Consider the following 461,373-nt stretch of genomic DNA (forward strand, 5'->3'; position numbering starts at 1 on the left):
AAGCTGTCCGGTGAAGAGCTGATTCCGTTTTGCACGCTGCTGCTGGTGGCCGGAAATGAAACCACTACAAACCTGATTTCAAATGCGATGTACAGCATATTAGAAACGCCAGGCGTTTACGAGGAACTGCGCAGCCATCCTGAACTGATGCCTCAGGCAGTGGAGGAAGCCTTGCGTTTCAGAGCGCCGGCCCCGGTTTTGAGGCGCATTGCCAAGCGGGATACGAAGATCGGGGGGCACCTGATTAAAGAAGGTGATATGGTTTTGGCGTTTGTGGCATCGGCAAATCGTGATGAAGCGAAGTTTGACAGGTCGCACATGTTTGATATCCGCCGCCATCCCAACCCGCATATTGCGTTTGGCCATGGCATCCATTTTTGCCTTGGGGCTCCGCTTGCCCGTCTTGAAGCAAATATCGCGTTAACGTCTTTGATTTCTGCTTTTCCTCATATGGAGTGCGTCAGTATCACTCCGATTGAAAACAGTGTGATATACGGATTAAAGAGCTTCCGTGTGAAAATGTAATAGATAAGGAGACTGGAGATTCATGAAAAAGTACCATATTTCGATGATCAATATCCCGGCGTACGGACATGTCAATCCTACGCTTGCTTTAGTAGAGAAGCTTTGTGAGAAAGGGCACCGTGTCACGTACGCGACGACTGAGGAGTTTGCGCCCGCTGTTCAGCAAGCCGGTGGAGAAGCATTACTCTATCATACATCCTTGAATATTGATCCTAAGCAAATCAGGGAGATGATGGAAAAGAATGACGCGCCCCTCAGCCTTTTGAAAGAATCACTCAGCATTCTGCCGCAGCTTGAGGAGTTATATAAGGATGATCAGCCTGATCTGATCATCTATGACTTTGTTGCGCTGGCTGGTAAATTGTTTGCTGAAAAGCTTAATGTTCCGGTCATTAAGCTCTGTTCGTCATATGCCCAAAATGAATCCTTTCAGTTAGGAAATGAAGACATGCTGAAAAAAATAAGAGAAGCAGAGGCTGAATTTAAAGCCTACTTGGAGCAAGAGAAGTTGCCGGCTGTTTCATTTGAACAGTTAGCTGTGCCGGAAGCATTAAATATTGTCTTTATGCCGAAGTCTTTTCAGATTCAGCATGAGACGTTCGATGACCGTTTCTGTTTTGTCGGCCCCTCTCTCGGAGAACGGAAGGAGAAAGATAGCCTGTTGATTGACAAGGATGATCGCCCGCTTATGCTGATTTCTTTGGGTACGGCGTTTAACGCATGGCCGGAATTTTACAAGATGTGCATCAAGGCATTTCGGGATTCTTCATGGCAAGTGATCATGTCGGTTGGGAAAACGATTGATCCAGAAAGCTTGGAGGATATTCCTGCTAACTTTACCATTCGCCAAAGTGTGCCGCAGCTTGAGGTGTTAGAGAAAGCTGATTTGTTCATCTCTCATGGCGGGATGAACAGTACGATGGAAGCGATGAACGCAGGTGTGCCGCTTGTCGTCATTCCGCAAATGTATGAGCAAGAGCTCACTGCAAATCGGGTTGATGAATTAGGCCTTGGCGTTTATTTGCCGAAAGAGGAAGTGACTGTTTCCAGCCTGCAGGAAGCGGTTCAGGCTGTATCCAGTGATCAAGAGCTGCTCAGCCGCGTCAAGAATATGCAAAAGGATGTAAAAGAAGCTGGCGGAGCGGAGCGTGCGGCAGCTGAGATTGAAGCGTTTATGAAAAAATCTGCTGTCCCGCAGTAAAAACATAAAAACCGAAATCAATTTGATTTCGGTTTTTTGTTTAAATATTTTTTTTCATCCCGCATCTCCGGCATTCTCTAAGAAATTTTCCGCCTTTTACAGAGCTTTTGAACAGTGTGTAATCACAGTTGTCGCAGCGCCCGCTGCGGGCGTCCGGATATTCATTGAATTCGTAAACGATCGATGTATCGTAGCCTTTTGTTTCATATTCTTCTTTTTTTGTTTCCATGTCGATCCTCCGTTACAAGACGTGTCTGCTGTTTATCTTACAGCAAGCTTCCGGCGTATTCAATGGATTTTAGAGGTTTGGGTTTATCTTGATTTCTCCCTTGGTTTGCGCCAAAATAGCTTTATTAAGCTTATATACATAAAAAGCCTATGCAAAGAGGAGAGGAAACGGGTATGGGAAAAGGGTTACTTGGAAAACGCGTGGCAATCGGTGGCTCACGAAAAACGGAAGAAATTAGTACAATCATTGAAAAACAGGGCGGAATACCTGTCATCCGGCCTCTCCAAGGCACGGTTTACTTAGCAGAGAAGCAGGTGGAGCCGGATTTGCGGACGTTTGCGGAAGAGAAAGCTGACTGGGTCATTTTCACGACAGGCATCGGGTTGGAGACTCTTGTCGATATGGCAGAGAAAATTGGACTGAAAGATGAGTTTCTGCAGGCCATTCGCCAAGCGAAAGCGGCATGCCGGGGATACAAAACGCTGTCTGCGCTGAAAAAGCTTGGGATCACACCGGAAGCTTCGGATGAAGACGGGACAACAAGAGGCTTAATCCGTTCTTTGGAGCCTCACGACTTTTCAGGAAAAACAGTCATGGTACAGCTTCATGGCGAAAAAGCGCCGGCTCTCATGGCATTTCTTGAAGAAAAAGGCGCGTCTGTCCTGCCGATTCTGCCTTATCAGCACATCCCGCCGGAGGAGGAAACGGTGGAGCGGTTATGCCGAGAGCTGATGAACGGTGAGATTGATGCCGTTTGTTTTACAACGGCCATTCAGGTTCGTTCCCTGTTTGATTTTGCTAAGGGGCGAGGTTATATCAATGAAGTGAAGAAGGTATTCGAAGAACGCGCCATCGCAGCTGCTGTCGGAAAAGTGACTGCTGAAGCACTGCGGGAAGAGGGCATTACGAGACTGCTTGCGCCAGAGATTGAGCGGATGGGTGCGATGATTGTTGAGCTGGCCAAGTATTATGAAGAAAAGGAATAACAAGTACAAAAAGCCGCTTTTCCCTCGGAAAGCGGCTTTTGTCTGTCATTCATTCTGCTTCAGCTGCTGATGAACGGTGAATAATGATGGGTATGTCAGCACGCTTAAGATTACACAAGTCAGCGCGGCTGAGGCCATCGTTGTAAACACGATTAAGAGTTGAAAGCGTACTGCCTGAATCGGGTCCGCGCCGGCTAGAATCTGGCCAGTCATCATGCCGGGAAGCTGGACAAGACCCAGTGTTTTCTGGCTTTCGAGCGTCGGGATCATACTCATTTTCATCGCTGAGGTAAGAATGCGCTGTATGGATTGCTTCGGTGTGCCGCCAAGTGACAATATTAATTGAATTTCTTCTTTGCGAACGCCGACTTCTGAGTTAAGCCGGTTTAGAAACAAACTTGAGAGCACCATCGAATTTCCGATGACCATCCCGCTGATCGGAATGACATATCGTGCCGTAAGCGGAATGATATGAAGAGACAGCAGAATTCCCTGCGTCACAATTTCTACGATTGCTAACGCGGCAAACACCCTCCAAAACGAACCGATAGTATTTTTCTTTCGCTTGATGACATTTTGCGCCGCCACCGCGAGCATTAACAGCACCATCAGCAGGATAAAAACAGGGTGGTCTCCGCGAAAAATCAGCGACAAAACATAACCGATGATAAGCAGCTGCACCGCGGCCCGGATGGTGGCGATGATCATGTCTTTTTCTACACCGGCTTTAAAGGATTTTGATAAAAACAAGGCGATCAAAACAAAGATCATCGTTAAAGAGAGAGAAAGGTAATCCATTACCGAGTGCCTCCCTTCAAAAATTCTTTCGCTGCTTCATGCTGCGGAGCGGAGAAAAATGTGTCGGTTTCAGCGATTTCAAGCAGCCGGCCATCTGCCATAAACCAAATGGTATCGGCTATTCGTTTTGCCTGCTCCATATTATGAGTGACCCACATGACTGTCCATTTTTTCTCTTGATGCTGACGTTTGATCAGTTCTTCAATCTCAAGAGCAGAAACCGGGTCCAAGGCCGATGTGATTTCGTCCAACAATAGAATGGAGGAAGGATTTGAGAGCGTTCTGGCCAGTGACAGTCTTTGCCGCTGCCCGCCCGATAAGTCTCTGGCGCTTCTGTCTAACAACTCTGGCGGCAGCCCTGCAAGCGAAGCCAGCTTTTCAGGAGAGTACAGCTGGGATTGATGCAGCCTTTGTACAAGACTTAAATTGTCACGCACTGTCCCGTCGAGCACGGGAGCCGATTGAAACGCGAGGGCTGCCGTTCGCCTCAGCTCATTGACATTCCATTCTCTGACTTCCTTTCCGTATATGTTGACTTCGCCGCTGTCAGGCGTTCTCATTAAATTACACATAGAAAGGAGGGTGCTTTTGCCTGAGCCGGAAGGACCTAAAACGGCTACGATTGCGCCCTGTTGAATGTCTCCGGTGACATCCTGCAGCACATCATAGGTTTGTCCATCTTGTTTATAGCTTTTTCTGACTGATCTGAAGGAGATGGCTGGTATGTTTTGTGTTTGATCGTTTGCTTCCATTACAATAATCACCTTTCAATATAAGTAGGCTGACATTATATTTAACTATAACGTGAAACAGATTCCTTTTGGTAGCACAAATAAAGGAGAACAGGCTTTCACCCATTCTCCTGCAGATGCTACGCAGTCAGATTTGACTGTGCTTTCTTTTTCGGTTTTCTCGGCTGTGAAGCGAAGGTATGTAACATCATCCCCGCTATTATAATGAACAAACCGGCAAATGATAAAAGAGATGGGAAAACGCCTGACAGCAGAACAATTTCACCAAGCAGCGCGAAAATCACTTCACCGGCTTGAGTGGCTTCAACAGCTGCGAGTTTTTGCGGATTGTCTCTTACCATATCAGTGGCCCAGAAAAATAAAACCGTCGCAATGATGCCTGAGCTGACGGCAACGATAAAGGATTGAACGGTTTGACTTGCTGTTGGAAGGCCATCTGACCACCAGCCGTAAGCTGCTAATATAAGCCAGAATGGAAGGCTTGCCAATGTCATTCCAAGCACGCGCTGAAATGTATCAAGCCGGCCTCCGTATTCTTCGAGCATTCTTCTGTTTCCTAACGGATAGGCAAAAGCCGCAATGACAACCGGCAGCACACTGAAAAGCAGCATCCTCCCAGAAAGCGATTCTGCATGCTGAAGCTGAATCAGAGCCGCTCCAATCAGGATGATCATGGAAGTGCCAAGTGAAACCAGGGGAATCTTTTGGCGAACGAGCTGCGGACCGCCCGGCATATCTTGTTTGACATAAAACAAAGGAGATAAGAGCACCCCGGCTACAATTGTAATTTGCCAGGTTCCGGCTATGAGCCACCCCGGACCGTATGCAGCCGCAAATGTAATCGGCGCGTAAAAAAGCACGAAGCCGACGAAGCTCCATTTGATCCAATAAAACGGCTTTTTCCTCATCTCTAGTAAGAGAGGCGTGAATGTCCCTCTCATGATGACAATCAAACATAAAAACGGCACCATAAAAATAAAGCGCAGCGAAGAGCTCCAAAGCCAGCTGCCTCCTGATAACTCCATCGCTCTGTTTAAGATAAAGGTAACGGCGAAAAAGAGTGAAGCCAATATTCCGATAACGATAGCTTTCATGATATCCCTCATTCTGGCATTATTTTTTTATACTATACTATTCGGTATCATGCAGATCAATGGAATCATGAGAAAAACATCATGTTTTGCGAACCGCTATGTGTGGAAGACAAAAAAGGGAGGTGTAATTAATGGAAAAAGAGACACAGACATACTTCTTTCCGGATGACGGCAGGATTCCGAATCACCCTGATTTTCCGCTCGTGGTGTATCAAAACGCGCTTAAGGACACCGGACTGGCAGAGCGGATCGTCATCCGGCATGGCTGGTCAAACAGCTGGTCAGGGAGTGTTTTTCCATACCATCATTATCACAGCAATACGCATGAAGTCCTGATTGCCCTTAGGGGAGAGGCTGTGATTCAGTTTGGGGGAGAAAAAGGGGCTGCCATCCCTTTCAAATCAGGCGACGCAGTCGTGATTCCAGCCGGAGTCGGACATAAAAAGCTCAACTCAAGCCCCGATTTTACTGTCCTTGGCGCCTATCCCGGTGGCGTTCAGTATGATATAAAGACGGGGAAACCGAATGAGCGGGAGGAAGCGCTCAAACAGATTAAGCAGGCGGCGTTGCCGGCGAATGATCCGATCACAGGAAAAAGAGAGCCTCTATTGGAAATATGGGTAAAGTGAAGGGGAGAAATTGCTGGATTGTCAATAACTAGTGCCGCAGAAACGATATGACATGAGCTCCATATAAATTAATTTCATAATCGAAGCAATTCACGTTCAAATTTTGTTCAAAAAGTGTTATCATATAGAAGGTAATCGAATTGGAGTTTTTTGTGTTTGCTATTTTCAGAGAGAGTAAAGGATTTTGACTTATTCAATTGTTTATTTTTAGATAAAAATAATACTGAATATGGCAAGATGAAAAACTGGGTAGTAAACATTTATTTTTGTAAATGATTGTGCACGAATTCACAATCCTTATTCTTATGCCTTAAAAGCGTGAGACAGGGAGAGGCACTACCCTTTCCAAAAAAATCAGCAAACTGCTTATAGTAAAGGAGAATTGGATATGCCAGAAACAATCGATCAAACAAATGCGTCTGTCAGCCAAAGCCAGCAAGATCTTATTGATCAGCTATTAAAGCCAGAAGTTCAAGAATCATTGACTGTTTTAGTTGACCAGCTTCCGAAGCTGACTGAGTTAGTGAATATTTTAACGAAGTCTTATGATTTCGCTCAGTCTGTAGCGACTGACGAAGTGTTAAAAAGCGACACAGTCGGTGCGATCACTGAAATTCTTGAGCCTGTAAAAGAAACAGCGAAAGAAGTAGCTGCGACTGCGATCGAAGCAAAAGACCGCGCGGAAGCAAGCAACGAAACAATTGGACTTTTCGGCCTTCTTCGCATGCTGAAAGATCCTCAAGCTCAAAAGCTGTTCCGTTTTGCTAACAGCTACCTTGAAGTCATGAACGAACGCGAAAACCAAAAATAATCTCAGATTCAAATTGATATAAAGGACGGAGGATATACGATGTCAAAACATATTGTCATTCTAGGCGCTGGTTATGGCGGAGTTCTTTCTGCTCTAACAGTTCGCAAACATTACACAAAAGAACAAGCACGCGTGACAGTGGTAAACAAATACCCTACTCACCAAATCATTACGGAATTACACCGCCTTGCTGCAGGCAACGTGTCTGAAAAAGCGGTTGCAATGCCATTAGAAAAACTTTTCAAAGGCAAAGACATTGATCTTAAAATTGCGGAAGTAAGCTCTTTCTCTGTTGATAAAAAAGAAGTTGCGCTTGCTGACGGTTCTACATTAACTTACGATGCGCTTGTTGTAGGTCTTGGTTCTGTAACGGCTTACTTCGGCATCCCAGGTCTTGAAGAAAACAGCATGGTATTGAAATCTGCTGCTGATGCGAACAAAGTCTTCCAGCATGTTGAAGATCGTGTGCGCGAGTACTCTAAAACGAAAAACGAAGCAGATGCAACAATCCTTATCGGCGGCGGCGGCTTAACAGGTGTTGAGCTTGTTGGTGAGCTTGCTGACATTATGCCGAACCTTGCGAAAAAATACGGTGTAGACCATAAAGAAATCAAATTGAAACTTGTTGAAGCAGGTCCGAAAATCCTTCCTGTTCTTCCGGATGATCTTATCGAACGTGCGACTGCAAGCCTTGAAAAACGCGGCGTTGAGTTCTTAACAGGTCTTCCTGTTACAAATGTAGAAGGAAACGTAATTGATCTGAAAGACGGATCTAAAGTTGTTGCCAACACATTTGTTTGGACTGGCGGCGTACAAGGTAACCCATTAGTCGGTGAATCAGGTCTAGAAGTGAACCGCGGACGCGCGACTGTAAATGACTTCCTGCAATCTACATCTCATGAAGATGTATTCGTTGCTGGAGACAGCGCAGTTTACTTCGGTCCAGACGGCCGTCCATACCCGCCAACTGCACAAATCGCATGGCAAATGGGTGAGCTGATCGGTTACAACCTATTCGCTTACCTGGAAGGCAAAACGCTTGAAACATTCAAGCCAGTAAACTCTGGTACACTTGCAAGCCTTGGACGCAAAGACGCGGTTGCCATCATTGGTGCTAATTCTACACCGCTTAAAGGTCTTCCTGCTTCCTTGATGAAAGAAGCAAGTAATGTACGATATTTGACACATATTAAAGGACTTTTCAGCCTGGCTTACTAATCCTTTTAATGAATCTGGCATTGCCAAAAGCATTCCTTTCTGAGTGCTTTCTGGCAATGTCTTTTTTTATGTTTATGACAGCGTTAACATTTCATTTTCAAAAAAGAGATTGATCCCAGAGGAATATAAAGGTAAAATAAAACCAAATCAAAATGTTAACGTTAACATTTTGAAATAGAATGAAAGACGGTGAGAACATGGAACCCTTCATGGGCGAAAACTTTTTATTGAAAAATGAAACCGCTGTCAGCCTCTATCATAATTATGCGAAAGACATGCCAATTATTGATTACCACTGCCACTTAAGTCCGAAAGAAATCTATGAAAATAAGACATTTCAAAACATCACGGAAGCCTGGCTGTATGGTGACCATTATAAATGGCGCATCATGAGAGCCAATGGAATTGAGGAGACATACATCACTGGAGATGCGCCTGATGAGGAGAAATTTATGGCTTGGGCGAAAACCGTGCCGATGGCGATCGGCAATCCACTCTACAACTGGACTCACTTAGAATTACAGCGTTTTTTTGGCATTTATGAGATTTTAAACGAGAAGTCCGGGCCGGCTATATGGAAACGGACAAATGAACTGCTCAAAGGAGAAGGCTTCGGGGCAAGGGATTTAATTGTGAAATCAAATGTAAAGGTTGTGTGCACCACAGATGACCCTGTTGATTCTCTTGAATACCATCTATTATTAAGAGAAGACAAAGACTTTCCTGTCAGCGTGCTGCCTGGATTTCGGCCGGATAAAGGACTTGAGATCAATCGTGAAGGCTTTCCTGAGTGGGTGCAGGCGCTTGAAGATGCCGCCGCCATATCGATTACAACCTATGATGAGTTTTTAAAGGCGTTGGAAAAACGAGTGCGATTCTTCCACTCAGCCGGCGGCAGAGTTTCTGATCACGCGATAGATTCAATGGTATTTGCCGAAACAACAAAAGAAGAAGCTGGACGGATTTTTTCTGACAGATTACAAGGAACAGAGGTTTCTTATGAAGATGAGAAGAAATTTAAGACACATACGCTTCAGTTTCTTTGCGGTTTGTATGCGGAGCTCGATTGGGCGATGCAGTTTCATATCAACGCTTTAAGAAACACGAATACAAAAATGATGAAAAGGCTCGGACCTGATACAGGCTATGATTCAATGAACGATGAAGAAATTGCTAAGCCTTTATACAAGCTGCTGAACTCAGTTGAGATGAAGAACCAGCTGCCGAAAACGATTTTATATTCATTGAACCCAAATGATAACTATGTCATCGCCAGCATGATCAACAGTTTTCAGGACGGTATTACCCCGGGAAAAATACAATTCGGCACAGCCTGGTGGTTTAACGATACTAAAGACGGGATGCTCGACCAAATGAAAGCGTTATCAAACGTTGGCCTTTTCAGCCGTTTTATCGGCATGCTCACCGATTCCAGAAGCTTTCTTTCGTATACGCGTCACGAATATTTCAGGCGGATCGTCTGCAATTTGATTGGAGAATGGGTGGAAAACGGCGAAGTGCCACGCGATATGGAGCTTCTGGGAAGCATCGTTCAGGGGATTTGCTATGACAATGCGAAACACTACTTTCAATTTCAAGAAGAGAAAGCAAACGTGTAACAAAGTGTCCGCTCAGCATCGCTGAGCGGATCACTATCCGAAAATTCTTAAGACACAGAGGTGGAACATGCGAACTGAACTGGCAAATAAGGTTGTGTCGGTCGAAACGGAAAAAAGGCTTTCATTGAAAGAGAAAATGTCCTATGGCTTTGGTGATTTTGGCAACGGTTTTATGTTTGATCTCGGCCAGATTTATTTATTGAAGTATTTCACTGATGTAGCGGGAATCCCCGCTGCGATGGCCGGCGGCATTTTTTTAGTCAGTAAGCTGTTTGCAGCGATAACAGATCCAATTGTCGGCTCATCAATCGATTATCGCAAAAACATCGGCAAACGGGGGAAATTCAGGCCTTATCTATTAATCGGCAGCATCGTGCTTGCGGTGCTTACTGTTCTTATTTTTCTGTCTCCCAATGTATCAACGACCGGAAAACTGATATATGCATATGCATCCTATATGATTTGGGGCATCGGCTATTCGTTTGTGAATATTCCGTACGGCTCATTAGGGGCAGCGATGACTCAAAATTCTGAGGACCGGACCTCCATTTCAACGTTCCGCCAAATCGGATCACTTGGCGCCTTGTTTATCACAAGTGTGGCCGTGATGCCGCTGCTCGTCAAGTTTGATAATCCGAAGGTCGGCTACCCAGTGGTCATGGGCTTGTTCGCCGCGCTCGGTGTGTTTTGGTTTTATATTTGCTACCGCAACTGCAAAGAGCGCATTGTCATATCGGAAGCACCAAAAGAAAAATTAACACTCTCATCTGTCGTCAAAACATTTATTACAAATAAACCGCTGTTAACCCTTGTCCTGATGACGATTTTTTCAATTTCCGCATACAACATTAAATCCGCCATGCTCGTCTATTTCGCACAATATAACTTGGGCAATGTTGAATTAATGGCTTATATGAACTTCATCATTATTGGTTCTTCCTTTTTGGGCGTCGTATTCCTACCAAAGCTCGTCAAGATGTTTGGAAAGAAACGAACAGCAATGATCGGCTTCGGCATCAGTGTGGCCGCGGATCTGATCAACTTTATGCTTCCATCTAACGTTTATGTGTTTACAATTCTCGCCAGTATCGCCTTTATCGGAATCAGTATCCCAAATGGCATCACGTGGGCTCTTGTCTCCGATATTATCGACTATGGCGAATGGAAATCCGGTGAACGGAAGGAAGCAACGACATATTCACTTTTCAATTTCTCAAGAAAGCTTGCTCAATCTTTGTCTGGCTTTCTCTCGGGGATCGGTTTGGGGATAATCGGCTATGTGCCGAATGCAGTCCAGACAGCACAGGCGCTGATTGGCATCAAAGCGCTGCTTCTTCTGTATCCGGCAATTGCTTTGGCATTAGCGATGATCATTATCGGCTTTCTTTATAAACTCACAGACAAGCAGCATGCTCAGATCGTTCAGGATCTTCATCAAAAGAGCTGACAATATAATATAGAGAATATTTAAAATAATTTGTAAATAAAATGTGTTTGTAGGGGTTTCGCTAGGAGAGTGCCCAAAAAACTGAAAAGGAAGGAGGCACTTGCTTGAAAACGATAACAATTGCATCTGAAGAAGCAAAGGAACTCGTTCGACAAAAGCTGGCCGGTGCCGGTTTGAATGAACGAGATGCTGAAAAAGTAGCAGATGTTCTCGTGCACGCTGATTTGCGCAATGTACATTCGCATGGCGTGCTGCGCACAGAACACTATGTGAACAGGCTTTTAGCGGGAGGGATCAATCTTGGGGCACAGCCTGTTTTTAAAGAAACGGGGCCTGTGACCGGGGTGCTTGACGGAGACGATGGTTTCGGTCATGTGAATTGCGACATGGCGATGGACCATGCAATTGACATGGCGAAGAAAAACGGAGTCGGCATGGTCACGGCCGTAAACAGCAGCCATTGCGGAGCGCTAAGCTATTTTGTGCAAAAAGCGGCTGACAAAAAGCTGATCGGAATGGCAATGACGCATACAGACAGTATCGTTGTCCCGTTTGGGGGGAGGACTCCTTTTTTAGGGACAAATCCGATTGCTTACGGTGTTCCGGCTAAGCATAAAAAACCGTTTATCCTAGATATGGCGACATCCAAAGTGGCTTTTGGGAAGATTCTGCAGGCCCGTGAAGAGGGCAATGAAATTCCTGAAGGATGGGGAGTCGATGAAAACGGAGAAGCAGTAACTGATCCTGACAAGGTCGTCTCACTTTCAACATTCGGCGGCCCGAAAGGCTATGGACTATCGATTGTAGTGGATGTGTTTTCCGGATTGCTGGCGGGCGCGGCTTTTGGTCCTCATATTGCCAAAATGTACAGCGGCCTTGATCAAAAAAGAAAGCTGGGGCATTACGTTTGCGCGATCAATCCAGCCTTTTTTACTGACTGGGATACGTTTTTAGAGCAGATGGATGACATGATTGATGAACTGCAGCAATCACCGCCGGCTGTTGGATTCGAAAGAGTGTATGTGCCCGGCGAGATCGAGCAGCTGCTTGAAGAAAGAAATAAGGAAAAAGGAATTTCTATCGCCCGGAGCGTGTATGAATTCTTAAAAAGCAGGTGAGAAAAATGAAAGCGGTTCAAGTGCGAAAAGCGTATGATCTGGTGACAGCGGTGGTGAAGAAGCCAGTTCTTTCAAAGGATGATGAAGTGCTCGTGAAAGTCAAGCGAGTCGGCATTTGCGGTTCAGACATGCACATTTATCATGGAACGAATCCGCTTGCTACCCTCCCGAGAGTCATCGGACACGAGGTAACGGGACAAGTGGAGGAAGTTGGTGCGAAAGTACAGAGCCTAAAACCCGGTGATCATGTGGTAATTGAGCCGATTTCTTATTGCGGATCGTGCTATGCCTGCCGCAAAGGGCGGCCGAATGTTTGCGCCAAGCTTTCTGTATTTGGCGTACATGAGGACGGAGGCATGCGGGAATATATTGTGCTTCCGGAAAGGCAGCTTCACGCGGTCTCAAAGGACTTGCCTTGGGAGGAAGCAGTCATGGCCGAGCCTTATACGATAGGCGCCCAGGCAGTGTGGAGAGGCCAGGTGGAAAAAGGTGATACCGTCCTGATCCAGGGAGCGGGGCCCATCGGGATCTGTGTGTTGAAAATGGCAAAGCTGGCGGGCGCTGCTGTCATGATGACTGACTTGAACGACGAGCGGCTGGCATTTGCGAAAGAAAACGGCGCCGATGCTGTTGTAAATGTCCAAGCAGAACATGTTGCCAAGCGGGTCCTTGAATGGACTGGGAATGAAGGAGCAAACGTGGTCATTGATGCTGTTTGCCTGCCGGAGACATTTGCGCTTTCAATTGAGGCCGTGTCACCGGCGGGACATGTGGTTGTGCTTGGATTTGATGAAAGAGCGGCTCAGATTTCTCAGCTGCCGATTACAAAAAAAGAAGTCACGATAACCGGATCCCGATTGCAGACCAATCAGTTTCCAAAAGTGGTAGAGCTTTTGAATAGAGGCCAGTTAGTGCATAACGGGCTGGTGACCCATACATTTTCAGTTGATGACGTTCATCATGCATTTCAGTTTATTAAGGAGCATCCAGATCAGGTGCGGAAAGCCGTCATCACGTTTGATTAAATGACTGAATCCGGAGGTGCGAGCATGAATATGACATTCCGATGGTATGGGCGAGGCAACGATACAGTCACACTTGAACACGTGAAGCAAATTCCCGGAGTCAAAGGCATCGTTTGGGCTCTCCATCAAAAGCCTGTCGGCGACGTGTGGGAAAAAGAAGAAATCAGAGCCGAGACCGAATATATTCAATCCTATGGTTTTCATGCTGAAGTTGTAGAAAGCGTGAATGTTCACGAAGCGATTAAACTTGGGAATGAAGAACGCGGCCGGTATATTGAAAACTACAAGCAAACGATCCGCAACCTTGCCGGGTTTGGCGTGAAAGTGATCTGCTATAATTTTATGCCGGTTTTTGACTGGACACGCACGGACATGTTCCGGCCGCTAGAAGATGGATCGACCGCTCTGTTTTTTGAAAAGGCCAAGGTGGAAAGCCTTGATCCTCAAGAGCTGATTCGGACGGTGGAGGAAGCATCCGACATGACGCTGCCGGGGTGGGAGCCCGAAAAATTGGCTCGGATCAAAGAGCTTTTTGCTGCCTACAGAACGGTCGATGAAGAAAAGTTATGGGACAATTTATCATTCTTTTTGCAGGAAATTCTTCCTGTTGCTGAGGCCTATGGTGTTCAAATGGCCATTCATCCGGATGACCCGCCGTGGCCGATTTTCGGACTGCCGCGCATTATCACAGGAGAGGCAAGCTATAAGAAACTGCGGGCGATATCAGATTCACCGTCTAATTGTATCACCCTTTGTACAGGTTCAATGGGAGCCAATCCCGCTAACGACATGGTGGAGATCGCTAAAACGTATGCCGGCATCGCTCCATTTTCACATATTCGCAATGTGAAAATTTATGAGAATGGCGATTTTATTGAAACATCTCATTTAACAAAGGATGGTTCGATCAACATTCAAGGCGTGATGGAAGAACTGCATAAGCAGGATTACGAAGGATATGTCAGACCGGATCATGGGCGCCATCTTTGGGGCGAGCAATGCCGCCCGGGATATGGCTTATACGATCGGGCACTTGGCATCATGTATTTGAACGGGCTGTGGGACGCCTATGAAGCAATGGCAAAAAAAGAGGTGGGCGTATGATCCCGCTGCATGAGAACCTGGCAGGTAAAACGGCTGTCATCACTGGCGGCAGCGGCGTGCTTTGCTCTGCGATGGCCCGGGAGCTAGCCCGTCATGGCATGAAGGTGGCGATTTTGAATCGGACGGCTGAAAAAGGCCAAGCGGTCGTGAAGGAGATAACGGCGGCTGGCGGCACAGCGTGCGCTGTTGCTGCGGATGTGCTGGACAGGATGTCACTGGAGCGGGCAAAGGAAGACATCCTTGGCAAATTTGGCGCTGTTGATCTGTTAATTAACGGGGCTGGCGGCAATCATCCTGCCGCGATAACCGATGTGGAGACATATGAAGAAGCGGGAGAAGGCCAATCCTTTTTTGATATGGATGAGAGGGGCTTTCTAACTGTATTCTCCACCAACTTCACCGGTGCGTTTCTGGCCTCGCAAGTGTTTGGAAAAGAACTGCTGAAGGCAGATTCACCCGCGATTATCAATCTTTCTTCGATGAGTGCTTATTCACCTATGACGAAGGTTCCGGCATACAGTGCCGCGAAAGCATCCATTAATAATTTTACGATGTGGATGGCTGTTCATTTTGCCGAAACCGGGCTGCGGGTCAATGCGATTGCCCCAGGCTTCTTTCTGACAAAACAAAATCATGATCTGCTGATCAACCAAGACGGAACGTTCACCAGCCGATCTCACAAAATTATTGCGGGAACACCGATGAAGCGCTTCGGAAAACCGGAGGATTTGCTCGGTACGCTCCTTTGGCTGGCGGATGAATCCTATTCCGGTTTTGTCACTGGGATCACCGTTCCTGTCGATGGAGGATTTATGGCTTATTCAGGTGTGTAACGAAAGCGGTGCAACAGAAACTGAACCAACATAGGGGTGAGGTTGAGATGTTTTCAAAAGATAAGCTTCCCGTTATCCTTTTTTTGTTCCTGGCAGGGGTGATTAATTACCTGGATCGCTCGGCGCTTTCCATTGCAGCTCCTTTTATTCAGGATGATCTCACATTGTCTGCCACGCAAATGGGCTTGATTTTCAGCAGTTTTTCGATAGGTTATGCCATTTTTAATTTTCTTGGGGGCGTGGCATCCGACCGCTATGGGGCAAAGCTGACCTTGTTTGTCGCGATGGTTGTTTGGTCGCTGTTTAGCGGAGCAGTCGCCCTCGCTTTTGGCTTTGTCAGCCTGCTGATTATACGCATTCTCTTCGGAATGGGAGAAGGCCCGCTTTCGGCGACCATCAACAAGATGGTGAACAACTGGTTCCCGCCGACCCAGCGGGCGTCCGTTATCGGTGTAACCAACAGCGGCACGCCCCTCGGGGGAGCCATTTCCGGCCCGATAGTCGGCATGATCGCAGTGGCGTTCAGCTGGAAGGTATCCTTCGTTCTCATTATGATTATTGGATTGATATGGGCAGTGCTCTGGTTCAAGTTTGTCAAAGAAAAGCCGCAAGAGACGATCAAGGAAGCACCGGCAATAAAAGCAGAAACGTCTCCCGGAGAAAAAATTCCGCTCACCTTTTACCTGAAGCAAAAAACGGTCCTGTTCACGGCGTTCGCTTTTTTCGCTTACAACTACATCCTCTTCTTCTTTTTGACATGGTTTCCGAGCTATCTTGTCGACGAGCGGGGATTAAGTGTTGAATCGATGAGTGTCATCACGGTCATACCGTGGATTTTAGGATTTATCGGGCTGGCTGCGGGGGGATTTGTTTCTGACTATGTGTACAAAAAAACGGCCCGAAAAGGTGTGCTGTTCTCGCGCAAGGTTGTGCTTGTCACGTGTTTGTTTTCATCAGCTGTCCTGATTGGTTTTGCCGGGCTTGTGGCAACGACTGCGGGGGCTGTCACTCTTGTCGCTCTGTCAGTGTTCTTTCTTTATTTGACCGGTGCTATCTATTGGGCTGTCATTCAAGATGTGGTTGATCAAAACAATGTCGGTTCTGTTGGCGGCTTCATGCATTTCCTCGCCAACACGGCAGGAATTATCGGCCCGGCTTTAACCGGATTTATTGTTGACCAAACAGGCACGTTTTCTGGAGCATTTTTGCTTGCCGGTGGGCTGGCTGTCTTCGCTTCACTTGCTGTGATTCGTTTTGTCCGTCCAATCATTGGTAAGCCAGCGGGAACAGAAGCTGAGAATCCTGTGTCTTATTAATCTGGAAATATAGTGGGAGAGGCGGTATGTTTGATGATACAATATACAGTAAATAATCGCAGCCGGTATGATAAGGAAGGGAATTAGATGGTAACCATAAAAGATATCGCAAAACTCGCAAACGTATCCCACACTACTGTTTCCAGAGCACTCAACAACAGCCCTTACATCAAAGAACATACGAAGAAAAAAATATTAGAGCTAGCAGAGCAGCTCAACTATACACCAAATGTAAATGCGAAAAGTCTGGCGATGCAAAAGTCGCATACGATCGGGCTATTCTTTACAAGCATTACAAACGGAACCTCACACAGCTTCTTTGCAGACACTATCAAAGGCGTCAATCAAGCCATAAGTGAGGATTACAATCTGTATGTGCGCGGCATTGATGATCTGAAAAACTATGACTCCGTTACACCGATGAGATATGACGGCATCATTTTAATGAGCCAAAGTGACATTGATAATTCTTTTATTTACCATATTCGCGAAAAAAACATTCCGCTTGTCGTGCTGAATCGTGATATTGATGATCGTACCATCACGAATATTTTGTCCAATGACAAGGAAGGCTCTCAAGAAGCTGTAGAATACTTCATTCAGTCCGGACATCAAGACATCGCCATCATCGAGGGGATCGAAGGCTTTAAATCCTCCCAGCAGCGAAAGGAAGGGTACTTATCCGCACTGATTCAACATCATATTCCGATCAAGCATGAATACAGTGTCAAAGGACAGTACGATATGGAAAGCGGCTTTCAAGCGATGGAGCGGCTGCTGGCACTGCCGAATCCTCCAACCGCTGTTTTTTGTTCGAATGATGACATGGCAATCGGAGCGATGAATGCGATATTCGCAAAGGGCCTGCGCGTCCCTGATGATATTTCGGTGATCGGGTTTGATGATATTGGTTTTTCACAGTACATCACGCCAAGGCTTTCAACAGTAAAGCGCCCAGTGGAGAAAATCAGCGTGCTTGGCGCGCAAAAACTCTTGTCTCTGATCAGCAAGCCCGAATCAAAAGCAGAAAAAATCTTGGAAAACACAGAATTTATGGTGCGTGATTCAGTCAGGCGATTGACGACGTGATGTCCCGTTTTTCAGCGGGCATTCTTTATACAGAAAAATGTTAACGTGTGCATAAAAAGAGGGAGGCAATAAGGGTGCAGAAGCTGAATAAAAATGTGTACGATCACTATACTCAGTATCCAGAAAAAATTCTCCAATTCGGAGAAGGAAACTTTCTTCGGGGATTTATCGATTGGCAGATTGATCAATTGAATCAACACACTGATTTTAATGGGAGTGTGGCGGTTGTTCAGCCAAGGGGTTCAGAAAAAATCAAACGATTAAATCAGCAAGATGGGTTATATACGCTTTTTTTACAAGGAATGAAAGACGGAGAAGCGGTAAACGAGCATATGATTATCAACTCAATCAGCCGGGGAATTGACCTGTTTTCTGATTATGAAGCATACAAAGAATTGGCATCAAGCGAAAGGCTTCGGTTTATTATCTCCAACACCACTGAGGCTGGGATTGTATGTGATGAAAAAGATCGTTTAGAGGATAGGCCGCAAAAAACATTCCCTGGGAAATTAACTGCATTTCTCTACTTCCGCTATCAGGCTTTTAAAGGAGATCAGACAAAAGGGTGTGTCCTACTCCCATGTGAACTGATCGAGAAGAACGGTGAAAAGCTGAAGGAAACGGTTCTTCATTATGCACATCTGTGGAAGCTGGAGGAAGGTTTTACACAGTGGGTTCATGAGGCCAATACGTTTTGTAATAGTTTAGTAGATCGGATTGTCCCGGGTTTTCCTGTAGACAGCATCGAGGAGATCACGGCAGATCTTGGCTATCAGGATGATTTGATAGTTGTGGGAGAGCAATATTATTTATGGGTTATCGAGGGGCCTGATTGGATTGGAAAAGAACTTCCCTTTGCGGTTGCAGGGCTGCATACAAAGATCGTCAGCGACCTCACCCCATACCGGACTAAAAAAGTAAGAATTTTAAATGGCGCTCATACAGCAATGACGCCAGTGGCTTTATTATACGGCTTGAAGACTGTTAGGGATGCAGTCGAGCATCCGGAAGTGGGGCGATTTATAAGAGAGCTGATTGATGACGAAATTCTTCCTGTTTTAAAAATGGAAGGTCTTTCTCAGTATGCTGACGATGTGCTGAACCGTTTTAAAAACCCGTATATTAAGCATTACCTGGAAAGCATTGCATTGAACGCCATTTCCAAATTCAAAACGAGAAACCTGCCGACTCTTAAGGAATATTCTGAACAAAAGGGACAGCTTCCTGAACGCTTGGTGTTTTCTTTCAGCGCTCTTCTGTATTTTTATCATAATAATGAGACATTGCAGGATGATCCGGCAGTGCTTCAATTTTTCAAAGAGGTTTGGTGTCAGGAGGATGGCGACATGCTTCGGATTGCATCAAGAGTGTTAGGCGAACAGCGGCTGTGGGGGGCAGATCTCAATGAGATACCGAAGCTGACTGATAGAGTCGCTGTTTACTTGAATCATATTCATGAGCTGGGCATGCAGCGGGCTCTTGAACAATACTGCATACAAGGGGGAGAGGTACGTTGAAGTCGTTTATAAAGATTCATAAGCAAGATAATGTCCTTCTTGCACTGCGGGATATCCAAAAGGGAGAGAGGCTGCATGCGGACGGTGTGTCGGTTGAAGTAAAGGATGATATAAAAAGAGGCCACAAGATTGCATTGCAGCCTATTAAAGAAAATGACAGCATCATCAAGTACGGGTTTCCAATCGGTCATGCATCACAAGATATCTCGATCGGAGAGCATATTCATGTCCATAATACGAAAACAAACCTGTCTGATATCCAATCATACAGCTATACACCGAGATTTGATGAAAATCCGTATTCTAATGAGAACCGGACGTTTAAAGGTTTTAGAAGAGAAAACGGAGATGCGGGTGTACGGAATGAATTGTGGATTGTCCCAACTGTCGGCTGTGTCAATGGAATAGCAGAAAAAATGCTGCAGCGTTTTGTCAGAGAAACAGGGGATATCGCTCCATTTGATAACGTACTGGTGTTAAAGCATCAATACGGATGCTCGCAGCTTGGCGACGATCATGAAAATACGAAGCAAATCCTGCTGAATGCCATTCGCCATCCAAATGCCGGCGGCGTCTTGGTGTTAGGGCTTGGCTGTGAAAACAATGAGCTGGCAAGAATGAAGGAAGCACTGCAAGATGTGAACCTGGAGCGGGTGAAGTTTCTGGAATCCCAGTCGGTGACCGACGAAATGGAGGCAGGCGTTGCTTTGCTGAAGGAAATTCATGAAGCGGCCAAAGGAGATAAGAGAGAAGACATTCCGCTGTCTGAACTGAAGATCGGGCTGAAATGCGGAGGTTCGGACGGTTTTTCCGGCATAACCGCAAACCCGCTGCTTGGACGTTTCTCAGATTATCTCATTGCACAGGGAGGGAGCACGGTGCTGACGGAAGTTCCGGAAATGTTCGGCGCAGAAACCATCCTGATGCAGCGGGCTGCCAATGAAGAAGTGTTTCATAAGATAGTCCAATTAATCAATGATTTTAAACAATATTTTATCAAACATGATCAGCCGGTGTACGAAAATCCTTCACCGGGCAACAAAGCGGGCGGCATTTCTACACTTGAGGATAAATCGCTGGGCTGTACGCAAAAAGCGGGGATTTCTCCTGTCACGGATGTCTTGAAATACGGGGAAGTGCTCAAGACAAGAGGGCTGACGCTTTTGAGCGCGCCGGGCAATGATTTGATCGCCTCCTCCGCATTGGCGGCTGCCGGCTGCCAAATTGTCCTCTTTACAACGGGAAGAGGCACGCCGTTTGGCACCTTTGTCCCGACGGTGAAAGTAGCGACAAACACCGAGCTGTATGAGGCGAAGCCGCATTGGATTGATTTTAACGCAGGCCTTTTAGCAGAGGATGATGTTCATGAGGAATATGTGCTGCGTGAGTTTATCCACTATATGATAGAGGTGGCAAGCGGCCAGCTTGTGAACCATGAAAAAAATGATTTCAGAGAACTCGCCATTTTTAAATCGGGTGTGACGCTATAATAAGAAAAGGCTATCCTTCAAGCGCGGATAGCCTTCTTCATTAAATCAATTTTAAACCGCTGACTAAAATAATGGACGCCATAATAAATTGCAGTGGACGCGGGGAGAATCGAGGCGAAAGATGGCTTCCGATCAGCACGCCGGGAATTGAACCAATGAGCAGATTAGCTGCCAGCATGTAATCCACGCTTCCGAAGCTTGCGTTCAAAATGCCTGCTGCCGTAACAAGAAGAAATGCATGCGCGATATCGGTTCCGACAATCTGTGACGCTTTCATGTTAAATAAGTAAATCATAGCGATTGCAAATAATGAGCCGGAACCGATTGATGTTAATCCGACGATAAACCCAAACACCACACCAATAAGAATCGTCAGCGCCCTCTTATCTTCAAGCGGCATCAGCTGCCAGCGGTTGGGGCGAAGTTTTCTATCCAAAAACAAACGAACGATGATTGAAATGGCAACCAGCGTTAACACATATCCTAGAGCGTGCTTAATAATTTCTTCCTGATGCTGGTGAAAGGCGGGGAACAAATGCAATATGCCAATGGCTAGCGAAGCACTCGGAATACTGCCGATGGCTAAGTATTTTACCAATTTAAAGTTAATCGTTTTCTGCCGCCAATGGGAGGCAACGCCAAACAGCTTTGTGATCGAGTTATATACAAGATCTGTACCGACCGCGATGGAAGGATTAATTCCAAGCACAATTAAAAGGGGAGTTAATAAGGCCGCTCCACCCACTCCCGTCAATCCGACTAAGGCTCCGACAAACAAACCCATCAATATGATGCTTACACTCATGATAAAGGCCTCCTGAAAACCCGACTATTTTTATCAGATTATATATGATTAGGACGCGTTAATCAATTAAATTTTTTGAATTTTTGCACGTTAGCTGCTTGAAATTTTGGTATGCTCAATATCTCTATTCATTTGCCCTATAATGAGTGTCTGGACGAAATCGAGAAGTACTAAAGGCACAAAAAAAAGATACCTCTTAACAGGTATCTTTTTTCTTGTTTACGCTACATGCGCTGCTGATAGAAAGGAAGCTCAGTGTGGCCCATTTCCCGCACATACACGAACAGGTTGCCTTTATGGTGAATTTCATGCTCCATTGCAAGCTGAAGCAGCGCGCGGCCTGTGACTTTTCTGCCGAAAGCGGATGTCAGATCAATTTCTCTGTCCAGCTGCTCTTCAGTCAGCTGTTCAAGGATAGCGGCCGTTTTTTCTGTATATGTTTTTGCCAGAACATTGAGATCTGTTTCTGTTTCTTCCTGCTTGTTTTGAAATGGTGAGGCATTGCCTTCCTTAATGACATTTGCGAACAAGTGGAAAGACGTAAGAATGTGTTTGACCAGCTCTTCTGCTGACATTGATGTTTCTGCCGGTTTGTAGCTGTAATGGTCTTTGCTGATTTTTTCGGCAAGCTCATTGGTCACGTTTCGATGGGATAAAAAATGGCTGACAATTTGATTGGATTGGCTCATTATGATCTCCTCCATATGTAAAAATAAATGGTGCAATGAAATCCTATATCAACGGTTACGAATTCACAAGTAATATGCTGTGGGATGAAACAAAATGCTATGTCAATCGTATATATAACGTTCACAAAACATGAAATGGAGTATAAACATGACTAACATACCTTTCATTTATCAGTACGAAGAAAAAGAGAATGAAAGAGCTGCGGCGGGCTACGGCACTTTCGGTTACCTTATCACACGGATTGAAGAAACGCTTTATGATCAATACGGTGTATTCTATGAGCTCTATGCCAGTGATGATCCAAATACGGAATACTGGGAGCTTCTTGTAGAAGATGTCCGCAGCGGTTCATTGGAGCCTGAGCATGTGGCATATATATTTGAAAAGCTTGAAAAGAAAACCTTTGCTTACGATGAAGATGAGAAAGAACCGGATTATACCGTCCATAAGTCTATAAGAAACAGTGTATACGCGTATCCTGAAAAGGGAGTTGCTTTTGCCAGAATTCCATATTTTCAAGATGGGAGCATTATGAGTTTTGATTGTCTGTTTGCGGTTAACGATGAAAAGATGCGTGCATTTCTGGAGGGAGTCAGACCGCGTCTTTTGGAAAAAAGCAAGCGAAAAGTGACCGTGTTTACGGATGGAGATGGAGGGACTTCAAGAGAGCAGGAAGCCATTGTCAGAGAGGTTCAGCGGCGTCAAGTCATCATGAATCCGCTATTGAAAAAAGAGATATACAGATCAATTGATCAGTTTTTTCATAGTGATAAATCGTTTTATCAAACATATGACATCCCTTACAAGCGCGGCATTCTGTTATATGGACCTCCTGGAAACGGAAAGACGACGTTAGTGAAGTCGATCGCAGGCAGTATCGATGCACCTGTTGCTTATTGGCAAATTACTGAATTTACGTCGAGCGAGACAATAGAAGAAGTCTTTCAGGCAGCGAGACGCCTCGCTCCTGCAGTTCTGGTCATCGAGGATATAGATTCGATGCCGGAAGATGTGCGGTCCTTTTTTCTCAATACGCTGGACGGCGCGACATCAAAAGAGGGGCTATTTCTCATCGGTACGACAAACTATCCCGAAGAGATCGATCCAGGTTTGATGAATCGTGCAGGGCGATTTGACCGTGCCTATGAAATCGGGCTTCCGGATGAAGAGCTGCGGCTGGAATATATGAAAATGAGAGGCTTTGGCATCTTTTTGAGTGAAGGAGAAATAAAAAACGCCGCAAAACTTACAGAAGGCTTTTCCTTTGCACAGCTGGGAGAATTATATGTATCTTCAGCTCTTCAATGGCACCAAGAAGGGGATCACCATATTGAAACCATGGTGAAAGACATGACAGGAGAGCAAAGAAAAAGCCAGCGGGGAAGCTGGATGGAAAGAAACAAAGTCGGTTTTCACTAAAAGAAAGCACGGGTGTTTGAAAACCCCGTGCTTTTTTGTTGCGGTTAGCCGAAATTCGACAATTGCGGTTATTTTGCGTTCTTCTTTTTCTTGTAAATATGATAAAATATTACATATCTCGGGTAATTCAAAAAGGGGGGATTAATTGAGGATGAAGCAGACGATTCCGTCCTCTTATGTCGGGCTTAAAATTAATGAATGGTATACTCATATCCGGCAGTTCCACGTCGCTGAAGCCGAACGGGTCAAGCTCGAAGTAGAAAGAGAAATTGAGGATATGGAAGAAGACCAAGATTTGCTGCTGTATTATTCTTTAATGGAGTTCAGGCACCGTGTCATGCTGGATTACATTAAGCCTTTTGGAGAGGACACGTCGCAGCTAGAGTTTTCAGAATTGTTAGAAGACATCGAAGGGAATCAGTACAAGCTGACAGGGCTTCTCGAATATTACTTTAACTTTTTTCGAGGAATGTATGAATTTAAGCAGAAGATGTTTGTCAGTGCCATGATGTATTATAAACGGGCAGAAAAGAATCTTGCCCTCGTCTCGGATGATATTGAGAAAGCAGAGTTTGCTTTTAAAATGGCTGAGATTTTTTACAATTTAAAACAAACCTATGTTTCGATGAGCTACGCCGTTCAGGCATTAGAAACATACCAAATGTATGAAACGTACACCGTCCGCAGAATCCAATGTGAATTCGTTATTGCAGGTAATTATGATGATATGCAGTATCCAGAAAGAGCATTGCCCCACTTAGAACTGGCTTTAGATCTTGCAAAGAAAGAAGGCAATCCCCGCTTGATCAGTTCTGCCCTATATAATCTCGGAAACTGCTATGAGAAAATGGGTGAACTGCAAAAGGCAGCCGAATACTTTGAGAAATCTGTTTCTATTTGCAAGTCGGAAAAGTTCGATAATCTTCCGCATTCTATCTACTCTTTAACACAAGTTCTGTATAAACAAAAAAATGACGCCGAAGCGCAAAAAAAGTATCGTGAAGGATTGGAAATCGCCCGTCAATACAGTGATGAATTATTTGTGGAGCTTTTTCAATTTTTACATGCGTTATACGGAAAAAACATTGACACAGAATCGGTCTCACACACCTTTCAATTTCTTGAAGAACATATGCTGTATCCTTATATTGAAGAGCTGGCGCATGATGCTGCCCAATTCTATATAGAAAACGGACAGCCCGAAAAAGCACTTTCATTTTATGAGAAAATGGTGCACGCACAAAAACAAATCCAGAGAGGAGATTGTTTATATGAAATCTAAATGGATGTCAGGTTTGTTGCTCGTTGCGGTCGGGTTCAGCTTTACTCAGGTGATGGTTCATGCAGGTGAAACAGCAAACACAGAAGGGAAAACATTTCATATTGCGGCACGCAATCAAACATGATGCATAAAAAAAGACCCTTAGGGGTCTTTTTTATTTCTTCAGCTTCCATTCTTTTATCGTCAGCTCAGAAGATCCACTTGCCACCAGCGGATCCGCATGGCCGATTTCCGCTGCCTCTTCCAGTGAATCTGCTTCGATGACATACGCTCCGCCTGTGGCGTCGCTGAATGGCCCAAACATTTTTAAACGTTTTTCTGCCTGTAAACGATCCAGAAATTCATAGTGCCCAGCCACATGCTCCTGATTAAATTTCTCCGTTCTCATTGTCAGCATTAAATATGTATACATATTCAGACCCTCCGTGAACTTCAGTTTAACACATTTATCCATATTGCAGTGATAGATGATATGAGCTTTTCGTCCTACGAATGCCACCTATTTATGAAAAAAGAAAAGGAGAGATGATAGGTGAGCATTCCAGTAAAGAAAAATTTGGTTTCTGAGGCGAAATACGCGTTGAAGTGTCCTAATGCAATGTCCGCTGAATACATTACCATTCACAACACGGCAAACGATGCATCAGCGGCCAATGAAATCAGCTATATGATCGGGAACACAAGCTCGACAAGCTTTCATTTTGCGGTCGATGATCAAGAGGTGATTCAAGGTCTGCCGCTTAACCGAAACGCCTGGCACACAGGTGACGGCACAAACGGTCCGGGAAACCGCAAATCAATCGGTGTTGAGATTTGCTACAGCAAATCGGGAGGCCCGAAGTATGAGGCAGCTGAAGCCTTGGCGATTTCATTTGTAGCACAGCTTTTGAAGGAGCGCGGCTGGGGCATCGATCGGGTGAGAAAGCACCAGGACTGGAACGGAAAGTATTGCCCGCACCGCATTTTATCAGAGGGGCGCTGGGATCAAGTGAAGGCGGCAATTGAAAAGGAATTAAACGGGGGCGTATCAGCTAAAAAAGCTGCAGTCTCTTCTTCAGCGTCTGAATATCATGTGAAAAAAGGCGACATATTGTCAGGGATTGCCGCATCACACGGAGTCAGTGTGAAAACGCTGCAAAGCATCAATCATATCACTGACCCGAATTACATTAAAGTCGGACAAGTGATCAAACTGCCTCAGACGGCATCTGCTTCTAAAAGCCATGCCGCATCCTCATATCCGCTCCCATCCGGCGTGATCAAAGTGACAAGCCCGCTGACGAAAGGGACAAAAGTAAAGCAGGTGCAGACCGCTTTAGCCGCTCTTTATTTTTATCCTGATAAAGGAGCGAAAAATCACGGCGTTGACGGCGTTTATGGCCCGAAAACAGCAAATGCAGTGAAACGTTTTCAGTCTGTCAGCGGTTTAACGGCTGATGGGATTTACGGTCCGAAAACGAAAGCGAAGCTGGAGGAAAAGCTGTAAATGAAAAGACGGAAGCTGTGAAGCTTCCGTCTTTTTGCCTTACATACAAACTGCGGCAAGCACCTTTTGAATATCATAAATGCTCTCATCTTTTTTAAACTGCTTTGAGACGGCAGGGAGCTCTGCGCCGGAAATCCAAATTTTCAGCTCTGAATCGAGGTCAAAGCGGCCGGCCGTTTCCACGCTGAATCTGGAAATGCTTTTGTACGGAATCGATTGAAACTCCGTTTTCTTGCCTGTGATCCCCTGCTTGTCCACAAGAATAAGCCGCTTGTCAGTGAAGACAATCAAATCGCGAACCAGCTTAAACGCGGCTTCAACCTTCTCACCCTCAAGTAAAATATGAGCAAGCTCTTCTTTTACAGCAGCCGTTGACAGTGTTGACGCATTGCCGAGTAATCCATCAATAAACCCCATCATATACCTCCTCTGCGTATTCTATCAAATCATACTATAAAAAAGGTTTTCATTCATAGATGAGTAGAGTAAACTGGTGCTGACTGGTAAAGGGGGCGTTCAAAATGGAAGATATGTATGACAGCTTTGCAGCCCTTTCTGCTTCTGAGTCGGAGTACCGGATTATTTATGAGGAGAAAAACGGAAGTGAGCTTATCGTCCTCGGTCCTCACGGCGGCAGAATTGAGCCTGGCGTCAGTGAACTGGTACGGGCATTTTCGGATCGATGTTCCATCTATTTGTTTGAGGGTCTAAAGCAGCGAAACAACCGTTCCTTGCATCTCACTAGCATTCGTTTTGATGAGCCGCTGGCTTTAGAAAAAGTGAATGACCACCATTACGCATTAGCGTTTCACGGGTATTATGATCCGAAAATCCCGCATACATTGGTCGGGGGGGCGGATCGTAAAAAAGCCAAGCTCATTTGTGAGCGTCTGAATGAAGCGGGTTTTAGCGCCGAGCTCACCAATGAGAAAGACCGCCTGGCAGGTGTACACCCAAACAATATTGTCAATCGGACGAAAAGAGAAATGGGACTGCAATTGGAGGTAAGCACGGCACAGCGAAATGCGCTATTCCGCAATTTTGGGTGCCGTGATAAAAGCTACATACAAAACGATTTGTTTGATCGATATGTGGAAGCCGTCAAGCTTGGCTTTTATAAATAAAACTAGACGGGACCTGCACGGTCGGCCTATTCCTTCATACGCTGGGGTTGTGCGAAAGTGTGGGGAGGAATGATTCATGTTTTATCATATAAAAGAGCTTCAATATCAAGCAAAGCCAGCTCATCCTGATCCGGTTTATGCGAAAAAACTTCAAGAGGTGCTCGGCGGCCAATTCGGTGAAATTAGCGTCATGATGCAGTATTTGTTTCAAGGGTTTAACTGCAGGGCGGATACTAAGTATAGAGATTTGTTATATGATGTGGGGACCGAAGAGATTGGGCACGTAGAAATGCTGGCAACGATGATTTCCAGACTTCTGGACAATGCACCCGCGGATGTACAGGAGGATGCTTATAAAAGCAATCCCGCTATTGCAGCAGTCATGTCAGGGATGAATCCTCAGCACGCGATTGTGTCCGGATTGGGGGCGATGGCATCAGATAGTGAGGGCTATCCGTGGAATGCAAAATACATTATCTCAAGCGGAAACTTGCTGGCCGATTTTCGCGCTAACTTAAATGCGGAGGCCCAAGGACGCCTTCAGGTGACACGGCTTTATGCCATGACCGATGATCCAGGGGTAAGAGATATGCTGTCATTTTTGATTGCAAGGGATACCTATCATCAAAATATGTGGTATGCGGCCATTAAAGAGCTGGAGGAAAGAGAACGGGATATTGTCGTCCCGACGACGTTTCCGCGTGAGCTCGAAAAACAGGAAGTCTCCTATGACCTGTTTAACTTTTCCAGGGGGGATGAAAGCTCACAAGGAAGATGGGCACATGGGGAAGCCTTTGACGGCCGGGGTGAATTCAGGTATATCCCGGCTCCGATTGCGTTCGCATCTGCGCCTCATCTTAAACCGGCGCCCATGTGGCTGCATAATACAGTTCCCCCAATGTCGAAATGTTAGGTTCTCTTCTGGGCTGAGGAATATATCCTCAGCCCTTATTTGATCAGATGTTTTTGCCAATATGATATAACGCTTTTTCCTCAGCGACCTGCAAGTGCTGTTGATCGCCTTCCTCGTACGCATGTGGCCGCTTGTGAGATAATAAATAAGCGAGCCGCTTCTGAAATTGAATACCTGCTTTACGCCGTTCAAACATGTCAAGCCTTTTATCAGCAAATTCCTTTGTTACCCGGAATACCGCCGAAATTGTGGCGAGTGCCTGGCTTCTCCATTGCGGCAGTTCCATCTGCAACAGCATAAAGGTTGGCACACAGAAGTGGTACATAAATTGATTTGCCTGGAATTCTTGAAGCTCTCTGAAGAGCTTGTTCATCTGAAAATGATTGCCTGCATGCTTTAACACGTGGCACAGCTCATGGCCAAAATCCTCCCATTGCTCTTCCCGTGACTTTTTTTGGTTCAATACGATACTGTACATGCCGTCGTATTTCACCATCATGCTCCCCATATCCTCAAAATGCACCCAAATATCCAGATCCTTTGCGATTTTCAGCATGTCAATGTGATGAGGGGATGTGATGCCCAGCCGGCCGTATAAATTTTTAACGTATTCCTCCAGATGTGATAAGTAATCGCCCAATTGAATACTCCCTTTCGAACGTTTGTTCTGTTTTTAGCGAGAAAGAAAAGCCCGTATAGGACTGGAAAGTAGTGTAGAAATCTTTCCCTTTTCTTTTAAAAATAAACACTTTTTTCTTTATATCGGTCTACTTTTTATATGTTTTAGAGAACAGAGAACGATTTATTTATTTTTCGGTTTGCGGTTTTTCTCTTTTTCTTTTAAATAGTTGATAAATTCGATGGCCTGCTGTTTGCTTTCTGGGGAAAAATCCTGCATATCGCGGTATGCAAGCTGCAGGTCCGGATCTGAGAACATATCGTTATCGGATTTTTTGTCTTTCCCCGTTAATAAGTAATCAGTCGTTACTTGAAAGTAATCAGCCAGCTTTTGGAGTGTGTCGTAATCAGGTTCGCTTCGCCCATTTTCATAGTGGGAATATCGTGCCCGTGACACACCGATGTGTGATGCGATTTCTTCCTGTGTCCTTTTCCCTCTGAGACTCTTCAATCTGCCGCCTATCATACTATGACCTCTCTTTTTTAATCTCCCTACGTTACTTATGATTATAGATACAATATGTATCAAAATAAAGTTATGATAAAAAAAGTATCAAAAATAACTTGATGATACAGAATGTATCGTTTATACTTGGTAACAGCTGATACAAAATGTATCAAAAAAAGATCAGGAGAGTGATCACATGTATCCAATCCAAATTGTTTTTAGTGAAAATCCCATAGATCAGCGCCATCTCGGACAATCCGGCGGCACCATTTCGTTTACGGCATGCGGCCTTCCGGTGTTCCACTTTGAAACGCAAGAGCAGTTTCAAGCATACATGATGTTAAAGGGAGAAGCGTCGTCCAATGAAAAACGATAAAAGCTATCCTTTTCCGACGTATTCAGGGTTATTGAATTCAGAACATTATGACAAAATTGGCCCGGCGCTATGGCTGTTTCTCTGGTTTATCAGCTCAACAACAAAAGAAATCGAAAAAGACGGGGTAAGCTGGGGCATCGTACTCGGCCATAAGCCGTTAAAAGCGAGAGAAATGGCGGCAGTCTTCGGCGTAAGTGAAAAAACCGTCAGAAGATGGCTGGAGCTTCTCGAAAACCATGATTACATAAAGGCCGTCCGTGCGCCATACGGACTGATGATTTCGGTCAAGCATTCCAAAAAATTCAGCTTCAGATCGGACAATACTGTACACGGGAGTCTAAAAGAACGGCCATTTTCGCCGCAGACACCGGACACAAACGACCGTACAGATATAGATAAAACAAACAAATATACTGCTGCTGATGATGCAGTGGATCACATTGCGAAGCGGTTTACACAATTACGGTCGGCTCAAGAAGGACGCACCGTGTATCCTTCCTCAAGAGATTATCAAGCCATCGCCCGCATTGTTGCCATCGGCGTTCCTGTCACGCAAACAATCAAATGGCTTGAAGAATGCTTTCAGGCTTTTGAAAACCGGCGGACCGCCGCTTCTGAAACAATCAAGGCTTTTCGCTACTGCTCGAAATTCATTGAAGATCGATTTTTCGCGCAGCAAGCCAAAAAGAATGCCGCAATTCAGCATGAGAGGATGAAAAAACATGACAAAACGAACAATCGAACAGATTTTGGACGAGCTGAGAAGAGGGAGACGTCCATTACTGGCGGACAAACCGGCCGAATCAGACGCAAGCAGGTATGATTGCCTGCGCTGCAAGGATCAGGGAGGTTATCTCGTCAGGCAGAATGGCCTGGAAGTCTGGACGATGTGCAGCTGCATGGCAGAACGAAAAGTGAAGCGGCTGCTGGGTGCAAGTGAGATTACCCACGCTTTCAGACAGCTCGGCTTCAAGGAATTCCGCACGGAGGGAAAGCCGCAGGCCATAAAAGACGCATTTGAGTGTACAAAAGAGTATGTTGCCGATTATGAACAAATCAAGGATTGCCGAAAAAACAGCATTGCCCTTTTAGGACAGCCCGGATCAGGGAAAACACACCTTTTGACCGCCGCAGCCAACGAATTAATGAGAACATGCTATGTGCCTGTCATTTATTTTCCGTTCGTGGAAGGCTTTACTGATCTGAAAAATGATTTTGCCCTATTAGAAGCGAAGCTGAACCGGATGAAGCAGGCGGATGTGCTGTTCATTGATGATCTGTTTAAACCGGTTAACGGCAAACCCCGCGCTACAGATTGGCAATTAGAGCAAATGTATTCGGTACTCAACTATCGCTACTTAAATCATAAACCGATTTTGCTTTCGAGCGAGCTGACTATTGAAGCACTTGTACGGGTTGATGAAGCGCTCGGCACGAGAATCTATGAGATGTGCAGTGACTATTTAGTGATTATCAAAGGAGCAGCCTACGAGCTTAACCACAGATTGGAGGGCGTCAGATAATGTGTAAGCTTTGTCAAACAAAGAAAGTCATTGTGGAACATACCGGTATTGGAGTCGTTTTTCATCCATGTCCGAACTGCCGGTCCGGCACTGATTTAACGCCTGTCATTCAAAAGCTGGAGCAAATGCTGACAGCGGGAAAAGCGAGGCTGAATATCTATGATTAAACAGCTGACTGCTCTAATCACTTTGCTGTTTCGGGCAAAGCGAACAGAAAAAAATATTGAACAATGGTATAAGGACGACGGGAAGTGAAAGTGTTGGCAAAGACAAAACAGGCAGAAAAAAGCCCTGCGCCATGGCGTGCTGTCCCGTGCGGGGATACGAAACCGATCTATATTTATTCAGCTTACAGTGAAGAAGAAAAAGAAAGATTCCCATATTCAAACGGACGGCTGATTGCCGCTGTATTTGACCTCAGCTCTTATTCGCAAAAAAGCAATGCCTCTTTGATGGCCGCTGCGCCTGAATTGCTGGAAGCGTCTAAAGCAGCACTTGATTTTCTGAAAGGGAATTCTATTCATTCAAAGGAGCGTATCATTCAGCTATTAGAAAAAGCTGAAGCAAGCGCTGCACCGAAAAGGGGAGGAAATAAAACATGATTCATCCGAAAAAACTGCTGCATATCGATTCCGTCACGCTTAAGAGCCAGCTGGAGGACGGGAAAATCCGTGTCATTATTGTGGACGGCATCAAGCAAGAAGCATGGATCACAGAAGCGCCGGAGCATGGAAAAACGCTCGTCGAAACAAGAAAGGGCGATCTTGCCCGTGTGGAATTTGAAATCGGCTACAAATTAAATTAAAGCGAAAACAGAATACGTCCAAGACGGAAAGCCTGCGGACACTGATCAATTGCACAGCATTTGTGCGTTGATTGGTGTCCGTTTTTTATTTGCCAAAAATGAGGAGGATCATAGAATGCAAGACTTACTATTTGAATATAAACGCACGCTCAAACAAACAAGAATACAATATAAACCGCTCGCTGAGGCAGATGAATCCGTGCTCTCAGCTGAAGAGCTGAAGGATAAAAAAATCATCAGAAATATGATTACTGATCTTGAATATGTAACAGAATGGCTTGAAAAAGGAAGGCAGCCCGGCATCAGACGGGCGATTGACCGGCGTGATGCTTACCAGCGGCTGATGATCAAGGACCCGAGAATCATCGAATCATTTTCCAGCGCTATGATGTTTGAGCCGGACGGACAGGTATCAGAAGAAGACAGAGATAGAATTCGAGAAGCATTAGCCCTGTTAACGGACAGAGAAAAGGAAATGTTTTTGCTGCATAAGGTAGAATGTTTTTCTTATGAACGGATCGCCGATCTTCTCGGCGTGAAAAAATCGACAGTGCAAACGACGATTAAACGGGCGAGTTTAAAGATGCAAAGACAGCAGGAAGACATGAATCGATCACTTGCCTGAAAGCTTGTCATACGTTTGCCACCTATAAGTGAATAGAGCATGACACATAAGCGGCTGGCATGATCAGCCGCTTTTATGAATAAACAACCATGCTGGAGGTGGCGGTGATGCCGTAGCATGAAAACACAACTTCGCGAACAAGCATTAGCAATCTATCAACAACATCAAGGAAAGATCACAAATCGGGCGATCGCGGACACAATCGGTGTTTCCCCGAAAACAATCGGCATCTGGAAAAAACAAGACAAATGGAAAGAGGCCCTGTTTTCTGCGTCCAAAAACGAACAAAAACAGCGCCCTATAGACAACGATGAATTAAATGAACGCCAGCGGCTGTTTTGCCTGTATTACGTCAAAAGCTTCAATGCCACACAGTCAGCAATCAAAGCGGGCTATTCTCCGGACAGCGCTCATGTGACGGGCAGCCGGCTCTTAAAAAACGAAAAGGTCGCTGCTGAAATCAGACGCATTAAAAAAGAAATGGTCAATGAGATGTTTATTGAAGCGATGGATGTGCTGCAGGTTTATATCAAGATCGCGTTTGCGGATATTACGGACTATGTGACCTTCGGAAAAAAAGAGGTTCAGGCTGTCGGGAAATCAGGTCCGCTGTTTGATGAAGATGATAACCCGATTATGAAGGAAATCAGCTTTGTCGATGTCAAAGACTCCGGGCTCGTTGACGGCACCATTGTAACGGAAGCAAAGCTTGGCAAAGAAGGCATTGCCATCAAGCTTGCAGATAAAATGAAGGCGCTTGAGAAGCTATCCTTATATTTTGATTTGTTTCCAGATCAATTTAAGCAAAAAATAGAAAATGAGAAATTGAAGCTTGCCAAACAAAAAGCGGAGAAAACAGATGACAGCCAAGAGCCGATTGAAATTATGATCAAACGAAAAGAGCGCAAGTCATGATTGTAAAAGAAATCAACCCACATTTCGAAGATTACGTGTTCAATTGGGAGCAGACGTACCAGTTTCTTGTCGGCGGCTACGGCTCATCCAAAAGCTATCATACCGCATTGAAAATCGTGCTAAAGCTGCTGAAGGAAAAACGGACGGCCCTTGTGATCCGGGAGGTGTTCGATACCCATCGGGATTCGACCTTCGCCTTGTTTCAAGAGGTGATCGAAGAGCTCGGTCTCACAAAGGCCGTGGCATCTCTTTCTTCCCCGCTGCAGCTGCGATTTCACAATGGCAGCCGGATCATGTTCAAAGGAATGGACAATCCGGCAAAATTAAAATCGGTTCATAACATTTCATTAATATGGATTGAAGAGTGCTCAGAGGTGAAGTATGAGGGGTTCAAGGAGTTAATCGGACGTCTTCGCCATCCTGAGCTGAAGCTTCATATGATCTGTACCACCAATCCCGTCGGCACCTCCAATTGGACGTACAGGCATTTTTTTCGGGATGAACGCAAGAAACGGTTTGTGCTGGATGACAGCGAACTTTACGAAAAGCGGACAATTGTGAAGGGAGATACGTATTACCATCATTCCACCGCTAACGACAATCTTTTTCTCCCGGAAAGCTATGTGAAACAGCTTGACGGACTTAAGGAGTATGATCCTGACCTGTACCAGATTGCCCGAAAAGGCCGATTCGGCGTCAATGGGATCAGGGTGCTGCCGCAGTTCGAGGTACTCCCGCATGATCAAGTGAAAAAATGTATCGCAGCCATCAGCAAGCCAATCTTTCGTACAGGCATGGATTTTGGGTTCGAGGAATCCTATAATGCTGTCGTCCGGCTTGCTGTAGATACTGAAAAAAAATACCTCTACATTTATTGGGAGTATTATCAAAACAAAATGACAGATGACAGGACGGCTGAGGAGCTGCGTGAGTTTATTGAGACACAGGAATTGATCAAAGCCGACTCGGCTGAGCCGAAAAGCATTCAATATTTCCGCCAGCAGGGCTTTCGGATGGTTGGAGCCAGAAAGTTTCCCGGCTCCAGGCTTCAATATACCAAAAAGGTAAAACGGTTCAAAAAAATCTTCTGTTCGGACCGCTGTGAAAATGTCATCTATGAGCTCAAGACACTTACGTATGCCAAAGATAAAAACGGAGCTCTGATTGAGGATGAATTCACGATTGACCCGCATACGCTTTCTGCCATTTGGTATGCGCTTGATGATTATGAGGTTGCTGATATGAAAGAGACAGCACACAAACGAATCCGGCCGAACCGAGAAAGGAGGAGGTCATAAATCATGCACAATCAAACAGTCAGAGCAACTGTATTTAAAGCCAATGCCGCCGCTCCTCAGACAAAGCAAATCTATGAAGATGACTTTTCTGAGCTGTACGGAGAGGACATTATCGCTCCGCCCTACAATATCATCGAGCTCAAAACCATTGCCGAATACTCGACCATTCTTCAGCAATGCATTGATGCGTACAGAGTGAATATTACAGGCTTTGGATTCGATGTTGAGTACACATTTGATGTCAACGCAAGTGATGTCGATCAGGCAAAAAAGAAAAGAGCGGAAAAAGACTGGGCCAGACTCGAAGCCTTTTATAAATGTCTTCACTTTGATGAATCAGCTGAAATGATTTTAGGCTATGCCATCGAAGACAGAGAAAAAACAGGCAACGGATTTATGGAAGTGCTTCGCGACGGGGCGGGAAAACCTGCCGGCATCGAATATTTAGATGTGAAATATATGCGTGTATGCGGAGCTGGCGAGCCTGTTGAGGTCTCATTTATATATGAAGAAAACGGGAAAATGAAAAGGATCAAAAGGCAAAAACGCTTCCGAAAATATGTGCAGATGATTAATGGAAAGAAAGTATTTTTTAAAGAATACGGCGATCCGCGAAAAATGGATATGCGTACAGGTGAATATGTAAACACATTGGCAGAGAAGTATCAAGCAAATGAAGCCATTCACCTCAAAATCGGAAGCGGCGTATACGGTGTACCCCGCTGGATCGGCAATATTGTCAATTTATATGGAGCCCGAAAAGCAGAAGAGCTCAATTTTATGTATTTTAAGCAGGGGCGTCACGTCCCCGCTGCGATTACAGTGGAAAACGGGATGCTGTCTGAAGCTTCTTACCGGGAACTGCAGGAATACATGAATGATCTTGAAGGCGTGGAAAACGCCCATAAATTTCTCCTGATCGAAGCAGAAGGAATCGCAAAAGAAAAGGATCTCCACGGAGGCGAGGATATTACGCCGGTTTCCGTGGAAATCAAATCCTTGGCGGAAATTCTCCAAAACGACGCCCTGTTTCTTGAATACGATGAAAAAAGCAGAAATAAGCTGCGTTCCGCGTTCCGTCTCCCGCCGCTGTATACAGGCGAGGCCCAGGAATATAACCGGGCGACAGCTGATACTGCTAGAAAAATTACGGAGGAGCAGGTTTTTCAGCCGGAGCGAAAAACGCTCGTGAATAAACTGAACACGCTGCTTTTGCCGGAGCTGAATATCCATGACGTCAGGCTGACATTAAAAGGACCAGACTTTCGTGATCCGCTTGAGATTGCGAAGGTGCTCGGTCCTTTTATTACAGCCGGAGCAGTCTCGCCGAATGATTTACGCGACCTTGCCGGACGGGTGCTTGGAAAAACACTTGAGGAGTGGCCGGAGGACATTTATAAACGGCCTGCAGGACAGGATGCGGAAAAGACAAACCTGACTGCGCTCATGCAGGAGTTGAAAGAAAGCATCGAAGATATCAAAACGTCCTGAAGGGAGGTGAATCAAGCAGGTGGCGCGAGAATTAAGAAATGCCAAAATCAGCTTTGTCAGTTATGTAGACAAGGCGGCTAACCAGACAGAATTTTTCTTTACGAAGTCAGCCGAACCTCCGTCATTTGAAAAAAAGGTTCGGCTGTTTACAAAAAGTGAGCAGGATGAACAAAAGCTCGTGTACGGAATCGTGTATGAGCCTGATGTTCCTGATGCCCACGGCGATTTTATGACCGCCGAGGAAATTGAAAAAGCGGCGCACGGTTTTCTCGCGGAGGCACGGGAGATTGATATCAATCACAGCTTTGAGGGCGGAACCGGCGTCGTGGTCGAGTCCTATGTGGCGCCCGATGATTTTATGATCGGGTCAAAGCGGATTACAAAGGGCTCATGGGTGCTCGTGACAAGAGCGTCAGACGAGGTGTGGGAACAGATCAAGGCTGGAATCATCACTGGCTACAGCATGGCGGGCACTGCAGATGTATATGAGGAAGAACCGGTTGAAAAAGCGGGATTCTTCAGTGTATTCAAGCAAATGCTTGCTGACAAAACAGGGAAGGAGACTGAAGAAATGAGAAAAGAAGACATGAAAGAATCATTCGAGCATGCGCTTTACCCTCTGCTCAAACGGCTTGAGCGGATTGAAAAAAACACAGACACGGAGGAAAAGCCGGAGCAGACGGGTGATGACGAGCGTCTGAAAAAGCTCGTTGAAGACATGCTTGCCCCGCTGATCGAACGCATCGAGGCTTTGGAAAAAGCGCGAGGCGCGTCTAAGCAGACAGCGGACGATACGGGCGGCAATACAGAGCAAGTCAAAAAATCAATCTGGAGCGGACTGCTGTAAAACCAGTCAAGGAGGAGGAAATCAATTGAGAAATCAAGAGATCATTCGGAAAGCGGAAATGTCGCTTTCTGCTTTAAAAAGCGGCGGGCTTATGAACCCTGCGCAAGCATCGGCTTTTATCCGCATGGTGCAAAACACGCCGACCATTTTCAGTGAATCCCGCGTGATTCAAATGGAAAACGATTCGCAAAAATTTGAAAAAATCGGCTTCGGCCAGCGTATTCTGCGGGCTGCGCAAGAAGGAAAAGCACTGTCAAACGACGAGCTGACAGTTCCAACGACAAGCACGGTCCAGCTGAACACGAAGGAAGTCATTGCGGAAATTAACATTACGTATGACACACTTGAAAACAATATTGAAAAAGACGGCCTGCAGCAGACGATCATGCAAATTTTAGCAGAGCGCGCAGCAGTTGATATTGAAGAGCTGATCGTTAACGGTGATACAGCATCAGCTGATCCGTATCTGGCACAGCTGGACGGCATCCGCAAACAGGCGGTTTCCCATATCGTTGACATGAACGGTGAAGAATTGTCCAGAGCGACATTCAAGAAAGGCTTAAAGGCAGTTCCGCCGAAATATTTGCGCATCCCTCAGGAATTCAGATTCTATACGTCTCACGGCTTAGAAGTTGAATGGAAGGACCGCGTGGCAGACCGCCAGACAAACCTTGGGGACCAGGCTGTTCAGGGCGGCTTGTCAACAGCATTCGGCGTACCGGTCAAAGGGGTATCCAATATTCAGCCGTACACAGTCGGTGAGGGAGACGCGCAATATGACGCTTCTGATATCATTCTCACACATCCGAAAAATATCATTCTCGGCTTCTCCCGCAATATCCGAATTGAGGTCGACAAAGACATTCGCTCCCGTAAATTCATTATTGTCTTAACGGCCAAGCTGGACAGCAAGTTCGAGGAAGAGGATGCCTGCGCGAAATTAATTAACGTAAAAGAATAATAGAAACGAGGTGGTCAGCTCATGCTCATTAAACCGACTGACGTAGCCTCCTATTCGGTCTATGATCGGGTGAAAAACAGGCCGGAAGAGCTGCTGGCGCAGGATATCATCGAGGCGGAAGCAGAAGCGGCTCTCATCACGGGCCACCGCTTTGAAAACAGCTTGTATGATCCGCTGCCCGGTAAGGTGAAGTTGGCTTTAGTAAAGCTTGCCCAGTATTTTGCGCTTGTCAACAGCGATGAATCTGCCTCATCAAGCTATCAGTCTGAGAAAATGGGGGATTATTCCTACACGGTTTCCGGAGAAGGCGGGATTCAGCGGCCAGAGGTATATCATTTGCTCGAGGAGTTTATCACGCCGGGCTACGCCCCTGAATCCTCCAGACTGAAGGTGAGATCTTTATGAGCTACAAGCAGATGCTCATTCACCGCTGCGACATTTATCATGAAGCAGCGCAAGCGCCGTCTGCAGGCCGATTTGGGATTCCGGCAGACAGGCTGCAGCCGGTGATTTCATATCCGGATACACCCGATGAACAAGATGTCCCTTGTTATTTTACCGAAAAAACGCAGCAGCTGATTCAGGAGGAGCCGGATCAAACTGTATATCATAGCTTTCTCGTCCATTTTCCGTTGTCAGCGGACATCCGCGTGAACGATAAAATCATTTGGGAGAATCGTAAATATATATTAAAGCTGCCGAAAAGGATCAGGCATCATCATTGGGAGGTCGTCGCAGTCAGGGATGAAAGCCTATGAAAATAGCGGGATTGAAACAGCTGAACACGGCATTAAAAGAAGCGGCTTCAGGCGGTTTTTCCAGACAGGCGTCCCGGTGGCTTGAGGAGTGCGGGCAAGATTTTCTGGAGATCGTCCAATCTGAACTCATCAGCACACAAACGATTGATACAGAAAAACTGCTCAGTTCCTTTGAGAAAGGCGCAGAGGACAATCTCTGGATTGTGCAAAGCGGCGGGCTTTCGCTTGAGGTGGGGACACAGCTTGATTACGCCTCATTTCTTAATGACGGCCATTGGACGTCAAAACAAGATGTGAGATGGGTGCCGGGGCGTTTTCAAGGCTCACGGTTTATTTATGATCCAGCTGCTTCAACGGGAATGGCGCTCAAGAGAAAATGGATACCGGGCACGGGCTACTGGGATCATGCACTGCTTTTATATGAACAGCTGTTTGAAAAATCGCTGGAAAGCAAACTGCGCCAGTGGCTGAAGAAGCTGTAAAGGAGGAGCAGGATGAACAGTGAAACAGGATCGATCATGGCGTTTTTGTACAGCCGGTGGTCTGTTCCCATTTATGAACGCGAGCTTCCTGATCACTTTCAGGTGCCGTCGTTATATGTCCCGCCACCATCTGTTTTCGAGGAAACAGATACGCTCTCCACATTTAAAAAAAACTACAGTCTCAATGTAAAACTGTTTCATCTGGACTCCGTTCAGGCGCTGGATGAAGCGGACAGGCTCGCGGATGCCATAAGAGAAGCGAGAAATATGATTCCGCTGCTGAGTGAATCCGGCGAGAAGACGGGGGATATGGTTCGCATCTCCCAAATCGAGACAAGGGTAGGAGACAGGGGCGAGGCGGCCATGGTGATCAGGTGGAGCAGCCGATATTATTATCACAAAACAGAACAGCCTGTCTTACAGGATATCGACATGAACAGCGGGGTGAAATAAACGGTGTCAAAGGACAAACAACAGAAGAAGGCTGTACATACAAAGAGCCGGGAAGCTCTATTTGATACAGCGGATTTGATTAAGCACGCGAAGGAACTGTTCGGCGTTAAGCCGGATATTCTTCAGGGGGCTTTATTTGGCGTGGATCAACCACGTATGACGAAATCAGAAGCCAACCAATTGATTCAAACATTTCTAACCAAGGAGGTCATGTCATCATGAATGGCGGAACATTTACAACAGGCAAAGAAAAAGAACGTGCAGGCATTTATTTTAACTTTAAAACGACGGCACAGGAGCGGGTATCACTCAGTGAACGGGGAACAGTCGCGCTTCCGGTCGCATCAAGCTGGGGCGAAGCGAAAACGTTCGTCTCCATTTCCAGCGTTGAAGACCTAAACAAAAAAGTGGGCCTCAGCATTGATGACCCGTCTTTATTGCTGCTGCGTGAAGCGAAGAAAAATGCGAAAACGGTATTGATGTACCGTCTAACCGAAGGTGTCCGAGCGTCTGCTGATATTGCTGAAGGCGTCAAAGCAACTGCAGTATATGGCGGAACAAAAGGTAATGACATTATCATCCGCATCAATCAAAATGTGCTGGATGCTGATTCTTTCGATGTGACAACATATATGGACGAATCAGAGGTTGATAAACAGACTGTCAAAAAGGCTGAAGAATTAACAGCTAACGGCTATGTCACTTTTACCGGGACAGGCGATCTTTCTTCAACGATTCCTCTCACTGGATCAGAAGGAGACACTGCAGCTGAGACGCTGAATGCATCCGCGGGAATCCGTTTATCTGGCGGTACGGATAAAGCCCCTGTCAACTCTGACTATACAGATTTCTTAGCCGCGGCTGAAACGGAGAGCTTTGATGTGATTGCACTGCCTGTTGCAGAAGGTGACCAGTTGAAGGCGACATTTGCTGCTTTCATTAAACGCCTTCGCGACGGCCAAGGACAAAAAGTGCAAGGCGTCACAGCCAATTATGCTGGTGATTATGAAGGCATCATCAACGTAACAGAGGGTGTGCTGCTTGAAGATGGCACGGAAGTTACACCCGACAAAGCAACAGCTTGGGTAGCTGGAGCGAGTGCAGGAGCAACCTTTAACCAATCACTCACATTTGTAGAGTACGAAGGCGCAGTTGATGTGTTACACCGACTTGACCACGATACGATTGTTGAACGTCTGGGCAAAGGTGAATTTTTATTCACATTCGACGCCCGTGATAAATCCGTCAGCGTAGAAAAGGACATTAACTCACTCGTGACGTTCACAGCTGAGAAAAACAAGAAATTTGCGAAGAACAAAATCGTTCGTGTCCTGGATGCTGTGAATAATGATTTAACACGCGAGCTGAAAGCCTTAATTAAATCAAGAAAAGGCAGCGGAAGCGATATCCCGGCATCTGAAGACGGACTGCAGTATGTAAAAACGATGATCACGCAATACATGACAACACTTCAGGATGCAGGCGGCATCACTGGCTTTGATTCCGATGAAGATATCACAATTTCAATGAATGAAGATCGTGACGGCTTCTTGATTGACCTGGCTGTACAGCCTGTCGACGCAGCAGAAAAATTCTACTTTAATGTGGAGGTAAACTAATATGGCATTAAAAGCACAAAACACAATCTCAGGAAAAGAAGGCCGCTTATTTCTCGATGGTGAGGAAATGGCGCACATCAAAACATTTGAAGCAAACGTTGAGAAAAACAAATCCGAAGTCAACATTATGGGCCGCCGCATGACAGGCCATAAAACAACAGGGGCAAATGGAACAGGGACCGCAACGTTCTACAAAGTCACATCAAAATTCGTGCTATTGATGATGGACTATGTCAAAAAAGGCAGCGACCCTTATTTCACGCTCCAAGCTGTGCTGGATGATCAATCCTCCGGCCGGGGCACAGAGCGAGTCACGCTGTACGACGTCAACTTTGACTCTGCCAAAATCGCAAGCCTTGATGTCGATTCAGAAGCGTTAGAGGAAGAAGTTCCATTTACATTCGAAGACTTCGACGTCCCTGAAAAGCTATCTGACACGTTTTAATCAAAGCTGAATCAGCCCATACGCAGACCTTTCTCAGAAAGGTCTGTTTTTTAAAGATGAAACCAAACAATAGACAAGGGAGTTTTTTACATGAGCGAGAAGAACGAAAACGTATATGATCTTTCCTTTTTTATGCCGGGAAAAACAATTGAAGCTGAGGAAATCAAAGTGCCGATCTCAAAGCGTTTTGTTGATAAAAAAGGGAATGTCATTCCGTTTATTTTAAAACCAATTACTACTGAACGGATTGATGAATTAGAGAAAGAAAACACCACATTTAAAAATGTGAAAGGCCGCGGCCGTGTCAAAGATTTAGACTCCCAGCGCTTTTATGCGAGAATTGCCATCGAATCTACTATTTATCCTGATTTTCGTTCAAAAGATTTAAGGGAAGCATACAAAACTGCGGATCCGGTAGAAGTTGCCAAACGTGTATTATCTGTTGGGGGAGAGTATGCGAACTGGCTGAATAAAGCAATTGAAATCAATGGTTTTGAAGATGATCTTGAAGATCTAGAAGAAGAAGCAAAAAACTAGTAAAGGATGGCGATAAGGAAGCTGTGTATTTGTACTATGCAATGCATGAGCTTCATTACTCGCCATCCCAACTTCTTGAATTATATGAAGCACCAAAACATTTTAAAGCTCTTTTATTTGGGTTGATAGGTTATAAGCTAGATCTATTAGAAAAAGAATCAAGGAGAGGAGGGAACTAATATCGCAAAATTAACAGCCCGTTTTGATCTCGAAGACAAGGTATCTAAAAAACTAAAACGGATACATAAAGGATTCCAAGAGGTCGAAAAAAAAGTCAAAACCATTAATCGGCAAATCAAAATCAGTATCAGAGCGGAAGATCAGGCATTTTACCGGCTGAGAAAAATAAACGACTATATCATTTTGAAATTCGCGAAATCGCTTGAAATTAAAGTTGTACTTGATGACCAAGTCACTTCAAAGCTTGATGCAATTGAAAGAAAACTTAAACGGCTGCCGAAAGAAACGAAGCTGACTATCTCTTTGGTAGACCGGACAGCAGCTGCGTATAAAAAAATAAAGAAGATGCTTTCTAATCAAAAGCTATCATTCCTTTTGATTCCAGATGACAAGGTTACTTCTACAGTTAAAAGGATTATCGGTTATATTAAGAAAAATTTGAAAAGCGGATATACAGTAAAACTAAAAGTCATCGATGAAATCACCAAAACAGTTAATCGATTAACAGCCCTTTTAAGGAAATTTGAAAAAACCTATTATGTAAAAGTGGTTGTTAAGACAAAAATATCAGACAAAATCAATAAAAAAGAAAGCCCGATTAACAAAGAAACTTCTAAGAAAGAATCAGACAAATCCTCAGATAAAGGCTCTGATAAAAGCTCAGATCAAAAACCTGGATGGGTCGGAAAAATAAAAGGTTGGCTGAAGGATTGGTGGACAAAATCAGCTTGGCCTTGGATTAAAGATACACTCAATGAAATAGGCAAAGCTTTTTTGGATCGTTTCAAAGAGAGATTGATAGAAAAGCTGAAAAATGATGTGTTTGATAAGATCATTGATAAAATTCTAGGACCACAAAAAAAGGACGATTCTGGTGAAAATTCTGACACAGATAAAAAAGTCCTTAACCGTAATACAGGAGGAAATTGTTGCTGTGACTGCTGTGAAGGCGGCGGCCTCAATCCGAGCACTAAAAATAAAAAAACCTATAGAAAAAAGAAAAGTCCCACAAAGGCTCCAAACAGAACACTCAAGGTTCCTGGAGAGGTGATAAGAAGACGCCAAAGCGGCACACCTGCTGAAAGTGCACCTAGGACCTCGGGTTCCAAGTTAAAGAACTGGCTTGGAGGCTTAAAATCGCTAGGGAAGGATTCATCCAAACCAGGAAAAGCGTTCAGAGGAATGGGAAAGGCTGTTCCATACGTAGGATCTGCTTTAGCAGTGTTTGATTTAGCTGGAATCAATAAAGATAATGCTGGCGAAAAGGTTGGTTCAATTGGAGGACGTATTGCCGGAGCGGAAGCTGGTGCAACAGCCGGAGCGGAAGCTGGTGCAACGATTGGATCTTTCGTTGGTCCGGAAGGTACAGCAATCGGCGGGGCAATCGGCGGAATTGGCGGCGGGTTAGTAGGCGGAATCGGCGGCGAAGAAGCAGGTAAGAACATTGGTAAGATGTTTGATACTTCTAAGTTAAAGGAGAGCATAAGCAATTCACTATTTAACAAAGAGTGGTGGAGTGGAAAATGGAACTCCATTTCTGATACTGCCAATGGGGCTATTACTTGGATTGAAGATACATGGAGTAAAGTTTCAACTTGGTTTGACCAGTATGTGTTTACACCTATATATAATGTTGCTGTACCTGTAATTAATTTTATAGTAGGATTGTTTGCCTATGCATGGGATGGCATATTGGCAGTATGGAACATTGTCTACCCGTGGTTTAAGGATAACGTGTGGGATCCAATAAGCGGAGCAGTTACTAATGTTGCTACAACGATATGGACTGGATTGTGCAACGCCTGGACGGTTATTTCAGGCATATGGTCTACTGTTTCAACATGGTTTATGGACAATGTGTGGAATCCTGTAAGTGAAGCCGTAACCACTGCGGCAACATGGATTTGGAGTAAGATCAATGATGCATGGACAATAATTTCCAATATTTGGACAGGAGTATCGAATTGGTTTTATGATAATGTATGGAACCCGATCGTCAGAAAAGTAGAAGATATTAAAACTTCAATAAAAGAAAAATTCGATGATGCAAGGAAATTTTTTGAGGATGCATGGGATGGAATTGAAACTTGGTTTAATGAACATGTGAAAGATCCATTGGTTAAAGTATCAGAGAAAATTGCTGAGAAATTTCAATGGCTATTCGATTTAAAAGATTCAGTTGGTGGTTTCGTTGCAAAAGTAATACACAGGGGGGAAGAAGTTACTCACCTCAAGAAAAAACCAATCAAAAAGGATTCGAAAGAGAAAAAAACTAGTTCCAAACCAACTACTAATAACATTTTTGCTCAATCTCCATCAAATAATAATATGACTGTTTTTCAACAAGCACTAGATCAGAACGCCACAGGCGGCTACATCACCAAACCAACCATCTCGTGGATCGGTGAAGCCGGCAAGGAATTCGTTATCCCGGTTGATAACAACCGAGGCCGGGGGAAGATGCTTCTTTCACAAGCGGCGTCTAAGCTGGGTATGCAAGTTGTAGACGACATGGGCGCAGCTTCGTCTTCTGGCGGAAGTCCAGCATCTGTTTCAGGAGGAGCAGCTGTCAGTCCTCTATCAGGCACAGCCTCCCCAGTAATGAACACTGCAAATCTTACAGGCCAAGCGTCCACACTCGGACAGCAATTTTCAGAAGGCTTTGGTAAAGGCATCAGCGATCAGCCGGTCAAAATGGAAGACTGGAAAAAGAAAAACATCAATACACCATTTACACAAATGATTTCTGCTTCACCAAATTACGGTAAACAAATGGTAAGTGGGTATGCCAAGGGCCAAAGCGGCACTGCAACCGGAACAGACGGCTTTTTGCAATCAAAAGTTAAAACGCCGTTCCAAGCCACTGTGAGCAAATCGTCTTCATGGGGCACAGGAACGGTCAAAGGCTTTGCGCAAGGACAAAATTCAACCCAAACAGGGACTGCACAGTATGTGAGTACACATGTTGACAAACCGTTCCTGCGTTCAAAAGACACATCGAACAGCTGGGGCTCCGGTTTGATTGGAAACTTTGTGACAGGCATGAATTCTAAATCCAGTGAAGTAAAACAAGCAGCAAAGGATATGGCCAAGAGAGTGGAGCAGGCTTTCCGTGAAGAATTAGATATCCATTCACCTTCTCGTGTCATGATGAGCTTAGGGCGTTTTGCCTCCGTTGGTGTTGTAAAAGGTCTGGATTCTGTCGATGTGAAAAAATATGCTGAAAAGCAAGCTGGATCACTGGCAGCTGCTTATTCCGGAATGGGTGCAGTAGGTGGAAATGTGAAGCAGTGGCTTATGGCTGCAATGATGGCCACAAAAACACCATTGAGCTGGCTCTCGGGATTAATGACGATTGCACAGTATGAATCAGGGGGCAACCCGAACTCTATTAACCTGTGGGATAGCAACGCGAAGGCGGGAAATCCATCACAAGGACTCATGCAGACAGTTCCGACCACATTTAATGCTCATAAAGCACCGGGCATGGGTAACATTAGAAATCCGATTCACAACGCTGCTGCCGCGATCGGCTATATCAAAAGCAGATACGGCTCAATTGATAATGTCCCTGGCATTAAAAGCCTGAAACGTGGCGGTCCTTATGTCGGTTATGCAAACGGCGGGCTGATCACGAAAGAACAAATTGCCCGTGTCGGTGAAGGAAACAAGCGGGAATGGATCATCCCAGAGGAACGGGGCATCCGCGGTCGCTACCTTCTTCAGAGAGCGGCACAGGCTCTTGGTATGGAAGTGACAGATCCGTCTCAATCCCAGCAGTCTGAGCTTTCTTCAGGACAAGTTTCAGCTGTTACCTCGGCTAGCCGGCCGACTGCAGCGGTTTCTGGATCAAAAGAGATTTATATTCAATTTAACGGTGACCAGCACTTCCATAATGGACAAGACGCCGAAAGCCTAGCGGCGAAGATCAAGCAGGCGCTTATAGATGAACTGCAAAAGGATATCAATATTGGAACGAAGGGAGTCGTTGCATTTGACTAAATCCGTATATGAATTTTGGATTTCACAAGGGAAGGACAAGCTGCGGCTCCCCGTTCTTCCCGACCAGCTGAGTATTTCAAATACAGTTCAGAATGAGACGGTTAAAGTAGCCAAGTTCGGTGACCTTACATTTATTGACGAGCAGGGAGCGAAAGAAATTTCGTTCTCTTCTTTTTTTCCGAAGAAATACAGTCCGATAGCAGAATATCAAAACTTCCCGTCGCCGGAAAATGCGATAACAAAAATTGAAAAATGGATGAAGGCCAAAAAACCGGTTCAGTTTTTGATTACGGGAACTAAAGTGAATTTAACATGCAGTATTGAAGGTTTTTCCTATAGCGAAGGCCAGCAGGATATAGGTGATCGTTCCTTTGATATTCAATTAAAAGAATACAAAACCGCTTCCCCGCGGAAAATCAAGCAGAAGAAAAAAACAAAGGCAAAACGTCCGTCGAAGGCTGCGCCGAAGACGTACACGGTCAAAAAGGGAGACACGCTATGGGACATTGCAGGCAGATTTTACGGGAACAGCACCCAATGGCGCAAAATTTGGAACGCCAATAAAACAGCAATGATCAAACGAAGCAAACGGAACATCAGGCAGCCGGGCCACTGGATTTTTCCCGGCCAAAAATTAAAGATACCGCAATGAAACAGGTGATGTATGATGATAGAACTGTTCGTCATTAAAGACACAGAGTGGCTTGAGCTGGTTGCAGAAAGCGTATCGCTTGAAGGCCATCGTTATCAGGCGCCGCGTTCCATTGAAGCAACCATCGTCACCAAGCAGGGCGACCAGACGTATTACAGTGTCTCAGAAGGAGATACGGTCTTGTTTAAATGGAAGGGAAAAGAGCTGTTTCGGGGCATTGTTTTTGCAAGAACCCCGGACGAGCATACGCTTGCCTTCAGCGCTTATGACATGCTGCAGTACCTGGTCAAAAACCAGGATATGTACGTGTTTTCCAATCAGCGGGCCGACCAGATCATCAGAAGGATTGCGAGTGACTTCCAGATACCGACAACCTCGATCGCAAACACAGGCCATACGATCAAAAGTCTTGTCATTAAAAATGATACGACATTGTATGACATCATATTAAAAGCGCTGAAACAGACGAAAAGCCAGACAGGACGACATTACCAGCTGTATTCGGAAAAAGGAAAGCTCGGCCTGCGCGCTTGGCCAGATCCGTCAGAGGTATGGGTGCTTGAAACGGGCGTCAATATCACGGGCTACCAATACAGCACTTCTATAAACGACACTGCTACTCGGGTGGTACTTCGCCGGCAGAAGGACAATAAGACATATAAAGCCTCTGCCAAGGACAGTTCAGGCTTAAATAAATACGGTGTGCTTCAATATACGGAAACGGTCACAGATGACATCAACCAGGCACAGCTTCAGCAGCGGGCAGATGTACGCCTTGCTGAAAAAAAGGGCGTGAAAAAAGAACTGAAAAATATTCAGGCAGTGGGCATCCCAGAAGTGCAGAGCGGCTTGCCTGTCTATATTTCGATTCCGGAGGCCGGCATCAAGAAAACCTATTGGGTAGATACGGACCGGCATGAATTTAAAGGAACGAAACATACGATGACGATCGATGTTGTCGAAAAGAATACGATGCCGGAAGGAGTTTCCTGATGAGATTAAGTGAGGCTATAAAACATTTGGCAGTCGGCGCAGTTGACGCTGAGTCTCCGGTAGAACTGCTCCCGGCTGAAGTCGTTTCGGTTTCTCCTGTGGAAATCAAATTAAAAGAAAACAGCAAACTGATTATACCGGAAGACGCCATCATTATCCCAAAACGAATGCAGTCCGGAGGAGACGATGCACTCGAGCCGGGGGATCGCGTCATGACCGCGGCTCTGACTGGCGGGCAATCGTTTTTTATTTTAGATAAGGTATAGACAAAACCGCTTCAGTACGAAGGGGTTTTTATTTAGCATGTAAAAGGAGTGGGCATCATGGCCCTGACACCAGAAGTGGAGTTTGAAGATATTGAAGATGAGAGCGAAATCATTGAAACCTCGCAAACGTACAAAATAGATTTTGAAAACGGAAGAATTACGAATGAGCTGATTACCGGGATTGAAGCGATCAGGCAGTTCGTGTATATCGCCTTACAGACAGAACGCTATGCGTATTCCATATACAGCCATAATGTCGGAAACGAGCTTCAGGACGTGCTGACAGATCATGAGACGACTGATGCGTATAAAAAGATGGAGATTCCGAGACTGATAGAAGAGGCGCTGGTTTATGATGACCGGATATCGGCTGTAACAGATTTTGAGATTGAAAAACAAGGCGACGCGTTTCATGTGTCCTTCGTGGTGGAGACGGATGAAGGAACGCTTGAGATTGAGGAGGTGATTGGCGAAGATGTTTGAAGATCAGACCTTTGAAAATATTATGGAGCGTATGCTGAACAGCATTTCCGCAGATATTGACACAAGAGAAGGCAGCGTCATTTATAATGCGTTAGCCCCGGCGGCGGCCGAGCTTGCGAAGTCTTATATATGGCTGGATACTGTGCTTGAGCTCGTTTTTTCTGATACCGCACAAGGCGAATTTTTAGACAGGCGTGCAGCGGAAGCGGGAATTGAAAGAACTGCCGCGACAAAGGCGGTCAGAGCGGGAGAGTTTACATCTGGAGTTACTATTCCTGTCGGCTCCCGCTTTTACGTGGATAATCTTTATTTTCAATATACGGCAGATGGGACGCTCATCTGTGAAACACCTGGTGAAGCAGGAAACGCCAATCTGACCGGACGCAATTTATTGTCATTGGATACCATTCCCGGTTTAGAAACGGCCATTGTCAAAGAAATCCTGATTCCGGGACGCGAGGAAGAGGGAGATGACAGCTTGCGAGAACGGTATTTTACAAGGGTTCGGCGTGAGGCCGTCAGTGCCAATAAAATGCATTATAAAGAGTGGGCTGAAGAAGTGGACGGTGTGGGAAAGGCAAAGATCTTCCCGCTTTGGAACGGTGAAGGCACGGTCAAAATTGTCGTCACGAATGCGAATCTTGAGCCCGCTTCTCAAATTTTAATTCAAAAAGTGAAAGATTATATCGACCCTGAACCAGGACAGGGAGAGGGACAGGCGCCAATCGGAGCCGTTGTCACAGTGGAAAGCGCGGTCTGGAAAGAAGTTGAGATTTCTGCCGAAGTGCTGCCTGAGATCAATCACTCAATTGATGAAGTGAAGTCAGAAATTGAGGAAGGCGTTTTAAATCTCTTTAAGAAAATGGCGTTTGAAGATAACGTCATCCGCCTTTCTCAAATTAACAATATCGTCTATAATTCACCGTCAGTCAGTGACTACTCCAATATTCAAATCAACGGCACGTCTGAAAATCTGGTGCTGAGCAACGTGGAAATTCCTAAGCTTGGGCAGGTGAAGATCATTGAGCAAACAAGATGACATGACAGCTTATCTGCCGCCGTTTCTCACCAGCCTTAAAGAAATGGCTGAGCTGCTGAAAGCGGAAGCGCCTGAGTTTGATAAACAAAATGACAGCATATTTGATCTGACGGATCAGTTATTCGTACCGACGGCGACATGGGGGCTCAGCCGCTGGGAAAAGATTTTAAACGTCCCGCGGGAATCAGGCGACACTGATGAGATCAGACGATTGCGGCTCATTTCCAAAATGTCGAACATCCCGCCAATCACATACAGGGCCATTGAGCAGGCGGTAAACCGTTTCTTGAAAAACCCGTCTGCACAGGTCCGCCTGATTCCCGGCGAATACCGCTTTAACGTCGATATCAATGTTGATGACCTCCAGCACATGAATGAGCTGATCGAAGCGATAGAAAACATGAAGCCCGCTCATTTGGCGTATACGCTCAGAGGCGGATTGAACGAGACGCTGCAAATCAAAGACACAGTCATCCTGAATCACCGCAGATACCGAACAGCCAGTGAGCTCAAGGTCGGTTATTCTGTCACTCTTAACAATAATGAGGTGGTCTTAACTTGATTTCAACCATATACAGAGAACGCACAGCGGCTGATCTAAAAAGCAGAATCGATCACGTGCTGCTCAACGGCCAAAAAACAGAAATAGTAGAGCTCGCCATTGACGGTGCGACAGTCACCGTTCTGACAAAACGTGAGGAAGACATCAAGCATATCGAAACGGTACAAATTTTTGACGAGCTGGGCAATGTGATCACAGAGAGAAAGACTGACCTGGACGTCAGCGAAAACAGAACACTCGATTTCAGATTTACCTTTGAGGTGGTGTAAACATGGCATACGAAGAAAAAACAGACTGGCTTCCGGATGATCCCATCAACGAAGATGACGTCAACCGCTGGGAAAAAGGCATAAAAGACGCCCACACAGACCTGGCCGCCCACAAAAACGACATGAACAACCCCCACAACACAACAAAGGCGCAAATCGGGCTGGGGAATGTGGATAATGTGCAGCAGGCGGCGAAGAAGGATTTTGACAAGCATGTGAATGACGGTACGATTCACATTACTGCTGCTGAAAGGTCAAAGTGGAACAACGCTCAGTTAAGTAAGATATCAGGTGATGATGGAAGGGTCTTTTACAAGAGTGTGACCGAAATTACTGATTATAATGATTTAACCGATACTGGTATGTACTTAATATACAATGACGGCTTGAACGGTCCGGGCCTAAATCAGTGTTTTCTCCTTGTGATGAGCTATAAAAACACACTTGTTCAAATAGCTTATGACGGAATTAAGGGAGAGCAGTCATTTTTTAGAATAAGAAAAAACGATTCTACAACATGGACAGCATGGATTGAATCAGAAACTACAGAGGGGTCTCAAAAGAAAATAGATGCACATGCTAATAAAACAGATATCCACGTAACAAAATCAGATAAAGACAAGTGGAACGACTCACAGCTCTTTAAAATAACTCAGGATAACGGTCTCGCAAAGTACTGTGAAGATGCAGATTTCAATACTGTCATCGAAACTGGATTCTATTACATGAGTGGTGCGACAACAACATTAAATGCTCCTGTTAATAACAATGGTTATTTAATGGTTTATAATTTCAGCACGTATGCATATCAAGAATACACGTCTTATAGCAGTAGTGACACAATATCAACTGGCCGAAGGAAATTCATGAGGAATAAAGTGGCTAACTCAGACGTTTGGACATCTTGGCGTGAGATCGAATCGGTTGAAGGCTCACAGATCAAAGTAGATGCACATGCCAATAAAACAGATATCCACGTAACAACATCCGATAAGGACAAATGGAATAATGCACAACTATATAGATTAACAGATACTCAAGGCTGCCGAACTAAAATCCCAGATGGGACTGACTTGTTAACACTACCCTCTGGCTTTTACTATGCATTAGGGAACGTCATAACAAATAATCCTGTTTCAGGAGATGGATCATGGTATAACTATGATGTTATCGAAACAGAGGGAGGCGGACGAAAAACAATTTTGGCCTCTAGAAGTTATGACGGAACCTTTTGGACGGCAACGATCCATACAGACGGCGTGTTTAAAGGCTGGAATAAGATCGAGACTGAGGTAAGTGCTCAAACCAAAGCAGATAAAGCGCTAGCTGATGCTAAAAACTATGTTGACTCTAATTATACGAATAATAAATTAACAGTTCTTACAGGCTCTAATGCAATACAAGACGCAAGAACTGGGGGGAATGAATATCCTCCAGGGTTAACACTAATGGATATTGGTCAAGGAAATACTACAGGTTATCCACTTGGTTATGGAATTGTAAAAAATGAGAAATACAGTGATTTTAGATTTACTCAATATTTTTACGGTACAGGAAATGAATCAAATAGTTATATTGATAGTACTGGAACGTGGGTTCGTCACTGGTGGAGTGGTTCCGGCTGGACTGCGTGGCAAAAGATATCAGGGTTTGCTCACGCTAATATTGGGACTACTGGGCGTCAAGCTCTTATTAAAGGAGAAAATAACAAAATTAAATATAACCGTATTATAAAAGATAGCCATAAATTGTTTGATACAAAAAACAATAGGTTTGTAGCCAGTCATGCAGGAATGCATTTAGTCAGTGCTAGTTTATATATAGAAAATACTGAGCGATACTCCAATTTTGAATTATATGTTTATGTAAACGGCACAAAGTATAAATTAATGAATCAATTTAGAATGCCTACCCCTTCCAATAACAGTGATAATGAGTTTAATGCAACTGTTACTGGATCTGTTACAGTTCCGCTTGATGCAGGAGATTATGTTGAAATTTATGTTTATGTTGGTTATTCCGGGGATGTAACACGATATGTTACAGATTCGAATGGAGCTCTCAATTATTTTGATGTTCTGGAGCTTGGCGGAAGAAATTACCCGAGAGTTTAGGAGGTACCTTTATGATCTTATATGATGCCATTATGTACAAGTATCCAAACGCAGTATCGAGAAAGGATTTTGAATTGCGTAATGACGGGAACGGTTCATACATTGAGAAATGGAATCTCCGGGCGCCGTTGCCGACTCAGGCAGAACTCGAAACCTGGTGGGAAGAGCTGCAAAAAAATCCGCCGTACGAGCCGCCTGATCAGGTGGAGCTTCTCGCTCAAGAATTGTCACAGGAAAAGCTGGCACGCAAGCAGCTTGAAGAGCTGAACAAAACATTAGGGAACGAGTTGTCAGATATAAAGCTATCATTACTTTCCTTGAAAGGAGATTATGCTGAATGAATTATTGGGTGCTTGCCCTCTATTATGAGTGGGCGACAACGGATATGGTGAAACAGGCTTTAGAATATGAAGACTGTTCAATTGAGGATCTGGCAGAGGGTGTGAACAAAAAGCTGATCACAGCTGACCAGTATAAAGAAATTACCGGTAAAGCCATGTAAGGCTTTTTTATTTTGCCTGTTTTTAGATCAAAGGAGGATGAAGATGGTGAAGTATCAATATGAATTTCCTCTCGATAAGGCTGGAAAAGCCGGCGCTGTAAAGCCCTATCGAGGAGGAAAAAATGATTTTGTGACACCTGTTTCGAATTTGTCAGGCGTAGCGGAGATTTTAACAAATGCTGCTTTAAAGGCGACTGAGGCATACAGTCAGCTCGGGCAGGACAGGCTTGGCGCAGTTCTGATTTCGAAAGTGAAGGGCTGGGCGTATGCAGATCGTGAAGGTACGCTCTTTATAGAAGAAAGCGACAACAACAATGTTTGGACAACGACAGCAGCAGTTAATGTCGCAGCAGGCGTCCTGACAGCGACGGACTGGGTATATCTTTCTAAACGCTATTACCGTTTCCGCTATGTGAACGGGAATCTTCAGCAATCTGAGTTTGTATTATACCAATCAGTCGGTGCGGGTGAGATGGATGTGCGTGTCAATGAAAAAACGCCTTTACAGATTGACTTTGCGGAGAATCAAACACACGATGGACGGCTGAAAGTCGAGGCTCGCAAAACATTTGACTTTGTCTTTCATGAAAATGCAGAGTCCGCCAGCGAGGGGGCTGCTTTACCTGTTGACGGTGCCGCGCATTTACTCGTTGAAGTCTACGGCACAGCAGAAATGAGCGAAGTCAAATTTTGGGGCAAATCGGTGTCAGGACAGAAACTGCCGATCAGAGGCGTGAAAACTGATGATGCTACCACTGCCTCCAGTACATTAGGAAAAGCTGAGGCATGGGCCTTTGATATTAAAGGGTTTAAGGAGATCATCATGGAGATTATCAGTATCACCGGCGGTACTCTTTCGGTAAAAGGGACCGCGGTTTCATAATAGTCTCGGCCCTCGGAAGGGAGGTGATCTGCATGTGAAGGAGGAGTGAGAGATGCAGCAAGAGGCAGACGTGAATGTGTTTCAGCAGGATTTAGCAGACATGAAAGGCGAGCACAAAGCACTTGAGCAGAGGGTTTCCGCATTAGAACGCGTGTCTGACCGGCAAGACCAGCAAATCATGACGCTGAACGAAAAATTAAACAAAATTGAAGAAAACACCACGTGGATTAAACGCACCATCACAGGTGCCATCATTACAGCAGTGTCTACAGGCATCATTGGCGGAGCCATCGCCATTATGTACAGCCTGCTGCAGCATTAAAGGGGGATTTTTATGAACACGTTTGACAAGGGCACGGTCATCAGGACGGTGCTTCTTTTAATTGCTTTAATCAACCAGACCATGCTGATGCTCGGCAAATCACCATTGGACATTCAGGAGGAGCAGGTCAATCAGCTCGCTGACGCTCTTTATTCAGCCGGTTCCATCGCATTTACAATTGGAACGACACTTGCCGCTTGGTTTAAAAACAACTATGTAACAGAAAAAGGGAAAAAACAGCGCGACTTGTTAAGGGACAATAATCTGACGAAATAAGGAGAGATGAAAATGGTTAACATTATTCAAGACTTTATTCCGGTTGGCGCAAATAACCGTCCAGGCTACGCAATGACGCCGCTTTACATTACGGTGCACAACACAGCGAATACCGCAGTAGGAGCAGATGCTGCAGCGCATGCCCGCTATTTGAAAAATCCTGATACGACGACAAGCTGGCATTTTACAGTTGATGATACAGAAATTTATCAGCATCTGCCTTTAAATGAAAACGGCTGGCATGCGGGAGACGGAAATGGCAGCGGCAACCGGGCTTCTATTGGAATTGAAATTTGCGAAAATGCCGATGGCGATTTTGCAAAAGCAACAGCAAATGCCCAGTGGCTCATCAAAACATTAATGGCTGAACATAATATCAGTCTCGCCAATGTCGTCCCTCATAAGTATTGGTCAGGGAAGGAATGTCCGCGAAAATTGTTAGATACGTGGGATTCGTTCAAAGCAGGAATTGGGGGAGGCGGCAGCCAAACTTACGTCGTGAAACAGGGCGACACACTTACATCTATAGCGAGAGCATTTGGTGTTACGGTTGCTCAGCTGCAAGAGTGGAACAATATCGAAGACCCGAATCTTATTCGCGTTGGTCAAGTATTAATTGTAAGTGCTCCATCGGCTGCTGAAAAACCCGAGCTCTATCCGCTCCCTGATGGTATCATTCAATTGACAACACCTTATACATCAGGAGAACACGTCTTTCAGGTGCAACGAGCACTTGCGGCTCTGTATTTTTACCCTGATAAAGGCGCTGTTAACAACGGAATTGACGGCGTTTACGGACCGAAAACAGCTGACGCAGTTGCCCGTTTTCAGTCTGTTAACGGTCTAACTGCTGACGGTATCTACGGGCCTGCGACGAAAGAGAAGATCGCAGCGCAATTAAGCTGATCAAAGACCATAAAAATCCCGGAGCCGCTCCGGGATTTATTTTTTCTTCTTCAACTTTTTTATAATTCCAGCACTGCGCTCCCTCACCCGAAGCGAGTACCCGGAAAGCCCAAACCTTCCGTAATCAACAAACTTCACACGCCTCACCAATTTTTTCACTGTATCACCTGACATTATCCTCTGTTTGTATTTATTATATGTCACCCTTTAAGAAAAGGAATAAGGACAAGAGCTGTTTTCCCTTGTCCTTTTAGTGTGATCATGCTTTTTTTCGTTTATACTCGTCAATCAGCCGTTCGTTTTCTTTGAAGATTCTTGCTGTATGCGGACTGACTTGATAGCTTGCGACACTGGTGGTTGAACGTTTTTTCAGGATTTTAAACGGCTTCGCCGCTCTGGGCTCGCATCTGTTTTGAAACGCACGTTCCATTATCCTTCACCTTCCTCCTCAATTGGCAGCACCAAATCATATATGCTCGTTAATGACGTAAATAGCAAATAATCAAATTCCGTGACAATGCTGTCAGACGTCAGCTTGATGACATAGTTCTGTGTCTCGATGGTAAAAGGGATGAGAACCACTTTTCCGTATTGGTCGTAATAAACATCCTTTCGATCGAGCCGTGTTTGTACATCTGCCGGATCATCCATATGCTCGGTTAACCGGTCTTTATCAGCCTGTGTCGAATAGTGGCAAAGAGAAGCCGTTAAGTTCATTTTATCAGCATAGGTTTTCAGCAGCTTATCAATACCTTCAGCATAAGCATCTATACTTCCATAATAAACATGGATCGGTTCGTTTTTCAATAGGTATTGGTATGTTTTCAGCCGATTGAGATACATGTGGAGCATTTCGTTGTTTTCTTCAAGAATTTCTCTTGTGTCTGTTTCAAGCTCGCTGCCGGCCAGTTTTTTGACGTATGCACTTAAGAAGATAAAAGCATCAATCAAAGCAAAACTGACTGCGACAATGAGATACCGTTTCCAGTGGGTAAATAGGGAAGTGGGCTCATATGTCCAGTATACCATAGCGCCCAGAACAAACAGCAAATACCAAGTTTTCCGGATGGCGGACATTTTTTCTTTGACCTTCGCTTCGAAACGCCACGTGGCATATACGTATAACCCCAGTCCGGCCATGATGCACCAGACCATGATCTGAAAGAATAAAACCATATTCGAATCCCTCACATCTGAAATAGGTTCTGCTTATTGTATTCGAGAGATCCGGATGGTTTTCCTGTTCCATCAAAAAAACCGCTCCTTTGACAGAAGCGGTGTGACATTAAAATATCATATTTAAAATAAAGTAGGCGATGGCACCAAGTGTCGCTGAAATCGGAAGCGTGATGACCCATGTAATGAGCATTCGCTTGGCCGTACCCCAGTTTACGCCTTTTACCCGGTGGGACGCACCGACGCCAAGAATTGATGAAGAAATGACGTGGGTTGTACTGACCGGCAAATGAATAAACGTGGCGCCGAAAATAATGGCTGCTCCGGTTAAGTCAGCGGAAACACCGTTTACCGGACGGATTTTCATGATCTTTCCGCCAACGGTTTTGATGATTTTCCAGCCGCCGATTGATGTTCCGAGACCCATGGCTGTCGCGCAGGCGAATTGCACCCAGGTAGGAATATCATTAGCAGAAGTATGTAAATTCGCTGTGATGAGAGCCATTGTGATAATTCCCATTGCTTTTTGCGCATCGTTTGTTCCGTGTGTATACGATTGCAGGGCAGCTGTTACAATCTGCACTCTGCGGAATTGCTTATTCGTTTTCGCCAAGTTGCTGTCTTTGAAAATCAGCTTAACGATGCTATAAAGAATAAAACCAAGGACAAAGGCAATAATTGGTGATAGAATCAGTGCTTCAATGATTTTAATGAAGCCCTTATAGTTTAACGCTGCAAATCCGGCTGCCGCAATGGCTGCACCGGCAATAGCGCCGATGATGGCATGGGATGAGCTGCTTGGGATACCGTAGTACCATGTGATAAGGTTCCAGGCAATTGCAGCGAGTAGCGCAGCCAAAATGACAACAGAGCCATTTTCCAGCGTATAAGGATCTACGATGTCTTTCGTAATGGTTTTGGCAACACCTGTAAACGTCATTGCTCCGACAAAGTTCATCACAGCAGCCAATATAATGGCATGGCGCGGTTTTAACGCTTTTGTTGATACCGAAGTCGCAATTGCGTTTGCCGTATCATGAAACCCGTTGATGAAATCAAACGCCAGAGCACAAATGACTATTAGTATCGTTAATATTAATAGAATATCCATTTTTACCCCTCGTTACGCGTTTTTCATAATGATGGTTTCAAGATTATTGGCAACACTTTGACAAGAGTCGGCGATTTCTTCAAGCGTTTCGTATATTTCACGATATTGAATGACTTTGATTGGATCTGTTTCATTTCCGAAAAGATTCTTTAATGATTTTCTGTGCAAGTTGTCACAACTGTGCTCATACTCTTTAATTTTGATTGCGTGAGGCTGAATATCCTTTAAGCGATTTTCTGCCAGCAGCTCGATCGTAATCAAAATCTCTTTCGCACATTCTCTGATATATCCGCTGAATTTATCAATATGCTCGTCTGATGAAGTAATTGAGAAAATCTCCATCATGGCAGAGAAATGTTCGATTCCGTCAAGCACATCATCCAAGCTGTTTGTCAGCTGAAGGATATCTTCGCGCTCAATAGGAGTGATGAACGCTTTGTTAAGCTCTTTAATCATGACATGAACATGATTGTCACCTTTTGTTTCATATTCCTTTAACGTATCTGCAAATTCTTTAAGAGTCGTTTGGTTAGTGACCTTAAAATTCACAAAATATTCTGCAGTTTCGTCTATGTTCTTTGCAATTTCTGTTAAAAGGAGTGAGAACTTATCTTTTTTTCTTCTTATCATTAAAAACCCTCCATAGTTTGAATGAACAATGCACACATCAAATTATTATATAGCCTTTTGTCGAAAAAAAACAGGTAAAGTCGAAAAAAACGTATCTTGACTTTTTTGATAAATCGTGTCTCCTTATTTTGACCTACTTCGCTTTAAAAAAACGACCCAAGTTTGCAAAAACTTTCTGCTTAACGTAAAAAGTATATCAAAAGTTGTGTTTTTCCTGTCAACTTTTATCTTCTGTTTCACCAAAAAACGGTTCCCTAAACAAGGGAACCGTTTTATCAGCTTGCTTTTCGTTTTTTCATCCCGTAATAAACAGGCAGTCCGGCAAGGCCGATGAGGATGGATAATCCGCAGCTCATTGTATCTGTAATGAGTGTGCTGCCTAACACAAAGAAGGAGCCCGCGATTGCCAGAATTGGCATAAATGGATAAAGCGGAACACTGTAGGCGCGCTTTTTTCCCTCTGCTCGCTTGCGGAGAATAAACACTGCAAAAAAGGCCATCACATAAAAAATGTAGATCATGAAAATGGAGATTTCTGAGAGCTTATCAGGGTTGCTGATCAGCATCATAATCAAAGCCAAAGCAATTTGAAAAGAAATCGCAATCCATGGTGTGCGGAACGACGGGTGTACATGTGACAGTTTTTCAGCAAATGGAAGCTGTTTGCGTTCCGCCATTGCAAATGAAACACGCGGGAAAGAAAGCACCTTTCCATTTAAGCACCCAAAGATGCTGACGATAATCCCTACACTGATCAGCTTTCCGCCAATTGAACCGAACAGCATGGTTGCAGCGGTGCTTGTCGCATTTTCACCAAGCGTGACAATTTCGTTCGCTGACAGGATGTGAAGCAATGCAAAATTAATGAAAATATAGATCGCCGTTACAATTAATAATCCGCCCGTCATAGCGCGTGGAAGCAGCTTTTCGGGATTTTTCATTTCTCCGCCGAGAGCGGCAAGGAGAATCCATCCGTCATAAGCAAACAACGTAGCTAAAATAGCCGCCCCGAAGTTCATATCGGAAATGCTTTCGTTTACTGCTGTGAAGATGTGCTGATCGCCTTTCCAAAGGCCAAAGATGATGATGCAGGCAATCGGAATCAGTTTTCCGATCGTTGTCAGCGTTTGGACAAAACCGCCGTATTTTGTACCGATAATATTAATGACGCATAAAAAGAGAACTGCTATAATTCCAATGACTTTTGATAGTCCAGATCCCCAGCCGAAAAGATTCGCCATTAAAGATCCAAAATATAAACCCAGCGCGCCAATAATCGCCGGGCCGTAAATGATAATCTGCACCCAGCCGCACAAAAATCCCCAAAACTCGCCGTACACTTCTTCAAGGTACGTATAAAGCCCGCCGGTTTTTGGAATCTGCGTTCCGATTTCCGCGATTGTCAAACCGCCCGCCAGTGTTAAAATACCGCCTAATAGCCAGGCGAAAAGCGCCATTTTTGAATCACCTGAATAAGCAAGCACAGCGCCGGGCTTCATAAAAACACCAGAACCGATAATGGTTCCGATGACAAGAGTAAGGGCAAACAAGAGGCCTATCTCTTTTTTTAAACCGTTGTCTTCAGAATGCATGTCCTTAACCTCCTATGATGTTGAAGCTTCATGTTGAAGAATCTATTTTTTCATATTGTAAACCCTATTTTAGAAAAGTGAAATAAAATAAATTTTCTGATTTTCGAAATTTGCTTTGTGTACAGCAGATAAAACTGTGGAAACACCTGTTTTAACAATCTATAAACGAATAAACTTCATGATTTTTATTTGTAAAGTTCGTGTTTTCTGTATTAGGATTTTAGCCGGTACAGAGGGGAGATGAGAATTCAGAAAGTGAACGAACTTTCGGTGAAGCTGATATGTTGACTTTCTCATGCGAATAAAATACTTTGTTATTAGAACAATAAATATACAACTATGATATGATATCTCGAAATCGAGATAAAATAACCTGGAGGGACAGCGTATGAAAGTTAACGGCATTCACCACGTATCGGCATTAACGGCCGACGCACAAAAAAACTTGGATTTCTATAAGAAAGTATTAGGATTAAAGCTCGTCAAAAAATCCGTCAATCAGGATGAACCGACCATGTACCATCTGTTCTACGGAGATGAAGTGGCAAACCCGGGAACTGAGCTGACGTTTTTCGAGATTCCCCGCATTGCACCGTTTCATGCGGGAACAAACAGTATTTCTTCTATTGGATTGCGCGTTCCAAGCACAGAAGCCCTGCATTACTGGAAAGAACGTTTTGAAGAGCAGCAAGTAACGCACAGCGGCATCTCCAAAAGAGCCGGACGTGACATATTGGCATTTCAAGATCATGAAGGGCAGCGACTTGTGCTGACTGCTGATGAGGAAGGAAAAGGATATGGCCTGCCTGTTAAACAGAGCGGCATTCCGGAAGAATTTTCGTTTCGCGGGTTAGGGCCGGTTGAACTGACTGTGCCATATGCTGAACCAACTTTACACGTATTGACGAATATTCTTGGATTTACAGAAATCAGCCGTGAATCAGTCGAAGGGCAAGGAACCGCCGTTATTCTGGAATCAGGAGAAGGCGGTGCTGCAACGGAAATCCATTTAATAGAAAGAAACGATCTTCCGCGCGAGCGTCAAGGCAAAGGGAGTGTTCACCACGTCGCATTTCGGGTAAGAGATGAAGAAGAACTTGCCGGGTGGCACCGGATCATCAGCCGGGAAGGCTTTAGCAATTCAGGCATAGTTGAGCGTTACTATTTCAAGGCGCTGTATTTCAGAGAACCGAACGGCATTTTGTTCGAGTTATCAACAGACGGACCGGGCTTTATGGTAGATGAAAATCTTGATGAGCTTGGCCAAACGATTGCTCTTCCGCCATATCTAGAGCATCGAAGAGCAGAAATTGAAGCGAAATTGAAACCGATCCAATAAATTGTGATTCATTTGCCTTCCGGCGCGCCGGAGGGCTTTTTTATTTTGGGAAAACGCATCGCCGATTACGATTTGGAGAAAGGGCTTGAAACCAGCTGTATATAGGATGATTGGCATGAAATGGCCTCGGCAAAAATATTGTCTTTGTTTATTAATAGTTTATTCATATTTGCTTGTTACACTATTTCCAAGTTAGCCAAAAGGAGTGAAAAACACGTGGAAAAGAAAAAACGCGAGCTGGATATTTTCCTCATCCTTATTTTGCTCGCATCTGCATTCTTAAATATCTATAACATCTGGAATGATGATACGGTGAATCCTTATTACACCGCTGCAGTCACAAGTATGATGCAAAGCTTTCATAATTTTTTCTATGCCTCATTCGACGCGGCGGGGTTTATAACGGTTGATAAACCGCCTATTACGTTCCAGATACAAACCATCAGCGCACTTATATTCGGTATGCACGGCTGGAGCGTCATCCTGCCTCAGGCACTTGCTGGTGTAGGTTCTGTCCTTTTAATGTATCTGTTAATAAAACCGACATTCGGTAAGACAGCAGCAAGAATTGCCTCTTTCATCATGGCATGTACACCGATTGCTGTAGCTGTAGCACGTACAAACAATGTTGATGCATTACTGGTATTTTTCTTATTGCTTGCTACATGGCTTCTCTTTAAAGCGATCAGAAAAGGAAAGCTGATCTGGCTGTTAGCAGCATTTTTCGTTGTTGGAGTAGGATTTAATACAAAAATGCTGCAGGCTTACATGATTTTACCGGCTTTCTTATTGTTCTATCTGATTGCGGCAAACGCCACAATCAAGAAAAAAATCGTTTCATTGGTAAGTGCGTTAGCCGTATTAGCAGCCGTTTCGTTATCGTGGCCGCTCATTGTTGACAATATCCCTGCAAGCAAGCGGCCTTATATCGGAAGCAGCCAAACCAACTCTGTTTTGGAATTGGCTTTCGGCTATAACGGAATCCAGCGGCTGACAGGCCAAAATTCAGGCGGCGGCCAGGGTGCGCCAAACAAAGACGCTTCAAAAGAAATGTCTTCTTCTGATAACACTCAAGCACCGCCTAATCAGTCATCAAGCAACAGCTCATCAAGCGATGGTAAATCCTCAAATGGCAATATGGCGGCGCCTCCATCCAATGGCCAAATGCCAAGCGGCGGTCAAGGAGGCCCTCCAAGCGGCGGAGATGGCGGCCAAGGCGGACCCGGCGGAGACGGAGGGAAAGGCGGTACAGGAACCGGTTCGAAAATGCAATCAGGTTCAGGGATGTTTGGAACGGGAACACCTGGTCCACTGCGGCTTTTCCAACAAGAGTTATCTGATCAAATCAGCTGGCTTCTGCCATTTGCGATATTTGGAATCGCAGGCTTACTGATCGCTGGCGCAAGAGAAAGAAGAAGATTATCTGTAGAGCAGAAGGAAACGGTGTTCTGGATTGCGTGGCTTGTACCGATTGCCGGATTCTTCAGTGTCGCAGAATTTTTCCATCATTATTATCTCATCATGCTGGCACCGCCGATTGCGGCTCTTGTCGGTGCGGGATGGGTTGCCCTTGTTCATCTGTATCGCAATCAGACAGGCTGGAAAGCATGGCTTTTGCCGGGAGCAATTATTGCGACAACTGGATTTGAATTGTTTATTCTCAGAAACTACAACGATCAAATCGGTGTTGGATGGAGTATCGGGGTAGGTGTTATCGGCGTGTTGTCAGCGATTGCTTTGCTGCTGTTTAAACAGCGCCAAAAACCGTTCAGTTATTATGTTTCACTTGCAGCTCTCCTCGCATTGCTGGTGATGCCGATTTATTGGGCAAGTACGCCACTTCTGTACGGAGGCAACAGCTCACTGCCTGAAACAGGCCCTCAGCTCGCATCAATGAGCGGAAAAGGCATGGGAATGTCTGATGCGACTGTAAATGAAAAACTGATCAAATATCTAGAGGAGAATAACTCCGGAGCTGAATACCTATTCGCCACAACCGATTCGAACACAGCGGCACCATATATCATTAAAACGAAAAAAGCTGTCATGGCTATTGGCGGATACAGCGGTTCTGACCCGGCGATCACACTGACTCAATTCAAAAAACTTGTAAAAGAAGGAAAAGTGAAATACTTCTTGGCTTCTGGAATGGGAAGAGGCGGAAACAATGACATTGTTGAATGGGTTGAGAAAAATGGAAAAGAAGTAGCATCAGAAAAATGGCAATCAAGTTCTGATCAAAAAACAGAAAATACTGATTCGGCTGATACATCAAGCAGCAAGGCTTCAGGTGAAAACGGCAAAATGGGCGGACCTGGCGGAATGAATCAGTCAGCAACATTATACGAACTACATGCTGATGAATAGGAGGCAAAAACATGAGCAGACATATTCAATATTCAATTGTTGTACCTGTGTATAATGAAGAGCTTGTCATTCATGAAACCTATCAGCGCTTAAAAGAGGTCATGGATCAAACGAAGGAAAACTACGAGCTGCTTTTTGTCAACGATGGCAGCAAAGACCGCAGTATTGAGATTTTAAGAGAGCATAGCCTGATCGATCCGAGAGTGAAAATTATTGATTTTTCAAGGAATTTTGGACACCAGATCGCCATTACGGCGGGTATGGATTATGCACAGGGGAATGCAATCGTCGTCATTGACGCCGATTTGCAGGACCCTCCTGAACTGATTTTAGATATGATTGAAAAGTGGAAGGAAGGCTACGAGGTCGTGTACGCCGTGCGGACTAAACGAAAAGGGGAAACCTTTTTCAAAAAACAAACCGCGGCTATGTTTTACCGGCTTCTCAGCGGTATGACAGATATTGATATCCCGATTGATACGGGGGATTTTCGTCTCATGGACAGAAAAGTCTGTGATGAAATGAAAAGATTAAAAGAAAAAAATCCATTTGTCAGAGGGCTAGTCAGCTGGGTGGGTTTCAAACAGACAGCGGTCGAGTATGTACGTGATGAAAGGCTCGCCGGAGAAACGAAGTACCCGCTCAAGAAAATGCTGAAGCTGTCAATGGACGGCATCACGACATTTTCACATAAACCGCTGAAGCTGGCAAGCTATGCGGGGATTTTAATGTCAGGTGCTGGATTTCTGTATATGTTTATCGTGCTGTATCTGAAACTATTCACAGACAGCACGATTACCGGCTGGTCATCACTTATTGTGATCCAGCTCCTGTTCAGCGGCATTGTCCTTCTGATTTTGGGCGTGATCGGCGAATATATCGGCAGAATCTACGATGAAGCCAAAGACAGGCCGCTTTACATTGTCCAAAAATCGTATGGAATTGAAAATAAAAGACTCTATAGAGACCAGCATATGTCATAACCTCAAACCCCCTGTCCGTAATGGACAGGGAGTTTTTATGCTCTGAGCCCGATCTAAAGCAAAAGATGCTAATAGATATATGGAAATTGGGTAAAGAAGAGATTGTGAGCTTGTACTGCGGTTCAGTCATGCCGAAATAAAAACAGCAAAACTTAAAGATTTCGTCATCGGCTTTGCTGCATGTCAGCTGTTAGATTGGGGGGCTTTTAAGAAACGCATGATTAGAGCCGTACCAGTTATGTTTAATAGAATACTGGTACCCAATACAATTCCCCACGTCAACGTCGATTCAGAGAGAAGAAAGCTCAGCAAAAGAAAAGCCAATCCTGCGCAGATCATACTCAGTCCTACGGTTTTCATGTTCATGCCTCCTAGCAAACGATGTTTCTAGCATCTGATGAGAGTGATGTCAATCTGTATGATATACGGATATCTCGTCTGAAAGTTTCATAGAACAATTAGGTCTTTTATCTAATAAAAAGCCTCAGACCGCTTTTGCGGCCTGAGGCATTATGTCTTACGAAGTTTTCTCTTCTTTTTGATCCAGTTTAATTTTTTTCGTCATTTCTTTGCCGTTTCGGAGAATTTTCACTTCAACGGTATCACCGATCTTTGCGTCTTTATATAAGATATTGCGCAATTCACTGCCTGTATCAATTTCTTTACCTTTTAGGCCGATGATAATATCCTCTGCTTTTAATCCGGCCTTTTCAGCAGGAGAGCCTGAAGCGACCTCACGGATGTAAACACCTTTATTCAGCTGGCTGCCGAACAGGCCGAGTGTGCCTTCTTGGTAATTTTGCGGCACTTGTTCCAGATCAAGCATGCTGACACCGATATATGGACGTTCAATTTGTCCTTTAGACAGCAATTCTTCAGCAATCGGTTTTACGTCATTGCTTGGAATGGCGAATCCGATACCCTCAACATCATCCTCACTGATTTTCATACTGTTAATGCCGACAATTTTGCCGTCTGTATTTAACAAAGGACCGCCGCTGTTACCTGGATTAATTGCTGCGTCTGTCTGAATGACGTTAATGCTCGTTTCGCCGGCTGATGTAGACATTGAAACCGTTCTGTCCACGCCGCTTACAATTCCTTGTGTTACTGTGCGGGACAGATCTTTTCCAAGCGGATCCCCAATCGCAATAACGGTCTCGCCTGTTCTGAGATCAGATGAATCACCGAAGTTTGCCACTTTTGTGACGTGGTCATCACTGATTTGGAGGACGGCTAAATCAGTTAACGAGTCACTGCCTACCAGCTTTGCAGTAACCTCAGTGCCGTCATATAAAGATACCTTCAGTGATGATGCCCCTTCTACGACGTGGTTATTTGTAATGATATAAGCCTTGCCATTCTCTTTTTTGAAAATGACACCTGACCCTGAACCGCTTTCTGTATCTTCACTGGAATCAGAAGAACTAGAGCCGAACAAAGAGCTGTTTGATTGTGCCTGAAGATTTGTAATACCGACAATCGCTGGTGAAAGGTCTTCTACCATATCTGAGATTTTAGAAGAGTCCTCGCTCTTGAATGCAGATGAGCTGCTTGAGCTTGATGAGCTTTTTTTAGATTCAGAGGAGGTGCTTGTTGCTGTAACAGATTGCGTTTGCTGCTGGCTGGATGATTGTTTTGCAGTGTCCTGAGAATCATGGTCGCCAAGCGGTGTAAACGTGTAAATGCCAAGGGCAAGACTGCCGCCGATCACTCCGCCAAGCAACGGTCTGAACCATCCGAATCCTCGTTTTTTCTTCTCCTGATCATGAATGACATTGCGGGCCGAGTAGGAGGCGCTCTGATCGTTCTCTTTCGTTAAAAAGACCTCATTCTCATTACCTTTCGTTCTGTTTTCATCACGATAGTTATCCATCATGTTCACTCCGTTTCTCTATTTTCACATGTCTATTTATATTGATAGGTTTATGACTTGAGTTTATCATAAACAATAACTGTGGGATAAAAATGAAAAGATTATGGGAAATTGTGAAAAAGTGCGGAAAACGGTACACTTCATATTGTATATGAAAGGACTGAGTCGATGGAACAGATTGGATTGATTGGATATGGCAGCATGGCGGATATGATCGCCAGACAGCTGTTGAAACATGAACAAATAAAAGAGAATGAGCTATTTATTGAGACGAGAACGAAGGGGGAGCGGCTGCGGGCACTCATGTCAGATTATCCAAACGTATCGGCTGATCCGTTGGAGAATTGGGCAAATACGTGCCAATTGATTTTGATATGCGTCCCGCCGCTCCATGTCATCGAAATAATGCGTCGTCTGCACCCGTATGTGAACAGAAATACTCACATCGTATCCATAGCTGCCGGTGTGCCGCTGCGTCTTTTGGAGGCAGAAACAGAAGCCGGTATCTCACGTGTTATTCCTGCCATTACGTCCGAAGCAGAAGCTGGCATCTCACTTGTCGTTCACAGTGAAGCACTGGCTGCAGAGAAAAAAGAACGTCTGAATGAATTGTTATCGGTTTTCAGCCGTGTACGAGAAATCAAAGAATCGAATTTAGATGCGGCCAGCAATTTAACGAGCTCGGCACCGGGATTCATAGCTGCAATCTTTGAAGAGCTGGCACTGTCTGCCGTCAGAAACAGCAGCCTGTCCAAAGAAGAAGCCTTTGATTTTCTGATTCATTCGCTATACGGAACTGGCAAGGTGCTGATCGAAAAAAATATGTCTTTCGAGGAGACGCTGGAACGTGTCGCAACCAAAGGCGGAATAACGGGAGAGGGAGCTGAGGTGATACGCGCCTCTGTGCCGGACGTTTTTGATGAGGTGTTTGAAAGAACCCTGAAAAAATATGAACTGCTTACAGAACAGGTTGGTAAACAGACATGAATCCTTGAAAGAGGATTCTTTTTTTATCACTGAATGATTGAGATTTTTCCCAGTTATATTGCATTTTTCCTCTTTTTTTAATATAATCTGTTAGAATATTCATAATTTAGTAAAAAAGGAGGAGCGTTATGAAATTGTACATGTCAGTAGATATGGAAGGTATTTCGGGTCTTCCGGACGATACCTTTGTGGATTCCGGCAAGCGGAATTATGAACGCGGACGGCTTATCATGACTGAAGAAGCAAACTACTGTATTGCTGAAGCGTTTAACAGCGGGTGTACCGAGGTGCTGGTCAATGACAGTCATTCGAAGATGAATAATCTGATGGTTGAAAAGCTTCACCCTGAAGCAGACTTGATTTCTGGTGACGTCAAACCATTTTCAATGGTGGAGGGACTGGATGATACGTTTACAGGCGCTTTGTTTCTCGGTTATCATGCGAGAGCCTCGACCCCCGGTGTCATGTCACACAGCATGATTTTCGGCGTCCGTCATTTTTACATAAACGATCGGCCTGTCGGTGAGCTTGGATTAAATGCATACGTTGCCGGTTATTATGGTGTCCCGGTATTAATGGTAGCCGGGGATGACCGGGCGGCAAAGGAAGCGGAAGAGCTTATCCCGAACGTGACAACAGCCGCAGTCAAACAAACCATTTCAAGATCCGCAGTGAAGTGCTTGTCGCCTGCGAAAGCCGGACGGCTGTTGACAGAAAAAACTGCGTTTGCCCTGCAAAACAAGGACAAAGTCAAGCCGCTCACACCGCCTGACAGGCCGGTTCTGAGCATTGAATTCGCCAATTATGGCCAAGCAGAATGGGCGAATCTGATGCCGGGAACGGAAATCAAGACGGGAACTACAACCGTTCAATTTCAGGCGAAGGACATGCTTGAAGCCTATCAGGCGATGCTTGTCATGACTGAGCTTGCGATGCGGACATCATTCTGCTAAAGGGGTGTTTTAGGCTTTGGCGCGATACATGATAAAGCGTTTTTGGGCAATGGCAGCTACGATTTTGGTGATTACCACCCTGACTTTTGTTCTCATGAAGGTCATTCCCGGATCTCCTTTTAACGAGGAGAGAGGCACAAATGAAGCCGTTCAAAAAAATCTCGAAGCCTACTATCACTTAGACGATCCTCTCATTTTCCAATACATTTTCTACTTAAAATCCATCATTACATTCGATTTCGGACCTTCAATTAAAAAACCGTCGGACAGTGTAAATGATATGCTGGAACGCGGATTTCCCGTTTCCTTTGAGCTTGGGATGACAGCGATTGTCATTGCTGTGATTTCTGGGCTGGTGCTGGGCGTAATTGCTGCACTCCGCCGCAATGGCTTTTTGGACTATGCCGCGATGAGTCTTGCAGTACTCGGCATCTCCATCCCGAATTTTATTCTGGCAACATTGCTCATTCAGCAATTTGCTGTCAATCTCAAACTATTTCCCGCTGCGACATGGACAAGCCCGATTCATATGGTGCTTCCGACCGCAGCGCTTGCTGTAGGGCCAATGGCGATCATTGCCAGGCTGACACGGTCGAGCATGGTCGAAGTTCTGACACAGGATTATATCCGCACAGCAAAAGCAAAAGGGCTTTCTCCATTCAAAATTATCGTAAAACACGCACTCAGAAATGCACTCATGCCCGTCATTACCGTCCTGGGCACACTCGTCGCCAGCATCTTAACAGGAAGCTTTGTCATTGAAAAAATCTTTGCCATTCCGGGAATGGGAAAATATTTTGTTGAAAGCATTAATCAGCGGGACTATCCCGTGATTATGGGAACGACCGTTTTTTACAGCGTCATTCTGATTATCATGCTGTTTTTGGTCGATTTGGCCTACGGTCTCTTAGACCCGCGCATTAAACTGCATAAGAAAGGGTGAAGCGTGTGAATCTCCCTGTACAAACGGATGAACGCCAGCCAGAACAGCACAATCAGGTGCCTGATGAGTGGTTTGTCTCGAATCAGGAAAAAAATCGGGAAGCAGATTCGGTCAAGCGGCCGAGTTTGTCATACACGCAGGATGCCTGGAGGAGGCTGAAAAAAAATAAATTAGCGATGGCCGGACTCTTTATTCTTTTATTTCTTTTTGTCATGGCAGTTATCGGGCCCTTTTTATCGCCTCATAGTGTCGTACGCCAATCACTGACAGAACAAAATCTTCCGCCCTCAGCCGATCATTGGTTCGGCACCGATGAACTCGGCCGGGATGTGTTTACCCGAACATGGTATGGCGCGAGAATCTCGTTGTTTGTCGGCGTGATGGCAGCACTGATTGATTTTTTGATTGGTGTCATTTACGGAGGCGTTGCCGGCTATAAAGGCGGCAGGATTGACAGCATTATGATGAGGATTATCGAAGTGCTGTACGGACTGCCGTACCTGCTTGTTGTCATTTTGCTGATGGTGCTCATGGGACCGGGACTGGGCACGATTATTGTGGCGCTGACTGTGACCGGGTGGGTCGGCATGGCGAGAATTGTAAGAGGCCAGGTGCTTCAGATTAAAAATTATGAATATGTACTCGCCTCGAAAACCTTTGGCGCGAAAACCTTTCGCATCATCCGGAAGAATTTGCTGCCGAATACTATGGGAGCGATCATCGTACAAATGACATTAACCGTACCTGCCGCCATATTCGCAGAATCATTTTTAAGCTTTCTCGGCCTCGGCATACAGGCTCCGTTTGCAAGTTGGGGCGTGATGGCGAATGACGGCCTGCCCACGATTTTATCTGGGCATTGGTGGCGCCTGTTTTTTCCGGCCTTTTTCATATCTCTGACGATGTACGCGTTTAATGTGCTGGGGGACGGATTGCAGGATGCGCTTGACCCTAAGCTGAGGAGGTAGCTGTATGGAAAAAGTTCTGTCAGTCCAAAATCTGCACGTGTCTTTTACGACTTACGGCGGGACGGTTCAGGCGGTCAGAGGGGTGAGCTTTGATTTGTATAAAGGAGAAACCTTTGCGATCGTCGGCGAATCCGGCTGCGGCAAAAGCGTTACCTCCCAAAGCATCATGGGCCTGCTTCCGCCTTATTCGGCGAAGGTGACAGACGGCAGCATTCTATTTAAAAACAAAGACCTTTGCCGTCTCTCTGACAAAGAAATGAGAGGTATAAGGGGAGCCGACATTTCTATGATTTTTCAAGACCCGATGACGGCGTTAAACCCTACGCTGACTGTCGGCGACCAGCTGGGGGAAGCGCTATTGCGCCACAAAAAAATGAGCAAAAAAGCGGCACGGAAAGAGGTGCTTTCCATGCTGTCATTGGTTGGTATTCCAGATCCCGAAGAGCGCCTAAAGCAATATCCCCACCAATTCAGCGGCGGCATGAGACAGCGGATTGTCATTGCGATGGCGCTGATTTGCGAGCCTGACATCTTAATTGCGGATGAACCGACCACCGCCCTGGATGTAACCATTCAGGCACAGATTTTAGAGCTGTTTAAAGAGATTCAGAGAAAAACGAATGTGTCTGTCATCCTGATTACACATGATTTAGGGGTCGTTGCCCAGGTAGCTGACAGAGTCGCAGTCATGTATGCCGGGAAAATCGCGGAAATCGGCACGAGAAAAGATATTTTTTATCAGCCGCAGCACCCTTATACAAAAGGACTGCTGGCTTCTGTCCCGCGGCTGGATTTAGATGGCGCGGAGCTGATCCCGATCGACGGAACGCCGCCGGATTTATTTTCGCCTCCGCCGGGCTGCCCGTTTGCCGCCCGCTGTCCGAACAGGATGGTTGTGTGTGACAGGGTGTACCCGGGCCAGACGATCAGATCTGACTCGCACACCGTCAACTGCTGGCTGCAGGATCAACGAGCAGAGCATGCGGTGCTGTCAGGAGATGCGAAGGATTGAACATGAAAAGGGGGAAGAGGATGAAACGAGTGAAAAAGCTATGGGGCATGGGTCTTGCATTAGGACTTTCGTTTGCGCTGATTGGGTGCACAGCAAATGAACAGGCCGGAAAAGAAGGCAGTCATGATAAGGCAAAAACCAGCGGAGAAAAGGTGCTGTATGTAAATAATGAAAATGAACCGACTTCATTCGATCCGCCGATCGGCTTTAATAATGTGTCATGGCAGCCGTTAAATAACATCATGGAGGGGCTGACGCGTCTTGGCAAAGATCATGAGCCCGAGCCGGCAATGGCGGAGAAATGGTCTGTTTCGAAAGATAAAAAAACTTACACATTTACGATTCGGGAAAATGCGAAATGGACAAACGGAGATCCTGTAACAGCCGGAGACTTCGAATACGCGTGGAAGCGAATGCTTGATCCGAAAAAAGGCGCTTCATCGGCATTCCTAGGTTATTTTATTGAAGGCGGCGAAGCATATAACAGCGGGAAAGGGAAAAAAGACGATGTGAAGGTGACGGCAAAGGATGATCGAACCCTTGAAGTTACACTGGAAGCACCGCAAAAATATTTTCTGAGCGTTGTGTCCAATCCTGCGTATTTTCCGGTAAATGAAAAGGTCGATAAAGACAATCCAAAGTGGTTTGCTGAGGCGGATACATTTGTCGGAAACGGCCCGTTTAAGCTGACGGAATGGAAGCATGATGACAGCATCACTATGGAGAAAAGCGACACGTATTGGGATAAAGATACCGTGAAGCTTGATAAGGTGAAATGGGCGATGGTCAGTGACAGAAATACAGATTATCAGATGTTTCAATCAGGGGAACTTGATACCGCTTATGTCCCTGCAGAGTTAAGCGACCAGCTGATGGATCAGGATAACGTCAATATTGTTGACCAGGCGGGTCTCTATTTCTATCGATTTAATGTCAACATGGAGCCGTTTCAAAATGAAAACATCAGAAAAGCCTTTGCGATGGCTGTGGATCAAGAGGAAATTGTAAAGTACGTCACGAAAAATAATGAAAAACCGGCGCGCGCCTTTGTATCGCCTGGATTTACGCAGCCTGACGGCAAAGATTTCCGTGAAGCAGGCGGAGACCTGATCAAGCCTAACGAAAGCAAAGCGAAGCAGCTGCTCGAAAAGGGCATGAAGGAAGAAAACTATAATAAGCTTCCTGCGATCACGCTTACTTACAGCACAAAGCCGGAGCATAAAAAGATTGCCGAAGCTATTCAGCAAAAATTGAAAAATAGCCTTGGAGTCGATGTGAAGCTGGCCAATATGGAATGGAACGTATTTTTAGAGGATCAAAAAGCGCTGAAATTCCAATTCTCTCAAAGCTCATTTTTGCCTGATTACGCGGACCCTATCAGTTTTCTGGAAGCCTTTCAAACGGGAAATTCGATGAACCGCACAGGCTGGGCCAATAAAGAATACGATCAGCTGATCAAACAGGCGAAAAATGAAGCCGATGAAAAAGCACGGTTCTCTCTTATGCATCAAGCTGAAGAGCTGCTCATCAATGAAGCGCCGATCATCCCGGTTTATTTTTATAATCAGGTTCACCTGCAAAATGAACAAGTAAAGGGAATTGTCCGTCACCCTGTCGGCTATATCGACTTAAAATGGGCAGATAAAAACTGATGGCGGTGATTGAGGAAATACTGCTTCTTTATGCGAAGGAGCGGTATTTTTTCTCTTTCTTGCACGTATACGTAGGGTGCAGAGCAAATGAAAGGAGTGTTTTCGTTGAATTACAAGCCGAAAGCGCTGAAAAAGGGTGATACAGTCGGAGTGATCGCGCCCGCAAGTCCGCCGGATCAAAAAAAGCTTGACACCGCGCTATTATTTTTAGAAGAGCTCGGTCTTCAGGTGAAGTTGGGCAAGGCGCTGAAAAACCAGCACGGCTATTTAGCGGGACAGGATGATGAGCGGCTGGCGGATCTCCATGAGATGTTCAGAGACGAGGAGGTAAAAGCAGTGTTGTGCGCATGCGGGGGTTTTGGGACAGGACGTATCGCCGCGGGCATTGATTTCAGCTTGATCCGCAAACACCCTAAAATCTTTTGGGGATACAGCGATATTACGTTTTTACATACTGCCATTCATCAAAACACAGGTCTTGTCACTTTCCATGGCCCGATGCTCAGCACGGATATAGGCCTTGACGACGTTCACCCGCTGACAAAAGCGTCATATAAGCAGCTCTTCCAGGAGACGGAATTCACCTATACAGAAGAGCTTTCTCCGCTGACCGAGCTTGTTCCTGGAAAAGCGGAAGGCGAGCTTGTCGGGGGGAATCTGTCTTTGCTGACGTCTACACTGGGCACGCCATTTGAAATTGATACGAGAGGAAAGCTTCTGTTTATTGAAGATATTGACGAGGAGCCTTATCAAATCGACCGAATGCTGAATCAGCTGAAAATGGCGGGGAAGCTGACGGACGCGGCCGGAATTCTAGTTTGTGATTTTCACAATTGTGTCCCGGTGAAGCGAGAGAAGTCTCTCTCGCTTGAGCAGGTGCTGGAAGACTATATTATTTCTGCGGGCAGGCCTGCTCTGAGAGGATTTAAAATCGGCCACTGCTCGCCAAGTATTGCCGTTCCGATTGGTGCGAAAGCTGCTATGAATACAGCAGAAAAAACAGTCGTAATAGAGGCAGGCGTTTCAGAAGGAGCGCTGAAGACATGAAAATCATTCGAATCGAAACAAGCCGAATCGCTGTCCCACTGACAAAGCCGTTTAAAACCGCGCTTCGCACTGTGTATACGGCTGAATCAGTCATAGTAAGGATTACTTATGACAGCGGTGCAGTCGGATGGGGAGAAGCACCCCCGACGTTAGTGATTACAGGAGACAGCATGGATAGCATTGAAAGTGCCATCCACCATGTGTTGAAGCCGGCATTGCTTGGAAAAAGCCTGGTGGGCTATGAGGCCATTCTGCACGACATCCAGCATCTTCTTACAGGAAATATGAGCGCGAAGGCTGCTGTAGAAATGGCGCTGTACGACGGCTGGGCGCAGATGTGCGGGCTGCCGCTTTATCAAATGCTTGGCGGATATCGAGATACGCTGGAAACAGATTATACCGTCAGTGTCAACTCACCTGAAGAGATGGCAGCTGATGCCGAGAATTATCTCAAACAAGGCTTTCAAACGCTGAAAATAAAGGTCGGAAAAGATGATATTGCAACAGATATCGCCCGTATCCAGGAAATCAGAAAACGTGTCGGATCAGCTGTGAAACTGCGTTTAGACGCTAATCAGGGGTGGAGGCCGAAGGAAGCGGTAACTGCCATTCGGAAAATGGAGGATGCGGGTCTAGGCATTGAGCTTGTCGAGCAGCCTGTCCATAAAGACGATCTCGCTGGGCTTAAAAAGGTGACAGATGCGACAGATACGCCGATTATGGCTGATGAAAGTGTTTTCACACCGCGCCAGGCGTTCGAAGTTCTGCAAACACGGAGCGCAGACTTGATCAATATTAAATTGATGAAAGCGGGCGGCATCAGCGGAGCAGAGAAAATTAATGCCATGGCGGAGGCCTGCGGGGTGGAGTGTATGGTCGGCAGCATGATCGAAACGAAGCTGGGCATTACGGCCGCGGCGCATTTTGCGGCAAGTAAGAGAAACATCACACGCTTTGATTTTGACGCGCCGCTGATGCTGAAAACAGATGTATTCAAAGGCGGCATAACATATAGCGGCAGCACGATTTCGATGCCTGGCAAACCGGGCCTCGGAATCACCGGGGCTGCGCTTTTGAAAGGGGGAAAAGAGCAATGATGCACACTGTCATATCAGCAGTGGCCAACATCTGGACAGCGCCTGATTCACCGCGTCCGTCTGATCAATTCATGCTTCAACCGACTGTAAGGATCAGAGACTGGCTGGAGCGCATGACGTATGATGAACGGCTTGGATTATGTACAGACAATGTAATCCAAACTCAGGTTCTCTTTGGCGAAAAGGTACTTGTGACGGCGGAACAGGGGGAATGGGTTTCTGTGATCGTGCCTAGCCAGTCATCCCGAAAGGATCCGCGCGGATACCCAGGCTGGATGAAAAAGAACCAGCTGGAAAAAACAAAGCCCATCCATACACAACACGATGTGATGATCAGCAAACCTGCTGCCTTTTTGTACAGAAGCAATGGGGAAAAGGAGATCGAATTAAGCTTTTTGACGGTTCTCCCCTTCATTGCAAAAGAAAACGGATATTTTAAGGTTTCGACTGTTTTGGGAGAAAGGTTTGTGAAGCAAAGTGATGCAGTGCCTGTCAGCAAACAGAAAGGGACTGCTGAAGACATCATTCAAACGGGTGCGTTTTTCCTTGGCCTTCCCTACCTATGGGGAGGGATCAGCGGGTTTGGGTTTGATTGCTCCGGATTTATGTACAGTATATTTAAGGCGAATGGATACAGCATCCCCCGCGATGCGGGAGATCAGGCTAAGGCGGGGGAGTATGTCCTGCTTGATGATATGAAGGCTGGTGACCTGCTGTTTTTTGCTTATGAGGAAGGAAAAGGAGCGATTCATCACGTCGGTCTGTATGTAGGCGGCGGGAAAATGCTTCATTCTCCAAAGACAGGAAAATCAATCGAAATCCTTACATTAAAAGACACAATCTATGAAAAAGAACTTTGTGCGGTGCGCCGCTGTTTTTCAGAATAAGGAGGGAGACAAATGACGCCACTGCCTTTGTTAGAGGTCAGCCAGCTAAAAATGCATTTTGACGCAGGGAAAAAGCGGACAGTCAAAGCCGTCGACGGGGTCACCTTTCAGATTCGTGAAGGAGAAACGTTCGGGCTAGTCGGGGAATCAGGGTGCGGGAAATCAACCTTGGGGAGAGTGCTGATGCGCCTTTATCAGCCGACAGAAGGAAGCGTGACATACCGCGGCACAAATCTTCATGCACTGAGTGAAAAAGAGCAGTTTGCCTTCAACCGCAAACTGCAGATGATTTTTCAGGACCCTTATGCTTCACTTAACCCGCGCATGACCGTTCGAGAAATTATTTTGGAGCCGATGGAGATTCACAATCTCTACAATACTCATAAAGCGCGGCTTCTCGTCGTGGACGAGCTGCTTGAGGCAGTTGGGCTTCATCCTGATTTTAGCAGCCGTTATCCGCATGAATTCAGCGGCGGGCAAAGGCAGAGGATCGGGATTGCGAGAGCACTGTCGCTGAATCCTGAATTTATCGTGGCGGACGAACCGATTTCTGCACTTGATGTCTCTGTTCAAGCGCAGGTGGTCAACCTGCTGAAGCGGCTTCAAAAAGAGAAAGGGCTTACGTTTTTATTCATTGCCCATGATCTTTCGATGGTGAAGCATATCAGTGACAGGATCGGTGTTATGTACTTAGGGCACATGATGGAAATTACAGAGAGCGGCACCTTGTATCGTGAACCGCTCCATCCCTATACAAAGGCGCTTTTGTCCTCGATTCCGATTCCAGATCCTGAATTGGAGGACAAGCGTGAGCGTATTCTCTTAAAAGGAGAGTTGCCGAGCCCGGTCAATCCGCCAAGCGGCTGCGTGTTTCGGACCCGCTGTCCTGAGGCGATGTCTGAATGTGGAGAATCTCGTCCCCAGCTTCAAGAAATCGAACCCGGCCGTTTTGTCGCTTGCCATTTGTATCGAAATGCTGAAACGAAGGAAAAAGTGAGATAAAAATAAAAAGAGTGGCTCCTTTTTACTAGAGCCACTCCATTTGATTATACTTGATGTAAAAACTTTACACAAACCGGGTAAGGGACAGAAACCGTTGATGGGAGGAGTGTCAATCGGCCGGTTTCTTTGTCTCTTTCAAACAAGACAAGGTTGCCTGTTTCTTCATTTGAAGCAACGAGGAACTCTTCCGTTGGGTCAAATACAAAGTCACGAGGCCAGTTTCCTTCTGTCGACACTCTTTCTACGAAAGCCAGCTCTCCTGAATATTGATTCACTTCAAATACGGCGATACTGTCATGGCCGCGGTTTGCGACATAAACAAAACGTCCGTCCTGCGTGACATGTATTGCGCTTCCCTGGCTGTTATCTGTAAAATCATCAGGGATGGCAGAAACGACTTGGATTTCTCTAAATTCGCCGGCTGTCGGGTTGTATTCAAGCGCAATCACTTCATTGCTTAATTCTGTCATGACATAAGCGTATTTTTCTTTCGGATGAAAAGCGATATGGCGAGGTCCTGCACCGGGAGCGAAGGAATGGCTTCCGGATTCAGTCAACACACCGTCTTTAAGCTTATAGGTGTAGAGCTTATCTATACCTAAATCAACCGCTACCACATAATTGTGTTCAGGTGTGAACCCCGCGTAGTGTGTATGCGGTTTTTCTTGTCTTTCGTGCGGCCCTTTTCCTGTGTGAGCGGCCTCTGAAACAGGTGATTGCAAGCTGCCGTCTTCCTGAACCGGAAAAACGTGTACCTTCCCGCTGTGATAATTGGCAGTCAGTACGAATTGATTTTGATCATCAACGCTTACGTGGCATGGCGAAGGGCCATCAATTAACTGATGATTCAGAAATGTCAATTCGCCGCTGTTTTTATCGATTTGATAGGCAGCAACTCCGCCTTGGCCGTCTGCTTTTTCGATGGAATAAAGGATGGTGTTGTTTTTGTTCGGCGCCACATATGTCGGGTTGCCCAGCTTAGCGGCCAGCTTTGGCTCGCTGAGTGCTTTTTTCTCAGTATCAAGCTCAAATGAATAAATTCCTTCGCTTCCGCCTTTTGTATATGTTCCCACATATCCTATGTATTTTGTCATGCGATTTCCCCCTTAAAAATGATGTCACCTCTATATTAACGTATCTTGATAAAATAAGCTGTTCAAAACATGAAAAAGGGGAAGATTCTTCATTCGCCTCGAATCAGCGGCATTGTGCAGCACCTGAAGGAGCCGCCTGATTTAATAATTTCTGACAGGTCAATTTCGATAATGTGATAGCCTCTATTCGATAGCTGTTGATTGACATGGCGGTTGCCAGGGAGACTGATGATCGTTTTTTTTTCGATTGAAAGGACGTTGGTGCCAAGCGTAAATTGTTCGTCCTCGGGCACCTCAATAAGATCATAACGTTTTGCCAGCATATCGGCTGCATCTGGCTCAATGGCCTGTGGATAAATTAACGCTTCGCTTTCAGATATAATGTTAAATACGCAGTCCAAATGCAAAAATTTTTCATGAAGCTTCACTGGAACGATCGTATATTCAGGAAGTGCCTCTTCCAGCTGGCCGATAGCTGAAATGTCGGTGCGCTGGCTGATTCCGACATAGACAATGTCATCATCGATAATGACGTCTCCGCCTTCAATACTCGTATCAAGCATGCGGGTGTAAGAGATACCTTGGCTGTGAAAAAAATCTTTTATAACGGCTTCTTCTCCTTGGCGAATCGGTTCAGTCATGCTTGACAAAAAGGCTTTTTCTCCGATGACAAATCCTATGTCCCTAGTAAAAACCTGTTCTGGGAGTCCGTCGCGAACGGGCAAAAGGACGACCTCAACGTTGTGTGACCTAAGTGCCTCCACTAAGCGACTGTGCTGGTCGTTAGCGGTTTTTACATGAATATTGTCATCTTCAAAATGTTTTTGTGTTTCGTTTATAACATCTTTTATGCTCATGTGCTCAGGTTTGCATAAGATCACTTTCTGAAGTGTGCCGTATTCCGTTCGGCATACCGTTTTGTGCTGAGATTTCGGGATAGATACGTCCATTTGTTTTTCCTCCTAAAGTGTGAAGAATACATTTATTATTCCCTCATCATGAAAATCATTAAACCATTTTAAATTTTAGACAAATGGAAGAGAATATTGTTTAATAGGAGAATATAAGTGCATTTAGCTAAAAGATCAGACATCAAAGGGGAGAAAGGTATGGAAACACCGGAAACAAGATTTTGTAAAGAGTCAAAGGTTGTGAAAACCAGCAGGGTGTTCCCGCTTGACACGAACAACCATAATACGCTGTTTGGCGGAAAATTAATGAGCTACATAGACGACATTGCCTCTATTTCAGCGGCGCGCCATTGCAGACGTGAAACGGTAACAGCTTCAATGGATTCTGTAGATTTTTTAAAGCCGATCGGGCAAAAGGATTCTGTCTGCCTAGAGTCGTATGTGACATGGGTCGGCACATCTTCCATGGAAGTATTTGTGAAAGTTATTAAGGAGCATTTGATGACTGGCGAACGGGAACTCGCTGCCACATCCTTTTTGACATTTGTCGCATTAGATTCAAATGGCAAGCCGGTGCCTGTACCGAGGGTTGTACCGGAAACAGAAGAAGAAATCATGCTGCATAATACAGCTGTACAGCGTGCTAATGAACGTAAGAACCGCAAGAAACACAGCCAGGCGCTTGCAAATGCGCTCGGAACTGATAAGCCTTGGTGAACGTTAAACCCAAAACATAAGTTGTTTTGGGTTTTTTTGTACTTTTCAATGGTGATTATTACAATGGTTAGTCCGTTTTTGCTAGGGGATTCTATAAAAAAGCAACAAATGTCATGTTAAATTGATAATTTTGTGACAACTTTATTAAAGATTCATTTTAGATATATCTTTTATTCGTAAGATCATGTATTTTAAAGATATATTTTAAATACATCTTTTCGAAAGGATTGTTTATAAAATGTTAGATAACAAAACAATCGAAATTATTAAAAGCACTGTACCCGTATTGCAACAGCATGGAGAAACAATCACTGGCCGTTTTTACGATCGGATGTTTCAAGACCATCCAGAGCTTTTGAACATTTTTAATCAAACAAACCAAAAGAAAAAAACACAGCGAACTGCACTGGCAAATGCCGTTATTGCAGCTGCGGCAAACATTGACCAATTAGGAAACATCATTCCGGTTGTCAAACAAATCGGCCACAAGCACCGCAGTATCGGAATTAAGCCTGAGCACTACCCAATCGTCGGTAAATATTTGCTGATTGCGATTAAAGATGTATTGGGAGACGCTGCAACTCCTGACATTATGCAGGCATGGGAAAAAGCGTACGGAGTCATTGCTGACGCGTTCATCGGAATTGAAAAAGACATGTATGAACAGGCTGAAGAGCAAGCCGGCGGCTGGAAGGAGTATAAGCCATTCGTTATCGCAAAAAAAGAGCGGGAAAGCAAAGAAATTACATCCTTCTATTTGAAAACGGAAGACGGCAAGCCGTTACCTGAATTCCAAGCAGGGCAATATATCAGCATCAAAGTGCGGATTCCTGATTCTGAATATACGCATATCCGCCAGTACAGCCTGTCTGATATGCCGGGAAAAGACTATTATCGAATTTCCGTGAAGAAGGATGGTGTCGTGTCTTCCTACTTACACGATGGGCTGCAGGAGGGAGATTCAATAGAGATCAGCGCACCGGCAGGGGACTTTATTTTAGATCCTGCATCACAAAAAGATCTCGTTTTGATCAGTGCCGGAGTTGGCATTACACCAATGATCAGCATGCTGAAAACATCTGTTTCCAAACAGCCTGAACGGCAAATTCTGTTCATTCATGCGGCGAAAAACAGTGAATATCATGCATTACGCCATGAGGTAGAAGAAGCAGCAAAACATTCTGCTGTTAAAACAGCATTTGTGTATCGCGAGCCGACAGAGGAAGACCGTGCAGGTAATCTGCATTTTCATGAAGGACAGATTGATCAGCAATTCCTCAAAGAACTGATTGCCAACACAGATGCGGATTACTATATTTGCGGTTCACCGTCGTTTATTACGGCAATGCATAAGCTTGTATCAGAGCTCGGATCAGCGACGGAGTCTATCCATTACGAGCTATTCGGTCCGCAATTAAGTTTGGCGCAGTCCGTTTGAACACATACATGAAACTCTTCTCCTTTCAGAGAAGAGTTTTTTATTGAGATTAAAGAAGGTAGACAAACGCCGGTTTCTACATCCGGACAATCACAGACCCGCCGCCATTTGTGCATACACGGTTTTGCTGTTCTTGCATTGTTCTCAGCAATTCATTGTTTACCTCAATCGCTCTAATTAGTTGCTCCATCCTTAGCTCCAAACCGGCCAGCCTGTCGATTGTTTGCTGCTGGTAGCCCGCGGGTTGGGGAGCCAATGGCAGATCAAAGGGCCAAAGGGCATTCGACTTCTGATTTTTCATATTGCGTATTGCGCCTCCAATCGGTGTCACTTTCTATTATGTTATGTTCAGGCGATATGCACGTTCGCCTAGACACTGATGCATAGAGGGCCTGCCACGGGGCACAATAGGCTCAATATGACCAGCGGATGGAGGTAAAGATCGGTGTTATGGATGGTATGGGTATTTTTACTGAAGCCAGTTATCGTATTTTCGATTGCATATATTTTGTTTCGGCTTGCCGGTAAAAAAGCTGTGTCACAAATGAACAATTTTGACCTGCTTTTGACCTTCGCAATCGGAACCATTATCAGTGAGCCGATCCTTACATCCAAGCTGCCGATGTCAATTTATTATGCGGGTGCTTTTTTGGTGCTTTATCTTATCATGAGCAAGCTCTCTTTATCTAATAAATGGCGATGGCTCCTAGTCGTGAGCCCGACTGTCCTAATCCGAAACGGGGATATTGATGAACGCGGCCTTCGTAAAGAAAGGCTGACTGTTAATGAGCTGCTCGGAAAGCTGAGGGAAAAGGGCTATGCCGACCCGGCTGACATTGATCTTGCTATCATTGAAGAAACGGGAGAAGTAAGCGTCATCCCGAAAGAGGAAGCGAGAGCGGTGCAGGTGCGGGATTTGAATATGGAAGCTGAACGGAATTTTATCCCGATTCCGCTCATACTGGATGGCGAAATCCTTGATCATAATTTGAAATATCTCCAAAAAAACCGATCCTGGCTGTTTGAGAAGCTTGAGGAAAAAGGGTACAGCCCCAAACTGCTGTCTTCGATTACCCTTGGCACGATGAATGCACGCGGTGATATATCTCTTGATTTAAATACCGCTAATGAACAGCAGCATGATCCTTACTTATATAAACCGGGAAATAACAATTAAGATGGCTCTCTCTTGTAATGAGAGCTTTTTTCTTTTTTAAAGGGAATTTTTGTTTGGTGTCAAATGTACCTAGTTAGGAGGGGAACTGAACATGAATGACTTATCCATAAGAAACGACATGGCGCCAACGGTCAGTTTGCTGTATTCCGCAGTGGAAGAAAACAGTCTCCGTCTGGCTTCCATCGTAAGCCATATGACACACAGTGAACTTTACTATAAGGGGCGCTGCCAAACAAAAAACAGCACGGCTCAGCTTTTGCACCATATCACAAATGTTGATATCAGATGGGTCTGGCGCATTAGGGAAAATCGGATACCGAATCATATTGAACAGGCATACGGCCCGATGACAGATGAAAGCGGACGGCTGCCTGAACCGGTGAATCAGCCAGACTTAGATGAACTCCTGAAAAGACATCAGCATGTAGTAGACGAGCTGAAATCGGTATGCTTCACTTTAACTGAAAATGCTTTGAACCAGCCGCTTTCTTTCGAAGGTGACACCGCGACGATACGATGGGGAATTTGGCATATGGCAGATCATAACCGCTATCATCAGGCACATATTGAAGCTCTCAAAAAAGAATGGAAGCAGGATGTGGCGAAGTATGAACGCTAAAACGAAGCTTGTGACTGATCGAATTCGTTTGCGCTGTATGGAAGATCGGGATCAAGCCACTTTGTTTGGGCTGCTTTTTAATGATCCTGACGTCATGACATATTATTCCGGTTTAAAAGATAAGAGGCAAACCCGCGAGTGGGTCAATTGGAACCAACGAAATGAAAAAGGGTACGGCGTTAGTCTGTGGATCGCCGAAGATAAGCGGACAGGGGAGTTTTTGGGGCAATGCGGCATCGTTCCCCAGCAGATCGAAAATCAAACCGTAATGGAAATTGGCTATATGTTTGCCCGCCGCCACTGGGGGAACGGCTATGCGCAAGAAGCGGCTCGGGCCTGTCTGGACTATGGCTTTAACGAGCGGCAGTTCGGCAAAATGGCGGCTTTGATTGATCCGGGTAACAAAGCGTCCATACGGGTAGCGGAGAAAATCGGCATGCATTACAGCAAAACGATCAGAAAATGGAATAAACCGATCGCGGTATATGAAAGAAAATCTTACAATTGAAAGATAGAGCTGAGTTTAGTATCATGATATCATGTAAAGTTTTCTAGGGTTCCGCATGTCAATTGACATGGACTGGTCCGAGAGAAAACACATACGCGTAAATAGAAGCGTGTATGCACACGGAGGGAAAAAAGCCCGGGAGAGTCAATCTCATGTGAGACGACTGTCCGGGGTTTTTTTGTTTTCGGAGAATCTTAATAGATAGAAAGGAATGACTCAAAATGAAATGGGGATTGGTCGTGCTTGCCGCTGTTTTCGAGGTTGTTTGGGTGATAGGCTTAAAGCACGCTGACTCAGCCTTAACATGGAGCGGCACTGCCATCGGCATCATATTCAGCTTTTACCTTCTAATGAAGGCGACTCACAGTCTGCCTGTTGGTACCGTGTATGCCGTCTTTACCGGGCTCGGCACAGCGGGAACAGTACTTAGTGAAATCGTTCTCTTTCATGAACCGGTTGGATGGCCGAAGCTATTGTTAATTGGCGTGCTCTTAATCGGTGTAATCGGGTTGAAGCTTGTGACACAGGATGAGACAGAGGAAAAAGGAGGCGAGGCATAATGCTGCACTGGATCAGTTTACTGTGCGCGGGCTGTTTAGAAATGGCCGGCGTGGCCCTTATGAATCAATATGCGAAAGAAAAAAGCGTGAAATGGGTGCTGTTGATCATTGTTGGTTTTGCCGCTTCATTTTCCTTGCTGTCGTACGCAATGGAAACCATTCCGATGGGAACGGCTTACGCGGTCTGGACAGGAATTGGCACCGCCGGCGGGGCGCTTATCGGCATCCTCTTTTACAAGGAGCAGAAAGACGCCAAACGGATCTTCTTTATCGCGTTGATTTTATGCTCAGCAGTTGGTTTAAAAATTCTGTCATAAATTGATTTTTATCAAATCTTCAGTATAATGGATAAATAGTTTAGACTTACAAAGATAAGAGGGATTATTCATGAAATCATATATGACTCAGCGGTTGGACGAATACCGTGACGGAAATGAGGATAAAGGGCGGCTCTTGGTCAGCTGCCCCGATCAGCCGGGTATCGTCTCTGCAGTTTCCGCGTTTTTATTTGAACACGGTGCCAATATTATAGAATCAAATCAATATACGACAGACCCTGAAGGCGGCCGGTTCTTCCTGAGAATCGAATTCGACTGCGCAGGCATTCGTGAGAAAAAAACATCACTTCAGGCGGCGTTTGCCTCTGTAGCGGATAAATTCGACATGACATGGAGCTTAACTTTGGCGAGCGAACTGAAGCGTGTCGCCATTTTCGTTTCAAAGGAGCTCCATTGCCTGCATGAGCTGATTTGGGAATGGCAAACCGGCAACCTGATGGCGGAGATCGCTGTTGTCATCAGTAACCATGAGGAAGCGAGAGAGCTGGTTGAGCGCCTGAACATTCCATTCCACTATATGAAAGCGAACAAAGACATCAGAGCGGAAGTCGAAAAGAAGCAGCTTGAACTGCTGGAGCAGTACGATGTTGATGTCATCGTGCTCGCACGCTATATGCAGATTCTAACTCCTGATTTTGTTTCGGCTCATCCGAATCGCATCATCAATATCCACCATTCATTCCTGCCAGCTTTTATCGGTGCGAATCCGTACAAACGGGCCTACGAGCGCGGCGTGAAACTGATCGGTGCGACATCTCATTATGTGACAAACGATCTTGATGAAGGGCCGATCATTGAACAGGATATTGAGCGTGTGGACCACCGCGATAATGCGGAAGCGCTGAAAAACATCGGAAGAACAATTGAGCGCAGCGTGCTTGCCCGTGCTGTGAAATGGCATTTGGAAGACCGTGTCATCGTTCATGAAAATAAAACAATCGTCTTTAACTAGACTGCAAGAGGCCCGCGCAATGCGGGCTATTTTTGATGACAAAAAACCTTGACAAGTGTCTTTTTTCTTTGCATAATATAAAAAAATCATTGAGCGTTGAAGAGGATTAGTAAGCAGACCTTTCTGTGACAGAGAGCAAAATGAATCGCTGAAACATTTTGCCGCATGAAACCTGCCGAACCTGCCTTGGAGTCCTAGGGGGAAAACCTAGGCGCATAACCTGGCGTTACAGGAGAGCGGAGCGTGCACAAGCGCGTTCAATCAAGGTGGTACCACGGAAACCCATTTCGTCCTTATGAATCAGGATGAAATGGGTTTTTTTATTGTAGAAGAGCCGCGGAGGAGAATAAATGAAAAAACAAAGAATAGTAGTGAAAATAGGAAGTAGTTCGCTCACGAATAGCAAAGGAAGCATTGATGAGGCAAAAATCAGAGAGCATGTTCAGGCGATTTCCGTGTTAAAAAAAGCGGGGCATGAAATGATTCTGATTACCTCGGGTGCCGTAGCGGCGGGGTTTTCCAGCCTCGGTTATCCGTCCCGTCCCGTTACCATCAAAGGAAAACAGGCGGCGGCCGCGGTCGGACAAACACTGTTAATGCAGCAATATATGAATCAATTTAAACAATACTCATTAACTCCGGGACAAATCCTTTTAACGAGAAATGATTTTTCGAAAAGAGAACGGTACCGAAACGCGTATGCTACGATAATGGAATTATTGGAACGCGGCGTCATTCCGATTATCAACGAGAACGATTCTACATCTGTTGAAGAATTGACATTCGGAGATAATGATATGCTTTCTGCGTTAGTCAGCGGATTGATTCACGCGGACCAGCTCATGATTCTCACCGACATTAACGGACTGTATGATGCCAATCCAAATGAAAATCCTGAGGCGAAACGATTTGATTATTTGCCGGAGATCACGCCTGAATTGCTTGGATATGCAGGTTCAGCTGGATCAAAGGTCGGCACCGGCGGAATGAAATCAAAGCTGTTAGCCGCACAAACCGCGCTGTCTCTGGGAGTGAAAGTATTCATTGGAACAGGCAGCGGAGAGCAAAAACTTGCGGACATTTTGGACGGCAGGGGAGACGGCACTTATATCGGAGACAAAGAACTATCTTCGGTTAACAACACAAGGCAGTGGATTCAGTTCCACTCGCCGATATCGGGAGAAATTATCATTGATGCGGGTGCCGAGGAGGCGATGATCCATAATGGAAGCAGCCTTTTGCCCGCTGGCGTTGTGGGTGTGAACGGAAGCTTTCCGAAAGGGGCGGTTGTGGAAGTCAGGGGACCGGGCGGCGTGATCGGCAAAGGCCAAACTCATTACTCCTCCGAGGAGATTATGGAGGCTAAAGGCAAACGCAGTGACGAACTTGATTTTGAGAAAACGTTTGAGGTTATTCATAGGAATGACTGGGTCAATGTAAAAGACTAGGAGGCGGAAAAATGAGTGAAGTTTCTGTAAAAGCGAAGCTGGCGAAAGAAGCAGCAGCCGAAATGATCATGAAAACAACAGCCGAGAAGGATGAGGCGCTCAGCCTCATTGCAAACGGACTCCGCAAAGAACTGGATTTTCTCTTGGCGGAGAATGCAAAAGACATTGTGAACGGAAAAGAGAATGGTTTAACACCGGACATCATTGACCGTCTCACATTGGATGAGAAACGTATACGCGATATCGCGGACGCGGTGGAGCTCTTAATCGACTTAGCGGACCCAATCGGCGACTCTCTTGAAACGATTGAAAAAGAAAACGGCCTGTTTATTGAAAAAATCCGTGTGCCGCTCGGTGTCGTAGGAATGATTTATGAGGCGAGGCCAAACGTCACAGTTGATGCGGCTACCCTTTGCCTGAAGACAGGGAACGCGGTTGTGCTGCGGGGAAGCTCCTCAGCCATCCACAGCAACAAAGCGCTCGTCAGTGTCATTCACAGAGCACTTGAGCAATCAGCGCTTCCGATTCACGCTGTGCAGCTGATTGAGGATACAAGCAGAGAGACAGCAAAAGAGCTCTTTACGTTAAATGATGGCTTAGACGTATTGATTCCGCGCGGAGGCAAGAAACTGATTGATCTCGTTGTGAGAGAATCAACAGTTCCTGTATTAGAAACGGGAGCAGGAAACTGCCACATATTCATTGACGAAACAGCCAAACCGCAAATGGCAGAAAAGGTTGTCGTAAATGCCAAAACGCAACGCCCTTCCGTATGCAACGCGATTGAATCATTGCTGATTCACAAGGCTTGGGCAAGACAGCACGGGAAAGAATTGCTGGACCAGCTGGAAAACGCGGGAGTTGAAATTCGCGGTGATGAATTGGTGTGTGAACTTCACCCTTCAAGTAAACAAGCATCAAAAGAAGATTGGGAAACTGAATTTTTAGCGCCTGTCCTCAGTGTAAAGACTGTTGAGAACGTCCAAGAAGCTGTGAAGCATATCCAACAATACGGCACCAATCATTCTGAAGCGATATTAACTGAAAATGACAAAAACGCGGCTTATTTTCAAATGGCTGTCGATGCTGCCGCTGTTTATCATAACGCGTCAACCCGTTTTACTGATGGCTTTGAATTCGGCTACGGAGCCGAAATCGGCATCAGCACGCAAAAGCTTCATGCAAGAGGGCCAATGGGGCTTCCTGCACTGACTTCTACAAAATACATCATTAAAGGAACTGGGCAAATCCGTGAATAGCAGGGCAATGTTCAATAAAAAAGCTTATCTCGTAACGAGATAAGCTTTTTTATACGCGAAAAATTGACATTTCAAATTTAATTGTGTACAATTTGATTGTATAAAATATATTGGGGGAATGAAAAATGAGTCAGCCATTATTTACAGCAACTGTTTCAGCGGTAGGAGGAAGAGAAGGAAAGGTCATTTCATCAGACCGCGTTCTTGAGCTTGATGTCGCAATGCCGGGGACACCGAGAGCCAAGAAATTAGAAAAAGCGACAAATCCAGAGCAGCTGTTTGCAGCAGGTTATGCAGCTTGCTTTGACAGCGCCCTGCAGCTTGTCGCAAGAACAGAACGAGTAAAAGTAGAGACAGAGGTTACAGCGAATGTAAGCCTGTTAAAGGATGAAGCGGACCAGGGCTACAAGCTTGGTGTGACGCTGCAAGTAAAAGGAGAAGGAGTCAGTGCATCAGAATTGGAGGCGCTTGTGAAAAAAGCGCACGGCGTCTGCCCGTATTCAAAAGCAACCTCCGGAAATATTGATGTGACACTTGAAGTTGCTGAATAAATAAAAAGAGGATGCCTTGTACAAGGCATCCTCAATTTTTTTGATGGAGTGTTTCCAGCAATGTATATAGAGCGGATTTTAACTGTTTGAGATCCTCTCCAGACTGCTTTGAGAGCCCCAGAATTGTTTCTGGGATGTCAACCGCTTTATCCTTTAATAACGCTCCGTCCTCTGTCAGGCTGATCAACACGGACCGCTCATCCTCTTCAGATCTTTTTCTCGTAATCAAACCCTGATGTTCCATTCGTTTAAGCATCGGAGTGAGCGTCCCTGAATCTAAATACAGCTGTTCGCCCATTTTTTTGACAGTAAGCGTTTCATGTTCCCATAACAAAAGCAAAGCCAAATATTGAGGGTATGTTATATTCAGCTTATCAAGCAGCGGCTTGTATTGCTTTGTCATTTCCCGCGAACTCGCATATAGCAAAAAACAAAGCTGATTCTCCAATTTCATATGATCAAATTTATTTTCCATTTTGTTCACCAACTCTTTTTTGTCATTCGATTCTATTGTATCTGAAAAACCTCACTTTTCCTATTCTCGGCAAACATAGCATGTTTAAAAAGATCAGAAAGGGAAATATAACAACTAGATATAAATAAGGAGGTTGGGAAATATGGCACTATTTACAGCAAAAGTAACCGCGCGAGGCGGACGAGCAGGACATATTACATCAGATGACGGTGTTCTTGATTTTGATATTGTCATGCCAAATGCCAAAAAAGAAGGACAAACCGGCACAAATCCGGAACAGCTCTTTGCGGCAGGGTATGCTGCATGCTTCGGCGGCGCGCTCGAACACGTAGCCAAAGAGCAGAATATCGAAATTGATTCGGAGATTGAAGGGCAGGTCAGCCTCATGAAGGATGAGAGCGACGGCGGGTTTAAAATCGGTGTCACACTTGTTGTGAACACGAAAGATTTAGATCGGGAAAAGGCACAAGAGCTTGTCAACGCCGCTCATGAATTCTGTCCTTACTCAAAGGCAACCAGAGGAAATGTTGATGTAAAACTAGAATTAAAATAATGACCGGCATCCTGAGGATTCTCAGGATGTTTTTTGGTGTCGGACATGCGGGGCGGGCACAGATTTATGATAAAACGTCAGAGAAGCGTTTGAAGCATGCCTTTAAACCAAAAGTTACAGATGAAGCGGGTGGCTGGCACGGTGTCTGCCGTGCTGAATTGCGCGTATATGCTGTTTTGTATTTGCACAGGGCATAGCGGCTACTTGGAGAAATAACAAGGATCAGGCCGCACATGCCTGATCCTTTTAATATTCTTTCTTATTGGCGAAGTTCCGCCATGCTTGAAACGGTGATAAATGCTCTGTCAGAGTCACTTGATAAAAGGGGATCGTTCTTTCTTCAGCAGGTTTATCAATTTCTTTATAAATGAATGAATCATCAAACCCGGCTTCGGCAGCGTCTGTGTGCTCAGCTGCATAGAAAACGGCTTTAGGCCGGGCCCAGTAGATGGCGCCCAAGCACATTGGGCATGGTTCACAGCTCGTATACAAAATGCAGTCATCAAGCTGGTATGCTCCTAGCACCTTACAGGCTTTTCGAATAGCTGTGACTTCCGCGTGGGCAGTCGGATCATTGCTTGTTGTGACGTTGTTCTGTCCTTCTGCAATAATGGCTCCGTCTTTCACGATAACGGCTCCAAAAGGCCCGCCGATTCCTGCATTCACTCCTTCACATGCGAGAGTGACAGCCCGTTTTAAGAACGTTTCATGATTCATCCCAATCCCTCCTGTCAATAGAGTGTTATTAGTATAGCCGAAAAGAATGCAAAGAACATTCTTAAAAAAGTGCAAAATAAACAAAGTATTTGGGAGATTTGCTAAAATAAGAAACTGATTGTTGCTGTATTATAGAAAAAAACCATCTGCCAAATGCAGATGGTTTTTTCAAATTATACTAGCTGTGTCTGCTGTGCTCTTGCCTGTTTTGCAGCTTCAACCATGTTTTTCAATGCTGCAACCGTTTCTTCCTGCTGTCTTGTTTTCAATCCGCAGTCTGGATTTACCCAGAAGCGGTCAGTCGGACAGACGGCAAGCGCATCAACGATAATATTGTACATTTCTTCAGTTGACGGCACACGAGGGCTGTGAATGTCATATACACCAAGGCCAAGCCCTTTCAAATACGGGTGGTTTTTTAAGTAATCTAAAAATCCTCCGTGGCTTCTGCTATGTTCGATTGTAATCACATCGGCATCAAGATCATTGATTGTATCAACGATATCTTCGAAGTTGCTGTAACACATATGTGTATGAATTTGTGTCTCGTTTTTCACGGAAGAAGTGGTTAATCTGAATGCTTCTGCCGCCCAAGTCAAATACTCATCCCAATCGCGGGTTTTCAATGGAAGGCCTTCGCGCAGCGCCGGTTCATCGACTTGAATGATTTGAATGCCTGCGTCTTCAAGCGCTTTAACTTCTTTGCGAAGGGCAAGCCCGATTTGGAAGGCGATTTCTTTCCTCGAGATATCGTTTCGAGGGAAAGACCAGTTTAAGATTGTAACCGGGCCCGTCAGCATTCCTTTTACATGCTTGGAAGTCAATGACTGTGCGTAGACTGTGTCTTTCACTGTCATCGGTTCAATAAATTCAACATCTCCGTAAATGACTGGCGGGCGGACACAGCGTGAGCCGTATGATTGAACCCAGGCATATTTAGTGAAGGCGAAACCGGCCAGCTTTTCACCGAAGTATTCGACCATGTCTGTCCGTTCAAATTCGCCGTGAACAAGGACATCAAGCTCCAATTCTTCCTGAATATCAATCCATCTTTTTGTTTCCGCATTGATAAAGTTTTGATACTGTTCATCGGACCACTCAGCTTTCCGCCATTTTTGGCGTGCGCTCCGCACTTCAGCAGACTGCGGGAAGCTGCCGATCGTTGTCGTCGGCAAAAGCGGAAGGCCGAGAGATTCATTTTGCAGGGCTAAACGTTCTTCAAACGGAATCGGACGCTTGAAGTCTTTATCAGTTAATTGCTCAAGCTCTTTCTTTTGTTCAGAATTGGCGCCTGTTGCAAACTGTTTAAGCGCCTGGATATCAGCCTTAGCCTGCTGAATCTCTTCGCTGATCGCCGCTTTTCCTGATACTAAACCTTCTTTCAAAGCTGTCAGCTCGGCCAGCTTCTCTTTTGCGTAGGATAATCCGTTCAATAGGTCTTTTTCCAAATGCTCATCAGGGTGTTTCGCTACTGGAACATGCAGCAGGCTGCTGGAAGGCTGAATCCACAGTTCATCAACTTTTGCAATGCTGAGAATATCAAGAACGGCATCGAGACGCTCTTCAAGGTCCGCTTTCCAAATGTTGCGTCCGTCGATAACGCCGGCTGCCAGCACTTTGTCTGTCGGAAAGCCATGTGTTTTAAGCTGTTCCAGGTTTCTGCCTTTGTCGTGAACGAAATCAAGGCCAATTCCCTGAACCGGGTAAGAGATCAGCTCTTCATAAGCATCAACAGAATCAAAATACGTCTGCAAAAGCACATTCAAGGATGAAAGCTCACTTGTAATGCTTTCAAATAATTCTTTTGCGCCGCGGACATCTTCACTAGAGGCGGTAACGAGCGCCGGCTCATCGATTTGAACCCATTTTACGCCTTCTTCTTCAAGCTCTTTCAAAAGCTGTACATATAATGGCACAAGGCGTTTTTGGATCGCTTTTGCTTCAGACGGTTCATAGCCTTTAGCAAGCGTAACGAACGTATAAGGGCCGACAATCACAGGCTTTGTTTCCACACCGTACTCCTGTTTGATCCGGCGATAATCTTCGAGTTGTTTGTTTCTTGTCAGACGGAACTCAATGCTCTCGTCATATTCCGGAACGATGTAATGGTAATTTGTATTAAACCATTTTGTCATTTCACTAGATACAGCGTCTTTGATTCCGCGGGCGATAGCGAAGTATGTATCGGTAGCGTCAGTCAAATGTCTGAACCGTTTCGGGATCCAGTTGAAGCTGACTGCTGTGTCGAGTACATGGTCATACTGTGTGAAATCAGAAACAGGCACAACATCAATCTGCTGGTCAATTTGTGTTTTTACTGCGGATAAAAATAGTTCGTCGATTTGCTTCAAAAACGTATCTTTATCAGTACTGCCTTTCCAATACGCTTCAAGTGCTTTTTTCCATTCCCGGTTCAGTCCGATTCTCGGAAATCCTAAATTCGATGTTTTGATGGTTGTCATTGTTTCTCCTCCTTTATATGTAAAACACTCTCTTTCACCCGCGGATACAGGCTGCTAAGAGGTTTTCTCACAACAAAAAGCCTCTTTCCCATGAGAGAAAGAGGCTTTTCTACGTAAAACACTGCCTCTCTCATCTCTCAGACACAATCTGATGGAATTAGCACCGTGCCTTATGAGACATCAGTCTCGGCGCGAAAAGCAGTGCGCCCCATTTCACAATGGTATTACGGTCGGTTGCTGTTGGGGTCAAAAGGCCAATCCCTCGCCCAACTCTCGATAAGAGAAAATGTTATTAATTTTTTGAAAAGTTGAATCATTTGTTGGTAATCTTAACAGTAATTCAAATTCATTGTCAACATAGAATTTGAAATTTTTATTTACATGATGTGGTGTATATTATATAAGAAAAATAATCTTATAGGGTCAACAAATGTGATTGCTCTGCTTTTTCTGCGAGCTCATCAGGAGCTGTTAAATACAGGAATCCATTGCCTGCCAGCGTTTTTGCAATATCAAGAGGAAGTGTCCTGCGGATTAGCTGTGCGAAAACCTCAGATTCAGAAAGCTTTCTTTGAAATGATTCTTCTTCATAGCTTTTGATTAAAGCAAGCGCACCGCTGACATGAGGGGCAGCCATTGAAGTGCCGGTCAGCTTACCGTACTTCTTGTTGGGAAGGGTGGATAAGATGTTTTCTCCTGGTGCCACAAGGTCAATCTCTTTATTCGCGTTAGAAAATTCTGATAATTCTCGCGCTACTGAAACAGATCCAACTGCAATGACTTCGTTATAAGCTGCGGGGTAGGAAAGCTCTTCTGTGCGTTCGTCGCCGTCACCTTCATTTCCCGCTGCACAAACGACAAGCACTCCGTTTTTGACTGCGTTTTTCACTGCTTCTTCCAGCTCTGGCACATCGCTTGGCCCTCCAAGGGACATTGAGATGATGTCGACTTTCTGTTCCACCGCGTAGTTGATGCCGTTGATTATCCATTCGTATTGTCCGCTGCCGTTCTCGCCGCCAAGAACCTTCACAATCAATAGGCTTGCCTCAGGCGCGACTCCGGCAATGCCTCCGTTTGAATCATTAGCTGCAATCGTTCCGGCGACGTGTGTGCCGTGTCCGTTGTAGTCGGAAATCGCATCTTCCTTGCCGCCGTCGTCATCCGTGAAGTTCTTTCCGCCGATGATTTGATTTTTTAAATCAGGGTGGCTTGTGTCGCAGCCCGTGTCTAATACAGCAACTTTAATATTTTTGCCTTTTACCCCTTTTGCCCACATTTCTGGCGCCTTAATCACTTTAATGCCCTCAGGAAGCTCGTTTACATCCATGATCTGCTCATTCGTCACATACGGGATCAAGCGGATTTCACCATTCATAAAAAAGCCCTCCTTTTTTATGCTTGCAAGTGGATTCAAGGGTGTTGCCTCATATTATATGAAAAAAACAAGCGCTCGGACAGAGCCATTTGAAGCATTTTGAAAAAATAGGATACACACCAAAGAATTAGTAATTTTCAAAATATTGGATGGCTTCGGCGTGTATGACTGGGATTCAACTGTAAGTCAAGTTATAATAGTGTTGGGGAAAGGAGCAGTGTCATGAAACTGAATGAAAAATTATATGCATTTTTTTCAGAGCATGTGGAACAAATGGCCGAGGAATGGATTGAAACGATGGAGGAAAGTGATCCGAATTCGCTTTACGCCCTACATAATGCAACAGTAACGGAAGAATTGAAAGAGCAGGACAGAGAATTTTACCGGCATCTGAATTACATGTATGTTTTACCGGAAAAACAATTTCTCGAAGAGTTTCAAGAGTGGGTCATTGAGCTGACCAACGATCAAAAACATCTCGACACACCGGTTCAGTATGTCATTCGGGAGTTTATGAGAAACAGGAGATTATATACGAAGTATTTTGAGAAGTTCGCAGAAGAAAATGAATCAGCGTTTGAACCGGGAGAGAAGCAAAAATGGGCAGATTTGATTGTAAAAGTATTTGATTTCACCATTTATACATTCGTTGATCACGCTGAAATGAATGCCAAGCAGCAATTAAACGCCCAAAGAGAAATGATATTGGAATTAAGCTCACCTGTCATTACCCTGAGCAAATCAACAGCTCTGCTGCCGCTTGTCGGTGACATTGATACCGAACGGGCGAAGTTTATTCTGGAAAACACGCTTCAAGCTTGTGCGAAAAGACGTGTGGAGCATCTGTTAATCGATCTGTCAGGTGTTGTTGTGGTGGATACGATGGTGGCGCACCAGATCTTTAAATTGATTGAGGCGCTTAATCTGATCGGTGTCCGGTCAACCCTGTCAGGAATCAGGCCTGAAATTGCGCAAACTGCTGTACAGCTGGGGATTGACTTTTCGAATATTACCATTAAAACCAACCTTGCCCAAGCATTAAACTATCATCAATAAAAAAATCCGCTATCTGTGATAGCGGATTTTTTATGATGCGAAACATAAAGATACGAGAAAGGATCCCGCGAATAATATGAGGACGAGGCAAAAGAACACCCAGTCGCGCCGATTCACGCTCAATGTCCTGTAGTATGTCCGGTTTCTGCTTCCTGTAAAACCTTTCGATTCCATCGCAAGCGCTGTCCGTTCCGCTTTTCTGATAGCGCTTGCCAATAGCGGTATGGTATATCGTTTTAATGCACTGATTTTATTAATGAACCCGCTCTCCGCCGCTCCTCCTCTGATTTTATGAGCCTGCTGAATCAGCTGGATCTCATCCTTTAACAGCGGAAGAAAGCGAAAGCCTGCAATGACACCGTACGCGAGCTTTGGTGAGAGCCTGCACTGCTGGACAAGGCTCAGCATAAATAAAATCGGATCGGTTGTAAAAACAAACATCATCGATAAGGCGGAAAAGCATAAAATACGAAACCCAAGGGAGATGCCGACAGACACATTATCGCTGTTAATTGAGATAGGGCCTGCTTGAAACAAAAAATTATCCGGTGTTGTCGGCACCTTTCCAAAAACTGCGGCTGTCCACACGCACCCGAATGCTAAAATCAAAAACGGAATCGTAAACAACAACCATTTTTTCAATGGGATTCCGGCCGCCAGTAAAACGCCCGCAACAATGATGATATAAAAACATGCCGGAGTGTAAGGGTTGTAAATAAATGACAGCATGACGAAACAACAAAAAACCGCCGCCGCTTTCACAGTCGGATTAATGAGATGTAACGGCTGCTTCATCACGCACCTCCTCTTGATATGCCATCCATTCATATAGAAGGGGAAGGGTGAGCTTTGCTTTTTGGACAAGCCCTGTTTCTTGAGAAAACAACTGCGCTGGAGATCCGTCAAAGGCCAGGCCCGTATCGTGAAGCACAAGCACGCTGTCAGCATACGAAGAGACTAGCTCCATATCGTGTGTAATCATAAGGACAGCGGTTCCCTCTGCCTTGATACGCTGAATCATTTCCATGCATTCAGCCGCCGTGCGGGCATCCTGGCCAAAGGTTGGTTCGTCTAATAATAAAACCTTTACGTCATGCATGAGCATAGTAGCTACGCTCAGTCGCCGTTTTTGCCCTTGGCTGATCGCAAACGGATGATGATCAGCCAAATGCTCAAGACCAAAACGCTGCAGCAGGTGTTGCGCTTTTTTCTCAGTTTCAGCATTTGCTTTCTGGCCGAACAGAAGCTCGTCATACACCGTATCGGTGACGAATTGATGCTCAGGGTTTTGAAAAACAAATCCCATCCGTTTACGCAATTCTTTTTCTTTATATTTCTGCAGCGGCTGGTCATAAAGAAGGATTTTGCCGCTTTGCGGTTTCATGAGACGGGCCAGAACTGATAAGAGCGTCGATTTTCCAGTGCCGTTCGGACCGACAAGCGCCGTTAAAGAGCCTCCGCGCAACGAAAAGCTGATGTCTTTGAAAATCGTCTGCTGTCCTCTCGCGAACGAAAGGCTGCTGACTTCAAGCACACTCTCCCCAGAAGGAGCTTCCTTCTTTTTGGCATGCCCGGCGGGAATAGGCTCTTTGAACAGCATTTCTTTTGATAAAGTAAACGGCATACTCAGCTTTTCCTGCAGATGACAGACCTTTGGAATGGCGATGCCCAATTTCTTTAGTGTCTCCGCTTCGTGTTGAAATAGATTTTTCGTCAGGCCATCCAGCGCTTTTTTGCCTGATTTGTCAAGCGCGATCGTTCTCTCAATCCAAGCCGCCCATTCATCAAGCTGGTGCTCAATGACGAGGAGGCTGAAACCTTTTTCCCGCTGAAGATCCTTCATCAGATGAACGAACTCCCGCGCTGAGAAAGGGTCTAAAAGAGAGGTCGGCTCATCTAAAATAATAAGCTCAGGCTCCATCGCCAAAATACAGGCGAGAGCCACTTTCTGCTTTTGTCCTCCTGAAAGGGTTGAGATCGTTTTTTCTTTTAAATGGGTAATGCGTAATTTTTCTAATACGGCGTTGATTTTCTCTGTCATTTCTTCTTTTGGAATTTGCAGATTTTCCAGCCCGAACGCAATTTCGTCCTCCACCGTCAGCATGCAGAACTGCTGATCAGGATCCTGAAAAACGACCCCGGCATGCTGAGCAATCGTTTCGGAGGTCTCAGCATCTGTGACCGGCTTTTGAAATAGAAAGACATGTCCGGACTGAATGCCGTCGCAAGCCTCCGGATATAGACCGTTTAAACAAAGGGCGAGCGAGCTTTTACCGCATCCGCTCGGTCCTAATAATAAAACACATTCTCCTTTTTGAAGCTCAAACGAAATGTCTTGAAAAACCGGTTTCTCGTCTTCTTCATAAGAGAAGCTGAGCTGCTCAACCGTCAGAAGCTCATCAAAGGCTTGCATGTTCTGACGCCCGCTTCCGTTTCTTTTTCAGTTCCTTTCCGAGTGCCATTCCGTTTAACACACCTGTATAAGCGAGAGAGTCGCTGACAGCTTTTCCGAGAAGCCCTGCCAAAAGCGCGCCGGAAATGAGACGGATCACAAGCATAATGAGCAGATAACCTGGTGAATAGGCTGCATAGCCAGAAACAAAGAGATCATAGATAAAGCTGGCTACTGAAGACCCCATACCGGCCAGCATAAGGACAGGGAGAGAGTATGCTTTCCAGCGTGTTGCAAGAAATACAGCCTCAGCCCCGAGCCCTTGAACAATGCCAATGACGATGACCATCGGGCCAGACGGATTTCCCAGCAGGCACTCAACGAGAGCGGCAATGATTTCAGAAACGAGCGCCGCACCCGGTTTTCGAATCATGTACGCGGCGATCACAGAAACGATAAACCAAATGCCGTAAATCGGTTCATAGGCGATTGGTCCAAACATACCTGCAAGCACGTTTCCGAAATGTGTAAATAATAAATAAACAACGGCAAATACGATACTGATAACGGACATGATGACAATTTCTTTTACTTTCCAGCTTTTCATGTTATCCCTGCTTTCTGTTTTTTCTTGATGGACTGTTAGCCGAAAGATTCACAGTCATGGTGATGTGGTTTGTTTGCTGCTCAGCCATGCGGAAAACGGCCTCCAATGTGCTGAATACGTCATGCGCATCCCCGTCAAGCTCGCTCGCGTAATGGACACCCTGTACGAAAGTGCCTTGGGCTTTTGCAATGTCGACAGCCTCCATAATCAATCCCATATAATCCGGCTCGTTCATTGGATAAAGGGCAAATTGGCACGGCGCTTCCGCCTTCAAGCCTCGGACAGCATCTTCATTGACACGCTTATCACCTTTGGAAAGATATGTATCCCCCTGTGTGTCACCCGGGCATCCAATGGAAAACGTGCCGTTCATGACGATGTGTTGTTCGCTGTTCGCTGCATAAAGGTAAATGGCTTTTGCAGCATCGAATACATGATCAATTGATCCGCGTAAAACCGTGCTGATATGGTCGGTTTTCGTCCATACATTGGATGTATCTGTTTTTTTCAGCGCAGACTTGATCACACTGATAAAATCATCCGTCATCGGATATAAAGAGAAGCGAAAACCGGCGCTTCTGCTTGTACCGCAAATATGCTCCATTTCTCCGACCTCCTGTTTTTTTGGTAAAATAAAAAACTGCATATCCTAAGGGAATATGCAGTCATAGATCGATTAAGCGCACAAAAAAATACACCATTCGGTCAACCTGCACTTCCCCACGCTGGTATTATCCAGATCGGGTCATAAGGGATCAAAGCGCGTTTCTTCCGCGCTTTATCTCAGCCAAAACAGCACCCCTAGTGCTTTCCGTATACAATTTTTTATTTTGACATCATAATAGATGATAAGAATCATTTTGTAAACAACGAAATCATTTTTTTCATATAGGGACGGGAGAGGATGATCAAATTTGGAAAAAGGATACATATTAATTGTGGAAGATGAAGAAAAAATCGCCAGGGTTCTTCAGCTTGAATTGGAATATGAAGGATACAGCGTCACCATCAAACACAATGGCACAGAAGGTCTGGATGCGGCAGCGAAAGGCGGGTATTCCTTGGTGCTTCTTGATGTCATGCTTCCGGGGCTTAGCGGACTGGAAGTACTGCGCCGCTTGAGAAAAACGGATCCGCAGACACCGGTCATATTATTAACGGCGCGAGACAGTATTCCTGATAAGGTAACAGGTCTGGACATCGGTGCAAATGACTATGTCACCAAGCCGTTTGAAATCGAGGAATTGCTTGCGAGAATCAGGGCGGCGCTGCGGCAAAATGGAACAAAAACGGAAGATATCGGCACCTTTCTTACATATGACGATTTGCGGGTGAACGAAAAAACCCGTGAAGTGAGACGCGGAGACAAAGAGGTGGAATTAACGCCGCGGGAATTTGATCTACTCGTCTATATGCTAAAGCATCCGCAGCAAGTGCTGACACGGGAGCAAATTCTAAGCTCGGTATGGGGATTTGATTATATCGGTGATACAAATGTCGTGGACGTCTACATAAGATACATCAGAAAAAAACTGGACTATCCTTACGAAAAACAGCTGATCCATACGATACGCGGGGTCGGCTATGCCATTAAGGGGTAAACGATGAAGCTGAAGACCAAGATTCATCTATACACATCAATATCACTGTTGATTTTATTAATTTTGGTGCATACCGCAGTCTATCTCATTTTTTCGTCTGCGCTGACATCAAAGGATGCATCCCGGCTTGCTGATGAGACGGATAACATTGCCGAAGCGCTGCGTGCCGCTGAAACAGAAGGAGTGGCTTTGCAGGATATGCTGCAGGCCTATCTTCCGGCAAATGGCATGGTGCGTGTAGTGAATGGTGATCAAAAAGCCGTTATGACGATCACAAAAGAAAAAGCCTATAAAGATTTTCCTCTCTCTTTTCATAGCGGAGAAACGGCAGATGTGAGGAAACATGACGGCAAGCTGTTTGCCGAGGCTGCTGTTCCGGTGATTTGGACCGATGGACAAGTGGTTTCTCTTCAGCTGGTTGAAAGGCTTGAGAACACAGAAGAGAGTCTGTTTCTGTTGAAAATCATCTTAATCGCTGCAAGTGCTGCTGTCTGCATTGCTTCTTTTTTTGCAGGCAGCTTGCTAGCCCGCCGAATCATCAATCCGATCAGACGATTAATGATCACAATGAAAGACATACAGCGAGACAAAGAATTTAAAACGATTTCTTTAGAAGGACAGTCCAACGATGAATTGTATCAAATGGGGCTGACATTTAATGAAATGGCAATGATGCTGAAGGAGCACTATGATAAACAGCAGCAATTTGTTCAAGATGCTTCACACGAATTGAAAACGCCGCTCACCATTATAGAAAGCTACAGCAGCCTGATGAAGCGGTGGGGTGCAAAAAAGCCGGAGGTGCTTGAGGAGTCGATAGAAGCCATTCACTCAGAAGCGGTGCATATGAAAAAACTGACCAATCAGCTTTTGGCGCTGGCCAAAAGTCATCAAGAGCTTGAGCTTGATCTGAAAACAATCGATCTGATTGAAGCGGCGCGGGCGGTTATGCAAACGCTCCAGTCCGTTTATCAGCGTGACATATTGCTTGAAACAGATAAAGAGAGCCTGCTTGTAAAGGCTGATGAAGAACGCATCAAGCAGCTGTTGACCATTTTGCTTGATAATGCAATAAAGTATAGTGAAAAGCCTATTGAGATGTCAGCCGGAACGAGGAATGGACGGCCGTTTCTATCAGTGAGGGATGAAGGCATCGGAATACCTGAGGAGCATATCCCGCATTTGTTCGAACGGTTCTACCGGGCAGATGAGGCACGAAACAGAAAAACAGGCGGAACGGGTTTAGGCCTTTCCATTGCCAAGCAAATCGCCGATGAGCATGGCATTGAGCTGTCTGTCAAAAGCAAGCCGGGACGAGGAACAGCTGTCACCATGCAATTCAGCGAACAGAATGGGGGAGGCCGATGACTAAAACAATAAAAACAGTATCTTTTGCTGCAGTAGCCATTTTAGTTGTCATCATCTGTACGTTTCTCATCATTCGGCAAACCCATGAGAACGTATTGTCAAAGGAGACTGTCGTAAAAAAAGTCGAAGCCTCTTATGAAGGCAAGGTCACGAAAGCAACACAATCAAAGGATAAAAAAACATATGATATAACGCTTGAAAATCAAAAGGGAACTTACTTTGTAAAAGCAGACGCAATATCGGCTGACATTCTTTCAATGAATAGAGTAAAAGCAGTGAATCCATCTGCCATGACAGAAAAAGAAGCCGAGCATCTCGCGCTTGAGCGGGTGCCGGGAACGGTCAAAAAACAAACACGACAAAGTCGAGTTGCCACTTATACCATACAAAAAGAAGATGGAAAAACATACGAAGTGAAGGTAGACATGCAGGCAAAAACAGTCTTGTCTGCCGATCAAATCAGCAGCAAAGATCAACAAAAAACGCCGATTACGAAAAAAGAAGCCAAAACAATTGCAGAGCGAAAAACGGGCGGAACAGCGGATGACGCAGATCTCGAAGAAAGTGAGGGCACTCTCATCTTTGAAGTGGACGTTGATCTTCCTGATAATAAGGAAGCGACAGTGAAAATCAATGCCTACACAGGAAAGGTAGCTAACATTGTGTATGAAGACTGACGGTTTCTCATCAAATTCTCATCTTGCTCTCGTTTTCCTTTCATGTTGAGTGTGTAAACTGTACTCATACAAAACAAAGGAGGACTCACAAATGCTCAAGAAAAAATGGATGGTCGGTCTTTTAGCAGGGTGCCTAGCGGCCGGAGGATTCAGCTACAACGCGTTTGCCAAAGAAAACAATGAAAACAGACAGGCTTCTTCTAAGACGGATGCACTCACTGAACAAGAAGCAGAAGCAATTGCTAAAACAGTTGTTGACGGCACAGTAGAAGACATTGACAGAGACCTTTACAACGGTAAAGAAGTCTATGAAGTGGAGATTGAAAAAGAAGGTGAAGACTACGACGTTTATGTAGATATTCATACAAAACAAGCGCTTAATGACCCGTTAAAGGAGAAAGCAGAACAAGTCGCCATAACCAAAGAAGAAGCTGAAGAAATTGCTTTAAAGCAAACAGGTGGAACCGTAACAGAAAGTAAGCTTGACGAAGATGACGGTGCTTACATCTATGAAATGGAAATCCAAACGAAACAAGGAACTGAGACAGAATTTGAAATTTCCGCAAAAGATGGACGCATTATCAAACAGGAGATAGATGACTAATCAAAACCCCCGCTGCAGCGGGGGTTTTTCATGATAAGAAACCTTCTTTTGGACAATCTAAGTAGAAAAGGAGGCGAAACGCATGGAAAAGAAAGAGGAGCAATACATCAATCAGGCTGAATATGTCCCTCATCCGACGAAGGAAGGAGAGTACGCCTTATTTCTTCATGAAACGTATCATTTGCTTTCTGAAGATGACGAGACACAAACAACAGAATAAGGGCTTAGGCCCTTGTTTTGTTCCGTAATTGTGATGTAAGCGCATTTATTACTTTTTTGAGTTGACACAGCTTGTTTTTTTCTGTAATCTCAGTGTGTCAATTCAATTAGGAACTTCGTTAGGTGAGGCTCCTGTATGGAGATACGCTGCTGCCCAAAAATGTCCAAAGACGCCAATGGGTCAACAGAAATCATCGACATAAGGTGATTTTTAATGCAGCTGGATGCTTGTCCTATGCCATACAGTGCTAAAGCTCTACGATTGAAGGCGCCCGCACGCTTTTTTTGCCGTGCTTCTTTCACCTTCAATCCCGAAGGCTTTTTTTATGCCTTTAAAACGAAACCAATCAAAGGAGGTGCGGAGTATGGATTCTCCCCATTCGAGTCAATCTGAAGAAGTACCCATATACTATGACAGCAAGACAATTGATTACACGATGAGGAGACGAACTGCCGCACCTTCTGGCGAGGCCGGCACGTCTCCGTAGAGGAGGTACGAGTCCCGATGGTTCAAAACATGACCTATGACGAACTCATTTTACGCATCATTATTTTACTGCGAGACGGGAAAATCAGGGATTTTAGAAGTGTTATTGATGAGCTTCAGCCCTATGACATGGCATTTATTTTTAAAGAAATGCCGGAAAAACACCGCGCCCGCTATTTATCTTATTTAACTGTAGACGATATCACTGATATGATCGGGGAGCTGGAACGCGAATTTCAGCTTGTCGTCTTAAATAAAGTCGGAAAAACAAAAGCAACACTGGCGATGAACAAAATGGACAACGATGACCTCGCTCAATTGCTTGAAGAAATGGACGAAGAACTGAAGGAACAGCTTTTGTCCAGCATGGAAGCGTCAGAATCAAAAGCTGTACAGCTCTTGATGAATTACCCGGCTGATTCAGCGGGACGCATGATGACAAACCGGTATGTGTGGATTCCTCAGCATTACACGGTAAAAGACGCGGTCGTCAAACTGAAAAGCTTCGCTGAAATAGCTGAATCGATCAACTACTTATATGTTATTAATGAAAGCAAACAGCTGGTTGGGGTTCTTTCCTACCGCGATTTGATTCTGGGTGAACCTGAAGAAAAGGTGCAGGATTTAATGTTTACCCGCGTCATATCAGCAGATGCTCTTCAGGACCAGGAAGAAGTTGCCCGCCTGATTGAACGTTACGATTTTTTGGCAATACCGGTTGTAGAAGAAAACAACGTGCTTGTCGGCATTGTGACGGTCGATGATATTATCGACGTCGTTATTCGGGAAGCTGATGAGGATTACGAAAAATTTGCCGCTTCCGGTAAAGACATCACCTTTGACACAAAAGCTTACGTGGCGGCATACCGGCGCCTGCCATGGCTGATTTTACTCTTGTTTATCGGACTGATTTCAGGAAGCATTATCAGCTATTTTGAAGACGCGCTGAAGCAGGTTGTCGCGCTTGCGTTTTTCATGCCGATGGTGTCAGGGATGACAGGAAATACGGGAACACAATCTCTCGCGGTTGTTATCAGAGGTTTGTCTAAAGAAGAAATGAACAAAAAAACGATTGTGCGCCTGATCTTCCGGGAGTTCAGAACAAGTATTTTTATCGGAGCGGTTTGTTCTGTGCTGATTGCGATTGTTTCTATCATATGGCAGGGGAATGCGCTTTTGGGATTTGTTGTCGCCTCTTCACTGTTCTTAACCTTAATCATCGGCACGATGTCAGGAACGATTATCCCTATTATTTTGCACAAACTGAAAGTAGACCCGGCGATTGCTTCTGGACCGCTGATTACAACGTTAAACGATATTTTATCTTTATTAATCTACTTTGGCATTGCCACTGCATTCATTCACTCATTATAAACGTAAAAAGTCCGTCTCAACTGCGAGCCGGACTTTTATTATTTAACGGTTTTTGTACCGAAAGTGAGCATTAAGCTGCCCCTCCAGCATTTTTTTCCGCACTTGCGGATCGTTTTTTAACATCTGTTCTTTTTTGCGCATATCCTTTAAAATCTCTGCCGTCTGTACGCCGTCTTCACGCTTATTGGCGATATCCATCAGCCGCTCCACATCGGCAAAGGAGTATTTTCTTGTCCCCCTTGAAGAACGCTGCGGGTAAATGAGCTTTCGTTCCTCATAATACCTGATCTGTCTTACGGACAATCCTGTCAATTCACTCACAATTCCGATTGAAATCACTTTTTTGTCTTTATAAGAATGATCTTCTGTGGTCATTTTTCCACCCCTGGATGTCTTTTGATAATAGTATATAAAAAACAAAGAGAAAAAACCTGACGCTTGTCATATTTTCTAACATCAAATAGAAGATTTTTGAAAAAATACGGAAGAAAAATTAACAAGAATAATGCGTAACACCCAAGCGCGTTTTATCCTTTATGTAACGAATCAAACGAGGAGGAAGGATAATCATGGAGGAAGAAAAAGCGGTCTCACTGGCAAAAGAAATTATAGAGTTGGATATCAGGCGTGATGAAATGCTGGAGACGTTTATGCAGCTTGCCGGAGAACAGGCTTTTCAATTATTAAGATCGGTTCAAAACGGACAATACCGAAAATCTTCGTAAACATAAATTCTTTACATTAGATTCATACCACGTTCATTTAAAAAGAGTATCTTTTGTATAGGATACCTCAAAATGAAGGAGGACGCTATGAGTAATTTATTGAAATCCGCTTTAGAAAAAGAACGAAGCCATTATTCTGAAAAACTCTATCAGATTGGGGTTTATAATAAAGAGGTCATGAACAAAATGACGATTTCTGAGCTTCGGAAAGAATATGCTTATTTCTTTCGAAGCATTACAAATCATAAAAATTATCCTTATACAAGATAATGTATAAGGATTTTTTTGCTTTTAGAAGGAATTTCTCGAATTATAGCGAATACGTATAGTAAGGGACTGAACTCTTATTATATGTAAGGGTTTTCATTATTTTTTTATAAAAATCCTATATACGAGGTAGATATGATGAGATTATCGTTTAACGAAGAAGAAGTTGAGCGTGCGATGAATTTGTACAGAGTTTTTGCAAGGGCTTTCAAAAGTGTGTCCGAACATAGTATCCGTGATAGCAAAGAGCACGGTTTTAATCCCACTGAATTTGCTGTACTGGAGCTCCTGTACACAAGAGGCCCGCAAAAATTACAGCAAATTGGGTCGAGACTTCTGCTTGTAAGCGGAAACGTCACATATGTTATTGACAAACTAGAAAGAAACGGGTTTTTAGTTAGGGAGCAGGACCCGAAAGATAAACGCTCTGTTTACGCACATTTAACTGACAAAGGAAATGAGTATTTGGATAAAATTTATCCGATTCATGCACTGCGTATTGCGAGAGCGTTTTCAGGTCTTTCGCCTGATGAACAGGACCAGCTGATCGTCCTGCTCAAGAAAGCAGGCATACACAGCCAGCATTTGCTGTTTCGTTAACTATTCTACACTCTCTATTTCAGGAGAGTGTTTTTTTGATTCCATATGATTCTTTTTAAAACATCTTCAATCTTCCTATCAGACATTTCGCCAAGGTATCCATTGACGTGTTTTTTATACTCCTTCCTCTGTTCGTTCGATTGAAAAAATGCCGCGATATACTCTTCTGCTTTCTGCATGTCCCAGTTTCTCATATCTGTGACGAGCTTCCTTTCATGTAGGAGGTTTAAATTCATTTCCTCCTGTCCCGGCAGTGCATGATAAATAAATACCGGAAGCCGTTTCTGTAAGCATTCACTGATGGTCACGCCTCCGGGTTTAGTCATGATGCCTGTCGCCTGTTCGTACAAACGGTTCATCTCTGCTTTGCTGTGAAGGTAAGGAATCGCCTCAATCAAGGGGTGGTGTAAACTTTTGACATAGGAGTAGAGCTTTTCGTTTCTGCCGCATAATATTTTGTATAAGATCTTTCCGCCTGGCGACAGTTCCTGCACCCATTTTAAAATCCCACCGACCCCCATACTGCCCCCTGTGATGATGATGGTATATGGCGGGTGGTGCTGCAAGGTATCTGCTGATTCCATTTCAAAATTTCGGTGAACTGGAATACCGGTCAAGTATATGTTGTTCTGATCGATCCCCTCTGATATTAGCTGCTTCTTTACTTCCGTGCTCGGAACAAAATGGTAATCAATGTTCTTCCGTCCCCATAATTGATTTACGAAAAAATCAGTGTATACATTCACAACCGTCAGATTCGGATATTCAGGCTTTAATCGGTTCAGCAGATAAGAAGGCAGCGCATGTGTGCAGAAGGCGATATCAGGCTGTTTTTCTTGGAGAATGTGCCTCATTTGCTGTGTGAACAGCCATTCGTACATGAAATAGCGTTTGTCATGCTGAAATTCTCCGCAGGCGAGGAGCCTGTAAATGCCGCTGTACGTTTTCGGGAAATATTGAATCCATTTTAAATAAGCCACGGAGGACAATTTTTCTAACCGCCTATACGAATGTGAAAAGATATCAATCTTTTCAGCTGCCAGCCCTTGAGACTCTAATTCAGCCTGCAATGCATCAGCCACATGATGATGGCCGGTGGAAATGCTTAAAAAAGGAAAAATGAGAATGTTTTTCATGACAGTCCTCCTTAAAAAATATGGCAACTATATTTTGAGGAGAACGTTCACAAAATATAAGGGTGTCTTTGATCACAAGGAAGGTGAAAAGATGAAAACCTGTTTCCTTTCCATTTGGAGAATGGTTGATCCGATTTATTTCTTTTTTTCAAGGCTAAGCTTGATTGACAACGATCAAAAAAGCGTTTTTCGAGTCAGGCTGACGAAGTATAAAGGACATCATGTCATACTGAGCGATGGAACGCATATTAGAAAAAATGATGTGCTCGTTAAAATTCATCTGCACAATATTAAGCTGATAAGAGAACTGCAAAGCATTGAGAGCGCAGTCAGAAAGGGAATCATTATTTATCAGAAAGTATATCAATCGATGCCGCTTCTTCTTGACTATATTAACAATCATAAAAAAAGCGAGAAAATCAAAGGAATCATTGGGATTACAATGCTTGACAAAGGTGTGGAAAGGCTCGGCTTTGATGTGATCACCCCGGTGAATCCTTTTTACAGATGTTTTAAAAAAGTGTCCCATGTGCCGATTTTATATTTGACTTCAAAGCCTGTGAGCTTGCGGCATTTACCGAATTCATCCTATTTGTTTATCTCAAAAGAAAAGCTGCAGAAAACCTATCAAAAAAAAGACTGATGCCTCGGTCAGCACAGTCTTTTTTGATTAAATCTGATGAAATGTCACTTCAGGACGGCTTCCGACACGGATATTTACGCCGGTTTGTCCCAAGCCCTCGCTGATATAAAATGGTTTATCGTGATGATAATGAAGGCCTTTAATCATGTTCATTCGCACGAGCTTTCCCATTTTCACCAAATGATACGGTTTTGGCCAGTGAATTTGCCCGCCGTGAAAATGCCCTGACAGCAGGTAATCATAATGAACATCCTTCATATCCAGAATAATATTTGGGTCATGTGTTAAGACAAGATGATAGCCATTTTCCAGACTTTGATAAGAGCCGTTGATATTACTCCGATTCGTACTGTAATCATCAATGCCAATAATATTGACTGGCCCTGCAGCCGTCTCGATTCGAACATGTTCATTTTGCAGCGTGATACAGCCGTTTTCCTCTAAAACTCGCTTCAATCTCTGAAAGTCCTCTTCTTTCAATACATAATCGTGGTTACCGAACACCGCGTACATTCCATATGCAGGCTTTAGCTTTTGCAAGGCGTTCAAGTAACCTGCCAGCTTCGGAATATTACGTTTCCGATCAAGAAAATCCCCGGTAAGAGCAATGATGTCCACAGGCTGATCTTTTGTTAAATGATACAGCTCCTCAGGTGAGACTGAAATGTTTTCCAAGTGAAGATCTGATAAATGAAGGATATTTAATTTTTTTCTGGTTGGAAGGCCGTCTTTTTGGTCGATTGAAATGGTGTTGACTTTCACATCTTTTGTATTGCGGTTCGCTTTATATAGAAATGGCACAAATACGAGTATGGCCAATGAAAGTAAGATTGTAAACAAAGTATATCCCCTCCCTTCTATCAGTATAGTAAGTGATCAAGCCCTATGGATAGCGGGAATTAATGGGTAGAGACAGGTTGAAAAACGGATTGTCATATGATGAATGATTTGGAAGGGAAAAGGGATAATAAATTTTGACACATGAGGCAGAACATGCCGACGGAGTCAGAATAACAAATGGATGTGTAAGCAATGTTACGATTGATGAGACAACAAAAAAAAGAAACATATTATCTCTGGATCGCATTATTTCTTCTTTTATTGTATGTATCCCCGCTTTTTATTTTAAAGGAAGATGCCCATATCCGGGTCCACGATAATTTAGATTCCAACATCGCTTGGTACAAGGTTCTGGCCGATAGCGGAGAAATCGTCGGCAAGGTTGACGCTGCCATTCCGCAAATCATTAACGGGCTGCCCCGGGATGCCTTTGGCACCGAGTGGAGCGGAATTGTTTGGCTCCATGCTTTCTTTTCTTCCATGACCGCCTATGCAATAAGCCAGACGGTTACAAGAGTTGTCGCTTTTTTTGGAATGTATGTGCTGCTGAAGAAACATATAATCCCGGAACCAAAAGCGGCTTTCATCCGAATTGGCGTATCGCTTGCATTTGCCTTAACACCGTTCTGGCCTTCGGGAATGCTGAGTACGCTTGGGTACCCTTTGGCACTGTGGGCTTTTTTAAATATCCGAAAAGGGGATATCTCATGGAGAGAGTGGCTGACGCTGGGCTTGCTCCCTCTATACTCAAGCTTTGTTCTAGGCTTCTTCTTTTTCCTGGCAGGGATGGCGTGTTTTTGGCTGTATGATGCCATTAAAAAAAGAAGATGGAATTTGATGTTCTTAGGCAGTATTGCATTTATGACGAGTATCTATCTTTTCGTTGAATATCGGCTTGTCTATTCGATGCTGTTTGAACACGCACCGATGCATCGTATCGAATTTATCTCATCGAGGCATGACGTTTGGCATTCTCTTCGGCTATCCGTAAAAAACTTTGTCTATGGCCATAATCATGTGATGACCGTTCATACCGTTGTCATCCTTCCGATCCTGCTGGTCGTATTTGCTGCTCTGCTGTTCAAACGAAATCGGACAAAGCCAGAAAATGTTTATCTGTTTTTATGTGTGCTTAATTATGGATTGTCATTATGGTATGCGTTTTGGTTCAACAAAATTTGGGCTGTTCCAAAGCAGAAATTTGCCTTTTTAGCTGAATTTAATTTTGCCCGTTTTCATTTTCTTCGGCCGCTTGTTATATACGTGAGCTTTGCGCTTGCTTTATATCTCATTTGGCGGATGGGGAAAGGATGGAAATGGCTTGTGTACGCCGCAGTCGCTGCACAGCTGATGGTGTTGGCGCCTTTTAATGAAGAATATACGTATGGCGTTCATTACAACGCGCCGACATTCAAGGAGTTTTATGCATCGGAGCAATTCAAAGAGATTAAGGAATATATCGGACGTCCGCAGGATTCGTACAGGGTGGCGAGCATCGGACTGCATCCGTCTATCGCCCAATATAACGGGTTTTATACGTTAGATACGTATAACAATCTGTATCCGCTCTCATATAAATATGAATTTAGGAAAATCATCGAAAAAGAGCTGGAAAAAAATTCTCGGCTGAAACAATACTTTGATGAATGGGGCAGCCGCTGCTACCTTTTTGTCGATGAACTCGGTAAACGATATGATTTCAAAAAGAACTCGAAGAAAACGATCAACAACCTTCAATTAAATACAGATGTATTTAAAAAAATGGGCGGACGGTACATTTTTTCTTCAGTTCCGATCATGAATGCTGAACAAAACCATCTCGCGCTCGTAAAGACGTTTGACCATAAAGATTCCGCCTGGCGCATTTATTTATATGAAACAAGATAAGGAGGATATCGATTGAAACAGTCACAGCCAGTATTAACCATCGTCGTTCCGTGTTTCAATGAAGAGGAAGTGTTTCAAGAAACAAGCTGTCAGCTGACAGAGGTTGTAGATGATTTAATTGAAGAAAAATTAATTGCTGAAGACAGTAAAATTCTGTTTGTCGATGATGGCAGCAAAGACCGCACTTGGGCTTTAATTGCTATGGAGAGCATAAGAAACAAGAAGGTTACCGGCTTAAAATTAGCCTGCAATGTCGGCCACCAAAAAGCGCTTTTAGCCGGACTGCATAAAGCGAAGAATAGGTCAGACTGCGTCATTTCGATCGATGCTGATCTTCAGGACGACATCTCTGTGATCCGGGATTTTATGCTGAAATATCATGAGGGCTGCGAGATCGTTTACGGTGTACGCCGGAGCAGAAAAACCGATACCTTTTTCAAGCGCACGACCGCGTTAGGGTTTTATCGTCTCATGAATAAGCTTGGGATTAAATTAATTTATAATCATGCTGATTTTCGTTTAATGAATAAAAGGTCCCTCGAAGAGCTCGAGCGTTATCCGGAAGCGAATCTGTTTTTAAGAGGTATTGTCCCCATGATCGGCTTTAAATCGGCCGAAGTTTTGTATGACCGCAAGGAACGCTTTGCCGGCAAAACGAAATATCCGCTGAAAAAGATGCTATCCTTCGCTTTTAACGGGATTACTTCATTCAGTGTCGCACCAATTCGATTCTTTACGCTTTTAGGGTTTGTTTTGTTTTTCCTCAGCGCTGTGGCAGGGATTGGTGCGTTTATTCAAAAGCTGCTCGGCCATACGAATGCAGGCTGGGCGTCTCTTATCATATCCATTTGGTTTTTGGGCGGGCTGCAATTGATGGGAATTGGAATCATCGGAGAGTATATTGGAACGATTTTTTCTGAAGTGAAAAGACGGCCGAAATACGCGATTGATATTGATTTGTATAATGAACAGCTGAGCCCGCTTCAGCGCCAGGAAAAAGAGCGGTTAGAAAAAAAGTACAGTTAAACACGGAAAGAGCTGACTTCATTAGTCAGCTCTTTTTCTTCAACTGATGCAATATAGCGCTAAGCGGTTCGTCTTGCGGGTTGCGGTAAAAATCAAAAAATGGGCAGCCCTGCTTCTTAATTCGATCGATGACCGTATCAATTGTAAACAGAGCGGGTGTTAAAGATGATTGCACCTCATGCCAGTAGAGCGGGGCTGCAACAGTCCCAAGCTCATTTCCTCTCGTCGAATAGGGACAGATAATCGTTTTTCCTTCTGCATGCTGCAAATAATCAAGATACAATTTGCCGTGTCTGTTTTTAATCAAGCGTTCAGTGGTAAAGAGCTCGGGAAATGCATTGGTGCAGTACTCTGCGATTAGCTGCGTAAATTGGCGTGTTTCTTCATACGTAAATGCCTCGGGAGACAAGGGAATATAAAGCTGGATGCCTTTGTTGCCGGACAGCTTCGGGTACGATGTGATGCCAAAGGAATCCAACAGCCGCTTCAGTTCATTTGCGGCCTGCACGGCCATAAGAAAGTCATCTCGCGAAGGCGGGTCTAAATCAATGACAATCTCAGCCGGACGCCTGCTTTTAATGGTTTGAAAAGGAACGTGAAACTCCAAAGCAAGCTGGTTGCAAAGCCATAACAATGTAGACATATCCTCACAGACAATATGTTCATGGCTTCCATCATAGAAGGACTGAACAAAATCCGGCGCATAGTCCGGCTTGTTTTTTTGGAAAAATGATTCGCTCCTAGATCCATGCGGATAGCGGATGACGGTGACAGCCCGGTTTTTCAGAAATGGGAGCAGGTAGTCACTGACTTCAATCATATACTGAATAAAATCTTCTTTTGTTTTTTTATTCTTTTCAAATATGATTTTATCCAGGCTTGTGAACTGGAGTTTTGGGTGAACCGGTTTGGAGTGTCGTATGACTTGCGCATACGTGCATTCGGTCCAGTCCATTTGGAATTCGAAACCGATAAACGATACCTCTCTTAATGTGCCATGGAGAATTGTTAAGTATTGAACAGCTGCACAAATCGAAGGTTCAAGCTTAAACTCGCCTGAGGGTGTTTGATGTCCGTGCTGTTCCATAATCTCGCGTATAGCGCTTTTTTCCTCATCGCGCATTCCGTGCGAGACAGAGGCAATCGGTGTCAATATTCCGTTTTTTAACACCGATACCGTCAGAAACCCGTTGTTAGGGTTGAACCCTGTTATGCAAACATAAGCTTGTTTAAAGTTTTTATATTTGAGCCAATCGGACGACCGCTTCTTTTCAAGCCATTTGCTGTTTGTTTTCTTCGCTACAATTCCTTCTCCGTCATATTTTATTACCATCTCCCAGAGTTGATCAAAATGATCATAACAGGGAATGGATTGAATGGTTTCTTTTGCGTAAGGATCTGGAGATGCAGGAAGCTTTGCTGCGGATATGAGTTCACGCAGCGATTTTTTGCGGTCCAAATACGAAAGAAGCGTTACATCTTCTCCGCTTCGCTCTAACAAATCAAAGGCGAGAAAGCAGCACGGCCGCGCGTTTGCCGATTCCTGAATCTTGTCTGGCCTTTTCAAACGCCCCCGCACTTGAAGGTGTTCAAAATCTGCACGACAGGGATTCACCAAACATACGATTTCACCGTCAAGTGTCAGCGGATGCTCTTTTTCTAGGTGCTGAAAGGCAGTTTTGGCGAATTGTGTGATTTCAGGGAAGGTGCTGCTGAGCTCCACACCATTTCTGCTGGTTAAGGTCACACCTGAAGAATGGATGCGGAGAATACAGCGGTACCCATCATATTTTACTTCGTAACGCCATTCTGCTCCGATTGGCGGTGACGAAGTTAAAACCGGCTGCATGGTAAACGCCATGCGCTATGATGTGCCGGAGGCTTTTTTTCTAGTTGTTTTTTGTTTTTTATCTCCGGCTCCTTTCGGTTCAGCGGCTTGTGCAGGTGCGGCAGCCGGTGTCTCCCGGTTCGGCCTTCTGGTTCTGTCGATGCTGGCTTGCAGAGCGCTTACCAGGTCAATGACATCTTCACGAGGTGGCGCTTTATCAGGAGTGACAGCCGTTTCTTTATTTTCTAGCTTGTCGTTGACTCTTTGCAGCAGCGCCTGTCGGTACGTGTCTTCATATTTCTCAGGCTCAAACTCAGCAGTCAGTTCATCTATTAATGTGATAGCAGTTTGCAGTTCCTTATCGTTTACATTCGATTGATCAGGTACACCTGGGACATGAGCGGCGCTTCTGACCTCATCGGGATAATGAATAGACTCCATGACGATACAATTTTCATAAACACGGAGAATCGCCAGCTGCTGCTTTGACCTGATTGTCATATTAGCGATACCGATCTTTCCGGTTGAGCGCAGCGCCTCACGCAGCAGGGTATAGGCCTTCGTCCCATTATCCCCGGGGCCGACAAAGTAGGAGCGGTTAAAATAAATCGGATCAATTTCCTGAAGCTGAACAAAGTCAACAATCTCAACTGCTTTCTCCTCATGCTCCTGTTTTAAGCTTTTTAAATCTTCGTCCGTCAGCACTACATATTTTCCTTTTACATATTCATATCCCTTCACAATTTCATCAGGACTAAGAGTTTTTTCGCAATTTGTGCAAACTTTCTCGTATTTGATTGGTGCGTGATCCTCTTTATGGAGGCTGCGCAGTTTAATATCTTTATCTTCTGTGGCCGCATATAGCTTGATGGGGATGTTTACTAATCCGAAGCTGATCGATCCCTTCCACATTGTATGCATATCGATAAACCCCTTTTTTTCTTTAGTGTGAAGAGAAGGAGTACGATTCATGTGTAGTAACTTATGGGTGAAAAAAAGCCGGCGCTGTTATTGCGACGGCTGTTCAATAATGAATTGTTCGAATTGTTCCGGAGGTATTGGCCTGCTGAAAAAGAAGCCCTGCAAATGGTCGCAGCCTTTTTCAAAAAGAAGCTGCTTTTGAGCTGCATTTTCCACACCTTCGGCAATCACCTGCAAAGACAGCTGATGCCCCATGGCAATAATAGCTCCGGTAATTTGCTCTGATTTAGGATGGGTCTGAATATCGTCAATAAATGATTTGTCAATCTTCAGCCTGTGAATCGGGAAGTCCTTCAAATAGCTAAGGGAACTGTGACCAGTACCGAAATCGTCAATACTGATTCTGATTCCTAATTCTGTTAGGGATGACAAAACCTTTTTGGAGTGATCGAGATTGTCCATTGTCATGCTTTCCGTCACCTCCGCTTCAAGAAGCTGCGGAGGAAGCTGGTATTTATTAAGCGTATCCTTGATGAAGGGAATCAGATCTTCGGATTGGAACTGTCTGGCGGAAATATTAATGGCGACAGAAAGATCATAGCCTTTGTCGTGCCAAATCCTTGCCTGCTTGCATGCTTCATCTATAATCCACTTTCCGATATCAATAATAAGTCCCGTTTCTTCTGCGACACCGATGAATTCTCCGGGCGGACGCAGTTGCCCGTCTGGTGTCACAAGGCGTATCAGTGCTTCTGCTCCTGTCATTTTTTGTTTTTTTACGCTGAATTGCGGCTGATAATGCAAGACAAATCTATCGTTTTCGATTGCTTCTCTGAGTACCATCTCTTGGTTAAGCTTGACGGTTTCTTTGTTGCCGATTGAAAAAGAATAGTATCTGTATTTGCTTTTGTTTCGTTCTTTAGCCGCATACATCGCCATATCAGCCTTTTTCATCAATTCAAGGCCATCAGTCCCGTCTTTTGGAGATATCGCAATCCCGATACTGACAGATGTGACAAGGGTGTGATCTTGAATTTTGAAAGGTTTTTTGAATTTTTGGATAATTTTTCTTGCTAAAATATCTGCTTCGCCTGTTCCTGTATTGGCATCTGTTAATATAATAATAAATTCATCACCGCCAAGACGGGCGATAAATCCGTTATCAGGGACTACAGATGACAGGCGTTTAGCTGCAAACTGAAGCAGTTGATCACCGACATTATGCCCTAATGCATCGTTAATCACTTTAAACCGGTTTAAGTCGAGAAAGAATACAACGGTGTTATAATGCAAGGAATGCTCGCGATTCAGCACCTTTGTTAGATGAGAGATGGCATGCCTTCTGTTAGGTAAGTCTGTAAGTGAATCATAATGAGCCATTCTATGGATTTCTTTTTCTGCTTTGTACTGCTTCGTCATGTCTTTGCAAATGACATAAATGCTGTCTAGTTCCTGATTGACCTCAACAGGTATAAGCGTAATATTTAAGTGGAACTGGCCTTTTTCAGTGATAAGATCGCTATCGCTGTTCATCGCTTGTTTATCTTTTTTAACTTGCTCAAAAAGGCGCTTAATCTTCTGTGATGTATAATTCCTCCAGTCATGCATGCTGAAGCCAAATTTGCTGATCATTTCCTCACCAGCGTGATTGGAAGATATTATGTCTCCTTCTAATGATAAAATAAAGATTGCATCAATATTGTGGACGATTAAAGACTGAAATCGCTGTTCGTTATCCTTTATGCGTTCGCTCTGTTTAATAAACTTTCGATCTGCATGGGAACTGAATAACAATAACGTTTGGATACAAAAAATAATTAAAGTAACAAAAATTGACCAATGAAACGTTTGCACCTCCATATGGCTTCCGGGCGGAGCCATGTTCTTATGGAAAGTTGCCGCAAGCATCCCTGTGTAGTGCATGCCCGAAATCCCAATACCCATTACAATTGAACTGACGACTTTATAGAATATAAGATGCTCAGAATGTTTTTTCACGGCCAAGTCAAAGAATATTTTTAACGAGACGAAAGAGGCTGCAATCGCAATGATAATTGAAACTGTAAATAAAATCGGTTCGTAAATAATCATTACCCGGGAAATGGCAGACATTCCGATATAGTGCATAGAAGCAATAGATGCGCCAAGCACAACTGATCCGGTAAGCAGTCTGTAATATGTAAGAATGTGCCGGCTGACAAAATATAATGACACAAATGATCCCGAAACAGATGCGCCAATGGCTGCCATTAAAGGCATGAATTCATATTCCATCGGCATTTCCATATGGACGGCCATCATCCCTACAAAATGCATTGACCAAATACCGAATCCCATAATAAGTGAGCCGCCGATCAGCCAAATTTTACTTTTTAAGCCTGTATTGATGGTGACTTTCCTTGAAAGTTCAAGGGAAATATACGAGGCGGTACAGGCAATTAGAATAGATAAACATATGAGCGTCGTATTATATGTAACGTGTATTTCCAAATGGAGATTCCCCCCGTATCGTGTGTTCCAGTCTTGTTGACTCTCTTTATTATCGGCTGCTTAACCGCAGAGTTTCAGCCTTCAAAACGATAGAAATACGAGGGAGATCTATTTTTAGTTCAACTGACCGTGAAAAATGTGTTAAAATCATCTTGATGTTTTCCGAAAAAACAAAAATGTATGATACATAAACATGAAACAAGGGAGTTGGTGGCTATCGAAGAGCTGGTTATGTCATGGATTGAAGCATTTAAAAGCTTATCTTATTTTGGAATATTTCTAGCGCTCAGTATTGAGTTTATCCCGGCCGAAGTCGTCTTGCCGCTTGCGGGCTATTGGGTATCTAAAGGCGATATGACACTTGCCGGCGTTGTTTTGGCAGGATCGCTTGGGGGAGTGGCCGGTCCGCTTACGCTGTATTGGATAGGCCGGTACGGAGGAAGGCCGTTTCTTGAACGTTTTGGAAAGTATCTCTTTATTAAACCTGAAGCGCTTGATAAGTCAGATAAATTTTTCAAAAAACATGGGGGCTTTGTCGCGTTTAGCGGCCGTTTCTTGCCTGGCATCAGGACATTGATTTCCATACCGTGCGGAATTGCAAAAATGAATGTTTGGGTGTTTTCGCTTTATACATTCATTGCTATGCTTCCGATTACATTTGTATATGTTTATCTCGGTGTGAAGCTCGGTGAAAATTGGAAGGAAGTCGGCTCTATTCTTGATCAATATATGCTTCCGATCGGGATAGCGATTTTGGCGCTGTTCCTGCTCTACTTACTGATGAAAAAGAGGAAGAAACGCACGCATTCCGAACAATTATCTGTATTTTTAAAAAATAAACGTTGACAAATCATTGCGCTGCGCATATCATTGACGTATAAAATCATATTTCTTGAAATCCCAAAGGGGAGTAGCGTCCGGAATGTACTCCGGAAACAAAGTCGTCATTTCATGGATTGTATCCATCGGCTTTGTTGGCATGCCTGAATTCATGTCTAGCAAGACCTTTGCCTTATGTCGGCAAAGGTCTTTTTTGCATGTCCGGCCGGCATAAGATCGGATGAAGAGAAAGAAAACAACTTTTTTGGGAGGGTATCATTTATGGATGCAGCATTATTATTAGAGTATGGTTGGGTTCTTCTCGTCTTGATCGGGCTGGAAGGGATTTTAGCCGCCGATAACGCGCTGGTTATGGCGGTAATGGTAAAACATTTGCCGGAGGAAAAAAGAAAAAAAGCGTTATTTTATGGATTGGCAGGGGCTTTTGTTCTGCGATTTGGCTCTTTATTCGCCATTTCATTTTTGGTCAACGTATGGCAGGTTCAAGCGATTGGCGCGATTTATTTGCTGTATATCTCAGCAAGCCACTTATTGAAAAGATATGTATTTAAGAAAGAAGATACACATAAAGAGACGAAGCAAAGCGGTTTTTGGCCGACTGTTTTAAAAGTTGAGCTGGCAGATATCGCGTTTGCTGTTGATTCCATCTTAGCAGCAGTAGCGCTGGCGGTTACACTTCCTGGGACATCACTCCCGAAGATCGGCGGACTTGACGGAGGACAATTTCTCGTCATTTTGGCCGGCGGTATCATCGGACTGGTGATCATGCGGTTTGCGGCTTCCATGTTTGTGAAGTTATTAAAGGAACGTCCAAGCCTAGAAACAGCAGCCTTTGTGATTGTCGGCTGGGTCGGAGTGAAGCTTGCTTTATATACGCTTGCCCATCGCGACATAGCGGTTGTTTCTGAGCACTTTATTCATTCTGGAACATGGAAGCTGATATTCTGGGGTGTCTTAGCAGCAATCGCGGTTTGCGGCTGGTTTATGTCAGGTGGGAAAAAACAGCCGGAGGGCGCACAAAACGAACAAAAAAACAGCACCCGTGAACGGGCGTAATCTGAAAGACTCTGCTTAAAAGCAGAGTCTTTTTGTGTTTGAAGCGTTTTCATAAGCGAAATAAAATAACATTTTTATAACATCTTTGTTACAAAAAACACGCATAAAACCCCCTTAATTCTTTAGAAAGGCACGAAATCATGTATAGGACGTCAGAATGGTTTGTCATAATTGAGACATTGGAAATCAATATTTCTTTTTCTCCTTTGCGAATCCCTATCAAATTAGCTATCATTAATGAGTAGTTATAGGGAGGAACTGAGGTGAAACCAGTGCTTAGCCTTTTGTTTAAATTGGGAAAAAAGAAGCAAACACTTGAAAAAGCTGTTGAGAGTATACAAAAAGGCAATAAAGATCTGCAAAATGAATTAATACAGCAATATAAGCCATTTATCGCAAAGACGGTTTCATCCGTTTGTAAACGATATATAGATGAAAAAGACGATGAGTTCAGTATTGGACTGATCGCGTTTAATGAAGCTATAGAAAAATATTCACCTGAAAAAGGAAATTCTCTGCTCGCATTTGCTGAGCTTATTATAAAAAGAAAAGTCATTGATTACATTAGAAAAGAAGCCAGAAGCGCACAAAATATAAATATCGATTTACAGGAAGGAGACGATCAGGAGTCATCACAAAGCCTGATTGAAGCCGAGCTTTCCATTGATGAATACCGCCGTCAGATTGAACAGGAGCAGAGGCGGGAGGAAATCCTCTATTTTCAAAAGCAGCTCAAGGATTATGGTTTATCGTTTAAAGAACTGCTTGAAAATTCTCCAAAGCACACGGATGCAAGGCAAAACGCCATAAAGGTGGCAATGACGCTTGTGGAACATGAAGAATTGGCCGCTATCCTGTATACAAAGAAGCAGCTTCCGGTCAAACAGCTTGAACAGCTTGTCTCTGTAAGCCGAAAAACGATTGAGAGAAACAGAAAATATATTATTGCGATGTGTATTATCATTACGGGTGATTATATTTATTTAAAAGATTATCTTAAAGGGGTGCTGCACTCATGAGAAGAGGGATTATAGTAGAGAAAAATAAAAAATTCGTCACGTTGCTGACCCCTGACGGACAATTTTTAAAAGCCAAAAATGATCGACACAGCTATGAAATCGGTGAAGAAATCATGCTTCCGAGTGAAACACGCATGGGCAGAAGGGCCAGCTTTTTTGATTTTTTTAAACTGCGCCCTTTCAAAATGGGGATTTTTACGATGACTGCTATTATGCTCTTTATTTTTATAGTTCTCCCCGTTTTTTCTAATAATAAGGCCTATGCGTATATGACAATCGATATCAATCCAAGCGTCGAAATGGCGTTAAACAGCGATTATGAAGTGATTGAACTGACGCCTCTAAACGATGAGGGACAGAAAGTCGTGAATGATATAGATGATTGGGAGAAGACTGATTTTAAAAAGGTGATTGACGATATTATAACCGACTGCAGTGAACACGGGTATGTAAAGAAATCGAAAGAAATATTGATTTCCACTGTTTATGAAAACACAGAAGACAATACATATAAAAAGGCTGTGAAAAAACAGCTGAATGATGTGACTGAAAAATATAAAACGACATACCGCATGGAATCTCTCGAGTCAGATATGCAAACGAGGGAAAAAGCGAAGAAAGAAGGCGTCTCAACAGGCAGCTACATCAAATCAAATGAAAAGAATGACAATAAAGATTTAAAAGATGACTCCAGCAAACCATCCGGGGAAGAGGATCAAAAGAGTGATGAAAATGAGGATGAAAACACCGATCAAACTGACACCCAGGACAGCAAGCAAGGAGATAATGAACAGCTGAATGATGCGGATTCCGGAGACCAGAAAGAAGATAAAGCGGATGACCAGATTGATGATAGTGACAAAGATAAAAAAATAAAGGAATCAGATGAAAATACAAATACCGAAAAAGATGGGGACCATGAGCAAACCCCAATACAAGATCCTCAAGATAAAGGAAATGAAAATAACGGCGCTGACAAGGGTCAAAGCCAATATCACAGGGACTGGAACAATGGTGAACAAGGCAAGAACCGTTCTTCGTCCAGAAGGGATAACGCTTCAGACCGACGTAATCCAAACGGCTACAGCAGTGATAATCATTCAGCTCAAAATGAAGATTCGCCGAGTGCCCCCGGCGAATAAAGACCTGAATTTATTTAGTTGTGCCATTTAATTGTGATTGTGCCTGCTGTACCAGCCGCTTTGTCATTTCTCCGCCTACAGAGCCGTTAGCGCGTGCGACTGTATCAGAACCAAGGTTCACACCGAATTCTTGAGCCACTTCGAGTTTAAATTGGTCTAGTGCCTGCTCCACCCCTGGAACAACGAGTTTATTTCTGCTCGCCATCTTTTTCATCTCCTTTTTCGATAAAGAAATTCTTAACGCGTATTTAGTTTGAAATATACGGGGTTTATTTATGCTGGCAATTGTTGTGGAGAAAAATAAAACCCCGGCCTCTGAGCCGGGGTGACGCAGACTATAGAATGTCTGCTGTCATTTTATGTGCGGTTGCCTGAATATGGAACGTCAAAATGGAGAGAACTGTAATGGCGATAATTTGTCTGATTTTAAGCCATTGGCCGTCATTCAGTTCTTCAAAACGGTGACGGAGACGCTCTGTCTCCTGTTCGGCGATCTCCTGTAGATTGGATTCTTTCATAGAAGGAGTATCTTGGTGATGGATGGCATCAAGCACATATGCGCAGCTTTCATAATAAGCAATCGGGCTGATGACATCATCAGATCTGTCTGAGATTGTGTTAAAGGCCACTTTTAAAATAGCCCGTATGTGTTCAAAGTCATAAATGGATTTTAAATCACGTACAATTAAAAGAATAACTGCCTGTTCAACTGAGTATTTTTTGCCCAGCTCAGGGTGTCCGATCAGATCTTTGATATCACGCTTTACCCAGTTTTGAATCGCGGTTGACTTTAACGAAGTTAGCTCGCATAAGTTGCCAAGCTCTACGATTTCATTTGTAGAAAGACCGTATTCTTTTTTCTGTTTTTTTCGTTCGTATCTTGTAAGAAATTCAGGAATTTCTAGATGATTGGCTGCTTTTTCTGCTGACATGTTCGCTGATTGGACGAGAATGTCGAGCGGGCTATGTTCTCCTTGTCCTTTTAGGGAATAGAGCAGCCGCACCATATCGGTTCGAGAGAGTTTAAAAATGTTCATTGTTCACCTCTTTAAACAATTTGACGCGGATATAGGTCTATGTATAAATTCAAAGTTCAAGCGTCAGCAAATTACATTAACATCATACGTCGAATTCCTTGCATTTTCAAATGGATGTTTTATAATTTAAATATACGGGTTCTTTTGAACTTAAAATAACGGAGGTTGTTATGGCGAAAAGAATTTTTCTGTTTATTCTAACGAATATTTTGGTGCTTACAACAATCGGGATCGTTTTGTCTGTTTTAAGCTCTGTTACAGGAGTCGGGACGTACTTTACAGCTGATGGCGGTATCGATCCAATGGCGCTTCTTGTGTTCAGTTTAGTCGTTGGGTTTGTCGGTTCCTTTACGTCTCTTGCGATGTCCAGATGGATGGCAAAGACGATGATGGGCGTCAGAGTGCTGAATCCGAAAAAACACTCGCTCAGCTATGAGGAACAGCAATTGGTTGATCGTGTTCACAGATTAAGCCGCTCTGCCGGTTTAACGAAAATGCCGGAAGTCGGGATTTACCGTTCACCTGAAGTAAACGCGTTTGCGACTGGACCGTCAAAACGCCGTTCACTTGTCGCAGTATCGTCAGGGCTGCTGGAGCAGATGGATGACGCAGCGGTTGAAGGTGTGCTTGCCCACGAGGTCGCGCATATCACAAATGGTGATATGGTAACAATGACGCTTTTGCAAGGTATCGTTAATACCTTTGTCGTCTTTTTATCGCGTATCGCCGCTTGGATAGCAAGCCGTTTTGTCAAAGAAGATCTAGCGCCGATCGTTCATTTTATTGCAATGATTATTTTTCAGATTGTCTTTTCGATACTTGGCAGCCTGGTTGTGTTTGCGTATTCACGCCATCGTGAATTCCATGCTGACAGAGGAGGAGCGGATCTTGCCGGCAAGGACAAGATGATTCATGCGCTACGGACGCTTAAAAGCTATTCTTCCCGGATTATGGAAGACGATCAGACAGCTGTCCAAACGTTAAAGATTAATGGCAAGAAGCGCTCTTCACTTTTCTCTACTCACCCTGATTTAGATGAGCGAATCAGACGGCTGGAAGCTAAATAATACAAACACATTGTTCCTCTGAGAGAATTCTCAGAGGTTTTTTATTTTATCCATTGACTAAAATCATAAAAAAATAAGCAAGTTAAGAAAATGTTTCGTAAAAGCCTTTAAAAATGGACCTAATATCTTTAGAATAATTACCGTACTTAAAAAGAGAGGCAGAAGGATTTTACATGAGATTAAAGTTTGGAAAATTGATACAGGCCTTGTCACCGGCCCAGCTGATCGCATTATATTATTTTCTTGCAGTTACTGTGGCCGTTATATTGCTGAGTTTGCCAGCGGCCCATAAACCGGGGGCGGATTGGACGTTTATTGATGCGCTTTTTACAGCTGTCAGTTCAGTCAGTGTAACGGGACTGACAGTTGTTGATACAGCTGATACATTCAGCACAATAGGGATTTTTATATTAGCATTTGTTCTGCAATTTGGCGGAATCGGAATTATGACGCTCGGAACGTTCATTTGGCTGATCATGGGAAAACGAATCGGGCTGAAAGAACGGAAGCTGATTATGGTTGATCAAAACCAATCCCAGTTTTCAGGAATTGTCAATCTGATGAAGCAGGTACTGTTTCTGATCTTGTGGATTGAATTTTTTGGCGGGCTGATACTCGGCACATATTTCTTAACCTACTATGACTCCTATCAGGAAGCCTATTTACACGGATTTTTTGCCAGTATCAGTGCAACGACAAACGGCGGATTTGATATTACCGGTAATTCGATGATTCCATTTCGCCACGATTACTTTGTGCAGTTTATTACAATGCTTTTAATTATATTTGGAGCGATTGGATTTCCCGTGCTTGTTGAAGTAAAGGATTTCCTGTTTTCAAAGCATCGGCGTTATCCATTTACGCTTTTTACAAAGATCACGACGATTACGTTCGGCTCACTTGTCTTGTTTGGAGCCATTGGCATCTTTGCCCTGGAAGCAAACCATGCGTTCGCAGGAAAATCATGGCATGATATTTTGTTTTTGTCCCTGTTTCAATCAACGGCAACCCGAAGCGGGGGACTTGCAACAATCGATATCAGCCAATTATCAGATTCCACACTCTTTTTTATTTGTGCGCTGATGTTTATCGGAGCGTCGCCAAGCTCAGTCGGGGGAGGCATACGGACAACGACTTTTGCTTTGAACCTTCTTGCGCTGTTTCATTTTGCCCGCGGCAATAAGGCCGTAAAGGTATTCAAACGGGAGCTTCACCCTGCTGACTTGATGAAGTCGCTTGTTGTCACGATGATGGCGATCCTGCTCGTTTTTGGCGCGACACTCATTCTGACCATTACAGAAAAACATTCTCTGCTGGAGCTTTTGTTTGAAGTGTGCTCGGCATTCGGTACAACCGGCCTGTCGCTTGGAATTACGGCAGATTTGAGCAGTGTTGGAAAATGCGTCATTATGATTGTCATGTTTATCGGGCGAATCGGCATCCTGACCTTCCTGTATCTGATCGGAAGAAAGGAAATTGAAGCGAATTATCACTATCCGAAAGAAAGAGTGATTATCGGATAGGCAAAACACCGCATATTTTGCGGTGTTTTTTGATTGCCAAAAAAAAAGATGTGTGCCTCCTGTTCAGTTGGAGAACCTAACTACGACAGGTGCAATTTACGCTCCTGCATCTTAAAATGTCTGAAAACTGGCGAGGAGGATTCGTATGAAGCGTAAAGCTGAAGTGAATGAAGCCATTAAAAATAACAATACACCTACCGAGAGCATGGACCCCAATTCATATAAGACACAATATCATGACGACCCCAATTTTAGAGGGGCAAACCGCAATTCCAAACAGGGCCAGCAGGGAGGCATGTAATTGTGAAGAAAAACCGTCATAGCAGAGACATGCAAAATCATAAAAAGCCTATGAATAAAAAGGTGCTGGAGGAAGAGTTCTCAAGTGAACTTGGGGATTACAATGCCGGGAAGATCATCGAAACGCTGGAAGTCACCAAGCCTGAAAAGAAAAAAGAAAAAAACAAAAATAAAAAACAACAATAAAAAAGACCTCTTAGGCGGCGTCCGCTTAAGAGGTGCTTTTTCTATTTTAAATAAGCATTTTTGCCCGTTCCTCTGACAAATTGCAATAAGCTGGTCATCCTCAGCTCAATGAAGGGCTGAGCGACTGTCTTAACAAAGTTGCTGGAGAGGACTGATGTCAGGGCTGCTGTTAAAAGCAAGAGGATCACTAAGCTTTGATAGTCAGTAAGCCAATCCTCAAGCCCGACCTGTCGTAATGTCTTAATAATAAACCCGTGAAGCAGATACACGTAAAATGTCCGGGTTCCCCATTTGGTAAAGAAATACCGTTTTTGCGGAACAAGCGCTAAAAAGCTGAAGGTTGCCCCAAAGGCGAGTACATACCAGCCGATTCGGGATAGTCCGCTTACCAGGGTAACGTCTCCAAATGAAGAATACGGTTTTGAACCGAACAGAAAAGAATAGTCAAAATCGATGCCCCAGCAGATGACGAATACTGCGGCAAGCACTCCGAGCGCAATTTGTTTGCCGCGTTTTGATCTCAATAAATCAAAATGATGTTTATTTAAATAAAAACCGACAAGGAACATCGGTAAGAATACGAATGTCCGTGACAAGCTCAGCGTGCTGCTGACAAAGTCCAGATAACCGATCAGCACGGCGATTCCGCAGCTGACAAACAGCGCCCACTGCTTTGAAAGCTTTGAAAAAGGATATAGGAGCAGGTTCCAAAAGAATAAGCTTACAAGAAACCATAACGACCATTGCGGATCAATCGGGTTCACATTTGCCATGCTTTCATCTTGCATAATGTAATAAAAGACGGAATAAATGATTTGGAAAATCAAATACGGAATAATCAGCTTGACCGCCAGCTTTTTTACATATCCCGCCCGTTTAAAGCCTTTCGCGAAATAACCGGATACAAGAATAAATGCAGGCATATGGAATGTGTAAATGAACTTGTAGAGGTAGAGCATAAAATGATTATCATTAATAAAGGAACGAAGGATATGACCGAATACAACAAGGAATATCAATAAAAATTTTGCGTTATCGAAATAACTGTCCCGCGATTTACTCATAGCATCACCTTCTCTTTCATCAGTCACTAAGAGATTATTCCCTGCTGGTACATATTTTAAAATAAAAGATGAAAAAGGAATCTAAAAAAATGCTGATTGTTAGGTCGATGTAAAGTGATGGTAAGGATCGTAGAAAATGTCTTCGTAATGTAATGGCGCTGAAATTTTCTGAAATTTATAGGGCAAATGAAGGAAGTTCCCGCATTTTGTAGAAATATTGAGGGATAGGTTTTGAAGAAGGAGTGTACATGCATGGAAACTCTTGGTGTCCAGACAAACTCGGAGCTGCGAGAGGAACTGAATCGCCTCAAAGAAGAAAACGCGCGACTGAAAAAGGAATTGAATCAGCATCAAGTGATTGTCAACAATACGCTCGATGCTATTTTTATTTGTGATAACGAAATGCGGATTGTTCAGGCAAATGAAGCAACAGAAAGGATGCTTCAAGTTGACTCGGAAGATTTGAAAAAGCGTTCTGTTTTGGATTTTTTGTTTTCAATCCCAAAGGATGAACTGAATCTTTCCGTAAAGAAGTTTTTTAAAAAAGGCTTTCTGTGGAAGGAGGTTCCGATCAGGCTTGATTGCGGGGCAACAAAATACATAGAGTTTCTGGCCAAAAGAGGTATTGGCGAGGATTTCTTTTTTGTTGTCATGAGGGACATATCTTCTAAGAAGATTCTGGAGCGGGAATTCTCTATGAATGAACAGCTTTTTAAGGACTTGTTTGACAGAGCAGTTGACGGAATCGTCCTGTTTGATAAAGATGGCGGTTTTATTGATGCCAATTTGTCCTTTTGTAAAAGCTTTGAAATCAATCATAATGAGCTGTCTCATTTATCGTTGTATGAGTTCATAGACAGCGGCTCACGAAAAGATTTCGACAATATCTGGAAGGCGCTCAACCGCAAGGGAAAAGCGAAGGGGGAGCTGCCTGTCAAGCTTCGTTCAGGAGTTCAAAAACTATTTGAATTCACGATTACATCAAACATCATCAGCGGTTTTTATATGTCCATTATGAGGGATATCACAGAGAAGCGGTCTATGGAGCTACAGCTCTTTAAAAGTGAGGAGCGCTTCAGAGAAATCTTTGAAAATGCAATGGACGCCATCATCATCTGGTCGAATGACGGAAGAATCGTAAAAGCGAATCAATCAGCCTGTAAAATTTTTGAGCTGCCGATGAATTTGCTGTTGAAAAGAAAGCTGTGTGATTTTCTCGTTGACTCGCAGCAGAAATACAGCATAACGAAGAGGAAATACGCAAAATACGGAGAGATCAGAGAAGAGCTGCTGTTTCAAATGGGGAACGGCCAATTCAAAGAGCTTGAATTTACTTCAAAACGGACAATCCTTGAAAATCAGCATTTGACGATCTTAAGAAATGTAAGCGATAGAAAGCGGATGGAAAAGGAGCTTCGGGAAAGCGAGCTGAAATTCAGAAAAGTGTTCAACGGCTCAATGGACGGCAATGTATTGTTCGACAATCAATACAGGATCATTGACGCCAACCCGTTAGCAAGCCATATTTTGGGACTGTCACATGAAGAGATAAAACAGCACAGCTTGTTAGATATTATTTCTGCTTATGAAATAGAAAATCTGGCATCACCGGCAAGGCAGATTAATTTTGATGAAATGGACAACGAAATTCCATTTTTGCTGAGCAGCGGTGATAACAGAAAACTCGAATTCTCATTTAAACGGAATATTATTCAAAATATGAACTTGGCTATCTTTAAAGACGTAACAGAGCGAAAAGAATTGGAGGAACGCCTGCGCAAATCAGATACCCTTCATGTTGTCGGCGAACTCGCAGCCGGCATTGCTCATGAAATCAGAAATCCGATGACTGCTCTTAAAGGCTTCATTCAGCTTCTGAAAGGGAGTGTCGAGGGAGACTACGCCCTTTACTTCAACGTGATCACCTCAGAACTAAAGCGCATCGAATCCATCATCACCGAATTCTTGATTTTAGCTAAGCCCCAAGCCATTATGTATGAGGAAAAACATGTTACCCAAATTATGAGGGACACGATAGACCTTCTAAATGCGCAAGCCAATCTCAGCAATGTACAAATGCAACTTGATTTAATTGACGACATTCCCCCGATTTACTGTGAACCGAATCAGCTGAAACAGGTTTTTATCAATATATTAAAAAACGCCATCGAAGTGATGCCTGACGGCGGAAATATTTTTGTAACGATAAAGGCATTGGATCAAGATCATGTTCTAATCTCCTTAAAAGACGAGGGAATCGGAATGACAGAAGATAAATTAAAGCGACTTGGTGAACCGTTTTATACGACAAAGGAACGGGGAACTGGACTTGGGCTTATGGTAAGCTATAAAATTATTGAAGAACATCAAGGCGAAATTATGGTAGAAAGTGAAGAAGGGAAGGGCACCGTTTTCCATATTACGCTTCCTGTCAGACAGAATGCTGAAGAAAGAAGGAATGATGAATGAACTACTATACGACAGCCGAAACGCCGCTCGGTGAACTTATCATTGCCGAAGAGGATGACCGGATCACTCGTCTATTTCTCAGTCAGGAAGATTGGGTGGATTGGAAAGAAACGGTTCAGAATACTGAGCACAAGGAAACATCTAATCTTGCAGAAGCGAAACAACAGCTTCAAGAATATTTCGCAGGCGAAAGGAAGACATTCTCCCTGCCGCTCAGCCAAAAGGGCACTCCTTTTCAGCAAAAAGTGTGGAAGGCGCTGGAGAGGATTCCATATGGTGAATCCCGAAGCTATGCAGATATTGCCGCTGCGGTCGGCAGTCCGAAAGCGGTGCGCGCTGTCGGACAGGCTAATAAACGGAACGACCTGCCGATTTTTGTCCCGTGCCACAGAGTGATCGGCAAAAACAGTGCGTTAACAGGATACGCCGGAAGCAAAACGGAGATCAAAGCATTTTTGCTAAACATCGAGCGAATCTCCTATAAAGAAAAATAAAACATATGGCACGTTCCCTTTTTTTCACGGCCGACATATCATTTTATTAAGTTAAAAAAGTTGGTCTGGTGAAAAAGGAGGACAAAGCAATTGAAGCCGAGCCGCTCTGAGAAACTTGCTGTTTTTGCCGAACTGTTTGTGAAACTGCATATCTTATCAAGCGCTCAAAAAGATGAAATCATCAATGTTAACAAAAAGAAACAAAAAAACCGCTGACTCGGCTCCAAATGAGCAAAGTCCAGCGGTTTTTTAATGCACCTTTTCTCCTCTAAACAGCTGTTCAATCTCTTCTTCATAGTTTCCGGTCATAATCCCTTTTTCTGTGATGATTCCTGAAATGAGATCATGAGGTGTAATGTCGAAAGCGGGATTAAAGACAGGCACATTGGATGGAGCGGTCCGAACTCCGGAAATCTGCCTGACTTCCTCGGGATCTCGTTCCTCTATCGGGATATCAGCGCCGCATTTGACCTTTGTATCAAAGGTAGATAAAGGTGCAGCGACAAAAAACGGAATATCAAAGGCGTTTGCTAAAATAGCAAGACCGTATGTGCCGATTTTATTTGCCGTATCACCGTTCTTTGCAATTCGGTCGGCTCCGACGATAACAGCGGAAATTTGTTTTTCCTTCATCGTATGGGCGGCCATGCTGTCTGTGATCAGAGTAACATCAATGCCCCCCTGCATCAGCTCCCAAGCAGTAAGGCGTGAACCTTGCAGGACAGGCCTTGTTTCACAGGCATAAATGTGTAATCCCAAATCTTTTTGTTTGGCCAAGTAAAACGGAGCTAGCGCCGTTCCATAGCGGCTTGTCGCGATTGAGCCGGCATTGCAGATTGTCATGATCCTGTCGCCTTTTTTGAAAAGCTGCAGGGCGTTTTGGCCGATCAACCGGCACGTTTCCTCATCCTCGACCTGAATCTGAATGGCTTCATGGACAAGGTTTGTTTTTGCTTCATTTACGGAAATCGCGTTTTCGACCGAATGACTCAGTCTCTCAAGCGCCCATGACAAATTAATGGCGGTAGGCCGTGAGCTGTTTAAATATTGTTTGATGTCTTCCAGTCTGCGGCGGAATTCCGTGACATTATCTGTTTCAATGTTTTTGGCAGCAAGCGCCAGTCCGAAGGCAGCCGTAATGCCGATCGCCGGAGCGCCCCTTACTTTGAGCGTGACAATCGCATCAAATACATCCTCTTTCGTCGTCAGCTCCAAATATTCCGTCTCATCAGGAAGCTTTTGCTGATTTAAAATGGTAATAGCTGTTTCTTTCCATTCAACAGAACGTGGAACAGCAAATGAATGGGTCATGAATAGATCATTCCTTTACAAGTAACTTAAATAATTCAATAACATCTGTTATCGTTTTGAATTCCGAACGTTTTTCGATAAAGGCTGTGCCGGTTTCGAGCGCCAAGCGTTTTCTGCCGATTCGTTTATCAAACGGCACGATCGTATCCAGGTCAGCTACATGGGCAAGGCCGATCGTGCGTCGTATCAGCTCACAGCCCGCAAATCCGATTGCTTCTTCAAAAATATGGCTGAGCGTATCAGTGAGGTAACCGTCGATGTTGGCGTAAACATTCAGACTGTCCTTCTGCCAGGATTCACTAAACGTCTCTTCAAACGTTTCCCAGACCTTTTTGACATGTTCATATAACGGCTCTCTGTCAGCCCCGTCACGGCTGAGTGCGTTCAAAAATAAGTTGGCGATAAATTGCCCTACATCAAAGCCGATCGGTCCGTAAAAAGCAAACTCAGGATCAATCACCTTTGTTTCGTGCTCACTTGCGAAAATGCTTCCTGTATGCAAATCACCATGAATCAACGTTTCTGCAGACGTTAAAAATGACTTTTTCAGCTTAGCGGCTTCGATTTTAACGCTGTCATTATTCCAAAGCTTTTCGACAAAAGGACGAAGCTCTTCTTCAAAATCATTTGTGTCATGGTCGAAGAAAGGATCTGTAAAAACAAGTCTTTCCGTAATGTCGCATAGCTCTGGATTTGTAAACTGTTTAACAAGCTGTTTTTTCACCTTAGGTTCAAGCGCGTAATCTGATGAGTAGAAAAGTGTTTTTCCTAAAAATTCACCGATGTGCTGCGACAGATGAGGATAGTTTTCACCCTCAATGAGTCCTTTTCTTGCGATCTTGAGGTGAGAGAGATCCTCCATGACGGTAACCGCCATTTCCGTATCAGAATAAAACACTCTTGGAACCAGGTGAGGCACATGCTCGCCCTGACGGATGAGAGCGCTGCTTTCGATTCTTGCACGGTCGATTGTCAGCGGCCAGCTTTCTCCCACCACTTTTGCATACGGAACCGCCTGTTTAATGATCAATGCTCTGTCATGTTCTTGATCATAAATATGAAAAACGTAATTTAAGTTGCCGTCTCCGATCTCCTGGCATGTCAGCGTGCTTTTGCTTGGAAAAAGGCCAAGCTTCACCGCCAACGCCACAGCGGAGCTTTCATTTAACGTTTCGTATAAAGGTGTTTTTGTGACTCCCATCATCATAACCTCCAATTATGTAATCACTTAATATGTAGCCGTAAAAAAGCCTCCTTCTCAGAGAGAAGGAGGCTTAACATCTATGTCCGCCTCTCTTATCTCTCAGATCAGATCTGAATGGAATTAGCACCGTGCCTTAAGAGACCAGCGTCTCGGCGCGAAAAAGATGCGCCCCATTTCACAATGGAATTACGGTCGGTTGCTGTTGGGGTCAAAAGGCCAAATCCCTCGCCCAACTCTCGATAAGAGAATATATTCACTTGTTTGACAATTCTAATTTATCAGTTGATGAACATGGTAACAGGTAATTTAGTTAGTTGTCAATATATTTTTTAATATAAATCTTTTCTGATATCATTGAAAACAGGAATGCTCTCCCGAACTTCTGCGCTTTCTTGAAGGTCGATTTCCGCTCGGACTATGCCTTCTTCCCGGCCGCCTTCAGCAAGTACACGTCCCCATGGATCAATAATCAGGCTATGTCCTGCAAATTCATTATCCGGATTTGAACCGGTACAATTGCAGGCTGCGACAAAGCATTGGTTTTCAATGGCCCGCGCAATAAGCAGGCTTTTCCAATGATCAAGGCGGGGAAGAGGCCATTCCGCAGAAATAAACAGCACGTTGGCGCCTTTTGTCGTATGTTTTCTGATCCATTCCGGAAAACGGATATCGTAACAGATCAATCCTGAGCTTTTGACGCCGTCAAGCTCAAAGTATCCGTCTTCGGAACCGGCTGATAAATACAGATGCTCATCCATCAGCTGAAAAAGATGGGCTTTTCTGTACTCTTTAATGATTTGCCCTTCCTTATCCGCGATGTACATTGTATTATAAACATCAGAATTCTTCCTGACAGCGACCGATCCGGCGACAATATGAACACCATGTTTTTTTGCCGTTTTCTTCAGCCAGCTCTGAGCGGAGCGGCCGTCTTCATCAGCGAGTTCATCAAGATTGGCCAGATCATATCCGGTCGTCCATAATTCAGGCAGAACAAGAACATCAGCATGTTTGCTTTCTTTTTCGATGAAAAATTCAGCTTTTTTTATATTTTCCGAAGTTTTGCCGTATGAAATATCAAATTGAAGACAAGATACCGTCCATTTCATCTTTTTAACACCCCAAATTTTTCTTTACTTTTTTCATTTAACCATATATGATGATGGACTATCATTTCAAGATTTTTTTAGAAGGTGAGAATAGATGAAATTTGAACAGTCTCATGTATTGAAGGAATTGCCTAAACAATTCTTCGCTTCTCTGGTGCAGAAAGTGAACCGAAAGCTCGCAGAAGGACATGACGTTATCAATCTAGGACAGGGAAATCCAGATCAGCCGACTCCTGAACATATTGTTGAGGAGATGAAACGAGCTGTTGCTGATCCTGAGAATCATAAATATTCTTCTTTTCGCGGCTCATACCGTCTGAAGTCAGCGGCTGCTGCATTTTACAAAAGAGAATACGGCATTGATCTGGATCCGGAAACCGAAGTCGCTGTATTATTCGGCGGAAAAGCGGGTCTAGTCGAGCTCCCGCAATGCTTGTTGAATCCCGGTGATACGATTTTAGTTCCCGATCCGGGTTATCCTGATTACTGGTCGGGTGTCACACTTGCAAAAGCAAAGATGGAAATGATGCCGCTCGTAAAGGACAGGGCGTTTCTCCCTGATTACAGCAGCATAACCGCTGAAGTAAGGGAACAGGCGAAATTGATGTATTTGAATTATCCGAATAATCCGACTGGAGCTGTTGCTACTTCCGAGTTCTTTGAAGATACCGTGCGTTTTGCGGCTGAAAACGGAATCTGCGTCGTTCACGATTTTGCTTACGGCGCTGTAGGATTTGACGGCTGCAAGCCTTTAAGCTTTTTGCAGACTGAAGGTGCGAAGGATATCGGAATTGAAATTTACACGCTGTCAAAAACGTATAATATGGCAGGATGGCGGGTTGGCTTTGCCGTCGGAAACGCTTCGGTCATTGAAGCGATCAATCTTTATCAAGACCATATGTTTGTCAGTCTTTTCAGAGCGACTCAGGAGGCTGCAGCAGAGGCACTGTTAGCCGATCAGACGTGTGTGGCAGAGCAAAATGCCAGATATGAGAGCAGGCGAAACGCTTGGATCACGGCATGCCGGGAAATCGGCTGGGATGTAACAGCTCCCGCAGGTTCTTTTTTTGCATGGCTGCCTGTGCCTGAAGGCTATACTTCTGAGCAGTTCTCAGATCTTTTGCTGGAAAAAGCGAATGTGGCGGTTGCGGCTGGAAACGGCTTCGGTGAATATGGCGAGGGCTACGTCAGAGTCGGACTTTTAACAAGTGAAGAAAGACTTAAGGAAGCCGCTTATCGAATTGGCAAACTGAACCTGTTTACCCAAAAAAGCATTGACAAGACCTTATAACGATGGGATAATTCAAAATAATTTATAAAATCTATATTTTCTTATCAAGAGCAGGCAGAGGGACGAGCCCGATGAAGCCCGGCAACCGACTTATAAAGCACGGTGCTAATTCTTGCAGCTAGCGGCTGAGAGATAAGATTCGGACGAGAAACGAAACCTCTTTAGACGCGATTGCAGTTTGAAGAGGTTTTTTGATATGGATGAAAATGAAAGGAGCTCTGGCATGAGTGAGTTATTAGCGACATATCTCCTGACCGAACCGGGAGCCGATACAGAGAAGAAAGCAGAACAAATCGCAACAGGATTGACAGTAGGCTCCTGGACTGATCTGCCCCTTGTAAAACAGGAGCAAATGCAAAAGCACAAGGGGCGTGTGATAAAAGTTGAGGAGAGAGAGGGAACTCCTGCATCAGAAAAACAAGCGGTCATCACAATTGCCTATCCTGAAATCAATTTCTCTCAGGATATTCCGGCTTTGCTGACAACAGTGTTTGGCAAGCTGTCCCTGGACGGAAAAATCAAATTAATCGATCTTCACTTCTCTGAAGCATTTAAGCGTGCACTGCCGGGACCGAAGTTTGGCGTATACGGCATCCGAAAGCTGCTGGGAGAGTTTGAGAGACCGCTGTTAATGAGCATATTTAAAGGCGTAATCGGAAGGGACCTGAGTGATATTAAAGAACAGCTCCGGCAGCAAGCGCTTGGCGGAGTTGACTTGATTAAAGACGATGAAATTTTCTTTGAGACAGGTCTAGCGCCTTTTGAAACAAGAATTGCAGAAGGAAAGCAAATATTGAAAGAAACGTATGAGCAAACCGGACATAAAACGCTGTATGCGGTGAATTTGACTGGACGTACGGCTGATCTGAAAGACAAAGCGAGACGCGCCGCCGAGCTGGGAGCGGATGCGCTTTTGTTTAATGTCTTTGCTTACGGCTTGGACGTTATGCAAGGCCTAGCAGAAGATCCTGAAATCCCAGTTCCGATTATGGCGCATCCAGCAGTGAGCGGAGCGTTTACGTCTTCTCCGTTTTACGGTTTTTCTCACGCTCTTTTACTCGGAAAATTAAATCGATATTGCGGTGCTGACTTCAGCCTCTTTCCGTCTCCATATGGTTCGGTTGCGCTTCCAAGAGCAGACGCACTGGCGATCCATGAAGAATGTGTGAGAGAGGATGCTTTTAACCAAACATTTGCGGTTCCGTCAGCAGGCATTCATCCCGGCATGGTTCCGCTATTAATGCGTGATTTCGGCATAGACCACATTATTAACGCCGGAGGAGGCGTACATGGACATCCGAACGGTGCCCAAGGCGGGGGGCGAGCGTTCAGAGCCATTATTGATGCGGTCCTAGAGGCCCAGCCGATTGATGAAAAAGCCGAACAATGCAAGGATCTTAAGCTTGCGCTAGATAAATGGGGAAAGGTTGAAGCCGTATGACGACTCGAAAACCTTTTGTTATTTGTGATTTTGACGGAACAATCACGATGAACGACAACATTATAAATATCATGAAAACATTTGCTCCCCCAGAGTGGGTGGCATTAAAAGACGGCGTACTTTCCAAAACGCTATCGATCAAGGAAGGTGTCGGGCGGATGTTCGGCCTTCTGCCCAGCCGTTTAAAAGAAGAGATTACAAGTTTTGTATTGGAAGATGCAAAAATCAGGGAAGGCTTTCGGGAATTTGTAGCATTTATCAATGAGCACGAGATTCCGTTTTATGTCATAAGCGGTGGAATGGACTTCTTTGTATATCCTTTGCTTGAAGGCATTGTGGAGAAAGACCGCATTTATTGCAACCATGCTTCATTTGACAATGACTATATCCATATTGACTGGCCTCATTCCTGCAAGGGCACATGCAGCAATCAATGCGGGTGCTGTAAGCCGTCGGTCATCCATGAACTTTCTGAACCGAACCAATATATCATCATGATCGGTGATTCGGTTACAGATGTGGAGGCAGCAAAGCTGTCTGACCTATGCTTTGCAAGGGATTATTTATTAAACGAATGCCGGGAGCAGAACCTCAATCATCTTCCGTATCAAGATTTTTATGAGATCAGAAAGGAATTTGAGAATGTAAAGGAGGTACAGGAATGGCTGCAAAACAAGAACGCTGGCGAGAGCTCGCTGAAGTAAAACGGGAATTGGCAGAGAGAGATTGGTTTCCAGCGACTAGCGGCAATTTGTCAATTAAGGTTACAGATGAGCCTTTAACATTTCTCGTCACTGCAAGCGGAAAAGATAAACGCAAAGAGACGGTTGAAGATTTTCTGCTGGTCGATCAAAACGGAGAGCCTGCTGAAAGCGGGCATTCTCTGAAACCGTCAGCAGAAACGCTTTTGCATACACATTTGTACAATAAAACCAATGCCGGATGCTGCCTGCATGTCCATACGGTAAACAATAATGTGATTTCAGAGTTATACGGAGACCAAAAGAAAATCACATTCAAAGGCCAGGAAATTATAAAAGCACTCGGCTTGTGGGAAGAGAACGCAGAAGTGACCGTTCCGATTATAGAAAATCCGGCACATATCCCGACGCTTGCGGCACTGTTTGCGGAAGAGATTTCAGAAGATTCAGGAGCTGTTCTGATCCGAAATCATGGTATTACGGCTTGGGGGAAAACAGCATTTGAGGCAAAAAGAGTGCTTGAAGCGTATGAATTTTTGTTCAGCTACCATTTGAAATTGAAAACACTCCAGCATCAGCTGGTTAAATAAAAGGAGGAATTGAAATGGCTACAATTCGAATTCATGATGAGGCAAATACAACGATTGAAAATCAAGAGGAAGTGGCAAGCTTTCTGGACAGTCAAGAGGTTATTTATGAGCAATGGGATATCACGAAGCTTCCGGAACATCTCTCAGAGAAATATGACCTGACAGAAGAAGAAAAACAGCAAATTCTTGATACCTTCGAAACTGAAATTAAAGATATCTCAACCCGCCGCGGCTATAAAGCACAGGATGTTATTTCATTGTCAGACAGCAATCCGAAACTTGATGAACTGCTTGAAAACTTTAAAAGAGAGCATCACCATACAGACGATGAGGTTCGTTTTATTGTAAGCGGACACGGTATTTTTGTCATTCAAGGCAAGGACGGCACGTTTTTTGATGTCCGTTTAAACCCTGGAGATTTAATCTCCGTGCCTGAAAATATCCGCCATTACTTCACGCTTCAGGAGGACCGCAAAGTTGTCGCGGTGAGAATTTTTGTCACAACTGAAGGCTGGGTTCCTATTTATGAAAAAGACAGCGTGAATCAATAAGCATGAGAAAGCCCCGTTCATCGAACGGGGCTTTTTATATTTATTGCAAACGCCACTTTTCATACTGTGACAGTTCTTTTTTAATCAGTGTCCAAATCAAACCTAAAACAGCTGCATCGTCAATGAATCCAAGACCGAGGATTACGTCTGGAATGATATCGAGCGGCATGACGATATACAGGATTGCGGCAGTTAACAGCAAAAGTGTTTTAACCTGTGAACGAGGGTAGTCGCCATTTCGCCAATCGCGAAGCATCTGAAAAAAAGTAGTGATGTGCTGAATACATTTTTTTCGGTTTTTCCTCTTCAAAATTGCTTTTCCGCCTGCCGCTCCGAGCATAATTGCTTTCTTTTTCTTCATTGGGCATACCTCCTGCCTGGCGGCGTGTTTAAGATATTCTTCACCTGGGTATTGTTCTTCTAATCCTATCAATATATCTATTATACCTGAAAAATTAACTTATTTAATGAAAATATGTTTACAAATAAAGTATAATCTGTAATAATGCACAATAACCCAATCAAACTTGTTTCCTATTTCTTAGCGGCGAGGGGTGAAGTGAATGGGCGGTTCTTCTGAACAAGAAAGATTGTTGGTGTCTATTGATGAAAAAAGAAAGTTAATGATAGATGCCGCTAGAAAGCAGGGATTTACAGGGCATGACACGATCAGGCACAGTCAGGAGCTGGATTGTTTAATAAATGAATATCACCAGCTTATGCACGAAAACGAACATTCCCAAGGGATTCAAGGCCTTGTAAAGAAATTAGGCTTGTGGCCCCGCAGAGATGTTATGCCAGCATATGATGCAAATAAATAGCGGCCTATCAGATGCATATATAAAGAGAGAGCTTTTCGGAAGCGCTCTTTTTTTCTGGAAAAAATTCATATGAAAGAGGGAACTAATGAAGGAACTGGCGATTCTCATTACCGAAATGGTCAATCAATTTCATGATGCTTTTATTTCCTTATGCGGAATATTTGGCATTTATTTAACTGACAAAGAAATGCATTTTTGGGTGATCGGCATTTTTGGCATATTCTTTTTCGGCGTCACTCACGCTGTGTTTACATGGCTTTCTAAATGGAGTATGACAGCCTTGTCCTTTATCTATACCGTTACAGTCATCATTGTCATCGTATTTGCGATTGAGATTCAGCAAAAGGTGACGGGGAGAGGGAATATGGAGTTTTTAGATGCCACGGAAGGTATAAAGGGTTTTTTAGTATTTTTTATGTTTTTTTTGCTTTTGAAAATGCTGTTGCGTTTCATCAAAATCCTTTTTTCTGGAAGACCAGCAAGCAAATCGAATGGCAATACCCGATCACGAAGATAAAAAACCCTCCTGACATGGTCAGGGGGGTTATGAAGCGGATACAGGGAGGGTGATTGTCACCTCTGTGCCTCTTCGCACTTCACTTTCAATATGAATAGAGCCTCCGTACATCAGCACGATCCGTTTACAAACAACAAGGCCGAGACCGGTTCCTTTTTCTTTAGAAGTAACAAAGGGAAGGAAGATGTGATCCAGCATTTCCTGAGAAATCCCTTCACCGTTATCCACAACTTTGATTATGGCTTTTTTATCTAAAGCTCCCAGGGAGATCGTCAGTTTGCCTCCTTCAGGCATTGACTCGAGGCCATTTTTTGCTACATTTAAAATCACTTGTTTAATATGATCTTTTGTACATTTTACGAGTAAGGGCTGCTCGGTTAAATACTGTAATTCGACTTCAACATTGTATAGATTGCCCTCAGAATAAATGATTGGCATAATTTCTCCGATAATGTCCTGAAGTGAGTTCAGCTCCCATTTTTCAGCTGTCGGCTTGCCGAGAACAAGAAACTCACTCACTATTTGATTGATGCGCTTTATCTCCTGTTCGATAATGGAGAAGTAAAGCTGATCTTCCTCACCTTTATATTTCTTTTGCAACAGCTGAATAAAGCCGCTTATCCCGGTGAGGGGGTTACGGATTTCATGGGCTGTGCTGGCAGCAAGCGTCCCGATCAGCTCTAATTTTTGCGCCTCGTTTTCTGAGCGCTCCAGCTGGGTCTGCCGCTTCAGCAAATAATACAGCACGAGAATAAAAAGGATATTCAGCAGAACAATAATACATGAAAGCGGAAGCACAAGGCTTTTCGACAGTTCTTCTATTGTGACTGGGTTCGGATAGACTTTCATATTCCAGCTGATATCATCCAGATATCCGCTGACAGGTTTCTGATCCTCTGCATGAGAGGCTTGTCCGCTCGCAAAAATCATTTTCCCGTCTTGGTTCACAACTTCAATATAAACATCAGGGCTTAGTAAGTTAATGAGATTTTTCAAATAATCAATTTGAATAGCTGCGACAAGATAATCTGTCACATTACGTTTTGAGTCCAAAACAGGGACACAAATTGTGAAAATTGGCTGACCAGTAATTCTGCTCGAATAACTATCTGAAATGACTGTCTTTTTAGTTTCCTTTGCTTTTGTAAAAAAAGATCTGTCGGCCAGGTTTACATTCGTTTTTAATTCGGTTGTGCTTGCGGTGACGTCTCCTTTGGCATTGAGAAAATAGAGACCGGAAAATCTCGGCTCTGAATCAAAGGTCTTTTCCAAAATTGACTGCATTTTCTTTATATCAACCGGTCTGTCAATGGCGATGGACAAGGAGGTCATTCTCGCCATTGTTTCTCCGATTAAATAATTGATTTTGTTGCGGTGAAGGTTTAGCAGGACACTTGCTTCTTGTTTATGTTCTGCAGCTATTGTATCTTTTTCTTTTTCATATACGAAAAAGCTGATGACGATTGCCGGAATCACGACCAGTATGATATAAAGTTTGACTCTCCCGCAGGCGCCTTTTAGTATTTTCAATTTGCATCGCTCCAACATACACCTGATTAGAGGTATTATATCATTGTTTCTTCTTCTTTAATAAGAAAAAATAACCAAAAAAATTAGAAAAAGGTGTTGGCAAGCTTACATTTTAAAAAAGAAGAGAAATATTGGAAAGATTTTTATTGACATTTTGGTCTTTGTTTATTAATGTTTCTCTGTAACGGTTTCTAAAAGGATGATTGAGACATGACAGAAAAATCACTGAAGTTATTTATCGTGCTGTCGCGCGCGTATCGGTCTATTAACGATCATATGAATAAGCATATTCATAAGCATGGGCTGAATCCGACTGAATTTGCTGTGCTAGAGCTTTTGTACCATAAAGGCGATCAGCCGCTGCAGCAGATAGGAGATAAAATTCTCTTGGCTAGCGGGAGCATCACATACGTTGTAGATAAGCTGGAGCAAAAAGAACTTCTCATTCGGAAAGCGTCTCCTACAGACAGACGAGTGACATTTGCGCAAATTACTGAAAAAGGCATCGGTCTTTTGAATGATATTTTCCCTGATCACGCTGCTGAAATTGATGAAATGATCAGCGTATTAAGCGAAGAAGAGGTAGAGATGTGCACCGAAATGTTAAAAAGAGTAGGATTAAACGCAAAACAGTTTCATAATAAGTAAAAAAAGGAAGCCTGATATGTCACAAGGCTTCCTTTTTTGCTATTTTTCATTTGTTTCCGCTGCGCCTCTCGGCAAAATGAGAACTTCAACCCGCCGGTTTTTGCTTCGGCCTTCCGCAGTTTTATTGGAAGCCACCGGTTTATACTCGCCATAACCCTTGGCGCTGAACACTTTTGCATCGAGCTTGGGGTTTTCAATCAGGAGCCCCATAAAGTTTACCGCTCTCATGACGCTTAAATGCCAGTTTGATTGGAATTCAGAATTTTTAATTGGCATATTATCAGTATGTCCGCTGATAATGATATTTCTTGGCGGGTTAATCACAAGAAGATTTGAAATCTCTTTTGCAAGCGGCACATCTTCCTTACGGATGGTCGCTTTTCCAGAATCAAAGAAGATGCTGTCTTTAATCGTAATCAGAAGGCCTTCACTAGTCATCTTCGTCTCCAGCTGATGTTCCAGCTTTTTATCTTTGATGAACTTTTCCACCTGGCTCTTCACATTTTCAAGTTCTTCTTGATCAGCTGCTTTTTCTTTTTCTTTCTTGTTTTTCTCTTTCTCTTCTTTTTCCTTTTTCACTTCATCGATGCCGTCTGACTCGTTTTCAGGAGGAGTGACACTGGAGTAGTCCAGTACACCGGTGCCGCCTGTAAAAACTTCATTAAATGATTTTGAGAGCATTTGAAACTTAGCTGCGTCAATCGAGCTGCTCGCGTACAGCACAATAAACAATGCCAGGAGAAGAGTAAGGATGTCGGCGTAAGGAACGAGCCATGATTCATCAACGTGCTCGTCCTCATGCTTCTTCTTCTTTTTTCTCGCCATTTTGCGCCTCTCCTTGTTCTGCAAATTTCAAGCGGTCCTTCGCAGGAAGATACATTAAAAGCTTTTGTTCGATGACTTTCGGTGCCTGTCCTTCTAAAACGGATAAAACACCTTCAATCATGACCTCACGCAGTTTTACTTCTTGTTTTGATTTTCGTTTTAATTTATTTGCGAAAGGATGCCATAACACATACCCTGTAAAGATACCGAGAAGTGTGGCAACAAAGGCGGCACTGATGGCGTGTCCAAGCTCATCTGTATTGTCCATATGAGAGAGAGCGGCAATCAGCCCGATTACAGCGCCGAGTACTCCAAGTGTCGGAGCGTACGTTCCTGCTTGTGTAAAAATAGCGGCCCCGGCTTGGTGTCTGTCCTCCATTGCTTCGACTTCCTCTGTCATAATATCTCTGATAAATTCTGCGCTTTGCCCGTCAACAGCCATGCTGAGCCCGTTTTTCAAGAAAGCATCATCTACATCCTCAATGCTTGCTTCTAAAGCAAGCAGACCTTCGCGGCGTGCAAGCTGAGCCCATTCAGAGAACATAGGAATGAGTTCCTCTATTGTGAGCTGTTTATTTTCCTTAAATAACACTCGAAACAGCGCAGGCACTTTTTTAATTTCTTTTGTTGGGAACGCAATAACGACTGCTGAGATTGTCCCAGCGATAATAATTAAAATGGCAGCGGGGTTTGCAAGGGCGCTGAAACTGACGCCTTTCAGAACCATCCCGACGCTCAATGCCACAAAAGCAAGAATAATACCGATTAACGAAGTTTTATCCATAGTTTTTCACCAAATCCTTTTTTACTAGCTTGTCTATGGTTAATATCGGTTTTGGTGCCCGGAACTTTAGGGACATTGTGAATTTGTTCATGAAATATTCAAGGAAGAGGCATAGAAGGGAGAAATAAACAAAAACGGGCTCTCCAAAATTGAAAAGCCCGGGTGTCTACTGAAATTAGCAGCTTTCTTGTAAGCTGTCCTTCAGATGGTATTCATATAATAGTAGAAATACATATTCACTGTATATAAACATGTTCCATCCCTCCTTAAAAAAAGTGTAAAGGATGAAGGGAAATAGCGCTTCAGGGGAAGGGACGGTATTTTCTAAGTCAAGAGTATGAAAGCATAAAAAAAGCGGCTTCCTAAAAGGAAACCGCTGATTGTTATTTCGCTCGCACTTTGATTTTATCATCTTCTAAAATCACGTGAAAACTTGTGATCTCGCCATTATCAAGCAGCAGATCGGTCATTTCATCCTCAACCCATTCTTGGATGGTTCTTCTAAGCGGACGTGCACCGAATGAAGGGTGGTAGCCCAGCTCAGCGATTTTTTCTTTCGCTTCATCTGTCACATTCAAGCTAATGCCCCGTTCAGCCAATGTTTCTTCAAGTTCTCCAAGAAGAAGGCTGACGATTTTGACAAGATGTTCTTTTTCCAATGAGCGGAACTCAATAATGCTGTCAAAACGGTTGAGGAACTCAGGTTTAAAGAACATGCTCAGTGAATCAATCAATGTTTGTTCTTCGATGACACTGTCATCTGATTGGAAACCGACTTTCGTTTGTTTCTCCCCAGCACCCGCATTACTTGTCATGATGATCACAGTGTCTTTGAAGCTTACGGTTCTGCCTTGGCTGTCTGTCAGACGGCCATCTTCCATAATTTGCAGGAACATATGCTGAACGTCTGGGTGTGCTTTTTCAATCTCATCCAGCAACACAATACTGTAAGGATTGCGGCGCACTTTCTCAGTTAATTGTCCAGCTTCCTCATGGCCGACATATCCAGGCGGTGAACCGATAATTTTAGATACGGCGTGTTTCTCCATGTATTCGCTCATATCGAGTCGGATAATAGCGTCTTTTGTGCCGAATAATTCATCTGCCAGTGTTTTAGAAAGCTCTGTTTTCCCTACGCCGGTAGGACCGACGAAGAGGAAGGAGCCGACTGGTCTGTTTTTGGATTTTAAACCGGCGCGGCTTCGTCTTACCGCCTTTGCCACTTTTTGAACAGCGGCTGCTTGTCCAATCACGCGTTCATGAAGTTTTGCTTCGAGTTCTTTCATTTTCGTTTGTTCGTCTGCCTGCAGTTTGCCGACAGGGATGCCTGTTTTTTGTTCAACAATTTCCTGAATGTGCTCAGCTTCCACAGTGACAGCAGTATGAGCGGAGGAGCTGTTCAGTTTTTTCTCCAATGCGAGTTCTTCATCACGGAGTTTTGCAGCCAGTTCGTAATTTTCTTCTTCCAGGGCTTTTGTTTTTTCGGCTTCAATTGCAGTTAAGCGTTCAGCGGCATCCTCATCATTCAGTTCATCAATTAACAGGTTGGCTTTTGAACCTGCTTCATCTAATAAATCAATTGCTTTATCCGGCAGGTGTCTGTCCTGAATGTAGCGGGATGATAAAGTGACACACGCTTTGATTGCTTCATCACTGAATGTTACGCCATGGTACGCCTCGTATTTGTCTTTAATCCCTTGCAGAATGAGGATAGCCTGTTCAATTGAAGGCTCCTGCACCATGACAGGCTGAAAACGTCTTTCCAGCGCGGCATCTTTTTCGATTTGACGATATTCTTTCAGTGTTGTCGCGCCAATGACTTGCAGTTCGCCTCTGGCTAGGGCCGGTTTGAGAATGTTGCCGGCGTCCATTGATCCTTCTGCAGAGCCTGCGCCAACGAGAAGGTGAATTTCATCAATGAACAGAATGACATTTTTTCGTTCCTTCAGCTCAGTGATCAGCTGTTTCATTCTCTCCTCAAATTGGCCTCTGATCCCTGTGTTTGCAACAAGGGATGCAACATCAAGCAAATATAGCTCTTTGTTTTTCAGTTTGTTTGGAACATCACCTTCAGCAATTTTTAAAGCGAGCCCTTCAGCGATGGCAGTTTTCCCTACACCCGGCTCACCAATAAGAACCGGATTGTTTTTGTTCCGGCGGTTTAGAATTTCGATCACTCGCGCCACTTCATCATCACGGCCGATGACGGGATCAATGAGACCGGCTTTAGCACCGTTTGTAATATTTTGAGCCAGCTCATCAAGCAGCCCTTTTTTTCCGCTTTGTTTTGCTGCGCTCTTTTCTTTCGGCTGGAATGCCTGTTCAAACGGAAATCCGAAAGATTGAGGACCCATACTCATTGAAGGTTTACGGGTCAGTTCGTTATAGCAAGTTTCACAAAGAACCATCTGTTTATGAACGGAATTTATTTGCATGTTAAGGCGAATCGTCGCCTCGTTTTGATGACAATGTTGACAACGCATTTGCCAAAACCTCCTTAATAATTTGATCTTCTTTGACCAATGAAAGTGAATAAAAAGGTCTATTGGATTTGACCTTCTTTGACTATTAGTATACGGCAAACTTAACGGCTTTCAAACCAATATGCTCAAAGCAGACTGAATATTTGACTATCTTTGACCAATTGGTTTTTAAAAGAGGCCGGTTTGTTTGACCAACTTTGATTAATAGTATACTCTGACCATCTTTGACTTTCAAGCCTTTTGCACAACATTTTTTAATTTGTTACAAAGTAAAACATGTTTTCTTCGTCTTTTCAAGGAACTTGTCTCATAGGTTATAAAAAGGCATCTATGGACAAAACTGCGGTTCGTTCGGAGGGGAGAAATGGAACAATCAAAAGGGTCTGCAAGTCAGCTTGCTTTTGTGTATGTCGGCACAGTAGTCGGAGCTGGATTTGCGACTGGCAGAGAAATTGTTGAGTTTTTTCTGAAGTTCGGCTGGTTCGGTTTATTCGGCATTCTCGTCAGCGGCGGAATGTTTACGTTTCTGGGCGCCAAGCTGATGATCATTTCAAAGCGAATCAATGCCAAGTCATATCAAGAAATGAACATCTTTTTGTTCGGGGCGGCGGCTGGGCGAATTATCAATGTATTTATGCTGTTTGTTCTCCTCGGAGTTACATCTGTCATGCTTTCAGGAGCAGGGGCGCTTTTTGAGGAACAATTGGGGATGTCCGCTCAGATTGGGATGCTTATTACAATCGGTCTGAGCTTAATTGTGATGACTAGAGGAGTAAAAGGCATTTTCGGTGTCAATGTGTTTGTTGTTCCCCTTTTAATCCTCTTTTCAATGATTGTAGTGGCCGACTCTTTTATATTCAGCGAATCACGAAACGCAGCTCAGTGGGTCTGGCCGCATCGCTGGGATTGGCTGTTATCAGCTGTTTCTTACGGGGCTTTGAATTTATCGCTTGCCCAAGCGGTTTTGGTTCCGCTGGCGAATGAAATGTCATCGGAGAAAGTGATAAAAAAAGGCGCTTTAATCGGAGGCACGATGCTGACGATTGTGCTGTCCGCGAGTTTTCTGTCTTTGTCAACTCTTCCGGATGTATTTTTGTATGATATACCGATGGCACAAGTGGTTTATCTCTTTGCACGATCTGTCCATTTGATTTATTTACTCATTATTTTCGGAGAAGTGTTCACATCAGTTATTGGTAATCTATATGGATTAGAAAAACAAGTGCAAAGCTTTCTTCCAGTGAAAAGCAAATATATCTTTGCGGCCATTATGATCACGGCTTATATTACGAGCCAAATAGGGTACGGCAGGCTTATTTCAACGATTTATCCCTTGTTTGGCTATGTGAGCCTGGCCTTCATAGGCGCTTTGCTTTGCAAAAAAGCTCCTCGGCGGCGCAGTTTATAAATATATATAATGAAACGAACCGTCACTATAGAGCGATAATTGATCTAGGAACCGGGGACTGACTTTTTTATTGTCAAGAAAAACAACATTATGGTAAGATAGCAGAAGTGAAAAAATTGAAGAAAATCCGTGAGATATGCGGGAGAGGTTCTAGCTACACCCTCTATAAAAAACTAAGGACGAGCTGTATCCTTGGATACGGCCTTTTTTATGTTTTTCTAGAGCACCTTCCGAAAAAAGGTGTTTTTTTGCGTGAATTAGCTGTAGCGATGTCTCTCGCCGACGTTTTTATTGCGGAGAAGGAGAGGAATCATGAAAAAAGAAAAAGCAATTGTCGTATTTAGCGGCGGCCAAGACAGCACAACATGCTTACTGTGGGCCTTAAAAGAATTCGAAGAAGTCGAAACGGTGACTTTTCATTATAATCAGCGACATTCGCAGGAAATTGAAGTGGCAAAATCCATTGCGGAAAAGCTTGGTGTGAAAAATCATTTGCTTGATATGTCACTTTTAAATCAGCTTGCACCGAATGCCCTGACTAGAAATGATATTGAGATAGAAGTAAAAGACGGCGAACTGCCATCCACATTCGTTCCAGGCCGCAATTTGGTATTCTTATCCTTTGCCTCTATCCTGGCTTACCAAATTGGCGCGCGCCACATTATTACAGGAGTTTGCGAGACAGACTTCAGCGGTTACCCTGATTGCCGTGATGAATTCGTGAAATCTTGCAATGTAACGGTAAATCTGGCGATGGAGAAGCCGTTTGTGATCCACACGCCTCTCATGTGGCTCAATAAGGCGGAAACGTGGAAGCTTGCAGATGAGCTTGGCGCGCTGGATTTTGTGAAAAACAACACGCTGACATGCTATAACGGCATCATCGCAGACGGCTGCGGCGAATGTCCGGCATGTCACCTTCGTTCAAAAGGTTATGAAGAATATATGGTGATGAAAGGAGAGCGTGCATAAATTGTTATCTCAAATTTATCCGCAGGCCCAGCATCCTTATTCGTTTGAACTGAATAAGGACATGCATATCTCAGCCGCTCATTTTATCCCTCGGGAAAGTGCGGGAGCGTGCAGCAGGGTTCACGGGCATACGTATACCGTAAATATAACCGTTGCCGGCGACGAACTTGACGATTCAGGCTTTCTTGTCAATTTCAGCGTACTCAAAAAACTGGTGCACGGAAACTATGATCACACGCTATTAAATGATCATGAAGATTTTTCTCAGGACGACCGGTATTCGCTGCCGACAACTGAAGTCGTGGCGAAAACGATTTATGACAACGTACAGGCTTATTTAGACACTTTGGAGAATAAGCCGACTTGTGTACAGGTGTTTGTCCGTGAAACACCGACAAGCTACTGTGTCTACCGTCCGAAAAAGGGTGGTTTGAATGGCTAAAGGAATTCCTGTATTAGAAATTTTCGGCCCGACGATTCAAGGAGAAGGCATGGTGATCGGACAGAAAACGATGTTCGTCCGGACAGCCGGCTGCGATTATTCCTGCAGCTGGTGTGACTCCGCTTTCACTTGGGACGGGTCTGCTAAAAAAGATATTCGCTGGATGACGGCGGAGGAGATTTTTGCGGAGCTTAAGGACATTGGGGGAGATGCGTTTTCTCATGTGACGATCTCAGGCGGCAACCCGGCTCTGTTAAAACAGCTGGATGCTTTTATTGAACTGCTGAAGGAAAATAACATCCGTGCAGCGCTTGAAACTCAAGGGACCGTTTATCAGGATTGGTTTACGCTGATTGATGACCTGACAATTTCTCCAAAACCGCCAAGCTCAAAAATGGTAACGAACTTTCAAAAGCTTGACCACATTTTAACTTTACTTCAAGAGAATGATAGACAGCATGCTGTCAGCTTGAAGGTTGTCATCTTTAATGATGAAGATCTGGAATTTGCCAAAACTGTGCACAAGCGGTATCCGGGAATCCCGTTTTATTTACAAGTCGGAAATGATGACGTGCATACGACAGATGATCAGTCACTGATTGCACATTTGCTTGGAAAATATGAAGCGCTTGTTGATAAGGTAGCTGTCGATGCGGAGCTGAATCTCGTCAGAGTGCTCCCGCAGCTGCACACCCTGTTATGGGGCAACAAACGCGGAGTATAATAGAAAGGAAGATGAACATGACGACAAGAAAAGAATCAGAATTAGAAGGTGTAACATTGCTAGGCAATCAAGGTACAAATTATTTGTTCGAATATGCACCGGACGTGCTGGAATCCTTCCCGAATAAACATGTAAACCGTGATTACTTTGTAAAATTCAATTGCCCGGAATTCACATCTTTATGTCCTAAAACAGGCCAGCCTGACTTTGCGACAATCTACATCAGCTACATTCCTGATGAAAAAATGGTTGAAAGCAAATCATTAAAGCTGTATCTATTCAGCTTCAGAAACCATGGTGACTTCCACGAGGACTGCATGAATATCATCATGAATGACTTGATTGAATTAATGGACCCGCGCTACATTGAAGTATGGGGCAAATTCACGCCAAGAGGCGGAATTTCCATTGACCCGTACACAAACTACGGAAAGCCTGGCACGAAGTATGAGAAAATGGCCGAATACCGTATGATGAACCATGATTTGTATCCGGAGACAATTGATAATCGTTAATTATTCCGTTGTGTGATACGGAGTGTGAAACGAAGTGGAGTCACAGTAAAATCCGAACATTCAGCGCTAATTTTCAGCGGAAATGTGACCTGGTCACAGCGAAGTGTGACCCGCACTAAGCTCAATAAAAGTGGGAAAAGTCACACCTGAAAATGGCTCTACTCATGGGAATTGTATTAAAAAGTGTGACCTGAGGTGCAACCTGAACCGTGACTTTTATGCAGTGAAAAATTGATAGTACAGAAGCAGATTAAGGCGTACAATTTGTACGTCTTTTCTTTTTTATCCGAAAGAAAAAATGCCTATCTAGAGATCATAGGCATTAAATATTATTATCAATATCTTCATTTATTTTTTGGCTAAGTTTCTGAACCTTCTCTTTAACATTTGAAACAGCTCTTTTTTGAATTTCATCAAAGTTCTCCTGAATATAGTCGATGACACTTCTTATTAGAACTTCACTTTCAAAATTGAATATCTCATTTATTTCTGACTGTTCTTCATCTGTTAGGTGATGATATTGAAGTTGTTTAGCATTTACTTCAGCAGCTACATCAATCCTAACTTAGTTGTTCTGGTTGTACAATTTCATATTCACCTTCTGCATACTCTTGCTCCGCATAATGGCCTCCCCATTGACAGAGCTCCTGCAAGATAGGTTTAAGAGATTCTCCAAGTTCAGTGGATGAATATTCAACCTTCGGCGGTACTTGATTATACATCTTTCTGCTCACAAGTCCACTGGCTTCAAGCTCTCTAAGTGTTTGAATCAGCATTTTCTGAGTTATATTTGGGATAATGCGCTTTAATTCACTCGTTCTCTTTGGTCCATTCATTAAAAAGTATAATACAAGGCCTTTCCATTTTCCGCCAATAACTTCCTTTGTCACTTCAAACCCACAACTAAATTTTTTCATGTCTAAAGCTCTCCATTCCACATTTATTACTTTTTAGTTACTATATCACAAAAAAGTGGGTACTTCCGATAATGTGCTTACTGAAGGATACTATATCTTGAAAGTTGTTCTTCAAGTACTTAAAGGTACTAGACATAAAATAAAATTAATTCTAAAGGAGTGTTAAGTATGGGTAAATTTGAAGGTAAAATAGCGCTTGTAACGGGTGGAACAAGTGGGATTGGTCTTGCTACAGCACAAAAATTTGTAAACGAAGGTGCATATGTTTATATCACGGGACGTAGACAAAACGAACTTGATAAAGCTGTTGACCAAATTGGCAAGAACGTAACCGGTGTTCAAGGTGATATTTCTAAGCTTGAAGACTTAGACAAACTATATGACATTATAAAGCAGGAAAAAGGTAAGTTGGACATTCTTTTTGCTAATGCAGGCATCGGCAACTTCCTTCCATTAGGTGAAATTACTGAAGAGCAGGTTGATAGAACGTTCGACATTAACGTTAAAGGAACCATCTTTACTGTTCAAAAAGCATTATCACTATTCCCAGACAAAGTAGGTTCTATTATTGTAACGGGCTCTACTGCTGGATCAATTGGCAACCCAGCGTTTAGTGTATATGGAGCATCTAAAGCAGCATTAAGAGCACTAGTTCGCAACTGGATTCTTGACCTAAAAGGTACTGAAATCCGTGTAAATGTGGTTAGTCCAGGAGGTATTCTTACACCTGCCTACGATGAGCTTTTTGGTGATGCACTTGAAGAGGTACTGGAAAATAGCAGAAATACTGTTCCAGCTGGAAAAGTTGGGACACCTGAAGAAGTAGCAAACGCTGTATCTTTCCTTGCTTCAGACGAAAGCAGTTACTTGACGGGTGTTGAATTGTTCGTAGATGGCGGGCTAGCACAGGTATAATTTCCCTGCGCAGAGATTACAAATAGTCCCCAAAAAAGGTTGATGGGAATCTTACTTGAAGAAGTCGTATAAAAAAGTCGTTTTCCTTAAAGGACAGGGAATTCGACTTTTTTATGTTTGAATTTGCTTAACGTTGTAAATTCGCATTTTCCTGGGGCTACCACTAAATGACCTGTAAAAAAGATTACACTGTGAATAAATGTACTTAAAGTAACGGGGGATCTTGACTTTTAATAAAAAATAATATCCCTGTCCTTGTATTCCAATACTTTTGAAAATATTTAAAGGAATCCTTATGTCCTGAATAACCACATAGGAAAATATGTTGTAGGTTGCTTTCTTTTTTTGTAGGGCATCCCACACAAGCTATCACGTGATCTCACACCTGAACGTTTTTTTATAGACTAGTACCGCGACAAGTTATATTACATATACATACCAATAAAGTAGACATTAAAAAGTGAAAGAGAGGATGGAAATGTGTGAAAATTCTTTTCCTTGAGAGTCATCCCATGTGGCTCTATGGTTTACCGAATGGGTTTAGGGAAGCAGGACATACCGTAATGATTTCCGGTCCTGTAAGTCGGGAAAATATCACTGAAATGATAGACGAATTTAAACCAGATCTAATAGTATCTATGGGATGGACACCAGAGCATTCAAGGGAAAAGCAGGCCTGGATTCGCAACGCTACTAAAAAGGTGAATATCCCTCTCGTTTATTGGGCAACTGAAGACCCGCTGCACACTCAAAACTTTACTATCCCGTTAATTAAGAAGATGAAACCAGATTTTGTTTTCACGGTTACGCCTTCTCTGTGTAAAACTTATGAAAGCATGGGGATTAAAGCAGCTCACTTAGACTTTGCATTTCACGAAAGTATACATCACCAGATTAAACCATTAGCAAAATACAGTTGTGATATAGCAGTGGTGGCTAATGCTTACCCTAATTTTCTTGAAGAACATCCGGAAGTGTTCCGTTCGTCCTCTTTAAAAACGCTTATTCGTCCTCTTATACGGAAGGGTATTCGCATTGATTTTTGGGGGAGAAACTGGGAAAAAATGAGTAAATATATAGGAAGAGAAATTCCCCCCAATTGGATCCATGGATACCTTGATTATACTGAAGCATATAAAGTTTACAGTTCAGCAAAAGTCGTTATCGGTTTGCAAAACTGTGAAAGCCAACTTACGCAACGCACCTATGAGATTCTTGGTTCCGGGGGGTTTTTATTGACATCGGATACACCAGCAGTTCGAGGTAAATTCAAACCTGGCCGCGATCTCATCGTTTCTTCCTCCCCAAAAGAAACATTGGAAAAGGTTAAATACTATTTGAATCATGATAGCGAGAGAAAAAAGATTCAGATAAACGGTAAAAAGGCTGTAAAGAATGATTCCTATCGGCATAGAGCCGAGAGAATGCTTGAGGTGCTAAAAAGCAGAGGAATTATAAGAAACTTAGGGGAAACCATTCATTATGTAGATGTTCTTAAAGAAAAATACGTGATCCATCATGTTACTCCCGGTGAAACATTATCAATAATTTCCAGGAAGTATAATGTTTCCCTGCAGCAACTCATGGAGCTTAATCATTTCAAATCAGATCAAATATATGCTGGACAAATCATTAAGATTAGAGAGAAACGGTTTAGAAATATTAATAACAAATTATTCTAAAGGAGAGTAATATGAATGAAGGGGAAAATACCTAAAATAAGAAATCAAGCGAATAAAGTAAAAAGAACGCCTCGTTATATGGAATTTCCCGTAACATACGAAGTGTATCATGTGGAATCCGGTGATACATTATGGACGATTGCCAAATCCTTTAAAATTCCGGTACAACAACTTATGAATCTTAATAAGCTTTCTTCAGACAGAATTTATCCTGGACAAATTATAAAGATAAGAGAAAGGTAATCTTTGAGGTTTCGGAAACGAATCAAATTGAAATGACAATCCTCATTTTTTTATTTGTGGGGAACTTGATATTTTTGGGGATGAAGGGGTTATGAGATGTTTCAAATGAGCTATTTCTATTCTGGATTAGGATGGGATTTTATTCAACACGTTGATCAAACGAACGGAGTATTAAATGTTGTGTCTCCTGATTTTTTCTATATCAGAAAAGATGGATCATTACTTCTCCGTTCAGCTAATCCCGATGTGATTAAAGCTCTTCATAGAAGAAAATTAAAAGTAGTTCCTTTTCTAAGCAATCATTGGGATCAGGAATTGGGACGATTTGCATTAATGAACCGAGTTCTTTTAGCTAAACAAATTTCTCATGCAATAGAAGAACTGGATTTGGACGGAGTTAATATCGATATAGAAAACCTTACAGAAAAAGATCGGAATCTATTTACAGATTTTATTAGATTAGTAAGGAAAAGTATTCCTAGACATAAAGAAGTATCAGTTGCAGTGGCGGCAAATCCTTTTGGCTGGACGAAGGGCTGGCACGGATCATATGATTACGAGTATTTAGCTAAATATGCAGATTATCTTATGGTTATGGCCTATGATGAAAGCCGCCTTGCTGGGCCTACCGCAAGTGTAGGATGGGTGGAAAAGTCCATTCAATATGTTCTGACCCAAAAAATCTCTCCTCAAAAACTAGTTTTAGGATTGCCATTCTATGGCCGCTGCTGGATGGAAGGCCAATCTGCCTCTCAAGCCATTCCCCTTTACCTTGTTGACTCCTTAGTAAATAGGCATAGCGGGACAATTATTTTTGACACCAAGAGTCAATCTCCAAAAGCTATTTTTACTGTCAATCACAATAACAAGGGGCCGTTGCCTTCGGGAACATATACATTATGGTTTGAAAATGAACAGTCACTCAGAGCAAAAATAAAACTCGCTCAAAAATATAATCTGAAAGGTCTTGGCAGTTGGAGTCTTGGAAAAGAAGATGTGTCAGTCTGGAATACAGTGTTTAAAAATATATAATGATTTATAGTTCAGAACAAAATTCGAAGATAATTGCAATGAATCTCTAAATGGACATACTGAAAGGAGTTTATTACGGGTGCGGGTAAAACAGTGAGGGCATTCCATAGGCCCTTCTCCCGAAATGTTCTATACGAGGCATTACATTGGGCTTGAAATACACATTCAAACTTATGTTATAGTACGCATTTTACGGATATGTTGAATTTATTCTGCTTCCATGATTTAAGTCATACACATGCTACTTGATAGCAGGATTATAGCATTTCATTCAGAATTGTTCAGGATCGATATGGAAGCGCACGAATAACTAGAACTTTAAAAACATACACTCATATACTTCCTGAATGGATGCTGGTTTATCTAAAAAAACATGATGAGAATTGATTGACCGCTCTCATTAAAGGATGGGGAAATTCAAGGCGCCAAGGTACGCATGGTGAAACATGACTTGTTGATAATCGACCATATAGTTTCTCCTTAGAAATGAGGCGGTTTTTACATAAAAAAGACGAGCGAATCCGGGGGGAATTCCACTCGCCGCTTTCTAATGAAAAGACGGGATGCTGGATGGCAGCTCGTCTGTTTTATTATAATTTAACGAACGTATGTTTGTAAAGGTGTCTTTTCGAATGAATTGGTTCATATAACCGTTAAGAACAGATTCATTGTAAACATTCGCTAAGGTATGCTAAGATGCATGGACTATAAAGGAGTGATATGAAGTGAAGACATTGCGGTTAAACAATGTAACGTTAGAAATGGCTGCATATCAAGAGGAGAGCGAGCCGAAGCGAAAAATTGCATTTACCTTAAACGTTACGAGTGAGACTTACCATGATATCGCTGTCCTGTTGTATGAAAAAACGTTTAATGTCGAGGTTCCGGAACGCGATCTTGCCTTCCGGGGGGAAATGACAAATTATTCAACATCATTGACCAACCTGTACGAACCAGGGGCCGTCAGCGAGTTCTATATAGAAATAACGGAAATAGACAAAAACGCCGATTCATGATCGGTGTTTTTTATGTAAAAAAGCTGCCGGCCGGCAGCTTTTGAGAAAGCGAATTTCATATGTAAGGTGTTAAATTGTCCGTCTTGCAGTTTTTGAATAAATGTGGAAATAAGGAGGTTTTAATAGGAGTCTCTGATGATCTTATAATTTTTATGATTAACAACTGTCAATGAATCTAACTCAAGATCCCGATAGTTATCCATGATCGTCACATCAACGATAACAGAATTCTCATTTACTTTTTCAACAACACCGGTTAATCCGTTTTTAAATTCAATGACATTCCCAACCTTAGCGATTTTCACAAGCTTCCTCTCCTTTAAACATAATAATGCCTTTTGAAAGTATTTTGCAGTATTTTCATTGAGAAGTAAAGCGATAAGGAGTTTTATCTCCCTTATGAATTGTTCTGTCGCTATAAAGATGATATATTGATTTTCGTCAATAGAAAGAAAAGGGGGGATTTTCGTTGCGTCCCGAAGAAATAACAGAAATGATTGAACAGCTGCGCACCGGCGCCATAAACGAACTGAGAGTCCAGAAAGAGCATTTTCTTGATTTCAGGGCCGTGTTATCTAAACAAGATGATTTTAAACATTTCCGAGGAATTGCCCAGCAAGGCGGAGATGTTATCTTTCAATACTTAGAACAGCCAAGAAGCTGAAGGTTTCTCATACGTGAGAAGCCTTTTTATCATATATGACAGAATACAAGCCTTTTATTACAGATGTCTGTAACAGGTGTAAATAAAATGTAAAGTGCCAAAGATGGATAAACATGTTTTAATTTGACAATATTTATAGAATTTCAGACTGTTTTTTTGCCATTAAGCAGTGAGTCATCCTCTTTATTCCATCCTGATACCTCCTTGGGAGAGTTGGAAAATCTTTTTCCGTGAAAATGAATTGATCTCTTGTTAAGGTTATGAAGTGTTTTTTGGAGCACTTTAAGGAGGAAACTGTATGACAACGAAATTCACTGCTCTGGCTGTTTTTCTTCTTTGTTTCATGCCTGCAGCCAAAATTGAGCATACACAAGCTTCACTACTGAGCGCAAAGAAGACAAAACATGAAGAAGCGAAATGGCTTACACATATAGATCGAAATACGAATGAATCTTTCCCTTCACTGTCTGCTGATAAGGACAAGAAAATAAAACCGATTAAGCTATCAGCACACACTGAAAAGAAAGAGAAAGATAAACCCGACAAAACAAATGATGAGAAAGAAACATATACACAGTCTGAAAAAGAGTTGCTGTCCCGTCTCGTTCACGCAGAGGCCAAAGGAGAATCATATAAAGGCAAGGTTGCTGTAGCAAGCGTTGTACTGAACAGAACGGAGAAAAAAGGTTTTCCTGATACGATAAGAGGAGTTATTTATCAGAAAAACGCCTTTGAACCGGTCGCAAACGGGAGCATTAACCAAAAGCCTGATAAAGAATCGATTGAAGCTGCCGAAGAAGCGCTGTCCTCAAAAAATAGAGAAACAGATGCCATATTCTTTTATAATCCGAAAACAGCGTCAGATAATTGGATTCGTTCAAGAAAAATCGTAGAAAAAATCGGCAGACACGTTTTTGCCGTCTAAGCATAGAAGAGACAATTTGTCTCAGCTGTGCTTTTTTTCATATAAAGAGTAAAAATAAAATAATTTTTGAACTTGTCTCATATGATGTTGGTAGTACAAGAGACAAGGAGAGACACCATGAATCGATTTGTGAAAGGGATCATTCTTTTATCCATTGCCGCCTTTTTCGCTGAATGCCTTGAATTTGTCGTCAATATGATTTTGGCACGGGAGCTTGGCGAGCATGGGATGGGGCTTTACATGAGTATTTTGCCCACGATCTTTTTAATTATTGTCATCGCGAGCCTGGAACTGCCGATATCCATTTCTAAATTCATTGCCGAGTCAAATCCTAAGCTTCATGAAAGCATGCTGAGGCACGCTTTCAGAATGACAGCCATATTTACTGCTTTTTCTACTGTCGCCGCTAGTATTGCGCTTCCGTTTATTCCGGTATTTGATACATACCACCCGTTTATTAAAGGGATTGTCATCGGCTTAATTCCTGTTGTCGCCTTTACCTCAATCGCCAGGGGCTACTTTATGGGTGTGCAGAAAATGGGGAAGATCGCAATCGCCAATGTGCTGAAAAAAATCATCCAGCTCTTGTGCTTATTCCTCTTTTTTCAATGGTACTCATTTGAATTGGACATGGCTGTGCTGGTTTCCTTGTTTGTTCTAGTCGTGAGTGATGTGGTCGTGCTTGTTTACTTATATTCACAATTTATCATGGCAAGGCGGGCGTTATCCGGCCAGCAGCACATTCATTTGCGCGGAAAGGATGTAAGGAAAAGACTGCTTGCTGTTTCAATTCCTACAACAGGACTGCGTATTTTTCATGCGGTTGTCAATGCAATTGAACCCTTTTTAGTAAAAGGAGCTCTTTTGGCTGCGGGCGTTGCCGGGACAGCGGCGATCGATCAATACGGAATGCTGGCAGGAGTGGCTGTGACGATAGGGTCGTTCCCTGCTTTTATTGCCCATTCGTTAATGGTCGTCATGATACCGAGTATTTCGGAAGCTTATGCGCTTTCTCAGTATGACATCGTGTTAAAAAGGCTGAAGCAGTCGATTTTCATTACATTAGGTTACGGTATACCTGCCGTCTGGGTCATGTTCCAGTTTGCGGGACCTCTCACGCATTTGTTTTTTCACTCTCCTGAAGCGCAGTATTACTTGCAGCTGTTGTGGCCTTACTTTCTCTTTCATCTGTTTGTCATGCCGCTGCAGGCGTGCTTAATCGGGATGGGTTTTGTGAAAGAGGCTTTTTATCACAATGTATGGAGCCATATCGTTGCGCTAAGTATGATGTATGTACTGGGATCAATGGAGAATCTGCAAATGCTCGGGATTATCCTTGGAATGAACACTGGCATGATTCTTTTGACGAGCCTGCACTATGCCACGATCTGCAAAGCATTGAAGGTATCCGTATTTCTTACGGGAGGGACCAGAACGCCGCGAATTGAAGGATGATAAAGGAACAGCAGGGGCAAGCTAATTGAAAAGCATGAAAGGAAGATTCCATGTTGACGAAGCGCTTGCTTACTATATACATTATGTTATTAGGGTTGATTGCATGGTTTCCAGGTGCAGCACAAGCTGAGGAAAAACAGCCTGCTGTTCCCGCTGTTTTTCTTATGAAAACGATAGAAGGGGAGGACATCTCGATTCCGAATAAAGGGCAAAAAACAATTCTCCATTTTTGGACGTCATGGTGTCCGCCCTGCAAAAAGGAGCTTCCACAGTTTCAATCGTTTTATGATGCCCATCCATCCGACAGTGTAAAGCTGGTAACGGTGAATTTAGTGAATTCGGAACAAAATCAGCAAGTCGTTGAAGACTTTATTAAAGCAAACAAGCTGACGTTTCCAATTGTCCTTGACTCAAAAGGGGAATTGATGAAGGAGTATCATATCATCACGATCCCAACATCATTTTTGCTGAATGAAAAGGGAGAAATTGAAAAAACAAAAATTGGCCCGATGACAGCGGAACAACTGAAGGAATGGACGGAAGAATAGCTGAGAGTATAGACTCTCAGCTTTTTTCATATAGAGAAGAAGTGAATAAACATTAATGATAATTATTATCAAAAAGAAATTAAAATAATTATAATTGAAATTCTCATCGTGCGTGCTATAATAAAGGAAGACATCAAGAAATAACTGACGATAAAGCTGCCTTTTGGGCAGCGATTTTGTTTTTATAAGAGAAATGAAGATGATTTACGTTCTCAATTAGAGAGGAGAATTCGATATGAATGAACAAGTTATCGTTCAACGCGACCCGCACGAGCCATTGAGAACAGACAAAAGGGAAAAAAACTGGGCACAGCACGCGGAGCTTATTGCAGCACTTGTATCAGGGGCTCTTATTTTGGCAGGCTGGCTCTTATCCGGATATCAGGTATTATCCATAATACTTTTCTTGCTGGCTTTTGTGATCGGCGGATTTGCTAAAGCAAAGGAAGGAATCGAAGAAACACTCGAATCCAAAACGCTGAATGTAGAACTTTTAATGATTTTCGCTGCCGTTGGTTCCGCCTTGATCGGATACTGGGCAGAGGGTGCTATTTTAATATTTATTTTTTCCTTAAGCGGAGCTTTAGAAACATACACGATGAATAAAAGCAGCAGAGATTTAACGTCTTTAATGCAGCTTGAGCCTGAAGAAGCGACATTGATGGTCAATGGTGAAACCAAAAGAGTTCCGGTTTCAGACTTGCAGGCCGGTGATATGATTGTGATCAAACCTGGAGAACGCGTAGCGGCAGACGGTATCATTGAATCGGGCTCGACAAGTCTTGACGAGTCGGCTTTAACAGGTGAATCAATGCCTGTAGAAAAAAACACAGGCGACACTGTATTCACAGGAACGGTGAATCGCAATGGCTCCTTGACTGTCCGTGTCACGAAAGCAAATGAAGATTCGTTATTCAGAAAAATTATCAAACTGGTTGAATCAGCGCAAAATAGTGTTTCACCCGCGCAGGCTTTCATCGAACGATTTGAAAATGCTTATGTGAAAGGTGTGCTAATTGCGGTGGCGCTCCTTTTATTCGTCCCGCACTTTGCGCTGGGCTGGAGCTGGAGTGAAACCTTCTACCGCGCAATGGTGTTTATGGTTGTCGCGTCACCTTGTGCGCTTGTCGCCTCTATTATGCCGGCGGCGCTGTCCCTGATTTCAAATGGCGCCCGCAACGGTATGCTTGTGAAAGGAAGCGTCTTTCTTGAACAGCTGGGCTCAGTGCAAATGATCGCCTTTGATAAAACCGGCACTGTAACAAAAGGCCAGCCTGCCGTAGAGACGATCAGAATAGCTGAAGGATTCAGTGAAGCGGAAGTTCTTGAGGCTGTCTATGCCATCGAAACGCAATCAAGCCATCCGCTCGCCCAAGCCATAACGGCGTACGCTGAAAGCCGCGGCGTGAATCAGTCCGGCTACATATCTATAGAAGAAACCTCAGGGTTTGGCGTTATGGCAGAAGTGTCGGGTGCGAAATGGAAGGTCGGTAAAGCAGGTTTTATCGGCGAGGAAATGGCAGCACAATTTTTGAAACAAACAGCATCAGATGTCATTCAAAGCGGTCATACAATTGTATTTGTGAAAAAGGATGATCAAATAGCAGGCTGTATCGCACTGAAGGACCAAATCAGGCCTGAAGCAAAAGAGGTCATGGAAGAACTGAACCGACTTGGGATTAAAACGGCCATGCTGACAGGAGATCACGAAGACACGGCTCAAGCGATTGCCAAGGAAGCCGGCATGACAACTGTCGTAGCAGAATGCCTGCCTGACCAAAAAGTGAATGAAATCAAACGGTTAAAAGAAGAATTCGGAACGATTGCAATGGTGGGTGACGGAATCAATGATGCGCCGGCACTCAAAGCGGCGGATGTCGGCATTGCGATGGGCGGCGGAACAGATGTAGCACTTGAGACCGCTGATATGGTCCTCATGAAAAACGATTTGAAAAAGCTCGTAAACATGTGCCGCTTGTCTCGGAAAATGAACAGGATCATCAAACAAAATATCGTGTTTTCTCTAGCTGTAATCTGCCTGCTGATTTGTGCAAACTTTTTGCAGGTGATGGAATTGCCATTTGGCGTGATTGGTCATGAGGGCAGCACGATTTTGGTCATACTAAACGGTTTAAGACTCCTAAAATAAAACCAGCAGCCCTAATCAGGCTGCTGGTTTTTTATGTATCAAGCTTTCCCTTCATTTTTGTCTTTATCAGATCTTTTCATAACCAGGATGAGAGCGAGGATGCAGCAAAGGAAACCCGCTGCACAGCCTATGATAGAGCTGTAATAATAAAAGCCCACCATCTTCATCCCGATAAAAGGAGCGGAAATTCCCAAAACCGTTAAGAGCATAACTGCTTTTCGTCTGAAAAAATTCATCAGCAAACGGAACAACCCCCCTGCGATTGAACGTTACTGTCAGTATACAGGAAGAGGAGCAGGAAATAAAATGCATTAGAAAATGAAGGCGTCGTGAAAGGCAAACACCGGTAAAACCTGTTACAATGGAAGACAGAACAATGCATTGCAAATGGCAGGGAGGAACAAGAAGTGAATAGAATACAACGCGTCTCTTCATGGCTGAAGGAAGCGGGGCATACTGCCGCATTTATTCATACAAAAGAAAATGTTTTTTACTTAACCGGTTTTTACACAGAGCCGCATGAAAGATTAATGGGGTTATTTATTTTTCAAGAAGAGGAGCCTTTCTTTGTTTGTCCAGGAATGGAAGCAGGACAGGCCCGCAACGCAGGCTGGAATCATGAAATCATTGGCTATGCGGATCACGAAAATCCGTGGGAGCTGATAGAGAAGGCCTTGAAAAAGCGAAATATAAGCATACATACGCTTGCGGTAGAAAAGGATTCAATCTCGCTATCACGTGCAGAACAGCTGAAGCATGCGACTGGCGGGGCTCAATTTGTTTCAGCAGAAGAAACACTCAATCAATTTCGCCTGATTAAAGATGACAATGAGATTCGTTTGCTGAAAGAGGCGGCAAAGCTTGCAGATTACGGTGTTGAAGTCGGCACAGCCGCTTTGCGTGAAGGCATCAGTGAAGTGGAAGTGCTCGCTCAAATTGAGTATGAGCTGAAGAAAAAAGGAATTCAGGGCATGTCTTTCTCTACAATGGTTTTATTCGGAGAAAAATCTGGCCAGCCTCATGGAAATCCTGGTACAGCCACGTTGAAAAAAGGTGATTTTGTTTTATTTGATCTCGGTGTTATTCTTGATGGCTATTGCTCTGATATTACAAGAACGTTTGCATACAAAACCATCAATCCGAAGCAGGAGGCCATTTACGAGACTGTGCTTCAAGCGGAAAAAGCCGCGATTGAGGCAAGCAAACCCGGTGTGAGAATCGGAGATCTGGATTTAACTGCCCGCGGAATCATTGAAAAAGCGGGATACGGTGATTATTTTCCTCACCGGCTTGGGCATGGACTCGGAATTTCTGTCCATGAGTATCCATCAATGAGCCAGGCCAACGATACACTGCTGCAGGAAGGCATGGTCTACACGATCGAACCGGGGATTTATGTGCCTGAGATCGGCGGCGTGCGCATTGAGGATGACGTTCACGTAACAAAGGACGGAGCAGTTGCTCTGACCCAATATCCAAAGGAATTAATCATACTGCCGTAATAGAAATAAAAAAGGACTTTGTTCTCGACATCGTCCTTTTTTATCTGCATTAAATAAAAAAATCATCAAATGTTCGAAAGGGTTTAATTTCATGTTTTTGGTTGAGAGGTTTTACAGCAAGACAGCTGCCACCGAGAACAGTGAGACATAACCCAATTAAAATGAAGAAACCCATGTGATCTTCTCCTTTCAGCTTAAAACACAAAAAGATATCTGGTACGTCCATATCATATTGTATGAAACGCATTCCAGATCAAGGGGATTTAGAAAGAAGGGAATCTATGGCTAATATTAAAGACATTGCAGAAAAAGCCGGTGTCTCTGTTACAACGGTTTCCCGAGTCATAAACAATCATCCATACGTCAGTGAAGACAAACGAAAAAGAGTGTTTGAGGCAATGGAATCATTGGAGTACACGAGAAATATTCACGCTGTACATTTGTCGAAAGGATTTTCAAACATGATTGGTGTTGTCTTGCCGACGGTTAATCTGCCATATTTTGCAGAGCTGATTGCAGGAATAGCCGACGCAGCCGCGGAATCCGGGGTTCACCTCTCTTTATTCCAAACAAACTATGAGGTACAAAAAGAAATCTTTGCGCTGTCCCAATTAAAGCAGCGCCAGGTTGACGGCCTGATTTTTTGCTCAAAGGCGCTTGCTGATGAGAAACTCATGGAATGGGAGGGCCCGATTTTGCTTTGCCAGAATTCAGATAATGCCCGCTTCCCAACCATCAGCATTCCTCACCAAGAAGCATTTCGGAACGGCTTGGACTATTTAATTGCCAAAGGGCACAAAAAAATAGCCATCTGTTTGGCAAGAAAAAAAGGCATGAACAGCCATTTTCGAATCAAAGCCTATAAAGAGGCATTGGAAGAGATCGGTGAGGCATTTCGTGAAGGCTGGGTAGTTGAGAAAGCGATTACAATCAATGATGGGAAGGCGCTTTTTCATAAATGGAAAACGTGGAAGGAAAAGCCGACGGCTATTTTTGTTGCCAATGACCAAGTCTCAGCAGGGCTTTTTCTTGAAGCAAAGAACCAGCGGGTGTCAGTACCGGATGAGCTTGCAATTTTAAGCGTTGATAACCACGAAATCAGCCAAGCGCTTGGAATCACAACGATCGATATTCAGACAAGGGAAATGGGAAAGCAGGCATTTGCCATACTGGAAAAAAGAATTCAAGGGCAGCCGATTGAAAGGAAAGTTCTGGATTACCGTCTCATCGAAAGATCGACTGTTTAGTGAATGCATTGAAAAAAGGTTTGACGTGCATTCCGTTCGTTATGTACGATATGAGGTATTGAATGACAAAGGAGCTGAGGATCGTGAATGGGTCCTTCACAGTGAAAAAGGTACTGAATAATAACGTATTAATTGCTTCTCATCATAAATACAGCGAAGTCGTTTTAATCGGAAAAGGTATTGGTTTCGGAAAAAAACAAGATGATGTCATTGAAGATAAAGGCTACGATAAAATGTTCATTTTAAAAGACGAGAAGGAACAAAAACAGTTTAAAAAGCTCCTTGACTATGTTGATGAAAACCTCGTTGATATTTCAAACGATGTCATCTATCACATAAGCAATAGGACTAATCACTCATTAAATGAACATATTCACATTGCGTTGACAGACCATATCGCATTTGCGATCAAAAGGCAGCAGCAGGGCTTTGATATGAAAAATCCATTTTTAATGGAGACTCAGTCACTATATCCTGAGGAGTACCAAATTGCCAAAGAAGTCATAGATATGATCAATGAAAAAGCGGGAATCTGCCTTCCGGAAGGGGAGATTGGTTTTATCGCTCTGCATATCCATTCAGCGTTGACAAACCGTCCGCTGTCCGAGGTCAATCAGCACTCTCAGCTCATGGCGCAGCTTGTCGAGGTGATTGAAGACTCATTTCAAATGAAAGTAAATAAGGAAAGTGTCAACTATTTGCGGCTGATCAGGCATATCAGATTTACAATAGAAAGAATTAAAAAAGAAGAACCGACTAAAGAACCAGAAAAATTAATGTTGTTATTGAAAAATGAATATCCGCTATGCTACAATACAGCTTGGAAATTGATTAAAATCTTGCAGCAAACATTGAAGAAACCAGTTCATGAGGCGGAAGCGGTTTATCTGACGCTTCATCTGTACCGATTAACCAATAAAATTTCATAAATTCAGTTTATCCTTATAACGTGTTACTGATTCGATCAGGCATGAGTGATTGAGGGAAAAAAACGGGAAGTTCATTCTCGTTCTTTTGCGCACCCAATTTTGCTCATGCCTTTTTGTTGTGTAAAAGGGCAAATGTAAACGGTTAAACTGGAAGACTTACGCCTGTGAATTCGTTGTCATGATTTTTAGCTGTAAGGTCAGACTAGTAAAAAGAGGAGGTCAATTCTTATGTTTAAAGCATTATTCGGCGTTCTTCAAAAAATTGGGCGTGCGCTTATGCTTCCAGTTGCGATCCTTCCGGCTGCGGGTATTTTGCTTGCGATCGGGAATGCGATGCAAAATAAGGACATGATTCAGGTCCTGCATTTCTTGAGCAATGACAATGTTCAGCTTGTAGCAGGTGTGATGGAAAGCGCTGGGCAGATTGTTTTCGATAACCTTCCGCTTCTTTTCGCAGTAGGTGTAGCCATCGGGCTTGCCAATGGTGATGGAGTTGCAGGGATTGCAGCAATTATCGGTTATCTTGTAATGAATGTATCCATGAGTGCGGTTCTTCTTGCAAACGGAACCATTCCTTCGGATTCAGTTGAAAGAGCCAAGTTCTTTACGGAAAACCATCCTGCATATGTAAACATGCTTGGTATACCTACCTTGGCGACAGGGGTGTTCGGCGGTATTATCGTCGGTGTGTTAGCTGCATTATTGTTTAACAGATTTTACACAATTGAACTGCCGCAATACCTTGGTTTCTTTGCGGGTAAACGTTTCGTTCCAATTGTTACGTCAATTTCTGCACTGATTCTGGGTCTTATTATGTTAGTGATCTGGCCTCCGATCCAGCATGGATTGAATGCCTTTTCAACAGGATTAGTGGAAGCGAATCCAACCCTTGCTGCATTTATCTTCGGGGTGATTGAACGTTCGCTTATCCCATTCGGATTGCACCACATTTTCTATTCGCCGTTCTGGTATGAATTCTTCAGCTATAAGAGTGCAGCAGGAGAAATCATCCGCGGGGATCAGCGTATCTTTATGGCGCAGATTAAAGACGGCGTACAGTTAACGGCAGGTACGTTCATGACAGGTAAATATCCATTTATGATGTTCGGTCTGCCTGCTGCGGCGCTTGCCATTTATCATGAAGCAAAACCGCAAAACAAAAAACTCGTTGCAGGTATTATGGGTTCAGCGGCCTTGACATCCTTCTTAACGGGGATCACAGAGCCATTGGAATTTTCTTTCTTATTCGTTGCTCCAGTCCTGTTTGCGATTCACTGTTTGTTTGCGGGACTTTCATTCATGGTCATGCAGCTGTTGAATGTTAAGATTGGTATGACATTCTCCGGTGGTTTAATTGACTACTTCCTATTCGGTATTTTACCGAACCGGACGGCATGGTGGCTTGTCATCCCTGTCGGCTTAGGGTTAGCTGTCATTTACTACTTCGGATTCCGATTTGCCATCCGCAAATTTAATCTGAAAACACCTGGACGCGAGGATGCTGCGGAAGAAACAGCAGCACCTGGGAAAACAGGTGAAGCAGGGGATCTTCCTTATGAGATTCTGCAGGCAATGGGTGACCAGGAAAACATCAAACACCTTGATGCTTGTATCACTCGTCTGCGTGTGACTGTAAACGATCAGAAAAAGGTTGATAAAGACCGTCTGAAACAGCTTGGCGCTTCCGGAGTGCTGGAAGTCGGCAACAACATTCAGGCTATTTTCGGACCGCGTTCTGACGGGTTAAAAACGCAAATGCAAGACATTATTGCGGGACGCAAGCCTAGACCTGAACCGAAAACATCTGCTCAAGAGGAAGTAGGCCAGCAGGTTGAGGAAGTGATTGCAGAACCGCTGCAAAATGAAATCGGCGAGGAAGTTTTCGTTTCTCCGATTACCGGGGAAATTCACCCGATTACGGATGTTCCTGACCAAGTCTTCTCAGGAAAAATGATGGGTGACGGTTTTGCGATTCTCCCTTCTGAAGGAATTGTCGTATCACCGGTTCGCGGAAAAATTCTCAATGTGTTCCCGACGAAACATGCGATCGGCCTGCAATCCGACGGCGGAAGAGAAATTTTAATCCACTTTGGTATTGATACCGTCAGCCTGAAGGGCGAAGGATTTACGTCTTTCGTATCAGAAGGAGACCGCGTTGAGCCTGGACAAAAACTTCTTGAAGTTGATCTGGATGCAGTCAAACCGAATGTACCATCTCTCATGACACCGATTGTATTTACAAACCTTGCTGAAGGAGAAACAGTCAGCATTAAAGCAAGCGGTTCAGTCAACAGAGAACAAGAAGATATTGTGAAGATTGAAAAATAAGGGTGTTAGTACGCCGTGCTTGTCAGATGACAAGTACGGTTGTATGATATAATATTGTGAAGTAATTAAGCTTTAAGTTAAAAGGAGAATGATAAAAATGGCACAAAAAACATTTAAAGTAACTGCAGATTCTGGAATCCATGCTCGTCCTGCGACAGTTCTTGTACAAACTGCTAGCAAATACGACGCTGACGTTAATTTAGAATATAACGGCAAAACAGTTAACCTTAAATCTATTATGGGTGTTATGTCTTTAGGTATCGCTAAAGGCGCTGAGATCACAATCTCTGCTTCCGGAGCTGACGAAAACGATGCTCTTAACGCTTTAGAAGAAACAATGAAAAGCGAAGGACTCGGCGAGTAATGCAAGAATTAAAAGGGATTGGTGCTTCAGCCGGCATCGCGATTGCAAAAGCATACCGGCTTGAAGAGCCAGATTTAACGGTTGAAAAGAAAAACATCTCTGATTCTGAAGCGGAAGTAAGCCGTTTTGATGAAGCGATTGCACGTTCAAAAGAAGAGCTCGAAAAAATCAAAGAGCACGCTTTGAAAGAACTGGGTCAGGATAAAGCTGATATTTTTTCTGCTCACCTTTTAGTTCTCAGTGACCCTGAGCTTCTGAACCCTGTGAAAGAAAAAATCAGCACTGATTCAGTGAACGCTGAATTCGCTTTAAAAGAAACGTCTTCTATGTTCGTTACCATGTTTGAATCTATGGACAACGAATATATGAAAGAGCGTGCGGCAGATATCCGCGATGTAACAAAACGCGTAACCGGCCACCTGCTTGGCGTCGAAATTCCAAACCCAAGCATGATCTCAGAAGAGGTTATTATTGTAGCTGAAGACTTAACACCGTCTGACACAGCTCAATTAAACCGTGAGTTCGTAAAAGGATTCACTACTGATATCGGCGGACGCACATCTCACTCTGCCATCATGGCACGTTCTCTTGAGATTCCAGCAGTTGTTGGAACGAAAGCGGCTACAGGCACGATCCAAAACGGCGTGACTGTTATCGTTGACGGTATCAATGGCGATGTCATTATTGACCCATCTGCGGAAACTTTAAAAGAGTATGAAGAAAAACATAATGCTTATTTGGCTCAAAAAGCTGAGTGGGCGAAGCTTGTCAATGAACCGACTGTCTCAAAAGATGGACATCATGTAGAGCTTGCAGCGAACATCGGTACTCCTGATGATGTAAAAGGTGTTCTTGAAAACGGCGGAGAAGCAGTTGGCCTTTACCGTACAGAATTCCTTTACATGGGAAGAGATCAGCTGCCTACAGAAGATGAGCAGTTTGATGCTTACAAAACGGTTCTTGAGCGTATGGAAGGAAAATCAGTCGTCGTGCGGACACTTGATATCGGCGGAGACAAAGAGCTTCCTTACCTGCAGCTTCCTAAAGAAATGAACCCGTTCCTGGGATATAGAGCGATTCGTCTTTGCCTTGAAGAGCAAGAAATCTTCAGAACACAGCTTCGCGCGCTGCTTCGTGCAAGTACATACGGAAACTTGAAAATCATGTTCCCTATGATTGCGACAGTTAACGAATTCAAAGAAGCAAAAGCGATCCTTCTTGAAGAGAAAGAAAAGCTCGTAAAAGCGGGACAGGCTGTATCTGACGATATTGAAGTCGGAATGATGGTTGAGATTCCGTCAACTGCAGTCATCGCTGATCAGTTTGCTAAAGAGGTTGATTTCTTCAGTATCGGAACAAACGATTTGATCCAATACACAATGGCAGCTGACCGTATGAATGAACGTGTATCTTACCTGTATCAGCCATACAACCCGGCAATCCTTCGCTTAATTACACTCGTAATTGAAGCAGCACACAAAGAAGGAAAATGGGTTGGCATGTGCGGAGAAATGGCAGGAGACGAGATTGCGATTCCAATCCTTCTCGGCTTAGGCTTAGATGAGTTCTCAATGAGCGCAACGTCTATTCTTCCGGCAAGAACACAGATCAGCAAATTGTCTAAACAAGAAGCTGAGTCATTCAAAGAGAAAATCTTATCTATGAGCACGACAGAAGAAGTTGTCGCGTTCGTAAAAGAAACATTCAAGTAATGTACAAAAACCAGACGGCCTCCGGCCTGTCTGGTTTTTTTCATAAGTAAGGGTATAGAAGGACACAATAACATGGCTAGGAGGGATAGTATGTCAAACCAATTTAACGCAGGAGATACTGTTTATGTGATCTACAGAAATCCGCACGCCGCCAATGTAGCCCACATAAAGGAAGCCGAAATTGTGCACCATCCATACCATGAAGGCGAGCTTTCCCTGTTTATTTATGAAACCTATCATCCGTTCGCAGAGGACGATGCTGTGTTTGCAAGCTATGAAGAAGCTAAATCGCTTTACAAAGAACTCTTTGATATTGATCCGTATGAGTAACAAGGAAATCATTACAACTCATATCCTTTCCGCCTAGTGAGAAAAGTAACGTTAGTAAAGGAAAAGGATGTGGCATCATGCAGAACCCATTTGTTCCGCAGCTTGTATATATAGAACCGAGGGCGCTGGAATACCCACTAGGCCAAGAATTACAAGAAAAATTTGAGAATATGGGCATTGAAATCAGAGAAACAACATCCCACAATCAGGTGCGTAATATTCCTGGGAAAAATCATCTTCAGCAATATCGCAATGCGAAATCAACTTTAGTTATCGGTGTCCGGAAAACATTAAAGTTTGATTCATCCAAACCCTCGGCTGAATATGCCATTCCGTTTGCAACAGGCTGTATGGGGCATTGTCATTACTGCTACCTGCAAACAACCATGGGATCAAAGCCGTATATCAGAACTTATGTAAACGTCGAAGAGATTTTGGATCAGGCAGATAAGTATATGAAGGAGCGCGCACCAGAGTTCACAAGGTTCGAAGCATCATGTACGTCAGACATTGTAGGAATTGATCATCTGACACACACGCTGAAGCGCGCCATTGAACATTTTGGCCAAAGTGATCTCGGAAAGCTCCGATTTGTAACGAAATTTCATCATGTCGATCACCTATTAGACGCAAAGCATAACGGGAAAACGAGATTCAGATTCAGTATTAATGCCGACTATGTGATTAAAAACTTTGAGCCGGGAACTTCACCTCTTGATAAGCGGATAGAGGCGGCAGTAAAAGTTGCAAAAGCAGGCTACCCGCTAGGCTTTATTGTTGCTCCGATTTATATTCATGAAGGCTGGGAAGAAGGATACAGACATCTGTTTGAAAAGCTTGATGCTGCTTTGCCGCAGGATGTTAGACATGACATAACGTTTGAATTAATTCAACACCGTTTTACAAAACCGGCCAAACGAGTGATAGAGAAAAATTATCCGAAGACGAAGCTCGAATTAGATGAAGAAAAGCGCCGTTATAAATGGGGCCGTTACGGGATCGGAAAATATATTTACCAGAAAGATGAAGAGCATACACTTCGAGAAGCACTTGAATCCTATATTGATACCTTTTTCCCTAACGCGAAAATTGAATATTTCACTTAAACGGGCTGTTGTGATCAACAGCTCTCTTTTTATAAAAAGGATTTTTCCATTCCATCAAAACGCCGTAATTCAATGATGCTTTATCCTCCAAATAATTGCTGACTACACGAATAGGTGAACGCCCGCAACGGAGGAGAAAGGACAGCACAGGGTCGTTTTTCCTGCCTTCCATCACATCTTCAACGTACTGAACAGCGCTGATCTCGTGTGCGTATTTATGATACAAAGGAATGCGGCCGCCGCCGAGAAGGCGTTCCAGTCTTTTATCAACAGTCAGCTCATACATCGTATTCATCAGCCATTTTCCGATTCCAAGCTTTCGATAATGAGGAGAAACAGAAATATCCACTACATATAAAGTATTTCCATGAGGTTCATGATTTTTAATCGATCCGTTGTCAGTTGCTTGTGCCCATGTATGATCAGGAGAATCAGGCTCAAATTGTACAATAAGAGCAGTCATGGAACCGATAATTCTGCCATTGATGAGCGCGCATAAAGCGCCTTCCGGAAAGGTTTTGATATGGCTGGCAAGCTGGTCCTCTGACCACAGCAATTCCTGGGGAAACGGAGGAGGGAAACATTCTTCTTGAAGAGAAATCAGCCTCTCGATGTCAGTCTCAGTGTAGTTTCTAAGGTCAGAGCCTCAAATTTTCTGCCGTCATGCACATACATTTGTTTTAGTATGATCATCACTCTCCTTATGTTGTTTCATTATAACGAAGATTGAATTTTCAGTAAATATATTCCGATTTTCTTATAATTTATTTTTTGATTATTCATTTTTCAAACGAAAGGGCCGATATAGAAATTAGGAGGGGATTGGTTTGTTTAAAAAACTTCACATGAAGATTGCTGTTTTTGTTTCGATTATGTTAATCATCACAGTTGTTCTTTTAATGCTGTCTTCTTATTTGACGCTAAAACCGATGATTACAGAGGATGGGAAAAATACAACTCAAAACGTGACGCAGTCACTTGAACAAAATATTGAATTGCAATTAAAGAGTTATGCCATTTCGTTATCAAGATTGGCTAATGGGGAATTAACGCATACATTTGTAACGAAACCAAGTAAAGAAGCTGCTCGGCTGTTTCACGATGACATTAAGCAAATCAAAGACAACGATGATTATGTTGCGATGGCTTACATAGGCACCGCAAAAAAAGAAATGTTTACATATCCAAAAGCGGATTTCGCTGAGGATTACGATCCAACATCAAGACCATGGTATAAGCTTGCAGCTGAAACCCCGGATCAAGTTGTTTGGACGGAACCTTATAAAGATGTCGTGACAGGAGACATGATTGTTACTGCATCGAAAGCGATCTTAGACGGGCAAAAAGTGATAGGGGTTGCCAGCTATGACTTGAAACTCTCTGCTATCCAGAGTATGGTCAATAAACAAAAGGTGCCTTACAAAGGATTTGCCTTTTTAGCTGATGCGAGCGGCAATCTTTTAGCCCATCCGTCAAATCAAGGAAAAAATATATCAAAGGATCAAACACTGCAAACCATCGCATCCGAGAAACAAGGGATACAAGATGTGAATGGGAAAATGGTTGTGTACCAAACGATTGGCGAAACGGGCTGGAAGGTCGGAACGCAGTTTGATACCGATCAATTAATGTGGATTTCAGATAAAATGAATCGGGCAAATCTTTGGATATCATTGATTGCGCTTATCATAACAATTATTCTCAGCTACTTCCTGGCCAAAACGATAACCGGTCCGATACAGCAGCTGATCGTAAAAACGAAAGCTGTTTCCGCAGGCGATTTAACAGTGCGCGCGGAATCAAAATCTAAGGATGAAGTCGGTATTTTAACAAGAGATTTCAATCTGATGGTTGAAAATATGAAGGAAATGGTTGAGCAAGTGAGACTCTCTTCAGGGAAAGTATCTGACACCTCTGAACAACTAACGGCTGTCGCTGCCGAAACTAATGAAACAAGCGGACAAATTGCAAAAGCGATTGAAGAAGTAGCCGCAGGGGCATCGGAACAGGCTTCTGAAGTTGAAACCATTAATGAAAAATCGGAAAGCCTGTCAACGAAAATCAGGCAAATCGCTGAGGAGGCAGGCGGAATTAAAGAACGCTCAAAATCGTCCGAGGATGCAAGCTATAAAGGACTTGACGCGCTCGGCCAGCTGCTGATGAAATCAAACGAAGCCAATATGGAAACGAAAAAGGTTGAAACGATGCTGCTGGATTTGGAAAATCAAACTAAGAATATTGAAGAAGTTGTTACAGCGATTTCAAACATATCTGATCAAACCAACTTGCTTGCCTTAAATGCCAGTATTGAGGCAGCCAGAGCCGGAGAAAGCGGGCGCGGTTTTGCCGTCGTAGCCGATGAAGTGCGGAAGTTAGCTGAGCAATCAGCCCTTTCTACAAAGCATATCAGCGAGACTGTGAAGCTTATCCAGCTTGAGACAAAAGAGGCCTCTCACGCAATGGTTGAGGCAAGCAGAATGAATGATGAACAAAATAGTGCCATTCACGAAACTGGAGAGGTATTAAATACGATAACTGCAGAAATGCAGTCACTGGTACAAGGTATTGATCACATTTACGCGGAAATTCAAAGAATGAGTGAAGAACAGCTTGCGATATCTGAAGCTATTCAAAGCATTTCAGCCATATCACAGGAATCAGCTGCCGCAGCAGAGGAAGTGAACGCATCAACCGATGAACAGCTTGTCACCCTTGATAAAGTCAAACACTCAACGGAAACACTAAAACATGCAAGCCAAGAGCTTATGAACACAATTGCAAAATTCACATTGTAATCCAATTACATCCCCAAACATCATTTGTTTTGGGGTTTTTTTGTTTTATAAGATGAATAGATATGGTAGTCTAGAAAATGAAGGAAAAATGATAAATTTTAACTAAAATCTAAACGAAACATCTGGGAGGAATGACCTTGAAAAAAACAATTGGTTTTATCGGTCTTGGAGTGATGGGAAAGAGCATGGCATCACATATTCTGAATGACGGCCACCCTGTTTTGGTGTACACCCGGACAAAAGAAAAAGCAGAAAGCATACTTCAAAAAGGCGCGATCTGGAAAGATACGGTCAAAGATCTTTCGAAAGAAGCGGATGTTATCATCACAATGGTCGGCTATCCCAGTGATGTTGAGGAAGTGTATTTTGAAAGCAATGGAATTATTGAAAACGCAAAAGAAGGCGCATATCTTATTGATATGACGACATCTAAGCCTTCGCTTGCGAAGAAGATTGCTGAAGCGGCCAAAGAAAAAGCATTGTTCGCTTTAGACGCTCCTGTTTCCGGTGGAGACGTCGGTGCACAAAACGGAACACTCGCGATTATGGTCGGTGGAGAAAAAGAAGCTTTTGAAGCCTGCATGCCGATTTTCTCTTTAATGGGAGAGAATATTCAGTATCAAGGACCGGCTGGAAGCGGACAGCATACCAAGATGTGCAATCAGATTGCAATTGCAGCCGGTATGATCGGTGTTGCTGAAGCGATGGCTTATGCCCAAAAATCAGGCCTAGAGCCGGAAAATGTTCTGAAAAGCATCACAACGGGCGCAGCCGGAAGCTGGTCATTGTCAAATCTTGCTCCCCGTATGCTGCAAGGCAACTTTGAACCGGGTTTTTATGTGAAGCATTTTATTAAGGATATGGGAATTGCACTAGAGGAAGCAGAATTAATGGGGGAAGAAATGCCAGGCTTGTCGCTCGCAAAATCCTTATATGACAAGCTAGCTGCTCAAGGTGAAGAAAACAGCGGAACACAGAGTATATATAAGCTTTGGGTGAAATAAAAAAAGATTGCCTGTACGAAACAGGCAATCTTTTTTTATTATTTTCCGATGAATTGTTGTGTCCAGATGCTTCCAGACTCAACGTAGCCAACACCGATGTGAGTAAAGTTAGGGTTTAGAATGTTTTTTCTGTGTCCTTCACTGTTCATCCAAGCTTTTACTACTTCTTCAGGTGTCTTTTGGCCCTTCGCAATGTTTTCACCTGCTGTTTTGTAGCTGATTCCGAAAGATTTCATCATATCAAACGGTGAGCCGTAAGTTGGGCTTTGGTGATCAAAATAGTTTTTGTCTTTCATATCCTGAGATTTTGCGCGTGCGGATTTGCTTAACGTTTCATCAATTTGAAGCGGTTTTAAGCCTTGTTTTTGTCTTTCTGCATTTGTAAGTTCAACAACTTTTTTCTCATATGCACTTACAGATGAAGGTGCAGATGTTGTTGTGTTTGTTTTTTCAGCAGTTGCGGGTGCTTTAGAAGCAGTGTTTTGATCAGCAGCTGCTTTTTCAGTAGTCTTTTGTGCAGGTTTTGCCGTTTCTGTCTTTTGAACATCCTGAACTTTCACGTTAGATTGCTTCGCATGTTTTTGAAGAAGCTGCTTCATCTCTTTTTCGTTTGCAGCGTTTAACGTTTTGATATTTGTGTTAATATGCAGCTTTTTCACTGCATCGTTAAGTGACATGTTTTGTACTGTGTTCCCCGTTTTTACTGTAACCACAGGCTGGCAGGAGAGTTCTTTCGCTGATGCTTGCTGTACGCCCCCGAATGTGAATAATCCAACCGCAGCGGCAGCAGATAAAATAAATGCTTTCTTCATTAGTTCGTAACCTCCTAGAGTTGTTTGTTTCTACAGAAAAATCATAACATAGCTTTTTTGTCATAAAGGTTCCAGCACTTTCCTTTGACAAATAGAGATTGTCATTTTCGTAAAGTAAATCCGTTGAATCACTAAGAATAAGGGAATCAGCGGTATATATGATTTTATCGTACCGTTACATAGCTTCCTTTTTTTTGAACTGTTAGTTATATTTTAATGTGTTTTTATATTGACAGCTTTTTTTACTCCTTTTCGCTGTAACAACTATTACAAAGGTGTTACAATTAATCTCAGTATATGTAAATATATTGAATGATTTGAGAGGGGTAACCAGAAGTGACTGAAATAGGACGTGAACCAAAGAAAAAGAGCAAAGGAAACAGAGCAATCAGAATGAACCTTTTTTTCCTAGCTGTCTTTGTTCTATTCACTGCATTAATTTTTAAGCTCGGGGTTGTTCAAATTGTTGAAGGCGAACAGCATGAAGAAGACGCTGAGAAATCAAATGCAAAAACAGCTTACTATCCTGCGCCTCGCGGGAAGATGTACGACAGAAACCAGAAAGTTGCTGTCGACAACCAGAGCGTTCCAGAAATTGTGTATGTATCAACATCTAGCACAAAAACAGAAGATAAAATCAAAACAGCGAAGCGGCTTGCTTCTTTCATTCATATTGATACTGAATTTTTGAAGGAAAGGGATCTTCGTGATTACTGGATCGCAGCTCATCCGAAAAAAACCGCCGCTCTGCTTAAGGAATCAGAAAGCAATCTGAAAGGAGACCAGGCTTACAAGCTTCAAATAGAGCGTGTTCCGGATCAAGAATTAAAGGCTATTCAGCAAGATGACGAAGAAATGGAAACTGCTGCGATATATACAAGGTTTTCAAGCGGAAATGCTTACGAACCTCAAATCGTAAAGGCAATGAATCCAAATAAGAGCAATAGCAATGGAAAAAACGGAGCGCTGCTTGATGAGAAGAAAAACTCCTCGCAAAGACCAAAAAATGACTTAACATATGATGAAATTTCCATTGTTTCTGAGCATTTAGAAGAACTTCCGGGAATCGATATCGTAAACGATTGGACACGAAAATATCCTTATGACAAAACCCTTTATTCTGTTTTCGGGGGCGTCACGACACCTGATCAGGGCCTGCTGAGCGACCGGAAAGATTTCTACTTAACAAGAGGCTATGCGAATAATGACAGGGTGGGAAAAAGTTATTTAGAGTATCAATATGAAGAATATTTAAATTCGCACAAAGAAAAAGTGGAATACGTAGAAGATAATAAAGGAAATGTCGTCAGCCAAAAAACCATTGATAAGGGCAGCAGGGGATACGATCTTCAGCTTTCTTTTGACATGGAGCTTCAGGCAAAGGTAGAAAAGATTATTGAAGAAGAAGTAAGAAACAGCCGTGCACGCGGAAATTACATGCTTGACAGAGCCTTTGCCGTAATGATGGACCCGAATAACGGCGATATTTTATCAATGGCAGGGAAAAAGATAGATTTAAAAACCAACAAAATTGAAGATTATGCGATAGGGGCATTTACCACCCAATATGAAATGGGATCAGCAGTAAAGGGGGCCACCGTGCTAGCCGGCTATCAGGACGGGATCCCGCATTATAAATATTTTGTTGACATGCCACTGTATTTTGCAGGAAACGGTAATAAGCCTAAGAAGTCCTATATGAATATGGGAACTATTAATGAATTAACGGCATTGCAAAAAAGCTCAAACGTATACATGTTTAATGTCGCCATGCACATTGCCGGTGTCACATACAAGCCGCATGGACCTCTTCCTGCTGACCAGAAGGATTTAAACAAAATGAGAAATTACTACAGCCAATTTGGCCTGGGAGTAAAGACAGGTATCGATCTGCCGCAGGAATCAGCCGGTATGCAAACTACACCTGATGCGGTAGGGGGGTTAATTTTAGACTTGGCCATTGGACAATACGATACATATACACCGCTTCAAATGGCTCAGTACATCTCATCAATTGCCAATGGGGGGTACCGCATTCAGCCAAGAATTGTTACAAGTGTTCATGAGCCCAGCAAAAAAGAAGGCCTTGGGAAGACCATTGAACAAAGAAAGCCAAACATTCTCAACAAAATTAACAACTCAGAAAGTGACATTCAGCAGGTGAAGACTGGAATGAAGCTAGTTACCACTTCGGGAACAGCTAGAAATACGTTTGCAGAGGATGTTTCCGGAAAAACAGGAACTGCTCAAACATTTTATTACGGAACAAATCGTAATTGGTGGGGAAAAAGCACGTACAATCTAACATTTGTCGGCTATTATCCGTCAAAAAATCCAAAAGTGGCTTTCAGTGTTGTTGTTCCTTCTGTAGCGAACGACCACGACCCGATCAACAAACTCATTGCCAAAAGAGCTATCCACGCCTACGCAGAGCTCGAAAAAAAACACAGTAAAAAATAAAAAACAGGGTGCACAACGAAAAGATTGTGTGCCCTTTCTTTTATTCAAAAATTGACGTTCACCATAAGAATAGAAGGAGAATACTCATTTTCTAGCGAATCATACTAGGTAAAAGTCAATCTGTATATGTCGAAACACGATGATCATGCAAAGGAGGGATTCTGTGGAACAGGATACGCAGCATGTTAAACCACTTCAAACAAAAACCGATATTCATGCAGTCTTGGCCTCTAATGGACGCATCATTTATATATCTGCCAACTCCAAACTGCATTTGGGCTATCTCCAAGGAGAGATGATCGGATCATTCCTCAAAACGTTTCTGCATGAGGAAGACCAATTTTTGGTTGAAAGCTATTTTTATAATGAACATCATCTGATGCCGTGCACCTTTCGTTTTATTAAAAAAGATCATACGATTGTGTGGGTGGAGGCTGCGGTAGAAATTGTTACGACAAGAGCTGAGCGGACAGAACGGGAAATCATTTTGAAAATGAAGGTTCTTGAAGAAGAAACAGGCCATCAATCCCTAAACTGCGAAAAACATGAAATCGAACCTGCAAGCCCGGAATCGACTACATATATAACGGATGATTATGAACGGTTGGTTGAAAATCTCCCGAGTCCGCTATGCATCAGTGTCAAAGGCAAGATCGTCTATGTAAACAGCGCGATGCTCTCAATGCTGGGAGCAAAAAGCAAGGATGCTATTATTGGTAAATGGTCCTATGAATTTATTGAAGAAGAATATCATGATATCGTGAAAAACAGGATTATACGAATGCAAAAAGGAATGGAAGTCGGAATGATTGAACAGACGTGGAAAAGGCTTGATGGCACACCTGTTCATTTAGAAGTGAAAGCATCCCCGACCGTCTACAAAAACCAGCAGGCTGAGCTGCTGCTGCTGATCGATATCTCTTCAAGGAAGAAATTCCAAACCATCCTGCAAAAAAGCCGTGAACGATATCAGCTGCTGATTCAAAATTCCATTGATACCATTGCGGTGATTCACAATGGAAAATGGGTATTTATGAATGAGTCTGGAATTTCCCTGTTTGAAGCGGCTACATATGAGGATTTAATTGGCAAAAACATATACGATCAGCTGCATCCTTGCGATCACGAGGATGTAAAAGAGAGAATCCAAAACATTGCCGAGCAAAAAACAGAATCTGAAATTGTCAAGCAATCCTGGTTCACCTTTCAGAACAGGGTCATCTATACGGAGATGGTCTGCATTCCGACGACCTTTTTTGGTGAAGCGGCCGTCCAGGTCATTCTTCGGGACATCTCAGAGAGAAAACAAACAGAAGAATTGATGCTGAAATCGGAAAAATTATCAATCGCAGGGCAGCTCGCGGCGGGAATCGCCCATGAGATCCGCAACCCTCTTACAGCGATCAAAGGATTTTTACAGCTGATGAAACCGACAATGGAAGGCAACGAACATTACTTTGATATTGTGTTTTCTGAACTCAGTCGTATCGAATTAATACTCAGTGAACTGCTCATGCTGGCGAAACCTCAGCAAAATGCTGTCAAAGAATATTTGAACTTGAAAAAATTAATTGGTGAGGTTTCAGCCCTGTTAGAAACGCAGGCGAATTTAAATGGCATTTTTATCAGAACAAGTTATGAAAAAGACAGCATTTATATAAACGGGGATCAAAACCAATTAAAGCAGGTATTCATTAATTTAATCAAAAATGCAGTTGAATCAATGCCTGATGGGGGAACAGTAGACATTATCATAACCGAAGATGAGCATTCTGTTCATGTTACTGTCAAAGACGAAGGGGAAGGTATACCTGAAAAGGTACTAAACCGGATTGGAGAGCCATTTTTAACAACAAAAGAAAAAGGTACGGGGCTTGGATTAATGGTGACATTTAATATCATTGAAAACCATCAGGGAGTTATACATGTGGACAGCCATCCTGAAAAAGGCACAGCGTTTAAAATTTCATTTCCAAAAAAATAAAACAACGGCTTAAACGCCGTTGTTTATCGTCTGCATTGCTTCACGTTTTTTTAATACAAATAATTCTAAACGGTCCAGGCCTTCTCTCAGTGTGTCCAGCGAGTACGCAAAAGACAATCTTACATATCCTTCACCATATGATGAGAACGAGCTACCCGGCACGAGTGCCACGCCAGCGTCTTCCAAAAGAGCCATACTAAAATCAAATGAAGTCATTCCAAATGATTTAATAGAAGGGAAGATATAAAACGCACCGGACGGTTTAACTACGTCAAGTCCCATGGAAACAAGACGGTCATAAACATAGTCGAGACGTTTTTTGTATTGTTCTCTCATAATCAATGCGTCGTCAAAGCCGTTTGTGACAGCTTCAAGCGCGGCTTTTTGAGAAATGGATGAGGCACATGACACATTGTATTGATGAACCTTTAAAATGTGCTTTGCAATGTCTTTCGGTGCAAATAAAAATCCAATTCTCCAACCAGTCATGCTGTGGGATTTTGACAAGCCGTTAATGACAATTGTTTGATCCCGCAAATGGTTTGCGATGGAGTAATGCGGTCTGTCATATGTTAATTCACTGTATATTTCATCGGACAATACGAAGACATTTCTGCCTTTTAAAAGGGCTGCGATGCTTTTCAGTTCTTCTTCAGATAAAGTCACGCCGGTAGGGTTTGACGGATAAGGAAGCACGACACACTTGGTGTTGGGTGTCAGAGCATCTTCAATCAGCCGGGCGGTAAGCTTAAAGCCGTGTGACGTAGTATCAACAATGACAGGCTTGGCCCCGCACAAATTGATAATAGGTTCATAGCCCGGATAAATAGGCCCTGGCATAATGACTTCATCACCGGGAGATAAAATCGTCCGGAATGCAGCATCAATGGCTTGGCTTGCGCCTGTTGTGATGATAATTTCAGATTCAGCATCATAGTTGAAATCCGCTTTTTTCTTCATATAAAGCTGCACAGCTTGTCTCAGCTCCAGGTAGCCGGCATTCGGAGTATATGACGTCACGTTTTCATCAATGGCTTTTTTTGCGGCAGCTTTCACATGATGCGGTGTGAAAAAATCAGGCTGGCCGATTGTAAGTGAAATGACGTCTTCGTGTTGGGCTACAAGATTCGAGAATTTGCGTATTCCTGAAATTTCGATCTCTCTTGCTTTCGGATTCAGCAAATGTTCCATAATTCATCACCTTAACAAATATAATGAGTTTATCCTATTTTACCACTAGCTGATCATTTGTCACCTTTTTAACTGATATATTTCGATTGTATGCGCCTTTTTTCTAAACATACCTTTCTTTTCAGAAAAAAAGAAGACAACCAGCGATTTGATTGTCTTTATTGTATCATGTTCTATTATTGTTTATATGTGCCAATTTCATTAATAGCCATAATCAAAATGAAGGTCTTCGTGCCAAATCAGATACGGAGGATGCTCTTCTTGAAGGTCAGCTGATTCTTTCTTCATATTCAGGTAAGTTTCTTCACTGATATCCTCTAAAACAGTCATTTCGTTTTCTTTAAATATTACTAAGGTACCCATTATTTACACCCTTCTTTGGAAAAATCCTTGACTATTTTATCACTGTTAGTTGGAAAGTCAATGGTTATTAGGAAAAAAGTTTCTTTTTTGAGGAACGCGGCTTGTTGCCTTCGGAATTCGATTTTGAAGAGCTGCCATTCACTTTTTACAAATTACGCCGATATATACAGTACAATACTGAATGCGAATAGCGAGGGATTGAATTGTCGTTACAACAATACGAAATTTTATTGGATTCTGGTACAAATGAATTAGAAATTGTGAAGTTTGGCGTGGGTGAAAATGCTTTCGGAATTAACGTCATGAAGGTAAGAGAAATTATTCAGCCTGTCGAGGTGACATCAGTGCCTCACTCCCATCAGCATGTAGAAGGAATGATTAAACTCAGAGGAGAAATCCTCCCTGTGATCAGTCTCTTCTCATTTTTTGGAGTAGAGCCTGAAGGATCAAAAGATGAGAAATATATCGTGACTGAATTTAATAAACGGAAAATTGTTTTTCATGTCGGCTCTGTTTCTCAAATTCACAGAGTATCCTGGGAAGCGATTGAAAAGCCGACATCGTTAAATCAAGGAATGGAGCGGCACCTTACCGGGATTATTAAGCTCGAAGACCTGATGATCTTTTTGCCTGACTATGAAAAAATTATTTATGACATTGAATCAGATTCAGGTGTTGACACGTATAATATGCATACCGAGGGCTTCGATGAAAGAAGAACTGATAAAAAGCTAATCATTGTAGAGGACTCACCGCTTTTGATGCGCCTCTTGCAGGATGAACTAAAAGAAGCAGGGTACAACAATATCGCTTCGTTTGAAAATGGAAAAGAGGCATATGAATACATTATGAACCTTGCTGAAAACGAAACTGATTTATCAGAACAGATTGATATGATCATCACTGATATTGAAATGCCAAAAATGGACGGACACAGGCTCACAAAGCTGCTGAAGGAAAATCCGAAAAGCTCAGATGTGCCGGTTATGATTTTCTCATCGTTAATTACGGATGATCTGCGTCACCGCGGCGAAGTTGTAGGCGCAGATGAGCAAATCAGCAAGCCTGAGATTAGTGATTTGATTAAAAAAGTGGATACGTATGTTATTGAATAAATAAAAACAGCCGTTGCCAGAAAGAGGCACGGCTGTTTTTATTTTAAAAGTAACTCTCGCCAAGTTTTTTAAAGACCGGTTTATGGTAAGCTGGCTGCTGGCGATTTGGCACTAGCGGCTTTTCTTTCATGCCGACATATTCTTGCAATAGGTGTTTCGCTTTTGTTAAAGACATTTGAGCTTTAGGATTTCGGTACGATTGATTAAGTGTACCTAAATGCGGAAGATGTTCGAAGTCTTCTTTAGTTGGAGGCATGTGAAAATAGTAGTCTCCGATTGAGATAAGCACGTCCGATTGCTGTTGGCTGAACCTTGGATTTTTTGAAAAATGAAGCCCTATTTTCTTTCCTTTACCTTCTTTGACAAGCTTTTGCAAAGCCCGTTTTTTCAGCAGATATAGGTATTTAGGGTTGGGGGCGGTTTTTGCATGGCGGTTCACAGTGTAAACTGCTTTTGAAAGATTTTCTACGGTTGGCTGCAGATCTTTCGTATATGCATGGTCGTCCATTATTTCTCTCCTTTGCTCTTATCAATTTCTATATGTTTAGATTATACTTTTTTAAAGTTGAAATGCAAATATTGAATGTAAAAATGCGCTTTTTTCTAAGAAAAAAAGCGCATTTTTAACCTGCATTATACAGATCTTGCCTTCTTTTTCGGCTGTTCTTGAAATGCTTCCTGAACATTCACTTCCACAGCCTGGGCACTGTATTTTGGCAGTGCAATAAAATAAAAAATAAAAACGATCAGGATGATAACACCCATGCCGTAATAAAGATAATCAATGTTTGAAACGAACTTAGGGAATAACAGCGCAACTAAGCCGAGTGTCAAAGACTGTGCAAACATCATAAAAGGGTCCTGCATGCCGCTTACACGTCCCATCAGTTTTGGATGAACAATTTTGGGCATCCACCCTCCGATTGCAATGTTGATCGGTCCGATGCACATTCCCAGTGCAAAAGCTGCCGCGTAATACACCCATAAAATATTGGTGTAGCCGAGGACGAAGATCAGCAAACCTGCAATGAAAATCGGTATCGACATTAAAAAGTGCGGCTTCACTTTTTTAGAGATGATCGTGCCGATTACGCTGCCCGCCAGCAGCCCAAACCCGAGTGCGATCGTAAATACAGACGTATGCCACTCATAACGGTCAGGCGCCAATCCATATTTCATTGTAAACATCGGCAATACGGCGAATCCTCCGTTGACAAATCCAAAAATGAAGAAGCCGAAAATAAGAGATGCCAGCAATTTGTTTTTTAAAATATATAGGATGCCTTCTCTAAAGTCATTTATTGAATCCTTAACAGAAGTCTTTCTCCAGCTGAATGCACCGTTCGGCTGTCGGGCTTCTTTTGGAATCCGGCAGCTGCGGATCAGCAGCCCGGAAATGATAAAGCTGACAAAATCAAGAATAATGGCGCCTTCAATACCGATGGTGTTGTACATAAACGCGCCTATACCGACCCCAAACACCATAAAAATGCTAAAAAGCATCTGATTAAGTCCTGCCGCTTTCGCATAATGCTCCTTCGGCAGAATGGCTTGTACCAAACTGTTTTCTGCCGGAAAGAAAAACTTTGTTACAGCGCTTCTGATAAATAAGATACAAAAAACAAGAGGAATATTGCCGGTAAATAAAGTGAAAAAAAGCACGACAGTCAGGCCTGCTCTGATCCAATCACAATTTTCTGCCACCTTTTTTCTGTCAAACCGGTCCGCGACGACTCCCACGATCAGAAATACAAATATGGTCGGAAGAGAATACATCAGCTCCGCCAAGGTCGTATATGAAGGCTGGCTGCTGAATCGGTCCAGCAAAAAAAAAGCAAAGGCCATGTTGCCTACTGTCGTGCCCATTTGAGAAGCGAGTGCTGCGAAAAATAGACGAACAAAATTACGATTTTTAAATATATCCATAAAAACGCTCCTTACCCTAAAGGTCCCACTTTATCATATTATAAACCGCCTGTTTTTGAAACAAATAAGAAAACATTACCGGTTAATCGTGACTCTCGTTCCGTTTGGCACAATTGAAGCAAGTTCGATCACGTCTTTGTTATGCATGCGAATGCAGCCTTTAGAAACAGCCTTACCAATCGAAGCGGGATTATTCGTCCCATGTATTCCGTAGTGCTGCTTTGAAAGGCTCAGCCAATAAGCGCCAAATGGGCCGCCGGGATTGCGCTGGCGGTTAATAATGTAAAACTCGCCAGTAGGCGTTTGCGTTAGTATTTTACCAACGGCGATGGGATAGGTTTTCATTACCCGATTATTTAGGAACAGCGTAAGGGTCTTTGCTCCGATTGAGACTGCGATATGATACGGAATTGTATAAGGGTCCGGCAGTCCGGGGATGACTATGGACTGTCCCGCGGTGAGCCCTGCCTGCAGTGACGGATTAGCCTGGAGTAATGCAGCCGTGCTGATTCTGAAATCAGCCGCGATGCTGTTCAGTGTATCACCTTGCTTCACCTGGTACGTAAGCAGTTTCCTCCTCCTCCTTTTTTACTTATAAGTATTGATGAGGAGCCCATCCTGCTACATTAATTTGTGCTTTTTAAGGTGAAGACAGTGATTTCAGGCTTGGCCAGAAACCGCAAAGGCAGCCTGGTCATCCCGAGGCCTCGGTTTACGTAAATATGAGTGCTGCCCGTTTGATACATTCCCTCTGTGTAGACTTTTCCATATGGAGGCGTAATAATCGGTCCGTAAAAAGGCAGCTGAATCTGGCCGCCGTGTGTATGGCCGGAAAGCTGAAGGTTCACGGGATAATCTGTTGTTTTCAAGGCCGCATCAGGTTCATGGACGAGAAGAATGGAAAAAAGTCTGTCGCTCAGCCTTGAAAGGGTGCCTTCATAATCTGGGTTTCCCAGCATTAAGTCATCAAGCGAAGCAATCTCGATTTTGCTGCCATCTGCGAGTGACAATGTTTGATAGCCATTGCGATATACCGTGAAACCTCCGGCCGTCATCAGGCTTTTGTAAACGGCAGTTCCATAGCCTCCGTGATCATGATTGCCGTAAATACAAAGCTTGCCGAAGGGAGCATTAAGCTTTCTCAATAATGGAATGACTGCCTGGTGGTGCTGGTACGTATCAGGATTATCGATAATATCACCTGTAAAAACAATGAGATCAGGTTTAGATTCATTAATGGTAAGAATGACAGTTTTTAAATCTTCGAGAGTAAAGTAATCACTCAAGTGTGCATCGCTGAACTGCACGATTTTAAAACCGTCAAATCCGTGCGGGATGAGAGAGCTTTTTATTGTGTGTTCGGTTGTCTCGATCATATGCGGCTCGAGATACCTGGCATAGCCATATCCCCCGCCGGCCGTTAAAGCCCCGGCAGCAAGAGCGCCGAACATTCCTTTTAGAAATTGTCTTCTGGACATCTTTTTCATTTCAAACCAACCTTTAATAGAGTTTTTCTATTATATCATCTGTATCTGATAAAAATCTCATATGAGCATGTGCTGACAGAGGCAGGGATATAATGATAGAATATTATTGAATGAATACTCATTCATAATAGGAGGGATAAACATGGAAAAAAAGGCGGTAATTATTACCGGCGGGTCAAGCGGCATGGGAAAAGCGATGGCAAAAAAACAGGCTGAATTAGGGTGGCACGTTATGGTGACAGGGAGGAACCATGAGGCACTTGAGGAAACAAAAAAAGAAATTCAGACCTTTGAGGGACAGGTCGCTTGTTTTCAAATGGATGTCCGTTCCGATTCCGCCGCTTCAGACATGATTAAAGAAGCGGTAAAAGCCTTTGGCCGGCTTGACGCGCTGATTAACAACGCGGCCGGAAACTTTATTTGTCCGGCAGAAAAGCTGACGCCCAATGGATGGAAAGCCGTTATTGAGATTGTTTTAAACGGCACATTTTTTTGCAGCCAAGCAGCGGCAAGGCATTGGATTGACCAGAAGCAGCAGGGTGTCATTTTAAATATGGCAGCCACGTACGCTTGGGGAGCGGGAGCGGGGGTCGTTCATTCCGCTGCAGCCAAAGCGGGGGTATTGTCACTGACAAGAACGCTGGCCGTTGAATGGGGGAGCAAATACGGCATTCGCACAAACGCGATAGCCCCCGGACCGATTGAACGAACAGGCGGTGCGGAGAAGCTATTTGAATCGGAAAAAGCGATGGCCCGCACGATGAACAGTGTGCCGCTCGGCCGATTGGGCACACCGGAGGAAATCGCCGCTTTGGCAGCGTTTTTGCTTTCTGATGAAGCATCCTATATAAACGGGGATTGTATCACAATGGACGGGGGGCAATGGCTGAATCCTTATCCGTTTTAAAGAATATTAATCTTTGGATTCAATGTGGTATAATCAGACAAAGATAGAGAAGCAGGTGATAACATGTTGGATCCACTTGATATTTTAACGAACATTGATGATGTCCTTCCATATTACCAGGCGATTTTCAGTGCCGAGGAGCAGAAGGTTGTCGGATATGAGGTGCTTGGACGAATTTTGGCAGATTCAGAAATCCAAAGTCTCGGGCCCTTCTTTTTAGATGCGGGGATACCCGAAGAATATAAACTAGAGGTTGATAACAGAATTATCCGCCAGGCTCTTGACCGCTTTTTAGAGGCGGATTCTGATCTGCTGATTTTTATGAATCAGGATGCCAATCTGCTGATGCTGGATCATGGTGAAAGCTTTTTGGAGCTTCTGAAAGAATATGAAGCGAAGGGAATCGAACTACATCGTTTTGTTCTTGAAATTACAGAGCACAATTTTGAAGGGGATATTGAGCAGCTCTACCATATGCTTGCATACTATCGTACATACGGAATTAAAATCGCAGTTGACAACATCGGAAAAGAAAGCAGCAACTTGGACAGAATCGCGCTGCTCTCACCAGATCTGTTAAAAATCGATTTGCAGGCGCTGAAAGTGTCACAGCCGTCACCGTCATATGAGCATGTGCTGTACAGCATATCTTTATTAGCAAGAAAAATCGGTGCGGCGCTATTGTATGAAGACATTGAGGCGAACTTCCAGCTTCAGTACGCCTGGAGAAACGGAGGCCGTTATTTTCAGGGCTATTACTTGGTGTCTCCATCTGAAACGTTTCTAGAGAGAGATGTATTGAAACAAAGACTTAAAACTGAATTTCACCAATTTATCACACATGAGAAAAAGAAACTGGAGACCGTCTATGAGCACTCTGAACAGTTTTACAAACGAGTGCATCAGGCTGTGACCTCTTTGAGAAAAAACAATCTGTCTTCTGATGATGACTTTATTAAAAAGCTGGCGGAAGAGCTGACAGATTGCAGCTTCAGGATTTACATGTGTGATGAAGAAGGCGATCAGCTGACGGGAAATGTGTTTAAGCAAGATGGAGAATGGATTTATCAGCCGGAATATGCGGAAAAGAACTGGAGCTGGCGCCCTTATTTTCTGGAGAACATTATGAGAATGAGAAATCTCAGGAAAGGTTTTTTCAGTGATCTGTACAGTGATTTGGAAACAGGTGAAATGATCAGAACGTTTTCATATCCGATGGATGATCAGATGTATTTATTTATAGACTTGCCTTATTCTTATTTATATGAGCAGGACGGACTGATTTAACGGCTGAAAGGCCGTTTTTTTTATGAATTGAAAAAAATATCAAAAAACGATTGACATTGATACTGAGAATCATTATCATTTAATTGTAGAGAGAAGCTACTCTCTGTTCCCCAACCCCTCTATCAGATCAAGATCCGAAAAACTTGGCGCTACCCCCGCCAAGTTTTTTATTTGTCAAAGCATAGGACAATCCAATGAAACAATAAACCTAACTAGTGGTAAATGTTTAACACGGGGAGAAACATTCAGTGCTGAACACCCCTGACACTGCTGCACGGGTAAGGAGGAAAATTCGTTCTGAAATGATTATTTATTTCAGTTCCGTTGTTTACCTCTATCCAGCATGACTCCCATTGATTATGGCCACGCGGGACTTCACCATAAAATTCAAAAGAAGGTTTTGACAAAATTGCAAAAAGGCATTCTTAATGCTGCCAAAGATTCGAAAAAAATTATAATTGTGTGCATGACATTCAAAAAAAGCCTCAAACTAAAGAAAAATAGTTTTTTTCACTTTTTTTCTTTGCTTAAATTCAGCAGTGAAAATGCCATCCTGTCCGACTTTATGGTATGATGCTCAATAGAACTTGTATTATAATAAATACTTGTTGATTTGAAGTTGCTTTTTGAAAGGAGTCTTTTTTTAGAATGTCACAATTAATGGGTATCATCACACGGCTGCAAAGTCTGCAAGAAACAGCGGAAGCGGCTAACGAGCCAATGCAGCGTTATTTCGAAGTGAATGGTGAGAAAATATGCAGTGTTAAATATTTCGAAAAAAATCAAACGTTTGAACTGACGGTTTTCCAAAAAGGTGAAAAACCTAACACATATCCGTTTGATAATATCGACATGGTTTCCATCGAAATCTTTGAACTTCTTCAGTAAGATTCCTAAAATAGGGGGAACAAGCTTCCGCCTTTGCAAAAGTAATCGAAATAAACGGTAAGGAACATACTTGTTTCATGGTTGTAAATCCTTGAAAAGGAGTGTCGTGATGGCTGATTCTTTTCTGTTTTATAATCTTTCAGAAGCACAGATGACCTTTCAAGATGTGATGGAACGGCTAAAAGCCTTTGTTCAAAAGGACCCCCGTTCTTCTTATGTGTTATCGATCGGAACCGATTCACAGGTTTACCGCGATTACACAAAGTTTATTACCGCATTGCATTTGCATCGTACAGGCAAGGGAGCTTGGGGCTGCTTGAAAAATCATACAGTCGACAGACCCATACATAGCCTTCGGGAGAAGATTTCGTTAGAAACGGCGTACAGCCAAGAAACGGCCGCTCATATTCTTGATGGACACTTAATGGATATTACCGATCTGCTCCTGCCCTTTACCGGTGAGGGGGCGGATCTTACCTTTGAAGTTCACTTGGATATTGGGAAAAAAGGGCTTACAAAAGATCTGATCCAAGAAATGACTGGACGTATTACCTCCATGGGGATTGAGGCCAAAATAAAGCCGGATTCATACACTGCCTTCAGCTATGCAAATCGTTTCACAAAATAATTTGGCTGAAAAAGCCAAGGTAAATGTCGAATTATGCGGTTGACGTTTGTTATCTGATTACTTATTCTAGCGGTAGAGCTGAAAGTAAGTTGTCTTGCTTTCAGAGGTATTCAGTATAAAACAGGGGGCCTGATTGCGAATGAGTCTTATCGGTGAACGATTTACAGAAGAAGAACAAAAACTTCTGCTGAATATCCTGATCAACCATGAGTATGCCATCGAGCTATTAAGCAGTGAGATCAACGATATAGAGACAGGGACCAAAAACGTTGACGGAACCACCTACAAAAAACTTGTAACGCTATACGACCGATTTCGATTTGAAAATTAATGGGACACCCTATAATTGATACTCCACAAAGAGTATCTTTTTTATTGAAAGGAAACTTTTCGACAAATACTGATAAAGTTTATATTATTGCAATATAGGGAATGTATTGATGATGAAAATGAAAAGGGGTCGAAAACATGATAAGCTTACAATCAGATAAACTTCTTGAGGCAACAGTCGGACAATTTATGATTGAGGCGGACAAAGTAGCGCACGTGCAAGTCGGAAATAACCTTGAGCACGCATTATTAGTATTGACAAAAACCGGATACACAGCCATCCCGGTTCTGGATCCTTCCTATCGTTTACATGGCTTAATCGGGACAAATATGATCATGAACAGTATTTTTGGACTTGAGCGAATTGAGTTTGAAAAGCTTGACCAAATCACTGTTGAGGAAGTCATGCTGACCGACATTCCGCGCCTTCATATCAATGATCCGATTATGAAGGGATTCGGCATGGTCATTAATAACGGATTTGTCTGTGTTGAAAATGACGAGCAGGTATTTGAAGGAATTTTTACGAGAAGAGTCGTTTTAAAGGAATTGAATAAGCATATACGCTCGTTGAATAAGTAGGCTGTACGGCCTATTTTTATTATAGCCAGAGCGAAAAAGAAAGCGCATACATAATTTAAACGAGAATAGGGCTTGAATAAGAAACTAAGATTTTATTAGAATGGGAGATAAGAAAAACTTATTGATAACAAAAAGGAGGACGACATGCAGCTTCAAGAGCTTCATATGCTCGTAGTTTTAGCTGAGGAATTAAATATGAGAAAGGCGGCAGAACGGCTTTTTGTATCTCAGCCGGCTTTATCTCAGCGCTTACAAACCATTGAAAAGGCGTGGGGAACAAAAATCTTTTTAAGATCCCAAAAAGGATTAACGGTAACGCCCGCCGGTGAGAAAATCATTCAGTTTGCGAATGATGTGACATTAGAGCAGGAAAGAATAAGAGAAAATATTGACGAGCTTGAAGGTGAAATTCACGGCACATTGAAGCTTGCCGTCGCCTCCATAATCGGTCAGCATTGGCTCCCTAAAGTCCTGAAGACGTATGTGGAAAAGTATCCGAATGCAAAGATCTCCCTCATAACCGGGTGGAGCAGCGAAATGCTGAAAAGCTTGTATGAGGATCAGGTTCATATCGGCATTATAAGAGGCAACCCTGAGTGGAAGGGGCGCAAAGATTACTTAATGACAGATCATCTGTATTTAGTGGATACTGAAATTTCCTGCATCGAAGATATTGCCCATACAGAACGGCCGTTTATCCAGTTTAAAAGTGACAGCACTTATTTTCAGGAAATTCAGCACTGGTGGCACCAAAAATTTAAAACGTCGCCGAAACAGACGATATTGGTTGATCAGATTGAAACGTGCAAACAGATGGCGTTGCACGGAATCGGTTATGCTATTTTGCCGTCTGTTACCCTTCAAAATGAAGATAAAGTGAATAAAATGCCTCTTTTAGACATGAAAGGGCATCCGATCGGTCGGGATACATGGTTATTAGGCTATGAGCCTGCCTTTGAACTGAAACAAGTTCAAGCTTTTGTACAAGTGATAAAGGATATGCTGGATCAGGAAAATCCATTTTAAAGACAGCGAGGTGCTGTCTTTTTTTTATTTATCTGTTGACAATGAAAATCATTATCATTTAAAGTGATACATATGATATTGAAAATCATTATCAATTAATGGGGTGATAACATGGCTAAAGCCTTGATTACATATGCCAGCATGTCAGGAAATACAGAAGACATTGCCTTCATAATAAAAGATACGCTTCAGGAATATGAGTTGGATATCGATTGTGTCGAGATAGATGATGTGGATGTGTCTTGTTTAACCTCCTATGATTACGTACTGATTGGCACCTATACATGGGGGGACGGCGATTTGCCCTACGAAGCGGAGGATTTTTTCGAAGAGGTCAAACAGCTTCAGCTTAATGGTTTAAAAACAGCCTGCTTCGGGTCTGGCGATTATTCTTATCCAAAGTTTTGCGAAGCGGTGAATTTGTTCAATGCCATGCTGCAAGAGGCGGGAGCTGCTGTTTACCAGGAAACACTAAAAATTGAATTAGCGCCTGAAACAGATGAAGATGTGGAAAGCTGCCGAGCGTTTGCGAGAGGTTTTCTTGCATGGGCAGATTATATGAACAAGGAAAAAAGCCATGTTTCATAAAGGAGCAACTGCTGTTACGGCATCGGCGTTTTCTGGATATTTTGTGGCGGTACAAAGAGAAGGCATTTTTCATTATTCTTTGGAGCAGGGCTGGAGAAAGCTTTTTCGTTTGAAAAGTAAGATACACTGTATCAGCTACATAGGGCCTTACTTATTTGGCGTCGGTGAAAAGGGAACAGTCATTCGTTCGGCTGATGAAGGGAAAACCTGGACGATGTCGAGCTTTCCGACAAATGCAACAGTGTGGGCGATTACCGGCAGAAACAACGGGTTTGTCTGCGCCCACGGTAAGCATTGTATTTATGTATCGGATGATTTTGGTGTCTCATGGCGCGTTGCCAAACCTTTTGCCGAATTTCATAATCCCCCTGTTATCCGGTCGCTATGCCTTCACGGGGGCAATCTTTTTATCGGCACGCAAATACACGAATATTTTGGCGGCATTTGGGCTTACGACATTAAGCGTGACAATGTCCAAATTGTCAAAAAAGAAAAAAACCGGATGACGGCATCCATGCTCGTGTTCAATGAAAATTGGCTGGTGGCGGCGATGGGTTCTGTGAAAGGAAAGCACGGTGCTGTCACTGTACGGAATCTTTTGAATGGTGAAGAATTCATCATTCAATCCAGCATGATTAGAATAGAAGAATCATTTCTTGATCTTTCAGAGGATGATGGCATTATATATGTCACTACAACACAAGATGAAAATGGTTTTTCGAGAATTTACCAGGCTGATCTCGAAGCCCGATCGTTAAAATGGTTCGATACCATTAAGGGGCATGGATGGAGAGTGGCCAATCAGAAAGAGAATTTCTTTTGCGCAGGCTTGTATGAATGTAAATTTGTCCAGCCGTACGAAGTTTCAGCAATGATTCATTAGAGGAGGAACAAGGAATTGGCGAAGATTTTGCTCGTTTATGCAACAATGTCAGGCAATACTGAAGCAATGGCAGATTTGATTGAAAAGGGGCTTCAGGAGGCGGAAGCAGAAGTAGACCGTTTCGAAGCAATGGATATTGATGATGCCCAGCTGTTTACCGATTATGACCATATCATAATGGGGACCTACACATGGGGAGACGGAGATCTGCCTGATGAATTTTTAGATCTGGCTGAAGACATGGATGAGATTGATTTTTCCGGCAAAACATGCGCTGTATTCGGTTCCGGTGATACAGCATATGAATTTTTCTGCGGAGCGGTTGATACGCTAGAGGCAAAAATAAAAGAACGCGGTGGAGACATTGTGCTGCCTTCGGTAAAAATCGAAAATAATCCAGAAGGTGAAGAAAAGGAAGAATTAATAAACTTCGGGAGACAATTCGCAAAGAAAAGCGGGTGCGCTGTCTGATCACTCACTGGGAACTGCTAAAACGGCTGTTCCTTTTTTTCTTGTCTTTGTATCTTTCCTTTGATACAGTAATGAGGTAGAAAATCAGGAGGAGGACTATACATATGAAAATGATGGACGCAAATGAAATTATTTCATTTATTCAAAATAGTACAAAATCTACACCTGTAAAGGTTTACGTGAAAGGTGAGCTGGAAGGAATCAATTTCGGCGAATCTGCGAAAGCTTTTATCAACGGAAACACTGGTGTCGTTTTCGGTGAGTGGAGCGAAATCCAAACAGCAATCGAAGAAAACCAAAGCAAAATCGAAGACTATGTGGTTGAAAATGACCGCCGCAATTCTGCGATCCCAATGCTTGATCTTAAAAACATCAAAGCGCGTATCGAACCGGGCGCGATCATCCGCGACCAAGTTGAAATTGGTGATAACGCAGTCATCATGATGGGTGCTTCTATTAATATCGGTTCAGTCATCGGCGAAGGCACAATGATTGATATGAACGTTGTGCTTGGCGGACGAGCTACTGTCGGAAAAAACTGCCATATCGGCGCGGGTTCTGTACTTGCGGGCGTTATTGAGCCGCCATCCGCTAAACCGGTTGTGATTGAAGACGACGTCGTAATCGGCGCAAATGCTGTTGTGCTTGAAGGCGTAACAGTAGGTAAAGGAGCTGTTGTTGCTGCGGGAGCGATCGTGGTAAACGACGTTGAGCCATACACTGTCGTTGCAGGCACACCAGCTAAAAAAATCAAAGACATTGATGAAAAAACAAAAGGCAAAACTGAAATCAAGCAGGAATTACGCCAGCTGTAAGGAAAAGTTTGATAAAAAAGGCGTGGATAATATATCCACGCCTTATTCGTATAGGCAGGAGGAATAGAAATGAAGAAAGAGGAGCTCATCGCAATTCGCAGAGATCTGCATCGTATACCGGAGCTTGGATTTCAGGAGTTCAAAACCCAGCAGTATTTATTAAATGTCTTGGAACAATATCCGCAAGACAGAATTGAAATTGAGAAATGGCGAACAGGGCTTTTTGTAAAAGTGAACGGGACGGCGCCGGAAAAAATGCTGGCGTACAGAGCGGATATCGATGCGCTTTCTATAGAAGAGCAAACTGGTCTTCCATTCGCATCAGAGCATCACGGCAACATGCACGCCTGCGGTCACGATTTGCATATGACGATTGCACTCGGCATTATTGATCATTTTGTTCACCACCCAGTCAAACATGATTTGCTTTTTCTATTTCAGCCGGCAGAGGAAGGGCCTGGCGGTGCGGAACCAATGCTTGAGAGCGATGTATTAAAAAAGTGGCAGCCTGATTTCATCACTGCGCTTCATATTGCTCCAGAGCTTCCGGTAGGCACCATTGCGACAAAAAGCGGCCTTCTATTTGCGAATACATCAGAGCTAGTCATCGATCTGGAAGGCAGAGGGGGACATGCGGCATATCCGCATTTGGCTGAGGATATGGTTGTAGCGGCAAGTACACTTGTCACTCAGCTGCAAACGATTATCTCTAGAAACACAGATCCGCTAGACAGTGCTGTTATTACAGTTGGTACCATTACCGGAGGCTCGGCACAAAATATCATTGCGGAAACGGCCCACCTGGAAGGCACAATCCGCACGCTTTCTGAAAAATCGATGAAACAGGTAAAGGAACGGATTGAAGATGTGGTGAAAGGAATCGAAATCGGATTCCGCTGCAAAGGAAAAGTGACATATCCGTCTGTCTATCACCAAGTTTACAATACGAGCGGATTAACAGAAGAATTTATGTCTTTTGTTGCTGAACATCAACTGGCGACAGTAATTGAAGCAAAAGAAGCAATGACTGGGGAGGATTTTGGCTATATGCTGAAAAAATATCCCGGCTTCATGTTCTGGCTCGGCGCTGATTCTGAACATGGGCTTCATCACGCTAAGCTGAATCCCGATGAAAATGCGATAGAAACAGCGGTTAATGTCATGACAGGTTATTTTTCTGTTTATGCCAATTAAGCACAAATGAAAGAATAAAATTCCATAAAATGAGCACTCTAGTAAACGGAGGTGTTCAAAAATGGCTAAAAAAATTGGAATTGAACAATCGTTATCAGATGTAGAAGCTGCTTTAAAAGAAAAAGGATATGACGTTGTAATGATGAAAAGCCCTGCTGATGCTCAAGGCTGTGACTGCTGTGTCGTAACAGGTCTTGATAATAATGTGCAAGGGATAGCCGATACGGTAACACAAGCACCTGTCATTACAGCTTCCGGGATGACGGCTGAAGAAATTTGCAGCGAAGTTGAAAGCAGAATTCAGTAATATAAAAACCGAAGCAAAAAGCTTCGGTTCTTTTATTTATTCTGTTTCTTTAGGGAAAGCGCGGTCGAACGCGTTCTTTATTTCTTTTCTCAACACTCGTTCGACTCGCCACTGTTCCATATTTTCTGTTTTGGCAATGACCCTGATCACAATTTCAGAAGTCCCCAGTTCTTGAATCCCGATGACATTTGGGCCTTCTTTTATTTGTGGAAGAGCCGCTGCCGTCTCATCACAAACCTGCTGTAAAATATGAATCATTTCATCAATGTTTCTTTCAGCCGGCACTTTAATGTCAACAAGAGCCTGCATGGTACCACGAGAATGATTACTCACGTTTGTGATGTTTCTGTTGGGGATGTAATGCAATGTTCCGTCAAAGCTGCGGATTTGAGTTGTTCTTAAGCCAACCTGCTCGACAATTCCGTCAAAGGTGGAAACGGTAATATAGTCTCCGACATCCAATTGTTTCTCAAGCAAAATAAAAAAACCTGTCACGATGTCACTGACAAGCCCTTGGGCGCCAAATCCGACAGCCAGGCCGACGATTCCTGCCCCCGCTAAAAGAGCGCTTGGATCATAATGAAACAAATCTAGAACCATGACGAAGAATATAAAAATCAAAGTATAAGCAAATATGTTAAGAGTCAGGCTTCGGAGCGTATGTGCACGTCCTATAGACAAGCTATTCTGCTCCTCGAATTTTGCAAACAGATGTTTAATGATTTTCATGCCTAATGATCGAACGATAAAATAGAGCAATATCATAATGGCGAGTTTAATGAGCAGAACACCGGCATTTGTAATTAGTCCCGCCCAATCATATTGTTTAATAAAGTCCATGTTGAGCTCCTTTTCTAATTGATGGCTGCACATTGAGGCTAGTTACCCTGTACATGACCATGTTAAACGTTTTATTCAAAAATGTCGAAGCCAAAGACATGCATGATTTGTTAAAAATTGACTCAGGAAATCTACTTTTATATAATGGCATTGCAATATAACTAAAAATGGTTAATAACCCTTTATTTTCAAGCTATTTCGACTTTTAAGCCAAACAATAAATTGGAGGGATACATATGGCAGAACGTATGGTAGGTAAACAAGCTCCTCGTTTTGAAATGGAAGCAGTCCTTGCAAGCAAAGAATTCGGCAAAGTAAGTCTTGAGGAAAACATGAAAAACGACAAATGGACAGTGCTGTTCTTCTATCCAATGGACTTTACTTTTGTTTGTCCGACAGAAATTACAGCAATGTCCGACCGCTATGACGAGTTCGAAGATCTTGATGCAGAAGTCATCGGGGTTTCAACTGATACCATCCATACTCATTTAGCTTGGATCAATACAGACCGCAAAGAAAACGGTCTTGGCCAGCTGAAATACCCGCTTGCTGCTGATACAAACCATGAGGTATCCCGGGAATATGGCGTTTTAATCGAAGAAGAAGGTGTGGCTTTGCGCGGATTGTTTATTATTAATCCTGAAGGGGAGCTCCAATACCAAACTGTTTTCCATAACAACATTGGACGTGATGTTGATGAAACGCTTCGTGTTCTCCAGGCGCTGCAAACTGGCGGACTCTGTCCGGCTAACTGGAAACCAGGCCAAAAAACACTTTAATTCTTTCCAAGAACGAAAAGCGGTCTAGCATATTCGTTAGGCCTTTCTGTTAAATAGGAGGGAAAAGCAATGAAATTACGTCAGCCCATGCCGGAATTGACGGGAGAAAAAGCTTGGTTTAATGGTGAAGTGACGAGAGAGCAATTGATTGGGGAAAAGCCGACGCTTATTCATTTCTGGTCCATCAGCTGCCACTTGTGCAAAGAAGCGATGCCGCAAGTGAATGAATTTCGTGATAAATATAAAGATCAGCTGAATGTTGTAGCTGTGCATATGCCTCGTTCCGAAGATGATCTTGACCTTGGTAAAATTAAAGAAACAGCTGCTGAACACGATATCACTCAGCCGATTTTTGTTGACAGTGACCATGCTTTAACCGATGCATTTGAAAATGAATATGTACCTGCGTATTATGTGTTTGATAAAACAGGACAGCTCCGTCACTTCCAAGCCGGCGGGAGCGGTATGAAAATGCTTGAAAAACGTGTGAACCGCGTTCTGGCTGAAACGGAATAGGTATCTGACTAAATAGTATTTCCTAAAAACCTGACCTCATCAGGTTTTTTATTTGTGCAAAAAGCAATGGAAGAAGAGTAAGAAGCTTATTTTTCCAAATTTGGGTATAGGAATTGATGATTTGTTTGATTGATACGCTAAAAAACACAGCTAATTTTTGATGTTTTTCCTCAATTTTAGATAAATCTCATATCTCATAACTCGAAAATTGTAGATATTACACTAAATTTCTTTAAAGAAGTAAGTAAAATATATATTTTCAACATTATACCAAATAAACTAGAAAGCCCCTTAATCCCTTGAGAATAAAGGACTCTTTTGAAAAATAAAACATTTTCAGAAAATAAGGAATTTTTCATAGAGTAAATATAATAGTAAAATGCTAAAATAATAGTTGATAAAATTACTTTTGTAATCTAATATCTTAATTAAAGATGTTAATTTTGATAGGGGGTACATTGAGGAATGTTTAATGAAAGAGAAGCTTTGCGCTTGCGGTTAGAACAATTAAATGAAGCTGAAGTGAAAGTCATTCGTGAATATCAAATTGAACGTGATAAAATATACGCAAAATTAAGAGAGCTGGACAGAAATGGAAGCCCTTCCGAAATCAAAAAGGATTTCCGTTCTGAAAAAAAACCTGACTCTCTGCCGGTTCTCGCTGAGCTTGCGGCTCAGGAAATCAGAAGCTATCAGCCGCAATCACAGCAGCAGTCTGTTCAGCCTCAGCTTCAATCTATTTCCTCTCTTCCTGCCGGTATACCAGACGGAACAACACGAAGAAGAAGAGGAACGGCAAGACCGGGATCAAAAGCAGCTAAGCTGCGTGAAGCTGCTATTAAAACATTAAAACGCCACAACGCGGCGATTAAGAGCTCGGAGCTTCAAAAAGAGATTGAAAAAGAAAGCGGTCTTGAAATCCCTAATATGACAACGTTTATGCAAAGCTTAATTAAAATGTACCCGGAAGTGAAAAAGCCATATCGCGGGCAGTACATTTTAGAGGGTGAAATCGAATCTGCAGAATCAGCAAATGAATAAATATAAAGAAAAACTGCTTGGCATCGCTCAAGCAGTTTTTTTATTGAGGTTTTTTCTGTGAAGGTTTGTTTTCTTTTTCAAGATTAAGCTTATACACCCACTTTTGATAAGGCTTTTCTTCAGCGGCTCTGTTTTTCAGCTCTTCGATTGTATGGCTCTTGGCCTGGTCTGATGATTGGGCGTGGGCAAGCTGTTTTTGAAGCACATGTATCTGTTTGGTGACGTCTTCAAGGATAGTCTCTACATGATTTGGCTGCGCGTAGACCGCTGGAGCTTCTTCTTCCGTTTTTTCTTTTTGTTTCGTGCCGCCATCAATATCGGCAAAATGAGAAGCAATCCAGGCATCGCTTTCATCAAGCTGCCGTTTATACGATATAATAGTTTCGTGAAATAATTTTTCTTTCGTTTTTTCAATGTCTAGCAGTCTTTCTTTCGTTTCTATGATTCGATCTTTCATATGATCAACTTCTATTTTAATATGTTTTAGCTGATATTCTTTTTCTACCATTTGCTTTTTTAGACGCCCGTTTTCGGCTTTTATCAATTCGGCTTGCTGTTTTGCCTGAAGCAGTGCATTTTGTTCCTGCTCAATCGAGGCTTGAAGTTCGCTGATCCGTTTATGAAGATTTTTATTTTCTTCTTCGATTTTGACTTTCGCAATATGAAGTTTATGTTTTTCTTCGATTTCGGCTCTGCGTTTATAGGTTTCAGCAGATAGAAGCTCCTGCAAAACAACGATTTTATCAAGCAGTTCAGCTCTTATTTGGTGCAGGGTTTGGCTGGTGTGGGAGGCATGTTTTTCTTTTGTTGACATATGTGTTAATTCGGCAGACAGCTGCTGGAGTTTTTCTTTCATATCGGTATTTTCTTTGAGCAGTTTGTTATTTTTCTGATGAAAGTAGCTTGCTTCAAGTTCAGCAATCAGCTTATGGCACCTTGAAAGCTCGGATTTTAAATAAAGGTTCTCCTGAGACACGTCGTGGAAAAAAGGACCTGATCTTTTCATTCGAACCATCTCCCTCATGATGTTAACACTACAATATGCAAATACTGAACAGCTATTCCTCTTTAATAAACAGACAAGCAGTAGCGTTGAGCCTTTGCTTTTGCTATGCTTTTAACGAAACTAGAGGTGAGATGATATGAAGCATGTAAACGTACTGCTGGCAGGGGGAGCCTCACGTCGCTTTGGAGAACCGAAGGCGTTTGTCAAATGGAAGGGCAGGATGCTTTACGAATGCGCTAAAGAGGCACTTGGAGAACAAACGGTTATCATCAGCCGTCCCGAATTTATTGATAGATTTCAAGAAAATGGTGAAAATGAAGTGTATCAAGATGCTGAGCCATTTCAAGGCATGGGGCCATTGGCTGGTATATATACCGCTTTTAAAAAGACAGACGGTGATCTTTGTACTGTTCTTTCCTGTGACACACCGCTGATACAAAGAAGGACGATGCTGGAGCTCAAACGTCTGATGACTGCCGGTGCGGACGCGGTAGTCCCAATTTCAGACGGACAAGTGCAGCCATTGATTGCGATTTACCACAAACGTATCATGCCAGTTCTATATGATCAGCTTTCTGAGAAGAGGTTGAGAATATCAGATTTATTAGGCAGAATTTCGGTTTGTTACGTACAGGCTGAAAATATCGGAGCAAACCCGGCAGAGTTTATCAACATTAATACACGTGATGATTTTAGCTGTTTGGAAGAAAAATCGAACTCCCTCAAGCGGGACTGACGGGGCAATAACATGATAAGATGACATAAAAGATAAGGAGAACAGGTTTGATGGAGGAACGTTATTCACGGCAAATCAGATTTAAGCAAATTGGGGAAGAGGGCCAGAAAAGACTGGCAGACAGCCATGTGCTGATTGTCGGAGCGGGAGCGCTCGGCACCGCAGGAGCTGAAGGGCTTTCGAGAGCGGGAGTCGGTACGATTACCATTATTGACCGTGACTATGTGGAGTGGAGCAATCTTCAAAGGCAGCAGCTTTATACAGAAAGCGATGCCAAACTCCGCATGCCGAAAGCCATGGCTGCCAAAGAGCATCTATCAGCGATTAACAGCGAGATACATATTGAGGCGTATGTTACCGAAGGAACAGCCGAAACGCTTGAGCCGCTGATTGAAAAAGCAGATGTCGTGATCGACGCGACAGATAATTTTGAAACCCGCATGCTGATAAACGATCTTGCCCAGAAAACAAAGACACCTTGGGTCTATGGCGCCTGTGTAAGCAGCCAGGGAATGTTCATGACGGTCATTCCCGGAGAAACCCCTTGTCTGTCTTGTTTGTTTGAGCAAATTCCTGTCGGCGGGGCGACGTGTGATACTGCCGGCATTATTCCGCCTGCTGTGCATATCGTTTCAGCATATCAGCAGGCTGAGGCATTAAAGCTGTTAACCGGCCAAAAAGAAGCAATACAGCGGGGTTTTGTGACATTTGATGTCTGGAACAATTCGCATATGAAGATTAACGTTAATCATGTACGCCGTGAGGAATGCCCATCTTGCGGAGCAAATGCGGTATATCCTTATCTTCAGGATTGGAACACACCAAAAGCTGCTGTACTATGCGGCCGTGATACAGTGCAGGTAAGGTCAGAATCATTAAAAAGAATCCCGAAACAGGAGCTCATTAAGCGGCTGAAAACAATCGGCAAGGTCGAGGCTAATGCGTTTTTGCTGCATATTTTTTACGAGGATTTCAGAATTGTCATTTTCAATGACGGACGGGCACTGGTGCATGGAACAAATGATGTGAAAGAAGCCAACTCCGTGTTGGCAAGAGTGATTGGACTGTAACAACAGGAGGGGTCAGAATGCTGGAGAAAAGAACACCGATACCGGTAGACGAGGCAGTTCGGCGTGTCTGCCATTTTCAAAAACAAGGTGAAACAGAATGGGTGGCGCTTGAAGACAGCCTTCATCGGTTTTTAGCCGAAGATATAACTGCGGATCACCACGTCCCTGCGTTTGACCGTTCGCCATACGATGGTTTTGCTGTCAGAGCGTGCGATACGGCAGAAGCTTCACGTGAAAACCCAGTTCGGTTTGAAGTTATTGACCATATTGGAGCAGGAGCAGTATCTGAAAAAGAACTTGGCCCGTTTCAGGCCGTGCGGATTATGACTGGCGCGCAAATCCCTGAAGGGGCAGATGCAGTCGTCATGATTGAATTGACTCAAACCTTTGAGGAGAATGGGAAGTCATTTATGTCTTTAAAACGCCGCTTTCAGACGGGGGATAATATTTCAAAAACAGGTGAGGACGCTCAAAAAGGGAGTGTTTTACTGACAAAGGGCACCCGGGTGACACCAGGAGTGACGGCTCTTTTGGCAACATTCGGATACGCATCTGTGCCTGTCGTGAGAAAGCCTGTAGTCGGGATTATCGCAACCGGTACCGAATTGCTGAATGTCAGTGATCCGCTGGAACCGGGAAAAATCCGCAACAGCAATGCGAGTATGGTATATGCGCAAGCGATAGAAGCAGGCGCAACACCGCTTTATTTAGGGAAAATCTCTGATGAACTGGATAAAAGCTTTGCTGCAGTTAAAGAAGCGATGAAAAAAGTGGATTTCCTGATCACAACTGGCGGTGTGTCAGTCGGTGACTTTGACTTTTTGCCTGCGATCTATGAAAAACTCGGAGCGGACGTGCTGTTTAATAAAGTTGCCATGCGCCCGGGCAGCGTGACAACGGTGGCGCATGCAAATGATATGCTGCTGTTTGGCCTTTCTGGTAATCCGTCGGCATGCTATGTCGGTTTTGAACTGTTTGTCAAACCGATAATCCAGACATGGCTGCTCAATGAAACACCGCATTCAATTTGTGCGGAAGCTGTTTTGACCAAGGATTTTCCGAAGCCGAACCCATTTACCCGATTTGTTCGTGCGCTCGTGCACCATCAGGAAGGGAAGCTGTTGGCGACACCCGTTGGCTTAGATAAGTCGAGCTCTGTCACATCACTTGCAGATGCCAATGCATTTATTATCCTGCCGGGCGGCACGCGAGGCTACGAATCTGGCAGAACGGTTCAAGTGCTGCTCATCAGAGAAGAGAATGGAAGTGAATGGCCTTGGTCCGTCCTTTCCCGATCGTCCAAGTTGTAGGATTTCAAAACAGCGGGAAAACAACGTTTATTGAGCGCATTCTTGAAAAAGCCTCTGAACAGGGAGTCCATTTGGGCTGCCTGAAGCACCATGGTCACGGCGGTGAACCGCAAACGCTCACGGAAGGAAAAGACACGGACCGTTACAAGGCGGCAGGTGCTGATGTAACAGCGGTAGAAGGTGCTGGTGTGTTACAGCTGACTGCCCGCCGCAATTGGGATTTGGCACGGCTGGTCGAGTTATACCAATTTCTCGAAACAGACTGTCTTCTGATTGAAGGCTTTAAAAAAGCCCCTTATCCTAAAGTGGTTATCCTAAGTGAAAAGGAAGATCTGGAAGCGCTGCAAGCAGTAAATATAATCGCCATCATCTATAGAAAAAAAGAGCATATGACAGAGCATCAGGGATTACCCGTTTTTCATGCGGATGATCCGGTTGCCGTGGATTTTGTGCTTTCACAGCTGAAGGGGGAATCTGCATAATGGAACGGTTTGAGATTACGAAAACACCCATTAATACTGAAGACATCATTAAAAAAGTGGAGAAACGGGAAGCAGGAGCCATTACGACATTTATTGGTACGGTTCGGGAATGGACAAACGGAAAAAGAACGGTTCGGCTTGAATATGAGGCATATGAACCGATGGCCGTGCAAATGCTTGCTCAAATCGGCGCTGAAATCGAAGAAAAATGGGAAGGTGCCTCAGCTGCGATCACGCACCGTATAGGTGTGCTCGATATCGGTGAAGCAGCGGTAGTGATTGCTGTATCTTCTCCCCATCGAAAAGCCGCATATGAAGCCAATGAGTATGCGATTGAACGCATTAAACAGATTGTGCCGATTTGGAAAAAAGAAATTTGGGAAGACGGTGAGCAATGGATCGGCGACCAGCTAGAAACGACAGCTTATCCGAACGGAAAACCAGACCTAAGCGAGGGAGAGCAGCATGATTAAAATTCTTTTATTTGCAGGGCTTGCTGAACAGGCCGGTACACAAGCAATAGAAATAGATATGGAACAAGCAACCACAGATGAAATAAAAGCGAGTCTAAAAGAACAATACGGTCTTGAATCTATTGATACGGCTATGATTGCCGTTAACGAAAGCTATGTAAAAGAAAATACCTCTGTATCTTCGGGTGACACGGTAGCCATCATACCGCCGGTCAGCGGGGGATGAAAACCGGACGGCATTTCAGCCGTCCGGTTTTTCTGTATTTCATTGGCATATCCCCAAGTATCCTCAGCATACAATGATTTTCTGTAAGCGTTTATTCTACATATGTTACTCCCTATAAAGTAAGAGACTCACTCCATAATTAGACTGAAATTTTGAAAAATAATAGAAATTTATTTCGGGTATCGATATAGTGAAGATGATAAATGTTGGAAAGGTGCTGGATATGGAGACATTTAAAAGATTAAAAATGTATTATTGGCCGTACAGAAAAGTGTTTATGTGGTCGCTTCTAGCCATGCTTTTGATGACTGCAATTACTGTCGTTTATCCGATTATCCTGCAAATTACGATTGATGAGATCGTACTGGGACGGCAGTATCAGCTTGCGGCGTGGGTCAGCTTAGGATTTATTGCGGTAATGGTTTTGAAAGGAATGGCTACCTTTTTTCATCAGTATTTAGGTGATATGTTCGGGATCAAATCCGTTTATCGGCTGAGAAATGGTCTGTATGAAAAACTGCAGCGGCTTTCTTTTTCTTACTATGATAACGCGAAAACAGGAGATTTGATGTCCAGGCTGACTGCTGATGTTGAAGGGCTTCGTTTTTTCTTATCATACGGTCTCGCTGAGCTCATTCGCTTCGGCCTGCTGGTAGCCATCAGCCTGTCGGTTATGTTTTACTATTCTGTTCCTCTCACGCTTGTGACAATAGCTGTTCTGCCATTTCTCGCGGTTGCGGTATACCGGTTTGACAAAAGAGTCCATCCCGCCTTCAGAGGCATCCGCAAATCGTTTGCGAAACTCAATACAAAAGTTCAGGAAAATATCAGCGGCATTAATACGGTTAAATCTCTTTCCAGGGAAGATTTTCAGATCAGCACTTTCAATAAAGCCAATGCAGAATACAGGGCGCAGTATTTACAAACATCATCCATTTGGTCTGCGTATTTCCCTTTAATGGAGTTCATTGGTAACATTTGTATTGTAGCTCTTCTCTCATACGGCGGTTACTTGGTTATGCAAAATCAGCTCAATCCCGGCGAGCTTGTTGCTTTCTTCAGCCTTGTCAATTATATGATGTGGCCCATTATGAACTTAGGTTTTGTCATCAATATGTTCTCTCAAGCAAAAGCGTCAGGGGAACGCCTGCTCGACATTCTGGAAAAAGAAGAAGACATTACAGATCATCCTCATGCTTTGCATAAACAAAAATTAACCGGAGATGTCCATTTCAAAAATGTTTCTCTTGCATACGGAAAAGAACAAACAAACGCGCTGTGCAATGTAAGCTTTGAGGCAAACAGCGGGAAGGTAATCGGACTGTTGGGCCCGACAGGTTCAGGCAAAAGCTCAGTGACACAGCTTCTCACCAGATTTTACAGTCCTGTTGGCGGAATGATTACCATTGATCACAAACCCATCACAGATTATTCGTTAAAAACCCTTCGCTCCAATATCGGGGTCGTACTTCAAGAATCCTTCCTGTTTTCATCTACGATTAGATCAAATATTTCGTATGGGCGGCCGGATGCCTCAATGGAAGACGTCATCGAAGCGGCAAAAAGGGCGCAGGCTCATAACTTTATTATGGAGCTTCCTGATGGGTATGACACCATGCTGGGAGAGAGGGGAATGGGGCTTTCCGGCGGGCAGAAACAGCGTATTGCCATTGCGAGAGCCATCTGCTTGAACCCGAGCATTTTAATATTGGATGATGCCACAAGCGCAGTAGATATGCAAACGGAGCACAGCATACAGCTTGCCTTAAAAGAAGTCATGAAAAACCGCACAACCTTTATCGTCGCTCACCGCATTTCTTCACTGAAACACGCTGATGAAATTCTCGTTTTTAATAAAGGACGCATTCGTGAAAGGGGAACACATCATGAGCTTCTTGAAAAAGGCGGCTACTATAAAAAGATTTACGATTTGCAATACCGTGATGTCAAAATGATTAATGAGCCGCATGAGGTCGGATAGGGAGGGGCCAAATGAAACAAGCGAAAAAACAGGGGGTTTTAGAGCGTTTCTATTACTCTTCAGATGAAATCATTGAAAAGCCGTTTAACTGGGCTCAAATGTGGCGGCTGCTGAGCTATGTCAAACCATATCGAAAAACAATTTTGCCGCTTTCTTTTCTCACTGTATTGATTGGCACTGCTGTGAAGCTTGTGATCCCCATTTTGATCGGCGTTTATGTTCTTGATCAAGCGATTACAGGGAGAAACTCGGAGCTGCTGATTCAGCTCATTTTTATTATTAGCGGTTTATATGTCCTCAATTACGCCGCCAATGTGTTAAGAATCAGGTGGATGAATCAGCTTGGCCAGCATGTCATTTACGATTTGCGACAGCATTTATTTACCCATGTGCAGCGCTTATCCCATCGATTTTTTGATCAGCGGTCGGCGGGATCGATCTTAGTCAGGATCATGAATGATATTAACTCTCTTCAGGAGCTCTTTACAAGCGGAGTCATCAATTTGTTGACCGACTTGCTGCTTCTGGCCGGCGTGATTATTATTTTGTTTACGCTGAGCCCTGAGCTGACTATAGCCATCATGGTGACATTGCCGATTATGTTTTTTATTTCAACAAGTCTCAGAAAAAAAATACGCCGATCCTGGCAAACGGTACGGCTAAAGCAATCGAAGCTCAACTCTCATCTAAACGAAAGCATTCAGGGCATCCGGGTCACACAGGCATTTACGCAGGAAGAAGAAAACATGGCGTATTTTGACGGTGTCAATCAGGAGAACTACGAATCATGGCGGGAAGCAACTAGAAAAAATGCCATGTTCCGTCCGCTTGTAGAAATGACGAATGCGATTGGGACGGCTGTCTTGATTTGGTATGGAGCCACACTCATCATGAATGAAACCATTACGATTGGCGTCTTCGTTTCTTTTGCTTTCTATCTGGGAATGTTTTGGGAACCTATTTCGAGACTGGGTCAGGTCTATAATCAGCTGTTAATGGGGATGGCATCATCAGAACGGATTTTTGAGTTTCTGGACGAACAGCCAAATGTCAAGGAGAAGCCCAATGCCATTCATAATGAAAAGATAAATGGGGAGATCAGTTTTGAAGAGGTTGAATTTTCGTATGATGAAAAACGAAAAGCCCTTTACGCCGTTTCTTTCTCTATTCCGGCGGGCTCGACGCTTGCGCTTGTCGGGCATACAGGGAGCGGGAAGACGACGATTGCCAATTTAATCAGCCGTTTTTATGATGCGACCGGAGGCACCATTAAAATAGACGGTATACCGATTAAGGATCTTTCCCTTGCCAGTCTGCGCTCTCAAATCAGCATTGTCCTGCAAGATACATTTATTTTCTCTGGGACCATCATGGAAAATATTCGTTTTGGAAGGCCAAATGCTTCGGATGAAGAGGTGATGAAAGCGTCCCAAGCGGTCGGAGCGGATGAGTTTATTTCCGATTTAGCGGAAGGATACGCAACAGAGGTAGAGGAAAGGGGCAGCGTACTGTCTGCCGGTCAGCGTCAGCTCATTTCATTTGCAAGAGCATTGCTCGCCGATCCGGCTATTATCATCCTTGACGAAGCAACGGCAAGCATTGATACAGAGACAGAAGTAAAAATTCAGCAAGCGTTAAAAACGCTTCTGAAAGGGCGTACAGCAGTGATGATCGCTCACAGATTGTCTACGATCCGCGACGCCGACCGCATCATTGTTCTTGATCACGGCAGGAAAATAGAAGAAGGGAACCATGATCAGCTGCTCGCTAAAGGAGGCATTTATGCCGGGCTTGTGAAAGCGCAATACAGCACAGCGATAGAATAATATGAAAAGCCTTCAATATTGAAGGTTTTTGGAAATTTATTAGAAAAACATGAAACTTTTTGATATCCTTCCCGTACTATTTGTTAGATATTCTCAAGGAGGTTTTGAAATGGAAACGAATGTAGAAAAAAACAGCGGAACGGCGACTGAAAAGCCTTCACTTTTCGGAGTAATCACAAGTCCGTCCGTTCAATTTGAAAGAATAAGAGAAAGGCCGGCTGTATGGGGACCGCTTTTGATTGTTGCAGCAATTATCATCGTCGGTGCCGTGCTACAATCACTCGGTACGGATTATAGTGAGCTTTTGAAAAGCCAGGATACGCAAGGGCTATCTGCTGAACAAATGGAAACTGTCGCAACAATAACCAAATTTGGCGGAATGGCAGGCGCTATTATCGGCGGTATCGCAGCATTATTTATTGCCCCTCTTATTTATTGGCTCTGTGTAAAAATATCAGGCGGAGTTACGACATATAAAAAAATGCTTTCTCTCGGTCTGTTTGTCTCTTTAATTAGCAGTCTCGGATTATTGGTTAATGGAATCGTTGCTTTTACGACTGACGTGAATCCTCTTTACAGCACGACGTCACTGGCAGGGATTATCCCATCTGACGGGGCTCTTGCCAGCGTGTTAAATACCTTTGAAATTTTCAGCATCTGGAGCTTTGTATTATTAGCAATCGGACTTCACAAAACGGGAGGCATCTCCAAAAAAGCCGGGTGGATTTCAGCAATCATTCTATTCGGAATTTTAGTTGTATTTTCGCTTTTTTCAGGTTTAATCAATTCTGTGGCGGGTGCATAAGCTCATGAAAAAAGTCTGGATCGGAATTGGAATCGCAGTTATAGTCGCTCTTTTTGTTGGAATCAATATATACCGGTCTGCCGCTCCAACAAGCGGCAGCGCCGGCAAGGAGATACAGGCGGGGAGCGTTGAAGAAAATGAAATCTCATCAACGGTTATGGTTCCTGGCACGCTAAAATTTTCAAATGAACAGTATGTCTTTTATGAAGCTGATAAAGGGACATTAGAAGACATTAAAGTAAAGGAAGGCGATAAAGTTAAAAAGGGCACGCCTTTAGTCACCTATACAAATGAGCAGCTGAGCCTGGAAAAAGAACAGAACCAGTTAACGTCTGAATCCAATCGGCTTCAAATTGACCAAATTCAAGAAAAGTTAAAAGCCTTAGACAGCAAAGAAAGAGAACTGGAAAAACAGGTAGGAAAGAAAGAAGCAGAAAAACAAATCGAATCTGAACGAACAGAGCTTCAAATGCAGAAAAAAACAGCGGAGATCGAATTAAAACAAACCGAGCTTCAGCGACAGTCACTTGCCAACCGGGTATCAGATCTTGAAGTGAAAAGCGAAATTGAAGGCACCGTTATTTCTGTCAACCAAGAGGCGGCATCCAAAAAGTCAGATATTCAAGAGCCTGTCATACATATCGGCAACCCAAAAGACCTTGTCGTCTCAGGGAAATTGTCTGAATACGATACATTGAAAGTCAAAAAAGGCCAGAAGGTCACACTCACTTCAGATGTAATACAGGGTAAAACATGGAAAGGCACGGTTTCCGCAGTCGGGCTTGTTCCGGATCAGCAGGAGAGCGCTGCGGCACAAGGAACAGAACAGGCGGTCCAATACCCGCTTCAAGTGAAAATAAAAGGAAATCTTCCAGAAGGAAAGCCAGGCTTTAAATTTATCATGAATATTGAAACAGATAAACGGAAAGCAAATACGCTTCCTTCAAAGGCAGTCAAAAAAGAAGATGACCAATATTATGTGTATACAGTAAAAGACGGAAAAGCAAAGCGAGTTGATGTCAAAATCGGCGAAGTGACAGATGACCTGACAGAAATTAAAGAGGGGCTTACCCAAGATGATCAAGTCATTTTGAATCCATCTGATCAGGTGACTGACGGAATGGAAGTGAAATCTTAAATGATTCAGCTTTCTAATGTGCGAAAAAGCTACCAGATCGGAAAGGAAACGTTTGATGTTCTCCATTCTATTGATTTGGACATTCATCAAGGTGAATATGTCTCGATTATGGGGCCGTCAGGATCAGGAAAATCGACGATCATGAATATTATCGGCTGTCTTGATCGGCCGACTTCCGGTACATATCAATTGGACGGCGAAGACATTTCTTCATATAAAGATAAAGAACTGGCGGCAGTCCGTAACCGGTCCATCGGTTTTGTATTTCAGCAATTTCAGCTTCTTCCGCGGCTGAACGCAAAAAAAAATGTCGAGCTGCCGATGATTTATTCCGGGATAGGCAAAAAGGAACGTCAAGAGCGGGCTGAGAGAGCATTGGAAAAGGTCGGGTTAGCCGATCGAATGCTCCACATGCCCAACGAGCTGTCGGGCGGGCAGAAGCAGCGGGTGGCGATTGCGAGGGCGATCGTGAATGAGCCGAAATTGATTTTAGCTGATGAACCGACCGGCGCCCTGGATACGAAAACAAGCGAGGCGATTATGGATCAGTTTACAGCATTAAATGCCGAGGGAACGACAATCGTTCTGGTTACTCACGAGCCTGAAGTAGCAGATTGCACGAATCGGATCGTCATGGTGCGTGACGGAAACATTGTTCCTGCCAGCTCCGGACAAAGGAGTGTGGGAGAATGAGCCTGTTAGAAAACATCAGAATGGCTCTAAGCTCTGTCCTTGCCCATAAAATGCGTTCGATCTTAACGATGCTCGGCATTATCATTGGTGTAGGCTCTGTCATTGTTGTCGTTGCGGTAGGACAGGGCGGCGAGCAAATGCTGAAGCAGTCGATCAGCGGCCCGGGAAATACTGTGGAGCTGTACTATATGCCTAGCGACGAGGAGCTTGCAAGCAACCCGAACGCCGCAGCTGAATCTACGTTTACAGAAAACGATATTAAAGGTTTAAAAGGAATAGAAGGCATTAAACAAGTCGTTGCTTCGACTTCTGAAAGTATGAAAGCGCGTTATCACGAAGAAGAAACCGATGCTACGGTTAACGGAATAAATGATGGATACATGAATGTCAATTCTTTAGAAATCGAAAGCGGCAGAACATTTACCGACAATGACTTTCTCGCGGGGAATAGAGCCGGAATCATCTCTCAAAAGATGGCTGAAGAACTGTTCGATAAAACCTCCCCTTTAGGTGAAGTTGTCTGGATAAACGGACAGCCCGTTGAAATTATCGGTGTGCTGAAAAAAGAAACAGGCTTGCTTTCTTTCGGTTTAAGTGAAATGTATGTGCCATTTAATATGATGAAATCCTCTTTTGGCACAAGTGATTTCAGTAACGTATCATTGCAGGTCGAATCAGCAGACGACATAAAATCGGCAGGAAAAGAAGCAGCACAGCTGGTAAATGACAATCATGGCACAGAGGATTCGTATCAAGTGATGAACATGGAAGAGATTGCGGCTGGAATTGGCAAGGTAACGGCAATTATGACGACGATTATCGGCTCAATTGCAGGTATTTCCCTTTTGGTCGGCGGAATCGGTGTCATGAATATCATGCTCGTATCAGTCACAGAACGGACACGGGAAATTGGAATCAGAAAATCCCTCGGTGCGACGAGGGGACAGATTCTGACTCAGTTTTTAATTGAGTCAGTCGTATTGACGCTAATTGGCGGTCTGGTCGGGATTGGTATTGGATACGGAGGGGCCGCGCTTGTTTCAGCCATTGCGGGCTGGCCGTCACTCATATCCTGGCAGGTTGTATGCGGGGGCGTGCTGTTCAGTATGCTCATTGGTGTTATTTTCGGCATGCTACCTGCAAATAAAGCTGCAAAGCTTGATCCCATTGAAGCGCTGCGTTATGAGTAGCCTCATGCAACATGCATGAGGTTTTTTTATGTTTAGTGATTTCTACTATGAATATAAAAGACTTTTTTCATTAAAATAAGAAGAAAATGTCGTACAATTGTCCTTATTTTTGTCGAATTTACAGTTTACAAACCCTATAGACATACGTTAATATGGAGAAACGTGAAAGATTTTGATAGTTATTGAATGAATTTGAATGATTTTAGTTGCCTAAACCGAAAATAGCGTTTACAATGAAATTGTATTCAAAATGAATACGTTTTCATTAGGAGGTGAAGCATGCTAACTCCTGAACGGCATCAATTGATTATTGATCAAATAGAAAAGCATGATGTGGTAAAGATTCAAGAGCTTATAAATCTGACTAATGCTTCTGAATCAACAATCAGAAGAGATTTATCGACACTTGAAGAACGCGGTTTTTTAAAGCGCGTTCATGGTGGAGCGGCCAAGCTTTCCGATATCAGACTTGAACCCGATATGCTTGAAAAATCATCCAAAAACCTTCACGATAAACTGAAGATTGCTGAAAAAGCAGCTTCTCTTTTAGAAGAAGGGGATTGCATTTACCTTGATGCAGGCACGACGACATTGCACATGATTGATTTTATGGATAAAACCAAAGATATTGTCGTTGTCACAAACGGGGTAATGCATATCGATGCATTAATAAGGAAAGAAATTTCTTTTTATCTGCTTGGAGGATACGTAAAGCACAGAACGGGCGCGATTATTGGAGGCGCTTCATTGATTGCCATGGACCAGTACAGATTTGACAAGAGTTTTCTGGGGACAAACGGTGTCCATACAGAGGCTGGATTTACAACGCCGGACCCTGATGAGGCCCTTTTAAAACAGAAAGCGATCAAACAGGCAAAACACGCTTACGTCTTAGCAGACCCTTCGAAGTTCGGAGAAATTTCATTTTCGGCATTCGCCGGAATAGGCGACGCAACAATCATTACGACTGACGCTGAAGAGCTTACATTCGATAATTACCAAGAAAAAACTGTCGTAAAGGTAGTGAAACCATGATTTACACTGTAACACTTAATCCATCTGTCGATTATATAGTTCACGTTGAAGATTTTTCTGTAGGAGGCCTGAACCGTTCTTCGTATGATACCAAGTATCCAGGGGGCAAAGGCATCAACGTATCGAGACTGCTGAAAAGACACCATGTGGCGTCTAAAGCGCTCGGATTCGTCGGCGGATTTACCGGAGAATATATCAAAACATTTTTACGGGAAGAAAACCTGGAAACAGCTTTTTCTGAAGTGAAAGGGGATACCCGTATCAATGTAAAGCTGAAAACTGGTGATGAAACTGAAATTAACGGGCAGGGACCGACAATTTCGGATGAAGATTTCAAAGCCTTTTTAGAACAGTTCCAATCTTTGCAAGAGGGAGATATCGTCGTTCTTGCAGGAAGCATTCCATCTTCACTCCCTCACGATACTTATGAAAAAATCGCAGAGGCCTGCAAACAGCAGAACGCACGAGTTGTTCTGGATATCTCAGGCGAGGCTCTTTTGAAAGCAACAGAAATGAAACCATTTTTGATGAAGCCAAATCATCATGAGCTTGGAGAAATGTTCGGCACGGCCATTACATCTGTTGAGGAAGCCGTTCCTTATGGGAAAAAGCTTGTAGAACAAGGCGCTGAACATGTAATCGTATCAATGGCCGGAGACGGAGCGCTTCTGTTTACGAACGAAGCTGTTTATTTTGCTAACGTGCCAAAGGGGAAATTGGTAAACTCAGTCGGAGCAGGGGATTCCGTTGTTGCAGGTTTCCTTGCCGGAATTTCCAAACAGCTGCCGCTTGAAGAAGCATTCCGCTTAGGAGTTACTTCAGGCAGTGCTACCGCGTTCTCTGAAGAACTTGGAACAGAAGAATTTGTCCAGCAGCTTCTTCCTGAAGTTAAGGTCACACGTCTATAGAGGAGGAAACACAAGTGAAAATAACTGAGCTTTTAACGAAGCATACGATAAAGCTTAATATTGAGAGCAAAGAAAAAGAAAATGTTATTGACGAAATGGTCACTGTTCTTGATAAGGCAGGAAAGTTAAATGACCGACAAGCCTATAAAGAAGCCATTTTAAATCGCGAAAGCCAAAGCTCCACGGGTATCGGTGAAGGAATCGCTATTCCCCATGCGAAAACGGCAAGCGTTATCAACCCGGCGATCGCGTTCGGACGTTCAAAAGACGGCGTCGATTATGAATCATTAGACGGCCAGCCGGCTCACTTAGTGTTCATGATCGCGGCGACTGAAGGCGCAAACAACACTCACCTTGAAGCATTGTCAAGACTTTCAACGCTGTTAATGCGTGAAGAAATCCGTAAGCAGCTCCTTGAAGCTGAGTCTGAAGATGCCATCATCGACATTATTAATCAGCACGATAAAGATGATGACGAAGAGGAAGAAGAAGCGGCACCAGCACCTGCCGGAAAAGGAAAAATTTTAGCGGTTACTGCATGTCCGACAGGTATTGCCCATACATTCATGGCTGCGGATGCCCTTAAAGAAAAAGCGAAAGAGCTTGGTGTGGAAATTAAGGTCGAAACAAATGGGTCAAGCGGCATTAAGCACAAGCTCACTGCCCAAGAAATCGAAGATGCACCTGCAATCATTGTCGCAGCGGACAAGCAGGTTGAAATGGAACGTTTTAAAGGCAAGCGCGTACTTCAAGTTCCTGTAACGGCGGGTATCAGACGTCCGCAAGAGCTTATCGAAAAAGCGATGAATCAAGATGCGCCGATTTATCAAGGCAGCGGCGGCGGTTCAGCAGCTTCAAACGATGATGAAGAAGCGAAAGGCAAGTCTGGAAGCGGTATCGGAAACACGTTTTATAAGCACCTGATGAGCGGTGTCAGCAACATGCTTCCGTTCGTAGTCGGCGGCGGTATTCTCGTTGCGATTTCATTCTTCTGGGGAATTCACTCTGCTGATCCGAATGATCCTAGCTACAACACGTTTGCAGCAGCATTAAACTTTATCGGCGGCGACAATGCATTAAAACTGATTGTTGCAGTTCTGGCCGGTTTCATTGCGATGAGTATTGCAGATCGTCCTGGTTTTGCGCCTGGTATGGTCGGCGGATTTATGGCTACTCAAGCGAATGCTGGATTCTTAGGCGGCTTAATTGCCGGATTCCTTGCCGGTTATGTCGTGATTTTACTGAAAAAAGTATTTACGTTTATCCCTCAGTCACTTGATGGATTAAAACCTGTTTTGATTTACCCGCTGTTCGGTATTTTTATCACTGGCGTATTAATGCAATTTGTCGTCAATACACCTGTAGCGGCATTTATGAATTTCTTAACAAACTGGCTTGAAAGCCTTGGTACTGGAAACCTTGTGTTAATGGGTATTATCTTGGGCGGCATGATGGCGATCGATATGGGTGGCCCGCTTAATAAAGCAGCCTTTACGTTCGGTATCGCCATGATCGATGCAGGCAACTATGCGCCTCATGCAGCAATCATGGCCGGCGGTATGGTTCCTCCGCTTGGTATCGCACTTGCAACAACCATTTTCAGAAACAAATTCACTCAGCGTGACCGTGAAGCTGGTATTACATGCTATTTCATGGGAGCTGCTTTCGTAACAGAGGGAGCGATCCCATTTGCTGCGGCTGATCCGCTTCGCGTCATACCAGCTGCTGTAGTCGGTGCAGCTGTTGCCGGCGGATTAACTGAATTCTTCCGAGTAACGCTTCCGGCGCCTCATGGAGGAGTATTCGTAGCTTTCATTACAAACCATCCGATGCTTTACCTTTTAAGTATCGTGATCGGTGCTGTCGTGATGGCAATTATCCTCGGTATCGTCAAAAAACCTGTTACAGAAAAATAAGAAAAAAAGCGTCCTTGGTTCGAAAGGACGCTTTTTCTTATCCGGCCGGCAGGGAGCGCGGTTAAGTTATGTATTTTATTCTTTTTTATGATAAAGTAAAAGAAGAGAAACAACTGACATAGCAATTGTCTAGGAGGAAACACTTTGACCGAGGAAAAAAATACGAATACTGAGAAAACGGCGAAGAAAAAAACCAATACGTACCTGGAATGGGGTAAAGCGATTGTCATCGCTGTTCTGCTGGCTCTCCTGATCCGTCACTTTTTGTTTGAACCGTATTTAGTTGAAGGTTCATCTATGTATCCCACATTACATGACGGAGAAAGGCTGTTTGTGAATAAAACAGTCAACTATATCGGCGAGCTGAAGCGCGGAGATATCGTTATTATCAACGGTGAAACTTCTAAAATCCATTATGTAAAAAGATTGATCGGAAAGCCTGGAGAAACCGTTCAAATGAAGGATGACACGCTTTATATAAACGGTAAAAAAGTAGCCGAGCCTTACTTGTCTAAAAACAAGAAGGAAGCAGAAAAACTTGGTGTCAGTCTGACAGGAGACTTTGGACCGGTTAAGGTTCCGAAAGGCAAATACTTTGTCATGGGAGATAACCGGCTGAATTCTATGGACAGCCGAAACGGGCTGGGACTGATCGCGGAAGATCGAATTGTCGGCACATCGAAGTTTGTCTTTTTCCCGTTTAACGAAATGCGTCAAACAAAATAAAAACGCCTTGCTGGCCTAGGACAGCAGGCGTTTTTATTTTGAAAAAGAAGCGACCAATGCAATGCATAAAACCGTGATGAACACTGAACCGATAATAGCTAGCACACTGAAGAAAAGGTGAACCTGTTTGTTCTCTTTTCCGCGCTTTTCTAAAAGCCGTTTAGAAAAGATGTGCGAAAATATGTAAATAAGGGCTATGCCTATATATAAGCCGATATCTTTGGCGGTAAAGCCTGTTACGGCAAGGTAAAAGCCCGTAAAAAAGATCAGTAAGCAATATTCAGTAAGTGTTAAAAGCCTCAACGTGTTCCTCCATGAGAGTGTGTAATTTTCCGAGCGGATGCATTCTCTCTCTTTAATTGTAACACAGCTGGCTGGTTTAGGTGTATAAGTGTTTTCTCTCTGTTTTATCAGGGAATCATTTCTCTTGCCCTGCATTCATGGTATACTTTTATTGATGATAGACATGATGGAGGATAATAAATGATTGCTGTAAATAATGTAAGCTTGCGGTTTGCGGATCGCAAGTTATTTGAAGATGTTAATATTAAATTTACCCCAGGCAACTGCTATGGGTTAATTGGTGCAAACGGTGCCGGTAAATCAACGTTTCTAAAGGTGCTGTCAGGCGAAATCGAGCCTCAGACAGGCGACGTGCATATGAGTCCTGGCGAGCGTCTTGCCGTCTTGAAGCAGAACCATTTTGAGTACGAAGAGTATGAAGTGCTGAAAGTGGTCATTATGGGCCACAAACGCCTGTATGAAGTCATGCAGGAGAAAGACGCTATTTACATGAAGCCTGATTTCTCAGATGAGGATGGGATTCGTGCTGCTGAGCTAGAAGGTGAATTCGCGGAACTGAACGGTTGGGAAGCGGAAAGTGAAGCTGCGATCCTGTTAAAAGGCCTTGGTATCTCAGAAGATCTGCACACAAAAAAGATGGCAGACCTCGGCGGTTCGGAGAAGGTAAAAGTTCTCTTGGCACAGGCATTATTCGGCAAGCCGGATGTTCTGCTCCTCGATGAGCCGACGAACCACTTGGACCTTCAGGCAATCCAGTGGCTTGAAGAGTTTCTGATTAACTTTGAAAACACAGTTATTGTCGTATCCCATGACCGTCACTTCTTAAATAAAGTATGTACGCACATTGCCGACCTTGATTTTAACAAAATTCAAATCTATGTCGGAAACTATGATTTCTGGTACGAGTCAAGCCAACTGGCGTTAAAGCTTTCTCAAGAAGCGAACAAGAAAAAAGAAGAGCAGATTAAACAGCTTCAAGAGTTTGTCGCTAGATTCAGCGCCAATGCGTCTAAATCTAAGCAGGCTACATCAAGAAAGAAACTTCTCGAAAAAATCACGCTGGATGATATTAAACCGTCTTCCCGCCGCTATCCTTATGTTAACTTCACGCCGGAACGGGAAATCGGAAATGATGTTCTTCGCGTGGAAGGCTTAACAAAAACAATCGATGGCGTAAAGGTGCTTGACAATGTCAGCTTTATTATGAATCGAGAAGATAAAATTGCTTTCACAGGCCGAAATGAACTTGCTGTTACTACGCTGTTTAAAATCATTTCCGGGGAAATGGAAGCTGACAGCGGAACGTTTAAATGGGGTGTTACCACATCTCAAGCGTATTTTCCAAAAGACAACAGCGAATATTTCGAAGGCAGTGATCTGAACCTTGTAGACTGGCTTCGCCAATATTCTCCGCACGACCAAAGTGAGAGCTTTTTACGCGGTTTCTTAGGACGCATGCTGTTCTCTGGAGAAGAAGTCCACAAAAAAGCAAATGTACTTTCCGGGGGAGAAAAGGTCCGCTGTATGCTGTCGAAAGCGATGCTTTCTGGCGCCAATATTTTAATTTTGGATGAGCCGACTAACCATTTAGACCTGGAGTCCATTACAGCGCTCAATAACGGCTTAATCAGCTTTAAAGGCGCTATGCTGTTTACTTCCCATGACCATCAGTTTGTGCAGACCATTGCCAACAGAATTATAGAAATTACACCTAACGGCATCGTCGATAAGCAAATGAGCTATGACGAGTTCCTTGAAAATGCTGATGTGCAGAAAAAATTGACTGAACTATACGCGGAATAAAAAAGCAGAGATTTCTCTGCTTTTTTTGATACCTAAATATGAAAGGAGATCACAACATGAAATTTTTGGTTGTCGGAGCAGGTGGAGTAGGTGGGTATATTGGCGGACGGCTTTCGGAGAAAGGAAATGATGTGACATTTCTCGTGCGCCAAAAACGAGCTGAGCAGCTTAAAAAAACCGGGCTTGTCATCCATAGTGAAAAAGGGAATGTATCATTTCAGCCCGAACTAATCAGTGCCGGAGAAACAGGGCAATTTGATGTCGTTATCATTGCTTCTAAAGCATACTCGCTTGGTCAAGTGATAGAGGATGTCAAACCATTTATCCATCAGGAATCTGTCATTATCCCTTTTTTAAATGGGTACCGCCACTATGAGCAGCTATTTGCGGCATTTTCAAAAGAACAGGTGCTGGGCGGCCTGTGTTTTATAGAAAGTGCTTTAGACAACAAAGGAGAAATTCATCATACGAGCGCATCGCATCGTTTTGTATTTGGAGAATGGAACGGCGAGCGTACGGAGCGGATAAGAGCGCTTGAAGAGGCATTTTCAGGTGTGAAGGCTGAAGTCATCATTAGCGGGCATATCGAGAAGGACATTTGGAAAAAGTATCTCTTTATTGCAGCGCAAGCGGGGATCACAACGTTATTTCAACGACCGCTTGGCCCAATCCTCGCCACAGAAGCCGGACGTCACACGGCCCAAACTCTTATTGGGGAAATTTGCGCTGTTTTACGAAAAGAAGGTGTTCCGGCTGATCCGGATCTTGAGGAAGAGAGCTTTCGTACGATGACCAGCATGTCTTACCATATGAAGTCCTCCATGCTTCGGGATATGGAAAACGGCCAAACGACTGAAGGAGACCACCTGCATGGATTTTTGCTTGAAAAAGCAAAACGTTTATCTCTCGCTGCACCAGTATTAGAAACCGTTTATGCGAATCTGCAAATGTATGAAGCAGAAAAATAAAAAAAGGAGGCGGAAAAGCCTCCTTTTATTTACTTAAAAAGCCCAATTTCCGTTTCTGAAGATAGGCTCTCTTTTCCCGTCTGCCGTAATTCCGTCAATATTCATATCCTTAGAACCGATCATAAAGTCCACGTGTGTAATGCTTTCATTTAGGCCTTCTTTGACAAGCTCTTCACGAGACATCTGCTTTCCGCCTTCAATATTAAAGGCATAGGCGCTTCCGATCGCCAAATGATTTGACGCGTTTTCATCAAACAGCGTGTTATAGAAAAGAATGTTTGATTGTGATATAGGTGAATCGTAAGGAACAAGTGCCACTTCACCTAAATAGTGAGAACCTTCATCTGTTTCCACCAGTTCTTTTAAAATATCCTCACCTTTTTCAGCTTTAATGTCGACTATACGGCCATTTTCAAACGTCAGGGTGAAATTTTCAATAATATTTCCGCCGTAGCTTAATGGTTTTGTGCTTGATACCACTCCGTCAACCCCGTCTTTTTGCGGCAGCGTGAACACTTCTTCTGTCGGCATATTGGCCATAAACTCATGGCCGCTTTCATTCACGCTTCCCGCACCTGCCCAAACATGCTTCCTAGGCAGCTTAATTGTTAAATCAGTTCCTTCAGCTTGATAATGTAAGGCAGCGTAATGTCTCTCGTTCAAATGGTCAACTTTTTCATGAAGATTCTGGTCATGATTGATCCACGCCTGAACCGGGTTGTCTTCATTTACGCGCGTCGCTTTAAAAATTTCTTCCCACAGAAGGTGGATCGCTTCCTCCTCTGATTTGCCAGGAAACACCTTGTGAGCCCAGCCTGCTGATGCCGCACCTACGACAGTCCAGCTGACTTTGTCTGATTGAATATATTGTCTGTATGTATGTAATGCTTTGCCTGCTGCTTTTTGGAATGCCGCAATCCGTTTGGAATCTATACCTTTTAGCAAGTCTGGGTTTGACGACACAACAGAAATGAAAGCAGCTCCATTTTTGGCAAGCTCTTCTCTGCCTTTTGCTTCCCATTCAGGATATTCTTCAAATGCTTCAAACGGCGCAAGTTCGTATTTTAATTTGGCGACTTCGTCATCCTGCCAATTCACGGTGACGTTTTTTGCGCCCTTTTCATATGCATGTTTTACAATTAAACGGACAAAATCCCGGACGTCTGTTGAAGCATTTACGACTACATACTGGCCTTTTTGGACATTAACGCCGACTTCTACCGCCAGCTGTGCATATGTATTTAATTTCTGTGAAAATGAATCCATGAATCATTCCTCCAAGCTTTTTTCTCATCATATCAAATATGATCCTATAAAGGAAAGAAGGAGCCCAAAGTGAAAAACCCAAAACGACACGTCTTGGGTTTTTCAATATTATGGATGATTCAGTTTTACAGTGCCGCCTGCAGGCGAATGGGGCATATTTGCCAAAGAAATGCTCATGCCTCCAAGAATAATTCCGCTTAAAATGGCTGCGATCGCTACTCTTCTTCCTAAATCTCTTAGCATCTGTTTCCTCCTTAACGTTTCTCCATTTCCCACAATATGAAGGAAGTGAGGAAAAAAGAAGCAAGAAATTTGCCGCGTGTGAGAATTTTGCGGGTAAAGACTATTTAATTGCCTTTTGCAGCTTATCAATCACTTCTAAAGAACGGCCTGTGCCGATTGCTACAGATTCAAGCGGGTTTTGCGCCACGTGTACAGGCACGACAATCTCTTCTGTGAGCCATTCTTTAATTCCATTAAGGAGCGCGCCGCCGCCTGTTAAAATAACGCCGCGATCAACAATATCTCCGCTCAATTCAGGCGGACAGTCCTCAAGTGTCGCTCTGATGGCTTCAAGAATATGCAGGAGGGATTCACGCATTGCATCTTGAATTTCGTTGGATTGAAGCATAATGGTTTTTGGAAGACCTGTCACGAGGTCACGTCCCCGAATTTCCATTGCCTCTGGTATATGTTCAATCAGAGCATGGCCAATTTCCATTTTTACCTGCTCAGCTGTGCGTTCGCCGATCAGCAAATTGTATTTTTTACGGACGAAAGAAACGATATCCTCATCAAGCTGGTCTCCGCCGATCCTGATAGAATGGCAGGAAACAACGCCACCGAAGGAAATAATAGCGACCTCTGTCGTCCCTCCGCCGATATCTACTACCACATTGGCAACCGGCTCATCAACCGGTAAATCCGCTCCGATGGCGGCTGCAACTGGCTCTTCGATTAAATGAACGTTTTTCGCGCCGCAATTTTTCACCGCATCACTGATGGCGCGGCGTTCTACTGCTGTTGAGCCTGATGGTGTGCAAACGACTACGTTCGGTTTTCTGAACGACATGCCGATGCTTTTTGCGGCTTTTTTCATAATGTGCTTTAGCAGGTCAGTTGTCATATCATAGTCTGCGATCACGCCATCTTTCATCGGTCTGACAGCGACAATTTTTCCTGGTGTTTTACCGATCATGTTTTTCGCGTCAGCTCCGATTGCAAGCACTGCTTTTGTCGTCGTATCCACTGCGACAACAGATGGTTCATTTAGGATAATCCCTTTATTTTTGCTGTAAACAAGTATATTAGCTGTTCCTAAGTCAATCCCGATTTCAGTTGATTGAAACATGTTTTCACCCAATCTTTATCCTAATTTAATATGATTCTACATTTAAAGTTTCTCAGAAATACTGCGATTTTTGGGGGTGTGTGTCGGTAAAGAAATGTTTTTGTAAAAAATCAAGGAACTGTGTAACAGAAGTAATACATTTTTCGGTTTTATGGAAAAAATATCTTGTAATTCTTATAGAAAGCGGGAAACTTTTTCAAAGTTTCATTCGTCTACGATATATTGAGGTACATCCTTAAAACATTACATGAGAAAAGAAACATTTAAAGGAAGAAGGGTTTTTATGAAATCAATAGGTGTTGTGAGAAAAGTAGATGAATTAGGCCGCATTGTCATGCCGATTGAGTTGAGACGGGCATTGGATATTGCCATAAAAGACAGCATTGAGTTTTTTGTTGACGGAGATAAAATTATCTTGAAAAAGTACAAACCTCATGGCGTTTGTTTAATGACTGGAGAAATCACTTCAGAAAATAAAGAATACGGCAACGGTAAAATTACGCTAAGCCCTGAGGGTGCACAGCTGCTTCTCGAAGAAATTCAAGCCGCTTTAAAAGAATAAAATTATGCTAAAAAAGGCGGAGCGATATCATCTCCGCCTTTTTTGCGTATCAATTTTTGATTACCGCCGCCTAAGATAAGACATCAAGATATTTGGTAATGAATGATTTGGGATACTTTACATATTTTACTCAATTATTTGTCGAAGAATGGTACAATAAGTAGAGAAACACAAGCGGCAGGTGGTCATATGAGAAAATATCAAGCTCGTATCATTTCCATCATTTTGGCAATGATTTTTATAATGTTTTGGGATTATTTATTTTATTTTATAGGCAAAAACCCGATTAATTGGCCTGTTGATATTGTGTATACTGCAGTCACGCTGGTAAGTGTCTGGATGTTGGCTTATTATATTGATGAGAAACAGCAGCTGGTTAAGAAAATGAAGGATAACGAATGGAAGTATAAACAGCTTTCTGAAGAAAAAAACCGCATCATGGATAATTTGCAGGAAATCGTATTTCAAACGAATGCAAAAGGCGAAATTACATATTTAAACCAAGCGTGGGCATCTATAACCGGGTTTTCAATCAGTGAATGTATGGGAACAATGTATAACGATTACTTCATAAAAGAAAAGCACGTAGCCGACCACATTAACACCCAAATCCAAAACAAAGCGTCTTCTGGCATGTTTACGGCAAAATACGTGACAAAAAACGGCACGATTTTTTGGGGAGAAGTTCATTATAAACTTTACTATGACCGGGATGACCAATTTACAGGCAGCCTGGGTACAATGTCAGATATCACTGAGCGGAAAGAGGCTGAAGATGAGCTCATTGAGATTAATGAACGGCTGGCGAGGGAATCCCAGAAACTATCAATCACAAGTGAACTTGCCGCAGGTATTGCTCATGAGGTCAGAAACCCTTTAACATCTGTCAGCGGTTTCCTCCAGATTATGAAAACACAATATCCGGACAGAAAAGACTATTTTGACATCATCTTTTCAGAGATTAAAAGAATCGATTTAGTGCTCAGCGAGCTGCTGCTGCTTGCAAAACCGCAGGCAATCACATTTAAAACACACCAGCTTAATGAGATCTTGAAACAAGTCACGACATTGCTTGATACCAATGCCATTCTGTCCAATATCGTCATAGAGAAAAATTTCAAAGAGACAGATGGCTGTATGATTAATGGAGACGAAAATCAGCTGAAGCAGGTCTTTATCAACATCATTAAAAATGGAATTGAGGCAATGCCAAAGGGCGGTGTCGTCACCATTTCAACTGCTAAAACCGCCTCTCATGCAGTGATAAGCGTAAAGGATGAAGGAAACGGCATGCCGCAGGAAAAGCTGAAGCAGATTGGCAAACCTTTTTATTCAACAAAAGAAAAGGGCACTGGACTGGGACTTCCCATTTGTTTGAGAATCCTGAAGGAACATGACGGGGAATTGAAAATCGAAAGTGAAGCTGGAAAAGGCAGCGTCTTTCAAGTGGTTTTGCCTTTAAAATCAGACAGCTGAGAGGAGAAAAATAAAGTGAACTCGCTTCTGTTTGTATACGGGACATTAAGAAAGCATGAAAAAAACCATCATTTGCTGGCACAATCGGCATGTATCAATGAGCAGGCGAGAACAAAGGGAAGTTTGTTTGCTGCAAAAGAGGGGCCCACAGCTGTTTTTAATGGTGAAGGCTATATATACGGCGAAGTATATGAAGCAGATGAATTGTGTATACATAACCTCGATCAATTTTTTCAAGGATATCATAAACAAACGGTGTTTGTAGAAACGGATGTCGGGATTAAAAATGCGCTTATTTATTTTATGAACAAAGACGGGTTTGCCGGCTTTACGAAAATAAGCAGCGGCGACTGGAAAGAACATCAGATGATCAGCAAATCGAAAAATCCCATTTATTATTTTGCCTATGGATCATGCATGGATAATGCCCGCTTTCAAAAAGCGGGAGTCGATCACTATTTTCAAGATCCAGTAGGAAGAGCTGTTTTAAAAGGATACACAACTTGCTTCACGCTAAAAAGGGATGACGGTTCAAGAGCGGACATGTTGGAAGACGGAGGAACAACAGAAGGCGTTTTATACCGTATTCCTTATTCTGCTCTCTCCTATCTATATAAAAGGGAGGGTGTCGAATCTCTTACGTATCGGCCGGCATTTGTAGACGTTGAAGCTGGCGGAAGGCACTACAAAGACTGCTTAACCTTTCTCGTCCTCCAAAAAGAAGCGGAAATTGCCCCGCCTCAGCACTATCAGATTGAAATCGAACGCGGAGCGGAGCTGTATTTGTCGCCTGAGTTTACTGAAAAGCTCAAGCGGTATATGAATTCGCTGCCAAAAGGATAACACTGTAACAAAAGAATATGATAAAATTTGATCAATATCATGTCGTATAAAGGAGCACCACGATGAAAAAAGAATTTGCGGTAATTGGGCTGGGCCGTTTTGGTGGCAGTATTTGCAAAGCATTAAGCGAAGAAGGCGTCGAGGTTATGGCAATGGATATCGATGAAGATAAAGTCAACGAGTATGCCAAGATTGCATCTCACGCAGTTATCGGTGATTCGACAGACGAATCTGTCCTGAAAAATTTAGGCCTGCGAAATTTTGACCACGTTATTGTAGCAATCGGGGAAAATATTCAAGCGAGTATTTTAACGACACTCATTCTGAAAGAACTTGGCGTCCATACGATTACAGTTAAAGCGCAGAACGATTATCACGAAAAAGTGCTGTCTAAAATTGGCGCGGATCACATCGTCCACCCGGAACGCGATATGGCAAAACGAATTGCGCATAATATCGTGTCCAACAATGTACTTGACTATTTGGAGCTGTCTGAAGAGCATAGTCTTGTTGAAATCGTAGCTAACAGCCGCCTGGCTGGAAATACACTTCTCGATTTAGATATTCGCGCGAAATACGGTATTAACATCGTAGCCATAAAAAGGGGCAAGGAAGTCATCGTATCACCGCTTGCAACCGAAGTCATCCACCAAGAAGATATACTCATTGTTATTGGATCAGTTACAGACATCTCCCGTTTCGAAAAAAGAGTTCTTCATACAAAATAGCAGTCAAATAAGCCGTCCTCAAAGGGCGGTTTTTCATATTATCAGAATATAACAACTTTAATGAACTGAGCGTCAAGTTCTTAAAATTTCATTGACTAAGCACAGGCGTTCCGATAGCATATTGTACCATATAATAAAAAAGAGGAGGGGCCTATTTGAATAAAGAAGCGCTAGTCAATAGGCTGAATGCTTCGGCCAAAAGACAAAAAGCTGATATCGTCATTAAGAACGGAAAAATCATGGACGTATATAATCAAGAATGGATATATGAAGATATTGCGATTACAGATGGAGTTATTGTAGGCCTCGGTGAGTATGAAGGCGAAAATACCATTGATGCAGAGGGACAAATGATTGTTCCGGGTTTTATTGATGGACATGTACATATTGAGTCATCAATGGTTACACCGATTGAGTTCGCTAAAGCAGTGTTGCCTCATGGCGTGACGACGGTCGTTACAGATCCGCATGAGATCGCGAATGTGTCTGGTGAAAAAGGGATTGTGTTTATGCTTGAACAAGCTCGGCATACACCGCTGAATATCCATTTTATGCTTCCTTCCAGTGTGCCTGCCGCAAGTTTTGAGCGATCAGGCGCAATTCTCAAAGCTGCCGATCTCAAGCCTTTTTATGAAGAAGAAGAAGAAGTATTAGGGCTGGCTGAAGTTATGGATTATGTGTCGGTTCAGCAGGCTGAAGAAGACATGGTTCAGAAACTGCTCGATGCCCGTGTGGCAGGAAAACGGATAGACGGTCATTTAGCTGGTTTATCAACAGACCTCATTAACATTTACAGAACCGCCTTTGTCTTAAACGACCATGAAGTAACATCGAAGGAAGAAGCCCTTGATCGTATCAGAAGAGGCATGTATGTCATGATGCGTGAAGGATCAGTCGCCAAAAACACGCTCAATGTGCTGCCGGCGGTAAATGAAAAGAACGCACGTCGGTTCTTTTTCTGTACGGATGATAAGCATGTGGATGATTTATTGTCAGAGGGAAGTGTAAACCATCAGGTGAAAATGGCGATTCAAGCCGGACTTGATCCGTTTTTAGCCTATCAATTAGGAAGCCTCAATGCGGCCGAGTGCTACGGATTAGATACAAAGGGAGCGATTGCCCCGGGTTTTGACGCTGATTTGCTCTTTGTATCTGATCTGGAAAATGTCACTGTCACAATGACGATGGTAAAAGGGCAGACTGTTGCTGAAGACAGCAAAGCGGTCTATCAGGATCATGCTTCAACTGCAGCACCAGATCAGGCACTGCTTGATTCTGTTAAGCTTGCTGCTCCTCTTAACAAACAGGATTTTCATATGCCAATCGATTCAGAGCAGCAAATCAATGTCATTCAAATCATACCAAATCAGCTTGAAACAAGATTAGTACAAGTTCCGGCTCCTGATGCCCGCGAATTTGAGCCTGACACTGAGTTTGATTTGTTAAAGATTGCAGTTGTCGAGCGGCATAAAGGATTGAAAGAAACCGGACTTGGTGTTGTGAAAGGTTTTGGATTCAAGAGCGGAGCGATTGCCACAACCATTTCACACGACTCCCATAATATTATTGCTGTCGGAACGAATGATGAGGATATCGCGGCGGCAGTTAATAAGCTGCAGGAAATTGGCGGAGGATTAACGATTATAAAAAATGGGGAAGAGCTCCATTCAGTACCGTTGCCGATTGCAGGGTTATTATCCGACCAATCTGCAGAGCAAGTGAATCAAAGCTTGCTGACGCTTCATGATAAATTGCCGTTAATCGGTTTCACAGGCGGATTTAATCCATTTTTGACATTGTCGTTTTTAGCTTTGCCTGTCATTCCTGATATTAAAATGACGACTACGGGATTATTCGATGTAAAATCATTTCAACACATATCACTGCAATAAAAAGAGGCACTCCCTTAGGGAGTGCCTCTTTTTTTAAACCTCCATAATGATCGGCAGGATCATTGGACGGCGCTTTGTTTTTTCGTACAAGAAAGGCGCAAGAGTGTCTGTAATCTCGTTTTTGATTTCAGACCATTGAGTCGTTTTTCGTTCCATTACTTTTTGTAAGTGATTTGAAATGAGCTCTTGAGCGTCGTTGATCAAGTCGCCAGATTCTCTCATGTACACAAATCCTCTGGAAATCAAATCTGGACCCGCTGAAATCTTGAAGTCGTCCATGTCAATGCTGACAACAACGATGACAAGTCCTTCTTCAGAGAGAATTCTGCGATCACGAAGTACGATATTGCCAATATCACCGATACCGCTTCCGTCAATGTACACTGAACCGGACGGGATTTTTCCTGCAACTGAAGCCTCATCGCCTTTAAGTGCTAATACTTCACCATTATCCATGATAAAGCAGTTTTCCTCTGGGATGCCACAATCTGTTGCAAGTTTGACATGCATCTTTTGCATTCTGTACTCACCGTGAATCGGCATGAAGAATTTAGGCTTGATTAAACGAAGCATCAGCTTCTGTTCTTCCTGTCCGCCGTGACCGGATGTATGGATATCGTTAAGAGGGCCGTGAATAACCTCAGCACCCGCACGATACAGCTGGTTGATTGTTCGACTCACGCTGATTGTGTTGCCTGGGATAGGGGATGAAGAAAATACGACTGTATCCCCAGGATTGATTGAAATTTGGCGGTGTGTGCCGTTTGCAATTCTTGATAACGCCGCCATTGGTTCCCCTTGGCTTCCTGTACATAAAATTGTTACTTTATTAGCAGGCATACGATTGATTTCGTTATGCTCAATAAACGTATTTTTAGGACAGTTAATATAACCGAGTGTCTGTCCAATTTCGATAGCCGATTCCATACTGCGTCCAAATACGGCAACTTTTCTTCCATTTTGTACAGCAGCTTCAATTACCTGCTGCAAGCGGTGAATATTCGACGCAAATGTGGCGAAGATAATTCGGCCGTCCACCTTGCGGAAAATGTCATGAATGCTTTCTCCTACACGGCGCTCAGACATGGTAAACTCCGGATTTTCACTGTTTGTGCTGTCTGAAAGAAGGCACAAAACGCCTTCTTTACCGATTTCGGCCATTTTCGTTAAGTTTGCCGGCTCGCCGACTGGAGTAAAGTCGAATTTGAAATCCCCAGTATGTACGATGTTTCCGGGCGGCGTTTTTACAACAATGCCGTAGGAATCCGGAATACTGTGTGTTGTTCTGAAGAATGACACAGCCGTTTTGCGGAACTTTACAATATCATCCTCGCCGATAATGTTCAGTTTCGTCTGTCTCAATAATCCATGCTCTTCAAGTTTATTCCGAAGTAAGCCGATCGCGAGTTTTCCGCCGTATACAGGAATATTCACTTGTCTGAGCAGGTATGGAATACCGCCGATGTGGTCTTCGTGCCCGTGGGTGATAAAAAGCCCTTTAATTTTATCTTCGTTTTTGACTAAATACGTATAATCAGGGATGACGTAGTCAATTCCGAGCAGTTCGTCCTCGGGAAACTTGATCCCCGCATCAATCAGTACAATTTCATCCTGGAATTGCACCGCGTACGTATTTTTACCGATTTCGCCCAAACCTCCGAGGGCGAAAACAGCAGTCTGATCATTTTTTACAAATTTCATACCGCTCATAACTCCAATACTTTAAAATTTTCGCTCTGTTGTTCATATTCTAAGAATGCACCATCAACAGGTGTAATAAACTCAATATTAAATTTCTTTTCTTTCAGCTTTGTTCTGACGTCACGCTCAGATACGCCTTCAATATAAAGTGAATCTGTCTTTTCCCGAACAGGTACTTCGTCAGCCTTCTCTTGATAAAATACCTTATAAATCATTCCAAATCTCTCCTTAAATGCCGTATGTTAGACTCGCTCATTCTATTATATTCGAAAACGGAATATAAGGAAAGCCTTGAGCAAAATAAGGATCTCTCAAAAAGTGAAAGATCCCTTGTCAGGCAATTGCTTTCTTACGGAGCATTCCGTTCCATTGTCTTCTGAGTTTCTTTCTTAATTTACGCAGCATTAGCCAGTCCCTCCTTTAATGAAAAATTTGTCCCAGAGTTCTTTTATACAAATAGTATACGGAGATTGAGGAAGACTTTTCGTGGTTATTAATGGAATTTAATATGATTTTTGAACGAAATTGTTTGCTGAATGACAATCTTTTTGTATGATGAGGGTGGGAATTGCAGACCAAGACGATAAAGGGGAAGTTGCGATGGATTCTAAATTAATCTTTTTTGATATTGACGGCACAATATATGATCATGATAAGAATATACCGGAAAGTACGAGAAAAACCGTGGCGGAGCTTCAGCGCCAAGGGCATCATGTGTTTATTGCCAGCGGCCGGTCTCCATTTTTGGTTAAGCCGATTTTGGAGGAGCTGGGCATCCACTCATTTATTTCCTACAATGGACAGTTTGTTGTCTTTGAAAATCAAGTGATTTATAAAAATCCGCTGCCTGAAAATGCAATCAGGCGATTATTAAAGCAGGCGGATGAAGGCAAGCATCCTGTTGTGTTTATGGCTGAGGACACGATGAAAGCGACTGTTGCGGATCACCCCCATGTTCTCGAGGGAATCGGCAGCCTTAAAACAGATTATCCAGAGACCGATGACCTTTTTTATGAAGGAAAAGAAATTTTTCAGCTTCTTTTATTTTGTCAGGATGAAGAAGAAAAAGCTTATGCCGCTTTTCCTGAGTTTGATCTAGTTCGCTGGCATGAGCTATCGACTGATGTTCTGCCGCACGGAGGTTCGAAGGCAGAAGGAATCAAAAAAGTGATTGAGCGTCTTCCGTTTGATATCGGCGATACATATGCTTTCGGCGACGGATTAAATGATTTGCAAATGATTGAATACGTTGGGACAGGCGTTGCTATGGGAAATGCTGTTCCCGAACTGAAAGAAATCGCGGACTTTGTAACAAAACCGGTGGACGAGGATGGAATTGCATACGCTGTCAAAGAATTGGGCCTTTTAAAATAAAGAAACGGCTGGCATTGTGCCAGCCGTTTTCTCTTTTAGCGCTCAATTGCGATTGCATTTTCAGGTTCTTTGAAAGGATTTTCCTTATCAATATGATCATAGAACATAACGCCGTTCAAATGATCGATCTCATGCTGAAACACAATAGCCGGAAATCCTTTTAAACGAATATCAATATTTTCGCCTTCTAGTGTTGTTCCTTTTACTCTGATGCGAGAATAGCGGGGAACATAACCGGGAATCGCTTCATCCACAGAGAGGCAGCCCTCGCCGCTTGTTAAGTAGCTTTTTTCAACTGAATGGCTGACGATCTTAGGATTAAACAGAGCATAGCTGTATAATTTACCGGAAGCATCTTCCGCATGAACGGCGATCATTCGTTTTTTGATATTAATTTGAGGAGCTGCGAGTCCTACGCCAGGGCGCAGCTTGTATTTTTCGGCTAATTCTGGATTTTGGCTGTTTTTAACAAATTCGATCATGTCGGCCAGCTGCTGTTTTTCTGCATCAGTTGGAGGCAGCTCAACAGGTTCGGCAGTCTCTCTGAGGGCTGGATGGCCGTCACGTACGATGTTTTCCATAGTAATCAAGAAACTTCACTCCTAAAGCTTAATATGTAAATTATATCGGATTTCTTCACAAAGGTGCAACGAAACGAATGACCAGCCGTATATGGCTGGTCAATTTCATGCTGTGTGGTTAGCAACAGCCTCCACCTAAATAAGCAGCTCCGACAATGATTAACAGAATGAATAAAACAACGATTAGCGCAAAGGTGCGGCCGTAGCCATATCCGCAGCCACCATATCCGTAACCACCATAACTGCAGCAGCCTCCGCCGTAACCATATCCATACATATTACATAACCTCCTCTTTTAATTACGCCAGAGCCTTTATAAGTAGGCATAGCGTCTAATATAACCTATGTAAAAACAAAAAAGTTGTATGGTCATCTGTCCTGATTTTTCACTTTTTTGATTTAATTTCAGTATTGCATTTATACAGCACGGCTATTGCCAAATGTCCCCATGGATTCTATAGTAGAAATTGTCAAGATTGGGGGATTTAACGTGAAAGACGCTATAAAACGGCGGCCTGGAATCAAGATCGGAGCTTTTTGTGCCATGGCACTGATATTAACAGGATGCATGGTACAGGACCCGGTTGATTCAGTTCATCATTCATTAGAAAAAGCCGCGGAATCGGAAAAGCCGTTTCAAGAAGAACAAAACACACTCAAAGAATTAGAGGCCAAAGAAAATCAGCTTTACGATAGTGTTATGAAGCTCAATATGGATGATTATAAAAAAATTGTTGCTTTATCTAATAAGGCGCTTGAAAATGTCAGCAAGCGCGAAGAACACCTAAAGCTTGAAAATGACAGCATGAAAAAATCGGAAACAGAATTTGAGGAAGCAAAAACGTCAGCGGAACATATTAAGGAAAAAGACATAAAAGAAAAGGCCGATGCCGCAGCAAACCATATGGAGAAAAGATATACATCATATGGCAGTATGTATAAAGAGTATAAAAAAACGCTTGAGCTTAATAAAAAACTGTATATGCAGCTGAAAGACAAAGATTTGACAAGAGATGATCTGGATCAGCAGATCGATAAAGTCAATGCTTCTTATGAAAAGATCCTTAAATATAGCGGAGAATTTAATGAACAAACCGAAAAATATAATAAAGCCCGGGAAGATTTATATGATGCTGCAGGCTATCGTGTGAAAAAGAGCTGACTCGATCAGCTCTTTTTTTGAATGAAATGCGATTCGGATTTCGTTCAAAATTTTCATTTCTATTGTAGTACAGCATAGTAAGGTATACTAGTACAGTTTCGGGTGCGGTTGGCATCTGTTTTTTTGATGAAAATGTAAAGCGAATACATTTATTGAAAATCAGCGATGAAAACGATTGACGGTTCTTCTTTATTTGGTGTAAACTAATCCATGTTAAGCGGTGTTGTATTAGTTTTTTACAACTTCGAAATAATACAGTTCAAAGCAGAGTGTAACTATCCTACATAAAAGGTTTTGGCAAACTGGGGATCGGCTAAAATATAATACGACTTACTGCTGATACTTTAGGGTACCCTAAGTTTGTATGTATAAAAGGAATGCACGTCTAATGACTGTTTAAAAGAAAGGAAGAGGTGACTTAGTATGGCTGCAAAAACGAAAAAAGCTATCGTTGACAGTAAGAAGCAATTTGATGCCATTAAAAAGCAGTTCGAAACGTTCCAAATTTTAAATGAAAAGGGAGAAGTCGTGAATGAAGCGGCGATGCCTGATTTAACTGATGATCAATTAAAAGAGCTAATGCGCCGCATGGTATTTACGCGTGTGCTTGACCAACGCTCTATCTCATTAAACCGTCAAGGACGTCTCGGATTTTACGCTCCTACTGCGGGTCAAGAAGCTTCTCAGATTGCAACGCATTTCGCGCTTGAAAAAGAAGACTTTGTTCTTCCTGGATACCGTGATGTGCCTCAGTTAATTTGGCACGGCCTTCCATTATATCAAGCGTTTCTTTTCTCTCGCGGACATTTCAGAGGAAACCAAATGCCTGATGATGTGAATGCCCTTTCTCCACAAATCATTATCGGTGCTCAATACATTCAAACTGCCGGTGTTGCGCTAGGTCTTAAAAAACGCGGTAAGAAAGCTGTCGCAATCACTTACACTGGTGACGGCGGAGCTTCTCAAGGGGACTTCTACGAAGGAATTAACTTTGCCGGAGCTTATAAAGCACCTGCAATCTTCGTGGTGCAAAACAACCGTTACGCGATTTCAACTCCTGTTGAAAAACAATCTGCAGCTGAAACAATTGCACAAAAAGCTGTAGCTGCCGGTATTGTCGGCGTACAAGTAGACGGAATGGATCCGCTTGCTGTATACGCAGCAACTGCTGAAGCACGCGAGCGCGCAATCAACGGCGAAGGTCCAACACTAATTGAAACACTTACATTCCGTTATGGCCCGCACACAATGGCTGGTGACGATCCTACTAAATATCGTACAAAAGAAATCGAAAATGAGTGGGAACAAAAAGATCCGCTTGTACGTTTCCGTGCGTTCCTTGAAAACAAAGGCTTATGGTCTGAAGAAGAAGAAGCAAAAGTGATTGAGGATGCGAAAGAAGAAATTAAGCAAGCGATCAAAAAAGCTGATGATGAACCGAAGCAAAAAGTAACTGATTTAATGAAAATCATGTACGAAAAAATGCCTCACAACCTTGAGGAGCAATTTGAAATTTATACACAGAAGGAGTCGAAGTAAGCCATGGCGCAAATGACAATGATTCAAGCAATCACGGATGCGTTACGCACAGAACTGAAAAATGACGAAAATGTCTTAGTTTTCGGAGAAGACGTTGGTGTAAACGGCGGCGTATTCCGTGCGACAGAAGGATTGCAAAAAGAATTCGGTGAAGACCGTGTGTTTGACACGCCACTTGCTGAATCTGGTATCGGCGGTCTTGCCCTTGGTTTAGGCTTAAACGGCTTCCGTCCGGTAATGGAAATCCAATTCTTCGGATTTGTTTATGAAGTAATGGATTCAGTTTCTGGCCAAATGGCTCGTATGCGCTACCGTTCTGGCGGACGCTGGACTTCACCTGTAACAATTCGTTCTCCATTCGGCGGCGGTGTTCATACTCCTGAACTTCACGCTGACAGCTTGGAAGGTCTTGTTGCACAACAGCCTGGTATCAAAGTTGTTATTCCATCAACTCCTTACGATGCCAAAGGACTTTTAATTTCTGCGATCAGAGACAATGATCCTGTTGTCTTCTTAGAGCATATGAAGCTTTACCGTTCTTTCCGTCAGGAAGTTCCTGAAGAAGAATACACAATTGAGCTTGGAAAAGCTGACGTGAAACGTGAAGGTACTGATCTTTCAATCATCACTTACGGCGCAATGGTTCATGAATCATTAAAAGCTGCTGATGAGCTTGAAAAAGACGGCATTTCTGCTGAAGTTGTCGACCTTCGTACAGTAAGCCCACTTGATATCGATACAATTATCGCCTCTGTAGAAAAAACAGGACGCGCGATTGTCGTTCAAGAGGCACAAAAACAAGCCGGTATTGCTGCAAACGTAGTAGCAGAAATTAATGACCGTGCGATCCTGAGCTTGGAAGCACCTGTACTTCGCGTTGCAGCGCCAGATACAGTATTTCCTTTCTCTCAAGCGGAGAGCGTATGGCTTCCAAACCATAAAGACGTTCTTGAAACAGCAAGAAAAGTGCTTGAATTTTAATCAAACTGCATAATCGAGAGGGAAGATGAACGTTTTCCCTCTATTATATATCTGTTTTCAATGCTTACGATGTAAACTTTAAAATTGCTTAATCAAACTAGGAGGTCGAGAACTGTGGCATTTGAATTTAAACTTCCAGATATCGGGGAAGGTATCCACGAAGGCGAAATCGTAAAATGGTTTGTCAAGCCTAACGACGAGGTAGACGAAGATGATGTACTGGCTGAAGTCCAAAATGATAAAGCAGTAGTAGAAATTCCTTCACCTGTTAAAGGAAAAGTATTAGAATTAAAAGTTGAAGAGGGAACGGTTGCAACTGTTGGACAAACGATTATTACGTTTGATGCACCTGGTTACGAAGATCTTCAATTTAAAGGCAGCGACGAGTCTGACGATGCGAAAACTGAAGCACAAGTTCAGTCAACTGCAGAAGCTGGACAAGACGTTGCGAAAGAAGAGCAAGCTCAAGAGCCTGCAAAAGCTACTGGCGCAGGACAGCAGGATCAAGCTGAAGTTGACCCGAACAAACGCGTGATCGCTATGCCTTCCGTACGTAAATATGCACGTGAAAAAGGTGTAGACATCCGTAAGGTTACTGGTTCAGGCAACAACGGACGTGTTGTAAAAGAAGATATCGACAGCTTTGTAAACGGAGGAGCGCAAGAAGCTGCACCGCAAGAAACAGCTGCACCACAAGAAACAGCTGCTAAACCGGCTGCTGCACCAGCTCCAGAGGGCGAATTCCCAGAAACACGCGAAAAAATGAGCGGTATCCGTAAAGCAATTGCAAAAGCGATGGTTAACTCTAAACACACTGCTCCTCACGTAACGTTAATGGACGAAGTGGACGTAACAAACCTTGTTGCACATCGTAAACAGTTCAAACAGGTTGCTGCTGATCAAGGAATCAAGCTGACTTACTTGCCTTACGTTGTAAAAGCTCTTACATCTGCACTGAAAAAATTCCCTGTTTTAAACACGTCAATTGACGATAAAACAGATGAAGTCATCCAAAAACATTACTTCAACATCGGTATCGCTGCTGACACTGAAAAAGGCTTGCTTGTACCGGTTGTGAAAAATGCAGATCGTAAATCTGTCTTTGAAATTTCTGATGAAATCAATGGCCTTGCAACAAAAGCTCGTGAAGGCAAGCTTGCTCCAGCTGAAATGAAAGGCGCATCTTGCACAATTACAAACATCGGTTCTGCCGGCGGACAATGGTTCACTCCGGTTATCAACCATCCAGAAGTTGCGATTCTTGGTATCGGACGCATTGCAGAAAAAGCGATTGTTCGTGATGGCGAAATCGTAGCAGCTCCAGTCTTAGCTCTTTCTCTCAGCTTCGACCACCGTATGATCGACGGAGCAACTGCGCAAAATGCATTAAATCACATCAAGCGTTTACTGAACGATCCACAATTAATTTTAATGGAGGCGTAATGTTATGGTAGTAGGAGATTTCCCTATTGAAACAGATACTCTTGTAATTGGTGCGGGACCTGGCGGCTATGTAGCTGCCATCCGCGCTGCACAGCTTGGACAAAAAGTAACAGTCGTTGAAAAAGCAACTCTTGGAGGCGTTTGTCTGAACGTTGGATGTATCCCTTCAAAAGCGCTGATCAATGCAGGTCACCGTTATGAGAATGCAAAACATTCTGATGACATGGGAATCACTGCTGAGAATGTAACAGTTGATTTCACAAAAGTTCAAGAATGGAAAGCTTCTGTTGTCAACAAGCTTACTGGCGGTGTAGCAGGTCTTCTTAAAGGCAACAAAGTAGATGTTGTAAAAGGTGAAGCTTACTTTGTAGACAGCAATTCAGTTCGTGTGATGGATGAGAACTCTGCTCAAACATACACGTTCAAAAACGCAATCATTGCTACTGGATCTCGTCCTATCGAATTGCCAAACTTCAAATATAGTGAGCGTGTGCTGAATTCAACTGGTGCTTTGGCTCTTAAAGAAATTCCTAAAAAGCTCGTTGTTATCGGCGGCGGATACATCGGAACTGAACTTGGAACTGCGTATGCTAACTTCGGTACTGAACTTGTTATTCTTGAAGGCGGAGATGAAATTCTTCCTGGCTTCGAAAAACAAATGAGTTCTCTCGTTACACGCAGACTGAAGAAAAAAGGCAACGTTGAAATCCATACAAACGCGATGGCTAAAGGCGTTGAAGAAAGACCAGACGGCGTAACAGTTACTTTCGAAGTAAAAGGCGAAGAAAAAACTGTTGATGCTGATTACGTATTGATTACAGTAGGACGCCGTCCAAACACTGATGAGCTTGGTCTTGAGCAAGTCGGTATCGAAATGACGGACCGCGGTATCGTGAAAACTGACAAACAGTGCCGCACAAACGTACCTAACATTTATGCAATCGGTGATATCATCGAAGGACCGCCGCTTGCTCATAAAGCATCTTACGAAGGTAAAATCGCAGCAGAAGCTATCGCTGGAGAGCCTGCAGAAATCGATTACCTTGGTATTCCTGCGGTTGTTTTCTCTGAGCCTGAACTTGCATCAGTTGGTTACACTGAAGCACAGGCGAAAGAAGAAGGTCTTGACATTGTTGCTGCTAAATTCCCATTTGCCGCAAACGGCCGCGCGCTTTCTCTTAACGAAACAGACGGCTTCATGAAGCTGATCACTCGTAAAGAGGACGGTCTTGTGATCGGTGCACAAATCGCCGGAGCAAGTGCTTCTGATATGATTTCTGAATTAAGCTTAGCGATTGAAGGCGGCATGACTGCTGAAGATATCGCGATGACAATTCACGCTCACCCAACATTGGGCGAAATCACAATGGAAGCTGCTGAAGTGGCAATCGGAAGTCCAATTCACATCGTAAAATAATTTTCATATCAAAAACAGCCCTCGCTCAAAGCGGGGCTGTTTTTTTATTTTGACAGCACATGCTGTAATGGTTTAATGATGTCTTCTTTCTTTTTCACACATCCCTCGATTTTCACCACGACATGGCGCTGATCAACAACCATAAGGGTAGGGACAGTTTCAATCTCATCTTCCCAGCCTTCTTTTTTATCATAGACCTTCATTTTATCTATTTGCTCGGGATAATCTTTTTCTAAATCAAGCAGTGCATCGTAATAAGGCGCTTCCTGGTCTATTTGGTTCTCATCAGAAAAAAACAGGATTTGTGTATGATGAATGTTGTCAATCCGGCTTTTTTTCATCGGATTGATGGTGGAAAGCGTACAGCCCGATAAAGCAAATACTATTATCAGCATGGGGAATACCGCGCGATATCGCATCTATCTTCTCCTCTGTATAAACAGTAGTTAACTAGCTTTAGTTTATCACGAGAGGCGGCTTAATCTGCTTCTTGTTACCTAATTGTTATATAATTGAAACCGTTTTTAAAGTGAGATTACATATTATATCAATCGTTTAAAATAGCAACCTGGGGTATATTGAATTTTTTGCTGCATTCTTGGATGAAAGTTCAAGAAAACGTGAAATTACATTATGTGCTGTGGCATATATATCGAGTAAAGCTTCTGTATGAAGAAGATATTGTATGAGGGAAAATGGAAAAGCACGGTCTATATGATGATCTAAAATTAAATGTGTTATACAGTTTATTGTTGACATTTTAAATGTGACATATTAATATAATAACAACAAAAGAAATTAAGCGTTTTCAAATTTCAAAGAAATGGGGAATAAGAGATGGGTACGATTGTTTGCCAAGATTGCAACGAAGCCATTCATTACTTTGAAGATGAGAAAGTGACAACATTATACGGAACATGCTGCGGACAATGTCAATGTCCTGTTGATGAAGAGTAAAAAAAGCATGCGGCTTAAAGCCGCATGCTTTTTATTTTTTATTGAATTGCTTTTTGTTCTTTGATGACCCGGATCATATGTAAAGTCGAGTCCTCAGGTCCTTGAACAGGGAGGCCTGCGTCAAGGTTTTTAAAAATGTAGCTGATGTTTTCTTCTGTAATAATTTCTCCTGGAATGAAGATTGGAATACCAGGCGGATATACCATGACAAATTCAGCAATAATCCGTCCGGATGCTTCTTTTAATGGGATGACTTCCGTATTTGCATAAAAAGCATCACGCGGAGTCATTGCCAATAAAGGTATTTCTGGAAGCAGAACCTCAGTTTGCTGATGTGTTACATCTTGTTCTGACATTTGCTGTGCGATCTCAGTTAAAGCCTCTACAAGCCGGTCTGCATCATTTTGGCTGTCACCAGGAGTGAAAATACACAAAATATTGTACAGATCAGAAAGCTCCACCTCAATATTAAAGGATTCACGAAGCCATTTTTCCACGTCATGTCCTGTCAGGCCAAGACTTTTCACAGAGATAATCAATTTTGTCGGATCATAGCTGTAAGCTGCTTTCGAACCAAGAATCTCAGAACCGACACAATAAATGCCTTCAATCTGGTTGAGGCGATCTCTCGTCTGATTGGCAAGCTTTAGTGTTTCCTCAGCAAGCTGGTGGCCTTCTGTTGCAAGGCGTTTTCTGGCAACATCCAAAGAAGCGAGAAGCAAGTAAGAAGTTGACGTAGTTGTCAGCATGCTCAGGATGGATTGCACTCTGTCTTTAGATACAAGGCCTTCTCTCATGTTTAAAATAGAGCTTTGTGTCAGTGATCCGCCCAGTTTGTGGACACTTGTCGCTGCTATGTCTGCTCCTGCCTGCATAGCTGAAAGCGGCAATTCATCGTGAAAATGAATGTGAACGCCGTGTGCTTCATCAACAAGTACCGGCACATTGAACGAATGAGCGAGTTCTACGATGCTTTTTAAGTCGGCTGCAACACCGAAATATGTCGGGTTGATGACGAGAAGCCCTTTTGCATCCGGATGTTCGGTAAGCGCCCGTTTAGCAGATTCAAGTGTAATGCCGTGGGAGATGCCCAACTCATTGTCAATTTCAGGATGAATAAAAATTGGAACCGCTCCGGAAAATACAATAGCTGTCATAATTGATTTATGAACATTTCTTGGAATAATAATTTTATCGCCAGGTCCGCAAACAGCCATTACCATTGTCATAATGGCGCCGCTTGTTCCTTGAACAGAAAAAAATGTATGATCCGCGCCAAATGCTTCAGCAGCCAGATCTTGTGCTTGTTTAATAATGCCTTTTGGCGCGTGCAGATCGTCTAATGGTTCAATATTAATCAAATCTATGCTTAACGCGTTTTCACCGATAAATTGTCTGAATTCTGGGTCCATTCCTGCCCCTTTTTTATGGCCGGGAATGTGGAATTGAACAGGCTGTCTGCTTGCATGCTTTTTCAGTCCTGTGTATAAGGGTGTTTCATGTTGCGACAATTGTTTTCCCACCTTTGTAATCATACCTATGCATAATAGTGTGTATTAAAATCAGTTTCTCAACCGTTTTTTAGACGTAAAACAAATGAATTATATTATGAACTTGAAAGAATGTAAAGAACAATTTATGATCAAATGAAGATGCTTTCTCTTAAGGGAAGTAAATCTACAAGGAGTGAAGAAAATGGAGTATCAATATCCGATGAATGAAGATTGGACAACCGAAGAAGCAGTGGATGTGATTGCATTTTTCCAGCAGGTTGAGCTTGCATATGAAAAAGGGGCGGATCGTGAAGAACTGCTTAAAGCTTACCGCCGTTTCAAGGAAATTGTACCGGGGAAGGCCGAAGAAAAAAAGCTATGCGGCGAGTTTGAGGAACAAAGTACATATTCTCCTTATCGCACGGTCAAACAGGCGAGAGAATCTGATCACGCGAAGATTAAGATGTAAGAAAAAGAGCCGGGGGATATCCCGGCTCTTTTTTATGCTTGTGTTACTTTTTGGGTGAGACGGTACAGAAAAGCAAGCTGTTTAAAGGCATCGTCGATACGCTGAAGGAATTCCTGGTTATTCATATTCAGCACTTCTTCTTTTTGGAGCTGGATGCCGCATAACAGCTCGGCTTTCTTTACAGTCTGCAAACGCTCAAACAGTGTCTTCAGCTGTTCCTTGTCCATTTCAGACTGTTTATGTACTCCCGGTTTTGTGTGATCTGCAGACCAAACGAAGCTGTCAGGGATATTTTTCGTAATGGTTTCTTGGTTCACTTCAAGCAATTTGCCGTATTCTTCTTTGATAGGGGATTCATAAATAATCGCGAACCATACAAAGACGTGGCTTTCCCATAAACCAATTTGGAAATGCGGCAGTTTTTTATAGCCTCTTTTGCTGTTTGCGAACGCCACCCAGCTGTCAGCCGGGGGATTGACGGATCTTCTTGCGTGCTTTGCCACATGCGGAAACATTTCATCTCCGGTTAAAGCTGATAAAGTTGGGGCAAAATGTTCGCCTAGAGCTGTAAGCTTCGGACGGACCGTCTCTTTTAATACTTCCATGCGCGCGTCTAAGCCTTCTATTGTAAATGTGTTAAAGTCTTCTTCAGTGAAACGCATTTGTGTCATGATTTTCCTCCTTCATGCTAAGTATACATATTTTATCACAGTTCATACGAGCTTCAAAAAGATTGAGCGCGTTTGAAGTAAGGAGAAATGTGGTAATAAACGAGTAGGTAAACACACAATTTTCAGAATCATGTTGCGCGTAAATAGAACAATCATACGATATAAGAAGTAATCATTGTTGAATGGCAAAATGGGATGCTTTTTTACAAACAAATGATCTCTGGAAGGGGCGAAAGACAATGAGGCAAGTTGTAAAAGAGGGATTTAAGGAAGAGAAAAACAATCGTGTTGCTGTCTGGAGACTAGAGGTTGATTATGAATTGGCAACCCTATATGAAGCAATGCAGAAAGAAAATGAAGAGCAGATTGAACAAAGCAAAAACAAACTTGAGCGACTTAGAAAAGAATGGATTCGTCTTAACGGGTAAAAAAGCGATAGTGAAAACGAACCGCATGAATGGTTCGTTTTTACGTGAGAAGGGATATTTTTCATTTTCCTTGCTTTTTCATTGCCGTTATCAGTATCCTATAAAATAAAAGGTCTACATAGAAGAGAGGTACGAACGAATGACAAATTGGACGGAAATCGATGAGATTGCAAAGAAATGGATAAGAGAAGCAGGCGCGAGAATTACACAATCCATGCATGAAAGCCTGACAATTGAAACGAAATCAAATCCGAATGATTTAGTCACCAATATTGACAAAGAAACCGAAAAGTTTTTCATTGATCGAATTCAAGAAACATTTCCGGGACATCGGATACTCGGTGAAGAGGGGCAAGGAGACAAAATCCACTCACTTGAGGGAGTCGTATGGATTATTGATCCGATTGATGGGACGATGAATTTTGTGCACCAGCAAAGAAATTTTGCGATTTCCATTGGGATTTTTGAAAACGGTGAAGGTAAAATCGGTTTAATTTATGATGTGGTGCACGATGAGTTGTATCACGCATTTAGCGGCAGAGGAGCTTATATGAATGAAACGAAGCTGGCTCCATTAAAAGAAACCGTCATTGAAGAAGCGATTCTTGCCATTAATGCAACATGGGTAACGGAAAACAGAAGAATTGATCAAAGTGTGTTAGCGCCACTTGTGAAAAGAGTCAGAGGCACACGCTCCTACGGTTCTGCCGCTTTAGAGCTGGCAAATGTCGCGGCAGGAAGAATAGATGCTTACATCACGATGCGGCTTGCGCCATGGGACTACGCAGCCGGCTGTGTGCTGTTAAATGAAGTAGGAGGTACCTATACGACCATTGAAGGAGAGCCGTTTACCTTTTTAGAAAACCACAGTGTGCTAGCCGGAAACCCATCTATACATAAAACGATATTTGAAGAGTATCTTCATGCTCGGAAGTAGGCCATTTGAGCAGGATGATCTCAGCTTGTTAGAAAAGCTCGCGGAGGCTCATCCTGTATGGAAAGAGGAGGAGTTTGGAGATAAAGATGCAGAAGACTATATCATTTCCTACTCCATGTACAACGGTTCATGGCTTGTATGGGAAAAAGACGGTATGCCTGTTGCCGTCAGCTACCATCTCGAGTGGTCTCCTTCAAACGGTAAGCCGTGGCTCGGAACGGTCCTGATTGACCCGGCTGAAGAAAAAAAGGGACATGCGAAGATGATCATTGAACAGATCAGCAAATTGCTTAGAGCGAAACATAAAGCGATGTTTGCGGGAGTTCCCATTGAGCGCAGGGAATGGATACTGTTTTTAAGCCAATGCGGCTTTGAACAGCTGAAAACGGAAAAAGATGAGAAAGGCAAATCATTTATGATCTTGGTGAAGCCTTTAGCAGAAGCTGCCGTATGATAATGGCAGCTTATTTGCTGCATGCGGGTTCAATAAAAAGCCTCTCAAACATTGAGAGGCTTCTGATGATTTGAAAATTATTTTTTTACCGCATGAATATAATGAATCGTTTCAAACGCTGACAAATTGTCTTTTCGATTACTAAAGAAAAGGTCATTGATGTCGTCTGGTGATAGATGTTCATAGATCAGTAAACCAGATGACTCTAACAGATGTTCAATCTCTTGATAAGTGAAACATGATTTCATCGGTTCCCCGCTTGCGGCAGCCATCTTCACCATATGTTCAACTCGATTCGACGTCCCTTTTGCTGTAAAAAGTGTTTCGTCCGCATAATCAAAAACAATAGAGCTTCCAGGCGGGACATGAGAAAATAAATTGCTGATCAAGCTTGCATTTTCTTCCCGTGTTACATAATAAGACACTCCGAGAAGGCTGAAGAATGTTTTTGTGTTTTTAAATCCTTCATCTAAGAGAGGATCATACGAAAACGTTTTGGTGAAATCCATAGGAACAAAATGAAGATGACCCGGAATTGTCAGATTTGCATCCTTCAGCTTATTTTTTTTCAATTGCTGTGTGGCCGGATGATCAACCTCGAAAACCTGTAAGCTGTTTTCTAATTCTGGATGCCGAAAGCAGAAAGTATCCAGTCCCGCTCCAAGAATGACATACTGTTTTGCCCCCAGGATTAATTCGTTGTGCAAGACTTTTTCACAATAAGAAGCACGTGCTAGGGGCGTTGGAGACAGCTGGATTTGTGCAACCCATTTTAATATTTTTTCAGGATCATTTTGAAGACGTTCGGCGATCTCTTTGTTGAAAAACGATATTCCTTGAATCATATTTTTACTGATGTCGATAAACTCTTTTTCGTTAATGAGATCTTTTGCGATAAAATCATCAAAAATAAGAGGTGTGTCATATCGGCTGTGATATGCACGGGCAAAAGCTGAAATTAGAGACGTTAAGCTGGACTCATTTTTCCTCATGAAATGATCCTCCACAAAAAATAAGATTCCCCTGGCCAGGAGAATCTTATTATACATACAAATATATTAATAGTAAATTTTAGCATAAATAAATTTTTTTGTCAATGTTTTTGCTCTTAACTGGACGCGCGATCCTTCACATAGCCACGTGACCTGTAGCAGAATTCGTCTATCAATTATGTGGACTGAATCATTAGCTTTTATAAAATGCGCACTTGCGGCTGCATCCCTCTTTTTGCAAATCAGAAGCGGTTGCTGTCTCATGACAGCATCTTTTCGTTGTCTCTGCTGAAGAGAGAAATCAAGATATGTAACAAAAAAGCCTGAGGGATCTCAGGCTTTTCCTAATATTACAATCCAACAGCATTCCAGGCTGCTTCAACTTTAGCGGCATCAGTTGAGCCGTAGAGGTCACGGGCAGACTGAATGAGAGCTGCCTTGGCATCTTTGAACGTGGAAGAAGGCGTGAGGTACGTTGTTAACGCACGGTAATAGATTTGCTGTGATTTAGATACACCAAGTTTTGTGATGGTGTTGTAAGCGGCTTTGTTTGGAATTCCGCTGTTTGTGTGTACACCGCCATAATCGCCTTCATCTGTGTTTGGAAGGTTTCTGTAATTGGCGTAATTGTCAGGCTGGTTGTATTTTGTAGGGTTGGACAGGCTGCGAAGAGCAGGCTGGCTGACCGTAATGTCTTCACCGATGTCCCAGTCTTCTGTATCGTTAAAATACCCGAATACGTCAGAGAAAGACTCGTTTAATGCACCTGGCTGATTTTCATAAATCAAGTTGGCTGTTTCTTGGGTGACGCCATGTGTCATTTCATGCGCTGTCACATCTAATGAGCCGGAAAGCGGAGAGAAGAATGAACCGTCGCCATCACCGTAAATCATCTGGTCTCCTGTCCATGCAGCGTTATTGTATTGAGTGCCGTAGTGAACGGAAGAAACGATTTTACTGCCTCTGTTATCATAGCTGTTTCGTTTAAAGTTTGAATAAAAATAATCGTACACTTTACCGAGGTTATAGTGTGCGTCAACGGCTGCCCGCTGTGATGAAGATGTAAATGTTTTCGTTGTGCTTGAGACAAGCGTGCCCGGAAGGCGGCTTTGTCTGTTTTGCAAATCATATGTGATGATTTGGGTGCCTGTTGGTTTTGAAAGATCTCTTAGAACATATTTTCCGCCTTCATAAGAGATGTTCAAAGGAACAGTTGCGCCCTTTAGAGTTGTTCCGCTTCCAGTGGCGGCGGCATGTTCTACTTTATTTTGCTGTTTTAAAATGCTGCCTGTTTCAGCGTCAACTAAGACTTCCCAGTTTGCAGGTTCAGGCTCGACATAGCGAATCGTCACGTCGTAAGCAAGACGATAGCTGCCGTCCTTTGTTTCTATCGCTTTCAATTCGGCTTTATTGCTGTTTTTGGCCGCTCCGTTAGAAACAGCGTCTGGTGATTTGCCGATAGCTTTGAAAGCGAGTGCCAGAGCTTTTTCAGAAGAGACTTTTTGGCTGTTATCTGTTTTTGCAGCAGATTGATTGTGTAATTCACCATTGACCGCATAGACATTATCGGATTTATCGACGTGAACGATCACTTGCGAATCTTTAATTGGCACTCCGTTAACGACAGGCGCATATCGAAAGTGCTTGTATCCAAGGGCATCAGTCGTGCTTTCAACAAGCTTCAGCCTTTTGGAAGGGTCACCTTTAAAAATGTTGCTGTTCTTTTTCAAAAACTGCTTGACAGCCTTGTCATTTGGTGCAGAGAGTTCTGATTGCGCAATCGCGTTTTTGGAGAGGAAATTTGTTTGATTCTCTTTAAGCTGATGACCTTCAGCAGCCTGAACACCAGGAAGGCTGATTGATAAACTCATAAACGAAGCAGCGACAGCAACAGACAATTTCTTACCTAAACCCACAATAAATCCCCCTTTTTGAAAATACTGAAAACTTTATATTGTTATATTAAACTAGCATTCTGGAATACTCAACAAAAACTAACATAACTAGACAAAATTGATAGTATTGTCCTGTGTTTGTTTTTGTTGAATAATATCAAGATGAGTCAAGTGTCATGTGACGGTTCACTCAAGAGTTATGTTTTTTACATATCAAGGGGAAGATGAGATATTTTTGTTTCAACTTGAAACTTTTTGAAAAGTCCGCTGTCTAACCGAATGAGGCCTTAATAAGAAGTAAAGGATTGTTGTTCGTGTTGGAGTTATTCAGTCATTATGTATTGCATTTCGAACGTTATTTTATATTAAGCAGACAAAGCACCCTGCTGATTCAATGGTCAATTGTTGTTCTGGCGGGCTTATATCTTTTGGTGCATCATCCCAAAATAAACCTGCAGCGCACAATGTTCTTGGCGGGTGTTATGTTGCGGATTGTGCTGCTGGCGGGAGTGTCTGTTGAACTTATTCACCAGGTGCAATCAACAAACTTCACCAGCGCTTACTTAAGAGAGGACGGAAAAGAACTGTTGCCGCTGCTGCATTTTTTGTTATACGGATATGTGCTGCTGACGGCTTTTCACTATATGTTGATGCCGCGTGATCATGGCGGAAAGGGTAAGTTTTATACGTTCGACCTTGCCGTTGTCAGTTTGCCAATCGTACAAATGATATTCAGTTTCTTTACGTATTGGAAGGAAAATCCGGATGGAGTCGAGCCAGTTGCATTCGTGTTTCTGTTTTTCATTATTACTCTTTCTATTGTGTTGAATGTTGTGTTTTTCAAGCTGTATTGGAGAACAAATAAGATTTTACTAGGCTTATTTTATACGCTGATTATCGGACTGCTTGTCTTGCTGCTTGCGCCATATCCCAATCAAATCTCAAAAGATTATGGTGCAGTAATGCCATATACGATTTATTTGGCAATGGCGGGATTTTTGATGAGCTATCATCTGTTCCAAAAGTCAGGAAAGGTTTATGTGCGTGTGAATAAGTGGGTGACGATGGCTGTCATGGTGTTTTTTGTCCTGCTGTTAAATCCGATATATAACATAGGAACGGCTGCTTTCGCTGTATCAAAACCGATAAATGTCCATGATTCATTCAATTATGTCGGGGAGCACATTTCATCAGAAAAAGCGGAACAGATACTAAAGTCATTTTTTCCTACGGATGAAACACTTTATTTGCACGATACAAACATGGATGTGCATTATTTCTACTCATTTGAAAGCAAGAGTTATAAAGCTGAGGTAGATGAAGTATCGCAGCTGATTCGTAATTATGAATACTTACAAAAAGCGCATGGGAAAAAGCTAACGAATCAGGAGTACAAGCGAAAGTCCATCGCTTTCCTTGAGCGACACGGACGTGTGTTACATAAGGATCATATCGAAACAAAGGTATCTCAAGAAGACGGCCAGACAGTCGTACGTATTTACCTGAAAAATCAACTTCATAAAAAAGATCATGCTGATGATGGCGCGGTATTTTATTGGGAAAAGGAAACCTTAATGGGGTTTAGTGAAGATCCTTCGATTTATCAGCTTGACTCTCTTCTGCATGTTCATATAACAGAACAAAACATTCACGACAAAGTGGAACAAATGTTTACAGCGCTGAACATATCAAAACAGCCTTATCAGATCACTGATATTGAAAGCGACAGCCTGCTCGGAAGCATGGTGAGAGTTGAAACAAAAGATGGAATTGTATTGGAGTTTGATGGAGAATCCGGTAGTTTACACAGTCTCTCGATTCCAATGAAAAAGGAAATTTCACTGACTAACAGCCGGCTGCAGCGGCAGGTATTAACGGTCTTCGATGCTGATGTATCAGAAATGAAGAAAAAAAGCAGTCAGAGTGACATGGTGATGTATACTGATTCTTCTAAAACATATGAGTTTTTTGAAGATCAAGGTCAGCTAAACGTTTATGTATACAGCGATACACCTGATCAGTCATTCCCCTATACGTATCGTAATGGAACATTGGCTTACGAAAAGGTAGCTTCTCTATATCAGGATGTTATTTACAAAAAGCGTATGCGTCCGATTATCGTTCAAAGAGAGGATGAACGGCATTATGCATGGCTGATCATTATTCAGCCGTTTGGTTCAAATCGCCATGATGCCTATGTAGTGGATGGAGAAACACAAGAGGTGAAAAGTCTTTATGAATCATAAAGAAAAAGAATCTGTTTTTGTAGACTTATACGACCTGTATAAAGAAGGAGAGCTAGAGGATGAATCAATGGAATGGATGAAACAGCATGAATCCCTATTTCAAAAGAATGCGGAAGACTTAAAGAGTAAAACTTGTTTAAAGAGAAGTCCCGGTGCTGAAGAAGAAAGCCAAATCAGATATATGAAAGTATACCTGTCTTCCATGTATATCTGTTTCATTTTATTGGCCATTTGGATGACGGTGTGGTTTTACTTTTAATGAAGCATAGGGATTCCATTGAGGACTTGTATCGGCAGTATTATCAAGAAATTTTAAATTATTTATTCAGAAGGACTCATCATCTTGAAACAGCCAAGGACTTAGCGCAAGACACGTTTGTGAAAGCTCTTAACGGTCTGGCTTCGTTTAGGGGGCATTCTTCCATCAGAACATGGCTCTACACCATTGCGCATCATACCTTTATCAATTGGTACCGCAGGGATGTCAAATACCAATTTACTGATATCAGCAAAAATGAAGGGGTAACGCAAACAACTTATGAGCAGCCTGAACAGTATCTGTCACGGACGGTGAAAAGCGAAACACTGCGGCAGGAGCTCCTGAAGTTAAAAGATCAGCATCAATCCGTTTTGATTTTAAGAGAATTCCAAGAGCTTTCTTATGAAGAAATCGCTGAGATATTAGGATGGAGTCTTTCTAAGGTGAAAACCACATTGCACCGGGCTAGATTAGAACTTAAGAAAAACATGACGAAAAGTAGAGAGGAGGAGCGGATATGACCTGCTTTCTAGTAAGAGACCTGCTTCCTCTGTATCTTGAAGGTGATTGTAAAAGAGAAACGGAACACGTTATAGAAGAGCATTTAAAAATGTGCAGCAGCTGCAGAGACATGTATGACACGATGGCTGAGCCATTTGAATTGGAAAGCGAACAGGCCGTTGAGGAGACTTATCTGCCGGAAGAAGAACTGCGTTTTAAACAGAGGTACTATGGATTACTTATCATGAAAGCTGCCTGCTGGTTTGGAGCGGCGGTTGCCATGATGCTGATCATCAAATTGCTGATATAAAAAAAGCGCTTGTCCGATTCCGGCAAGCGCTTTTTCACATTAAGCCTGGGGATGAATCATATCGTAAATAGCGGCAAGCTGTTCTTGTGACATGGCACTGAAGAGTTTTTCATAAACGTCAGCTTGCAGTGGCGTTGCACCTGCTTGTAGCGCTGCGTCTTTATCATAGCTGTACACATCATCTTGTAGCACAATGGCTGCTTGAAGAATGTGAATCTTGAGAGAAACAGCGGAGAAAAATTGTTCAAGTGCAAGTGCTTCTTTTTCTGTGAAGCCAAGTTCAACTGCTTTTTCTGTATCAAATTTGTAATTTCCATCCTCGAGATACACACATTGTGAAACAATGCTGAAAAATTCTGATGTCGATTCCCAGAGTGTAGCAATTACCTGAGCCTCTTCTTTTGTCATTCCTAACTCGACAGCTTTTTCGCTGTCAAAATAATATACACCGTCTTGTTCGTATATACATTGATTTAATATATCAATGAATGTATTGAGATCTTCGTTAGTGCTCGCCTGATGCTGGAGTTGAACAGCAGTGTTATCAACCAGTGTTTTTGCGCTGGCTGCATCAGGACCGAACGTTAATAGAGCAGCTGATGTCATTGCGGCAGTCGTTAACATAGCTTTTTTTACAAATGTTTTCTTCATGTTTCTTCTCTCCCTTTTATGAATTGTGCTACAAATTCCATTATAGGGAGTAGTTTCCGGTGGAGGAATAGGCGCTATGGTATTTTATGTGTATCGTTGCCGAACTACTTTTTGAAGGCTGCACGTGTGATCGTTAGAACGATTGTCTATGTATGAAGGCTGTTTTGCATCTTCCTGACTAAGAAACAGGGGAGATAAGGCTTAAGAAATGAAAAACACCGCTTTCTTTGCGGTGTTTTTTGATTACAATGTCGCCGGTGGGGCAATGCTTTTAATCAAGCAAGCCTTGTTCGCGCATTTTCTTTTTTAATGTAAATCCGCCGCCCATGACAGCGCAAACAAGTACAATGCTGGCGATAATGCCTGCAGGGCTTTTTTCAGCGATAAAGACGCCGATCAGCATAATGCTGAAAACCGCTGCAAATGCAAATAATAGTAAAAGCCAATTCATTTTTTTCATAAATTCCATCCCCTTTTACGTCTTATATTAAGTTTACAGAAAAACGTGACGCTTTTAAAGAGGATGTGTGATATAATATGAAAGTTATCTAATTTTTTTAGGAGATGAAAAAGTGAAACTTCGAAATGATCTTCGCAACATCGCGATTATTGCCCACGTTGACCATGGGAAAACGACTCTAGTCGATCAGCTTTTACATCAGGCTGGTACGTTCCGTGCCAACGAACAGGTTGCTGAACGCGCAATGGACTCTAATGATCTTGAACGCGAACGCGGCATTACAATATTGGCGAAAAATACTGCGATTAACTATAAAGATACACGTATCAATATTTTGGACACCCCTGGACACGCAGACTTTGGGGGAGAAGTAGAACGGATTATGAAAATGGTTGACGGCGTAGTGCTTGTCGTTGACGCATATGAAGGCTGTATGCCTCAAACTCGTTTTGTTCTGAAAAAAGCTCTTGAGCAAAACCTGAACCCTGTTGTTGTTGTAAACAAAATTGACCGTGACTTTGCTCGTCCAGAGGAAGTTATCGATGAAGTTCTGGATCTGTTCATTGAGCTTGATGCTAATGAAGAGCAGCTCGAGTTCCCAGTGGTATATGCTTCCGCGATTAATGGAACAGCGAGTCTTGATCCGAAACAACAGGATGAAAACATGGAAGCTTTATATGAAACCATTATTAAGCATGTCCCGGCACCTGTTGATAATGCAGAGGAGCCGCTTCAATTCCAAGTTGCCCTTCTTGACTACAACGACTATGTAGGCCGTATCGGAATCGGACGCGTATTCCGCGGCACAATGAAAGTCGGACAGCAGGTTTCTCTTATGAAGCTTGACGGAACGGCAAAGTCATTCCGTGTTACAAAGATTTTTGGTTTCCAAGGCTTAAAGCGTGTGGAAATTGAAGAAGCAAAAGCGGGAGACCTCGTTGCGGTTTCCGGGATGGAAGATATCAACGTTGGTGAAACAGTATGTCCTGTAGACCATCAAGATCCGCTTCCGGTGCTTCGCATTGATGAGCCGACACTTCAAATGACATTTGTCGTGAATAACAGTCCGTTTGCAGGCCGTGAAGGCAAATATGTAACGGCCCGCAAAATCGAAGAGCGTCTTCAATCACAGCTTCAGACGGATGTGAGCTTGCGTGTTGAGCCAACAGCTTCTCCTGATGCTTGGGTTGTTTCAGGACGCGGTGAGCTGCACTTGTCAATTTTAATTGAAAATATGCGTCGTGAGGGCTATGAGCTTCAAGTGTCAAAACCTGAAGTTATTATCAAAGAAATCGACGGCGTACGCTGTGAGCCTGTTGAACGTGTGCAAATTGATGTTCCTGAAGAGCATACTGGCTCTGTCATGGAATCAATGGGTGCCCGCAAAGGCGAAATGGTTGATATGATCAACAACGGAAACGGCCAAGTCCGTCTCATCTTTACAGTTCCTTCCCGCGGATTGATCGGTTACTCTACAGAATTCCTATCATTAACACGCGGATTCGGTATTTTGAACCATACGTTTGACAGCTACCAGCCGATGCAGGCGGGCCAAGTCGGCGGACGCCGTCAAGGTGTACTTGTGTCAATGGAAAACGGAAAAGCAACATCATACGGTATTCAAGGAATTGAAGACCGCGGTGTCATCTTCGTTGAGCCGGGTACTGAAGTATACGAAGGAATGATCGTTGGAGAGCATAACCGTGACAATGACCTTGTTGTTAACGTCAGCAAAATGAAACAGCAAACAAACGTCCGTTCTGCGACAAAGGATCAGACAACTACAATTAAAAAAGCGCGCATCATGTCTCTTGAGGAGTCTCTAGAGTACTTAAACGAAGATGAATATTGTGAAGTAACACCTGAATCCATCCGTTTAAGAAAGAAGATCCTCAATAAGAACGAACGTGAAAAAGCAGCTAAAAAGAAAAAAACAGCAGGATTGTCTTAATCTCGTGCAGAATTTGAAAAGATAGAACCCGTACGTTTACAGGGGAGGGAATCTTTTTGAATGACGTAAGCGAACGTCTGTCGTTCTTCGCCGCTTTATATCAAGTAGACCGGCAGCCTGCGGCAGGCATGTGGCTGCTGTACGGCACGATTTTTGTGTTGGCCGTTATTGTATTTAAGCTTGGATTTGCTAAACGGCTTCCTGTATTAAAATCTGCAGTGGTGTATGTATTTTTGGCTTTGGGCTGCACTGTTTTGACTTTTTTAGGGGTGTTTTTGCCCGTGGCAGAAGGATTGGTCGTCGCTGCGCTGATTTTAATCATTTACAAAATCCGGCTGTATCAGTCGAAAAAAGGACAGTCTGCAAAATCATAAAAGACTCAGCTGAAAGCTGAGTCTTTTTTGTGTTCTGTATGGTTAAGCGGCCGCTTTATTTTTTGACTTTTTCTTTTTTCTGCTGTCCCGGGTGAAAAGTAAATTTTCCCGTTTTCAGCCGTTCCTCTGTTTTTTTGGCAATCCGATCGTGGCATTCCTGGCACATATATGTATGGATCGGGCGGTTTCGAAGCCGTTTCGCGATCAGGGTATCATCATCAATTGTTTCAATTTTATCGCAAATAGAACATTTGACCCTCATCATATCACCTCTTTCACTAACATGTATTATAGCACGGATCAGAAGCTGTCCAAAATAAGAAAAAGCTAAAGCGCAAGGCTATAGCTTAGTCATTGTTGTTCTTTTTCATATGATGATCAGATTGATCGTTTTGCTCCTTCTCCATTTCCTGCTGCTGTTTTCTATTTAATTGGTCATTTTGCTGCTTTGTTTGCGGTTCGTCTTCATTGTCAATCACGTCGTTAGGCACTTCGGGAAGCACTCGGCCGACAATTGCAGCTAATTCATCCAGTATGCCTGTTACCGGATGGCCCTCGCTGATTTCTCTGCTCATTTCACGAAGGCGGCTGACCGTATCGGGATCAGCAATGACCACTGCGTTTGCGCCATATCGATCATTCTTTAGCGCCTGAGCTACAGAATATTTAATGGTTTCCACTTTGCTTCTGTCCAAAGTATCATCGACATCAATCCCAACAACAGCATAGCCTCCCAGCACAACGGCTGTTGCATCCTTGACGTCGGGGTTTTTTTCAGCAACGCTGACAAGATGCTTGGCAATATCGGTTCTTGTTCCATTGTCTTTTGTTTCTTGAGTTGTGTCCTTTACGTGAATCGGTTTAGTCTCCTGCTGTCTTGTTGATTCTTTTTCAACATTCTGACCCTGTTTTCCTTGTTGATAGGCACAAGCGGACAGGATAAGTGTCAGCTGTATGATAATGAAAAGAATTCGCACTTGCGGGTTCCCTCCTTAAAATGCTTTCATTAATTTTATTGTTGAATTAACCTTCTATCTTTATGCACAAAAACATATATTTTAGCAGGCATTCACCTTTTTCATCAAAAGAGAAGCAGGAAGAACTTTGACCCTTATATCAGGAGGCTGAGACTTGAGTAAAATTTATGTGTTAGATACGAATGTGTTATTACAGGATCCTAACGCGATATTTTCTTTTGAAGAAAATGAGGTTGTCATCCCTGCTGTCGTTTTAGAAGAGGTTGATTCAAAAAAACGGTATATGGACGAAGTTGGGAGGAATGCAAGGCACGTATCTAAGCTAATCGATGCGCTAAGACAAAAGGGCAGGCTGCATGAGCATGTACCGCTTGACACCGGCGGCACACTGAGAATTGAACTGAATCATCGTTCGTTTCACCAGCTGCAAGAGATCTTTATTGAAAAGACGAACGATAATCGCATATTAGCCGTTGCGAAAAACTTAAGCCTCGAGGAAGAAACCAAGGAAAATGGCAGGCCGGTTATCCTCGTCAGTAAGGATGTACTGGTCAGGGTTAAAGCCGACGCAATCGGACTGCTTGCTGAAGATTTCTTGAATGACCGGGTTGTGGACAATGATGAAATGTACAGCGGCTATAAAGATTTATATATCAGCCAGCAGCTGTTCAGCTCTTTTTACGGAAAAAATCAAATTTCAGTAAACGATGTGAAACAGCATGCGTTTTATCCGAATCAGTTTGCTTTAATGAAGGATGAGCTAGGAGGATCCTCCTCGGCAGTCGGAATTGCAGATAAAACCGGAACGGTATTAAAAAGACTCGTATTTGATGATGAACATATATGGGGAATCAGGCCGAAAAATGTACAGCAGACAATGGCATTAGAGCTTTTGCTGCGGGAAGATATTCCGCTTGTCACCCTGATCGGCAAAGCGGGAACCGGCAAAACGCTCTTAGCTTTGGCGGCAGGGCTATTACAGACAGAAGACTTGGGAATATACAAAAAGCTGGTCGTCGCAAGGCCGATTGTTCCTGTTGGCAAGGACATCGGGTATTTGCCAGGCGAAAAAGAGGAAAAGCTAAAGCCTTGGATGCAGCCGATTTTTGACAACTTAGAGTTTCTGTTTAATGCGAAAAAACCAGGGGAGCTTGATGCTATTTTGGCGGGAATTGGCTCAATTCAGGTAGAGGCGCTGACTTATATCAGAGGGAGAAGCATTCCAGATCAATTTATTATCATTGATGAAGCGCAAAATTTGACCAGGCATGAGGTGAAAACTTTGCTGACGAGAGTCGGTGAAGGCAGTAAAATTGTCTTAATGGGTGACCCTGAACAAATTGATCACCCATATTTAGACAGTCTGAACAATGGTTTGGCCTATGTGGTTGAGCGGTTTAAAGGACAACCCATCTCAGGCAGCGTGAAGCTGTTAAAAGGTGAGAGATCAGGTCTCGCCCAGCTCGCAGCTGATTTGCTGTAACATTAAATGATTTCGATCTCTTTTAAATCGGTAATCGGCTGTTTGTGATGAACCGGGTCTTCAAAGTAAATATGCACGGGGCCGCCTTCTTGAATCGGCTTGCCTGCCTCACTGAAATGGACAATACTGTTCAGAGCGGTTTCCAGAGAAACGGCGGCCTTTCCCGAACTTGTGACAAATACACATTGTGTCGCAGAGATGTTCGGCTCAGCATTTTTCAGGACAGTCCCAAGTCTCATTGCGAAACTGCCGTTCATCAGTTTTTGCTTCTCATATTGCTTTTCCGTCTTTAATGTAGGCGGCGCGATTCGCCCCTCTCTGATGACGCGTTCCGGATCAAGGTCTGATTCATCCCCGGCTGATTGTAAATATGTGTCTTGACTGTCCCCTTTGCGGTCAAACGAAAATTTGCGATCATCAAAAATCCATACGCTTGGATCAATGGTAATTGGATATGTAACATTGCCTTTTACTTGGATAACGCTCATGATATGACCCCCTTCTCTCAAAATTATAAAAGTTTTCGCATGAATTGTCACTTTGTGTACAAATTATGTGTATTGAAATGCTGAGGGAACGAGGGTGTTTGCATGGTATGCCGGCATAATGATGAGCTTGAAGCCTTAGTGAAAAAGGCGAAAAAAGTAACGGACAAGGGGGAGGTAGCCAGCTATATTCCCGCCTTGGCAAAAGCTGATAAACACGACCTGTCAGTGGCGATTTATTATTCCAATAATGTTTGTCTGTCAGCAGGTGACGTAGAAAAAACATTTACGCTTCAAAGTATATCGAAAGTCCTTTCCCTTGCTTTGGTATTAATGGAATACGGCAAAGATAAGGTCTTCAGTTATGTTGGACAGGAGCCGACCGGTGATCCGTTTAATTCAATTATAAAGCTCGAAACGGTGAATCCGAGCAAGCCGTTAAACCCTATGATTAATGCAGGGGCATTGGTAGTGACAAGTCTGATAAGAGGAAGAACGGTGAAAGAGAGACTTGATTATTTGCTTTCTTTTATCAGAAGGCTGACAAACAACCAAGAGATTACATACTGCCGGGAAGTGGCTGAATCTGAATACAGCACTTCAATGATTAATCGGGCGATGTGTTATTATATGAAGCAGTACGGCATTTTTGAAGATGATGTAGAGGCAGTAATGGATTTATACACGAAGCAATGCGCGATTGAGATGAACAGCTTGGATTTAGCGAAAATCGGATCTGTATTTGCATTGAACGGCAGACATCCAGAGACTGGGGAGCAAGTCATCTCAAAAGATGTCGCTAGAATTTGCAAAACATTTATGGTGACGTGCGGAATGTATAATGCAAGCGGGGAATTCGCAATTAAGGTCGGAATTCCTGCGAAAAGCGGCGTATCCGGCGGGATTATGGGCATTTCGCCTTACGATTTCGGGATCGGCATATTCGGCCCCGCATTAGACGAAAAAGGGAACAGCATTGCAGGTGTAAAGCTTTTGGAAATAATGTCTGAGATGTACAGGCTGAGTATTTTTTAATTTATGTCATATGCTTAAATCCTCTTGCATTTTCTGTTGATACCCTTTATGATAAATAGAAGAATTAGGTACTCGCCTGGGGAACGGAGGGATACTTTTGGCTTCAGAGATGATAGTTGACCATCGGCAAAAAGCTTTTGAACTCTTAAAAGTTGACGCTGAGAAGATTTTGAAGCTGATCCGAGTACAAATGGATAACTTAACGATGCCTCAATGTCCTCTATATGAAGAGGTTTTAGATACTCAAATGTTCGGGCTTTCGAGGGAAATCGATTTTGCTGTCCGCCTGGGATTGGTTGATGAAAAAGACGGTAAAGACCTTTTATACACATTGGAACGCGAATTGTCTGCTTTACATGACGCGTTTACAGCTAAATAAATGATAAAACTCAAACTTATTAACAGTTTGGGTTTTTTTATAACCGCTATTTTTCTCTCATCTCATAAAAGACGGTCTTTTTTTACACATTCCTTCCGAATCGTATAGAGATTCTTCGTCTCGTTTGATAAATTGTAGTAAAATAAAAAAGATAAATACATAAAAACCATAGATAATGGAAGTTAGAAGCAGGGAAGAGGATGTTATGTTAAAAAAAATGCTAAAATCTTATGATTACTCACTGATATTCGCAATCGTTTTATTATGCGGATTCGGTTTAGTGATGGTATACAGCTCAAGCATGATTACGGCTGTCTCCCGGTATGGAGTAAGCAGTAATTTTTTCTTCATGCGGCAGCTGTTTGCTTTAATTGCGGGTGGCGCTCTATTTATTCTCATGGCGTTGTTTCCTTATAAAGCACTGGCCCATCAAAAGTTTCAGAAGGGGATACTGCTTGTATCTGTTCTTGCGCTTATCTCACTGTTTGTTTTCGGGCATGTTGCCGGAAACGCGCAGAGCTGGTTTAAAATCGGCGGAATGAGTATTCAGCCGGGGGAGTTTGTGAAACTGGTCGTGATTTTATACCTTGCAGCCGTATATGCAAAAAAACAAAGTTATATCGACCATCTGTTAACGGGAGTAGCCCCTCCGGTAGTCATGACGCTTATAATTTGCGGGTTAATTGCCATGCAGCCAGATTTCGGTACAGCCATGATTATAGGGTTAATTGCGACGTGCATGATCTTGTGCTCCGGCTTCAGCGGAAAGACGCTGGTGAGGCTGCTTTTGCTCGGCGGAATTGTTTTCATTTTAGTCAGCCCGATTCTCTATTTAAATCAGGATCAAATTTTAACTAAAGGCCGTTTGGCGCGTTTTGAGAGTCTTGAAGACCCATTTAAGTATGCAAATTCATCAGGTTTGCAAGTGATCAATTCTTATTATGCGATCAGCTCAGGCGGCATTTTCGGCCTGGGGCTCGGTGAAAGTATCCAAAAATACGGATATCTGCCTGAATCACACACTGACTTTATTATGGCTGTCATTGCTGAAGAGCTCGGCATTTTTGGGGTATTGTTTGTGATTTTCTTATTGGGTTTTGTCGTCATAAAAGGTTTTTATATTGCCAGAAAATGCGAGGACCCGTTTGGAAGTCTTCTGGCGATCGGCATTTCAAGCATGATTGCCATACAATCGTTTATTAACCTTGGCGGTGTCAGCGGATTAATTCCGATTACAGGGGTTACGCTGCCATTTATCAGTTACGGGGGCTCTTCTTTGGTGCTGCTGCTGGGGAGTATGGGGATATTAGCGAATATCAGCATGTTTGTGAAATATTCAGAGAATAAGAAAAAGAAAGAGCCCTTGGCTCCGAAGGGAATGAAAAAGAAACAGCTCAAAAAAACTGTTTATCAGTAAAAAACAAGTGTGTACAGGGGAAGGATATTCCGCTATGATAGATTATATTCCATTCGGGTAAGGGGGAGAAAAGTTTGTCTCAGCAATCGATACAAAAAGTATTAGTAGCAAACAGGGGAGAAATTGCAATCCGAATATTCCGGGCGTGTACCGAGTTGAATATTCGTACAGTTGCGGTCTATTCAAAAGAAGATTCCGGTTCCTACCATCGGTACAAAGCGGATGAAGCATACTTGGTCGGTGAAGGGAAAAAACCGATTGATGCTTACCTGGATATTGAAGGTATCATTGATATTGCGAAAAGAAACAAAGTCGATGCAATTCATCCGGGATACGGTTTCTTATCTGAAAATATTCATTTTGCGAGACGATGTGAAGAAGAAGGCATCGTATTCATAGGGCCAAAATCCGAGCATCTCGATATGTTTGGTGACAAGGTAAAAGCGCGTGAGCAGGCAGAAAAAGCGGGAATCCCCGTGATTCCGGGAAGCGACGGTCCTGCCGAAACGCTTGAAGCCGTCGAACAATTTGGACAAGCTAACGGTTATCCGATCATCATTAAAGCCTCGCTTGGCGGCGGCGGCCGCGGTATGCGGATTGTCAGATCTGAAAGTGAAGTCAAAGAAGCATATGAGCGTGCTAAATCAGAGGCGAAAGCAGCCTTTGGCAATGATGAAGTTTATGTAGAAAAATTAATTGAGAATCCGAAACATATTGAGGTTCAGGTCATTGGAGACAAGCAGGGAAATGTCGTCCATCTTTTTGAGAGGGATTGTTCCGTTCAAAGACGCCATCAAAAGGTCATTGAAGTGGCGCCGAGTGTCTCGCTGTCACCTGAATTAAGGGATCAAATTTGTGAGGCGGCAGTTGCGCTTGCTAAAAATGTAAACTATATAAATGCGGGGACGGTCGAATTCCTTGTTGCAAACAACGAGTTCTACTTTATTGAAGTAAATCCTCGCGTACAAGTTGAACACACGATAACAGAAATGATTACTGGTGTCGATATTGTTCAAACTCAGATCCTTGTTGCCCAAGGGCACAGCCTTCACAGCAAAAAAGTAAATATTCCTGAGCAAAAGGACATTTTTACAATCGGCTATGCCATTCAGTCACGGGTTACGACTGAGGATCCGCAAAATGATTTCTTGCCTGATACAGGAAAAATCATGGCTTACCGCTCAGGCGGCGGTTTTGGTGTCCGTCTTGATACCGGAAACAGCTTCCAGGGCGCCGTGATCACACCATACTATGATTCACTTCTCGTTAAGCTTTCAACTTGGGCTTTAACGTTTGAACAGGCAGCTGCCAAAATGGTGCGAAACCTTCAGGAGTTTAGAATCAGAGGCATAAAAACGAACATTCCGTTCCTTGAGAACGTTGCAAAACATGAGAAGTTCCTGACAGGGCAATATGATACGTCTTTCATTGATACAACGCCTGAATTATTTAAATTCCCTAAACAAAAAGACCGCGGAACGAAAATGCTCACTTACATCGGCAATGTGACAGTAAACGGCTTCCCTGGAATCGGGAAAAAAGAAAAACCGGCGTTTGACAAACCGTTAAGCGTAAAGGTAGACGTTGATCAGCAGCCTGCCAGAGGAACAAAGCAAATTCTCGATGAAAAAGGTGCAGAAGGGCTTGCAAATTGGGTTAAGGAGCAGAAATCTGTCCTTTTAACTGATACGACATTCAGGGATGCCCACCAATCGTTATTGGCAACTAGAATCAGATCGCATGATTTGAAAAAAATCGCAAATCCGACGGCTGCGTTATGGCCTGAACTATTCAGTATGGAAATGTGGGGAGGCGCGACCTTCGATGTAGCCTACCGATTCCTGAAAGAAGATCCGTGGAAGCGTTTGGAAGATCTTCGCAAAGAAGTGCCGAATACCTTATTCCAGATGCTGCTACGCTCATCAAATGCGGTCGGCTATACGAATTATCCGGACAATGTGATTAAAGAATTTGTGAAGCAATCAGCTCAATCCGGTATTGATGTGTTTCGTATTTTCGACAGCTTAAACTGGGTAAAAGGGATGACGTTAGCCATTGATGCTGTTAGGGATACCGGCAAAGTGGCAGAAGCTGCGATTTGTTATACGGGAGATATCCTTGACAAGAACCGGACGAAGTACGACCTTGCATATTATACATCGATGGCGAAGGAGCTTGAGGCGGCCGGAGCCCATATTCTCGGGATTAAAGATATGGCAGGGCTGTTAAAACCGCAGGCTGCATATGAGCTCGTTTCTGCGTTGAAAGAAACGATCGACATTCCGGTTCACCTTCATACGCATGATACGAGCGGAAACGGTATTTATATGTATGCGAAAGCTGTTGAAGCCGGCGTTGATATCATAGACGTGGCGGTCAGCTCAATGGCGGGATTAACGTCACAGCCTAGCGCGAGCGGATTTTATCATGCGATGGAAGGCAACGACCGCCGTCCGGAAATGAATGTCCAAGGCGTTGAATTGCTGTCCCAATATTGGGAGTCGGTGCGTAAATATTATAGTGAATTTGAAAGCGGAATGAAGTCTCCGCATACTGAAATTTATGAACACGAAATGCCAGGGGGCCAATACAGCAACCTGCAGCAGCAAGCCAAGGGAGTAGGCCTTGGCGACCGCTGGAACGAAGTCAAGGAAATGTACAGACGCGTGAACGATATGTTCGGTGACATCGTCAAGGTAACGCCTTCCTCAAAAGTAGTCGGAGATATGGCACTCTACATGGTGCAAAACAATCTGACTGAAAAAGACGTTTACGAAAAAGGTGAATCTTTAGATTTCCCTGATTCTGTCGTGGAGCTTTTTAAAGGAAATATCGGCCAGCCTCATGGCGGATTCCCAGAAAAACTGCAAAAGCTGATCTTAAAAGGGCAGGAGCCGATTACAGTCAGACCGGGCGAACTGCTTGAGCCGGTGTCATTTGAAGCGATCAAACAGGAATTTAAAGAGCAGCATAACTTGGAAATTTCAGATCAGGATGCTGTGGCATATGCCCTTTATCCTAAAGTCTTCACTGATTATGTGAAAACGACAGAAAGCTATGGAGACATCTCGGTATTAGATACACCGACATTCTTCTACGGTATGACATTAGGTGAAGAGATAGAAGTTGAAATTGAGCGCGGCAAAACGCTGATCGTTAAGCTGATTTCAATCGGTGAGCCTCAGCCTGATGCCACCCGCGTCGTTTATTTCGAACTCAACGGGCAGCCGCGTGAAGTAGTCATTAAAGATGAAAGCATTAAGTCTTCCGTTCAGGAAAGGCTGAAAGCAGACCGGACAAATCCAAGCCACATCGCAGCTTCCATGCCTGGAACAGTTATTAAGGTATTGGCTGAAGCAGGCACAAAAGTCAATAAAGGTGATCATTTGATGATTAATGAAGCGATGAAAATGGAAACAACGGTTCAGGCGCCTTTCTCAGGAACAATCAAGCAGGTTCATGTGAAAAATGGTGAGCCGATCCAAACGGGAGATCTGCTCCTTGAAATTGAAAAAGCATAAAAAACAAAGAGTGTATATCAATGATATACACTCTTGTTTTTTATATAGAAAATGTGGAGTGAAACAGATGGTTAGAAGAGATATAAGGGGACTTCAGAGATTATAGAGTACTGTCACAAGCCCAAAATAAAAAGAGGCTTATACAGCCAATATTTTAGATGCTTTGTAGTATGCCGTGCATATTTCTTTAAGCACTATCTGATTTAAAAGGCTTTAATACTTATGTTCGCGAGCTATAGATCCATATGAAATTTCTATAATCACGATGAGAAAGGGGACAGACCGAAGTGAGCCGCTCACTGATCATCAAGTTCGGCGAAGGCTGGCGATTGAAACGCATAAAGCGCCAAAAAACAAGACATAAAAAAGACCAAAGCCGCCTAAGGCTTTGGTCTTGAGTCCTTATGATTGCCTGGATTCATAACGGAAACGAGCAATCAATAATAAGAAGTAGCATAGAACGCCAAACAGACAGGCAATAAAGAACGAGTGGGCAAGTGCAAAGCCCAGAGCCAGTTCAGAGTATACGATCATAATCCCGGACAGTGCCTGTAATGTAATGAAAATAAGACATGAGATCCATCCCCAAAAGATCTGTTTTTGATCTTTATAGGAGATAATAGCATGAACAGCGGCAACAATAATCCATACAAATAACAGTAAGGCTGCTGCTCTGTGGCCCATTTGCACCCATTCATGGAATTGGGTCGGAAGTCCATTGTTCAGCGGGCTGCACAGCGGCACATCAGGACATGCCAGGCTTGATTCAGTGTGTCTTACATATGCGCCTGTATACACAACGATATAGGAATATATTAAAATTCCTATCATGTGAAATTGCATCTTTTTGCCGATTTGAAGCGGCTTAACCAGTGTTCTGACTGATTTATCAGCTTCAAATATGAGCAATGTCAAAATAAGCACTGAAGCAAAAGAAATTAATGAGATGCCGAAGTGAAGCGCCATAATCAGCGCGTTCGAACCGAATACGACAGCCAATGCGCCAAGCAATGCCTGAAGAAATAAAAAGATAATTGACATGATCGCGAGAAACGTTGTTTCACGGAAAATCGGCGTGATTTTTCTCCATGACCAAAACGCAAGGCTTAGCACAAGGATAATAGAGATTCCGCTTGCGAATCGGTGGCTCCATTCAATAATTGAAGCCGGATTCAGTTCAGGGAAAAAACGGCCGTGACACAGCGGCCACTGTCTGCCGCATCCTTGGCCGGAACCTGTTTTTGTAACGAGGGCACCCCCGATTAAAACAATTAGCATGACAAATGTCGTCAGAACACCGAGAGCTTTTAATGCTTTATTCATACAATATTCACCTTCTCAACATACTGCTGCAATTTTATATACGTTCCAAGTGTAAGCGAATATGTGTTTTGTGGCAATTCCCAGAGCCTTTTGTTCACAAAAATATAATAGAATGACGGCTTCTGGAAAATGTACACTTGATTATTCATGCCGGGTCTGATAGAAATAAGGTAAACGCAATGCCGATTTGGAGATTGCCTTCATCTTTGGTAAAATTCATAAAAAGTTCACAAATAAATTCCTGTTTGTCGTTTAATATTTAATAGGATGTTTTTTTACAAGATGTTATCTTGTATGATAGAGTTGCAGGTTATTTTATTCTCCTGCGTTAGGTTTGTAAGGGAGGTTTACGTTATGGCTAACTCCAGAATCTTAAATGATACAGCTATAGACGGACAAATTGAAGAAACAACGGCATGGAAAGATTTTCTGTCCCTTATTAAAATAGGGATCGTCAATTCTAACCTCATCACGACTTTCACTGGAATGTGGCTTGCACTGCATATTTCCGGTTTGAGTTTTTTAGGCAATATAAACACCGTTCTTCTTACGTTAATCGGGTCTTCACTGATTATTGCGGGCTCCTGCGCGATCAATAACTGGTATGACCGGGACATTGACCATCTTATGGAGCGTACGAAAGTAAGACCGACGGTTACGGGTAAAATTCAGCCGAGTCAGGCGTTATGGTCTGGAATTTTGCTGGTTGCTTTAGGATTGATCATGCTGCTGATGACAACTGTCATGGCTGCTGTTATCGGTTTTATCGGAGTCTTTACGTATGTTGTATTGTACACAATGTGGACGAAACGCCGCTATACGATTAACACAGTAGTAGGAAGCGTTTCCGGTGCAGTGCCGCCGCTTATTGGATGGACGGCAGTGGAAGGGAATATCGGTGTCGTAGCATGGGTGTTATTCATGATTTTATTTATTTGGCAGATTCCTCACTTCTTAGCATTGGCTATTAAGAAAACAGAGGATTACAGAGCTGCAAATATTCCGATGCTTCCTGTCGTATACGGATTTGAAGTGACAAAAAGACAAATTATTGTGTGGGTTGCGTGCCTGATGCCGCTTCCGTTTTTCCTTGGTAGCCTGGGTCTTCCGATTGTGATTCTCGGCTTGCTGTTAAATATCGGCTGGCTGATTCTTGGCTTAATGGGATTCCGCTCCAAGAATATCATGAAGTGGGCAACACAAATGTTCGTTTACTCGCTTAACTACATGACAATCTATTTCGTTGCCATGGTTGTCTTGACGCTTTTCTAAAAAATAGATATGATGCTTGTTTTATCGCTTCAAAATAAACGATGACAACTAGTAAATGCCGCCTTGACCTCTTGTTTAATCAGGCGGCTTTACTTTTATACATAGATGGCATTTTGAGTAAAAAAACTCATAATTTAAGAGAAGAGGAAATGTAAGTGCTTTATTGGTGATAGGTTGGATGGCGATAGATTTCGATCCGCTTTCCGCCTTTGTATTGACCAGAAAAGGGGTTGGGTGAAATGGTAAAGCATTGGCGTCTTATTTTATTATTAGCCTTAGTGCCGCTTCTATTAAGCGGATGTGGAAAACCTTTTTTATCCACGCTCAAGCCTGCTGGCGAGGTGGCTGATAAACAGTATGACCTGACAGTGCTCAGCACATTGATTATGGTTGTTGTTGTTGCAGTAGTATCTGTTATCTTCTTTTATGTGATTGTGAGATTCAGAAGATCACGGGTCGGTGAGAACACGATACCGAAACAGGTAGAGGGGAATAAATTTTTAGAAATCACATGGACCGTGATCCCGATTTTGCTGCTCATTATTCTTGTGATTCCTGTTGTATTATATACGCTGGAGCTAGCGGACACATCACCAATGGATAAAAAAGGCCGCAAAGCTGAGGATGCTCTTGTAGTCAATGTTAGGGCAAATTTATACTGGTGGGAGTTTGAGTACCCTGATTACGGCATTATCACAAGCCAGGAGCTGATTGTACCGACAGATCAGCGTGTATATTTTAATTTAAAAGCCTCTGATGTAAAACATTCCTTCTGGATTCCTTCAGTTGGAGGAAAACTTGATACGAATACGGATAATGAAAATAAGTTCTTCCTGACATTTGATTCAAAACGAAGCAAAGAGGCAGGAGATATGTTTTTTGGGAAGTGTGCAGAGCTTTGCGGCCCTTCACATGCGCTGATGGATTTTAAGGTGAAGACGATGTCTGCAAAAGAATTTCAGGGCTGGACAAAAGAAATGAAGAACTATAAGTCTACAGCAGAGAGCGATTTGGCTAAGCAGGGTGAAGAACTGTTTAAAGAGAAAAACTGCCTGAGCTGCCATGCGGTAGAGCCGAATGATAAGCGTGCAGAAGCCGCTAGAACGGCACCTAACTTGGCGACCTTCGGTGAAAGGACAAAAGTGGCAGGGGTGAAAGAGGCCAACAAAGAAAATGTGAAGGCTTGGCTGAAGGACCCTGACAGTATAAAGCCGGGGAACAAAATGACAGGCACATATCCAAAGCTCTCAGACAGCGAAACAGATGCGCTTTATGAATACTTAAAAGGCTTAAAAGCGGAAAGCAAGTAGGGAAGAAAGGGAGATATTGGGGGAGGTCACATATGTTGAATGCGCTTACAGAAAAGCGGACGCGCGGATCTATGCTTTGGGATTATTTGACGACGGTGGACCATAAAAAAATCGCGATTCTTTATTTAGTGGCAGGGGGATTCTTCTTTCTTGTCGGGGGAATTGAAGCGATGTTTATCAGAATTCAGCTTGCAAAGCCGGAAAATGCGTTTCTCAGTGCTCAAGCGTACAATGAAGTAATGACTATGCACGGAACGACGATGATCTTTCTGGCTGCGATGCCGCTCTTATTTGCCTTGATGAATGCGGTTGTGCCTTTGCAGATCGGGGCTCGGGACGTTTCGTTTCCATTTTTAAACGCGCTTGGTTTTTGGCTCTTCTTTTTCGGGGGCATTTTCTTAAATCTAAGCTGGTTTTTGGGCGGAGCGCCAGATGCGGGCTGGACATCATATGCCTCACTTTCGCTTCATTCTAAAGGGCACGGCATAGACTTTTTCGTCCTCGGACTCCAAATATCGGGGCTCGGGACGCTGATAGCCGGGATTAACTTTTTGGCCACGATTATCAACATGAGGGCTCCGGGCATGACGTATATGAGGCTGCCTTTGTTTACATGGACGACATTTGTGGCCTCGGCATTGATTTTGTTCGCGTTTCCGCCGCTTACGGTTGGATTGGCTCTCATGATGCTGGATCGGCTGTTCGGAACCAATTTCTTTAATCCGGAGCTTGGCGGAAATACGGTCATTTGGGAACATTTATTTTGGATTTTTGGCCACCCGGAGGTTTATATCCTAATTTTGCCTGCATTCGGTATTTTTTCTGAGGTCATCCCTGTGTTCGCCAGAAAGCGTTTGTTTGGCTATTCTTCAATGGTTTTTGCAATCGTGCTCATCGGCTTTCTGGGCTTTATGGTTTGGGTGCACCACATGTTCACGACTGGTCTCGGCCCAATTGCAAATGCGATTTTTGCGGTTGCAACAATGGCTATCGCGATTCCGACCGGGATTAAGATTTTTAACTGGCTGTTGACGATTTGGGGAGGAAATGTGAAGTATACAACCGCTATGCTGTATGCTGTCTCATTTATTCCATCCTTTGTGCTCGGCGGTGTGACGGGAGTCATGCTGGCAGCTGCTGCGGCTGATTATCAGTTTCATGATACGTATTTTGTGGTTGCGCACTTCCACTACGTCATTATTGGTGGCGTTGTATTCGGCCTTTTAGCCGGTGTTCATTTCTGGTGGCCGAAAATGTTCGGTAAAATTCTGCATGAAACGATGGGGAAAATTTCATTTGTATTGTTTTTTATCGGCTTTCACCTCACGTTTTTCATTCAGCATTTTGTCGGCTTAATGGGGATGCCGCGCCGGGTTTATACGTTTTTGCCAGGACAGGGTCTGGAAACCGGCAACTTGATCAGTACAATCGGGGCGTTTTTTATGGCGGCAGCTGTTATTCTTCTGCTGGTCAATGTTATATGGACATCGGTAAAAGGTGAATATGTAGGTGCTGATCCATGGCATGACGGACGTACGCTGGAGTGGACCGTTTCTTCACCGCCGCCGGAGTATAACTTTAAACAGCTTCCTTTTGTCAGAGGACTTGATCCGCTTTGGATTGAGAAGCAGGCAGGGCACAAATCAATGACGCCGGCGGAACCGGTTGATGATATTCATATGCCAAACGGCTCAATCCTGCCGCTCATCATTTCTTTCGGCCTTTTTGTCGCAGCGTTCGGGCTGCTGTACAGAAGTGATTACGCTTGGGGTCTGCCGGTGATCTTTATCGGGCTCGGCATCACATTTATTACGATGCTGCTTCGTTCAGTAATTGATGATCACGGCTATCATATTCATAAAGAGGAACTGCCGAACGATGATAAAGGGGTGAAGGCATAATGCAAGTTCAAGAAAAATTCACCGCAGAAACCTTTCCAGCATCTCCCGAAAAAGTAACCCTGGAAGGGAAAAATAAATTTTTAGGCTTTTGGCTTTTTCTTGGCGGAGAGACTGTTCTGTTTGCGTCTCTCTTCGCCACGTTTCTTGCGCTCCGGAATTCAAATGCCGGTGATCCGCCTACGACGGAAATGTTCGATGTGACACTTGTATTCATTGCCACAATGCTTCTATTAACGAGCAGTTTAACGAGTGTGTACGCGATGTACCACATGAAGAACTTTTCCTTCGGCAAGATGCAGCTTTGGCTGGGAATTACGATTTTATTGGGGGCGGGCTTTTTAGGACTGGAAATCTATGAGTTCAAGCATTACACCCATGAATTTGGCTTTACCATCACAAGCTCTGCCCTTGGTTCTGCGTTTTACACGCTTGTCGGTACGCACGGCGCCCACGTGGCATTTGGGCTTATGTGGATCAGCACGCTTATGATCCGCAATGCCAAGAGAGGGCTGAATCTGTATACGGCGCCTAAGTTTTACGTTGCCAGCCTTTATTGGCACTTTATTGATGTCGTGTGGGTCTTCATCTTTACCGTTGTATATTTAATGGGGATGGTGGGATAAACATGGTCGATAAAAAAAGCAGAGGGCATATTAATAGCGACCTTGAATTTAAGAAAAAAAAGCATGCCCGGGAGATGAAATATCAAGTCCTGTCTTTTGGTTTAATGATCGGTCTTACGATTGTTGCATTTCTGACTGTGGCCACGGACGGTGTCGGCAGCTGGTTTACGATTCCTTTCATTATTTTGCTAGCTGCAATTCAAGTCATCTTTCAGCTGTATTATTTCATGCATATGAATCAGAAAGGGCATGAGGCGCCGGCACTGTTTTTGTATTCAGGGGTGTTTGTCGCGTTTATCACTGTGCTTGCGTTTGTGACAATTATATGGTGGTAATTTGAAACAGCCGCCGGAGGTGAAGAAATGAATCAGTTGGAGATATTCGGGTTTCGCGCGATGTGGAGCCCTTATCTTTTTTGTATCCTGTTAGGCATTACGGCGCTTTATCTCTATTTTTATAGGCGAATGTCTTCAAAGCCAAATCGAATAACTGGTAAAGAGATGGTGTGCTTTCTGTCGGCGATGCTGTTTTTATATGCAGCCGAGGGAAGCCCGGTTGATCTGCTCGGACATATTATGTTCAGCGCACATATGGTGCAGATGGCCGTCCTGTATTTGGTTGTCCCGCCGCTGTTAATCGCGGGGATTCCTGCATGGCTCTGGGAAAAAATCATTTTCAGGCCTTCAATCAAACCGGTTTTTTCCTTTTTTACGACGCCTTTAATTGCTTTGCTTTTGTTTAACGGCATTTTTTCTTTATATCATGTACCGCTTATATTTGATACTGTCAAAACAGATCCGTTTTACCATACATTAATCACTTGGCTTATCTTTGTGCTTGCGTTCTTCATGTGGTGGCCGCTTGTTCATAAGGTTGAGCGTCTACGGCAGCTCAGCGGCTTGATGAAGCTGGGTTATATTATGGCGGACGGTATGCTGCTCACACCTGCTTGCGCCTTGATCATGTTCAGCGGTGCACCGTTATACGCCACCTATACAGATCCGGCTTTATGGGCTGAGGCAATGAGGCTTTGCGTGCCAGCGGATATGATGGGGCAGGTCCCATTAACAGGGCCAGAGATGTTGAATACACTGCCTTTGTTAGAGGATCAGCAGCTCGGAGCAGTCATGATGAAAATCATTCAGGAAATTGTGTACGGTACTTTTTTGGCCGTTATTTTTTTCCAATGGGTGAAGAAAGAAAGGGAAAAGGACGGGCAGGAGGAGCCGCCGTATATTCAGCAGACGATATCATAAAAGGTACAGCGAAATATGCTGTACCTTTTCGTTACATTTGAACTGTTTTTAACATGTTGGCTATGTCCTGAATCAGTGCCTTGCTTTTTGTCACAACCTGTACGGGAAACTCTTCCGTTTCTCCATATTCTACTCCATGAGGGTAGTAATGCTTTCCTAGGAGAGGGGACATTAATTGAATCACGGCGCGCCCGCTTCCGACATCGCCTTCTGCCGCAATACCTTGTATCCGCAGGTAAAACGTACCCTCAATCGTCGAAAACTTCTTGTCATAGGTGACTCTCTCGTAATCCCATTGACCCGCTCTAATGAGACCTTTGCTTTCCATTAAGTCGTCTAGCCAGCTGAGCTCAGCCTTAACCCCTTCAAGTCCGCTTTCAGTAAACTTCAACACTGACCCCTCCTTATAAAAATTACCTTTCCTGACAATCATAGTATGAAAGCGTTAAACTTTCAATGAATCTTCTTCTTTTGAAAGTATGTAAAAATTAAATTTTGACGACAATAGCACTAGACTAAAGGAGGTTAAACGGATGACAAAAATAAAAGATCTGATGACAGCCGACTTGCAATATTGCACGGTATTAGATAATGTATATGAAGCTGCAGTAAAGATGAAGGACGCAAATGTAGGAGCGATTCCGGTAGTTGATGAGGACGGGGAAACATTGGTCGGCATCGTAACCGACCGCGATCTCGTATTAAGAGGAATCGCCATCAAAAAACCGAACTCGCAAAAAATCACTGACGCGATGACCGAAAAACCTGTCAGTGTGGAGGAAGATGCTTCAGTCGATGAGGTTCTTCATTTGATGGCATCGCATCAGCTCAGAAGGATACCAGTTACAAAAAATAAAAAATTGACTGGAATTGTCACGCTTGGTGATCTTTCTTTATCTGAGCAAACGAATGAACGTGCCGGCAGCGCCTTATCGGATATTTCCGAAGGTGATAATAGAGAAGAAGGCTTTTTTCATTAACACATAAATCTTTGACATGTTAAATAGGCTGTATTGTAATGGGATGTAAGCAAAAGATTGTGAATCGCCACGGGGGTGATAGATTGAAAAATATATTGAGAGCAATGGTTATCCTTTTGATTATCTGCGGAACTTACGTTCTGTTTATTCAATATGGATCTGTTCCTGAAAAGAAATCAAATGACAGCGAGCCTCAGGTGTCGAATGAGGAAGCGCAAAGCGGCAAACGAATACATATGCCGACTTCAGGGTTATTGTCCTTCATGGGCAAGCACGCCGATGAAGTAACGAAAAAGCTTGGGGAACCTGAACGTATTGACCCTTCGGCTTATGATTACGATTGGTGGGTATACAATCAAGGTAAGGATCAATATATCCAAATCGGGGTATTAAACAATAAAGTGGTCACATTATTTGCGTCGGGTAATGATATTAACGCCAAGCCTTTCAAAATTGGAGAATCAACTGGCGAAGTATTCAAGACCACCCAGGTGGCACCATTTGTGAATGTAGAGTATAAAGGAAATTCCTATCGGTTTGAATTTTCTGAAGAAGATATCAATACAAGACCGACTGTAAAGGTAGGAAAGATGTATGTCCAGCTGTATATGGACAAATTTGAGGGGAAGCTATCCAGCATCAGGGCGTTTGATGCGCAGACCTTTGTAAAGCAAAGACCTTATGAGGTAGTGTACCGCGGGGAATTAATTAAACCGAAAGCCGTTTCAGATGAGAAATGGAAAAAGATCCAAACAACGAGCGAAAAGCAAATCCTTGATTTGACGAATGTCATACGCGTTAAACATGGACTTGCGAAGCTTGAGTGGGATCAGCCAACGGCGGAAGTGGCATTTGGGCATAGTGAGGATATGAAGGAAAATAATTATTTCTCCCATGTCTCTAAAAAATACGGCTCGCTGAAAGACCGCTTAGAAGAAGGGCATGTTGACTTTCAGCAAGCGGGAGAAAATATCGCATACAATTATGTGGACGGTCCGGCTGCCGTAGAAGGCTGGCTGAATAGCGAAGGCCATCGAAAAGCGCTTCTGAATTCAGATTATACGCATCTTGGTGTCGGAGTAGACCGGAAATATTACACCCAAAATTTTATTAAGCGATGGTAATGAAAGCCGCGGACGAATGGTTCCCGGCTTTTTCTATTACCATACAAGCTGGTCTGAATGAATGTGCTGATAGCTTACAGATAAGGCCGTTTCCCATCCCTTCAGTCAGGCTTTTTCACCAGTGTATAGGGCTATCGCTAAAAATTCATTTGGGAATGAATATAGGCGAACACAATGCCCGACAAAACGATACATTGTAGTAGGTAACGATTTTCGGAGGGGGTGAGGATTGTGGCGAATCAACATGCCAATCATTCAATCAATGACTTTAAACAATTCGTCAAAAAGCATCCCAAGCTGATAAAAGAAGTGCGCAAAGAACAAAGAAGCTGGCAGGACGTATATGAAAATTGGGTCCTCTTCGGGGAGAGCGACCCGATTTGGGATCCATATCGGGAACCGGAAGAAGCTTCTGAAGCTGTGCCTGAAACACCGCAAAAAAATGATTTTGTCTCGAAAATGGTGACAGCGGTGAAAAAGATGGATGTCAATCAAATGAACGAACAAATCAATAAAATGAGCCAGTCGATCTCATCGTTGCAAAGCCTTCTTAATACATTTTCCGGAAGCGGACAGAAGCATTCTCAGCCAGGCTCTGGACAGCATCCTTTTTCTTTTCGAAAGGATTAAAAAAGGGGAGCTCATATGCGCAAAGAGGTTCAGGAATATATTTTAGCAAACGAAGAACGGAAACGATTCATCAGAGAACAGCCGATATGGTACCGCAGGCTTTCAAGAAAACCGGATGATCTGTCCTCCTTTCAGCTTGAAATGATGAATTTTTATGAAAAAACCATTCCGCATCGGGTGAATCAGTTTACGAACGGGATTCAAATGGCGCAAATGATGATGCAAATGTTTCAAGCGATGCGGACAAAAGATTAAAAGGCCCCGAAAAAGGGTCTTTTTTCATGCGGACATAAGGTTTTGTATACGGCTGCGGTTAAGCATTTTCCAATTGGCTGGTTTCATGGTAAACTAACAACTGGAGGTGCATGTTATGTATGCGACGATGGAATCCGTGCGGCTTCAAAGTGAAGCTCAGCAGCTTGCCGAGATGATTCTGCAGTCGGAGACGGCTGAGAACTACCGCAATTGTTACAAGCGTCTCCAGGAAGATGAAGAGGCAGGTCGGATTATTCGTTCTTTTATCAAAATAAAAGAGCAGTATGAGGATGTACAGCGTTTTGGCAAATATCATCCTGACTATAGAGAAATATCCCGGAAAATGAGGGAGATCAAACGTGAGCTGGACCTGAACGATAAGGTGGCTGACTTCAAGAGAGCTGAAAATGAGCTCCAGTCCATTCTTGATGAGGTCAGCGTTGAGATTGGGACAGCTGTTTCGGAGCATGTGAAAGTTCCGACTGGGAACCCTTATTTTGACGGTTTGTCTTCATGCGGAGGCGGTTGCGGTTCAGGCGGAAGCTGCGGATGTAAAGTGTCCTGACGAGACTGGCCGTCTCGTCTTTTACATATAAGAGAAAACAGGCAGGTGATTGTATTGGAGAATAGGCGCCAGGGCATGGTTGTGTATCTGCACTCCCTAAAGCAGAGCAAAATGCTGAGGAAGTTCGGGAATGTGCACTATGTATCAAAACGATTAAAATATGTCGTACTGTACTGTGATATGAACCAAATTGAAAAAACAATGGACAAGATTGCGTCTTACTCATTTGTGAAAAAAGTGGAGCCTTCTTATAAACCGTTTTTAAAATTGGAATTCGAGTCAAAGCTTGATAAGGCAAAAGAATACGATTATAAAATCGGCATATAGCTATAAAAAAATCCCCGCAGGCATCTGCGGGGTCCTTCTATTCCTTAATATGTTAAGGAGAAGGCAAAGGGAGAGGAGAAACCGGAGGAAGAACTTATGGGGAAACGTAAGTCTTCTCCGCGGTTGGCAACAACATCCTCTAGATGCTGTTGCTTATAGTATGGACAAGGATCATGCTGCCTATACACCTGTTTATCAAGATTAGCGTTCATTGTTTGGAAGAATGCTTTATGTTAAGATAGGATTGATTTTTTTCTATGTACATAGCGGCGTCCGGCCGAATAAAGAAACAAAATAGCTTTTAGAAAAAGTGGTGTGGAACATGAGAGTAATTTCTGGATCAAAAAAAGGCCGTTCACTAAAGGCTGTACCCGGAACATCAACAAGACCGACAACCGACAAAGTGAAGGAATCCATTTTCAATATGATCGGCCCTTATTTTGACGGGGGCAGGGGACTTGACTTATTCGCAGGGAGCGGAGGTCTTGGAATCGAAGCGCTTTCACGCGGGTTTGAGCATTGTATATTCGTTGACCGTGATTTTAAAGCGATTCAAACAGTAAAATCTAATTTGAAAACGCTGGAGCTTACAAAACATGCACAGGTATACCGCAATGATGCGGAACGTGCTTTGCACGCTGCTGCTAAAAGAGAAACCGGCTTTCGCGGAATTTTTCTCGATCCGCCGTATAAGGAACAAAAGCTGAAAGCACTTTTAACGCTGATTGACGAATATCAAATGCTGGAAGAAGACGGCTTTATCGTCGCTGAGCATGACAGAGAGGTCGAGCTTCCCGAAACCGTAGGAGATCTTGTGATGACAAGAAAAGAAACCTATGGGTTAACAGGTGTGGCGATTTATAAAAAGAGGGGGTAGTGAGGTGGCGAGTATAGCTGTCTGTCCCGGCAGTTTTGATCCGGTGACCTACGGGCATCTGGACATCATCAAACGCGGGGCGCATATTTTTGAACAAGTGTATGTATGTGTGCTGAATAATTCTTCAAAAAAGCCTTTGTTCAGTGTGGAAGAACGGTGTGAGCTTCTGAGAGAAGTGACAAAAGACATTCCGAACATAACAGTTGAAACATCGCAAGGCCTGTTAATTGATTATGCAAAAAGAAAAAATGCGAAAGCGATTTTAAGAGGCTTGAGAGCTGTATCTGATTTTGAATACGAGATGCAGGGGACGTCAGTAAACCGTGTGCTTGATGAATCCATCGAGACATTTTTTATGATGACAAACAATCAATATTCGTTTCTAAGTTCAAGCATCGTAAAAGAAGTGGCGAGATACAACGGCTCGGTATCAGAGTTTGTACCGCCGGAAGTAGAGCTGGCGCTTCAGCAAAAATTCAGACAAGGATGAGGGTTTTGACTCATCCTTTTTTTGTTCCGTTTGTCAGTCTGTAAGAAAAAATGATAATGTACGTAAACAGCGCGCATAGTGTGACAGCAGGTCCGATCTGCACAAGCAGATTCCAGCCATTTATAAAGGCAGTTGGCATGTCACTGCTGTTAAGAGATTTAAATACATACTGATATGGATCATGCCATGCCGTGTAAAGAGGTTTCCATAAAAGCATGACGAAGACAGCGGCATAAACGCCCTGCAGCAAACGTGCGATAAAGAATGGTTTAAATCTAATGTCGGTTTCCGATAAAATACCTGCCACCTGAGCTTGTACGGAAAAGCCGCTAAACCCAAGAATAAAGCTGACGATAATGGCTTTTTGCAGAAGAGAAACATCTGTCTCGCTGACAAGCTTGCTGCCTAATGTAATTTCAAACATCCCTGATAAAAGCGGAATGTCCAATTGAGTCGGAAGCTGAAACAAAGTCAGTGCTCCTTTTGTGAAAACAGACAAAACATCAGTCAGCTGGACCACTGACAACAGCCGATTGAAGACAGAAAATAAAATAATAAAGCCGCCTACCATAAGAAGCGTTTGAACAGAAGACGTCACGGCGTCGCCTAAAATTTTACCTAAGGGCCGTTTTTCTGCAAGTCTGGCGGTATGAAGAGCGTGTAAAGCATCTTTGACTGAAGGGAAAGGTATCGTTTTCTTTCTTCTGAGATGCTGCTCTTCCTTGCGGCCATAGGAGCGCATTGTTAAACCGACGGCAAGATTCCCCAAATAGTGTGCAGAAGCTAATAAAATGCCTAGTGATGCGTTTTGAAAGAAACCGACGGCAACAGCGCCGAAAATAAAGAGCGGGTTTGAAGAATTGGTAAACGACGCGAGCCGTTCTGCCTCTACTCTTGAAATCTGATTTTCCTGCCGCAGACGGGCAGTGAGTTTTGCGCCCGCTGGGTTTCCTGATGCCATTCCCATAGCAAGAACGAAGCCGCCGACACCCGGCACGCGAAAGATCGGCCGCATAAAAGGCTCAAGCAAAACACCGACAAACCGCACAATGCCAAAGCCGATTAAGAGTTCGGACAGAATAAAAAATGGCAGCAATGACGGAAACACAACCTCCCACCACATAGACAGCCCGGTTTTAGAGGCTTCGAATGAGGCCTGTGGATGTGAGATGACAGTCGCTGTTAAAAAAATAAAAAATGAGGCAATCAAAAGTGTATTAATCTTCGACAAGTTCATTCTTACCTCCCCGATGCTAAAAATGCCCAATGACATGTATATCATGATAAAATAATGTATGATGTAAAACGGCCAAGCAGTACCTGTCCTCTTGATTCTTTGTACTAATATACGAGCATAGGGGTTCAGTTTAGACCATAGAATTCGGTATACAGGGAATTCAGGCAGGAGGTTAACGCTTTGGCCAAACCTAAAATCGGGTTAGCGTTAGGATCGGGAGGGGCCAGAGGGCTTGCTCATCTCGGTGTGCTTTCCAGTTTACATAAGCACCAAATTGAAGTGGATATGATTGCAGGAAGCAGCATGGGCGCTTTGGTGGGCAGTTTTTATGCCGCCGGACATGACGTGGCAACGATGAAAAAAGTAGCCAAAGCCTTTAAACGAAGGCTTTATGCTGATTATACGGTGCCGAAGCTCGGTTTTTTAAAAGGTGACCGCGTCAGACAGCTTGTGCATGCTTATACATTCGGAAAACCGATTGAAGAGCTCCAAATCCCGCTGGGCATTGTTGCGTGTGATTTACAGACGGGAGAAAAGGTTGTGTTCCGAAAAGGATCAGTGTCAGATGCAGTGAGGGCCAGCATCAGTATCCCGGGTATCTTTATTCCGCAGCGGCTGGATGGACGCCTTCTTGTAGACGGCGCGGTCGTCGATCGAATTCCGGTTTCTGTTGTGAAAGACATGGGAGCTGATATTATCATCGCTTCGGATGTTTCCAGGGTTCGAAAAACTGAAACAGCAGTGCATATTTTTGATGTGATTATGCAAAGTATGGATATACTGCAAAATGAATTAGTGCGGCATCAAACAATTGCCGCAGATATCATGATTCGCCCTTCCCTTGAAACATACAGCTCAAGCTCGTTTGCCAATATTGAAGAAATGATATCGGCAGGCGAAGAGGCGACAAACCGAATGATCAGCAAGATAAGAAAAGAAATAGAGAATTGGGAGGGCTCATAATTTGCTACGTAAAAAACATTTTAGCTGGATGCTCGTCATCCTCATACTGATCGCCGTTTTATCATTTATAAAACTTCCATACTATATTACAAAACCGGGAGAAGCGACAGAGCTTGCTTCATTGATAAAAGTGGAGGGAGGCTACCCGGAAAAAGGAAGTCTGTCCTTAATGACTGTTAAAGTGGGACCGGCTAATCCATTTACATATGTGTGGGCAAAGATGCACCCTTATTATGAAATTGTTCCTGATGAGAGCATTAAGGAGGAAGGCGAATCAGATAAGGAGTATATGAAAAGACAGCTCCAAATGATGAAAAGCTCGCAAGAAAATGCGGTTATAGCCGCCTATCAAAAGGCAGGAAAAAAAGTCAGCTATTCCTTTAACGGCATATACGCAAGCTCAGTTGTAGAAAACATGCCGGCAAAAGGGAAAATAGAAGTCGGTGATAAAATCATCAGCGCAGACGGCAAAAACTATCAGTCTGCTGAAAAGCTGATTGATTATATCAGCAGCAAAAAAGCGGGAGATAAAGTCACGTTAAAGATCGAAAGAGAAGAAAAAGAAAAGCGTGTCACCCTTACGTTAAAACAATTTCCTGATGAGCCGGATCGGGCAGGAATCGGAGTTTCGCTTTATACAGACAGAAACGTGAAGGTAGAGCCTGATATTGATTTTGAAATCGAAAATATTGGCGGCCCGTCAGCAGGGTTAATGATGTCCCTTGAAATCTATAATCAGCTGACAAAACCAGACGAAACAAAAGGCTACGATATTGCGGGAACAGGTACGATTGATGTTGACGGAAAAGTAGGCCCGATCGGCGGCATTGATCAAAAAGTCGTCGCCGCAGACAAAGCCGGAAAAGACATTTTCTTCGCGCCAAATCAAAACGGCGCCAGCAATTCCGATTATAAGAACGCAGTAAAAACAGCAAAAGATATTGATTCAAATATGAAGATTGTGCCTGTTGATACCATGCAGGATGCGATTGATTATTTGAATAAGCTGAAAGCGAAAAGCACCTGATTCTCAGGTGCTTTTTCTATACATTTAAAAAGTGTTGTTCATCTTCGTCATATCGAATCGGTGCATGTCCGTATTCCTGTAGGTCAAACTCAGTTCTCAGCGGCTCTTCTATCGGCAGGCTGTAAATCCTGCTTGCTTTTACGTCCAGATCGAGAGCTGGATGGGAGAAAGAGGACAGTTTGCTGACAAGCGGAACAGACAGTGCTTTTTTCTTTTCGGATAAATAAGCCTGTCCTTTTTTCGTCATGCCGAGAAGCCTGATATACGGCGCCTTATCGTTGTCAAGCAGCTTTTGCATATCCTGTTTTTTTGTTCTGGTTAAAATGTGTGTATTCATCCGCTGGAGCCTTGTCCACGTATAGCGTTTTGTTTTCAGCAGTTCCATAAATTCCTGATAGGAGCTGGATTTTCTGATCGAACGAATAATTCTGTGCTCTAAACCTTCCTCCACCTCGTATACTTGCTGTAATTCCCGTGCCGTTACAGTTGAAAGGCTGTATTTTAAGTAAGAAAAGTAGCTTTCAGGTGTATGCCACAATCCGAAAGATTTGCGGTAAGCTGCTAATTCACGTGCAGATGCAGCAGGGAGAAAACGAAGGCAGGCTTCGAGATTCTGGCCAATCATCGCTTTTCTAATGCTTGTGGCACTTGCTATATGGTTTTCGCCTTCAGGGAGATCGGCATCATGATAGTCCGAAGAGATTCGTGCCGTAGTATAAGGTTTCATAGGATATCCCCCGGTTAGAATCGAGGTCACATACTGGTATCCCAAAATGTTATTTGGTTTTGACAAGTCAAGTGCACTTTCAGTATGCAAAATGGAGCTGAAGGCGATAGCCGCCGCTGCTGGGTAACTGGCCCCCTTTTTAAGTTCTTCTTTAATTCGGTCATTCAATATATGTTTATGCTCATCAATAAGCTGTGCTGTTTCTAAAAAAGGCTTGATATCCCCATTTTCACTCCCGAAAAACAGCGCCTCACATTCAAGTTCGTTCAGGATGGAAACACTGCCGCGTGCAAAAATGTCTGCTTTTTGCACGGCATAAAGATAAGGCAGCTCAATGACAAGATCAACTCCGCTTTGCAGCGCCATTTTTGTTCGGGCCCATTTTGATACAACAGCGGGTTCCCCGCGCTGTAAAAAATGTCCGCTCATGACCGCGACAGCCGTGTCACATCCGGTTTGCAGCTTTGCTGTTTGGGCATGATAAAGGTGACCGTTATGAAAGGGATTATATTCAACCACCAATCCGACAGCTTTCATATTTTTTCCGCCTTTCTTGCTATGTTTAAAAACGTATGGTACATTTGCAAATGAAAACTCTTACGCCTTATTTTTGTTTTAAGTGTATGCATAGCATATTCCGCTGTCAACGATACTTCAATGGCAGCATTATGCTGTAAAGAAAAAATATTGACAAAAACAATCTTAAAAGCTATAATCATGTTTGTTGCTTTCCTGAGGTGATACAAATGAAATGGACGATTTATCAGCTGCATCAAATGCCAAAACAAAGTTTTGAGTTTGATGAAACAGTTGAGTTAAATGAGCTGACAAAGCTGAATTCTGACATTCGCCGCATTTCTCCCGTCCGGGTGAAGGGCAGAGCGGATATCAAATCCAAACAGGTTTCGTTTGATTTTACAATTTCAGGCGAAATGATTTTGCCATGCTCAAGAACACTCGTTGATGTCCCGTATCCATTTGAAATTTCAACAAAAGAACTGTTTATATTTCATCACACGGATGATATAGAAGATGATGACGTTCATATTGTTGAGGACGATACTATCGACTTAACTCCGATCGTGAAAGAAGAAATTCTTTTAGAAATCCCTATGCAAATCTTTTGTGAATCTGAACAAGAAAAAGGAGCTGCTCCTCAAGAAGGAAAGGATTGGCAAGTCATTTCGGAAGAAGACAAGAAGAATCAAGTTGATCCGAGACTTGCAGCCCTCGAAAAGCTCTTAAAACAAGATGATGAATCTTAACTCTTTAAGGAGGTGGGAATAATGGCTGTACCTTTTAGAAGAACTTCTAAAATGAAGAAAAGATTGCGCCGTACACATTTCAAACTTAATGTACCTGGTATGACAGAATGTCCGTCATGCGGAGAGATGAAGTTGTCTCACCGTGTATGCAAAGCATGCGGATCATACAACGGCAAAGACATAAATGTAAAAAGTAACTAATAAGAAAAGCGCGGGGTGAAAGCCCTGCGCTTTTTCTTTTTCTCTTCCTGTCAGCTTGCGGAAAATTTGTGAGTGCAAATAGTCTATCTAATCTATTACCGGCATATGTATGAGATAAATAAGCTGACATGGAGGGAGATTGAATTTGACCATTACAAGACAAGATGCTTGGACTCAGGATGAGGATTTGCTGCTGGCAGAAGTGGTGCTTCGTCATATTCGAGAGGGAGGAACACAGCTTTCAGCCTTTGAGGAGGTTGGAAGGGCGCTGACCAGAACCGCGGCAGCCTGTGGTTTCAGGTGGAACTCGTATGTGAGAAAACAATACCAGTCAGGTATAGAGCTTGCAAAAAAGCAAAGGAAAGAACTGAGAAAGCAAATCGGCGTTCATTCGGTCAATATGCCGAATTCCATGAAGCAGACTGCCTCGGCATCGTCGGAAGGAAAACGAGATTTGTCCATTCAGGATGTCATCCAATTTCTCGAACAATTCAAAGAAGCACCGTCTGCACAAGAATTTCAGCTTGAAAGGGAAAAATTGAAGGAGCAAATCCAATCGCTGCAAAAAGAGCTTGAGGATTTGCGGAGTGAAAATCAGACATTGCGGAATCAGCTAGAGATGACAGAAGAGGATTACAAGGCACTGATCGATATCATGGATCGGGCCAGAAAAATGGTTGTTTCGAAGGAAGACGGAAGAATGAAAAAAGCGGCTCAAGAAACATAAAGAAACGCCTGAAATGAACCGGCCCTATAGTAAGAATAGGCCGGTTGTTTTGATTTCTATGCAGACTCTCCTGGTGTCATTTCGTGATCCATATCAGGATGCCAGATGAGCGGGTTTTCCCCTTTGTCCCTCGCCATATCATACTTAACAGTTTTAAAGTTCATTTTGTTCCAAAATTCCGCTGATTTCATTCTCGGATTTGTCCGGATGGGCATTTTGAATGATTTTGCAAATTCAACCAAGGCTCTCCCGTATCCCCTGTTCTGGTAGCCCGGAAGAACCTCAAGCTTCCACAGCTCCAAATAATCCTGGCGGTTGTCAAAATAGGGATTCGATTTGCCGTTAACTTGATACAGACTCATTCGTGCTACAAGTTTATCGCCAAAATAAATCCCGTAAAAAGGCGAGGTGCTGTCATTTTCAATAATATTATCCTGAAGTTCTTCAAGCATTGAAAGCTCCTGAATGCCGTATTCTTTGAATTTCTTGAATTCTTCCAGCGTTTTATAGTTGATAAGCAGACGTTCTACCTTTGTCAAACAAATCTCCCCCTTTGTTGTTTCTACATATATTGTAAACGCTTTATTTAAAAAATCCAAATATTTAAACTTTAATTTTAAGCACATGGGATCTTTGAGAAGTAATTTCTTCTTACTTCTGCTATGATAATACGTAAATGCTAAATTGGGTGTGACATCATGAAAATTGGAATTATCGGCGGAGGCTCCGTCGGTCTTTTATGCGCCTATTATTTGTCACTTTATCACGACGTGACTGTTGTGACGAGGCGGCAAGAACAGGCTGCGGCCATTCAGTCTGAAGGAATCCGGCTTTATAAAGGCGGGGAGGAATTCAGGGCTGATTGCAGTGCGGACACGAGTATCAATTCGGACTTTGACCTGCTTGTCGTGACAGTGAAGCAGCATCAGCTTCAATCTGTTTTTTCGTCGCTTGAACGAATCGGGAAGACGAATATATTATTTTTGCAAAACGGCATGGGGCATATCCACGACCTAAAAGACTGGCACGTTGGCCATTCCATTTATGTTGGAATCGTTGAGCACGGAGCTGTAAGAAAATCGGATACAGCTGTTGATCATACAGGCCTAGGTGCGATAAAATGGAGCGCGTTCGACGATGCTGAACCAGACCGGCTGAACATCATGTTTCAGCATAACCATTCGGATTTTCCGATTTATTATGAGACGGATTGGTACCGTCTGCTGACGGGCAAGCTGATTGTAAATGCGTGTATTAATCCTTTAACTGCGTTATTGCAGGTGAAAAATGGAGAACTGCTGACAACGCCAGCTTATCTGGCTTTTATGAAGCTGGTATTTCAGGAGGCATGCCGCATTTTAAAACTTGAAAACGAAGAAAAGGCTTGGGAGCGGGTTCAGGCCGTTTGTGGGCAAACGAAAGAGAATCGTTCATCCATGTTGGTTGACGTCATTGGAGGCCGGCAGACGGAAGCTGACGCCATTATCGGATACTTATTGAAGGAAGCAAGTCTTCAAGGTCTTGATGCCGTCCACCTAGAGTTTTTATATGGCAGCATCAAAGCATTGGAGCGAAATACAAACAAAGTCTTTTGAGCTTTTTCGGTAACATGCTATACTCATTTCGGATCACTAACTATTTATTGGAGAAAGGAAGTTCTAGAAGATGCAGCTAACTGAACTTTCCATCAAAAATCAGAATGTGTTTGTACAGCACTATATAGATGGCAAAGAAGAAATGTCTTCTTTTTTTGATTACAGTATTCATCATAAGGACATGTGGCGAGAAAGACTGGAAGACTTATCTTCCCGGTTTTTCGCAAGAGAGGAATTGGCGGCGTACTTAACCTCTTACCATAATAAATTCGGTTCAAGTGCGATGCAGTCTGCTATTGAGAAGCTGAAGGACCCGTCAAGTGCCGCTGTAGTCGGCGGACAGCAGGCAGGACTTTTAACAGGACCGCTTTACACCATACATAAAATCATTTCAATCATTGTTTTAGCAAAGCAACAAGAAAAGGAACTGCAAGTGCCTGTCATACCAATCTTCTGGGTGGCTGGAGAAGACCACGATTTGGATGAGATTAATTTTGTTCACACATCTGAAGAGAATGGGCCTGTGAAAAAAAAGCTGCCTCAGTCGTATTGGAAGAAATCATCAGCAGCGAGTACATCGCTTGATCAGGAAAAGTGTGCCGCGTGGATAGATGATGTTTTTGCCGCTTTTGAAGAAACAGACCATACGAATACACTTCTCGACAATGTGAAACGATGTTTAAGGGAATCTGTTACGTTTACTGACTTCTTTGAGCTGCTGATCGCGGATTTGTTCCAAGAAGAGGGCTTAGTTTTATTAAATTCTGGAGATCCGGGGATTAAAAAGCTGGAAACGGCCATGTTCCAAAAGATTCTTCGAGAAAATGATGAACTCGCCCGCGCTGTATCAGATCAGCAGGCCTTCATGCGTCAAGCAGGCTACAAACCGATTATCGAGTCCGGAAAAGAGCAGGCGAATCTGTTTTATGAATACGAAGAAGAGCGTTTTTTAATTGAAAAAGACAACGGCCGATTTGTCATCAAAGAGCTTGATCTAGGATGGACGAGGGATGAACTTCATACACATATGGAAGAACATCCAGAGCGTTTCAGCAACAATGTTGTAACGAGACCGTTAATGCAGGAATTTCTCATTCCGACTTTAGCATTTATTGCAGGGCCTGGGGAAATCAATTATTGGGGCGAGCTCAAACAGGCATTTGCGGTGATGGGCTTCAAAATGCCTCCTGTCATGCCAAGGCTGAACATTACGATACTTGAGCGGCATATTGAGAAAAAACTGGTTGAACGGAATATCTCATTACAAGACGCGATTGAGCGCGGAACGGAGAATCAAAGAGAGACATACTTCGAGCGCCAGATTCCGGAAGAGTTTACGGCGGTGATGGATCAGGCGAAAAGCCAAATTGAAGCGATTCACAAAACGGTCCGGCAGGAGGCGTTAAAGGCTGATCAAAGCTTGGAACCTTTACTCCTGAAAAATGCCGCTTTTATACAGGATCAGCTTCAATTCTTAGAGCGCACGGTGATGAAGCGAATTGAAGAAAAAGAAGGCTACGTCTTGAAGGATTATGAAAGAATTCAAAATAGCATTAAGCCGCTTCTTGCGCCGCAAGAACGGATTTGGAATATCATGTATTATTTGAACAGGTACGGTCCAAAATTCTTCACGACATTCAAGAATCTGCCATTTTCTTTTCAAAATCAACATCAAGTTGTCAAACTTTGAAATAAAGTTTTAAAGAACCCTGACTAGTTCAGGGTTTTTTTTTATGGGTAAACAGTGTAAAATGAAGTTGTGGAGCGAAGTGGTGAATAGTGGTGAGTTAAGGAGAGAAAGTGGGGCAAGAGATCATGTTTATGGGTGAATATCAGCATACCATCGATGCGAAAGGCCGCATGATCGTACCCGCTAAATTCAGAGAAGGCCTAGGTGAGCAATTTGTGCTGACTAGAGGACTTGACCAATGTCTCTTCGGCTACCCTATGCACGAATGGAAACAAATTGAAGAAAAACTAAAAGCTCTTCCTCTCACAAAGAAAGATGCCCGCGCGTTTACCCGTTTCTTCTTTTCAGGGGCGACTGAATGCGAACTGGACAAGCAAGGCAGGGTAAATATCGCATCATCTCTATTGAATTACGCCAAACTGGAAAAAGAATGTGTTGTTATCGGGGTTTCTAATCGAATTGAATTGTGGAGTAAAGTAATTTGGGAACAATACACAGAAGAGCAAGAAGATTCATTTGCTGAAATTGCTGAAAACATGATTGGGTTTGATATATAATGATTCTTCGTGTATAACACTCTAAAAACAATTTCAATTCATCCTGATAAAAGGTGGGACCAACACAATATGTTTCAACACAAGACAGTACTTCTTCGTGAAACCGTAGACGGACTTAATATTAAACCAGACGGTACATATGTAGACTGCACACTCGGCGGAGCTGGGCATAGTACATACTTATTGCAGCAGTTATCCGAGAAGGGGCGTTTAATCGCTTTTGACCAAGATGATACGGCATTACAGCATGCTAAAGAAGTGTTGTCCGATTATAAAGGACAGCTCATTCTGATTAAAAGCAATTTCAGGTATTTAAAAGAATGTTTGAATGAACAAGGCATTACAGAAGTAGACGGCATTTTATTTGATTTAGGGGTGTCCTCTCCGCAGCTGGATACACCGGAGCGCGGATTCAGTTACCATCATGACGCACCGTTGGACATGAGGATGGACCAGTCGGCTACGCTTTCGGCGAAAGAAGTCGTTAATGAGTGGCGCTATGAGGATCTCGTCCGTATTTTCTTTAAATACGGAGAAGAGAAGTTCAGTAAACAGATCGCCAGAAAAATTGAGGAGGCAAGAATGAAGTCTCCTATTCAAACTACGGGCCAACTGGTCGATCTAATAAAAGACGCGATTCCCGCTCCAGCGAGAAGGAGCGGCGGACATCCCGCTAAACGCGTGTTTCAGGCAATCAGAATTGCCGTAAACGATGAACTTAGGGTGTTTGAAGAAGCTTTGGAGCAGGCAATTGAGGTTCTGAAGCCAGGGGGCAGGGTATCGGTCATTACCTTCCACTCGCTAGAAGACAGAATTTGCAAAACCACTTTTAAAGAAAAGTCGTCGCTTCCGGAACTTCCTCCGGGGCTTCCTGTTATACCGGAAGAGTTTGAACCGGAGCTGAAGCTCATCACACGAAAACCGATTACGGCATCTCAAGAAGAGCTTGAAGAGAACAACCGGGCTCGTTCTGCCAAGCTTCGGATTGCTGAAAAAAGAAAATAACGAAACGCGAACGCAAAATTAAAAGGAGGTCATCAGCCTATGAGCAATTTAGCTTACCAACCAGAGAAACAGCAGCGGCATGCGATCAGTCCTGAGAAAAAAGTGATTGTCAAGAAAAGGGCTTCCATTACTCTCGGAGAAAAAGTGCTTCTTGTCCTCTTTGCTGCGGCGGTGCTCAGCGTATCGCTTTTGATCGTATCGAAGGCGTATGCAGCATATCAAACCAATATTGAGGTGCAAAAGCTTGAGGAGCAAATTTCATCCGAAAATAAGCAAATTGGTGACCTCGAAAAAAGCGTTGCTGATTTAAGCAAACCGCAGCGCATTATGGACATTGCGAAAAAGAACGGCTTGAATTTAAAAGATAAAAAAGTGAAAAACATACAGGAATGATTCAAATGCCAAAAAAGAATAAATTTATGAATAGAGGAGCAGCGATTCTAAGTATTTGTTTCGCTCTCTTTTTCTTTGTCATCCTGGGGAGAATGGCATATATTCAAATAACCGGAAAAGCGAATGGCGAAGTGCTTGCGACAAAAGCGACAGAGCAGCATGAAAAGAAACGGACCATCGAAGCGAGCCGCGGCTCGATTTTAGACCGAAAAGGAAAAGTCATTGCAGAGGACACAGCGACGTATAAACTGATTGCGATTCTCGATAAAAAAATGACCACTGATGTCAAGCATCCTCAGCATGTTGTAAACAAAGAAAAAACGGCAGAAGCATTGTCTAAAGTGATAAACTTGGACAAGGCCGACATCCTTGATATCTTAAATAAAAATGCAAAACAAGTCGAGTTTGGATCAGCTGGCCGGGATATTACGTATTCACAAAAGCAAAAAATCGAAAAGCTGAAACTCCCGGGCATTTCATTTTTGCGGGATACAAAACGCTACTATCCAAATGGTATTTTCGCATCCAATTTAATCGGCTATGCCGAGGTTGATCAAGACACAAATGAAATTTCCGGCGCGATGGGATTAGAAAAAGTGCTGGATAAGTATTTGAAGGAGCGCGACGGATATGTGACATATGAAAGCGACAAATCCGGCTGGGAGCTCCCGAACAGCAAAAATAAAATTACAGCGCCAAAAAATGGTGACAATGTATATTTAACCATTGACCAGAAAATTCAAACCTTTTTGGAAGACAGCATGACAAAAGTAGCGCAAAAGTATAATCCGAAAAAAATCATGGCCGCAGTTGTCGATCCGAAAACAGGCAAAGTCCTTGCCATGGGACAGCGACCAAGCTTTGATCCGAACAAGCGGGATGTGACAAACTACTATAATGATTTGATTTCATATGCGTATGAACCCGGATCAACGATGAAGATATTTACACTCGCTGCTGCGATGCAGGAAAACGTGTTTAATGCGAACGAAAAATATAAATCAGGTACGTTTGAAGTTGGCGGGGAACCTGTCAGGGACCATAATAGAGGTATAGGCTGGGGGCCGACAACCTATCATGACGGCGTCCTTAGATCGTCAAATGTTGCATTTGCGAAACTGGCGAAAGAAAAGCTGGGATATGACCGTCTTAATCAATATTTACACAAATTCAATTTTTATCAAAAAACAGGTATTGATTTGCCAGGAGAAGTCTCTAGCAAAATCAACTTTAAATATGAATTTGATAAGGCGTCAACCGCATACGGACAAGCGTCTGCAGTCACACCAATTCAGCAGCTTCAGGCCGCAACGGCAATTGCGAATGACGGCAAAATGATGAAACCTTATGTGATTGACCATATCGTTGATCCCGATAAAGATAAAACCATCTATCAAAATAAGCCAGAATCAGCCGGAACCCCAATTTCTGCAAGCACAGCGAAAAAGGTGCGGGATATATTGGGAGAAGTTGTTACGTCGAAAATCGGAACAGGGCAAGCCTATAAAATCGAAGGATTTGATGTTGCCGGGAAAACAGGTACTGCGCAAATAGCCGGTAAAGGCGGATATCTAGACGGAACAGATGACTATATCTTTTCGTTTATGGGTATGGCACCAAAAGATGATCCTGAGCTTTTAATTTATGTTGCTGTACAGCAGCCGCAACTCAAAGCAGGACAAAGCAGTTCAGATCCGGTATCAGAAATCTTCAACCCGACAATGAAAAACAGCCTGCACTACCTGAACATTGAACCAACTGAAAAATCTGACTCAGATAAGGAAGAAACAAAAGCGCAGACAATGCCTGATTTAACAGATCAAACGGTAGCTGCTGCTCAAAAGAAAGCAAAAGAGGAGAATCTCACACCAATTGTCATCGGCAGTGATGTCGCTGTAAAAGAACAGTATCCGAAAGCGGATGAGGAAGTTCTCACCAATCAAAAGGTCTTCCTGAAAACGGGCGGCAAAATCAAAATGCCTGATATGACAGGGTGGTCGAGAAGAGAGGTTCTTCAATACGGCGAGCTCGCGGGAATTCATATTGAAGTAAACGGGCAAGGCTACGCTGTCAGCCAAAGTGTTAAGAAAGACAAAGAAATCAAAGACAAAACCGTAATCAAGGTTAAGTTTAAAAATCCTGATTAAAAAGAAAGCTTGCGTTATGCAGGCTTTCTTTTTTTATGCCTTCAGAGGAGCATCGTTCTACCTGTCCAATTTCAGGCATAAAATGAAACAAGCCTAAATAAGGAGTGAACGGTCTCTTGCGCGTCTCGAATGTAACGGTTAGAAAACGTTTATTATTTGTTTTGCTTTTTGGAGTGATCGTGTTTCTGATCATTGATACAAGGCTGGGGTATGTTCAGTTTGTGATGGGCGAAAAACTGACTTCGCTGGCGAAAGATTCCTGGAGCCGTAACTTGCCGTTTGAGCCGGAGAGAGGCGAGATTCTGGATCGGAACGGTGTGAAGCTCGCAACAAATAAAAGTGCGCCGACCGTATTCGTCGTGCCGCGCCAAGTTCAGAATCCGATGAAAACGAGCAAGCAGCTTGCGGCGGTGCTCAATATGTCAGAAGAAAAAGTATATAAACATGTGACAAAAAAAGCGTCAATCGAAAAGATCACTCCTGAAGGGAGAAAAATTTCAAATGAGAAGGCGAAAGAAATCAAAGCGCTTGATTTAAAAGGTGTGTATGTTGCGGAGGACAGTATCCGTCATTACCCGTTCGGCAGCTTTTTATCTCATGTGCTTGGATTTGCAGGAATTGACAACCAAGGACTCCTTGGACTTGAAGCCTATTACGACGATGATTTAAAAGGGGAAAAAGGTTCTGTTAAGTTTTATACAGATGCCAAGGGGAAGAAGATGCCTGATGAAGCGGATGACTATACGCCGCCTAAGGATGGGCTTGATATGAAGCTGACGGTTGATTCAAAGGTCCAGACGATAATGGAAAGAGAGCTTGATAACGCTGAGGCTAAATATCATCCGGACGGCATGATTGCCGTAGCCATGAATCCGAAAAACGGAGAAATTTTGGGGATGTCTAGCAGGCCTGACTTCGACCCTGCTGATTACCAATCTGTTGATCCGTCCGTCTACAATCGAAATCTGCCAGTATGGAGCACGTATGAACCGGGATCTACCTTTAAAATTATTACACTTGCAGCAGCCCTTGAAGAGCAAAAAGTAAATTTGAAACGGGATCAATTTTATGATAAAGGGCATGCTGAAGTGGACGGAGCGAGACTGCGGTGCTGGAAAAGAGGCGGGCACGGGCTGCAGACGTATCTGGAAGTTGTGCAGAACTCCTGCAACCCGGGGTTTGTTGAATTAGGCGAGCGCTTAGGAAAGGAAAAGCTTTTCAAATATATCAAAGACTTTGGTTTTGGACAAAAAACGGGGATTGATCTCCAAGGCGAGGGAACAGGCATCTTATTCCCGCTTGAGAGAGTGGGCCCGGTGGAGCAAGCAACTACGGCTTTCGGACAGGGAGTATCCGTCACGCCGATTCAGCAGGTTGCAGCAGTATCCGCCGCTGTAAACGGAGGAACGCTCTACACACCTTATATTGCAAAGGAATGGATCGATCCTGTTACGAAGAAAACGGTCAAAAAACAATCACCAATCGCAAAGAAACAAGTCATTTCTGAGGAAACATCCAAACAAATCCGCTATGCTCTAGAAAGCGTCGTCGCAGAAGGAACCGGCCGCAATGCATTTGTAGAAGGATATCGTGTCGGAGGAAAAACGGGAACTGCACAAAAGGTTAAAGATGGAAAATATCTTGAAAACAACCATATTGTATCATTTATCGGTTTCGCGCCAGCTGATGATCCGAGTCTAGTCGTCTACGTTGCGGTGGATAACCCGAAAGGCACGATTCAGTTTGGCGGAACGGTGGCAGCGCCTATTGTCGGAAATATTATGAGAGACAGTCTGCCGGAACTTGGTGTGAAGCCCCGGAAAAATCAAATCGAGAAAAAATACCAATGGAACGACACAAAAACAATAGAAGTTCCGAATGTTGTAGGGATGTCTGTCTCAGATCTTGAGTCACTATTGGTGAATCTCAATGTGGATGCTTCCGGGAAAGGGAGCAAAATCGTTAAACAATCGCCAGCTGCCGGAACGAAAGTAAAAGAAGGCTCAAAGATACGCGTGTATTTGACTGAAGAAGATGAAAAGGAGGCAGCCGATTGATTCGGGCTGCCTATTCTTTTATTGCAGAAAAAATGCTGATATCTTTCAAGATTAGCTGGATGTATCCTTTTATTTACGCTAAAATATGAACTGTATGCTTAAAATCATTACCACATCATTTGATGTGACTTCAATGATAAAAAGAACGAATTAGAATGTTGAGAGGTTTGATACGATGAAACTTACAAAGCTGCTTACATACTTAACAACCGAACCTTCTGTAAACGACTCACAAGACCCTGAAATAACTTCAATTGAGATGGACTCCAGGGAAGTAAAGAAAGGGAGTCTTTTTGTATGTGTAAAAGGGTATACGGTGGATGGCCACGATTTTGCGCAAAAAGCAGTAGAAAACGGTGCAGCGGCTATTGTGGCAGAAAGAGAGGTCGATGTGAATGTTCCTGTTATTATTGTCCGGCAGTCACTTCGCGCGCTCAGCGTTTTGTCTGATGCGTTTTACGGACAGCCGACGAAGAAGCTTCAGCTGATTGGGATAACAGGGACAAACGGCAAAACATCAACGACCCACATGGTCGATGAGATTCTGAAAAAAGCGGGAAAACGCACAGGCTTGATCGGTACAATGTACATGAAAATCGGAGACGAAACACTTCCTGTTAAAAACACGACTCCGGAAAGCGTCACGCTGCAGAAAACGTTTAAGAAAATGAATGACAAGCATGTTGACACTGCAATCATGGAGGTTTCTTCCCACGCTTTGTCTTTAGGACGCGTCCATGGCTGTGATTATGATATTGCCGTGTTTACGAATTTAACACAGGACCATCTGGACTATCATAAAACGATGGATGAGTACCGGCATGCAAAAAGCTTGCTCTTTTCCCAACTTGGCGGGGCTTTCAACCATGAACATCCAAAGCGTGCCGTCCTGAATGCTGACGATGAGGCGAGCGCTTATTTTGAAAAGGTAACAGCTGCGCATATCTCTACATACGGAATTAAAAACGATGCTGATGTGATGGCGAAGAACATCAGTATCACTGCACAGGGCACAAGCTTTGATCTCGTGACAAACAAAGGCACGAAGCACATCACGATGTCTCTCGTCGGACAATTTAATGTGTATAACGTGCTGGCCGCTGTTGCGACATGTATTGCAGCAGGCATACCGTTTGAAATCATCACTGAGGCTGTTGAAGAATTGCATGGTGTAAGAGGCCGTTTTGAATTGGTCAATCAGCAGCAGGAGTTTCCTGTCATTGTAGACTACGCGCACACACCGGACAGCCTTGAAAATGTGCTGGAGACATGCAGAGACATGACGGAAGGAAAGCTATTTGTCGTTGTCGGCTGCGGAGGAGACAGAGATAAGACGAAGCGCCCGAAAATGGCTAAAATTGCTGTGGAGCTGGCTGACGAGCCGATTTTCACGTCAGATAACCCGAGAAGCGAAGATCCTCGCGCGATTTTAAGAGATATGGAAGCCGGAGTAGAGAACGCATACTATCACAGTATTGCAAACCGCGAGCAGGCGATCTTTTTCGCAATTGCCAATGCCAAAAAAGGCGACGTTGTCCTCATTGCTGGAAAAGGACATGAAACCTATCAGCAGATCGGAAATGAAACTTTCGATTTTGATGATGCTGAAGTAGCGGCGAGAGCCATTGTTGAACTCAATAAGAATAAGACGAATTCATAGGAAAGAGATGTTACTGAATAATGGAGCTTGAAAAGATTTTTCATATGGGAAAAAATCATGAATATGATAACTACGTATGTCGTTTGAAAGAAACAGGAGGAGAAAAGGACAATGCTTGAGCAAGTCATTCTGTTTACAATTTTAATGGGGTTTTTAATTAGTGTTCTGCTCTCTCCGATTCTTATTCCGTTTTTAAGAAGGTTAAAATTCGGCCAGAGTATTAGAGAAGAAGGACCGAAATCACATCAGAAAAAATCAGGGACACCGACAATGGGCGGGGTCATGATCATACTTTCTATCATAGTGACAACAATTGTTATGACACAGAAGTTTTCAGAAATAAGCCCCGAAATGGTGCTGCTTCTGTTTGTTACGCTAGGCTACGGTTTGCTTGGCTTTTTAGATGATTACATCAAGGTTGTCATGAAGCGCAATCTTGGATTGACATCAAAGCAAAAGCTGATCGGACAAATTATTATTGCAGTTGTATTTTACGCCGTGTATCATTACTACAATTTTGCGACGGATATTCGCATTCCTGGAACTGACTTATCATTTGATCTTGGCTGGGCTTACTTTATCCTTGTGCTCTTTATGCTTGTCGGCGGATCAAACGCAGTTAACCTGACTGACGGCCTTGACGGGTTATTATCCGGTACTGCGGCGATTGCCTTTGGCGCCTTTGCCATTCTGGCATGGAATCAGTCTCAATATGACGTAGCGATTTTCTCAGTTGCCGTTGTCGGTGCAGTTCTGGGCTTCCTTGTATTTAATGCTCATCCGGCCAAAGTTTTTATGGGAGATACGGGATCGCTTGCATTGGGAGGAGCAATCGTTACCATTGCCATTTTAACGAAATTAGAGATCCTGCTGGTTATCATCGGCGGTGTATTCGTTATCGAGACATTATCTGTTATTTTGCAGGTCATCAGCTTTAAAACGACAGGTAAACGAATCTTTAAAATGAGTCCGCTTCATCACCATTATGAGCTTGTCGGCTGGTCTGAATGGAGAGTAGTCGTGACGTTTTGGGCTGCGGGACTTTTGCTTGCCGTTTTAGGAATTTACATCGAGGTGTGGTTATAAGTGGAAAATGATCAATTTTTACAGAAACAGCATTTTTTAATCCTTGGGCTTGCGAAAAGCGGATATGCGGCGGCCTCCATTCTTCATGAAAAAGGCATTTATGTTGCAGTCAATGACCAAAAGCCTTTTGAAGAAAATGAACCGGCACAAAAGCTTTCTGAAAAAGGAATCGAAGTTGTTTGCGGAGAGCATCCAGTTTCTCTGTTCGATCAGCATCAAATCACGATTCTGATCAAAAACCCGGGAATTCCTTATGAAAATATTATGGTTCAGGAAGCGGAGAAACGAGGCATTCCGGTTTGGACGGAAATTGAGCTCGCTTACTACCTGACCAGCGCCAAGTTTATTGGGATTACCGGATCGAACGGTAAAACGACCACGACAACGCTAATTTACGAAATGCTCAAAGCTGGCTCGCAAAAAGCACTGATTGCCGGAAACATCGGCACAGTCGCAAGTGAGGTTGCCTATCATGCTGATGGAGATGAATGGATCGTTACTGAACTGTCTTCGTTTCAGCTGATGGGAACACACGCTTTCAGACCGGAAATCAGCCTGATTTTAAATGTATTTGACGCCCATCTGGATTATCACCATACGCGCGAAAACTATGAAAAAGCGAAACAGAAAGTGTACCTTCATCAGACTGCTTCAGATAAAGCTATTGTCAACCAGGATGATGAAACCGTCGTGCGTCTTGCTGAAGCCGGAAAAGCCGAAATCGTCCCATTTTCAGTCAGCAAAACGCTTGAACAGGGCGCATATGTAAAAGACAGTATGATTATGTTTAACGGCGAAGCCATTCTTCCTCTGGAAGAGGTTGTACTGCCCGGTGCTCATAACCTGGAGAACATTTTAGCAGCTATTGCAGTTGTGAAAACGGCAGGAGCATCCAATGAGGCGGTTAAAAAGGTGCTGACAAGCTTTACTGGTGTGAAGCACCGCCTCCAATATGTCACAACTGTGAATGGCCGCAAATTTTATAACGACAGTAAAGCAACAAACATTCTGGCGACAAGCAAGGCGCTTTCAGCTTTTGATAAGCCGGTCATTCTGCTTGCGGGCGGACTGGATCGCGGAAATGGTTTTGATGACTTGAAACCTTATATGAAGCATGTCAAAGCAGTGCTTACATTTGGCCAGACGGCGCCAAAACTCGAGAAACTCGGCAATGAACTGGGAATACAACATGTCAAACGTGTCGATAATGTTGAACAAGCAGTATCTGCGGCGTTCGCGCTCTCAAATGAAGGAGATGTCATCCTGCTGTCACCCGCGTGTGCGAGCTGGGATCAATTCAAAACATTTGAAGAACGCGGTGACATGTTTATAGATGCCGTGCATATGCTTAAGTAAGGGCTTGTCTTGAAGTAAATCGGCAGCCCTAATGACTTTAAGCTTGGGGTGTCGATTGCTTTGACTACTAAAAAAACATCGCCTGATTTGTTATTGGTCATCATTACGTTATTATTATTAACAATCGGATTAATTATGGTGTACAGTGCGAGTGCGGTATGGGCGGATTATAAATTTGACGACTCATTCTTTTTCGCGAAACGGCAGCTTTTGTTTGCGGGAATCGGCGTCATTGCTATGTTTTTTATCATGAATGTTGATTATTGGACTTGGAGGACATGGTCCAAATTGCTGATGGTTATCTGCTTTTTCCTTCTGGTGCTTGTTTTGATACCGGGCGTCGGAATGGTGCGGAACGGTTCAAGAAGCTGGATCGGAGTCGGAGCATTCAGCATACAGCCTTCAGAGTTTATGAAGCTTGCGATGATTGCATTCCTTGCTAAATTTCTCTCTGAAAAACAAAAAAACATCACATCGTTCAGACGGGGGTTCGTCCCTGCACTTGGCATCGTGTTTTCAGCATTTTTGATTATCATGTGCCAGCCTGACCTCGGAACGGGGACAGTTATGGTCGGAACTTGTATTGTCATGATTTTTGTAGCCGGCGCACGGATCGCCCATTTCGTCTTTCTCGGGCTGATCGGCCTCAGCGGATTTGTCGGGCTCGTACTATCGGCTCCATATCGGATAAAGCGGATTACCTCATACTTAAATCCATGGGAAGACCCGCTCGGAAGCGGATTTCAGATCATTCAATCGCTTTATGCAGTGGGGCCCGGCGGGTTGTTCGGAATGGGGCTCGGACAAAGCAGACAGAAGTTCTTTTATCTGCCTGAGCCGCAAACAGACTTTATTTTCGCCATCTTGTCAGAGGAGCTGGGCTTTATCGGGGGAACACTTATTTTGCTCCTCTTCAGCGTCCTGCTGTGGAGAGGAATCAGAATTGCGCTTGGTGCGCCTGATCTGTACGGAAGCTTTGTCGCAGTCGGCATTATTTCAATGATTGCCATTCAAGTCATGATAAATATCGGCGTAGTCACGGGCCTGATTCCTGTAACAGGCATCACGCTCCCGTTTCTGAGCTACGGAGGCTCTTCATTGACTCTAATGCTGATGGCAGTTGGTGTGCTGCTGAATGTAAGCCGCTACTCGAGGTATTAACGAATGTATTTCCAAGCCTCCTGTCTAACATGAAGCTTGGAAACAATTGATGCGATAACCCTGTCCAACAAAACAGGGTTATCGTTATGTTATAGAGAAACTTAGACTGGGGGAAAAAAGAAATGCGAATTGCAATAAGCGGAGGCGGTACAGGGGGACATATTTATCCTGCTCTTGCTTTTATTAAAGAAGTGCAAAGACGTCATCCTAATGTGGAATTTTTATACATCGGAACAGAAAACGGGCTGGAGAAAAAAATTGTTGAGCGGGAGAATATACCGTTTCGTTCAATTGAAATTACAGGATTTAAAAGAAAATTGTCATTTGAAAATGTCAAGACTGTGATGCGTTTTCTGAAGGGCGTCAAAAAGAGTAAATCGTATTTAGCGGAATTTAAGCCCGATGCCGTAATTGGAACGGGCGGTTATGTATGTGGGCCGGTTGTCTATGCCGCTGCGAAAATGGGAATTCCGACTATTGTCCACGAACAAAACAGCCTGCCGGGCATCACGAATAAGTTTCTTTCAAAATATGTTAATAAAGTAGCGATTTGTTTTGAAGAAGCGAAATCACATTTTCCTAGCGAGAAAGTTGTATTTACGGGAAACCCGAGAGCCTCTGAAGTCGTCTCAATAAAGACGGGACGATCATTGGCTGAATTTGGGCTTTCTGAAGACAAAAAAACGGTCTTAATTTTCGGCGGAAGCCGAGGCGCTGCACCGATTAACCGCGCTGTCATTGACATGCAGGATGCGCTGAAAACAAGAGACTATCAAGTGCTGTATATCACCGGTGAAGTTCACTATGAAAAAGTAATGAATGAGCTGAAAAGCAAGGGTGCCGCTGATAATATGGTCACAAAGCCGTTTCTTCATCAAATGCCTGAGTATTTAAAGGCCATTGATGTCATTGTGGCCAGAGCCGGTGCGACAACGATTGCCGAAATTACTGCTCTCGGAATCCCAAGTGTTCTGATCCCAAGTCCATATGTGACAGCGAATCACCAGGAGGTCAATGCGAGATCTCTTGGCCAGCATGATGCGGCGATTGTACTGAAAGAAACAGAGCTCAGCGGGGAGAAGCTGATTGAAGCGCTAGACCGGATTGTACTGAATGAGCAAACGTTAAAGGAAATGAGCGAACGAACAAAGTCACTCGGTGTTCCTGACGCGGCTGCCCGTTTATACAGCGTACTCGAGGAATTAAAAAAATAGTAGAAAAGCAAATGGAATGCGGAGGTTTACGATGGAGAAAGTGATACAGGAATTAAAAGAACGCGAAGTCGGCAAGGTTCTTGCAAATGAACCGCTCGCGAATCATACAACGATGAAAATCGGCGGACCTGCGGATGTATTGGTCATTCCAAGCAGTGTAGATGCTGTTAAAGACATCATGGACGTGATTAAAAAATATGATGTGAAGTGGACAGTCATCGGCCGCGGATCAAATCTTCTTGTTTTAGATGAAGGAATTAGAGGCGTAGTGATCAAGCTGGGTGCGGGTCTTGACCATTTGGAGCTTGAAGGGGAGCAAGTAACAGTCGGAGGCGGTTATTCAGTGGTCCGCCTTGCTACATCATTGAGCAAAAAAGGCCTGTCCGGTTTGGAATTTGCTGCCGGCATTCCAGGATCAGTCGGCGGAGCGGTTTATATGAATGCCGGCGCTCACGGTTCTGATATGAGCGAGATCCTCGTCAAAGCGCATATTTTGTTTGAAGACGGAACGATTGAGTGGCTGACAAATGAGCAGATGGATTTCAGCTACAGGACATCTGTACTGCAAAAGAAACGCCCGGGCGTTTGCCTTGAAGCTGTTTTGCAGCTGGAGCAGAAGGATAAGGAATCAATCGTTCAGCGAATGCAAAGCAATAAAGACTATAGAAAAAATACACAGCCGTATTCAAGCCCTTGTGCGGGAAGCATATTCAGAAATCCGCTTCCGAATCATGCCGGGAGCCTTGTAGAAAAAGCAGGCTTGAAAGGATATCAAATCGGCGGTGCAAAGATATCGGAGATGCACGGAAACTTCATCGTCAATGCGGGAGGAGCATCAGCAAAAGATGTGCTTGATCTCATTGACCATGTGAAAAAGACAATCCGTGAAAAATACGAGATTGATATGCACACAGAGGTTGAAATCATCGGCGGAAATCGCTGATTCAAGTTCTGACTGAAGCTGTTCATATGATATACTGTAAGCAAACGACAAACGGCATCATAGTATGCCGTTTGTTTTGGAATAGACAGACTTTTAACAGCTGTTTCATTTGAATGAGGTGAACAGGCAATGAACCCGGGTCAAGACCGAGAAAAAATCGTTAACATTGAAGAGCGGATCCCTAAAATTAAAGAGCAGAGGAAACAAAAGGCAAACCGCCGTCTCATTTCATTTATTATGCTCTTTTTTATTATGGTGCTGATCATTGTGTACCTGCAAACACCAATCAGTAAAGTATCAACAATCTCTGTTACAGGGAATGAAAATGTATCAAAAAAGGAAATTATCGACCTTTCCGATATTAACAGCGGAGATACTGAGTTTTGGAGTTTGGACAAGCAAAAAACAGAAAAGAAGATTCAGCAAAATAAATTAGTGAAAAAAGTGGAGATCAGCAAATCGCTTCCTAATAAAATCAACATTGCAATCGAAGAATATAAAGCGATTGCTTATTTAGAAAAAGACGATGTGTACTATGAAGTGCTTGAAAACGGCTCAGTTCTGCCAAACGAAGTAACGCCGGATGATGCCGGACCGATTTTAGTGAATTGGACAAACGCGAAGAAGCGGTCTCAAATGGCCAAGCAGCTCGATGCGTTGTCAAATTCGTTAAAACAGTCGATTTCAGAGATTTATTATACGCCTGTAAAAATGGATGAAAACCGTATTAAGTTGTACATGAACGACGGTTATGTTGTCACTGCATCTATTAAAACGTTTGCAGACCGAATGAAGACGTATCCTTCTATCATTTCTCAGCTAAGCAGCAATAAAAAAGGAATCATTCATTTAGAAGTTGCCACCTATTTTGAAGAGTTTGGGAAAAACGATAAGGCTGCTAAAAAGGAAGATGAAAATTGAGGGGCAAATCAGCAGTCCTTCTTTCCTTGATTATGCTTATCGCAGGCTTTTTGATTTCATTTTCTTTTCAAATGACAAAAGAAAACAACAAAAGCGCGGCTGAGACGGAAGAGTGGAAAAAAGAATATGCGCTGAGAGATGAACTTCTGAAACAAGAGAAAGAAAATAAGAAGCTTGAAAAAGAATTATATCAAAAGCAAAACAAAGTCCGCCAGGCGGAAAATAAGCTGAAGAAAGAGAAGTCGGAATACTATAATGTCCTCGAAGATACAGAAAAATACAGGATGTATATTGGGGAAGTCGGTGTGCAGGGAGAAGGCGTTGAGGTGACATTGGAAGATGCGTCATACATACCGGAAGGGGAGAATGTGAATAGTTACATCGTTCACGAAAGCCATATCTTCCAAGTAGTAAACGAAATGTATATCTCAGGAGCGGCAGCTGTCGCCGTTAATGGACAGCGTTTGACGCATGATTCGTATATCAAATGCAATGGTCCTGTGGTAACGGTAGACGGGGTGCAGCATCCCGCTCCATTTACGGTATCCGCTATTGGAGATCCAGATGTCCTGCTGCCCTCGTTAAATATCGCTGGAGGCCTAATTGATCAGCTGTCAATGGATCATATTTCTGTGTCGGCAGAAAAAGAGAAAAACGTACAAATGAAACCGATTCTGAAAACGAAGGAATGACTGAAAAAGCGGGTGAAATAGATTGAAAATAAAGCGTTCCTTCATAAGCATCAGTGTGCTTATGGTCATCTTCGGCCTGATGATATCTGTTCAGTTTAATTCGTTAAAGCACCCCAAAGTCCGGGATACAAGAGATATGTGGGATATTAGGGAAGAGCTGACATCAGAGCAGAAGAAGCAGGAAAAGCTGCTGTCTGAAATAAACAAATATGACAAACTTCTGAATAGCTATTCGCAAACGAAAGAAATGACAAAAGAAACCGCGCTAAATAATACCTTGCAATCCTTAAAAAAAACAGCCGGCATGACCGATATAACAGGTAGCGGAATTGTCATTACGATTTCCCCGCTTTTTTCTGAAAGCTTAACAGGAGAGCCGGTCGAAAATCCGCCTCCGGATTTGCTGAAAAAGCTGATTAATGAACTCAACTCATACGGTGCAGAGCATATCTCGATTAACGAGCGAAGAGTTGTGAATCATACAGTCATCAGAGATATAAACGGCACTACAAAAATAGACGGATACGCCCTTGACGATTATCCTTTAACAGTAAAAGTGCTTGCCAAAGATCCGGACATGTTACACAGCAGAGTGAAGGGGTCAGGCCTTGAGGATCTTTTTGCATCTGAAAATTTAGCATTAAAAGCCGGTAAATCTGAAAGCAAACTAACATTAAAAGCATATGACAGACCACTGGACGTACAACAGCTGAAACTGCTTAAAGACTGAAAAGGAGGAGAATTGTCATGTGGCTGCCCGTGTTGGGACTGGTGCTCGGAATAGCGATTGGACTAATGACAAACTTAACGATACCGAGTGAATACTCAAACTATTTATCGCTTGCGGTGCTTGCCGCACTTGATACATTAATCGGCGGAATCAGGGCGCATTTACAAGGTACATATGATGAAATGGTATTTGTTTCCGGTTTCTTTTTTAATATTATATTGGCAATAAGTTTAGCTTTTCTGGGAGTCCATCTTGGTGTAGACTTGTATTTAGCAGGTATATTCGCATTCGGAGTCAGATTATTTCAGAATATAGCCGTTATCAGAAGAAATCTACTAACAAAGTGGACTCTTTCTAAAAAAAATAAAAAAAATGTGATATAAAAGAGGATATACATAGGATATAACGAATATTTTCAATAAACATAAAATGTGAAAAACACATAAAAATATTCTGTTGTTATTTTTTGTTACACACTTGTAAAGCCACATTCATTGTATTGTTGTTCCGCAAATAATAGAATAGAAATGATCGAAATGTGAGGAGGTGCCATAGAATGAACAACAATGAACTTTACGTCAGTCTTGACATCGGTACGTCCAATACAAAAGTGATCGTCGGAGAAATGACAGATGATTCCCTTAATATTATCGGTGTGGGAAATGTACCGTCTGAAGGGTTGAAAAAAGGCTCAATCGTTGATATAGATGAGACCGTTCATTCTATAAGAAAAGCGTTTGACCAAGCTGAAAGAATGGTAGGTTTTCCGCTTAGAAAAGCTATTGTCGGCGTTAATGGAAATTATATCAATATTCAAGATACAAACGGTGTTGTAGCAGTTTCCAGTGAAAATAAAGAAATTCAGGTTGAAGATGTACGCCGTGTCATGGAGGCGGCACAGGTTGTTTCAGTACCGCACGAACAGCTGATTGTTGACGTCATTCCTAAACAGTTTATCGTAGATGGAAGAGATGAAATTACCGACCCGAAAAAAATGCTGGGTGTGCGTTTAGAAGTAGAGGGCACCTTGATCACCGGTTCAAAAACAATCTTACATAACTTACTCCGCTGCGTTGAAAGAGCTGGTATTGAAATAACTGATATTTGCCTTCAGCCGCTGGCAGCCGGTTCTGCTGCATTATCAAAGGACGAGAAAAACCTTGGTGTGGCTCTCATTGATATAGGGGGAGGGTCAACAACCATTGCCGTATTCCAGAACGGACATCTCACTTCTACCCGTGTCATTCCTCTCGGAGGCGAAAATATCACCAAAGATATCTCCATCGGATTGAGAACGTCAACAGAAGAAGCAGAACGCGTGAAAAAGCAATTTGGACATGCCTACTATGACGAAGCCTCGGAAGATGAAATATTTGAGGTAACCGTTATAGGCACCAATCAAAAACAAACATTTACACAGCAAGAAGCAGCGAATATCATTGAAGCGAGAGTAGAAGAAATTCTTGAAATTGTTTCAGAAGAGCTTCGCAGTATGGGAATTACCGATCTGCCGGGAGGCTTCGTGCTGACAGGAGGACAAGCAGCTATGCCGGGTGTCATGTCTTTGGCACAGGATGTGCTGCAAAACAATGTCAGAGTGGCAAGCCCGAATTATATCGGTGTAAGAGATCCTCAATATATGACGGGAGTGGGCCTGATCCAATTCGCCTGCCGGAATGCAAGAATCCAAGGCAGAAAAATAGGCTTTAAGATGCCTGAAGAAGCGATACAGGAAATCGCAGTCTCATCATCTGAGGAACAAGAGCAGCATCATCACCAAAATGAGGTGCAGCAGCGGCCAAAAGGAAAACAAAAAACACAAGCCGAACATAATAAACAGAGCAAAATGAAAAAACTATTAAGCATGTTTTGGGAATAGATAGATAGTCATTCGGCAGATTAGGAGGATTTAGCATGTTGGAGTTCGAAACAAACATAGACGGCTTAGCATCAATTAAAGTAATCGGAGTAGGAGGCGGCGGAAACAACGCCGTTAACCGAATGATTGAAAATGAAGTGCAAGGAGTAGAGTATATCGCGGTAAACACGGACGCTCAAGCTCTTAACCTGTCAAAAGCAGAAGTGAAAATGCAAATCGGCGCAAAGCTGACTAGAGGATTGGGAGCAGGTGCGAATCCAGAGGTCGGGAAAAAAGCCGCTGAAGAAAGCAAAGAGCAGATTGAAGAAGCACTTAAAGGTGCTGACATGGTATTCGTGACAGCTGGTATGGGCGGCGGAACAGGAACAGGTGCCGCACCGGTTATCGCACAAATCGCGAAAGACTTAGGCGCATTAACTGTCGGCGTTGTGACAAGACCGTTTACCTTCGAAGGACGCAAAAGACAGCTTCAGGCTGCAGGCGGAATCTCGGCAATGAAAGAAGCGGTGGATACACTGATCGTGATCCCGAACGACCGTATCCTTGAAATTGTTGATAAAAACACACCGATGCTTGAAGCATTCCGTGAAGCGGATAACGTACTTCGCCAAGGGGTTCAAGGTATTTCTGACTTGATTGCTACACCTGGTCTTATCAACCTTGACTTTGCTGATGTGAAAACAATCATGTCAAACAAAGGATCTGCTTTGATGGGTATCGGTATTGCTACTGGGGAAAATCGCGCGGCAGAGGCAGCAAAAAAAGCAATTTCCAGCCCGCTTCTTGAAGCGGCCATTGACGGTGCGCAAGGCGTCCTCATGAACATCACTGGAGGAACAAACCTCAGCCTATATGAGGTTCAAGAAGCAGCAGACATTGTCGCTTCGGCGTCTGATCAAGACGTAAACATGATTTTCGGTTCTGTTATTAATGAAAATCTAAAAGATGAGATTGTGGTGACAGTGATTGCAACGGGCTTTATCGAACAAGAGAAGGACGTGACGAAGCCTCAGCGTCCAAGCTTAAATCAAAGCATCAAAACACACAATCAAAGTGTTCCGAAGCGTGAGCAAAAACGTGAGGAGCCTCAGCAGCAGAACACAGTAAGCCGTCATACTTCACAGCCGGCTGATGATACGCTTGACATCCCGACATTCTTAAGAAACCGTAATAAACGCGGCTAATGTAAAGGACAAAATCGTTTTCGATTTTGTCCTTTTTTTGTTTTTCTTTTCACACTTTCCTTCTTATAAAGTCTTTTTCCCTATTGCTTCCTTCGCTTAGTAACAAAACAGATAATTAGACCTATTTATTTTTGTGACATTTTTATCGTTTTCATATATATGGAAAATGAATGACATGAAACGACAATATCTGTAATTCAGATTGTCTACAGTTAATATACAGCGATGTTCTGACAAACCATTCATTATTAAAAGGAGGGACGACACTTTTTTTAAAAAGCATGTTGAAAAAGGGGGATGAAAATGAAGAAAAAAACGAAAAACAGACTCATCAGCTCTGTTTTAAGTACAGTTGTCATCAGTTCACTGCTGTTTCCGGGAGCAGCCGGGGCAAGCAGTAAAGTCACCTCACCTTCTGTTAAAAAGGAGCTTCAATCTGCGGAATCCATTCAAAACAAGATTTCGAGTTCATTAAAGAAAAGCTTTAAAAAGAAAGAAAAGACGACTTTTCTGATTAAATTTAAAGATCAGGCTAACACAGAAAAAGCGGCAAAAGCGGCTGTTAAAAAAGCGAAATCGAAGAAGCTGTCTGTCGCTAAGACGGAATATCAAAAGCGTTCTGCTGTTGTGTCAGCTTTAAAAGTCACAGCCGATGAATCCCAGCAAGATGTCCTAAAATACTTGAACACCCAGAAAGATAAAGGAAATGCAGACCAAATTCATTCTTATTATGTGGTGAACGGGATTGCTGTTCATGCCTCAAAAGAGGTTATGGAAAAAGTGGCGCAGTTTCCCGAAGTGGAAAAGGTGCTTCCTAATGAGAAACGGCAGCTTTTTAAGTCATCCTCCCCATTTAATATGAAAAAAGCACAGAAAGCTGTTAAAGCAACTGACGGTGTGGAATGGAATGTAGACCAAATCGAAGCTCCAAAAGCTTGGGCACTTGGATATGATGGAACTGGCACGGTTGTTGCGTCCATTGATACCGGGGTGGAATGGAATCATCCGGCATTAAAAGAGAAATATCGCGGATATAATCTGGAAAATCCTAATGAGCCTGAAAATGAAATGAACTGGTATGATGCCGTAGCAGGCGAGGCAAGCCCTTATGATGATTTGGCTCATGGAACCCATGTGACAGGCACGATGGTGGGCTCTGAACCTGATGGAACAAATCAAATCGGTGTAGCGCCTGGCGCAAAATGGATTGCTGTTAAAGCGTTCTCTGAAGATGGCGGCACTGATGCTGACATTTTGGAAGCTGGTGAATGGGTTTTAGCACCAAAGGACGCGGAAGGAAATCCCCACCCGGAAATGGCTCCTGATGTTGTCAATAACTCATGGGGAGGGGGTTCTGGACTTGATGAATGGTACAGAGACATGGTCAATGCCTGGCGTGCGGCCGATATTTTCCCAGAGTTTTCAGCGGGGAATACGGATCTCTTTATTCCCGGCGGGCCTGGTTCTATCGCAAATCCGGCAAACTATCCAGAATCGTTTGCAACTGGAGCGACTGATATCAATAAAAAGCTCGCTGACTTTTCTCTTCAAGGGCCATCTCCATATGATGAAATAAAGCCGGAAATATCTGCACCGGGCGTTAATATTCGTTCATCCGTTCCCGGTCAGACATATGAGGATGGTTGGGACGGCACATCAATGGCAGGGCCGCATGTATCCGCTGTTGCTGCACTGCTAAAACAGGCGAATGCCTCACTTTCTGTTGATGAGATGGAGGATATATTAACCAGCACGGCTGAACCGCTCACGGATTCAACATTTCCTGATTCACCGAATAACGGATATGGCCATGGTCTGGTGAATGCTTTTGATGCTGTATCCGCTGTTACAGATGGTTTAGGGAAAGCGGAAGGACAAGTTTCTGTAGAAGGGGATGACCAAGAGCCTCCTGTCTATCAGCATGAGAAAGTAACTGAAGCTTATGAAGGCGGCAGCCTGCCACTGACTTTGACAGCTGAAGACAATGTGAGTGTGACATCTGTAAAGCTGTCCTACAAGCTTGATCAAGGTGAATGGACAGAAATAACGGCTAAACGAATCAGCGGTGATCATCTAAAAGGAACGTATCAGGCAGAGATCCCAGATATAAAAGGAACTAAACTAAGCTATAAGTGGATGATTCACGATTTTGGCGGTCATGTCGTTTCGTCTGACATATACGATGTAACAGTGAAACCAAGCATCACGGCGGGATATAAGCAGGACTTTGAAACTGCACCCGGCGGCTGGGTTGCGAGCGGAACAAATAATAACTGGGAATGGGGAGTTCCGTCAACTGGCCCAAATACAGCAGCATCCGGAGAAAAAGTATATGGAACGAATTTGACAGGAAATTATGCCAACTCAGCAAACATGAACCTTGTTATGCCTCCTGTTAAAGTACCTGATTCAGGAAGTTTGTTCCTTCAATTTAAAAGCTGGCACAATTTAGAGGATGATTTTGATTACGGCTACGTTTTTGTTCTTCCGGAAGGTGAAAAGAATTGGGAGCAGGCTGGTGTCTATAACGGAAAGACATCAAGCTGGACGGACGAAGAAATTGATTTATCGGCTTATAAAGGCCAAAACATTCAAGTGATGTTTAACCTTCAATCAGATGAAAGTATTAACAAAGAGGGCTGGTACATTGATGATGTAGTGCTTTCTGACAAATCAGCCGGAAAAACAGTCAAAAAGAATAAGCTGGGCGTCGAAAAGCCGTCTGGAAAGCAAAAGAAAAAGCCAGTAAATCCGAAAAAGGCTAAGCCATCTGCAAACACAGCGGTAAAACATCAGAACAAGGCTATACAGCCTCAAGTTTTGCCGCTCAAGGCACAAGTCAGTGTAGTGGAAACAGGAAAATCAACATATTCAGATCAATCCACAGGGCAGTACACGCTGAAGCACAAAGCGGGAGACTATACGCTTATGGCAGAAGCATATGGTTATCAGTCGAAAACACAAAAAGTATCTTTAAAGACGGATCAGACGACACAAGCTAATTTTACGTTAGAAGAGATGAAGAAGGGCACATTAAAAGGCACGGTCATCAATAAAACGACAGGAGAGCCGGTAACAGGCGCTTCCGTTTATGTTGTAGAGGATGCTGCGGTGGAACCGGCTATGACAAACGACAAAGGTGAATATACGCTGGAGGCCTATGAAGGCGCTTATACGATTAAAGTCGCTGCACCGGGTTATTACAGTGATGAATTTTCCGTTGAGTTAAAAGGTGATGTTACAAAAGAAACTGCATTGAAGCCTTTCGTCGGTTATCCGGGTGAAATTGCATATGATGACGGAACAGCGGAGAATGCCAATTCCTATTTTGCTGCCGGTAACGGATGGGCGGTAAAAATGACGCTCGCTGACGGCAAGGACAAAGGCATGCTTACAGGAGGGCTGTTTAGATTCTGGGATACAGAGTTCCCAGATCCGGGCGGCACAGAGTTTAAGGTTGAGGTATACGATGCCACAGGAAAAGACGGAGCACCGGGCAAGAAAATTGCCGGGCCATTTAACGCTGAAGCTCTTCGCAATGGCGAGTGGACTAAGGTAGATCTCAGTTCAAAAGGGATTATGGTCGATAAAGACTTTTATCTCGTATATATCCAGTCGAAACCTGACCCGTATTCACCTGGACTGGCAATGGATGAAACCGGCAAGAATTCCGGCCGCAACTGGCAGTATATAGGTGGACAATGGGAGCCGGGTGACAAAGCAGACGGCAACTATATGATTCGCGCATTAGTTGATTACGAAGCTGCTGTACCTGAGATTACTTCACCGACAGACAAATCATACACAAATAAGGAAAGCGTCACTGTAAAAGGAAAAGCTTCTCCTGGTACAAGGGTACACATTTATAATGGAGAGAAAGAAGCAGGAGAAACGAAAGCTGCTGCGGATGGCACGTTCCATGCAGGCATCATACTCAACAAGGGTGAAAATGAGCTGACGGCAACTGCATCAACTGACAACGGAACAACAGATGCCTCCAGCCCAATCACGGTCACGCTTGATCAAGAAAAGCCTGAGTTAACGCTGGACACTCCAAAGGATGGCGGGAAAACAAATAAAGAAACGCTGACTGTCAAAGGGGCTGTATCCGATGACAATCTGAAAGACGTCAAGGTGAATGGCAAAAAAGCAACAATAACCGATGGTTCATACTCAGCCCGGATTCTTTTGGAGAATGGAAGCAATGAAATCAAGGTGATTGCTACAGACTTAGCAGGCAACAAAACGACGAAAAAGGCTGTCATTGATGTCAATTTTGATAAGCCTGTCATTTCCGGCTTAATTCCGGGAGAGGATAAAAACTTAAAAGCCGGTGAATCTGTGAAAATCGCTTTCTCAAGCGCTGAGGATTTAGATGCAACGTTTATCATTCGTATGCCGCTGACGAATGCAAGAGCGAGTGTGCAAAACGCCACCGAGCTCCCGTTAAGAGAAATTTCTCCGGGGAGATATGAAGGCTATTGGACAGCCACTTCTTCTATTAAAGCAAAAGGAGCAAAAGTAGAAGTGATCGTACGAGATGATTATGGAAATGAAACTAGAAAAACTGCGAATGGAAAACTTAATATCAACACAGAAAATTAAGTGGAAAAAAGCTGCCGTCATTGGCAGCTTTTTTATATCCTCTCATTACACTTCCTCGACAAATTAAGCAGATTTCCCTGAAAAATTGTATTTTCCTCTCAACATTAATTGACAGACTTTCCCACAGAGCTTGCTTTATACTTATGAAGCAAGCAGGGGAACAGCGTGAGGCAAGAAAGAAAGGAGTCAGATGTGAAAATCTATTTAGATGTCATTTGGCTGTTAAACTTTTGTTTTGATGCACTTTTGCTTTTGCTCACGGCATTTATTTTAAAAAGGCATGTAAAAAAAAGAAGACTGGTAGGCGGAGCGTTCATCGGTTCCAGTATTGTCCTTTTGATGTTTACTCCTTTTTCGCCGATTGTTGAACATCCGGCTGGGAAGCTAGCTTTTTCAGTTGTGATTGTGGTGGTGACATTTGGCTTTAAAAGATTTCGGTTTTTCTTTCAAAATTTGTTTTCCTTTTATTTTGCCACTTTTTTAATGGGGGGAGGAATTATAGGAGCCCATTCTTTGCTGCAGTCAAATTCTATTGTTCAAAACGGTGTCATGATTACCAATCAAACAGGGTTTGGAGACCCGATCAGCTGGTTGTTTATTGTTGGTGGCTTTCCAGCATTATGGTTTTTTTCTAAAAGAAGAATTGAAGATATTGAAACAAAAAACATTCAATATGAGGAACGAGTCAGCGTGCAGGCAGATTTGGGCAGCCAAACACTTCATGTCAGAGGCCTGATTGATTCCGGTAATCAGCTGTACGATCCTCTTACAAAAACACCGGTAATGATCATTTACATTGATAAATTGGAGCCGATTTTCGGAACAGCCGAAACGATGATCATTCGAAACACAGACCCATTGGAAGCCATCGAACAGCTCGATGATTCCTTTCGCTTTTTAGATAAAATGAGGTTGATTCCATACAGGGGAGTTGGTCAGCAAAATCAATTTTTATTATGCGTTAAACCGGATCACGTAACGATTATGACAAAAGAAGAAATGATTTCTGCAGATAAATGTTTAATCGGTATCAGCACAACAAAGCTGTCGGCAGATGGAGAGTTTGACGCGATTATTCATCCGAAAATGCTTTCGGGCAAGGCTGTCAAACACGTTTCATAATGTTCGCAAATGTCCGTTACTTATCATACTCAAACGGCGTGACATTTAGAAGGGAGAGGAAGATGAAAAAACTGAAATTACGGTTGACGCACCTCTGGTATAAGCTGCTGATGAAACTTGGGCTGAAAAGTGATGAAGTCTATTACATAGGCGGGAGTGAAGCCCTGCCGCCTCCATTATCTAAAGATGAGGAGCAGGTTTTGTTAATGAAGCTCCCAAACGGCGATCAGGCGGCGCGCGCCATTCTAATTGAACGCAATTTGCGTCTGGTCGTATATATCGCCCGTAAATTTGAAAATACGGGAATTAATATAGAGGATTTAATCAGCATCGGTACCATCGGTCTAATCAAAGCTGTGAATACATTCAATCCAGAAAAGAAAATCAAGCTTGCTACCTATGCCTCCCGGTGTATAGAAAATGAAATCCTGATGTATTTAAGAAGAAATAACAAAATCCGTTCAGAGGTTTCCTTTGATGAACCGCTTAATATTGATTGGGACGGCAATGAGCTTTTGCTTTCTGATGTGCTCGGCACTGACGATGACATCATCACTAAAGACATAGAAGCTAACGTCGATAAAAAGCTTTTGAAAAAAGCGCTTGAACAGCTTAATGAGAGAGAAAAGCAAATCATGGAGCTGCGGTTTGGGCTTGTCGGTGAAGAAGAAAAAACCCAAAAGGATGTAGCGGATATGATGGGGATTTCTCAGTCTTATATTTCGCGGCTTGAGAAAAGAATTATAAAAAGGTTGAGAAAAGAGTTCAACAAAATGGTGTAAAAAATTTTATGGTTAGAACCCCTTGATTTTACAGGGATTTCCTGATTTCGACAGTTTTTCGGTCTGAGTGCAGTGCATATTTTTCCCACCCAAGGAGATACTTAACGTTGTACAGCAGCTCCTGTAGGGAGGGAAAAAAGTGTCGAGAAATAAAGTCGAAATCTGCGGGGTGGATACCTCCAAATTACCAGTACTCAAGAATGAAGAGATGAGAAAGCTGTTTAGGCAGCTGCAGGATGAAGGCGATGATTCAGCAAGAGAAAAGCTTGTAAACGGGAACTTGCGTCTTGTCTTAAGTGTCATTCAACGATTTAATAACAGAGGGGAGTATGTTGATGACTTATTTCAAGTCGGCTGCATCGGACTAATGAAATCCATTGATAATTTTGACCTAAGCCACAATGTTAAGTTTTCAACATACGCTGTACCTATGATTATCGGAGAGATCCGCAGGTATTTACGCGATAATAACCCGATCCGTGTCTCAAGATCACTCCGGGACATCGCTTACAAGGCGCTTCAGGTAAGAGAGCGGTTAATCAGTGAGACAAGCAAGGAGCCGACTGCAGAAGACATCGCAAAAGTTCTTGAAGTACCGCATGAGGAAATTGTATTTGCGCTTGATGCCATCCAGGATCCGGTTTCTCTATTTGAACCGATCTATAACGACGGCGGAGACCCGATCTATGTGATGGACCAAATCAGTGATGAGCGTAACACAGATTCACAATGGATTGAAGAGCTGGCTTTAAAAGAGGGCATGAGAAGGCTGAATGATAGGGAAAAAATGATTTTGAGAAAGCGATTCTTCCAAGGGAAAACCCAAATGGAAGTCGCCGAGGAAATCGGAATTTCTCAGGCGCAGGTGTCCAGACTTGAAAAAGCGGCTATCAAACAAATGAATAAAAATATTCATCAATAATGAAAAGCCTTTAAAACGATGTTGTTTTAAAGGCTTTTCTATTGATTACGGATGGTTTACGTTTTGGAAAAAGTAAGGTATCCTAGTTCGTACAAAGTTTTATGAAAATTAAAACAATTATAAAAGGCAATAAAGAGGAGGACCACGATGATTTTGCAGCTTGACAATGTCTCACTAAAACGGAATGGGAAATGGATACTGAGAGATATTCATTGGAAGGTGGAAGAAAAGGAAAATTGGGTGCTTTACGGCCTAAATGGCGCCGGGAAGACAGCGCTGTTAAATATGCTTTGCTCATATTATTTTCCAACATCAGGCGAGATGCAGGTGCTTGGCCATGAATTTGGCAAAACAGAGCTTGGGGAAAAGCTCAGACGTAAAATTGGCCTCGTCTCAGCAGCTCTTCAGCAAAAATTGTATCCGGCAGATTCAGCCTTTGAAATTGCTTTGAGCGGAGCTTACGCTTCGATTGGGTTATATGAAACGCCAAGTAAGGAAACCAGGGAAAAAGCGATTGGTTTGTTAGAGGACTTGGGAGCAATTGAATATGCCGATCGCCGCTATGAAACCCTTTCTCAAGGGGAAAAACAAAGAGCGTTGATTGCTAGAGCACTAATGGCCGATCCGGAGTTGCTGATACTGGATGAACCAGTCACAGGGCTGGATTTTATTGCCCGGGAAAAGTTGTTAGATACGATTACATACATTGCAAACAAAGAAAATGCACCATCTATCCTTTATGTGACTCATCATGCTGAAGAAATTCTGCCTGTCTTTGATAAAGCCCTTTTATTAAAACAGGGAGAGGTCTTTGGATCCGGAGAAATAAAGGAAATGCTTACTGATCAAGTACTTTCCGCTTTTTTTGATACGCCAATCCATGTATTATGGAATCAGGATCGGCCGTTTTTAACAAGAGCTGAGCCGATAACGAATGCCTGACAAACATATATAGATTCATCCTAGGGGTGCTTTGCGAAGCTGAGAGAGACTTTGTCTCAACCCTTTTGACCTGATCTGGATCATGCCAGCGGAGGGAAGCGGTGAAAAGCGGAGTACATCGGACTCCGTTTGTTTTTATTAAGCCGTTTCATCACATTTGAAACGGCTTTTTTGATTTTAAAGAATAGGAGCGGATTTACATTGGATCAACAAATAGACTCTTTGCAAAAAAAAGTGGAAGAACATAAGGAGGAGCTTATTCAGCTTGCGAAAACGCTGATTTCTTATCAAACACCTGCTCCGCCTGCAAGAAATACAGAGGGCATTCAGTCTTGGATTGCGGGATATTTAAATGAATTGGGATTCTCGATCGACAAATGGGATGTGTACCCTGGAGATCCCAATGTTGTAGGGAAGCTAAAAGGAACAGATTCAGCAGATTATTATAGCCTGATTATCAATGGCCATGTAGATGTGGCAGAGGTAAAAGAGGATGAAGAATGGGAGCATGATCCATTTCATCCAATTGAAAAAAACGGTCTCTTAATCGGGCGGGGCGCTTCCGATATGAAGGGCGGAATGGCGTGTGTGTTGTTTGCTGTCAAATTGATTCGTGAAGCAGGCATTGAACTTCCAGGTGATCTGATTCTGCAATCGGTTATTGGGGAGGAAGTTGGAGAAGCCGGCACACTTGAATGCTGCAAGAGGGGCTACCACGCTGATTTTGCAATTGTCGCGGATACGAGCGATATGCATATTCAAGGCCAAGGGGGTGTCATTACAGGCTGGATCGAAATCAAAAGCAGTCAAACATTTCATGATGGAACGAGACGGAATATGATTCACGCAGGCGGAGGAACATTCGGAGCAAGCGCAATTGAAAAAATGGCAAAAATCATTGCGGGGCTCGGTGAACTTGAGCGCCACTGGTCTATTATGAAAAGTTATCCCGGTTTTAAACCAGGCACAAATACGATTAACCCGGCAGTTATAGAAGGCGGCAGACATGCGGCTTTTATAGCGGACGAATGCCGGCTGTGGATCACAGTCCATTTTTATCCGAATGAAACCCATGACCAAGTGGCAGCGGAAATAGAAGATTACGTCAATCGGCTGAGTGACAGTGATATTTGGCTTAGGGAAAACCGCCCTGTATTCAAGTGGGGAGGCTCATCTATGATAGAAGACAGAGGAGAAATTTTTCCGGCATTGGAAGTTGACCCTGGCCACCCAGGCGTCTTAGCGCTAACTGCCTCTCATGAGAAAGTGAAACGGGAGTGTCCAATTATTGACGTTTCTCAATCAGTTACAGATGGCGGATGGCTGTATGATGCCGGTATTCCATGCGTAATATACGGTCCTGGAGATCTGCACAATGCACACTCTGTGAACGAGAAGGTATCGATTGAGCAGCTAGTAGAGTATACAAAAATTATACTCGATATTATCATCAGCTGGTGCAGCCGGAAAAAAGAACAATGACATGAAAATTTCTTCTTGCTGACAAGGTTCAGCCTGCCCGTTCATATACTTGAACAAAAGGACGGAAAAAGGACGTGATGGAATGATCAGCATTTCAGAATTTCAGGTAAAGGATGTCGTCAATGTCTCAAACGGAAAAAAGCTGGGGAGTATTGGTGATATTGATATCAATGTGACCACTGGAAAAATTCAGGCGATCATACTCGGAGGAAATGGGAAAGTTCTCGGATTTTTTGGAAAAGAAGAGGAATTGGTCATTCCATGGCGAAATATAGTAAAAATCGGGGAAGATGTAATCTTAGTCCGATTAAGTGAACCGCATGCATAAACCTGCTTGTCTGCCGCAGATTGGCAAATGCCGGAAGTCTCGATTCTTCCGGCACATTTCATTTAGAAATATGCAAATCGGCGCTCAACGAATGCAGTAAGATGTGGTAAAATAAGTGGGAAATTCCGCTTTTTTAAATGTTTGTCGAAAGGTTGGATCATCATGAATACATATCACCCATTCAGTCTTACCACACCCTCGACACTCATGATACAAGACTGGGCTCAAACGAATCAAAACAACAAAGAGGTCATTGCCGGATTTACGACAAAAAACGGCGGTGTCAGCCAAAAGCCTTTTGAATCGTTAAATACAGGATTGCACGTTCATGACAAAGATGCAGATGTAGTTAAAAATCGTGAATATATTGCCGATATGTTTAATACTGATTTGCAGTCTTGGGTATTCGCTGATCAGACACATGATAATCGCGTTCAGAAAGTGACGCAGAGGGATAGGGGAAAAGGCGCCCGTGAGTATCACACGGCTCTAAAAGCAACGGACGGGCTCTATACAAATGAAAAAAATGTATTTTTAGCATTATGCTTTGCTGATTGTGTGCCTCTTTTCTTTTATGATCCGGTTAAGTCGCTTGTCGGAGTCGCCCATGCCGGGTGGAAAGGCACCGTCAAACAGATTGGCAGAGAAATGGTGAAGCAATGGACTGAGAAGGAAGGTTCAAATCTCTCAGATATTTACGCTGTTATTGGCCCGTCTATCAGCGGAGCATGCTATACGGTAGACGACCGCGTCATGGATGCTGTTCGTGCATTGCCGGTTTCAGCAGACCTTGCCGCCAATCAGACGGCAAAGGCACAATATCAGCTTGATCTGAAAGAGCTGAACCGTCTTATACTGATGGACAGCGGTTTGGCAAGTGAACAAATTTCTGTCAGCGGTTTATGCACGGAAAGCGAGCCGTCTCTTTTCTATTCTCATCGCCGCGATCAGGGGAAAACTGGACGGATGATGTCCTTTATCGGAATGAAGGAGGCATAAAAGATCTTGCGTGTTGTTGATAATTTACGACATATAAACGAACGAATAAACGAAGCATGTAACAGATCGGGCCGCAGCTCCGATGAAGTTACGGTTATTGCAGTCACAAAATATGTATCACCTGAAAGAGCACAGGAGGCAGTAGATGCTGGCATCACCTGCCTCGGAGAGAATCGGGATGCGGAACTGCTCCGCAAACAGGAATTGATGAAAGGTAATCCGGAATGGCATTTTATCGGCAGTTTGCAATCAAGAAAAGCAAAATCTGTCGTCAATGCGGTTTCCTATATCCATTCCCTAGACCGGCTCTCATTAGCGAAAGAAATTGAAAAACGGGCTGAAGGTACTGTACGATGCTTTGTGCAGGTCAATACCTCTCTTGAGCCTTCTAAACACGGCATGAAAAAAGAAGAAGTCATTCCATTCATACAGGAGCTTTCCGGTTTCGAACATATCCTTGTTGCCGGGCTGATGACAATGGCTCCGCTGACTGATGATCAAGATCAGATCAGAAGCTGTTTCAGGTCGCTGAGAGAACTCCGTGACCAGGTTCAGAAACTGAACCAGCCGAACGCTCCGTGTACTGAACTGTCGATGGGCATGTCAAATGATTTTGAAATTGCAATTGAAGAAGGAGCTACTTATATTAGAATCGGCTCATCGTTAGTCGGAAATGAAACAGGGGGTGTACAGCAATGAGTATGAAAAATAAACTGAAAAACTTTTTCTCAATGGAAGATGAAGAATACGAATATGAATATATTGAGACAGAGCGGGAATCTCATGAGGAGCATGAGCAAAAAGAAAAGCCGGCTTATACGGGGAATAAACCTTCGGGCAAACAGAATGTAGTGAGCTTGCAAAGTGTTCAGAAATCCTCTAAAGTGGTGTTGAGTGAGCCGCGCGTTTATGCGGAGGCGCAGGAAATAGCCGACCATTTGAAGAACCGGCGGGCAGTTGTCGTCAATCTTCAGCGGATACAGCATGACCAGGCGAAGCGGATTGTTGACTTTTTAAGCGGAACCGTTTATGCCATTGGCGGCGATATTCAAAGAATCGGCTCAGATATTTTCCTCTGCACGCCTGACAACGTAGATGTATCAGGCACAATTTCTGAGCTCATATCTGAAGACGAACATCAGAGGTGGTAAAGCGAGATGATCCTTTATCAAGTTTTTTCGGTTTTAAGCTTATTAATCACAATATACTCATTTGCCCTGATCATATATATTTTTATGTCATGGGTGCCGAGTACGAGGGAAACAGCAGTCGGACGTTTTTTAGCTTCGATTTGTGAACCATATCTCGAACCATTCAGAAAAATCATCCCTCCGATTGCAATGCTGGATATTTCACCAATCGTAGCAATACTTGTGCTTCGGTTTGCGACAACCGGCTTGTGGGGACTTTATCGCATGATTGCGTTTTAATGTGACAGTTTGATAGGGGCTTGGCAGCAGCCAAGCCTCTTTACATAGAAGGGAAAGACGATGAGCGATATATATCAGCACTTCAGAAAAGACGAGCGGGCCTTTATTGATCAGGCGCTCGAATGGAAAAGAATTGTCCAGGAGCAGTACCGGATGAAGCTGACCGACTTTTTAGATCCCCGAGAGCAGGTCATCCTCTCTGCTGTTACGGGACAGGCTGATGTCGGGCTTGCTTTTTCCGGCGGCTATGACAGAGCGGAGCGAAAACGGGCGATTCTGTATCCAGAGTACATTACTCCGGAAGAATCGGATTTTGAATTGCAGGCGTTTAACGTCCGTTATGCTGACAAGTTTGTCTCAGTAGATCATCGTTCTCTGCTTGGTGCATTAATGGGCATAGGATTAAAGCGGCAAAAATTCGGTGACATCGTGTTTTCTGAGACAGCAGTGCAATTGATTGTCTCAGCCGATACCGCTGATTTTGTGGCTGCACAGCTGACCCAAGCAGGCAAAGCGGCGGTCAGCCTAGAGAAAATTGACTTGTCAGACCTTAACATTCCAGCAGTTGATGTCGAAATAAGAGATGACACGGTTTCTTCTTTAAGGCTTGACGCCGTCTGCGCCTCTATGAGCAGGCAATCCCGCCAGAAATCACAGACGCTTGTGAAAAACGGCCTTGTGAAAGTGAACTGGAAGGTGGTTGAAGATCCTTCATACATAGTCGCGGAAGGGGACATGCTGTCAATCAGAGGTTTTGGCCGGTGCAGCTTAACAAAAATCGAAGGGAAAACCAAAAAAGACAAATGGAGAGTTACGTTTGAACGACAAAAATAGTCGGTTTTTCAGTTTTTTTCTCCATCTGTGCGAAATTTGTTTTATAATGTGAACTAGATAACCGTACTGAAATGTAAAAATGGAGGTGGCATCATGCCATTAACGCCAAATGATATTCACAACAAGACGTTTACAAAAAGTTTTCGCGGATATGATGAAGATGAAGTAAATGAATTCCTAGCCCAAGTCAGAAAAGATTACGAAATTGTTCTCCGCAAGAAAACTGAGCTTGAAGCGAAAGTCAATGAACTAGATGAAAGAATCGGACACTTTGCCAATATTGAGGAAACATTGAATAAATCAATTTTAGTTGCTCAAGAAGCGGCTGAAGACGTAAAACGCAATTCTCAAAAAGAAGCAAAGCTGATCGTTCGGGAAGCGGAGAAAAACGCTGATCGCATTATCAACGAATCGTTATCAAAATCAAGAAAAATTGCAATGGAAATTGAAGAGCTGAAAAAACAGTCTAAAGTGTTTAGAACACGTTTCCAAATGCTGATTGAAGCTCAGCTTGATCTTCTGAAAAATGACGATTGGGATCATCTCCTTGAGTATGAAGTCGACGCTGTATTTGAGGAAAAGGAATAAATTCTCTGATTATCTTGACATTTTCTTAGCTTGTCGAATATAATACGTTCATAAATTCAGATGAAAAAACGGTTGAAAGGGACAGTCATGTTTCCTTCAGGCCTTCATAGCGACCCGGAGATGGTGAGAGTCCGGGATGGCCGGAATCATGTAGATCAGCCCTTTAGTTTCCTTGCTGAACTCACAGTAGGTTAGGACGTTCATCACGTTACGATGCTCAAGAGGAAAAAGTGTATGCTTGCTTTTTCTAAAAGGGTGGTACCGCGAGATAAGCTTTCTCGTCCCTTATGGGATGAGAGGGCTTTTTTTATTTTCTGAAAAAATGCAGTGGAGGAATGAAAATGGATTTTAAAGACACGCTCTTAATGCCGAAAACAGATTTCCCGATGCGTGGAAATTTGCCAAACCGTGAGCCTGACATTCAAAAAAAATGGGAGGAAGAGGATATCTATCGTCTTGTTCAGGAACGGACGAAAGACCGCCCGAAATTTGTTTTACATGACGGACCTCCGTATGCAAACGGCGACATCCATATGGGCCATGCGCTTAACAAGATTTTGAAAGACTTCATTGTCCGTTATAAATCAATGAGCGGCTACAACGCACCGTATGTGCCGGGCTGGGATACACACGGATTGCCAATTGAAACAGCTCTGACAAAAAACAAAAAGGTCAACCGCAAAGAAATGTCAGTAGCGGAATTCCGCAAACTATGCGAAGAGTACGCTTGGAAGCAAATCGAGGGACAGCGTGAGCAATTCAAACGTCTTGGTGTCCGCGGTGACTGGGAAAACCCATATGTGACATTAAAACCGGAATACGAAGCGCAGCAAATCCGCGTATTTGGTGAAATGGCAAAACGAGGCTACATTTACAAAGGCCTTAAACCGGTTAACTGGTCACCTTCAAGTGAGTCTGCTCTGGCTGAAGCCGAGATCGAATATCAAGATAAACGTTCAGCATCTATTTACGTCGCTTTTGGTGTAAAAGACGGAAAAGGCGTTCTTGAAAACGGCGAGCGCATCATCATTTGGACAACAACGCCTTGGACAATTCCGGCGAACCTCGGAATCTCAGTGCACCCTGATCTTGAGTACAGCGTGATTGCAGTAGGTGAAGACCGCTTTGTCGTAGCAAGTGCCTTAGTCGAAAATGTTGCATCGGCATGCGGATTTGATCAGTATGAAGTGACAAGAACGGTCAAAGGGAAAGATCTTGAGAACATTATCGCTGAACACCCGCTATATGGCAGAGACTCTCTCGTTATGCTTGGTGAACACGTAACAACTGATGCCGGAACAGGCTGTGTTCATACAGCGCCAGGACATGGGGAAGATGACTTTATCATCGGCCAAAAATACGGTTTAGATGTGCTTTGCCCGGTCGATGAAAAAGGTGTAATGACAAGCGAAGCTCCTGGCTTTGAAGGCATGTTCTATGATGATGCAAACAAAGCGATCACACAGCAGCTTGAAGAAAAAGGCGCACTTGTGAAGCTTGAATTCATTACTCACTCTTATCCGCATGATTGGAGAACAAAAAAACCAACCATTTTCAGAGCGACAGCGCAATGGTTTGCGTCTATTAAAGATTTCAGATCAGACCTGCTGGATGCCATTAAAGAAACCAAATGGGTTCCTGAATGGGGCGAGCAGCGTTTGCACAACATGGTTCGGGACCGCGGAGACTGGTGTATTTCGAGACAGCGTGCGTGGGGTGTGCCGATTCCGGTATTTTACGCTGAAAACGGAGAACCGATTATTACAGATGAAACCATTGAACATGTTTCTGAATTGTTCAGACAGCACGGATCAAACATTTGGTTTGAAAAAGAAGCAAAGGATCTTCTTCCGGAAGGCTTTACGCATCCTGGCAGCCCGAACGGCACATTTACAAAAGAACAGGATATCATGGATGTTTGGTTTGATTCAGGCTCTTCACATCAAGCAGTGCTTGAAGAACGTGATGACCTCGTACGCCCGGCTGATTTATACCTAGAGGGATCTGACCAATATCGCGGCTGGTTTAACTCTTCTCTTTCTACAGCAGTAGCCGTAACAGGGAAAGCGCCGTATAAAGGTGTGCTCAGCCATGGGTTCGCACTGGATGGAGAAGGACGCAAGATGAGTAAATCAATCGGTAACGTTGTTGTTCCGGCTAAAGTCATGAAACAGCTTGGTGCCGACATCTTAAGATTATGGGTATCTTCAGTGGATTATCAGGCGGACGTTCGCGTGTCTGACGCCATTCTAAAGCAGGTTGCGGAAGTATATCGTAAAATCCGCAACACGTTCCGTTTCCTTCACGGCAACCTTTTCGATTTTGATCCAAAAACAAATGCGGTGGCTGTCGAAGATCTTCGTGAAGTGGATCAGTATATGCTGATTAAGCTGAACAAGCTGATTGATAAAGTGAAAAAAGCGTATGATGAGTACGAATTTGCGGTTGTGTATCACAGCATTCATAATTTCTGCACAATCGAATTGAGCTCATTCTACCTTGATTTTGCAAAGGATATTGTCTACATCGAGCATGCGGATCATCCGGATAGACGCAGCATGCAGACAGTATTCTATGAAACGCTTCTTGCATTAGTGAAGCTTTCAGCGCCTATCCTTCCACATACGGCAGACGAATTGTGGTCTCATTTAACATTTGTTGAAGAGCAGAGCGTTCAGCTGACCGATATGCCGGAAACAATCGCGGTTCCAAACAGTGAAGTGACTGAAGAAAAATTTGACCGCTTTATGGCTCTTCGTGATGACGTGTTGAAAGCATTAGAAACTGCGAGAAATGAAAAAATTATCGGTAAATCTTTGGAAGCAAACCTGAAATTGTATCCAAACAAAGAAAACAAGGAGCTCTTGGCTTCCATAAAAGAAAACCTTTCTCAGCTGTTTATTGTGTCTGAACTGACAATCAGCGAAGAAAATGAAGCGCCGAACGATGCGCAAAGCTTTGCGACGGGTAAAATCGCTGTCGAGAAAGCGGAAGGCGAAATGTGTGAGAGATCTCGTGTGATTTCAAAAGATGTAGGGGCAAATCCGAAATATCCTACACTTTCATTACGCAACGCTGAAATCGTTGAAAAATACTATCAAAAATAATGAAAAGGGCCCGGCGTAAAAGCCGGGCTTTTTTTGTGCCAAGAGTGACATCCTTTAGAACGGCAGGAAAAATCTTATGGGCTTTAGATCATCATTCATAGGCAACAATAAAGGTACTACGTTAAGAGCAGGAGTTGTGAAGAATGAATGATCAACTGACCGCAATTTATACGGAACTTCTTCTGATGAAAGAAGAATTACAGTCGAGATTATTTGAGTATTCTTGCTTTCAGGTTTCTACAAGCCCGCAAGCAGCAATCAATCATAAACAAAAAGCAACTCTGATCTATCATATTAAAGAAGAGCTTCAAGACGTTCTCCTTGCATTGTCCAAAATCGAAAACGGCACATTCGGATACTGTGAAGAAACCGGGGCTCCCATTCCTCTTTCAAAGCTGGCAGTGCTGCCGACGGCCCGAACAGCAAACGATTTTCTTTATTCTGTCCAATTTGAGAAAAAAACGCTTCCGATATGGAAATCAACGGATATCGAATATGGTCAGGCACTGTATGAATAACAGTGTCTGGCCGGTTAATATGCCTGATATTTCTTTACTCCAGTGCTTTTTATTGATAAAATGCATAATGGATTAAAGTAACCGTAAACTGGAGGAACGTTTGTGCTGTATTATATGATTGCACTACTTATTATTGCAGCCGATCAATTGACAAAATGGCTAGTTGTTAAGAACATGGAACTTGGCCAAAGCATTCCGATCATTGATCAGGTATTCTATATCACCTCCCATCGCAATACGGGTGCTGCATGGGGGATATTAGCGGGTCAGATGTGGTTTTTCTACCTCATAACAACCGCTGTTATTATTGGTATTGTTTATTACATACAGCGTTATACAAAAGGACAAAGGCTTCTTGGCGTTGCCCTCGGACTTATGCTTGGCGGTGCCATCGGCAACTTTATCGATCGGGCTGTCAGACAGGAAGTTGTGGATTTTATCCATGTTATTATTGTCAATTACAATTACCCGATATTTAACATCGCGGACTCTTCATTATGTGTCGGCGTAATGCTTTTATTTATACAAATGCTGTTGGACAGCGGGAAAAAGAAAAAGGAGCAATAGCATGAATCAAATTGATATAACCGCTTCAGAAGAACAAAAAAGTGAGCGGATTGATAAATTTTTGGCATCGACTGAGAATGATTGGTCAAGAACCCAGGTTCAGCAATGGGTAAAAGACGGACAGGTTGTCGTGAACGGAAGCGCGGTGAAAGCGAATTATAAAATTCAGCCGGGTGATCAGGTGACCGTCACTGTACCCGAACCGGAAGCGCTCGACGTTCTGGCAGAGCCTATGGATCTCGATATTTATTATGAGGACCAGGATGTGCTGGTCGTCAACAAACCTCGCGGAATGGTTGTTCACCCAGCACCCGGGCATCTTACGGGCACACTTGTAAACGGCCTTATGGCTCATTGCACAGACCTTTCCGGTATAAATGGCGTGATGCGTCCGGGTATTGTTCACAGAATCGATAAGGACACGTCCGGTTTATTAATGGTGGCGAAAAATGATATGGCACACGAGTCACTCGTAAACCAATTGGTTAACAAAACGGTCACGCGAAAATATACGGCCGTTGTCCACGGGCTTATTTCTCACGATGACGGCACAATTGACGCGCCGATCGGACGAGATAAGAAAGACCGTCAAAGCATGACTGTGATACGTGATGGCAAAAACGCCGTCACTCATTTTCATGTACTAGAGCGTTTTCAGGATTTTACGTTAGTGGAATGCCAGCTTGAAACTGGGAGAACGCATCAAATTCGTGTTCATATGAAATATATCGGATTCCCATTAGCAGGCGATCCGAAATACGGCCCAAGAAAAACAATCGACTTTAATGGCCAAGCGCTTCACGCGGGAGTTTTAGGTTTTGACCATCCACGAACAGGAGAATATGTCGAATTTGAAGCGCCGCTTCCTGAGGATATGGCAGAATTAATCGAAAACCTCAGAAAAAACGGTTGACAGAGGGTTTCTTTTCTGAAATAATAAACGAAGCTGAATAGATTCTTTAAAACAGTCCAGAGAGACTGAGAAGGATAACGGATAGACGGGATGCGTGTACAGGCGCGCACCTTGTCCTAAAACCCCTCTATGCTCTGGCAGGAGGGGTTTTTTCTTCTATATGAACTGTGAGGTGTCACACATTGAATCAAAAAGCTGTCATTCTCGACGAACAGGCAATCAGACGGGCGCTGACCAGGATTGCTCACGAAATGATCGAACGCAATAAAGGAATGAATAACTGCATTCTTGTCGGCATTAAGACAAGAGGGATTTACCTGGCAAAACGCCTTGCGGAACGCATTGAACAGATTGAGGGAAATCCTGTTACAGTCGGTGAAATTGATATTACTCTTTACAGAGACGATCTTTCTAAAAAAACGAGCAACGATGAACCGCTTGTAAAAGGTGCAGATATTCCGGTAGATATTACAGATCAAAAAGTCATTCTCGTTGATGATGTTCTGTATACCGGAAGAACAGTCAGAGCAGGAATGGATGCGCTTGTTGATGTAGGCAGACCTTCCTCCATTCAGCTTGCAGTGCTTGTGGACAGAGGACACCGGGAGCTGCCGATCCGAGCGGATTATATCGGGAAAAACATCCCGACATCAAAGTCTGAAAAGGTTATGGTTCAGCTTGATGAGGTAGACCAAAACGATCTCGTCGCCATTTATGAAAACGAATAATAGATCACCTTTTTAAGGGCAATCCAGAGAGGTTGCAAAGAGGTGCACAACAAAGGCCCAAAAAGTATTCGGCAGGTCTTTGTATGCCTCTTTGCGTAAAAAAGCAAAGAGGTTTTTTTATACAGTCATTGAGTCATCCTAAAATGAAAGTCAACAATCAGGGGGAAATCATCATGAGTAAGAAAAAAGTAAATTTAGGGGTCAGGGATGTCCCGACACCTTTCTCTTGGGTTTCATTCAGCCTTCAGCATTTGTTTGCCATGTTTGGCTCAACCATTTTGGTTCCGAAGCTCGTCGGAATGAGTCCTGCTGTGGCGTTGGTGACAAGCGGCATCGGAACACTGGCGTACCTTCTTATTACGAAAGGGCAAATTCCGGCGTATCTCGGTTCATCCTTCGCCTTTATTTCTCCGATCATTCTGGTAAAAGCGACCGGCGGGCCGGGAGCGGCAATGGTTGGAGCGTTTCTTGCAGGGCTGGTGTACGGGCTGATTGCCTTATTGATCAGGCAGCTTGGAACAGGATGGCTGATGAAGATTCTCCCGCCTGTAGTCGTAGGGCCTGTTATTATCGTCATCGGGCTGGGACTGGCAAGCACTGCGGTAAACATGGCGATGTATGCTGATCCGAACGCGAGTGAGTTGGTCTACAGCTTAAAGCACTTTAGTGTCGCAGGAGTTACGCTGGCAATTACGATTATTTGTGCGATTTTCTTACGAGGATTTTTAAGCCTGATTCCGGTTCTGATCGGAATCATCGGCGGATACTTGTTCGCCCTTACTCAAGGGATTGTCAACTTCCAGCCGGTGCTTGACGCGAAATGGTTTGCAGTGCCTGAATTTATCATTCCGTTCAAAGATTATTCACCGTCAGTTACACTCGGCATCGCAGCCGCAATGGTTCCTGTCGCATTTGTCACAATGTCAGAGCATATCGGCCACCAAATGGTGCTGAGCAAGGTTGTCGGACAAGACTTCATTAAAAAGCCGGGACTGCATCGCTCCATTATGGGTGACAGCGTGGCGACAATTCTTGCTTCTCTGATCGGCGGCCCTCCGACAACGACTTACGGAGAAAACATTGGCGTGCTGGCCATCACAAGAGTATTCAGCGTCTTTGTCATCGGAGGAGCGGCAGTGATTGCCTGTTGCTTCGGCTTTATCGGCAAAATTTCAGCGCTGATCAGTTCAGTGCCGTCAGCGGTCATGGGAGGCGTCTCCTTCCTGCTGTTCGGAATCATTGCTTCAAGCGGCCTGAGAATGCTGATTGACAACAAAATTGATTATGAAAACAACAGAAACCTCATTATTACATCAGTAATCCTTGTCATCGGTGTAGGAGGCGCTTTTATCCAAGTATCTCAAGGCGGATTCCAAGTGTCAGGAATGGCGCTTGCCGCAATTGTCGGTGTCATCTTAAACCTGATTCTTCCGCAGGCGAAGGAAGAGCAGGCAGACACATCTGAACAACATCATATCTAAAACCTTTTAATGAAAGTCCAGAGAGGCTTGGAAGGGTTATGAAGAGAAGGAAGCTTCAATGCTGCCCTCTATTTAACCATACCCCGAGTCTATCTTAGACCGGGGTTTTTTTCAGCCTTAAGTTGAAAAGAGAGGGGAAAGAACATGAAGCATTTAACGACGATGAGTGAACTCAGCACTGAGGAAATCAAAGATTTGCTTCAAACAGCACAAGATCTCAAAAGCGGAAAAACAGACAATCAGCTTACAGGAAAGTTTGCCGCAAACCTGTTTTTCGAACCGAGCACGAGAACGCGGTTCAGCTTTGAGGTCGCAGAAAAAAAGCTGGGCATGAATGTGCTCAACCTTGATGGAACAAGCACAAGCGTGCAAAAAGGCGAAACCTTATATGACACGATCCGGACGCTCGAATCAATCGGTGTGGACGTCTGCGTCATCAGGCACAGTGAGGATGAGTATTATGAAGAGCTTGTCAGCCAGGTGAACATTCCGATTCTGAATGCGGGAGACGGATGCGGCCAGCATCCGACACAATCACTGCTTGATTTAATGACGATTTATGAAGAGTTCAATACGTTCAAAGGGCTTACCGTCTCCATTCACGGTGACATCAAGCATAGCAGAGTGGCAAGGTCAAATTCGGAAGTGTTGACAAGATTGGGTGCCCGAGTCCTATTTTCCGGCCCTTCGGCATGGCAGGATGAAGAAAATACATTCGGCACGTATGTCTCAATGGATGAAGCAGTTGAGTCTTCCGATGTCGTCATGCTGCTGCGCATTCAAAATGAACGACATCAGTCCGCTGTCAGCCAGGAAGGCTATTTAAACAAATACGGCTTGACCGTAGAACGGGCTGAGCGTATGAAGCAGCATGCGATCATCATGCATCCTGCTCCGGTAAACAGAGGAGTGGAGATTGATGACAGCTTAGTAGAAAGCAAAAAATCAAGAATCTTCAAGCAAATGCAAAATGGCGTATTTATCAGAATGGCAGTGATACAGCGTGCCTTACAAACCAATGTGAAAAGAGGAGAAGCAGCATATGTCATATCTCATTAAAAACGGCTGGATACTAAACGAAAATGGTGAAAAAACAGAAGCGGATATCCGAGTGACTGGAGAAACCATCACCGCAATCGGCAAGCTTGATGCAACGGATAATGAAACGGTAATTGATGCGAAAGGTTTGCTCGTTTCACCTGGGTTTGTTGATCTCCACGTGCATTTCAGAGAGCCGGGCGGAGAGAAAAAAGAAACTATTGAAACCGGGGCCAAAGCGGCGGCACGCGGCGGCTACACTACAGTAGCAGCAATGCCGAATACGCGGCCGGTTCCTGATACAAAGGAGCAAATGGAATGGGTGCAAAACAGAATTAAAGAAACATCATGCGTCAGAGTTCTTCCATATGCATCCATTACGATCAGACAAATCGGCGATGAAATGACAAACTTTGAAGCGTTAAAAGAAGCCGGGGCATTTGCTTTTACAGATGACGGCGTTGGTATACAGACAGCAGGAATGATGTATGAAGCGATGAAACGGGCAGCCGCAATTGACAAAGCGATTGTTGCACATTGCGAGGACAACTCCTTAATTTACGGAGGAAGCGTACATGAGGGGACATTCTCCAAAGCGAACGGGCTCAACGGCATACCTTCTGTGTGTGAATCGGTTCATATTGCCCGCGATGTGCTGCTGGCTGAGGCGGCAAACTGCCATTATCATGTATGCCATATCAGCACGAAAGAATCTGTCAGGGTTGTACGCGATGCGAAAAAAGCGGGAATCAGAGTGACAGCAGAAGTGTCGCCGCATCATTTGCTGCTTTGTGATGAGAACATCCCGGGGTTGGACACAAACTATAAAATGAATCCTCCGCTCCGCAGCGCAGAAGACAGAGCTGCTTTAATTGAAGGTCTTTTAGACGGAACAATTGATTTTATCGCAACAGACCATGCACCGCATACGGAAGAAGAGAAAAACACAGAAATGAAACTGGCGCCATTCGGAATTGTCGGCTTAGAAACAGCATTCCCGCTTCTTTACACACACTTTGTCAAAAATGGCAAATGGTCGCTGAAGCAGTTGATTGACTACATGACAATCAAGCCATGCGAAGCGTTCGGTCTTCCATATGGAACATTACAAACGGGGCAAGCTGCGGACATTACGTTAATCGATTTAGAAAAAGAAGCAGTTATAGACAAAGAGACATTTTTATCAAAAGGAAAAAATACACCATTCAACGGCATCAGCTGCACCGGCTGGCCGGTCGCTACAATTGCGGCAGGGAAGCTTGCTTATGAAGAGGGGAGACTTGTCAAATGAAGAGACGATTAGTATTGGAAAACGGAGCGGTATTCGAGGGAGAAGCCTTCGGAAGCTTAGAACACAACATGGGAGAAGTCGTTTTTAATACTGGGATGACAGGCTATCAGGAAATTTTATCTGACCCTTCTTACTGCGGACAGATCGTAACATTAACATACCCGCTTATCGGAAATTACGGCATTAACCGTGATGATTTTGAATCCATTACCCCTTTTGTGAAAGGGCTGATCATCAAAGAATTATGTGAGCTGCCTTCCAACTGGCGTTCAGCATACACCTTAGACGAGTATTTAAAAATAAAAAACATTCCCGGACTCCAGGGGATTGATACAAGGAAGCTGACAAGAATGATCCGCACGGCAGGCGCGCTAAAAGGAACATTCGCTTCATCTGATGAAGATATCGAAGCAGTGCTGAAAAGACTGAACGAAACGGAATTGCCAAGAAATCAAGTATCCCAAGTATCAGCCAAAACAGCATATCCGAGCCCGGGAAGAGGCAAACGCATCGTCTTGGTTGACTTCGGCATGAAACACGGAATTCTAAGAGAGCTGAACAAACGGAAATGTGACGTCATCGTTGTGCCTTACAACATTACAGCGGAAGAGGTGCTTCAGCTGAAACCGGACGGTATCATGCTTTCTAACGGACCTGGAGACCCGAAGGATGTGCCTGAAGCGATTGAAATGATTAAAGGTGTTCTTGGAAAAGTGCCATTATTCGGAATATGTCTTGGCCACCAATTATTCGCGCTGGCGTGCGGGGCGAATACTGAAAAAATGAAATTCGGACACAGGGGCTCAAACCACCCGGTAAAAGAGCTGGCTACAGGAAAAGTTGCCTTAACATCTCAAAACCATGGATATACAGTTTCGTCTATCAGTAAAACAGAACTGGAAGTGACGCATATCGCAATTAACGACGATACGATTGAAGGGCTGAAGCATAAAACATTGCCGGCATTTACGGTTCAATATCATCCCGAAGCCTCACCTGGTCCTGAGGATGCCAACCATCTATTTGACAGATTCATCGAATTGATCGAAACAACAGAGAAAGAAGGGGAAGCGGTATGCCAAAACGCGTAGACATTAACAAAATTTTAGTAATCGGATCTGGACCGATCATCATCGGCCAAGCAGCAGAATTTGACTATGCGGGAACACAAGCCTGTCTTGCTTTGAAAGAAGAAGGCTATGAAGTCATCCTTGTCAACTCAAACCCTGCCACGATCATGACAGATACAGAAATGGCTGACCGGGTTTACATCGAACCGCTCACACCTGAATTCCTGACACGAATCATCAGAAAAGAGCGCCCGGATGCCATTCTTCCTACACTCGGAGGCCAAACCGGTTTGAATCTTGCGGTTGAGCTTTCTGAAAGAGGCGTTTTGGCAGAATGCGGCGTCGAAGTGCTTGGCACGAAACTGTCTGCGATTCAGCAAGCTGAAGACCGTGACTTGTTCAGAACATTAATGAATGAACTGAATGAACCGGTGCCTGAAAGTGAGATTATCCACTCCCTTGAAGAAGCAGAAAAATTCGTCAGTCAAATTGGATTCCCTGTCATTGTCCGCCCGGCATATACATTAGGCGGAACAGGCGGAGGCATCTGCTCGAATGAAACAGAGCTAAAAGAAATCGTTGAGAACGGCTTGAAATTAAGCCCGGTACACCAATGTCTGCTTGAAAAAAGCATCGCCGGCTATAAAGAAATCGAGTATGAAGTCATGAGAGATAGCCAGGATCACGCCATTGTCGTTTGTAACATGGAAAACATTGATCCAGTTGGAATCCATACTGGAGACAGTATTGTTGTTGCGCCGAGCCAAACGCTCAGCGATCGCGAATATCAGCTCTTGCGGAATGTATCGTTAAAACTGATTCGCGCGCTTGGGATCGAAGGCGGATGTAATGTCCAGCTCGCCTTAGATCCAGACAGCTTCCAATATTACATTATTGAAGTAAATCCGCGTGTCAGCCGTTCATCTGCCCTTGCATCAAAAGCAACGGGGTACCCGATTGCAAAGCTCGCTGCTAAAATTGCAGTCGGACTTTCATTAGATGAAATGATGAACCCGGTGACAGGAAAAACATATGCAGCATTTGAACCTGCTCTTGACTATGTCGTATCCAAAATTCCGCGCTGGCCGTTTGATAAGTTTGAATCAGCAAACAGAAAGCTCGGCACGCAAATGAAAGCGACTGGTGAGGTCATGGCGATCGGCCGCACGCTTGAAGAGTCATTGCTGAAGGCTGTGCGTTCACTGGAAGCGGATGTGTATCATCTTGAATTGAAGGATGCCGCTGACATTTCAGATGAGCTTCTTGAAAAGCGAATTAAAAAGGCCGGTGATGAACGCTTATTCTACTTAGCTGAAGCGTACAGAAGAGGCTACACGGTAGAAGACCTCCATGAATTTTCCGCTATCGATGTTTTCTTCTTGCATAAGCTGTTCGGAATCGTACAGTTTGAAAAAGAATTGAAGGCGAATGCGGGCGATACAGATGTGCTGAGACGGGCAAAAGAATTCGGCTTCTCTGATCAGTACATTAGCCGCGAGTGGAAAATGAAAGAATCCGAGCTTTACAGCTTGAGAAAACAAGCGGGGATTGCGCCGGTATTCAAAATGGTAGATACATGTGCGGCGGAATTCGAGTCAGAAACGCCATACTTCTATAGCACATACGAAGAAGAAAATGAATCTGTCGTTACAGATAAGAAAAGTGTGATGGTGCTTGGTTCGGGTCCGATTCGAATCGGTCAGGGTGTCGAGTTCGACTATGCGACGGTTCACTCTGTATGGGCAATTAAACAAGCAGGCTATGAAGCCATTATTGTCAACAACAACCCGGAAACCGTTTCAACAGACTTCAGCATCTCAGACAAGCTGTATTTTGAACCGCTTACGATTGAAGATGTTATGCACATCATTGACCTCGAACAGCCAATGGGCGTTGTCGTACAATTTGGCGGACAAACTGCGATTAACCTTGCTGACGAGCTTTCTGCACGCGGAGTGAAAATCCTTGGAACTTCATTAGAAGATTTAGACCGTGCGGAAGACCGGGATAAATTTGAACAAGCGCTTGGAGAACTTGGTGTTCCTCAGCCGCTTGGCAAAACAGCGACATCAGTTGATCAGGCGGTAAGCATCGCAAGTGATATCGGTTATCCGGTACTGGTGCGTCCTTCCTATGTACTTGGCGGCCGGGCGATGGAGATTGTGTACCATGAAGAGGAGCTGCTTCATTACATGAAAAATGCAGTCAAAATCAATCCGCAGCACCCTGTATTAATTGATAGATACTTGACTGGAAAAGAAATTGAAGTCGATGCAGTATCCGACGGTGAAACAGTCGTCATTCCGGGAATTATGGAGCACATTGAACGTGCGGGCGTTCACTCCGGAGACTCGATCGCTGTTTATCCGCCTCAGTCTCTCACAGAGGACATTAAGAAAAAAATTGAACAATACACGATCGCATTGGCTAAAGGGCTGAATATTGTCGGTTTGCTCAATATTCAATTCGTCCTGTCGCAAGGCGAGGTGTACGTGCTAGAAGTGAATCCGAGATCAAGCAGAACCGTACCGTTTTTAAGCAAAATTACGGGTATCCCGATGGCGAATCTCGCAACAAAAATCATTCTTGGTCAAAAGCTGGCTGCGTTTGGCTATACAGAGGGCCTTCAGCCTGAACAGCAAGGTGTATTTGTAAAAGCGCCGGTCTTCTCCTTTGCCAAGCTGAGAAGAGTGGACATTACGTTAGGGCCTGAAATGAAATCAACAGGTGAAGTCATGGGGAAAGATTCGACACTTGAAAAGGCGCTCTACAAAGCCTTGATTGCTTCAGGTATTCAAATCCCGAACTACGGTTCCGTGCTTTTAACAGTAGCTGATAAGGACAAAGAAGAAGGGCTTGCCATTGCTAAGCGGTTCCACGCGATCGGCTACAACATTTTAGCGACGGAAGGAACGGCAGGCTACCTGAAAGAAGCTTCCATTCCAGCGAAGGTCGTCGGAAAAATCGGTCAGGATGGCCCGAACTTGCTTGACGTCATCAGAAACGGAGAAGCGCAGTTTGTCATCAATACGCTGACAAAAGGAAAGCAGCCGGCAAGAGACGGATTTAGAATCAGACGTGAATCAGTAGAAAATGGTGTTGCCTGCCTAACATCTTTAGATACGGCAGAGGCGATATTGCGAGTGCTGGAAAGCATGACATTCCGTGCTGATCAAATGCCGGCAGTCAACACAAATCAGGAGGCGGCAGTCACTATATGAAAAAAGCGTATTTGACAGTATGTTCTAACCAGCAAATTGCAGACCGGGTGTTTCAAATGGTTCTGAAAGGGGAGCTTGTCCAAGGGTTTACAACCCCTGGACAGTTCCTTCATCTTAAAGTGAGCGAAGCGGTTACGCCTCTTTTGAGAAGGCCGATCAGCATCGCAGACGTCAACTTTGAAAAAAATGAAGTCACCATCATTTATCGGGTAGATGGTGAAGGGACAAGACTCTTGTCACTGAAGCAGCAGGGAGAACTTGTGGATGTCCTCGGGCCTTTGGGAAATGGCTTTCCTGTTAATGAAGTTCAACCCGGAAAGACGGCTTTGCTGGTAGGAGGCGGAGTAGGTGTGCCGCCTCTCCAAGAGCTGTCGAAACGCTTGATTGAAAAAGGGGTAAATGTCATCCACGTTTTAGGATTCCAATCGGCAAAGGATGTATTTTACGAGGAAGAATGCCGGCAGTACGGAGACACGTATGTGGCAACAGCTGACGGAAGCTACGGGGAAACCGGATTTGTCACAGATGTGATTAAACGGAAAAATCTAGAGTTTGATATCCTCCTCAGCTGCGGGCCGACACCGATGCTCAAGGCGTTAAAACAGGAATATGCTCATAAAGAAGTATATCTGTCCATGGAGGAACGAATGGGCTGCGGAATCGGCGCATGCTTCGCGTGTGTGTGCCATACAAACGAAAGTGAGACGTCCTATGTAAAAGTATGTCTCGACGGGCCTGTATTTAAAGCTCAGGAGGTGGCGCTGTAATGCTAGAGGTGAAATTGCCGGGACTTGATTTGAAAAACCCAATCATTCCTGCATCAGGCTGCTTCGGTTTTGGAAAAGAATTTTCACGTTTTTATGATTTGTCTTGTCTTGGAGCCATCATGATTAAGGCTACGACAAAGGAGCCACGCTTTGGGAATCCGACGCCGCGGGTAGCTGAGACTGGTGCTGGAATGCTCAATGCGATCGGTCTCCAAAATCCGGGGCTGGATAGTGTGTTGCATAATGAGCTGCCGTGGCTTGAGCAGTTTGATACACCGATCATTGCCAATGTCGCAGGTTCTCAAGTCGATGATTATGTTGAAGTCGCAGAACATATCAGCAAAGCGCCTAATGTCCATGCACTTGAATTGAATATTTCCTGCCCGAATGTGAAAACAGGCGGAATCGCTTTTGGCACGAATCCTGAAATGGCTGCCGATTTGACAAAAGCGGTGAAAGAGGTTTCGGATGTGCCCGTTTATGTGAAGCTATCCCCGAACGTGGCTAATATCACAGAAATTGCATTAGCGATCGAGGAAGCGGGAGCGGACGGTCTTACGATGATCAACACACTAATCGGCATGAGACTTGATTTAAAAACTGGCAAACCGATATTAGCGAATAAAACAGGGGGGCTTTCCGGCCCTGCTGTGAAGCCGGTTGCCATTCGCATGGTGTATGAAGTCAGCCAGGCGGTCAACATCCCGATTATCGGAATGGGAGGCGTGCAGACTGCTGAAGATGCCCTGGAATTTCTTCTCGCGGGAGCAAGCGCAGTCGCTGTCGGAACAGCAAACTTTGTGAATCCTTTTGCCTGTCCAGAGATTATTGAACAGCTCCCATCTGTTTTGCGCCAATACGGCTATCAATCAATTGAAGAATGCATCGGAAGGAGCTGGAATCATGAAAAACAACCTGCCCATCATCGCGCTTGATTTTGCATCAGCTGAAGAAACACTTGCGTTCTTAGCGTCTTTTCAGCAAGAACCGTTATTTGTAAAGGTTGGAATGGAGCTTTTTTATCAAGAAGGACCATCGATCGTGAAACAATTAAAAGAAAGAAACTGCGAGCTGTTTTTAGATCTAAAGCTCCATGACATCCCGACTACTGTAAACAAAGCGATGAAGCGCCTTGCCAGTCTTGGCGTAGACCTCGTCAATGTTCATGCTGCCGGGGGCAAAAAAATGATGCAGGCAGCTCTCGAAGGCTTAGAAGAAGGTACGCCGGCCGGAAAAAAACGTCCGTCACTTATCGCGGTAACCCAGCTGACAAGCACATCTGAACAAATCATGAAAGATGAACTGCTGATCGAAAAATCTCTGATTGATACGGTTGTGCACTACAGCAAACAGGCGGAAGAAAGCGGACTGGATGGAGTGGTCTGCTCTGTTCATGAAGCAAAAGCCATTTACCAAGCGGTGTCGCCTTCATTTCTGACTGTCACTCCGGGGATCAGAATGTCTGAGGACGCTGCGAATGACCAAGTCCGCGTAGCGACGCCTGCTATTGCAAGAGAGAAAGGTTCATCAGCGATTGTAGTAGGACGCTCGATTACAAGAGCGGAAGACCCGGTAAAAGCCTATAAGGCTGTCAGACTTGAATGGGAGGGAATCAAATCTTGAAACAAATCATCGCAAAACATCTATTAGACATCCAAGCTGTATTTTTACGCCCGAACGAGCCGTTCACATGGGCAAGCGGCATTTTATCTCCAATCTACTGTGACAACCGCCTTACGCTATCTTTCCCAGAGGTCAGAAACGATGTTGCTTCAGGTATCAGCAACCTTGTCAAAGAGCATTTTCCTGAAGCTGAAATGATTGCGGGAACAGCAACCGCCGGTATTCCTCATGCTGCTTTAGCGGCTGACCGTTTGAATCTTCCGATGTGTTATGTGAGGAGCAAGCCGAAGGCGCACGGAAAAGGCAATCAGATTGAGGGAGCTGTGCAAGAAGGGCAAAAAACAGTTGTCATTGAAGACTTAATTTCCACAGGAGGCAGTGTGCTTGAAGCTTGTGCAGCTTTACAAGCGGCCGGCTGTGAAGTGCTTGGTGTCGTCTCAATCTTTACGTACGGACTTCCTAAAGCGGAGGAAGCCTTCGCAAAGGCAGAACTGCCATACTACTCATTAACTGATTATGATACGCTCACAGAGGTCGCGCTTGAAAACGGAAATATTCATTCAGATGATCTAAAAAAGCTGCAAACATGGAAACGAAATCCCGAGTCAAAAGATTGGTTTAAAAAATAAAAAATAAATTCAAATGATATAAAGAGGCTTCAAAGCCTTGATGTACTTGAAAACAGGCTGTGAGGCCTGTTTTTTTATTAATCCTATAAAAAAAGTCGGGTTGACTTATGTTAGAATTGTGCTAAAATTTACTACAAATCTAAAAACTTATCAAGAGCGGCTGAGGGACTGGACCTATGAAGCCCGGCAACCTGCAAAGTTTGTAAGGTGCTACTTCCAGCAAAATGAATTCCATTTTGAAAGATAAGGGCTACATGCTGTTCCTGTCTTTCTTTCCGCCGGATTGAAAGTTTTTTATTTTAAGAGGTAAAAAGGCTATCTGTATATCAGCAGCCGCGAATCACATTACATGGGAAAAGACAACCGGCAGAAAGCTACTGTTTGTTTGTCTCCGAAAGGAGGAAAGAAGAAATGTTAACGTATGATAATTGGGAAGAACCAACGATTACATTTCCGGAAGACGATCCTTATAAAGGAGCGCTGTCAGTTTTAAAATGGGCATACGGCCATTACGGCGATCAGCTTGTTTATGCCTGCAGTTTCGGAATTGAGGGAATCGTTCTGATTGACTTAATTTATAAAGTGAAAAAAGACGCAGAGATTGTGTTTCTTGATACAGGACTTCATTTTAAAGAAACCTATGAAACAATTGAACGAGTGAAAGAGCGTTATCCGGGTCTTAATATCATCCTGAAAAAACCAGATCTCACCCTTGAGGAACAAGCCGAAGAACATGGTGACAAACTGTGGGAAAGAGAGCCGAATCAGTGCTGCTATCTTAGAAAGGTTGTTCCTTTAAGAGAGACGCTTTCAGGACATCCAGCCTGGCTTTCCGGCCTGCGCCGTGATCAAGGGCCAAGCCGTGCCAATACGAATTTCTTAAACAAAGATGAAAAATTCAAGTCAGTAAAAGTTTGCCCGCTTATCCATTGGACTTGGAAAGACATTTGGAGATACACATCCCGGAATGAACTGGACTACAATCCGCTTCATGACCAAGGATATCCAAGTATTGGATGTGCGCCTTGCACTGCTCCCGCTTTTACAGCAGAGGATTTGCGCTCAGGCAGATGGAATGGTATGGCGAAAACAGAATGCGGACTGCATGAATAAGGAGCTGCAAAATGGAATTAGCCGCTATTTTATTTAGCTTGTTTTTCGCGATGAATATTGGTGCAAGCGGTGCTGCAGCTTCGATGGGGGTTGCTTACGGCTCCGGAGCCATCAAAAAGAAAACCTACGCTTTGATCCTATGCGCAGTCGGTGTCTTTGCCGGGGCGGTCATTGGCGGAGGCGAGGTTGTAAAAACAATCAGCTCCGGCATTATTCCTGAGCAGACGATTACACTGACGATTGTTTGCATCATTATTGGAGCTGCTGCCCTGTCGCTCTTTACTGCTAATCTGCTCGGCATTCCTTTGTCGACAAGTGAAGTAACAGTCGGCGCGGTTGTCGGCGTGGGAGTGGCTTATAAAGTATTGTTTGTGAACAATCTTCTGATCATTGTGTCATTTTGGGTTTTTGTCCCGCTGTTCGCTTTCGGCTTCACCTATTTCGTATCTAAGCTGTTTCGTTATTTTAAGATTGAAGTAAAATCTTCTAAAAAACAAAAAATCCTCGGCATTGTTTTGTTAGTTGCCGGATTTTTCGAAGCATTCTCTGCCGGCATGAATAACGTGGCGAATGCTGTTGGCCCGTTAGTAGCTGCCGATGTGCTTGATGTCGGAAAAGGAACCTTGTATGGAGGAGCTTTTGTTGCTCTTGGCGCACTGTTATTAGGCCGGCGTGTGCTAGAAACAAACGGGAAGAAAATTACGAGATTCTCCAAAGGGGAAGGCATTCTCTTATCCGGTACAGGAGCAGGACTTGTGATCATCAGTTCTGTATTTGGGATGCCGGTACCCTTGGCGCAAGTCACGTCATCGTCTATTATCGGAATAGGCATGGCAAAAAACGGTCCGAACGTGTTCCATAAACAAGTTGTTCAAACGATGCTGAAGGTATGGATCGTATCGCCGTTTTTATCTTTATCGATTTCTTATCTGCTTGTATCCTTGTTTTTAAAAGCAGATTATTATTCGATCTTTATCATGGTAAGTGTGCTTTTAGCGGCGGGCGGTGCCATCAGCCTGACAAAGGCCATTCGTAAAGAGAGACGCTCAGTCCACGAACAAGGCGGGGGAATCTGATCATTAATCTGAGTAATTTTATAAGTTAACTAGGAGGAGATGGATATTATGAGCTTAGCACCACACGGAGGAACATTAGTAAACAGAGTAGATGAATCATATGATGTGAGCGGCATTCAAAAAGAAATTGAACTTGATTTAATTTCTTTTGCGGATTTGGAATTGATCGGTATCGGTGCATACAGCCCGATTGAAGGTTTCTTTAATGAAAAAGATTACGTATCTGTAGTCGAAAACATGCGTCTTTCTTCCGGCGTTGTCTGGTCTCTTCCGATCACGCTTCCGGTCGATGCGCAAAAAGCAGCGGAACTGTCACTTGGTGAAACGGTAAAGTTAACGTATGAAGGAGAAACATACGGCGTTATCCAAATCGAAGACCTGTATGTGCCTGACAAACAAAAAGAAGCTGTCAATGTGTACAAAACAGATGAACAGGAGCATCCTGGTGTTAAAAAGCTGTTCAGCCGCGGCAATACATATGTCGGCGGGCCGATTACGTTGATTAAAAAAGCTTCAAAACAGTTCCCTGAATTTACATTTGAACCGTTAGAAACGAGACGCCAGTTTGCGGAAAAAGGCTGGGAAACCATTGTCGGTTTCCAAACAAGAAACCCTGTTCACAGAGCGCATGAATACATTCAAAAAACGGCTCTTGAAACAGTAGACGGCTTGTTCTTGAATCCGTTAGTAGGTGAAACAAAATCTGATGACATTCCAGCTGATGTACGGATGGAAAGCTACCAAGTGCTTCTTGATCATTATTACCCGAAAGATCGCGTTTTCCTTGGTGTCTTTTTAGCGGCGATGCGTTATGCAGGCCCGAGAGAAGCAATTTTCCATGCGCTTGTCAGAAAGAACTACGGCTGCACACATTTCATCGTCGGCCGTGATCATGCAGGTGTAGGTGACTATTACGGAACATACGAAGCACAGGAGCTGTTTGACACATTTAAACCTGAAGAACTCGGGATTACGCCGCTGAAATTTGAGCACAGCTTCTTCTGTAAAAAATGCGGAAATATGGGAACAGCGAAAACATGCCCTCATGGCAGAGAGCATCACGTCATTTTATCAGGCACTAAGGTAAGAGGTATGCTGAGAGACGGTGTGCTGCCGCCTGCTGAATTCAGTCGAAAAGAAGTCGTAGAAGTGTTAATCAAAGGGATGAAGAAAAAAGAAGAAGTAGGCGTATCTTAAGGAGGACTGGCAGTGACAAATCGCGATATTGTATGGCATGAAGCCTCTATCACAAAAGAAGAGTACCAGCAAAAAAACAAGCATAAAAGCTCCATTCTCTGGCTGACAGGGTTAAGCGGCTCAGGCAAATCAACGATTGCCAACGCCGCTGCGAGAGAATTGTTTGAGCAAGGCTACCAAGTGATTGTGCTGGACGGGGATAATATCCGTCACGGCTTAAATAAGGATCTTGGTTTTTCTGATGAAGACCGAAAAGAAAACATCCGCCGAATCGGAGAGGTGGCAAAGCTTTTTGTTCAGCAGGGAACCATTGTGATTACTGCTTTTATCTCTCCTTTCCGCGAGGACAGACAACAGGTTCGCGAGCTTGTGGAAGCGGGCGAATTTAATGAAGTCTACATTAAATGCGACCTTGATATTTGTGAACAAAGAGATCCGAAAGGGCTTTACAAAAAAGCAAGAAACGGCGAGATTCCGTTTTTTACAGGAATTGATTCTCCTTATGAAGAACCGGAAGCTCCAGAGCTCGTTCTTGATTCAGGACAGCATGACCGTGAAGCGTGTAAAAATCAGCTGATCGAGTTTGTTAAACAAAAATTGAGCTGAATATGATCTGCTGCGTTCTTCTCAGATGCCGGAATGCAAGCGAGAACATCATCACAGCGAATGCTCTGGAAGAACTCGAATAGATCGGGGGAAATACGATGGGGAAAGTATATATTGTAGGAGCGGGTCCTGGTGACCCTGATCTGCTGACAATTAAAGCGCTGAAAGCCATTGAAAAAGCTGATGTCATCTTATATGACAGATTAGTAAATAAAGAGATTTTACAATATGCCAAAGAGCAAGCAGACCTGATCTACTGCGGGAAGCTTCCAGATTTTCATACGATGAAGCAGGAAACCATCAATCGATTTCTTGTGAAGTATGCGCAAAAAGGGAAAATGGTTGTCAGACTGAAAGGCGGAGACCCTTTTGTGTTCGGCAGAGGAGGGGAAGAAGCGGAATGCCTCTCTGAAAATGGAATTCCGTTTGAAATCATCCCCGGCATTACGTCTGGAATCGCGGCAGCCGCTTATGCCGGGATTCCTGTTACTCATCGGGAGGCGGGCTCTAACGTCGCTTTTGTAACGGGTCATTATAAAAAAGAAGAAAATTTTGAGGAAAAGTGGAAAGCGCTGGCTACAGGAATTGATACACTTGTCATCTATATGGGTATCAAAAACGTGCAGCAGATTGAAAGAAAACTCCTTGAAAACGGCCGGGACGGTTCTACGCCGGCAGCCTTTATTCATTGGGGAACAACGGACAAGCAAAAATCTGTTTTTTGTACAGTTGACACCCTTTCAGAAACAGTGGTAAAAGAAAACATTACAAATCCGAGTTTAATTGTCATTGGAAATGTTGTAAATTATCACTATAAGCTGGAATGGTTTGAATCTGAACTGAAAAAACAAGATTTAAGCGAGGCGTTGTAAAAATGAAACAAGCAATTTTATATGTCGGCCACGGCAGCCGGGTCAAAAAAGCACAGCAAGAAGCCGCAGCCTTTTTGGAAGGATGCAAGGCCCACATCTCTGTGCCAGTACAAGAAATCAGCTTTTTAGAGCTTCAGGAGCCGACAATTGAGACAGGATTTGAAGCATGTGTGAAGCAAGGCGCCACTCATATCACAGTGGTGCCTCTGCTTCTTTTAACAGCTGCGCATGCAAAACATGATATTCCGGAAGAAATTGCCCGTGTTGCATCCCGATATCCGTCAGTCCGCATTTCATACGGAAAGCCGATCGGGATTGACGAAGAAGTAGTCAAGGCTGTATATCACCGAATGAAAGACATAGGTGTTCCATATGAAAATGCCAGAGTGGTACTCATCGGAAGGGGAAGTTCAGATCCAGATGTCAAAAGAGACGTAACCGGTATTGCTAATCTTCTTCAGGAAATGATTCCAGTCAAGGAAGTCATTCCGTGCTTTTTGACAGCATGCGGCCCTAATTACAAAGAGGTTTTTTCAGAACTTAAAAAAGATGACGGCATAACAACCTTTATCGTTCCATATTTGCTTTTTACGGGTATGCTGATGAATGAAATCGAACGAGAGGTTCAGAAATTAAAAGCCCATAATCCGAACGTCTACCTCTCTTCCTATATCGGTTTTCATCCTCATGTGAAAAACGCATTTTTGAACCGTGTGAGAGAAACTGCGGCAAATTCTGAGGGACAATTTGATTTTGATGGAGGTTCATATGCTTCCGCTGCACATTAGCCTGGAAAAGAAGAAGGTTGTGATTGCGGGGGGCGGAAGCATCGCTCTCAGAAGGCTGAAAACGGTGATTTCTGAGGGAGCTGATATAACGCTTGTCAGTCCGGATGTGGAACCGGAAATCAAGCAAATGGCAGAAGAGCGGCGTATCAAATGGGAAAAACGGACAATTGAAAAAGAAGATTATCTCAATGCTTTCTTCATTATTGCTGCGACGGATAATGCGGCAGTGAACAAAGAAATTGCCCAATCCGCTTCGCCTTTTCAGCTTGTCAATTGTGTCAGTGACGCTGAGCTTGGCAATGTATATATGCCGAAAATCGTAAAAAGAGGGCATGTCACTGTGTCTGTTTCTACTAGCGGAGCCAGTCCAAAGCACACGAAAGAGCTTGCTGAAAACGTGGATAAGCTGATTGACGGCGATTTTGTTGCTGAAGTGAACAGGCTTTATCAGGTGAGAAGAAAGAAATAAGCCAGAGCATACAAATGCTCTGGCTTTTCTTTATGCGGCTCAGCTTTTTTTGAGCTTGATGACAGTATCAGCATCAGGCGTGACAAAGACGGTATGCTGGCTGTCATAGGTGACGAAACCGGGTTTCGCGCCGTTTGGTTTTTTGACATGTCTGATTTTTGTATAATCTACAGGCACTGAACTTGAATCTTTAGCTTTTGAAAAATAAGCTGCAATTGTCGCGGCTTCCATGATTGTTTGCTCATCCGGTTCGCTGCTTCTGATCACAACGTGGGAGCCTGGAATGTCCTTCGTGTGAAGCCAGATATCGTCTCTGGCCGCCACTCTTGTCGTTAAATATTCATTTTGACGATTGTTCTTACCCACTAAAATTGTCAACCCTGAGGTGGATTCATATGTTTCTAACACCGGATTGTGCGGTTTTTGCTTTTTCTGGCCTTTTTGCTGCTTAGGGCGTAAATATTTGCCCTCAACAAGCTCTTCCCTGATTTCGCTGATATCCCGGGGAGAAGCGGACGAAAGCTGCTGAATCAGCTGATCAAAATATTCGATCTCTTCCTGTGCCAGCCTGATTTGCTCCTCGACAACTGCGACCGAATTTTTCGCTTTCTGATACTTCGTGAAATAGGCCTGTGCGTTTTCAGAAGGCGTTTTGTTCGGGTTTAAAGGAATCGTGATTGTCGGGCTTTCTTCATCATAATAATTGATGACCTCAGCCTGTTTATCACCTTTTTTCAGCATATATAAATTAGCGGTTAAAAGCTCTCCGTAAAGCTGAAATTCCTTCGCGTTTTCCGAATACTCCAGGGTTTTCTCTAATTTTTTGATTTTGTTGGCATTCTTCTTCCGTTCGTTCACAACAAAACGCTCAAGATCCTGAGCCTGTTGCTTGACCCGGTCTCGTTCAGCTTTTCCGAAATAAAAACGGTCGAGCAGTTCGCTTAATGAATCAAAACGGCGCGCTTCGCCCTTTAGATGAGTCAGCTCCAGTAAATAAAAATATTCCTTTCCGTTTACAGTCGTAATGTTGGGAATGAAACGGTGCTCTTTCACTTCGGCAAACAGTGCCAGCAACGCTTTTGGCAGTGTGACTTTGTTGGCAAGGCCTGCTCTGTGAACCGCTTCTTTGGCGAAAAGCGGAGACACGCCTGAAAAGTGGTCGACAATTTGTTTATCAAGCCTTCCTTCTTGAAAGCTGAGGTGACGCAAAATATCATCTTCTGACGCCTCAAGAGGCGATATTTTGTCCTGAGCAGGCGGAAGCTTATAATCTTGGCCGGGCAGTACTGTACGGTAGCTGTTCATTGACGGTGATAAATGCTTAAGTCCGTCGATGATCACATTTTCTGCTGCGTCAGTCAAAATGATATTGCTGTGGCGGCCCATAATTTCTACATAAAGCTTTCGTACGGTTTCATCGCCAATTTCGTTTCGGCTTTTGATATGAAAAATCATAATGCGGTCTAAGTCCGCTTGTTCAATTTTCTCAATGAATCCGCCTTCGATATGCTTTCTCAGCAACATGCAAAACATTGGCGGTTCGCTTGGATTTTCATAAGCTTGTGCCGTGATATGCACCCGTGAATAGCTCGGATGTGCCGATAATAATAGTTTTTGGTTTTTTCCCTTGGCACGGATGTGGAAAATCACATCGTGCTTATATGGCTGATGGATTTTTGTAATTCGTCCGCCCATTATTTTCTCGTTAAGTTCGTGTGTCATTCCGTATGTAAACATGCCATCAAACGACATATGCAATACACCCTCTCATTCTTCCTGCATTCGATAATTATAGCATGAAATGGGACGAGTCAGAATAAGCATGCTTATAGAGTGATATCTCTATAAGAGAGCAGGGGAGTGGACGAGCGGAATGAAGTTTCATGAAATGGGACAAACAGATTTACTAGAGGCAACCAATACGTCCATGAAACAAGGATTAACAGAAAAAGAGGTAAAAAAACGCCTTGACAAGCATGGACCAAACGAGCTGCAAGAAGGGAAAAAAACTTCAGCGCTTCTCTTGTTTTTCGCGCAGTTCAAAGATTTTATGGTGCTTGTGCTTCTGGCGGCAACGTTAATCTCAGGTTTTCTTGGTGAATATGTAGATGCGGTTGCGATTATTGCGATTGTGTTTGTGAATGGCATACTCGGTTTCTTTCAAGAAAGGCGTGCTGAGCAATCTCTTCAGGCTTTAAAAGAGCTTTCAACACCGCACGTCATGGCACTCAGGGAAGGAAGCTGGACAAAGATTCCTTCTAAGGAACTGGTGCCGGGTGATATTGTGAAATTTACGAGCGGGGACAGAATTGGCGCAGACGTTCGAATTTTTGAAGCGAGAAGCCTTGAAATAGAAGAATCAGCGCTAACCGGGGAATCAATCCCGGTTGTGAAGCATGCTGATAAATTGAAAAAACCGGATGTTTCACTTGGCGATATTACCAATATGGCATTTATGGGTACGATTGTGACCCGCGGCAGCGGTGTGGGGGTTGTCGTCGGGACAGGAATGAATACGGCTATGGGGAAAATTGCCGACATGCTTGAATCAGCAGGGACATTGTCAACCCCGCTGCAAAGAAGACTGGAGCAGCTCGGGAAGATTTTGATTGTTGTTGCATTGCTTCTGACCGTACTTGTCGTTGCTGTCGGTGTTATTCAGGGTCATGATCTGTACAGTATGTTTTTAGCAGGTGTCTCGTTAGCGGTAGCCGCTATTCCGGAGGGGCTGCCGGCGATTGTGACAGTGGCGCTTTCGCTTGGTGTACAGAGGATGATTAAACAAAAATCCATTGTTAGAAAGCTTCCTGCTGTTGAAACGCTTGGGTGTGCGTCTATCATTTGTTCAGATAAAACAGGGACAATGACCCAAAACAAAATGACGGTGACACATGTCTGGTCCGGAGGGAAAACATGGAGAGTGGCAGGGGCCGGCTATGAACCGAAAGGAAGCTTCACACTAAACGAAAAAGAGATCAGTGTCAATGAACATAAGCCGCTTCAGCAGATGCTTCTGTTCGGAGCGCTTTGTAACAACTCCAATATTGAGAAAAGAGACGGCGAATATGTGCTTGACGGAGATCCGACAGAGGGAGCGCTGCTCACCGCGGCAAGAAAAGGCGGTTTTTCAAAGGAGTTTGTTGAATCAAACTACCGGGTGGTCGAAGAATTTCCGTTTGATTCTGCACGGAAAATGATGACTGTCATCGTAGAGGATCAAGACAGAAAGCGCTATATCATTACAAAAGGTGCACCGGATGTACTGATGCAGCGATCTTCCCGTATTTATTATGACGGCTCAGCGGCTCTTTTTTCAAATGAAAGAAAAGCAGAAACAGAGGCGGTATTAAGACATTTGGCATCACAGGCGCTCAGAACGATAGCGGTCGCCTACAGGCCGATAAAAGCAGGCGAAACACCGTCAATGGAGCAGGCGGAAAAAGATCTGACCATGCTTGGCCTTTCAGGTATCATTGATCCCCCGCGGCCGGAAGTCAGGCAGGCGATAAAAGAATGCCGTGAAGCAGGAATTAAGACCGTTATGATTACAGGTGATCATGTAGAAACCGCTAAAGCGATAGCGAAAGACTTGCGCCTCCTTCCGAAAAGCGGCAAAATCATGGACGGCAAGATGCTGAATGAACTTTCTCAAGAAGAGCTTTCTCATGTGGTGGAGGATGTGTATGTATTTGCCCGCGTTTCCCCTGAACATAAACTAAAAATCGTAAAAGCCTATCAGGAGAACGGGCATATTGTGGCGATGACGGGAGACGGCGTCAATGATGCTCCTGCCATTAAACAAGCTGATATCGGCGTCTCTATGGGCATTACCGGGACAGATGTGGCCAAAGAAGCATCATCTCTTGTTCTCGTGGATGATAATTTTGCGACGATTAAATCGGCGATAAAAGAAGGCAGGAACATCTACGAAAATATCAGGAAGTTTATCAGATACCTGCTGGCGTCTAACGTCGGAGAAATCCTTGTCATGCTGTTTGCGATGCTGCTCGCCCTTCCTTTACCGCTCGTTCCGATTCAGATTTTGTGGGTCAACTTGGTGACGGACGGATTGCCGGCAATGGCGCTCGGCATGGATCAGCCCGAAGGAGACGTCATGAAGCGCAAGCCCCGTCATCCGAAAGAAGGGGTATTTGCCCGCAAGCTAGGATGGAAGGTCGTTTCCAGAGGATTTTTAATCGGAGTTGCCACTATTTTAGCGTTTATCATTGTGTACCACCGCAATCCGGAAAACTTAGCTTATGCCCAGACGATCGCGTTTGCCACATTGGTGCTCGCTCAGCTTATTCACGTGTTTGACTGCCGCAGCGAAACTTCTGTTTTCTCTAGAAATCCGTTTCAAAACCTGTATTTAATCGGCGCGGTATTGTCATCCATTTTGCTGATGCTTGTAGTAATCTACTATCCGCCGCTTCAGCCGATTTTCCATACTGTAGCCATCACGCCGGGGGACTGGATGCTCGTCATCGGTATGTCCGCCATCCCTACTTTTTTGCTGGCGGGGTCACTTTTAACAAGAAAAAAATAAATTCATATGATATAATCTTAGGGGTAATAGCGTGTCTATTGCCCTTTTATTATGAGAACAGGGAAGAATTGGGTGTTTTAAAATGATACGAAGTATGACAGGCTTCGGCAGTGCAAGCAAAACACAAGACGATCTCTCTGTAAGCGTTGAACTTAAATCTGTGAACTACAGATTTAAAGAAGTGAACGCTCGTTTGCCAAGGCCTTTGCTATATTTTGAAGATAAGCTGAAACAGACCATTCTGCAGCATATTCAGCGCGGAAGAATTGAGCTTTTCGTATCTGTTGACAGCGATATGCTTGTTGAGAAAAGGCTTGAAATTGATTGGCCGCTGCTCGATGAGTTTGTCGCAGCCGCGAGAGATATGAAGAAGCGGTATCAATTGTCTGCAGAGCCCGATGTAATGGATTTCTTTAAGCTTGATCATGTCGTCCAGATTCATGAAGAACAGACGCAAAATGACAAGCTGGAGGCGTTGATCATCGATGCTGCAGAAGAAGCGGTAAAAGGTCTCTGTGAAATGCGTGAAAAAGAGGGGCTGCTCTTAGCGAAAGACTGCCTGATGCATATTGATCAGCTTGAAGAGCTGGTGAGAGAAACTGAATTGCTGGCTGCAGATGTCGTATCTCGTTACCGGGAACGGCTGTACGCCAGAATCAAAGAATGGACTGAAGACGTATTAGACGAGAGCCGGCTTGTAACAGAATGCGCTATTTTTGCAGACCGCTCTGATATCACTGAAGAGATTACAAGGCTGAAGAGCCACTTCGCCCAGTTTCGTGATATATTAGCTAGTGGCGGAGCTGTCGGGCGCAAACTCGACTTTCTTGTTCAGGAGCTCAATCGGGAAGCAAATACGATCGGCTCAAAAGCAAATGATCATCAGATCACAAAGCTTGTCGTTGAAATGAAAAGTTCTATTGAAAAAATAAAAGAACAAGTGCAAAATATAGAATAGTGACTGTGCGTATTGTTTACAGACGGTCTTACTAGGCTAAACTAGAGACGTCTATTTTACAGGGGGAACGTAGAAGATGACGATTAAACTGATTAATATCGGATTTGGCAATATCATCTCCGCCAATCGGATGATTTCGATTGTCAGCCCGGAGTCTGCGCCAATCAAACGGATGATTCAGGATGCAAGAGACCGCGGAATGCTAATTGACGCTACATACGGACGAAGAACCCGTGCAGTTGTCGTCATGGATAGTGATCACATTATCTTATCTGCCGTCCAGCCTGAGACAGTTGCACACAGACTTTCTGTTAAAGAAGAAATTATGGATGAAGGGCAGGGGTAATTGCCGCATGAAAGAAAGAGGGTTATTAATCGTTCTCTCAGGTCCCTCAGGAGTTGGTAAAGGAACGGTTCGACAAGCGATCTTTTCGCAGGAAGACACAAAATTTGAATATTCGATTTCAGTAACCACAAGAAGTCCAAGAGAGGGCGAAGTGAACGGAGTCGATTATTTTTTCAAAACAAGAGACGAATTCGAACAAATGATTGCGGACAACAAGCTGCTTGAATGGGCAGAGTATGTCGGCAATTATTACGGCACGCCAGTCGATTATGTTGAACAGACGCTTCAAGATGGAAAAGACGTCTTTTTAGAAATTGAAGTTCAAGGGGCTCTTCAAGTGAGAAATGCTTTCCCGGAAGGCCTGTTTATTTTCCTTGCGCCTCCAAGCCTTTCTGAACTGAAAAACAGAATCGTGACACGAGGCACAGAAACAGACGCTCTGATTGAAAATCGAATGAAAGCCGCAAAAGCTGAGATCGAAATGATGGATGCTTATGACTATGTCGTTGAAAACGATAATGTCGAAACGGCTTGCGATAAAATCAAAGCAATCGTTCTTGCTGAACATTTGAAGCGTGAACGCGTTGCACCAAGATATAAGAAAATGCTGGAGGTTGAATAATCAATGTTAGATCCGTCAATTGATTCTTTAATGAATAAATTAGATTCAAAATATACGCTGGTGACTGTTTCTGCGAGACGCGCACGTGAAATGCAAATCAAAAAAGACCAAATGATTGAACATACGATTTCACACAAATATGTAGGCAAAGCTTTAGAAGAAATTGATGCAGGCCTGCTTTCGTTTGAAAAGGAAGACCGCGAATAGTAGCACAAGTAGCAACCTATATCACATGTAGGTTGTTATTTTTTTCCGTGCGGTTTTGTAAAGTGCAGAGGGGGAGAATTCATTGCTAAACAATCGAAATGTGTTACTTTGCGTGAGCGGAGGCATCGCTGTTTATAAAGCCTGTGCGTTAACGAGCAAGCTGGTTCAGGCAGGGGCAAATGTCAAAGTGATTATGACTGAATCCGCTTGCCGATTCGTTTCACCGCTGACATTTCAGGCATTGAGCCGCCACGAAGTCTATACAGATACATTTAAAGAACAAAATCCAAGCGTTATTTCTCATATTGATGCTGCAGACTGGGCCGACTTGATTATCGTAGCGCCGGCTACGGCTAATGTGATTGGAAAACTGGCAAACGGCATCGCTGATGATATGCTGACGACAACATTGTTGGCAGCAACGGCTCCCGTTTGGATCGCGCCGGCGATGAACGTTCATATGTATGACCACCCGGCAGTCAAACGAAACATTTCTGTTCTTTATCAGGACGGTTATCGTTTTATTGAGCCAAGTGAGGGCTATTTAGCATGCGGTTACGTAGGAAAAGGCAGATTGGAAGAGCCGGAAAACATCGTAAAGCTGGCCGAAAAACATTTTGCTGAAGAAACATCCGCTCCTTTAGAAGGCAAGCATGTGGTCATTACAGCCGGCCCAACGCGGGAAGCGATTGATCCTGTCCGGTTTTTTACCAATAAATCGACGGGCAAAATGGGCTACGCACTAGCGGAGGCTGCTGTTCAGCTCGGCGCACGGGTAACCTTAATTTCTGGGCCTGTTTCACTTGATCAGCCTAAAGGCCTTGCTGAGTTTATCCCTGTTCAATCGGCTGCGGATATGCGCGAAGCTGTGCTCTCTGTGTATGACGCAAGCGATATAGTCATTAAAACAGCTGCGGTAGCCGATTTTACGCCGAAAACAGTATTTGACCATAAAATGAAAAAACAAGACGGCGGCATGACCTTAGAACTGAAAAGAACAGTCGATATTTTGAAAGAATTGGGCGAGAAAAAGAAAGAGCAGATTTTGGTCGGATTTGCCGCCGAAACACAAGACATTGAACACTATGCACGTAAAAAGCTCGCCGCTAAAAACCTTGATTTGATTGTGGCAAATGATGTGAAAGCAAATGGGGCCGGTTTTGGTGCTGATACGAATATCGTGACAATCTTTTTCAAAGACGGGCATAAACGCGAACTCCCGATTATGTCTAAGCTCGATGTTTCTTTTGAAATCCTTCAGGAGATCGCAGCCCTCTCAAAACAAACCGGAGAGCGCTCATGAATTTTGCAGAAGTCATCGTTGATGTCAGCACCAAAAATATAGACAGGCCTTTTGATTATAAAATCCCAGACCATCTGAAGGGCATGATCAAAACGGGGATGCGGGTCATTGTTCCGTTTGGCCCCCGTAAGATTCAAGGGTTTGTGACAGCAGTCAAAGAAGCATCTGACCTATCGGGAAAATCTGTCAAGGAAGTAGAGGATTTATTAGATCTTACACCTGTTCTGACAGAGGAGCTTATGATTCTGTCATCATGGCTGTCAGACAAAACGCTGTCTTTTAAAATAACGGCGCTTCAAGCAATGCTGCCTGCCGCCTTAAAGGCGAAATATGAAAAAGAATTAAAAATTGCACACGGAGCCGATCTTCCGCCGCAAGTGGAACGGCTGTTTTCTGAAACAAAGACGCTGCTGTATTCAGATATACCCGATCATGAGACGCTGAAACTGATTCAAAGGCATGTTCAAAAAGGGGACATTGACGTGACGTATAAAGTCGCGCAAAAAACCAATAAAAAAATGGTCAGGCATATTCAGGCAAATGCGAGTAAAGAAGAGCTTGCTAAGCAGGCTGAGGGATTGTCCCGCCAAGCAGCAAAACAGCAGGCGATTCTTCACTTTCTCATCTCTGAGCCGGAAGGTGTGAAAATTCCTGCGGCGGAATTGTGCAAAAAAACGGACACGAGCTCTGCAACCATCAAAACCCTTATCCAAAAAGGGCTTTTGAAGGAAAGCTATGAAGAGGTTTACAGAGATCCCTATCAGGACAAAATGTTCAAAAAAACAGAGCCCCTGCCGCTGACAGACGAACAGAGGGCTGCCTTCGAGCCCATACGCGAGACATTGGACAGCGATGAGCATAAAGTGTTCCTCCTTCACGGCGTGACAGGAAGCGGAAAAACGGAAATTTATCTGCAATCAATTGAAAAAGTACTGGCGAAAGGAAAAGAAGCCATCGTCCTCGTACCGGAAATATCGCTGACGCCGCAAATGGTCAACCGCTTCAAGGGCCGCTTCGGCTCCCAGGTGGCAGTCATGCACAGCGGTTTATCCACAGGAGAAAAATATGACGAGTGGCGTAAAATCCACCGGAAGGAAGTACGGCTTGTCGTCGGTGCCAGATCCGCCATTTTTGCTCCGTTTGAAAATCTCGGAATGATAATCATCGATGAAGAGCACGAGTCTTCCTATAAACAGGAAGAAATGCCGCGCTATCATGCGAAAGAGGTGGCAATCAAGCGGGCTGAGCATCACAGCTGCCCGGTTGTATTAGGGAGTGCTACGCCGACATTAGAATCATATGCTAGAGCGCAAAAGGGCGTATACGAGCTTCTTTCACTGAAGCACCGTGTTAACCATCGGGTGATGCCCGAGGTTTCGCTTGTCGATATGAGAGAGGAGCTTAGAAACGGCAATCGCTCGATGTTTTCAGTTGAATTGATGGAAAAGCTTGAAGAAACGATTGCCAAGGGTGAGCAGGCGGTGCTGTTTTTAAATAAGAGGGGCTATTCTTCCTTTGTGATGTGCAGGGATTGCGGCTATGTCCCGCAATGCCCGCACTGCGACATTTCCATGACGTATCATCGTTACGGCCAAAGGCTGAAATGCCATTATTGCGGACATGAAGAGCCTGTTCCGCACACTTGTCCTGAATGCGCAAGCGAGCATATCCGCTTTTTCGGAACGGGAACACAGCGAGTGGAGGAAGAGCTGACAAAAGTGCTGCCAAGTGCGAGGGTGATTCGGATGGATGTTGACACGACATCACGGAAAGGCGCCCATGAAAAATTACTGTCAGCTTTCGGAGAAGGAAAAGCGGATATTCTTCTCGGAACGCAAATGATCGCGAAAGGGCTTGATTTTCCGAATGTCACGCTTGTCGGAGTGTTAAGTGCTGATACAACACTTCATATTCCTGATTTCAGATCGGCTGAAAAAACATTTCAGCTGTTAACGCAAGTCAGCGGCCGGGCAGGCAGGCATGAAAAGCCCGGCCATGTCATCATTCAAACGTATACACCGTCTCATTACAGTATCCAGCTGACGAAAACACACGATTATGAAACGTTCTATCAGCATGAAATGGCGCACAGGAGAGAGCAATCCTATCCGCCATACTACTATTTGGCTCTTGTGACTGTTTCTCATGAGGAAGTGGCGAAAGCAGCGGTTACAGCTGAAAAGATCGCTCATTTTTTGAAAGCAAACTGCGGAGCTGACACGAAAATTCTCGGACCAAGCGCGTCGCCGATAGCCAGGATCAAAGATAGATATCGCTATCAATGCGTGATAAAATACAAACAGGAAACCCAGTTATCCGCTTTATTGAAGAAGATACTGGAACATTATAAACGCGAAATTGAACAAAAACATGTAATGATTTCAATTGATATGAATCCTTATATGATGATGTAAGATCTCACGTCTTGGAGGGTAACAAATTGGCAGTAAAAAAGGTCGTCACACATCCTGCGGAGGTTTTGGAAACACCTGCGGAAACCGTGACTGTTTTTGATAAAAAGCTAAAAAAACTGCTTGATGATATGTACGACACCATGCTTGAAATGGATGGTGTCGGACTGGCAGCGCCGCAAATCGGCATTTTAAAAAGAGCGGCCGTCGTAGATATCGGGGATGACAGAGGGAGAATTGATCTCGTTAATCCTGAAATTTTAGAAAAAAGCGGCGAGCAAACCGGAATTGAAGGATGCTTGAGCTTTCCTGGCGTCTATGGTGATGTCACACGTGCCGATTATGTCAAAGTGCGTGCGTTTAACCGTCAGGGAAAACCGTTCATTCTGGAAGCGCGAGGCTTTTTAGCAAGAGCCGTGCAGCATGAAATGGACCACTTAGACGGTGTGTTGTTTACATCTAAAATAAGTAAATACTATACAGAAGATGAACTAGCGGATATGGAAGGATGATTTGATGACGAGAATCGTATTTATGGGAACGCCGGATTTTTCAGTTCCTGTTTTAAGAACCCTGATTGAGGACGGATATGAAGTAGTGGGGGTCGTCACACAGCCGGACCGTCCGAAGGGCAGAAAAAAAGTCATGACACCTCCTCCGGTCAAGGAAGAGGCATTGCGTCACGGCATCCCGGTTCTTCAGCCGGAAAAAGTCAGATTGACAGAAGAAATTGAGAAAGTGCTGGCATTAAAGCCTGACCTGATTGTAACGGCGGCATTCGGACAAATTTTGCCTAAAGAGCTTCTCGACAGTCCAAAATACGGCTGCATTAACGTTCACGCATCCCTTTTGCCGGAACTGCGCGGCGGTGCTCCGATCCATTATTCCATTCTGCAGGGAAAGAAGAAAACTGGGGTTACCATTATGTATATGGTGGAAAAATTGGATGCGGGCGATATGATCTCAAAAGTGGAAGTGGACATTGAAGAAACCGACAATGTCGGAACACTGCACGATAAATTAAGCGTTGCTGGCGCGAAGCTATTGTCTGAAACGGTTCCAAACGTCATTGCCGGAAGCATATCACCTGAAAAGCAGGATGAAGAGAAAGCGACGTACGCGCCTAATATCAAAAGAGAGCAAGAGCTGCTCGACTGGTCCAGAACGGGCGAAGAGCTTTACAACCAGATCCGCGGCTTAAATCCATGGCCTGTTGCTTATACGACTCTAAACGGACAAAACTTGAAAGTGTGGGAATCGAAAAAAACACCCGCACCAACCAAAGCTGAGCCAGGCACAGTCGTTGCGGTTGAAAAGGAAGGGATTATCGTTGCCACAGGTAACGAGACGGCTCTGTTATTAACCGAACTCCAGCCGGCAGGCAAAAAACGAATGAAAGGCGAAGACTTTGTGCGAGGCGCTCATGTTGAAGCCGGTGATGTGTTAGGAGTAAACAATGAAAAAAACTAGTGTTCGTGACATCGCCCTTGAGGCGCTGATCAAATTAGAACAAAACCAGGCATACAGCAACCTGCTGCTGAAATCGGTCATTAAATCAAATGAACTGAGTGATCAGGACAGAGGGCTTTTGACTGAACTTGTCTATGGTACATTACAAAATAAGATCGCGCTTGATTATATGCTTAAACCGTTTATCAATAAGCCTCAAAAGGTAAAGCCGTGGGTGATTCAGCTTCTTCGCCTATCCTTATATCAAATGGAGTATTTGGAGAAGATTCCAGACAGGGCAGCCATTCATGAAGCGGTTGAGATTGCTAAAATCCGCGGACACAAAGGCATTGCTTCATTTGTCAACGGCGTGCTCCGTTCTATTCAGCGCGAAGGTGTTCCATCCTTTGACGCGATCGAAGATCCTGTCCGCCGGCTGGCGACAGAAACAAGCCATCCGGAATGGCTTGTGAAAGAGTGGGCGGATGCGTATGGATTTGAAGCTGCGGAAAAGATTTGCCGCATCCATCTCATTCCGCCGAAACAGACGCTGCGTGTCAATCAAATGAAAGCAGACAGAGCTGAGCTGCTTGACCAAATGGCTGCTGAGGGAATCGAAGTTGAAAAAGGCGACCTCGCTGAAGATGCTGTGAAGCTCTTAAAGGGAACAATTGCCGGAACTCATTTCTTCCAAAACGGCGAAGTTTCTATCCAGGATGAGAGCTCCATGCTCGTCGCCCGCGCCCTTGATCCTAAGTCAGATGAAACAGTGCTTGACGCGTGTGCGGCGCCTGGCGGAAAGTCGGCTCATATCGCAGAATTAATGAAGAACAAGGGGAGCGTTACGTCGCTTGATCTTCACAAACATAAAGTGAAGCTGATCAAAGAAGCGGCAGATCGGCTTGGCCTGACAATCATTCATGCGGAAACAATGGATGCTAGAAAAGCGGGGGAAACGTTTGAAAACGAACAGTTTGACCGAATATTGGTCGATGCCCCGTGCTCAGGTTTCGGTGTTATCAGAAGAAAGCCGGACATGAAATACACGAAAAAACCTGACGACAGCGCCCGTCTAGCTGAAATCCAGCTGTCGATCTTGAGGGAAATCGCACCATTAGTAAAAAAAGGTGGCACTCTTGTCTACAGTACGTGTACAATGGACCGGACAGAAAATGATGAAGTAATACATGCGTTTATACAAGAACATCCTGATTTTGAACCCGATTTGTCTCTTGAAAAGCGGCTGCCTGAAAAGGTGAGACCCTTTGTTCGGGATGGAAGGCTTCAAATCCTTCCTCATTATTTCGGAACAGATGGTTTCTTTATTTGCAGCATGAGAAAGAAGGGATAAGCAATGGCAGAACTTAATAAAACAAAAGTAAGAAAAGAATTGCGGACAGAGCGTCCGTCTATTTATTCTTTTGAATTAGATGAAATCAAACAATGGCTGACAGACAATGGAGAGAAACCGTTCCGTGCAGCCCAGATCTTTGAATGGCTATATGAAAAACGCGTATCTTCTTTTGAAGATATGACAAACCTCTCAAAGGATCTGCGTGAGAAATTAAACACTCACTTTGTGTTAACAACGCTGAAAACGGCTGTTAAACAAACCTCTCAAGACGGTACGATGAAGTTTTTGTTTGAGCTTCATGACGGTTATACCATCGAAACCGTTTTAATGAGACACGAGTATGGCAATTCTGTATGTGTAACGACACAAGTCGGCTGCCGTATTGGCTGCACATTCTGCGCGTCAACGCTTGGAGGCTTAAAACGAAACCTTGAAGCAGGGGAAATTGTCGCTCAAGTAGTCAAAGTGCAAAAAGCTCTTGATGAAACGGATGAACGCGTCAGCTCTGTCGTGATCATGGGAATCGGCGAACCTTTTGATAACTTTAACGAAATGCTCGCTTTCTTGAAAATCATTAACCATGACAAGGGCCTGAATATCGGTGCTCGCCATATTACGGTCTCTACGAGTGGGATCATCCCGAAAATTTACGAATTTGCTGATCAGCAAATGCAGATTAACTTTGCAATTTCTCTGCACGCGCCGAACACAGAAATCAGAAGCCGTTTGATGCCGATTAACAGAGCATATAAACTGCCTGATCTAATGGAAGCCGTTAAATATTATATTAATAAAACGGGACGCCGCATCAGCTTTGAATACGGGCTGTTCGGAGGCGTAAACGACCAGGTGGAACACGCCGAAGAGCTTGCCGACTTGCTGGAAGGAGTCAAATGCCACGTGAACTTGATTCCGGTAAACTACGTGCCTGAACGGGACTATGTGCGCACACCGCGTGATCAGATTTTTGCTTTTGAAAAAACGCTGAAATCCCGCGGAGTAAATGTCACAATCCGAAGAGAGCAAGGACATGACATTGACGCAGCCTGCGGTCAGCTTCGCGCGAAGGAGCGTCAAGACGAGACGAGGTGATGAGGGTTGTTAACAGCCTTAAAAACAGATACAGGAAAAATCCGCCAGCATAATGAAGATGATGCGGGGATATTCAAGGGGAAAGATGAATTTATATTAGCGGTTGTCGCTGATGGCATGGGCGGCCATCTTGCTGGAGATGTTGCGAGCAAGATGGCTGTGAAAGCCATGGGGGAGAAATGGAATGAAGCAGAGACGATTCCAACTGCGCCCTCGGAATGTGAAAAATGGCTCATTGAACAGATTCTTTCGGTAAACAGCAAAATATACGATCACGCTCAAGCCCACGAAGAATGCCAAGGCATGGGGACGACGATTGTATGTGCGCTTTTTACGGGGAAAACGGTTTCTGTTGCCCATATCGGAGACAGCAGATGCTATTTGCTTCAGGACGATGATTTCGTTCAAGTGACAGAAGACCATTCGCTTGTAAATGAACTGGTTCGCACTGGAGAGATTTCCAGAGAAGACGCTGAACATCATCCGCGAAAAAATGTGTTGACGAAGGCGCTTGGAACAGACCAGTCAGTCAGTATTGACACCCGTTCCTTTGATATAGAACCCGGAGACAAACTGCTTCTATGTTCTGACGGACTGACGAATAAAGTGGAAGGCACTGAGTTAAAAGACATCCTGCAAAGCGATTCAGCTCCTCAGGAAAAAGTAAACCTGCTTGTGGACAAAGCCAATCAGAATGGCGGAGAAGACAACATAACAGCAGTTTTGCTTGAGCTTGCTTTACAAGTTGAAGAGGGTGAAGATCAGTGCTAATCGGCAAGCGGATCAGCGGGCGTTACCAAATTCTCCGCGTTATAGGCGGCGGGGGAATGGCCAACGTGTATTTAGCTGAGGATATCATTCTAGACCGTGAAGTCGCAATTAAAATCCTGCGGTTTGACTATGCAAATGACAATGAATTTATCAGGCGTTTCCGCAGAGAAGCCCAATCCGCATCAAGCCTTGATCACCCGAATATTGTTAGCATTTACGATTTGGGCGAGGAAGATGATATTTATTATATTGTCATGGAATATGTTGAAGGCATGACGCTTAAAGAATACATAACAGCAAATGGGCCGCTTCACCCTAAAGAAGCGCTGAACATCATGGAGCAAATTGTCTCAGCCATCGCTCATGCCCATCAAAACCAGATTGTTCACAGAGACATCAAGCCGCATAACATTTTGATTGATCATATGGGAAATATCAAAGTAACGGATTTTGGAATTGCGACGGCACTAAGTTCGACCACAATCACCCATACCAATTCAGTTCTGGGCTCGGTCCATTACTTATCACCTGAACAGGCCCGGGGCGGCTTAGCCACAAAAAAATCGGATATTTATGCGCTTGGAATCGTTCTATTTGAGCTTTTAACCGGCCGTATTCCGTTTGATGGAGAGTCAGCAGTCAGCATCGCCTTGAAGCATCTTCAAGCGGAAACTCCTTCGGCAAAAAGGTGGAATCCATCGGTCCCCCAAAGCGTTGAAAACATCATACTCAAGGCAACTGCCAAAGATCCTTTTCATCGCTACGAAACGGCTGAAGACATGGAAGCAGACATAAAAACAGCTTTTGATGCCGACAGACTCAATGAAAAGAGATTTACGATTCAAGAAGATGAAGAAATGACAAAAGCGATACCTATCATTAAAGATGAAGAACTCGCTAAAGCTGCTGGCGAAAAAGAAGCTGAAGTGACAACCGCACAAGAAAACAAAACAAAGAAGAACGGCAAAAGAAAAAAGTGGCCGTGGGTTTTGCTCACGATATGCCTCGTTTTTATCACAGCTGGAATTCTTGCTGTCACTGTTTTTCCGTCGCTTTTCATGCCTAAGGATGTCAAAATACCTGATGTCTCCGGAATGGAATACGAAAAAGCCGCAGGGCTCTTGGGAAAAGAAGGTTTACAGGTTGATTCCGAGGTGTTAGAAATCTCAGATGAAAAAATTGAAGAGGGCCTGATGGTAAAAACGGATCCTAAAGCGGATACCACGGTCAAAGAAGGCGCCACGGTCACCCTTTATAAGAGCACCGGAAAAGCAAAAACGGAGATCGGTGATGTGACAGGCCAAACGGTCGACCAGGCAAAAAAAGCGTTGAAGGACCAAGGGTTTAAACATGTAACAGTAAATGAAGTGAATGACGAGAAAAATGCGGGCACTGTCATTGACCAAAATCCTTCAGCAGGGACTGAGCTTGTCCCGAGTGAAGATCAAGTCAAACTTACAGTCAGTATCGGACCCGAAGATATTACGCTTAGAGACTTGAAAACCTACAGTAAAGAAGCAGCGTCTGGATATCTGGAAGACAACGGATTGAAGCTTGTAGAAAAAGAAGCATACTCAGATGATGTTCCAGAAGGACAGGTTGTCAAACAAAAACCAGCAGCAGGTACGGCAGTAAAGCCGGGAAACGAAGTTGAAGTGACATTCTCTCTCGGACCAGAGAAAAAACCTGCGAAAACAGTGAAAGAAAAGGTCAAGATCCCCTACGAACCAGAAAATGAAGGGGACGAGCTTCAAGTGCAAATCGCAGTTGACGATGCGGATCACAGCATCTCTGACACTTACGAAGAATTTAAGATAAAAGAGCCGACTGAACGAACGATCGAACTAAAGATTGAACCCGGCCAAAAAGGGTACTATCAAGTAATGGTAAACAATAAAGTTGTCAGCTACAAAACCATTGAGTATCCGAAAGATGAATAACAAGGAGGGAAAATATGCCTGAGGGCAAAATTATTAAGGCGCTAAGCGGCTTTTACTATGTACTGGATGAATCAGAGGATTCAGATAAAGTAATACAATGCAGAGGAAGAGGCATTTTCAGAAAAAACAAAATTACCCCTCTTGTCGGTGATTACGTTGTGTATCAAGCTGAAAATGACAAAGAAGGATATCTAATGGAAATTAAAGAAAGAACCAACGAGCTTATCAGGCCGCCAATTTGCAACGTTGATCAAGCGGTCCTTGTTTTCTCAGCGGTTCAGCCTTCTTTCAGCACGGCATTGCTCGACCGCTTCCTGGTTCTCGTTGAGGCCAATGATATTCAGCCGATTATATGCATTACTAAAATGGATCTGATTGAAGATCAAGATACAGAAGATACGATACAAGCCTATGCAGAAGACTATCGGAATATTGGTTATGACGTATACCTTACCTCCTCTAAGGACCAAGATAGTTTAGCGGACATCATCCCGCATTTTCAGGATAAAACAACGGTATTTGCCGGTCAGTCCGGTGTTGGGAAATCCTCGCTTCTCAACGCGATCAGTCCGGAGCTCGGATTAAGAACAAACGAGATTTCCGAGCATTTGGGCCGCGGGAAACACACAACCCGCCACGTGGAGCTGATTCACACGTCCGGAGGTTTGGTTGCAGATACACCGGGATTCAGCTCGCTTGAATTTACAGACATTGAGGAAGAAGAGCTGGGCTATACCTTCCCTGATATCAGAGAAAAAAGCGCTTCATGCAAATTTAGAGGCTGTTTACATCTGAAAGAGCCGAAATGTGCGGTGAAACAAGCTGTTGAAGACGGGGAATTAAAGCAGTATCGCTATGACCATTATGTTGAATTTATGACGGAGATTAAAGACAGAAAGCCGAGGTATTAGCATAATGATAAAGGTTGCACCATCTATTCTTTCCGCTGATTTTGCCGCTTTAGGCAATGAGATTAAAGATGTAGAAAAAGGCGGAGCCGATTGTATTCATATTGATGTTATGGACGGCCATTTTGTCCCGAATATCACAATCGGTCCGCTGATTGTAGAAGCGGTCCGGCCGGTAACGGATCTGCCGCTTGATGTCCATTTAATGATAGAAGAGCCGGATCGTTATATCCCGGCTTTTGCGAAAGCAGGCGCAGATATCCTGTCTGTGCATGCTGAGGCATGTCCGCACCTGCACCGTACCATCCAGCTCATTAAAGAGCAAGGAGTGAAGGCCGGAGTAGTTCTAAACCCGCATACCCCTGTACAAGTCATCGAACATGTTTTCGACGATCTTGATCTTGTTCTTTTAATGACGGTGAACCCGGGCTTCGGCGGGCAGAAATTTATTCATTCAGTCCTTCCTAAAATAAAAGAGGTTAAGCGAATGGCGGATGAAAAAGGAAAAAAAGATCTGTTCATTGAAGTAGACGGCGGCGTCAACAAAGAAACCGCTCCGCTCGTCATTGAAGCGGGCGCAAATTTACTCGTTGCCGGTTCAGCTGTTTATGGCCAGTCTGACCGCAAAAAAGCAATTTCTGAAATCAGAGGAAGTAAATAAGCAGCTTTAGAAAAGAGCTGGGCATACAATAGCCTAAGCTCTTTTTCCTGTATGAAGAGAAAGGAATCAGAGATGAAAACAATTAATATCGTTGCGGGAGGCCCGAAAAATCTCATTCCCGATCTAACCGGCTATACGGATGAACACACGCTTTGGATCGGTGTTGACAAAGGCACCGTCACTCTCTTAGATGCCGGGATCATTCCTGTTGAAGCCTTCGGAGATTTTGACAGCATAACGGAGCAAGAACGCCGGCGAATAGAAAAAGCCGCTCCCGCCCTTCATGTGTATCAAGCAGAAAAAGATCAAACAGATTTAGACCTCGCCCTTGATTGGGCGCTGGAAAAGCAGCCGGATATTATTCAGATTTTCGGCATTACAGGCGGCAGAGCTGATCATTTTTTAGGAAACATTCAGCTACTGTATAGAGGTGTAAAAACGAACATAAAAATTAGGCTGATAGACAAACAAAATCATATTCAAATGTTCCCTCCTGGTGAATATGATATTGAGAAGGATGAAAATAAGCGATATATCTCCTTCATACCGTTTTCCGAAGACATACATGAGCTGACCCTGACCGGTTTTAAATATCCTCTAAATAATTGTCATATTACGCTCGGTTCAACACTATGTATTAGTAACGAACTCATTCATTCACGAGGTACTTTTTCGTTTGCAAAAGGCATATTAATAATGATAAGAAGCACGGATTAAGCATGTGCTTTCATTCAATTGCTGAAAACAATGAACAAGGCGGTTACGGGACGTTATAGGAGGGGACAAAAATGAAATTTTACACCATTAAATTGCCGAAGTTTTTAGGAGGAATTGTCCGGGCGATGCTGGGCTCATTTAGAAAAGATTAATGCCCAGGGGTTCAAAGCCCTCTTTCACCACATAAAAACGCCTGCCACATATCGGGGCAGGCGTTCATTTTGTTATACACGCTCAACTTTACCGGATTTCAAAGCTCGAGCAGATACATATACTTTTTTAGGTTTTCCGTTCACAAGGATACGAACCTTTTGAAGATTCGCGCCCCAAGTGCGCTTAGAAGCGTTCATTGCGTGAGAACGGTTATTCCCAGCTGTTGTTTTTTTACCTGTGATAACGCATTTACGTGCCATTTGTTTCCCTCCTCACTTGCACAAAACATCTACTTTTTAACATTCATATAATCTTAGATGCTTTCGATATGGATACTTTAAATAATTTACCACAGCTAAAAAACGTTTGCAACTATTGTTTCATCATCTTTCAAGAAAATTCACTTGACATCTTGCGGAAACAGCAGCGCTATAGTATATGTAGAGGTACGGCCAGCGATTATTGCCTGGTCTTTTCATAATGGAAACCATATAGTAGAATAGCTGTAACTCTATGCATTCGAAGGAGGAACTAGTGTGTCCATTGAATTAAGAACGAAGTACGGACAGATTGATATATCTAATGAAGTCATCGCGATGGTTGCAGGAGGCGCGGCGGTTGACTGTTACGGCATTGTCGGCATGGCCTCTAAAAACCAGATTAAAGACGGACTGACTGAAATCCTTCGGAAAGAGAATTTCAGCAGGGGTGTCCAAGTTCGCCAAGAAGGAGAACAGATACATATCGACATGTATATCATTGTCAGCTACGGCACGAAAATTTCTGAAGTGGCACATAATGTCCAAACAAAAGTAAAGTACACAGTAAATCAAACCATCGGACTGGCAGTGGACTCTGTCAATATTTATGTCCAAGGCGTACGAGTGACGAACCCGTAGTTAGGAGGAGTAGGATTGTCTATCAGAACATTAAACGGCAGAACCTTTGCCGAGATGATTCTTGCGGGAGCGCAGAATCTGTCTCAAAACGCCAGTGCAGTTGATGCACTGAACGTGTTTCCGGTGCCGGACGGTGATACGGGAACAAATATGAACCTGTCGATGACTTCCGGAGCAAGAGAAGTTGAACAAATGGATACGGATGATATCGGGAAGGTGGGTTCCGCGTTATCTAAAGGGCTGCTCATGGGAGCACGCGGAAATTCAGGAGTTATCCTATCCCAATTGTTCCGCGGATTTAGCAAAAGCATTGAAACGAAAAAAGAAATTAATGCACTTGAGTTTGCCGCTGCGCTGCAAGCAGGTGTAGACATGGCGTATAAAGCTGTCATGAAACCTGTAGAGGGCACCATTTTAACAGTTGCAAAAGACGCTGCAAAAAAAGCGATGATCTTAGCAGAAAAAGAAACCGATATCACTGCGCTGATGATTGCAGTGACAGAAGAAGCAGAGGCGTCTTTAAACCGCACCCCTGAATTGCTACCTGTCCTAAAGGAAGTAGGAGTTGTCGATAGCGGGGGCAAAGGCCTGCTCTGTGTGTATGAAGGTTTCCTTGCTTCATTAAAAGGTGAAACTGTACCTCAGAAAGCAGTTCTTCCGTCACTTGACGACATGGTCAGCGCAGAGCATCACAAGAGCGCGCAAAGCATGATGAATACCGAAGATATTGAATTTGGATTCTGTACCGAAGTGATGGTTAGGCTTGATCAGACAAAAAGAGAGTTCGACGAAGGCACGTTCAGGCAAGACCTCAGCCAGTTCGGAGATTCTCTGCTTGTGATTGCGGATGAATCGCTGGCGAAGGTTCATATTCATGCTGAAGAGCCGGGAAACGTGTTAAACTACGCCCAGCATTACGGTGAATTGATCAAAATAAAAATAGAAAATATGAGAGAACAGCATACCTCTATCATCAGTCAAGAAAGCAAACCTGCAGACAACGAAATACCGCCGGCAAAACAGCCGTATGGCATTGTGACTGTGGCGATGGGAGAAGGAATTTCAGACCTATTCAAAAGCATTGGCGCTTCTGTTGTGATTGAAGGCGGCCAGACCATGAACCCAAGCACTGAGGATATTGTTGATGCCGTGAAGTCTGTAAATGCAGATACGGTATTTATCCTGCCTAACAACTCCAACATTATCATGGCTGCTAACCAAGCGGCCAGCGTAGTGGATGAACAGGTTTTTGTCATTCCTGCTAAAACGGTTCCGCAAGGGATGTCAGCCCTGCTGGCTTTTAACCCGGATCAAGAAGCTGAAGCGAACGAGGCCAATATGCTAAGCGCCATTCAGCAAGTAAAAAGCGGACAGGTGACGTTCTCAGTCAGAGATACTCATATTGACGGTAAAGATATTAAAAAAGGCGACTTTATGGGCATTCTGAATGGAACGATTATCGGCACTTCTGAAAATCAGCTGTCAGCCGCGAAAATGCTGCTGTCAGAAATGATCGGAGAAGATGATGAAATCGTGACCATTCTATATGGTGAGGATGCGTCTCAGGAAGAAGCTGAGCAGCTTGAAGCGTTTCTCAGTGAAAAGTACGAGGAGATTGAGGTTGAGATCCACAATGGGAAACAGCCTCTGTATTCGTATATAGTTTCAGCAGAATAGAAGGGCAATTTGCCCTTCTATTCTTATGTCTGCTTTTAAGTGCGGCAGCGCTGTAACGCGCCCGCTTGCCATTTTATATCTGATCAATTAGTCTAGAAGCAAAGCGCTAATAAGCTCTGGTTCATAAGGAGGAATAGCATGAAATACAGAAGCGTTTTTGATATTATCGGCCCGGTTATGATCGGTCCGTCCAGCTCTCATACAGCGGGAGCTGCTAGAATCGGGAGAGTGGCCAGAAGTTTATTTGGCAGAGAGCCTGAGCGCATCATTGTATCTTTTTACGGCTCGTTTGCGGAAACGTATAAGGGCCACGGCACAGATGTCGCGATTATCGGCGGATTGCTTGATTTTGATACATTCGATGAACGGATTAAAACCGCTATACAAATTGCAGAAGCTAAAGGAATTGATATAGAGTTTCGGGTAGAAGACGCAGTCCCGGTCCACCCGAACACAGCAAAAATCACCATTTCTGATGAAAAGGGTGAGCTGGAACTGACGGGTATTTCGATTGGCGGAGGAAAGATTGAAATCACAGAATTGAATGGTTTTGAGCTCCGGCTGTCAGGAAATCATCCGGCCATATTAGTTGTTCATAATGACAAGTTTGGCACAATTGCCGGTGTTGCCAATGTTCTGGCGAAATTTTCAATCAACGTAGGACATATGGAAGTAGCCCGGAAAGATATCGGCCAGCTTGCGCTGATGACAATAGAGGTCGATCAAAATATTGACGACCACATTCTCGACGAGCTGTCGAAGCTGCCGAATATTATTCAAGTGACAAAGATTGCTGACTAGCGAAAAGGGTCAGGAGGAGCCAGTTATGTTTCGTAATGTAAAAGAATTAATTGAGATTACTAAAGAAAAACAAATATTGATCTCTGATGTGATGATAGCTCAAGAGATGGAAGTAACAGAAAAAACAAAAGAGGACATTTTTCAGCAGATGGATCATAACCTGTCTGTTATGGAAGCGGCGGTTCAGAAAGGACTCGAGGGAGTTACGAGCCAAACGGGCTTAACAGGCGGAGATGCCGTTAAATTGCAGGCCTATATTCGATCAGGAAAAAGCCTGTCTGGCCCGCTGATTTTAGATGCTGTATCGAAAGCCGTTGCAACAAATGAAGTAAATGCAGCCATGGGAACCATCTGTGCGACACCGACTGCAGGTTCTGCCGGTGTGGTGCCCGGTACGTTATTTGCTGTAAAAGAAAAGCTGAATCCAACAAGAGAACAAATGATCCGCTTTTTGTTTACAGCCGGGGCTTTCGGATTTGTCGTGGCCAATAACGCAAGCATTTCCGGCGCCGCCGGAGGATGTCAGGCAGAGGTTGGATCAGCTTCAGGCATGGCGGCTGCGGCTATTGTTGAAATGGCAGGAGGAACACCCGAACAAAGCGCGGAAGCCATGGCCATTACATTAAAAAATATGCTAGGCCTCGTGTGCGACCCTGTTGCAGGGCTTGTTGAGGTGCCTTGCGTGAAACGGAATGCGATGGGCGCGTCAAATGCGATGATTGCCGCTGATATGGCATTGGCGGGCATTACAAGCCGTATTCCATGTGATGAGGTTATCGATGCCATGTATAAAATAGGCCAAACGATGCCAACTGCACTTAGAGAAACAGGCCAGGGCGGTTTAGCGGCAACACCGACAGGAAGAGAATTAGAGAAAAAAATTTTCGGAGGAGCGCTAGGTTCACGTGAAACAACATCAGCAAACTAGTATAGCTAACATTAAGGGTATTGGGCCGGAAACAGAAAAAACATTACACGAACTCGGTATTTATGACATTTCTGATCTTCTGAATTATTTCCCTTATCGCTATGATGACTACGAGCTGAGGGATTTAGAAGAAGTAAAGCATGATGAAAGAGTCACAGTCGAAGGGAAGGTTCATTCAGAGCCTTCTCTTACCTATTACGGAAAAAAACGAAACAGGCTGACATTCAGGCTTCTGGTCGGCCACTATTTAATCACAGCCGTATGTTTTAACCGGCCTTATTTGAAGAAGAAGCTTTCGCTCGGCTCTGTGGTGACGGTTTCAGGTAAATGGGACAAGCACCGCCAAACCATCTCTGTTCAGGAGTTGAAAAACGGGCCGCATCAAGAAGACAAAAGCATTGAACCAGTGTATTCTGTGAAAGAAAATGTTACCGTCAAAATGATGAGGCGCTTTATTCAGCAGGCGCTGACCCAATATGCAGACTCACTTCCTGATCCTCTTCCGGAAAAGCTAAGAAAAAGCTATAAACTGCCTGACTATTATCAAGCGTTAAAAGCAATGCACCAGCCTGAAACAAGGGAAGCATTAAAGCTTGCCAGACGGCGGTTTGTTTATGAAGAATTTTTGTTGTTTCAGTTGAAAATGCAGGCGTTCCGAAAGGCGGAAAGAGAGCAGACACAAGGGATACGGCAGCGTTTTTCAAATGAAGAACTCATGAGATTTATCAAAAGCCTCCCGTTTCCCCTCACAAACGCCCAGTCACGCGTTCTTCGCGAAATAACAGCAGACATGTCTTCTCCATACAGAATGAACCGTCTTCTTCAAGGGGACGTTGGATCAGGAAAAACGGCAGTCGCCGCCATTGCACTGTATGCCGCGTTCCTATCCGGATACCAAGGAGCGCTCATGGTGCCGACAGAAATTCTGGCCGAGCAGCATGCTGATTCGCTCGTTTCGCTATTTGAAAAATGGGACGTCAGCGTTGCTCTTTTGACAAGCTCTGTTAAAGGGAAGCGGCGAAAAGAACTGCTTGAGCGTCTTGCGGCGGGTGAGATTGATATTCTTGTAGGAACCCACGCTTTAATCCAAGACGAGGTGGAGTTTAAGGCGCTGAGTCTCGTTATTACTGATGAACAGCACAGATTTGGAGTTGAGCAGCGCAAAAAGCTTCGGAACAAAGGGCAGGATCCCGATGTTCTCTTTATGACAGCCACTCCAATCCCAAGAACGTTAGCGATCACAGTGTTCGGTGAAATGGATGTATCTGTCATCGATGAGATGCCGGCTGGACGAAAGAGAATCGAAACCTATTGGGTAAAACATGACATGCTGGATCGTATATTGGCATTTGTCGAAAAAGAATTAAAGCAAGGCAGGCAGGCTTATATCATCTGTCCGCTGATTGAAGAATCAGACAAGCTTGATGTGCAAAACGCCATTGACGTGTACAATATGCTTTCTGATATTTTTCGGGGAAAATGGAATGTCGGCTTTATGCATGGAAAGCTGCATTCCGATGAAAAAGACCAGGTCATGAGAGAATTCAGCGCAAATCACTGTCAAATTCTCGTATCAACCACTGTTGTGGAGGTTGGCGTGAATGTTCCGAATGCAACGATTATGGTGATTTATGACGCCGACCGTTTCGGGCTATCACAGCTTCACCAGCTGCGCGGCCGTGTTGGACGGGGTGAGCATCAATCTTTCTGTATTCTGATGGCTGATCCAAAATCAGAAACAGGGAAAGAACGGATGAGGATCATGTCGGAAACCAATGACGGTTTCGAGCTGTCTGAAAAGGATCTGGAACTGAGAGGTCCCGGTGATTTCTTCGGGAAAAAACAAAGCGGAATGCCGGAATTTAAAGTGGCGGACATGGTTCATGATTACAGAGCGCTTGAAACGGCAAGGCAGGATGCTGCGAATCTTGTGGCTTCTGACGCGTTCTGGAAGGAGCCGGAATACGCTGTGTTAAGAGATGAATTGCTGAAGAGCGGAGTAATGGACGGGGAAAAATTAAGCTGAGTATCAGAAGTTTTTGGTGTTCAGCCAGAAACAATCGTTGCATTCCAATCTATGAAATTATATACTACTATTAGTACCTAGTCTTAATTGTCCGGATGGTGTTTAGATATGAGAAGAAATAAGAGAGAACGCCAGGAATTACTTCAGCAGACGATTCAAGCAACCCCCTTTATTACAGATGAAGAACTAGCGGGTAAATTCGGGGTGAGCATCCAGACGATACGTTTGGACCGCTTAGAGCTTTCCATACCTGAACTGAGAGAAAGAATTAAGAACGTGGCAGAGAAAACACTTGAGGACGAAGTGAAGTCCCTGTCACTTGATGAAGTTATCGGAGAAATTATTGACCTTGAGCTGGATGATCAGGCGATATCCATTTTAGAAATAAAACAAGAGCACGTGTTCAGCCGGAATCAGATTGCGAGAGGACACCATTTATTTGCACAGGCGAATTCTTTGGCCGTTGCAGTCATTGATGACGAGCTGGCGCTGACTGCAAGTGCAGACATCCGCTTTACAAGACAGGTAAAGCAGGGTGAACGTGTCGTAGCAAAAGCGAAAGTGACGGCTGTCGAAAAAGAAAAAGGAAGAACGGTTGTCGAAGTGAACAGCTACGTTGGCGAAGAAATTGTTTTTTCTGGACGCTTTGACATGTATCGTTCAAAACATTCATAAAGGTGGAGCATGCATGAGAATAGCTGTAGATGCAATGGGAGGAGACCACGCTCCCAAAGCTGTTATTGACGGAGTTATAAAAGGTATAGAGGCATTTGATGATCTCCATATCACACTTGTCGGTGACAAAACAACGATAGAATCACATTTAACAACTACATCAGATCGCATCACGGTGCTGCACGCAGATGAAGTGATTGAGCCTACGGATGAACCTGTCCGTGCCGTGCGAAGAAAAAAGAACTCATCTATGGTTCTTATGGCGCAGGAGGTTGCGGAAAACAGAGCTGACGCATGCATTTCAGCAGGAAATACCGGTGCATTAATGACAGCCGGTCTCTTTATTGTCGGAAGAATTAAAGGAATTGACCGTCCGGCGCTTGCCCCGACACTTCCGACTGTTTCGGGAGACGGATTTCTTCTCCTTGATGTCGGCGCCAATGTCGATGCCAAACCGGAGCACCTCGTTCAATATGCCATCATGGGTTCTGTTTATTCTCAGCAAGTGCGCGGTGTCACTTCACCGAGAGTCGGACTTTTAAATGTCGGAACAGAAGATAAAAAAGGAAACGAACTGACGAAGCAGACGTTCCAAATTTTAAAAGAAACAGCAAACATCAATTTTATCGGAAACGTGGAAGCGCGAGACCTTTTAGATGATGTGGCGGATGTTGTAGTAACAGACGGCTTTACCGGGAATGTTACACTCAAAACGCTGGAAGGCTCTGCGTTGTCAATTTTTAAAATGATGAGAGACGTAATGACGTCTACTTTGACATCCAAGCTTGCAGCAGCTGTGCTGAAACCAAAATTGAAAGAAATGAAAATGAAAATGGAGTATTCGAATTATGGCGGAGCAAGTCTTTTTGGCTTAAAAGCGCCTGTGATCAAGGCGCACGGCTCTTCAGATTCAAATGCTGTATTCCATGCGATTCGGCAAGCAAGAGAGATGGTCAGCCAAAATGTGGCTGCGCTCATTCAGGAAGAAGTGAAAGAAGAAAAAACAGATGAGTAGTCTGGAGGTTTTTACATCATGAGTAAGATTGCATTTTTATTCCCGGGTCAGGGATCACAATTTATCGGCATGGGAAAAGAGCTTTATGAGCAGGTGCCTGCTGCAAAACGTCTGTTTGATGAAGCCGATGAAACGTTGGAAACAAAACTCAGCTCGCTTATTTTTGAGGGGGATGCTGAAGAATTAACACTTACATACAATGCGCAGCCTGCTTTGCTTACGACAAGCATCGCTGTTCTTGAGAAATTTAAAGAATCTGGCATTACACCTGATTTCACAGCAGGACACAGCCTTGGTGAATATTCTGCACTGGTTGCGGCTGGCGCTCTGTCTTTCAAAGATGCTGTTTATACCGTCAGAAAGCGCGGAGAGTTTATGAATGAAGCGGTGCCGGCTGGCGAAGGAGCAATGGCTGCGATTCTCGGCATGGATGCTGAAGCATTAAAGCAAGTAACCGATAAAGTCACAGAGGAAGGCAACCTTGTACAGCTTGCGAATCTCAACTGTCCTGGCCAAATCGTCATTTCCGGAACAGCTAAAGGGGTTGAGCTTGCATCTGAACTGGCAAAAGAAAACGGCGCAAAACGCGCAATTCCGCTTGAAGTAAGCGGTCCGTTCCATTCTGAACTGATGAAACCGGCTGCTGAAAAGCTGAAAGAGGTATTGGACGCCTGTGACATAAAAGACGCTGACGTTCCGGTCATCTCAAATGTTTCTGCTGACGTGATGACTGAAAAAGCAGATATCAAAGAAAAACTTATTGAGCAGCTTTACTCTCCGATTCGTTTTGAGGAAAGCATTAACAAGCTGATCGCAGAGGGTGTTACGACTTTTATTGAAATCGGTCCCGGAAAAGTGCTTTCAGGCCTTGTGAAAAAAGTGAATAGACGGTTAAAAACAATTGCTGTATCAGATCCGGAAACGATCGAGCTGGCAATTCAAACGCTTAAGGAGGAGAATGATAATGCTTAATGATAAAACGGCTATTGTCACTGGCGCATCCCGCGGAATCGGCCGCTCAATCGCCCTTGATCTGGCAAAAAGCGGAGCAAATGTTGTCGTGAACTACTCCGGCAATGAAGCGAAAGCAAATGAAGTGGTAGATGAAATCAAATCAATGGGCAGAAAAGCAATTGCTGTAAAAGCGGATGTATCAAATCCCGAAGATGTACAAAACATGATAAAAGAAACATTGTCTGTTTTTTCTACGATTGACATTCTGGTTAATAATGCGGGAATTACAAGAGACAATCTCATCATGAGAATGAAAGAAGACGAATGGGATGACGTCATTAACATTAACCTGAAGGGTGTTTTCAACTGCACAAAAGCTGTTACAAGACAAATGATGAAACAGCGTTCAGGCCGCATTATTAACGTATCGTCTATCGTCGGCGTCAGCGGAAACCCTGGACAAGCCAACTACGTGGCTGCAAAAGCCGGCGTCATCGGTTTAACCAAATCTTCTGCTAAAGAGCTCGCCAGCCGAAATATTACGGTAAACGCAATAGCGCCAGGATTTATCTCAACTGATATGACAGATAAACTTGCAAAAGACGTTCAAGACGAAATGCTGAAACAAATTCCGCTCGCGCGCTTTGGTGAACCTAGCGATGTCAGCAGTGTTGTCACGTTCCTAGCTTCAGAGGGAGCCCGTTATATGACAGGCCAAACGCTTCATATTGACGGCGGAATGGTGATGTAAGTTTTTTCTCGAAAATTTCATCGTAGTTTCTCTAGTTTTTTAAAAACGAATCCACTATAATACTTGAGGGGAGGTGAATTGCTATGGCAGACACATTAGAGCGTGTAACGAAAATCATCGTAGATCGCCTTGGCGTTGATGAAGCAGACGTCAAACTTGAAGCTTCTTTCAAGGAAGACTTAGGTGCTGATTCCCTAGATGTAGTTGAGCTTGTTATGGAACTTGAAGACGAGTTTGATATGGAGATTTCTGACGAAGATGCTGAAAAGATTGCAACAGTCGGCGACGCTGTGAACTACATACAAAACCAGCAATAAGCTGATGCTAAAAGTCCCGCCGAAACGCGGGGCTTTAGCCCTTTATTCGTGCAGTTATTACAGCATGCCGCTTTTACGCGCGCTGTATCCGGTTTAGTCAGAGAAGCGCGGTGAACCTGATGTGCCTATGGAGGTTACTATGTCAAAACACTCACATTATAAAGATAAAAAAAAGTTCTATAAAAAAGTAGAACAATTTAAAGAGTTTCAAGAACGGATTTCGGTTCACTTTCAAAATGAAAAGCTTTTGTATCAAGCATTTACACATTCATCTTATGTGAATGAGCATCGGAAAAAGCCGTATGAAGATAATGAAAGGCTTGAATTTTTAGGTGACGCTGTTTTGGAACTGACGATCTCCAGATTCTTATTTGCCAAATACCCGGCTATGAGTGAAGGAGATTTGACGAAATTGAGAGCCGCAATTGTTTGCGAACCGTCTCTCGTTTCATTGGCTCACGAGCTGTCATTCGGCGATCTTGTCCTGTTGGGTAAAGGCGAGGAAATGACAGGCGGAAGAAAGCGTCCTGCTCTATTGGCGGATGTTTTTGAGGCATTTATCGGAGCCTTGTACCTTGACCAAGGATTAGAGCCGGTCGAAAGTTTCTTAAAAGTTTATGTGTTCCCTAAAATTAACGATGGTGCTTTTTCTCATGTGATGGATTTCAAAAGCCAGCTGCAGGAATACGTGCAGCGGGACGGCAAAGGCTCTCTGGAGTATAAAATCTCCAACGAAAAAGGACCTGCGCACAACCGTGAATTTGAAGCCATCGTATCTCTAAAAGGTGAACCACTCGGAGTCGGAAACGGCCGTTCAAAGAAAGAAGCCGAACAGCACGCTGCTCAGGAAGCTTTAGCTAAATTGCAAAAACACCATACGAAACAATAAAATCCCCCTTATGACTCAGGGGGATTTCAGTATGTATGCCGTCTTATTTGACCAATGTTTATGATAGAATTGAAATACTTATTACATAAGGAGGATCGCTATGTTCCTCAAACGTTTAGACGTTATAGGATTTAAATCATTTGCAGAACGGATTTCCGTAGACTTCGTTAAAGGCGTGACAGCAGTTGTCGGGCCGAACGGAAGCGGAAAAAGCAACATCACGGATGCCATTCGCTGGGTTCTCGGCGAACAATCGGCACGCTCTCTTCGCGGCGGAAAAATGGAAGACATCATTTTTGCCGGGAGTGATTCAAGAAAGCGATTAAATCTAGCTGAAGTTACGCTTACTCTTGATAATGATGATCATTTCTTGCCAATTGACTTCCACGAGGTGAGTGTCACAAGACGTGTGTACAGATCAGGTGAGAGTGAGTTTCTGATTAACAATCAGCCATGCCGCTTGAAAGATATTATTGATTTATTTATGGACTCTGGGCTTGGTAAAGAAGCATTTTCTATTATCAGCCAAGGGAAAGTGGAAGAGATCCTGAGCAGTAAAGCGGAGGATCGCCGCAGTATCTTTGAAGAAGCGGCCGGGGTGCTTAAATATAAAACGAGAAAGAAAAAAGCAGAAAATAAACTGTTTGAGACACAGGACAATCTAAATCGGGTAGAAGATATATTACATGAGCTTGAAGGGCAGGTTGAACCTCTTAAAATTCAAGCTTCAATAGCGAAAGACTACCTTGAGAAAAAGAAAGAGCTGGAGCATGTTGAAATTGCGCTGACTGCCTATGATATCGAAGAGCTGCATGGTAAATGGTCGACTCTTAAAGAGAAAGTGCAGATGGCAAAAGAAGAAGAGCTTGCTGAATCGTCTGCTATTTCTGCGAAAGAAGCAAAGATTGAGGATACAAGGGACAAAATACAAGCGCTTGATGAGTCAGTAGATGAGCTCCAGCAAGTTTTACTGGTAACTAGTGAAGAGCTGGAAAAGCTTGAAGGCCGTAAAGAAGTCCTGAAAGAACGAAAGAAAAACGCTGTGCAAAACCAAGAACAGCTTGAAGAAGCCATCGTTCAGTTCCAGCAAAAAGAAACGGTTCTGAAAGAAGAGCTTTCGAAGCAGGAAGCTGTCTTCGAAACGCTTCAGGCTGAGGTGAAGCAGTTAAGGGCGCAAGTAAAAGAAAAACAGCAGGCTCTCAGTCTTCACAATGAAAATGTCGAAGAGAAAATCGAGCAGCTGAAAAGTGATTATTTTGAGCTGTTAAACAGCCAGGCTTCGATACGCAACGAACTCCAGCTTCTTGATGACCAGATGTCCCAATCCGCTGTCACATTGCAGAGACTCGCGGACAACAATGAAAAGCACCTGCAGGAACGGCGTGATATTTCTGCGCGTAAAGCCGCATGTGAAACGGAATTTGCCCGAATTGAGCAGGAGATTCACAGTCAAGTCGGTGCATATCGTGATATGCAGACAAAATATGAGCAGAAAAAGCGCCAATACGAAAAAAATGAATCCGCTCTGTATCAGGCATACCAATACGTTCAGCAAGCGAGATCAAAAAAGGACATGCTTGAGACGATGCAGGGAGATTTCTCCGGCTTTTATCAAGGTGTTAAAGAAGTGCTAAAAGCGAAAGAGCGCCTTGGCGGAATTCGCGGAGCGGTTCTTGAGCTGATTTCTACAGAACAGAAGTATGAAACGGCCATTGAAATAGCGCTCGGCGCTTCTGCTCAACACGTCGTGACCGACGATGAACAATCTGCCCGAAAAGCGATTCAATATTTAAAGCAGAATTCCTTCGGCCGGGCGACGTTTCTGCCTCTTTCTGTTATTAGAGACCGCCAGCTTCAAAGCCGTGACGCGGAAACAGCCGCCCGGCATTCATCATTTCTCGGGGTTGCAAGTGAACTTGTCACATTTGATCCTGCGTATCGAAGCGTCATCCAGAATCTTCTTGGAACCGTTCTGATCACAGAGGACTTAAAGGGTGCAAACGAGCTTGCGAAGCTTCTCGGGCACCGGTACCGCATCGTAACCCTTGAGGGAGATGTTGTGAACCCCGGTGGTTCAATGACGGGCGGCGCGGTTAAAAAGAAAAATAACTCCCTCCTCGGAAGAAGCCGGGAGCTAGAAGATGTGACGAAACGGCTCGCTGAAATGGAAGAGAAAACAGCTCTGCTTGAACAAGAGGTCAAAACCCTTAAACAATCCATTCAGGATATGGAGAAAAAACTGGCTGACTTAAGAGAAACCGGGGAAGGCTTAAGGTTAAAGCAGCAGGATGTGAAAGGCCAGCTGTACGAACTTCAAGTTGCCGAGAAAAATATCAATACCCATTTAGAGCTCTATGACCAAGAAAAATCTGCTCTGTCAGAAAGCGATGAAGAGAAAAAAGCGCGCAAACGCAAGCTTGAAGAAGAGCTCTCTGCCGTATCTGAAAAGATGAAACAGCTTGAAGAGGACATAGACAAACTGACAAAACAAAAACAAACGCAATCCTCAACGAAAGAGTCTCTTTCCAACGAGCTTACTGAGCTGAAGATCGCTGCGGCCAAAAAAGAGCAGGCATGCAAGGGGGAAGAGGACAACCTTGCCAGATTAAAGAAAGAGCTCACTGAAACAGAGATTGCGTTAAAAGAAGCAAAAGAAGACTTAAGCTTCTTAACGTCAGAGATGTCATCTAGCACCAGCGGCGAAGAAAAGCTGGAAGAAGCAGCAAAACATAAATTGAGTGACAAAACGAAAACGATCGAACTGATTGCATTAAGGCGCGATCAGCGCATCAAGCTTCAGCATGGGCTTGATACGTATGAGCGTGAGCTGAAAGAAATGAAACGCCTGTATAAACAAAAAACAACGCTCTTAAAAGACGAAGAAGTCAAACTCGGACGAATGGAAGTCGAGCTTGATAATTTACTCCAATATTTACGGGAGGAATACAGCTTGTCCTTTGAGGGGGCAAAAGAGAAATATCAGCTTGAAACTGATCCAGAGGAAGCCAGAAAGCGCGTGAAGCTGATTAAACTCGCAATTGAAGAGCTGGGTACCGTGAACCTCGGAAGCATAGATGAGTTTGAGAGGGTCAACGAACGGTACAAGTTTCTGTCGGAACAAAAAGAAGATTTAACAGAAGCGAAAAATACCTTGTTCCAAGTGATTGAAGAAATGGATGAAGAAATGACGAAGCGCTTTAACGACACATTCGTTCAAATCCGCTCACACTTTGATCAAGTTTTTCGCTCCTTATTCGGAGGAGGGCGAGCTGAACTGAGGCTCACCGATCCTAACGATCTGCTTCATTCAGGAGTCGAGATTATCGCTCAGCCGCCGGGGAAAAAGCTGCAAAACTTAAACCTCCTGTCAGGCGGAGAGCGTGCGCTTACTGCTATAGCGCTCTTATTCTCAATCCTAAAGGTTCGTCCAGTGCCGTTTTGCGTCCTTGACGAAGTAGAGGCTGCGCTCGACGAAGCGAATGTGTTCCGGTTTGCGCAGTATTTAAAAAAATACAGCAGTGATACCCAGTTTATTGTGATTACCCACAGAAAAGGAACGATGGAGGAAGCGGATGTGCTTTATGGCGTAACCATGCAGGAATCCGGTGTTTCCAAGGTAATCTCCGTTAAGCTGGAAGAAACAAAAGAATTCGTTCAGTAACGAGGAAAGAGGTTAAAAGATGAGCTTTTTTAAAAAATTAAAAGAGAAAATCACAAAACAGACAGATTCCGTATCTGAAAAGTTTAAGGATGGCCTTGAAAAAACAAGAAACTCCTTTCAAAACAAAGTGAATGATCTTGTATCCCGTTACCGTAAAGTGGATGAGGATTTCTTCGAAGAGCTTGAAGAGGTTCTTATCAGCGCGGATGTCGGTTTTACAACCGTTATGGAATTAATAGATGAGCTGAAAAAAGAAGTCAAACGCAGAAATATTCAAGATCCAAAGGAAGTCCAGTCAGTGATTTCTGAGAAACTGGTCGAGATTTATAACAGCGGAGATGAGCAAATTTCAGAACTGAACATCCAGGATGGGCGTTTAAACGTAATCCTTCTGGTAGGTGTAAACGGTGTCGGGAAAACAACAACGATCGGAAAGCTTGCTCATAAAATGAAACAAGAAGGAAAATCTGTCGTACTTGCCGCCGGAGACACTTTCAGAGCGGGAGCCATTGAACAGCTGGAAGTATGGGGAGAGCGTACAGGAGTGCCTGTCATTAAGCAGACGGCCGGAAGCGATCCGGCAGCTGTCATCTACGATGCTGTTCATGCTGCGAAAGCAAGAAATGCCGATGTATTAATTTGTGATACGGCAGGGCGTCTCCAAAACAAAGTAAATCTCATGAAAGAGCTTGAAAAAGTAAAACGTGTTATCGAAAGAGAAGTTCCTGAAGCTCCGCATGAGGTGCTGCTTGCCCTTGATGCCACGACCGGCCAAAATGCAATGGCTCAGGCAAAAGAATTCTCTAAAGCAACAAATGTTACCGGCATTGCTTTAACGAAGCTTGACGGTACGGCAAAAGGCGGTATCGTCCTTGCGATTCGCAACGAGCTTCACATCCCGGTTAAACTAGTCGGTTTAGGAGAAAAAGTTGATGACCTTCAGGAATTTGATCCAGAATCCTATGTGTACGGACTCTTTTCAGATTTAGTGGAAAAAGCCGACGATTAAGAAAAAGGCCCCAACATCTTGGGGCCTTTTTCTTTTTTATCTTCTTACTTGATAGGCGAAATGATAAAGGCTGTTATCAGTGGATACCAGTCTTGACTCACCAGAAAAAACTCTGAATGGGATGATGTCATAGTAATGAACGGAAACAGATGTGTAATACGTATAGTAACCAGCAGCTGGCCCCAAATACATTGGAACCTCAAATGTTCCGTTTGCATCAGTTGTTCCTGAAGCAGTTTGTGTTGTGTTTCCGACCTTCGTGTCCGCTTCAAATCTTACGGGCGCGTTTGGCACTGGCTGTCCGTTTTGGCCGAGTAATTTGCCGCTTACTGTAATATTGTACTTGACTCGCCAATATTGACCTTGCCCGTAATTGATTTTACCGTATACCCCTCCATCTGTGCTGATATTTGTGATTGAGGCCTTATAAGGTGCCTCAGCAGCGTCTGCTTGCTGTGCCGGGAAACCTATTGTAAACAGGGCTGCCAGACACAACATAAACAATAAACCGATTTTTTTCATAAAAATCCTCCTTAAAATAGGGTTCATATACAATATCGGAATAAATTGGATGATATTTAGCGTATTTTGGAAAAGGTTAATCGTCGCTTTGACAAGATAAAAACTTGACAGTGTCAATAAAACCGTGTAAACTAAGTTATCGTAAAGGGATTTGACTTAACAAAGGGGAGAGCTCAAATGTCACTCGAAAAGACAACGAGAATGAATTATCTGTTTGATTTTTATCAGTCGTTGTTGACGTCAAAACAGAAGAGCTATATGTCGCTTTATTATTTGGACGATTTCTCCCTAGGCGAAATAGCCGAAGAATATGAGGTTTCAAGACAAGCTGTTTATGATAACATCAAACGAACAGAAGCGATGCTTGAACAATATGAAGAAAAGCTGCTCCTTTTGAAAAAGTTTCAGGAGCGTAAAGAGATGTTTAATAAGCTGAAGGAGCTTGCTTCCGGTTCAAAAGAAGAGGAAGAAATTACAGCTCTGATTGAAGCGCTTGAGAAATTAGATTAGGAGGCGGCAAACTATGGCATTTGAAGGATTAGCCGACCGACTGCAGCAGACGATTTCTAAAATCCGCGGAAAAGGGAAAGTCAGCGAACAAGATGTAAAAGATATGATGCGTGAGGTTCGTCTTGCGCTGCTTGAGGCTGACGTTAACTTTAAAGTAGTCAAAGATTTTGTCAAAAAAGTAAGTGAACGCGCTGTAGGCCAAGACGTCATGAAAAGTCTGACGCCCGGCCAGCAGGTCATTAAAGTTGTTAAAGAGGAACTGACTGAGCTGATGGGCGGCGAAGAGAGCAAAATCGCCGTCGCAAAAAGGCCGCCGACTGTTATTATGATGGTCGGTCTCCAAGGTGCCGGTAAAACGACAACAAGCGGTAAGCTTGCGAATCTGCTGCGCAAAAAGCATAATCGCAAACCGATGCTGGTTGCTGCCGATATTTACCGCCCAGCCGCAATTAAGCAGCTGGAAACACTCGGCAAACAGCTTGATATGCCTGTTTTTTCTCTTGGCGATCAGGTCAGTCCTGTAGAAATAGCTAAACAGGCTATTGAGAAAGCCAAGGAAGAACATTATGACTATGTCATTTTGGATACGGCAGGCCGCTTGCATATCGACCATGAACTGATGGATGAACTGACCAACGTCAAAGAAATCGCGAATCCGGAAGAAATTTTCCTGGTTGTCGATTCAATGACCGGTCAGGACGCTGTGAATGTTGCCAAAAGCTTTAATGAACAGCTCGGTTTAACCGGTGTTGTGTTAACTAAGCTGGATGGAGACACACGCGGCGGGGCTGCGCTTTCTATTCGCGCTGTCACAAACACGCCAATTAAGTTCGCAGGTTTGGGCGAAAAGCTTGATGCGTTAGAGCCGTTCCACCCTGAACGCATGGCATCAAGGATTCTCGGCATGGGCGACGTGCTGACATTGATTGAAAAAGCACAGGCCAGCGTTGATGAAGACAAAGCCAAAGAGCTGGAACAAAAAATGAGAACGATGAGCTTCACATTGGACGATTTTCTGGAGCAGCTCGGGCAAGTCAGAAACATGGGGCCGCTTGATGAGCTTCTGCAAATGATGCCGGGTGCAGGTAAAATGAAAGGCCTGAAAAACATCCAAGTTGATGAAAAACAGCTGAATCATGTGGAAGCAATCATTAAATCAATGACTGCTCTTGAAAAAGAACAGCCGGATATCATCAATGCCAGCCGGCGGAAGCGGATTGCGAAAGGAAGCGGGACATCCGTACAGGAAGTCAACCGTCTGCTTAAGCAGTTTGATGAAATGAAAAAAATGATGAAGCAGATGACAAACATGTCAAAAGGCAAGAAAAAAGGGTTTAAGCTACCTTTTATGTAATCGGTTATACATGATAAAACCGTTGTTAAGAAAAAACACTTTACAAACACTTTTATCATTGTTAATATACTATCTTGTTGAAATATTTTCGGAGGTGCTAGTAAAATGGCAGTAAAAATTCGTTTAAAACGTATGGGAGCAAAAAAATCTCCTTTCTATCGTATTGTTGTAGCAGATTCTCGTTCACCACGTGACGGCCGTTTCATCGAAACAGTCGGAACTTACAACCCGGTTGCAAAACCAGCGGAAGTAAAAATTGACGAAGAGCTTGCTCTTAAATGGCTTCAAACTGGAGCGAAACCATCTGATACAGTTCGCAACTTGTTCTCTAGCCAAGGAATCATGGAAAAATTCCACAACGCTAAACAAGGCAAGTAATGACTGATCAACACTTGGAAGATTTGATTGTCCACATTGTGACGCCGCTTGTTGATCATCCAGATGACATTCGCGTCATAAGAGAAGAAACCGATCAAAAGATTGCGTTGCGCTTATCTGTCCATAAGTCAGATACCGGTAAAGTTATCGGAAAGCAAGGCCGGACTGCAAAAGCGATTCGAACAGCTGTATTTGCAGCTGGCGCACAGTCTTCTAAGAAAGTTCAATTTGAAATATTTGACTAAAAGGGAGAGGGCCGGCACCTCCCCTTTTTTTACACGCAAAAAAAGGGTAAACTGATAGAAGCTTAGGCAAAATAGAAAAGCCTGGGCGAGTAAAAGTTTTAAAAGCGGGGAGCTTGGTGCGATGCAAATTATTCACCGTGTAGCCGTTATGCAAGTCTTAACCGAGCGCAGTAAAGAAAAGCTTTTAGCTTCTTTTGCCGAAAAGAAACAAATGCTTGAACGAGAATGCAGCCAGCTCTATTTTCAGCTTAGAAAACATGAGAAAGAACAGCAAAACCCTGATATGATAGAACAATTTAAAAAGGCAATAGAAAAGCGAAAAGATGATATGAAAATCATCGATTTTCAAATTGCTCAAGTACATACATTGCCGCTTGGCAGTGAGTTGAAAGAAAAGGAAGTCGATGCGCTGCTGACGATTGAAGCCGGGGATGACTGGCATGAGAAAACAGCAGCGAACACCATCGTCATAAAAGACGGAAAAGTAATTGAAATTCGCCAGAGGTGATCATATGACAAAGCGATGGTTTAATGTAGGCAAAATCGTAAATACCCACGGAATCAAAGGCGAAGTGCGGGTGATTTCAAAAACAGATTTTGCCGAAGAACGATACAAGCCGGGAAACACGCTGTATTTGTTTATGGACGGCCGTAACGAACCAGTGGAGGTAACGGTAAACACACATAGACTGCATAAGCAATTTCATCTCCTGCAGTTTAAAGAAAGACAAAACCTAAATGAAGTAGAAGAGCTGAAAAACGCAATCATTAAAGTTCCTGAAGAAGAATTAGGAGAGCTGAATGAGGGTGAATTTTATTTCCACGAAATTATTGGGTGTGAAGTATTTACTGAAGAAGGCGAACTCATCGGAAAGGTCAAAGAAATTTTGACGCCTGGAGCCAATGACGTTTGGGTCATCGGAAGAAAAGGAAAAAAAGACGCACTCATTCCTTACATTGAATCAGTGGTCAAACATATCGATGTCAGGGAAAAGAAAATTGAGATTGAACTGATGGAAGGGTTAATAGACGAATGAAAATCGACTTTTTGACGCTGTTTCCCGAAATGTTTGAAGGCGTGCTCGGCTCATCGATTCTTCAAAAAGCCCAGGAAAAAGATGCGGTGCAGTTTCAAGTCGTAAATTTCCGGGAGTACTCTGATAACAAGCACAATACTGTTGATGATTATCCTTATGGCGGAGGGGCAGGCATGGTTCTCAAGCCCCAGCCTGTTTTTGACGCGGTCGAGGACCTGACATCAAAGGCAGCCGCTGCTCCGCGTATTATCCTCGTATGCCCGCAAGGTGAGCGTTTTACCCAAAAAAAAGCCGAGCAATTAGCTAAGGAAGAGCATTTGCTGTTCATTTGCGGCCACTATGAAGGCTATGATGAACGCATTCGCGAGCACTTGGTAACGGATGAAATATCAATTGGCGACTTTGTTCTGACGGGCGGTGAGCTCCCTGCAATGATGATCGCAGACAGTGTGGTCAGACTGCTTCCGGGTGTACTGGGTAAAGAGGCTTCCCATATTGAGGATTCCTTCAGCACCGGACTTTTAGAGCACCCGCATTATACAAGACCGGCAGATTACAAAGGTTTAAAAGTGCCTGAAACACTCTTGTCAGGAAACCATGCAAAAATTGAAGAATGGCGGAATAAAGAATCGATCAGAAGGACCTACCTAAGACGTCCGGATCTGTTGAAAGACTACCCGCTTACAGAGCAGCAAAGAAAGTGGATTTCTGAATGGGAAAAAGAATAGATTTTATTGCATAGGCTATGAAATTGTGATAAGATACTACTTGTGGCTTAAGCGGGCTTATCCGCTGCAAGCTTGAAAACGATGTTCCGCTGTGCCGGTTTTTGTGGCCAAGAGCATCTGTTGGAAGGAGTTGAAAACGATGCAAAAACTAATTGAAGATATCACAAAAGAACAGCTTCGTACTGATCTTCCTGCGTTCCGTCCTGGTGACACTTTACGTGTACACGTTAAAGTTGTTGAGGGTAACCGTGAGCGTATCCAGATCTTTGAAGGTGTTGTGATTAAGCGTCGTGGTGGTGGAATCAGCGAAACGTTCACAGTTCGTAAGATTTCTTACGGTGTTGGCGTTGAACGTACTTTCCCAGTACACACACCAAAAATCGCGAAAATCGAAGTTGTACGTTACGGTAAAGTACGCCGTGCTAAACTTTACTACCTGCGTGAACTTCGCGGAAAAGCGGCTCGTATTAAAGAGATCAGACGATAATGATAACGAACGAAAAGAGCTTGTTACCTGTAACAAGCTCTTTTTTTATACAGAATTTGAAAATGCCGGACAGGCATCGTAAAATACATAAAGGACAACAATGAATCATGCATACTGAAGATAAAGGCGGTGTTCGTGTCACATGACAATTCAATGGTTCCCGGGCCATATGGCAAAAGCAAGAAGGGAAGTAACCGAAAAATTAAAATTAATCGATATCGTATATGAATTGGTAGATGCCAGAATTCCAATGTCATCAAGAAACCCAATGATTGAAGATATTCTAAAAAACAAGCCGCGAATTATGCTGTTAAACAAGGCTGACAAAGCAGATGCGGCAGTTACACAGCAGTGGAAAGAGCACTTTGAGAACCAGGGGATCCGCTCTCTGTCTATTAATTCTGTAAATGGACAAGGGTTAAATCAAATTGTGCCTGCATCAAAAGAGATTCTCCAAGAAAAATTTGACCGGATGCGTGCGAAAGGTGTGAAACCGAGAGCGATTCGCGCTTTGATTATCGGCATTCCAAACGTCGGAAAATCAACGCTCATCAACCGGCTTGCAAAGAAAAACATAGCAAAAACGGGAGACAGACCTGGCATTACGACTTCTCAACAGTGGGTCAAAGTTGGGAAAGAATTAGAGCTATTAGATACACCGGGGATTTTGTGGCCTAAATTTGAGGATGAGCTTGTCGGTTTGAGACTTGCAGTCACTGGGGCTATTAAAGACTCGATTATCAATTTGCAGGACGTGGCCGTGTTTGGTCTTCGTTTTCTCGAAGAACATTACCCAGAACGGCTTAAAGAGCGTTATGGCCTTGAGGAGATCCCAGAGGACATTGCTGAGCTGTTTGATGCAATAGGTGAAAAGCGGGGCTGTCTCATGAGCGGTGGGCTCATTAACTACGATAAGACGACTGAAGTCATCATTCGCGATATTCGCACTGAAAAGTTCGGCAGGCTGTCATTTGAACAGCCGACGATGTAAAGGCGCGCAGAAATGCGGGTCTTTATTTTTTCTTGGCTGAACCGATACATATAGTAAGGGAGAAGAGAAAGTGAATACATTAACCGTAAAGGACATTAAAGACCGTTTGCAGGAAGTGAAGGATGCACAAGACCCATTTATTGCCCAATGCGAAAACGACCCGAGAAAAAGCGTTCAAACGCTTGTAGAGCAATGGCTTAAAAAGCAAGCGAAAGAAAAAGCGCTGAAAGAACAATGGGTGAATATGACTTCCTATGAAAGGCTGGCAAGAAACAAAGGATTTCGCTTGATTGCAGGTGTTGACGAGGTCGGCCGGGGGCCATTGGCAGGACCAGTTGTCGCCAGCGCAGTCATCCTTCCAGAGGAATGTGAAATACTTGGGCTGACAGACTCCAAAAAGCTTTCAGAGAAAAAACGCGAGGAATATTACGAGCTTATTATGAAGGAAGCACTGGCGGTCGGGATAGGAATTGTAGAAGCTACTGTGATTGATGAGATCAATATATATGAAGCTTCAAAAATGGCAATGGTGAGAGCGATACAGGATTTGTCGGATACACCTGATTATTTGCTTGTTGACGCAATGACACTTCCGCTCGACACGGCTCAGGCGTCAATTATAAAAGGCGATGCCAAAAGCGTGTCTATTGCGGCAGGTGCGTGTATCGCAAAAGTGACGAGGGACCGAATGATGAGCGCTTATGCCGAAACGTATCCCATGTACGGCTTTGAAAAAAATAAAGGCTATGGGACAAAAGAACATTTGGAAGCTCTCGCTGCATACGGCCCAACTGAATTGCACCGCAAAACTTTCGCTCCTGTTCAATCTTTCAGATAAATCACCATGGACAAGGAGGCACCTTTTTAAAATGAACATACGAAATGATGTGCAAAAGGCGCTGCAGCAGCTTTTCGGGCGTACAGCCGTCCCGCAGGAAACATCAAAAGTAAACGAAGCGCTAAACGGGGAGAAGCGTCTCCTCTTAGGAAAAGTGCTTCGTTTACTAGGAGATCAGCATGCCCTGATCCAAGTCGGCAATCAAACTGTTCAGGGAAAACTTGAAACTCAGCTTCGTCCTCAGGCATACTATTGGTTTTCCTACGAAAAAAAAACGGCAGAGCAAACAGGCCGTCTTCAGGTCGTTCAAAGCTTTGATCAAAATCCTAAAACCATTCAGGATGCAGCTGGCAAACTTTTAAATGCTATTTCAGTGAAGACGTCAAACGCAGCTCTCATGATGACAGGAGCGATGCTGAAAAGCAAAACACCCGTAACAGAAAATGATATCAAAACAGCTGTCCGCTGGATGGACACGCTGCCTTCGCAAGACACAAAAAAAGCAGTTGAAACGGTTCTCTTCGCTTTAAAGCGTGATCTTCCCATTCACTCCGAGATTTTGAATGGTGTTCACGCTGTGAAATCGCCTGTTCCGTTGCATCAGCACGTATCCCAGCTGCTACAGGCAATCGACCAAAACCCTCAGCAGAGCCAAATGATGTCAAAGCTAAAGGAAGCAGTTAAGGTGCTTTTAAATAGTGAAATCGATGTCCATGCAGAACGGCTGATTGATAAGCTTATTTCTTTAACCGACAATACGAAAGCACCTTCTCCGACGAATACAGCTGGAAGCAGGGAGCTTAGCACACCAGCTGGCTCCCCCGGAAAAGCCAGCCTGCCGATTGCAAATCACACAGCAGAACAGGGAAGCATACAAGAAGAGCCTGTTAAAACAGCAGCAGACATTCCAATTAAAGAAGCCCGCCAGCTGCTCGTGAAGCTGACGGAATCTGCTGAAAAAAACAGTCTCCAAATTGTGAAAGAAGCAGCAAATTGGATTAAAGCGGCTGCTTCATCGGGTGATAGTAAGTCACTTGCAGCTTCAGCTGTTTTACAGGCGGCACAAGTCACAGACCAGGAAGCCGAAGTCTTTTTAAAGGCTGTTCAGCAGACAGCACCCCATTTGGCGGATAAGGCAGATGTTCTTTCTTTCTTATCCAAAGTGAAAACGGCAATCGGCGCAAGGGACGAGGTTGGGTTCATTAAAGCGTTTGAACAAGGAAGCGCAGTCACATCTGGCGAAATGCAATCCATCAAGCTGGCTCTTTCTGCCTTAAGAGCATCGCATGAGGTAGCCGAACCAGTCAAACAAGAAGCCGATCAGCTTTTTCATAAATTAAATGGCCAGCTTTTCATGCAGCAGGACCATCCATCATACAGCCAAATTGTAATGTCATTTCCGATGTTTTCGAAGTCAGGGGTTCAGGACATGACTGTTCTGTTTAAAGGAAAGAAAGAAGCGGATGGAAAGCTTGATCCTTCCCATTGCCGTCTTTTGTTTTTGCTGCAGCTTGATACACTAAAAGAAACCGTCGTTGATTGCTTGGTACAGCAAAAAGTCATGACCATTACAATAGAGACTGATTTCGAGCTGCAGGCTGCGATCGATCCGATGGTGCCCGCGCTTAAACAGGGGCTAAAGGAAATGGGGTACAGCCTTTCAGGGGTAAACGCTAAAAAAAGGGTTCACACCGAAGAAAAGGCTTCAATCGATCAATATATAACAAGTATCAGTGATCAGGAAGTGGATGTGAAAATATGAAAGAGCAGACACCGATCAGAAAAGCTGTTGCTCTCCATTATGACGAACAAAAAGACAAGGCGCCGAGAGTGATTGCCACAGGGAAGGGCCATGTAGCTGACAACATTATCAAAGAAGCGAAAAAAGCAGGGGTCCCGATTCAAGAAGATCGGACCCTTGTCGAATTAATGCGCCATTTGACGGTAGATGATCAAATTCCTGAAGCTCTTTATGAAACGGTAGCCGAGATTTTTTCATTCATTTACAAATTGGACGAAAGCGTAAAAAACAAAAAATAGCTAAAATATTCCCCATCCTCCTTTGAAATTTATGTTTTTAATAAAGTAAAAGTTTGAATGTTTAGAAGGATTAAAAGATTTTGCATCGAACTGTAGACAATTCTTCCAGTATTATTATAGAATGAAAGCGCAGTCTATTTTAGTTTTGTTACATAAGTTAGGAGGATGGGAAATGAATATCCATGAGTACCAGGGAAAAGAAGTCCTCAGAAAATATGGGGTATCTGTTCCTGAAGGTAAAGTGGCTTTTACAGCAGAAGAAGCAGTTGAGAGTGCAAAGAGCTTATCCAGCTCGGTTTATGTCGTAAAGGCTCAAATTCATGCTGGCGGTCGAGGCAAAGCTGGTGGGGTAAAAATAGCAAAATCATTAGACGAAGTAAAAGCGTATGCCGAAGAACTATTAGGGAAGACCCTAGTTACACATCAGACGGGTCCGGACGGCCAAGTAATAAAACGCTTACTTATTGAAGAAGGCTGCGATATTAAAAAAGAATATTACATCGGTCTAGTGCTTGACCGCGCCACTTCAAGAATCGTTTTGATGGCTTCTGAAGAAGGCGGAACGGAAATTGAAGAGGTTGCGGAGAAAACACCGGAAAAAATCAAAAAAGCTGTCATTGATCCGGCTGTTGGCCTTCAAGGCTATCAAGCCAGAGAAATTGCATTCGCTATTAATATTCCAAAAGAGCTCGTGGGAAAAGCTGCTAAATTTATGCTTGGACTATATAAAGCGTTTGTTGAGAAAGACTGCTCAATCGCCGAAATCAATCCGCTTGTTGTTACCGGCGACGGAAATGTGATGGCGCTTGATGCAAAATTGAATTTTGACAGCAATGCGTTGTACCGACAAAAGGACATTATGGAATACAGAGATTTGGATGAAGAAGATCCGAAAGAAATTGAAGCGTCCAAATATGATCTAAGCTACATTTCCCTTGATGGAAATATCGGCTGTATGGTAAACGGCGCGGGGCTTGCAATGTCCACGATGGATATTATCAAGCATTATGGAGGAGAACCGGCCAACTTCCTTGATGTGGGCGGCGGTGCAACCGCTGAAAAAGTCACGGAAGCATTTAAAATCATTCTTTCTGATCAAAACGTTAAAGGGATTTTTGTCAACATTTTCGGCGGCATTATGAAATGTGATGTCATCGCAGAAGGGGTTGTTGAAGCGACTAGACAAGTTGGTTTGACATTGCCGCTTGTCGTCCGTCTTGAAGGCACAAACGTGGATCTAGGGAAGAAAATCCTTAGTGAATCAGGATTAAACATTACATCTGCGGAATCAATGGCTGACGGCGCGCAGAAAATCGTATCCTTAGTTTAAGAAAGAATGAAAGGCAGGGGACCAAATAATGAGTGTTTTCATTAATAAAGATACAAGAGTTATTGTGCAAGGGATTACAGGTTCTACCGCTTTATTTCATACGAAGCAGATGCTTGAATACGGCACAAATATCGTTGGCGGTGTAACACCTGGAAAAGGCGGAACAGAAGCGGAAGGTGTTCCTGTATTTAATACAGTGGCTGAAGCAGTTCAAACAACCGGCGCTAACGCGTCTGTTATATATGTGCCCGCACCGTTTGCAGCTGATGCGATTATGGAAGCGGTAGATGCGGAGCTTGATCTCGTGATTTGTATCACAGAACATATCCCGGTTTTGGATATGGTGAAGGTCAAACGCTTCATGGAAGGCAAGAAAACGAGACTGATAGGGCCGAACTGTCCTGGTGTCATTACGCCTGAAGAATGTAAAATCGGCATTATGCCCGGATACATCCATAAAAAGGGTCATGTAGGCGTTGTATCACGTTCAGGAACATTAACATACGAAGCGGTGCACCAGCTCTCAGAAGCGGGTGTAGGGCAATCTACAGCTGTTGGAATCGGCGGCGACCCTGTAAATGGAACAAACTTTATTGACGTTTTAAAAGCGTTTAACGAAGATCCTGACACACACGCAGTCATCATGATTGGCGAAATCGGCGGTACGGCCGAAGAGGAAGCGGCAGAGTGGGTAAAAGCCAACATGACAAAACCGGTAGTCGGTTTTATTGGCGGTAAAACAGCACCTCCTGGGAAGCGCATGGGGCATGCAGGCGCCATTATTTCCGGCGGGAAAGGGACAGCTGATGAAAAAATCAAAACCCTTAATGCATGCGGAATCGAAGTTGCAGAGACACCTTCTGTCATGGGTGAAACCTTAATCAAGGTGCTGAAAGAGAAGAACTTGTTCGAAACTTGTAAAACGCATTAATAAAAAAGGGACAGCCGTCAAGGCTGTTCCTGCTTTTTCTAACAAAAGGAGGTCAATCTATTGGATCAGGCCGCTGTCTGCCTAACGATTTGCAGAATCAATCAATTATTATCCCCATCCCTTCTATTAAAATGGTGGAAAGCCGATCCGTCTATGTCGCTGACATCACCCGTGTTACAAACGGTTACTCGTGATCAAATAAAAGCAGCTGCATTAAAAAACGAAATAGAACAATTTTATCCAAAGCTCCCGCGTGTACTTGCTGCTTATCGTGAGCAAGGCATTAACACCATCCCTATTTCTTCAAAGCAATATCCTTTCTGGCTTAAAAGCATTTATGATCCCCCTGCCGTACTGTTTGCAAAAGGTGACATGACTCTTCTTTCGAAAGGGAGAAAAATTGGAATTGTAGGCACAAGAAATCCAACAGCTTATGGGAAACAAGTTGTCAATCATCTTACAAAAGAGATCTGTCGTAAAGGTTGGGTGATTGTCAGCGGACTGGCGTCTGGGATAGACGGAATGTCCCATGCTGCAAGTATTAAGGCGAAGGGGCGGACAATTGGCGTCATTGCAGGCGGATTTCAACACATTTATCCCCGAGAAAACCTTCAGTTAGCAGATCACATGGCTAAACACCATATCCTGCTGTCAGAGCACCCACCTGAAACTAAACCCCAAAAATGGCATTTCCCTATGAGAAACCGTATTATCAGCGGACTAAGTGAAGGCGTTATTGTCGTTCAGGGCAAAGAAAAAAGCGGTTCGCTGATTACTGCCTATCAAGCATTGGAACAAGGGAGAGAGGTATTTGCCGTACCCGGTTCATTGTTTGACCCTTACGCCGGAGGTCCTATAAAACTGATCCAGCAGGGGGCTAAAGCCATATGGTCAGCAGAGGATATTTTCGAGGAACTTCCTGAGAGAAACGTTCAATATACGGAACCCTTTTGAATTATCGTTTGACAAACGGTATTGTAATATTTAATAATAGTGAGGATTTAAAGTTGCATATTGTTTTCTATTTAATTAATGACGTTCATGATAAAGAATGAAATGTTGAAAGCCAAATAAAGACAGCTGCAAAAATAAAATTGAAATATCTTGAAAAGAGAGAGAACACCTCTTGAGGGGGATGAAAATGTCTGATTATCTAGTCATCGTGGAATCGCCCGCTAAGGCGAAAACGATTGAACGTTACTTAGGTAAAAAATATAAAGTAAAAGCATCAATGGGACATGTCCGGGATCTTCCAAAAAGTCAAATGGGAGTTGACATAGAACAGAATTTTGAACCGAAATATATTACCATTCGAGGTAAAGGCCCGGTATTAAAAGAGCTGAAAACGGCTGCGAAAAAAGCCAAAAAAGTGTATCTCGCAGCCGACCCCGACAGAGAAGGGGAAGCGATTGCATGGCATTTGGCACACAGTCTTGATTTAGATCTCAACTCAGACTGCCGTGTGGTGTTTAACGAAATTACAAAAGACGCTATTAAGGAATCGTTTAAGCATCCCCGCATGATCAATATGGATTTAGTGGATGCACAGCAAGCGAGACGTATTTTAGACAGGCTTGTCGGATATAAAATCAGTCCAATCTTATGGAAAAAAGTCAAAAAAGGGCTTAGCGCAGGACGCGTGCAATCCGTTGCCCTCCGTTTGATTATTGACCGTGAAAAAGAGATTAACGACTTTAAGCCTGAGGAATATTGGACAATTGACGGTACGTTCTTAAAAGGTCAAGAAACCTTTGAAGCGAGCTTTTTCGGGAAAAACGGCAAAAAACTTCCTTTAAATAGTGAAGCTGATGTAAAAGAGATTCTTTCTCAGCTCAAAGGGAATCAATATACAGTTGAAAAAGTAACCAAAAAGGAACGCAAACGTAATCCTGCTTTGCCTTTTACCACTTCTACCCTGCAGCAGGAAGCGGCTCGCAAGCTCAATTTCAGAGCGAAGAAAACGATGATGATTGCACAGCAATTATATGAAGGAATTGATTTAGGAAGAGAAGGAACGGTTGGTCTGATCACGTATATGAGAACGGATTCAACCCGTATTTCAAATACGGCTGTTGATGAAGCAGCTGCATTTATTGATCAGACATATGGAAAAGAGTTCCTAGGCGGAAAACGGAAGCCTGCGAAAAAGAATGAAAATGCCCAGGATGCCCACGAAGCAATTCGGCCGACATCAGTTCTTAGAAAACCAAGTGAATTAAAAGCAGTCCTCGGCAGAGACCAAATGAGACTGTATAAATTAATTTGGGAGCGTTTTGTTGCCAGCCAAATGGCACCGGCTATTCTCGATACAATGAGTGTCGACCTGACAAACAACGGTTTGACATTTCGTGCAAATGGAAGTAAAGTCAAGTTTTCCGGGTTTATGAAGGTGTATGTTGAAGGAAAAGACGATCAAATGGAAGAAAAAGACCGGATGCTGCCTGACTTACAAGAAGGCGACACGGTATTATCAAAAGATATAGAACCTGAGCAGCATTTTACCCAGCCGCCTCCGCGATATACTGAGGCCCGGCTTGTTAAAACCCTTGAAGAACGCGGTATCGGCCGTCCATCCACATATGCTCCGACACTTGATACTATTCAGCGGCGCGGCTACGTGGCATTGGATAATAAACGTTTCGTTCCGACTGAATTAGGTCAGATCGTTCTTGACTTGATCATGGAGTTTTTCCCTGAGATCATTAACGTTGAGTTTACAGCTAAAATGGAGAGAGATCTTGATCATGTTGAAGAAGGAAATACCGAATGGGTCAAGATTATCGATAATTTCTACACCGATTTTGAAAAACGCGTCAAAAAAGCCGAATCGGAAATGAAGGAAGTTGAGATTGAACCAGAGTATGCTGGAGAGGATTGTGAATTGTGCAGTTCTCCAATGGTATATAAAATGGGACGGTACGGTAAATTCTTAGCTTGCTCCAACTTCCCTGACTGCCGGAACACGAAACCGATTGTGAAACAAATCGGTGTGAAGTGCCCGAGCTGCGGAGAAGGAAACATTGTTGAGCGAAAATCGAAAAAGAAACGGGTGTTTTACGGCTGTGACCGTTATCCGGACTGTGAATTCGTATCATGGGACAAACCAATTGAACGAAAATGCCCGAAATGCGGAAAAATGCTCGTCGAGAAAAAACTCAAAAAAGGCATACAAGTCCAATGCGTGGAATGCGATTATAAGGAAGAACCACAGAAGTAGCGGTGAGCAGGGTCTTGCTCACCTTCTTTGTGTGTTAAAAGAAGGCCTTGAATAATAAACTAGGAGATGTGAAAGATGAACCAACAAACAGTGAATGTAATCGGAGCCGGACTCGCAGGAAGTGAAGCAGCATGGCAGCTTGCCAAACGTGGGATTCAAGTCAAATTGTATGAAATGCGGCCAGTTAAACAAACGCCTGCGCACCATACAGATAAATTTGCTGAGCTTGTCTGCAGCAACTCTCTTCGCTCTAATACACTTGCTAACGCTGTCGGTGTATTAAAGGAAGAAATGCGTGCGCTTGATTCAGCCATTATCGCTGCGGCTGACGAATGTTCGGTGCCTGCCGGGGGCGCTCTTGCAGTAGACCGTCATGAATTTGCCGCAAGTGTGACAAATCGGGTGAAAAATCATCCAAACGTAACCGTTATTAATGAAGAAGTGACTGAAATTCCTGAAGGCCCTACTATCATCGCAACGGGTCCGTTAACATCTGAATCGCTGTCTGCCCAGCTGAAGGAGCTGACTGGAGAGGACTATTTATATTTTTATGACGCAGCGGCGCCAATTGTAGAAAAAGACAGCCTTGATATGGATAAAGTGTACCTAAAATCCCGTTATGATAAAGGTGAAGCAGCATATTTGAACTGCCCGATGACAGAAGAAGAGTTTGACCGTTTTCATGAAGCATTAACATCAGCAGAAACAGTGCCGTTAAAAGAATTTGAAAAAGAGATTTTCTTTGAAGGCTGCATGCCGATTGAAGTTATGGCAAAACGGGGTAAGAAAACAATGCTTTTCGGTCCGATGAAACCGGTTGGTCTAGAGCATCCTGTTACAGGAAAACGCCCTTATGCCGTCGTTCAGCTCAGACAGGATGATGCTGCGGGAACACTTTATAATATTGTAGGATTCCAGACTCATTTAAAATGGGGAGACCAAAAGGAAGTTCTCAAGTTGATTCCAGGACTTGAAAATGTAGAAATCGTCAGATATGGCGTGATGCACAGAAACACATTTATTAACTCTCCAAGCCTGTTAAAGCCGACTTATCAATTTAAAAACCGCAGTGATCTGTTCTTTGCAGGCCAAATGACGGGAGTAGAAGGATATGTGGAATCAGCTGCCTCAGGACTTGTAGCAGGCATTAATGCGGCGAAGCTTGTATTGGGAGAAGAGCTTGTGATCTTCCCTCAGGAAACAGCAATTGGCAGTATGGCACATTATATTACAACAACAAACCAGAAGAACTTCCAGCCGATGAATGCAAACTTTGGGCTTTTGAAAGAATTGCCAGTTAAAATTAAAAATAAAAAAGAACGAAATGAACAATACGCGAACCGTGCGATTGAAACAATTCAAACAATTTCGAAAACAATATAGGTATTGATTGCAACCTGAGCGCGATTTGTGATACCATTTAAAAGCCCTTCCTGGGGAGGTATTAGGCATGGAGAATGTTAAGAATTTCGTAAAGTTATTCGTTGAATATTTACAAATTGAAAAAAATTATTCACAATATACTATTGTGAATTATGTGGATTCAATTGAAGAATTCGAGACTTTCCTGCGCGTTCAAGGTATAAATGGATTTGAAGAAGCTGCATATCAAGATACTAGGATTTTTTTGACAGAAGCCTATGAAAAAGGTTTATCGAGAAGAACAATAAGCAAAAAGATATCTGCATTAAGAAGCTTTTATAAGTTTCTGATGCGGGAAAAGCTTATTGAAGAAAATCCGTTTCAGCTTGTTCATCTGCCAAAACAGGAGAAACGGATACCGAAGTTTCTATATCAAAAAGAGCTTGAGGAGCTGTTTGAAGTTTCAGATATAAGCCAGCCGGCCGGAATGAGGGATCAAGCTCTGTTAGAGCTGCTCTATGCCACTGGAATGAGGGTCAGTGAATGCTGTTCCATAACTATTAACGACGTTGATTTATTTATGGACACTGTGCTTGTTCACGGTAAAGGCAAGAAGCAGCGCTATATCCCCTTTGGGTCTTATGCCCGCGAAGCGTTGAAGGTATACATGAATAGCGGAAGACAGTGCTTGCTGATGAAGGCAAAAGAACCTCATGATCTATTATTCGTAAATCAAAGAGGCGGACCGCTTACAGCCCGTGGCATCAGACATATTTTAAGCGGGCTTGTTCAAAAAGCGTCAAGCACTTTACATATCCATCCGCATATGCTTCGACATACGTTCGCCACGCATCTGTTAAATGAAGGAGCGGATTTGAGAAGCGTTCAAGAACTGCTCGGGCATTCCAATCTGTCTTCTACACAGATATACACGCACGTTTCGAAGGAAATGTTGAGAAACACATATATGTCTCACCATCCAAGAGCATTTAAGAAAAATTAAAGGAGGCCCTTTATGTCATCTTTTCATGCGACCACAATATTTGCCGTACAGCATAAAGGACGAAGCGCTATGTCCGGAGACGGCCAAGTAACATTTGGTCAGGCTGTTGTCATGAAACACACGGCACGGAAAGTGAGAAAACTGTTTAACGGCAAAGTTCTTGCTGGCTTTGCGGGATCTGTTGCAGACGCTTTCACTTTATTCGAAAAGTTTGAAGCTAAGCTTGAAGAATATAACGGCAACTTAAAACGGGCGGCTGTTGAGCTTGCGAAGGAATGGCGCAGTGATAAAGTGCTAAGAAAGCTCGAAGCCATGCTGATTGTTATGAATCAGGATACTTTGCTTCTCGTATCGGGAACAGGCGAGGTGATCGAACCAGATGACGGCATTCTCGCGATTGGATCAGGAGGCAATTACGCTTTGGCAGCGGGAAGAGCACTGAAAAAGCATGCCGGTGAAAGCATGTCTGCAAGTGAGATTGCCAGAGCCGCGTTAGAAACAGCAGGCGAAATTTGTGTTTACACGAACGATCAAATCATACTGGAAGAGCTTGAATAGAAAGGACTTGAGGCGCATGGAAAAAAAACCGTTAACTCCTAGACAGATTGTAGATCGGTTAGACCAATATATTGTCGGTCAGCAAAATGCGAAAAAAGCTGTCGCCGTGGCATTAAGAAACCGCTATAGAAGAAGTCTTCTGGATGAAAAGCTGAAGGACGAGGTCGTTCCGAAAAACATTTTAATGATGGGTCCTACCGGCGTCGGGAAAACTGAAATTGCCAGACGAATCGCTAAGCTTTCAGGTGCGCCATTTATCAAAATTGAAGCTACTAAATTTACCGAAGTCGGCTATGTAGGCAGAGATGTTGAATCAATGGTCAGAGATCTTGTGGAGACTTCTGTTCGGCTTATAAAAGAAGAGAAAATGAATGAAGTAAAGGAACAGGCAGAAGAAAATGCAAACAAACGCATTGTTCGTCTGTTAGTTCCCGGGAAGAAAAAACAATCTGGCGTTAAAAATCCGTTTGAAATGTTTTTTGGAGGCAGCCAGCCGAATGGTGAAGATGAGGCGGAGAGCCAGGAAGAAGCAAACATCGAAGAAAAAAGAAAACGAATGGCACATCAGCTGGCTTTAGGAGAGCTCGAAGACTACTATGTAACAGTAGAAGTCGAAGAGCAGCAGCCTTCTATGTTTGACATGCTGCAGGGCTCGGGTATGGAGCAGATGGGTATGAACATGCAGGATGCGCTGAGCGGATTAATGCCAAAGAAAAAGAAACGGCGCAAAATGACAGTCAGAGAAGCCAGAAAAGTCCTGACGAATGAAGAAGCAAGCAAACTCATCGATATGGATGAAGTCAGCCAGGAAGCTGTTCAGAGAGCAGAAGAGAGCGGGATTATCTTTATCGATGAGATTGATAAAATCGCAAAGAACGGCGGTGCATCTTCTTCTGCCGATGTTTCAAGAGAAGGCGTTCAGCGGGATATCCTGCCGATTGTTGAGGGCTCAACCGTTGTCACAAAATATGGTTCTGTAAAAACAGACCATGTATTATTTATTGCAGCAGGAGCGTTTCATATGGCCAAACCGTCTGATTTGATTCCTGAGCTGCAGGGGCGTTTCCCGATTCGTGTAGAACTGAACAAACTCACGGTAGACGACTTCGTGAGAATTTTGGTTGAGCCGGATAATGCGCTGCTGAAACAATATCAGGCATTATTGCAGACAGAAGGTATATCTCTTGAATTTTCTGACGAAGCTATTCATAAGATTGCTGAAGTTGCTTATCATGTGAACCAGGACACAGATAATATCGGTGCGAGACGCCTTCATACAATACTTGAACGCCTATTAGAAGATTTGTCGTTTGAAGCTCCAGATGTAACGATGGAGAAAATAACGATTACACCACAGTATGTCGAAGAAAAGCTCGGAACGATAGCCAAAAACAAAGATTTAAGTCAATTTATATTGTGAAAAATTTAATATGAGGAATGTTTAGGAGGATTATTTATCATGGCTTTATTACAAAAAACAAGAATTATTAACTCCATGCTGCAAGCTGCGGCAGGGAAACCGGTAAACTTCAAGGAAATGGCGGAGACGCTGCGGGATGTAATTGATTCCAATATTTTCGTTGTAAGCCGCAGAGGGAAACTCCTTGGGTATTCTATTAACCAGCAAATTGAAAATGATCGTATGAAAAAAATGCTTGAGGATCGTCAATTCCCTGAAGAATATACGAAAAATCTGTTTAATGTCCCTGAAACATCTTCTAACTTGGATATTAATAGTGAATATACTGCTTTCCCTGTTGAGAACAGAGACCTGTTTCAAGCTGGTTTAACAACAATTGTGCCGATCATCGGAGGCGGGGAAAGATTAGGAACACTTATTCTTTCGCGTTTACAAGATCAATTCAATGACGATGACTTAATTCTAGCTGAATACGGCGCAACAGTTGTCGGAATGGAAATCCTAAGAGAAAAAGCAGAAGAAATTGAAGAGGAAGCAAGAAGCAAAGCTGTCGTACAAATGGCTATCAGCTCGCTTTCTTACAGTGAGCTTGAAGCAATTGAGCACATTTTTGAGGAGCTTGACGGAAATGAAGGTCTTCTTGTTGCAAGTAAAATTGCTGACCGTGTCGGCATTACCCGTTCTGTTATTGTGAACGCACTCAGAAAGCTGGAGAGCGCCGGTGTTATCGAGTCTAGATCATTAGGAATGAAAGGTACTTATATCAAGGTACTAAACAACAAATTCCTAATTGAATTAGAAAATCTAAAATCTCATTAATCACAAAAAGAACCCTTTTTGAGGGTTCTTTTTTTATTTCAAATAAAGGAAATCAATAAGCTTTATTTCCTGGGTTGAAAGTCTTTCTATGTAATACTTTTAATAAATTTTGCATTTTTCTTCAAAAAGTTTCAAAAATGCCGAAAAGAAAGGAGAAAAAACAGAAATTCTGTTATTTTCAGGCTTATATCAAGGCGAGAAATGTAGTTCTAACAATCTAGGACTTTATACCTAGTTGCAAAATAGATAATTGTGAGGACATTTTTTTACACGAACTTCATAGACTTTATGCCTGTTATTTCTTACAATAAGCATATAGTTTTACAATTCTCGACAAGGATATTGAGGGTGAAAAAAACTGAAATGGAGGTAAGTGGATTTGAGCTTATTTTCTGGAACGATACAAAATCTTGAAAATGCCTTGAGTAGAGCGGATATTAAGCAAAAAGTCATAACTAATAATATCGCCAATATAGATACACCGAACTATAAGGCAAAAAAAGTCTCTTTCCAAAATTTATTAGATCAAGAATCCTCGCGTCTTGAAGCGATAAAAACAGACTATCGTCATGTTGATTTTTCTGATACTGATTCGAATTATTCAATTGTTGCGAGCGGAGATACATCGTATCAGCAAAACGGAAACAATGTTGATGTTGACAAAGAGATGACAGAATTGGCGCAAAATCAAATCAACTATCAAGCTTTGGTTGAAAGAATGAACGGTAAATTTAATTCGCTGAAGACCGTATTAACAGGAGGAAAATGATGACAGCTTTTCATAGCTTAAATGTTTCAGCATCGGCTTTAACAGCTCAGCGAGTCAGAATGGACGTTGTATCATCTAACTTAGCCAATATGGATACGACAAGAGCTAAGCAGGTGAATGGAGAGTGGGTGCCTTACAGAAGAAAAATGGTTTCCCTTCAGTCAAAAGGTGAATCGTTCTCTTCCATTCTCAATTCTCAAATGAGCGGAAGCGGGAATGCTGGAAACGGTGTGAAGGTTTCAAAAATTACGGAGGATGATTCGGATTTTAATCTTGTCTATGATCCGACAGACCCTGATGCAAACGCTGAAGGATATGTACAAAAGCCTAATGTTGATCCATTAAAGGAAATGGTTGATCTTGTCAGCAGCACTAGATCATACGAGGCGAATGTCACGGCGATGAATGCCACAAAGGGAATGCTGATGAAGGCGTTAGAAATCGGAAAGTAGGTGAATGAATGTGATTAATGCAATTTCTCCTTTTCAGGTTCAAAATACTCAAAACACTCAAAATGCAACAAATCAAGTAAACAATAGCCAAAAAACAGATTCTTCAAATCAAACAAGCTTTTCGGAGCTTTTAAAAAACTCTATTAGTTCGTTAAATGAGTCCCAAGTAGCTTCTGACAACATGACTAATGCCTTGGCTGCAGGAAAAGATGTAAATCTTGATGAGGTCATGATCGCTGCTCAAAAAGCTAGCATCTCTCTAACTGCAGCAACAGAGTTCCGCAATAAAGCTGTGGAAGCTTATCAGGAGATTATGAGAATGCAAATGTAGGGGGTCTGACGATTTAGAGAAAGAGTGGAATGACCGGGGGTTAACATGAATCGTACTCTAATGCAAATGAAAAACAAAACGAGTGAGTTTTGGAAAAATAGATCTAAATTACAAAAGATTTTAATGGTTAGTGCTTTAGCGGCAATTATTATTATTGGAATTATTATTAGTGTTTTTGCTTCAAATTCTAAAATGGCGCCGCTGTACAAAGATTTGTCTGCCGAAGAAGCAGGACAAATCAAAGAAGAATTGGATGCAAAAAAAGTGCCAAACGAACTTTCGAATGGCGGTACAGTGATTAGTGTTCCGGAGGATCAGGTTGATTCTTTGAAAGTGCAGATGGCTGCAGAAGGACTTCCTAAAACCGGATCAATTGATTATTCATTTTTTGGACAGAATGCCGGCTTTGGTTTGACAGACAATGAGTTTGATATGGTGAAAGTAAAAGCTACACAGACAGAACTGTCAAACTTGATCAATGAAATGGACGGTATTAAAAGTTCAAAAGTAATGATTAATCTCCCGAAAGACGCGGTGTTTGTCGGTGAAGAGCAATCTGCAGCATCTGCATCAATCGTTTTGCAGATTCAACCGGGTTATACACTTGATCAAAGCCAGATCAACGGATTATATCATCTGGTATCTAAAAGCGTGCCGAATCTAAAAGAAGATAACATCGTCATCATGGATCAAAATTCTACATACTACGACAAATCAGACAGCGATGCAGGGTCCTACGCGGATAGTTATTCTTCTCAGCAAGGAATTAAGTCTCAAGTTGAAAAAGACATTCAAAAACATGTACAGTCACTTCTTGGTACGATGATGGGCCAAGATAAAGTCGTTGTCTCCGTTACAGCAGACATTGATTTCACAAAAGAAAATCGGACAGAAGACATTGTCGAACCTGTGGATAAAGAAAACATGGAAGGCATTGCAGTCAGCGCTGAAAAGGTATCTGAAACATATCAGGGCGACGGTGCAGCCAACGGCGGAACTGCCGGAACCGGCGAGGAAGATGTTACAAATTATAAGGCTGACGGTGAAAATACCGAAAGCGGGAACTACGAAAAAAACAGCAACAAAATCAATTACGAGGTTAACCGAATTCATAAAGAAATCGCTGAAAGTCCTTATAAGGTCAGAGATTTAGGGATTCAAGTAATGGTAGAGCCGCCTGATGCCAAAAACACAGCGTCGCTATCAACTGAAAGACAAGATGATATACAAAAAATCCTTTCAACTGTAGTCAGAACATCTTTGGATAAAGATGAAACGCAAAACCAGAATTTATCTGATGCTGATATCAATAATAAGATTGTTGTCTCCGTACAGCCATTCGACGGAAAAGTCAATTTGGATACAAATACGGAAAAATCCTCAGGTATCCCGCTGTGGGCATATATTGTAGGCGGTGTTTTAATCGCAGCGATCATTGTTCTGATCATTATGCTTATCAGAAAGAAACGGGCGCAAGAGGATGAATTTGAGGAATATGAGTATGAGGTTCCTCAAGAACCAATCAATTTGCCTGATATCAACGAAGAGGAAAATGAAACAGCGGAATCAGTCAGACGAAAACAGCTTGAAAAGATGGCGAAAGACAAGCCGGAAGATTTTGCAAAACTGCTGAGAAGCTGGCTGGCCGAGGATTAGGAGGAATTAGAAATGGCGAGACGTGATCAAGATAAGCTTACAGGAAAACAAAAAGCAGCCATTCTCATGATTTCCTTGGGGTTAGATGTGTCAGCTTCTGTCTATAAGCACTTAACCGATGAAGAAATTGAAAGGCTTACTCTGGAAATATCAGGTGTTCGAAGCGTCGATCATCAAAAAAAGGATGAAATCATAGAAGAATTTCATAATATAGCCATTGCGCAAGATTATATTTCTCAAGGCGGTTTAAGCTATGCAAGACAAGTTCTGGAAAAGGCGCTTGGAGAGGATAAGGCGGAGAACATTCTAAACAGGCTGACTTCTTCTTTGCAGGTTAAACCATTTGATTTTGCCAGAAAAGCGGAGCCAGAACAAATTTTGAATTTTATCCAGCAAGAGCATCCGCAGACGATGGCGTTAATCTTGTCTTATTTAGATCCAGTGCAGGCCGGGCAAATTTTATCCGAGCTGAACCCTGAAGTGCAGGCTGAGGTTGCGAGAAGAATCGCGGTCATGGATAGAACGTCTCCAGAAATAATTAACGAGGTAGAACGGATTCTGGAACAAAAATTATCTTCTGCATTTACTCAGGATTATACACAAACAGGCGGAATTGAAGCTGTTGTGGAAGTGTTAAACGGGGTAGACAGAGGGACAGAGAAGACGATCTTGGATTCATTGGAAATTCAGGATCCCGATCTTGCTGAAGAGATTAAAAAGCGGATGTTTGTCTTCGAAGATATTGTCACACTTGATAACCGTGCAATTCAGAGAGTCATTCGCGATGTTGAGAACGACGATTTGCTCCTTTCATTAAAGGTTGCAAGCGAGGAAGTCAAAGAAATTGTGTTCAACAATATGTCACAGCGTATGGTTGAAACCTTCAAAGAAGAAATGGAATTTATGGGCCCTGTACGTTTGAAAGATGTAGAAGAAGCTCAATCAAGAATTGTAAGCATCGTCAGAAAGCTTGAAGAAGCCGGTGAAATTGTAATAGCAAGAGGCGGAGGGGATGATATTATTGTCTAATATCATTAAACAAGAATCATCTATTTCTCCACAAAAGGAAAAAAGAAAACTTTCTATACAAGAGGTGCGTATTGATCATTCTCACCTTTTGCAGGCTGAAGAGAACCCGGAGGCGCTTATGGCCCGAGTGAAAGAGGAAGCTGACCGGATTTCTGAGCAGGCAAACAGTCATATAGAAAATATTCGCCGTCAAATTGAACAGGAGAAAAACGATTGGGCGGCTGAAAAACAGAAGCTTATTGAAGAAGCAAAAGCCGAGGGCTTTGAACAAGGAGTAGCGCTGGGCAAAGCTGAGGCAATGAAACAGTATGCAGAACTGATCGGCCAAGCAAACAGTATAACTGAAATGTCCAGAAAAGCTGTTGAGGACAAGCTTGAAGACGCTAATGAAGAAATCGTTGAGCTTGCCGTTGCCCTAGCAAAAAAAGTTTGGCAGCAAAAGTCTGATGATAAAGAGGCTTTCCTCCTGCTTGTACAACAGGTTATAAACGAAGTGAAGGAATATGACGATATATCAATTTATGTTGATCCATATTACTATGAGACAATCTTTCAGCAAAAAGATGAAATCCAGCAGCTTCTTTATAAAGAATGTCGGCTTGGCATATATGCTGATGAAAAAGCTCAAAAAGGAACCTGTTATATTGAAACTCCTTTTGGCAGGGTAGATGCGAGTGTTGACACACAATTGATGCAATTGAAAGATAAACTTCTGACAGCGCTGGAAGCAGGTGCAGCTGAATGAAGACACAGAGTCTGATAGATTGTATAGAAATGACAGACTCGTATAAACGGTACGGAAAAGTCAAACGGGTAATCGGCCTGATGATTGAATCAAAAGGGCCAGCAAGCTCAATTGGCGACGTGTGCCTGATTTATGCAAAAGGACAATCTGGGAAAGTCATTAAAGCTGAGGTAGTCGGCTTCCAGGAAGAAAATATTTTGCTTATGCCTTATTTAGAGGCTGCGAGCATTGCACCTGGCAGCATTGTAGAAGCTACTGGAGAATCACTTCGGGTTAAAGTTGGAACCGGACTGATTGGACAAGTCATCGATGCTTTTGGAGAACCGCTTGACGGAAAACTTCTGCCGAAAGGGCTTTCGCCTGTATCAACGGAGCAATCACCGCCCAACCCGATGAAACGGCCGCCTATCCGTGAAAAGATGGGTGTTGGAGTCAGATCAATTGACAGCTTGCTGACAGTCGGTAAAGGCCAGCGGATTGGAATTTTTGCAGGAAGCGGTGTCGGAAAAAGCACCTTAATGGGGATGATCGCCAAGCAGACAGAGGCTGACTTAAACGTCATTGCACTTGTCGGAGAACGCGGACGAGAGGTTCGGGAGTTTATTGAAAAAGATCTGGGGAAAGAGGGGCTGAAACGATCGATTGTAGTCGTTGCCACCTCAGACCAGCCAGCATTAATGAGGTTGAAAGCGGCATATACAGCGACTGCAATTGCCGAGTATTTCCGAGATAAAGGCCAAAATGTCATGTTTATGATGGATTCTGTTACAAGGGTGGCAATGGCGCAGCGAGAGATTGGACTGGCTGCAGGAGAGCCTCCGACGACAAAAGGTTATACACCTTCAGTGTTCGCTATTTTACCTCGTTTACTAGAACGAACAGGTGCAAACGAGCATGGAACCATTACGGCATTTTATACAGTGTTGGTAGACGGGGATGACATGAATGAGCCGATTGCCGATACTGTACGCGGAATTTTAGACGGACATATTGTGTTGGACAGGGCGCTTGCCAATAAAGGCCAGTTTCCTGCAGTTAACGTACTAAAAAGCATCAGCAGGGTGATGTCAAACATTTCAACAAAACAGCATCTGGATGCGGCAAATAAATTCCGTGAACTTTTATCGACATATCAAAATTCGGAAGATCTCATTAATATCGGAGCTTACAAAAGAGGATCATCCAGAGAAATTGATGAAGCGATACAATTTTATCCGCAGCTTATTCAATTTTTAAAGCAGGGAACAGACGAACTGGCTTTATTGGAAGAAAGCGTTGCTGCATTAACTAGTTTGACAGGAAATGAGGAATAAACGTGGCTTATCAATTTAGATTCCAAAAGCTGCTGGAACTAAAAGAAAATGAAAAAGACCAATCCTTATCCGAATATCAGCAATCAGTTTCTGAATTTGAAAACGTTGCTGAAAAATTATATGAGAATATGAGCAAAAAGGAATTGCTGGAACAAAATAAGGAAAAGAAATTAAAAAGCGGCATGAGTGTACAAGAAATGAGGCACTACCAACAATTTGTCTCAAATCTTGATAATACGATCTATCACTATCAAAAGCTTGTCATTATGAAAAGAAATCAAATGAATCAAAAACAAGAAATTTTGACAGAGAAAAACATTGAAGTGAAAAAGTTTGAAAAAATGCGTGAAAAACAGTTTAAAATGTTTGCTCTTGAAGATAAAGCTGCAGAAATGAAAGAAATGGACGATATTTCGATTAAGCAGTTTATGATTCAAGGCCATTAGGAGCGAATGTAATGTCCGGCAAAAAGAAAGAATCAGGTAAGTTCCGTTCGGTTTTGCTTATCATTATCCTCCCGCTGATGTTTCTATTAATCGCAGGGGGGATTGTTCTTTGGGCTGCTGGTATCAATGTCTTAAAGCCGATACAGGATGCTGCGGCAAAAACGCCGGTTCTTAAAGAATTGGTCCCTGAAACCGAAAATAAAAAAGGCGCAGCATCAAGTAAGGATAGCAGTAATACGGCAGCTCTGGAAAAGACCATTAAGGATCAAAAAAGTGAAATCAGTATATTGAATAAAGATTTAGAAACAAGTAAATCAGAAATCGATAGGCTCAATCAAAAGATCCGTTCACTTGAAAAGACGGCTGAGGATCAAAAAAAGTCATCAGAAGATCATACTGAAGGATCAGCAGACTCGAAAGCTTCTTCTGAAAATGACAAAGTGATCAGTGTGTACAAAAGCATGGACAGCGGAAAGGCTGCTAAAATTATTGCCCAATTAAAGGAGCAAGAAGCACTGAAAATATTGAATGGCCTAAGCAAAAAGCAGCTTGCTGACATATTGGCGAAAATGACTCCTGAGCAAGCAGCAACCTATACAGAAAAAATTGCTGCCAGCCAAGAATAGGGGGAATGAAAGGTGAAGCTGCTTGAATTAGCCGGACCTTTGCTGCAAACCACAACGGGTTCTGCCGCTAAAAACATGAAAAGTAGCCAGGGAGTTTTTCAAAACTGGCTTATGTCTGAGGCTGGATTGAAGGAACTTTCAGAACAAGGAAAGGGAACTCCTAATTCTGAAGATCAGCTTTTAGCAGATGCGCTTAAAAAGATCGGTGAATGGCTAAATGCTAGTCCTGAAGATCAAGACAAACAAAATGCGGATCTTTTGCAAACATTAAGCAAACTGACAGGGAAGCAATTGGATGCGAATGCTCTGCAAATGTTGCAAAATCTTTTGCAAGCAGTTGAATCAAAAATGTCAGGCGGGACGGATCAATTGCTCACAGAAACGGAGAAAATCTTTTCAAAAGCTAAAACGGCTCTGAGTGCCAATGATTCTGCTTCTGACATTAATGGAGCACTGAAGACTGATACAGAGCAATCAAATAAGGAAAATGAAGTATCCGAGCCTGCTAAAGAGCTTATCTATATCCAGATGTTCATTAGCCAGCTCGTAGAAGGGAATAAGCTGACTGATCGCGGGAATGGCAATGAAGCTCATGCCATTTACCAAAATGGAGATCAATTCCTATCTGCATTAGAAAAAAAGGGTGTATCTCAACAACTCATTCAGGATCTTAAACAGCAAATATTCACTAAAGCTGAGTCAAGTTCAAAACTTTACTCCATGACAGCGTCAGAGCTGAAAAGTTTTCAAAGCTTAATGGACCAAATGTCTATGCTTCCTCAAAAAGGGACCAAAGAATGGAGTCTAGCTGAAAGCCAGCTGAAAGCCTTCTTGTTATCGAAATCATCCGAATCATCACAAGACTTTGGGAAGCGTGTTCTCACACCGCTTTCGCAGAGTTCAACCAGCAAAAATGCACCGGATGTTTCTGGAAGTATTCAGCCTGTAGATAGTAAATCAGGACTCCAAATGCTGTTTTCGGGGCATCGGAGCATAGGAGGAGTTCAAACACTTGATCTGCAGCAGATGTCATCTGATATACCAAATGCCGAAACAAAAACGGTGGCTGATCAAGTGATTAATGCGTGGAAGCAGATGAAATATACGCCTTTCGGCAGATCGACGGGAAGTTTCACTATTCGGCTGAACCCTGAACATTTAGGATTTGTCACAATCAAGCTGACAAATGAAAATGGAATGTTTCAGAGTAAAATCATAGCATCTAGCCAATCAGCAAAAGAATTGCTTGAACAGCATCTTCCTCAGCTGAAGCAATCATTGCCGAATATGGCCGTCCAAATTGACCGTTTTACTCTTCCGGTCCAAAGCGGGGATCAGCCGATATACGGCCAGCTTGCTGATGAACAGAAACAGCAGCAAGAGGGGCAGAGACAGCAAAGACAGAAAAAGCAATCAAATGATTTTGGCGATCTGCTCGATGAAGTGTCGATGGTTGAAATGGAGGAAGAAGAATGACTTCTATAAGTTCAGAATATAAACTGCCTGAAAAAACGAACACTGTGTCGACGAACAACAGCAGCTTGGGGAAAGACGAGTTTTTAAAAATATTAATGACTCAAGTTCAAAACCAAGATCCGCTTAACCCGATTGACGATAAAGAATTTATCAGCCAGATGGCGACTTTTTCAAGCTTGGAGCAAATGATGAATCTGAATACGACAATGACTCAATTCGTTGAAAACCAAGATCCGTTTACAACGTATGTTGATTGGATGGGAAAAGAAGTATCTTGGACTGATGGTAAAAGTGCAACAGATAAAACAGGCACAGTAAGCTCTGTTAAACATTTTAAAGGAAATTATTATCTCGTTCTTGATGATGGGACCGAGATCAGTCCTGCGAATGTCATGTCTGTGGGACAATCATCTAAATAAAAACATCTGGGGGAATATATTATGTTACGTTCACTTTATTCTGGAATCAGCGGTATGAAGAACTTTCAAACAAAGCTTGACGTAATCGGTAACAACATTGCCAACGTAAATACAGTAGGATTCAAAAAGAGCCGTGTGACCTTTAAAGATATGGTAAGCCAAACGATTGCCGGCGGTTCTGCTGCTGGTGCAACAATCGGCGGAACAAACTCTAAGCAAATCGGTTTAGGTTCATCATCTGGCACAATTGATACAATTCATTCAACAAGCGCGACACAAAGTACAGGAAGAACACTTGATTTAGCAATTGACGGCGACGGTTACTTCCGAATTGATACAGGTGACGGGACAGCTTATACAAGAGCAGGGAACTTCTATTTAGATAATACCGGAACTCTGGTTACAGGTGATGGCTACCATGTGTTAAATATGAATGGGGGAACAATTAAAATTCCTACTGATGCTCAAAGCTTTAGCATTGGTTCTGATGGAAAGGTGTCAATTGTTGATGCTGAGGGGAAAACACAAGACGGGGGACAAATCGGGATTGTTACTTTTGCCAACAGTGATGGATTGGATAAAATTGGAAGCAACCTATACCGTGAATCTTTAAACTCTGGAACGGCCAGTGCAGCGAACCAGCCTGGTGACGGCGGAACTGGTGCTCTTAAATCAGGATTTCTCGAAATGTCTAACGTCGATTTAACTGACGAATTTACTGAAATGATCGTAGCCCAGCGCGGATTCCAATCAAACTCAAAAATTATTACAACATCTGATGAAATCCTTCAAGAACTGGTTAACCTTAAACGTTAAGGAGGGAGGGGAGGCGAGTAATCGCTTCTCCGCTGTTTTATGATTAAAGTAACCCGTTTGAACGGGCAGCCCTTTACACTGAATGCGCTATTTATTGAACAGATTGAATGTTTTCCGGATACTACAATTACTCTGTCAAATGGTAAGAAGTTTGTAGTAAAAGAAGATGAAGAAGCTGTTCTGGAAAAGATCGCAGCTTTCTACCGAAAAATACAAATATTTGCAATGGATCAAGGAATAGAGGAACCGGAATGAAGAAAAAGTTAATGATCATATTACTAATTATTCTTATCGTAATTGGTGCTCTCGGGGCGGCGGCTTATTTTGTTTTAGGCGGAAAGTCCGAAAAAAGTGAAGCGAAAAAAAGTATTGATGAAATCGTTGCGTCTTCTGTTGATGTAGAAGAGATCACAACAAATTTAAAGTCTGATAACATTATCCGTCTTGCTATTAAACTTGAAACTGATTCTGATAAATCAAAAGAAGAACTTGAGAAACGTGATTTCCAAGTGAAAGACGCTGTTATATCACTGCTGGCTGATACGAATGCTGATCAGATTGAGGGAGACAAGGGAAAAGAAACCTTTAAGAAGGAACTAAAAGATAAAATAAATAGCTACCTCCAAGAAGGAAAAGTAGAAAAAGTGTATATTACCTCCTTTAATCTGCAATAAAGCATAATTTGACAGAATACGGAGGTGAGGAAAATGTCAGGAGAAGTTCTCTCCCAAAATGAAATAGATGCACTGCTCTCTGCAATATCAACTGGTGAAATGGACGCTGAAGAGCTGAAAAAAGAAGAAAAAGAGAAGAAAGTCAAGGTTTATGATTTCAAACGTGCGCTGCGGTTTTCTAAGGATCAGATCCGCAGTTTAACGAGAATTCATGACAATTTTGCAAGACTTCTTACCACTCATTTTTCTGCTCAGCTCAGAACCTATATTCACATATCTGTCAGTTCTGTTGACCAGGTCCCGTATGAGGAATTTATCAGATCGATTCCAAACATGACGATTCTGAATCTATTTGATGTTCATCCGATGGAAGGAAGAATTATGATGGAGGTCAACCCCACGATAGCTTATACGATGATGGATCGAGTCATGGGCGGGATTGGAATCAGTCATAACAAGGTTGACAGTTTGACAGAAATTGAAACAAAAATCATTTCTAATTTATTTGAAAATGCACTGGGTAATTATAAAGAAGCTTGGCAGTCAATTGCTGATATTGAACCGGAAATGACTGAGTTTGAAGTGAATCCGCAATTTGTTCAGATGGTATCTCCTAATGAAACAGTCGTGGTGATCTCGCTCAATACTCAAATTGGTGAAATCAGCGGTGTCATTAATCTCTGTATCCCGCATATTGTACTCGAGCCGCTCATACCGAAGCTTTCAGTCCACTATTGGATGCAATCAGACCGAAATGAGCCAAAGCCTGAGGAAACAAAGTCGCTTGAAAAACGTATCATGACAGCACAAATACCTGTCGTGGCCGAGCTCGGCACATCTGAACTGACGATAGAAGAGTTTTTAAGTTTAGAAGTCGGAGACTGCATAACTTTGGACAAATCAGTCACGGATCCTCTTACTGTATTGGTCGGAGATAAGCCGAAATTTTTAGGACAAGCCGGCCGGGTGAATCGAAAACAGGCAGTGCAAATTTTAGATCACGACATAAGAGGTGAACAAGATGGAGAATAATAGATTATCTCAAGATGAGATTGACGCGCTTCTTAACGGTACTGGCAGCACGCTTGATGAGCCAGAGGTTCCGGAAGTAGATGACTTATCGGAAATGGAGCGTGATGCGATCGGTGAAATCGGTAATATTTCATTCGGCAGTTCTGCGACAGCACTGTCAACGCTTTTAAATCAAAAGGTCGATATTACGACTCCAAGCGTAACGGTCATTCCAAGAAGTAAAATCAGCGATGCGTTTCCTGAACCGTATGTAGCGATTGAAGTGAATTATACGGAGGGCTTCAGCGGAAGCAACCTGTTAGTCGTGGAACAAAGTGACGCGGCGATCATTGCTGATTTAATGATCGGGGGAGACGGAAAAGGTGCGGACCCTTCACTGGGTGAAATCCATTTAAGTGCGGTTCAAGAAGCAATGAACCAAATGATGGGATCGGCTGCCACATCAATGTCTACTGTATTCAGTAAAAAAATTGATATTTCGCCTCCTCGGGTTGAATTGCTGGATGTTACTGAAGAAAAGGGTACAGACCGTATTCCTGATGATGAAATGCTGGTGAAAGTTTCTTTCAACTTAAAGGTGGGAGAATTAATAGACTCTAGCATTATGCAGCTTTACCCATTGACATTTGCGAAAGATTTAATTTCAAGCCTTATGAACTCAGAAAGTGCAGAGGAAGAAGAAACGGTGCAGCCTGAAGTTACATACGAACAGCCGAAAGAGCCTGTGACGCCAGAGCCGCGTATTGAACCGAAGCAACAGCAGCCGCCGCCAAAAAGGCAGGGAACAGCAAAAAAAGCAGCGCCAGTTCAGGTTTCACCGGTGGAATTTTCAGCGTTTGATCCAAACGAAGCTGTACAAGCCCCTATTCATAATCTGGATATGCTTTTGGATATCCCGCTTTCGATTACTGTTGAGCTTGGCAGAACGAAGAGAAGCGTAAAAGAGATTTTAGAGCTTTCTGCCGGAAGTATTATCGAGCTTGATAAATTAGCCGGTGAGCCTGTAGATATTTTAGTTAATCAGCGTATCGTTGCCAAAGGCGAGGTCGTTGTCATTGAAGAAAACTTCGGAGTGAGAGTCACTGACATTTTAAGCCAGGCAGAGCGCATTAATAATTTAAAATAACGAAACACAAGGAGAGAGATAGATTATGGCACATAGAATTTTAATTGTAGATGACGCAGCATTTATGCGAATGATGATTAAAGATATTTTGGTTAAAAATGGTTTTGAAGTTGTGGCGGAAGCTGAAAATGGAGCACAAGCGGTAGAGAAATATAAAGAGCATTCACCTGACCTTGTTACTATGGATATCACGATGCCAGAAATGGATGGTATTACAGCATTAAAAGAAATTAAACAAATTGATGCGCAGGCAAGAATCATCATGTGTTCTGCTATGGGACAGCAATCAATGGTTATTGATGCCATTCAGGCCGGCGCTAAGGATTTCATTGTGAAACCTTTCCAGGCTGACCGTGTGCTTGAAGCAATCAACAAAACATTAAGTTAAAGGGTGTACGACTGTTGAAAAAGAGTCAATATTTTATCGTTTTTATTTGTTTTTTCGTTTTATTTAGTGTACATCCGATTGCTGCTGCCGCGGCAGACTCTGATAATTCAACTGTAAACGAATGGTTTCAAAAGAAAGATGAAAAAACTGCAGATCAATCAGAGCAAAAGAAAGAAAAAACAACAAAAACTGCTGATGAGACGGAGGGAGCGGCTGCTCCTTCTGTCTCAGCTTTTGATTTTGTAAAGATGATTTTCGCTTTACTGTTTGTTATCGTGCTGATTTACGGGCTGGTTAAGCTCATGAACAAAAGAAATCGGCTCCTAAAGCCTTTTCAATATGTTGAAAATATTGGCGGCACATCGGTCGGCCAGAACAGATCCATACAATTGATCAAGGTCGGGAAAAGTGTGCTCGTCGTCGGTGTAGGAGAGACGATCCAGCTGCTGAAAGAAATTGAGGATGAAAAAGAGATTGAAGTCATTCTCAGTCAGCATGAAGAGGCAATGTCAAGCAAAATAGAGTGGCAAAAGTTTGTGAAGCCGCTTAAGAGTTCTGAACATCAGCCGCAGCAAAAACTGCCTTCATTTTCAAAAGCATTAAAAGAGCAACTTGAAGAGTTAAAACAAAACCGTTCTGAAGGAAAGAAGAAAGGCCCACGTCATCATGAATGAGTTTATAAATATTTTCAGTTCAAGCGATCCGGAAAACGTAAGTTCGACTGTTAAATTACTATTATTGTTAACTGTATTTTCAGTGGCGCCTGGAATATTGATTCTTATGACTTGTTTTACTCGCATCGTCATTGTTCTGTCATTTGTCAGAACTTCACTTGCGACGCAATCTATGCCCCCAAACCAGGTTCTAATCGGGCTTGCGCTGTTTTTAACATTTTTTATTATGGCTCCTACTTTTTCAGAAATTAATAAAGAAGCGCTGACCCCATTAATGGACAACAAAATCAGCTTGGATGAAGCGTATACGAAAGCTGAGGAACCGATTAAAGAATTTATGAGTAAACACACAAGGCAGAAGGATCTGGCGCTGTTTATGAATTACGCGAAAATGGATAAACCTGAATCATTAAAGGATATTCCGTTAACAACAATGGTTCCGGCTTTTGCCATATCGGAGCTTAAAACAGCATTTCAAATAGGTTTTATGATTTTTATCCCTTTTTTAATTATAGATATGGTAGTGGCGAGCGTCTTGATGTCAATGGGAATGATGATGCTGCCTCCAGTTATGATTTCTCTGCCCTTTAAAATATTACTTTTTGTTTTGGTAGACGGCTGGTATTTAATTGTGAAATCTTTGCTTCAGAGCTTTTAGGGTAGGTGCTAAACGTGAGTTCAGAATTTGTAATTTCTATGGCGGAAAAAGCCGTATACGTAACGCTGATGATCAGCGGGCCATTATTGGCTATTGCTTTACTGGTCGGTTTAATTGTCAGCATATTTCAGGCGACAACTCAAATCCAGGAACAGACTTTGGCGTTTATTCCGAAAATCGTGGCGGTTCTCCTGGCTCTCATTTTTTTTGGTCCGTGGATGCTGTCGACGATTCTTTCATTTACAACAGAGCTGTTTTCTAATTTAAATCGTTTTGCAGGGTAATGTAGAGATGAATTCAATTATTGACTTATTTCCTGCTTTTTTATTGGTTTTTATTAGAATCTCTGCTTTTTTTGTAACGATTCCGCTATTTGGACATCGAAATGTGCCAGCTGTTCATCGCATAGGTTTTGCTTTTTTTCTTGCGGTCATTTGTTTCAGCACCATTGATAAACCGCCCTCTTTGGAGATAGATGAGCACTATATGCTTTTGGCGTTTAAAGAAGCTTTGGTCGGCCTATGTCTGGGTTTAATTGCTTATATGATGATTGCCGCAGTGCAGATTGCCGGCTCGTTTATTGATTTTCAAATGGGATTTTCAATAGCAAACGTTATTGATCCGCAAACCGGTGCACAAAGTCCGTTGATTGGCCAGTTTATCTATACGATGGCACTTTTGTTTATGCTGAGTGTCAATGCCCACCATTTGTTGCTGGATGGTATTTACTACAGCTTTCAGTATATTTCAGTTGATCAGGCATTTCCGAATTTCGGCGATGAAAAGTTTGCCTATTTTATTGCGAAAAGCTTTAATGCAATGTTTATTATCGCTTTTCAAATGTCAGCGCCGGTTGTGGCCAGTTTGTTTCTAGTTGATTTAGCATTAGGTATCGTGGCTCGAACTGTTCCGCAGTTAAATGTATTTGTGGTCGGTCTGCCTTTAAAGATCGCTGTCAGTTTCATTATGCTCATTGTATGTATGTCCGTTATCTTCGTCGTTGTCCGGAATGTTTTCAGTTTAACGATTGAAACGATGCGGAATCTTTTAGCATTGGTCGGTGTTTCTTAATGAAGCTTAGAGTTGACCTGCAGTTTTTTGCGGGAGAGAAGACAGAAAAAGCCACTCCGAAAAAACGGAAGGATACGCGAAAAAAAGGGCAGGTAGCCAAAAGCTCGGATGTCAATACCGCCGTTTCTTTACTGGTAATATTCCTTTCGCTTATTGCAATTGGTCCGTATATGAGAGACAGGCTGCTGTCATTCATAGAAACATTTTATACCGAATCGCTCACAATGAAGCTCTCAGAATCAAATGTGCATACATTGTTTGTCAGCTTATTAAAGGATATGGGCATGATACTCGCACCGATCTTGCTTGTTGCTCTTGTTGCAGGAGTCGTAAGCAACTATATGCAGGTTGGGTTCTTATTTTCTGCTGAAGTGATACAGCCTAAGCTTGAAAAACTGGATCCGATCAAAGGCTTTAAACGAATATACAGTATGAGGGCGATTGTAGAGCTGATTAAATCAATTTTGAAAATCGTAGTCGTTGGTTTTGCGGCTTTTGCTGTGCTTTGGCTACATTATGGAGAAATTCTCCGGCTTCCTCTCCTGACACCCGAAGAGGCACTTTCTTTCGTTTCAAAACTCACTTTGTGGATGGGACTAAGCGGTGCAGGTGCATTGTTGATTCTTGCTGGTCTCGACTATTTATATCAGAGATTTGACTATGAGAAAAATATCAAAATGTCAAAACAAGATATAAAAGATGAGTACAAAAAATCTGAAGGAGACCCGATTATCAAGTCTAAAATTAAACAAAGACAGCGGGAAATGGCGATGAGGCGGATGATGCAGGAAGTTCCAAAAGCAGATGTCATTATCACAAACCCGACTCACTATGCGATTGCTTTGAAATATGATGAAGAAAAAATGGACGCACCTTATATTGTTGCAAAAGGCGTCGACCACCTTGCGTTAAAAATCAGGAAAATTGCTAAAGAGCATGATGTCATGATGGTAGAAAACAGACCGCTTGCCCGTGCGTTATATGATCAGGTGGAAATTGACCAGGCAGTGCCGGAAGAATTTTTTAAAGTTTTAGCAGAAATTCTGGCTTACGTATATAAAACAAAACAAAAAGTATATTGAATTTTTCGATTTAAAAGGAGAGAAAAAACAGCATGTCAACAAGAGATTTATCCGTTTTAATAAGTGTTGTCCTCATTGTGGCGATGCTGGTGATTCCATTTCCTCCATGGCTGTTAAGTATTTTGATCATTATTAATATTTCTCTTGCGTTGATCGTGCTTCTCACCACAATGAATATGCAGGAAGCGCTTCAGTTTTCGATTTTTCCGTCACTGTTGCTGCTTTTGACCCTATTTCGTTTGGGCTTGAACGTCTCAACTACCCGTTCAATTCTTTCACACGGTGAAGGAGGTAAAGTCGTCGAGACTTTCGGAAATTTCGTTGTCGGCGGAAATGTATTAGTTGGACTCGTTGTATTTATCATCCTTATTATTATTCAGTTTATCGTCATTACAAAAGGTGCTGAACGTGTTTCCGAGGTTGCAGCAAGGTTTACGCTGGACGCAATGCCGGGGAAGCAGATGAGTATTGATGCTGATTTAAACGCAGGGATGATTACCGAACAGGAAGCGAAGCATCGCCGCGAAAAAGTGGCAAGAGAAGCAGACTTTTATGGAGCAATGGACGGTGCCAGTAAATTTGTAAAAGGTGACGCCATTGCCGGAATCATCATTGTGATGATCAATATTATTTTCGGAATCGTGATCGGAATGCTTCAGCAGGGCATGTCCATTCAAGAAGCTGCTTCACACTTTACGATGCTGACTGTAGGGGATGGAATTGTTTCGCAAATCCCGGCACTGTTAATTTCTACGGCTACGGGTATTGTGGTCACAAGAGCTGCATCTGAAGGAAACTTAGGGCATGACATTACAGGCCAGCTGTTTGCGTATCCAAAGCTTTTATACGTCGCAGCAGCTACGATCATGCTTTTAGGTATTTTCACTCCGATCGGCATCCTTCTGACGGGGCCGCTTGCGGGATTGCTTGCTTTTGGCGCATATACACTATCTAAATCAGGTAAGGAAAAAGAAGAAGTGGATGAGATTCTTGAGGAAGAGGCTGAGGTGGACGAGCTTAAAAGCCCTGAAAGTGTTGTTCAGCTTCTGCATATAGATCCGATAGAATTTGAGTTTGGATATGGCCTGATACCGCTTGCTGATGCCAATCAAGGCGGTGATTTATTAGACCGAATTGTTATGATACGCCGTCAGTTGGCTTTGGAACTCGGGCTTGTCATTCCTGTCGTGCGAATCAGAGATAATATAGCGTTGCAGCCTAATGAATACCGATTGAAAATTAAAGGAAACGAGGTAGCAAAAGGCGAGCTGTTGCTTGATCATTATTTAGCGATGTCGCCTACTCCTGAGGACGATCTCATTGAAGGGATTGAAACAGTGGAGCCTTCATTCGGACTGCCGGCTAAATGGATTAGCGAAGCGGTAAAGGATGAAGCCGACATGCTTGGTTATACAGTAGTTGATCCTGCATCAGTCGTTTCAACGCATATTACGGAGAAAATTAAGCAGCATGCCCACGAATTGATCGGAAGGCAGGAGACAAAACAGCTGATCGATCACTTGAAAGAATCGTATCCAGTCCTGGTTGAAGAGGTTACGCCGAATCCATTGTCTGTCGGTGAAATTCAGAAAGTGCTTGCTAAGCTTTTAAAAGAAAAAGTTTCAATTCGAAACTTAGTAACGATTTTTGAAACACTTGCTGACTATGGGAAATTAACAACAGATTCTGATCTCTTGACAGAGTATACAAGACAAGCGCTTGCTAAACAAATTACAGCCCAGTTTGCCAAAGAAAATGAAGTGTTGAAGGTTGTTACTTGTTCGGGCCGTGTAGAAAAAGCAATAGCAGACGGTGTGCAGCAGACGGAACACGGGAACTATTTATCACTTGAACCAGATATTTCAGAAAGTATAGTGCGCTCTGTCGCCAAAGAAGCTGAACAGCTCTCATTACGTCAGGAAACCGCGATTCTTCTTTGCTCGCCGCCTGTCAGAATGTATGTGAAGCAGCTTCTGGAACGGTACTTCCCTGATCTTCCGGTACTCTCTTATAACGAACTTGAGGCGAATGTTGAGGTACAAAGCATTGGAGTGGTGGATATTTAATGAAAATAAAAAAATTTACTGCTGCTTCAATGCAAGAAGCGGCACTTCTCATCAGAAAAGAGTTAGGTAATGAAGCGGTCATATTAAATTCGAAAAAAATTAAAAAGCGAAAATGGTTTGGCCTCGTCAACAAGCCTGCTGTTGAAGTAATCGCCGTATTGGATCAGGACTTTCTTGAGAAAAAAACGCCTCAGAAGGCAGCTGAACCGAAACAAACATTAAAAACTCCGGTCAGCAGTCCGAAAATAGAGGAGAGAACATATCCCCCTCAAATTCCGGCGCAACAGGAGCTAGGTGATTTTTCAGCATATCAATCTGTACTTCCTGAGCCGCTGCGAAAAGCAGAAAAGCTTTTGCAAGAAACAGGGATCAAAGAGTCTACGAAAACGAACACTCTGAAAAAATTGCTTCGCTTCTCTGTTGAAGCAGGCGGCTTGACTGAAGAAAATGTTGTCGGCAAACTTCAGGAAATACTATGCGATATGCTGCCCGCAGCAGACAAGTGGCAGGAGCCAATTCATTCAAAATATATCGTTCTCTTTGGTTCAACAGGGGCTGGTAAAACAACTACACTTGCTAAACTCGCAGCCATATCTATGCTTGAAAAACATAAAAAAATCGCTTTTATTACAACAGATACGTATCGTATTGCAGCTGTTGAACAGTTGAAAACATACGCTGAACTGCTGCAGGCTCCTCTGGAAGTTTGCTATACAAAAGAAGAATTTCAGCAGGCGAAGGAGCTATTTTCTGAGTATGATCATGTGTTTGTTGATACAGCTGGAAGAAACTTCAAGGACCCGCAATACATTGATGAACTGAAAGAAACGATTCCTTTTGAGAGCAGCATTCAGTCATTTCTTGTTTTATCCGCGACTGCAAAATATGAAGATATGAAGCATATTGTCAAACGGTTTTCATCCGTCCCTGTCAATCAGTATATTTTTACGAAAATAGATGAAACGACTTCCTTAGGTTCTGTATTTAATATACTGGCAGAATCAAAAATAGGTGTCGGGTTTATGACTAACGGCCAGAATGTGCCTGAGGATATACAGACTGTATCTCCACTTGGTTTTGTGAGGATGCTGTGCAGATGAACAGATATGACCAAGCAGCAACTTTACGGGCGAAAATGGAAAAACGTGAGCGCGTTCTGCCAATGGTTTATTCACAAAAAGCGAAGACACTTGCTGTCATCAGCGGCAAGGGCGGTGTCGGAAAATCCAATATTACCTTAAATATGGCACTTGCGCTGCAGGATAAAGGTAAGAAGGTGCTGCTCATCGACCTTGATATCGGGATGGGGAACATTGATATATTAATAGGAAATTCATCGTCTGCCACGATAATCGATGTTTTAACCGATCGTAAGCCTTTGCTGCAGTCATTATCCGTTGGCCCAAAGGGTTTGCGGTATATATCAGGGGGAACCGGTCTTGATGTGATGTTTCAGCTCGATCAGAGAAAATGGACGTTTTTTGCCAATGAACTTTCTCATGCATTAAGCCAGTTCGATTATGTGCTGTTTGACATGGGAGCAGGCTTATCAAAAGATCAACTGCCTTTTATTTTATCAGCAGAAGATATTTTGATTATAACAACTCCCGAGCCGACGGCCATTATGGACGCATACAGCGCTGTCAAGCACTTGGTTTTGACAGAAAATAAGCTTTCAATGAAGGTGGCTGTCAATCGGTGCCGTGACCAAAAGGAAGGGCTTGACGCTTTTGCCCGCCTCTCCCGTACAATTCATATGTTTTTGGATGTTCAGGTTCAGTTTGCCGGTTCCGTTTCTGACGATGTGATCGTGAGCAAAGCGGTTGTCGAACAGGTTCCTTTTTTCATAAAAAGCCCTCAGGCAAAAGCCAGCCGGTCAGTCCGTATTTTAGCGGACGCCTTGTTTGAAAGAGAAGAAACGAGACACAAAGAAGACAAACAGACATTTATTGAGAAATTATCTTCTTTTTTAATGAGGAGGGCTTAATTTGATTCGTGTGCTTGTAGTTGATGATTCGGCTTTTATGAGAAAAATGATAAGTGATTTTCTGACCGAAGAAAAGCAGATAGAAGTAATCGGAACTGCGAGAAACGGAGAAGAAGCGCTTAAGAAGATTGAATTATTAAAACCGGATGTTATTACTCTAGATGTTGAAATGCCGGTCATGAATGGGACAGATACGCTCCGCAAAATTATTGAGATTTATAACTTGCCGGTCATTATGGTGTCTAGCCAGACCGAGAAAGGTAAAGAATGCACAATTAATTGTTTGGAGATCGGTGCCTTTGACTTTATCACAAAGCCATCAGGCTCAATATCTCTGGATTTATACAAAATTAAAGAACAATTAGTTGAGCGTGTCGTCGCGGCAGGACTTTCCGGCAAGCGGAAACGTCCTGTTTCCCAGACAGTTCGGCCCGAACCTATTGTGCGTGCTGTCGTTAAGCCTGAATTAAGCAAACCGAAACCTGGCACGGGCAGACAAATTGTGTGTATCGGCACATCAACAGGCGGTCCACGGGCGTTACAAAAGGTGATACCGAAGCTCCCTAAGGATTTGAACGCACCAGTGGTTGTCGTACAGCACATGCCTGAAGGGTTTACTGCTTCTTTGGCTGATCGGCTGAATCATTTATCTGACATTCAGGTAAAAGAAGCAAAAGATGGTGAAGCAGCTCTTAACGGCTGTGTTTACATAGCACCGGGCGGAAAAAACATATCCGTTATTAAAAACAGCGAAGGACTCCAGATTGTGCTTGATAACCATGACACACCAAGCCGTCATAAACCATCTGCTGATTATTTATTCCGTTCTGTCGGGAAACTGACAGATTATGAAAAAGTAGCGGTTATCATGACCGGAATGGGCAGTGACGGCACTGCTGGGCTAAAGGACATGCTAACAGCCGGCAATGTGAAAGCCATTGCGGAGTCTGAAGAATCTTGTGTCGTATACGGGATGCCAAAAGCTGCTGTTAAAGCGGGTCTCATTCATGAGATTAAACATGTGGAAGATATCGCAGCATCCATCACAAGCTGTGTGAAAAAAGAGAGGGTGTGATTCAAATGGATATGAATCAGTATTTAGATGTCTTTATTGATGAGAGTAAAGAACATTTACAAACATGTAATGAAAAGCTTCTTCTTTTAGAGAAAGACCCGACTGATCTTCAGCTCGTACATGATATATTCAGGGCTGCCCATACATTAAAAGGAATGAGCGCAACGATGGGCTACACGGATTTAGCACATCTTACCCATCTGCTTGAAAACGTGCTGGATGCAATCCGAAACGGAGACATGGAAGTCACCTCAGACTGGCTGGATATTTTGTTTGAAGCTCTGGATCACCTGGAAACAATGGTTCAGTCTATTATTGATGGCGGGGATGGTAAAAGAGATATCTCAGAAGTGAGTGCCAAGCTTGATGTGAATGGTGCGCACGCTGAATCCGCTGCCTCCGCTGAACCTGCAGAAGCACAGAGTTCAGCATCTGATTGGGAATATGATGAATTTGAACGCACAGTTATACAAGAAGCGGAGGAGCAAGGCTTCAAACGATATGAAATCAAGATTTCTCTGAACGAAAACTGTATGTTAAAAGCAGTTCGTGTCTATATGGTGTTTGAAAAACTAAATGAAGTCGGAGAAGTAGCCAAAACAATTCCAAGTGCTGAAGTGCTTGAAACAGAAGATTTTGGAACTGACTTTCAAGTTTGTTTCTTAACACATCAATCAGCGGAAGACATTGAACAATTAATCAATGGCGTGTCGGAAATTGAGCATGTTGAAGTCATTCAAGGGGCTCCTTTAACATCAGCTGAAAAGCCTGAAGAATCTAAGCAAGAAGATTCACCAGCAGCAGCTGTACCTGCGAAGCAGGAGAAACAAAAACAGCCTGCTAAAAACGATGAACAGGCGAAGCATTCAGCCGGCGGATCTAAAACAATTCGTGTCAACATTGACAGGCTTGATTCTTTAATGAACTTATTTGAAGAGCTTGTCATTGACCGCGGGCGTCTCGAGCAGATTGCGAAAGAGCTTGAGCATAATGAACTGACTGAAACGGTTGAACGAATGACGAGAATTTCCGGAGATTTGCAATCGATTATTCTGAATATGAGAATGGTCCCGGTTGAAACTGTTTTTAACAGATTCCCGAGAATGATTCGCCAGCTTCAGAAAGAGCTGAATAAAAAAATTGAACTCTCGATCATCGGTGCGGAAACTGAACTGGATCGTACAGTAATTGATGAAATCGGAGATCCACTCGTTCACTTGATCAGAAACAGTATTGACCATGGTATCGAGGCGCCGGAAACACGTTTGCAAAAGGGAAAACCGGAATCAGGAAAAGTTGTGCTTAAAGCTTATCACAGCGGCAACCATGTCTTTATCGAAGTAGAGGATGACGGCGCAGGCCTTAATCGAAAAAAAATTCTGGAAAAAGCGCTTGAGCGCGGGGTCATAACGGAAAAAGAAGCTGAAACCTTAGAAGACAACCAAATTTACGAATTGATTTTTGCTCCGGGGTTCTCAACTGCTGACCAAATTTCTGATATTTCCGGCCGCGGTGTAGGACTTGACGTTGTAAAAAACAAACTGGAGTCTCTTGGCGGTTCAGTCAGTGTGAAATCAGCCGAGGGTCAAGGCTCTCTATTCAGCATCCAGCTGCCGCTTACCTTGTCTATTATTTCAGTTCTGCTGATTAAGTTGGAAGAAGAGACATTTGCCATTCCGATTTCTTCAATCATTGAGACAGCAGTTATTGACAGAAAAGACATTTTGCAAACGCATGACCGTGAAGTGATTGACTTTAGAGGGCATATTGTCCCTGTCGTTTATTTAAAAGAAGAGTTTAAAATAGAAGATACAAGAAAAGATGCGGAACAGCTCCATATCATTGTCGTGAAAAAAGGCGACAAACCTACTGCATTTGTGGTGGACTCCTTTATTGGCCAGCAGGAAGTTGTGCTGAAATCACTCGGAGATTATTTAACAAACGTCTTTGCAATTTCCGGAGCTACTATTTTAGGAGACGGAGAAGTAGCGCTCATTATTGATTGTAATGCACTGATTATTTAACCATTCGAGGAGGTGTCTCATATGACTGCAGAAATTAAAACAGGCGAAAAAATGATAGTCTTTATGGTAAATGGCAAAGAATATGCCATTTCCGTCACTCAGGTGAAATCAATTGAAAAATGGCAAAAGCCAACGAGGGTACCTGGCGTCGAACCATATATTTGCGGGGTAATCAATTTACGCGGGGTGGTGACTCCGGTTATTGATTTAAGAAAACGCCTGAATTTGCCAGAGTATGAAATTACAGATGAAACACGAATTATCATTATTGCTTATCGTGATATTGAAGTCGGCTGGATTGTGGATGAAGCGAATGATGTGATTACCGTACACGAAAGTGAAATAGAATCTGCTCCAGAAGGCGTTCAGAAAGATACGGATGTGTCGATCGAACAGATTGTGAAACAAGAGAACAGACTCTTAAATATTATTGATGCGAACGCGGTTTTGGATAAAGAATCATCTCAGTCCGCTGTGCCCGATCAAGCTTAATCTTAAAGGGGTTATGACATGAGTATTTTTAATGGAATCAAAGAAGAGCAGATGGACATTTTGCGGGAAGTCGGCAATATAGGCGCCGGCCACTCCGCCTCTGCAATGGCCCAGCTGTTAAATAGAAAGATAGATATGGAAGTCCCATTTGCAAAGCTGCTGTCTTTTGATGAGCTTGTTGATTTTTTCGGCGGCGCCGATGTCCCGGTTGCCAGCATCTTTTTAAGAATGGAAGGCGATTTAACGGGTTCAATGTTCTTTATAATGCCTTTTTTTCAGGCGGAGCAGTTTATCAGAGAGCTGATTGGAAACCCCGATTTTGACATAGAGGACTTAGGTGAAGACCACATGAGCTCATCCGCTTTGCATGAACTGGGCAATATTTTAGCGGGGTCATATTTAACAGCTTTGGCGGATTTGACGAAACTCCAGCTCTATCCAAGTGTTCCTGAAGTCTCATTGGACATGTTCGGAGCTGTGATCAGCGAAGGGCTGATGGAGCTCAGTCAGGTTGGAGAACACGCCATTGTTGTCGACACGTCAATTTTTGACCAAAGCCATCAGCAGGAGCTGAAAGCGCATATGTTTATGCTGCCGGACTATGATTCATTTGAAAAGCTCTTTGTCGCCTTAGGTGCATCATTATGAGTACAACTGAGGCTGTTGTTATAAAGGTTGGGATTGCTGACGTGAAGATCGCCCGCTTCCCGGATACCATCCGGACCTCTGGTTTGGGCTCATGTGTGGGGCTGGTGCTTTATGATAAAGAAAAGCAAACGGCGGGTCTTGTTCATGTCATGCTTCCGGATTCGACGTTATCGAAAACTGCCGAGCTCAACCGGGCTAAGTACGCTGACACCGCCGTACAGACCACGATTGATATGCTGATAGAAGCGGGATGCCGGAAATTTGCATTAAAAGCAAAGCTGGCCGGCGGATCAGAGATGTTTAAATTTAAATCGACAAATGATTTGATGAAGATCGGACCGAGAAATGTATTAGCGATAAAAGAACAGCTGTCTTTATTTAATATTCCTATTATTAGTGAAGATACGGGCGGCTCAAGCGGCCGGACGATAGAATTTGAACCGAAGTCCTGCATGCTGCATATTCGAACTGTTAAACAAGGTGAAAAAACGATTTAATTAAGGTATTAGGGGGATAACAATGCAATCCTTGAATTATGAAGATCAGGTGCTTTGGACGCGCTGGAAAGAGTGGAAAGATCCTAAAGCCGGTGACGACTTAATGCGCCGTTACATGCCGCTTGTCACATATCATGTAGGCAGAATTTCTGTCGGACTGCCGAAATCAGTGCATAAAGACGATCTTATGAGCCTTGGTATGCTTGGTTTATATGATGCCCTTGAAAAATTTGACCCCAGCCGGGACTTAAAATTTGATACCTACGCCTCGTTTAGAATTCGCGGCGCAATCATAGACGGGCTTCGTAAAGAAGATTGGCTGCCCAGAACCTCGCGCGAAAAAACAAAAAAGGTTGAAGCAGCAATTGAAAAGCTTGAACAGCGGTATCTTCGGAATGTATCGCCCGCGGAAATTGCAGAGGAACTCGGAATGACGGTACAGGATGTCGTGTCAACAATGAATGAAGGTTTTTTTGCAAATCTGCTGTCAATTGATGAAAAGCTCCATGATCAAGATGACGGGGAAAACATTCAAGTCATGATCAGAGATGACAAAAATGTTCCGCCTGAAGAAAAGATTATGAAGGATGAACTGATTGCACAGCTTGCGGAAAAAATTCACGAACTCTCTGAAAAAGAACAGCTGGTTGTCAGTTTGTTCTACAAAGAGGAGTTGACACTGACAGAAATCGGACAAGTATTAAATCTTTCTACGTCCCGCATATCTCAGATCCATTCAAAGGCATTATTTAAATTAAAGAATCTGCTGGAAAAAGTGATACAATAATGAATTTCATGGTTAGCGAGTGAAAAACATGTCAACACTATTATGGCTTTTAAGCTTTATGCTCCACGGCGTTCTTCTGTACGCTGTCATTATCCTGTATACGAGGCTCGCTGCAGTGAAAGAAACAGAAAAACAGCAAAAACAGATACTTGAAGAGACGGAAAACACCTTGGCGGCATTTCTGCTTGAATTAAAAGAAGAAAATGAGAAACTGATAGAAAATAAAGCTTCATCTGCAAGTCAATCAGATGAAGAATCCCAAAAGTCAGGCCTTCAGACCTCTGAAACATATCAAGAGCGGGATCCAGTCCAAGAGGCAGAGAATCTTCCTGAACATATTGAAGGTCTGATTACAGAGGTTGACCGTCGGGAAGAGCTCGTAAACAGTGAGGTCCAATCATTTGAAGACCAGGTCATAGAATTATATGAACAGGGATATTCGGCAAGTCAAATTGCCCAGAAAATGAAGAGCGGAAAGACAGAAATCGAGCTATTTTTAAAATTTCGCTCCAAAGGTGTAAAGGATTCTTGATTGTCGGATAAAGCTGTGTTATATTATGTCTTGGTGTTAAATACACACGCTTAACGATTTATGCAGAGGGTGCTGCAGGCGGCAGTTCTGCACAAAAATGACCTAAGCGGAGGAAAAAAACCATTATATTAGGAGGAAATAACATGTCAGTCATTTCTATGAAGCAATTGCTTGAAGCTGGTGTTCACTTCGGTCACCAAACACGCCGTTGGAACCCAAAAATGAAGCGTTACATTTTCACGGAGCGTAACGGAATCTACATCATTGACCTTCAAAAAACAGTCAAAAAAGTAGAGGAAGCTTACAACTTCACTAAAAATCTTGCTGCTGAAGGCGGAAAAATCCTTTTCGTCGGAACAAAAAAACAAGCTCAAGATTCTGTTAAAGAAGAAGCTCAACGCTCTGGCATGTACTATGTCAACCAACGCTGGTTGGGCGGTACATTAACAAACTTCGAAACAATCCAAAAACGTATTAAACGTCTTAAAGACATTGAAAAAATGCAAGAAAACGGTACGTTTGATGTACTTCCTAAAAAAGAAGTCGTTCAATTGAAAAAAGAATTAGAGCGTCTTGAAAAATTCCTAGGCGGAATTAAAGATATGAAGGATCTTCCTGATGCATTATTCATCATCGATCCTCGCAAAGAGCGCATCGCTGTTGCGGAAGCTCGCAAATTAAACATCCCTATCATCGGTATCGTAGATACTAACTGTGATCCAGATGAAATCGATGTTGTTATCCCAGCGAACGATGACGCTATCCGCGCTGTTAAACTTCTAACTTCTAAAATGGCAGATGCAATCTTAGAAGCGAAGCAAGGCGAAGAAGAAGCGGAAGTTGCTGAAGAAACTGCACCAGAAACAGAAACAACAACTGCGTAACCTATTCAAAAGGTGATAAGAGGGACTGCCTTTTATCACCTTTTTTCAAGAAAAATGTGTAATATACATACTCTTGTTTAAACATATAAGGAGGAATACAAATGGCAATTACTGCACAGCAAGTAAAAGAACTGCGTGAAAAAACTGGCGCGGGCATGATGGATTGTAAAAAAGCGTTAACTGAAACTGACGGAGATATGGACAAAGCAATTGACCTTTTAAGAGAAAAAGGAATTGCAAAAGCAGCGAAAAAAGCTGACCGTATCGCAGCAGAAGGTTCTACTCTTATTAAAACTGACGGCAACAAAGGCGTTATCCTAGAAGTAAACTCTGAAACTGATTTCGTTGCGAAAAACGAAGGTTTTAAAGAGCTTCTTAACACTTTAGCTGACCACCTTCTTGCAAACACGCCAGCTGATGTTGAAGAAGCAATGGGCCAAAAAATGGAAAATGGCTCAACTGTTGAAGAGTACATCACAAGCGCAGTTGCTAAAATCGGTGAGAAAATCACTCTTCGCCGCTTTACAGTTCTTACAAAAGACGACAGCTCTGCATTCGGTGCGTACCTTCACATGGGCGGCCGCATCGGTGTATTAACTGTTCTCAACGGTACAACTGATGAAGAAACTGCGAAAGATATCGCAATGCACGTTGCTGCAGTTAACCCTCGTTACATTTCTCGTGATCAAGTATCTGAAGAAGAAACAAATCATGAGCGTCAAATCTTAACTCAGCAAGCCCTCCAAGAAGGCAAACCTGAAAACATCGTAGCGAAAATGGTTGAAGGCCGTCTGAACAAATTCTTCGAAGAAATTTGTCTATTAGACCAAGCGTTCGTTAAAAACCCAGATGAAAAAGTGAAACAAGTTATTGCAGCGAAAAACGCTACTGTTCAAACTTTTGTCCGCTATGAAGTTGGAGAAGGCATCGAAAAACGTCAAGAAAACTTTGCTGAAGAAGTAATGAACCAAGTGAAAAAATAATGGTGAAAAGATTTCGCGGCTAAGTCGCGTCTTTTCAGGCAGTATAGGGGACACATTTTGTGTTCCCTATTTTTAAAACTATATTTACAAACCTTTTTTTCTCTTGCATAATAGAAAACGGCAATGTTTACACTTGGAGGTTATCATGGAAAAACCAAAATACAAACGTATCGTATTAAAGCTTAGCGGGGAAGCATTGGCAGGAGAACAGGGAAATGGAATTAACCCGACTGTCATTCAATCCATTGCAAAGCAAGTGAAGGAAATCGCTGAGCTTGAAGTCGAAGTGGCTGTTGTTGTAGGCGGCGGCAACTTATGGCGCGGAAAAACAGGAAGTGACCTGGGCATGGACCGCGCGACTGCTGACTATATGGGAATGCTGGCGACAGTAATGAATTCGCTTGCTCTTCAAGACAGCTTGGAAACACTCGGAATCCAGTCCAGAGTGCAAACATCCATTGAAATGAGACAAGTTGCTGAACCGTACATAAGAAGAAAAGCGATACGCCACTTAGAGAAAAAACGTGTCGTTATTTTCGCTGCGGGCACAGGAAACCCATATTTCTCAACTGATACGACAGCTGCACTGCGGGCTGCTGAAATTGAGGCAGACGTTATTTTAATGGCTAAAAATAACGTTGACGGTGTGTATAATGCTGATCCTAGAAAAGATGAATCAGCTGTTAAGTATGAATCACTTTCTTATCTTGACGTTCTTAAAGACGGCCTGGAAGTCATGGATTCAACAGCTTCCTCTTTATGCATGGACAATGACATTCCGCTTATCGTCTTTTCTATTATGGAAGAAGGAAATATCAAACGTGCCGTTATCGGTGAATCAATCGGAACGATCGTGAGGGGGAAATAACGTGTCAAAAGAAGTATTAACTCAAACAAAAGAAAAAATGGAAAAAGCAATTGCTGCTTATCAGCGCGAATTGGCTACTGTACGCGCAGGCCGTGCAAATCCATCATTATTAGATAAAGTAACGGTTGAATATTACGGAGCGCAGACACCTTTAAATCAGTTGTCTTCTATTAACGTGCCTGAAGCTCGTATGCTCGTTATCACGCCATACGATAAAACAGCAATCGGTGATATCGAAAAAGCGATTTTAAAAGCTGATTTAGGTCTTACACCAACAAGTGACGGCAATATGATTCGAATTGCAATTCCGGCACTAACAGAAGAGAGACGGAAAGAATTAGTGAAAGTTGTAAAAAAATATGCTGAAGAAGCAAAAGTAGCTGTTCGTAACGTTCGCCGTGATGCTAACGATGATCTCAAAAAACTTGAGAAAAACGGAGACATTACTGAGGATGAACTGCGTGCTTCCACTGAAGACGTTCAAAAACTGACAGATGAATATGTGTCAAAAATTGACAGTGTCACAAAAGACAAAGAAAAAGAAATCATGGAAGTTTAATGAAAAACTATGTACAATAGATAATAGTGAAAAGACCCTCTCATGTTTACAGGGGGTTTTTTTGTTAATACTGTTGATTACATTGATTATCAGCAGGGAATGTAACCTTTTTGGGTGACGGAGGAATCTCATGCTCAACATACTCAAAAATTGGAAGAATCAGCAAACTGCGGCTTCCAACTTAGAACGTTATACAAAAGAAGACATACTTAAGGGAGAAATTCCCGAACACATCGCCATTATCATGGATGGAAATGGCCGTTGGGCTAAAAAACGCTCTCTTCCCAGAATTGCAGGCCACCATGAAGGGATGAAGGTGGTAAAAAGGACCACGAAGCTCGCAAACGAATTAGGTGTCAAAGTACTGACATTGTATGCATTTTCAACAGAAAACTGGAAAAGACCGAAAATGGAGGTCGATTTTTTAATGAAGCTTCCGGAAGAATTTTTGAATACGTATCTTCCAGAGCTTGTTGAGGAAAATGTACAGGTTCGGATCATTGGGGATGAAACGGCTTTGCCGGCGCACACATTACGTGCGATTGAAAAAGCTGTACAGGACACGGCGCAAAACGACGGAATGATCCTTAATTTTGCTCTTAACTATGGAGGCCGTACTGAAATTGTCAGTGCTGCAAAATCACTCGCGGAAAAAGTGAAGGAAGGCTCTTTGAATATTGAAGACATTGATGAATCGCTTTTTTCTACTTATTTGATGACTGAATCTTTGCAGGATCCTGAACTTTTAATTCGAACGAGCGGCGAGATAAGGCTGAGTAATTTTATGCTATGGCAGGTTGCCTACAGTGAATTTGTCTTTACTGACGTCTTGTGGCCTGACTTTAAAGAAGATCACTTCTTGCAGGCGTTAGGAGAGTTTCAGCAGAGAGGCCGGAGGTTTGGCGGAATTTAGAGGATGGTGGACATGAAACAAAGAATTTTGACAGGTGTTCTGGCAGCAATTGTATTTTTATTTTTGGTTATTGTCGGGAAATTGCCGTTCACCATATTAATTTATGCTATGGGCAGTGTGGCGCTTTTTGAACTTTTACGGATGAAAAAGCTGAAGCTGGTTTCACTGCCGGGTTTGATCGGTCTTTTATTATTGTGGATGTTCTTATTGCCAAGCCAGTATTCGTTTTTTGAAGCCGACGGAATTTCCAAAATGGAAATCGCTTTATTTGCGGTACTGCTATTGCTGACTTACACAGTGTTGGTCAAGAACACCTTTACTTTTGATGAAGTCGGGTTTATTACGCTTGCAGCAATTTACATCGGAATGTGTTTTCATTATTTTATCGAAATCAGAAATCTTGACCAATACGGATTAACATACATTTTTTATGCGTGTGTTGTCATTTGGTCCACCGATTCCGGTGCCTATTTTGTCGGTAAATCGCTTGGGAAGCAGAAACTGTGGCCTGAAATCAGTCCGAATAAAACAGTGGAAGGGTTTGCAGGCGGAATTGTCATCGCACTTGTATTGGCGACGATTTTTCAGCTTGTTGCACAACTTCCGATCCCGTATATCTATCTGCTGTTGATCACGCTGTTTTTGTCTGTTTTTGGACAACTGGGAGATTTAGTGGAATCCGCCTTGAAAAGACATTACGATGTAAAGGATTCTGGGAATATTCTTCCCGGGCATGGCGGTATATTAGACCGTTTTGACAGTTTCTTGTTTGTCATGCCTTTCTTGTACTTTCTGCTTGCCCTTTTTTCATAAAAAAGTCTAATATGAATATGAGACTGATCATGCAGCAATAAGAATAGGAGTAGTGGCAACTTTGAAAAATATTTGTCTTTTAGGAGCAACAGGATCAATCGGCGAACAGACTCTTGATGTACTGCGTGCACATCAAGACCAATTTCAGCTGGTATCTATGTCGTTTGGCAGAAATATTGATAAGGCCGTTCCAATGATTGAGGTCTTTCAGCCGAAGTTTGTCTCTGTCGGTGATCTGGATACATATCATAAATTAAAACAAATGTCTTTTTCTTTTGAATGCCAAATCGGGCTGGGAGAAGAAGGACTGATAGAAGCAGCAGTGATGGAGGAGGTTGACATTGTTGTCAACGCTTTGCTTGGAAGCGTCGGTCTTATCCCGACATTAAAGGCAATTGAACAGAAAAAAACAATTGCGCTTGCAAATAAGGAAACTCTTGTCACTGCAGGGCATATAGTAAAAGAACATGCTAAGAAATATGATGTTCCGCTACTGCCTGTTGACAGTGAGCATTCAGCCATTTTTCAAGCTCTTCAAGGCGAACAGGCTAAAAACATTGAACGCCTCATCATTACGGCATCCGGCGGAAGTTTTCGGGACAAGACGCGGGAGGAGCTCGAATCAGTAACAGTTGAAGATGCATTAAAACATCCAAACTGGTCAATGGGTGCAAAAATTACAATTGATTCGGCTACAATGATGAATAAGGGATTAGAGGTGATCGAGGCACACTGGCTTTTCGATATACCTTATGAACAAATTGATGTGGTTTTACATAAGGAGAGCATCATCCATTCAATGGTTGAGTTCCATGATAAAAGTGTGATCGCACAGCTCGGAACTCCGGATATGAGAGTCCCCATTCAATATGCGCTCACTTATCCTGACCGATTGCCATTACCAGATGCGAAAAGGCTTGAATTATGGGAAATCGGCAGCCTTCATTTTGAGAAAGCTGATTTTGACAGGTTCCGATGCTTACAATTTGCTTTTGAATCAGGTAAAATAGGAGGAACAATGCCGACAGTGCTAAATGCGGCAAACGAAGTAGCTGTCGCTGCCTTTTTAGCTGGCAAGATACCGTTTTTGGCTATTGAAGACTGTATCGAAAAGGCACTAACCCGCCATCAATTACTGAAAAAACCGAGCCTGGCGGACATTCAAGAAGTGGACAAAGATACCCGGGGATACGTCAATTCAATACTCACATAAGGTGGTATGTTCGTGAATACAGTTATAGCGTTTATCATTATTTTCGGAACGCTCGTTTTCTTCCATGAACTGGGCCATTTATTGCTAGCCCAAAGAGCGGGAATTCTCTGCCGTGAATTTGCGATCGGCTTCGGTCCAAAGATTTTTTCTTTCAAAAAAAATGAAACAGTTTATACGATCAGGCTGCTTCCGGTCGGCGGATTTGTTCGTATGGCCGGCGAAGATCCGGAAATGATTGAGGTGAAACCCGGATACACGGTCGGGCTTCTGTTTAATAAGGAAGATCAAGTTGAGAAAGTCATCATCAATCAAAAGGAAAAATATCCGGATGCATTAGTCATTGAAGTGGAAACAGCGGATCTAGAGCATGACATGAAGATCACCGGTTATGAACAGGGGAAAGAGGACGAACTTTCCAGCTTTACTGTCAGCGAAACATCCTTTTTTATTGTAGACGGAGAAGAAGTGCAGATTGCGCCGTATAATCGCCAATTTGGTTCCAAACCTGTATGGCAGCGGATTAAAGCAATTGCTGCAGGGCCGATTATGAACTTTATTTTAGCTTACGTCATTTTAGTGATGCTTGGGCTGATTCAAGGCGTACCGTCAAATGAACCTATGCTCGGGCAGCTGACAGACAATGGACGGGCGGCTGAAGCAGGGCTAAAAGAAGGGGATTATATCCAAAGCATTAACGGAGAGAAAATGAGGTCTTGGACTGACATTGTCTCCGCTGTAAAAGAAAACCCGGAGAAAGAAATGGACGTTGCAGTAAAAAGAGATAACAAAACGCTTCATATTTCGGTGACTCCGGAAGCTGTTAAAGATGAGAACAAAAAAACAATCGGACGTTTCGGTTCCTATGCGCCGACTGAAAAAGGCGTACTCTCAGCGGTTGCTTACGGCGCGACATCAACAGTTGATGTCACCAAAGCCATTTTAACCAATCTGAGCAAATTAGTAACAGGCCAATTTAAACTCGATATGCTGTCAGGTCCTGTCGGCATATATGACATGACAGACCAAGTGGCGAAAACAGGGATAGTGAACTTATTTCAGTTTGCGGCGTTTTTAAGCATTAACCTTGGGATTGTCAACCTGCTTCCGATTCCGGCACTTGACGGAGGAAGACTGTTGTTTCTATTTATTGAAGCGATTCGGGGCAAACCGATTAACAGGGAAAAAGAAGCATTTGTTGTGTTTATCGGCGTAGCTTTCTTAATGCTTCTTATGCTGGTTGTCACATGGAACGATATCCAGCGGCTGTTTTTGTAAACGAAAAGTAAATCAATCAGAGGTGCGAAGAAATGAGACAAAGCTTGACGCTTATTCCTACGCTCCGTGAAGTTCCAGCTGATGCCGAAGCAAAAAGTCATCAGCTTCTTCTGAGAGCAGGATTTATCAGACAGAATACGAGCGGGGTATACAGCTATATGCCTCTTGCGTATAAGGTGATTCAAAACATTCAGCAGATTGTTCGAGAGGAAATGGAGAAAATTGATGCCGTAGAAATGCTCATGCCCGCATTGCAGCAGGCAGAGACATGGCAGGAATCAGGCAGATGGTATACGTATGGTCCCGAACTGATGAGACTAAAAGACCGTCATGGCCGTGAATTTGCTTTAGGGGCAACGCATGAAGAGGTTATCACTTCGCTTGTTCGCGATGAGGTTAAATCTTATAAGCGTCTCCCTCTGACTCTTTATCAAATTCAGTCTAAGTTCAGAGATGAAAAACGTCCTCGCTTCGGTTTGTTAAGAGGCCGCGAATTTATTATGAAGGATGCGTACTCTTTCCATGCATCTGCAGAGAGCCTGGATGAAACGTATCAAAAAATGTACGAGGCCTATTCTAATATTTTTGCCCGCTGCGGCATTAATGTAAGACCTGTTATCGCTGATTCAGGCGCAATGGGAGGAAAGGATACGCACGAATTTATGGCACTTTCTGCGATCGGAGAGGATACGATTGCGTATTCTGATGAATCACAGTACGCGGCTAATATCGAGATGGCTGAAGTTCTTCACCAGGAAGTTCCTTCAGATGAAGAGCCTAAAGCTCTAGAGAAGGTTCATACGCCTAACGTGAAAACAATCGAAGAACTGACTGCGTTCTTACAGGTTTCGGCTGAAGCGTGCATTAAGTCAGTATTGTTTAAAGCTGATGACCGTTTTGTCTTAGTGCTTGTAAGAGGGGATCATGAAGTTAACGATATTAAAGTGAAAAACTTGCTTCATGCAGAAGTTGTAGAGCTTGCTACACATGAAGAGGTCATTCAGCAGCTCGGAACAGAGCCAGGCTTTGTAGGCCCTGTCGGTATTCATCAGGATGTGGAAGTATATGCCGATCAAGCTGTGAAAGCAATGGTTAATGCTGTTGCCGGGGCAAATGAAGGAGATCATCATTATAAAAATGTCAATGTGAATCGTGACGCGCAAATTAAAGAATTTGCTGATCTTCGTTTTATTAAAGAAGGTGATCCTTCACCAGACGGCAAGGGAACGATCCGTTTTGCTGAGGGAATCGAAGTCGGACAAGTCTTTAAGCTCGGAACACGCTATTCAGAAGCGATGAATGCGACATATTTAGATGAAAACGGACGCGCGCAGCCAATGCTGATGGGCTGTTACGGAATCGGTGTGTCAAGAACGCTTTCTGCTATTGCTGAACAGCATCACGACGAAAAAGGCTTAATATGGCCAAAAAGCGTTGCGCCGTACGATCTTCATATTCTTGCTTTGAACATGAAAAACGATGGGCAAAGAGAGCTTGCTGAAAAGCTGTATGCCGATTTAAAAGCGGAAGGCTATGAAGTGCTCTATGATGACCGTGCTGAGCGTGCCGGCGTAAAATTCGCTGATTCAGATTTAATCGGCCTTCCAATCCGCATCACTGTCGGAAAACGAGCTGACGAAGGAATCGTCGAAGTGAAAATTCGTCAAACTGGTGAGTCAACTGAGATTTCAGTAGACGAATTATCTGCGTTTATCAGCAAGCAGTAATCACCATAACGATTTATCAAAAAACATGTTAAAATAGAAATAATAGAAGGTACCTCATTGCCTGAGGTACCTTCACTTATGATGTTTTTAGGGAGGGATACTGTCTTAATGGAACAGTTATCAGTAAACAGAAGGCAGTTTCAAATTCTTCTGCAGCAGATTAATATGACAGATGATACCTTCATGACATACTTTGAACATGGCGAGATTAAAAAGCTGACAATTCACAAAGCTTCTAAGTCTTGGCATTTTCATTTTCAATTTAAATCTTTGCTGCCTTTTCAAATATATGACACATTAACAACGAGGCTGACGCAATCGTTTGCCCACATAGCAAAAGTGACATCTTCAATTGAAGTTCAGGATGCCGAGGTCAGTGAAAGTATCGTTCAAGACTACTGGTCACGCTGCATAGAAGAACTGCAGGGCATTTCGCCGCCGATTATCAGTCTTTTAAACCAGCAAAAACCGAAGCTGAAGGGCAATAAACTGATTGTCAAAACCAAAACGGATACAGAAGCGGCTGCGCTAAAAAACAAATACAGTTCCATGATTCAAGCAGGCTACCGTCAATTTGGCTTTCCGGATCTTCAGCTTGATGCTGAAATATTTGTATCCGAGCAGGAAGTTCAAAAGTTTCGGGAGCAAAAGCTTGCAGAAGACCAAGAGCGGGCTATGCAGGCCTTGATTGAAATGGAGAAGAAAGATAAAGAAAGTGATGAAGACCAAGCACCATCTGGTCCTCTTGTTATCGGTTATCAAATTAAAGATAACGAGGAAATCCGGACACTTGACAGCATCATGGACGAAGAACGGAGAATTACGGTCCAAGGTTATGTGTTTGATGTGGAGACGCGCGAGCTGAAGAGCGGGCGCACGCTGTGTATCTTCAAAATTACAGACTATACAAATAGTATTTTGATCAAAATGTTTGCACGTGAAAAAGAAGATGCGGCACTGATGAAGTCTCTGAAAAAAGGAATGTGGGTAAAAGCGCGCGGAAGCATTCAAAATGATACATTTGTCAGAGACCTTGTCATGATCGCAAATGACGTAAACGAAATAAAAGCAAAAACCCGTGAAGATTCAGCACCTGAAGGAGAAAAAAGAGTGGAATTGCATCTTCATTCCCCAATGAGCCAAATGGATGCTGTTACGGGTATCGGAAAGCTTGTCGAACAGGCGAAAAAATGGGGGCATGAGGCCATCGCTTTGACCGACCATGCTGTCGTTCAATCCTTCCCTGATGCGTATTCTGCGGCAAAAAAGCATGGAATTAAAATGATTTACGGGATGGAAGCGAATCTCGTGGATGATGGCGTGCCAATTGCTTATAATGCCGCACATCGTCTGCTCGAAGAAGAAACATATGTTGTTTTTGACGTTGAGACGACAGGATTGTCTGCTGTATACGATACCATTATTGAGCTGGCTGCAGTAAAAGTAAAAGGCGGAGAAATTATTGATAAATTTGAGGCGTTTGCGAACCCGCATCGTCCGCTTTCCGCCACAATCATAGAGCTGACAGGGATCACTGATGATATGCTACAAGACGCTCCGGATGTCGTAGATGTAATAAGAGATTTCAGAGAATGGATTGGCGATGATATCCTTGTCGCTCATAATGCAAGCTTTGATATGGGATTCTTAAATGTAGCCTATAAAAAGCTTCTTGAAGTCGAAAAAGCTAAAAACCCAGTCATTGATACGCTTGAACTTGGACGTTTTCTCTATCCGGAATTTAAGAACCACCGGTTGAACACACTTTGTAAAAAGTTTGATATCGAACTCACACAGCATCACCGTGCGATCTATGATACTGAGGCAACCGCTTATTTGCTTCTGAAAATGCTGAAAGACGCAGCTGAAAAAGGCATTCAGTACCATGATGAGTTGAATGAAAATATGGGTCAGTCCAATGCTTATCAAAGATCAAGACCGTATCATGCAACATTACTTGCCGTGAACAGCACGGGACTTAAAAATTTATTTAAGCTTGTGTCACTTTCTCATATTCATTATTTTTACAGAGTGCCGCGTATTCCGAGATCTCAGCTTGAAAAATACAGGGAAGGGCTGCTGATCGGTTCTGCCTGTGACAGGGGAGAGGTTTTTGAGGGAATGATGCAAAAATCGCCTGAAGAGGTGGAAGATATCGCGTCATTCTATGATTACCTTGAGGTTCAGCCGCCTGAAGTGTATCGTCACTTGCTGGAGCTTGAACTGGTCCGTGATGAAAAAGCGCTGAAAGAAATTATTGCGAATATCACGAAGCTGGGGGAAAAGCTTAATAAACCGGTTGTTGCTACGGGAAATGTTCATTACTTGAATGATGAGGATAAAATCTACAGAAAGATTTTAATATCCTCACAAGGCGGGGCAAATCCGCTGAACAGGCATGAACTGCCGAAAGTGCATTTCAGAACGACAGACGAAATGCTTGAAGCTTTTTCTTTCTTAGGTGAAGAAAAAGCGAAGGAGATCGTAGTCACCAATACCCAAAAGGTTGCTTCTTTAGTTGATGACATCAAGCCGATTAAAGATGATTTATATACGCCGAAAATCGAAGGCGCTGATGAAGAGATCAGAGAAATGAGCTATCAGCGTGCAAGAAGCATTTACGGGGAAGAGCTGCCTGAAATTGTCGAAGCGCGGATTGAAAAAGAGTTAAAGAGTATTATTGGCCACGGATTTGCTGTTATTTACTTGATCTCTCACAAACTTGTAAAACGTTCACTAGATGACGGGTATCTCGTTGGTTCCCGTGGTTCCGTAGGATCTTCATTAGTTGCGACACTTACTGAGATTACTGAGGTAAACCCGCTGCCGCCGCACTATGTTTGTCCTGAGTGCCAGCATTCTGAGTTCTTTAATGACGGTTCTGTCGGTTCTGGTTTTGACCTGCCTGACAAGACATGTCCTCATTGCGGAACGCCTTTGAAAAAAGACGGCCATGATATTCCATTTGAAACGTTCTTAGGATTTAAAGGGGACAAAGTACCTGATATCGATTTGAACTTCTCAGGGGAATATCAGCCGCAAGCACACAATTACACAAAAGTATTGTTCGGAGAAGACAATGTATATCGTGCGGGAACAATAGGCACGGTGGCAGAAAAAACAGCCTACGGTTATGTAAAAGGCTATGCCGGAGACAACAATCTTCATATGCGCGGTGCCGAAATAGATCGGCTCGTGCAGGGATGCACGGGTGTAAAACGTACAACTGGACAGCACCCTGGCGGTATTATCGTAGTTCCGGATTATATGGATATTTATGATTTTTCACCGATCCAGTTCCCGGCAGATGCCACAGGTTCAGAGTGGAAAACGACTCATTTTGATTTCCACTCCATCCATGACAACCTGTTAAAACTTGATATTCTCGGACACGATGACCCGACTGTTATTCGGATGCTTCAAGACTTAAGCGGAATAGATCCGAAAACAATTCCGACGGATGATCCTGAAGTGATGAAGATCTTCCAGGGAACCGAATCACTCGGTGTGACTGAAGAACAGATTGGCTGTAAAACGGGCACTCTTGGAATTCCTGAATTCGGAACCCGATTTGTCCGGCAGATGCTTGAAGATACAAAGCCGACCACTTTTTCTGAGCTCGTTCAGATTTCAGGCTTGTCTCACGGAACTGATGTATGGCTTGGCAATGCACAGGAGCTCATCCACAATAATATTTGTGAGCTGAGTGAGGTTATCGGCTGCCGTGATGACATTATGGTTTATTTAATCTATCAAGGCCTTGAGCCGTCCCTTGCCTTTAAAATCATGGAATTCGTGCGTAAAGGAAAAGGATTAACGCCTGAATGGGAAGAAGAAATGAAAAATAACAATGTCCCAGACTGGTATATTGATTCCTGTAAAAAGATTAAATACATGTTCCCGAAAGCCCACGCCGCGGCATATGTCTTAATGGCAGTCCGCATTGCTTACTTTAAAGTGCATCATGCTCTTTTGTATTATGCGGCTTATTTTACCGTTCGTGCAGATGACTTTGATATTGATACAATGATCAAGGGCTCTACAGCAATCAGAGCGGTAATGGAGGATATAAACGCTAAAGGACTTGATGCTTCACCGAAGGAAAAGAACCTTCTGACTGTTTTAGAATTAGCGCTTGAGATGTGTGAGAGAGGCTATTCATTCCAAAAAGTCGATTTATATCGCTCCAGCGCCACAGAGTTTATTATTGACGGCAACAGTCTTATTCCGCCGTTTAACTCTATTCCAGGGTTAGGGACGAACGCTGCTTTGAACATTGTAAAAGCTCGCGAAGAAGGCGAATTCCTCTCAAAAGAAGATTTGCAAAAGAGAGGGAAAGTATCAAAAACGATTTTAGAGTACTTAGATCGCCATGGCTGTCTGGAGTCACTGCCTGATCAAAACCAATTGTCACTGTTCTAATATGGAAAGCAGAATTTCTCAGAAATTCTGCTTCTATGCATACATAAGCGCAAAAAGTGCCATCGTAATATTAGAGTTTCTGTCACTTGCTTAGGTATGAAGGTAAGCGTATATCCATTTGCAATAAAAATATGGTTATGGTATAGTTTTATTGGAAATGCTAACGATTACCGAGGCAAAGAGTGGGGAAACCCGCTCTTTTGTATTGAACAGGAGAATTTTGTCTCGACATGTTCATCGTTTACTTTTTAGCCCCTGCTCTTTTGAAGCAGGGTTTTTATGCAGAGTGACGAGACGAATATGAGATCGACAGCACAAGGAGGAAGAACATGAGCAAAAAAGTGACTGACACCGTTCAAGAAATGGCTCAGCCAATCGTAGACAGCCTTCAGCTGGAACTCGTTGACATTGAATTTGTCAAAGAGGGCCAAAGCTGGTTCCTTCGCGTGTTTATTGATTCCGATGACGGTGTGGATATTGAGGAATGTGCCAAAGTAAGCGAAGCTTTAAGCGAAAAGCTTGATGAGGCAGACCCAATCAGCCAAAATTACTTTCTTGAAGTCTCATCTCCAGGAGCTGAGCGTCCGCTAAAGAAAAAAGCCGATTTCGAAAAATCACTAGGAAAAAACGTATACATTAAGACGTATGAGCCTATTGACGGCGTAAAAGTGTTTGAAGGTGAACTGGCTGAATTTGATGGACAAACAGTGACAGTTGAGATCACGATCAAAACAAGAAAGAAACGGATCAATATTCCGTATGAAAAGATAGCTAATGCAAGATTAGCTGTTACATTCTAATGAATACAAATGTTTTAAGGGGGGAGACCGTTAAATGAGCAGTGAATTATTAGATGCTCTCACGATTCTTGAAAAAGAAAAAGGCATCAGTAAAGAAATTATCATCGAAGCAATCGAAGCTGCGTTAATTTCTGCTTATAAGCGGAATTTTAATCAAGCGCAAAATGTACGGGTGGATCTAAACCGTGAAACTGGCTCCATCCGTGTATTTGCAAGAAAAGATGTCGTTGACGAAGTATACGACCAGAGATTAGAAATCTCAATTGAAGAGGCACAGGGCATCCATCCGGAATATATGGTCGGCGATGTCGTCGAAATCGAAGTTACACCTAAGGATTTCGGGCGCATAGCTGCTCAAACAGCGAAGCAGGTCGTCACACAGCGTGTGCGCGAAGCTGAGCGCGGTGTGATCTATTCTGAATTTATCGACCGTGAAGAAGACATCATGACAGGGATCGTCCAGCGTCTGGACAATAAATTTATCTACGTGTCTTTAGGCAAAATAGAAGCCTTGCTGCCGGTTAATGAGCAAATGCCGAATGAAAGCTACAAACCTCATGACCGCATTAAGGTATATATCACAAAAGTAGAAAAAACAACGAAGGGCCCGCAGATTTATGTGTCAAGAACACATCCAGGCCTGTTAAAGCGTTTGTTTGAAATTGAAGTGCCTGAAATTTATGATGGAACTGTCGAGCTAAAATCTGTTGCCAGAGAAGCCGGCGACCGTTCAAAAATTTCTGTTCGCACAGATGATCCTGACGTTGATCCTGTCGGTTCATGCGTAGGGCCTAAAGGCCAGCGTGTGCAAGCAATCGTCAATGAATTAAAAGGTGAAAAAATTGACATTGTCAACTGGTCCAGTGATCCTGTAGAATTTGTCGCGAATGCGCTCAGCCCTTCCAAAGTGCTTGATGTCATTGTTAATGAAGAAGAAAAAGCGACAACTGTTATTGTTCCTGATTACCAGCTGTCTCTGGCAATTGGAAAAAGAGGACAAAACGCACGCTTAGCTGCTAAACTGACAGGCTGGAAGATTGATATTAAGAGCGAAACGGACGCAAGAGAACTTGGAATCTATCCGAGAGAACTTGAAGAAGATGATGAGCCGCTCTTTACGGAGCCTGAAACTGCTGAATCGGATGAATAAGAGGTGACTTTAGGTGAATAAACACAAAAAGATCCCATTACGCAAATGTGTAGTGACTGGTGAAATGAAGCCTAAAAAGGAACTGATCCGAGTTGTACGGTCGAAAGAAGGCGAAATCTCAGTAGACCCGACCGGAAAAAAGAATGGGCGGGGTGCTTATTTAACGCTGGATAAAGAGTGCATCTTAGCAGCAAAAAAGAAAAACACTTTGCAAAATCAATTTCAATCACAAATCGATGACCAGATTTTCGATGAATTGCTGGAACTGGCGGAAAAGGTGAAAAAATAAAATGTCTGGAATGGAATGGTTTCCCTTGCTGGGTCTGGCCAATCGAGCTCGTAAGGTCGTGTCAGGCGAAGACTTGGTAATAAAAGAAATCAGGAATGCGCGTGCAAAGCTTGTCCTGCTTACAGAGGATGCATCATCTAACACAGCAAAAAAAGTAACTGACAAGTGCAATTATTATAAAGTCCCTTATAAAAAAGTCGAGAGTCGCGCGGTTCTTGGACGCTCTATCGGTAAAGAAGCCCGTGTCGTTGTCGCCGTCACTGACCAAGGTTTTGCGAATAAGCTGATCAGCTTGCTCGATTAATATTTTTGGGGGTGAACGAATGGCTAAAATGAGAGTATACGAATATGCAAAAGCGTTAAATGTTTCAAGTAAGGAAATTTTGACCGCACTGAAGAACATGGATTTAGAAGTGAATAATCACATGGCCATGCTTGAAGAAAAGGCCATTAAAAAGCTAGATGCCAAATATAAAAAAGGCGGCGCAGCTGCTAAATCTCAAAAGCCAGCAGAAACGAACAAAAACAAACAGCCACAAGGGGTTAATCAGCAATCAGCTGGAAATCAACCAAATAAAATTCGAGACGGAAAGAAGAATGACGTGCAGAATAATCAATTTAACAAAAACAAGAAGAATAACAACAACAAAAAAAATAAACGCAACAACAACAATAATAAAAACCAACATCAGCAAAAGCCTGTAAAGCCGAAAAAAGAGCTTCCTGAGAAAATTACATTCTCTGGCACTTTAACAGTTGGCGCACTTGCTGAAGAGCTTGGCAAAGAGCCTTCAGAACTCATTAAAAAGCTGATGCTTCTTGGCGTAATGGCTACCATTAACCAAGAGCTTGATAAAGACACAATCGAACTCATTGCATCAGAATATGGTGTTGAAACAGAAGAGGTCATTGTGCTTGAAGAAACAGAGCTGGAAAAATACGAAGAGCCTGATAATGAAGAGGATCTTGAAATTCGTCCTCCTGTCGTGACAATCATGGGCCACGTTGACCATGGGAAAACAACGCTCCTTGACAGCATCCGTAAAACAAAGGTTGTTGAAGGAGAAGCAGGCGGAATCACTCAGCATATCGGCGCTTATCAAATTGAAGAGAACGGCAAGAAAATCACGTTCTTGGATACACCGGGCCACGCCGCATTTACAACAATGCGTGCACGCGGTGCAGAAGTAACTGATATTACGATTCTTGTCGTAGCTGCCGATGACGGTGTCATGCCGCAAACAGTTGAAGCGATTAACCATGCAAAAGCAGCAGAGGTTCCAATCATCGTAGCTGTGAATAAAATAGATAAAGAATCCGCAAACCCTGACCGTGTGATGCAAGAACTGACGGAATACGGTCTTGTCCCTGAAGCATGGGGCGGAGAAACCATTTTTGTGCCGCTTTCCGCTTTAACTGGAAAAGGCATTGATGAGCTCGTTGAAATGATTTTGCTTGTCAGTGAGGTAGAGGAACTGAAAGCGAATCCGAACCGTCAGGCAAAAGGAACGGTTATTGAAGCTGAACTCGATAAAGGCAGAGGGTCAGTTGCGACGTTGCTCGTACAGACTGGAACACTGCATGTCGGTGATCCGATCGTAGTCGGCAATACATTTGGCCGTGTCCGTGCAATGGTCAACGACATTGGCCGCCGTGTGAAAACTGCCGGCCCGTCAACTCCGGTTGAAATTACCGGTTTGAATGATGTCCCTCAAGCGGGAGACCAATTCCTTGTCTTTAAGGATGAAAAAACAGCTCGTTCTGTCGGTGAAGCCCGTGCTTCGAAACAGCTTGAAGAGCAGCGCAGCGATAAAGCGAAGCTCAGTCTTGATGATTTATTCGAGCAAATTAAGCAAGGTGATGTAAAAGACATCAACCTCATCGTAAAAGCTGACGTTCAAGGATCTGCTGAAGCTTTAACGGCTGCGCTTCAAAAAATTGAAGTAGAAGGCGTTAAAGTGAAAATCATCCATACAGGCGTTGGTGCGATTACTGAATCTGACATTATCTTGGCATCTGCTTCCAATGCAATTGTTATCGGGTTTAATGTGAGACCGGACGGAAATGCTAAGAGTACGGCTGAAGCTGAAAATGTAGATATTCGACTTCACCGTATCATTTACAAAGTAATCGACGAGATTGAAGCTGCCATGAAAGGTATGCTTGATCCTGAATATGAAGAAAAAGTAATTGGTCAAGTAGAAGTACGCCAAACATTCAAAGTATCTAAAATCGGTACAATTGCCGGCGGATATGTTACTGAAGGAACCATTACGCGCGACAGCGGCCTCCGTTTAATTCGTGACGGCGTCGTCATCTTTGAAGGCGAAGTAGATGTTCTGAAACGCTTTAAAGACGATGTGAAAGAAGTTTCACAAGGCTATGAATGTGGTATTACAATTAAGAAATACAATGACATTCGTGAAGGTGACATCCTAGAAGCGTTTGTCATGCAAGAAATTGAAAGAACGTGATCGGATTTGCGGAGTGTGAATGCATCATTTATGATGCAGGATCGCTAAAAGAAAAGCGTGCCGTTCTGAAGCGGATTTTAACCAGGGTTCAAAACAAGTTCAATGTTTCGATTTCGGAGATTGGCTATCAGGACACCTGGCAAAGAACCAGCTTCGGAATCGCCGCTGTTTCTTCCTCTCGCGTTCAAACAGAAAAAGAACTGCAGCGCGTCCTAGCGTTTATCGATTCTTTTCCTGAAATTGAACGGACGATCACTAGGACAGAGTGGTTTTAACTTAGAGGTGATTGAATTGAGTATGAGAGCAAACCGTGTCGGCGAGCAAATGAAAAAAGAACTCGGTGATATTATCAGCCGCAAGCTGAAAGACCCGAGAATTGGTTTTCTGACAGTAACGGATGTACGTGTATCAGGTGATTTGCAAATTGCAAAGGTGTATATCTCGGTTCTCGGTGACGAGAAAAAACGGGAAGAAGCGCTGAAAGGGCTGGCAAAAGCGAAAGGATTTATCCGATCCGAAATCGGCAGCCGCATCAGACTTCGAAAAACGCCTGAAATTGAATTTGAGTTCGATGAATCAATCGATTACGGGAATCGGATCGAAACACTGATTCACGAATTACATTCAGAGAAACCATCTGAATAAAAAAAGAGAGGATAGGCGTATATCGTCTGTCCTCTTTCTTCGTTTATAAGAAAAAAACTCAAAAGAAGGAGTGAAAGGCAAATGGTTAACGGAGTTCTCCTTTTACATAAACCTGTTGGCATGACATCGCACGACTGTGTCATGAAGATCCGAAAGCTGTTAAAAACAAAAAAAGTAGGACATACAGGAACGCTCGATCCGGAAGTATCAGGCGTGCTTCCGATTTGTGTAGGAAGAGCGACAAAAATAGTCGAATACTTAACTGAAAAATCTAAAACGTATGATGCAGAAATAACATTGGGCTTTTCAACCACAACAGAGGATCAAACCGGAGAAACGGTGGAAACAAAGCCTGTCAATCACGACATTGATAAAGCGGATGTAGAAAAGGTTTTAAACAGTTTAAAGGGGAAACAAGAACAAATTCCGCCCATGTATTCCGCTGTAAAAGTAAACGGCAAAAAATTATACGAATACGCAAGAGCAGGGATTGAAGTAGAACGTCCGAAACGTATGATAACCATTGAAGACATTGCCCTGACAACAGAGATTAAACATCATGGAGAAACCGCAAGCTTCCGGTTTACAGTGACTTGCTCCAAAGGGACCTATGTAAGGACGCTGGCGGTCATGATCGGAGAAAAGCTCGGATATCCGGCCCATATGTCTCATTTAATCCGTACGGCATCCGGAGATTTTTCTCTCGACGAATGCTTTACTTTTGATGAACTCGAAGCACAGGCCCAATCCGGAACCGTGGAAGAGCATACAGTTCCTATTGAACGTGCGCTCAATCATTTGCCGAAATGGATCATAAGTGATACATTAGCTAAGAAAGTAGAAAATGGGGCTTTGCTTGAGACGCCCGAGCAGTTTTCTGAAATGACAAGTGAAGACCGTATTGCCGTCTTTACTGAATCCGGAACCTGCTTGGCGATCTATTTCCCTCATCCTGCAAAAAAAGGGCTGTTAAAGCCGGCAAAAGTATTGATGCAAAAAAGCGAACAATAGAAAAAAGGTGACCGTTCTGTGAAGACGATACATATTACACATCCTCATCATTTAATAAAAGAGGAGCAGGCAAAATCAGTGATGGCGTTAGGTTATTTTGACGGCGTTCATCTCGGGCATCAAAAGGTAATCGGCACAGCGAAGCAAATAGCCGAAGAAAAAGGTCTGACATTAGCTGTGATGACCTTTCATCCCCATCCTTCTCACGTGTTGGGCAGAGATAAGGAACCAAAGGATCTGATTACGCCTCTTGAAGACAAAATAAACCAAATTGAACAATTAGGCACAGAAGTTCTGTATGTCGTTAAATTTAATGAAGTGTTTGCTTCTCTTTCTCCTAAGCAGTTTATAGACCAGTATATTATCGGCCTTAATGTGCAGCACGCAGTGGCAGGCTTTGACTTTACGTACGGCAAATACGGCAAGGGAACAATGAAGACCATGCCGGATGATTTAGACGGAAAAGCTGGGTGCACAATGGTAGAAAAATTAACGGAGCAGGATAAAAAAATCAGTTCTTCGTATATCCGTACCGCGCTTCAAAACGGAGATGTTGAATTGGCGAATGTCTTGCTTGGACAACCTTATTTTATTAAAGGAATTGTCATTCATGGTGATAAAAGAGGGCGGACCATCGGGTTTCCGACAGCGAATGTCGGTTTAAATAACAGCTATATCGTTCCGCCCACAGGTGTATATGCCGTAAAAGCGGAAGTGAACGGCGAAGTTTACAATGGCGTTTGCAATATTGGCTATAAGCCAACGTTTTATGAAAAGCGCCCTGAACAGCCTTCCATCGAGGTCAATCTGTTTGATTTCGATCAAGAGGTATATGGAGCCGCTATAAAAATCGAATGGTACAAACGGATTCGGAGCGAGCGGAAATTCAATGGCATCAAAGAATTAACAGAGCAAATTGAGAAAGATAAGCAGGAAGCCATCCGTTATTTCAGCAATTTGCGGAAATAACTTGCAACGCACGCAAATTTTATTCTAAAATATTTGCATATAGGCACGATTTTTAGTATGATAGTTTTCGTAGTCTTAAAACCATTGCTTGGCAATCCGAAGTCACCGACGGTTGCTAGGTAACTGGGGCTAAATATGATTTGGAGGTGAAACAGGATGGCAATTACTCAAGAGCGTAAAAACCAACTCATCAATGAGTTCAAAACACACGAATCTGATACTGGATCTCCAGAAGTTCAGATCGCTATCCTAACTGACTCAATTAACAACTTGAACGAGCATTTACGTACTCACAAGAAAGACCACCACTCACGTCGCGGTCTTCTTAAAATGGTAGGTAAGCGTCGTAATCTTCTTACGTATCTGCGTAATAAAGACGTAACTCGTTACCGTGAGTTAATTAACAAACTAGGCTTACGTCGATAATCGTAAAAAGCGGGAGGATTCCCGCTTTTTTATCGTATTAAAGCGAAATTTCTTATAACAAATCATTGAAATCCTTTTACATACTACTTTGACATTGATATGTTCAATTCATTTCGTTCATAATAGGAGTAATTGATTATTTCACACAACGAAGAGAGGAGTTCGTAATTGTATGGGACAAGAAAAACATGTCTTTACCATAGATTGGGCCGGAAGAACGCTTACCGTTGAAACCGGCCAGCTTGCCAAACAGGCAAATGGTGCTGTGATGATCCGCTACGGTGATACAGCAGTACTTAGTACAGCAACCGCTTCAAAAGAACCTAAACCGCTTGATTTCTTCCCTCTTACTGTAAACTATGAAGAAAGATTATATGCGGTAGGGAAAATTCCGGGCGGATTTATTAAAAGAGAAGGACGTCCAAGTGAAAAAGCGGTTCTTGCCAGCCGTTTAATTGACCGTCCGATCCGTCCTTTGTTTGCCGATGGATTCCGTAATGAAGTTCAAGTCATCAGCATTGTCATGAGTGTTGACCAAAACTGCTCTTCAGAAATGGCTGCCATGTTCGGTTCATCTCTTGCACTTTCTGTATCGGATATTCCGTTTGAAGGACCGATTGCAGGGGTTACTGTCGGACGCATTGATGATCAATTTATCATTAACCCGACAGTCGATCAGCTTGAAAAAAGCGATATCAATCTTGTCGTTGCCGGCACGAAAGATGCGATTAACATGGTAGAAGCGGGAGCGGACGAAGTTCCTGAGGAAATCATGCTTGAGGCCATTATGTTCGGCCATGAAGAGATTAAACGCCTGATTGCATTCCAAGAAGAAATTGTTGCAGCAGTCGGCAAAGAGAAATCTGAAATTAAGCTCTTTGAAATTGATGAAGAGCTTAATGAAAAAGTAAAAGCTTTGGCAGAAGAGGATCTGCTGAAAGCCATCCAAGTTCATGAAAAGCATGCCCGTGAAGATGCCATTAACGAAGTGAAGAACGCAGTTGTGGCAAAATTCGAGGATGAAGAACATGATGAAGACACAATCAAGCAAGTGAAGCAGATTTTATCCAAGCTTGTGAAAAATGAAGTTCGCCGCCTGATTACTGAAGAGAAAGTAAGACCGGACGGCCGCGGTGTCGATCAAATCCGTCCGCTCTCTTCAGAGGTTGGCCTCTTGCCAAGAACGCACGGTTCAGGTCTATTTACAAGGGGACAAACTCAGGCCCTCAGCGTTTGTACGCTAGGTGCTCTGGGAGATGTGCAAATCCTTGACGGCTTAGGTGTCGAAGAGTCAAAACGGTTTATGCATCATTACAACTTCCCGCAATTCAGCGTTGGGGAAACAGGACCGATGCGCGGACCGGGACGTCGTGAAATCGGACACGGAGCACTGGGTGAGCGTGCGCTTGAGCCAGTTATTCCGTCTGAAAAAGACTTCCCTTATACTGTCCGTCTTGTTTCAGAAGTGCTTGAATCAAACGGTTCTACATCTCAAGCAAGCATTTGCGCAAGCACACTTGCAATGATGGATGCCGGTGTACCGATCAAAGCGCCAGTTGCTGGTATTGCGATGGGTCTTGTCAAATCAGGCGAACATTACACTGTTTTGACTGACATCCAAGGCATGGAAGACGCGCTCGGAGATATGGACTTTAAAGTAGCGGGAACTGAAAAAGGCGTAACGGCCCTGCAAATGGACATTAAAATTGAAGGACTTTCCAGAGAGATTCTTGAAGAAGCGCTTCAGCAGGCGAAAAAGGGCAGAATGGAAATCCTCAACAGCATGCTTGCAACATTAAGCGAATCAAGAAAAGAGCTTTCTCGATATGCGCCTAAGATCTTAACAATGACCATTAATCCTGATAAAATCCGCGATGTCATCGGACCAAGCGGGAAACAAATCAATAAGATCATCGAAGAAACCGGTGTTAAAATTGATATTGAGCAGGACGGCACAATCTTTATTTCCTCTACAGATGAAAGCGGCAACCAAAAAGCGAAAAAAATCATCGAAGACCTTGTTAGAGAGGTTGAAGTCGGCCAACTTTACCTAGGTAAAGTGAAACGGATTGAAAAATTCGGGGCTTTCGTTGAAATTTTCAGCGGAAAAGACGGTTTGGTGCACATTTCAGAGCTTGCGCTTGAACGCGTAGGGAAAGTTGAAGATGTTGTGAAAATCGGAGACGAGATTCTTGTCAAAGTCACTGAAATTGATAAACAAGGACGAGTGAATTTATCCCGCAAAGCGGTGCTCCGTGAAGAGAAAGAAAAAGAAGAACAACAATCTTAAATGAAAACATAAAAGGAGCCTGGGAGACCCGGCTTCTTTATTTTGAAGCTTTTCAAAAGCAGGCGGGTTCTACCTTGTCCTTCTCCTTCATAATGTGAGGTGAGGGGGGACAGAACATGTACAAAAAATTTGTACCGTTTGCCGTTTTTTTATTTCTTTTTTTTGTCTCATTTGAGATGATGGAAAATCCGCATGCACTTGATTATATAGGGGCAATGAAAAAAGATACGGTGACTGTCACGGCGTCAAAAGACCCGTTATATGAAGAATTGCTTCAAAAAGCGCCGGAGTACGAAGTTAAGCCCCAGAATGCAAGAATTGATAAAGTGTGGAAAAGCATTCCAGGCTACAATGGATTAAAGGTCAATATTGAACAATCATATAAAAAAATGAAAAAGAATGGCGAGTTTCGGGAAAAAGACCTGGTGTACAGCCAAGTAAAACCAAGTGTTCATCTTGAGTCACTTCAGCCTGAGCCTATTTATAAAGGAAATCCTGACAAGCCGATGGTTGCTTTCTTAATCAATGTGGCATGGGGAAATGAGTATTTGGAAAAAATGCTCCCTATTCTGCAAAAGCACCAGGTTAAAGCTACGTTCTTTTTAGAAGGCAATTGGGTGAGAAAAAATGAACAGCTCGCTAAGAAGATTGCAAAAGACGGACATGAAATCGGAAATCATTCATACAATCATCCGGATATGAGCAAACTGACTACAGGAAGAATTTCCGAGCAGCTCGACAAGACTAATGAACAAATAGAACAAACGATCGGTGTTAAGCCAAAGTGGTTCGCTCCGCCGAGCGGAAGTTTCAGAAAAGCGGTTATCGACATTGCAGCTGAGAAACAGATGGGAACAGTCATGTGGACAGTTGATACAATCGATTGGCAAAAGCCGGCTCCGTCTGTACTTCAGACGAGAGTGTTAAGCAAGATACATAATGGTGCCATGATTTTAATGCATCCGACTGACCCTACGGCGGAAAGTCTTGAAGCGCTGATTACAAAGATAAAAGACAAAGGATATGCGCTTGGAACAGTCACTGAACTAATGGATGAAACAAGACTATTGAAGTAACAGATGAAGGCAGCTTGTCTTTGAATAGGAGGAACAAATTTGATTAAACGATATACGTGTCAAAATGGTGTAAGAATTGTGCTGGAAAATAATCCGACAGTCCGTTCTGTTGCGATCGGCGTATGGATCGGCACAGGGTCGAGACATGAAACGCCGGAGATAAACGGAATTTCTCACTTTTTAGAGCACATGTTCTTTAAAGGGACGAGCACAAAATCTGCACGCGAGATAGCAGAATCTTTTGATCGTATTGGCGGCCAGGTCAATGCGTTTACTTCAAAGGAATATACCTGCTACTATGCAAAGGTGCTTGACGAGCATGCGAATTACGCGCTGGACGTATTAGCAGATATGTTCTTTCATTCAACGTTTGATGAAAACGAGCTGAAAAAAGAGAAAAATGTAGTATATGAAGAAATTAAAATGTATGAAGATGCGCCGGACGACATTGTACATGATTTACTGAGCAAAGCCACTTACGGCAATCATTCTTTAGGCTACCCAATTCTAGGCACGGAAGAAACGCTTGCTTCCTTTAACAGTGACTCTCTCAGACAATACATGCATGATTATTATACGCCGGACCGAGTGGTGATTTCGGTAGCGGGCAATATATCTGACAGTTTTATCAAAGATGTAGAAAAATGGTTCGGGTCATACGAGGCAAAAGGTAAAGCGACAGGCCTTGAGAAGCCTGAGTTCCACACGGAAAAACTGACGAGAAAAAAAGAAACAGAGCAGGCTCATTTGTGCCTTGGATTTAAAGGCTTAGAGGTTGGCCATGAACGTATTTATGATTTAATCGTCCTCAACAATGTGCTCGGAGGCAGCATGAGCAGCCGGCTGTTCCAAGATGTGCGTGAAGATAAAGGACTTGCTTATTCTGTTTACAGCTATCACAGCTCATATGAGGACAGCGGAATGCTCACTATTTACGGCGGAACGGGTGCAAATCAGCTTCAGCAGCTGTCGGAAACAATTCAAGAAACCCTTGCCACATTAAAACGTGACGGCATTACCTCGAAAGAACTGGAAAACAGCAAAGAGCAAATGAAGGGAAGCTTAATGCTGAGCTTAGAAAGCACAAACAGCAAAATGAGCCGAAACGGAAAAAATGAACTGCTGCTCGGCAAACATAAAACATTAGATGAAATCATCAATGAATTAAACGCCGTGAACTTAGAGCGTGTTAACGGCCTTGCCAGACAATTGTTTACTGAAGACTATGCATTAGCACTTATCAGCCCTTCCGGCAATATGCCGTCTTAAAAAGGAAAGCCTGCTCCATAATGGAGCAGGCATTTTTTAATCCCTTTCATCATACATAGTACAAGGGGGTGACAGACATGCGGCTCAGTGAATTATCAGGAAAGGAAATTGTAGACATCAAAAGAGCTGAACGGCTCGGAGTGCTCGGCCAGACCGATTTGGAAATCAATGAACAGGATGGACAGATTACAGCACTCCTCATTCCCACAGTTAAGTGGTTTGGTTTGAGAAAGCAAGGTCATGACATTCGTGTCCCATGGCACCATATTCAAAAGATCGGTTCAGATATGATTATATTAGATGTACCTGAGGAAATGCCTCCTCGACAAGAGTAAATAGCCCAATTGACTGTGAAGCGGGCTCTAAAGAAAACATCTGAAACATCGGCTGCCGGAGCCGATGTTTTTTTATATGGAAAAAGCGCATCTTTTATATTCACCGGTATTTCCTTTTGATCATAAGATGAAGGGGAGCTTAACAACTAGAGATCCAGTATATACAAAGAAGGTGAACGTTTAGAATGTTAACCGGATTGAAAATTGCAGTTATCGGCGGTGACGCAAGACAGCTCGAAATTATAAGAAAGCTCACTGAACAGCAGGCTGACATCTATCTTGTCGGTTTTGACCAATTGGATCACGGTTTTACCGGGGCAGTAAAATGCAATATTGATGAAATTCCTTTTCAGCAAATAGACAGCATCATTCTTCCAGTATCCGCGACAACAGGAGAAGGTGTCGTATCGACTGTATTTTCGAATGAAGAAGTTGTGTTAAAACAGGACCATCTTGACAGAACGCCTGCACATTGTGTCATTTTCTCAGGAATTTCTAACGCCTATTTAGAAAACATTGCAGCTCAGGCAAAAAGAAAACTTGTTAAGCTGTTTGAGCGGGATGACATTGCGATATACAACTCTATTCCGACAGTAGAAGGAACGATCATGCTGGCTATTCAGCACACGGATTATACGATACACGGATCACAGGTGGCCGTTCTCGGTCTGGGGCGCACCGGGATGACGATTGCCCGTACATTTGCCGCGCTCGGGGCGAATGTAAAAGTGGGGGCAAGAAGTTCAGCGCATCTGGCACGTATCACTGAAATGGGGCTCGTTCCTTTTCATACCGATGAGCTGAAAGAGCATGTAAAAGATATAGATATTTGCATTAATACCATACCGAGTATGATTTTAAATCAAACGGTACTTTCTAGCATGACACCAAAAACCTTAATATTGGATCTGGCCTCACGTCCCGGGGGAACGGATTTTAAATATGCCGAGAAACAAGGGATTAAAGCACTTCTTGCTCCCGGGCTTCCAGGGATTGTCGCTCCTAAAACAGCTGGGCAAATCCTTGCAAACGTCTTGAGCAAGCTTTTGGCTGAAATACAAGCTGAGGAGGGGAAATAAGGATGTCGTCATTAAAAGGAAAAAGAATCGGGTTTGGGCTGACCGGGTCGCATTGCACATATGAAGCGGTTTTCCCGCAAATTGAGGAGTTGGTCAACGAAGGAGCTGAAGTCCGTCCGGTTGTCACATTTAATGTAAAATCTACAAATACCCGATTTGGAGAGGGCGCAGAATGGGTTAAAAAAATTGAAGACCTGACTGGATATGAGGCCATTGATTCGATTGTAAAGGCAGAACCTCTTGGGCCGAAGCTGCCCCTTGACTGCATGGTCATTGCGCCTTTAACAGGCAATTCAATGAGCAAGCTGGCAAATGCCATGACGGACAGCCCGGTGCTGATGGCGGCAAAAGCGACAATCCGGAACAATCGGCCTGTCGTTCTGGGTATCTCGACAAATGATGCTCTTGGTTTAAACGGAACAAATTTAATGAGGCTCATGTCAACAAAAAATATCTTTTTTATTCCATTCGGGCAAGATGATCCATTTAAAAAACCGAATTCAATGGTAGCCAAAATGGATCTGCTTCCGCAAACGATTGAAAAGGCACTCATGCACCAGCAGCTTCAGCCGATTCTAGTTGAGAATTATCAGGGAAATGACTAAATTTACAGAAAATCTTTCCCAAACTAAAAAATTCGGTCATCACCCGCATATTCTATGGTAAAATAAAACGTAAAATCATAGTCAAATCAATTCAATGAAGCTGATTGGCGGAAGGAGTTTTACAGATGGGAAGAGGTTTACACGTAGCTGTTGTCGGAGCGACAGGGGCTGTGGGACAACAAATGCTTAAAACACTTGAAGACAGAAACTTTGAAATGGACACACTTACATTGCTATCTTCAAAACGCTCTGCGGGGACAAAAGTCACGTTTAAAGGCCAAGAGCTGACTGTTCAGGAAGCTTCTCCTGAGAGCTTTGAAGGGGTAAATATTGCTTTGTTCAGCGCCGGCGGAAGCGTATCACAAGCATTGGCACCAGAAGCTGTAAAACGCGGCGCTATTGTTATAGATAATACGAGTGCGTTCCGCATGGATGAAAATACACCGCTTGTTGTGCCAGAAGTGAATGAGGCAGACTTGCATGAACACAACGGCATTATTGCCAATCCAAACTGCTCTACAATCCAAATGGTTGCGGCACTTGAACCGATCCGCAAAGCATATGGCTTAAACAAGGTCATCGTATCAACTTACCAGGCAGTATCAGGAGCGGGTAATGAAGCTGTAAAAGAGCTTTACAGCCAAACACAGGCGATTTTAAATAAAGAAGAAATAGAGCCTGAGATCATGCCTGTAAAAGGTGACAAAAAACACTATCAAATCGCCTTCAACGCGATTCCGCAAATCGATAAATTCCAAGATAACGGCTATACGTTTGAGGAAATGAAAATGATAAATGAAACGAAAAAAATCATGCACATGCCTGACCTTCAAGTAGCGGCTACATGTGTGAGACTGCCAATCCAAACTGGGCACTCAGAGTCCGTCTACATCGAAATAGACCGTGATGACGCTACAGTTGAAGATATTAAAAATCTATTGAAAGAAGCTCCGGGCGTGACACTTCAGGATGATCCAAGCCAGCAGCTTTATCCGATGCCTGCTGATGCTGTCGGCAAAAACGATGTGTTTGTAGGCCGCATCCGCAAAGACTTGGACAGAGCAAACGGTTTTCATTTATGGGTTGTTTCTGATAACCTATTAAAAGGCGCGGCATGGAACTCTGTTCAAATTGCAGAAAGCCTGAAAAAACTAAACCTCGTATAAAAGAGAGAATTTTCTAAAGACGAATAGAAGAGAGTAAGGCGCTATCAGCCTGCTCTCTTCTGTTACGTCCGAATAATTTGGAGTGAAAACAGTGAAGATAATTGTTCAAAAGTTCGGCGGAACATCAGTAAAAGATGATAAAGGCCGCAAACTGGCTTTAGGGCATATTAAAGAAGCAATCAGTGAAGGATATAAGGTTGTCGTTGTCGTTTCAGCGATGGGCCGAAAAGGAGACCCGTATGCAACAGATTCTTTGCTCGGGCTGCTTTACGGCGATCAGTCAGCGATTTCTCCTAGGGAGCAGGATTTGCTTTTATCTTGCGGAGAGACTATTTCCTCTGTCGTCTTTACAAGCATGCTGCTTGATAACGGTGTGAAAGCAGCTGCGCTGACAGGGGCTCAGGCTGGCTTTTTAACGAATGATCAGCATACCAATGCGAAAATCATTGAAATGAAACCGGAGCGTTTATTCAGTGTGCTCGCCAATCATGATGCGGTAGTCGTCGCAGGCTTCCAGGGCGCAACTGAAAAGGGTGATACAACAACAATCGGCAGAGGGGGCAGCGATACGTCTGCAGCCGCACTCGGAGCAGCTGTTGATGCGGAATACATCGATATTTTCACCGATGTAGAAGGCGTGATGACTGCTGACCCAAGAGTGGTGGAAAATGCAAAACCGCTTCCTGTTGTGACGTATACGGAAATCTGCAACCTGGCGTATCAGGGGGCCAAGGTCATTCATCCACGTGCTGTGGAAATCGCAATGCAGGCCAAGGTTCCGATCCGCGTCCGTTCGACTTATTCGAATGATAAAGGTACATTGGTGACATCACATCACTCTTCCAAGGTCGGCAGTGATGTTTTTGAAAGGCTGATTACGGGAATCGCCCATGTCAAAGATGTCACGCAGTTCAAAGTGCCTGCGAAAATCGGCCAGTATAACGTTCAGACTGAAGTGTTCAAGGCTATGGCAAACGCTGGAATCAGTGTCGATTTCTTTAACATTACACCTAGTGAAATCGTCTATACGGTAGCCGGAAATAAAACAGAAACAGCTCAGCGTATTTTAATGGATATGGGCTATGATCCAATGGTGACGAGAAACTGCGCGAAGGTATCGGCGGTCGGCGCGGGCATTATGGGTGTTCCCGGTGTTACGTCCAAAATTGTATCGGCTCTTTCAGAAAAAGAAATTCCGATCCTTCAGTCGGCTGACAGCCATACGACGATATGGGTGCTCGTCCATGAAGCGGATATGGTTCCTGCTGTAAACGCTTTGCATGAAGTGTTTGAACTTTCGAAGTAAATGTGATTGAATCATGATGAGGTGAATAAAATGAATTTCGGAAATGTGTCTACAGCGATGATTACACCCTTTGACAATAAAGGGAACGTAGACTTTCAAAAACTGTCTACACTGATTGATTACTTGTTGAAAAACGGAACGGATTCTTTAGTAGTAGCGGGAACAACTGGAGAATCTCCGACCCTTTCAACTGAAGAAAAAATTGCGCTTTTTGAATATACGGTAAAAGAAGTAAACGGACGGGTGCCCGTTATCGCTGGTACTGGAAGCAACAACACGAAAGATTCCATTAAGCTGACAAAAAAAGCTGAGGAAGCGGGCGTGGACGCTGTTATGCTTGTTACCCCGTATTACAATAAACCTTCTCAAGAGGGAATGTACCAGCATTTTAAAGCAATTGCGGCAGAGACATCTCTTCCGGTTATGCTCTATAATGTTCCTGGCCGTACGGTTGCTTCTCTTGCTCCTGAAACGACGATTCGTTTGGCTGCGGACATTCCGAATGTGGTTGCGATTAAAGAAGCGAGCGGAGACCTAGAAGCGATTACAAAAATTATTGCAGAAACACCGGAAGACTTCTATGTCTATTCAGGGGATGACGCTCTGACGCTTCCTATTCTTTCAGTTGGAGGAAGAGGAGTTGTATCAGTGGCGAGCCATATTGCAGGCTCTGATATGCAGCAAATGATCAAAAATTATACGAATGGGCAAACAGCTAATGCGGCACTGATCCATCAGAAACTGCTGCCGATTATGAAGGAACTGTTTAAAGCGCCTAATCCTGCTCCAGTCAAAACAGCGCTTCAGCTGAGAGGTCTTGATGTCGGTTCTGTGCGTCTGCCTCTAGTCCCGTTAACTGAGGATGAACGTCTGAGCTTAAGCAGCACGATCAGCGAACTGTAAGAAAATTTCATACAGTGAAACAAACGCGGTCATTCTCACATTCAGCTGAGTTTGACCGTTTCTTTTACATATTGGTTTTCCCTAAACCTTCTGCTTTATCTTGTTTTCTAAATTTACTTTCAGTTATAATAGGAACAAGTGATGATGGACGGGTATGAGACTAGGAGGATATAGATTTTGAAAAAGAAAAATACAGAAAACGTTAGAATTATCGCCCTTGGCGGTGTCGGAGAGATTGGGAAGAACCTTTATGTCATTGAAATTGACTCAGACATATTTGTCGTTGATGCCGGCCTTATGCATCCAGAAAACGAAATGCTCGGTATTGATGTAGTGATTCCTGACATATCATATTTGATTGAACGGGCTGACCGCGTCAAGGCAATCTTTTTAACGCACGGGCACGATGAAAATATCGGCGGCGTTTTTTACTTATTAAACAAGCTGTCCGTTCCAGTGTACGGAACAAAACTGACGCTTGCACTGTTAAGAGAGAAATTAAAACAATACGGACATAACCGAAAAACTGATTTAAGAGAAATTCACTCAAAATCTGTCATTACATTTGAATCAACAAAGGTATCGTTCTTTAGAACGATTCACAGCATTCCTGATTCTGTAGGTGTGAGCTTTAAAACATCACTTGGATCTATTGTATGCACGGGAGACTTCAAATTTGACCAAACTCCTGCACTTAATCAGACGTGCGACATTGGCGAGATCGCCAAGATCGGCAATAGCGGCGTGCTCGCTCTGCTTTCTGACAGTGCAAATGCGGAACGGCCGGGTTACACCCCTTCGGAAGCGGCTGTCAGCGGAGAAATTTCGGATGCGCTGTATAATTCACAGAACCGGGTGATTATTGCTGTTTTCGCATCCAATATTAACCGGATTCAGCAAGTCATTCATGCAGCGGCTCAAAATGGCAGAAAGATTGCCGTAGCCGGAAAAAATCTTCAATCTGTCCTGCAGCTCGCGAGAAAGTTAGGATACATTGAAGCAGATGATGAATTGTTTATTTCTGTACAGGATGTCAAAAAATATCCGAAGCGCGAAGTGGCCATTATTACAGCCGGAAGCCAAGGTGAACCATTAGCTGCTTTGACAAGAATGGCAAACAAAGCTCACAAACAGCTGAACATTGAAGAAGGGGATACGGTGGTCATTGCGTCAACTCCGATTCCCGGGCAGGAACTCATTTACTCTAAAACAGTAGATCTTCTTGCGAGAGCCGGTGCACAAGTCATCTTTGCCCAAAAGCGTGTTCATGTATCAGGCCACGGCTCACAAGAAGAGTTAAAGCTGATGATCAACCTGCTTAAACCAAAATATTTGATTCCTGTAAACGGCGAATACAGAATGCAAAAAGCTCATTCAAAAATCGCTGAAGAAACCGGCATGAAGCGCAGTGACATCTTCTTAATTGAAAAAGGCGACGTCGTTGAATTCCGCGGCCAAAACGTAAAAATTGGGGATAAAGTTCCTTACGGCAATATTTTAATTGATGGTTTAGGTGTCGGTGATATCGGCAATATCGTATTGAGAGACCGCCGCTTGCTTTCACAGGACGGAATTTTAATCGTTGTCATTACACTTGATAAACAAAAGAAACATCTTGTATCAGGACCAGAAATTATCACTCGCGGCTTTGTTTATGTAAGAGAGTCTGAAGGTCTTATCGTACAGGCTACTGAGCTTGTTCGGTCCATCGTGACAGAAGCGACTGAAACATCAAATGTCGAATGGTCAACGTTGAAGCAGGCAATGCGGGATGCTTTGAACCAATTCCTTTATGAAAAAACGAAACGTAAACCGATGATCATCCCAATTATTATGGAAGTATAATGACTGACTAAAGACCGGAGCTGCTCCGGTCTTTATTTTTTGTCCTTCAAGCCGGGATTGAATGAAGTATCTTTGTTCATAATACAAAGAGAAACTCGGAAAGGATGAAAGCGAGATGGATCATCGTATGGAAAACACAGAAGAAGAGCGTCCTGAAAAAAATGATGCGAAGGACAGCATTATGAATAAAATACAGCAGCTTGGTGAAACGACGCTTCCGCAGCTGCCCCAAGATACAAATATTCATTGTCTGACCATTATCGGACAAATTGAAGGCCATGTTCAGCTTCCTCCGCAAAACAAAACAACAAAATATGAACATGTCATCCCGCAGATTGTGGCAATTGAACAAAATCCTAAAATTGAAGGCTTGCTGATCATATTAAATACTGTCGGAGGAGATGTTGAAGCTGGTCTTGCCATAGCGGAAATGCTTGCATCTTTATCGAAACCGACCGTTTCTATCGTGCTTGGCGGGGGACATTCCATCGGCGTTCCGATTGCTGTATCCTGTGATTACAGCTATATCGCCGAAACAGCAACGATGACGATTCATCCAGTTAGGCTCACCGGGCTGGTCATCGGGGTGCCGCAAACGTTTGAATACCTGGATAAGATGCAAGAAAGAGTTGTTAAATTTGTGACAAGCCATTCCAATATAACCGAAGAGAAGTTTAAAGAGCTAATGTTTTCAAAAGGAAACTTAACACGCGATATCGGAACAAATGTGGTCGGTAAGGATGCAGTTAAATACGGATTGATCGATCACGCAGGCGGTGTCGGACAGGCAATCAATAAACTGAATGAGCTCATCGATGAAGCAAGGAAAGAAGAAGGACGGATGATTCAATGATTCTTTATACCGTGATGCCGCAGGAAATTGTGTTTGCAGAACAGAACCAAGAGACAAGCGCACATGAGCAAATTGAATATAAAGGTGTACCGCTTCTAGTCGAAATGAAAGGGAATGAAGCGGAAGTCATTCAAATCATGAGCACCAATCCAATGCATTTTCTGCATCCGGACATTTCACCGGGACAAAAGCTGAAATTAAACGTATAAGAATCCAACCCTTTTTTAAGGGCAAAATATGCTATAATAGGGGAATCCTACAGAAAAAACGCAGCCTGTAAACGGCTGCTTTCTTCATTATGTATGAACTTACATTTTTTAACGCAGTAAGGTGATGAGTGTGGCAAAGAAAAAACGAAAATCAAGAAAAAAACAGGCGAAACAGCTCAATATAAAATACGAGCTCAACGGATTGCTGTGTATAGCCATTTCAATTATCGCAATCTTGCAGCTGGGGGTAGTCGGGCAAACGTTTATCTATTTGTTCCGCTTTTTTGCTGGAGAGTGGTTTATTTTATGCTTGTTAGGTTTATTGGTGTTAGGAATCTCACTGTTTTGGAAGAAAAAAACCCCAAGCCTTTTAACGAGACGAAAGGCCGGGTTGTACTGTATCATCGCAAGCATATTGCTGCTTTCTCATGTGCAGCTATTTAAAAATTTGACGCACAAAGGGTCTATTGAGTCCGCAAGCGTGGTGCGCAATACGTGGGAATTGTTTTTAATGGACATGAATGGCAGCTCTGCTTCACCTGATTTAGGCGGAGGGATGATCGGTGCGCTGCTGTTTGCGGCTTCACACTTTTTGTTTGCGTCGACTGGTTCTCAGATCATGGCAATTGTCATGATTTTGATCGGAATGATTTTAGTAACAGGACGCTCGCTACAAGAAACGCTAAAAAAGTGGATGAGCCCGATTGGACGTTTTATAAAAGAACAATGGTTAGCATTTATTGATGATATGAAATCCTTCAAATCAAATATGCAGTCATCGAAAAAAACGAAAGCGCCGAGCAAAAAACAAAAACCGGCCCGCAAAAAACAGCAAATGGAACCGGAGCCTCCTGATGAAGAGGGGGATTATGAAACAGTATCGCCTCTTATTCATTCAGAGCCGATTATCTCAAGCTTTTCTGATCGTAATGAAGAGGAAGAGTCTCCAGTTATAGAAAAGCGCGCCGAACCTGTGTCGAAGCCGCTTCAGGACATCCAACCGGAGACAGGTGATCAGGAAATTGTCTCTGCTCCTCCTATGACCTTTACAGAGCTCGAAAATAAGGATTACGAGATGCCGTCACTGGATTTGCTGGCAGATCCGAAGCATACCGGCCAGCAGGCTGATAAAAAGAATATTTATGAAAATGCCAGAAAGCTTGAACGCACATTCCAAAGCTTTGGCGTAAAGGCGAAAGTCACACAGGTTCATCTCGGACCGGCCGTAACAAAATATGAAGTATATCCTGATGTCGGAGTGAAGGTTAGCAAAATTGTCAATTTAAGCGATGATTTAGCGCTTGCGCTTGCTGCGAAGGATATCAGGATCGAAGCGCCTATACCAGGCAAATCAGCAATCGGAATTGAAGTTCCAAACGCAGAAGTGGCAATGGTTTCACTGAAAGAAGTGCTGGAGTCTAAATTGAATGACAGACCGGATGCGAAGCTGTTAATTGGACTCGGCCGCAATATTTCAGGTGAAGCTGTATTGGCTGAGTTAAACAAGATGCCCCACCTTTTGGTCGCAGGCGCAACCGGTAGCGGGAAAAGTGTCTGTGTCAATGGCATTATTACAAGTATTTTAATGCGGGCGAAACCGCATGAAGTGAAAATGATGATGATCGATCCTAAAATGGTAGAGCTAAATGTCTACAACGGAATTCCGCATTTGCTTGCTCCTGTTGTAACCGATCCGAAAAAAGCGTCGCAGGCTTTGAAAAAGGTTGTCAATGAAATGGAGCGGCGGTACGAATTATTTTCTCATACGGGTACAAGAAATATTGAAGGATACAATGATTATATAAAACGCGCCAACAATGAAGAAGGAGCGAAACAGCCAGAGCTGCCTTATATTGTTGTCATTGTGGACGAGCTTGCCGATCTCATGATGGTCGCTTCATCTGATGTGGAAGATTCGATTACGAGATTGTCCCAAATGGCACGGGCTGCCGGCATCCATCTCATTATTGCGACACAGCGGCCGTCGGTGGATGTTATCACAGGGGTGATCAAAGCGAACATTCCGTCACGAATCGCGTTCAGCGTATCTTCACAGACGGATTCAAGGACCATTCTTGACATGGGTGGCGCTGAGAAGCTTCTTGGCCGCGGCGATATGCTGTTTTTACCTGTAGGGGCTAACAAACCTGTCCGTGTGCAGGGAGCATTTTTGTCGGATGACGAAGTGGAGAAGGTCGTCGACCATGTGATTACGCAGCAGAAAGCGCAATATCAAGAAGAAATGATTCCTGAGGAGACAACGGAAACTCATTCCGAGGTTACTGATGAACTTTATGATGAAGCTGTTGAATTAATCGTCGGCATGCAGACGGCATCTGTTTCAATGCTGCAAAGAAGATTCAGAATCGGCTATACGAGAGCGGCGCGCCTGATTGACGCAATGGAGGAACGCGGTGTTGTCGGACCGTATGAAGGCAGCAAACCTAGGGAAGTATTATTATCAAAAGAGAAATATGATGAGCTCTCTTCTTAATGAAGGGAGTTCCGCTTTCTATAGTTGTCAATAATAACATTATGTAAACTGCTCACCTTTCTATTTATTTTTTCGACAAAACATGATATAGTTGTCCCAATTGTTCAATAATTTTTATCGAAAGTGGTTTACGGAGGGGAAACATGTCTACAAAAGCTGATAATCGGCACTTGTATTTGAAAGTAATTGAACGAATTAAAGAGGATATAAAAAATGGGATCTACACTGAGAAGGAAAAGCTGCCTTCTGAATTTGAGCTTTCCAAAAAGCTTGGTGTCAGCAGAGCGACGCTAAGAGAAGCCTTGCGGATACTGGAAGAAGAGCATGTGATTATCAGAAGGCATGGTGTAGGCACTTTTGTCCATTCTAAGCCGTTATTTCTTTCGGGCATTGAACAGCTGAACAGTGTAACCAAGATGATAGAACAGGCGAATATGACCCCTGGCACGATTTTTCTATCATCACAAGTGCTTATGCCGTCTGAAGATGATACGAAGAGATTTCATTTGGCAGAAGGGCAAGAACTTTTTTACCTTGAACGAGTCAGGACAGCTGACGGACAGCCGATTGTGTATTGTATAGACAAAATTCCGATGAATATTTTGCCGAATTCTTTTTCTCATCAGCAAGAATCTATGTTTGACCTTCTTGAGAAAAATTCAGGCTCCGTAATCAGCTATGCAGTAACTGATATAGAACCGATCGGCTATCACGATACCATTTCTCCAGTGCTTGAATGCGATCCTGAAACAGCCCTTTTGCTGTTAAAACAAACCCATTACGATCAGCACGATAAACCGGTGCTTTATTCTTTAAATTATTTTAGAGCAGATAAATTCAGATTTCATGTTTTGCGTAAACGATTCTAAAAACGGACGCCTGTATGTGTCTGTTTTTTTATTTGCACTGATTCATGTTTCTTTGTACATACTTTCATTCCGGTTAACGCAATATATAAGGGATGACAAGAAAGTGAATGGGTGAAAATGTTGAGAGAGAAAAATGGAATGAAAAATATTATTGCATTGTCTTCTGTCCCGCTTGTGATGACACTCGGGAACTCCATGCTGATTCCTGTTCTTCCGATGATGGAGAAAAAGCTGTCTGTGACTTCATTTCAAGTATCTTTAATCATTACTGTATATTCAGTAGTAGCAATTATTTGCATTCCGATTGCCGGATATTTGTCGGATCGTTTCGGGAGAAAAAAAATATTGCTTCCATGCCTCCTCATTGCAGGATTGGGGGGAGCCGTAGCTGCTTTTGCCTCGACCTATATGAAAAATCCTTATGCTATGATCTTGGCGGGGCGGGTTCTTCAAGGCATTGGTTCTGCAGGTGCCGCTCCGATTGTCATGCCGTTTATCGGCGACCTGTTTAAAGGAGACGATGAAAAGGTCAGCGCGGGTCTTGGCGATATTGAAACCGCTAACACGTCAGGGAAGGTACTGAGTCCCATACTTGGAGCCTTACTGGCTTCTTGGTATTGGTTTGTACCATTTTGGTTTATTCCGTTTTTCTGTTTGATCAGCTTTTTGCTCGTATTGTTTTTGGTGGCCAAGCCTGAAGAAGATGAAGATGCGCCTGCTGTTTCTGAGTTTATTAAGAGTGTGAAGAAAATCTTTAAACAGGATGGTCGCTGGCTTTATACGGTCTTCATTATCGGATGTGTCATTATGTTTTTGTTATTTGGCGTATTATTTTATTTATCAGATACGCTGGAGAACAAGTATGCTATTGACGGAGTAGCTAAAGGCGGATTACTGGCAATCCCACTTTTGTTTTTGTCAACCAGTTCTTTTATAGCTGGCAAAAAGATCGGTAAAGATAAAGGCCGAATGAAATTTTGCGTTGTTACAGGAATGATTCTGTTAACCCTTTCGTTTATTGCCTTGTGGTGGAACCACAGTTTTTATTTTTTATTTGTCTTTTTAAGCTTTGGCGGGATTGGGATTGGAATGGCTCTTCCTGCTTTAGATGCATTGATAACCGAAGGGATTGAAAGT

479 protein-coding genes, 3 pseudogenes, 9 riboswitches and 1 other annotated feature (2 of these 492 cut by a window edge) are annotated in these 461,373 nt (G+C 43.4%); of the genes and pseudogenes, 397 read left to right on the top strand and 85 right to left on the bottom strand.

Going from position 1 to position 461,373, the window contains the following annotated elements; translation table 11 throughout:
• Positions 1–525 carry the end of a monooxygenase YjiB gene (yjiB, locus tag MKX38_RS06530; protein ID WP_339189018.1) on the top strand. It extends 666 nt beyond the left edge of the window, so 525 of the gene's 1,191 nt are visible here — the last part of the coding sequence; the start codon falls outside the window, past its left edge; the stop codon is at positions 523–525.
• A gap of 22 nt (positions 526–547) precedes the next feature.
• Positions 548–1,726 (top strand): glycosyltransferase, encoded by a 1,179-nt coding sequence (locus tag MKX38_RS06535; protein WP_339189021.1) that lies wholly within the window; start codon positions 548–550, stop codon positions 1,724–1,726.
• A gap of 40 nt (positions 1,727–1,766) precedes the next feature.
• On the opposite strand, the gene MKX38_RS06540 is transcribed toward MKX38_RS06535, so the two are convergent.
• Complete coding sequence (locus MKX38_RS06540) at positions 1,767–1,955, bottom strand: hypothetical protein (RefSeq protein ID WP_003232781.1); 189 nt, start codon at positions 1,953–1,955, stop codon at positions 1,767–1,769.
• 173 nt (positions 1,956–2,128) lie between these two features.
• Between MKX38_RS06540 and MKX38_RS06545 the strand changes: the two genes are divergently transcribed.
• Positions 2,129–2,941, top strand: coding sequence for a uroporphyrinogen-III synthase (locus MKX38_RS06545; RefSeq protein ID WP_124073146.1), 813 nt, complete (start codon positions 2,129–2,131; stop codon positions 2,939–2,941).
• Positions 2,942–2,986: 45 nt separating this feature from the next.
• Here the strand turns inward: MKX38_RS06545 and fetB are convergent, their stop codons facing one another.
• The 3 genes from fetB to MKX38_RS06560 all read right to left on the bottom strand — a co-directional run bounded on the left by fetB (position 2,987) and on the right by MKX38_RS06560 (position 5,585).
• Positions 2,987–3,739, bottom strand: a complete 753-nt coding sequence (gene fetB, locus MKX38_RS06550) for an iron export ABC transporter permease subunit FetB (protein ID WP_003232776.1) — start codon at positions 3,737–3,739, stop codon at positions 2,987–2,989.
• Positions 3,739–4,491 (bottom strand): phosphate ABC transporter ATP-binding protein, encoded by a 753-nt coding sequence (locus MKX38_RS06555; protein WP_003232774.1) that lies wholly within the window; start codon positions 4,489–4,491, stop codon positions 3,739–3,741. The genes fetB and MKX38_RS06555 overlap by 1 nt, the downstream gene beginning before the upstream one ends.
• 119 nt (positions 4,492–4,610) lie before the next feature.
• Positions 4,611–5,585 carry a multidrug resistance efflux transporter family protein gene (locus MKX38_RS06560; RefSeq protein ID WP_032725494.1) on the bottom strand — a complete coding sequence of 325 codons (975 nt, stop codon included), beginning with the start codon at positions 5,583–5,585 and terminating at the stop codon, positions 4,611–4,613.
• Between the two features lie 131 nt (positions 5,586–5,716).
• Here MKX38_RS06560 and MKX38_RS06565 point away from each other — a divergent pair, with 131 nt between their 5' ends.
• From MKX38_RS06565 to MKX38_RS06625, 13 genes are all read left to right on the top strand, one after another.
• The gene (locus tag MKX38_RS06565) at positions 5,717–6,214 is read left to right on the top strand and encodes a cupin domain-containing protein (protein ID WP_041850949.1); all 498 of its coding nucleotides are present in this window, start codon (positions 5,717–5,719) and stop codon (positions 6,212–6,214) included.
• A gap of 388 nt (positions 6,215–6,602) precedes the next feature.
• The gene (locus tag MKX38_RS06570) at positions 6,603–7,025 is read left to right on the top strand and encodes a DUF1641 domain-containing protein (protein ID WP_003220510.1); all 423 of its coding nucleotides are present in this window, start codon (positions 6,603–6,605) and stop codon (positions 7,023–7,025) included.
• 39 nt (positions 7,026–7,064) lie between these two features.
• Complete coding sequence (locus MKX38_RS06575) at positions 7,065–8,243, top strand: FAD-dependent oxidoreductase (RefSeq protein ID WP_003232765.1); 1,179 nt, start codon at positions 7,065–7,067, stop codon at positions 8,241–8,243.
• Positions 8,244–8,440: 197 nt separating this feature from the next.
• On the top strand, positions 8,441–9,862 hold the full coding sequence (gene uxaC / locus MKX38_RS06580) for a glucuronate isomerase (RefSeq protein ID WP_120027993.1): 1,422 nt from the start codon (positions 8,441–8,443) through the stop codon (positions 9,860–9,862).
• 67 nt (positions 9,863–9,929) lie between these two features.
• Positions 9,930–11,309 (top strand): MFS transporter, encoded by a 1,380-nt coding sequence (locus MKX38_RS06585; RefSeq protein ID WP_003232760.1) that lies wholly within the window; start codon positions 9,930–9,932, stop codon positions 11,307–11,309.
• Between the two features lie 104 nt (positions 11,310–11,413).
• Positions 11,414–12,427: an ureidoglycolate dehydrogenase gene (gene allD, locus MKX38_RS06590; protein ID WP_339189028.1), complete on the top strand. Its 1,014-nt coding sequence runs from the start codon at positions 11,414–11,416 to the stop codon at positions 12,425–12,427.
• A gap of 5 nt (positions 12,428–12,432) precedes the next feature.
• Positions 12,433–13,452 (top strand): zinc-binding alcohol dehydrogenase family protein, encoded by a 1,020-nt coding sequence (locus tag MKX38_RS06595; RefSeq protein WP_227057390.1) that lies wholly within the window; start codon positions 12,433–12,435, stop codon positions 13,450–13,452.
• Positions 13,453–13,476: 24 nt separating this feature from the next.
• A complete protein-coding gene (gene uxuA, locus MKX38_RS06600; protein WP_088325657.1) occupies positions 13,477–14,556 on the top strand; it encodes a mannonate dehydratase in 1,080 nt (359 codons plus the stop codon).
• On the top strand, positions 14,553–15,389 hold the full coding sequence (locus MKX38_RS06605) for an SDR family oxidoreductase (RefSeq protein WP_167559916.1): 837 nt from the start codon (positions 14,553–14,555) through the stop codon (positions 15,387–15,389). Before uxuA ends, MKX38_RS06605 begins: the two co-directional genes overlap by 4 nt.
• Before the next feature lie 47 nt (positions 15,390–15,436).
• Entirely contained in the window at positions 15,437–16,705 is a 1,269-nt protein-coding gene (locus MKX38_RS06610; protein WP_003245531.1) for an MFS transporter, read from the top strand.
• Positions 16,706–16,792: 87 nt separating this feature from the next.
• Positions 16,793–17,794: a LacI family DNA-binding transcriptional regulator gene (locus tag MKX38_RS06615; protein ID WP_339189035.1), complete on the top strand. Its 1,002-nt coding sequence runs from the start codon at positions 16,793–16,795 to the stop codon at positions 17,792–17,794.
• Positions 17,795–17,868: 74 nt separating this feature from the next.
• The gene (locus MKX38_RS06620; RefSeq protein WP_339189038.1) at positions 17,869–19,311 is read left to right on the top strand and encodes a tagaturonate reductase; all 1,443 of its coding nucleotides are present in this window, start codon (positions 17,869–17,871) and stop codon (positions 19,309–19,311) included.
• Entirely contained in the window at positions 19,308–20,801 is a 1,494-nt protein-coding gene (locus MKX38_RS06625; RefSeq protein WP_251232880.1) for an altronate dehydratase family protein, read from the top strand. Before MKX38_RS06620 ends, MKX38_RS06625 begins: the two co-directional genes overlap by 4 nt.
• 40 nt (positions 20,802–20,841) lie before the next feature.
• On the opposite strand, the gene MKX38_RS06630 is transcribed toward MKX38_RS06625, so the two are convergent.
• Both MKX38_RS06630 and MKX38_RS06635 read right to left on the bottom strand, forming a co-directional pair.
• Complete coding sequence (locus MKX38_RS06630; protein ID WP_033884348.1) at positions 20,842–21,606, bottom strand: sulfite exporter TauE/SafE family protein; 765 nt, start codon at positions 21,604–21,606, stop codon at positions 20,842–20,844.
• 224 nt (positions 21,607–21,830) lie between these two features.
• Entirely contained in the window at positions 21,831–22,295 is a 465-nt protein-coding gene (locus tag MKX38_RS06635) for a DinB family protein (protein WP_014479541.1), read from the bottom strand.
• A 148-nt stretch (positions 22,296–22,443) separates the two neighbouring features.
• Between MKX38_RS06635 and yjoB the strand changes: the two genes are divergently transcribed.
• The 3 genes from yjoB (at position 22,444) to phrA (ending at position 25,121) form a co-directional block, all read left to right on the top strand.
• Entirely contained in the window at positions 22,444–23,715 is a 1,272-nt protein-coding gene (yjoB, locus tag MKX38_RS06640; protein ID WP_339189040.1) for an ATPase YjoB, read from the top strand.
• 145 nt (positions 23,716–23,860) lie between these two features.
• Positions 23,861–24,997 carry a response regulator aspartate phosphatase RapA gene (gene rapA, locus MKX38_RS06645; RefSeq protein WP_015252291.1) on the top strand — a complete coding sequence of 379 codons (1,137 nt, stop codon included), beginning with the start codon at positions 23,861–23,863 and terminating at the stop codon, positions 24,995–24,997.
• A complete protein-coding gene (gene phrA, locus MKX38_RS06650) occupies positions 24,987–25,121 on the top strand; it encodes a phosphatase RapA inhibitor PhrA (protein ID WP_003245487.1) in 135 nt (44 codons plus the stop codon). Before rapA ends, phrA begins: the two co-directional genes overlap by 11 nt.
• A 30-nt stretch (positions 25,122–25,151) precedes the next feature.
• On the opposite strand, the gene MKX38_RS06655 is transcribed toward phrA, so the two are convergent.
• Positions 25,152–25,409, bottom strand: coding sequence for a YciI family protein (locus MKX38_RS06655; protein ID WP_003232731.1), 258 nt, complete (start codon positions 25,407–25,409; stop codon positions 25,152–25,154).
• Between the two features lie 120 nt (positions 25,410–25,529).
• On the opposite strand from MKX38_RS06655, the gene MKX38_RS06660 reads away from it, so the two are divergent.
• Positions 25,530–26,483, top strand: coding sequence for an N-acetylmuramoyl-L-alanine amidase (locus tag MKX38_RS06660; protein WP_339189043.1), 954 nt, complete (start codon positions 25,530–25,532; stop codon positions 26,481–26,483).
• Between the two features lie 39 nt (positions 26,484–26,522).
• On the opposite strand, the gene MKX38_RS06665 is transcribed toward MKX38_RS06660, so the two are convergent.
• Positions 26,523–26,900, bottom strand: a complete 378-nt coding sequence (locus MKX38_RS06665; RefSeq protein WP_014479546.1) for a PH domain-containing protein — start codon at positions 26,898–26,900, stop codon at positions 26,523–26,525.
• Between the two features lie 104 nt (positions 26,901–27,004).
• On the opposite strand from MKX38_RS06665, the gene MKX38_RS06670 reads away from it, so the two are divergent.
• Complete coding sequence (locus tag MKX38_RS06670) at positions 27,005–27,607, top strand: poly-gamma-glutamate hydrolase family protein (protein WP_015252289.1); 603 nt, start codon at positions 27,005–27,007, stop codon at positions 27,605–27,607.
• A 76-nt stretch (positions 27,608–27,683) separates the two neighbouring features.
• Positions 27,684–28,520, top strand: coding sequence for a manganese catalase family protein (locus MKX38_RS06675; protein ID WP_131227335.1), 837 nt, complete (start codon positions 27,684–27,686; stop codon positions 28,518–28,520).
• Positions 28,521–28,563: 43 nt separating this feature from the next.
• Here MKX38_RS06675 and MKX38_RS06680 read toward each other — a convergent pair whose 3' ends face one another.
• On the bottom strand, positions 28,564–29,160 hold the full coding sequence (locus MKX38_RS06680; protein ID WP_024572596.1) for an ImmA/IrrE family metallo-endopeptidase: 597 nt from the start codon (positions 29,158–29,160) through the stop codon (positions 28,564–28,566).
• A gap of 162 nt (positions 29,161–29,322) precedes the next feature.
• Positions 29,323–29,664, bottom strand: a complete 342-nt coding sequence (gene xre, locus MKX38_RS06685) for an HTH-type transcriptional regulator Xre (protein ID WP_212059172.1) — start codon at positions 29,662–29,664, stop codon at positions 29,323–29,325.
• A gap of 178 nt (positions 29,665–29,842) precedes the next feature.
• On the opposite strand from xre, the gene MKX38_RS06690 reads away from it, so the two are divergent.
• From MKX38_RS06690 to MKX38_RS06865, 36 genes are all read left to right on the top strand, one after another.
• Positions 29,843–30,022, top strand: coding sequence for a hypothetical protein (locus MKX38_RS06690; RefSeq protein ID WP_251232883.1), 180 nt, complete (start codon positions 29,843–29,845; stop codon positions 30,020–30,022).
• Complete coding sequence (locus MKX38_RS06695) at positions 30,009–30,845, top strand: phage-like element PBSX protein XkdB (protein WP_003245799.1); 837 nt, start codon at positions 30,009–30,011, stop codon at positions 30,843–30,845. The genes MKX38_RS06690 and MKX38_RS06695 overlap by 14 nt, the downstream gene beginning before the upstream one ends.
• Positions 30,745–31,545, top strand: a complete 801-nt coding sequence (locus MKX38_RS06700; RefSeq protein WP_015252287.1) for an ATP-binding protein — start codon at positions 30,745–30,747, stop codon at positions 31,543–31,545. Before MKX38_RS06695 ends, MKX38_RS06700 begins: the two co-directional genes overlap by 101 nt.
• Positions 31,545–31,712: a hypothetical protein gene (locus MKX38_RS06705; protein WP_003245588.1), complete on the top strand. Its 168-nt coding sequence runs from the start codon at positions 31,545–31,547 to the stop codon at positions 31,710–31,712. The genes MKX38_RS06700 and MKX38_RS06705 overlap by 1 nt, the downstream gene beginning before the upstream one ends.
• A gap of 84 nt (positions 31,713–31,796) precedes the next feature.
• Positions 31,797–32,147, top strand: coding sequence for a phage-like element PBSX protein XkdD (gene xkdD, locus MKX38_RS06710; protein WP_003245290.1), 351 nt, complete (start codon positions 31,797–31,799; stop codon positions 32,145–32,147).
• Positions 32,144–32,350, top strand: coding sequence for a phage-like element PBSX protein XtrA (gene xtrA / locus MKX38_RS06715; RefSeq protein WP_003244900.1), 207 nt, complete (start codon positions 32,144–32,146; stop codon positions 32,348–32,350). The genes xkdD and xtrA overlap by 4 nt, the downstream gene beginning before the upstream one ends.
• Before the next feature lie 115 nt (positions 32,351–32,465).
• Positions 32,466–32,975 (top strand): sigma-70 family RNA polymerase sigma factor, encoded by a 510-nt coding sequence (locus tag MKX38_RS06720; RefSeq protein WP_015715732.1) that lies wholly within the window; start codon positions 32,466–32,468, stop codon positions 32,973–32,975.
• A 117-nt stretch (positions 32,976–33,092) separates the two neighbouring features.
• Positions 33,093–33,890, top strand: a complete 798-nt coding sequence (gene xtmA / locus MKX38_RS06725) for a phage terminase small subunit (RefSeq protein WP_015715733.1) — start codon at positions 33,093–33,095, stop codon at positions 33,888–33,890.
• On the top strand, positions 33,887–35,188 hold the full coding sequence (locus MKX38_RS06730; protein WP_339189049.1) for a PBSX family phage terminase large subunit: 1,302 nt from the start codon (positions 33,887–33,889) through the stop codon (positions 35,186–35,188). The genes xtmA and MKX38_RS06730 overlap by 4 nt, the downstream gene beginning before the upstream one ends.
• A 3-nt stretch (positions 35,189–35,191) precedes the next feature.
• Positions 35,192–36,679 (top strand): phage portal protein, encoded by a 1,488-nt coding sequence (locus tag MKX38_RS06735; RefSeq protein ID WP_029317667.1) that lies wholly within the window; start codon positions 35,192–35,194, stop codon positions 36,677–36,679.
• Positions 36,680–36,698: 19 nt separating this feature from the next.
• The gene (locus MKX38_RS06740; protein ID WP_003245836.1) at positions 36,699–37,526 is read left to right on the top strand and encodes an XkdF-like putative serine protease domain-containing protein; all 828 of its coding nucleotides are present in this window, start codon (positions 36,699–36,701) and stop codon (positions 37,524–37,526) included.
• A 25-nt stretch (positions 37,527–37,551) separates the two neighbouring features.
• Entirely contained in the window at positions 37,552–38,487 is a 936-nt protein-coding gene (locus MKX38_RS06745; protein ID WP_003232690.1) for a phage major capsid protein, read from the top strand.
• A 21-nt stretch (positions 38,488–38,508) separates the two neighbouring features.
• Positions 38,509–38,892 (top strand): DUF3199 family protein, encoded by a 384-nt coding sequence (locus MKX38_RS06750; protein WP_029317668.1) that lies wholly within the window; start codon positions 38,509–38,511, stop codon positions 38,890–38,892.
• Positions 38,889–39,245, top strand: a complete 357-nt coding sequence (locus MKX38_RS06755) for a YqbH/XkdH family protein (RefSeq protein WP_041351209.1) — start codon at positions 38,889–38,891, stop codon at positions 39,243–39,245. The genes MKX38_RS06750 and MKX38_RS06755 overlap by 4 nt, the downstream gene beginning before the upstream one ends.
• The gene (locus MKX38_RS06760) at positions 39,242–39,727 is read left to right on the top strand and encodes an HK97 gp10 family phage protein (protein WP_003245226.1); all 486 of its coding nucleotides are present in this window, start codon (positions 39,242–39,244) and stop codon (positions 39,725–39,727) included. Before MKX38_RS06755 ends, MKX38_RS06760 begins: the two co-directional genes overlap by 4 nt.
• Positions 39,728–39,739: 12 nt before the next feature.
• Positions 39,740–40,180, top strand: a complete 441-nt coding sequence (locus MKX38_RS06765) for a hypothetical protein (protein WP_041351211.1) — start codon at positions 39,740–39,742, stop codon at positions 40,178–40,180.
• Between the two features lie 3 nt (positions 40,181–40,183).
• Positions 40,184–40,402, top strand: coding sequence for a hypothetical protein (locus MKX38_RS06770; RefSeq protein WP_003232679.1), 219 nt, complete (start codon positions 40,184–40,186; stop codon positions 40,400–40,402).
• Positions 40,399–41,799 (top strand): phage tail sheath family protein, encoded by a 1,401-nt coding sequence (locus MKX38_RS06775; protein ID WP_021479470.1) that lies wholly within the window; start codon positions 40,399–40,401, stop codon positions 41,797–41,799. The genes MKX38_RS06770 and MKX38_RS06775 overlap by 4 nt, the downstream gene beginning before the upstream one ends.
• Before the next feature lies 1 nt (position 41,800).
• The gene (locus MKX38_RS06780) at positions 41,801–42,244 is read left to right on the top strand and encodes a phage tail tube protein (RefSeq protein WP_003232677.1); all 444 of its coding nucleotides are present in this window, start codon (positions 41,801–41,803) and stop codon (positions 42,242–42,244) included.
• 90 nt (positions 42,245–42,334) lie between these two features.
• Positions 42,335–42,781 carry a phage-like element PBSX protein XkdN gene (locus MKX38_RS06785; protein ID WP_003232676.1) on the top strand — a complete coding sequence of 149 codons (447 nt, stop codon included), beginning with the start codon at positions 42,335–42,337 and terminating at the stop codon, positions 42,779–42,781.
• 29 nt (positions 42,782–42,810) lie between these two features.
• Positions 42,811–42,960: a hypothetical protein gene (locus MKX38_RS06790; RefSeq protein ID WP_003239113.1), complete on the top strand. Its 150-nt coding sequence runs from the start codon at positions 42,811–42,813 to the stop codon at positions 42,958–42,960.
• Position 42,961: 1 nt separating this feature from the next.
• Positions 42,962–46,963: a transglycosylase SLT domain-containing protein gene (locus MKX38_RS06795; protein ID WP_339189398.1), complete on the top strand. Its 4,002-nt coding sequence runs from the start codon at positions 42,962–42,964 to the stop codon at positions 46,961–46,963.
• The gene (locus MKX38_RS06800) at positions 46,956–47,615 is read left to right on the top strand and encodes a LysM peptidoglycan-binding domain-containing protein (RefSeq protein ID WP_003232674.1); all 660 of its coding nucleotides are present in this window, start codon (positions 46,956–46,958) and stop codon (positions 47,613–47,615) included. The genes MKX38_RS06795 and MKX38_RS06800 overlap by 8 nt, the downstream gene beginning before the upstream one ends.
• A gap of 15 nt (positions 47,616–47,630) precedes the next feature.
• Complete coding sequence (locus MKX38_RS06805; RefSeq protein WP_003245730.1) at positions 47,631–48,608, top strand: phage-like element PBSX protein XkdQ; 978 nt, start codon at positions 47,631–47,633, stop codon at positions 48,606–48,608.
• Complete coding sequence (locus tag MKX38_RS06810) at positions 48,608–48,874, top strand: DUF2577 family protein (RefSeq protein WP_033884959.1); 267 nt, start codon at positions 48,608–48,610, stop codon at positions 48,872–48,874. Before MKX38_RS06805 ends, MKX38_RS06810 begins: the two co-directional genes overlap by 1 nt.
• A 57-nt stretch (positions 48,875–48,931) precedes the next feature.
• Positions 48,932–49,357 (top strand): DUF2634 domain-containing protein, encoded by a 426-nt coding sequence (locus MKX38_RS06815; protein ID WP_033884957.1) that lies wholly within the window; start codon positions 48,932–48,934, stop codon positions 49,355–49,357.
• Positions 49,350–50,396 (top strand): baseplate J/gp47 family protein, encoded by a 1,047-nt coding sequence (locus MKX38_RS06820; RefSeq protein ID WP_160221521.1) that lies wholly within the window; start codon positions 49,350–49,352, stop codon positions 50,394–50,396. Before MKX38_RS06815 ends, MKX38_RS06820 begins: the two co-directional genes overlap by 8 nt.
• On the top strand, positions 50,380–50,958 hold the full coding sequence (locus tag MKX38_RS06825) for a YmfQ family protein (protein WP_021479464.1): 579 nt from the start codon (positions 50,380–50,382) through the stop codon (positions 50,956–50,958). The genes MKX38_RS06820 and MKX38_RS06825 overlap by 17 nt, the downstream gene beginning before the upstream one ends.
• Positions 50,955–51,227, top strand: coding sequence for a hypothetical protein (locus MKX38_RS06830; RefSeq protein WP_003232665.1), 273 nt, complete (start codon positions 50,955–50,957; stop codon positions 51,225–51,227). Before MKX38_RS06825 ends, MKX38_RS06830 begins: the two co-directional genes overlap by 4 nt.
• 2 nt (positions 51,228–51,229) lie before the next feature.
• Positions 51,230–53,341 carry a pyocin knob domain-containing protein gene (locus tag MKX38_RS06835; RefSeq protein ID WP_167408075.1) on the top strand — a complete coding sequence of 704 codons (2,112 nt, stop codon included), beginning with the start codon at positions 51,230–51,232 and terminating at the stop codon, positions 53,339–53,341.
• 11 nt (positions 53,342–53,352) lie between these two features.
• Positions 53,353–53,682, top strand: coding sequence for an XkdW family protein (locus tag MKX38_RS06840; RefSeq protein WP_003232660.1), 330 nt, complete (start codon positions 53,353–53,355; stop codon positions 53,680–53,682).
• Positions 53,679–53,843 carry an XkdX family protein gene (locus tag MKX38_RS06845; RefSeq protein ID WP_128992693.1) on the top strand — a complete coding sequence of 55 codons (165 nt, stop codon included), beginning with the start codon at positions 53,679–53,681 and terminating at the stop codon, positions 53,841–53,843. Before MKX38_RS06840 ends, MKX38_RS06845 begins: the two co-directional genes overlap by 4 nt.
• Before the next feature lie 43 nt (positions 53,844–53,886).
• Positions 53,887–54,726, top strand: a complete 840-nt coding sequence (gene xepA, locus MKX38_RS06850; protein ID WP_003245597.1) for a phage-like element PBSX protein XepA — start codon at positions 53,887–53,889, stop codon at positions 54,724–54,726.
• A 52-nt stretch (positions 54,727–54,778) separates the two neighbouring features.
• Entirely contained in the window at positions 54,779–55,048 is a 270-nt protein-coding gene (locus MKX38_RS06855) for a hemolysin XhlA family protein (RefSeq protein ID WP_003232655.1), read from the top strand.
• 12 nt (positions 55,049–55,060) lie between these two features.
• A complete protein-coding gene (locus MKX38_RS06860) occupies positions 55,061–55,324 on the top strand; it encodes a phage holin (RefSeq protein WP_003232653.1) in 264 nt (87 codons plus the stop codon).
• Positions 55,325–55,336: 12 nt separating this feature from the next.
• A complete protein-coding gene (locus MKX38_RS06865; RefSeq protein ID WP_003245230.1) occupies positions 55,337–56,230 on the top strand; it encodes an N-acetylmuramoyl-L-alanine amidase in 894 nt (297 codons plus the stop codon).
• Between the two features lie 36 nt (positions 56,231–56,266).
• Here MKX38_RS06865 and spoIISC read toward each other — a convergent pair whose 3' ends face one another.
• The 6 genes from spoIISC to steT all read right to left on the bottom strand — a co-directional run bounded on the left by spoIISC (position 56,267) and on the right by steT (position 60,739).
• Positions 56,267–56,404: a three component toxin-antitoxin-antitoxin system antitoxin SpoIISC gene (spoIISC, locus tag MKX38_RS06870; protein WP_003232648.1), complete on the bottom strand. Its 138-nt coding sequence runs from the start codon at positions 56,402–56,404 to the stop codon at positions 56,267–56,269.
• Positions 56,405–56,489: 85 nt separating this feature from the next.
• Positions 56,490–56,660, bottom strand: coding sequence for a three component toxin-antitoxin-antitoxin system antitoxin SpoIISB (gene spoIISB / locus MKX38_RS06875; RefSeq protein ID WP_003232646.1), 171 nt, complete (start codon positions 56,658–56,660; stop codon positions 56,490–56,492).
• The gene (gene spoIISA / locus MKX38_RS06880) at positions 56,660–57,406 is read right to left on the bottom strand and encodes a toxin-antitoxin-antitoxin system toxin SpoIISA (protein WP_038428832.1); all 747 of its coding nucleotides are present in this window, start codon (positions 57,404–57,406) and stop codon (positions 56,660–56,662) included. The genes spoIISB and spoIISA overlap by 1 nt, the downstream gene beginning before the upstream one ends.
• Positions 57,407–57,515: 109 nt before the next feature.
• Entirely contained in the window at positions 57,516–58,517 is a 1,002-nt protein-coding gene (locus MKX38_RS06885; protein ID WP_003232642.1) for an inorganic phosphate transporter, read from the bottom strand.
• A 12-nt stretch (positions 58,518–58,529) separates the two neighbouring features.
• Positions 58,530–59,147: a DUF47 domain-containing protein gene (locus MKX38_RS06890; RefSeq protein WP_003218470.1), complete on the bottom strand. Its 618-nt coding sequence runs from the start codon at positions 59,145–59,147 to the stop codon at positions 58,530–58,532.
• 275 nt (positions 59,148–59,422) lie between these two features.
• Entirely contained in the window at positions 59,423–60,739 is a 1,317-nt protein-coding gene (gene steT / locus MKX38_RS06895) for a serine/threonine exchanger (RefSeq protein WP_042974295.1), read from the bottom strand.
• Between the two features lie 388 nt (positions 60,740–61,127).
• Between steT and MKX38_RS06900 the strand changes: the two genes are divergently transcribed.
• The 4 genes and pseudogenes from MKX38_RS06900 to MKX38_RS06915 all read left to right on the top strand — a co-directional run bounded on the left by MKX38_RS06900 (position 61,128) and on the right by MKX38_RS06915 (position 65,428).
• A complete protein-coding gene (locus tag MKX38_RS06900) occupies positions 61,128–62,078 on the top strand; it encodes a ring-cleaving dioxygenase (RefSeq protein ID WP_167559900.1) in 951 nt (316 codons plus the stop codon).
• Positions 62,079–62,186: 108 nt separating this feature from the next.
• Positions 62,187–62,282 (top strand): annotated as a pseudogene (locus MKX38_RS06905) (hypothetical protein); the annotation flags it as partial.
• A gap of 12 nt (positions 62,283–62,294) precedes the next feature.
• A complete protein-coding gene (locus MKX38_RS06910; protein WP_339189058.1) occupies positions 62,295–64,445 on the top strand; it encodes a glycosyltransferase family 39 protein in 2,151 nt (716 codons plus the stop codon).
• An 11-nt stretch (positions 64,446–64,456) separates the two neighbouring features.
• Positions 64,457–65,428, top strand: coding sequence for a glycosyltransferase family 2 protein (locus MKX38_RS06915; RefSeq protein WP_015715747.1), 972 nt, complete (start codon positions 64,457–64,459; stop codon positions 65,426–65,428).
• Between the two features lie 517 nt (positions 65,429–65,945).
• Here MKX38_RS06915 and htrA read toward each other — a convergent pair.
• On the bottom strand, positions 65,946–67,304 hold the full coding sequence (htrA, locus tag MKX38_RS06920) for a serine protease HtrA (protein WP_041344803.1): 1,359 nt from the start codon (positions 67,302–67,304) through the stop codon (positions 65,946–65,948).
• Between the two features lie 168 nt (positions 67,305–67,472).
• On the opposite strand from htrA, the gene proG reads away from it, so the two are divergent.
• The 10 genes from proG to MKX38_RS06970 all read left to right on the top strand — a co-directional run bounded on the left by proG (position 67,473) and on the right by MKX38_RS06970 (position 77,852).
• On the top strand, positions 67,473–68,291 hold the full coding sequence (proG, locus tag MKX38_RS06925) for a pyrroline-5-carboxylate reductase ProG (protein ID WP_161477039.1): 819 nt from the start codon (positions 67,473–67,475) through the stop codon (positions 68,289–68,291).
• 128 nt (positions 68,292–68,419) lie between these two features.
• Complete coding sequence (dppA, locus tag MKX38_RS06930) at positions 68,420–69,244, top strand: D-aminopeptidase DppA (protein WP_029317684.1); 825 nt, start codon at positions 68,420–68,422, stop codon at positions 69,242–69,244.
• 16 nt (positions 69,245–69,260) lie between these two features.
• Positions 69,261–70,187 carry a dipeptide ABC transporter permease DppB gene (gene dppB / locus MKX38_RS06935; RefSeq protein ID WP_003245446.1) on the top strand — a complete coding sequence of 309 codons (927 nt, stop codon included), beginning with the start codon at positions 69,261–69,263 and terminating at the stop codon, positions 70,185–70,187.
• Between the two features lie 5 nt (positions 70,188–70,192).
• Positions 70,193–71,155, top strand: coding sequence for a dipeptide ABC transporter permease DppC (gene dppC, locus MKX38_RS06940; RefSeq protein WP_014476568.1), 963 nt, complete (start codon positions 70,193–70,195; stop codon positions 71,153–71,155).
• 4 nt (positions 71,156–71,159) lie between these two features.
• Positions 71,160–72,167 carry a dipeptide ABC transporter ATP-binding subunit DppD gene (gene dppD / locus MKX38_RS06945; RefSeq protein ID WP_032721399.1) on the top strand — a complete coding sequence of 336 codons (1,008 nt, stop codon included), beginning with the start codon at positions 71,160–71,162 and terminating at the stop codon, positions 72,165–72,167.
• A 2-nt stretch (positions 72,168–72,169) separates the two neighbouring features.
• The gene (gene dppE / locus MKX38_RS06950; RefSeq protein ID WP_339189401.1) at positions 72,170–73,819 is read left to right on the top strand and encodes a dipeptide ABC transporter substrate-binding protein DppE; all 1,650 of its coding nucleotides are present in this window, start codon (positions 72,170–72,172) and stop codon (positions 73,817–73,819) included.
• Between the two features lie 87 nt (positions 73,820–73,906).
• Complete coding sequence (locus MKX38_RS06955) at positions 73,907–74,866, top strand: LD-carboxypeptidase (RefSeq protein ID WP_160221524.1); 960 nt, start codon at positions 73,907–73,909, stop codon at positions 74,864–74,866.
• Positions 74,863–75,963 carry an L-Ala-D/L-Glu epimerase gene (gene ykfB / locus MKX38_RS06960; RefSeq protein WP_167559898.1) on the top strand — a complete coding sequence of 367 codons (1,101 nt, stop codon included), beginning with the start codon at positions 74,863–74,865 and terminating at the stop codon, positions 75,961–75,963. Before MKX38_RS06955 ends, ykfB begins: the two co-directional genes overlap by 4 nt.
• Positions 75,960–76,850, top strand: a complete 891-nt coding sequence (gene eepC / locus MKX38_RS06965; protein WP_167559896.1) for a gamma-D-glutamyl-L-lysine dipeptidyl-peptidase — start codon at positions 75,960–75,962, stop codon at positions 76,848–76,850. The genes ykfB and eepC overlap by 4 nt, the downstream gene beginning before the upstream one ends.
• A 12-nt stretch (positions 76,851–76,862) precedes the next feature.
• Positions 76,863–77,852: an oligopeptide/dipeptide ABC transporter ATP-binding protein gene (locus MKX38_RS06970; RefSeq protein WP_213420063.1), complete on the top strand. Its 990-nt coding sequence runs from the start codon at positions 76,863–76,865 to the stop codon at positions 77,850–77,852.
• 44 nt (positions 77,853–77,896) lie between these two features.
• Here MKX38_RS06970 and pgl read toward each other — a convergent pair whose 3' ends face one another.
• Together pgl and MKX38_RS06980 are read right to left on the bottom strand one after the other, a co-directional pair.
• Entirely contained in the window at positions 77,897–78,946 is a 1,050-nt protein-coding gene (gene pgl, locus MKX38_RS06975; protein WP_038428841.1) for a 6-phosphogluconolactonase, read from the bottom strand.
• Between the two features lie 89 nt (positions 78,947–79,035).
• The gene (locus tag MKX38_RS06980) at positions 79,036–79,896 is read right to left on the bottom strand and encodes a dimethylarginine dimethylaminohydrolase family protein (protein WP_339189064.1); all 861 of its coding nucleotides are present in this window, start codon (positions 79,894–79,896) and stop codon (positions 79,036–79,038) included.
• A gap of 159 nt (positions 79,897–80,055) precedes the next feature.
• Between MKX38_RS06980 and MKX38_RS06985 the strand changes: the two genes are divergently transcribed.
• Entirely contained in the window at positions 80,056–80,574 is a 519-nt protein-coding gene (locus MKX38_RS06985; RefSeq protein ID WP_003232595.1) for an acyl-CoA thioesterase, read from the top strand.
• Positions 80,575–80,812: 238 nt separating this feature from the next.
• Positions 80,813–82,012, top strand: coding sequence for an NO-inducible flavohemoprotein (gene hmpA, locus MKX38_RS06990; RefSeq protein WP_339189066.1), 1,200 nt, complete (start codon positions 80,813–80,815; stop codon positions 82,010–82,012).
• Between the two features lie 76 nt (positions 82,013–82,088).
• Here the strand turns inward: hmpA and MKX38_RS06995 are convergent, their stop codons facing one another.
• The gene (locus MKX38_RS06995) at positions 82,089–82,313 is read right to left on the bottom strand and encodes a hypothetical protein (protein ID WP_128139344.1); all 225 of its coding nucleotides are present in this window, start codon (positions 82,311–82,313) and stop codon (positions 82,089–82,091) included.
• Positions 82,314–82,457: 144 nt separating this feature from the next.
• On the opposite strand from MKX38_RS06995, the gene MKX38_RS07000 reads away from it, so the two are divergent.
• The 9 genes from MKX38_RS07000 to MKX38_RS07040 all read left to right on the top strand — a co-directional run bounded on the left by MKX38_RS07000 (position 82,458) and on the right by MKX38_RS07040 (position 89,424).
• Positions 82,458–83,189, top strand: a complete 732-nt coding sequence (locus tag MKX38_RS07000; RefSeq protein ID WP_015252244.1) for a DUF421 domain-containing protein — start codon at positions 82,458–82,460, stop codon at positions 83,187–83,189.
• A 91-nt stretch (positions 83,190–83,280) separates the two neighbouring features.
• Positions 83,281–83,808, top strand: coding sequence for a DinB family protein (locus tag MKX38_RS07005; RefSeq protein ID WP_256683391.1), 528 nt, complete (start codon positions 83,281–83,283; stop codon positions 83,806–83,808).
• Positions 83,798–84,316, top strand: coding sequence for a GNAT family N-acetyltransferase (locus tag MKX38_RS07010; RefSeq protein ID WP_003244793.1), 519 nt, complete (start codon positions 83,798–83,800; stop codon positions 84,314–84,316). The genes MKX38_RS07005 and MKX38_RS07010 overlap by 11 nt, the downstream gene beginning before the upstream one ends.
• A 32-nt stretch (positions 84,317–84,348) precedes the next feature.
• Positions 84,349–84,460, top strand: a riboswitch (guanidine-I (ykkC/yxkD leader).
• A gap of 77 nt (positions 84,461–84,537) precedes the next feature.
• Positions 84,538–84,876: a multidrug efflux SMR transporter subunit YkkC gene (ykkC, locus tag MKX38_RS07015; RefSeq protein ID WP_003232583.1), complete on the top strand. Its 339-nt coding sequence runs from the start codon at positions 84,538–84,540 to the stop codon at positions 84,874–84,876.
• A complete protein-coding gene (ykkD, locus tag MKX38_RS07020; protein ID WP_015252242.1) occupies positions 84,876–85,193 on the top strand; it encodes a multidrug efflux SMR transporter subunit YkkD in 318 nt (105 codons plus the stop codon). Before ykkC ends, ykkD begins: the two co-directional genes overlap by 1 nt.
• Positions 85,194–85,263: 70 nt before the next feature.
• Positions 85,264–86,166, top strand: coding sequence for a formyltetrahydrofolate deformylase (gene purU, locus MKX38_RS07025; protein WP_041850915.1), 903 nt, complete (start codon positions 85,264–85,266; stop codon positions 86,164–86,166).
• Between the two features lie 350 nt (positions 86,167–86,516).
• The gene (proB, locus tag MKX38_RS07030) at positions 86,517–87,614 is read left to right on the top strand and encodes a glutamate 5-kinase (protein WP_014479591.1); all 1,098 of its coding nucleotides are present in this window, start codon (positions 86,517–86,519) and stop codon (positions 87,612–87,614) included.
• 11 nt (positions 87,615–87,625) lie between these two features.
• Complete coding sequence (proA, locus tag MKX38_RS07035; protein WP_339189070.1) at positions 87,626–88,873, top strand: glutamate-5-semialdehyde dehydrogenase; 1,248 nt, start codon at positions 87,626–87,628, stop codon at positions 88,871–88,873.
• 125 nt (positions 88,874–88,998) lie between these two features.
• The gene (locus MKX38_RS07040) at positions 88,999–89,424 is read left to right on the top strand and encodes an organic hydroperoxide resistance protein (RefSeq protein ID WP_003232574.1); all 426 of its coding nucleotides are present in this window, start codon (positions 88,999–89,001) and stop codon (positions 89,422–89,424) included.
• Between the two features lie 31 nt (positions 89,425–89,455).
• Here MKX38_RS07040 and ohrR read toward each other — a convergent pair whose 3' ends face one another.
• Entirely contained in the window at positions 89,456–89,899 is a 444-nt protein-coding gene (ohrR, locus tag MKX38_RS07045; protein ID WP_173614048.1) for an organic hydroperoxide resistance transcriptional regulator OhrR, read from the bottom strand.
• Positions 89,900–90,041: 142 nt separating this feature from the next.
• On the opposite strand from ohrR, the gene MKX38_RS07050 reads away from it, so the two are divergent.
• Positions 90,042–90,452 carry an organic hydroperoxide resistance protein gene (locus MKX38_RS07050; RefSeq protein WP_003232570.1) on the top strand — a complete coding sequence of 137 codons (411 nt, stop codon included), beginning with the start codon at positions 90,042–90,044 and terminating at the stop codon, positions 90,450–90,452.
• Between the two features lie 26 nt (positions 90,453–90,478).
• On the top strand, positions 90,479–90,649 hold the full coding sequence (locus MKX38_RS07055) for a hypothetical protein (RefSeq protein ID WP_003232568.1): 171 nt from the start codon (positions 90,479–90,481) through the stop codon (positions 90,647–90,649).
• Between the two features lie 49 nt (positions 90,650–90,698).
• Here MKX38_RS07055 and guaD read toward each other — a convergent pair whose 3' ends face one another.
• From guaD to isp, 3 genes are all read right to left on the bottom strand, one after another.
• Positions 90,699–91,169, bottom strand: coding sequence for a guanine deaminase (gene guaD / locus MKX38_RS07060; RefSeq protein WP_003245084.1), 471 nt, complete (start codon positions 91,167–91,169; stop codon positions 90,699–90,701).
• Between the two features lie 173 nt (positions 91,170–91,342).
• The gene (gene metE / locus MKX38_RS07065; RefSeq protein ID WP_003232565.1) at positions 91,343–93,631 is read right to left on the bottom strand and encodes a 5-methyltetrahydropteroyltriglutamate--homocysteine S-methyltransferase; all 2,289 of its coding nucleotides are present in this window, start codon (positions 93,629–93,631) and stop codon (positions 91,343–91,345) included.
• A 127-nt stretch (positions 93,632–93,758) separates the two neighbouring features.
• Positions 93,759–93,914: riboswitch (SAM riboswitch) on the bottom strand.
• Between the two features lie 132 nt (positions 93,915–94,046).
• Positions 94,047–95,006, bottom strand: coding sequence for a serine protease Isp (gene isp / locus MKX38_RS07070; RefSeq protein WP_014479598.1), 960 nt, complete (start codon positions 95,004–95,006; stop codon positions 94,047–94,049).
• 222 nt (positions 95,007–95,228) lie between these two features.
• Between isp and rsbRB the strand changes: the two genes are divergently transcribed.
• Positions 95,229–96,062, top strand: coding sequence for an RsbT co-antagonist RsbRB (gene rsbRB / locus MKX38_RS07075; RefSeq protein ID WP_003232560.1), 834 nt, complete (start codon positions 95,229–95,231; stop codon positions 96,060–96,062).
• Between the two features lie 30 nt (positions 96,063–96,092).
• Here the strand turns inward: rsbRB and thiX are convergent, their stop codons facing one another.
• From thiX to thiU, 4 genes are read right to left on the bottom strand one after another with little or no spacing between them, the layout of a single operon-like run.
• Positions 96,093–96,857: an HMP/thiamine ABC transporter permease ThiX gene (gene thiX / locus MKX38_RS07080; RefSeq protein WP_339189073.1), complete on the bottom strand. Its 765-nt coding sequence runs from the start codon at positions 96,855–96,857 to the stop codon at positions 96,093–96,095.
• Complete coding sequence (locus MKX38_RS07085) at positions 96,832–98,475, bottom strand: energy-coupling factor transporter ATPase (protein WP_339189076.1); 1,644 nt, start codon at positions 98,473–98,475, stop codon at positions 96,832–96,834. Before MKX38_RS07085 ends, thiX begins: the two co-directional genes overlap by 26 nt.
• Positions 98,462–99,061: an ECF transporter S component gene (locus tag MKX38_RS07090; protein ID WP_003232554.1), complete on the bottom strand. Its 600-nt coding sequence runs from the start codon at positions 99,059–99,061 to the stop codon at positions 98,462–98,464. Before MKX38_RS07090 ends, MKX38_RS07085 begins: the two co-directional genes overlap by 14 nt.
• A gap of 1 nt (position 99,062) precedes the next feature.
• Positions 99,063–99,665, bottom strand: a complete 603-nt coding sequence (gene thiU, locus MKX38_RS07095) for an HMP/thiamine ABC transporter substrate-binding protein ThiU (protein WP_339189078.1) — start codon at positions 99,663–99,665, stop codon at positions 99,063–99,065.
• Positions 99,666–99,761: 96 nt separating this feature from the next.
• Positions 99,762–99,874, bottom strand: a riboswitch (TPP riboswitch).
• Between the two features lie 101 nt (positions 99,875–99,975).
• On the opposite strand from thiU, the gene ykoG reads away from it, so the two are divergent.
• The 7 genes from ykoG to mgtE all read left to right on the top strand — a co-directional run bounded on the left by ykoG (position 99,976) and on the right by mgtE (position 105,391).
• Positions 99,976–100,662: a two-component system response regulator YkoG gene (ykoG, locus tag MKX38_RS07100; RefSeq protein WP_069322543.1), complete on the top strand. Its 687-nt coding sequence runs from the start codon at positions 99,976–99,978 to the stop codon at positions 100,660–100,662.
• A gap of 3 nt (positions 100,663–100,665) precedes the next feature.
• The gene (gene ykoH, locus MKX38_RS07105) at positions 100,666–102,030 is read left to right on the top strand and encodes a two-component system sensor histidine kinase YkoH (protein WP_339189079.1); all 1,365 of its coding nucleotides are present in this window, start codon (positions 100,666–100,668) and stop codon (positions 102,028–102,030) included.
• Complete coding sequence (locus tag MKX38_RS07110; RefSeq protein ID WP_015252235.1) at positions 102,027–102,707, top strand: PepSY domain-containing protein; 681 nt, start codon at positions 102,027–102,029, stop codon at positions 102,705–102,707. The genes ykoH and MKX38_RS07110 overlap by 4 nt, the downstream gene beginning before the upstream one ends.
• A 91-nt stretch (positions 102,708–102,798) precedes the next feature.
• Positions 102,799–103,311, top strand: a complete 513-nt coding sequence (locus tag MKX38_RS07115; protein WP_014479606.1) for a PepSY domain-containing protein — start codon at positions 102,799–102,801, stop codon at positions 103,309–103,311.
• A gap of 82 nt (positions 103,312–103,393) precedes the next feature.
• Positions 103,394–103,531, top strand: a complete 138-nt coding sequence (locus MKX38_RS07120) for a transcriptional regulator SplA domain-containing protein (RefSeq protein ID WP_003218541.1) — start codon at positions 103,394–103,396, stop codon at positions 103,529–103,531.
• A 107-nt stretch (positions 103,532–103,638) separates the two neighbouring features.
• Positions 103,639–103,804: riboswitch (M-box (ykoK) riboswitch) on the top strand.
• Positions 103,805–103,895: 91 nt separating this feature from the next.
• On the top strand, positions 103,896–104,018 hold the full coding sequence (locus MKX38_RS07125) for a hypothetical protein (protein WP_009967087.1): 123 nt from the start codon (positions 103,896–103,898) through the stop codon (positions 104,016–104,018).
• Between the two features lie 17 nt (positions 104,019–104,035).
• Complete coding sequence (mgtE, locus tag MKX38_RS07130) at positions 104,036–105,391, top strand: magnesium transporter (protein WP_003232543.1); 1,356 nt, start codon at positions 104,036–104,038, stop codon at positions 105,389–105,391.
• 42 nt (positions 105,392–105,433) lie between these two features.
• Here mgtE and tnrA read toward each other — a convergent pair whose 3' ends face one another.
• Positions 105,434–105,766 carry a MerR family transcriptional regulator TnrA gene (tnrA, locus tag MKX38_RS07135; protein WP_003232541.1) on the bottom strand — a complete coding sequence of 111 codons (333 nt, stop codon included), beginning with the start codon at positions 105,764–105,766 and terminating at the stop codon, positions 105,434–105,436.
• A 194-nt stretch (positions 105,767–105,960) separates the two neighbouring features.
• On the opposite strand from tnrA, the gene MKX38_RS07140 reads away from it, so the two are divergent.
• The 3 genes from MKX38_RS07140 to MKX38_RS07150 all read left to right on the top strand — a co-directional run bounded on the left by MKX38_RS07140 (position 105,961) and on the right by MKX38_RS07150 (position 106,983).
• Positions 105,961–106,116 (top strand): hypothetical protein, encoded by a 156-nt coding sequence (locus tag MKX38_RS07140; protein ID WP_015252234.1) that lies wholly within the window; start codon positions 105,961–105,963, stop codon positions 106,114–106,116.
• Between the two features lie 87 nt (positions 106,117–106,203).
• Positions 106,204–106,386 (top strand): stress response protein YkoL, encoded by a 183-nt coding sequence (gene ykoL, locus MKX38_RS07145; RefSeq protein ID WP_015252233.1) that lies wholly within the window; start codon positions 106,204–106,206, stop codon positions 106,384–106,386.
• Between the two features lie 132 nt (positions 106,387–106,518).
• A complete protein-coding gene (locus MKX38_RS07150; protein WP_003232536.1) occupies positions 106,519–106,983 on the top strand; it encodes a MarR family transcriptional regulator in 465 nt (154 codons plus the stop codon).
• A gap of 14 nt (positions 106,984–106,997) precedes the next feature.
• Here MKX38_RS07150 and MKX38_RS07155 read toward each other — a convergent pair whose 3' ends face one another.
• Positions 106,998–108,119 (bottom strand): glycosyltransferase, encoded by a 1,122-nt coding sequence (locus MKX38_RS07155; RefSeq protein WP_129137615.1) that lies wholly within the window; start codon positions 108,117–108,119, stop codon positions 106,998–107,000.
• 91 nt (positions 108,120–108,210) lie between these two features.
• Between MKX38_RS07155 and MKX38_RS07160 the strand changes: the two genes are divergently transcribed.
• Positions 108,211–108,762, top strand: coding sequence for a hypothetical protein (locus tag MKX38_RS07160; protein WP_339189083.1), 552 nt, complete (start codon positions 108,211–108,213; stop codon positions 108,760–108,762).
• A gap of 27 nt (positions 108,763–108,789) precedes the next feature.
• Here MKX38_RS07160 and MKX38_RS07165 read toward each other — a convergent pair whose 3' ends face one another.
• A complete protein-coding gene (locus MKX38_RS07165; protein WP_120028027.1) occupies positions 108,790–109,602 on the bottom strand; it encodes a metallophosphoesterase in 813 nt (270 codons plus the stop codon).
• 192 nt (positions 109,603–109,794) lie between these two features.
• Here MKX38_RS07165 and MKX38_RS07170 point away from each other — a divergent pair, with 192 nt between their 5' ends.
• A complete protein-coding gene (locus MKX38_RS07170) occupies positions 109,795–111,489 on the top strand; it encodes a DUF6044 family protein (protein WP_339189085.1) in 1,695 nt (564 codons plus the stop codon).
• 12 nt (positions 111,490–111,501) lie between these two features.
• Positions 111,502–112,515, top strand: coding sequence for a glycosyltransferase family 2 protein (locus tag MKX38_RS07175; RefSeq protein ID WP_021479427.1), 1,014 nt, complete (start codon positions 111,502–111,504; stop codon positions 112,513–112,515).
• 25 nt (positions 112,516–112,540) lie between these two features.
• On the opposite strand, the gene MKX38_RS07180 is transcribed toward MKX38_RS07175, so the two are convergent.
• The 3 genes from MKX38_RS07180 to MKX38_RS07190 are packed head-to-tail and all read right to left on the bottom strand — an operon-like array spanning position 112,541 to position 117,754.
• Positions 112,541–114,376: a DNA ligase D gene (locus MKX38_RS07180; protein ID WP_339189089.1), complete on the bottom strand. Its 1,836-nt coding sequence runs from the start codon at positions 114,374–114,376 to the stop codon at positions 112,541–112,543.
• Positions 114,377–114,379: 3 nt separating this feature from the next.
• Positions 114,380–115,315 (bottom strand): Ku protein, encoded by a 936-nt coding sequence (locus MKX38_RS07185; RefSeq protein WP_003232529.1) that lies wholly within the window; start codon positions 115,313–115,315, stop codon positions 114,380–114,382.
• Positions 115,316–115,351: 36 nt separating this feature from the next.
• Positions 115,352–117,754, bottom strand: coding sequence for an EAL domain-containing protein (locus tag MKX38_RS07190; RefSeq protein ID WP_069322551.1), 2,403 nt, complete (start codon positions 117,752–117,754; stop codon positions 115,352–115,354).
• A 180-nt stretch (positions 117,755–117,934) separates the two neighbouring features.
• Here MKX38_RS07190 and MKX38_RS07195 point away from each other — a divergent pair, with 180 nt between their 5' ends.
• The 4 genes and pseudogenes from MKX38_RS07195 (at position 117,935) to rsgI (ending at position 121,811) form a co-directional block, all read left to right on the top strand.
• On the top strand, positions 117,935–118,600 hold the full coding sequence (locus MKX38_RS07195; protein WP_029726984.1) for a DedA family protein: 666 nt from the start codon (positions 117,935–117,937) through the stop codon (positions 118,598–118,600).
• A 76-nt stretch (positions 118,601–118,676) separates the two neighbouring features.
• Positions 118,677–119,650 (top strand): annotated as a pseudogene (locus tag MKX38_RS07200) (TerC family protein).
• A gap of 263 nt (positions 119,651–119,913) precedes the next feature.
• Positions 119,914–120,669, top strand: coding sequence for an RNA polymerase sigma factor SigI (gene sigI, locus MKX38_RS07205; RefSeq protein ID WP_003245855.1), 756 nt, complete (start codon positions 119,914–119,916; stop codon positions 120,667–120,669).
• The gene (gene rsgI, locus MKX38_RS07210) at positions 120,666–121,811 is read left to right on the top strand and encodes an anti-sigma-I factor RsgI (protein WP_163138335.1); all 1,146 of its coding nucleotides are present in this window, start codon (positions 120,666–120,668) and stop codon (positions 121,809–121,811) included. The genes sigI and rsgI overlap by 4 nt, the downstream gene beginning before the upstream one ends.
• A gap of 10 nt (positions 121,812–121,821) precedes the next feature.
• On the opposite strand, the gene sspD is transcribed toward rsgI, so the two are convergent.
• Both sspD and htpK read right to left on the bottom strand, forming a co-directional pair.
• Positions 121,822–122,016 carry an acid-soluble spore protein SspD gene (sspD, locus tag MKX38_RS07215; RefSeq protein ID WP_003218568.1) on the bottom strand — a complete coding sequence of 65 codons (195 nt, stop codon included), beginning with the start codon at positions 122,014–122,016 and terminating at the stop codon, positions 121,822–121,824.
• A gap of 130 nt (positions 122,017–122,146) precedes the next feature.
• Entirely contained in the window at positions 122,147–122,848 is a 702-nt protein-coding gene (gene htpK / locus MKX38_RS07220) for a transcriptional regulator HtpK (RefSeq protein WP_021479421.1), read from the bottom strand.
• Positions 122,849–123,018: 170 nt separating this feature from the next.
• Between htpK and htpX the strand changes: the two genes are divergently transcribed.
• From htpX to MKX38_RS07240, 4 genes are all read left to right on the top strand, one after another.
• The gene (htpX, locus tag MKX38_RS07225) at positions 123,019–123,915 is read left to right on the top strand and encodes a protease HtpX (RefSeq protein ID WP_003232513.1); all 897 of its coding nucleotides are present in this window, start codon (positions 123,019–123,021) and stop codon (positions 123,913–123,915) included.
• 173 nt (positions 123,916–124,088) lie between these two features.
• The gene (gene ktrD, locus MKX38_RS07230) at positions 124,089–125,438 is read left to right on the top strand and encodes a Ktr system potassium transporter KtrD (protein WP_003244672.1); all 1,350 of its coding nucleotides are present in this window, start codon (positions 124,089–124,091) and stop codon (positions 125,436–125,438) included.
• A gap of 145 nt (positions 125,439–125,583) precedes the next feature.
• Positions 125,584–125,739 (top strand): hypothetical protein, encoded by a 156-nt coding sequence (locus MKX38_RS07235; protein ID WP_003232510.1) that lies wholly within the window; start codon positions 125,584–125,586, stop codon positions 125,737–125,739.
• Positions 125,740–125,741: 2 nt separating this feature from the next.
• Complete coding sequence (locus MKX38_RS07240) at positions 125,742–125,924, top strand: hypothetical protein (RefSeq protein ID WP_015252223.1); 183 nt, start codon at positions 125,742–125,744, stop codon at positions 125,922–125,924.
• 41 nt (positions 125,925–125,965) lie between these two features.
• On the opposite strand, the gene MKX38_RS07245 is transcribed toward MKX38_RS07240, so the two are convergent.
• A complete protein-coding gene (locus MKX38_RS07245) occupies positions 125,966–126,988 on the bottom strand; it encodes an acyltransferase family protein (RefSeq protein ID WP_003245573.1) in 1,023 nt (340 codons plus the stop codon).
• A gap of 252 nt (positions 126,989–127,240) precedes the next feature.
• On the opposite strand from MKX38_RS07245, the gene kinE reads away from it, so the two are divergent.
• The 3 genes from kinE (at position 127,241) to MKX38_RS07260 (ending at position 130,167) form a co-directional block, all read left to right on the top strand.
• Positions 127,241–129,457 carry a sporulation two-component system sensor histidine kinase KinE gene (gene kinE, locus MKX38_RS07250; protein ID WP_003232504.1) on the top strand — a complete coding sequence of 739 codons (2,217 nt, stop codon included), beginning with the start codon at positions 127,241–127,243 and terminating at the stop codon, positions 129,455–129,457.
• A complete protein-coding gene (gene ogt / locus MKX38_RS07255) occupies positions 129,454–129,951 on the top strand; it encodes a methylated-DNA--protein-cysteine methyltransferase (protein WP_029726987.1) in 498 nt (165 codons plus the stop codon). Before kinE ends, ogt begins: the two co-directional genes overlap by 4 nt.
• Before the next feature lie 90 nt (positions 129,952–130,041).
• Positions 130,042–130,167: a hypothetical protein gene (locus tag MKX38_RS07260; protein WP_003232500.1), complete on the top strand. Its 126-nt coding sequence runs from the start codon at positions 130,042–130,044 to the stop codon at positions 130,165–130,167.
• Positions 130,168–130,200: 33 nt separating this feature from the next.
• Here MKX38_RS07260 and mtnA read toward each other — a convergent pair whose 3' ends face one another.
• From mtnA to MKX38_RS07275, 3 genes are all read right to left on the bottom strand, one after another.
• Positions 130,201–131,262, bottom strand: coding sequence for an S-methyl-5-thioribose-1-phosphate isomerase (mtnA, locus tag MKX38_RS07265; RefSeq protein WP_021479417.1), 1,062 nt, complete (start codon positions 131,260–131,262; stop codon positions 130,201–130,203).
• A gap of 7 nt (positions 131,263–131,269) precedes the next feature.
• On the bottom strand, positions 131,270–132,463 hold the full coding sequence (gene mtnK / locus MKX38_RS07270; RefSeq protein WP_339189403.1) for an S-methyl-5-thioribose kinase: 1,194 nt from the start codon (positions 132,461–132,463) through the stop codon (positions 131,270–131,272).
• A 92-nt stretch (positions 132,464–132,555) separates the two neighbouring features.
• Positions 132,556–132,712, bottom strand: a riboswitch (SAM riboswitch).
• 83 nt (positions 132,713–132,795) lie between these two features.
• Complete coding sequence (locus tag MKX38_RS07275; RefSeq protein WP_339189094.1) at positions 132,796–133,575, bottom strand: carbon-nitrogen family hydrolase; 780 nt, start codon at positions 133,573–133,575, stop codon at positions 132,796–132,798.
• Positions 133,576–133,669: 94 nt separating this feature from the next.
• On the opposite strand from MKX38_RS07275, the gene mtnE reads away from it, so the two are divergent.
• From mtnE to mtnD, 5 genes are all read left to right on the top strand, one after another.
• On the top strand, positions 133,670–134,866 hold the full coding sequence (gene mtnE, locus MKX38_RS07280; protein WP_014479625.1) for a methionine-glutamine aminotransferase: 1,197 nt from the start codon (positions 133,670–133,672) through the stop codon (positions 134,864–134,866).
• 38 nt (positions 134,867–134,904) lie between these two features.
• A riboswitch (SAM riboswitch) is annotated at positions 134,905–135,005 on the top strand.
• 84 nt (positions 135,006–135,089) lie between these two features.
• Positions 135,090–136,307 carry a 2,3-diketo-5-methylthiopentyl-1-phosphate enolase gene (gene mtnW / locus MKX38_RS07285; protein WP_033884236.1) on the top strand — a complete coding sequence of 406 codons (1,218 nt, stop codon included), beginning with the start codon at positions 135,090–135,092 and terminating at the stop codon, positions 136,305–136,307.
• Positions 136,304–137,011, top strand: a complete 708-nt coding sequence (mtnX, locus tag MKX38_RS07290) for a 2-hydroxy-3-keto-5-methylthiopentenyl-1-phosphate phosphatase (protein WP_339189096.1) — start codon at positions 136,304–136,306, stop codon at positions 137,009–137,011. The genes mtnW and mtnX overlap by 4 nt, the downstream gene beginning before the upstream one ends.
• Positions 136,969–137,598, top strand: coding sequence for a methylthioribulose 1-phosphate dehydratase (locus tag MKX38_RS07295; RefSeq protein WP_003232485.1), 630 nt, complete (start codon positions 136,969–136,971; stop codon positions 137,596–137,598). Before mtnX ends, MKX38_RS07295 begins: the two co-directional genes overlap by 43 nt.
• 14 nt (positions 137,599–137,612) lie before the next feature.
• On the top strand, positions 137,613–138,149 hold the full coding sequence (gene mtnD, locus MKX38_RS07300; protein ID WP_003232483.1) for an acireductone dioxygenase: 537 nt from the start codon (positions 137,613–137,615) through the stop codon (positions 138,147–138,149).
• A 40-nt stretch (positions 138,150–138,189) separates the two neighbouring features.
• Here the strand turns inward: mtnD and MKX38_RS07305 are convergent, their stop codons facing one another.
• Positions 138,190–138,510, bottom strand: a complete 321-nt coding sequence (locus tag MKX38_RS07305) for a YkvA family protein (RefSeq protein WP_003232481.1) — start codon at positions 138,508–138,510, stop codon at positions 138,190–138,192.
• Between the two features lie 202 nt (positions 138,511–138,712).
• On the opposite strand from MKX38_RS07305, the gene spo0E reads away from it, so the two are divergent.
• Complete coding sequence (gene spo0E, locus MKX38_RS07310; protein WP_003232480.1) at positions 138,713–138,970, top strand: aspartyl-phosphate phosphatase Spo0E; 258 nt, start codon at positions 138,713–138,715, stop codon at positions 138,968–138,970.
• 85 nt (positions 138,971–139,055) lie between these two features.
• On the top strand, positions 139,056–139,487 hold the full coding sequence (locus tag MKX38_RS07315) for a hypothetical protein (protein ID WP_003232479.1): 432 nt from the start codon (positions 139,056–139,058) through the stop codon (positions 139,485–139,487).
• A 27-nt stretch (positions 139,488–139,514) separates the two neighbouring features.
• Here the strand turns inward: MKX38_RS07315 and kinD are convergent, their stop codons facing one another.
• Positions 139,515–141,035 carry a sporulation kinase KinD gene (gene kinD / locus MKX38_RS07320; protein ID WP_217024180.1) on the bottom strand — a complete coding sequence of 507 codons (1,521 nt, stop codon included), beginning with the start codon at positions 141,033–141,035 and terminating at the stop codon, positions 139,515–139,517.
• 192 nt (positions 141,036–141,227) lie between these two features.
• On the opposite strand from kinD, the gene mhqR reads away from it, so the two are divergent.
• Positions 141,228–141,665, top strand: coding sequence for a MarR family transcriptional regulator MhqR (gene mhqR / locus MKX38_RS07325; RefSeq protein ID WP_003232475.1), 438 nt, complete (start codon positions 141,228–141,230; stop codon positions 141,663–141,665).
• Positions 141,666–141,704: 39 nt separating this feature from the next.
• Here the strand turns inward: mhqR and motB are convergent, their stop codons facing one another.
• The 3 genes from motB to clpE form a co-directional block, all read right to left on the bottom strand.
• Positions 141,705–142,490 (bottom strand): flagellar motor protein MotB, encoded by a 786-nt coding sequence (gene motB / locus MKX38_RS07330; protein ID WP_003232473.1) that lies wholly within the window; start codon positions 142,488–142,490, stop codon positions 141,705–141,707.
• On the bottom strand, positions 142,462–143,274 hold the full coding sequence (gene motA / locus MKX38_RS07335) for a flagellar motor stator protein MotA (RefSeq protein WP_003238984.1): 813 nt from the start codon (positions 143,272–143,274) through the stop codon (positions 142,462–142,464). Before motA ends, motB begins: the two co-directional genes overlap by 29 nt.
• A gap of 383 nt (positions 143,275–143,657) precedes the next feature.
• Positions 143,658–145,757, bottom strand: coding sequence for an ATP-dependent protease ATP-binding subunit ClpE (clpE, locus tag MKX38_RS07340; RefSeq protein ID WP_230488541.1), 2,100 nt, complete (start codon positions 145,755–145,757; stop codon positions 143,658–143,660).
• Between the two features lie 364 nt (positions 145,758–146,121).
• Between clpE and MKX38_RS07345 the strand changes: the two genes are divergently transcribed.
• From MKX38_RS07345 to queF, 5 genes are all read left to right on the top strand, one after another.
• Positions 146,122–147,165, top strand: a complete 1,044-nt coding sequence (locus MKX38_RS07345; protein ID WP_076457776.1) for a hypothetical protein — start codon at positions 146,122–146,124, stop codon at positions 147,163–147,165.
• Positions 147,166–147,303: 138 nt separating this feature from the next.
• A riboswitch (PreQ1 riboswitch) is annotated at positions 147,304–147,348 on the top strand.
• Between the two features lie 129 nt (positions 147,349–147,477).
• Entirely contained in the window at positions 147,478–148,137 is a 660-nt protein-coding gene (queC, locus tag MKX38_RS07350) for a 7-cyano-7-deazaguanine synthase QueC (RefSeq protein WP_021479407.1), read from the top strand.
• Positions 148,130–148,579: a 6-carboxytetrahydropterin synthase QueD gene (gene queD, locus MKX38_RS07355; RefSeq protein WP_003232462.1), complete on the top strand. Its 450-nt coding sequence runs from the start codon at positions 148,130–148,132 to the stop codon at positions 148,577–148,579. The genes queC and queD overlap by 8 nt, the downstream gene beginning before the upstream one ends.
• Positions 148,572–149,303: a 7-carboxy-7-deazaguanine synthase QueE gene (queE, locus tag MKX38_RS07360; RefSeq protein WP_015252213.1), complete on the top strand. Its 732-nt coding sequence runs from the start codon at positions 148,572–148,574 to the stop codon at positions 149,301–149,303. Before queD ends, queE begins: the two co-directional genes overlap by 8 nt.
• Positions 149,304–149,320: 17 nt before the next feature.
• Positions 149,321–149,818 carry a preQ(1) synthase gene (queF, locus tag MKX38_RS07365; protein ID WP_003218613.1) on the top strand — a complete coding sequence of 166 codons (498 nt, stop codon included), beginning with the start codon at positions 149,321–149,323 and terminating at the stop codon, positions 149,816–149,818.
• A gap of 560 nt (positions 149,819–150,378) precedes the next feature.
• Here the strand turns inward: queF and MKX38_RS07370 are convergent.
• Positions 150,379–150,735: a winged helix-turn-helix transcriptional regulator gene (locus tag MKX38_RS07370; RefSeq protein ID WP_014417586.1), complete on the bottom strand. Its 357-nt coding sequence runs from the start codon at positions 150,733–150,735 to the stop codon at positions 150,379–150,381.
• Positions 150,736–150,903: 168 nt separating this feature from the next.
• Here MKX38_RS07370 and MKX38_RS07375 point away from each other — a divergent pair, with 168 nt between their 5' ends.
• The 5 genes from MKX38_RS07375 (at position 150,904) to MKX38_RS07395 (ending at position 155,623) form a co-directional block, all read left to right on the top strand.
• Positions 150,904–151,650, top strand: coding sequence for a glucose 1-dehydrogenase (locus MKX38_RS07375; protein ID WP_032725594.1), 747 nt, complete (start codon positions 150,904–150,906; stop codon positions 151,648–151,650).
• Between the two features lie 482 nt (positions 151,651–152,132).
• Entirely contained in the window at positions 152,133–153,332 is a 1,200-nt protein-coding gene (gene ykvP, locus MKX38_RS07380) for a spore protein YkvP (RefSeq protein ID WP_283934311.1), read from the top strand.
• A 15-nt stretch (positions 153,333–153,347) separates the two neighbouring features.
• Positions 153,348–153,575, top strand: a complete 228-nt coding sequence (locus MKX38_RS07385) for a LysM peptidoglycan-binding domain-containing protein (protein ID WP_017695061.1) — start codon at positions 153,348–153,350, stop codon at positions 153,573–153,575.
• A gap of 96 nt (positions 153,576–153,671) precedes the next feature.
• Positions 153,672–154,607: a glycosyl hydrolase family 18 protein gene (locus tag MKX38_RS07390; RefSeq protein WP_339189103.1), complete on the top strand. Its 936-nt coding sequence runs from the start codon at positions 153,672–153,674 to the stop codon at positions 154,605–154,607.
• A 725-nt stretch (positions 154,608–155,332) separates the two neighbouring features.
• The gene (locus MKX38_RS07395) at positions 155,333–155,623 is read left to right on the top strand and encodes a YkvR family protein (RefSeq protein WP_003245399.1); all 291 of its coding nucleotides are present in this window, start codon (positions 155,333–155,335) and stop codon (positions 155,621–155,623) included.
• Between the two features lie 119 nt (positions 155,624–155,742).
• On the opposite strand, the gene MKX38_RS07400 is transcribed toward MKX38_RS07395, so the two are convergent.
• The gene (locus MKX38_RS07400; RefSeq protein ID WP_003232446.1) at positions 155,743–155,928 is read right to left on the bottom strand and encodes a YkvS family protein; all 186 of its coding nucleotides are present in this window, start codon (positions 155,926–155,928) and stop codon (positions 155,743–155,745) included.
• A gap of 164 nt (positions 155,929–156,092) precedes the next feature.
• Between MKX38_RS07400 and MKX38_RS07405 the strand changes: the two genes are divergently transcribed.
• The 5 genes from MKX38_RS07405 (at position 156,093) to pfeT (ending at position 161,364) form a co-directional block, all read left to right on the top strand.
• The gene (locus tag MKX38_RS07405; protein ID WP_003218622.1) at positions 156,093–156,287 is read left to right on the top strand and encodes a hypothetical protein; all 195 of its coding nucleotides are present in this window, start codon (positions 156,093–156,095) and stop codon (positions 156,285–156,287) included.
• A gap of 298 nt (positions 156,288–156,585) precedes the next feature.
• On the top strand, positions 156,586–157,212 hold the full coding sequence (locus MKX38_RS07410; protein ID WP_003232442.1) for a cell wall hydrolase: 627 nt from the start codon (positions 156,586–156,588) through the stop codon (positions 157,210–157,212).
• Positions 157,213–157,329: 117 nt separating this feature from the next.
• Positions 157,330–158,667 carry a sporulation protein YkvU gene (gene ykvU, locus MKX38_RS07415; protein ID WP_038829000.1) on the top strand — a complete coding sequence of 446 codons (1,338 nt, stop codon included), beginning with the start codon at positions 157,330–157,332 and terminating at the stop codon, positions 158,665–158,667.
• 50 nt (positions 158,668–158,717) lie between these two features.
• On the top strand, positions 158,718–159,215 hold the full coding sequence (gene stoA, locus MKX38_RS07420) for a sporulation thiol-disulfide oxidoreductase StoA (RefSeq protein WP_003245444.1): 498 nt from the start codon (positions 158,718–158,720) through the stop codon (positions 159,213–159,215).
• Between the two features lie 235 nt (positions 159,216–159,450).
• The gene (gene pfeT, locus MKX38_RS07425; RefSeq protein ID WP_339189105.1) at positions 159,451–161,364 is read left to right on the top strand and encodes a metal-transporting ATPase PfeT; all 1,914 of its coding nucleotides are present in this window, start codon (positions 159,451–159,453) and stop codon (positions 161,362–161,364) included.
• Between the two features lie 38 nt (positions 161,365–161,402).
• Here pfeT and MKX38_RS07430 read toward each other — a convergent pair whose 3' ends face one another.
• Positions 161,403–161,606 (bottom strand): hypothetical protein, encoded by a 204-nt coding sequence (locus tag MKX38_RS07430; protein ID WP_014476643.1) that lies wholly within the window; start codon positions 161,604–161,606, stop codon positions 161,403–161,405.
• Positions 161,607–161,771: 165 nt separating this feature from the next.
• On the opposite strand from MKX38_RS07430, the gene papB reads away from it, so the two are divergent.
• From papB to splB, 8 genes are all read left to right on the top strand, one after another.
• Positions 161,772–162,866, top strand: coding sequence for a di/tri-peptidase (papB, locus tag MKX38_RS07435; protein ID WP_015715797.1), 1,095 nt, complete (start codon positions 161,772–161,774; stop codon positions 162,864–162,866).
• A 281-nt stretch (positions 162,867–163,147) separates the two neighbouring features.
• The gene (locus MKX38_RS07440) at positions 163,148–164,113 is read left to right on the top strand and encodes a LacI family DNA-binding transcriptional regulator (protein ID WP_033884224.1); all 966 of its coding nucleotides are present in this window, start codon (positions 163,148–163,150) and stop codon (positions 164,111–164,113) included.
• A gap of 62 nt (positions 164,114–164,175) precedes the next feature.
• Entirely contained in the window at positions 164,176–165,042 is an 867-nt protein-coding gene (glcT, locus tag MKX38_RS07445) for a ptsGHI operon transcription antiterminator GlcT (protein WP_024571340.1), read from the top strand.
• A 228-nt stretch (positions 165,043–165,270) separates the two neighbouring features.
• The gene (gene ptsG, locus MKX38_RS07450; protein WP_003244661.1) at positions 165,271–167,370 is read left to right on the top strand and encodes a PTS glucose transporter subunit IIABC; all 2,100 of its coding nucleotides are present in this window, start codon (positions 165,271–165,273) and stop codon (positions 167,368–167,370) included.
• Positions 167,371–167,467: 97 nt separating this feature from the next.
• Positions 167,468–167,734 carry a phosphocarrier protein HPr gene (locus tag MKX38_RS07455; protein WP_003154654.1) on the top strand — a complete coding sequence of 89 codons (267 nt, stop codon included), beginning with the start codon at positions 167,468–167,470 and terminating at the stop codon, positions 167,732–167,734.
• Positions 167,734–169,446 (top strand): phosphoenolpyruvate--protein phosphotransferase, encoded by a 1,713-nt coding sequence (gene ptsP, locus MKX38_RS07460; RefSeq protein WP_029317726.1) that lies wholly within the window; start codon positions 167,734–167,736, stop codon positions 169,444–169,446. Before MKX38_RS07455 ends, ptsP begins: the two co-directional genes overlap by 1 nt.
• 90 nt (positions 169,447–169,536) lie before the next feature.
• Complete coding sequence (gene splA / locus MKX38_RS07465; RefSeq protein ID WP_003218644.1) at positions 169,537–169,776, top strand: splAB operon transcriptional regulator SplA; 240 nt, start codon at positions 169,537–169,539, stop codon at positions 169,774–169,776.
• A 77-nt stretch (positions 169,777–169,853) separates the two neighbouring features.
• Positions 169,854–170,882 (top strand): spore photoproduct lyase, encoded by a 1,029-nt coding sequence (splB, locus tag MKX38_RS07470; RefSeq protein WP_021479398.1) that lies wholly within the window; start codon positions 169,854–169,856, stop codon positions 170,880–170,882.
• Here the strand turns inward: splB and MKX38_RS07475 are convergent.
• Positions 170,875–171,575 (bottom strand): annotated as a pseudogene (locus MKX38_RS07475) (GNAT family N-acetyltransferase). The gene splB and the pseudogene MKX38_RS07475 overlap by 8 nt on opposite strands.
• A 134-nt stretch (positions 171,576–171,709) precedes the next feature.
• Between MKX38_RS07475 and mcpC the strand changes: the two are divergent.
• Entirely contained in the window at positions 171,710–173,677 is a 1,968-nt protein-coding gene (gene mcpC, locus MKX38_RS07480; RefSeq protein ID WP_338733547.1) for a methyl-accepting chemotaxis protein McpC, read from the top strand.
• Positions 173,678–173,814: 137 nt separating this feature from the next.
• Positions 173,815–174,681: an NAD(P)-dependent oxidoreductase gene (locus MKX38_RS07485; RefSeq protein ID WP_021479395.1), complete on the top strand. Its 867-nt coding sequence runs from the start codon at positions 173,815–173,817 to the stop codon at positions 174,679–174,681.
• A 38-nt stretch (positions 174,682–174,719) separates the two neighbouring features.
• Here MKX38_RS07485 and MKX38_RS07490 read toward each other — a convergent pair whose 3' ends face one another.
• On the bottom strand, positions 174,720–175,493 hold the full coding sequence (locus MKX38_RS07490) for a CAP domain-containing protein (protein WP_003244693.1): 774 nt from the start codon (positions 175,491–175,493) through the stop codon (positions 174,720–174,722).
• Positions 175,494–175,829: 336 nt separating this feature from the next.
• On the opposite strand from MKX38_RS07490, the gene MKX38_RS07495 reads away from it, so the two are divergent.
• Both MKX38_RS07495 and kinA read left to right on the top strand, forming a co-directional pair.
• On the top strand, positions 175,830–177,953 hold the full coding sequence (locus tag MKX38_RS07495) for a penicillin-binding protein 2 (protein ID WP_339189110.1): 2,124 nt from the start codon (positions 175,830–175,832) through the stop codon (positions 177,951–177,953).
• Between the two features lie 163 nt (positions 177,954–178,116).
• A complete protein-coding gene (gene kinA / locus MKX38_RS07500; protein WP_015252197.1) occupies positions 178,117–179,937 on the top strand; it encodes a sporulation histidine kinase KinA in 1,821 nt (606 codons plus the stop codon).
• A gap of 9 nt (positions 179,938–179,946) precedes the next feature.
• Here the strand turns inward: kinA and MKX38_RS07505 are convergent, their stop codons facing one another.
• Both MKX38_RS07505 and MKX38_RS07510 read right to left on the bottom strand, forming a co-directional pair.
• Positions 179,947–181,128: an aminotransferase A gene (locus MKX38_RS07505; protein ID WP_015252196.1), complete on the bottom strand. Its 1,182-nt coding sequence runs from the start codon at positions 181,126–181,128 to the stop codon at positions 179,947–179,949.
• Positions 181,129–181,329: 201 nt separating this feature from the next.
• Positions 181,330–181,491, bottom strand: a complete 162-nt coding sequence (locus MKX38_RS07510) for a hypothetical protein (protein WP_003245246.1) — start codon at positions 181,489–181,491, stop codon at positions 181,330–181,332.
• A 203-nt stretch (positions 181,492–181,694) separates the two neighbouring features.
• Between MKX38_RS07510 and cheV the strand changes: the two genes are divergently transcribed.
• Positions 181,695–182,606, top strand: a complete 912-nt coding sequence (cheV, locus tag MKX38_RS07515; protein WP_014476655.1) for a chemotaxis protein CheV — start codon at positions 181,695–181,697, stop codon at positions 182,604–182,606.
• Positions 182,607–182,649: 43 nt separating this feature from the next.
• Here the strand turns inward: cheV and MKX38_RS07520 are convergent, their stop codons facing one another.
• From MKX38_RS07520 to MKX38_RS07535, 4 genes are all read right to left on the bottom strand, one after another.
• Positions 182,650–183,114 carry a YkyB family protein gene (locus tag MKX38_RS07520; RefSeq protein WP_003232406.1) on the bottom strand — a complete coding sequence of 155 codons (465 nt, stop codon included), beginning with the start codon at positions 183,112–183,114 and terminating at the stop codon, positions 182,650–182,652.
• Between the two features lie 125 nt (positions 183,115–183,239).
• Positions 183,240–184,532, bottom strand: coding sequence for an MFS transporter (locus MKX38_RS07525; protein ID WP_015252195.1), 1,293 nt, complete (start codon positions 184,530–184,532; stop codon positions 183,240–183,242).
• 75 nt (positions 184,533–184,607) lie between these two features.
• Positions 184,608–185,102, bottom strand: a complete 495-nt coding sequence (locus MKX38_RS07530; protein WP_072174092.1) for a L,D-transpeptidase family protein — start codon at positions 185,100–185,102, stop codon at positions 184,608–184,610.
• A 56-nt stretch (positions 185,103–185,158) separates the two neighbouring features.
• A complete protein-coding gene (locus MKX38_RS07535) occupies positions 185,159–186,019 on the bottom strand; it encodes a metallophosphoesterase (protein ID WP_003232400.1) in 861 nt (286 codons plus the stop codon).
• 142 nt (positions 186,020–186,161) lie between these two features.
• On the opposite strand from MKX38_RS07535, the gene fadH reads away from it, so the two are divergent.
• The 13 genes from fadH to MKX38_RS07600 all read left to right on the top strand — a co-directional run bounded on the left by fadH (position 186,162) and on the right by MKX38_RS07600 (position 195,925).
• Positions 186,162–186,926, top strand: a complete 765-nt coding sequence (fadH, locus tag MKX38_RS07540) for a 2,4-dienoyl-CoA reductase (RefSeq protein ID WP_003232398.1) — start codon at positions 186,162–186,164, stop codon at positions 186,924–186,926.
• Between the two features lie 63 nt (positions 186,927–186,989).
• A complete protein-coding gene (locus tag MKX38_RS07545) occupies positions 186,990–188,213 on the top strand; it encodes an EAL-associated domain-containing protein (protein ID WP_003232391.1) in 1,224 nt (407 codons plus the stop codon).
• Between the two features lie 648 nt (positions 188,214–188,861).
• Entirely contained in the window at positions 188,862–189,101 is a 240-nt protein-coding gene (locus tag MKX38_RS07550) for a DUF1797 family protein (RefSeq protein ID WP_003218671.1), read from the top strand.
• 109 nt (positions 189,102–189,210) lie between these two features.
• Complete coding sequence (locus MKX38_RS07555) at positions 189,211–189,729, top strand: ribonuclease H-like YkuK family protein (RefSeq protein ID WP_003232389.1); 519 nt, start codon at positions 189,211–189,213, stop codon at positions 189,727–189,729.
• Between the two features lie 133 nt (positions 189,730–189,862).
• Positions 189,863–190,060, top strand: coding sequence for an AbrB antirepressor AbbA (gene abbA, locus MKX38_RS07560; protein WP_010886502.1), 198 nt, complete (start codon positions 189,863–189,865; stop codon positions 190,058–190,060).
• A 137-nt stretch (positions 190,061–190,197) separates the two neighbouring features.
• Entirely contained in the window at positions 190,198–190,641 is a 444-nt protein-coding gene (gene cbpB, locus MKX38_RS07565) for a cyclic-di-AMP-binding protein CbpB (protein WP_339189113.1), read from the top strand.
• 144 nt (positions 190,642–190,785) lie between these two features.
• Positions 190,786–191,667, top strand: coding sequence for a transcriptional regulator CcpC (gene ccpC, locus MKX38_RS07570; protein ID WP_003232387.1), 882 nt, complete (start codon positions 190,786–190,788; stop codon positions 191,665–191,667).
• Positions 191,668–191,778: 111 nt separating this feature from the next.
• Complete coding sequence (locus MKX38_RS07575; protein WP_014476664.1) at positions 191,779–192,255, top strand: flavodoxin; 477 nt, start codon at positions 191,779–191,781, stop codon at positions 192,253–192,255.
• A complete protein-coding gene (locus MKX38_RS07580) occupies positions 192,245–193,138 on the top strand; it encodes a hypothetical protein (protein ID WP_041338179.1) in 894 nt (297 codons plus the stop codon). The genes MKX38_RS07575 and MKX38_RS07580 overlap by 11 nt, the downstream gene beginning before the upstream one ends.
• 15 nt (positions 193,139–193,153) lie before the next feature.
• Entirely contained in the window at positions 193,154–193,609 is a 456-nt protein-coding gene (locus tag MKX38_RS07585; protein ID WP_024573090.1) for a flavodoxin, read from the top strand.
• Positions 193,610–193,713: 104 nt separating this feature from the next.
• Positions 193,714–194,424: a 2,3,4,5-tetrahydropyridine-2,6-dicarboxylate N-acetyltransferase gene (gene dapD / locus MKX38_RS07590; protein WP_003218680.1), complete on the top strand. Its 711-nt coding sequence runs from the start codon at positions 193,714–193,716 to the stop codon at positions 194,422–194,424.
• 69 nt (positions 194,425–194,493) lie between these two features.
• Complete coding sequence (locus MKX38_RS07595) at positions 194,494–195,618, top strand: N-acetyldiaminopimelate deacetylase (protein WP_046380993.1); 1,125 nt, start codon at positions 194,494–194,496, stop codon at positions 195,616–195,618.
• A 61-nt stretch (positions 195,619–195,679) separates the two neighbouring features.
• Positions 195,680–195,925: a YkuS family protein gene (locus tag MKX38_RS07600; protein ID WP_003232382.1), complete on the top strand. Its 246-nt coding sequence runs from the start codon at positions 195,680–195,682 to the stop codon at positions 195,923–195,925.
• A 36-nt stretch (positions 195,926–195,961) separates the two neighbouring features.
• On the opposite strand, the gene mscT is transcribed toward MKX38_RS07600, so the two are convergent.
• Positions 195,962–196,765, bottom strand: coding sequence for a small-conductance mechanosensitive channel protein MscT (gene mscT, locus MKX38_RS07605; RefSeq protein ID WP_003244994.1), 804 nt, complete (start codon positions 196,763–196,765; stop codon positions 195,962–195,964).
• A 236-nt stretch (positions 196,766–197,001) separates the two neighbouring features.
• Between mscT and ahpA the strand changes: the two genes are divergently transcribed.
• The 3 genes from ahpA to rok all read left to right on the top strand — a co-directional run bounded on the left by ahpA (position 197,002) and on the right by rok (position 199,101).
• Positions 197,002–197,544: a biofilm-specific peroxidase AhpA gene (ahpA, locus tag MKX38_RS07610; protein ID WP_003245371.1), complete on the top strand. Its 543-nt coding sequence runs from the start codon at positions 197,002–197,004 to the stop codon at positions 197,542–197,544.
• A gap of 69 nt (positions 197,545–197,613) precedes the next feature.
• Positions 197,614–198,060 carry a thiol-disulfide oxidoreductase YkuV gene (gene ykuV, locus MKX38_RS07615; RefSeq protein WP_339189118.1) on the top strand — a complete coding sequence of 149 codons (447 nt, stop codon included), beginning with the start codon at positions 197,614–197,616 and terminating at the stop codon, positions 198,058–198,060.
• Between the two features lie 465 nt (positions 198,061–198,525).
• The gene (rok, locus tag MKX38_RS07620) at positions 198,526–199,101 is read left to right on the top strand and encodes a transcriptional regulator Rok (RefSeq protein ID WP_003232378.1); all 576 of its coding nucleotides are present in this window, start codon (positions 198,526–198,528) and stop codon (positions 199,099–199,101) included.
• A gap of 40 nt (positions 199,102–199,141) precedes the next feature.
• Here rok and cse15 read toward each other — a convergent pair whose 3' ends face one another.
• The gene (cse15, locus tag MKX38_RS07625) at positions 199,142–200,107 is read right to left on the bottom strand and encodes a spore protein Cse15 (protein WP_160221549.1); all 966 of its coding nucleotides are present in this window, start codon (positions 200,105–200,107) and stop codon (positions 199,142–199,144) included.
• A 136-nt stretch (positions 200,108–200,243) separates the two neighbouring features.
• On the opposite strand from cse15, the gene MKX38_RS07630 reads away from it, so the two are divergent.
• The 16 genes from MKX38_RS07630 to lepB all read left to right on the top strand — a co-directional run bounded on the left by MKX38_RS07630 (position 200,244) and on the right by lepB (position 216,622).
• Positions 200,244–200,843: a molybdenum cofactor guanylyltransferase gene (locus MKX38_RS07630; protein WP_161619652.1), complete on the top strand. Its 600-nt coding sequence runs from the start codon at positions 200,244–200,246 to the stop codon at positions 200,841–200,843.
• A 50-nt stretch (positions 200,844–200,893) separates the two neighbouring features.
• Positions 200,894–201,913, top strand: a complete 1,020-nt coding sequence (locus MKX38_RS07635) for a molybdopterin-synthase adenylyltransferase MoeB (RefSeq protein ID WP_003232375.1) — start codon at positions 200,894–200,896, stop codon at positions 201,911–201,913.
• A gap of 17 nt (positions 201,914–201,930) precedes the next feature.
• Positions 201,931–203,223 (top strand): gephyrin-like molybdotransferase Glp, encoded by a 1,293-nt coding sequence (gene glp / locus MKX38_RS07640; protein ID WP_029317736.1) that lies wholly within the window; start codon positions 201,931–201,933, stop codon positions 203,221–203,223.
• Positions 203,184–203,705 (top strand): molybdopterin-guanine dinucleotide biosynthesis protein B, encoded by a 522-nt coding sequence (gene mobB / locus MKX38_RS07645; protein ID WP_029725925.1) that lies wholly within the window; start codon positions 203,184–203,186, stop codon positions 203,703–203,705. Before glp ends, mobB begins: the two co-directional genes overlap by 40 nt.
• Positions 203,705–204,178 (top strand): molybdenum cofactor biosynthesis protein MoaE, encoded by a 474-nt coding sequence (locus tag MKX38_RS07650; protein ID WP_015715811.1) that lies wholly within the window; start codon positions 203,705–203,707, stop codon positions 204,176–204,178. The genes mobB and MKX38_RS07650 overlap by 1 nt, the downstream gene beginning before the upstream one ends.
• Entirely contained in the window at positions 204,171–204,404 is a 234-nt protein-coding gene (moaD, locus tag MKX38_RS07655; protein ID WP_003232366.1) for a molybdopterin converting factor subunit 1, read from the top strand. The genes MKX38_RS07650 and moaD overlap by 8 nt, the downstream gene beginning before the upstream one ends.
• A 223-nt stretch (positions 204,405–204,627) precedes the next feature.
• On the top strand, positions 204,628–206,385 hold the full coding sequence (locus MKX38_RS07660) for an ABC transporter ATP-binding protein (protein ID WP_003244670.1): 1,758 nt from the start codon (positions 204,628–204,630) through the stop codon (positions 206,383–206,385).
• An 11-nt stretch (positions 206,386–206,396) separates the two neighbouring features.
• On the top strand, positions 206,397–208,211 hold the full coding sequence (locus tag MKX38_RS07665) for an ABC transporter ATP-binding protein (protein ID WP_220396745.1): 1,815 nt from the start codon (positions 206,397–206,399) through the stop codon (positions 208,209–208,211).
• A 109-nt stretch (positions 208,212–208,320) separates the two neighbouring features.
• Positions 208,321–209,016, top strand: a complete 696-nt coding sequence (gene yknW / locus MKX38_RS07670; protein WP_014479677.1) for a toxin SDP protection protein YknW — start codon at positions 208,321–208,323, stop codon at positions 209,014–209,016.
• A gap of 4 nt (positions 209,017–209,020) precedes the next feature.
• A complete protein-coding gene (locus tag MKX38_RS07675) occupies positions 209,021–210,154 on the top strand; it encodes an efflux RND transporter periplasmic adaptor subunit (RefSeq protein ID WP_029317740.1) in 1,134 nt (377 codons plus the stop codon).
• Positions 210,155–210,847, top strand: a complete 693-nt coding sequence (gene yknY / locus MKX38_RS07680) for an ABC transporter ATP-binding protein YknY (RefSeq protein ID WP_003232356.1) — start codon at positions 210,155–210,157, stop codon at positions 210,845–210,847. It begins immediately after the preceding gene.
• Complete coding sequence (gene skiZ / locus MKX38_RS07685) at positions 210,844–212,037, top strand: sporulation-delaying-protein transporter subunit SkiZ (protein WP_015252177.1); 1,194 nt, start codon at positions 210,844–210,846, stop codon at positions 212,035–212,037. The genes yknY and skiZ overlap by 4 nt, the downstream gene beginning before the upstream one ends.
• Before the next feature lie 279 nt (positions 212,038–212,316).
• Complete coding sequence (locus MKX38_RS07690) at positions 212,317–213,072, top strand: DeoR/GlpR family DNA-binding transcription regulator (RefSeq protein ID WP_014476685.1); 756 nt, start codon at positions 212,317–212,319, stop codon at positions 213,070–213,072.
• Positions 213,069–213,980 carry a 1-phosphofructokinase gene (pfkB, locus tag MKX38_RS07695; RefSeq protein ID WP_033883800.1) on the top strand — a complete coding sequence of 304 codons (912 nt, stop codon included), beginning with the start codon at positions 213,069–213,071 and terminating at the stop codon, positions 213,978–213,980. Before MKX38_RS07690 ends, pfkB begins: the two co-directional genes overlap by 4 nt.
• A 14-nt stretch (positions 213,981–213,994) precedes the next feature.
• The gene (locus tag MKX38_RS07700) at positions 213,995–215,896 is read left to right on the top strand and encodes a fructose-specific PTS transporter subunit EIIC (protein WP_319620614.1); all 1,902 of its coding nucleotides are present in this window, start codon (positions 213,995–213,997) and stop codon (positions 215,894–215,896) included.
• A 144-nt stretch (positions 215,897–216,040) separates the two neighbouring features.
• Positions 216,041–216,622, top strand: a complete 582-nt coding sequence (lepB, locus tag MKX38_RS07705) for a signal peptidase I (protein WP_003232348.1) — start codon at positions 216,041–216,043, stop codon at positions 216,620–216,622.
• Between the two features lie 33 nt (positions 216,623–216,655).
• On the opposite strand, the gene MKX38_RS07710 is transcribed toward lepB, so the two are convergent.
• Complete coding sequence (locus tag MKX38_RS07710; RefSeq protein WP_003232345.1) at positions 216,656–216,925, bottom strand: hypothetical protein; 270 nt, start codon at positions 216,923–216,925, stop codon at positions 216,656–216,658.
• 180 nt (positions 216,926–217,105) lie between these two features.
• Here MKX38_RS07710 and MKX38_RS07715 point away from each other — a divergent pair, with 180 nt between their 5' ends.
• Positions 217,106–218,728, top strand: a complete 1,623-nt coding sequence (locus MKX38_RS07715; RefSeq protein WP_003232344.1) for an ATP-binding cassette domain-containing protein — start codon at positions 217,106–217,108, stop codon at positions 218,726–218,728.
• A gap of 56 nt (positions 218,729–218,784) precedes the next feature.
• Positions 218,785–219,696, top strand: coding sequence for a ketopantoate reductase family protein (locus MKX38_RS07720; RefSeq protein ID WP_038427635.1), 912 nt, complete (start codon positions 218,785–218,787; stop codon positions 219,694–219,696).
• Between the two features lie 33 nt (positions 219,697–219,729).
• Here MKX38_RS07720 and MKX38_RS07725 read toward each other — a convergent pair whose 3' ends face one another.
• The 3 genes from MKX38_RS07725 to mreBH all read right to left on the bottom strand — a co-directional run bounded on the left by MKX38_RS07725 (position 219,730) and on the right by mreBH (position 222,313).
• Positions 219,730–220,962: an aminopeptidase gene (locus MKX38_RS07725; RefSeq protein WP_003232341.1), complete on the bottom strand. Its 1,233-nt coding sequence runs from the start codon at positions 220,960–220,962 to the stop codon at positions 219,730–219,732.
• 108 nt (positions 220,963–221,070) lie between these two features.
• Positions 221,071–221,205 carry a protein YkpC gene (locus MKX38_RS07730; protein ID WP_003238865.1) on the bottom strand — a complete coding sequence of 45 codons (135 nt, stop codon included), beginning with the start codon at positions 221,203–221,205 and terminating at the stop codon, positions 221,071–221,073.
• Between the two features lie 100 nt (positions 221,206–221,305).
• Positions 221,306–222,313 (bottom strand): cell shape-determining protein MreBH, encoded by a 1,008-nt coding sequence (gene mreBH / locus MKX38_RS07735; protein ID WP_003245743.1) that lies wholly within the window; start codon positions 222,311–222,313, stop codon positions 221,306–221,308.
• Between the two features lie 283 nt (positions 222,314–222,596).
• Here mreBH and abhA point away from each other — a divergent pair, with 283 nt between their 5' ends.
• The 5 genes from abhA (at position 222,597) to ade (ending at position 227,814) form a co-directional block, all read left to right on the top strand.
• Positions 222,597–222,875, top strand: coding sequence for a transcriptional regulator AbhA (gene abhA / locus MKX38_RS07740; protein WP_003244728.1), 279 nt, complete (start codon positions 222,597–222,599; stop codon positions 222,873–222,875).
• 189 nt (positions 222,876–223,064) lie between these two features.
• The gene (gene kinC, locus MKX38_RS07745; protein WP_003232333.1) at positions 223,065–224,351 is read left to right on the top strand and encodes a two-component sensor histidine kinase KinC; all 1,287 of its coding nucleotides are present in this window, start codon (positions 223,065–223,067) and stop codon (positions 224,349–224,351) included.
• A gap of 15 nt (positions 224,352–224,366) precedes the next feature.
• Positions 224,367–225,194, top strand: a complete 828-nt coding sequence (locus tag MKX38_RS07750; protein ID WP_167559812.1) for a gamma-glutamylcyclotransferase — start codon at positions 224,367–224,369, stop codon at positions 225,192–225,194.
• Between the two features lie 62 nt (positions 225,195–225,256).
• Positions 225,257–225,922, top strand: a complete 666-nt coding sequence (gene ktrC, locus MKX38_RS07755) for a Ktr system potassium transporter KtrC (RefSeq protein WP_003222311.1) — start codon at positions 225,257–225,259, stop codon at positions 225,920–225,922.
• Between the two features lie 155 nt (positions 225,923–226,077).
• Positions 226,078–227,814 (top strand): adenine deaminase, encoded by a 1,737-nt coding sequence (gene ade, locus MKX38_RS07760; protein WP_167559810.1) that lies wholly within the window; start codon positions 226,078–226,080, stop codon positions 227,812–227,814.
• 33 nt (positions 227,815–227,847) lie between these two features.
• On the opposite strand, the gene rnjA is transcribed toward ade, so the two are convergent.
• Both rnjA and rnpZA read right to left on the bottom strand, forming a co-directional pair.
• Positions 227,848–229,515 carry a ribonuclease J1 gene (gene rnjA, locus MKX38_RS07765; RefSeq protein ID WP_003245660.1) on the bottom strand — a complete coding sequence of 556 codons (1,668 nt, stop codon included), beginning with the start codon at positions 229,513–229,515 and terminating at the stop codon, positions 227,848–227,850.
• A 5-nt stretch (positions 229,516–229,520) separates the two neighbouring features.
• On the bottom strand, positions 229,521–229,730 hold the full coding sequence (rnpZA, locus tag MKX38_RS07770; RefSeq protein WP_003222303.1) for an RNA polymerase subunit omega 1: 210 nt from the start codon (positions 229,728–229,730) through the stop codon (positions 229,521–229,523).
• A 385-nt stretch (positions 229,731–230,115) separates the two neighbouring features.
• Here rnpZA and MKX38_RS07775 point away from each other — a divergent pair, with 385 nt between their 5' ends.
• On the top strand, positions 230,116–230,889 hold the full coding sequence (locus MKX38_RS07775; RefSeq protein WP_003245153.1) for a Cof-type HAD-IIB family hydrolase: 774 nt from the start codon (positions 230,116–230,118) through the stop codon (positions 230,887–230,889).
• Between the two features lie 35 nt (positions 230,890–230,924).
• Here the strand turns inward: MKX38_RS07775 and def (MKX38_RS07780) are convergent, their stop codons facing one another.
• Together def (MKX38_RS07780) and MKX38_RS07785 are read right to left on the bottom strand one after the other, a co-directional pair.
• Positions 230,925–231,479, bottom strand: a complete 555-nt coding sequence (gene def / locus MKX38_RS07780; RefSeq protein WP_015715824.1) for a peptide deformylase — start codon at positions 231,477–231,479, stop codon at positions 230,925–230,927.
• 109 nt (positions 231,480–231,588) lie between these two features.
• Positions 231,589–231,747 (bottom strand): YjcZ family sporulation protein, encoded by a 159-nt coding sequence (locus tag MKX38_RS07785; protein WP_003232317.1) that lies wholly within the window; start codon positions 231,745–231,747, stop codon positions 231,589–231,591.
• Between the two features lie 213 nt (positions 231,748–231,960).
• Here MKX38_RS07785 and MKX38_RS07790 point away from each other — a divergent pair, with 213 nt between their 5' ends.
• The 5 genes from MKX38_RS07790 (at position 231,961) to lpdA (ending at position 238,012) form a co-directional block, all read left to right on the top strand.
• Positions 231,961–232,632: a YkyA family protein gene (locus tag MKX38_RS07790; protein WP_088325808.1), complete on the top strand. Its 672-nt coding sequence runs from the start codon at positions 231,961–231,963 to the stop codon at positions 232,630–232,632.
• Between the two features lie 423 nt (positions 232,633–233,055).
• Entirely contained in the window at positions 233,056–234,171 is a 1,116-nt protein-coding gene (gene pdhA, locus MKX38_RS07795; RefSeq protein WP_339189131.1) for a pyruvate dehydrogenase (acetyl-transferring) E1 component subunit alpha, read from the top strand.
• A 3-nt stretch (positions 234,172–234,174) separates the two neighbouring features.
• On the top strand, positions 234,175–235,152 hold the full coding sequence (pdhB, locus tag MKX38_RS07800; protein ID WP_003232313.1) for a pyruvate dehydrogenase complex E1 component subunit beta: 978 nt from the start codon (positions 234,175–234,177) through the stop codon (positions 235,150–235,152).
• Positions 235,153–235,266: 114 nt separating this feature from the next.
• A complete protein-coding gene (gene pdhC / locus MKX38_RS07805) occupies positions 235,267–236,595 on the top strand; it encodes a pyruvate dehydrogenase complex dihydrolipoyllysine-residue acetyltransferase (protein ID WP_003232311.1) in 1,329 nt (442 codons plus the stop codon).
• Between the two features lie 4 nt (positions 236,596–236,599).
• Entirely contained in the window at positions 236,600–238,012 is a 1,413-nt protein-coding gene (gene lpdA / locus MKX38_RS07810) for a dihydrolipoyl dehydrogenase (RefSeq protein ID WP_003232309.1), read from the top strand.
• A 44-nt stretch (positions 238,013–238,056) separates the two neighbouring features.
• Here lpdA and slp read toward each other — a convergent pair whose 3' ends face one another.
• Positions 238,057–238,431 (bottom strand): peptidoglycan-associated lipoprotein Slp, encoded by a 375-nt coding sequence (slp, locus tag MKX38_RS07815; RefSeq protein WP_003245672.1) that lies wholly within the window; start codon positions 238,429–238,431, stop codon positions 238,057–238,059.
• 418 nt (positions 238,432–238,849) lie between these two features.
• Between slp and MKX38_RS07820 the strand changes: the two genes are divergently transcribed.
• On the top strand, positions 238,850–238,969 hold the full coding sequence (locus MKX38_RS07820; protein WP_003232305.1) for a GapA-binding peptide SR1P: 120 nt from the start codon (positions 238,850–238,852) through the stop codon (positions 238,967–238,969).
• 38 nt (positions 238,970–239,007) lie between these two features.
• Here MKX38_RS07820 and speA read toward each other — a convergent pair whose 3' ends face one another.
• The gene (gene speA / locus MKX38_RS07825; protein WP_339189133.1) at positions 239,008–240,480 is read right to left on the bottom strand and encodes an arginine decarboxylase; all 1,473 of its coding nucleotides are present in this window, start codon (positions 240,478–240,480) and stop codon (positions 239,008–239,010) included.
• Between the two features lie 184 nt (positions 240,481–240,664).
• Between speA and MKX38_RS07830 the strand changes: the two genes are divergently transcribed.
• Complete coding sequence (locus MKX38_RS07830; protein WP_003245382.1) at positions 240,665–240,931, top strand: UPF0223 family protein; 267 nt, start codon at positions 240,665–240,667, stop codon at positions 240,929–240,931.
• A gap of 32 nt (positions 240,932–240,963) precedes the next feature.
• Here the strand turns inward: MKX38_RS07830 and MKX38_RS07835 are convergent, their stop codons facing one another.
• Positions 240,964–241,602, bottom strand: a complete 639-nt coding sequence (locus tag MKX38_RS07835; protein ID WP_003232300.1) for a YktB family protein — start codon at positions 241,600–241,602, stop codon at positions 240,964–240,966.
• Positions 241,603–241,841: 239 nt separating this feature from the next.
• Here MKX38_RS07835 and MKX38_RS07840 point away from each other — a divergent pair, with 239 nt between their 5' ends.
• From MKX38_RS07840 to MKX38_RS07850, 3 genes are all read left to right on the top strand, one after another.
• Positions 241,842–242,030, top strand: a complete 189-nt coding sequence (locus tag MKX38_RS07840) for a hypothetical protein (protein ID WP_009967148.1) — start codon at positions 241,842–241,844, stop codon at positions 242,028–242,030.
• Between the two features lie 139 nt (positions 242,031–242,169).
• Entirely contained in the window at positions 242,170–242,967 is a 798-nt protein-coding gene (gene suhB / locus MKX38_RS07845; RefSeq protein ID WP_003232297.1) for an inositol-1-monophosphatase, read from the top strand.
• A gap of 25 nt (positions 242,968–242,992) precedes the next feature.
• On the top strand, positions 242,993–243,421 hold the full coding sequence (locus MKX38_RS07850; RefSeq protein WP_003232296.1) for a GNAT family N-acetyltransferase: 429 nt from the start codon (positions 242,993–242,995) through the stop codon (positions 243,419–243,421).
• Between the two features lie 77 nt (positions 243,422–243,498).
• On the opposite strand, the gene MKX38_RS07855 is transcribed toward MKX38_RS07850, so the two are convergent.
• Together MKX38_RS07855 and nprE are read right to left on the bottom strand one after the other, a co-directional pair.
• Positions 243,499–244,413, bottom strand: a complete 915-nt coding sequence (locus MKX38_RS07855) for a class I SAM-dependent methyltransferase (RefSeq protein ID WP_220396749.1) — start codon at positions 244,411–244,413, stop codon at positions 243,499–243,501.
• Positions 244,414–244,763: 350 nt separating this feature from the next.
• Entirely contained in the window at positions 244,764–246,329 is a 1,566-nt protein-coding gene (gene nprE / locus MKX38_RS07860) for a neutral metalloprotease NprE (RefSeq protein ID WP_014479700.1), read from the bottom strand.
• A gap of 284 nt (positions 246,330–246,613) precedes the next feature.
• On the opposite strand from nprE, the gene MKX38_RS07865 reads away from it, so the two are divergent.
• From MKX38_RS07865 to sigQ, 4 genes are read left to right on the top strand one after another with little or no spacing between them, the layout of a single operon-like run.
• Positions 246,614–248,554 (top strand): hypothetical protein, encoded by a 1,941-nt coding sequence (locus MKX38_RS07865; protein WP_103803450.1) that lies wholly within the window; start codon positions 246,614–246,616, stop codon positions 248,552–248,554.
• Positions 248,544–248,813, top strand: coding sequence for a hypothetical protein (locus MKX38_RS07870; protein ID WP_003232287.1), 270 nt, complete (start codon positions 248,544–248,546; stop codon positions 248,811–248,813). The genes MKX38_RS07865 and MKX38_RS07870 overlap by 11 nt, the downstream gene beginning before the upstream one ends.
• Positions 248,813–249,334 carry an RNA polymerase sigma factor YlaC gene (gene ylaC / locus MKX38_RS07875; RefSeq protein WP_032725760.1) on the top strand — a complete coding sequence of 174 codons (522 nt, stop codon included), beginning with the start codon at positions 248,813–248,815 and terminating at the stop codon, positions 249,332–249,334. Before MKX38_RS07870 ends, ylaC begins: the two co-directional genes overlap by 1 nt.
• Positions 249,331–249,624, top strand: coding sequence for an anti-SigP sigma factor SigQ (gene sigQ, locus MKX38_RS07880; protein WP_128139349.1), 294 nt, complete (start codon positions 249,331–249,333; stop codon positions 249,622–249,624). The genes ylaC and sigQ overlap by 4 nt, the downstream gene beginning before the upstream one ends.
• 39 nt (positions 249,625–249,663) lie before the next feature.
• Here the strand turns inward: sigQ and MKX38_RS07885 are convergent, their stop codons facing one another.
• Positions 249,664–250,275, bottom strand: a complete 612-nt coding sequence (locus MKX38_RS07885) for a hypothetical protein (RefSeq protein WP_021479358.1) — start codon at positions 250,273–250,275, stop codon at positions 249,664–249,666.
• Between the two features lie 271 nt (positions 250,276–250,546).
• Positions 250,547–250,735, bottom strand: coding sequence for a YlaF family protein (locus MKX38_RS07890; RefSeq protein WP_003245500.1), 189 nt, complete (start codon positions 250,733–250,735; stop codon positions 250,547–250,549).
• Between the two features lie 112 nt (positions 250,736–250,847).
• Between MKX38_RS07890 and typA the strand changes: the two genes are divergently transcribed.
• Entirely contained in the window at positions 250,848–252,686 is a 1,839-nt protein-coding gene (typA, locus tag MKX38_RS07895) for a translational GTPase TypA (RefSeq protein WP_003232278.1), read from the top strand.
• A gap of 56 nt (positions 252,687–252,742) precedes the next feature.
• Positions 252,743–253,060 (top strand): YlaH-like family protein, encoded by a 318-nt coding sequence (locus tag MKX38_RS07900; RefSeq protein WP_003232274.1) that lies wholly within the window; start codon positions 252,743–252,745, stop codon positions 253,058–253,060.
• A 55-nt stretch (positions 253,061–253,115) separates the two neighbouring features.
• Here MKX38_RS07900 and MKX38_RS07905 read toward each other — a convergent pair whose 3' ends face one another.
• Complete coding sequence (locus MKX38_RS07905; RefSeq protein ID WP_003232271.1) at positions 253,116–253,325, bottom strand: YlaI family protein; 210 nt, start codon at positions 253,323–253,325, stop codon at positions 253,116–253,118.
• Positions 253,326–253,407: 82 nt separating this feature from the next.
• The gene (locus tag MKX38_RS07910; RefSeq protein ID WP_003232269.1) at positions 253,408–254,037 is read right to left on the bottom strand and encodes a YhcN/YlaJ family sporulation lipoprotein; all 630 of its coding nucleotides are present in this window, start codon (positions 254,035–254,037) and stop codon (positions 253,408–253,410) included.
• Between the two features lie 154 nt (positions 254,038–254,191).
• Here MKX38_RS07910 and MKX38_RS07915 point away from each other — a divergent pair, with 154 nt between their 5' ends.
• Positions 254,192–255,520: a PhoH family protein gene (locus MKX38_RS07915; RefSeq protein WP_003245272.1), complete on the top strand. Its 1,329-nt coding sequence runs from the start codon at positions 254,192–254,194 to the stop codon at positions 255,518–255,520.
• 2 nt (positions 255,521–255,522) lie between these two features.
• Here MKX38_RS07915 and MKX38_RS07920 read toward each other — a convergent pair whose 3' ends face one another.
• Positions 255,523–256,008, bottom strand: coding sequence for a peptidyl-prolyl cis-trans isomerase (locus MKX38_RS07920; RefSeq protein ID WP_339189140.1), 486 nt, complete (start codon positions 256,006–256,008; stop codon positions 255,523–255,525).
• Positions 256,009–256,110: 102 nt separating this feature from the next.
• On the opposite strand from MKX38_RS07920, the gene glsA reads away from it, so the two are divergent.
• The 4 genes from glsA to pyc all read left to right on the top strand — a co-directional run bounded on the left by glsA (position 256,111) and on the right by pyc (position 262,357).
• Positions 256,111–257,040: a glutaminase A gene (gene glsA / locus MKX38_RS07925; protein WP_003232263.1), complete on the top strand. Its 930-nt coding sequence runs from the start codon at positions 256,111–256,113 to the stop codon at positions 257,038–257,040.
• A 97-nt stretch (positions 257,041–257,137) separates the two neighbouring features.
• A complete protein-coding gene (locus MKX38_RS07930) occupies positions 257,138–257,419 on the top strand; it encodes a YlaN family protein (RefSeq protein ID WP_003245286.1) in 282 nt (93 codons plus the stop codon).
• Positions 257,420–257,624: 205 nt separating this feature from the next.
• On the top strand, positions 257,625–258,836 hold the full coding sequence (gene ftsW / locus MKX38_RS07935) for a cell division protein FtsW (protein WP_128992788.1): 1,212 nt from the start codon (positions 257,625–257,627) through the stop codon (positions 258,834–258,836).
• A 74-nt stretch (positions 258,837–258,910) separates the two neighbouring features.
• Positions 258,911–262,357 (top strand): pyruvate carboxylase, encoded by a 3,447-nt coding sequence (pyc, locus tag MKX38_RS07940; protein WP_339189143.1) that lies wholly within the window; start codon positions 258,911–258,913, stop codon positions 262,355–262,357.
• A 402-nt stretch (positions 262,358–262,759) separates the two neighbouring features.
• Here pyc and ctaA read toward each other — a convergent pair whose 3' ends face one another.
• The gene (gene ctaA, locus MKX38_RS07945) at positions 262,760–263,680 is read right to left on the bottom strand and encodes a heme A synthase CtaA (RefSeq protein WP_003232254.1); all 921 of its coding nucleotides are present in this window, start codon (positions 263,678–263,680) and stop codon (positions 262,760–262,762) included.
• Positions 263,681–264,034: 354 nt separating this feature from the next.
• Here ctaA and cyoE point away from each other — a divergent pair, with 354 nt between their 5' ends.
• The 6 genes from cyoE to ctaG all read left to right on the top strand — a co-directional run bounded on the left by cyoE (position 264,035) and on the right by ctaG (position 270,042).
• Positions 264,035–264,952 (top strand): heme o synthase, encoded by a 918-nt coding sequence (gene cyoE / locus MKX38_RS07950; protein ID WP_003232250.1) that lies wholly within the window; start codon positions 264,035–264,037, stop codon positions 264,950–264,952.
• A 239-nt stretch (positions 264,953–265,191) separates the two neighbouring features.
• Positions 265,192–266,262, top strand: coding sequence for a cytochrome c oxidase subunit II (gene coxB / locus MKX38_RS07955; protein ID WP_014663859.1), 1,071 nt, complete (start codon positions 265,192–265,194; stop codon positions 266,260–266,262).
• Positions 266,263–266,294: 32 nt separating this feature from the next.
• A complete protein-coding gene (ctaD, locus tag MKX38_RS07960) occupies positions 266,295–268,163 on the top strand; it encodes a cytochrome c oxidase subunit I (RefSeq protein WP_003232245.1) in 1,869 nt (622 codons plus the stop codon).
• Positions 268,163–268,786, top strand: a complete 624-nt coding sequence (gene ctaE / locus MKX38_RS07965; protein ID WP_003232244.1) for a cytochrome c oxidase subunit III — start codon at positions 268,163–268,165, stop codon at positions 268,784–268,786. Before ctaD ends, ctaE begins: the two co-directional genes overlap by 1 nt.
• 2 nt (positions 268,787–268,788) lie before the next feature.
• Positions 268,789–269,121: a cytochrome c oxidase subunit IVB gene (gene ctaF, locus MKX38_RS07970; RefSeq protein WP_003232242.1), complete on the top strand. Its 333-nt coding sequence runs from the start codon at positions 268,789–268,791 to the stop codon at positions 269,119–269,121.
• A gap of 27 nt (positions 269,122–269,148) precedes the next feature.
• Entirely contained in the window at positions 269,149–270,042 is an 894-nt protein-coding gene (ctaG, locus tag MKX38_RS07975; RefSeq protein ID WP_003244967.1) for a cytochrome c oxidase assembly factor CtaG, read from the top strand.
• Between the two features lie 31 nt (positions 270,043–270,073).
• Here ctaG and MKX38_RS07980 read toward each other — a convergent pair whose 3' ends face one another.
• A complete protein-coding gene (locus tag MKX38_RS07980; RefSeq protein WP_003232238.1) occupies positions 270,074–270,436 on the bottom strand; it encodes a YugN family protein in 363 nt (120 codons plus the stop codon).
• 139 nt (positions 270,437–270,575) lie between these two features.
• Between MKX38_RS07980 and MKX38_RS07985 the strand changes: the two genes are divergently transcribed.
• The 8 genes from MKX38_RS07985 (at position 270,576) to coaD (ending at position 275,290) form a co-directional block, all read left to right on the top strand.
• Positions 270,576–271,022 (top strand): CBS domain-containing protein, encoded by a 447-nt coding sequence (locus MKX38_RS07985; protein ID WP_003221362.1) that lies wholly within the window; start codon positions 270,576–270,578, stop codon positions 271,020–271,022.
• An 83-nt stretch (positions 271,023–271,105) separates the two neighbouring features.
• Positions 271,106–272,146, top strand: coding sequence for a CAP domain-containing protein (locus tag MKX38_RS07990; RefSeq protein ID WP_003245434.1), 1,041 nt, complete (start codon positions 271,106–271,108; stop codon positions 272,144–272,146).
• 231 nt (positions 272,147–272,377) lie between these two features.
• Positions 272,378–272,776 (top strand): YlbD family protein, encoded by a 399-nt coding sequence (locus tag MKX38_RS07995; RefSeq protein WP_003232233.1) that lies wholly within the window; start codon positions 272,378–272,380, stop codon positions 272,774–272,776.
• 15 nt (positions 272,777–272,791) lie between these two features.
• Positions 272,792–273,031 (top strand): YlbE-like family protein, encoded by a 240-nt coding sequence (locus MKX38_RS08000; RefSeq protein ID WP_003232231.1) that lies wholly within the window; start codon positions 272,792–272,794, stop codon positions 273,029–273,031.
• A gap of 115 nt (positions 273,032–273,146) precedes the next feature.
• On the top strand, positions 273,147–273,596 hold the full coding sequence (gene ricF, locus MKX38_RS08005) for a regulatory iron-sulfur-containing complex subunit RicF (RefSeq protein WP_003221370.1): 450 nt from the start codon (positions 273,147–273,149) through the stop codon (positions 273,594–273,596).
• Between the two features lie 54 nt (positions 273,597–273,650).
• Positions 273,651–273,923, top strand: a complete 273-nt coding sequence (locus MKX38_RS08010) for a YlbG family protein (RefSeq protein ID WP_015715839.1) — start codon at positions 273,651–273,653, stop codon at positions 273,921–273,923.
• A gap of 322 nt (positions 273,924–274,245) precedes the next feature.
• A complete protein-coding gene (rsmD, locus tag MKX38_RS08015; RefSeq protein ID WP_015483196.1) occupies positions 274,246–274,800 on the top strand; it encodes a 16S rRNA (guanine(966)-N(2))-methyltransferase RsmD in 555 nt (184 codons plus the stop codon).
• A 4-nt stretch (positions 274,801–274,804) separates the two neighbouring features.
• The gene (gene coaD, locus MKX38_RS08020) at positions 274,805–275,290 is read left to right on the top strand and encodes a pantetheine-phosphate adenylyltransferase (protein WP_003245283.1); all 486 of its coding nucleotides are present in this window, start codon (positions 274,805–274,807) and stop codon (positions 275,288–275,290) included.
• A 10-nt stretch (positions 275,291–275,300) separates the two neighbouring features.
• Here coaD and spoVV read toward each other — a convergent pair whose 3' ends face one another.
• Entirely contained in the window at positions 275,301–276,527 is a 1,227-nt protein-coding gene (spoVV, locus tag MKX38_RS08025; protein WP_029726517.1) for a dipicolinic acid transporter SpoVV, read from the bottom strand.
• A gap of 180 nt (positions 276,528–276,707) precedes the next feature.
• Here spoVV and MKX38_RS08030 point away from each other — a divergent pair, with 180 nt between their 5' ends.
• Together MKX38_RS08030 and ddcP are read left to right on the top strand one after the other, a co-directional pair.
• Complete coding sequence (locus tag MKX38_RS08030; RefSeq protein WP_021479345.1) at positions 276,708–277,490, top strand: patatin family protein; 783 nt, start codon at positions 276,708–276,710, stop codon at positions 277,488–277,490.
• A 1-nt stretch (position 277,491) separates the two neighbouring features.
• Positions 277,492–278,517, top strand: a complete 1,026-nt coding sequence (gene ddcP, locus MKX38_RS08035; protein ID WP_003245451.1) for a protease DdcP — start codon at positions 277,492–277,494, stop codon at positions 278,515–278,517.
• Positions 278,518–278,533: 16 nt separating this feature from the next.
• Here ddcP and MKX38_RS08040 read toward each other — a convergent pair whose 3' ends face one another.
• Both MKX38_RS08040 and MKX38_RS08045 read right to left on the bottom strand, forming a co-directional pair.
• The gene (locus MKX38_RS08040; RefSeq protein ID WP_003244707.1) at positions 278,534–279,781 is read right to left on the bottom strand and encodes a nucleotidyltransferase; all 1,248 of its coding nucleotides are present in this window, start codon (positions 279,779–279,781) and stop codon (positions 278,534–278,536) included.
• Positions 279,778–279,963, bottom strand: a complete 186-nt coding sequence (locus MKX38_RS08045) for a hypothetical protein (protein ID WP_003232215.1) — start codon at positions 279,961–279,963, stop codon at positions 279,778–279,780. The genes MKX38_RS08040 and MKX38_RS08045 overlap by 4 nt, the downstream gene beginning before the upstream one ends.
• A 27-nt stretch (positions 279,964–279,990) precedes the next feature.
• Here MKX38_RS08045 and MKX38_RS08050 point away from each other — a divergent pair, with 27 nt between their 5' ends.
• From MKX38_RS08050 to gerR, 3 genes are all read left to right on the top strand, one after another.
• Complete coding sequence (locus tag MKX38_RS08050) at positions 279,991–280,509, top strand: DUF177 domain-containing protein (RefSeq protein WP_014479718.1); 519 nt, start codon at positions 279,991–279,993, stop codon at positions 280,507–280,509.
• A 21-nt stretch (positions 280,510–280,530) separates the two neighbouring features.
• On the top strand, positions 280,531–280,710 hold the full coding sequence (gene rpmF / locus MKX38_RS08055) for a 50S ribosomal protein L32 (protein ID WP_003154457.1): 180 nt from the start codon (positions 280,531–280,533) through the stop codon (positions 280,708–280,710).
• A gap of 145 nt (positions 280,711–280,855) precedes the next feature.
• Complete coding sequence (gene gerR, locus MKX38_RS08060) at positions 280,856–281,437, top strand: sporulation specific transcriptional regulator GerR (RefSeq protein ID WP_015383592.1); 582 nt, start codon at positions 280,856–280,858, stop codon at positions 281,435–281,437.
• Between the two features lie 56 nt (positions 281,438–281,493).
• On the opposite strand, the gene MKX38_RS08065 is transcribed toward gerR, so the two are convergent.
• The gene (locus MKX38_RS08065) at positions 281,494–281,976 is read right to left on the bottom strand and encodes an N-acetyltransferase (RefSeq protein WP_014476736.1); all 483 of its coding nucleotides are present in this window, start codon (positions 281,974–281,976) and stop codon (positions 281,494–281,496) included.
• 159 nt (positions 281,977–282,135) lie between these two features.
• Here MKX38_RS08065 and MKX38_RS08070 point away from each other — a divergent pair, with 159 nt between their 5' ends.
• The 53 genes from MKX38_RS08070 (at position 282,136) to sirC (ending at position 340,815) form a co-directional block, all read left to right on the top strand.
• Entirely contained in the window at positions 282,136–283,032 is an 897-nt protein-coding gene (locus MKX38_RS08070; RefSeq protein ID WP_069703524.1) for a 2-dehydropantoate 2-reductase, read from the top strand.
• Between the two features lie 70 nt (positions 283,033–283,102).
• Positions 283,103–284,722: a bacillithiol biosynthesis cysteine-adding enzyme BshC gene (gene bshC, locus MKX38_RS08075; protein ID WP_339189147.1), complete on the top strand. Its 1,620-nt coding sequence runs from the start codon at positions 283,103–283,105 to the stop codon at positions 284,720–284,722.
• A gap of 125 nt (positions 284,723–284,847) precedes the next feature.
• Positions 284,848–285,279 (top strand): division/cell wall cluster transcriptional repressor MraZ, encoded by a 432-nt coding sequence (gene mraZ, locus MKX38_RS08080; RefSeq protein ID WP_003221402.1) that lies wholly within the window; start codon positions 284,848–284,850, stop codon positions 285,277–285,279.
• A 69-nt stretch (positions 285,280–285,348) separates the two neighbouring features.
• Entirely contained in the window at positions 285,349–286,284 is a 936-nt protein-coding gene (rsmH, locus tag MKX38_RS08085) for a 16S rRNA (cytosine(1402)-N(4))-methyltransferase RsmH (RefSeq protein WP_014479723.1), read from the top strand.
• Positions 286,285–286,323: 39 nt separating this feature from the next.
• Positions 286,324–286,677: a cell division protein FtsL gene (gene ftsL / locus MKX38_RS08090; protein WP_003232200.1), complete on the top strand. Its 354-nt coding sequence runs from the start codon at positions 286,324–286,326 to the stop codon at positions 286,675–286,677.
• Complete coding sequence (gene pbpB, locus MKX38_RS08095) at positions 286,674–288,824, top strand: penicillin-binding protein 2B (RefSeq protein ID WP_339189149.1); 2,151 nt, start codon at positions 286,674–286,676, stop codon at positions 288,822–288,824. The genes ftsL and pbpB overlap by 4 nt, the downstream gene beginning before the upstream one ends.
• A gap of 116 nt (positions 288,825–288,940) precedes the next feature.
• A complete protein-coding gene (locus MKX38_RS08100; protein WP_003245048.1) occupies positions 288,941–290,881 on the top strand; it encodes a stage V sporulation protein D in 1,941 nt (646 codons plus the stop codon).
• A gap of 175 nt (positions 290,882–291,056) precedes the next feature.
• Positions 291,057–292,541 carry a UDP-N-acetylmuramoyl-L-alanyl-D-glutamate--2,6-diaminopimelate ligase gene (locus tag MKX38_RS08105; protein WP_003245326.1) on the top strand — a complete coding sequence of 495 codons (1,485 nt, stop codon included), beginning with the start codon at positions 291,057–291,059 and terminating at the stop codon, positions 292,539–292,541.
• Positions 292,542–292,652: 111 nt separating this feature from the next.
• The gene (mraY, locus tag MKX38_RS08110) at positions 292,653–293,627 is read left to right on the top strand and encodes a phospho-N-acetylmuramoyl-pentapeptide-transferase (protein ID WP_003232192.1); all 975 of its coding nucleotides are present in this window, start codon (positions 292,653–292,655) and stop codon (positions 293,625–293,627) included.
• Entirely contained in the window at positions 293,628–294,983 is a 1,356-nt protein-coding gene (gene murD, locus MKX38_RS08115) for a UDP-N-acetylmuramoyl-L-alanine--D-glutamate ligase (protein WP_029726512.1), read from the top strand.
• Positions 294,984–295,043: 60 nt separating this feature from the next.
• Complete coding sequence (spoVE, locus tag MKX38_RS08120) at positions 295,044–296,144, top strand: stage V sporulation protein E (RefSeq protein WP_003244810.1); 1,101 nt, start codon at positions 295,044–295,046, stop codon at positions 296,142–296,144.
• A 122-nt stretch (positions 296,145–296,266) separates the two neighbouring features.
• Complete coding sequence (gene murG / locus MKX38_RS08125; RefSeq protein ID WP_029317768.1) at positions 296,267–297,358, top strand: undecaprenyldiphospho-muramoylpentapeptide beta-N-acetylglucosaminyltransferase; 1,092 nt, start codon at positions 296,267–296,269, stop codon at positions 297,356–297,358.
• 31 nt (positions 297,359–297,389) lie between these two features.
• Positions 297,390–298,301 carry a UDP-N-acetylmuramate dehydrogenase gene (murB, locus tag MKX38_RS08130; RefSeq protein ID WP_029317769.1) on the top strand — a complete coding sequence of 304 codons (912 nt, stop codon included), beginning with the start codon at positions 297,390–297,392 and terminating at the stop codon, positions 298,299–298,301.
• Between the two features lie 129 nt (positions 298,302–298,430).
• A complete protein-coding gene (gene divIB, locus MKX38_RS08135) occupies positions 298,431–299,222 on the top strand; it encodes a cell division protein DivIB (RefSeq protein ID WP_088325829.1) in 792 nt (263 codons plus the stop codon).
• Positions 299,219–299,914 carry a DUF881 domain-containing protein gene (locus tag MKX38_RS08140; protein WP_015252137.1) on the top strand — a complete coding sequence of 232 codons (696 nt, stop codon included), beginning with the start codon at positions 299,219–299,221 and terminating at the stop codon, positions 299,912–299,914. The genes divIB and MKX38_RS08140 overlap by 4 nt, the downstream gene beginning before the upstream one ends.
• A gap of 22 nt (positions 299,915–299,936) precedes the next feature.
• Positions 299,937–300,644 (top strand): DUF881 domain-containing protein, encoded by a 708-nt coding sequence (locus MKX38_RS08145; protein ID WP_015252136.1) that lies wholly within the window; start codon positions 299,937–299,939, stop codon positions 300,642–300,644.
• A gap of 17 nt (positions 300,645–300,661) precedes the next feature.
• On the top strand, positions 300,662–301,027 hold the full coding sequence (locus MKX38_RS08150; protein WP_003238683.1) for a small basic family protein: 366 nt from the start codon (positions 300,662–300,664) through the stop codon (positions 301,025–301,027).
• A gap of 173 nt (positions 301,028–301,200) precedes the next feature.
• A complete protein-coding gene (gene ftsA, locus MKX38_RS08155) occupies positions 301,201–302,523 on the top strand; it encodes a cell division protein FtsA (protein ID WP_003232169.1) in 1,323 nt (440 codons plus the stop codon).
• Between the two features lie 35 nt (positions 302,524–302,558).
• Positions 302,559–303,707, top strand: a complete 1,149-nt coding sequence (ftsZ, locus tag MKX38_RS08160) for a cell division protein FtsZ (protein ID WP_021479331.1) — start codon at positions 302,559–302,561, stop codon at positions 303,705–303,707.
• 303 nt (positions 303,708–304,010) lie between these two features.
• Positions 304,011–308,312 carry a bacillopeptidase F gene (locus MKX38_RS08165; protein WP_339189152.1) on the top strand — a complete coding sequence of 1,434 codons (4,302 nt, stop codon included), beginning with the start codon at positions 304,011–304,013 and terminating at the stop codon, positions 308,310–308,312.
• 192 nt (positions 308,313–308,504) lie between these two features.
• Entirely contained in the window at positions 308,505–309,434 is a 930-nt protein-coding gene (gene spoIIGA / locus MKX38_RS08170; RefSeq protein ID WP_003232163.1) for a sigma-E processing peptidase SpoIIGA, read from the top strand.
• Between the two features lie 62 nt (positions 309,435–309,496).
• Complete coding sequence (sigE, locus tag MKX38_RS08175) at positions 309,497–310,216, top strand: RNA polymerase sporulation sigma factor SigE (RefSeq protein ID WP_003221446.1); 720 nt, start codon at positions 309,497–309,499, stop codon at positions 310,214–310,216.
• A gap of 139 nt (positions 310,217–310,355) precedes the next feature.
• Positions 310,356–311,138, top strand: coding sequence for an RNA polymerase sporulation sigma factor SigG (gene sigG / locus MKX38_RS08180; protein ID WP_009967190.1), 783 nt, complete (start codon positions 310,356–310,358; stop codon positions 311,136–311,138).
• 147 nt (positions 311,139–311,285) lie between these two features.
• On the top strand, positions 311,286–312,080 hold the full coding sequence (locus MKX38_RS08185; RefSeq protein WP_014479731.1) for an ABC transporter ATP-binding protein: 795 nt from the start codon (positions 311,286–311,288) through the stop codon (positions 312,078–312,080).
• A gap of 12 nt (positions 312,081–312,092) precedes the next feature.
• Positions 312,093–312,194: riboswitch (TPP riboswitch) on the top strand.
• A gap of 87 nt (positions 312,195–312,281) precedes the next feature.
• The gene (ylmB, locus tag MKX38_RS08190) at positions 312,282–313,562 is read left to right on the top strand and encodes an N-formyl-4-amino-5-aminomethyl-2-methylpyrimidine deformylase (RefSeq protein ID WP_151870250.1); all 1,281 of its coding nucleotides are present in this window, start codon (positions 312,282–312,284) and stop codon (positions 313,560–313,562) included.
• 82 nt (positions 313,563–313,644) lie between these two features.
• Positions 313,645–313,890: a YlmC/YmxH family sporulation protein gene (locus MKX38_RS08195; RefSeq protein ID WP_003232153.1), complete on the top strand. Its 246-nt coding sequence runs from the start codon at positions 313,645–313,647 to the stop codon at positions 313,888–313,890.
• A 162-nt stretch (positions 313,891–314,052) separates the two neighbouring features.
• Complete coding sequence (gene pgeF / locus MKX38_RS08200; protein ID WP_137200760.1) at positions 314,053–314,889, top strand: peptidoglycan editing factor PgeF; 837 nt, start codon at positions 314,053–314,055, stop codon at positions 314,887–314,889.
• A 6-nt stretch (positions 314,890–314,895) separates the two neighbouring features.
• Positions 314,896–315,588, top strand: coding sequence for a YggS family pyridoxal phosphate-dependent enzyme (locus MKX38_RS08205; protein ID WP_014479734.1), 693 nt, complete (start codon positions 314,896–314,898; stop codon positions 315,586–315,588).
• Complete coding sequence (gene sepF, locus MKX38_RS08210; RefSeq protein WP_014479735.1) at positions 315,585–316,040, top strand: cell division protein SepF; 456 nt, start codon at positions 315,585–315,587, stop codon at positions 316,038–316,040. The genes MKX38_RS08205 and sepF overlap by 4 nt, the downstream gene beginning before the upstream one ends.
• 6 nt (positions 316,041–316,046) lie before the next feature.
• Positions 316,047–316,319, top strand: a complete 273-nt coding sequence (locus tag MKX38_RS08215) for a YggT family protein (RefSeq protein ID WP_003221463.1) — start codon at positions 316,047–316,049, stop codon at positions 316,317–316,319.
• 60 nt (positions 316,320–316,379) lie between these two features.
• The gene (locus MKX38_RS08220; RefSeq protein ID WP_015383612.1) at positions 316,380–317,153 is read left to right on the top strand and encodes an RNA-binding protein; all 774 of its coding nucleotides are present in this window, start codon (positions 316,380–316,382) and stop codon (positions 317,151–317,153) included.
• Between the two features lie 93 nt (positions 317,154–317,246).
• The gene (gene divIVA, locus MKX38_RS08225) at positions 317,247–317,741 is read left to right on the top strand and encodes a septum site-determining protein DivIVA (RefSeq protein ID WP_003221468.1); all 495 of its coding nucleotides are present in this window, start codon (positions 317,247–317,249) and stop codon (positions 317,739–317,741) included.
• Positions 317,742–317,803: 62 nt separating this feature from the next.
• Positions 317,804–318,030: a binding site (T-box leader), on the top strand.
• A gap of 52 nt (positions 318,031–318,082) precedes the next feature.
• Entirely contained in the window at positions 318,083–320,848 is a 2,766-nt protein-coding gene (ileS, locus tag MKX38_RS08230; protein WP_339189154.1) for an isoleucine--tRNA ligase, read from the top strand.
• Between the two features lie 143 nt (positions 320,849–320,991).
• Positions 320,992–321,366, top strand: a complete 375-nt coding sequence (gene ylyA / locus MKX38_RS08235; protein WP_014476755.1) for a sporulation-related RNA polymerase-binding protein YlyA — start codon at positions 320,992–320,994, stop codon at positions 321,364–321,366.
• A 102-nt stretch (positions 321,367–321,468) separates the two neighbouring features.
• Complete coding sequence (gene lspA / locus MKX38_RS08240; protein WP_003245047.1) at positions 321,469–321,933, top strand: signal peptidase II; 465 nt, start codon at positions 321,469–321,471, stop codon at positions 321,931–321,933.
• A gap of 1 nt (position 321,934) precedes the next feature.
• Positions 321,935–322,846, top strand: coding sequence for an RluA family pseudouridine synthase (locus tag MKX38_RS08245; RefSeq protein ID WP_032725666.1), 912 nt, complete (start codon positions 321,935–321,937; stop codon positions 322,844–322,846).
• Between the two features lie 182 nt (positions 322,847–323,028).
• Entirely contained in the window at positions 323,029–323,574 is a 546-nt protein-coding gene (pyrR, locus tag MKX38_RS08250; RefSeq protein WP_003232127.1) for a bifunctional pyrimidine operon transcriptional regulator/uracil phosphoribosyltransferase, read from the top strand.
• A 173-nt stretch (positions 323,575–323,747) separates the two neighbouring features.
• Entirely contained in the window at positions 323,748–325,055 is a 1,308-nt protein-coding gene (pyrP, locus tag MKX38_RS08255; protein WP_015483210.1) for a uracil permease PyrP, read from the top strand.
• 144 nt (positions 325,056–325,199) lie between these two features.
• Positions 325,200–326,114, top strand: coding sequence for an aspartate carbamoyltransferase catalytic subunit (locus MKX38_RS08260; RefSeq protein WP_033883320.1), 915 nt, complete (start codon positions 325,200–325,202; stop codon positions 326,112–326,114).
• Entirely contained in the window at positions 326,098–327,384 is a 1,287-nt protein-coding gene (locus MKX38_RS08265; protein ID WP_033883321.1) for a dihydroorotase, read from the top strand. Before MKX38_RS08260 ends, MKX38_RS08265 begins: the two co-directional genes overlap by 17 nt.
• Complete coding sequence (locus tag MKX38_RS08270; RefSeq protein ID WP_213379374.1) at positions 327,381–328,475, top strand: carbamoyl phosphate synthase small subunit; 1,095 nt, start codon at positions 327,381–327,383, stop codon at positions 328,473–328,475. The genes MKX38_RS08265 and MKX38_RS08270 overlap by 4 nt, the downstream gene beginning before the upstream one ends.
• Positions 328,460–331,675 (top strand): carbamoyl-phosphate synthase (glutamine-hydrolyzing) large subunit, encoded by a 3,216-nt coding sequence (gene carB / locus MKX38_RS08275; protein ID WP_161477001.1) that lies wholly within the window; start codon positions 328,460–328,462, stop codon positions 331,673–331,675. The genes MKX38_RS08270 and carB overlap by 16 nt, the downstream gene beginning before the upstream one ends.
• The gene (pyrK, locus tag MKX38_RS08280; protein ID WP_014479746.1) at positions 331,672–332,442 is read left to right on the top strand and encodes a dihydroorotate oxidase B electron transfer subunit; all 771 of its coding nucleotides are present in this window, start codon (positions 331,672–331,674) and stop codon (positions 332,440–332,442) included. The genes carB and pyrK overlap by 4 nt, the downstream gene beginning before the upstream one ends.
• Positions 332,442–333,377 carry a dihydroorotate dehydrogenase gene (locus MKX38_RS08285; RefSeq protein WP_069322584.1) on the top strand — a complete coding sequence of 312 codons (936 nt, stop codon included), beginning with the start codon at positions 332,442–332,444 and terminating at the stop codon, positions 333,375–333,377. Before pyrK ends, MKX38_RS08285 begins: the two co-directional genes overlap by 1 nt.
• Complete coding sequence (gene pyrF / locus MKX38_RS08290; protein WP_326145203.1) at positions 333,346–334,065, top strand: orotidine-5'-phosphate decarboxylase; 720 nt, start codon at positions 333,346–333,348, stop codon at positions 334,063–334,065. The genes MKX38_RS08285 and pyrF overlap by 32 nt, the downstream gene beginning before the upstream one ends.
• Entirely contained in the window at positions 334,062–334,694 is a 633-nt protein-coding gene (gene pyrE / locus MKX38_RS08295) for an orotate phosphoribosyltransferase (RefSeq protein ID WP_044052534.1), read from the top strand. Before pyrF ends, pyrE begins: the two co-directional genes overlap by 4 nt.
• A gap of 144 nt (positions 334,695–334,838) precedes the next feature.
• Positions 334,839–334,944: riboswitch (SAM riboswitch) on the top strand.
• Positions 334,945–335,105: 161 nt separating this feature from the next.
• On the top strand, positions 335,106–335,807 hold the full coding sequence (locus MKX38_RS08300) for a phosphoadenylyl-sulfate reductase (RefSeq protein ID WP_042975738.1): 702 nt from the start codon (positions 335,106–335,108) through the stop codon (positions 335,805–335,807).
• 11 nt (positions 335,808–335,818) lie between these two features.
• Positions 335,819–336,883: a sulfate permease gene (gene cysP / locus MKX38_RS08305; protein ID WP_015252121.1), complete on the top strand. Its 1,065-nt coding sequence runs from the start codon at positions 335,819–335,821 to the stop codon at positions 336,881–336,883.
• A 48-nt stretch (positions 336,884–336,931) separates the two neighbouring features.
• Positions 336,932–338,080: a sulfate adenylyltransferase gene (sat, locus tag MKX38_RS08310; protein WP_014479751.1), complete on the top strand. Its 1,149-nt coding sequence runs from the start codon at positions 336,932–336,934 to the stop codon at positions 338,078–338,080.
• 12 nt (positions 338,081–338,092) lie between these two features.
• Complete coding sequence (gene cysC, locus MKX38_RS08315) at positions 338,093–338,686, top strand: adenylyl-sulfate kinase (RefSeq protein WP_015252120.1); 594 nt, start codon at positions 338,093–338,095, stop codon at positions 338,684–338,686.
• 98 nt (positions 338,687–338,784) lie between these two features.
• On the top strand, positions 338,785–339,558 hold the full coding sequence (gene cobA / locus MKX38_RS08320) for a uroporphyrinogen-III C-methyltransferase (protein WP_230488516.1): 774 nt from the start codon (positions 338,785–338,787) through the stop codon (positions 339,556–339,558).
• A gap of 2 nt (positions 339,559–339,560) precedes the next feature.
• Complete coding sequence (gene sirB / locus MKX38_RS08325) at positions 339,561–340,346, top strand: sirohydrochlorin chelatase (RefSeq protein ID WP_167408145.1); 786 nt, start codon at positions 339,561–339,563, stop codon at positions 340,344–340,346.
• The gene (gene sirC, locus MKX38_RS08330) at positions 340,327–340,815 is read left to right on the top strand and encodes a precorrin-2 dehydrogenase (protein ID WP_015715866.1); all 489 of its coding nucleotides are present in this window, start codon (positions 340,327–340,329) and stop codon (positions 340,813–340,815) included. The genes sirB and sirC overlap by 20 nt, the downstream gene beginning before the upstream one ends.
• Positions 340,816–340,854: 39 nt before the next feature.
• Here sirC and rqcH read toward each other — a convergent pair whose 3' ends face one another.
• A complete protein-coding gene (rqcH, locus tag MKX38_RS08335) occupies positions 340,855–342,567 on the bottom strand; it encodes a tRNA modification protein RqcH (RefSeq protein WP_339189167.1) in 1,713 nt (570 codons plus the stop codon).
• A gap of 121 nt (positions 342,568–342,688) precedes the next feature.
• Here rqcH and MKX38_RS08340 point away from each other — a divergent pair, with 121 nt between their 5' ends.
• From MKX38_RS08340 to spoVM, 17 genes are all read left to right on the top strand, one after another.
• Positions 342,689–345,361 carry a calcium-translocating P-type ATPase, SERCA-type gene (locus MKX38_RS08340; protein ID WP_339189170.1) on the top strand — a complete coding sequence of 891 codons (2,673 nt, stop codon included), beginning with the start codon at positions 342,689–342,691 and terminating at the stop codon, positions 345,359–345,361.
• An 82-nt stretch (positions 345,362–345,443) separates the two neighbouring features.
• Positions 345,444–346,319 carry a YicC/YloC family endoribonuclease gene (locus MKX38_RS08345; RefSeq protein ID WP_015252115.1) on the top strand — a complete coding sequence of 292 codons (876 nt, stop codon included), beginning with the start codon at positions 345,444–345,446 and terminating at the stop codon, positions 346,317–346,319.
• Positions 346,320–346,395: 76 nt separating this feature from the next.
• Entirely contained in the window at positions 346,396–346,665 is a 270-nt protein-coding gene (remA, locus tag MKX38_RS08350) for an extracellular matrix/biofilm regulator RemA (RefSeq protein WP_003154355.1), read from the top strand.
• 7 nt (positions 346,666–346,672) lie between these two features.
• On the top strand, positions 346,673–347,287 hold the full coding sequence (gmk, locus tag MKX38_RS08355) for a guanylate kinase (protein WP_003232083.1): 615 nt from the start codon (positions 346,673–346,675) through the stop codon (positions 347,285–347,287).
• Positions 347,288–347,290: 3 nt separating this feature from the next.
• On the top strand, positions 347,291–347,494 hold the full coding sequence (rpoZ, locus tag MKX38_RS08360; RefSeq protein ID WP_003221520.1) for a DNA-directed RNA polymerase subunit omega: 204 nt from the start codon (positions 347,291–347,293) through the stop codon (positions 347,492–347,494).
• An 82-nt stretch (positions 347,495–347,576) separates the two neighbouring features.
• The gene (gene coaBC / locus MKX38_RS08365) at positions 347,577–348,797 is read left to right on the top strand and encodes a bifunctional phosphopantothenoylcysteine decarboxylase/phosphopantothenate--cysteine ligase CoaBC (protein ID WP_015252114.1); all 1,221 of its coding nucleotides are present in this window, start codon (positions 347,577–347,579) and stop codon (positions 348,795–348,797) included.
• The gene (gene priA / locus MKX38_RS08370) at positions 348,794–351,211 is read left to right on the top strand and encodes a primosomal protein N' (protein ID WP_003232079.1); all 2,418 of its coding nucleotides are present in this window, start codon (positions 348,794–348,796) and stop codon (positions 351,209–351,211) included. Before coaBC ends, priA begins: the two co-directional genes overlap by 4 nt.
• A gap of 26 nt (positions 351,212–351,237) precedes the next feature.
• Positions 351,238–351,720 (top strand): peptide deformylase, encoded by a 483-nt coding sequence (gene def / locus MKX38_RS08375; RefSeq protein WP_015383630.1) that lies wholly within the window; start codon positions 351,238–351,240, stop codon positions 351,718–351,720.
• A 4-nt stretch (positions 351,721–351,724) separates the two neighbouring features.
• Positions 351,725–352,678 carry a methionyl-tRNA formyltransferase gene (gene fmt, locus MKX38_RS08380; protein WP_029317789.1) on the top strand — a complete coding sequence of 318 codons (954 nt, stop codon included), beginning with the start codon at positions 351,725–351,727 and terminating at the stop codon, positions 352,676–352,678.
• A complete protein-coding gene (gene rsmB, locus MKX38_RS08385) occupies positions 352,665–354,008 on the top strand; it encodes a 16S rRNA (cytosine(967)-C(5))-methyltransferase RsmB (protein ID WP_015252111.1) in 1,344 nt (447 codons plus the stop codon). The genes fmt and rsmB overlap by 14 nt, the downstream gene beginning before the upstream one ends.
• A gap of 3 nt (positions 354,009–354,011) precedes the next feature.
• The gene (rlmN, locus tag MKX38_RS08390; protein WP_015252110.1) at positions 354,012–355,103 is read left to right on the top strand and encodes a 23S rRNA (adenine(2503)-C(2))-methyltransferase RlmN; all 1,092 of its coding nucleotides are present in this window, start codon (positions 354,012–354,014) and stop codon (positions 355,101–355,103) included.
• Between the two features lie 6 nt (positions 355,104–355,109).
• The gene (gene prpC, locus MKX38_RS08395; RefSeq protein ID WP_014479762.1) at positions 355,110–355,874 is read left to right on the top strand and encodes a protein-serine/threonine phosphatase PrpC; all 765 of its coding nucleotides are present in this window, start codon (positions 355,110–355,112) and stop codon (positions 355,872–355,874) included.
• Positions 355,868–357,814 (top strand): serine/threonine protein kinase PrkC, encoded by a 1,947-nt coding sequence (gene prkC, locus MKX38_RS08400; protein WP_119899312.1) that lies wholly within the window; start codon positions 355,868–355,870, stop codon positions 357,812–357,814. The genes prpC and prkC overlap by 7 nt, the downstream gene beginning before the upstream one ends.
• A gap of 14 nt (positions 357,815–357,828) precedes the next feature.
• Positions 357,829–358,725 carry a ribosome small subunit-dependent GTPase A gene (gene rsgA / locus MKX38_RS08405; protein WP_014476783.1) on the top strand — a complete coding sequence of 299 codons (897 nt, stop codon included), beginning with the start codon at positions 357,829–357,831 and terminating at the stop codon, positions 358,723–358,725.
• Between the two features lie 4 nt (positions 358,726–358,729).
• Positions 358,730–359,383, top strand: a complete 654-nt coding sequence (rpe, locus tag MKX38_RS08410) for a ribulose-phosphate 3-epimerase (protein ID WP_088325864.1) — start codon at positions 358,730–358,732, stop codon at positions 359,381–359,383.
• Positions 359,384–359,455: 72 nt separating this feature from the next.
• Complete coding sequence (locus tag MKX38_RS08415) at positions 359,456–360,100, top strand: thiamine diphosphokinase (protein WP_014479765.1); 645 nt, start codon at positions 359,456–359,458, stop codon at positions 360,098–360,100.
• A 71-nt stretch (positions 360,101–360,171) separates the two neighbouring features.
• Positions 360,172–360,252, top strand: coding sequence for a stage V sporulation protein SpoVM (gene spoVM / locus MKX38_RS08420; protein ID WP_003221545.1), 81 nt, complete (start codon positions 360,172–360,174; stop codon positions 360,250–360,252).
• A gap of 72 nt (positions 360,253–360,324) precedes the next feature.
• Here the strand turns inward: spoVM and rpmB are convergent, their stop codons facing one another.
• Entirely contained in the window at positions 360,325–360,513 is a 189-nt protein-coding gene (gene rpmB / locus MKX38_RS08425) for a 50S ribosomal protein L28 (protein ID WP_003221548.1), read from the bottom strand.
• Positions 360,514–360,789: 276 nt separating this feature from the next.
• Between rpmB and MKX38_RS08430 the strand changes: the two genes are divergently transcribed.
• From MKX38_RS08430 to ftsY, 13 genes are all read left to right on the top strand, one after another.
• Positions 360,790–361,152 (top strand): Asp23/Gls24 family envelope stress response protein, encoded by a 363-nt coding sequence (locus tag MKX38_RS08430; RefSeq protein WP_003232054.1) that lies wholly within the window; start codon positions 360,790–360,792, stop codon positions 361,150–361,152.
• Between the two features lie 15 nt (positions 361,153–361,167).
• The gene (locus tag MKX38_RS08435; protein WP_003232052.1) at positions 361,168–362,829 is read left to right on the top strand and encodes a DAK2 domain-containing protein; all 1,662 of its coding nucleotides are present in this window, start codon (positions 361,168–361,170) and stop codon (positions 362,827–362,829) included.
• Positions 362,830–362,967: 138 nt separating this feature from the next.
• Positions 362,968–363,630: an L-serine ammonia-lyase, iron-sulfur-dependent subunit beta gene (gene sdaAB, locus MKX38_RS08440; protein WP_003232050.1), complete on the top strand. Its 663-nt coding sequence runs from the start codon at positions 362,968–362,970 to the stop codon at positions 363,628–363,630.
• A 25-nt stretch (positions 363,631–363,655) separates the two neighbouring features.
• On the top strand, positions 363,656–364,558 hold the full coding sequence (gene sdaAA, locus MKX38_RS08445) for an L-serine ammonia-lyase, iron-sulfur-dependent, subunit alpha (RefSeq protein WP_003232049.1): 903 nt from the start codon (positions 363,656–363,658) through the stop codon (positions 364,556–364,558).
• Positions 364,536–366,584 carry an ATP-dependent DNA helicase RecG gene (gene recG, locus MKX38_RS08450; protein WP_339189179.1) on the top strand — a complete coding sequence of 683 codons (2,049 nt, stop codon included), beginning with the start codon at positions 364,536–364,538 and terminating at the stop codon, positions 366,582–366,584. Before sdaAA ends, recG begins: the two co-directional genes overlap by 23 nt.
• Before the next feature lie 108 nt (positions 366,585–366,692).
• Positions 366,693–367,259, top strand: a complete 567-nt coding sequence (gene fapR, locus MKX38_RS08455; protein ID WP_003232044.1) for a transcription factor FapR — start codon at positions 366,693–366,695, stop codon at positions 367,257–367,259.
• A gap of 13 nt (positions 367,260–367,272) precedes the next feature.
• Positions 367,273–368,274, top strand: coding sequence for a phosphate acyltransferase PlsX (plsX, locus tag MKX38_RS08460; protein ID WP_003232041.1), 1,002 nt, complete (start codon positions 367,273–367,275; stop codon positions 368,272–368,274).
• 18 nt (positions 368,275–368,292) lie between these two features.
• On the top strand, positions 368,293–369,246 hold the full coding sequence (gene fabD / locus MKX38_RS08465) for an ACP S-malonyltransferase (RefSeq protein ID WP_339189180.1): 954 nt from the start codon (positions 368,293–368,295) through the stop codon (positions 369,244–369,246).
• Entirely contained in the window at positions 369,239–369,979 is a 741-nt protein-coding gene (gene fabG, locus MKX38_RS08470; RefSeq protein WP_003232035.1) for a 3-oxoacyl-[acyl-carrier-protein] reductase, read from the top strand. Before fabD ends, fabG begins: the two co-directional genes overlap by 8 nt.
• An 83-nt stretch (positions 369,980–370,062) precedes the next feature.
• Entirely contained in the window at positions 370,063–370,296 is a 234-nt protein-coding gene (gene acpP, locus MKX38_RS08475; RefSeq protein WP_003154310.1) for an acyl carrier protein, read from the top strand.
• A gap of 139 nt (positions 370,297–370,435) precedes the next feature.
• Entirely contained in the window at positions 370,436–371,185 is a 750-nt protein-coding gene (gene rncS / locus MKX38_RS08480) for a ribonuclease III (protein WP_003232030.1), read from the top strand.
• 100 nt (positions 371,186–371,285) lie between these two features.
• Entirely contained in the window at positions 371,286–374,846 is a 3,561-nt protein-coding gene (smc, locus tag MKX38_RS08485) for a chromosome segregation protein SMC (protein ID WP_015252105.1), read from the top strand.
• 19 nt (positions 374,847–374,865) lie between these two features.
• Positions 374,866–375,855: a signal recognition particle-docking protein FtsY gene (ftsY, locus tag MKX38_RS08490; protein ID WP_003232026.1), complete on the top strand. Its 990-nt coding sequence runs from the start codon at positions 374,866–374,868 to the stop codon at positions 375,853–375,855.
• 36 nt (positions 375,856–375,891) lie between these two features.
• Here ftsY and MKX38_RS08495 read toward each other — a convergent pair whose 3' ends face one another.
• On the bottom strand, positions 375,892–376,377 hold the full coding sequence (locus MKX38_RS08495) for an Ig-like domain-containing protein (protein ID WP_256683437.1): 486 nt from the start codon (positions 376,375–376,377) through the stop codon (positions 375,892–375,894).
• A 177-nt stretch (positions 376,378–376,554) separates the two neighbouring features.
• Between MKX38_RS08495 and MKX38_RS08500 the strand changes: the two genes are divergently transcribed.
• From MKX38_RS08500 to bcbE, 88 genes are all read left to right on the top strand, one after another.
• Entirely contained in the window at positions 376,555–376,887 is a 333-nt protein-coding gene (locus tag MKX38_RS08500; protein ID WP_003238590.1) for a putative DNA-binding protein, read from the top strand.
• Between the two features lie 13 nt (positions 376,888–376,900).
• On the top strand, positions 376,901–378,241 hold the full coding sequence (gene ffh / locus MKX38_RS08505) for a signal recognition particle protein (protein ID WP_339189182.1): 1,341 nt from the start codon (positions 376,901–376,903) through the stop codon (positions 378,239–378,241).
• A gap of 105 nt (positions 378,242–378,346) precedes the next feature.
• Complete coding sequence (gene rpsP, locus MKX38_RS08510) at positions 378,347–378,619, top strand: 30S ribosomal protein S16 (RefSeq protein WP_003220815.1); 273 nt, start codon at positions 378,347–378,349, stop codon at positions 378,617–378,619.
• The gene (locus MKX38_RS08515; protein ID WP_014476792.1) at positions 378,619–378,864 is read left to right on the top strand and encodes a KH domain-containing protein; all 246 of its coding nucleotides are present in this window, start codon (positions 378,619–378,621) and stop codon (positions 378,862–378,864) included. Before rpsP ends, MKX38_RS08515 begins: the two co-directional genes overlap by 1 nt.
• A 121-nt stretch (positions 378,865–378,985) precedes the next feature.
• Positions 378,986–379,372 (top strand): YlqD family protein, encoded by a 387-nt coding sequence (locus tag MKX38_RS08520; RefSeq protein WP_015715875.1) that lies wholly within the window; start codon positions 378,986–378,988, stop codon positions 379,370–379,372.
• A 4-nt stretch (positions 379,373–379,376) separates the two neighbouring features.
• Positions 379,377–379,901 (top strand): ribosome maturation factor RimM, encoded by a 525-nt coding sequence (rimM, locus tag MKX38_RS08525; protein ID WP_003232013.1) that lies wholly within the window; start codon positions 379,377–379,379, stop codon positions 379,899–379,901.
• Positions 379,898–380,629, top strand: a complete 732-nt coding sequence (gene trmD / locus MKX38_RS08530; protein WP_003232011.1) for a tRNA (guanosine(37)-N1)-methyltransferase TrmD — start codon at positions 379,898–379,900, stop codon at positions 380,627–380,629. The genes rimM and trmD overlap by 4 nt, the downstream gene beginning before the upstream one ends.
• A 139-nt stretch (positions 380,630–380,768) precedes the next feature.
• Positions 380,769–381,116, top strand: coding sequence for a 50S ribosomal protein L19 (gene rplS / locus MKX38_RS08535; RefSeq protein WP_003220825.1), 348 nt, complete (start codon positions 380,769–380,771; stop codon positions 381,114–381,116).
• Between the two features lie 142 nt (positions 381,117–381,258).
• Entirely contained in the window at positions 381,259–382,107 is an 849-nt protein-coding gene (ylqF, locus tag MKX38_RS08540; protein WP_015715878.1) for a ribosome biogenesis GTPase YlqF, read from the top strand.
• 70 nt (positions 382,108–382,177) lie between these two features.
• On the top strand, positions 382,178–382,945 hold the full coding sequence (rnhB, locus tag MKX38_RS08545; RefSeq protein WP_029317794.1) for a ribonuclease HII: 768 nt from the start codon (positions 382,178–382,180) through the stop codon (positions 382,943–382,945).
• A 31-nt stretch (positions 382,946–382,976) separates the two neighbouring features.
• Positions 382,977–384,707 (top strand): hypothetical protein, encoded by a 1,731-nt coding sequence (locus MKX38_RS08550; RefSeq protein ID WP_029726490.1) that lies wholly within the window; start codon positions 382,977–382,979, stop codon positions 384,705–384,707.
• A complete protein-coding gene (locus tag MKX38_RS08555) occupies positions 384,704–384,985 on the top strand; it encodes a FlhB-like flagellar biosynthesis protein (protein WP_003232001.1) in 282 nt (93 codons plus the stop codon). The genes MKX38_RS08550 and MKX38_RS08555 overlap by 4 nt, the downstream gene beginning before the upstream one ends.
• 172 nt (positions 384,986–385,157) lie before the next feature.
• The gene (gene sucC / locus MKX38_RS08560; protein ID WP_003244732.1) at positions 385,158–386,315 is read left to right on the top strand and encodes an ADP-forming succinate--CoA ligase subunit beta; all 1,158 of its coding nucleotides are present in this window, start codon (positions 385,158–385,160) and stop codon (positions 386,313–386,315) included.
• A 28-nt stretch (positions 386,316–386,343) separates the two neighbouring features.
• Positions 386,344–387,246 carry a succinate--CoA ligase subunit alpha gene (gene sucD / locus MKX38_RS08565; RefSeq protein WP_003238566.1) on the top strand — a complete coding sequence of 301 codons (903 nt, stop codon included), beginning with the start codon at positions 386,344–386,346 and terminating at the stop codon, positions 387,244–387,246.
• 60 nt (positions 387,247–387,306) lie between these two features.
• A complete protein-coding gene (dprA, locus tag MKX38_RS08570; RefSeq protein ID WP_003245871.1) occupies positions 387,307–388,200 on the top strand; it encodes a DNA-processing protein DprA in 894 nt (297 codons plus the stop codon).
• A gap of 187 nt (positions 388,201–388,387) precedes the next feature.
• Entirely contained in the window at positions 388,388–390,463 is a 2,076-nt protein-coding gene (topA, locus tag MKX38_RS08575; RefSeq protein WP_339189186.1) for a type I DNA topoisomerase, read from the top strand.
• 75 nt (positions 390,464–390,538) lie between these two features.
• Positions 390,539–391,846: an FADH(2)-oxidizing methylenetetrahydrofolate--tRNA-(uracil(54)-C(5))-methyltransferase TrmFO gene (gene trmFO, locus MKX38_RS08580; RefSeq protein WP_003244725.1), complete on the top strand. Its 1,308-nt coding sequence runs from the start codon at positions 390,539–390,541 to the stop codon at positions 391,844–391,846.
• Positions 391,847–391,913: 67 nt separating this feature from the next.
• On the top strand, positions 391,914–392,828 hold the full coding sequence (xerC, locus tag MKX38_RS08585; RefSeq protein WP_003231988.1) for a tyrosine recombinase XerC: 915 nt from the start codon (positions 391,914–391,916) through the stop codon (positions 392,826–392,828).
• 12 nt (positions 392,829–392,840) lie between these two features.
• Positions 392,841–393,386, top strand: a complete 546-nt coding sequence (gene clpQ / locus MKX38_RS08590; RefSeq protein WP_003238555.1) for an ATP-dependent protease subunit ClpQ — start codon at positions 392,841–392,843, stop codon at positions 393,384–393,386.
• A 7-nt stretch (positions 393,387–393,393) separates the two neighbouring features.
• Entirely contained in the window at positions 393,394–394,806 is a 1,413-nt protein-coding gene (gene hslU / locus MKX38_RS08595; protein WP_255220399.1) for an HslU--HslV peptidase ATPase subunit, read from the top strand.
• Between the two features lie 39 nt (positions 394,807–394,845).
• The gene (gene codY, locus MKX38_RS08600) at positions 394,846–395,625 is read left to right on the top strand and encodes a GTP-sensing pleiotropic transcriptional regulator CodY (protein WP_003220850.1); all 780 of its coding nucleotides are present in this window, start codon (positions 394,846–394,848) and stop codon (positions 395,623–395,625) included.
• A 379-nt stretch (positions 395,626–396,004) separates the two neighbouring features.
• Positions 396,005–396,394, top strand: a complete 390-nt coding sequence (flgB, locus tag MKX38_RS08605; RefSeq protein WP_003245656.1) for a flagellar basal body rod protein FlgB — start codon at positions 396,005–396,007, stop codon at positions 396,392–396,394.
• Complete coding sequence (flgC, locus tag MKX38_RS08610; protein ID WP_003245521.1) at positions 396,394–396,846, top strand: flagellar basal body rod protein FlgC; 453 nt, start codon at positions 396,394–396,396, stop codon at positions 396,844–396,846. The genes flgB and flgC overlap by 1 nt, the downstream gene beginning before the upstream one ends.
• A gap of 10 nt (positions 396,847–396,856) precedes the next feature.
• The gene (fliE, locus tag MKX38_RS08615) at positions 396,857–397,177 is read left to right on the top strand and encodes a flagellar hook-basal body complex protein FliE (RefSeq protein ID WP_003238544.1); all 321 of its coding nucleotides are present in this window, start codon (positions 396,857–396,859) and stop codon (positions 397,175–397,177) included.
• A gap of 45 nt (positions 397,178–397,222) precedes the next feature.
• Positions 397,223–398,833, top strand: a complete 1,611-nt coding sequence (gene fliF, locus MKX38_RS08620) for a flagellar basal-body MS-ring/collar protein FliF (protein WP_051388163.1) — start codon at positions 397,223–397,225, stop codon at positions 398,831–398,833.
• A gap of 12 nt (positions 398,834–398,845) precedes the next feature.
• Positions 398,846–399,862, top strand: coding sequence for a flagellar motor switch protein FliG (fliG, locus tag MKX38_RS08625; protein ID WP_003231981.1), 1,017 nt, complete (start codon positions 398,846–398,848; stop codon positions 399,860–399,862).
• Entirely contained in the window at positions 399,855–400,607 is a 753-nt protein-coding gene (gene fliH, locus MKX38_RS08630; protein WP_003244804.1) for a flagellar assembly protein FliH, read from the top strand. Before fliG ends, fliH begins: the two co-directional genes overlap by 8 nt.
• Positions 400,604–401,920 carry a flagellar protein export ATPase FliI gene (gene fliI, locus MKX38_RS08635; protein ID WP_339189188.1) on the top strand — a complete coding sequence of 439 codons (1,317 nt, stop codon included), beginning with the start codon at positions 400,604–400,606 and terminating at the stop codon, positions 401,918–401,920. The genes fliH and fliI overlap by 4 nt, the downstream gene beginning before the upstream one ends.
• Positions 401,921–401,922: 2 nt before the next feature.
• On the top strand, positions 401,923–402,366 hold the full coding sequence (gene fliJ, locus MKX38_RS08640) for a flagellar export protein FliJ (protein ID WP_003231977.1): 444 nt from the start codon (positions 401,923–401,925) through the stop codon (positions 402,364–402,366).
• Between the two features lie 11 nt (positions 402,367–402,377).
• The gene (locus MKX38_RS08645; RefSeq protein WP_003231975.1) at positions 402,378–402,992 is read left to right on the top strand and encodes a MotE family protein; all 615 of its coding nucleotides are present in this window, start codon (positions 402,378–402,380) and stop codon (positions 402,990–402,992) included.
• A 12-nt stretch (positions 402,993–403,004) separates the two neighbouring features.
• Positions 403,005–404,468 carry a flagellar hook-length control protein FliK gene (locus MKX38_RS08650; RefSeq protein WP_033883349.1) on the top strand — a complete coding sequence of 488 codons (1,464 nt, stop codon included), beginning with the start codon at positions 403,005–403,007 and terminating at the stop codon, positions 404,466–404,468.
• The gene (gene flgD / locus MKX38_RS08655; protein WP_003231970.1) at positions 404,465–404,887 is read left to right on the top strand and encodes a flagellar hook assembly protein FlgD; all 423 of its coding nucleotides are present in this window, start codon (positions 404,465–404,467) and stop codon (positions 404,885–404,887) included. Before MKX38_RS08650 ends, flgD begins: the two co-directional genes overlap by 4 nt.
• A 21-nt stretch (positions 404,888–404,908) precedes the next feature.
• Positions 404,909–405,703, top strand: coding sequence for a flagellar basal body rod protein FlgG (gene flgG, locus MKX38_RS08660; protein WP_003231968.1), 795 nt, complete (start codon positions 404,909–404,911; stop codon positions 405,701–405,703).
• Between the two features lie 39 nt (positions 405,704–405,742).
• A complete protein-coding gene (gene swrD / locus MKX38_RS08665) occupies positions 405,743–405,958 on the top strand; it encodes a swarming motility protein SwrD (protein WP_003231966.1) in 216 nt (71 codons plus the stop codon).
• Positions 405,955–406,377, top strand: a complete 423-nt coding sequence (fliL, locus tag MKX38_RS08670; RefSeq protein WP_003231964.1) for a flagellar basal body-associated protein FliL — start codon at positions 405,955–405,957, stop codon at positions 406,375–406,377. Before swrD ends, fliL begins: the two co-directional genes overlap by 4 nt.
• 33 nt (positions 406,378–406,410) lie before the next feature.
• A complete protein-coding gene (gene fliM, locus MKX38_RS08675; RefSeq protein ID WP_003220879.1) occupies positions 406,411–407,409 on the top strand; it encodes a flagellar motor switch protein FliM in 999 nt (332 codons plus the stop codon).
• Positions 407,399–408,535 carry a flagellar motor switch phosphatase FliY gene (gene fliY, locus MKX38_RS08680; RefSeq protein ID WP_106073910.1) on the top strand — a complete coding sequence of 379 codons (1,137 nt, stop codon included), beginning with the start codon at positions 407,399–407,401 and terminating at the stop codon, positions 408,533–408,535. The genes fliM and fliY overlap by 11 nt, the downstream gene beginning before the upstream one ends.
• A gap of 25 nt (positions 408,536–408,560) precedes the next feature.
• On the top strand, positions 408,561–408,923 hold the full coding sequence (gene cheY, locus MKX38_RS08685; RefSeq protein ID WP_014476812.1) for a chemotaxis protein CheY: 363 nt from the start codon (positions 408,561–408,563) through the stop codon (positions 408,921–408,923).
• Between the two features lie 14 nt (positions 408,924–408,937).
• A complete protein-coding gene (gene fliZ / locus MKX38_RS08690) occupies positions 408,938–409,597 on the top strand; it encodes a flagella biosynthesis regulatory protein FliZ (RefSeq protein ID WP_003231958.1) in 660 nt (219 codons plus the stop codon).
• On the top strand, positions 409,590–410,255 hold the full coding sequence (fliP, locus tag MKX38_RS08695; RefSeq protein WP_003245692.1) for a flagellar type III secretion system pore protein FliP: 666 nt from the start codon (positions 409,590–409,592) through the stop codon (positions 410,253–410,255). The genes fliZ and fliP overlap by 8 nt, the downstream gene beginning before the upstream one ends.
• Positions 410,256–410,269: 14 nt before the next feature.
• On the top strand, positions 410,270–410,539 hold the full coding sequence (fliQ, locus tag MKX38_RS08700) for a flagellar biosynthesis protein FliQ (RefSeq protein ID WP_003220888.1): 270 nt from the start codon (positions 410,270–410,272) through the stop codon (positions 410,537–410,539).
• A 7-nt stretch (positions 410,540–410,546) separates the two neighbouring features.
• The gene (fliR, locus tag MKX38_RS08705) at positions 410,547–411,326 is read left to right on the top strand and encodes a flagellar biosynthetic protein FliR (protein WP_003245510.1); all 780 of its coding nucleotides are present in this window, start codon (positions 410,547–410,549) and stop codon (positions 411,324–411,326) included.
• A complete protein-coding gene (gene flhB / locus MKX38_RS08710) occupies positions 411,326–412,408 on the top strand; it encodes a flagellar biosynthesis protein FlhB (protein WP_003231949.1) in 1,083 nt (360 codons plus the stop codon). Before fliR ends, flhB begins: the two co-directional genes overlap by 1 nt.
• Positions 412,409–412,440: 32 nt before the next feature.
• The gene (gene flhA, locus MKX38_RS08715; protein WP_033883352.1) at positions 412,441–414,474 is read left to right on the top strand and encodes a flagellar biosynthesis protein FlhA; all 2,034 of its coding nucleotides are present in this window, start codon (positions 412,441–412,443) and stop codon (positions 414,472–414,474) included.
• On the top strand, positions 414,474–415,574 hold the full coding sequence (gene flhF / locus MKX38_RS08720; protein ID WP_017694879.1) for a flagellar biosynthesis protein FlhF: 1,101 nt from the start codon (positions 414,474–414,476) through the stop codon (positions 415,572–415,574). The genes flhA and flhF overlap by 1 nt, the downstream gene beginning before the upstream one ends.
• Positions 415,565–416,461: a flagellum location/number ATPase FlhG gene (gene flhG / locus MKX38_RS08725; RefSeq protein WP_010886507.1), complete on the top strand. Its 897-nt coding sequence runs from the start codon at positions 415,565–415,567 to the stop codon at positions 416,459–416,461. Before flhF ends, flhG begins: the two co-directional genes overlap by 10 nt.
• A 1-nt stretch (position 416,462) precedes the next feature.
• Positions 416,463–417,536 carry a protein-glutamate O-methylesterase CheB gene (gene cheB / locus MKX38_RS08730; protein ID WP_014476816.1) on the top strand — a complete coding sequence of 358 codons (1,074 nt, stop codon included), beginning with the start codon at positions 416,463–416,465 and terminating at the stop codon, positions 417,534–417,536.
• Between the two features lie 5 nt (positions 417,537–417,541).
• Positions 417,542–419,560, top strand: coding sequence for a chemotaxis protein CheA (gene cheA, locus MKX38_RS08735; RefSeq protein ID WP_003245734.1), 2,019 nt, complete (start codon positions 417,542–417,544; stop codon positions 419,558–419,560).
• A gap of 21 nt (positions 419,561–419,581) precedes the next feature.
• Positions 419,582–420,052, top strand: a complete 471-nt coding sequence (cheW, locus tag MKX38_RS08740; protein WP_003231938.1) for a chemotaxis protein CheW — start codon at positions 419,582–419,584, stop codon at positions 420,050–420,052.
• 18 nt (positions 420,053–420,070) lie between these two features.
• Positions 420,071–420,700 carry a CheY-P phosphatase CheC gene (gene cheC / locus MKX38_RS08745; RefSeq protein WP_003231935.1) on the top strand — a complete coding sequence of 210 codons (630 nt, stop codon included), beginning with the start codon at positions 420,071–420,073 and terminating at the stop codon, positions 420,698–420,700.
• Positions 420,697–421,197, top strand: coding sequence for a chemoreceptor glutamine deamidase CheD (gene cheD, locus MKX38_RS08750; RefSeq protein ID WP_003244852.1), 501 nt, complete (start codon positions 420,697–420,699; stop codon positions 421,195–421,197). The genes cheC and cheD overlap by 4 nt, the downstream gene beginning before the upstream one ends.
• A 22-nt stretch (positions 421,198–421,219) precedes the next feature.
• Entirely contained in the window at positions 421,220–421,984 is a 765-nt protein-coding gene (gene sigD / locus MKX38_RS08755; RefSeq protein ID WP_003220911.1) for an RNA polymerase sigma-28 factor SigD, read from the top strand.
• A gap of 28 nt (positions 421,985–422,012) precedes the next feature.
• A complete protein-coding gene (gene swrB, locus MKX38_RS08760; RefSeq protein WP_009967248.1) occupies positions 422,013–422,516 on the top strand; it encodes a swarming motility protein SwrB in 504 nt (167 codons plus the stop codon).
• A 143-nt stretch (positions 422,517–422,659) separates the two neighbouring features.
• On the top strand, positions 422,660–423,400 hold the full coding sequence (gene rpsB / locus MKX38_RS08765) for a 30S ribosomal protein S2 (protein WP_003220918.1): 741 nt from the start codon (positions 422,660–422,662) through the stop codon (positions 423,398–423,400).
• A gap of 101 nt (positions 423,401–423,501) precedes the next feature.
• Positions 423,502–424,383 (top strand): translation elongation factor Ts, encoded by an 882-nt coding sequence (gene tsf, locus MKX38_RS08770; RefSeq protein WP_003231929.1) that lies wholly within the window; start codon positions 423,502–423,504, stop codon positions 424,381–424,383.
• A 145-nt stretch (positions 424,384–424,528) separates the two neighbouring features.
• Positions 424,529–425,251, top strand: coding sequence for a UMP kinase (pyrH, locus tag MKX38_RS08775; RefSeq protein WP_003220923.1), 723 nt, complete (start codon positions 424,529–424,531; stop codon positions 425,249–425,251).
• Between the two features lies 1 nt (position 425,252).
• A complete protein-coding gene (frr, locus tag MKX38_RS08780; RefSeq protein ID WP_003231927.1) occupies positions 425,253–425,810 on the top strand; it encodes a ribosome recycling factor in 558 nt (185 codons plus the stop codon).
• A 130-nt stretch (positions 425,811–425,940) separates the two neighbouring features.
• Positions 425,941–426,723: an isoprenyl transferase gene (locus MKX38_RS08785; protein WP_003231925.1), complete on the top strand. Its 783-nt coding sequence runs from the start codon at positions 425,941–425,943 to the stop codon at positions 426,721–426,723.
• 3 nt (positions 426,724–426,726) lie between these two features.
• Entirely contained in the window at positions 426,727–427,536 is an 810-nt protein-coding gene (gene cdsA / locus MKX38_RS08790) for a phosphatidate cytidylyltransferase (RefSeq protein ID WP_339189195.1), read from the top strand.
• Between the two features lie 61 nt (positions 427,537–427,597).
• Positions 427,598–428,749, top strand: coding sequence for a 1-deoxy-D-xylulose-5-phosphate reductoisomerase (dxr, locus tag MKX38_RS08795; RefSeq protein ID WP_003245155.1), 1,152 nt, complete (start codon positions 427,598–427,600; stop codon positions 428,747–428,749).
• Between the two features lie 6 nt (positions 428,750–428,755).
• Positions 428,756–430,024: an RIP metalloprotease RseP gene (rseP, locus tag MKX38_RS08800; protein ID WP_010886508.1), complete on the top strand. Its 1,269-nt coding sequence runs from the start codon at positions 428,756–428,758 to the stop codon at positions 430,022–430,024.
• Positions 430,025–430,056: 32 nt separating this feature from the next.
• Complete coding sequence (proS, locus tag MKX38_RS08805; RefSeq protein ID WP_003231918.1) at positions 430,057–431,751, top strand: proline--tRNA ligase; 1,695 nt, start codon at positions 430,057–430,059, stop codon at positions 431,749–431,751.
• A gap of 108 nt (positions 431,752–431,859) precedes the next feature.
• Entirely contained in the window at positions 431,860–436,173 is a 4,314-nt protein-coding gene (locus tag MKX38_RS08810) for a PolC-type DNA polymerase III (protein WP_017694884.1), read from the top strand.
• Between the two features lie 329 nt (positions 436,174–436,502).
• Positions 436,503–436,973, top strand: a complete 471-nt coding sequence (rimP, locus tag MKX38_RS08815; protein WP_003231915.1) for a ribosome maturation factor RimP — start codon at positions 436,503–436,505, stop codon at positions 436,971–436,973.
• A 34-nt stretch (positions 436,974–437,007) separates the two neighbouring features.
• The gene (nusA, locus tag MKX38_RS08820; protein ID WP_003231912.1) at positions 437,008–438,123 is read left to right on the top strand and encodes a transcription termination factor NusA; all 1,116 of its coding nucleotides are present in this window, start codon (positions 437,008–437,010) and stop codon (positions 438,121–438,123) included.
• A gap of 13 nt (positions 438,124–438,136) precedes the next feature.
• Positions 438,137–438,412, top strand: a complete 276-nt coding sequence (rulR, locus tag MKX38_RS08825) for a glucose-induced regulator RulR (protein ID WP_009967250.1) — start codon at positions 438,137–438,139, stop codon at positions 438,410–438,412.
• A 1-nt stretch (position 438,413) separates the two neighbouring features.
• Positions 438,414–438,716 carry a YlxQ family RNA-binding protein gene (locus MKX38_RS08830; protein WP_003220946.1) on the top strand — a complete coding sequence of 101 codons (303 nt, stop codon included), beginning with the start codon at positions 438,414–438,416 and terminating at the stop codon, positions 438,714–438,716.
• Between the two features lie 19 nt (positions 438,717–438,735).
• Positions 438,736–440,886, top strand: coding sequence for a translation initiation factor IF-2 (infB, locus tag MKX38_RS08835; RefSeq protein ID WP_003231906.1), 2,151 nt, complete (start codon positions 438,736–438,738; stop codon positions 440,884–440,886).
• A complete protein-coding gene (locus tag MKX38_RS08840) occupies positions 440,883–441,161 on the top strand; it encodes a DUF503 domain-containing protein (protein WP_003220950.1) in 279 nt (92 codons plus the stop codon). The genes infB and MKX38_RS08840 overlap by 4 nt, the downstream gene beginning before the upstream one ends.
• A gap of 16 nt (positions 441,162–441,177) precedes the next feature.
• Entirely contained in the window at positions 441,178–441,531 is a 354-nt protein-coding gene (rbfA, locus tag MKX38_RS08845; protein WP_009967251.1) for a 30S ribosome-binding factor RbfA, read from the top strand.
• Positions 441,532–441,612: 81 nt separating this feature from the next.
• The gene (gene truB, locus MKX38_RS08850) at positions 441,613–442,542 is read left to right on the top strand and encodes a tRNA pseudouridine(55) synthase TruB (RefSeq protein WP_015252083.1); all 930 of its coding nucleotides are present in this window, start codon (positions 441,613–441,615) and stop codon (positions 442,540–442,542) included.
• 18 nt (positions 442,543–442,560) lie between these two features.
• Entirely contained in the window at positions 442,561–443,511 is a 951-nt protein-coding gene (gene ribF / locus MKX38_RS08855; protein ID WP_015252082.1) for a bifunctional riboflavin kinase/FAD synthetase, read from the top strand.
• Positions 443,512–443,667: 156 nt separating this feature from the next.
• The gene (rpsO, locus tag MKX38_RS08860; protein WP_003220957.1) at positions 443,668–443,937 is read left to right on the top strand and encodes a 30S ribosomal protein S15; all 270 of its coding nucleotides are present in this window, start codon (positions 443,668–443,670) and stop codon (positions 443,935–443,937) included.
• A 172-nt stretch (positions 443,938–444,109) separates the two neighbouring features.
• Positions 444,110–446,227, top strand: a complete 2,118-nt coding sequence (gene pnp / locus MKX38_RS08865) for a polyribonucleotide nucleotidyltransferase (RefSeq protein WP_003231897.1) — start codon at positions 444,110–444,112, stop codon at positions 446,225–446,227.
• Between the two features lie 116 nt (positions 446,228–446,343).
• Positions 446,344–447,303: a polysaccharide deacetylase family protein gene (locus MKX38_RS08870; protein ID WP_032721565.1), complete on the top strand. Its 960-nt coding sequence runs from the start codon at positions 446,344–446,346 to the stop codon at positions 447,301–447,303.
• 39 nt (positions 447,304–447,342) lie between these two features.
• Positions 447,343–448,572 carry a pitrilysin family protein gene (locus MKX38_RS08875; protein ID WP_339189199.1) on the top strand — a complete coding sequence of 410 codons (1,230 nt, stop codon included), beginning with the start codon at positions 447,343–447,345 and terminating at the stop codon, positions 448,570–448,572.
• A 77-nt stretch (positions 448,573–448,649) separates the two neighbouring features.
• A complete protein-coding gene (locus MKX38_RS08880) occupies positions 448,650–448,907 on the top strand; it encodes a YlmC/YmxH family sporulation protein (protein WP_003231890.1) in 258 nt (85 codons plus the stop codon).
• A gap of 185 nt (positions 448,908–449,092) precedes the next feature.
• Positions 449,093–449,986 carry a dipicolinic acid synthetase subunit A gene (gene dpaA, locus MKX38_RS08885; protein ID WP_003231888.1) on the top strand — a complete coding sequence of 298 codons (894 nt, stop codon included), beginning with the start codon at positions 449,093–449,095 and terminating at the stop codon, positions 449,984–449,986.
• Between the two features lie 2 nt (positions 449,987–449,988).
• Positions 449,989–450,591: a dipicolinate synthase subunit B gene (dpaB, locus tag MKX38_RS08890; protein WP_003244650.1), complete on the top strand. Its 603-nt coding sequence runs from the start codon at positions 449,989–449,991 to the stop codon at positions 450,589–450,591.
• A 125-nt stretch (positions 450,592–450,716) separates the two neighbouring features.
• Positions 450,717–451,757: an aspartate-semialdehyde dehydrogenase gene (gene asd / locus MKX38_RS08895; protein WP_003244674.1), complete on the top strand. Its 1,041-nt coding sequence runs from the start codon at positions 450,717–450,719 to the stop codon at positions 451,755–451,757.
• 91 nt (positions 451,758–451,848) lie between these two features.
• Positions 451,849–453,063, top strand: coding sequence for an aspartate kinase (dapG, locus tag MKX38_RS08900; RefSeq protein WP_015483233.1), 1,215 nt, complete (start codon positions 451,849–451,851; stop codon positions 453,061–453,063).
• Between the two features lie 30 nt (positions 453,064–453,093).
• A complete protein-coding gene (gene dapA, locus MKX38_RS08905; RefSeq protein WP_014476832.1) occupies positions 453,094–453,966 on the top strand; it encodes a 4-hydroxy-tetrahydrodipicolinate synthase in 873 nt (290 codons plus the stop codon).
• Positions 453,967–454,143: 177 nt separating this feature from the next.
• Positions 454,144–455,811 (top strand): ribonuclease J2, encoded by a 1,668-nt coding sequence (gene rnjB, locus MKX38_RS08910; RefSeq protein ID WP_003231875.1) that lies wholly within the window; start codon positions 454,144–454,146, stop codon positions 455,809–455,811.
• Positions 455,812–455,926: 115 nt separating this feature from the next.
• Entirely contained in the window at positions 455,927–456,664 is a 738-nt protein-coding gene (gene tepA / locus MKX38_RS08915) for a translocation-enhancing protein TepA (RefSeq protein WP_003245712.1), read from the top strand.
• Positions 456,661–456,873, top strand: a complete 213-nt coding sequence (tepJ, locus tag MKX38_RS08920) for a TepA modulator TepJ (protein ID WP_003231871.1) — start codon at positions 456,661–456,663, stop codon at positions 456,871–456,873. The genes tepA and tepJ overlap by 4 nt, the downstream gene beginning before the upstream one ends.
• Positions 456,874–457,003: 130 nt before the next feature.
• Complete coding sequence (gene spoIIIE, locus MKX38_RS08925; protein ID WP_251232942.1) at positions 457,004–459,367, top strand: DNA translocase SpoIIIE; 2,364 nt, start codon at positions 457,004–457,006, stop codon at positions 459,365–459,367.
• Positions 459,368–459,510: 143 nt separating this feature from the next.
• The gene (locus MKX38_RS08930; RefSeq protein ID WP_003245732.1) at positions 459,511–460,236 is read left to right on the top strand and encodes a GntR family transcriptional regulator; all 726 of its coding nucleotides are present in this window, start codon (positions 459,511–459,513) and stop codon (positions 460,234–460,236) included.
• A gap of 138 nt (positions 460,237–460,374) precedes the next feature.
• Positions 460,375–461,373: the 5' portion of a bacillibactin exporter BcbE gene (gene bcbE, locus MKX38_RS08935; protein WP_031600514.1), read on the top strand. It continues 213 nt past the right edge of the window; only the first 999 of its 1,212 coding nucleotides appear in the window; the start codon lies at positions 460,375–460,377; its stop codon lies beyond the right edge, outside the window.

Origin of the sequence: Bacillus sp. FSL M8-0025, from assembly GCF_037975475.1 — a bacterium.
Lineage (GTDB): Bacteria > Bacillota > Bacilli > Bacillales > Bacillaceae > Bacillus > Bacillus subtilis.

What these genes read in the sequence shown, in the direction of transcription:
- MKX38_RS08520 (WP_015715875.1), top strand. Translation starts at nt 378,986, where the DNA reads ATGCAAATTATTCACCGTGTAGCCGTTATGCAAGTCTTAACCGAGCGC.
- MKX38_RS07820 (WP_003232305.1), top strand. Translation starts at nt 238,850, where the DNA reads ATGGGTACGATTGTTTGCCAAGATTGCAACGAAGCCATTCATTACTTT.
- kinC (WP_003232333.1), top strand. Translation starts at nt 223,065, where the DNA reads ATGAGAAAATATCAAGCTCGTATCATTTCCATCATTTTGGCAATGATT.
- ctaD (WP_003232245.1), top strand. Translation starts at nt 266,295, where the DNA reads ATGTTGAATGCGCTTACAGAAAAGCGGACGCGCGGATCTATGCTTTGG.
- fadH (WP_003232398.1), top strand. Translation starts at nt 186,162, where the DNA reads ATGGAAAAAAAGGCGGTAATTATTACCGGCGGGTCAAGCGGCATGGGA.
- trmD (WP_003232011.1), top strand. Translation starts at nt 379,898, where the DNA reads ATGAAAATCGACTTTTTGACGCTGTTTCCCGAAATGTTTGAAGGCGTG.
- mtnK (WP_339189403.1), bottom strand. Translation starts at nt 132,463, where the DNA reads ATGGGAGTCACAAAAACACCTTTATACGAAACGTTAAATGAAAGCTCC.
- codY (WP_003220850.1), top strand. Translation starts at nt 394,846, where the DNA reads ATGGCTTTATTACAAAAAACAAGAATTATTAACTCCATGCTGCAAGCT.
- fetB (WP_003232776.1), bottom strand. Translation starts at nt 3,739, where the DNA reads ATGGATTACCTTTCTCTCTCTTTAACGATGATCTTTGTTTTGATCGCC.
- rimP (WP_003231915.1), top strand. Translation starts at nt 436,503, where the DNA reads ATGAGCAAAAAAGTGACTGACACCGTTCAAGAAATGGCTCAGCCAATC.
- MKX38_RS06890 (WP_003218470.1), bottom strand. Translation starts at nt 59,147, where the DNA reads ATGATAAGAAGAAAAAAAGATAAGTTCTCACTCCTTTTAACAGAAATT.
- MKX38_RS07505 (WP_015252196.1), bottom strand. Translation starts at nt 181,128, where the DNA reads ATGGAACATTTGCTGAATCCGAAAGCAAGAGAGATCGAAATTTCAGGA.
- queE (WP_015252213.1), top strand. Translation starts at nt 148,572, where the DNA reads ATGGCTAAAGGAATTCCTGTATTAGAAATTTTCGGCCCGACGATTCAA.
- MKX38_RS07120 (WP_003218541.1), top strand. Translation starts at nt 103,394, where the DNA reads ATGGAAAAGAAAGAGGAGCAATACATCAATCAGGCTGAATATGTCCCT.
- MKX38_RS08930 (WP_003245732.1), top strand. Translation starts at nt 459,511, where the DNA reads ATGTCTACAAAAGCTGATAATCGGCACTTGTATTTGAAAGTAATTGAA.
- MKX38_RS06585 (WP_003232760.1), top strand. Translation starts at nt 9,930, where the DNA reads ATGCGAACTGAACTGGCAAATAAGGTTGTGTCGGTCGAAACGGAAAAA.
- MKX38_RS08830 (WP_003220946.1), top strand. Translation starts at nt 438,414, where the DNA reads ATGTCTGGAATGGAATGGTTTCCCTTGCTGGGTCTGGCCAATCGAGCT.
- MKX38_RS06595 (WP_227057390.1), top strand. Translation starts at nt 12,433, where the DNA reads ATGAAAGCGGTTCAAGTGCGAAAAGCGTATGATCTGGTGACAGCGGTG.
- mscT (WP_003244994.1), bottom strand. Translation starts at nt 196,765, where the DNA reads ATGGACTTTATTAAACAATATGATTGGGCGGGACTAATTACAAATGCC.
- MKX38_RS06995 (WP_128139344.1), bottom strand. Translation starts at nt 82,313, where the DNA reads ATGAAAAATCAGAAGTCGAATGCCCTTTGGCCCTTTGATCTGCCATTG.
- ileS (WP_339189154.1), top strand. Translation starts at nt 318,083, where the DNA reads ATGGATTTTAAAGACACGCTCTTAATGCCGAAAACAGATTTCCCGATG.
- ahpA (WP_003245371.1), top strand. Translation starts at nt 197,002, where the DNA reads ATGGCAGAACGTATGGTAGGTAAACAAGCTCCTCGTTTTGAAATGGAA.
- MKX38_RS07600 (WP_003232382.1), top strand. Translation starts at nt 195,680, where the DNA reads ATGGCTAAAAAAATTGGAATTGAACAATCGTTATCAGATGTAGAAGCT.
- MKX38_RS06560 (WP_032725494.1), bottom strand. Translation starts at nt 5,585, where the DNA reads ATGAAAGCTATCGTTATCGGAATATTGGCTTCACTCTTTTTCGCCGTT.
- tepJ (WP_003231871.1), top strand. Translation starts at nt 456,661, where the DNA reads ATGATTCTTTATACCGTGATGCCGCAGGAAATTGTGTTTGCAGAACAG.
- ylaC (WP_032725760.1), top strand. Translation starts at nt 248,813, where the DNA reads ATGAAGCATAGGGATTCCATTGAGGACTTGTATCGGCAGTATTATCAA.
- sdaAA (WP_003232049.1), top strand. Translation starts at nt 363,656, where the DNA reads ATGTTTCGTAATGTAAAAGAATTAATTGAGATTACTAAAGAAAAACAA.
- sigE (WP_003221446.1), top strand. Translation starts at nt 309,497, where the DNA reads ATGAAAAAACTGAAATTACGGTTGACGCACCTCTGGTATAAGCTGCTG.
- sirC (WP_015715866.1), top strand. Translation starts at nt 340,327, where the DNA reads ATGCTTCCGCTGCACATTAGCCTGGAAAAGAAGAAGGTTGTGATTGCG.
- MKX38_RS07010 (WP_003244793.1), top strand. Translation starts at nt 83,798, where the DNA reads ATGAACGCTAAAACGAAGCTTGTGACTGATCGAATTCGTTTGCGCTGT.
- ykkD (WP_015252242.1), top strand. Translation starts at nt 84,876, where the DNA reads ATGCTGCACTGGATCAGTTTACTGTGCGCGGGCTGTTTAGAAATGGCC.
- MKX38_RS06860 (WP_003232653.1), top strand. Translation starts at nt 55,061, where the DNA reads ATGAACACGTTTGACAAGGGCACGGTCATCAGGACGGTGCTTCTTTTA.
- MKX38_RS07580 (WP_041338179.1), top strand. Translation starts at nt 192,245, where the DNA reads ATGTTTCATAAAGGAGCAACTGCTGTTACGGCATCGGCGTTTTCTGGA.
- MKX38_RS06695 (WP_003245799.1), top strand. Translation starts at nt 30,009, where the DNA reads ATGAAAAACGATAAAAGCTATCCTTTTCCGACGTATTCAGGGTTATTG.
- MKX38_RS08555 (WP_003232001.1), top strand. Translation starts at nt 384,704, where the DNA reads ATGAAAGAGCAGACACCGATCAGAAAAGCTGTTGCTCTCCATTATGAC.
- MKX38_RS07905 (WP_003232271.1), bottom strand. Translation starts at nt 253,325, where the DNA reads ATGATGAGGGTCAAATGTTCTATTTGCGATAAAATTGAAACAATTGAT.
- rpsB (WP_003220918.1), top strand. Translation starts at nt 422,660, where the DNA reads ATGTCAGTCATTTCTATGAAGCAATTGCTTGAAGCTGGTGTTCACTTC.
- ftsL (WP_003232200.1), top strand. Translation starts at nt 286,324, where the DNA reads ATGAGCAATTTAGCTTACCAACCAGAGAAACAGCAGCGGCATGCGATC.
- pyrP (WP_015483210.1), top strand. Translation starts at nt 323,748, where the DNA reads ATGAGTAAGAAAAAAGTAAATTTAGGGGTCAGGGATGTCCCGACACCT.
- proB (WP_014479591.1), top strand. Translation starts at nt 86,517, where the DNA reads ATGAAAAAACAAAGAATAGTAGTGAAAATAGGAAGTAGTTCGCTCACG.
- cyoE (WP_003232250.1), top strand. Translation starts at nt 264,035, where the DNA reads ATGGCTAACTCCAGAATCTTAAATGATACAGCTATAGACGGACAAATT.
- ykoH (WP_339189079.1), top strand. Translation starts at nt 100,666, where the DNA reads ATGAAGCTGAAGACCAAGATTCATCTATACACATCAATATCACTGTTG.
- fliL (WP_003231964.1), top strand. Translation starts at nt 405,955, where the DNA reads ATGAAGAAAAAGTTAATGATCATATTACTAATTATTCTTATCGTAATT.
- htrA (WP_041344803.1), bottom strand. Translation starts at nt 67,304, where the DNA reads ATGGATAACTATCGTGATGAAAACAGAACGAAAGGTAATGAGAATGAG.
- MKX38_RS06690 (WP_251232883.1), top strand. Translation starts at nt 29,843, where the DNA reads ATGTATCCAATCCAAATTGTTTTTAGTGAAAATCCCATAGATCAGCGC.
- MKX38_RS07720 (WP_038427635.1), top strand. Translation starts at nt 218,785, where the DNA reads ATGAAATTTTTGGTTGTCGGAGCAGGTGGAGTAGGTGGGTATATTGGC.
- MKX38_RS06885 (WP_003232642.1), bottom strand. Translation starts at nt 58,517, where the DNA reads ATGGATATTCTATTAATATTAACGATACTAATAGTCATTTGTGCTCTG.
- rimM (WP_003232013.1), top strand. Translation starts at nt 379,377, where the DNA reads ATGACAAAGCGATGGTTTAATGTAGGCAAAATCGTAAATACCCACGGA.
- pfeT (WP_339189105.1), top strand. Translation starts at nt 159,451, where the DNA reads ATGAATGAACAAGTTATCGTTCAACGCGACCCGCACGAGCCATTGAGA.
- murG (WP_029317768.1), top strand. Translation starts at nt 296,267, where the DNA reads ATGCGAATTGCAATAAGCGGAGGCGGTACAGGGGGACATATTTATCCT.
- MKX38_RS06775 (WP_021479470.1), top strand. Translation starts at nt 40,399, where the DNA reads ATGAATGGCGGAACATTTACAACAGGCAAAGAAAAAGAACGTGCAGGC.
- splB (WP_021479398.1), top strand. Translation starts at nt 169,854, where the DNA reads ATGCAGAACCCATTTGTTCCGCAGCTTGTATATATAGAACCGAGGGCG.
- MKX38_RS07085 (WP_339189076.1), bottom strand. Translation starts at nt 98,475, where the DNA reads ATGCAAGCCTTTGATGAGCTTCTGACGGTTGAGCAGCTCAGCTTCTCT.
- rpoZ (WP_003221520.1), top strand. Translation starts at nt 347,291, where the DNA reads ATGTTAGATCCGTCAATTGATTCTTTAATGAATAAATTAGATTCAAAA.
- MKX38_RS06730 (WP_339189049.1), top strand. Translation starts at nt 33,887, where the DNA reads ATGATTGTAAAAGAAATCAACCCACATTTCGAAGATTACGTGTTCAAT.
- sdaAB (WP_003232050.1), top strand. Translation starts at nt 362,968, where the DNA reads ATGAAATACAGAAGCGTTTTTGATATTATCGGCCCGGTTATGATCGGT.
- MKX38_RS07550 (WP_003218671.1), top strand. Translation starts at nt 188,862, where the DNA reads ATGTCACAATTAATGGGTATCATCACACGGCTGCAAAGTCTGCAAGAA.
- sirB (WP_167408145.1), top strand. Translation starts at nt 339,561, where the DNA reads ATGAAACAAGCAATTTTATATGTCGGCCACGGCAGCCGGGTCAAAAAA.
- MKX38_RS07595 (WP_046380993.1), top strand. Translation starts at nt 194,494, where the DNA reads ATGAAGAAAGAGGAGCTCATCGCAATTCGCAGAGATCTGCATCGTATA.
- motB (WP_003232473.1), bottom strand. Translation starts at nt 142,490, where the DNA reads ATGGCGAGAAAAAAGAAGAAGAAGCATGAGGACGAGCACGTTGATGAA.
- MKX38_RS06675 (WP_131227335.1), top strand. Translation starts at nt 27,684, where the DNA reads ATGTTTTATCATATAAAAGAGCTTCAATATCAAGCAAAGCCAGCTCAT.
- MKX38_RS07160 (WP_339189083.1), top strand. Translation starts at nt 108,211, where the DNA reads ATGAAAACCTGTTTCCTTTCCATTTGGAGAATGGTTGATCCGATTTAT.
- sigQ (WP_128139349.1), top strand. Translation starts at nt 249,331, where the DNA reads ATGACCTGCTTTCTAGTAAGAGACCTGCTTCCTCTGTATCTTGAAGGT.
- MKX38_RS06610 (WP_003245531.1), top strand. Translation starts at nt 15,437, where the DNA reads ATGTTTTCAAAAGATAAGCTTCCCGTTATCCTTTTTTTGTTCCTGGCA.
- pgl (WP_038428841.1), bottom strand. Translation starts at nt 78,946, where the DNA reads ATGACAAAATACATAGGATATGTGGGAACATATACAAAAGGCGGAAGC.
- mobB (WP_029725925.1), top strand. Translation starts at nt 203,184, where the DNA reads ATGGCCTTGGTCCGTCCTTTCCCGATCGTCCAAGTTGTAGGATTTCAA.
- murB (WP_029317769.1), top strand. Translation starts at nt 297,390, where the DNA reads ATGGAGAAAGTGATACAGGAATTAAAAGAACGCGAAGTCGGCAAGGTT.
- rplS (WP_003220825.1), top strand. Translation starts at nt 380,769, where the DNA reads ATGCAAAAACTAATTGAAGATATCACAAAAGAACAGCTTCGTACTGAT.
- MKX38_RS07490 (WP_003244693.1), bottom strand. Translation starts at nt 175,493, where the DNA reads ATGAAGAAAGCATTTATTTTATCTGCTGCCGCTGCGGTTGGATTATTC.
- MKX38_RS06540 (WP_003232781.1), bottom strand. Translation starts at nt 1,955, where the DNA reads ATGGAAACAAAAAAAGAAGAATATGAAACAAAAGGCTACGATACATCG.
- mtnD (WP_003232483.1), top strand. Translation starts at nt 137,613, where the DNA reads ATGGCTACAATTCGAATTCATGATGAGGCAAATACAACGATTGAAAAT.
- MKX38_RS06545 (WP_124073146.1), top strand. Translation starts at nt 2,129, where the DNA reads ATGGGAAAAGGGTTACTTGGAAAACGCGTGGCAATCGGTGGCTCACGA.
- cobA (WP_230488516.1), top strand. Translation starts at nt 338,785, where the DNA reads ATGGGGAAAGTATATATTGTAGGAGCGGGTCCTGGTGACCCTGATCTG.
- MKX38_RS07185 (WP_003232529.1), bottom strand. Translation starts at nt 115,315, where the DNA reads ATGAATCGTACTCCTTCTCTTCACACTAAAGAAAAAAAGGGGTTTATC.
- ftsW (WP_128992788.1), top strand. Translation starts at nt 257,625, where the DNA reads ATGTTAAAAAAAATGCTAAAATCTTATGATTACTCACTGATATTCGCA.
- yknY (WP_003232356.1), top strand. Translation starts at nt 210,155, where the DNA reads ATGATTCAGCTTTCTAATGTGCGAAAAAGCTACCAGATCGGAAAGGAA.
- fliI (WP_339189188.1), top strand. Translation starts at nt 400,604, where the DNA reads ATGAAGACACAGAGTCTGATAGATTGTATAGAAATGACAGACTCGTAT.
- ctaE (WP_003232244.1), top strand. Translation starts at nt 268,163, where the DNA reads ATGCAAGTTCAAGAAAAATTCACCGCAGAAACCTTTCCAGCATCTCCC.
- coxB (WP_014663859.1), top strand. Translation starts at nt 265,192, where the DNA reads ATGGTAAAGCATTGGCGTCTTATTTTATTATTAGCCTTAGTGCCGCTT.
- pnp (WP_003231897.1), top strand. Translation starts at nt 444,110, where the DNA reads ATGGGACAAGAAAAACATGTCTTTACCATAGATTGGGCCGGAAGAACG.
- metE (WP_003232565.1), bottom strand. Translation starts at nt 93,631, where the DNA reads ATGACAACCATCAAAACATCGAATTTAGGATTTCCGAGAATCGGACTG.
- MKX38_RS07315 (WP_003232479.1), top strand. Translation starts at nt 139,056, where the DNA reads ATGAAGGAACTGGCGATTCTCATTACCGAAATGGTCAATCAATTTCAT.
- MKX38_RS06570 (WP_003220510.1), top strand. Translation starts at nt 6,603, where the DNA reads ATGCCAGAAACAATCGATCAAACAAATGCGTCTGTCAGCCAAAGCCAG.
- isp (WP_014479598.1), bottom strand. Translation starts at nt 95,006, where the DNA reads ATGAATGGTGAAATCCGCTTGATCCCGTATGTGACGAATGAGCAGATC.
- rpsP (WP_003220815.1), top strand. Translation starts at nt 378,347, where the DNA reads ATGGCAGTAAAAATTCGTTTAAAACGTATGGGAGCAAAAAAATCTCCT.
- MKX38_RS06535 (WP_339189021.1), top strand. Translation starts at nt 548, where the DNA reads ATGAAAAAGTACCATATTTCGATGATCAATATCCCGGCGTACGGACAT.
- MKX38_RS08000 (WP_003232231.1), top strand. Translation starts at nt 272,792, where the DNA reads ATGCGCAAAGAGGTTCAGGAATATATTTTAGCAAACGAAGAACGGAAA.
- swrD (WP_003231966.1), top strand. Translation starts at nt 405,743, where the DNA reads ATGATTAAAGTAACCCGTTTGAACGGGCAGCCCTTTACACTGAATGCG.
- MKX38_RS08050 (WP_014479718.1), top strand. Translation starts at nt 279,991, where the DNA reads ATGAAATGGACGATTTATCAGCTGCATCAAATGCCAAAACAAAGTTTT.
- ylqF (WP_015715878.1), top strand. Translation starts at nt 381,259, where the DNA reads ATGACAATTCAATGGTTCCCGGGCCATATGGCAAAAGCAAGAAGGGAA.
- rsmD (WP_015483196.1), top strand. Translation starts at nt 274,246, where the DNA reads ATGAGAGTAATTTCTGGATCAAAAAAAGGCCGTTCACTAAAGGCTGTA.
- MKX38_RS08495 (WP_256683437.1), bottom strand. Translation starts at nt 376,377, where the DNA reads ATGAAAAAAATCGGTTTATTGTTTATGTTGTGTCTGGCAGCCCTGTTT.
- MKX38_RS08415 (WP_014479765.1), top strand. Translation starts at nt 359,456, where the DNA reads ATGAAAACAATTAATATCGTTGCGGGAGGCCCGAAAAATCTCATTCCC.
- MKX38_RS08500 (WP_003238590.1), top strand. Translation starts at nt 376,555, where the DNA reads ATGTCACTCGAAAAGACAACGAGAATGAATTATCTGTTTGATTTTTAT.
- MKX38_RS06635 (WP_014479541.1), bottom strand. Translation starts at nt 22,295, where the DNA reads ATGAGCCAATCCAATCAAATTGTCAGCCATTTTTTATCCCATCGAAAC.
- stoA (WP_003245444.1), top strand. Translation starts at nt 158,718, where the DNA reads ATGTTGACGAAGCGCTTGCTTACTATATACATTATGTTATTAGGGTTG.
- cysP (WP_015252121.1), top strand. Translation starts at nt 335,819, where the DNA reads ATGGAATTAGCCGCTATTTTATTTAGCTTGTTTTTCGCGATGAATATT.
- ylyA (WP_014476755.1), top strand. Translation starts at nt 320,992, where the DNA reads ATGAATGATCAACTGACCGCAATTTATACGGAACTTCTTCTGATGAAA.
- rqcH (WP_339189167.1), bottom strand. Translation starts at nt 342,567, where the DNA reads ATGTCGTTTGATGGCATGTTTACATACGGAATGACACACGAACTTAAC.
- ccpC (WP_003232387.1), top strand. Translation starts at nt 190,786, where the DNA reads ATGCAGCTTCAAGAGCTTCATATGCTCGTAGTTTTAGCTGAGGAATTA.
- sucC (WP_003244732.1), top strand. Translation starts at nt 385,158, where the DNA reads ATGAATATCCATGAGTACCAGGGAAAAGAAGTCCTCAGAAAATATGGG.
- pbpB (WP_339189149.1), top strand. Translation starts at nt 286,674, where the DNA reads ATGATTCAAATGCCAAAAAAGAATAAATTTATGAATAGAGGAGCAGCG.
- MKX38_RS06700 (WP_015252287.1), top strand. Translation starts at nt 30,745, where the DNA reads ATGACAAAACGAACAATCGAACAGATTTTGGACGAGCTGAGAAGAGGG.
- rpe (WP_088325864.1), top strand. Translation starts at nt 358,730, where the DNA reads ATGATAAAGGTTGCACCATCTATTCTTTCCGCTGATTTTGCCGCTTTA.
- gmk (WP_003232083.1), top strand. Translation starts at nt 346,673, where the DNA reads ATGAAAGAAAGAGGGTTATTAATCGTTCTCTCAGGTCCCTCAGGAGTT.
- cdsA (WP_339189195.1), top strand. Translation starts at nt 426,727, where the DNA reads ATGGTGGACATGAAACAAAGAATTTTGACAGGTGTTCTGGCAGCAATT.
- ptsP (WP_029317726.1), top strand. Translation starts at nt 167,734, where the DNA reads ATGCAAGAATTAAAAGGGATTGGTGCTTCAGCCGGCATCGCGATTGCA.
- slp (WP_003245672.1), bottom strand. Translation starts at nt 238,431, where the DNA reads ATGCGATATCGCGCGGTATTCCCCATGCTGATAATAGTATTTGCTTTA.
- flhA (WP_033883352.1), top strand. Translation starts at nt 412,441, where the DNA reads ATGTCAACAAGAGATTTATCCGTTTTAATAAGTGTTGTCCTCATTGTG.
- MKX38_RS07005 (WP_256683391.1), top strand. Translation starts at nt 83,281, where the DNA reads ATGAATGACTTATCCATAAGAAACGACATGGCGCCAACGGTCAGTTTG.
- MKX38_RS07715 (WP_003232344.1), top strand. Translation starts at nt 217,106, where the DNA reads ATGATTGCTGTAAATAATGTAAGCTTGCGGTTTGCGGATCGCAAGTTA.
- dapA (WP_014476832.1), top strand. Translation starts at nt 453,094, where the DNA reads ATGAATTTCGGAAATGTGTCTACAGCGATGATTACACCCTTTGACAAT.
- MKX38_RS08645 (WP_003231975.1), top strand. Translation starts at nt 402,378, where the DNA reads ATGTCCGGCAAAAAGAAAGAATCAGGTAAGTTCCGTTCGGTTTTGCTT.
- dapD (WP_003218680.1), top strand. Translation starts at nt 193,714, where the DNA reads ATGAAAATGATGGACGCAAATGAAATTATTTCATTTATTCAAAATAGT.
- MKX38_RS07150 (WP_003232536.1), top strand. Translation starts at nt 106,519, where the DNA reads ATGATGAGATTATCGTTTAACGAAGAAGAAGTTGAGCGTGCGATGAAT.
- glcT (WP_024571340.1), top strand. Translation starts at nt 164,176, where the DNA reads ATGACAAAGGAGCTGAGGATCGTGAATGGGTCCTTCACAGTGAAAAAG.
- MKX38_RS06915 (WP_015715747.1), top strand. Translation starts at nt 64,457, where the DNA reads ATGAGCAGACATATTCAATATTCAATTGTTGTACCTGTGTATAATGAA.
- dpaB (WP_003244650.1), top strand. Translation starts at nt 449,989, where the DNA reads ATGTCGTCATTAAAAGGAAAAAGAATCGGGTTTGGGCTGACCGGGTCG.
- MKX38_RS07660 (WP_003244670.1), top strand. Translation starts at nt 204,628, where the DNA reads ATGGAGACATTTAAAAGATTAAAAATGTATTATTGGCCGTACAGAAAA.
- kinE (WP_003232504.1), top strand. Translation starts at nt 127,241, where the DNA reads ATGGAAACTCTTGGTGTCCAGACAAACTCGGAGCTGCGAGAGGAACTG.
- rseP (WP_010886508.1), top strand. Translation starts at nt 428,756, where the DNA reads ATGTTCGTGAATACAGTTATAGCGTTTATCATTATTTTCGGAACGCTC.
- MKX38_RS06955 (WP_160221524.1), top strand. Translation starts at nt 73,907, where the DNA reads ATGAAAGGAGTGTTTTCGTTGAATTACAAGCCGAAAGCGCTGAAAAAG.
- bshC (WP_339189147.1), top strand. Translation starts at nt 283,103, where the DNA reads ATGCAGCTAACTGAACTTTCCATCAAAAATCAGAATGTGTTTGTACAG.
- MKX38_RS06815 (WP_033884957.1), top strand. Translation starts at nt 48,932, where the DNA reads ATGGCCCTGACACCAGAAGTGGAGTTTGAAGATATTGAAGATGAGAGC.
- MKX38_RS08165 (WP_339189152.1), top strand. Translation starts at nt 304,011, where the DNA reads ATGAAGAAAAAAACGAAAAACAGACTCATCAGCTCTGTTTTAAGTACA.
- MKX38_RS07245 (WP_003245573.1), bottom strand. Translation starts at nt 126,988, where the DNA reads ATGAGTAAATCGCGGGACAGTTATTTCGATAACGCAAAATTTTTATTG.
- MKX38_RS07155 (WP_129137615.1), bottom strand. Translation starts at nt 108,119, where the DNA reads ATGAAAAACATTCTCATTTTTCCTTTTTTAAGCATTTCCACCGGCCAT.
- fliG (WP_003231981.1), top strand. Translation starts at nt 398,846, where the DNA reads ATGGCGAGACGTGATCAAGATAAGCTTACAGGAAAACAAAAAGCAGCC.
- ftsY (WP_003232026.1), top strand. Translation starts at nt 374,866, where the DNA reads ATGAGCTTTTTTAAAAAATTAAAAGAGAAAATCACAAAACAGACAGAT.
- MKX38_RS08880 (WP_003231890.1), top strand. Translation starts at nt 448,650, where the DNA reads ATGCGGCTCAGTGAATTATCAGGAAAGGAAATTGTAGACATCAAAAGA.
- mraZ (WP_003221402.1), top strand. Translation starts at nt 284,848, where the DNA reads ATGTTTATGGGTGAATATCAGCATACCATCGATGCGAAAGGCCGCATG.
- MKX38_RS07235 (WP_003232510.1), top strand. Translation starts at nt 125,584, where the DNA reads ATGAAGCGTAAAGCTGAAGTGAATGAAGCCATTAAAAATAACAATACA.
- MKX38_RS07125 (WP_009967087.1), top strand. Translation starts at nt 103,896, where the DNA reads ATGGATTCTCCCCATTCGAGTCAATCTGAAGAAGTACCCATATACTAT.
- MKX38_RS07650 (WP_015715811.1), top strand. Translation starts at nt 203,705, where the DNA reads ATGGAACGGTTTGAGATTACGAAAACACCCATTAATACTGAAGACATC.
- MKX38_RS06565 (WP_041850949.1), top strand. Translation starts at nt 5,717, where the DNA reads ATGGAAAAAGAGACACAGACATACTTCTTTCCGGATGACGGCAGGATT.
- tnrA (WP_003232541.1), bottom strand. Translation starts at nt 105,766, where the DNA reads ATGACCACAGAAGATCATTCTTATAAAGACAAAAAAGTGATTTCAATC.
- pyrF (WP_326145203.1), top strand. Translation starts at nt 333,346, where the DNA reads ATGAAAAACAACCTGCCCATCATCGCGCTTGATTTTGCATCAGCTGAA.
- nusA (WP_003231912.1), top strand. Translation starts at nt 437,008, where the DNA reads ATGAGCAGTGAATTATTAGATGCTCTCACGATTCTTGAAAAAGAAAAA.
- MKX38_RS07535 (WP_003232400.1), bottom strand. Translation starts at nt 186,019, where the DNA reads ATGAAAAAGATGTCCAGAAGACAATTTCTAAAAGGAATGTTCGGCGCT.
- mtnX (WP_339189096.1), top strand. Translation starts at nt 136,304, where the DNA reads ATGACGACTCGAAAACCTTTTGTTATTTGTGATTTTGACGGAACAATC.
- ctaF (WP_003232242.1), top strand. Translation starts at nt 268,789, where the DNA reads ATGGTCGATAAAAAAAGCAGAGGGCATATTAATAGCGACCTTGAATTT.
- MKX38_RS07140 (WP_015252234.1), top strand. Translation starts at nt 105,961, where the DNA reads ATGGAGGAAGAAAAAGCGGTCTCACTGGCAAAAGAAATTATAGAGTTG.
- spoVV (WP_029726517.1), bottom strand. Translation starts at nt 276,527, where the DNA reads ATGAACTTGTCGAAGATTAATACACTTTTGATTGCCTCATTTTTTATT.
- MKX38_RS08040 (WP_003244707.1), bottom strand. Translation starts at nt 279,781, where the DNA reads ATGAAAGCTGTCGGATTGGTGGTTGAATATAATCCCTTTCATAACGGT.
- purU (WP_041850915.1), top strand. Translation starts at nt 85,264, where the DNA reads ATGAAATCATATATGACTCAGCGGTTGGACGAATACCGTGACGGAAAT.
- ricF (WP_003221370.1), top strand. Translation starts at nt 273,147, where the DNA reads ATGTATGCGACGATGGAATCCGTGCGGCTTCAAAGTGAAGCTCAGCAG.
- xerC (WP_003231988.1), top strand. Translation starts at nt 391,914, where the DNA reads ATGGAGAATGTTAAGAATTTCGTAAAGTTATTCGTTGAATATTTACAA.
- splA (WP_003218644.1), top strand. Translation starts at nt 169,537, where the DNA reads ATGTCAAACCAATTTAACGCAGGAGATACTGTTTATGTGATCTACAGA.
- MKX38_RS06575 (WP_003232765.1), top strand. Translation starts at nt 7,065, where the DNA reads ATGTCAAAACATATTGTCATTCTAGGCGCTGGTTATGGCGGAGTTCTT.
- MKX38_RS07785 (WP_003232317.1), bottom strand. Translation starts at nt 231,747, where the DNA reads ATGTATGGATATGGTTACGGCGGAGGCTGCTGCAGTTATGGTGGTTAC.
- rsmH (WP_014479723.1), top strand. Translation starts at nt 285,349, where the DNA reads ATGTTTCAACACAAGACAGTACTTCTTCGTGAAACCGTAGACGGACTT.
- sat (WP_014479751.1), top strand. Translation starts at nt 336,932, where the DNA reads ATGAGCTTAGCACCACACGGAGGAACATTAGTAAACAGAGTAGATGAA.
- moaD (WP_003232366.1), top strand. Translation starts at nt 204,171, where the DNA reads ATGATTAAAATTCTTTTATTTGCAGGGCTTGCTGAACAGGCCGGTACA.
- dppD (WP_032721399.1), top strand. Translation starts at nt 71,160, where the DNA reads ATGGAAAAAGTTCTGTCAGTCCAAAATCTGCACGTGTCTTTTACGACT.
- pyrK (WP_014479746.1), top strand. Translation starts at nt 331,672, where the DNA reads ATGAAAAAAGCGTATTTGACAGTATGTTCTAACCAGCAAATTGCAGAC.
- MKX38_RS07890 (WP_003245500.1), bottom strand. Translation starts at nt 250,735, where the DNA reads ATGAAAAAAATGAATTGGCTTTTACTATTATTTGCATTTGCAGCGGTT.
- ctaA (WP_003232254.1), bottom strand. Translation starts at nt 263,680, where the DNA reads ATGAATAAAGCATTAAAAGCTCTCGGTGTTCTGACGACATTTGTCATG.
- motA (WP_003238984.1), bottom strand. Translation starts at nt 143,274, where the DNA reads ATGGATAAAACTTCGTTAATCGGTATTATTCTTGCTTTTGTGGCATTG.
- priA (WP_003232079.1), top strand. Translation starts at nt 348,794, where the DNA reads ATGAATTTTGCAGAAGTCATCGTTGATGTCAGCACCAAAAATATAGAC.
- phrA (WP_003245487.1), top strand. Translation starts at nt 24,987, where the DNA reads ATGAAATCTAAATGGATGTCAGGTTTGTTGCTCGTTGCGGTCGGGTTC.
- spoIISA (WP_038428832.1), bottom strand. Translation starts at nt 57,406, where the DNA reads ATGGTTTTATTCTTTCAGATCATGGTCTGGTGCATCATGGCCGGACTG.
- MKX38_RS07440 (WP_033884224.1), top strand. Translation starts at nt 163,148, where the DNA reads ATGGCTAATATTAAAGACATTGCAGAAAAAGCCGGTGTCTCTGTTACA.
- ykoL (WP_015252233.1), top strand. Translation starts at nt 106,204, where the DNA reads ATGAGTAATTTATTGAAATCCGCTTTAGAAAAAGAACGAAGCCATTAT.
- thiX (WP_339189073.1), bottom strand. Translation starts at nt 96,857, where the DNA reads ATGAAGCAGCCGTTACATCTCATTAATCCGACTGTGAAAGCGGCGGCG.
- MKX38_RS07855 (WP_220396749.1), bottom strand. Translation starts at nt 244,413, where the DNA reads ATGAGGAAAAATGAGTCCAGCTTAACGTCTCTAATTTCAGCTTTTGCC.
- MKX38_RS06755 (WP_041351209.1), top strand. Translation starts at nt 38,889, where the DNA reads ATGAGCTACAAGCAGATGCTCATTCACCGCTGCGACATTTATCATGAA.
- fapR (WP_003232044.1), top strand. Translation starts at nt 366,693, where the DNA reads ATGAGAAGAAATAAGAGAGAACGCCAGGAATTACTTCAGCAGACGATT.
- ctaG (WP_003244967.1), top strand. Translation starts at nt 269,149, where the DNA reads ATGAATCAGTTGGAGATATTCGGGTTTCGCGCGATGTGGAGCCCTTAT.
- MKX38_RS06765 (WP_041351211.1), top strand. Translation starts at nt 39,740, where the DNA reads ATGAACAGTGAAACAGGATCGATCATGGCGTTTTTGTACAGCCGGTGG.
- queF (WP_003218613.1), top strand. Translation starts at nt 149,321, where the DNA reads ATGACGACAAGAAAAGAATCAGAATTAGAAGGTGTAACATTGCTAGGC.
- MKX38_RS06735 (WP_029317667.1), top strand. Translation starts at nt 35,192, where the DNA reads ATGCACAATCAAACAGTCAGAGCAACTGTATTTAAAGCCAATGCCGCC.
- MKX38_RS07830 (WP_003245382.1), top strand. Translation starts at nt 240,665, where the DNA reads ATGGAGTATCAATATCCGATGAATGAAGATTGGACAACCGAAGAAGCA.
- MKX38_RS08345 (WP_015252115.1), top strand. Translation starts at nt 345,444, where the DNA reads ATGATACGAAGTATGACAGGCTTCGGCAGTGCAAGCAAAACACAAGAC.
- MKX38_RS07090 (WP_003232554.1), bottom strand. Translation starts at nt 99,061, where the DNA reads ATGAAAAGCTGGAAAGTAAAAGAAATTGTCATCATGTCCGTTATCAGT.
- MKX38_RS07575 (WP_014476664.1), top strand. Translation starts at nt 191,779, where the DNA reads ATGGCTAAAGCCTTGATTACATATGCCAGCATGTCAGGAAATACAGAA.
- MKX38_RS06970 (WP_213420063.1), top strand. Translation starts at nt 76,863, where the DNA reads ATGACGCCACTGCCTTTGTTAGAGGTCAGCCAGCTAAAAATGCATTTT.
- MKX38_RS08070 (WP_069703524.1), top strand. Translation starts at nt 282,136, where the DNA reads ATGAAAATTGGAATTATCGGCGGAGGCTCCGTCGGTCTTTTATGCGCC.
- MKX38_RS07525 (WP_015252195.1), bottom strand. Translation starts at nt 184,532, where the DNA reads ATGGATATATTTAAAAATCGTAATTTTGTTCGTCTATTTTTCGCAGCA.
- MKX38_RS06785 (WP_003232676.1), top strand. Translation starts at nt 42,335, where the DNA reads ATGAGCGAGAAGAACGAAAACGTATATGATCTTTCCTTTTTTATGCCG.
- cheD (WP_003244852.1), top strand. Translation starts at nt 420,697, where the DNA reads ATGAGTACAACTGAGGCTGTTGTTATAAAGGTTGGGATTGCTGACGTG.
- spoIISB (WP_003232646.1), bottom strand. Translation starts at nt 56,660, where the DNA reads ATGGAACGTGCGTTTCAAAACAGATGCGAGCCCAGAGCGGCGAAGCCG.
- MKX38_RS08870 (WP_032721565.1), top strand. Translation starts at nt 446,344, where the DNA reads ATGTACAAAAAATTTGTACCGTTTGCCGTTTTTTTATTTCTTTTTTTT.
- MKX38_RS06760 (WP_003245226.1), top strand. Translation starts at nt 39,242, where the DNA reads ATGAAAATAGCGGGATTGAAACAGCTGAACACGGCATTAAAAGAAGCG.
- MKX38_RS07870 (WP_003232287.1), top strand. Translation starts at nt 248,544, where the DNA reads ATGAATCATAAAGAAAAAGAATCTGTTTTTGTAGACTTATACGACCTG.
- MKX38_RS07345 (WP_076457776.1), top strand. Translation starts at nt 146,122, where the DNA reads ATGGAACAATCAAAAGGGTCTGCAAGTCAGCTTGCTTTTGTGTATGTC.
- MKX38_RS07635 (WP_003232375.1), top strand. Translation starts at nt 200,894, where the DNA reads ATGGAGGAACGTTATTCACGGCAAATCAGATTTAAGCAAATTGGGGAA.
- MKX38_RS08265 (WP_033883321.1), top strand. Translation starts at nt 326,098, where the DNA reads ATGTCATATCTCATTAAAAACGGCTGGATACTAAACGAAAATGGTGAA.
- pyrH (WP_003220923.1), top strand. Translation starts at nt 424,529, where the DNA reads ATGGAAAAACCAAAATACAAACGTATCGTATTAAAGCTTAGCGGGGAA.
- MKX38_RS06845 (WP_128992693.1), top strand. Translation starts at nt 53,679, where the DNA reads ATGAATTATTGGGTGCTTGCCCTCTATTATGAGTGGGCGACAACGGAT.
- cheA (WP_003245734.1), top strand. Translation starts at nt 417,542, where the DNA reads ATGGATATGAATCAGTATTTAGATGTCTTTATTGATGAGAGTAAAGAA.
- MKX38_RS06820 (WP_160221521.1), top strand. Translation starts at nt 49,350, where the DNA reads ATGTTTGAAGATCAGACCTTTGAAAATATTATGGAGCGTATGCTGAAC.
- kinD (WP_217024180.1), bottom strand. Translation starts at nt 141,035, where the DNA reads ATGTTGGAGCGATGCAAATTGAAAATACTAAAAGGCGCCTGCGGGAGA.
- MKX38_RS07840 (WP_009967148.1), top strand. Translation starts at nt 241,842, where the DNA reads ATGAGGCAAGTTGTAAAAGAGGGATTTAAGGAAGAGAAAAACAATCGT.
- rpsO (WP_003220957.1), top strand. Translation starts at nt 443,668, where the DNA reads ATGGCAATTACTCAAGAGCGTAAAAACCAACTCATCAATGAGTTCAAA.
- remA (WP_003154355.1), top strand. Translation starts at nt 346,396, where the DNA reads ATGACGATTAAACTGATTAATATCGGATTTGGCAATATCATCTCCGCC.
- MKX38_RS08300 (WP_042975738.1), top strand. Translation starts at nt 335,106, where the DNA reads ATGTTAACGTATGATAATTGGGAAGAACCAACGATTACATTTCCGGAA.
- trmFO (WP_003244725.1), top strand. Translation starts at nt 390,539, where the DNA reads ATGAACCAACAAACAGTGAATGTAATCGGAGCCGGACTCGCAGGAAGT.
- dppA (WP_029317684.1), top strand. Translation starts at nt 68,420, where the DNA reads ATGAAATTGTACATGTCAGTAGATATGGAAGGTATTTCGGGTCTTCCG.
- cheW (WP_003231938.1), top strand. Translation starts at nt 419,582, where the DNA reads ATGACTGCAGAAATTAAAACAGGCGAAAAAATGATAGTCTTTATGGTA.
- rlmN (WP_015252110.1), top strand. Translation starts at nt 354,012, where the DNA reads ATGGCAGAACTTAATAAAACAAAAGTAAGAAAAGAATTGCGGACAGAG.
- MKX38_RS07370 (WP_014417586.1), bottom strand. Translation starts at nt 150,735, where the DNA reads ATGAAAAAATTTAGTTGTGGGTTTGAAGTGACAAAGGAAGTTATTGGC.
- fliP (WP_003245692.1), top strand. Translation starts at nt 409,590, where the DNA reads ATGAATGAGTTTATAAATATTTTCAGTTCAAGCGATCCGGAAAACGTA.
- ykkC (WP_003232583.1), top strand. Translation starts at nt 84,538, where the DNA reads ATGAAATGGGGATTGGTCGTGCTTGCCGCTGTTTTCGAGGTTGTTTGG.
- plsX (WP_003232041.1), top strand. Translation starts at nt 367,273, where the DNA reads ATGAGAATAGCTGTAGATGCAATGGGAGGAGACCACGCTCCCAAAGCT.
- xtrA (WP_003244900.1), top strand. Translation starts at nt 32,144, where the DNA reads ATGATTCATCCGAAAAAACTGCTGCATATCGATTCCGTCACGCTTAAG.
- spoVM (WP_003221545.1), top strand. Translation starts at nt 360,172, where the DNA reads ATGAAATTTTACACCATTAAATTGCCGAAGTTTTTAGGAGGAATTGTC.
- MKX38_RS07835 (WP_003232300.1), bottom strand. Translation starts at nt 241,602, where the DNA reads ATGACACAAATGCGTTTCACTGAAGAAGACTTTAACACATTTACAATA.
- xepA (WP_003245597.1), top strand. Translation starts at nt 53,887, where the DNA reads ATGGTGAAGTATCAATATGAATTTCCTCTCGATAAGGCTGGAAAAGCC.
- MKX38_RS08270 (WP_213379374.1), top strand. Translation starts at nt 327,381, where the DNA reads ATGAAGAGACGATTAGTATTGGAAAACGGAGCGGTATTCGAGGGAGAA.
- mtnA (WP_021479417.1), bottom strand. Translation starts at nt 131,262, where the DNA reads ATGACCCATTCATTTGCTGTTCCACGTTCTGTTGAATGGAAAGAAACA.
- fliF (WP_051388163.1), top strand. Translation starts at nt 397,223, where the DNA reads ATGAATCGTACTCTAATGCAAATGAAAAACAAAACGAGTGAGTTTTGG.
- MKX38_RS08045 (WP_003232215.1), bottom strand. Translation starts at nt 279,963, where the DNA reads ATGATTATAGCTTTTAAGATTGTTTTTGTCAATATTTTTTCTTTACAG.
- MKX38_RS06630 (WP_033884348.1), bottom strand. Translation starts at nt 21,606, where the DNA reads ATGAGTGTAAGCATCATATTGATGGGTTTGTTTGTCGGAGCCTTAGTC.
- sucD (WP_003238566.1), top strand. Translation starts at nt 386,344, where the DNA reads ATGAGTGTTTTCATTAATAAAGATACAAGAGTTATTGTGCAAGGGATT.
- MKX38_RS06855 (WP_003232655.1), top strand. Translation starts at nt 54,779, where the DNA reads ATGCAGCAAGAGGCAGACGTGAATGTGTTTCAGCAGGATTTAGCAGAC.
- guaD (WP_003245084.1), bottom strand. Translation starts at nt 91,169, where the DNA reads ATGAATCATGAAACGTTCTTAAAACGGGCTGTCACTCTCGCATGTGAA.
- MKX38_RS08105 (WP_003245326.1), top strand. Translation starts at nt 291,057, where the DNA reads ATGAAACTTACAAAGCTGCTTACATACTTAACAACCGAACCTTCTGTA.
- proG (WP_161477039.1), top strand. Translation starts at nt 67,473, where the DNA reads ATGGAACAGATTGGATTGATTGGATATGGCAGCATGGCGGATATGATC.
- MKX38_RS06655 (WP_003232731.1), bottom strand. Translation starts at nt 25,409, where the DNA reads ATGTATACATATTTAATGCTGACAATGAGAACGGAGAAATTTAATCAG.
- rsmB (WP_015252111.1), top strand. Translation starts at nt 352,665, where the DNA reads ATGAAAAAAACTAGTGTTCGTGACATCGCCCTTGAGGCGCTGATCAAA.
- MKX38_RS07675 (WP_029317740.1), top strand. Translation starts at nt 209,021, where the DNA reads ATGAAAAAAGTCTGGATCGGAATTGGAATCGCAGTTATAGTCGCTCTT.
- MKX38_RS08245 (WP_032725666.1), top strand. Translation starts at nt 321,935, where the DNA reads ATGAATCAAATTGATATAACCGCTTCAGAAGAACAAAAAAGTGAGCGG.
- lpdA (WP_003232309.1), top strand. Translation starts at nt 236,600, where the DNA reads ATGGTAGTAGGAGATTTCCCTATTGAAACAGATACTCTTGTAATTGGT.
- proS (WP_003231918.1), top strand. Translation starts at nt 430,057, where the DNA reads ATGAGACAAAGCTTGACGCTTATTCCTACGCTCCGTGAAGTTCCAGCT.
- spo0E (WP_003232480.1), top strand. Translation starts at nt 138,713, where the DNA reads ATGGGCGGTTCTTCTGAACAAGAAAGATTGTTGGTGTCTATTGATGAA.
- tsf (WP_003231929.1), top strand. Translation starts at nt 423,502, where the DNA reads ATGGCAATTACTGCACAGCAAGTAAAAGAACTGCGTGAAAAAACTGGC.
- cbpB (WP_339189113.1), top strand. Translation starts at nt 190,198, where the DNA reads ATGATAAGCTTACAATCAGATAAACTTCTTGAGGCAACAGTCGGACAA.
- carB (WP_161477001.1), top strand. Translation starts at nt 328,460, where the DNA reads ATGCCAAAACGCGTAGACATTAACAAAATTTTAGTAATCGGATCTGGA.
- fliR (WP_003245510.1), top strand. Translation starts at nt 410,547, where the DNA reads ATGAATTCAATTATTGACTTATTTCCTGCTTTTTTATTGGTTTTTATT.
- ffh (WP_339189182.1), top strand. Translation starts at nt 376,901, where the DNA reads ATGGCATTTGAAGGATTAGCCGACCGACTGCAGCAGACGATTTCTAAA.
- MKX38_RS07665 (WP_220396745.1), top strand. Translation starts at nt 206,397, where the DNA reads ATGAAACAAGCGAAAAAACAGGGGGTTTTAGAGCGTTTCTATTACTCT.
- MKX38_RS06840 (WP_003232660.1), top strand. Translation starts at nt 53,353, where the DNA reads ATGATCTTATATGATGCCATTATGTACAAGTATCCAAACGCAGTATCG.
- MKX38_RS07545 (WP_003232391.1), top strand. Translation starts at nt 186,990, where the DNA reads ATGTTGGATCCACTTGATATTTTAACGAACATTGATGATGTCCTTCCA.
- MKX38_RS08285 (WP_069322584.1), top strand. Translation starts at nt 332,442, where the DNA reads ATGCTAGAGGTGAAATTGCCGGGACTTGATTTGAAAAACCCAATCATT.
- MKX38_RS07050 (WP_003232570.1), top strand. Translation starts at nt 90,042, where the DNA reads ATGGCACTATTTACAGCAAAAGTAACCGCGCGAGGCGGACGAGCAGGA.
- MKX38_RS08215 (WP_003221463.1), top strand. Translation starts at nt 316,047, where the DNA reads ATGATCCTTTATCAAGTTTTTTCGGTTTTAAGCTTATTAATCACAATA.
- ktrC (WP_003222311.1), top strand. Translation starts at nt 225,257, where the DNA reads ATGAAAAAAGAATTTGCGGTAATTGGGCTGGGCCGTTTTGGTGGCAGT.
- MKX38_RS07920 (WP_339189140.1), bottom strand. Translation starts at nt 256,008, where the DNA reads ATGAGCGTTATCCAAGTAAAAGGCAATGTTACATATCCAATTACCATT.
- flgD (WP_003231970.1), top strand. Translation starts at nt 404,465, where the DNA reads ATGACTTCTATAAGTTCAGAATATAAACTGCCTGAAAAAACGAACACT.
- MKX38_RS07375 (WP_032725594.1), top strand. Translation starts at nt 150,904, where the DNA reads ATGGGTAAATTTGAAGGTAAAATAGCGCTTGTAACGGGTGGAACAAGT.
- steT (WP_042974295.1), bottom strand. Translation starts at nt 60,739, where the DNA reads ATGCATTCTGAAGACAACGGTTTAAAAAAAGAGATAGGCCTCTTGTTT.
- MKX38_RS07110 (WP_015252235.1), top strand. Translation starts at nt 102,027, where the DNA reads ATGACTAAAACAATAAAAACAGTATCTTTTGCTGCAGTAGCCATTTTA.
- MKX38_RS07775 (WP_003245153.1), top strand. Translation starts at nt 230,116, where the DNA reads ATGGATTCTAAATTAATCTTTTTTGATATTGACGGCACAATATATGAT.
- asd (WP_003244674.1), top strand. Translation starts at nt 450,717, where the DNA reads ATGGGAAGAGGTTTACACGTAGCTGTTGTCGGAGCGACAGGGGCTGTG.
- ktrD (WP_003244672.1), top strand. Translation starts at nt 124,089, where the DNA reads ATGAGATTAAAGTTTGGAAAATTGATACAGGCCTTGTCACCGGCCCAG.
- ogt (WP_029726987.1), top strand. Translation starts at nt 129,454, where the DNA reads ATGAACTACTATACGACAGCCGAAACGCCGCTCGGTGAACTTATCATT.
- queC (WP_021479407.1), top strand. Translation starts at nt 147,478, where the DNA reads ATGAAAAAAGAAAAAGCAATTGTCGTATTTAGCGGCGGCCAAGACAGC.
- suhB (WP_003232297.1), top strand. Translation starts at nt 242,170, where the DNA reads ATGACAAATTGGACGGAAATCGATGAGATTGCAAAGAAATGGATAAGA.
- flgG (WP_003231968.1), top strand. Translation starts at nt 404,909, where the DNA reads ATGTTACGTTCACTTTATTCTGGAATCAGCGGTATGAAGAACTTTCAA.
- mtnW (WP_033884236.1), top strand. Translation starts at nt 135,090, where the DNA reads ATGAGTGAGTTATTAGCGACATATCTCCTGACCGAACCGGGAGCCGAT.
- MKX38_RS07040 (WP_003232574.1), top strand. Translation starts at nt 88,999, where the DNA reads ATGAGTCAGCCATTATTTACAGCAACTGTTTCAGCGGTAGGAGGAAGA.
- rnjA (WP_003245660.1), bottom strand. Translation starts at nt 229,515, where the DNA reads ATGAAATTTGTAAAAAATGATCAGACTGCTGTTTTCGCCCTCGGAGGT.
- ptsG (WP_003244661.1), top strand. Translation starts at nt 165,271, where the DNA reads ATGTTTAAAGCATTATTCGGCGTTCTTCAAAAAATTGGGCGTGCGCTT.
- dppE (WP_339189401.1), top strand. Translation starts at nt 72,170, where the DNA reads ATGAAAAGGGGGAAGAGGATGAAACGAGTGAAAAAGCTATGGGGCATG.
- mhqR (WP_003232475.1), top strand. Translation starts at nt 141,228, where the DNA reads ATGACAGAAAAATCACTGAAGTTATTTATCGTGCTGTCGCGCGCGTAT.
- cse15 (WP_160221549.1), bottom strand. Translation starts at nt 200,107, where the DNA reads ATGAAAAGATCAGGTCCTTTTTTCCACGACGTGTCTCAGGAGAACCTT.
- mraY (WP_003232192.1), top strand. Translation starts at nt 292,653, where the DNA reads ATGCTTGAGCAAGTCATTCTGTTTACAATTTTAATGGGGTTTTTAATT.
- pfkB (WP_033883800.1), top strand. Translation starts at nt 213,069, where the DNA reads ATGATTTACACTGTAACACTTAATCCATCTGTCGATTATATAGTTCAC.
- rsgA (WP_014476783.1), top strand. Translation starts at nt 357,829, where the DNA reads ATGCCTGAGGGCAAAATTATTAAGGCGCTAAGCGGCTTTTACTATGTA.
- MKX38_RS07115 (WP_014479606.1), top strand. Translation starts at nt 102,799, where the DNA reads ATGCTCAAGAAAAAATGGATGGTCGGTCTTTTAGCAGGGTGCCTAGCG.
- MKX38_RS06670 (WP_015252289.1), top strand. Translation starts at nt 27,005, where the DNA reads ATGGAAGATATGTATGACAGCTTTGCAGCCCTTTCTGCTTCTGAGTCG.
- MKX38_RS08810 (WP_017694884.1), top strand. Translation starts at nt 431,860, where the DNA reads ATGGAACAGTTATCAGTAAACAGAAGGCAGTTTCAAATTCTTCTGCAG.
- abhA (WP_003244728.1), top strand. Translation starts at nt 222,597, where the DNA reads ATGAAATCAATAGGTGTTGTGAGAAAAGTAGATGAATTAGGCCGCATT.
- MKX38_RS07555 (WP_003232389.1), top strand. Translation starts at nt 189,211, where the DNA reads ATGGCTGATTCTTTTCTGTTTTATAATCTTTCAGAAGCACAGATGACC.
- MKX38_RS07055 (WP_003232568.1), top strand. Translation starts at nt 90,479, where the DNA reads ATGTTTTTTGGTGTCGGACATGCGGGGCGGGCACAGATTTATGATAAA.
- MKX38_RS07630 (WP_161619652.1), top strand. Translation starts at nt 200,244, where the DNA reads ATGAAGCATGTAAACGTACTGCTGGCAGGGGGAGCCTCACGTCGCTTT.
- flhF (WP_017694879.1), top strand. Translation starts at nt 414,474, where the DNA reads ATGAAAATAAAAAAATTTACTGCTGCTTCAATGCAAGAAGCGGCACTT.
- ohrR (WP_173614048.1), bottom strand. Translation starts at nt 89,899, where the DNA reads ATGGAAAATAAATTTGATCATATGAAATTGGAGAATCAGCTTTGTTTT.
- rsbRB (WP_003232560.1), top strand. Translation starts at nt 95,229, where the DNA reads ATGAAACTGAATGAAAAATTATATGCATTTTTTTCAGAGCATGTGGAA.
- infB (WP_003231906.1), top strand. Translation starts at nt 438,736, where the DNA reads ATGGCTAAAATGAGAGTATACGAATATGCAAAAGCGTTAAATGTTTCA.
- rnpZA (WP_003222303.1), bottom strand. Translation starts at nt 229,730, where the DNA reads ATGATTTATAAGGTATTTTATCAAGAGAAGGCTGACGAAGTACCTGTT.
- MKX38_RS08150 (WP_003238683.1), top strand. Translation starts at nt 300,662, where the DNA reads ATGTGGCTGCCCGTGTTGGGACTGGTGCTCGGAATAGCGATTGGACTA.
- MKX38_RS07170 (WP_339189085.1), top strand. Translation starts at nt 109,795, where the DNA reads ATGTTACGATTGATGAGACAACAAAAAAAAGAAACATATTATCTCTGG.
- MKX38_RS08340 (WP_339189170.1), top strand. Translation starts at nt 342,689, where the DNA reads ATGAAGTTTCATGAAATGGGACAAACAGATTTACTAGAGGCAACCAAT.
- sigD (WP_003220911.1), top strand. Translation starts at nt 421,220, where the DNA reads ATGCAATCCTTGAATTATGAAGATCAGGTGCTTTGGACGCGCTGGAAA.
- MKX38_RS07510 (WP_003245246.1), bottom strand. Translation starts at nt 181,491, where the DNA reads ATGGGTACCTTAGTAATATTTAAAGAAAACGAAATGACTGTTTTAGAG.
- rok (WP_003232378.1), top strand. Translation starts at nt 198,526, where the DNA reads ATGTTTAATGAAAGAGAAGCTTTGCGCTTGCGGTTAGAACAATTAAAT.
- uxuA (WP_088325657.1), top strand. Translation starts at nt 13,477, where the DNA reads ATGAATATGACATTCCGATGGTATGGGCGAGGCAACGATACAGTCACA.
- MKX38_RS07295 (WP_003232485.1), top strand. Translation starts at nt 136,969, where the DNA reads ATGGCTGCAAAACAAGAACGCTGGCGAGAGCTCGCTGAAGTAAAACGG.
- htpK (WP_021479421.1), bottom strand. Translation starts at nt 122,848, where the DNA reads ATGAACATTTTTAAACTCTCTCGAACCGATATGGTGCGGCTGCTCTAT.
- ftsA (WP_003232169.1), top strand. Translation starts at nt 301,201, where the DNA reads ATGAACAACAATGAACTTTACGTCAGTCTTGACATCGGTACGTCCAAT.
- MKX38_RS06750 (WP_029317668.1), top strand. Translation starts at nt 38,509, where the DNA reads ATGCTCATTAAACCGACTGACGTAGCCTCCTATTCGGTCTATGATCGG.
- glp (WP_029317736.1), top strand. Translation starts at nt 201,931, where the DNA reads ATGCTGGAGAAAAGAACACCGATACCGGTAGACGAGGCAGTTCGGCGT.
- fliY (WP_106073910.1), top strand. Translation starts at nt 407,399, where the DNA reads ATGGAGAATAATAGATTATCTCAAGATGAGATTGACGCGCTTCTTAAC.
- divIB (WP_088325829.1), top strand. Translation starts at nt 298,431, where the DNA reads ATGAACCCGGGTCAAGACCGAGAAAAAATCGTTAACATTGAAGAGCGG.
- mreBH (WP_003245743.1), bottom strand. Translation starts at nt 222,313, where the DNA reads ATGTTTCAATCAACTGAAATCGGGATTGACTTAGGAACAGCTAATATA.
- skiZ (WP_015252177.1), top strand. Translation starts at nt 210,844, where the DNA reads ATGAGCCTGTTAGAAAACATCAGAATGGCTCTAAGCTCTGTCCTTGCC.
- sepF (WP_014479735.1), top strand. Translation starts at nt 315,585, where the DNA reads ATGAGTATGAAAAATAAACTGAAAAACTTTTTCTCAATGGAAGATGAA.
- cheC (WP_003231935.1), top strand. Translation starts at nt 420,071, where the DNA reads ATGAGTATTTTTAATGGAATCAAAGAAGAGCAGATGGACATTTTGCGG.
- eepC (WP_167559896.1), top strand. Translation starts at nt 75,960, where the DNA reads ATGATGCACACTGTCATATCAGCAGTGGCCAACATCTGGACAGCGCCT.
- rpmF (WP_003154457.1), top strand. Translation starts at nt 280,531, where the DNA reads ATGGCTGTACCTTTTAGAAGAACTTCTAAAATGAAGAAAAGATTGCGC.
- MKX38_RS07885 (WP_021479358.1), bottom strand. Translation starts at nt 250,275, where the DNA reads ATGAAGAAAACATTTGTAAAAAAAGCTATGTTAACGACTGCCGCAATG.
- rpmB (WP_003221548.1), bottom strand. Translation starts at nt 360,513, where the DNA reads ATGGCACGTAAATGCGTTATCACAGGTAAAAAAACAACAGCTGGGAAT.
- MKX38_RS07180 (WP_339189089.1), bottom strand. Translation starts at nt 114,376, where the DNA reads ATGGCGTTTACCATGCAGCCGGTTTTAACTTCGTCACCGCCAATCGGA.
- hmpA (WP_339189066.1), top strand. Translation starts at nt 80,813, where the DNA reads ATGTTAGATAACAAAACAATCGAAATTATTAAAAGCACTGTACCCGTA.
- MKX38_RS06705 (WP_003245588.1), top strand. Translation starts at nt 31,545, where the DNA reads ATGTGTAAGCTTTGTCAAACAAAGAAAGTCATTGTGGAACATACCGGT.
- rsgI (WP_163138335.1), top strand. Translation starts at nt 120,666, where the DNA reads ATGAGAAGAGGGATTATAGTAGAGAAAAATAAAAAATTCGTCACGTTG.
- ykfB (WP_167559898.1), top strand. Translation starts at nt 74,863, where the DNA reads ATGAAAATCATTCGAATCGAAACAAGCCGAATCGCTGTCCCACTGACA.
- MKX38_RS06720 (WP_015715732.1), top strand. Translation starts at nt 32,466, where the DNA reads ATGCAAGACTTACTATTTGAATATAAACGCACGCTCAAACAAACAAGA.
- MKX38_RS07690 (WP_014476685.1), top strand. Translation starts at nt 212,317, where the DNA reads ATGCTAACTCCTGAACGGCATCAATTGATTATTGATCAAATAGAAAAG.
- MKX38_RS06835 (WP_167408075.1), top strand. Translation starts at nt 51,230, where the DNA reads ATGGCATACGAAGAAAAAACAGACTGGCTTCCGGATGATCCCATCAAC.
- MKX38_RS06780 (WP_003232677.1), top strand. Translation starts at nt 41,801, where the DNA reads ATGGCATTAAAAGCACAAAACACAATCTCAGGAAAAGAAGGCCGCTTA.
- pgeF (WP_137200760.1), top strand. Translation starts at nt 314,053, where the DNA reads ATGAATACATATCACCCATTCAGTCTTACCACACCCTCGACACTCATG.
- swrB (WP_009967248.1), top strand. Translation starts at nt 422,013, where the DNA reads ATGTCAACACTATTATGGCTTTTAAGCTTTATGCTCCACGGCGTTCTT.
- htpX (WP_003232513.1), top strand. Translation starts at nt 123,019, where the DNA reads ATGGCGAAAAGAATTTTTCTGTTTATTCTAACGAATATTTTGGTGCTT.
- pdhB (WP_003232313.1), top strand. Translation starts at nt 234,175, where the DNA reads ATGGCGCAAATGACAATGATTCAAGCAATCACGGATGCGTTACGCACA.
- MKX38_RS07390 (WP_339189103.1), top strand. Translation starts at nt 153,672, where the DNA reads ATGTTTCAAATGAGCTATTTCTATTCTGGATTAGGATGGGATTTTATT.
- ykvU (WP_038829000.1), top strand. Translation starts at nt 157,330, where the DNA reads ATGAATCGATTTGTGAAAGGGATCATTCTTTTATCCATTGCCGCCTTT.
- clpE (WP_230488541.1), bottom strand. Translation starts at nt 145,757, where the DNA reads ATGCGTTGTCAACATTGTCATCAAAACGAGGCGACGATTCGCCTTAAC.
- MKX38_RS06805 (WP_003245730.1), top strand. Translation starts at nt 47,631, where the DNA reads ATGATAGAACTGTTCGTCATTAAAGACACAGAGTGGCTTGAGCTGGTT.
- mgtE (WP_003232543.1), top strand. Translation starts at nt 104,036, where the DNA reads ATGGTTCAAAACATGACCTATGACGAACTCATTTTACGCATCATTATT.
- divIVA (WP_003221468.1), top strand. Translation starts at nt 317,247, where the DNA reads ATGCCATTAACGCCAAATGATATTCACAACAAGACGTTTACAAAAAGT.
- spoIISC (WP_003232648.1), bottom strand. Translation starts at nt 56,404, where the DNA reads ATGTCAGGTGATACAGTGAAAAAATTGGTGAGGCGTGTGAAGTTTGTT.
- flhB (WP_003231949.1), top strand. Translation starts at nt 411,326, where the DNA reads ATGAAGCTTAGAGTTGACCTGCAGTTTTTTGCGGGAGAGAAGACAGAA.
- mtnE (WP_014479625.1), top strand. Translation starts at nt 133,670, where the DNA reads ATGAAATTTGAACAGTCTCATGTATTGAAGGAATTGCCTAAACAATTC.
- tepA (WP_003245712.1), top strand. Translation starts at nt 455,927, where the DNA reads ATGGATCATCGTATGGAAAACACAGAAGAAGAGCGTCCTGAAAAAAAT.
- fabD (WP_339189180.1), top strand. Translation starts at nt 368,293, where the DNA reads ATGAGTAAGATTGCATTTTTATTCCCGGGTCAGGGATCACAATTTATC.
- yknW (WP_014479677.1), top strand. Translation starts at nt 208,321, where the DNA reads ATGGAAACGAATGTAGAAAAAAACAGCGGAACGGCGACTGAAAAGCCT.
- MKX38_RS08260 (WP_033883320.1), top strand. Translation starts at nt 325,200, where the DNA reads ATGAAGCATTTAACGACGATGAGTGAACTCAGCACTGAGGAAATCAAA.
- truB (WP_015252083.1), top strand. Translation starts at nt 441,613, where the DNA reads ATGGTTAACGGAGTTCTCCTTTTACATAAACCTGTTGGCATGACATCG.
- rncS (WP_003232030.1), top strand. Translation starts at nt 370,436, where the DNA reads ATGTCAAAACACTCACATTATAAAGATAAAAAAAAGTTCTATAAAAAA.
- clpQ (WP_003238555.1), top strand. Translation starts at nt 392,841, where the DNA reads ATGTCATCTTTTCATGCGACCACAATATTTGCCGTACAGCATAAAGGA.
- smc (WP_015252105.1), top strand. Translation starts at nt 371,286, where the DNA reads ATGTTCCTCAAACGTTTAGACGTTATAGGATTTAAATCATTTGCAGAA.
- MKX38_RS07985 (WP_003221362.1), top strand. Translation starts at nt 270,576, where the DNA reads ATGACAAAAATAAAAGATCTGATGACAGCCGACTTGCAATATTGCACG.
- yjoB (WP_339189040.1), top strand. Translation starts at nt 22,444, where the DNA reads ATGACTAACATACCTTTCATTTATCAGTACGAAGAAAAAGAGAATGAA.
- ykuV (WP_339189118.1), top strand. Translation starts at nt 197,614, where the DNA reads ATGAAATTACGTCAGCCCATGCCGGAATTGACGGGAGAAAAAGCTTGG.
- MKX38_RS07520 (WP_003232406.1), bottom strand. Translation starts at nt 183,114, where the DNA reads ATGGACGACCATGCATATACGAAAGATCTGCAGCCAACCGTAGAAAAT.
- acpP (WP_003154310.1), top strand. Translation starts at nt 370,063, where the DNA reads ATGGCAGACACATTAGAGCGTGTAACGAAAATCATCGTAGATCGCCTT.
- MKX38_RS06980 (WP_339189064.1), bottom strand. Translation starts at nt 79,896, where the DNA reads ATGGACGTATCTATCCCGAAATCTCAGCACAAAACGGTATGCCGAACG.
- uxaC (WP_120027993.1), top strand. Translation starts at nt 8,441, where the DNA reads ATGGAACCCTTCATGGGCGAAAACTTTTTATTGAAAAATGAAACCGCT.
- MKX38_RS08785 (WP_003231925.1), top strand. Translation starts at nt 425,941, where the DNA reads ATGCTCAACATACTCAAAAATTGGAAGAATCAGCAAACTGCGGCTTCC.
- proA (WP_339189070.1), top strand. Translation starts at nt 87,626, where the DNA reads ATGAGTGAAGTTTCTGTAAAAGCGAAGCTGGCGAAAGAAGCAGCAGCC.
- MKX38_RS08185 (WP_014479731.1), top strand. Translation starts at nt 311,286, where the DNA reads ATGATTTTGCAGCTTGACAATGTCTCACTAAAACGGAATGGGAAATGG.
- MKX38_RS06665 (WP_014479546.1), bottom strand. Translation starts at nt 26,900, where the DNA reads ATGGGGTTTATTGATGGATTACTCGGCAATGCGTCAACACTGTCAACG.
- xtmA (WP_015715733.1), top strand. Translation starts at nt 33,093, where the DNA reads ATGAAAACACAACTTCGCGAACAAGCATTAGCAATCTATCAACAACAT.
- flgC (WP_003245521.1), top strand. Translation starts at nt 396,394, where the DNA reads ATGACAGCTTTTCATAGCTTAAATGTTTCAGCATCGGCTTTAACAGCT.
- MKX38_RS06605 (WP_167559916.1), top strand. Translation starts at nt 14,553, where the DNA reads ATGATCCCGCTGCATGAGAACCTGGCAGGTAAAACGGCTGTCATCACT.
- thiU (WP_339189078.1), bottom strand. Translation starts at nt 99,665, where the DNA reads ATGGAGCATATTTGCGGTACAAGCAGAAGCGCCGGTTTTCGCTTCTCT.
- MKX38_RS07275 (WP_339189094.1), bottom strand. Translation starts at nt 133,575, where the DNA reads ATGAAATGGACGGTATCTTGTCTTCAATTTGATATTTCATACGGCAAA.
- MKX38_RS06865 (WP_003245230.1), top strand. Translation starts at nt 55,337, where the DNA reads ATGGTTAACATTATTCAAGACTTTATTCCGGTTGGCGCAAATAACCGT.
- MKX38_RS06615 (WP_339189035.1), top strand. Translation starts at nt 16,793, where the DNA reads ATGGTAACCATAAAAGATATCGCAAAACTCGCAAACGTATCCCACACT.
- pdhA (WP_339189131.1), top strand. Translation starts at nt 233,056, where the DNA reads ATGGCTGCAAAAACGAAAAAAGCTATCGTTGACAGTAAGAAGCAATTT.
- dpaA (WP_003231888.1), top strand. Translation starts at nt 449,093, where the DNA reads ATGTTAACCGGATTGAAAATTGCAGTTATCGGCGGTGACGCAAGACAG.
- MKX38_RS06900 (WP_167559900.1), top strand. Translation starts at nt 61,128, where the DNA reads ATGAAAGTTAACGGCATTCACCACGTATCGGCATTAACGGCCGACGCA.
- ftsZ (WP_021479331.1), top strand. Translation starts at nt 302,559, where the DNA reads ATGTTGGAGTTCGAAACAAACATAGACGGCTTAGCATCAATTAAAGTA.
- MKX38_RS07725 (WP_003232341.1), bottom strand. Translation starts at nt 220,962, where the DNA reads ATGGATTCATTTTCACAGAAATTAAATACATATGCACAGCTGGCGGTA.
- MKX38_RS06555 (WP_003232774.1), bottom strand. Translation starts at nt 4,491, where the DNA reads ATGGAAGCAAACGATCAAACACAAAACATACCAGCCATCTCCTTCAGA.
- MKX38_RS06810 (WP_033884959.1), top strand. Translation starts at nt 48,608, where the DNA reads ATGAGATTAAGTGAGGCTATAAAACATTTGGCAGTCGGCGCAGTTGAC.
- MKX38_RS08195 (WP_003232153.1), top strand. Translation starts at nt 313,645, where the DNA reads ATGATCAGCATTTCAGAATTTCAGGTAAAGGATGTCGTCAATGTCTCA.
- MKX38_RS08220 (WP_015383612.1), top strand. Translation starts at nt 316,380, where the DNA reads ATGAGCGATATATATCAGCACTTCAGAAAAGACGAGCGGGCCTTTATT.
- MKX38_RS07195 (WP_029726984.1), top strand. Translation starts at nt 117,935, where the DNA reads ATGATACATAAACATGAAACAAGGGAGTTGGTGGCTATCGAAGAGCTG.
- MKX38_RS08550 (WP_029726490.1), top strand. Translation starts at nt 382,977, where the DNA reads ATGAACATACGAAATGATGTGCAAAAGGCGCTGCAGCAGCTTTTCGGG.
- MKX38_RS07455 (WP_003154654.1), top strand. Translation starts at nt 167,468, where the DNA reads ATGGCACAAAAAACATTTAAAGTAACTGCAGATTCTGGAATCCATGCT.
- MKX38_RS07305 (WP_003232481.1), bottom strand. Translation starts at nt 138,510, where the DNA reads ATGAAGAAAAAGAAAGCAATTATGCTCGGAGCGGCAGGCGGAAAAGCA.
- MKX38_RS07730 (WP_003238865.1), bottom strand. Translation starts at nt 221,205, where the DNA reads ATGCTAAGAGATTTAGGAAGAAGAGTAGCGATCGCAGCCATTTTAAGC.
- topA (WP_339189186.1), top strand. Translation starts at nt 388,388, where the DNA reads ATGTCTGATTATCTAGTCATCGTGGAATCGCCCGCTAAGGCGAAAACG.
- glsA (WP_003232263.1), top strand. Translation starts at nt 256,111, where the DNA reads ATGGTATGCCGGCATAATGATGAGCTTGAAGCCTTAGTGAAAAAGGCG.
- sspD (WP_003218568.1), bottom strand. Translation starts at nt 122,016, where the DNA reads ATGGCGAGCAGAAATAAACTCGTTGTTCCAGGGGTGGAGCAGGCACTA.
- fabG (WP_003232035.1), top strand. Translation starts at nt 369,239, where the DNA reads ATGCTTAATGATAAAACGGCTATTGTCACTGGCGCATCCCGCGGAATC.
- fliM (WP_003220879.1), top strand. Translation starts at nt 406,411, where the DNA reads ATGTCAGGAGAAGTTCTCTCCCAAAATGAAATAGATGCACTGCTCTCT.
- fmt (WP_029317789.1), top strand. Translation starts at nt 351,725, where the DNA reads ATGACGAGAATCGTATTTATGGGAACGCCGGATTTTTCAGTTCCTGTT.
- MKX38_RS06985 (WP_003232595.1), top strand. Translation starts at nt 80,056, where the DNA reads ATGGAAACACCGGAAACAAGATTTTGTAAAGAGTCAAAGGTTGTGAAA.
- xre (WP_212059172.1), bottom strand. Translation starts at nt 29,664, where the DNA reads ATGATAGGCGGCAGATTGAAGAGTCTCAGAGGGAAAAGGACACAGGAA.
- cheY (WP_014476812.1), top strand. Translation starts at nt 408,561, where the DNA reads ATGGCACATAGAATTTTAATTGTAGATGACGCAGCATTTATGCGAATG.
- MKX38_RS07385 (WP_017695061.1), top strand. Translation starts at nt 153,348, where the DNA reads ATGAAGGGGAAAATACCTAAAATAAGAAATCAAGCGAATAAAGTAAAA.
- MKX38_RS08515 (WP_014476792.1), top strand. Translation starts at nt 378,619, where the DNA reads ATGACTGATCAACACTTGGAAGATTTGATTGTCCACATTGTGACGCCG.
- MKX38_RS07410 (WP_003232442.1), top strand. Translation starts at nt 156,586, where the DNA reads ATGACAACGAAATTCACTGCTCTGGCTGTTTTTCTTCTTTGTTTCATG.